Origin of the sequence: Guyparkeria hydrothermalis, from assembly GCF_023555385.1 — a bacterium.
Taxonomy (GTDB): Bacteria; Pseudomonadota; Gammaproteobacteria; order Halothiobacillales; family Halothiobacillaceae; genus Guyparkeria; species Guyparkeria hydrothermalis_A.
In genome coordinates this window covers 397,098-858,470 of the sequence record NZ_JAJSED010000001.1, presented here as the reverse complement: position 1 = coordinate 858,470, position 461,373 = coordinate 397,098, and the positions used below count along the sequence as shown (strand labels likewise).

The 461,373-nt window shown below is 64.6% G+C and carries 389 protein-coding genes, 7 tRNA genes, 1 other RNA gene and 1 pseudogene (2 of these 398 running past the window's edge); 234 read left to right on the top strand and 164 right to left on the bottom strand.

Annotated features, from left to right (window positions below):
• The 3 genes from LV476_RS03935 to LV476_RS03925 form a co-directional block, all read left to right on the top strand.
• Positions 1 to 93, top strand: the end of a protein-coding gene (locus LV476_RS03935) for a diguanylate cyclase domain-containing protein (protein ID WP_250073650.1). Its footprint begins 2,208 nt before the window's first position; 93 of the gene's 2,301 nt are visible here — the last part of the coding sequence; its start codon lies beyond the left edge, outside the window; its stop codon occupies positions 91 to 93.
• A gap of 148 nt (positions 94 to 241) precedes the next feature.
• The gene (locus tag LV476_RS03930) at positions 242 to 1,531 is read left to right on the top strand and encodes an ATP-grasp domain-containing protein (RefSeq protein WP_250073648.1); all 1,290 of its coding nucleotides are present in this window, start codon (positions 242 to 244) and stop codon (positions 1,529 to 1,531) included.
• A gap of 42 nt (positions 1,532 to 1,573) precedes the next feature.
• Complete coding sequence (locus tag LV476_RS03925; RefSeq protein ID WP_434062815.1) at positions 1,574 to 3,610, top strand: CocE/NonD family hydrolase; 2,037 nt, start codon at positions 1,574 to 1,576, stop codon at positions 3,608 to 3,610.
• Here the strand turns inward: LV476_RS03925 and LV476_RS03920 are convergent.
• Complete coding sequence (locus LV476_RS03920) at positions 3,583 to 6,309, bottom strand: cation-translocating P-type ATPase (protein WP_250073646.1); 2,727 nt, start codon at positions 6,307 to 6,309, stop codon at positions 3,583 to 3,585. The two genes, LV476_RS03925 and LV476_RS03920, sit on opposite strands and share 28 nt — an antisense overlap.
• Positions 6,310 to 6,467: 158 nt before the next feature.
• Positions 6,468 to 7,661, bottom strand: a complete 1,194-nt coding sequence (locus LV476_RS03915; RefSeq protein WP_250073645.1) for an ammonium transporter — start codon at positions 7,659 to 7,661, stop codon at positions 6,468 to 6,470.
• A 240-nt stretch (positions 7,662 to 7,901) separates the two neighbouring features.
• On the opposite strand from LV476_RS03915, the gene LV476_RS03910 reads away from it, so the two are divergent.
• Positions 7,902 to 9,905, top strand: a complete 2,004-nt coding sequence (locus tag LV476_RS03910; RefSeq protein ID WP_250073642.1) for a protein-L-isoaspartate(D-aspartate) O-methyltransferase — start codon at positions 7,902 to 7,904, stop codon at positions 9,903 to 9,905.
• 7 nt (positions 9,906 to 9,912) lie between these two features.
• On the opposite strand, the gene LV476_RS03905 is transcribed toward LV476_RS03910, so the two are convergent.
• On the bottom strand, positions 9,913 to 11,361 hold the full coding sequence (locus LV476_RS03905; protein ID WP_250073640.1) for a phospholipase D-like domain-containing protein: 1,449 nt from the start codon (positions 11,359 to 11,361) through the stop codon (positions 9,913 to 9,915).
• Between the two features lie 342 nt (positions 11,362 to 11,703).
• On the opposite strand from LV476_RS03905, the gene katG reads away from it, so the two are divergent.
• A complete protein-coding gene (gene katG / locus LV476_RS03900; RefSeq protein ID WP_250073638.1) occupies positions 11,704 to 13,923 on the top strand; it encodes a catalase/peroxidase HPI in 2,220 nt (739 codons plus the stop codon).
• 78 nt (positions 13,924 to 14,001) lie between these two features.
• On the opposite strand, the gene LV476_RS03895 is transcribed toward katG, so the two are convergent.
• Complete coding sequence (locus tag LV476_RS03895) at positions 14,002 to 15,765, bottom strand: Na/Pi cotransporter family protein (protein ID WP_250073636.1); 1,764 nt, start codon at positions 15,763 to 15,765, stop codon at positions 14,002 to 14,004.
• A gap of 180 nt (positions 15,766 to 15,945) precedes the next feature.
• Here LV476_RS03895 and LV476_RS03890 point away from each other — a divergent pair, with 180 nt between their 5' ends.
• On the top strand, positions 15,946 to 16,620 hold the full coding sequence (locus tag LV476_RS03890; RefSeq protein WP_250073634.1) for a hypothetical protein: 675 nt from the start codon (positions 15,946 to 15,948) through the stop codon (positions 16,618 to 16,620).
• Positions 16,621 to 16,696: 76 nt separating this feature from the next.
• On the opposite strand, the gene LV476_RS03885 is transcribed toward LV476_RS03890, so the two are convergent.
• On the bottom strand, positions 16,697 to 18,949 hold the full coding sequence (locus LV476_RS03885; RefSeq protein WP_250073632.1) for a choice-of-anchor F family protein: 2,253 nt from the start codon (positions 18,947 to 18,949) through the stop codon (positions 16,697 to 16,699).
• A 371-nt stretch (positions 18,950 to 19,320) separates the two neighbouring features.
• On the bottom strand, positions 19,321 to 20,574 hold the full coding sequence (locus LV476_RS03880) for a YeeE/YedE family protein (protein ID WP_250073630.1): 1,254 nt from the start codon (positions 20,572 to 20,574) through the stop codon (positions 19,321 to 19,323).
• A gap of 269 nt (positions 20,575 to 20,843) precedes the next feature.
• Between LV476_RS03880 and LV476_RS03875 the strand changes: the two genes are divergently transcribed.
• The 4 genes from LV476_RS03875 to LV476_RS03860 all read left to right on the top strand — a co-directional run bounded on the left by LV476_RS03875 (position 20,844) and on the right by LV476_RS03860 (position 23,488).
• Positions 20,844 to 21,833 carry a glutathione S-transferase family protein gene (locus LV476_RS03875; RefSeq protein ID WP_250073629.1) on the top strand — a complete coding sequence of 330 codons (990 nt, stop codon included), beginning with the start codon at positions 20,844 to 20,846 and terminating at the stop codon, positions 21,831 to 21,833.
• The gene (locus LV476_RS03870) at positions 21,830 to 22,558 is read left to right on the top strand and encodes a pirin family protein (protein WP_250073627.1); all 729 of its coding nucleotides are present in this window, start codon (positions 21,830 to 21,832) and stop codon (positions 22,556 to 22,558) included. The genes LV476_RS03875 and LV476_RS03870 overlap by 4 nt, the downstream gene beginning before the upstream one ends.
• A 62-nt stretch (positions 22,559 to 22,620) precedes the next feature.
• Positions 22,621 to 23,286 (top strand): hypothetical protein, encoded by a 666-nt coding sequence (locus tag LV476_RS03865; protein ID WP_250073624.1) that lies wholly within the window; start codon positions 22,621 to 22,623, stop codon positions 23,284 to 23,286.
• Entirely contained in the window at positions 23,267 to 23,488 is a 222-nt protein-coding gene (locus LV476_RS03860) for a hypothetical protein (RefSeq protein WP_250073622.1), read from the top strand. Before LV476_RS03865 ends, LV476_RS03860 begins: the two co-directional genes overlap by 20 nt.
• A 26-nt stretch (positions 23,489 to 23,514) precedes the next feature.
• On the opposite strand, the gene LV476_RS03855 is transcribed toward LV476_RS03860, so the two are convergent.
• On the bottom strand, positions 23,515 to 24,453 hold the full coding sequence (locus LV476_RS03855; protein ID WP_250073620.1) for an MBL fold metallo-hydrolase: 939 nt from the start codon (positions 24,451 to 24,453) through the stop codon (positions 23,515 to 23,517).
• A gap of 166 nt (positions 24,454 to 24,619) precedes the next feature.
• On the opposite strand from LV476_RS03855, the gene ppsA reads away from it, so the two are divergent.
• The 8 genes from ppsA (at position 24,620) to metE (ending at position 35,406) form a co-directional block, all read left to right on the top strand.
• Entirely contained in the window at positions 24,620 to 27,010 is a 2,391-nt protein-coding gene (gene ppsA, locus LV476_RS03850) for a phosphoenolpyruvate synthase (protein WP_250073618.1), read from the top strand.
• A 149-nt stretch (positions 27,011 to 27,159) separates the two neighbouring features.
• On the top strand, positions 27,160 to 28,272 hold the full coding sequence (apbC, locus tag LV476_RS03845; protein WP_250076242.1) for an iron-sulfur cluster carrier protein ApbC: 1,113 nt from the start codon (positions 27,160 to 27,162) through the stop codon (positions 28,270 to 28,272).
• A gap of 7 nt (positions 28,273 to 28,279) precedes the next feature.
• Positions 28,280 to 28,750, top strand: a complete 471-nt coding sequence (locus LV476_RS03840; RefSeq protein WP_250073616.1) for an HAD family hydrolase — start codon at positions 28,280 to 28,282, stop codon at positions 28,748 to 28,750.
• 70 nt (positions 28,751 to 28,820) lie between these two features.
• Positions 28,821 to 29,318 carry a thiol peroxidase gene (tpx, locus tag LV476_RS03835; protein ID WP_250073614.1) on the top strand — a complete coding sequence of 166 codons (498 nt, stop codon included), beginning with the start codon at positions 28,821 to 28,823 and terminating at the stop codon, positions 29,316 to 29,318.
• Positions 29,319 to 29,442: 124 nt separating this feature from the next.
• Positions 29,443 to 30,366, top strand: a complete 924-nt coding sequence (locus LV476_RS03830) for an ROK family protein (RefSeq protein ID WP_250073612.1) — start codon at positions 29,443 to 29,445, stop codon at positions 30,364 to 30,366.
• Positions 30,367 to 30,503: 137 nt separating this feature from the next.
• Complete coding sequence (locus LV476_RS03825) at positions 30,504 to 30,653, top strand: hypothetical protein (protein WP_250073609.1); 150 nt, start codon at positions 30,504 to 30,506, stop codon at positions 30,651 to 30,653.
• Between the two features lie 125 nt (positions 30,654 to 30,778).
• Positions 30,779 to 33,001, top strand: a complete 2,223-nt coding sequence (locus tag LV476_RS03820; protein ID WP_250073606.1) for a sensor domain-containing diguanylate cyclase — start codon at positions 30,779 to 30,781, stop codon at positions 32,999 to 33,001.
• A gap of 104 nt (positions 33,002 to 33,105) precedes the next feature.
• Positions 33,106 to 35,406, top strand: a complete 2,301-nt coding sequence (metE, locus tag LV476_RS03815; protein ID WP_250073604.1) for a 5-methyltetrahydropteroyltriglutamate--homocysteine S-methyltransferase — start codon at positions 33,106 to 33,108, stop codon at positions 35,404 to 35,406.
• A gap of 53 nt (positions 35,407 to 35,459) precedes the next feature.
• Here the strand turns inward: metE and LV476_RS03810 are convergent, their stop codons facing one another.
• Complete coding sequence (locus tag LV476_RS03810; protein ID WP_250076240.1) at positions 35,460 to 36,701, bottom strand: multifunctional CCA addition/repair protein; 1,242 nt, start codon at positions 36,699 to 36,701, stop codon at positions 35,460 to 35,462.
• A 133-nt stretch (positions 36,702 to 36,834) separates the two neighbouring features.
• On the opposite strand from LV476_RS03810, the gene LV476_RS03805 reads away from it, so the two are divergent.
• Positions 36,835 to 37,806, top strand: a complete 972-nt coding sequence (locus LV476_RS03805; protein ID WP_250073603.1) for a sigma-54 interaction domain-containing protein — start codon at positions 36,835 to 36,837, stop codon at positions 37,804 to 37,806.
• A gap of 177 nt (positions 37,807 to 37,983) precedes the next feature.
• On the opposite strand, the gene LV476_RS03800 is transcribed toward LV476_RS03805, so the two are convergent.
• Positions 37,984 to 40,026 carry a TonB-dependent receptor domain-containing protein gene (locus tag LV476_RS03800; RefSeq protein WP_250073601.1) on the bottom strand — a complete coding sequence of 681 codons (2,043 nt, stop codon included), beginning with the start codon at positions 40,024 to 40,026 and terminating at the stop codon, positions 37,984 to 37,986.
• 242 nt (positions 40,027 to 40,268) lie between these two features.
• On the opposite strand from LV476_RS03800, the gene gcvH reads away from it, so the two are divergent.
• Complete coding sequence (gene gcvH / locus LV476_RS03795; RefSeq protein WP_250073599.1) at positions 40,269 to 40,649, top strand: glycine cleavage system protein GcvH; 381 nt, start codon at positions 40,269 to 40,271, stop codon at positions 40,647 to 40,649.
• Between the two features lie 20 nt (positions 40,650 to 40,669).
• Positions 40,670 to 41,032, top strand: a complete 363-nt coding sequence (locus tag LV476_RS03790) for a diacylglycerol kinase (RefSeq protein ID WP_250073597.1) — start codon at positions 40,670 to 40,672, stop codon at positions 41,030 to 41,032.
• A gap of 15 nt (positions 41,033 to 41,047) precedes the next feature.
• On the opposite strand, the gene mreD is transcribed toward LV476_RS03790, so the two are convergent.
• Genes mreD through LV476_RS03775 form a run of 3 tightly spaced genes read right to left on the bottom strand, consistent with a single transcriptional unit; the run spans position 41,048 to position 43,498 of the window.
• On the bottom strand, positions 41,048 to 41,521 hold the full coding sequence (gene mreD / locus LV476_RS03785; RefSeq protein WP_250073595.1) for a rod shape-determining protein MreD: 474 nt from the start codon (positions 41,519 to 41,521) through the stop codon (positions 41,048 to 41,050).
• Positions 41,511 to 42,449: a rod shape-determining protein MreC gene (mreC, locus tag LV476_RS03780; protein ID WP_250073593.1), complete on the bottom strand. Its 939-nt coding sequence runs from the start codon at positions 42,447 to 42,449 to the stop codon at positions 41,511 to 41,513. The genes mreD and mreC overlap by 11 nt, the downstream gene beginning before the upstream one ends.
• Positions 42,450 to 42,460: 11 nt before the next feature.
• Positions 42,461 to 43,498: a rod shape-determining protein gene (locus LV476_RS03775; RefSeq protein WP_250073590.1), complete on the bottom strand. Its 1,038-nt coding sequence runs from the start codon at positions 43,496 to 43,498 to the stop codon at positions 42,461 to 42,463.
• Between the two features lie 402 nt (positions 43,499 to 43,900).
• Here LV476_RS03775 and gatC point away from each other — a divergent pair, with 402 nt between their 5' ends.
• From gatC to hemL, 8 genes are all read left to right on the top strand, one after another.
• Complete coding sequence (gene gatC, locus LV476_RS03770) at positions 43,901 to 44,188, top strand: Asp-tRNA(Asn)/Glu-tRNA(Gln) amidotransferase subunit GatC (protein WP_250073587.1); 288 nt, start codon at positions 43,901 to 43,903, stop codon at positions 44,186 to 44,188.
• Between the two features lie 94 nt (positions 44,189 to 44,282).
• A complete protein-coding gene (gene gatA / locus LV476_RS03765; protein WP_250076239.1) occupies positions 44,283 to 45,731 on the top strand; it encodes an Asp-tRNA(Asn)/Glu-tRNA(Gln) amidotransferase subunit GatA in 1,449 nt (482 codons plus the stop codon).
• Between the two features lie 11 nt (positions 45,732 to 45,742).
• On the top strand, positions 45,743 to 47,212 hold the full coding sequence (gene gatB, locus LV476_RS03760; RefSeq protein ID WP_250073586.1) for an Asp-tRNA(Asn)/Glu-tRNA(Gln) amidotransferase subunit GatB: 1,470 nt from the start codon (positions 45,743 to 45,745) through the stop codon (positions 47,210 to 47,212).
• Positions 47,213 to 47,239: 27 nt separating this feature from the next.
• Positions 47,240 to 48,208 carry an Hsp33 family molecular chaperone HslO gene (hslO, locus tag LV476_RS03755; RefSeq protein WP_250073583.1) on the top strand — a complete coding sequence of 323 codons (969 nt, stop codon included), beginning with the start codon at positions 47,240 to 47,242 and terminating at the stop codon, positions 48,206 to 48,208.
• A 97-nt stretch (positions 48,209 to 48,305) separates the two neighbouring features.
• Positions 48,306 to 51,536 (top strand): glycoside hydrolase family 15 protein, encoded by a 3,231-nt coding sequence (locus LV476_RS03750; protein ID WP_250073581.1) that lies wholly within the window; start codon positions 48,306 to 48,308, stop codon positions 51,534 to 51,536.
• Positions 51,536 to 52,543 (top strand): glucokinase, encoded by a 1,008-nt coding sequence (locus LV476_RS03745; protein ID WP_250073579.1) that lies wholly within the window; start codon positions 51,536 to 51,538, stop codon positions 52,541 to 52,543. Before LV476_RS03750 ends, LV476_RS03745 begins: the two co-directional genes overlap by 1 nt.
• A complete protein-coding gene (gene thiE, locus LV476_RS03740; protein WP_250073577.1) occupies positions 52,540 to 53,235 on the top strand; it encodes a thiamine phosphate synthase in 696 nt (231 codons plus the stop codon). Before LV476_RS03745 ends, thiE begins: the two co-directional genes overlap by 4 nt.
• Positions 53,235 to 54,524 (top strand): glutamate-1-semialdehyde 2,1-aminomutase, encoded by a 1,290-nt coding sequence (gene hemL, locus LV476_RS03735; protein ID WP_250073575.1) that lies wholly within the window; start codon positions 53,235 to 53,237, stop codon positions 54,522 to 54,524. Before thiE ends, hemL begins: the two co-directional genes overlap by 1 nt.
• A 110-nt stretch (positions 54,525 to 54,634) precedes the next feature.
• Here the strand turns inward: hemL and LV476_RS03730 are convergent, their stop codons facing one another.
• From LV476_RS03730 to LV476_RS03670, 13 genes are all read right to left on the bottom strand, one after another.
• A complete protein-coding gene (locus tag LV476_RS03730; protein WP_250073573.1) occupies positions 54,635 to 54,961 on the bottom strand; it encodes a hypothetical protein in 327 nt (108 codons plus the stop codon).
• Between the two features lie 19 nt (positions 54,962 to 54,980).
• A complete protein-coding gene (locus tag LV476_RS03725) occupies positions 54,981 to 55,274 on the bottom strand; it encodes an HPr family phosphocarrier protein (protein ID WP_250073571.1) in 294 nt (97 codons plus the stop codon).
• Entirely contained in the window at positions 55,271 to 55,672 is a 402-nt protein-coding gene (locus LV476_RS03720; RefSeq protein ID WP_250073569.1) for a PTS sugar transporter subunit IIA, read from the bottom strand. Before LV476_RS03720 ends, LV476_RS03725 begins: the two co-directional genes overlap by 4 nt.
• An 89-nt stretch (positions 55,673 to 55,761) precedes the next feature.
• On the bottom strand, positions 55,762 to 56,643 hold the full coding sequence (gene rapZ, locus LV476_RS03715) for an RNase adapter RapZ (RefSeq protein WP_250073567.1): 882 nt from the start codon (positions 56,641 to 56,643) through the stop codon (positions 55,762 to 55,764).
• Positions 56,640 to 57,608 carry an HPr(Ser) kinase/phosphatase gene (locus LV476_RS11175; RefSeq protein ID WP_284047404.1) on the bottom strand — a complete coding sequence of 323 codons (969 nt, stop codon included), beginning with the start codon at positions 57,606 to 57,608 and terminating at the stop codon, positions 56,640 to 56,642. Before LV476_RS11175 ends, rapZ begins: the two co-directional genes overlap by 4 nt.
• A 50-nt stretch (positions 57,609 to 57,658) precedes the next feature.
• Positions 57,659 to 58,141, bottom strand: coding sequence for a PTS sugar transporter subunit IIA (locus tag LV476_RS03705; protein ID WP_250073565.1), 483 nt, complete (start codon positions 58,139 to 58,141; stop codon positions 57,659 to 57,661).
• Between the two features lie 192 nt (positions 58,142 to 58,333).
• Positions 58,334 to 58,627 (bottom strand): ribosome hibernation-promoting factor, HPF/YfiA family, encoded by a 294-nt coding sequence (gene hpf, locus LV476_RS03700; RefSeq protein ID WP_250073563.1) that lies wholly within the window; start codon positions 58,625 to 58,627, stop codon positions 58,334 to 58,336.
• 22 nt (positions 58,628 to 58,649) lie between these two features.
• Complete coding sequence (locus LV476_RS03695) at positions 58,650 to 60,125, bottom strand: RNA polymerase factor sigma-54 (RefSeq protein WP_250076237.1); 1,476 nt, start codon at positions 60,123 to 60,125, stop codon at positions 58,650 to 58,652.
• 187 nt (positions 60,126 to 60,312) lie between these two features.
• Complete coding sequence (gene lptB / locus LV476_RS03690) at positions 60,313 to 61,059, bottom strand: LPS export ABC transporter ATP-binding protein (protein WP_250073561.1); 747 nt, start codon at positions 61,057 to 61,059, stop codon at positions 60,313 to 60,315.
• A gap of 6 nt (positions 61,060 to 61,065) precedes the next feature.
• Positions 61,066 to 61,611 carry a lipopolysaccharide transport periplasmic protein LptA gene (gene lptA, locus LV476_RS03685; protein WP_250073559.1) on the bottom strand — a complete coding sequence of 182 codons (546 nt, stop codon included), beginning with the start codon at positions 61,609 to 61,611 and terminating at the stop codon, positions 61,066 to 61,068.
• A 41-nt stretch (positions 61,612 to 61,652) separates the two neighbouring features.
• Positions 61,653 to 62,258, bottom strand: coding sequence for an LPS export ABC transporter periplasmic protein LptC (gene lptC / locus LV476_RS03680; protein ID WP_250073556.1), 606 nt, complete (start codon positions 62,256 to 62,258; stop codon positions 61,653 to 61,655).
• Between the two features lie 2 nt (positions 62,259 to 62,260).
• Positions 62,261 to 62,794, bottom strand: coding sequence for a KdsC family phosphatase (locus tag LV476_RS03675; RefSeq protein WP_250073554.1), 534 nt, complete (start codon positions 62,792 to 62,794; stop codon positions 62,261 to 62,263).
• Entirely contained in the window at positions 62,794 to 63,780 is a 987-nt protein-coding gene (locus LV476_RS03670) for a KpsF/GutQ family sugar-phosphate isomerase (protein ID WP_250073552.1), read from the bottom strand. The genes LV476_RS03675 and LV476_RS03670 overlap by 1 nt, the downstream gene beginning before the upstream one ends.
• A 152-nt stretch (positions 63,781 to 63,932) precedes the next feature.
• Here LV476_RS03670 and LV476_RS03665 point away from each other — a divergent pair, with 152 nt between their 5' ends.
• The 16 genes from LV476_RS03665 (at position 63,933) to recR (ending at position 77,172) form a co-directional block, all read left to right on the top strand.
• Positions 63,933 to 64,799 carry a formylglycine-generating enzyme family protein gene (locus LV476_RS03665; RefSeq protein WP_250073550.1) on the top strand — a complete coding sequence of 289 codons (867 nt, stop codon included), beginning with the start codon at positions 63,933 to 63,935 and terminating at the stop codon, positions 64,797 to 64,799.
• 75 nt (positions 64,800 to 64,874) lie between these two features.
• Positions 64,875 to 65,363, top strand: coding sequence for a hypothetical protein (locus tag LV476_RS03660; RefSeq protein ID WP_250073547.1), 489 nt, complete (start codon positions 64,875 to 64,877; stop codon positions 65,361 to 65,363).
• Positions 65,360 to 66,187, top strand: a complete 828-nt coding sequence (locus tag LV476_RS03655; protein WP_434062814.1) for an ABC transporter ATP-binding protein — start codon at positions 65,360 to 65,362, stop codon at positions 66,185 to 66,187. The genes LV476_RS03660 and LV476_RS03655 overlap by 4 nt, the downstream gene beginning before the upstream one ends.
• Positions 66,184 to 66,972, top strand: coding sequence for a lipid asymmetry maintenance ABC transporter permease subunit MlaE (gene mlaE / locus LV476_RS03650; protein ID WP_250073545.1), 789 nt, complete (start codon positions 66,184 to 66,186; stop codon positions 66,970 to 66,972). The genes LV476_RS03655 and mlaE overlap by 4 nt, the downstream gene beginning before the upstream one ends.
• A 4-nt stretch (positions 66,973 to 66,976) precedes the next feature.
• Positions 66,977 to 67,435, top strand: a complete 459-nt coding sequence (gene mlaD / locus LV476_RS03645) for an outer membrane lipid asymmetry maintenance protein MlaD (protein WP_250073543.1) — start codon at positions 66,977 to 66,979, stop codon at positions 67,433 to 67,435.
• Positions 67,432 to 68,835 carry a TolC family protein gene (locus LV476_RS03640; protein ID WP_250073541.1) on the top strand — a complete coding sequence of 468 codons (1,404 nt, stop codon included), beginning with the start codon at positions 67,432 to 67,434 and terminating at the stop codon, positions 68,833 to 68,835. Before mlaD ends, LV476_RS03640 begins: the two co-directional genes overlap by 4 nt.
• An 8-nt stretch (positions 68,836 to 68,843) precedes the next feature.
• Complete coding sequence (locus LV476_RS03635; protein WP_250073539.1) at positions 68,844 to 69,500, top strand: MlaC/ttg2D family ABC transporter substrate-binding protein; 657 nt, start codon at positions 68,844 to 68,846, stop codon at positions 69,498 to 69,500.
• Positions 69,490 to 69,819: an STAS domain-containing protein gene (locus tag LV476_RS03630; protein WP_250073537.1), complete on the top strand. Its 330-nt coding sequence runs from the start codon at positions 69,490 to 69,492 to the stop codon at positions 69,817 to 69,819. The genes LV476_RS03635 and LV476_RS03630 overlap by 11 nt, the downstream gene beginning before the upstream one ends.
• Positions 69,820 to 69,847: 28 nt before the next feature.
• Positions 69,848 to 71,107 (top strand): UDP-N-acetylglucosamine 1-carboxyvinyltransferase, encoded by a 1,260-nt coding sequence (gene murA / locus LV476_RS03625; RefSeq protein ID WP_250073536.1) that lies wholly within the window; start codon positions 69,848 to 69,850, stop codon positions 71,105 to 71,107.
• Positions 71,108 to 71,112: 5 nt separating this feature from the next.
• Complete coding sequence (gene hisG / locus LV476_RS03620) at positions 71,113 to 71,754, top strand: ATP phosphoribosyltransferase (RefSeq protein ID WP_250073534.1); 642 nt, start codon at positions 71,113 to 71,115, stop codon at positions 71,752 to 71,754.
• A complete protein-coding gene (gene hisD / locus LV476_RS03615) occupies positions 71,754 to 73,055 on the top strand; it encodes a histidinol dehydrogenase (RefSeq protein WP_250073531.1) in 1,302 nt (433 codons plus the stop codon). Before hisG ends, hisD begins: the two co-directional genes overlap by 1 nt.
• A 3-nt stretch (positions 73,056 to 73,058) precedes the next feature.
• On the top strand, positions 73,059 to 74,141 hold the full coding sequence (gene hisC / locus LV476_RS03610; RefSeq protein ID WP_250073529.1) for a histidinol-phosphate transaminase: 1,083 nt from the start codon (positions 73,059 to 73,061) through the stop codon (positions 74,139 to 74,141).
• 100 nt (positions 74,142 to 74,241) lie between these two features.
• Positions 74,242 to 74,338, top strand: an RNA gene (gene ffs, locus LV476_RS03605) — signal recognition particle sRNA small type.
• Positions 74,339 to 74,364: 26 nt separating this feature from the next.
• Positions 74,365 to 76,155, top strand: coding sequence for a DNA polymerase III subunit gamma/tau (gene dnaX / locus LV476_RS03600; RefSeq protein ID WP_250073527.1), 1,791 nt, complete (start codon positions 74,365 to 74,367; stop codon positions 76,153 to 76,155).
• A 20-nt stretch (positions 76,156 to 76,175) separates the two neighbouring features.
• A complete protein-coding gene (locus tag LV476_RS03595; RefSeq protein WP_250073524.1) occupies positions 76,176 to 76,499 on the top strand; it encodes a YbaB/EbfC family nucleoid-associated protein in 324 nt (107 codons plus the stop codon).
• A 70-nt stretch (positions 76,500 to 76,569) separates the two neighbouring features.
• Positions 76,570 to 77,172: a recombination mediator RecR gene (gene recR, locus LV476_RS03590; protein ID WP_250073523.1), complete on the top strand. Its 603-nt coding sequence runs from the start codon at positions 76,570 to 76,572 to the stop codon at positions 77,170 to 77,172.
• 24 nt (positions 77,173 to 77,196) lie between these two features.
• On the opposite strand, the gene LV476_RS03585 is transcribed toward recR, so the two are convergent.
• Positions 77,197 to 78,282, bottom strand: a complete 1,086-nt coding sequence (locus LV476_RS03585) for a GGDEF domain-containing protein (protein WP_250073521.1) — start codon at positions 78,280 to 78,282, stop codon at positions 77,197 to 77,199.
• 100 nt (positions 78,283 to 78,382) lie between these two features.
• Positions 78,383 to 78,754: a PilZ domain-containing protein gene (locus LV476_RS03580; protein ID WP_250073519.1), complete on the bottom strand. Its 372-nt coding sequence runs from the start codon at positions 78,752 to 78,754 to the stop codon at positions 78,383 to 78,385.
• 137 nt (positions 78,755 to 78,891) lie between these two features.
• Between LV476_RS03580 and LV476_RS03575 the strand changes: the two genes are divergently transcribed.
• Together LV476_RS03575 and mnmC are read left to right on the top strand one after the other, a co-directional pair.
• Entirely contained in the window at positions 78,892 to 79,296 is a 405-nt protein-coding gene (locus LV476_RS03575; protein ID WP_250073517.1) for a secondary thiamine-phosphate synthase enzyme YjbQ, read from the top strand.
• Positions 79,293 to 81,248 (top strand): FAD-dependent 5-carboxymethylaminomethyl-2-thiouridine(34) oxidoreductase MnmC, encoded by a 1,956-nt coding sequence (gene mnmC, locus LV476_RS03570; RefSeq protein ID WP_250073515.1) that lies wholly within the window; start codon positions 79,293 to 79,295, stop codon positions 81,246 to 81,248. The genes LV476_RS03575 and mnmC overlap by 4 nt, the downstream gene beginning before the upstream one ends.
• Positions 81,249 to 81,265: 17 nt before the next feature.
• Here the strand turns inward: mnmC and LV476_RS03565 are convergent, their stop codons facing one another.
• Together LV476_RS03565 and LV476_RS03560 are read right to left on the bottom strand one after the other, a co-directional pair.
• Positions 81,266 to 84,118 carry a valine--tRNA ligase gene (locus tag LV476_RS03565; RefSeq protein WP_250073513.1) on the bottom strand — a complete coding sequence of 951 codons (2,853 nt, stop codon included), beginning with the start codon at positions 84,116 to 84,118 and terminating at the stop codon, positions 81,266 to 81,268.
• Positions 84,119 to 84,173: 55 nt separating this feature from the next.
• Complete coding sequence (locus tag LV476_RS03560) at positions 84,174 to 84,617, bottom strand: DNA polymerase III subunit chi (RefSeq protein ID WP_250073510.1); 444 nt, start codon at positions 84,615 to 84,617, stop codon at positions 84,174 to 84,176.
• Between the two features lie 241 nt (positions 84,618 to 84,858).
• Here LV476_RS03560 and LV476_RS03555 point away from each other — a divergent pair, with 241 nt between their 5' ends.
• Positions 84,859 to 85,773, top strand: coding sequence for a lysylphosphatidylglycerol synthase domain-containing protein (locus LV476_RS03555; RefSeq protein WP_250073509.1), 915 nt, complete (start codon positions 84,859 to 84,861; stop codon positions 85,771 to 85,773).
• On the opposite strand, the gene LV476_RS03550 is transcribed toward LV476_RS03555, so the two are convergent.
• Positions 85,757 to 89,341 carry an EAL domain-containing protein gene (locus LV476_RS03550; RefSeq protein WP_250073506.1) on the bottom strand — a complete coding sequence of 1,195 codons (3,585 nt, stop codon included), beginning with the start codon at positions 89,339 to 89,341 and terminating at the stop codon, positions 85,757 to 85,759. The genes LV476_RS03555 and LV476_RS03550 overlap by 17 nt on opposite strands.
• Before the next feature lie 340 nt (positions 89,342 to 89,681).
• On the opposite strand from LV476_RS03550, the gene LV476_RS03545 reads away from it, so the two are divergent.
• From LV476_RS03545 to LV476_RS03515, 7 genes are all read left to right on the top strand, one after another.
• Positions 89,682 to 90,722, top strand: coding sequence for a glycosyltransferase family 2 protein (locus LV476_RS03545; RefSeq protein WP_250073503.1), 1,041 nt, complete (start codon positions 89,682 to 89,684; stop codon positions 90,720 to 90,722).
• Positions 90,722 to 91,546: a phosphatase PAP2 family protein gene (locus LV476_RS03540; protein ID WP_250073501.1), complete on the top strand. Its 825-nt coding sequence runs from the start codon at positions 90,722 to 90,724 to the stop codon at positions 91,544 to 91,546. Before LV476_RS03545 ends, LV476_RS03540 begins: the two co-directional genes overlap by 1 nt.
• Before the next feature lie 49 nt (positions 91,547 to 91,595).
• Positions 91,596 to 92,924, top strand: coding sequence for a glutamyl-tRNA reductase (gene hemA, locus LV476_RS03535; protein WP_250073499.1), 1,329 nt, complete (start codon positions 91,596 to 91,598; stop codon positions 92,922 to 92,924).
• Positions 92,925 to 93,036: 112 nt separating this feature from the next.
• The gene (gene prfA, locus LV476_RS03530) at positions 93,037 to 94,128 is read left to right on the top strand and encodes a peptide chain release factor 1 (protein WP_250073497.1); all 1,092 of its coding nucleotides are present in this window, start codon (positions 93,037 to 93,039) and stop codon (positions 94,126 to 94,128) included.
• Entirely contained in the window at positions 94,125 to 95,009 is an 885-nt protein-coding gene (prmC, locus tag LV476_RS03525) for a peptide chain release factor N(5)-glutamine methyltransferase (RefSeq protein WP_250073496.1), read from the top strand. The genes prfA and prmC overlap by 4 nt, the downstream gene beginning before the upstream one ends.
• 102 nt (positions 95,010 to 95,111) lie before the next feature.
• Positions 95,112 to 95,528 (top strand): hypothetical protein, encoded by a 417-nt coding sequence (locus LV476_RS03520; protein ID WP_250073494.1) that lies wholly within the window; start codon positions 95,112 to 95,114, stop codon positions 95,526 to 95,528.
• 97 nt (positions 95,529 to 95,625) lie between these two features.
• Positions 95,626 to 96,390, top strand: coding sequence for a HesA/MoeB/ThiF family protein (locus tag LV476_RS03515; RefSeq protein ID WP_250073492.1), 765 nt, complete (start codon positions 95,626 to 95,628; stop codon positions 96,388 to 96,390).
• Positions 96,391 to 96,437: 47 nt separating this feature from the next.
• Here LV476_RS03515 and LV476_RS03510 read toward each other — a convergent pair whose 3' ends face one another.
• The 3 genes from LV476_RS03510 to LV476_RS03500 form a co-directional block, all read right to left on the bottom strand.
• On the bottom strand, positions 96,438 to 98,597 hold the full coding sequence (locus tag LV476_RS03510; RefSeq protein ID WP_250073490.1) for an amylo-alpha-1,6-glucosidase: 2,160 nt from the start codon (positions 98,595 to 98,597) through the stop codon (positions 96,438 to 96,440).
• 41 nt (positions 98,598 to 98,638) lie between these two features.
• Positions 98,639 to 99,697 carry a glycosyltransferase family 4 protein gene (locus LV476_RS03505; RefSeq protein ID WP_284047402.1) on the bottom strand — a complete coding sequence of 353 codons (1,059 nt, stop codon included), beginning with the start codon at positions 99,695 to 99,697 and terminating at the stop codon, positions 98,639 to 98,641.
• Positions 99,698 to 99,857: 160 nt separating this feature from the next.
• Complete coding sequence (locus LV476_RS03500) at positions 99,858 to 100,895, bottom strand: quinone-dependent dihydroorotate dehydrogenase (RefSeq protein WP_250073485.1); 1,038 nt, start codon at positions 100,893 to 100,895, stop codon at positions 99,858 to 99,860.
• A 149-nt stretch (positions 100,896 to 101,044) separates the two neighbouring features.
• Between LV476_RS03500 and LV476_RS03495 the strand changes: the two genes are divergently transcribed.
• The 10 genes from LV476_RS03495 (at position 101,045) to LV476_RS03450 (ending at position 112,608) form a co-directional block, all read left to right on the top strand.
• On the top strand, positions 101,045 to 102,610 hold the full coding sequence (locus LV476_RS03495) for an ArnT family glycosyltransferase (RefSeq protein ID WP_250073483.1): 1,566 nt from the start codon (positions 101,045 to 101,047) through the stop codon (positions 102,608 to 102,610).
• Between the two features lie 133 nt (positions 102,611 to 102,743).
• Positions 102,744 to 103,235 carry a DsrE family protein gene (locus LV476_RS03490; protein WP_250073481.1) on the top strand — a complete coding sequence of 164 codons (492 nt, stop codon included), beginning with the start codon at positions 102,744 to 102,746 and terminating at the stop codon, positions 103,233 to 103,235.
• A gap of 52 nt (positions 103,236 to 103,287) precedes the next feature.
• Positions 103,288 to 104,331, top strand: coding sequence for a dihydroorotase (pyrC, locus tag LV476_RS03485; RefSeq protein WP_250073479.1), 1,044 nt, complete (start codon positions 103,288 to 103,290; stop codon positions 104,329 to 104,331).
• Positions 104,324 to 105,469 carry a tRNA pseudouridine(13) synthase TruD gene (truD, locus tag LV476_RS03480; protein WP_250073477.1) on the top strand — a complete coding sequence of 382 codons (1,146 nt, stop codon included), beginning with the start codon at positions 104,324 to 104,326 and terminating at the stop codon, positions 105,467 to 105,469. Before pyrC ends, truD begins: the two co-directional genes overlap by 8 nt.
• A 49-nt stretch (positions 105,470 to 105,518) precedes the next feature.
• The gene (locus LV476_RS03475) at positions 105,519 to 105,998 is read left to right on the top strand and encodes a TspO/MBR family protein (protein WP_250073476.1); all 480 of its coding nucleotides are present in this window, start codon (positions 105,519 to 105,521) and stop codon (positions 105,996 to 105,998) included.
• An 83-nt stretch (positions 105,999 to 106,081) separates the two neighbouring features.
• A complete protein-coding gene (yjgA, locus tag LV476_RS03470) occupies positions 106,082 to 106,654 on the top strand; it encodes a ribosome biogenesis factor YjgA (protein WP_250073474.1) in 573 nt (190 codons plus the stop codon).
• Positions 106,651 to 108,006, top strand: a complete 1,356-nt coding sequence (locus LV476_RS03465; protein ID WP_250073472.1) for a UDP-glucose dehydrogenase family protein — start codon at positions 106,651 to 106,653, stop codon at positions 108,004 to 108,006. Before yjgA ends, LV476_RS03465 begins: the two co-directional genes overlap by 4 nt.
• Positions 108,007 to 108,062: 56 nt before the next feature.
• On the top strand, positions 108,063 to 108,719 hold the full coding sequence (locus LV476_RS03460; protein WP_250073470.1) for a rhodanese-like domain-containing protein: 657 nt from the start codon (positions 108,063 to 108,065) through the stop codon (positions 108,717 to 108,719).
• A 275-nt stretch (positions 108,720 to 108,994) separates the two neighbouring features.
• On the top strand, positions 108,995 to 109,954 hold the full coding sequence (locus LV476_RS03455; protein WP_250073469.1) for an ABC transporter substrate-binding protein: 960 nt from the start codon (positions 108,995 to 108,997) through the stop codon (positions 109,952 to 109,954).
• Complete coding sequence (locus LV476_RS03450; RefSeq protein WP_250073467.1) at positions 109,951 to 112,608, top strand: PAS domain S-box protein; 2,658 nt, start codon at positions 109,951 to 109,953, stop codon at positions 112,606 to 112,608. The genes LV476_RS03455 and LV476_RS03450 overlap by 4 nt, the downstream gene beginning before the upstream one ends.
• 98 nt (positions 112,609 to 112,706) lie before the next feature.
• Here the strand turns inward: LV476_RS03450 and LV476_RS03445 are convergent, their stop codons facing one another.
• The 7 genes from LV476_RS03445 to LV476_RS03415 all read right to left on the bottom strand — a co-directional run bounded on the left by LV476_RS03445 (position 112,707) and on the right by LV476_RS03415 (position 123,113).
• Positions 112,707 to 114,434 (bottom strand): BCCT family transporter, encoded by a 1,728-nt coding sequence (locus LV476_RS03445; RefSeq protein ID WP_250073465.1) that lies wholly within the window; start codon positions 114,432 to 114,434, stop codon positions 112,707 to 112,709.
• 136 nt (positions 114,435 to 114,570) lie between these two features.
• Positions 114,571 to 114,951, bottom strand: a complete 381-nt coding sequence (locus LV476_RS03440; RefSeq protein ID WP_250073464.1) for a hypothetical protein — start codon at positions 114,949 to 114,951, stop codon at positions 114,571 to 114,573.
• A 132-nt stretch (positions 114,952 to 115,083) separates the two neighbouring features.
• Positions 115,084 to 115,641 (bottom strand): SgcJ/EcaC family oxidoreductase, encoded by a 558-nt coding sequence (locus tag LV476_RS03435; RefSeq protein ID WP_250073462.1) that lies wholly within the window; start codon positions 115,639 to 115,641, stop codon positions 115,084 to 115,086.
• 166 nt (positions 115,642 to 115,807) lie between these two features.
• Entirely contained in the window at positions 115,808 to 116,992 is a 1,185-nt protein-coding gene (locus LV476_RS03430; RefSeq protein WP_250073459.1) for a hypothetical protein, read from the bottom strand.
• 945 nt (positions 116,993 to 117,937) lie between these two features.
• Complete coding sequence (locus LV476_RS03425) at positions 117,938 to 118,738, bottom strand: hypothetical protein (RefSeq protein ID WP_250073458.1); 801 nt, start codon at positions 118,736 to 118,738, stop codon at positions 117,938 to 117,940.
• A 194-nt stretch (positions 118,739 to 118,932) separates the two neighbouring features.
• Positions 118,933 to 120,138, bottom strand: coding sequence for a ribonucleotide-diphosphate reductase subunit beta (locus tag LV476_RS03420; RefSeq protein ID WP_250073455.1), 1,206 nt, complete (start codon positions 120,136 to 120,138; stop codon positions 118,933 to 118,935).
• Between the two features lie 95 nt (positions 120,139 to 120,233).
• A complete protein-coding gene (locus tag LV476_RS03415) occupies positions 120,234 to 123,113 on the bottom strand; it encodes a ribonucleoside-diphosphate reductase subunit alpha (RefSeq protein WP_250073453.1) in 2,880 nt (959 codons plus the stop codon).
• 650 nt (positions 123,114 to 123,763) lie between these two features.
• On the opposite strand from LV476_RS03415, the gene LV476_RS03410 reads away from it, so the two are divergent.
• The 3 genes from LV476_RS03410 to LV476_RS03400 are packed head-to-tail and all read left to right on the top strand — an operon-like array spanning position 123,764 to position 127,377.
• Positions 123,764 to 124,771 (top strand): NAD-dependent epimerase, encoded by a 1,008-nt coding sequence (locus tag LV476_RS03410; RefSeq protein WP_250073451.1) that lies wholly within the window; start codon positions 123,764 to 123,766, stop codon positions 124,769 to 124,771.
• Between the two features lie 28 nt (positions 124,772 to 124,799).
• On the top strand, positions 124,800 to 126,656 hold the full coding sequence (locus LV476_RS03405; RefSeq protein ID WP_250073449.1) for a putative nucleotidyltransferase substrate binding domain-containing protein: 1,857 nt from the start codon (positions 124,800 to 124,802) through the stop codon (positions 126,654 to 126,656).
• Between the two features lies 1 nt (position 126,657).
• A complete protein-coding gene (locus LV476_RS03400; RefSeq protein ID WP_250073447.1) occupies positions 126,658 to 127,377 on the top strand; it encodes a 3'-5' exonuclease in 720 nt (239 codons plus the stop codon).
• Positions 127,378 to 127,387: 10 nt separating this feature from the next.
• Here the strand turns inward: LV476_RS03400 and LV476_RS03395 are convergent, their stop codons facing one another.
• From LV476_RS03395 to glgB, 9 genes are all read right to left on the bottom strand, one after another.
• Positions 127,388 to 130,513 (bottom strand): efflux RND transporter permease subunit, encoded by a 3,126-nt coding sequence (locus tag LV476_RS03395; RefSeq protein ID WP_250073445.1) that lies wholly within the window; start codon positions 130,511 to 130,513, stop codon positions 127,388 to 127,390.
• The gene (locus LV476_RS03390; RefSeq protein WP_250073443.1) at positions 130,510 to 131,799 is read right to left on the bottom strand and encodes an efflux RND transporter periplasmic adaptor subunit; all 1,290 of its coding nucleotides are present in this window, start codon (positions 131,797 to 131,799) and stop codon (positions 130,510 to 130,512) included. The genes LV476_RS03395 and LV476_RS03390 overlap by 4 nt, the downstream gene beginning before the upstream one ends.
• A gap of 146 nt (positions 131,800 to 131,945) precedes the next feature.
• Positions 131,946 to 133,967 carry a UvrD-helicase domain-containing protein gene (locus LV476_RS03385; protein WP_250073441.1) on the bottom strand — a complete coding sequence of 674 codons (2,022 nt, stop codon included), beginning with the start codon at positions 133,965 to 133,967 and terminating at the stop codon, positions 131,946 to 131,948.
• The gene (locus LV476_RS03380) at positions 133,955 to 134,863 is read right to left on the bottom strand and encodes a DMT family transporter (protein ID WP_250073439.1); all 909 of its coding nucleotides are present in this window, start codon (positions 134,861 to 134,863) and stop codon (positions 133,955 to 133,957) included. Before LV476_RS03380 ends, LV476_RS03385 begins: the two co-directional genes overlap by 13 nt.
• Positions 134,864 to 134,876: 13 nt before the next feature.
• Positions 134,877 to 138,803 carry a phosphoribosylformylglycinamidine synthase gene (gene purL, locus LV476_RS03375; RefSeq protein WP_250073437.1) on the bottom strand — a complete coding sequence of 1,309 codons (3,927 nt, stop codon included), beginning with the start codon at positions 138,801 to 138,803 and terminating at the stop codon, positions 134,877 to 134,879.
• A gap of 169 nt (positions 138,804 to 138,972) precedes the next feature.
• On the bottom strand, positions 138,973 to 139,368 hold the full coding sequence (locus tag LV476_RS03370) for a PilZ domain-containing protein (protein WP_250073435.1): 396 nt from the start codon (positions 139,366 to 139,368) through the stop codon (positions 138,973 to 138,975).
• The gene (locus LV476_RS03365; RefSeq protein ID WP_250073433.1) at positions 139,358 to 141,643 is read right to left on the bottom strand and encodes a DUF1631 family protein; all 2,286 of its coding nucleotides are present in this window, start codon (positions 141,641 to 141,643) and stop codon (positions 139,358 to 139,360) included. Before LV476_RS03365 ends, LV476_RS03370 begins: the two co-directional genes overlap by 11 nt.
• Positions 141,640 to 143,088 (bottom strand): glycogen synthase GlgA, encoded by a 1,449-nt coding sequence (gene glgA, locus LV476_RS03360; protein ID WP_250076233.1) that lies wholly within the window; start codon positions 143,086 to 143,088, stop codon positions 141,640 to 141,642. Before glgA ends, LV476_RS03365 begins: the two co-directional genes overlap by 4 nt.
• Before the next feature lie 154 nt (positions 143,089 to 143,242).
• Positions 143,243 to 145,414, bottom strand: coding sequence for a 1,4-alpha-glucan branching protein GlgB (gene glgB, locus LV476_RS03355; protein ID WP_250073418.1), 2,172 nt, complete (start codon positions 145,412 to 145,414; stop codon positions 143,243 to 143,245).
• Positions 145,415 to 145,687: 273 nt separating this feature from the next.
• Between glgB and glgC the strand changes: the two genes are divergently transcribed.
• From glgC to malQ, 3 genes are read left to right on the top strand one after another with little or no spacing between them, the layout of a single operon-like run.
• Positions 145,688 to 146,959 (top strand): glucose-1-phosphate adenylyltransferase, encoded by a 1,272-nt coding sequence (gene glgC / locus LV476_RS03350; protein ID WP_284047401.1) that lies wholly within the window; start codon positions 145,688 to 145,690, stop codon positions 146,957 to 146,959.
• Between the two features lie 49 nt (positions 146,960 to 147,008).
• Positions 147,009 to 148,712, top strand: coding sequence for a glycoside hydrolase family 57 protein (locus LV476_RS03345; RefSeq protein WP_250073409.1), 1,704 nt, complete (start codon positions 147,009 to 147,011; stop codon positions 148,710 to 148,712).
• Entirely contained in the window at positions 148,709 to 150,163 is a 1,455-nt protein-coding gene (gene malQ, locus LV476_RS03340) for a 4-alpha-glucanotransferase (RefSeq protein ID WP_250073393.1), read from the top strand. The genes LV476_RS03345 and malQ overlap by 4 nt, the downstream gene beginning before the upstream one ends.
• Before the next feature lie 71 nt (positions 150,164 to 150,234).
• On the opposite strand, the gene ppc is transcribed toward malQ, so the two are convergent.
• Complete coding sequence (gene ppc / locus LV476_RS03335) at positions 150,235 to 153,051, bottom strand: phosphoenolpyruvate carboxylase (protein WP_250073390.1); 2,817 nt, start codon at positions 153,049 to 153,051, stop codon at positions 150,235 to 150,237.
• Positions 153,052 to 153,456: 405 nt separating this feature from the next.
• On the opposite strand from ppc, the gene gnd reads away from it, so the two are divergent.
• The 4 genes from gnd (at position 153,457) to tsaB (ending at position 158,428) form a co-directional block, all read left to right on the top strand.
• A complete protein-coding gene (gene gnd, locus LV476_RS03330; RefSeq protein WP_250073388.1) occupies positions 153,457 to 154,380 on the top strand; it encodes a phosphogluconate dehydrogenase (NAD(+)-dependent, decarboxylating) in 924 nt (307 codons plus the stop codon).
• A 51-nt stretch (positions 154,381 to 154,431) separates the two neighbouring features.
• Complete coding sequence (gene zwf / locus LV476_RS03325) at positions 154,432 to 155,943, top strand: glucose-6-phosphate dehydrogenase (protein WP_250073379.1); 1,512 nt, start codon at positions 154,432 to 154,434, stop codon at positions 155,941 to 155,943.
• A 26-nt stretch (positions 155,944 to 155,969) separates the two neighbouring features.
• Positions 155,970 to 157,622: a glucose-6-phosphate isomerase gene (gene pgi / locus LV476_RS03320; RefSeq protein ID WP_250073378.1), complete on the top strand. Its 1,653-nt coding sequence runs from the start codon at positions 155,970 to 155,972 to the stop codon at positions 157,620 to 157,622.
• Positions 157,623 to 157,738: 116 nt separating this feature from the next.
• Entirely contained in the window at positions 157,739 to 158,428 is a 690-nt protein-coding gene (gene tsaB, locus LV476_RS03315) for a tRNA (adenosine(37)-N6)-threonylcarbamoyltransferase complex dimerization subunit type 1 TsaB (RefSeq protein WP_250073375.1), read from the top strand.
• Positions 158,429 to 158,515: 87 nt separating this feature from the next.
• Here the strand turns inward: tsaB and LV476_RS03310 are convergent, their stop codons facing one another.
• Both LV476_RS03310 and LV476_RS03305 read right to left on the bottom strand, forming a co-directional pair.
• Positions 158,516 to 158,941: a hypothetical protein gene (locus tag LV476_RS03310; protein ID WP_250073366.1), complete on the bottom strand. Its 426-nt coding sequence runs from the start codon at positions 158,939 to 158,941 to the stop codon at positions 158,516 to 158,518.
• A 309-nt stretch (positions 158,942 to 159,250) separates the two neighbouring features.
• Positions 159,251 to 159,676: a hypothetical protein gene (locus LV476_RS03305; RefSeq protein WP_250073363.1), complete on the bottom strand. Its 426-nt coding sequence runs from the start codon at positions 159,674 to 159,676 to the stop codon at positions 159,251 to 159,253.
• A gap of 241 nt (positions 159,677 to 159,917) precedes the next feature.
• Between LV476_RS03305 and crcB the strand changes: the two genes are divergently transcribed.
• Positions 159,918 to 160,298, top strand: a complete 381-nt coding sequence (crcB, locus tag LV476_RS03300) for a fluoride efflux transporter CrcB (protein WP_250073356.1) — start codon at positions 159,918 to 159,920, stop codon at positions 160,296 to 160,298.
• Positions 160,299 to 160,300: 2 nt separating this feature from the next.
• Entirely contained in the window at positions 160,301 to 161,383 is a 1,083-nt protein-coding gene (gene queG / locus LV476_RS03295) for a tRNA epoxyqueuosine(34) reductase QueG (RefSeq protein WP_250073347.1), read from the top strand.
• A 16-nt stretch (positions 161,384 to 161,399) separates the two neighbouring features.
• Here the strand turns inward: queG and LV476_RS03290 are convergent, their stop codons facing one another.
• From LV476_RS03290 to rdgC, 3 genes are all read right to left on the bottom strand, one after another.
• On the bottom strand, positions 161,400 to 162,833 hold the full coding sequence (locus LV476_RS03290) for a hypothetical protein (protein ID WP_250073345.1): 1,434 nt from the start codon (positions 162,831 to 162,833) through the stop codon (positions 161,400 to 161,402).
• A gap of 78 nt (positions 162,834 to 162,911) precedes the next feature.
• Positions 162,912 to 164,297, bottom strand: coding sequence for an adenylosuccinate lyase (purB, locus tag LV476_RS03285; protein ID WP_250073342.1), 1,386 nt, complete (start codon positions 164,295 to 164,297; stop codon positions 162,912 to 162,914).
• 138 nt (positions 164,298 to 164,435) lie between these two features.
• A complete protein-coding gene (gene rdgC / locus LV476_RS03280) occupies positions 164,436 to 165,323 on the bottom strand; it encodes a recombination-associated protein RdgC (RefSeq protein ID WP_250073335.1) in 888 nt (295 codons plus the stop codon).
• 252 nt (positions 165,324 to 165,575) lie between these two features.
• Here rdgC and pepN point away from each other — a divergent pair, with 252 nt between their 5' ends.
• From pepN to LV476_RS03260, 4 genes are read left to right on the top strand one after another with little or no spacing between them, the layout of a single operon-like run.
• Positions 165,576 to 168,233: an aminopeptidase N gene (pepN, locus tag LV476_RS03275; protein ID WP_250073327.1), complete on the top strand. Its 2,658-nt coding sequence runs from the start codon at positions 165,576 to 165,578 to the stop codon at positions 168,231 to 168,233.
• A 30-nt stretch (positions 168,234 to 168,263) separates the two neighbouring features.
• A complete protein-coding gene (gene motA, locus LV476_RS03270; protein ID WP_250073325.1) occupies positions 168,264 to 169,118 on the top strand; it encodes a flagellar motor stator protein MotA in 855 nt (284 codons plus the stop codon).
• A 26-nt stretch (positions 169,119 to 169,144) separates the two neighbouring features.
• Positions 169,145 to 170,149 (top strand): flagellar motor protein MotB, encoded by a 1,005-nt coding sequence (gene motB / locus LV476_RS03265; protein WP_250073323.1) that lies wholly within the window; start codon positions 169,145 to 169,147, stop codon positions 170,147 to 170,149.
• Between the two features lie 13 nt (positions 170,150 to 170,162).
• Complete coding sequence (locus LV476_RS03260) at positions 170,163 to 170,939, top strand: class I SAM-dependent methyltransferase (protein WP_250073321.1); 777 nt, start codon at positions 170,163 to 170,165, stop codon at positions 170,937 to 170,939.
• A gap of 69 nt (positions 170,940 to 171,008) precedes the next feature.
• Here LV476_RS03260 and LV476_RS03255 read toward each other — a convergent pair whose 3' ends face one another.
• Positions 171,009 to 171,290: an RNA recognition motif domain-containing protein gene (locus LV476_RS03255; RefSeq protein WP_250076229.1), complete on the bottom strand. Its 282-nt coding sequence runs from the start codon at positions 171,288 to 171,290 to the stop codon at positions 171,009 to 171,011.
• Positions 171,291 to 171,766: 476 nt separating this feature from the next.
• Between LV476_RS03255 and LV476_RS03250 the strand changes: the two genes are divergently transcribed.
• From LV476_RS03250 to LV476_RS03235, 4 genes are all read left to right on the top strand, one after another.
• Positions 171,767 to 172,753 (top strand): ChaN family lipoprotein, encoded by a 987-nt coding sequence (locus LV476_RS03250; RefSeq protein ID WP_250073319.1) that lies wholly within the window; start codon positions 171,767 to 171,769, stop codon positions 172,751 to 172,753.
• A 133-nt stretch (positions 172,754 to 172,886) separates the two neighbouring features.
• Entirely contained in the window at positions 172,887 to 174,221 is a 1,335-nt protein-coding gene (locus LV476_RS03245) for a carbohydrate porin (protein ID WP_250073317.1), read from the top strand.
• Positions 174,222 to 174,362: 141 nt separating this feature from the next.
• Positions 174,363 to 176,261, top strand: coding sequence for a DUF294 nucleotidyltransferase-like domain-containing protein (locus tag LV476_RS03240; protein WP_250073314.1), 1,899 nt, complete (start codon positions 174,363 to 174,365; stop codon positions 176,259 to 176,261).
• On the top strand, positions 176,261 to 176,983 hold the full coding sequence (locus tag LV476_RS03235) for a 3'-5' exonuclease (RefSeq protein WP_250073313.1): 723 nt from the start codon (positions 176,261 to 176,263) through the stop codon (positions 176,981 to 176,983). The genes LV476_RS03240 and LV476_RS03235 overlap by 1 nt, the downstream gene beginning before the upstream one ends.
• An 83-nt stretch (positions 176,984 to 177,066) precedes the next feature.
• On the opposite strand, the gene LV476_RS03230 is transcribed toward LV476_RS03235, so the two are convergent.
• From LV476_RS03230 to prlC, 5 genes are all read right to left on the bottom strand, one after another.
• Positions 177,067 to 178,737 (bottom strand): BCCT family transporter, encoded by a 1,671-nt coding sequence (locus tag LV476_RS03230; RefSeq protein ID WP_250073311.1) that lies wholly within the window; start codon positions 178,735 to 178,737, stop codon positions 177,067 to 177,069.
• A gap of 57 nt (positions 178,738 to 178,794) precedes the next feature.
• Entirely contained in the window at positions 178,795 to 179,211 is a 417-nt protein-coding gene (locus LV476_RS03225) for a universal stress protein (protein ID WP_250073309.1), read from the bottom strand.
• Positions 179,212 to 179,474: 263 nt separating this feature from the next.
• Positions 179,475 to 180,215: a tRNA (guanine(46)-N(7))-methyltransferase TrmB gene (gene trmB / locus LV476_RS03220; protein WP_250073307.1), complete on the bottom strand. Its 741-nt coding sequence runs from the start codon at positions 180,213 to 180,215 to the stop codon at positions 179,475 to 179,477.
• Positions 180,205 to 181,287, bottom strand: coding sequence for an AI-2E family transporter (locus tag LV476_RS03215; protein ID WP_250073305.1), 1,083 nt, complete (start codon positions 181,285 to 181,287; stop codon positions 180,205 to 180,207). Before LV476_RS03215 ends, trmB begins: the two co-directional genes overlap by 11 nt.
• Positions 181,284 to 183,344: an oligopeptidase A gene (gene prlC / locus LV476_RS03210; RefSeq protein ID WP_250073295.1), complete on the bottom strand. Its 2,061-nt coding sequence runs from the start codon at positions 183,342 to 183,344 to the stop codon at positions 181,284 to 181,286. The genes LV476_RS03215 and prlC overlap by 4 nt, the downstream gene beginning before the upstream one ends.
• A 281-nt stretch (positions 183,345 to 183,625) precedes the next feature.
• Here prlC and LV476_RS03205 point away from each other — a divergent pair, with 281 nt between their 5' ends.
• The 3 genes from LV476_RS03205 (at position 183,626) to LV476_RS03195 (ending at position 188,917) form a co-directional block, all read left to right on the top strand.
• Entirely contained in the window at positions 183,626 to 184,477 is an 852-nt protein-coding gene (locus tag LV476_RS03205) for a DUF305 domain-containing protein (protein ID WP_250073292.1), read from the top strand.
• Between the two features lie 208 nt (positions 184,478 to 184,685).
• Positions 184,686 to 185,777, top strand: coding sequence for an efflux RND transporter periplasmic adaptor subunit (locus LV476_RS03200; protein WP_250073288.1), 1,092 nt, complete (start codon positions 184,686 to 184,688; stop codon positions 185,775 to 185,777).
• Positions 185,777 to 188,917, top strand: a complete 3,141-nt coding sequence (locus LV476_RS03195; RefSeq protein WP_250073279.1) for an efflux RND transporter permease subunit — start codon at positions 185,777 to 185,779, stop codon at positions 188,915 to 188,917. The genes LV476_RS03200 and LV476_RS03195 overlap by 1 nt, the downstream gene beginning before the upstream one ends.
• Before the next feature lie 47 nt (positions 188,918 to 188,964).
• On the opposite strand, the gene LV476_RS03190 is transcribed toward LV476_RS03195, so the two are convergent.
• The 3 genes and pseudogenes from LV476_RS03190 to metG all read right to left on the bottom strand — a co-directional run.
• Positions 188,965 to 189,041 (bottom strand) — tRNA-Met (locus LV476_RS03190).
• Positions 189,042 to 189,170: 129 nt separating this feature from the next.
• A tRNA-Met gene (locus tag LV476_RS03185) sits at positions 189,171 to 189,247 on the bottom strand.
• 149 nt (positions 189,248 to 189,396) lie between these two features.
• Positions 189,397 to 191,472, bottom strand: a pseudogene (gene metG, locus LV476_RS03180) (methionine--tRNA ligase); the annotation flags it as partial.
• A gap of 245 nt (positions 191,473 to 191,717) precedes the next feature.
• Between metG and LV476_RS03175 the strand changes: the two are divergent.
• A complete protein-coding gene (locus tag LV476_RS03175) occupies positions 191,718 to 192,686 on the top strand; it encodes a glycosyltransferase family 9 protein (RefSeq protein WP_250073275.1) in 969 nt (322 codons plus the stop codon).
• Complete coding sequence (gene murB / locus LV476_RS03170; protein ID WP_250073274.1) at positions 192,683 to 193,768, top strand: UDP-N-acetylmuramate dehydrogenase; 1,086 nt, start codon at positions 192,683 to 192,685, stop codon at positions 193,766 to 193,768. Before LV476_RS03175 ends, murB begins: the two co-directional genes overlap by 4 nt.
• Before the next feature lie 82 nt (positions 193,769 to 193,850).
• Here the strand turns inward: murB and LV476_RS03165 are convergent, their stop codons facing one another.
• Together LV476_RS03165 and LV476_RS03160 are read right to left on the bottom strand one after the other, a co-directional pair.
• Positions 193,851 to 195,182, bottom strand: coding sequence for a hypothetical protein (locus tag LV476_RS03165; protein ID WP_250073273.1), 1,332 nt, complete (start codon positions 195,180 to 195,182; stop codon positions 193,851 to 193,853).
• Between the two features lie 46 nt (positions 195,183 to 195,228).
• Positions 195,229 to 197,079, bottom strand: coding sequence for a VWA domain-containing protein (locus tag LV476_RS03160; protein WP_250073272.1), 1,851 nt, complete (start codon positions 197,077 to 197,079; stop codon positions 195,229 to 195,231).
• 95 nt (positions 197,080 to 197,174) lie between these two features.
• On the opposite strand from LV476_RS03160, the gene ettA reads away from it, so the two are divergent.
• The 3 genes from ettA (at position 197,175) to LV476_RS03145 (ending at position 200,611) form a co-directional block, all read left to right on the top strand.
• Complete coding sequence (gene ettA, locus LV476_RS03155; RefSeq protein ID WP_250073271.1) at positions 197,175 to 198,842, top strand: energy-dependent translational throttle protein EttA; 1,668 nt, start codon at positions 197,175 to 197,177, stop codon at positions 198,840 to 198,842.
• Between the two features lie 54 nt (positions 198,843 to 198,896).
• A complete protein-coding gene (locus tag LV476_RS03150; protein ID WP_250073269.1) occupies positions 198,897 to 199,706 on the top strand; it encodes an HDOD domain-containing protein in 810 nt (269 codons plus the stop codon).
• Positions 199,707 to 199,828: 122 nt separating this feature from the next.
• Positions 199,829 to 200,611: a M48 family metallopeptidase gene (locus tag LV476_RS03145; protein ID WP_250073267.1), complete on the top strand. Its 783-nt coding sequence runs from the start codon at positions 199,829 to 199,831 to the stop codon at positions 200,609 to 200,611.
• A 21-nt stretch (positions 200,612 to 200,632) separates the two neighbouring features.
• Here LV476_RS03145 and LV476_RS03140 read toward each other — a convergent pair whose 3' ends face one another.
• Together LV476_RS03140 and lexA are read right to left on the bottom strand one after the other, a co-directional pair.
• Complete coding sequence (locus LV476_RS03140; protein WP_250073265.1) at positions 200,633 to 201,415, bottom strand: hypothetical protein; 783 nt, start codon at positions 201,413 to 201,415, stop codon at positions 200,633 to 200,635.
• Positions 201,416 to 201,440: 25 nt separating this feature from the next.
• Entirely contained in the window at positions 201,441 to 202,064 is a 624-nt protein-coding gene (gene lexA, locus LV476_RS03135) for a transcriptional repressor LexA (RefSeq protein WP_250073263.1), read from the bottom strand.
• Positions 202,065 to 202,138: 74 nt separating this feature from the next.
• Here lexA and LV476_RS03130 point away from each other — a divergent pair, with 74 nt between their 5' ends.
• Entirely contained in the window at positions 202,139 to 203,650 is a 1,512-nt protein-coding gene (locus LV476_RS03130; protein ID WP_250073261.1) for a Y-family DNA polymerase, read from the top strand.
• A gap of 16 nt (positions 203,651 to 203,666) precedes the next feature.
• Here LV476_RS03130 and LV476_RS03125 read toward each other — a convergent pair whose 3' ends face one another.
• A complete protein-coding gene (locus LV476_RS03125; RefSeq protein ID WP_250073260.1) occupies positions 203,667 to 204,935 on the bottom strand; it encodes an MFS transporter in 1,269 nt (422 codons plus the stop codon).
• A gap of 137 nt (positions 204,936 to 205,072) precedes the next feature.
• On the opposite strand from LV476_RS03125, the gene LV476_RS03120 reads away from it, so the two are divergent.
• From LV476_RS03120 to LV476_RS03095, 6 genes are all read left to right on the top strand, one after another.
• The gene (locus LV476_RS03120) at positions 205,073 to 205,831 is read left to right on the top strand and encodes a Nif3-like dinuclear metal center hexameric protein (RefSeq protein WP_250073258.1); all 759 of its coding nucleotides are present in this window, start codon (positions 205,073 to 205,075) and stop codon (positions 205,829 to 205,831) included.
• 297 nt (positions 205,832 to 206,128) lie between these two features.
• Positions 206,129 to 206,734 carry a ubiquinol-cytochrome c reductase iron-sulfur subunit gene (petA, locus tag LV476_RS03115; RefSeq protein ID WP_250073249.1) on the top strand — a complete coding sequence of 202 codons (606 nt, stop codon included), beginning with the start codon at positions 206,129 to 206,131 and terminating at the stop codon, positions 206,732 to 206,734.
• Complete coding sequence (locus LV476_RS03110; protein ID WP_250073247.1) at positions 206,731 to 207,942, top strand: cytochrome b; 1,212 nt, start codon at positions 206,731 to 206,733, stop codon at positions 207,940 to 207,942. Before petA ends, LV476_RS03110 begins: the two co-directional genes overlap by 4 nt.
• A complete protein-coding gene (locus tag LV476_RS03105) occupies positions 207,939 to 208,688 on the top strand; it encodes a cytochrome c1 (protein ID WP_250073245.1) in 750 nt (249 codons plus the stop codon). The genes LV476_RS03110 and LV476_RS03105 overlap by 4 nt, the downstream gene beginning before the upstream one ends.
• Positions 208,689 to 208,797: 109 nt before the next feature.
• Positions 208,798 to 209,424, top strand: coding sequence for a glutathione S-transferase N-terminal domain-containing protein (locus LV476_RS03100; RefSeq protein WP_250073243.1), 627 nt, complete (start codon positions 208,798 to 208,800; stop codon positions 209,422 to 209,424).
• 2 nt (positions 209,425 to 209,426) lie between these two features.
• Complete coding sequence (locus tag LV476_RS03095; RefSeq protein WP_250073240.1) at positions 209,427 to 209,969, top strand: stringent starvation protein B; 543 nt, start codon at positions 209,427 to 209,429, stop codon at positions 209,967 to 209,969.
• Here LV476_RS03095 and msrB read toward each other — a convergent pair.
• Positions 209,962 to 210,363, bottom strand: coding sequence for a peptide-methionine (R)-S-oxide reductase MsrB (msrB, locus tag LV476_RS03090; RefSeq protein ID WP_250073238.1), 402 nt, complete (start codon positions 210,361 to 210,363; stop codon positions 209,962 to 209,964). The two genes, LV476_RS03095 and msrB, sit on opposite strands and share 8 nt — an antisense overlap.
• Before the next feature lie 201 nt (positions 210,364 to 210,564).
• On the opposite strand from msrB, the gene LV476_RS03085 reads away from it, so the two are divergent.
• The 3 genes from LV476_RS03085 to LV476_RS03075 all read left to right on the top strand — a co-directional run bounded on the left by LV476_RS03085 (position 210,565) and on the right by LV476_RS03075 (position 215,104).
• Positions 210,565 to 212,901 carry a DNA translocase FtsK gene (locus LV476_RS03085; RefSeq protein WP_434062813.1) on the top strand — a complete coding sequence of 779 codons (2,337 nt, stop codon included), beginning with the start codon at positions 210,565 to 210,567 and terminating at the stop codon, positions 212,899 to 212,901.
• A gap of 109 nt (positions 212,902 to 213,010) precedes the next feature.
• The gene (gene lolA, locus LV476_RS03080) at positions 213,011 to 213,667 is read left to right on the top strand and encodes an outer membrane lipoprotein chaperone LolA (protein ID WP_284047398.1); all 657 of its coding nucleotides are present in this window, start codon (positions 213,011 to 213,013) and stop codon (positions 213,665 to 213,667) included.
• Positions 213,668 to 213,673: 6 nt separating this feature from the next.
• Positions 213,674 to 215,104: a replication-associated recombination protein A gene (locus LV476_RS03075; protein WP_250073230.1), complete on the top strand. Its 1,431-nt coding sequence runs from the start codon at positions 213,674 to 213,676 to the stop codon at positions 215,102 to 215,104.
• Here the strand turns inward: LV476_RS03075 and LV476_RS03070 are convergent.
• The 3 genes from LV476_RS03070 to LV476_RS03060 form a co-directional block, all read right to left on the bottom strand.
• On the bottom strand, positions 215,101 to 215,604 hold the full coding sequence (locus LV476_RS03070) for a methylated-DNA--[protein]-cysteine S-methyltransferase (protein ID WP_250073229.1): 504 nt from the start codon (positions 215,602 to 215,604) through the stop codon (positions 215,101 to 215,103). The genes LV476_RS03075 and LV476_RS03070 overlap by 4 nt on opposite strands.
• A gap of 12 nt (positions 215,605 to 215,616) precedes the next feature.
• Positions 215,617 to 218,754, bottom strand: a complete 3,138-nt coding sequence (locus tag LV476_RS03065) for an efflux RND transporter permease subunit (RefSeq protein ID WP_250073220.1) — start codon at positions 218,752 to 218,754, stop codon at positions 215,617 to 215,619.
• A 65-nt stretch (positions 218,755 to 218,819) separates the two neighbouring features.
• Positions 218,820 to 219,977, bottom strand: a complete 1,158-nt coding sequence (locus tag LV476_RS03060; protein WP_250073218.1) for an efflux RND transporter periplasmic adaptor subunit — start codon at positions 219,975 to 219,977, stop codon at positions 218,820 to 218,822.
• A gap of 201 nt (positions 219,978 to 220,178) precedes the next feature.
• On the opposite strand from LV476_RS03060, the gene LV476_RS03055 reads away from it, so the two are divergent.
• Complete coding sequence (locus tag LV476_RS03055) at positions 220,179 to 220,523, top strand: histidine triad nucleotide-binding protein (protein ID WP_250073215.1); 345 nt, start codon at positions 220,179 to 220,181, stop codon at positions 220,521 to 220,523.
• 13 nt (positions 220,524 to 220,536) lie between these two features.
• Here LV476_RS03055 and rsgA read toward each other — a convergent pair whose 3' ends face one another.
• Positions 220,537 to 221,520 carry a ribosome small subunit-dependent GTPase A gene (rsgA, locus tag LV476_RS03050; protein ID WP_250073213.1) on the bottom strand — a complete coding sequence of 328 codons (984 nt, stop codon included), beginning with the start codon at positions 221,518 to 221,520 and terminating at the stop codon, positions 220,537 to 220,539.
• A gap of 5 nt (positions 221,521 to 221,525) precedes the next feature.
• Complete coding sequence (gene mgtE / locus LV476_RS03045) at positions 221,526 to 222,962, bottom strand: magnesium transporter (RefSeq protein WP_250073204.1); 1,437 nt, start codon at positions 222,960 to 222,962, stop codon at positions 221,526 to 221,528.
• A 210-nt stretch (positions 222,963 to 223,172) separates the two neighbouring features.
• Between mgtE and orn the strand changes: the two genes are divergently transcribed.
• The 7 genes from orn to LV476_RS03010 all read left to right on the top strand — a co-directional run bounded on the left by orn (position 223,173) and on the right by LV476_RS03010 (position 231,357).
• Entirely contained in the window at positions 223,173 to 223,718 is a 546-nt protein-coding gene (orn, locus tag LV476_RS03040; protein WP_250073202.1) for an oligoribonuclease, read from the top strand.
• A 69-nt stretch (positions 223,719 to 223,787) separates the two neighbouring features.
• The gene (dapB, locus tag LV476_RS03035) at positions 223,788 to 224,600 is read left to right on the top strand and encodes a 4-hydroxy-tetrahydrodipicolinate reductase (RefSeq protein ID WP_250073200.1); all 813 of its coding nucleotides are present in this window, start codon (positions 223,788 to 223,790) and stop codon (positions 224,598 to 224,600) included.
• A 203-nt stretch (positions 224,601 to 224,803) separates the two neighbouring features.
• Positions 224,804 to 225,958 (top strand): glutamine-hydrolyzing carbamoyl-phosphate synthase small subunit, encoded by a 1,155-nt coding sequence (carA, locus tag LV476_RS03030; protein WP_250073198.1) that lies wholly within the window; start codon positions 224,804 to 224,806, stop codon positions 225,956 to 225,958.
• Positions 225,959 to 226,011: 53 nt separating this feature from the next.
• The gene (carB, locus tag LV476_RS03025; RefSeq protein WP_250073191.1) at positions 226,012 to 229,245 is read left to right on the top strand and encodes a carbamoyl-phosphate synthase large subunit; all 3,234 of its coding nucleotides are present in this window, start codon (positions 226,012 to 226,014) and stop codon (positions 229,243 to 229,245) included.
• The gene (gene greA, locus LV476_RS03020; RefSeq protein WP_250073182.1) at positions 229,242 to 229,724 is read left to right on the top strand and encodes a transcription elongation factor GreA; all 483 of its coding nucleotides are present in this window, start codon (positions 229,242 to 229,244) and stop codon (positions 229,722 to 229,724) included. The genes carB and greA overlap by 4 nt, the downstream gene beginning before the upstream one ends.
• A 68-nt stretch (positions 229,725 to 229,792) precedes the next feature.
• Positions 229,793 to 231,073 (top strand): serine--tRNA ligase, encoded by a 1,281-nt coding sequence (gene serS / locus LV476_RS03015; RefSeq protein ID WP_250073181.1) that lies wholly within the window; start codon positions 229,793 to 229,795, stop codon positions 231,071 to 231,073.
• A complete protein-coding gene (locus LV476_RS03010; RefSeq protein WP_250073179.1) occupies positions 231,070 to 231,357 on the top strand; it encodes an acyl carrier protein in 288 nt (95 codons plus the stop codon). The genes serS and LV476_RS03010 overlap by 4 nt, the downstream gene beginning before the upstream one ends.
• An 89-nt stretch (positions 231,358 to 231,446) precedes the next feature.
• Here LV476_RS03010 and LV476_RS03005 read toward each other — a convergent pair whose 3' ends face one another.
• The 6 genes from LV476_RS03005 to aceE all read right to left on the bottom strand — a co-directional run bounded on the left by LV476_RS03005 (position 231,447) and on the right by aceE (position 238,981).
• The gene (locus LV476_RS03005) at positions 231,447 to 231,695 is read right to left on the bottom strand and encodes a YfhL family 4Fe-4S dicluster ferredoxin (RefSeq protein WP_058574019.1); all 249 of its coding nucleotides are present in this window, start codon (positions 231,693 to 231,695) and stop codon (positions 231,447 to 231,449) included.
• A gap of 93 nt (positions 231,696 to 231,788) precedes the next feature.
• Positions 231,789 to 232,283, bottom strand: a complete 495-nt coding sequence (coaD, locus tag LV476_RS03000) for a pantetheine-phosphate adenylyltransferase (RefSeq protein ID WP_250073177.1) — start codon at positions 232,281 to 232,283, stop codon at positions 231,789 to 231,791.
• 22 nt (positions 232,284 to 232,305) lie between these two features.
• On the bottom strand, positions 232,306 to 233,091 hold the full coding sequence (locus LV476_RS02995; RefSeq protein ID WP_250073150.1) for a sulfite exporter TauE/SafE family protein: 786 nt from the start codon (positions 233,089 to 233,091) through the stop codon (positions 232,306 to 232,308).
• 27 nt (positions 233,092 to 233,118) lie between these two features.
• Entirely contained in the window at positions 233,119 to 234,885 is a 1,767-nt protein-coding gene (gene lpdA / locus LV476_RS02990; protein WP_250073148.1) for a dihydrolipoyl dehydrogenase, read from the bottom strand.
• A gap of 10 nt (positions 234,886 to 234,895) precedes the next feature.
• Positions 234,896 to 236,212, bottom strand: a complete 1,317-nt coding sequence (gene aceF, locus LV476_RS02985) for a dihydrolipoyllysine-residue acetyltransferase (protein ID WP_434062812.1) — start codon at positions 236,210 to 236,212, stop codon at positions 234,896 to 234,898.
• 111 nt (positions 236,213 to 236,323) lie between these two features.
• Complete coding sequence (gene aceE, locus LV476_RS02980; RefSeq protein WP_250073146.1) at positions 236,324 to 238,981, bottom strand: pyruvate dehydrogenase (acetyl-transferring), homodimeric type; 2,658 nt, start codon at positions 238,979 to 238,981, stop codon at positions 236,324 to 236,326.
• A 329-nt stretch (positions 238,982 to 239,310) separates the two neighbouring features.
• Here aceE and LV476_RS02975 point away from each other — a divergent pair, with 329 nt between their 5' ends.
• The 8 genes from LV476_RS02975 to LV476_RS02940 all read left to right on the top strand — a co-directional run bounded on the left by LV476_RS02975 (position 239,311) and on the right by LV476_RS02940 (position 251,005).
• Positions 239,311 to 240,546, top strand: a complete 1,236-nt coding sequence (locus LV476_RS02975; RefSeq protein WP_250073145.1) for an argininosuccinate synthase — start codon at positions 239,311 to 239,313, stop codon at positions 240,544 to 240,546.
• A gap of 252 nt (positions 240,547 to 240,798) precedes the next feature.
• The gene (locus tag LV476_RS02970) at positions 240,799 to 243,483 is read left to right on the top strand and encodes an EAL domain-containing protein (protein WP_250073143.1); all 2,685 of its coding nucleotides are present in this window, start codon (positions 240,799 to 240,801) and stop codon (positions 243,481 to 243,483) included.
• A gap of 90 nt (positions 243,484 to 243,573) precedes the next feature.
• Complete coding sequence (locus LV476_RS02965) at positions 243,574 to 246,306, top strand: EAL domain-containing protein (RefSeq protein ID WP_250073140.1); 2,733 nt, start codon at positions 243,574 to 243,576, stop codon at positions 246,304 to 246,306.
• Positions 246,307 to 246,350: 44 nt separating this feature from the next.
• The gene (gene gloA, locus LV476_RS02960) at positions 246,351 to 246,740 is read left to right on the top strand and encodes a lactoylglutathione lyase (protein WP_250073139.1); all 390 of its coding nucleotides are present in this window, start codon (positions 246,351 to 246,353) and stop codon (positions 246,738 to 246,740) included.
• Positions 246,741 to 247,249: 509 nt separating this feature from the next.
• On the top strand, positions 247,250 to 247,489 hold the full coding sequence (locus LV476_RS02955) for a hypothetical protein (RefSeq protein WP_250073137.1): 240 nt from the start codon (positions 247,250 to 247,252) through the stop codon (positions 247,487 to 247,489).
• 83 nt (positions 247,490 to 247,572) lie between these two features.
• Entirely contained in the window at positions 247,573 to 248,799 is a 1,227-nt protein-coding gene (arsJ, locus tag LV476_RS02950) for an organoarsenical effux MFS transporter ArsJ (protein WP_250073135.1), read from the top strand.
• A 97-nt stretch (positions 248,800 to 248,896) separates the two neighbouring features.
• Complete coding sequence (locus LV476_RS02945) at positions 248,897 to 250,150, top strand: amylo-alpha-1,6-glucosidase (RefSeq protein WP_250073134.1); 1,254 nt, start codon at positions 248,897 to 248,899, stop codon at positions 250,148 to 250,150.
• A gap of 15 nt (positions 250,151 to 250,165) precedes the next feature.
• Complete coding sequence (locus LV476_RS02940) at positions 250,166 to 251,005, top strand: HAD-IIB family hydrolase (protein ID WP_250073131.1); 840 nt, start codon at positions 250,166 to 250,168, stop codon at positions 251,003 to 251,005.
• Between the two features lie 9 nt (positions 251,006 to 251,014).
• On the opposite strand, the gene LV476_RS02935 is transcribed toward LV476_RS02940, so the two are convergent.
• Entirely contained in the window at positions 251,015 to 252,004 is a 990-nt protein-coding gene (locus tag LV476_RS02935) for a LysR family transcriptional regulator (RefSeq protein WP_250073129.1), read from the bottom strand.
• 48 nt (positions 252,005 to 252,052) lie between these two features.
• On the opposite strand from LV476_RS02935, the gene LV476_RS02930 reads away from it, so the two are divergent.
• The 6 genes from LV476_RS02930 (at position 252,053) to LV476_RS02905 (ending at position 259,290) form a co-directional block, all read left to right on the top strand.
• Positions 252,053 to 252,460 (top strand): DUF2237 family protein, encoded by a 408-nt coding sequence (locus tag LV476_RS02930; protein ID WP_250073127.1) that lies wholly within the window; start codon positions 252,053 to 252,055, stop codon positions 252,458 to 252,460.
• A 46-nt stretch (positions 252,461 to 252,506) separates the two neighbouring features.
• Positions 252,507 to 253,910, top strand: a complete 1,404-nt coding sequence (gene leuC / locus LV476_RS02925) for a 3-isopropylmalate dehydratase large subunit (protein ID WP_250073125.1) — start codon at positions 252,507 to 252,509, stop codon at positions 253,908 to 253,910.
• Between the two features lie 12 nt (positions 253,911 to 253,922).
• Positions 253,923 to 254,585, top strand: a complete 663-nt coding sequence (gene leuD, locus LV476_RS02920; protein ID WP_250073123.1) for a 3-isopropylmalate dehydratase small subunit — start codon at positions 253,923 to 253,925, stop codon at positions 254,583 to 254,585.
• 62 nt (positions 254,586 to 254,647) lie between these two features.
• Positions 254,648 to 255,703 (top strand): 3-isopropylmalate dehydrogenase, encoded by a 1,056-nt coding sequence (gene leuB, locus LV476_RS02915; RefSeq protein ID WP_250076225.1) that lies wholly within the window; start codon positions 254,648 to 254,650, stop codon positions 255,701 to 255,703.
• A 136-nt stretch (positions 255,704 to 255,839) separates the two neighbouring features.
• Positions 255,840 to 256,862, top strand: coding sequence for an aspartate-semialdehyde dehydrogenase (locus tag LV476_RS02910; protein WP_250073121.1), 1,023 nt, complete (start codon positions 255,840 to 255,842; stop codon positions 256,860 to 256,862).
• Positions 256,863 to 256,962: 100 nt separating this feature from the next.
• Positions 256,963 to 259,290 carry a type IV pilus assembly protein FimV gene (locus LV476_RS02905; protein WP_250073103.1) on the top strand — a complete coding sequence of 776 codons (2,328 nt, stop codon included), beginning with the start codon at positions 256,963 to 256,965 and terminating at the stop codon, positions 259,288 to 259,290.
• Between the two features lie 177 nt (positions 259,291 to 259,467).
• Here the strand turns inward: LV476_RS02905 and LV476_RS02900 are convergent.
• Positions 259,468 to 259,552: transfer RNA gene (locus LV476_RS02900), tRNA-Leu, on the bottom strand.
• Positions 259,553 to 259,593: 41 nt separating this feature from the next.
• On the opposite strand from LV476_RS02900, the gene LV476_RS02895 reads away from it, so the two are divergent.
• The 11 genes from LV476_RS02895 (at position 259,594) to LV476_RS02845 (ending at position 268,592) form a co-directional block, all read left to right on the top strand.
• Entirely contained in the window at positions 259,594 to 260,106 is a 513-nt protein-coding gene (locus LV476_RS02895) for a DUF6231 family protein (RefSeq protein ID WP_250073102.1), read from the top strand.
• Positions 260,107 to 260,299: 193 nt separating this feature from the next.
• Entirely contained in the window at positions 260,300 to 260,926 is a 627-nt protein-coding gene (locus tag LV476_RS02890; RefSeq protein ID WP_250073100.1) for a hypothetical protein, read from the top strand.
• Between the two features lie 352 nt (positions 260,927 to 261,278).
• Entirely contained in the window at positions 261,279 to 263,033 is a 1,755-nt protein-coding gene (locus tag LV476_RS02885; protein WP_250073098.1) for a tetratricopeptide repeat protein, read from the top strand.
• 26 nt (positions 263,034 to 263,059) lie between these two features.
• On the top strand, positions 263,060 to 263,704 hold the full coding sequence (gene lolB, locus LV476_RS02880) for a lipoprotein insertase outer membrane protein LolB (RefSeq protein WP_250073096.1): 645 nt from the start codon (positions 263,060 to 263,062) through the stop codon (positions 263,702 to 263,704).
• Between the two features lie 5 nt (positions 263,705 to 263,709).
• A complete protein-coding gene (gene ispE, locus LV476_RS02875) occupies positions 263,710 to 264,630 on the top strand; it encodes a 4-(cytidine 5'-diphospho)-2-C-methyl-D-erythritol kinase (RefSeq protein ID WP_250073094.1) in 921 nt (306 codons plus the stop codon).
• A 71-nt stretch (positions 264,631 to 264,701) separates the two neighbouring features.
• A tRNA-Gln gene (locus tag LV476_RS02870) sits at positions 264,702 to 264,778 on the top strand.
• A 16-nt stretch (positions 264,779 to 264,794) separates the two neighbouring features.
• Positions 264,795 to 265,754, top strand: coding sequence for a ribose-phosphate diphosphokinase (locus LV476_RS02865; RefSeq protein WP_058573997.1), 960 nt, complete (start codon positions 264,795 to 264,797; stop codon positions 265,752 to 265,754).
• A gap of 172 nt (positions 265,755 to 265,926) precedes the next feature.
• Positions 265,927 to 266,592, top strand: coding sequence for a 50S ribosomal protein L25/general stress protein Ctc (locus LV476_RS02860; protein ID WP_250073091.1), 666 nt, complete (start codon positions 265,927 to 265,929; stop codon positions 266,590 to 266,592).
• 103 nt (positions 266,593 to 266,695) lie between these two features.
• Positions 266,696 to 267,280, top strand: a complete 585-nt coding sequence (gene pth, locus LV476_RS02855) for an aminoacyl-tRNA hydrolase (RefSeq protein ID WP_250073089.1) — start codon at positions 266,696 to 266,698, stop codon at positions 267,278 to 267,280.
• 70 nt (positions 267,281 to 267,350) lie between these two features.
• On the top strand, positions 267,351 to 268,445 hold the full coding sequence (ychF, locus tag LV476_RS02850; protein WP_250073086.1) for a redox-regulated ATPase YchF: 1,095 nt from the start codon (positions 267,351 to 267,353) through the stop codon (positions 268,443 to 268,445).
• A 70-nt stretch (positions 268,446 to 268,515) separates the two neighbouring features.
• Positions 268,516 to 268,592 (top strand) — tRNA-Met (locus LV476_RS02845).
• A gap of 85 nt (positions 268,593 to 268,677) precedes the next feature.
• Here the strand turns inward: LV476_RS02845 and lnt are convergent.
• The 5 genes from lnt to miaB form a co-directional block, all read right to left on the bottom strand.
• Positions 268,678 to 270,237 (bottom strand): apolipoprotein N-acyltransferase, encoded by a 1,560-nt coding sequence (gene lnt, locus LV476_RS02840; RefSeq protein ID WP_250073078.1) that lies wholly within the window; start codon positions 270,235 to 270,237, stop codon positions 268,678 to 268,680.
• Entirely contained in the window at positions 270,215 to 271,120 is a 906-nt protein-coding gene (locus LV476_RS02835) for an HlyC/CorC family transporter (RefSeq protein ID WP_250073076.1), read from the bottom strand. Before LV476_RS02835 ends, lnt begins: the two co-directional genes overlap by 23 nt.
• A gap of 94 nt (positions 271,121 to 271,214) precedes the next feature.
• On the bottom strand, positions 271,215 to 271,700 hold the full coding sequence (gene ybeY / locus LV476_RS02830; RefSeq protein ID WP_250073074.1) for an rRNA maturation RNase YbeY: 486 nt from the start codon (positions 271,698 to 271,700) through the stop codon (positions 271,215 to 271,217).
• Positions 271,697 to 272,662: a PhoH family protein gene (locus LV476_RS02825; RefSeq protein WP_250073072.1), complete on the bottom strand. Its 966-nt coding sequence runs from the start codon at positions 272,660 to 272,662 to the stop codon at positions 271,697 to 271,699. Before LV476_RS02825 ends, ybeY begins: the two co-directional genes overlap by 4 nt.
• Positions 272,662 to 274,083 carry a tRNA (N6-isopentenyl adenosine(37)-C2)-methylthiotransferase MiaB gene (gene miaB / locus LV476_RS02820; RefSeq protein ID WP_349665992.1) on the bottom strand — a complete coding sequence of 474 codons (1,422 nt, stop codon included), beginning with the start codon at positions 274,081 to 274,083 and terminating at the stop codon, positions 272,662 to 272,664. The genes LV476_RS02825 and miaB overlap by 1 nt, the downstream gene beginning before the upstream one ends.
• A 255-nt stretch (positions 274,084 to 274,338) precedes the next feature.
• Between miaB and LV476_RS02815 the strand changes: the two genes are divergently transcribed.
• From LV476_RS02815 to LV476_RS02775, 9 genes are all read left to right on the top strand, one after another.
• Complete coding sequence (locus LV476_RS02815) at positions 274,339 to 274,857, top strand: SUF system Fe-S cluster assembly regulator (RefSeq protein ID WP_250073070.1); 519 nt, start codon at positions 274,339 to 274,341, stop codon at positions 274,855 to 274,857.
• 74 nt (positions 274,858 to 274,931) lie between these two features.
• Positions 274,932 to 276,404, top strand: a complete 1,473-nt coding sequence (gene sufB / locus LV476_RS02810; protein WP_250073068.1) for a Fe-S cluster assembly protein SufB — start codon at positions 274,932 to 274,934, stop codon at positions 276,402 to 276,404.
• A gap of 27 nt (positions 276,405 to 276,431) precedes the next feature.
• Positions 276,432 to 277,187 (top strand): Fe-S cluster assembly ATPase SufC, encoded by a 756-nt coding sequence (sufC, locus tag LV476_RS02805; RefSeq protein WP_058573976.1) that lies wholly within the window; start codon positions 276,432 to 276,434, stop codon positions 277,185 to 277,187.
• Complete coding sequence (gene sufD, locus LV476_RS02800; RefSeq protein WP_250073065.1) at positions 277,184 to 278,482, top strand: Fe-S cluster assembly protein SufD; 1,299 nt, start codon at positions 277,184 to 277,186, stop codon at positions 278,480 to 278,482. The genes sufC and sufD overlap by 4 nt, the downstream gene beginning before the upstream one ends.
• Positions 278,482 to 279,723: an aminotransferase class V-fold PLP-dependent enzyme gene (locus LV476_RS02795; RefSeq protein WP_250076222.1), complete on the top strand. Its 1,242-nt coding sequence runs from the start codon at positions 278,482 to 278,484 to the stop codon at positions 279,721 to 279,723. The genes sufD and LV476_RS02795 overlap by 1 nt, the downstream gene beginning before the upstream one ends.
• 20 nt (positions 279,724 to 279,743) lie before the next feature.
• Positions 279,744 to 280,289 (top strand): putative Fe-S cluster assembly protein SufT, encoded by a 546-nt coding sequence (gene sufT, locus LV476_RS02790; RefSeq protein ID WP_156413880.1) that lies wholly within the window; start codon positions 279,744 to 279,746, stop codon positions 280,287 to 280,289.
• Positions 280,290 to 280,458: 169 nt separating this feature from the next.
• Positions 280,459 to 280,812 carry a Rieske (2Fe-2S) protein gene (locus tag LV476_RS02785; protein WP_250073063.1) on the top strand — a complete coding sequence of 118 codons (354 nt, stop codon included), beginning with the start codon at positions 280,459 to 280,461 and terminating at the stop codon, positions 280,810 to 280,812.
• 20 nt (positions 280,813 to 280,832) lie between these two features.
• Positions 280,833 to 281,279, top strand: a complete 447-nt coding sequence (locus tag LV476_RS02780) for a HesB/IscA family protein (RefSeq protein WP_250073055.1) — start codon at positions 280,833 to 280,835, stop codon at positions 281,277 to 281,279.
• Between the two features lie 38 nt (positions 281,280 to 281,317).
• Positions 281,318 to 281,746: a SufE family protein gene (locus LV476_RS02775; protein WP_250073053.1), complete on the top strand. Its 429-nt coding sequence runs from the start codon at positions 281,318 to 281,320 to the stop codon at positions 281,744 to 281,746.
• Between the two features lie 16 nt (positions 281,747 to 281,762).
• On the opposite strand, the gene LV476_RS02770 is transcribed toward LV476_RS02775, so the two are convergent.
• The 8 genes from LV476_RS02770 to LV476_RS02735 all read right to left on the bottom strand — a co-directional run bounded on the left by LV476_RS02770 (position 281,763) and on the right by LV476_RS02735 (position 290,156).
• Positions 281,763 to 282,650 (bottom strand): LysR family transcriptional regulator, encoded by an 888-nt coding sequence (locus LV476_RS02770; RefSeq protein ID WP_250073051.1) that lies wholly within the window; start codon positions 282,648 to 282,650, stop codon positions 281,763 to 281,765.
• A gap of 139 nt (positions 282,651 to 282,789) precedes the next feature.
• A complete protein-coding gene (locus LV476_RS02765) occupies positions 282,790 to 284,118 on the bottom strand; it encodes a transporter (RefSeq protein ID WP_250073049.1) in 1,329 nt (442 codons plus the stop codon).
• 68 nt (positions 284,119 to 284,186) lie between these two features.
• A complete protein-coding gene (locus LV476_RS02760) occupies positions 284,187 to 284,984 on the bottom strand; it encodes a hypothetical protein (RefSeq protein WP_250073047.1) in 798 nt (265 codons plus the stop codon).
• A gap of 24 nt (positions 284,985 to 285,008) precedes the next feature.
• Entirely contained in the window at positions 285,009 to 285,752 is a 744-nt protein-coding gene (locus LV476_RS02755; RefSeq protein ID WP_250073045.1) for a C39 family peptidase, read from the bottom strand.
• 114 nt (positions 285,753 to 285,866) lie between these two features.
• Positions 285,867 to 287,144: a hypothetical protein gene (locus LV476_RS02750; RefSeq protein ID WP_250073035.1), complete on the bottom strand. Its 1,278-nt coding sequence runs from the start codon at positions 287,142 to 287,144 to the stop codon at positions 285,867 to 285,869.
• Between the two features lie 39 nt (positions 287,145 to 287,183).
• Positions 287,184 to 287,870 (bottom strand): hypothetical protein, encoded by a 687-nt coding sequence (locus LV476_RS02745; RefSeq protein ID WP_250073033.1) that lies wholly within the window; start codon positions 287,868 to 287,870, stop codon positions 287,184 to 287,186.
• Positions 287,870 to 288,403 (bottom strand): hypothetical protein, encoded by a 534-nt coding sequence (locus tag LV476_RS02740; protein WP_250073031.1) that lies wholly within the window; start codon positions 288,401 to 288,403, stop codon positions 287,870 to 287,872. Before LV476_RS02740 ends, LV476_RS02745 begins: the two co-directional genes overlap by 1 nt.
• Positions 288,404 to 288,785: 382 nt before the next feature.
• Positions 288,786 to 290,156 (bottom strand): sigma-54 interaction domain-containing protein, encoded by a 1,371-nt coding sequence (locus LV476_RS02735; protein ID WP_250073030.1) that lies wholly within the window; start codon positions 290,154 to 290,156, stop codon positions 288,786 to 288,788.
• Between the two features lie 241 nt (positions 290,157 to 290,397).
• Between LV476_RS02735 and recC the strand changes: the two genes are divergently transcribed.
• From recC to LV476_RS02675, 12 genes are all read left to right on the top strand, one after another.
• Complete coding sequence (recC, locus tag LV476_RS02730) at positions 290,398 to 293,997, top strand: exodeoxyribonuclease V subunit gamma (protein ID WP_250073029.1); 3,600 nt, start codon at positions 290,398 to 290,400, stop codon at positions 293,995 to 293,997.
• The gene (recB, locus tag LV476_RS02725) at positions 293,994 to 297,791 is read left to right on the top strand and encodes an exodeoxyribonuclease V subunit beta (protein ID WP_250073028.1); all 3,798 of its coding nucleotides are present in this window, start codon (positions 293,994 to 293,996) and stop codon (positions 297,789 to 297,791) included. Before recC ends, recB begins: the two co-directional genes overlap by 4 nt.
• Positions 297,788 to 299,953, top strand: coding sequence for an exodeoxyribonuclease V subunit alpha (gene recD, locus LV476_RS02720; protein ID WP_250073027.1), 2,166 nt, complete (start codon positions 297,788 to 297,790; stop codon positions 299,951 to 299,953). The genes recB and recD overlap by 4 nt, the downstream gene beginning before the upstream one ends.
• 29 nt (positions 299,954 to 299,982) lie before the next feature.
• Positions 299,983 to 300,354 carry an Mth938-like domain-containing protein gene (locus tag LV476_RS02715; protein ID WP_250073022.1) on the top strand — a complete coding sequence of 124 codons (372 nt, stop codon included), beginning with the start codon at positions 299,983 to 299,985 and terminating at the stop codon, positions 300,352 to 300,354.
• A 40-nt stretch (positions 300,355 to 300,394) separates the two neighbouring features.
• A complete protein-coding gene (locus tag LV476_RS02710) occupies positions 300,395 to 302,179 on the top strand; it encodes a YcaO-like family protein (RefSeq protein ID WP_250073020.1) in 1,785 nt (594 codons plus the stop codon).
• Positions 302,180 to 302,196: 17 nt separating this feature from the next.
• A complete protein-coding gene (locus LV476_RS02705; RefSeq protein WP_250073011.1) occupies positions 302,197 to 303,138 on the top strand; it encodes an AAA family ATPase in 942 nt (313 codons plus the stop codon).
• Between the two features lie 4 nt (positions 303,139 to 303,142).
• Positions 303,143 to 304,093, top strand: coding sequence for a DUF58 domain-containing protein (locus LV476_RS02700; protein ID WP_250073005.1), 951 nt, complete (start codon positions 303,143 to 303,145; stop codon positions 304,091 to 304,093).
• Complete coding sequence (locus tag LV476_RS02695) at positions 304,090 to 306,072, top strand: transglutaminase TgpA family protein (protein WP_250073004.1); 1,983 nt, start codon at positions 304,090 to 304,092, stop codon at positions 306,070 to 306,072. Before LV476_RS02700 ends, LV476_RS02695 begins: the two co-directional genes overlap by 4 nt.
• Before the next feature lie 78 nt (positions 306,073 to 306,150).
• Entirely contained in the window at positions 306,151 to 307,074 is a 924-nt protein-coding gene (locus LV476_RS02690; protein ID WP_250073003.1) for a metal ABC transporter solute-binding protein, Zn/Mn family, read from the top strand.
• An 8-nt stretch (positions 307,075 to 307,082) separates the two neighbouring features.
• The gene (locus LV476_RS02685) at positions 307,083 to 307,874 is read left to right on the top strand and encodes a metal ABC transporter ATP-binding protein (protein WP_250073002.1); all 792 of its coding nucleotides are present in this window, start codon (positions 307,083 to 307,085) and stop codon (positions 307,872 to 307,874) included.
• Positions 307,871 to 308,695: a metal ABC transporter permease gene (locus LV476_RS02680; RefSeq protein ID WP_250073000.1), complete on the top strand. Its 825-nt coding sequence runs from the start codon at positions 307,871 to 307,873 to the stop codon at positions 308,693 to 308,695. Before LV476_RS02685 ends, LV476_RS02680 begins: the two co-directional genes overlap by 4 nt.
• 75 nt (positions 308,696 to 308,770) lie before the next feature.
• A complete protein-coding gene (locus LV476_RS02675; RefSeq protein WP_250072998.1) occupies positions 308,771 to 309,469 on the top strand; it encodes a hypothetical protein in 699 nt (232 codons plus the stop codon).
• Here the strand turns inward: LV476_RS02675 and LV476_RS02670 are convergent.
• From LV476_RS02670 to LV476_RS02655, 4 genes are read right to left on the bottom strand one after another with little or no spacing between them, the layout of a single operon-like run.
• Positions 309,466 to 310,218, bottom strand: coding sequence for a lysophospholipid acyltransferase family protein (locus LV476_RS02670; protein ID WP_250072996.1), 753 nt, complete (start codon positions 310,216 to 310,218; stop codon positions 309,466 to 309,468). The two genes, LV476_RS02675 and LV476_RS02670, sit on opposite strands and share 4 nt — an antisense overlap.
• Before the next feature lie 7 nt (positions 310,219 to 310,225).
• Positions 310,226 to 310,795, bottom strand: a complete 570-nt coding sequence (gene pgsA / locus LV476_RS02665) for a CDP-diacylglycerol--glycerol-3-phosphate 3-phosphatidyltransferase (protein WP_250072994.1) — start codon at positions 310,793 to 310,795, stop codon at positions 310,226 to 310,228.
• A 1-nt stretch (position 310,796) separates the two neighbouring features.
• A complete protein-coding gene (locus LV476_RS02660; RefSeq protein ID WP_250072992.1) occupies positions 310,797 to 311,549 on the bottom strand; it encodes a UDP-2,3-diacylglucosamine diphosphatase in 753 nt (250 codons plus the stop codon).
• Positions 311,550 to 311,573: 24 nt separating this feature from the next.
• A complete protein-coding gene (locus LV476_RS02655; protein ID WP_250072991.1) occupies positions 311,574 to 312,086 on the bottom strand; it encodes a peptidylprolyl isomerase in 513 nt (170 codons plus the stop codon).
• A 125-nt stretch (positions 312,087 to 312,211) separates the two neighbouring features.
• Here LV476_RS02655 and cysS point away from each other — a divergent pair, with 125 nt between their 5' ends.
• From cysS to LV476_RS02630, 5 genes are all read left to right on the top strand, one after another.
• Positions 312,212 to 313,600, top strand: a complete 1,389-nt coding sequence (cysS, locus tag LV476_RS02650; protein ID WP_250072989.1) for a cysteine--tRNA ligase — start codon at positions 312,212 to 312,214, stop codon at positions 313,598 to 313,600.
• Positions 313,601 to 313,728: 128 nt separating this feature from the next.
• Positions 313,729 to 314,802 carry a DHHA1 domain-containing protein gene (locus LV476_RS02645; protein WP_250072987.1) on the top strand — a complete coding sequence of 358 codons (1,074 nt, stop codon included), beginning with the start codon at positions 313,729 to 313,731 and terminating at the stop codon, positions 314,800 to 314,802.
• Positions 314,799 to 315,278, top strand: a complete 480-nt coding sequence (gene greB / locus LV476_RS02640; RefSeq protein WP_250072985.1) for a transcription elongation factor GreB — start codon at positions 314,799 to 314,801, stop codon at positions 315,276 to 315,278. Before LV476_RS02645 ends, greB begins: the two co-directional genes overlap by 4 nt.
• Before the next feature lie 48 nt (positions 315,279 to 315,326).
• Complete coding sequence (locus LV476_RS02635) at positions 315,327 to 316,211, top strand: D-hexose-6-phosphate mutarotase (protein WP_250072984.1); 885 nt, start codon at positions 315,327 to 315,329, stop codon at positions 316,209 to 316,211.
• Between the two features lie 412 nt (positions 316,212 to 316,623).
• On the top strand, positions 316,624 to 316,824 hold the full coding sequence (locus LV476_RS02630; protein ID WP_250072982.1) for a cold-shock protein: 201 nt from the start codon (positions 316,624 to 316,626) through the stop codon (positions 316,822 to 316,824).
• Positions 316,825 to 316,925: 101 nt separating this feature from the next.
• Here LV476_RS02630 and LV476_RS02625 read toward each other — a convergent pair whose 3' ends face one another.
• Positions 316,926 to 317,543 (bottom strand): exopolysaccharide biosynthesis protein, encoded by a 618-nt coding sequence (locus LV476_RS02625; RefSeq protein WP_250072981.1) that lies wholly within the window; start codon positions 317,541 to 317,543, stop codon positions 316,926 to 316,928.
• Positions 317,544 to 317,811: 268 nt separating this feature from the next.
• On the opposite strand from LV476_RS02625, the gene LV476_RS02620 reads away from it, so the two are divergent.
• Positions 317,812 to 320,073 carry an arginine/lysine/ornithine decarboxylase gene (locus LV476_RS02620; protein WP_250072980.1) on the top strand — a complete coding sequence of 754 codons (2,262 nt, stop codon included), beginning with the start codon at positions 317,812 to 317,814 and terminating at the stop codon, positions 320,071 to 320,073.
• Positions 320,074 to 320,087: 14 nt separating this feature from the next.
• Here the strand turns inward: LV476_RS02620 and LV476_RS02615 are convergent, their stop codons facing one another.
• The 6 genes from LV476_RS02615 to LV476_RS02590 all read right to left on the bottom strand — a co-directional run bounded on the left by LV476_RS02615 (position 320,088) and on the right by LV476_RS02590 (position 324,373).
• A complete protein-coding gene (locus LV476_RS02615) occupies positions 320,088 to 320,726 on the bottom strand; it encodes an exopolysaccharide biosynthesis protein (protein WP_250072978.1) in 639 nt (212 codons plus the stop codon).
• A 19-nt stretch (positions 320,727 to 320,745) separates the two neighbouring features.
• Entirely contained in the window at positions 320,746 to 321,084 is a 339-nt protein-coding gene (locus LV476_RS02610) for a hypothetical protein (RefSeq protein WP_250072976.1), read from the bottom strand.
• Positions 321,081 to 321,263, bottom strand: coding sequence for a hypothetical protein (locus LV476_RS02605; RefSeq protein WP_250072974.1), 183 nt, complete (start codon positions 321,261 to 321,263; stop codon positions 321,081 to 321,083). Before LV476_RS02605 ends, LV476_RS02610 begins: the two co-directional genes overlap by 4 nt.
• Before the next feature lie 92 nt (positions 321,264 to 321,355).
• The gene (locus LV476_RS02600; RefSeq protein WP_250072973.1) at positions 321,356 to 321,697 is read right to left on the bottom strand and encodes a DUF883 family protein; all 342 of its coding nucleotides are present in this window, start codon (positions 321,695 to 321,697) and stop codon (positions 321,356 to 321,358) included.
• A gap of 159 nt (positions 321,698 to 321,856) precedes the next feature.
• Positions 321,857 to 323,320 (bottom strand): NAD-dependent succinate-semialdehyde dehydrogenase, encoded by a 1,464-nt coding sequence (locus tag LV476_RS02595; protein WP_284047397.1) that lies wholly within the window; start codon positions 323,318 to 323,320, stop codon positions 321,857 to 321,859.
• 12 nt (positions 323,321 to 323,332) lie between these two features.
• Positions 323,333 to 324,373 carry an aldo/keto reductase gene (locus LV476_RS02590; RefSeq protein WP_250072971.1) on the bottom strand — a complete coding sequence of 347 codons (1,041 nt, stop codon included), beginning with the start codon at positions 324,371 to 324,373 and terminating at the stop codon, positions 323,333 to 323,335.
• A gap of 101 nt (positions 324,374 to 324,474) precedes the next feature.
• Here LV476_RS02590 and LV476_RS02585 point away from each other — a divergent pair, with 101 nt between their 5' ends.
• The gene (locus tag LV476_RS02585; protein WP_250072970.1) at positions 324,475 to 325,029 is read left to right on the top strand and encodes a hypothetical protein; all 555 of its coding nucleotides are present in this window, start codon (positions 324,475 to 324,477) and stop codon (positions 325,027 to 325,029) included.
• Between the two features lie 3 nt (positions 325,030 to 325,032).
• On the opposite strand, the gene alr is transcribed toward LV476_RS02585, so the two are convergent.
• The 18 genes from alr to rpoE all read right to left on the bottom strand — a co-directional run bounded on the left by alr (position 325,033) and on the right by rpoE (position 340,553).
• A complete protein-coding gene (alr, locus tag LV476_RS02580) occupies positions 325,033 to 326,133 on the bottom strand; it encodes an alanine racemase (RefSeq protein ID WP_250072969.1) in 1,101 nt (366 codons plus the stop codon).
• Positions 326,133 to 327,560, bottom strand: coding sequence for a replicative DNA helicase (gene dnaB / locus LV476_RS02575; RefSeq protein ID WP_434062811.1), 1,428 nt, complete (start codon positions 327,558 to 327,560; stop codon positions 326,133 to 326,135). The genes alr and dnaB overlap by 1 nt, the downstream gene beginning before the upstream one ends.
• A gap of 235 nt (positions 327,561 to 327,795) precedes the next feature.
• The gene (rplI, locus tag LV476_RS02570) at positions 327,796 to 328,251 is read right to left on the bottom strand and encodes a 50S ribosomal protein L9 (protein ID WP_250072967.1); all 456 of its coding nucleotides are present in this window, start codon (positions 328,249 to 328,251) and stop codon (positions 327,796 to 327,798) included.
• Positions 328,252 to 328,286: 35 nt separating this feature from the next.
• A complete protein-coding gene (gene rpsR / locus LV476_RS02565) occupies positions 328,287 to 328,511 on the bottom strand; it encodes a 30S ribosomal protein S18 (RefSeq protein WP_250072966.1) in 225 nt (74 codons plus the stop codon).
• Between the two features lie 20 nt (positions 328,512 to 328,531).
• Entirely contained in the window at positions 328,532 to 328,954 is a 423-nt protein-coding gene (rpsF, locus tag LV476_RS02560) for a 30S ribosomal protein S6 (RefSeq protein WP_250072956.1), read from the bottom strand.
• 116 nt (positions 328,955 to 329,070) lie between these two features.
• Entirely contained in the window at positions 329,071 to 329,445 is a 375-nt protein-coding gene (gene acpS / locus LV476_RS02555) for a holo-ACP synthase (protein ID WP_250072954.1), read from the bottom strand.
• A gap of 6 nt (positions 329,446 to 329,451) precedes the next feature.
• The gene (gene pdxJ / locus LV476_RS02550; RefSeq protein WP_250072952.1) at positions 329,452 to 330,222 is read right to left on the bottom strand and encodes a pyridoxine 5'-phosphate synthase; all 771 of its coding nucleotides are present in this window, start codon (positions 330,220 to 330,222) and stop codon (positions 329,452 to 329,454) included.
• 147 nt (positions 330,223 to 330,369) lie between these two features.
• Positions 330,370 to 331,074, bottom strand: a complete 705-nt coding sequence (gene recO / locus LV476_RS02545; protein ID WP_250072950.1) for a DNA repair protein RecO — start codon at positions 331,072 to 331,074, stop codon at positions 330,370 to 330,372.
• 56 nt (positions 331,075 to 331,130) lie between these two features.
• Positions 331,131 to 332,030: a GTPase Era gene (gene era, locus LV476_RS02540; protein WP_250072948.1), complete on the bottom strand. Its 900-nt coding sequence runs from the start codon at positions 332,028 to 332,030 to the stop codon at positions 331,131 to 331,133.
• On the bottom strand, positions 332,027 to 332,770 hold the full coding sequence (gene rnc / locus LV476_RS02535) for a ribonuclease III (RefSeq protein WP_349665991.1): 744 nt from the start codon (positions 332,768 to 332,770) through the stop codon (positions 332,027 to 332,029). The genes era and rnc overlap by 4 nt, the downstream gene beginning before the upstream one ends.
• Complete coding sequence (locus tag LV476_RS02530; RefSeq protein ID WP_250072943.1) at positions 332,757 to 333,164, bottom strand: DUF4845 domain-containing protein; 408 nt, start codon at positions 333,162 to 333,164, stop codon at positions 332,757 to 332,759. The genes rnc and LV476_RS02530 overlap by 14 nt, the downstream gene beginning before the upstream one ends.
• A 30-nt stretch (positions 333,165 to 333,194) precedes the next feature.
• Positions 333,195 to 334,043, bottom strand: a complete 849-nt coding sequence (lepB, locus tag LV476_RS02525; protein WP_250072940.1) for a signal peptidase I — start codon at positions 334,041 to 334,043, stop codon at positions 333,195 to 333,197.
• A gap of 41 nt (positions 334,044 to 334,084) precedes the next feature.
• Positions 334,085 to 335,896 carry a translation elongation factor 4 gene (gene lepA, locus LV476_RS02520; RefSeq protein ID WP_250072939.1) on the bottom strand — a complete coding sequence of 604 codons (1,812 nt, stop codon included), beginning with the start codon at positions 335,894 to 335,896 and terminating at the stop codon, positions 334,085 to 334,087.
• A 95-nt stretch (positions 335,897 to 335,991) separates the two neighbouring features.
• Entirely contained in the window at positions 335,992 to 337,458 is a 1,467-nt protein-coding gene (locus tag LV476_RS02515) for a trypsin-like peptidase domain-containing protein (RefSeq protein ID WP_250072937.1), read from the bottom strand.
• Between the two features lie 166 nt (positions 337,459 to 337,624).
• Entirely contained in the window at positions 337,625 to 338,110 is a 486-nt protein-coding gene (locus LV476_RS02510; protein ID WP_250072934.1) for a SoxR reducing system RseC family protein, read from the bottom strand.
• The gene (locus tag LV476_RS02505) at positions 338,110 to 339,246 is read right to left on the bottom strand and encodes a MucB/RseB C-terminal domain-containing protein (protein ID WP_284047396.1); all 1,137 of its coding nucleotides are present in this window, start codon (positions 339,244 to 339,246) and stop codon (positions 338,110 to 338,112) included. Before LV476_RS02505 ends, LV476_RS02510 begins: the two co-directional genes overlap by 1 nt.
• 10 nt (positions 339,247 to 339,256) lie before the next feature.
• On the bottom strand, positions 339,257 to 339,946 hold the full coding sequence (locus tag LV476_RS02500; protein WP_250072930.1) for a hypothetical protein: 690 nt from the start codon (positions 339,944 to 339,946) through the stop codon (positions 339,257 to 339,259).
• Positions 339,947 to 339,962: 16 nt separating this feature from the next.
• A complete protein-coding gene (gene rpoE / locus LV476_RS02495; protein ID WP_250072928.1) occupies positions 339,963 to 340,553 on the bottom strand; it encodes an RNA polymerase sigma factor RpoE in 591 nt (196 codons plus the stop codon).
• A 216-nt stretch (positions 340,554 to 340,769) separates the two neighbouring features.
• Here rpoE and nadB point away from each other — a divergent pair, with 216 nt between their 5' ends.
• Entirely contained in the window at positions 340,770 to 342,449 is a 1,680-nt protein-coding gene (gene nadB / locus LV476_RS02490) for an L-aspartate oxidase (RefSeq protein WP_250072926.1), read from the top strand.
• Positions 342,450 to 342,540: 91 nt separating this feature from the next.
• Here nadB and pal read toward each other — a convergent pair whose 3' ends face one another.
• Positions 342,541 to 343,050: a peptidoglycan-associated lipoprotein Pal gene (pal, locus tag LV476_RS02485; protein ID WP_250072924.1), complete on the bottom strand. Its 510-nt coding sequence runs from the start codon at positions 343,048 to 343,050 to the stop codon at positions 342,541 to 342,543.
• Positions 343,051 to 343,281: 231 nt separating this feature from the next.
• On the opposite strand from pal, the gene LV476_RS02480 reads away from it, so the two are divergent.
• From LV476_RS02480 to LV476_RS02430, 11 genes are all read left to right on the top strand, one after another.
• Positions 343,282 to 343,372 (top strand) — tRNA-Ser (locus tag LV476_RS02480).
• 130 nt (positions 343,373 to 343,502) lie between these two features.
• Positions 343,503 to 343,739: an acyl carrier protein gene (locus LV476_RS02475; protein ID WP_250072922.1), complete on the top strand. Its 237-nt coding sequence runs from the start codon at positions 343,503 to 343,505 to the stop codon at positions 343,737 to 343,739.
• Entirely contained in the window at positions 343,732 to 344,997 is a 1,266-nt protein-coding gene (locus LV476_RS02470) for a beta-ketoacyl-[acyl-carrier-protein] synthase family protein (RefSeq protein ID WP_250072920.1), read from the top strand. The genes LV476_RS02475 and LV476_RS02470 overlap by 8 nt, the downstream gene beginning before the upstream one ends.
• A 45-nt stretch (positions 344,998 to 345,042) precedes the next feature.
• Positions 345,043 to 345,324, top strand: coding sequence for a phosphopantetheine-binding protein (locus LV476_RS02465; protein WP_284047395.1), 282 nt, complete (start codon positions 345,043 to 345,045; stop codon positions 345,322 to 345,324).
• Positions 345,325 to 345,329: 5 nt separating this feature from the next.
• Positions 345,330 to 345,983 (top strand): hypothetical protein, encoded by a 654-nt coding sequence (locus LV476_RS02460; RefSeq protein WP_250072918.1) that lies wholly within the window; start codon positions 345,330 to 345,332, stop codon positions 345,981 to 345,983.
• Entirely contained in the window at positions 345,980 to 347,395 is a 1,416-nt protein-coding gene (locus tag LV476_RS02455) for an AMP-binding protein (protein WP_250072916.1), read from the top strand. Before LV476_RS02460 ends, LV476_RS02455 begins: the two co-directional genes overlap by 4 nt.
• Positions 347,395 to 347,751, top strand: a complete 357-nt coding sequence (locus LV476_RS02450; RefSeq protein ID WP_250072911.1) for a 3-hydroxyacyl-ACP dehydratase FabZ family protein — start codon at positions 347,395 to 347,397, stop codon at positions 347,749 to 347,751. Before LV476_RS02455 ends, LV476_RS02450 begins: the two co-directional genes overlap by 1 nt.
• An 8-nt stretch (positions 347,752 to 347,759) precedes the next feature.
• The gene (locus LV476_RS02445) at positions 347,760 to 348,686 is read left to right on the top strand and encodes an acyl-CoA synthetase (protein ID WP_250072910.1); all 927 of its coding nucleotides are present in this window, start codon (positions 347,760 to 347,762) and stop codon (positions 348,684 to 348,686) included.
• Positions 348,686 to 349,297, top strand: coding sequence for an outer membrane lipoprotein carrier protein LolA (locus tag LV476_RS02440; RefSeq protein ID WP_250072909.1), 612 nt, complete (start codon positions 348,686 to 348,688; stop codon positions 349,295 to 349,297). Before LV476_RS02445 ends, LV476_RS02440 begins: the two co-directional genes overlap by 1 nt.
• Positions 349,294 to 351,672, top strand: a complete 2,379-nt coding sequence (locus LV476_RS02435; protein ID WP_250072908.1) for an MMPL family transporter — start codon at positions 349,294 to 349,296, stop codon at positions 351,670 to 351,672. Before LV476_RS02440 ends, LV476_RS02435 begins: the two co-directional genes overlap by 4 nt.
• The gene (locus LV476_RS02430; protein ID WP_250072907.1) at positions 351,669 to 352,127 is read left to right on the top strand and encodes a 3-hydroxylacyl-ACP dehydratase; all 459 of its coding nucleotides are present in this window, start codon (positions 351,669 to 351,671) and stop codon (positions 352,125 to 352,127) included. Before LV476_RS02435 ends, LV476_RS02430 begins: the two co-directional genes overlap by 4 nt.
• A 15-nt stretch (positions 352,128 to 352,142) precedes the next feature.
• On the opposite strand, the gene LV476_RS02425 is transcribed toward LV476_RS02430, so the two are convergent.
• Genes LV476_RS02425 through LV476_RS02405 form a run of 5 tightly spaced genes read right to left on the bottom strand, consistent with a single transcriptional unit; the run spans position 352,143 to position 356,300 of the window.
• Entirely contained in the window at positions 352,143 to 352,892 is a 750-nt protein-coding gene (locus LV476_RS02425; RefSeq protein WP_250072906.1) for a polysaccharide deacetylase family protein, read from the bottom strand.
• A 7-nt stretch (positions 352,893 to 352,899) separates the two neighbouring features.
• Entirely contained in the window at positions 352,900 to 353,640 is a 741-nt protein-coding gene (fabG, locus tag LV476_RS02420; protein WP_250072905.1) for a 3-oxoacyl-ACP reductase FabG, read from the bottom strand.
• On the bottom strand, positions 353,637 to 354,458 hold the full coding sequence (locus LV476_RS02415; protein ID WP_250072904.1) for a beta-ketoacyl synthase chain length factor: 822 nt from the start codon (positions 354,456 to 354,458) through the stop codon (positions 353,637 to 353,639). Before LV476_RS02415 ends, fabG begins: the two co-directional genes overlap by 4 nt.
• Positions 354,455 to 355,651: a beta-ketoacyl-[acyl-carrier-protein] synthase family protein gene (locus tag LV476_RS02410; RefSeq protein WP_284047480.1), complete on the bottom strand. Its 1,197-nt coding sequence runs from the start codon at positions 355,649 to 355,651 to the stop codon at positions 354,455 to 354,457. The genes LV476_RS02415 and LV476_RS02410 overlap by 4 nt, the downstream gene beginning before the upstream one ends.
• A 22-nt stretch (positions 355,652 to 355,673) precedes the next feature.
• On the bottom strand, positions 355,674 to 356,300 hold the full coding sequence (locus LV476_RS02405; RefSeq protein WP_250072902.1) for a phosphatase PAP2 family protein: 627 nt from the start codon (positions 356,298 to 356,300) through the stop codon (positions 355,674 to 355,676).
• A gap of 358 nt (positions 356,301 to 356,658) precedes the next feature.
• On the opposite strand from LV476_RS02405, the gene LV476_RS02400 reads away from it, so the two are divergent.
• The 4 genes from LV476_RS02400 to LV476_RS02385 are packed head-to-tail and all read left to right on the top strand — an operon-like array spanning position 356,659 to position 360,635.
• Positions 356,659 to 358,059, top strand: coding sequence for an NAD(P)/FAD-dependent oxidoreductase (locus tag LV476_RS02400; protein WP_250072901.1), 1,401 nt, complete (start codon positions 356,659 to 356,661; stop codon positions 358,057 to 358,059).
• Positions 358,060 to 358,066: 7 nt separating this feature from the next.
• On the top strand, positions 358,067 to 359,092 hold the full coding sequence (locus LV476_RS02395; protein ID WP_250072900.1) for a hypothetical protein: 1,026 nt from the start codon (positions 358,067 to 358,069) through the stop codon (positions 359,090 to 359,092).
• Positions 359,089 to 359,850 carry a lysophospholipid acyltransferase family protein gene (locus LV476_RS02390; protein ID WP_250072899.1) on the top strand — a complete coding sequence of 254 codons (762 nt, stop codon included), beginning with the start codon at positions 359,089 to 359,091 and terminating at the stop codon, positions 359,848 to 359,850. Before LV476_RS02395 ends, LV476_RS02390 begins: the two co-directional genes overlap by 4 nt.
• Positions 359,847 to 360,635: a glycosyltransferase family 2 protein gene (locus tag LV476_RS02385; RefSeq protein ID WP_250072898.1), complete on the top strand. Its 789-nt coding sequence runs from the start codon at positions 359,847 to 359,849 to the stop codon at positions 360,633 to 360,635. Before LV476_RS02390 ends, LV476_RS02385 begins: the two co-directional genes overlap by 4 nt.
• A gap of 10 nt (positions 360,636 to 360,645) precedes the next feature.
• Here LV476_RS02385 and LV476_RS02380 read toward each other — a convergent pair whose 3' ends face one another.
• The 12 genes from LV476_RS02380 to truA all read right to left on the bottom strand — a co-directional run bounded on the left by LV476_RS02380 (position 360,646) and on the right by truA (position 372,911).
• A complete protein-coding gene (locus LV476_RS02380) occupies positions 360,646 to 361,323 on the bottom strand; it encodes an FMN-binding negative transcriptional regulator (protein ID WP_250072897.1) in 678 nt (225 codons plus the stop codon).
• Positions 361,324 to 361,346: 23 nt separating this feature from the next.
• Complete coding sequence (gene ilvD / locus LV476_RS02375; protein ID WP_434062830.1) at positions 361,347 to 363,170, bottom strand: dihydroxy-acid dehydratase; 1,824 nt, start codon at positions 363,168 to 363,170, stop codon at positions 361,347 to 361,349.
• Positions 363,171 to 363,258: 88 nt separating this feature from the next.
• Positions 363,259 to 363,783 (bottom strand): L,D-transpeptidase, encoded by a 525-nt coding sequence (locus LV476_RS02370; RefSeq protein ID WP_250076217.1) that lies wholly within the window; start codon positions 363,781 to 363,783, stop codon positions 363,259 to 363,261.
• 157 nt (positions 363,784 to 363,940) lie between these two features.
• Positions 363,941 to 365,476: an amidophosphoribosyltransferase gene (gene purF, locus LV476_RS02365; protein WP_250072894.1), complete on the bottom strand. Its 1,536-nt coding sequence runs from the start codon at positions 365,474 to 365,476 to the stop codon at positions 363,941 to 363,943.
• 188 nt (positions 365,477 to 365,664) lie between these two features.
• Positions 365,665 to 366,153 carry a CvpA family protein gene (locus LV476_RS02360; protein ID WP_250072892.1) on the bottom strand — a complete coding sequence of 163 codons (489 nt, stop codon included), beginning with the start codon at positions 366,151 to 366,153 and terminating at the stop codon, positions 365,665 to 365,667.
• A gap of 52 nt (positions 366,154 to 366,205) precedes the next feature.
• A complete protein-coding gene (locus tag LV476_RS11265; protein ID WP_250072890.1) occupies positions 366,206 to 367,003 on the bottom strand; it encodes an SPOR domain-containing protein in 798 nt (265 codons plus the stop codon).
• Positions 367,004 to 367,037: 34 nt separating this feature from the next.
• A complete protein-coding gene (locus LV476_RS02350) occupies positions 367,038 to 368,330 on the bottom strand; it encodes a bifunctional folylpolyglutamate synthase/dihydrofolate synthase (RefSeq protein WP_250072889.1) in 1,293 nt (430 codons plus the stop codon).
• 52 nt (positions 368,331 to 368,382) lie between these two features.
• Positions 368,383 to 369,267: an acetyl-CoA carboxylase, carboxyltransferase subunit beta gene (accD, locus tag LV476_RS02345; RefSeq protein ID WP_250072888.1), complete on the bottom strand. Its 885-nt coding sequence runs from the start codon at positions 369,265 to 369,267 to the stop codon at positions 368,383 to 368,385.
• 69 nt (positions 369,268 to 369,336) lie between these two features.
• The gene (gene trpA / locus LV476_RS02340; protein ID WP_434062810.1) at positions 369,337 to 370,185 is read right to left on the bottom strand and encodes a tryptophan synthase subunit alpha; all 849 of its coding nucleotides are present in this window, start codon (positions 370,183 to 370,185) and stop codon (positions 369,337 to 369,339) included.
• Positions 370,182 to 371,411: a tryptophan synthase subunit beta gene (gene trpB, locus LV476_RS02335; protein ID WP_250072887.1), complete on the bottom strand. Its 1,230-nt coding sequence runs from the start codon at positions 371,409 to 371,411 to the stop codon at positions 370,182 to 370,184. The genes trpA and trpB overlap by 4 nt, the downstream gene beginning before the upstream one ends.
• Complete coding sequence (locus LV476_RS02330) at positions 371,383 to 372,042, bottom strand: phosphoribosylanthranilate isomerase (RefSeq protein ID WP_250072886.1); 660 nt, start codon at positions 372,040 to 372,042, stop codon at positions 371,383 to 371,385. Before LV476_RS02330 ends, trpB begins: the two co-directional genes overlap by 29 nt.
• Before the next feature lie 80 nt (positions 372,043 to 372,122).
• Entirely contained in the window at positions 372,123 to 372,911 is a 789-nt protein-coding gene (gene truA / locus LV476_RS02325; RefSeq protein ID WP_250072885.1) for a tRNA pseudouridine(38-40) synthase TruA, read from the bottom strand.
• A 416-nt stretch (positions 372,912 to 373,327) separates the two neighbouring features.
• Between truA and LV476_RS02320 the strand changes: the two genes are divergently transcribed.
• The 4 genes from LV476_RS02320 (at position 373,328) to LV476_RS02305 (ending at position 380,196) form a co-directional block, all read left to right on the top strand.
• Entirely contained in the window at positions 373,328 to 374,866 is a 1,539-nt protein-coding gene (locus LV476_RS02320) for a TolC family protein (protein WP_250072884.1), read from the top strand.
• Between the two features lie 65 nt (positions 374,867 to 374,931).
• Entirely contained in the window at positions 374,932 to 376,080 is a 1,149-nt protein-coding gene (locus LV476_RS02315; protein ID WP_250072883.1) for an efflux RND transporter periplasmic adaptor subunit, read from the top strand.
• Positions 376,077 to 379,394 (top strand): efflux RND transporter permease subunit, encoded by a 3,318-nt coding sequence (locus LV476_RS02310; RefSeq protein ID WP_250072881.1) that lies wholly within the window; start codon positions 376,077 to 376,079, stop codon positions 379,392 to 379,394. Before LV476_RS02315 ends, LV476_RS02310 begins: the two co-directional genes overlap by 4 nt.
• A 103-nt stretch (positions 379,395 to 379,497) precedes the next feature.
• Positions 379,498 to 380,196 carry a cupin domain-containing protein gene (locus LV476_RS02305; protein WP_250072879.1) on the top strand — a complete coding sequence of 233 codons (699 nt, stop codon included), beginning with the start codon at positions 379,498 to 379,500 and terminating at the stop codon, positions 380,194 to 380,196.
• A 9-nt stretch (positions 380,197 to 380,205) separates the two neighbouring features.
• Here LV476_RS02305 and LV476_RS02300 read toward each other — a convergent pair whose 3' ends face one another.
• The 4 genes from LV476_RS02300 to LV476_RS02285 are packed head-to-tail and all read right to left on the bottom strand — an operon-like array spanning position 380,206 to position 383,844.
• Positions 380,206 to 380,901, bottom strand: coding sequence for an ABC-type transport auxiliary lipoprotein family protein (locus tag LV476_RS02300; RefSeq protein ID WP_250076213.1), 696 nt, complete (start codon positions 380,899 to 380,901; stop codon positions 380,206 to 380,208).
• Positions 380,901 to 381,872, bottom strand: coding sequence for an MlaD family protein (locus LV476_RS02295; RefSeq protein ID WP_250072878.1), 972 nt, complete (start codon positions 381,870 to 381,872; stop codon positions 380,901 to 380,903). Before LV476_RS02295 ends, LV476_RS02300 begins: the two co-directional genes overlap by 1 nt.
• A 9-nt stretch (positions 381,873 to 381,881) precedes the next feature.
• Complete coding sequence (locus LV476_RS02290) at positions 381,882 to 382,679, bottom strand: ABC transporter ATP-binding protein (protein ID WP_250072877.1); 798 nt, start codon at positions 382,677 to 382,679, stop codon at positions 381,882 to 381,884.
• 1 nt (position 382,680) lies between these two features.
• A complete protein-coding gene (locus LV476_RS02285) occupies positions 382,681 to 383,844 on the bottom strand; it encodes an MlaE family ABC transporter permease (protein ID WP_250072876.1) in 1,164 nt (387 codons plus the stop codon).
• A 225-nt stretch (positions 383,845 to 384,069) separates the two neighbouring features.
• On the opposite strand from LV476_RS02285, the gene rluB reads away from it, so the two are divergent.
• Genes rluB through LV476_RS02255 form a run of 6 tightly spaced genes read left to right on the top strand, consistent with a single transcriptional unit; the run spans position 384,070 to position 389,103 of the window.
• A complete protein-coding gene (gene rluB / locus LV476_RS02280; RefSeq protein WP_250072875.1) occupies positions 384,070 to 385,029 on the top strand; it encodes a 23S rRNA pseudouridine(2605) synthase RluB in 960 nt (319 codons plus the stop codon).
• A gap of 59 nt (positions 385,030 to 385,088) precedes the next feature.
• On the top strand, positions 385,089 to 385,652 hold the full coding sequence (locus LV476_RS02275) for a YqgE/AlgH family protein (RefSeq protein ID WP_250072874.1): 564 nt from the start codon (positions 385,089 to 385,091) through the stop codon (positions 385,650 to 385,652).
• Positions 385,652 to 386,155 carry a Holliday junction resolvase RuvX gene (ruvX, locus tag LV476_RS02270; RefSeq protein WP_250072873.1) on the top strand — a complete coding sequence of 168 codons (504 nt, stop codon included), beginning with the start codon at positions 385,652 to 385,654 and terminating at the stop codon, positions 386,153 to 386,155. Before LV476_RS02275 ends, ruvX begins: the two co-directional genes overlap by 1 nt.
• Before the next feature lie 40 nt (positions 386,156 to 386,195).
• Positions 386,196 to 386,717: a bifunctional pyr operon transcriptional regulator/uracil phosphoribosyltransferase PyrR gene (gene pyrR, locus LV476_RS02265; protein ID WP_250072872.1), complete on the top strand. Its 522-nt coding sequence runs from the start codon at positions 386,196 to 386,198 to the stop codon at positions 386,715 to 386,717.
• Positions 386,718 to 386,722: 5 nt separating this feature from the next.
• A complete protein-coding gene (locus LV476_RS02260) occupies positions 386,723 to 387,736 on the top strand; it encodes an aspartate carbamoyltransferase catalytic subunit (protein ID WP_250072871.1) in 1,014 nt (337 codons plus the stop codon).
• The gene (locus LV476_RS02255) at positions 387,733 to 389,103 is read left to right on the top strand and encodes a dihydroorotase (RefSeq protein WP_250072870.1); all 1,371 of its coding nucleotides are present in this window, start codon (positions 387,733 to 387,735) and stop codon (positions 389,101 to 389,103) included. The genes LV476_RS02260 and LV476_RS02255 overlap by 4 nt, the downstream gene beginning before the upstream one ends.
• A gap of 12 nt (positions 389,104 to 389,115) precedes the next feature.
• Here LV476_RS02255 and LV476_RS02250 read toward each other — a convergent pair whose 3' ends face one another.
• Together LV476_RS02250 and LV476_RS02245 are read right to left on the bottom strand one after the other, a co-directional pair.
• Positions 389,116 to 389,853, bottom strand: coding sequence for a tRNA threonylcarbamoyladenosine dehydratase (locus LV476_RS02250; RefSeq protein ID WP_250072869.1), 738 nt, complete (start codon positions 389,851 to 389,853; stop codon positions 389,116 to 389,118).
• A 27-nt stretch (positions 389,854 to 389,880) separates the two neighbouring features.
• Positions 389,881 to 390,684: a TatD family hydrolase gene (locus tag LV476_RS02245; protein ID WP_250072860.1), complete on the bottom strand. Its 804-nt coding sequence runs from the start codon at positions 390,682 to 390,684 to the stop codon at positions 389,881 to 389,883.
• A 148-nt stretch (positions 390,685 to 390,832) separates the two neighbouring features.
• On the opposite strand from LV476_RS02245, the gene LV476_RS02240 reads away from it, so the two are divergent.
• The 4 genes from LV476_RS02240 to LV476_RS02225 all read left to right on the top strand — a co-directional run bounded on the left by LV476_RS02240 (position 390,833) and on the right by LV476_RS02225 (position 395,711).
• Positions 390,833 to 391,672 (top strand): motility protein A, encoded by an 840-nt coding sequence (locus LV476_RS02240; protein WP_250072858.1) that lies wholly within the window; start codon positions 390,833 to 390,835, stop codon positions 391,670 to 391,672.
• Positions 391,669 to 392,583 carry an OmpA/MotB family protein gene (locus LV476_RS02235; RefSeq protein ID WP_250072857.1) on the top strand — a complete coding sequence of 305 codons (915 nt, stop codon included), beginning with the start codon at positions 391,669 to 391,671 and terminating at the stop codon, positions 392,581 to 392,583. Before LV476_RS02240 ends, LV476_RS02235 begins: the two co-directional genes overlap by 4 nt.
• Positions 392,584 to 392,595: 12 nt before the next feature.
• Complete coding sequence (locus LV476_RS02230) at positions 392,596 to 393,057, top strand: HIT family protein (protein WP_250072851.1); 462 nt, start codon at positions 392,596 to 392,598, stop codon at positions 393,055 to 393,057.
• A 77-nt stretch (positions 393,058 to 393,134) separates the two neighbouring features.
• Positions 393,135 to 395,711 carry an EAL domain-containing protein gene (locus tag LV476_RS02225; protein WP_250072850.1) on the top strand — a complete coding sequence of 859 codons (2,577 nt, stop codon included), beginning with the start codon at positions 393,135 to 393,137 and terminating at the stop codon, positions 395,709 to 395,711.
• Between the two features lie 91 nt (positions 395,712 to 395,802).
• Here LV476_RS02225 and polA read toward each other — a convergent pair whose 3' ends face one another.
• Positions 395,803 to 398,517 carry a DNA polymerase I gene (gene polA, locus LV476_RS02220; protein WP_250072848.1) on the bottom strand — a complete coding sequence of 905 codons (2,715 nt, stop codon included), beginning with the start codon at positions 398,515 to 398,517 and terminating at the stop codon, positions 395,803 to 395,805.
• A gap of 183 nt (positions 398,518 to 398,700) precedes the next feature.
• Here polA and LV476_RS02215 point away from each other — a divergent pair, with 183 nt between their 5' ends.
• From LV476_RS02215 to LV476_RS02180, 8 genes are all read left to right on the top strand, one after another.
• Positions 398,701 to 399,420, top strand: coding sequence for a TIGR00730 family Rossman fold protein (locus LV476_RS02215; RefSeq protein WP_250072846.1), 720 nt, complete (start codon positions 398,701 to 398,703; stop codon positions 399,418 to 399,420).
• Positions 399,421 to 399,465: 45 nt separating this feature from the next.
• A complete protein-coding gene (locus LV476_RS02210) occupies positions 399,466 to 400,443 on the top strand; it encodes a homoserine kinase (protein WP_250072845.1) in 978 nt (325 codons plus the stop codon).
• On the top strand, positions 400,440 to 401,006 hold the full coding sequence (locus LV476_RS02205; protein WP_250072839.1) for a TRAP transporter small permease subunit: 567 nt from the start codon (positions 400,440 to 400,442) through the stop codon (positions 401,004 to 401,006). Before LV476_RS02210 ends, LV476_RS02205 begins: the two co-directional genes overlap by 4 nt.
• Positions 401,007 to 401,009: 3 nt before the next feature.
• Positions 401,010 to 402,395 (top strand): TRAP transporter large permease, encoded by a 1,386-nt coding sequence (locus LV476_RS02200; RefSeq protein ID WP_250072836.1) that lies wholly within the window; start codon positions 401,010 to 401,012, stop codon positions 402,393 to 402,395.
• Positions 402,382 to 403,401 (top strand): tRNA dihydrouridine synthase DusB, encoded by a 1,020-nt coding sequence (dusB, locus tag LV476_RS02195; protein WP_250072834.1) that lies wholly within the window; start codon positions 402,382 to 402,384, stop codon positions 403,399 to 403,401. The genes LV476_RS02200 and dusB overlap by 14 nt, the downstream gene beginning before the upstream one ends.
• Positions 403,402 to 403,523: 122 nt before the next feature.
• Positions 403,524 to 403,832: a helix-turn-helix domain-containing protein gene (locus LV476_RS02190; RefSeq protein ID WP_250072832.1), complete on the top strand. Its 309-nt coding sequence runs from the start codon at positions 403,524 to 403,526 to the stop codon at positions 403,830 to 403,832.
• 368 nt (positions 403,833 to 404,200) lie between these two features.
• Positions 404,201 to 404,380 (top strand): PA3496 family putative envelope integrity protein, encoded by a 180-nt coding sequence (locus LV476_RS02185; RefSeq protein WP_250072830.1) that lies wholly within the window; start codon positions 404,201 to 404,203, stop codon positions 404,378 to 404,380.
• A gap of 50 nt (positions 404,381 to 404,430) precedes the next feature.
• Positions 404,431 to 404,838 (top strand): DUF423 domain-containing protein, encoded by a 408-nt coding sequence (locus LV476_RS02180; RefSeq protein ID WP_250072829.1) that lies wholly within the window; start codon positions 404,431 to 404,433, stop codon positions 404,836 to 404,838.
• A gap of 69 nt (positions 404,839 to 404,907) precedes the next feature.
• On the opposite strand, the gene LV476_RS02175 is transcribed toward LV476_RS02180, so the two are convergent.
• Complete coding sequence (locus LV476_RS02175) at positions 404,908 to 405,363, bottom strand: cytochrome c (protein ID WP_250072827.1); 456 nt, start codon at positions 405,361 to 405,363, stop codon at positions 404,908 to 404,910.
• 145 nt (positions 405,364 to 405,508) lie between these two features.
• Between LV476_RS02175 and fabA the strand changes: the two genes are divergently transcribed.
• Both fabA and fabB read left to right on the top strand, forming a co-directional pair.
• Complete coding sequence (fabA, locus tag LV476_RS02170) at positions 405,509 to 406,027, top strand: bifunctional 3-hydroxydecanoyl-ACP dehydratase/trans-2-decenoyl-ACP isomerase (RefSeq protein ID WP_250076211.1); 519 nt, start codon at positions 405,509 to 405,511, stop codon at positions 406,025 to 406,027.
• An 8-nt stretch (positions 406,028 to 406,035) separates the two neighbouring features.
• Positions 406,036 to 407,253, top strand: coding sequence for a beta-ketoacyl-ACP synthase I (fabB, locus tag LV476_RS02165; protein ID WP_250072825.1), 1,218 nt, complete (start codon positions 406,036 to 406,038; stop codon positions 407,251 to 407,253).
• A 96-nt stretch (positions 407,254 to 407,349) separates the two neighbouring features.
• Here the strand turns inward: fabB and LV476_RS02160 are convergent, their stop codons facing one another.
• On the bottom strand, positions 407,350 to 408,945 hold the full coding sequence (locus LV476_RS02160; protein WP_250072823.1) for an ABC transporter ATP-binding protein: 1,596 nt from the start codon (positions 408,943 to 408,945) through the stop codon (positions 407,350 to 407,352).
• 222 nt (positions 408,946 to 409,167) lie between these two features.
• Here LV476_RS02160 and ccoS point away from each other — a divergent pair, with 222 nt between their 5' ends.
• The 6 genes from ccoS to LV476_RS02130 all read left to right on the top strand — a co-directional run bounded on the left by ccoS (position 409,168) and on the right by LV476_RS02130 (position 416,355).
• Positions 409,168 to 410,721: a cbb3-type cytochrome oxidase assembly protein CcoS gene (gene ccoS, locus LV476_RS02155; RefSeq protein WP_250072822.1), complete on the top strand. Its 1,554-nt coding sequence runs from the start codon at positions 409,168 to 409,170 to the stop codon at positions 410,719 to 410,721.
• Positions 410,718 to 411,338, top strand: coding sequence for a cbb3-type cytochrome c oxidase subunit II (locus tag LV476_RS02150; protein ID WP_250072821.1), 621 nt, complete (start codon positions 410,718 to 410,720; stop codon positions 411,336 to 411,338). Before ccoS ends, LV476_RS02150 begins: the two co-directional genes overlap by 4 nt.
• The gene (locus LV476_RS02145; RefSeq protein ID WP_250072818.1) at positions 411,335 to 411,997 is read left to right on the top strand and encodes a c-type cytochrome; all 663 of its coding nucleotides are present in this window, start codon (positions 411,335 to 411,337) and stop codon (positions 411,995 to 411,997) included. Before LV476_RS02150 ends, LV476_RS02145 begins: the two co-directional genes overlap by 4 nt.
• Before the next feature lie 77 nt (positions 411,998 to 412,074).
• The gene (locus LV476_RS02140) at positions 412,075 to 412,863 is read left to right on the top strand and encodes a c-type cytochrome (protein ID WP_250072809.1); all 789 of its coding nucleotides are present in this window, start codon (positions 412,075 to 412,077) and stop codon (positions 412,861 to 412,863) included.
• The gene (locus tag LV476_RS02135; protein WP_250072807.1) at positions 412,860 to 414,020 is read left to right on the top strand and encodes a c-type cytochrome; all 1,161 of its coding nucleotides are present in this window, start codon (positions 412,860 to 412,862) and stop codon (positions 414,018 to 414,020) included. Before LV476_RS02140 ends, LV476_RS02135 begins: the two co-directional genes overlap by 4 nt.
• A gap of 133 nt (positions 414,021 to 414,153) precedes the next feature.
• Positions 414,154 to 416,355: a heavy metal translocating P-type ATPase gene (locus tag LV476_RS02130; RefSeq protein ID WP_250072805.1), complete on the top strand. Its 2,202-nt coding sequence runs from the start codon at positions 414,154 to 414,156 to the stop codon at positions 416,353 to 416,355.
• Between the two features lie 70 nt (positions 416,356 to 416,425).
• Here the strand turns inward: LV476_RS02130 and LV476_RS02125 are convergent, their stop codons facing one another.
• Positions 416,426 to 416,881: a hypothetical protein gene (locus tag LV476_RS02125; RefSeq protein ID WP_250072797.1), complete on the bottom strand. Its 456-nt coding sequence runs from the start codon at positions 416,879 to 416,881 to the stop codon at positions 416,426 to 416,428.
• A gap of 126 nt (positions 416,882 to 417,007) precedes the next feature.
• Between LV476_RS02125 and LV476_RS02120 the strand changes: the two genes are divergently transcribed.
• The 5 genes from LV476_RS02120 to LV476_RS02100 all read left to right on the top strand — a co-directional run bounded on the left by LV476_RS02120 (position 417,008) and on the right by LV476_RS02100 (position 424,768).
• On the top strand, positions 417,008 to 417,796 hold the full coding sequence (locus LV476_RS02120; protein WP_250072795.1) for a hypothetical protein: 789 nt from the start codon (positions 417,008 to 417,010) through the stop codon (positions 417,794 to 417,796).
• A 71-nt stretch (positions 417,797 to 417,867) separates the two neighbouring features.
• Positions 417,868 to 420,129 (top strand): bifunctional 23S rRNA (guanine(2069)-N(7))-methyltransferase RlmK/23S rRNA (guanine(2445)-N(2))-methyltransferase RlmL, encoded by a 2,262-nt coding sequence (gene rlmKL, locus LV476_RS02115; RefSeq protein WP_250072793.1) that lies wholly within the window; start codon positions 417,868 to 417,870, stop codon positions 420,127 to 420,129.
• A gap of 187 nt (positions 420,130 to 420,316) precedes the next feature.
• Positions 420,317 to 420,808 carry a C40 family peptidase gene (locus tag LV476_RS02110; protein WP_250072791.1) on the top strand — a complete coding sequence of 164 codons (492 nt, stop codon included), beginning with the start codon at positions 420,317 to 420,319 and terminating at the stop codon, positions 420,806 to 420,808.
• Positions 420,809 to 420,956: 148 nt separating this feature from the next.
• Positions 420,957 to 421,916, top strand: coding sequence for an ABC transporter substrate-binding protein (locus LV476_RS02105; protein WP_250072789.1), 960 nt, complete (start codon positions 420,957 to 420,959; stop codon positions 421,914 to 421,916).
• Positions 421,913 to 424,768, top strand: a complete 2,856-nt coding sequence (locus tag LV476_RS02100) for a bifunctional diguanylate cyclase/phosphodiesterase (protein WP_250072788.1) — start codon at positions 421,913 to 421,915, stop codon at positions 424,766 to 424,768. The genes LV476_RS02105 and LV476_RS02100 overlap by 4 nt, the downstream gene beginning before the upstream one ends.
• Here the strand turns inward: LV476_RS02100 and xseA are convergent.
• On the bottom strand, positions 424,741 to 426,300 hold the full coding sequence (xseA, locus tag LV476_RS02095; protein WP_250072787.1) for an exodeoxyribonuclease VII large subunit: 1,560 nt from the start codon (positions 426,298 to 426,300) through the stop codon (positions 424,741 to 424,743). The genes LV476_RS02100 and xseA overlap by 28 nt on opposite strands.
• A 155-nt stretch (positions 426,301 to 426,455) precedes the next feature.
• Entirely contained in the window at positions 426,456 to 426,794 is a 339-nt protein-coding gene (locus LV476_RS02090; protein WP_250072786.1) for a hypothetical protein, read from the bottom strand.
• A gap of 213 nt (positions 426,795 to 427,007) precedes the next feature.
• Between LV476_RS02090 and guaB the strand changes: the two genes are divergently transcribed.
• The 5 genes from guaB to LV476_RS02065 all read left to right on the top strand — a co-directional run bounded on the left by guaB (position 427,008) and on the right by LV476_RS02065 (position 434,842).
• On the top strand, positions 427,008 to 428,462 hold the full coding sequence (gene guaB, locus LV476_RS02085) for an IMP dehydrogenase (RefSeq protein ID WP_250072781.1): 1,455 nt from the start codon (positions 427,008 to 427,010) through the stop codon (positions 428,460 to 428,462).
• A gap of 124 nt (positions 428,463 to 428,586) precedes the next feature.
• A complete protein-coding gene (guaA, locus tag LV476_RS02080) occupies positions 428,587 to 430,188 on the top strand; it encodes a glutamine-hydrolyzing GMP synthase (RefSeq protein ID WP_250076209.1) in 1,602 nt (533 codons plus the stop codon).
• 158 nt (positions 430,189 to 430,346) lie between these two features.
• On the top strand, positions 430,347 to 430,802 hold the full coding sequence (locus LV476_RS02075) for a nucleoside deaminase (protein ID WP_250072780.1): 456 nt from the start codon (positions 430,347 to 430,349) through the stop codon (positions 430,800 to 430,802).
• A 25-nt stretch (positions 430,803 to 430,827) separates the two neighbouring features.
• Positions 430,828 to 432,711 (top strand): ATP-binding cassette domain-containing protein, encoded by a 1,884-nt coding sequence (locus LV476_RS02070; RefSeq protein ID WP_250072779.1) that lies wholly within the window; start codon positions 430,828 to 430,830, stop codon positions 432,709 to 432,711.
• 214 nt (positions 432,712 to 432,925) lie between these two features.
• Positions 432,926 to 434,842 carry a methyl-accepting chemotaxis protein gene (locus LV476_RS02065; protein ID WP_250072778.1) on the top strand — a complete coding sequence of 639 codons (1,917 nt, stop codon included), beginning with the start codon at positions 432,926 to 432,928 and terminating at the stop codon, positions 434,840 to 434,842.
• Positions 434,843 to 434,889: 47 nt separating this feature from the next.
• On the opposite strand, the gene LV476_RS02060 is transcribed toward LV476_RS02065, so the two are convergent.
• The 4 genes from LV476_RS02060 to LV476_RS02045 form a co-directional block, all read right to left on the bottom strand.
• Complete coding sequence (locus tag LV476_RS02060) at positions 434,890 to 435,360, bottom strand: TerB family tellurite resistance protein (protein WP_250072777.1); 471 nt, start codon at positions 435,358 to 435,360, stop codon at positions 434,890 to 434,892.
• A 214-nt stretch (positions 435,361 to 435,574) separates the two neighbouring features.
• Positions 435,575 to 436,072 (bottom strand): SCP2 sterol-binding domain-containing protein, encoded by a 498-nt coding sequence (locus tag LV476_RS02055; RefSeq protein ID WP_250076207.1) that lies wholly within the window; start codon positions 436,070 to 436,072, stop codon positions 435,575 to 435,577.
• 312 nt (positions 436,073 to 436,384) lie between these two features.
• Positions 436,385 to 438,142 (bottom strand): ShlB/FhaC/HecB family hemolysin secretion/activation protein, encoded by a 1,758-nt coding sequence (locus tag LV476_RS02050; protein WP_250072776.1) that lies wholly within the window; start codon positions 438,140 to 438,142, stop codon positions 436,385 to 436,387.
• A gap of 187 nt (positions 438,143 to 438,329) precedes the next feature.
• Complete coding sequence (locus LV476_RS02045; RefSeq protein ID WP_250072774.1) at positions 438,330 to 439,637, bottom strand: collagen-like triple helix repeat-containing protein; 1,308 nt, start codon at positions 439,635 to 439,637, stop codon at positions 438,330 to 438,332.
• A 467-nt stretch (positions 439,638 to 440,104) separates the two neighbouring features.
• Here LV476_RS02045 and LV476_RS02040 point away from each other — a divergent pair, with 467 nt between their 5' ends.
• The 4 genes from LV476_RS02040 to grxD all read left to right on the top strand — a co-directional run bounded on the left by LV476_RS02040 (position 440,105) and on the right by grxD (position 444,868).
• Positions 440,105 to 440,842, top strand: a complete 738-nt coding sequence (locus tag LV476_RS02040; protein ID WP_250072772.1) for a M48 family metallopeptidase — start codon at positions 440,105 to 440,107, stop codon at positions 440,840 to 440,842.
• Positions 440,843 to 440,897: 55 nt separating this feature from the next.
• The gene (locus tag LV476_RS02035) at positions 440,898 to 442,667 is read left to right on the top strand and encodes an N-acetylglutaminylglutamine amidotransferase (RefSeq protein WP_250072770.1); all 1,770 of its coding nucleotides are present in this window, start codon (positions 440,898 to 440,900) and stop codon (positions 442,665 to 442,667) included.
• 163 nt (positions 442,668 to 442,830) lie between these two features.
• Positions 442,831 to 444,435 (top strand): GGDEF domain-containing response regulator, encoded by a 1,605-nt coding sequence (locus LV476_RS02030; RefSeq protein ID WP_250072768.1) that lies wholly within the window; start codon positions 442,831 to 442,833, stop codon positions 444,433 to 444,435.
• Positions 444,436 to 444,529: 94 nt separating this feature from the next.
• Positions 444,530 to 444,868, top strand: a complete 339-nt coding sequence (grxD, locus tag LV476_RS02025) for a Grx4 family monothiol glutaredoxin (RefSeq protein WP_058575875.1) — start codon at positions 444,530 to 444,532, stop codon at positions 444,866 to 444,868.
• 83 nt (positions 444,869 to 444,951) lie between these two features.
• On the opposite strand, the gene LV476_RS02020 is transcribed toward grxD, so the two are convergent.
• A complete protein-coding gene (locus tag LV476_RS02020) occupies positions 444,952 to 446,841 on the bottom strand; it encodes a mechanosensitive ion channel family protein (protein WP_250072767.1) in 1,890 nt (629 codons plus the stop codon).
• A gap of 332 nt (positions 446,842 to 447,173) precedes the next feature.
• Between LV476_RS02020 and LV476_RS02015 the strand changes: the two genes are divergently transcribed.
• Positions 447,174 to 448,904: a DEAD/DEAH box helicase gene (locus LV476_RS02015; RefSeq protein WP_250072758.1), complete on the top strand. Its 1,731-nt coding sequence runs from the start codon at positions 447,174 to 447,176 to the stop codon at positions 448,902 to 448,904.
• A 55-nt stretch (positions 448,905 to 448,959) separates the two neighbouring features.
• Here the strand turns inward: LV476_RS02015 and LV476_RS02010 are convergent, their stop codons facing one another.
• Positions 448,960 to 449,301: a DUF3024 domain-containing protein gene (locus LV476_RS02010; RefSeq protein ID WP_250072757.1), complete on the bottom strand. Its 342-nt coding sequence runs from the start codon at positions 449,299 to 449,301 to the stop codon at positions 448,960 to 448,962.
• A gap of 11 nt (positions 449,302 to 449,312) precedes the next feature.
• On the bottom strand, positions 449,313 to 449,648 hold the full coding sequence (locus LV476_RS02005) for a DUF3301 domain-containing protein (RefSeq protein ID WP_250072755.1): 336 nt from the start codon (positions 449,646 to 449,648) through the stop codon (positions 449,313 to 449,315).
• A gap of 139 nt (positions 449,649 to 449,787) precedes the next feature.
• Here LV476_RS02005 and LV476_RS02000 point away from each other — a divergent pair.
• The 7 genes from LV476_RS02000 (at position 449,788) to LV476_RS01970 (ending at position 457,529) form a co-directional block, all read left to right on the top strand.
• Positions 449,788 to 449,874 (top strand) — tRNA-Leu (locus tag LV476_RS02000).
• 126 nt (positions 449,875 to 450,000) lie between these two features.
• Positions 450,001 to 451,059: a tyrosine-type recombinase/integrase gene (locus tag LV476_RS01995; protein ID WP_250072753.1), complete on the top strand. Its 1,059-nt coding sequence runs from the start codon at positions 450,001 to 450,003 to the stop codon at positions 451,057 to 451,059.
• Between the two features lie 353 nt (positions 451,060 to 451,412).
• Positions 451,413 to 451,640 carry a hypothetical protein gene (locus LV476_RS01990; RefSeq protein WP_250072752.1) on the top strand — a complete coding sequence of 76 codons (228 nt, stop codon included), beginning with the start codon at positions 451,413 to 451,415 and terminating at the stop codon, positions 451,638 to 451,640.
• Between the two features lie 235 nt (positions 451,641 to 451,875).
• Positions 451,876 to 452,391, top strand: a complete 516-nt coding sequence (locus LV476_RS01985) for a hypothetical protein (RefSeq protein ID WP_250072751.1) — start codon at positions 451,876 to 451,878, stop codon at positions 452,389 to 452,391.
• Positions 452,388 to 453,998, top strand: coding sequence for a YfjI family protein (locus tag LV476_RS01980; RefSeq protein ID WP_250072750.1), 1,611 nt, complete (start codon positions 452,388 to 452,390; stop codon positions 453,996 to 453,998). Before LV476_RS01985 ends, LV476_RS01980 begins: the two co-directional genes overlap by 4 nt.
• 1,585 nt (positions 453,999 to 455,583) lie before the next feature.
• On the top strand, positions 455,584 to 456,273 hold the full coding sequence (locus tag LV476_RS01975) for a hypothetical protein (protein ID WP_250072749.1): 690 nt from the start codon (positions 455,584 to 455,586) through the stop codon (positions 456,271 to 456,273).
• Between the two features lie 644 nt (positions 456,274 to 456,917).
• Positions 456,918 to 457,529, top strand: a complete 612-nt coding sequence (locus LV476_RS01970) for a hypothetical protein (RefSeq protein WP_250072748.1) — start codon at positions 456,918 to 456,920, stop codon at positions 457,527 to 457,529.
• 100 nt (positions 457,530 to 457,629) lie between these two features.
• On the opposite strand, the gene LV476_RS01965 is transcribed toward LV476_RS01970, so the two are convergent.
• Both LV476_RS01965 and LV476_RS01960 read right to left on the bottom strand, forming a co-directional pair.
• Positions 457,630 to 457,794, bottom strand: a complete 165-nt coding sequence (locus tag LV476_RS01965) for a hypothetical protein (RefSeq protein ID WP_250072745.1) — start codon at positions 457,792 to 457,794, stop codon at positions 457,630 to 457,632.
• 175 nt (positions 457,795 to 457,969) lie between these two features.
• Positions 457,970 to 458,428: a very short patch repair endonuclease gene (locus LV476_RS01960; protein ID WP_250072744.1), complete on the bottom strand. Its 459-nt coding sequence runs from the start codon at positions 458,426 to 458,428 to the stop codon at positions 457,970 to 457,972.
• Positions 458,429 to 458,795: 367 nt separating this feature from the next.
• On the opposite strand from LV476_RS01960, the gene LV476_RS01955 reads away from it, so the two are divergent.
• Positions 458,796 to 460,163: a DNA cytosine methyltransferase gene (locus LV476_RS01955; protein ID WP_250072742.1), complete on the top strand. Its 1,368-nt coding sequence runs from the start codon at positions 458,796 to 458,798 to the stop codon at positions 460,161 to 460,163.
• Positions 460,164 to 460,183: 20 nt separating this feature from the next.
• A protein-coding gene (locus tag LV476_RS01950) for an McrB family protein (RefSeq protein ID WP_250072740.1) crosses the window boundary here: on the top strand, positions 460,184 to 461,373 show its 5' portion. It continues 295 nt past the right edge of the window; only the first 1,190 of its 1,485 coding nucleotides appear in the window; its start codon is at positions 460,184 to 460,186; its stop codon lies off the right edge, out of view.

Here is a 461,373-nt window from a genome sequence, read left to right as displayed (position 1 = left end):
TACCCAGATTCGGGTACGACCGTTGAGGAGTTGCTCGCGGCCGCCGACGACTCCATGTATCGACAGAAACAAGCACACAAGGCGCGCACGTAAGTAGCCGCCGGCACTGACGACGGGTCATGGCGAGTGCCCCGCGGCCGGCAGTGGTGCCCCCAGACTGCTATCTTCTTCCTCGACGATCCCAACTGACAGGCGAGCGGTCACGTGCGGTGGCCGGCCGCGTGCTGTTCGAGGAGGACTCATGACCAGACATGTGTTCGTCATCGGGCTGGACGACTTCCACCTCAGGCAGCTGAACACTGTCCGGCACGCCCGTGAGTACGCCTTTCACGGCCTGCTGCCCTACGGGATGATGGTCAACCCGGCCTCGTACCCGATCGACGAGATGATCGAGACGGGCATGCGGCAAATCGAGGGCGCCGGCGTGCGTCCCGATGCGGTCATCGGTCACTGGGACTTCCCGACCTACGCCCTGCGGGTCATCTTCCGTGACGCCTTCGGCCTGCCGGGGCCCAGTCTGGAAAGCATCCTGATCGCCGAGCACAAGTACTGGTCGCGCCTGCGTCAGGCAACGGTGGTCCCGGAAAACATCCCCGCCTTCCAGAGCCTCGACCCGTTCGACGAACAGGCCGCCCGCGAGGTCACGCTCGACTATCCCTTCTGGATCAAGCCCAACATCGGCTTCTCCTCGCAGATGGTCTATCGGGTCGATGGCCCGCGTGAGCTCGATGATGCACTCGCTGGCTTGCGGGCGGGCATCAACCGTTTCGGCGAGCCTTTCGCGCGCTTCATGGAGCGGGTCTCGCTGCCGGACGACATCCCGGCCACGATCGATGGTTATCACTGCACACTGGAAAAGCCGATCGACGGCTGGCAATGCACCCTCGAGGGCTATGTTCGTCACGGCCGGGTGTCGGTCTACGGCGTGGTCGACTCGATCCGGGAAGGGATGATGAATTCGTCATTCGGGCGTTACGAGTTTCCGTCGCAACTGCCCGAATCGGTGCAGGCGCGGATGATCGAAATCACCCGTGAAGCCATCCCGGCGATGGAGCTCGACGATACGCCATTCAACATCGAGTACTTCTGGGACGAGACCGCCGACCAGATCTGGCTGCTCGAGGTGAACACCCGCATCTCGAAGTCGCATTCGCCACTGTTCATCGACGTCGCCGGTGCCTCGCATCACGAGGTGGCGATCGATGTTGCCCTCGGCCATCGCCCTTCGTTCCCGCGCTGGGAAGGCCGGCACCAGGTGGCCGTCAAGTACATGGTTCGTCGTTACGAGGACGCCGTGGTCACCCGTGTGCCGACGAGCGCGGAGCTCGAAGTACTGGAGCGCGATTTTCCCGGAGCGCTGATCCAGATCGAGGTGGAGGAGGGCGATCGGCTTTCCGAGATGCGTGGCCAGGATGCCTATAGCTACGAGGTGGCGGTGATCTTTCTCGGCGGGTCCGGCCATGACGAGGTGCACCGGCTCTATCGGGAGTTGTTGGCGCGCCTGCCGTTGGAATTTCACCCGGTCGATTGAACCGCGACCGGTTCCACGTTCCCTTTCTGCAGGAGGTGGTGAGTGAAGCGCATAGACACTCTGCCCAACCCGGTGCGCGAGATCGAACTCGTCTGGATTCCGCTGAGTGACGGCACGCAACTCGCCGCACGGCTATGGCTGCCGGAAGGTGCGGAGGCCGAGCCGGTGCCGGCCATCCTCGAGTACATCCCGTACCGACGCCGCGACAACACCCGGGCGCGCGACGACGTCATGCACTCCTACGTCGCCGGCCACGGCTACGCCTGTGTGCGCGTCGATCTGCGCGGCAGCGGCGATTCCGAGGGGGTCCTGCTCGACGAGTACCTGCAGCAGGAACTGGACGATGGCGTCGAGGTGATCCGCTGGATTGCCTCGCAGGAGTGGTGCAGCGGCTCGGTCGGCATGATCGGGATTTCCTGGGGCGGCTTCAACGGCCTGCAGATCGCCGCCCTGCGTCCGCCGGAGCTCAAGGCGGTGGTCACCGTCGCCTCCACCGACGATCGCTACGGTGACGACGTGCACCACATGGGCGGTTGCCTGCTGGGGGACAACCTTTCCTGGGCCTCGACGATGTTCGCCTTCAACTCGCTGCCGCCGGATCCGCAGATGGTCGGCGAGCGCTGGCGGGAGATGTGGTTCGAACGCCTCGAGGGCAGCGGCCTGTGGCTCGAGAAGTGGCTGCGCCACCAGCGCCGGGACGCCTACTGGCGCCATGGCTCGGTCTGCGAGGATTGGGATGCCATCCAGTGCCCGGTAATGGCCGTCTCCGGCTGGGCCGACGGCTACACCAATTCCGTGTTCCGGTTGCTCGCCGGCCTCAAGGTGCCGCGACTGGGGCTGGTTGGCCCCTGGAGCCACAAGTATCCCCACCAGGGTGTCCCCGGGCCGGCGATCGGTTTTCTGCAGGAATGCCTGCGCTGGTGGGACAAGTGGCTCAAGGGCAAGGAGACCGGGATCATGGACGAACCCATGCTCCGTGCCTGGATGCAGGAATACATGCCGCCGACGACGTTCTACCAGGAGCGCCCGGGCCGCTGGGTAGGCGAGACGAGCTGGCCGTCATCGGAAATCCGCTCCCGGCGCGTGGTCCTGGCCTGGCCGGGCCTGCTCGAGGCGGAAGATGCCGAGGTCGACGAGGTGCCGATGTCGATCCAGTCTCCGCTCTCGGTGGGACGTTTTGCGGGCAAGTGGTGTTCCTACGCCGCCACGCCGGATCTTCCGCACGACCAGCGCGAGGAAGACGGCGGGGCGCTTGTGTTCGACACCGCCCGGCTGGAAACGCCACTGGAGATTCTCGGTGCGCCGCGTCTGGTCCTTGATCTGTCTGTCGACCAGCCCGTGGCGATGGTCGCGGTGCGCCTGTCCGATGTGGCCCCCGACGACAAGGCGACCCGGGTCACCTACGGCCTGCTGAACCTCACTCACCGTGACAGTTCGGAGCATCCCGAGCGGCTCGAGCCGGGGCGGCGTTACCGGGTAGAGGTCACGCTGAATCACATCGGCCACGTGTTCCCCGCCGGGAACCGCCTGCGTGTGTCGATATCGACGTCCTATTGGCCGTTGGCGTGGCCGGCGCCGCAGCCGACACGTGTGACCATCCACACCGGCGCGAGCGAGCTGGTGCTCCCCGAGCGTCCGCGGCGCGACGAGAGCGATCGCGAGATCACATTCGCCCAGCCCGAGGGCGCTCCGCCCACGCCGACCCGGCGGGTCGAGGCCGGCCAGCACAAGTGGCGTGTGGTGCGGGATCTCGAGACCGACGAATCCACCCTCGAGGTCATCAACGACGATGGCACCGTCTATCTCGAACCGGTCGATCTCGAGATGCAGCGCAAGGCGCTCGAGTGGTACAGCTACCGCGGCTACGACTACCAGTCACCGCGTGGCGAGACGCTCTGGGAGCGGGGATACCGTCGTGGCGGTTGGGCGGTACGTACCGTCACGCGCACCGTGCTGACCGCGACCTCGACCCACTTCCTGCTGCATGCCGAGCTCGATGCCTACGAAGGCGAGCACGAGGAGGAAAAGCGCGTGTTCTCCGAGAACTGGGACTACGAGATCCCGCGTGATCTCAACTGATCACTCGCCGGTTCGACGTCGGCCGGGCGCTCCCACCACAGACCGGCGCGCTTGAGCGACTGGACCACCAGCAACGGCAGCAGCGAGAAACCCAGTATCAGCAGCCACTCGCGCCCGCCTGGCGGCGTCACGCCGAGAATGCCGGCGAGCGGGGCGAAATAGGTGGCCACCAGCAGCAGGAGCACGCCGACGGCGATCGCCGCCCAGATGAAACCGTTGCGGGTCACCTCGTTGACGATCATCGCCGAGCGGCTGCTGCGCATGTTGAACACGTGCCAGAGCCGCGCGAAGCCGAAGGTCAGGAACGAGATCGTCACCGCCATCCCGGTGTCGAGTTGCAGGACGAGCAGGGCGACGGCGAAGGCCGCCAATGCCGTGGCCGCGATGATCACCGCATAGCCCCCGATAGCCGACCAGTGGCGACGCATCAGGATCGGTTCGGTCGGGTCGCGGGGCGGGCGATCCATAATGCCCGTCTCGCTGCGATTCAGTCCCAGCGCGAGGGCGGGCATCACATCCGAGACAAAGTTGATGTAGAGGATCTGCAGGGGCAGCATCGGCAGCGGCGCGGCCACCATCGCGGCGGCCGAGATGGCGAGTATCTCGCCGAGATTGCCCGAGAGCAGGTAGACGATGAAGCGGCGGATGTTCTGGAAGATGGTCCGTCCGTGCCGCACCGCGTCGACGATGGTGGCGAAGGCATCGTCCTTGAGCACCATGTCCGCGGCCTCCCGAGCCACCTCGGTGCCGCGTTGTCCCATGGCGATGCCGATATCCGCCTTCTTGAGACCGGGAGCATCGTTGACGCCGTCGCCGATCATGCCGACGATCCAGCCGGCCTCCTGATAGAGCTGGATCAGTTCGAGCTTCTGCCGGGGAGAGATGCGGGCGAACACGCCCTGGTCGAGCAGGGCCTCGCGTTCGGCGGGGGACAGGGCGTCGAGACGATCGAGAACGGCGGGATCGGTGGCCGGCGCGTCGGTCCCGGCAATGCCGATCTCGCGGGCGATCGCCCGGGCGGTGGCGTCGTGATCGCCCGTGACCATCACCAGTCGAATGCCGGCTTCCTGGCAGGCACTGATGGTCTCGCGAATGCCCGGTCGCGGGGGATCGTGCAGCCCGGCAACACCCAGCAGTGTCAGTCCCTCGTAGGGATTGCCTGACTCATCGTCGACGGTCTTCTGCGCCAGCATCAAGGTGCGCAGGCCATCGCCTGCCAGCGCCTCGCTGCGCCGTCGCCATTCGGCACGATCCGACTCGTCGAGCGCCCGCTCCCCGTCTGCGGTCATCACCCGATCGCAGGCCTCGATGACCGATTCGGGTGCCCCCTTGACCGCCACGCGGAAGCCGTCGTTGGCGGCATGATAGGTGGCCATCATGTTGGTGGCCGGATCGAAGCTCACCTCACGGGTCTCCGGCCAGGACTCGAGCAGGGTGGACCGCGTGAGACCGGCTTGGGTCGCGGCCTCGAGCAGCCCGATCTCGGTGGGGTCGCCGACCGCACCGTGCGATTCCACGCTGGCGTTGTTGCACAGCGCCGCCGTTTCCAGGAAGGCGAGCAGGTCGGAGGTTTCCGCCGGATCGAGAGCGGTCTGGTCCAGTTGGAATGTGCTGTCCTCAACTTCCACCGTGCCGCGCTCGAGCACTACTCGGTGAAGCGACATGTGGTTCTGGGTCAGCGTGCCGGTCTTGTCGGTGAAGATGACGTTCGCCGAGCCCAGCGTCTCGACGGCCGACAGGCGCTTGACCAGCGCATTGCGGCTGGCCATGCGGAGCATTCCCTGGGCGAGCGCCAGTGTGGCGACCACCGGCAACCCTTCGGGCACGGCGGCAATCGCCATGGCGATGGCGGTTTCCACCATCAGGCGCAGATCGGTGCCGGCAAGCATGCCCGCGCCGGCAACCAGCACGGCGACCACCAGCGTGAGCCAGATCAGCCGCTGGCCAAGCCGGTCGAGGCGTCTTTCCAGCGGCGTGATCGATTGCCCCGATTCCGAGACCAATCGGGCGATCTCGCCGAGCTCGGTTGCCAATCCGGTGGCCACCACCACGCCGCTGCCCGAACCCTGCGTGACCGCAGTGCCGGAATAGGCCATGTTGAGCCGGTCGGCGATCGGTGGATTCTCCTCGGACAACGGCTCGGTAATCTTGTCGACGGCGACGGACTCGCCGGTCAGGGCCGACTCGTTGCACTGCAATCGGTTGGACTCGACCAGCCGCATGTCGGCCATGATCATGTCGCCGGCCTCGAGAAGCACGATGTCGCCGGGGACCAGTTGGTCGGCACCGATGCGGTGCGTCTTGCCGTCGCGCCGGACGTGCACCTGCGCGGTGCCCATGCGCTCGAGTGCCTCCATGGCACGAGTGGCGCGCCACTCCATGGCGAAGCCGACGGCTGTGTTGACCACCAGGGCGGCCAGGATGGCCAGCGCCTCGATGGTGCTGCCGAAGGCCGCTGCCGCGACGGCGGCACTGAACAACAAGATCACCACCAGACTCTCGACCTGATTGACCAGGATCCGCCACACGGACGGGCCGCGTGATTCAGGCAATCGGTTGGGGCCGTGGCGACGGCGGCGGGCGCGCACCTCGGTAGCGCTCAGGCCGCTTTCGAGAGAGGTTCCCTGATGGTCGAGGACCGCATCGACGGGTAGTCGATGGGCGTGCATGTCATCCGGATGGCCGTCGTGTCTAGGCATCCCTCGGTCTCGCTATCGTCGTCCCGACAGGGTGGGGTCAAATTGACCTTAGCACCCGGGACAGGCGGCGGCTCGAGGCTTATTCGATCGCCGAACCAAAAAAGCCACCGCATGGGCGGTGGCTTGGTCAGGGCTTGCGGCCGGGGCCGGCCGGCGACTCAGTCGCCGGTGGTCGGCGTGGCCGTGATGCGGTGGATCGTCAGGTCCGCGCCTTCGAACTCCTCTTCCGGGGTCAGGCGGATTCCGACGGTGCGCTTGAGCACCCAGTAGATGACGAAGCCGCCGATCAGGGCGATACCGATGCCGACCAGCGTGCCCACCAGCTGCGAGAGCAGGCTGACGCCGCCCATGCCGCCGAGGGCCTCGAGACCGAAGATGCCCGCGGCAATCGCGCCCCAGGCGCCGCAGAGGCCGTGCAGCGGCCAGACACCGAGCACGTCGTCGATCTTCCAGCGGTTCTGGGTGAGGATGAATGTCGCCACGAACAGGGCGCCGCCGACCGCGCCGATGGCGAGCGCACCGAGCGGGTGCACGATGTCCGAGCCCGCGCAGATGGCGACCAGGCCGGCCAGCGGGCCGTTGTGAACGAAGCCCGGGTCATTGCGGCCGACGAACAGCGCGGCGAGCACCCCGCCGACCATCGCCATCAGCGAGTTGAGCGCGACCAGGCCCGAGACGGCCTCGACCGACTGGGCGGACATCACGTTGAAGCCGAACCAGCCGACGGTGAGGATCCAGGCACCCAGCGCGAGGAACGGGATGCTCGACGGCGGGTGGGCCGCCATCCCGTGCTTGCCGTAGCGGCCGCGACGCGCGCCCAGCAGCACAACAGCCATCAGTGCGATCCAGCCACCCATACCGTGCACCACCATCGAGCCGGCGAAGTCGTGGAAGCCGGCGCCGAACGTCGACTCGAGCCAGCCCTGCAGACCGAAGCGGCCATTCCAGACCATTCCCTCGTACAGCGGATAGATGAACGCCACCAGCAGGAAGGTGGCGGCGAGCACCGGATAGAACTTGGCCCGCTCGGCGATGCCGCCCGAGACGATCGCCGGGATGGCGGCGGCGAACGTCAGCAGGAAGAAGAACTTCACTAGCTCGTAGCCGTTGCCGACGTTCAGTTCGGCGGCCGCGGCGTAGAAGTCCATCCCGTAGGCGATGGAGTAGCCGATGAAGAAATAGGCGATCGTTGCCACGGCGAAGTCGGCGATGATCTTGACCAGCGCGTTGACCTGGTTCTTCTCGCGAACCGTGCCCACCTCGAGAAAGGCGAAGCCCGCGTGCATGGCCAGCACCATGGCGGCGCCGATCAACAGGAAGAAGGTGTTCGCACCATCCTGAAAGGTTTCCATCAAAGTCTCCCGTCTGAATTGCTGCGTGCACCATGAGCAGGAATCGTTCCATGCCCGCATGCCGCATCGAGGGGCAGAAATCGGCCTGATGATGCTCTTGCATGGTGCGTTCTCTCGTGCAAATGCACTATAGCGGTGCTTCGGTCGATTGTCCGACGGAGGGGCGTGGAGCATCTATGCTCCGGCCAGGAGGTGGTAGCCCGAGTTTCAGCCACGGCGATACCTGCCGGGGGAGGAAGGATGACCGAACGGGACCAGACCAGCCGTCGCGAGGCGATGGTGGACTACCAGGTTCGTGCCAGGGGAGTGCGCTCGCCCGAGGTGCTCGATGCGATGCGGCGCGTGCCGCGCGAGGCTTTCGTGCCGGCCGATCTGCGCGAATTCGCCTACGACGACACGGCCTTGCCGATCGCTGCCGGCCAGACCATCACCCAGCCGGCCATCGTGGCGATGATGGTTGAGGCACTCGACCTGAACGGCGGCGAGCGGGTTCTCGACGTGGGGACCGGCTCCGGTTACGCCGCCGCCGTGCTCGCCTGTATCGCCGGGCGGGTATTCACGATCGAACGCATCGGTGAACTGGCGGAGCTTGCCGAGCAGGCACTGGGATCGACCGGTTTCACCAACGTCGAGGTGCGCACCGGTGACGGCTCGCGTGGTTGGCCGGAAGCCGCTCCGTTCGATGCCATCATGGTGGCGGCGGGCAGTCCGACGGTGCCCGAGGCGCTCAAGCGGCAGCTGGCCATCGGCGGGCGTCTGGTGGTGCCGGTCGGATCGGATGACGGTGTGCAGGAACTGATGCGCATTACCCGGGTGGGTGAGGACGAGTATCAGTCCGAGGACCTTGCCGACGTCCGCTTCGTGCCGCTTGTCGGCGAGGCCGGCTGGTCCGAGTCGTCACCAAGGCCTCGGCGAGGCTTCGGCCGTCGGACCGTCTCCGAGGCCGATCAGCGCCTGGTCGATCGCGTGGTGGCGGTGTCGGAGCCGTTCGATTCGGTCGACGACCTGCCGCTGTCCGGATTGCTGGACCGCATCGGTGATGCCCGCCTCGTCCTGATCGGCGAGGCATCGCACGGCACCTCCGAGTTCTATCGGGCCCGACAACGCATCACCCGCGCGCTGATCGAGGAGAAGGGCTTCGATTTCGTCGCGATCGAGGGTGACTGGCCGGATGCCGCCCGCATCGACCACTACGTGCGACACGCCGAGTATCCGCCATCCGAATGGACGGCCTTCGCGCGCTTTCCGACCTGGATGTGGCGCAACGAGGAGGTGCGCGGCTTCGTCGACTGGTTGCGCGGGCACAATGCCGAGCGGGCACCGTCGGATCGGGTCGCCTTCCACGGGCTGGACCTGTACAGCCTCTACAACTCGATCGCGGCAGTGCTCGACTACCTTGACGAGGTCGACCCCGAGGCGGCGATGGTCGCCCGCGAACGCTATAGCTGCCTGACGCCGTTCGAGCCCGACCCGGCCACCTATGCCCGCATGGCCCTGAGTCCGGGTTATGCCGGCTGCGAGGCGCCGGTGGTCGAGATGCTGCGCGACCTGCAGCAGCGCCACCGCGTCTACGCCGAGAAGGATGGCGACCGGTTTCTCGATGCCGTACAGAACGCCCGCCTGGTCGCCAATGCCGAGGAGTACTACCGCTCGATGTTCTACGGTTCGCGCAGCTCCTGGAACCTGCGCGATACGCACATGTTCGAGACTCTCGAGGCGCTGCTGGTCCATCACGGCGAGGGCAGTCGTGGCGTCATCTGGGCGCACAACTCGCATGTCGGTGATGCGCGGGCCACCGACATGTCGCGACGGGGCGAATTCAATATCGGCCAGCTGTGCCGGGCGCGCTACGGCGAGGCCGTCTACACGATCGGTTTCGGCACGGATACCGGCACGGTGGCGGCCGCCTCCAACTGGGACGAGCCGATGGAGGTCAAGAACCTGCGGCCATCGCTGCCCGACAGCTACGAGCGTCTCTGCCACGAGACCGGCCGCGCCGGTTTCCTTCTGCCGCTGGGGGAAGACGGCGACGCCGAGGTCCGTGCCGGGTTGGCCGAGCAGCGGCTGGAGCGCGCCGTCGGCGTGATCTACCGGCCGGAGACCGAGCGGGTCAGTCACTACTTCCACGCCGAATTGCCACGGCAGTTCGACGAGTATGTCTGGGTCGACCGTAGTCGGGCGGTCACGCCGCTGGACAGCCGCGCGCTCGAGGGGGCGGCAGATACCTATCCATTCGGGCTGTGAGGCGCGATCAGAAGGTCGAGAGGCCGGTCGCTTCCATCAGCCGGTAACGCCAGTACCGCCACCAGGAGTCGTCGGCGTAGTCGGAGAACGGCAGGCTGTGTCGCTCGCCGTGGCCGTTGCCCCAGCGCAGGGTGAAGTAATCGATCGTCGCTGCCAGCGCTGGGTGGTCGGCCGGCGCCTGCCATTCGACGTTGGTCTCCATATTGAAGTTGTCGAGGTTGCGGCGGGTGAAGTTGGCCGAGCCCAGCAGTACCTCGCCACTGCCGTCGGCATGGCGCAGCAGCAGGAGCTTGGCGTGGCACTGTTCACCGGTGGTCAGGCACCAGCGCACGTCGACCCCGGCTCGATGCAGCTCCATCCCCACCGGGCGGTTGGGCAGGCCGCTCTTCTTGCGGCCGAAGGCGTCGTGGTTGGGGTCGAGCAGGGCACGGACCTGCACGCCCCGGTCGGCGGCACGTTTCAGGGCCTCGATCACCCCGCGATGCGAGAGGTAGAACATCGCCAGATCCAGCCGCTCGTCCGCCTTCGCGGCGTCGATCATCGCGATGGTGGCTTCGCGGATGCGGGCTTCGGTCAGGATGCGCAGCCGTCCCTCGTCGGCATCGAGATAGCTCTTCGCCGGGGGCTTGGGCATCGGGAATGCCGGATCGAGGCCGCTGATGGCGGCGGCCGATCGCTCGGTGGCCAGCAGGTCGAGGGCGGCCGGACCGGCGAAACGCAGGGCGACGTTGCCGTGGCGGCTGCTGGCATCGTGCGGATTGGCCGAGGTCACGAGCCCCACCCATCGGTCATCCTGGTCGGCGACCACCGTCTTGCGATGGTTGGCCTTGAAGTTGAGCAACCGCATCCAGGAGGCGAGGCTGGCCTGTCGTTCGGCCAGGGGGTTGGGCAGCCAGCCTTCGCCGGGTTCGGCATCCAGCCAGCGACAGCACAGCCGCCAGAGCCCCGACCACAACGGGTTCGGGTCGCGAAGACGCGCGAGATCCGTTTGCAGCACGCGCACACCGGCCGCTTCCAGTCGCTGGAAGTGACTCGGCGCGAGGCTGCCGTAGACCGTGTTCACCGGATCCGTAATGAAGAACCCGTCCATCGACGGGTGGCGATTTTGCTGCGTCACCAGGGCCTGTGTCAGTTCCTCGGAAAGCGGACGATGCCGCCGGTCGGTTTCACCGGCGAAATCGTTGAACAGGAACATGTCGAGCACCAGCAGCTGCTCGGCGTCACGGATCATCGTCAGCACCGAATCGATGATCGCCTGATCGCTGCGTGTGTCCCCGTCCTTCGTGACGTAGGTGGTATCCGAGAGGAAGGTGACGTCCACGGCCGGAACCCAGGGTGTGGCGACATCCAGTCCGGCGGGCATGGGCTTGTAGACGTGCAAGACGCCCATGAGCAGCCAGGCCAGCAGGAAGAGCGCGATCAGGGTCCGCAAAATCGTTTTTCGACGCAGGCGCATGGTCGTCGTCCTGTGGTGGGACTCCCCGGATGCTACACGGCTTCTCCTTTGGCCGGAGGGTCAGCGAATGCTTGGATTGACGAGAGTGTCCATTAGGAAAACCAATGATAGCCGGAAGCTATTGGTTCGCTGATGAAATGCAATTTGTGGTTCTGACGGGGGCGGCCTAGTTTCCTTGAGTGAGAACAAGCGATTCGGTGGTCGGGCGTCTCAGGGGCGGCCCGCACGGCGTCGACCGAATTACGACTCGGGAGATCCGAGAGATCCGATCGGATTGATAACGGTGGCCGTCACGACTAGTCGCGATCCGGCACCCACCAACGACACGGCAAGGAGACGGAGATGGGCGAGAACACGACAGCAGGCAAGTGCCCGGTGATGCACGGGAGCCGAACCCGGCTGGGCGGCGGTGGCGGTGGCGCCAGGGATTGGTGGCCCGAGCAACTCAACCTCGGCATCCTGCATCAGCACACGCCGGCATCCAGTCCGTTGGGCGAGGACTTCGATTATGCCGAGGCGTTCAAGAGCCTCGACCTAAAGGCGGTCAAGCAAGACCTCGCCGAGCTGATGACCGATTCCAAGGAGTGGTGGCCGGCCGATTACGGCCACTACGGTCCGTTCATCATCCGCATGGCCTGGCATTCGGCCGGCACCTACCGCACGGCGGATGGGCGTGGTGGTGCCTCCACCGGCAACCAGCGCTTCGCTCCGATCAACAGCTGGCCAGACAATGCCAACCTCGACAAGGCGCGTCGCCTGCTCTGGCCGATCAAGCAGAAATACGGCAACAAGCTCTCCTGGGCGGATCTCTACATCCTTGCCGGCAACGTGGCGTTGGAATCCATGGGGCTCAAGATCTTCGGTTTCGGCGGCGGCCGCGAGGACATCTGGGCGCCCGAGGAGGACATCTACTGGGGTGCCGAGCAGGAATGGCTGGCCACCAGCAACAAGCCGCACAGCCGCTATTCCGGCAATCGCGAACTGGAAAATCCACTGGCCGCCGTGCAGATGGGTCTGATCTACGTCAATCCCGAGGGACCGGACGGCGAACCCGACCCGCTGGCCTCGGCGAAGGACATCCGTGAGACCTTCAAGCGCATGGCGATGAACGACTACGAGACCGTGGCCCTGACCGCCGGCGGACACACCTTCGGCAAGGTCCACGGAGCGGGCGATGCCGCCCATGTCGGTCCCGAGCCGGAGGCCGCGCCGATCGAGGAGATGGGCTTCGGCTGGAAGAGCAGCTACGGCTCGGGCAAGGGGCGGGACACCATCACCAGCGGCCTGGAGGGCTCGTGGACACCCACGCCGACGACGTGGGACATGAGCTATTTCGACGTGCTGTTCGGCTATGAGTGGGAACGGGTCAAGAGCCCGGCCGGCGCATGGCAGTGGGTGCCCAAAAACCTCGCCGAGAAGGATCATGCGCCGGATGCCGAGGACCCGAACATCAGGGTCGGCATCATGATGAGCACCGCCGACATGGCGATGCGCGAGGACCCGACCTACCGCGAGATCGCCAAGCACTTCCACGCCAACCCGGAGGAGTTCGCCGATGCCTTCGCCCGGGCCTGGTTCAAGCTGACCCACCGCGACATGGGGCCGAAGGACTGCTACCTCGGGCCGGAGGTGCCGGAGGAGGATCTGATCTGGCAGGACCCGGTGCCGCCGGTCGATCATGTGTTGATCGACGAGCAGGATGCCGATGCGCTCAAGGCGAGCATTCTCGAGTCGGGGCTGTCCCTGCGCGAGCTGATCTACACCGCCTGGTCGTCCGCCTGCACCTTCCGCGGTTCGGACAAGCGCGGTGGCGCCAACGGTGCGCGCATTCGCCTCGCCCCGCAGAAGGACTGGGCGGTTAACGAACCCGAGCAGCTCTCGCGCGTGCTCCACGTGCTCGAGGGCATCCAGAAGGCGTTCAACGACTCGCAGTACGGCGACAAGCGGGTATCCCTGGCCGACCTGATCGTGCTTGGCGGGGCGGCGGCCATCGAGGTGGCGGCCTGGGATGCCGGTTACCCCGTCGACGTACCGTTCGCACCGGGCCGTACCGATGCTACCGACGAGCAGACCGATGCCGAATCGTTTGAGCCGATGGAGCCGGAGGCCGATGGCTTCCGCAACTACCGTCGCGCCAAGTTCACCGTCACCGACGAGGAGATGCTGGTGGACCGTGCCCAGCTGCTGGGACTGTCGGCCCCGGAGATGACCGTGCTGGTCGGCGGCATGCGTGTGCTGGGCGCCAACGCCGGCGACAGCCAGCATGGCGTGTTCACCGACGAACCGGGCACCTTGACCAACGACTTCTTCGTCAACCTGGTCGACATGGACACCGTCTGGAAGCCGACCGCCGCCGACGAGGACATCTACGAGGGACGCGACCGCGGGACCGGCGAGCTCAAGTGGATCGGTACCCGGGTCGACCTGGTGTTCGGCTCCAACTCGCAGCTGCGCGCGATCGCGGAGGCCTACGCACAGGATGATGCCGGCGGAAAGTTCGTCCGGGATTTCGTTTGCGCCTGGAACAAGGTGATGAACGCCGGGCGCTGCGATCTGGGCTAGCGCGAACTGACCAGGGCGAGACACCGAACGACAGAAACCGCCGGGCTTCCCGGCGGTTTTTTTGTGGACGGACGATGGTTACGAATCCGTGCGCCGGCCGTTGTCCTCCGCCTCGTCGTTCGATTCGTCTTCCCGGTTACCCGGGGTATGGGCATCCGTCATGCGCAGCACGGCATCGTCGCGGTATGTCTCTTCGCCCTCGATAGCCACTTCCGTGCCCGGCTGGTGGATCTGCTTGCGTAGTTTTCGGGTGTACTTGGCCGCCTTGTAGGCCTGATCGACGATTCGGCGGACGTGGCTCAACTCGTCGAGGCGGGCGACCATCTGGCGCACTGGCAGACGGTCGTCGGCGCCGGCTCGCAGCAACAGTGCCTTGACGGCCTGGTAGTCGTCGGCGAAGTCCTTGATCGCCCGCTTGAGCGGTTTCATGCCGAAGCCCTCGACGTCCGGGTCGGCGAGTGACAGGAAGCGGGCGGTCTCGCGGCGGAATTCGGTGAGCGCCTCGCGCAGGCTCGGGTCGGACGGCGTGGTCACGGTCGCCTCGATTTTCGCGATCTCCTCGACGTGCTCGACGATGTCGCCGTAGTAGCGGCTGATGCGCATAGCCAGCGGGAAGCCCTCGGCGATCGAGGCCGGGATCTCGCCGTACTGGGCGCGATTGCTGAACTCGGCGGTGGCCAGTATCAGTCGGTCGACAATCTCGCGGTCCCGATGCAGCCGGTCGATCGCCGCGGACCCTTCCATGCTGATCACGTCTCGGGCGCCCCGGCGGGCGATCTCGCCGATGCGTCGGAGTTCCATGTCGAGCGCATCGAGTGCAAGGTCGGGCGTCGAGGCGATGTGCCGGTCGAGGTGGCGGGGGCGGCCCTCGTCCTCCTCGGCAGTGCGGAATCGGGTCTCGAGCAGGCCCACGAGCCGGTGCGTCAGCGGCCAGAAGATCGCCATCCCGAGGAGCTTGGTAGTGGTGTGGAAGATGGCCAGCGAGGTCGCCGGGCCGGGCTCCAGGCGCAGCAGCTCGGCCGCGTGGGCGACCAGCCACAGCAGCACCGGCAAGCCGGCGAAGGCGACCACGCCGACGACGACGTTGAATAGCACGTGGGCCACTGCCGCGCGCTTTGCCGAGGAGGTGGCGTCGATCACCGCGAACAGGGCGGTCGAGGTGGTGCCGACGTTGGCGCCGATCACCATGGCGGCACCCGCGGTCACCGGGATCAGGCCGGTGCCGGCGGCGGTCAGGGTGAGGGCGAGCGAGGCACTGGATGAATTCATCACCACCGTCATCACCACGCCGATGGCGACGAACATCAGCAGACTGAGGATGCCGTTGCCGGTGTGCTCGGCGAGATCGAAGCTTTCTCCGAAATCACCGAAGGCCGTCTTGAGCACGTCCAGGCCGAGAAAGAAGATGCCGAACCCGGTTAGCGCGTCGCCGAGATAGGCGCGACGTTTGCCTTGGCCGGTGACGCGCAACAGCATGCCGATGGCCACCGCCGGCAGGGCGAGGGCCTGCAGGTCGACCTTGAAGCCGACCAGCGCGACCAGCCACGAGGTCGCGGTGGTGCCGATGTTGCTGCCGATGATCACCCCGATCGCCTGGAACAGCGTCAGCAGCCCGGCGTTGACGAACCCCACCGTGGCGAAGATGACGGCCGAGGAGGACTGCACCACGGCGGTGATCGCAATGCCCGAAAGGATGCCGCGGGGCGTGGTGGCCGTGCCGCGCGCGAGTATCTCGCGCAACGCATCACCGGCTGCCACCTTGAGACCGTCGGTCATCAGCCGCATGCCCAGCAGGAAAAGCCCGACGCCGCCGAGGAAAGTCAGGGTGAGACTCAGATTCATGGCTCGATTCTAGCCCGAAGTCCGGGACGGGCCGAGGGCCGTCGCGGGGCGTGGCGCGTGCTGCGGGGTGCTAGAATTCCTTTATGGCGAGGCGGTACGTGCGCGGCCGTCATCGCGTCGGTCCGGTGAGGCGGCAAGGCGGCACTCGGCGTGTCGCTTCACCCCAGCGAGAGAATTTTCATGAAACGTTTCCCTTCGAGATCCTCCCTGTTACTGCCCTTGGCGCTCGTCGGTGGTTTCTTGGTGGCCGGTTGCGAGGCGCAGGTGTCGGCCGAGCTCGACGTCAGCGATATCCGCGAACGCAACACGACCGGGCTATTCGCGACATCAAGGGTCTCCACCGGTGATTGCGACCGCGGTATCGGGGCTTCCGAGCGCGAGGACACGCTGGGCTGGACGACCTGGGTGCTTGCCGGCGTATTCCCCGACACGCGGTTCCGTGGCTGTCGCGAGGGCGATGACGGCGCGACCGCGACCTTTCTCAACATGTTCGTGTTCGATGCCTTCCCCGAAGAGGCGCTGAGGGGACAGTCCCACGTGAACCTCAAGTTGCAGGGTGACGAGCTCTACGTCGGATTGCCCGGGTACGTGCAGGATCACATCCGGCGCGTGCGGGACCAGGTGGGAGCCGAGTCGGGTCCGAAGATCAGTGGCGAGCTGACCCTGCTGAACAGCAGCGCCGAGCCGTTCATTTACCGGGTGGCGACCTATGACGAGTCGGGGCCGGTCGGTTGGAGTGAGCGTCGGGAACTGGGCGGTGCGGCGCGGGCCGACATCGAACTGTCGACCGAGCTCAGCAAACACGTCCTGCGCGGGGAGCGCGCACCGTTACTCAAGATCGAGTCGTCTGACTGACCCTTCGCGGACAGCCCGGCATAAAAAAAGCCCTTGCCGAGATGGCAAGGGCTTTTTTGTTTGTGCCGGTGGGGCGTCAGAAGTACATGCTGACGCTGACGCTACCGCGGTGCTCGTCGTAGTCGTCGTTGCCGAGCGTGCCGTCGTAGTTGAGCGAAACGGTCATCGGCTGACCGAACGAGGTGAAGTTGGCATCCAGGCCCAAGCCTGCACGGTAGTAGCTGTCGTCACGACCGTCGATCGGGGTGCTGAAGGGCAGGGTGCCACCGGTGAAGTTGGTCTGCACCGAGCTGCCACCGTTCTCCAGCTCTTTCACCAGGTGAAGTGAGGCGTGCGGGCGGATCGAGCCGCCATTGTCCAGCTCCATCGGCATGGCGACCTGGCCACCGAACCACATGGTGCGGGATTTGAATTCCATGTCCTCGACCGACATGGAGAGCACGCCGGCGCCGGTCTCCTCGTAACCGTCGATGTCGAGGTTGTGGTACTCGAAGCGCGCGCTCGGACCGGCAATCACGCGACCCAGTTCGAAGTTGTAGCCACCACCGAGGGTGAAGCTCTTCTGCGTGCCGTCGGTATCGCTTTGGGCACGCTCGTTGATGCTGTCACCGACTACGATGTAGCGATCGTTCTCGTAGTCGAGCCACGAGTAGCCTGCCGCGGCATCGACGAACGGGCCGGTCGCTTCGCCGTAGCTGCCGTAGAGCATGGCGGTGGTTCCGTCGACCGTCAGGTCACCACGGTTGTCGACTACGCTGGCATCGTTTTCGCCGTAACCGATTGCGGCACCCAGGCGGGTGTTCTCGAAGAAGCGGTAGTCCGCGCCGCCGGTGAGGCTGTAGCCGTCGTAGTCGGCGCCGGCGCCGTTGGTGGTGCTGTCCATCTCGCCCTGCGAGATGCTGCCGCCGAAGAACACGGAGAATCGGTCGGTCAGGGCCATGGTGCCGTCCGAGCCGGTACCTGCCATCAGGCCCGCGAGTGCTTGCGGTGAGGAATCCGAAGATGCCAGTCGTACGGCGCTGATGTCCTCAACGGAGGTTGCGCTGGCGTTCATTTGCCCGCTGGCGGTGGTAGCCGTCATCCGACCGCGCGACAGATGGCTGAGTACCTGATCGAACTGATCGCGACCGATCAGGAAACCCTGGGTGCCGTAGTTGCGAAGGTAGCTGGTCCCGATGCGTTCGAGAGCCTGTTGCTGTTCGGCTGCAGTCGGTAGGGCGAGCACGTCGCCGATGATGGTGGCGTACTCGGGATCCGCGTCCAGGAAGCTGATCGCGCTGCTATCGAGACCGGCGGCAACGCCGAACTGGTAGTCAGAGGCTGCCGCCGTGACGATCGGCGAGAAGACCGGGACGAAGCGCACCGTGAAGCCGTTGACATCAGCGATATCGAATGAGTAGTTGAGGTTGGCGTTCGCCATGTCCTCGATTTCGGACACGTACGTGTTCGACTGAGCCTTCGCCGCGTCGACGGTCGCCTGGTCGACCGGCTGGTTGTTGCCGTCCCGCCATTCGTTACCGGTGTACCAGTACAGGAGTTCGTCCTCGGTGTCCGGATCGCCGTCATCGAGGAACAGGCCATCCGGTACCTGGTTGGAGGAGAGCAGGCCGTCACCCACGATCGCGAGGTAATCGTCCGTGATGCCGCTTGCGACGAGCGTATCGGTGCCGTTCAGCACGAAGCTGAACTCATCGTTGCCGTCGTCTACGCCATCCTGCATCTCGAAATAGCCGACTTCTCCGGTCTGGGCACAGTTGGAGCCGAATAGCCCGCAGGGCACCTGGGCGCGCGGGTCCTGCTGGTCACCGTCGTAGCCGTCGAGGGAGAGCAGGCCGGCGAGGCTGGAATCGTCCGCAGCAACAAAATTTTCGCCGGTGCCGGTGCCGACAATCACGCGAAAGCCGGTGAGGCGGGCGCCGGTGTCGTTGGTGATCTTGCCGTAGTTGAAGTACTCGGTGGTACCGCCGGTCGAGGCGGTGGTGTAGACCGTGTCGAAGGCACCCACTCCGGTCAGGTGGTTCTTGACCCGCTTGCTCGAACGCGGGGGTGAATCACAAACGACCCCGTCGCGGTTGGAGAGAATGCAGTTGAGTGCCGTGCGCGGCGTGGTGCCGTTAGCATCGTCATTGTTCGTTTGCTCGGTGATGATCTTCAGGCCCGGCTCGTGCAGTCCATCCGACTCGTCATAGAAAACGAAACCATCACCGGCGGTGTAGTCGAGGTTCAGGACCTCGCCAGCGATCGCCTGACTGCCCCAGACGCCACATCCAATGGCGACCAGTACGGAGAGAGTGTTCCTGCGGAATTGGCTCGATTGCACTTTTTTCATTGCATTGTCCTTCGTTCTTTCAACGCATTGATTGAATGTTTGTTGTTCTTCTTGTAAACGAAATGATTGGCGCAACCGATTAGGGATGCAACCCTGCCGATTGTGACCACTAGTGTGCATAGTTGGTGAAAGGATATGCGTGTAACACTCTGATATAAGAAGACAAAATGGTGGTTCGTATATCCATATTTAGCAATGGATGTGGCTTGGGGCGTGTTTTTTAGCGCCATCGCCGGGCCAGAACGTTGCTGTTTTGCAACAGTAAGCGCGTGTTTTTGTAAAACCGGCAACTCAGTCGATGTTGGGGGGCTAGGTTACAAAATGACAAAGTCCACACGCTTGCTGGTGCAGACGGGCTTGGCCGTGTCCGACTAGCGGGAGCAGCCGCTGGGGCGGGTCCCGCTCGGATCCTCGTCCCGGAAGGGGTGGCAACGGGAGGGAATCAATCGCATGTCGGCGAGCAGCGCGCAGGCGGTCAGGTGTGGACGGCTTTCTGGGTAGAGCGCCCGGTACAGCAGGGTCTTCAGGGCGATGAAGGCACCCAGCACGATGGTGCCAAGCGCGAGCAGGCTGCCAAACGCGAGGGTGGAGGTGCCGGACAGTCCCTGGCCCACCGAGCAGCCCATGGCGATGATGCCGCCGCTGCCCATCAACGCACCGCCGGCGGTATAGGAGGCGAACTGTGGCCAGGAGCCAAAGCCCTGCCAACGGAACTGCCGACGGAGCACCGCCCAGAGCCCCGCGCCGAGGATGACGCCACCCATGGCGACGATGCCGAAGGTCAGCCAGGCCAGCATCGGGTTGGTCGCCAGGCGGAAGGTCTCGGCCGCCGGCGCGACGAAGCTCAGTGACTGGCTGCCGGTGCCGGACGGAGGCTGGAAGGCGAGGCTTGCCTCGTTCATCAGGGCCTGGCCGGTGGACGAGCCGGTCCAGAGCCAGCCGGCCGTAATCACCAGTCCGATGCCGAGGCCACCGATCAAGTCCGGCCGACGCATGCGGCGCGCCTCGTCCAGTCGCCACAGCCATAGCAGCAGTGCCGCGGCGATAAAGAGGGCGGTAGCCAGACGCCAGTCGCCCAACGTGCCCTGCCCGGTGACGCCGGCGATCACGGCGCCGACATCCTGATGCTCGATCGAGACCGATTCGAGGCTCAGCCCCGGCCAGGCGAGCGTCTGGTCGATGAACCAGCGCGCCTCCGGCCAGTACAGCAGGCCCGCGGCGGTCAGACCCACCACCGCGTAGGCCCACAGCGACTTCATGTCGCCTTGACCGATGTTTACCAGTGTCTTGGTGGTACAGCCGCCGGCCAGCACCATGCCGATGCCGAACAGCAGTCCGCCGAGCAGATAGCGCAGCCAGGGAAAGTACGCCGCGCGGTAGTTCACTCGAGTCTGGTCGAGGTCGAAGACGCCGGCGTACTCGAGCAGTGCGACACCGGCTACGGCTACGGCGATCGACAGCAGCCACGCCCGCATGCGGCCCAGGTCACCGGTCAGTACCCAATCCGACACGGCACCCATGTTGCAGTAGCGGGTGGCACCGGCGATGGCGCCGAAGGCCAGTCCGATGACCAGTGCGCCGGCGAGCAGCATCAGCCAGGGGTGAGCGAGAAGCGAAGCAGTCATGGAAGTCGGATCGCTGTGGTGTGTCTGCCTTTCATGGTAAGGGGTTTTCCCCGTCCTGCCGCGGTTTAACGCACAGAATCTCGTGATCGGGTCATAAGTTTGGCCTCGATGCCGGGGTGCGCTCGCGTTACGGTGCCGTCGAAGTCAATCTTCAGTATATTTCGATAAATTAATGCTCGGAGTGGTCCATACTCGGCCACCGTGACTGTCATCAATCGACGTCACCCCGTGGCCGGATCGGCGCGTCTTTTCGTTTCAGGGAGCTGTTGATGAGCCTGCTTGTCGAGGGAAAACTGCACACCGACTGGTTCGAGTCGGAATCGAAGGGCGGCGAGTTCGTCCGCAAGGATTCGATGTTCCGTCACTGGATCACCCCCGATGGCTCACCGGGGCCGAGCGGCGAAGGCGGCTTTCCGGCCGAAGCCGGCCGCTATCACCTGTACGTCTCCTACGCCTGCCCCTGGGCGCACCGCACCCTGATCTTCCGGGCGCTCAAGGGGTTGAACGACCTGATCAGTGTCGATGTGGTCCACCCGTACATGGGGCCGGAGGGCTGGCATTTCGGCGATTTTCCCGGCGCGACGCCGGACAGCCAGATGGGCGCCCATCACCTGCACCAGCTCTATACCCGTGCGGACCCGAAGGCCAGTGGCATCGTCACTGTGCCGGTGCTCTGGGACAAGAAACGCCAGACGATCGTCAACAACGAGTCGTCCGAGATCATCCGCATGTTCAACTCGGCCTTCGACGAGCTCACCGGCAACCACGACGACTACTACCCGGCGGACGCCCGAGGCGCGATCGACGCGATCAACGAGATCGTCTACGACACCGTCAACAACGGCGTCTACCGGGCCGGGTTCGCCACCACACAGTCGGCCTACGAATCCGCTTTCGAGCGCCTGTTCGACACGCTCGACGAGCTCGAGGCGCGACTGGCCAGGCAGCGCTATCTGGTCGACGAGCGCATCACCGAGGCCGACTGGCGTCTGTTTACCACGCTGGTCCGTTTCGACGCCGTGTATTACGGCCACTTCAAGTGCAACCGGAACCGGCTGGTGGATTTTCCCAATCTCTGGGCATTCACCCGCGAGCTCTACCAGTGGCCGCGTGTGGCCGAGACCGTCAACCTCCAGCACATCAAGCACCACTATTACCGCAGCCACGACTGGATCAATCCCACCGGCATCGTGCCGGCCGGGCCGGACATCGATTTCCGGCAGCCACATCACCGAGATCAGGGAGGGGTGCTGATATGAGCGTGACGATTCGCGATGCGACCGTGATGCAGGAGGGTGCCGGCGCGCGCGTCAAGCGTCATCTGCCGTTGCCGGCATTCATGAACTTCGATCCGTTCGTGATGTTCGATCACTTCGAGCTCAGTCCCGGCACCGGCTTTCCGGAGCATCCTCACCGGGGCTTCGAGGCGATCACCTACCTGTTCAACGGCGAGATCGAGCACCGGGACAATCTGGGCAATGTCTCGCGGGTGGGCGCCGGAGGGGTGCAGCGTTTCACGGCGGGCGCCGGGATCGTGCACTCGGAGATGCCCTCGGTGGAGGAGACGACCAGCGGCATCCAGTTGTGGGTGAACCTGCCGAAGCGCCTCAAGACCCGGCAACCAAGCTACCAGGAGGCCCCGACCGACTCGATCCCCGAGGCGGCCATTCCCGGTGGCCGTGAACGTCGCATCGCGGGAGAGGGCGGCGAGGTGAGCCTGCTGACCGAGGCGCTCTACCGGCATGTGACGCTGGAAGCCGGTGCCGACTACGAACTGGATCTGCCGGAAGGCTGGCGGGCGATCGTCTATCTCAAGACGGGGACGGCCGAGGTGAACGGCAACGGTCTGACGAGCGCTCAGGCTGCCTTTGTCGAAGACGAGTCGCGCATCCATGTGCGACCCACCTCAGCCAGCGAACTGATGATCGCGGCGGCTCACCCTCACGGCGAACCCATCCGCCAACGGGGCCCGTACGTGGATTGAGAATATCGCGTTGCCGGCGCCCATCCGGCTGGTAGCATATCCGGCTTTTGGACGACCTGCCCATGACACAACGATCCTTGGTGCTCGCCGCCGCGGTGCTGCTGGTCGGCTACGGAATCCTGCTCGTCACCCTCGCCAACACGATGTCGCCGGAGGCGGCGGAGCGGTTGTTCAGCGAGGAGGGCTGGTTCGAGGACCTCAGTGCAGTGCTCTGGTTCGGACTTGCCCTTGTCATCCTGCTCGCACGGCCCGTGGCGCTGGTTAAGCGGATTGGAATGGCCGTGGTGGCCGCCGCTCTCGCCGCGCGCGAGGAGGGGTGGCACAAGGCGTTCACCGCCGACAGCCTGTTCAAGACGGACTACTACCAGATGAGCGGTGTGCCGTTAGTCGAGAAGGTGATCGCCGGTCTGGTGGCGGTCGGTCTGACGATCACGCTGATCTGGCTGCTGGTGGCCGGCGGACGCCAGCTTTTCGGTCGGGGCGGCTGGCGTCGGCCCTGGGGCTGGGTGGCCATTGCCGGTGTGGGGATCGCGCCGATGCTGAAAATCATCGACCGGGCGCCGTCGATCCTGCGGCAGCGTTTCGACCTCGTGTTGCCGGAGCACGTCGGTACGGTGATGAAGGCCCTCGAGGAGGGTTTCGAGACCGTCCTGCCCATGCTTTTCCTCCTCGCCCTGTTCCTCTTTCTGGCCGACAAACGAGACGCGGATGGCCAATCGCTGCGTTGACTGGCGATGTGGTGTGCTGGACCTGCTCGAGGCTGCAGCCCTGCGGTCCGCGCCGGTGGACGTGCGCCAGGGCGAGCGCTGGCAACGCCTGACGGTGCGGGACGTGACCAGCGCGGAGGGCGAGGACTGGCTGGTGACGGCGGACGGAGAGCGTATCGCTGTCAGCGAGATCGCTGCCGTTCGCGCGGTCGATGAACCCTGAACCGTAGCGACGGACCCGCTGTTCCCTCAGAGACTCTCGAACTGCACGAACGTGCGGTTCATGTTGGTGCGATGCCAATCCTCGTAGTGTTCGAGGTGGCGGAAGGCGTCCAGATCCTCGTACTTGTCGAGCACCTCGCTCATGGGCTCGAAGTCCCGCGCGGCCTGGCCGATCGTGTTGACAAGGAAATCGTAGTAGGCCCCGGAATCGCGCCGGGCGCGCGCCATGTCACTGACGCGACCGTGGCCGGGCACGACGAATGCCGGGTCGATAGCCTCCAGACGTTCGAACGCCGCCAGACCATTGCGCGGGTCGGACCAGGGGTGAATGCCCAGCAGGCGGTCGACATAGACGAGGTCCCCCGTGAAGGCGACGTCGCTTTGCGGCAGGTAGGCCATCGCGTCACCCGGGAAGTGGGCATCGGTCAGTGACAGTTCGATGTTCACCCCGCCCAGCGTGACGCTTGCCGTATCGCCCTCGAGGCGGCGATCGGCGTAGGCCGGTCGGGTGCCGTCGAAACGCTCGCCCAACGCCGCCGGAAGCCGGCCTACCATGTGCTGGTCCGCAAAGCGCTCCTGTGCTTTCACCGTCTGTTCGAACGCGATCACCTCGGCGCCCTGGCGCTGGAAGAAGTCATTGCCCAGCCAGCGGTGATCCTGAACCCCGATATTGATGACCCAACGGATCGGCTCGTCGCTTACCGCGGCAACTGCCCGTTCTATGTACGGCCCGCTGAAGGCACCCGGGCCGGAATCGATCAGGATCACGCCCTCGCCAGTCGTGATCACGCCGTAATTGGCGTTCATGCCGTGGTTCTTGTAGGTGCGGGCATCGGTCGGGCCGATGATGGCGTAGACGTTTTCAGTCACTTGCTCGGCGGTCGGTTCATAGGTCGAGCCGGCCGGGGCCAGACCGGTGAACAGCAGGCCGACAAGTCCGAGGAGAGGGAGCATTGATCGCAGCATGATGGGGCCTTTGCGGAGAGAATCTGTCGGGCAGAAGTATAGCGCCCGACGGTGCGCAATGAACCCGCCCGGCCCGGCTTTACGCCACCGGTAGCGGTGCTAAGCTCCAGACATGGACCGCTCCCGGGCGAGCGGTAACTCGGCACGGAATCAGCAGGGGGCTTCGATGCAATTTGTCCGTCGGTTTTCCGAACTCGGCATGGGCGACGTCGCCATTGTCGGGGGCAAGAACGCGTCGTTGGGTGAGATGGTGGCTCGCTTGTCCGAGCGAGGTGTTCGCGTCCCGAACGGCTTTGCCACGACGGCTGAGGCCTACCGCCACTACTTGCGACATAACGATCTGGAGTCCCGGATTCGCGAGACGCTCGAATCGCTGGACACGAATGATGTCGTTGCCCTTGAGCGCGCCGGGCGGCAGATTCGCCACTGGATCGCAGAAGCCGAGATGCCGAAGGATCTGGCCGAGGAGATCGTCACGGCGTATCACGAACTGGGCCGGGAGTACGGCGAGAATCCGGACGTCGCCGTGCGCAGTTCGGCCACCGCCGAGGACCTGCCGACCGCCTCCTTTGCCGGCCAGCAGGAGAGCTACCTGAACATTGCCGGCGAGTCGGCGCTGCTGGACAGCATCCGTCACGTCTTCGCCTCGCTGTTCACTGACCGGGCCATCTCCTACCGGGTCCACCAGGGTTTCGATCACATGGCCGTGGCACTGTCCGCCGGGGTGCAGAAGATGGTGCGTTCCGACCTGGCCGCCTCGGGGGTGATGTTCACCATCGATACGGAGTCCGGTTTCCGCGACGCGGTGTTCATCACGGCCGCCTACGGATTGGGCGAGAACGTCGTGCAGGGAGCGGTCAACCCGGACGAGTTCTATGTCTTCAAGCCGATGCTCACGGACGATTTCTGTCCGATCGTCTCGAGACAGCTCGGCGAGAAGGCCGTGCGGATGGTCTACACCGAGGAGGCGCGCCACGGGGCCTCGACTCGCAACGTCGACGTGCCGGCGGAGGAACGCCGGCGTTTCGCGATCACCGACGAGGAGGTGCTGACACTGGCACGCTTTGCCGTCGAGATCGAGCGGCACTACACCGAACAGGCGGGCGAATTCCGCCCGATGGACATCGAGTGGGCCAAGGATGGCGAGACGGGCGAGCTGTTCATCCTGCAGGCGCGTCCGGAGACCGTGCACTCGCAGCGCGAGGCGGCGACCCATGCCACCTATCGCCTCGAGGAGCGTGGCGAGGTACTCGTCGAGGGCAAGAGCGTCGGTGATCGCATCGCTGCCGGGCGGGCGCGCATCATCGCCTCGTCGTCAGACATGGGCCGGCTCGACGAAGGCGAGATCCTGATCACCGACATGACCGACCCCGATTGGGAGCCGATCATGAAACGCGCCGCGGCGATCGTTACCAACCGCGGCGGGCGGACCTGTCATGCCGCGATTATCGCCCGTGAAATGGGCATTCCGGCGATAGTGGGCTGTGGGGATGCCACGGAGCGCGTGCCGGACGGCGAGGAGGTGACCGTCTCCTGCGCCGATGGCAGCACCGGCAACGTCTACCGTGGCATCCTGCCGTTCACGGTCGAGCGGCTCGACCTCTCGGGGAGCGAGCCCACGCGTACCGATCTGATGATCAACCTCGGCAATCCGGAACAGGCCTTCGCGCTTTCCTCGTTACCGGCCGCCGGGGTGGGGCTCGCCCGGCTGGAGTTCATCATCAACAACCGCATCGGCGTGCACCCGCGCGCGCTGCTGGAATACGACACCCTGGATGCCGATACGCGCGCCGAGATCGATCGGCATACCGCTGGCTACGACGATCGCCACGAGTACTACATCCAGACGCTGGCCGAAGGGGTGGGGAACATCGCGGCCGCCTTCTACCCACGGCCCGTGATCGTGCGGATGTCGGATTTCAAGTCCAACGAATACGCCTCGATGATCGGCGGCGAGGGCTTCGAGCCGCACGAGGAGAATCCCATGCTCGGGTTCCGTGGTGCCTCGCGCTACTACGCCGACTCGTTCGCCGAGGCGTTCGGGCTCGAGTGCGAGGCGCTGCGCCGTGTGCGGGAACGCATGGGCCTGACCAACGCCCAGGTGATGCTGCCGTTTGTCCGCAGCGTGGAGGAAGTCGATCGCGTGCTCGACCTGATGACGAAGGCCGGGCTCGAGCGCGGCCGACATGACCTCAAGATCTACCTGATGTGCGAGATCCCGGCGAACGCGCTGCTGGCGGACGAGTTCCTCGAACGCGTCGACGGCTTCTCCATCGGGTCGAACGACCTGACGCAGCTCACCCTGGGCGTGGACCGCGACTCCTCGCTGATCGAGGGACTCGACGAGCGCAACCCGGCGGTGCTGAAACTGATGGGCATGGCCATCGAGGCCTGCCGGCGCCAGGGCAAGTACGTCGGCATCTGTGGGCAGGCGCCATCGGATTTTCCCGAAATCAGCCGCTGGTTGGTCGAGCAGGGCATCTCGAGTCTCTCTCTCAACCCCGACAGTCTGCTCCCGATGCAGGAAACGGTGCTGGCGGCGGAAAAGGGGCGATAGGGCGTGTCGGTACGCATCCGACCCGGCAGCGGGGCCTGCTGTCTTGTGCTTAACCAGACCGAAATGGTCCGATTTTGCTACCCTGTTGGGTCGTGCCGGTCGTCGCGCCGGCATCTGCGCCAAGAGAACCAACCGGAGAGACGAAATTGATGGGCCTGTTCGGCAAGAAGCGAAGCGCGAACGACGACCGAAACGCCGATATCGAGCGAGCGGTGGCGGCGGTCGAAGATCCCCACAATGGCCAGACCCTGGGCGAGTCCGGGGCGATCGAACGGGTCGAGTGCCGGGACGGCGGCTGCCGCATCGACGTCGTGCTCGACTATCCTCTCGGTGACTGGGAGGCCGAGCTGACTCGGCTGATTCGTGAGGCGGTCGCGGGAGTCGATGACACGATCGACCCCAAGATCACCGTGGCGTTCGTCGCCCCGGAGGGCTCGGCCATGCACGGCAAGCCGCTGCCCGGCGTGAAGAACATCATTGCGGTCGCCTCGGGCAAGGGCGGTGTCGGCAAGTCGAGCACCAGCGTCAACCTGGCACTGGCGCTGGCGGCAGACGGCGCGCGCGTCGGGCTGCTGGATGCCGATATCTACGGCCCCAGCCAGCCGCGCATGCTTGGCACCAGCGACAAGCCCGAGCAGGTGGACGAAAAGTCGATGGCGCCGGTGATGGCCCACGGCCTGCAGACCATGTCGATCGGCTACCTGGTCGATGAGGAGTCGGCCATGGTGTGGCGCGGTCCGATGGTCACCTCGGCACTGATGCAACTGCTCAACGATACGCGCTGGGATGAGCTCGACTACCTGATCGTCGACATGCCGCCGGGCACCGGTGACGTGCAGCTCACCCTGGCGCAGAAGGTGCCGGTGGCCGGAAGCGTGATCGTCACCACGCCGCAGGAAATCGCCACACTGGACGCCCGCAAGGCGATCAACATGTTCAACAAGGTACAGGTGCCGATCCTGGGCGTGATCGAGAACATGGCCACCCACGTCTGCTCGAATTGCGGACACGTCGAGACGATCTTCGGCGAGGGCGGCGGTGCGGCGATCGCCGAACAGTACGACACCGAACTGCTTGGCCAGTTGCCGCTCAATCTGCAGATCCGCGAGGATCTGGATGCCGGCACCCCGACGGTATCGAAGGACCCGGAGGGAGCGCTGGCCGGCACTTATCGCCAGGCTGCGCGCCGTCTGGCCGCCGGACTAGGCCGGGCGGTGCGGTCCGAGAGCCAGGCCGGACCGGAAATCGTGATCGAGGAGTAACGAGTCAATGCTGGAAATCACCATCCCCAGCCGGGGTGTTCTGCACCTGTCGCATCTGGTTCTGGACTACAACGGCACGCTCGCGCTCGACGGCGCACTCGTCGAGGGTGTCGGCGAGCGCCTGGGCGAGTTGTCCAAGCATGTCGACGTGCACGTGATCACGGCCGATACCTACGGGGATGTCGCCGGCCGGCTCGAGGATCTGCCGGTCACGCTCTCGACCTTGTCCGACCACCTGCAGGACGAGGCCAAGCAGCGTTACGTGCGCACACTGTCGGCGCGCGAGTGCGTCACCATCGGCAACGGTCGAAACGATGCGCTGATGCTCGCCGAGGCGGTTCTCGGTCTGGGTGTCATGCAGCCCGAGGGGCTTTCCCGTCACGCGCTGGATGCCTGCGACGTCGTCTGTCCGGACATCAACAGCGCGCTCGATCTGCTTCTCAAGCCCAAGCGTCTCATCGCGACGCTGCGCAACTGATCATTCCGTCCGACGGCTGGCGTGGCCGGCCGTCGTATCGCATATTGGCAATAAGCTAAGGAGGCAACGTATGTCCCAGGTCACATTCAAGGGCACTCCCGTCCAGGTGGCAGGTACGCTCCCGTCCGTCGGCGAAAAGGCACCGGCATTCACGCTCACGGGCAGCGACCTGTCCGACAAGGGCTTGGATGCCTTCGCGGGCCAGAAGAAGGTGCTCAACATCTTCCCGAGCCTCGACACCGGCACCTGCGCCCAGTCGGTGCGCGAGTTCAATCGCCGCGCCAATGAGCTCGACGACACGGCCGTGCTTGGCATTTCCATGGACCTGCCCTTTGCCCAGGCACGTTTCGGCGGCGCTGAAGGGGTGGACGACGTGGTCATGCTTTCGGCCTTCCGTCATTCGGAATTCCTCGACGACTACGGGGTGCGTATCGCCGATGGTCCGCTGGCCGGTCTGGCCGCCCGTACCGTTGTTGTGCTGGATGCCGACAACACGGTTCGCCACGTCGAACAGGTAGGCGAAATCGCAGACGAGCCGGATTACGAGGCTGCCCTCAAGGCACTCTGATGCGGCCATCATCGGTCGACCCGAGCGGTCGGCCGGAGTGAAGGCATGCGGCCCGGCGAGTGGGTGGATTGTGATCCGACCGACTGCCGGGCCGTCTTTCTTGCGGACACACGGGAATTTGGACATGGCAAAGCGACTTGGCGTCGACCTGGGTGGGACGAAGATCGAAGTGGCGGTACTGGATGCCGCACACAACATTCTGTGGCGGGAGCGCGAACCCACGCCGCAAGGCGATTACGCCGGCACGGTGGAGACGATGGCGGCCCTGATCGAGCGAGCCGAGGCCGAGTGCGGGGCGGTCGCGAGTATCGGGGTCGGCACACCGGGGACCATCTCGCCGCGCACCGGACTGATCAAGAACGCCAACTCGGTCGTGCTGAACGACCGGCCGCTCAAGCGCGACCTCGAGACGCGCCTTGGTCGCGAGGTGCTGATGGCAAACGATGCCAATTGCCTGGCGCTGTCCGAATCGGCCGCTGACGGAGCGGCGGCCGAAGCGGGCACCGTCTTCGGCGTGATTCTGGGCACTGGTGTCGGTGGCGGCCTGGTGGTCGAAGGGCGCGTGCTTCTGGGCCGCAATGCGATCGCGGGGGAGTGGGGGCACAACCCGTTGCCCTGGACGACGGCGGGCGAGCAGCCTGGGCCCTCCTGCTGGTGCGGGCACGAGGGCTGCATCGAGCAATGGCTCTCCGGACCGGCCTTCGAGCGTGACTACGCCGAACAGTCCGGCGAGCGACTCGACGGTGCGGAGATCGTCGCCCGTGCCGAGTCGGGTGATTCGGTCGCGAGTGAGGCGCTGGAGCGATATGTCGACCGACTGGCTCGTGCGCTGGCACACGTGATCAATCTGTTCGACCCGGATGTCATCGTGCTCGGCGGTGGCATGTCGAATTGCGAGGTCCTGTACGACCGGGTCCCGGCTCGTTGGGACGAGTTCGTCTTTTCCGACCCGATTACCACGCGATTGGTGCCGCCCAGCTTCGGCGACTCCAGCGGGGTGCGTGGTGCGGCCTTTCTCGCCGATTCACTCGGGATGCACATGCGCTAAGTACATAAGAATAAAAGGCAATACTTAAGTAATATTCTGGGTTGATGGGTCAATAAGGAAGGTCTACAGTCGACAGGGTGACCAATACCCACCGTGGGTGTCGGTCATGCGAGACAAACCAGCGGAGGTTGAATCTCATGGACATCGAGCTGCAGATCGTGCTCATCAGCATCCTCGCTATGATCGGCATTATTGGTGTGCCGCTATACGTTATGTGGATGGTGTGGAGAAAGTCGGGCGACGCGAAACACGCCCTGGAAGAAGAACATCGGCATCAGCACAGTTGACGCTTTTGCCTCTCAGAAAGACCGGCGCCAGGTGCGCCGGTTTTTTTATGCGTTACATGAACGACTTGGGAGAGACCTGAGCTAGACTCGTAATTGCCAAGGCATATGTATTTGTGGAGGCCCGCTTGAATCGACCCAGTTCCGACAGCGGCGAAGAGCGTGGCGGGGTGCAGGGATTGCCCCCGTACCGGCGCGGCTGGTTGGTGGGCGGCCTCCTTCCACTGCTCACGGGTCTGCTCGTCACGGCGGGTCTGCTGGCAAGCATCGGTGCCGTGGAGCGGCAACTGGCCACGGCCACCCTGCACGCCGACCTCGACGAACTCGCCGGCATCCGCACTCGCATCGAATCCCAGCTCAATCAGGCATCGAACGTCTCCGACAGCATCGGGGCGCTGATCGAGGTCAATCAGGGATTGGATGAGGCGCGGGTGATCGAGGTGGCCGAGCGTATGCTCGAACGCACGTCGGTCATCCGCCTGATCGGTGTGGCCCCCGACAATATCCTGCGCCTGATCGTGCCGGAGGAGGGCAACGAGGCAGCCATCGGTCTCGATCTGAGCGGGCATCCCGAGCAGTCCGCATCGGTAAGACGCGCCATGGAATCCGGGGAGTCGGTCCTCGGTGGACCCTATGAATTGGTACAGGGTGGCTATGCCGCTGTCCACCGGGTGCCGATTTTCTTCGATGTAGATGGCGACGGGCAGAAGGAATACTGGGGGGCAGTGTCCACACCGATCGACTTGATGGCCGTCATGGAACGCGCCGGTGCAAAACAGTTACTGGACGAAGGACGTTTGGCGGTTAGGGGCTATGAGGGCCTTGGTGCCGTTGGCGACGTCTTTGCGGGTGAAGCGGCGCTGTTCGGCGGCCCGGAAGCGCTCACCACGCCGGTGATTGCGCTCGACGGGGAATGGCAGCTGGCGATGAGGCCCACGCCGATGTCCGGATCGATGAGGGGCCTGTTCCGCGTGGCCGAGCTGCTGGCGATCCTGTTCGGGTTGGCGGTGATGTGGCTCGCGATGCGGTGGCAGATCCAGCAGCGGCAACTGGTGCGTTCGGAGCGTTTGCTGCGGGACGTGACAACCAGCGTCAGCGATGCGGTGTTCCGCACCGACGCCAAGGGGCGGCTCATCTTTCTCAGCCCCGCCTTTGACCGGATGACGGGCTGTGACGGCTCGTCCCGACTGGGTAAATCCTGGCTGACACTGTTCGCGGACGGCGAAGACCAGGCGCGAGTCCAGGAGGCCGTGAACTGGGCCGCGCTCCCCGAGCGGCGGACCTCGCGGACCCGTGCCGTGGTGACGACCCGTCTGTCATGCGGCGAGGCTTCGGAATTGCCGGTCGAACTGCGGGTCGAGCGCGTCGGATCGCAGCGATTCGCGCCCGCCGGGCTGGTCGGCATACTCACGGACCTGACCGATCGTCAGGCCTTCGAACAACTCGAGGGCTTGGCGACCGCCGTCTTCGAGGGAGCGGGTGACGCGATCGCGATTCTCGACCGGCATCGCAAGGTGCTGGCTGTGAATCCTGCCTTCGAACGACTGGTCGGACTCCCGTCGGCCGAGTTGGTCGGTCACCGGCTCACCACCCCCGAGGTCGTCGATAACAGTCGCCGCCGGTTGGAGTCCTGTATGCGAAACCTGCGCCTGCATGGGCGCTGGACCGAGGAAATCGAGTGCCGCCTGCCGGATGGTCGAAAACGTGTGCTGGGTTGGTCGGTGGACCTGATTCGCGACGACCGCCGGCGCATCAATCGATACGTGTGCGTGATCAACGACGTGACGGTCCGCCACCGGCGGCTGGAGGCCATGCACTACCGCGCGTTGCACGATCCCCTGACCAAGGTACTCAACCGATCGGGGCTGGAGGAGCGATTCGAGCAGGCGCGCCAGCACGCCATTCGTGAAGGTCGGTCGATCGCGCTCGCCTTCGTCGATCTCAACGGTTTCAAGCCGATAAACGACTCGCTCGGGCATCACGTCGGCGACGAGGTTCTGAAAGAGGTGGCACATCGCCTTACGACGGTCGGTCGGCGCGAGGACATCGTCGCCCGTTTGGGTGGGGACGAATTCGTGGTCGCCTTCTACGGGGTGCACAGTGACGCGGATATCAGACATCTCTGCCAGAGCCTCCGCGCGCGTCTGAGTACTCCTTTGACCGTGTCCGGGGTGGCGAGTCCGATTGGCGTGCGCGCCTCCGTGGGTGTGGCCCGTTTCCCCGAGGACGCGGAAACGCTGGACGGACTGATGCGCTCCGCGGACGCGGCCATGTACCGGGCCAAGGAAGCCACGCGGGGATCGGGCGACACGATGGTGTTCCGGGCCGGTTCGGGAAAGGCCGGTTTTTAAAATAGTATGAATGTGATTAATTCAAAAGAGGAATAACGCGCAGCGAAATGCATTCTCCAGTCGGATAGGGTGGGTTTCATCCACTCACCGGACAGGAGTCAGACATGTGCGCGACGTTTTCTCAGCCGCCGATCACTCATACGCTCGGCCTTCCTCGCATCGGGACCGGACGCGCTCTCAAGTGGGCACTTGAGGCCTACTGGCGCAGCAGCGGGACCTCGGACGACCGACAGCGGTTAGAGGCGGAAGCCTGGTCCGTAAGGGATACGGTTCGGCGTTGGCAGGCCGAGGCGGGTATTTCCCGTCCGGCCGCGGCGGATTTCAGTTTCTACGATGGCCTAGCGGATCTGGCATTGCTTTTCGGTCAGGCCCCGGCGCGCTTCGGCAACTTGCCTGCGAGTCCCGACTCCCTGTTTGCGCTCGCCCGGGGGCGCGACACCGATAAGGGCACCGTCGCGCCGCTGGCGATGACCAAGTGGTTCGACACCAACTATCACTTCCTGGTACCGGAATTGGATGCCGGGCGGCCCTTTCGGCTGGATGCCGAACGCTACCTGGGGTTGGTGCGCGAGGCTTTGGATCAGGATGCGCTGGCCAAGCCTGTTCTGGTCGGGCCGATGACATTTCTGTGGCTCGCACGCGGCGCGACAGCCGACGAAAGACTGGATCGCGCCCCCGCGCTTGCAGACGCCTATTCGTCTCTTTTATCCCGACTCGTGGATGCGGGTGTCGAATGGGTTCAGATCGATGAGCCCGTTGTTGGCCTGGATCTTCCCTCGGAATGGCTTGCGGCGTTCGAGCCGATTTACCACCGCCTCAGAACGCCCGGTGTCAGGCTGCTTTTGGCGAGCTATTTTGCTCCGATCGAAGGGCGGCTCGGGTTGCTTTCACGACTGCCCGTGGACGGGCTGCATGTCGATTTCAGCACGTCGAGCAGTACCGACGTAGAGGCCCTTATCGATCGCCTGCCTGATTTCAAGGTGATTTCGGCCGGTGTGCTCGATGGACGTTCGATCTGGCGAGCCGATCTCGATTCGTTGTTAGAGCGTGTCGAGCCACTCTATCGGCGTTTGGGCGAGCGCATGTGGTTGGCGCCGAGTTGTTCTCTGCTGCATGTCCCTCTGGATGCCGCCGAGGAGCAGCATTTGCCGGCGGTTCTCGCGGAGAACCTCAGCTTCGCGCGGCAGAAGCTCAATGAACTCAGCTTGTTATCCCGTGGATTGGCCGAGGGTCGTGAAGCAATCGCTGAGGAGATCGAGTTGGCCCGCTCGGCTCGATGGTGCCTGGAAAGGTTGGAGGGGCGGCTTTGTTCTGACAAGCGGGCCCAGGTAGCGGAACTGACGGAAATGGAACCGGCTCGCTCGAATGCCTACGGAGAACGCGCGCGTGCTCAGCGCGAGGCGTTGGACCTGCCACTGCTACCAACCACGACGATCGGTTCGTTTCCACAGACGAACGACATCCGGGCAACACGTCGTGCCTGGCGCCGAGGAGAAATCGACAACACTGAGTACGAGCATCGCATGCATGACGAGGTCGCGACCGTGATTCGTGCCCAGGAGATGTTGGGACTCGATCTGCTGGTGCACGGTGAGCCCGAGCGTAACGACATGGTCGAGTATTTCGGCGAACAGCTTGAGGGCTTTGCCTTCACTCGTGGCGGTTGGGTGCAATCTTACGGATCCCGTTGCGTGAAGCCGCCCATTATCTGGGGCGATGTCGGTCGGCCTCAGCCAATGACGGTGCGTTGGAGCACGTATGCGCAGTCACTCACGGATCGCCCCGTGAAGGGAATGCTGACCGGGCCGGTCACGCTTTTGTCGTGGTCGTTTGTGCGTGATGACCTCTCGCGCGAGCAGGTAGCTTACCAACTTGCAGCCTCACTGCGCGAAGAGGTGACCGACTTGGCTCAGGCCGGCATTGCGGCGATCCAGATGGACGAGCCGGCATTCCGCGAGGGGCTGCCTTTGCGTCGAAGCCAATGGGGCGAGTATCTGGATTGGGCAGTGCGTTCGTTCCGTTTGGCCACGGCAGTGGCACCAGATACGACGCAGATACATACCCATATGTGCTATAGCGAGTTCAACGACATTATCGAGTCGATCGCTGCGCTCGACGCGGATGTAATCACGATCGAAACGACGCGGTCGAACATGAAGTTGTTGGATGCCTTTGCCGATTTCGACTATCCGAACGAGATCGGTCCCGGCGTTTGGGATATCCATTCGCCACTGGTGCCGTCCGTCGAAGAAATTGTCGAGCGCCTGGAACTCGCCTTGGCGAAGGTGCCGGTCGACCGGTTGTGGGTGAATCCCGACTGTGGCCTCAAGACCCGGGGCTGGCCCGAAACGCGCCTCGGATTGGAGCGCCTCGTCGAGGCGGCGCGGCATCTGCGGAACCGGTGAGGGACCGGGCGACAACGCGCGCTATGCGCTCGTCGTCCGTCGGTGGGTGGGGCTCAACCAGGACCGCCCTCTCGTTCGGTCTGGCGTAGCTCGCCGACCGCCCGGATGCGTTCACGCCGCAGCGCCTCGCCCAGGGCCTTGCCGCGAATGCCCTGGTCGAGCAGCGGTTGCGGCGATATGGCGGCGACAGTCGCGCGGACCCGGCGTAGCCAGTCGCCTTCCGGGTAGTCGACGGTCTCCTTTCCCGGCTTGCCGCGCGAGTCGGCATGGCAGATGGTCAGGATCGCCTCGAAGCGCTCCGGTCGGCGCAGGGCGTCCAGGTCGTCGAGCAGGTCGACCAGCGTGGCGTCACGCATCTCGAGGGCATGGTGGATTCGGCCGTGCTGGGCGGTGACGGTCAGCGCTAGTTCGCGGACCGCCTTCGAGGTGCGCAAGCGCTCGCACAGGGCGCGGGTCGGTTCGATGCCGCGGCGCTCGTGGCCGATATGGCGCGGCCATTCCTCATGCGGCGTGAGCGCCTTGCCCAGATCATGGCAAATGGCGGCAAAGCGCACCCCGATATCTTCGCTCAGGCCTGCGGCGGCATCGAGGACCAGCAGGGTGTGAATGCCGGTGTCGACTTCGGGGTGGTATTCCTTCGGCTGAGGCACGCCGAACAGGGCCTCAAGCTCGGGGAACGTGTCCCCCAGCGCGCCGACGTCATGGAGAAGGCCGAAGTAGCGGGAGGGACGCGAGGTGCCGAGCGCCTTGACCGTCTCGGCCCAGACGCGCTCCGGCGTGAGATCGGCCAGCTCGCCGCTCTCGCTCATCTCGCGCATCAGCGCACGCGTCTCGTCCGCCACGTCGAAGTCATGTTCGGCCAGCTGGGCGGCAAAGCGCGCCACGCGCAGCACCCGCAACGGGTCCTCGACGAAGGCCGGCCCCACATGGCGCAACCGGCGTGCCTCGAGGTCCTTGCGTCCGTCAAAGGGATCGACGAGGTGGCCGTCGGCATCCATGGCCATCGCGTTGATGGTCAGATCGCGACGGGCCAGGTCCTCCTCGAGTGTCACGTCGGGCGCGGCGTGCACGGTGAAGCCGTGATAGCCACGGCCCTTCTTGCGCTCGGTGCGGGCCAGCGCGTGTTCCTCGCCGGTTTCCGGGTGCAGGAAGACGGGGAAGTCGGCCCCCACCTGACGAAAACCGCGTTCCAGCATCTCGTCGGGTGTGGCACCGACCACGACCCAGTCGTGATCGACCACCGAACGACCTAGCAACTGGTCGCGTACGGCCCCACCGACGATGTAGCGCTGCAAGTTCTCGGTTACCGCGTCGGGCATGAAATCTCCGGGTAATTGACTCGGGTTTGGGCGGCAAAAGCTGGCTTTATCATGGCGGCTGGCAGCGGTAGACTAGCCACCATTCTCGTCACGTTATGGACACACCGCCATGAACGCGAACCCCTATCTTGAGGCATTGCAGAGCCAGTCGCCACGTTTCGAGTCCACGCTACGAAGCCTCGGGCTGGTTGCGGCGACCGAGGCGACGGTCCTGATTACCGGCGAGACCGGCACCGGCAAGGAACTTGCCGCCCGTGCGATCCATGCCGGCTCTCCGCGTCGTGATCGTCCGCTGGTGACCGTGAACTGCGCCACCATCCCGGACGATCTCGCCGAGTCGACTCTGTTCGGTCACCGTCGCGGTGCCTTTACCGGCGCGCTCGCCGATCAGGGTGGGCTTGTCGATCAGGCTGACGGTGGCACGCTGTTCCTCGACGAGTTGGGCGAGTTGCCGCTGTCGCTGCAGGCAAAACTGCTGCGGCTGCTGGAGAACGGCGAAACACGGGCGGTGGGCGAGACCGGTACCCGCCGCGTCGACCTGCGGGTGGTCGCCGCCACCCACCGGGATCTGGAAGCGATGGTCGAGGCCGGCGACTTCCGAGCCGACTTGTATTTCCGCCTGGCAGGCGTGCCGATCGAGCTGTTGCCGCTGCGTGATCGCCAGGGTGATATCGAGTGGCTGCTCAACCGTTTTCTGGCGGAGAACGCCGAACGAAACGGGGTGGCCGTTCCTCGCCTGACGGCGCGGGCGACCGGTGTGCTGCGTCGCTATCGTTGGCCGGGCAATGTCCGCGAGCTCAAGCAACTCGTGGAACGTCTGGTGATCTTCCATGCCGCCAGCGTTGTCGACGTCGAGGCTCTGCCGCCGGCGATGCGATCGGCGACGCAGAGCGAAAGGGGCGGGCCGATCGCGCCGGGGTTCGTGTTGCCGGAGGGCGGGGTCGACCTCGAGGCGGTCGAGAGTGATCTGCTGCGACAGGCGTTGGCGCTCACCGACGGCAACAAGTCGCGCGCCGCCCGGTTGCTCAACCTCAGCCGCGATACCTTCCTCTATCGGCTGAAGAAGTTCGCCATCGAATAGCGCGAGCGCCTGGTCCTGCCAGAGATTCCTAATTCCCCGTGCCGGATTCTCCCGGCACGGGGTTTTTGCGTTGTGGGCCCGCCGATCGTTGGGCGTGAACGGTGTGGCAAAAAAAACGGCAGCCATAGGCTGCCGCAAGGCCACGCCGCGGCGTGGCAGTCTGGAGAGGAGAGCGGGTCAGAACGTGGCGGTGAGTCGGGCCCAGACGGTACGTCCCGGTTCGTTGATTCGGGCGGTCGGGTCGCCGAACACGCTGCTGTATGCACGATTCACGTGCTGGGCGTAGGTGCGGTCGAAGACATTGTCGACGCCGGCTTCCACACGCCAGTTTCCGGTGATGTCGTAGCCGGCGGTGAGATCGAGGACGGCGTATCCTCCGGTTTCGGTGGTATCGAGTCCGCTTTGCTCATCGATGGCCTCGGCACCGTCCGCCCAGCGCAGCACGACCGCTCCGTCGATCGCGCCCCGCTCGGCGCTCAGGCCGAGGGTGCCCGACAGGGGCGGGATCTGCGGCAGGTCGCGCGAATCGCTTGTGTTGCGGCCACGCACGTAGCTGATCTGACCCTCAGCGGCCAGCCAGTCGGTCAGGCCGTAACGCAGGTCGAACTCACCACCGAACAGACGGGCATCGACGTTGCGGTAACTGGTGGTCATCGGCATCAGGCCGGCGATCTGTCGGTCCTGCAGGATGTAGTCGTCGACCTGATCGACGTAGACGGTCGCACTGGTTGCCAGCCGTTCGCGCTGCCACGACAAGCCCGCTTCGAGCTGGTGGTGGATTTCGGGCTCGAGATCGGGGTTGCCCACTTTCGCCAGCATGCCGTTCATCAGCAGGGTGATGTACTTCTGCGTCAGGTTGGGCGCGACCGCCGTCCGGCTGACGCCGACATGGCCGTTCAGGTGCGCGTCGAAGGCATGGTCGTAGCGGAGCAGGCCGCTGACCTCGGTATCGCTCTTGGGGTCCGCCGCGCTGGTACGGATCGAAGCCGGCACCATCATGTGGGTGGCGATGCTCTTCTCGAGGTCCGCGTCGATCTCGCTCTCGAAGCGGTCGACGCGCATCCCGGCGCGCAGGGAATCATCACCTGTTAGGCGCCAGTCACTCTCGATGAACGCGCCGAGTTGATCCGTCTGTCCGTCCGGCCATTGGCGGAACATCAGCATGTCGTTCATGGCGTTGATGGCTTGCGCGTCCTGCCGGACGCGCTCGAAGTCCAGGCCATAGTCGATCTCCACCGCGTCGATACGGGATGTGGCGGTCAGCCTGGTGGTGGTGGTGTGGGATTCTGCCGGCGCTTCCATCGGCATGGGTGCGTTGAGTGCGCGCAGGCTGTAGTTGTCCATCAGGTGGTCGACGTTGGCGCGCGAGAGCTCGACTCGCAGGGCGTCAACCGGTCCCTCGAGGTCCCCGAGACGCCCGTCGAGCCGGTAGATCGTGGCGTTGTCGTAGATCGAGTCCATGCCGGTGCCGGCGTAGCGGGTGTCAAGCATGCGATTGCGATCGACAGAGACCTCGATGCCGGTCTCGTCGCTGACTCGGTAGCCGCCGATGATCGTTCCGCTGCGCTGCTTGAACGAGGAGGGCACCTCGTTGCCGTCACCGTCCTCGTAGTTCTCGCCGTTCGCGATCTGGCCGATGACACGACCGTAGGCGTTGCCGTTGCTGAACAGCGCGTCGGCACTGCTCTGGTCGGTCAGGCCGTTGTTGCTGGTGGCGAACCCGAAGCGTGACTGGATGCCTGCCTCGGCGGCGCGTTCGAAGGTGTTTCGGGTCAGCTCGATGCTGCCGCCGCTGCCGCCGGGCCCACGGGTGAGGGTGGTCACGCCCTTGCGTACCTCGACGGCATCGTAGCCGGCGAGATTGCCGAAGCTGGTGGGCGGATCCATGCGGTTGGGGCAGGCGTTGGCGATGGCCGCCCCATCGAGAAACACGTTGAGTTGATGCTCGCGCTGGCCGCGGATGATCGGGTCCAGCCCGTGGCCCGACATCCGCCCCGAGGTTACTCCATTGATCTCACGCAGCACTTCGGCCAGATCGGCACGCGGTGCGCTGTCCTCTGCCGTGAGGGCGAGTGGCTCGGCCGGCGAGGCCGCGGCGGGGGCGGTGATCACGATGGTTTCCAGTCCATCCGCGGCCGCGGCCTGGGTGCCGACCATCAGGCCGGCGACGATCGAGACGCGTAGAAGGGTTGGACGGAAGAGTGCGCGGCTGGCTGTCATGCGATGGTCATCCCTCGATGTTTTGTTGTGTGCGTATCGTTTTTTTCGGGTCGAGGGATTGCACGAACCGGGCCAGCGGCAAGTGGTTGATTCGGGGTGTCAGTCTCGCGTTGAATCGCGGCAGATGACGCAGTTGGTGGGGCATTTGCCGCAACCGCGGCCTGCGGGCAATCGAGAAGGGCGGCCGTTTGTGCCAGAATCGCGGACCAGTTCATTTGCTCAACGTGACGAAGGAGTCGCCCATGGAAATTCGGCAGGATCGGCGCTACGGCGAAACGCACGAGTGGTACACCATCGAGGACGACGTGCTGACCGTGGGCGTCACCGAACAGGGGCAGGAAATGCTGGGTGACGTGGTGTTCGCCGACCTGCCGGACGTCGGGCAAGCGGTTTCCGAGGGAGCGCCCTGCGCGACGCTGGAATCGGTCAAGGCCGCATCGGACGTGTTGTGCCCGGTGGATGGGGAGGTGGTCGAGATCAACGATGCCCTCGAGGACAGCCCCGAACTGATCAATGACGACCCGCTCGACGAAGGCTGGATTCTCAAGATCCGCATGGAGGGCGAGCCGGCGGACTGGATGAGCCCCGACGACTACGGCCGGATGCTCGAAGCCACCGACTGAACCGACCAGGGGAATACATCATGGCATCCGATCAGGGACACGGATGGCGACATGCCCTGGTGGCCTTGCGCTACTCGTGGAAAGGCCTGCGCACGGCTTGGCGAAAGGAGGAGGCGTTCCGTCAGGAGGTGCTGGTGGCGCTGGTCGCCGTACCCGTGGCGCTGTTCGTCGGCGAGACCGCACTGGAGCGCGCGCTGCTGATCGCCGTGGTGCTTCAGGTGCTGATGGTGGAGTTGCTCAACACCGGCATCGAGAACGTGGTTGACCGGATCGGGCCGGATCCTCACAAACTATCCGGCCGGGCCAAGGACGTCGGATCTGCAGCCGTTCTTTTGGCGATTGTCATCGCCGCGGTGGTCTGGGGCTTCGTGTTGTTCGGGTGACTCCGCTGGCGTGGCCTAGCGTTCGGCAACCCGGGCCAGTCGATTGAGCAGGAAGTAGATCACCGGCCAGGCGGCCAGGTTGCTCAGTGCGCGCGACAGATAGGTGGCCATGGAGACAAGATCGGTGGCCACGCCCTCGACCCAAAGCGATGCCATCAGATAGACCAGCGTGAAGCCGGCCACCAGCAGTGCCTGGGAAAGCAGCGGGGCGACGCCGAGACGCTGGCGCAGGGAAAGCACCAGGAAAGCTGTCAGGGTGAACATGAGCGCGTTCAGGCCCAGCAGCCCGTTGGTCGCAACGTCAAGCAACAGGCCGGCCGTCCAGGCGTACAGCAGCCCCGCTTGCGCCGGCCGATACAGGGACCAGAAGATAACGACCAACAGCAGCCATTGCGGGTTGTGGACCTGCATGCTCTGCGGCAGGGGAATCAGGGCCAGAGCCAGGGCCGCCAGGCTCGTCAGGATGATCGAGAACCAGCTAGTCGCCATTCTCACCCCCTCCGGTCGTGGCGGGGGCGGGATGTTCCGTCGCCGTCATGTCGACCATCGGCCGCTCCAGGGTTTCCGGTTGACCGGCCTCTGAGTCGGGCTCTTCCGCGTCCGGCGGCTCGGTGATCACCAGGACGTAGTCCAGTCGAGCCAGATCGGCGATTGGCCTCGCCACCACTCGGATGAAACCCTGCGCCTCGTCGGCTTCGATGGCGGTAACCTGGGCGACCGGATAGCCGCGTGGGAAAGCCTTGTCGATACCCGAGGTGCTGAGCACGTCACCGGCCTGAATCTTGGTGCGCTCTGGGACGCGTTCGGCCACCAGCTGATTGCCGTTGGTGCCGCGAAGCAGAGCTGTGCGTCCGGTGTCGCCAAGCACGACGGAGAGGATGTGATCGCGCGAGGTCAGCTTGATGACGGTCGCGCCGGTTGCCGTGCTGCGCAACACCTGGCCGACGATGCCGTACGCATCGATCACCGGATCCCCGGGGCGAACGTCGTCGTCGAAGCCGCGACCGATGGTGAAGAGGTTGGCGTTGGGGGTTGGCGGGTGACCGATGCGCCGGGCGAGTAGCACGCCGGGCACGTCGCTGGCCTCGCCATCGAGGAGGGTGCGCAGTTCGTCCACCTCGCGCTTGAGGGAAACGAACTGCTGCATCTGGCCGCGCAGCAGGGTGTTCTCTTCGCGCAGCCGGTCGAGATCCTCGTGGAGTTCGGCGCGCCCGACAAACCAGCGGCCGATGGAATTGGCCATGACCACCGGCTGGTTGATCGTCTGGATGATGCCGTCCGTGACGCTCCCCATGCCCTGATCGAGCTGGCTCACCCAGCGGGTGCCGATGCGGTCGAGGCTCATCAGGATGATCGACACCACGACCAGCACCAGGAGCCGATTCAGTCCGGGGCGGTGGGAATCGAAAAGCGCCATGATCGGCGCCGTTATTCGTCAGCGAAGAGGGTGTTGTTCCGCTGGTCGATCAGCTCGAGGACCTTGCCGCCACCGCGCGCCACGCAGGTCAGCGGGTTCTCGGCGACCACGACCGGCAGACCGGTCTCTTCCATGATCAGCTTGTCGAGATCACGCAGCAGCGCGCCGCCACCGGTGAGCACGATGCCCCGCTCGGCGATGTCGGCACCCAATTCCGGTGGCGTCTGCTCGAGGGCCGCGCGCACGGCCTGGACGATGCCGAACAGCGGCTCCTGCAGAGCTTCGAGGATCTCGTTGGAATTGAGCGTGAAGCTGCGCGGCACGCCTTCGGCCAGGTTGCGGCCCTTGACGTCGATCTCGCGCAATTCCTTGCCCGGGTAGGCCGAGCCGATCTCTTTCTTGATGCGCTCGGCGGTGGCCTCGCCGATCAGGATGCCGTAGTGGCGACGGACGAAGGCGATGATCGCCTCGTCGAACTTGTCGCCACCAATGCGCACCGATGAGGAATAGACGATGCCGTCCAGCGAGATGACGCCCACCTCGGAGGTGCCGCCGCCGATGTCGACCACCATCGAGCCGCGCGGCTCGTCGACGTCGACGCCAGCGCCGATCGCCGCGGCCATCGGCTCCTCGATGATGAAGGCGCGGCGGGCGCCGGCCGAGAGCACCGACTCGCGGATGGCGCGGCGCTCGACCTGGGTCGCGCCCACCGGTACGCATACCAGCACGCGCGGGCTGGGGCGGAACCAGTGCGAGGAGTGCACCTTCTTGATGAAGTACTGCAGCATCTTCTCGGTGACGTGGAAGTCGGCAATCACGCCGTCTCGCAGCGGGCGGACCGCGTGGATCGACTTCGGCGTGCGGCCGACCATCTGCTTGGCCTCGTTGCCGTAGGCCTGGATTACCGTCTGACCGCCGTCGTTCCGCAGGGCGACCACTGACGGCTCGTCGAGCACGATGCCGCGACCCGAGACGTAGATAAGCGTGTTAGCTGTCCCGAGGTCGATGGAGAGGTCGGTGGAGAAGATGCCGCGGAAGCCTTTGAACATGGGTGATTAACCGAGTGATGTCTGCGTATGTGAGGTGGAAGGCCGTTGTGTCAGCCCCGTTTTGGCGTGCCGTCATGACGCATGAACGACGATGCCTGAGTCCTTTCCCGTTTTCGCCACTAGGGTCGGGCGTCAGAGCGACGCTCCGGGGATCGAAATTCGACCTTGCCCGTGTGGCGTAAAATAAGCGGCTAAGGTAGCAATATGCCGCCCCCCAAGCAAGCGCATCGGCTCGGCAGGCGAGCGGGGCTGTGATAGGCTTCGCGCCGAATTTCCCACGTCCGGCTGATGGCCGCCTGAGCGGGCATAACGGCCGATCGGTTCCGCGCTTCGGCGGCCTTTCGGTGGTCTGGCCGGGTGTTCTGATTCAAGAAATCACGATTTTCCGAAGGGGTGACGACGATGTCGTTGAGCAATGATCAGTTGCAGGCCGTGGCGCATCTCGCCCGGATCGCCATCGAGCCGGAGTGGACCGAGGCGCTCCGCACCGATCTGAATGCCATCCTCGATCAGGCGAGTCTGCTCGACGATCCGCGGCTCAACGACTTGGAGCCGATGTCCCATCCGCTTGACCAGACGCAGCGACTGCGGGCGGATACCGTCACCGAGAACGACCAGCGCGAGACGCTGATGGACGGTGCCCCGGCACAGGAAAACGGCCTGTTCCTGGTACCCAAGGTCATCGAATAGTCCCGGTCGCCTCCGACCGAACGCCCACACATCTCAAGGCAGGGGAACCCATTCCGTGTCCACGAATGATTCACCTCAAGGCGGCGACGCCGCGCTGATCAATGCCTCGATTGCCCAGCTCAAGGGATGGCTGGCCGCCGGTGAGCTTTCCGCCGCCGACCTGGCCGTCGCCTTCGAGCGACGCATCGAGAGCATCGATCCCGAACTGAACAGCCTGGTCAGCCGCGTCGAGCCGGTCCAGCCGGCCGCAACCTACGGTGCCCTGGCTGGCATTCCCTACGCGCACAAGGACATCTTCTGCGCCAAGGGCACACGCACCACCTGCGGCTCACGCATGCTCGCCGACTGGGTCGCGCCCTACGATTCCACGGTCCACGAGCGTCTGACACGCAGTGGGGCAGTGTTGCTGGGCAAGGCCAACATGGACGAGTTCGCCATGGGGTCGTCCAACGAGAACAGCTACTTTGGCGCGGTGGGCAACCCGTGGGATACCGCTGCCGTCCCCGGCGGTTCGTCGGGTGGCTCGGCTGCAGCGGTTGCCGCGCGGCTGGTGCCGTTTGCCACCGGCACCGATACCGGTGGCTCGATCCGTCAGCCGGCCGCTTTCTGCGGCGTGACCGGGATCAAGCCCACCTACGGGCGCGTGTCGCGCTACGGCATGATCGCCTACGCCTCGAGCTTCGATCAGGGCGGCGTGATCGCGAAGTCGGCGGAAGACTGCGCGCTGGTGCTCGGGGAGATGGCCGGCTTCGACCCGAAGGATTCCACCTCGTCAGACGAGGCGGTGCCGGACTACGTCGCCGGGCTCGACGGCTCGATCGAGGGCCTGCGCGTCGGTATCCCCAAGCAGTGGTTCTCCGATGCGCTCGATCCTGCGGTGGGTGACGCGGTGACCGCGGCGATCGACGAGTTGCGCGCTGCCGGCGCCCAGACGGTCGATGTCGATCTGCCGGATGCCGACATCGCCCTGGCCGCCTACTACCTGTTGGCGCCCGCCGAGGCCTCGTCGAACCTGTCGCGCTTCGACGGCGTGCGTTTCGGCTACCGCTGCGAGGATCCCAAGGATCTGCAGGATCTGTACGAGCGCACCCGCTCGGAAGGCTTCGGTGACGAGGTCAAGCGGCGCATCCTGGTGGGCACCTACGCGCTTTCCGCCGGCTACTACGACGCGTTCTATCGGCGCGCGCAGAAGGCCCGCCGTCTGGTGACCGAACACTTCCAGCGCGCCTTCGAGCAGTGCGACGTGATCGCCGGGCCGGTCACCCCGACCCCGGCGTTCGATCGCGGTGCGCACAGCGACGACCCGGCCAAGATGTACCTCGAGGACATCTTCACCATCCCGGTGAACCTCGCCGGACTGCCGGGCATGTCGGTACCGGCCGGCTTCGTCGAGGGTCGACCGGTCGGCCTGCAGCTGATCGGCCGCCACTTCGACGAGGGCCGCCTGCTCAACGTCGCGCACCAGTATCAGCAGCGCGTCGACTGGCACGAGCGCATGCCGTCGATCGCTGGTGACTCCGCCAACGACAACCGCGAAGGGTAAGGACAGCACGCATGAGTCAATACGCAATCCCTTCGGGCTGGGAGGCCGTCATCGGCCTGGAGATCCACGCCCAGCTGGCCACCCGTTCCAAGATCTTCTCCGGGGCGTCGACTGCCTTCGGTGCCGAGCCGAACGCGCAGGCCTGCGCGGTCGACTTAGGGCTTCCGGGCGTGCTGCCCGTGCTCAACGAGGGCGCGGTACGCATGGCCTCGCTCTTCGGCCTGGCGATCGACGCCGACATCTCGCGCGTCTCGAGTTTCGACCGGAAGAACTACTTCTACCCGGACCTGCCCAAGGGCTACCAGACCACGCAGCTGGCGCGCCCGATCGTCGTCGGTGGCGAGGTGACCATCAGCACCGGCGAGTGCAAGAAGGCGAAAGAGCACACCGTCCGTGTGACCCGCGCACACCTCGAGGAGGACGCCGGCAAATCGCTGCACGAGGACTTCCACGGCATGTCCGGCATCGACCTCAACCGGGCCGGCACGCCGCTGATCGAGATCGTCTCCGAGCCGGACATGCGAAGCCCCGAGCAGGCGGTCGCTTATGCCCGCAAGGTCCACGCGATCGTGCAGTACCTGGGCATCTGCGACGGCAACATGCAGGAAGGCTCGTTCCGGGTGGATGCCAACATCTCCGTACGCCCCGAAGGCGACGAGGCATTCGGCACCCGCACCGAGATCAAGAACGTCAACTCGTTCCGCTTCCTGCAGCGGGCGATCGAGTTCGAGATCGAGCGTCAGGTCGACCTGCTCGAGACCGGCGGCGAGGTGGTCCAGGCCACGCGCCTGTACGACCCGGATCGCGACGAGACCCGCCTGATGCGCACCAAGGAAGAGGCGGACGACTACCGCTACTTCCCCTGCCCGGACCTGTTGCCGGTGGTGCTTGACGAGGCGACCATCGAGTCGTGGCGCGCCGAGCTCCCCGAACTGCCGGACGCCAAGGCCGAGCGCTACCAATCCGAGTACGGCCTGAGCGCCTACGATGCCGGCGTGCTCACCTCCAGCCGCGCCACCGCCGAGTACTTCGAGGCGGTGATTGCCCGCGACGGGGCCGACGCCAAGCTTGCCGCCAACTGGGTGATGGGCGAGGTCGCCGCGCTGCTGAACCGGCTCGAGCTCGAGATCAATGAGTGCCCGGTGCCGGCGGACAAGCTGGCCGATCTGCTCGAACGCGTTTCCGACGGCACGCTGTCGAACAAGCTCGGCCGCGAGGTGTTCGAGGCCCTGGCCGAGGAGGGCGGCTCGGTTGACGCGATCATCGAGGCGCGCGGTCTCAAGCAGATCTCGGATACCGGCGCGATCGAGGCGATGGTCGACGAGGTGATCGCCGCCAATCCGGGGCAGGTCGAGGCCTACCGCGGCGGCAAGGACAAGCTGTTCGGCTTCTTCGTCGGTCAGGTGATGAAGGCGGCCAAGGGCAAGGCCAATCCCAAGGCCGTCAACGAGGTGCTCAAGCGTCGCCTCGACGGCGAGTAATCCACCGGCAACCTCCGGGAGTCAGGCATGAGCGACGAGTCCGGCACGCGAGAGTCGATCGATTGGCACAACCTGCCGCAGGGTGACGAGCTGTTCCGGTTCTCCTTCGAGGACGGCCGGGTGCGCGGCGTGTCGCTGCGCCTGGAATCCACCTGGCAGGCCGCGATCGAGAACCACGACTACCCGCCGGCGGTGGGGGCACTCCTCGGCGAGGCGGTGGCCGGCGCGGTGCTGATGGTCGCGAACCTCAAGTTCGACGGGCGGCTGATCCTGCAGTTTGCCGGTCGCGGACCGATCAGCCTGCTGGTGGTGCAGGTGACCTCCGACCGACGTTTCCGCTGCATGGCCAAGTGGGACGATGAGCGCCTCGCCGGGGCGGGGGAAAGCCTGGAGGCCTTGCTCGGCCGGGGGCAGCTGGTGCTGACCATCGAACCGGATGAGGGTGCGCGCTACCAGTCGCTGGTACCGATCGAGGGCGAGTCGCTGGCCGAGGCCATCGAGGGCTACTTCCAGCAATCCGAACAACTGCCTACCCGGCTCGTGCTGGCCGCCGACAAGCAGATCACCGCCGGCATGCTGGTCCAGCAGATGCCCGAGACCGGCGGGATCGTGCCGGCCAGCGGACCGTCGGCCCGCGGCTTCGAACATGTCGGCAAGCTGGTCGACACCCTGGTGGGCGAAAAGGGGCAGGCAGAGATGCGTGCCGTCTCGGCGCCCGAGCTGTTGCACCGGCTGTTCCACCAGGACGCGCTGCGCATCCACGACGTGGCGCGCGTTACCTTCAGTTGCGGCTGCAGCCGCGAGGGTGTGGGACAGATGCTGACCGGACTGGGTCGGGACGAGCTCGAAGCGACGCTGGCGAGCGAGGAGACCCCGCCCGGATTGATCGAGATCCGCTGCGATTTCTGCGGCAGCCTCTACCGTTTCGATCGCGTCGATGTCGAACAACTGCTGACCAACGACAGCGTCGAGCCGCCGGAATCCACCCGCCACTGACACGGCGTTCCCGCTTCCGGTTGGCCGAAAGCGTACAACGACTCCATACTGGGAACAGGCCCGGGCAAGCCGGGCCACAGCACACCCGGTATCGAACATGACTTCTGGCCGACCGCCCTCCGACTCGTCTGATCGCGGCGAGGCGTCTCTCGACGCCCTGTTTGCCGAGGTGCGTCGGCATATCCTCGATCGCCAGCACCCGATCACCGGCCTGCTGCCGGCGAGCACCGCCGTCACCGCGCACGGCGACTACACCGACGCCTGGGTGCGCGACAACGTCTACAGCATTCTTGCCCCTTGGGCTCTCGGGATCGCCTGTCGTCGTGCCGGTGAGGAGGCTCGTGCCTTCGAACTCGAGCAGGCGGTCGTGCGAAACATGCGCGGTCTCCTCCAGGCGATGATGCGCCAGTCCGACCGGGTCGAACGCTTCAAGCACAGTCTCGATCCGATCGACGCCCTGCACGCCAAGTACGACACCGCGACCGGGGAGGCGGTGGTGGGCGACGAGGACTGGGGCCACCTGCAGCTGGACGCCACCTCGCTGTTCCTGCTGATGCTGATCCAGATGACCGCCGGCGGGCTGACCATCGTGCAGAGTCGCGACGAGGTCGATTTCGTCCAGAACCTGGTCTGGTACCTGTCCCGTGCCTACGTGATTCCCGACTACGGCATCTGGGAGCGGGGCAACAAGATCAATATCGGCGTGCGCGAGCTCAACGCCAGTTCGCTCGGAATGGTGCTCGCGGCCCTGGAAGCAGCCGACGGCTTCGACCTGTTCGGTAAGCAGGGCGACGAGGCTACGCGACTGCAGGTGGTACCCGACGACATCGTCCGCGTTGCCCAGTGCCTTGAGGCGATCCTGCCGAGGGAGTCGGCGTCCAAGGAGATCGATTCGGCGTTGCTGGCGGTGATCGGCTTTCCTGCCTTCGCCGTGGGGCGGGCGACCATCGCCGCCGAGGTGAGAGACCGTATTGAGGACCGGCTTGCCGGCGGGTACGGCTACAAGCGATTCCTGCGCGACGGTCACCAGACGGTGATCGAGGACGAAAGCAAGCTGCACTACGAGCCGGAAGAGCTCGAGGCATTTGCCCGCATCGAATGCGAGTGGCCGCTGTTTTTCACGTACCGGCTGATCAACGCCTGCTTTGCCGGCGACCGCTCGGTGGCCGAATCCTTCAACCGCCGACTCGGCGCGATTGCCACGGTCGAGGACGGCCAGGGAGTGATACCCGAGCTTTACTACGTCCCGGCCGAGTCGATCGAATCCGAGCGCGCCCAGCCGGGGACGAGCCGACGGCTGGCGAACGAGAACCGACCGCTCGTGTGGGCGCAGAGCCTGTGGGTCGTCGGCCGGCTGATGTGTGCGAAGCGCATCGTGCCGGAGGATATCGATCCGCTCGGACGTCACCGTCGTGAGGGCGGCAATGGCCCGGCCGAGGTGGCGGTCGCCCTGCTGGCCGAATCGTCGACCGGACTTGCGCGGTTGGAAGAGGCTGGCGTCGCGCCGGTGGCATTGCGTGATCGGGTCGAACCCGCTGCGGTGCCTGCCGATGTGCTGATCGAGCGGCTTGCATCGCTGGGAAGCAACCCGAAACTCGGGCTCGGCGGCCGGCCGAAGCGGCGGCTGCTGGGTTTGGCGACGGCGGCCGTGATCGACACGGACGAGACCCGCTGTGCGCTGATTCCGGCCGTCTTCGATACCCAGACATTTCTCCTGGGCCGTGACGTTCGCCTCCTCGTCCACGAGATGCGCACCACGATCGCCTATCTGGCTCGCTATGCGCGTGGTGCGAAGCGGCCGTTGTTCGTGGTGCCCATCGCCGACTGGATGCTCGACGACCCGGGAGGCGAGACGCTGCTCGCATTCTGCCGGGACGAGCTTGCCGGTGGCTCGGTCGATGGAGTCACGGTCCGTCTGGATTCCCTCCAACGCCTCGATGCCCTGATCATGCGGCGGCGACTCCCGGGTCGATTGCCATCCTGGACGCCACCTGAGCCGTTGCCGGATGTCGAATGGCGAGCTGCCGGGGATGTGGCGGCCGTCGAGCGGCAACTGGGAGATGCGCCGACTCTCGATCAGTTGTTGTCCACCTACGCTCGGACCCACGCGCTGGACGAACGGCTTTTCGTCCTCGACTGGCTGGAACGGGCCGAATTGCCGGCGCAGCAGCCGTTCGCCGACGCGGAAGGACACGACCGTGATCTCGAGGGTCACCGGGTCGCGCTGTTCCGGGTGGCGCAGTCGCTGGGTGACTGGCGGATTATGCGGCAGGCGGCCGAAAAGGCCGGCATGGTCGATGCCTTTCTCGAGGTGGCGATGATGGATCTGGTCGTGCACCAGAAGCGTGTGGCGGTGGGGCGTTCGTACACCCGAGATGCGGTAATCGAGTCCCCGGTCGCCAACCAGGAAATCCTGCGGCGTATCGCCGCGTACTGTGGTGACGACTGGCGGGAACGCGCCCTGACCCAGGAGCTGGTCATCCATCTCGGCGCCTGGCTGCGTGCCGAGCCCGGGCTGTTCGAGGACGTCATTACCCTGCGCACCGGGCCGTTGTTGCAGATTCTCGTCGCGCTGCACTCACGCGAAGCACACCTCGGCCCGTCGCAGGCGCTTGATGACCTGGCCGCCATGCCGCCCCACGAGATCCGTCTGCGGCTGAGGGAGGCCATCACCTGGCGTGGCCATCCGGAGCGGCTCGAGGCGCTTCATCGTCGTGACGGCGGCGGGCTGTCCCTGGCTCGCGCGCCCGGCGAACCCATGGGCTACGCGGCGGTCGAATCAACCCCGAACGAGACTGGTCACGTGGATTGGTACCATCGCCGACAGGTGGACGGGGCGATGAGCCGGCTGCCCGAGGTCTTCTTCCGCGGGGTCTGGGAGCTGTTGGGCCATGTGCCGGCTTTGGTGATCGGTAACCGGTTCGATGCCCGCAGCCTGATCGACAGCCAACGCTATCGGGGCCAGTACACGGCCGGTGAACACAACTTCGCCCTGGCCGTCGAGCACCGGCTGAACCGGATCGAGGCACCCGAATACCGACAGTTGTGCATCGAGACACTCGCGACGCTCTCGGAGATCGCGGCGGGGACGCCCGATCTGTCGATTGCCGAACCGCTGGTGCTCGATGTGCTCACCGGTCATGCCGTGCGGCTGGCCTGGCTCGCCGAGCATCCCGAGGATGCGGATCGCTATGACGAGCGCCGGGCGGATGCTTGGCAGGCGTTCTATCGCCTGCCGCCGACGGCGGTGGCCGAATGGGTGACCGCAGCGCTCGAATACCTGCTGCGTGCCGATGCCGAACCGTTGCAAGAGGAGGGGGTTGGGTAATGATTCTTGCTGGCGATATCGGAGGGACGCGCTCGCGGCTGGTGCTCTACCCGCCAGGCGAGGAAGGCGCGGGAGTCGAGCGGACACTGGACAGCCGCGAATACAACGACTTCGCCTCCCTTCTGCAAGCGTTCCTGGACGAGGTCCAGGCAAGCCGCTTCGACGGTATATCGGCGGCCGCGTTCGGGGTGGCCGGACCGGTCCGTGGTGACGGTGACGAGGCGCGCGTGCAGGCGACCAATCTGCCGTGGACGCTGTCGGCGGCCGAACTGAGTGCCGTGTTGGGCGGCGCGCGCGTGCGGCTGGCCAATGATCTGATCGCCGTAGGTATGGGGGCGTTGGCCAGTCCCGTTGACCGACGCGTCAATCTCAATCCCGAAGCCGCGACCGACGCGGGGCATGCCGCGGTGATCGCACCCGGTACCGGCCTGGGAGAGGCAATCTTTTTCGACGATGGCGAGCGGCACCGGCCGATGCCGAGCGAGGGCGGACATTGCGATTTCGCCCCCAACGATGATCGCGAGGCGGCCCTGCTGACCTTCCTGCGCGGGCGGTTCGGCGGGCATGTCAGCTATGAACGCATCCTGAGCGGTGACGGGTTTTCTTCCCTGTACGCATTCGCCCGCCAGTCGGGCCTCGGTAGGCCGACCGCCGATGCCGATCAGCGCCTTGCCGAGGCAAGTGACCCCAACGCCCTGATCACCCGCTGGGCGAGCCGCGGGGAAGACGAATGCGCGATGATCGCCTGCCGGATGTTTGCACGGATTCTCGGTGCCGAAGCCGGCAACCTGGCCCTGAAGACGTTGCCGGTGGGCGGGGTGTTCCTGGCCGGGGCGATCGTCGGACATATCCTGCCGTTTCTGCGTGATTACACGCTGGAGGGCTTTCTCGACAAGGGCCGCTTTGCGACCATGCTCGGTCGTATGCCGCTGTGGGTGGTGCCGGACGGGAGTCTGGGGCTGGCCGGTGCGCGACGGCTCGCGGAGGAACAAACCCTGTCACGATGAGCGAGATGATGACCCGGGAGAACCTGACTGGCCTGTACGTGATTACCGACACCACGCGCTTTCAGCGCGCGGCGCTGGTCGAATCCGTAAGCGAGGCAATCGCGGGGGGTGCCCGTGTGGTGCAGTATCGCGACAAGAGCGACGATGTCGCACGCCGCCGCGAGGAGGCGGCGGCCCTGGCCGAGTTGTGTCGGCGACACGGGCGATCGTTCATCGTCAACGACGACGTGGCGCTGGCGATCGAGGTCGGTGCCGACGGTGTTCACCTCGGGCGAGACGACGCACCACTGACCGAGACCCGCGCGCGATTCGCCGCCGAGGGGCTCGATGCGATCATCGGTGTGTCTTGCTATGCTGACCGGCTTCGGGCCGAGCGGGCGGCGGCCGAAGGCGCCGACTATCTCGCCTTCGGGGCGATGTTTCCCTCGCCGACCAAACCCCATGCCCCCGGCGCCCCGGCCGAGGTGCTTGGCTGGGCGCGCGAACGACTGGGACGCCCGGTCTGCGGTATCGGCGGGATCACCGCCACGAACGTCCGCGACCTGATGGCGCACCGGCCCGACATGATTGCGGTGATCAGCGAAGTGTTCGCCGCCCCTGACATCCGTGCCGCCGCCGAGGCCCTTTGCCATGCGATGGCGGCCGACAATACCGAATCCATTCAGACCACCGAAGATCCGGAGACATCTTGATGACCGCATCCAACCACGAGCTGTTCGAAAAGGCACAGGCCCATATCCCCGGCGGGGTGAACTCGCCGGTGCGCGCCTTCGGCTCGGTCGGCGGCGACCCGGTGTTCGTCAAGCACGCCGAGGGAGCCCGTTTCTTTGACGAGAACGACAAGCCGTACATCGACTACGTCGGCTCCTGGGGGCCGATGATTCTCGGGCATGCGCACCCGGACGTGATCGAGGCGGTCCGCGAGGCGGCCAAGGATGGTCTGTCCTTCGGTGCGCCGACGGTCAGCGAGACCCGCATGGCGGACCTGCTGTGCGATCTGGTGCCGTCGATGGACATGGTGCGCCTGACGTCCTCGGGTACCGAGGCAACCATGAGCGCCATCCGTCTGGCCCGGGGTTTCACCGGTCGCGATCGGATCGTCAAGTTCCAGGGCAACTACCACGGTCATTCCGATTCGCTGCTGGTCGAGGCCGGTTCCGGTGCGCTGACTCACGGCGTGCCGAGCTCGCCGGGCGTGCCCAAGGCATTTGCCGACCTGACCACCACCGTCGAGTACAACAACCTCGATCAGGTGAAAAAGGTCTTCGAGGAAGTGGGTGACGAGGTCGCCGCGATCATCGTCGAGCCGGTGGTCGGCAACATGAACTGCATCCCGCCGGAGCCGGGCTTCCTCGAGGGGCTGCGACAGGTCTGCGACGAGCACGGTGCGGTGCTGATCTTCGACGAGGTCATGACCGGCTTCCGGGTCTCGCTGGGCGGCGCTCAGGAGCATTACGGCATCAAGCCGGACCTGACTACCATGGGCAAGGTGATCGGTGGCGGCATGCCGGTAGGCGCCTTCGGCGGTCGCCGCGAGATCATGGAGATGATCTCGCCGATGGGGCCGGTCTATCACGCCGGCACGCTCTCCGGGAATCCGGTGGCGATGGCCGCGGGCGTGAAGACGCTCGAGCTGATCCGCGTGCCGGGCTTCTTCGATGTGCTCACCCGTCGGACGCAGGCGCTCTGCGACGGCCTGTCCGCGGCGGCGAAGAAGCATGGCATCGCGATGATCACCCAGAACGCGGGTGGCATGTTCGGTCTGTTCTTCACCGACAAGGACCGCGTGGCCAACTTCAACGATGCCACGGCCTGCGACAAGGAGGCATTCAAGACCTTCTTCCACGGCATGCTCGAGGAGGGCGTGTACTTCGCGCCGTCGTCGTTCGAGGCGGGGTTCGTCTCGATGGCACATGGCGAGGAAGAGATTCACGCCACCATCGAGGCGGCCGAGCGCGTCTTCGCTCGAATGGCCGGCTGATCGCGGCACTCGGGCCGGCCCGGATGGGTCGGCCGCCAGCAACAAAAAAGGCCGCCTGGTCATCGACCGGCGGCCTTTTTGCTGCGGGCTTTCGTCCCGATCGGGAGGAATCAGTCCTCTTCCATGTTGGCGTCGGGATCCCAGCCTTCCTTGCGTGCCTTGTTCATCTGATCTTCGTAGGCCTGCGCGTGACGGGCGCGCAGGTCGTCCGGCAGCAGGCTCGGGATGCCGCCGCCGTGCTTGTCCCATTCGGCATTGACCCGGTCGGCGAGCCCCTGCATGCGGCCGAGTTCCCAGCCCTCGCAGGTCTCGTCCTCGGGGATGAGGCCGAAGACCCGGGCATCGAGCACCAGGCGGCCGAGGAAGGTCATGCCGCCGTCGCGGTCCTTGTCCAGCCCGACGTAGCTGTCTTTCGCTTGATTGCCTCTGCGTTGCATCGTTGGTCCCGTGTATCTGTTATTCGGATTCGTGAAAACGCGCATCGACGAGATCGGCGATCTCGTCCAGCGCCTCGTTGGCGTCGCCACCGGTGACGGTGACGGTGATGGTCTTGCCGCAAGCGGCGGCCAGCATCATCAGCCCCATGATCGATTTGCCGTTGACGTTTCGCCCGTTGAAGGCCACCTCGATGTCGCTGTCGAAGCGTTCGGCGGTGGCGGCAAAGCGCGCCGCGGCGCGCGCGTGCAGCCCGCGACGGTTGCGCAGGGTGAGGTCGCGACTGATCGATGCGGTGCTGGTTTCGTCGTTCATGACCCTTCGGTGGCTCCTTCCTGGATGATGCCGTCGCGCCCCCCGCTGCAGGCCTTGGCAGTCATCTCGGGCAGCGCCAGGCGCGGGTAGTTCAGTGCGCGGATCAGCATGGGGAGGTTGACGCCCGAGAGCACCTGCACCGTGTGCTGATCGCGCAGCCGATGGGCGATGTTGGAAGGGGTCGACCCGTACATGTCGGTCATGACCAGTACCCCGTCGCCACTGTCGAGGTCCGCAACCCGGCGGCGTGCGGCGTTGAGCAGATCGATCGGGTCATCGTCCTGGCGCACATCGATGTGCTCGAGCGGCGTGGGCAGCCGTTCGAGCATGTCGGTGGCCGTCTCGATGAGTTGGGCACCGATGTCGTTGTGGCAGATGAGCAGGATTCCGACGGTCATTGCAGGGACGGTTCCTCAATCGCGTTCGGCAAAGCCTGCATCATACCGAAAAACCGGGTGGGAACAGGGGGATTCCCCGACGTTACCGGTCAGTGGTTGCCCAGATCCCGGTGGCGGACCACCAGGTTGCCGAAGGTGGGGCGGAGGTCACGGGCGATCTGCTCGACGATATACACCGAGCGGTGCTTGCCGCCGGTACAGCCCACCGAGCAGGTGAGGTAGCTGCGATCGCTGCGGCTCGCCTGAACCAGCATGTGTGCCAGGAACTCGCTGATGCGCGAGCGGGTATCGTGCGTGACCGGGTGCTGTTCGAGGTAGTTCACCACGGCCTCGTCCAGGCCGCTGTGTGGCCGAAGCGAGGTATCCCAGTGCGGGTTGGGCAAAAACCGGACGTCGAACAGGAAGTCGGAGTCCAGCGGGATGCCGAATTTGAAGCCGAAGGACTGAATCAGGATGCGCGGGCCAACCACCTTTTCGCCGATCAGGCGCGACCGCACGTCCTCACGCAGCTGGTGCACGGTCGTGAGACTGGTGTCGATAACCAGGTCGGCATAGGCGCGGATCGGCATCAGCAGCTGCCCTTCGCGGGCAATGGCCTCGACCAGGTTCTCGATCTGGTAGGAGAGGGGGTGCCGGCGCCGCGTTTCCGAAAAACGGGTGATCAGGCGCTGGCGATCCGCTTCTAGGAACAGGCTGCTGATTCGCAGCTGCGGCATGCGTTGCCTTAGGCGGTCGATACGATCCGGCAGGTCGGCGAGCGATTGCTCCGGGGCACGGGCGTCGATACTGATCGCGATGCCGCGGGCCGCGATGCTGCCTTTGAGATAGCTCTCGGCCAGGTGATCGAGCAGGTCGGGCGGCAGGTTGTCGATGCAATAGAAGCCGCTGTCCTCGAGAGCAGCGAGTGCCACCGACTTGCCCGAGCCCGATTGTCCAGTGACCAGGATCAGACGTGGCGCGGGGCTGCTCACGACCACGGCTCCGGCTTCTGGTCGGGGTTGTCGGGGATCTCGCCGTCGGCCAACAGTCGACCGACCCGGGGGCTGACGGGCTGGCCGCCGCGCTGGCGCTCGAGGTTGCGTTGTCGCACGATCGCCTCGAGCAGTACGGCCAGGTTGCGTCCCGGGGCCACGGGCATGCGCCAGACGGGAATCGACAGACCGGCGATGCGCTCGTTGCCGCGGTCGCCGAAAAGGCGCTCGTCGGCACCCATGTGGTGCTCGCTGTCGGCCGGGTAGAGATCGACGATCAGGCGCAGGTACTTGCGTGCCTTGAGCGCGTTGCTGCCGAAAAGCTCGCGGATGTCGAGGATACCGATGCCGCGGACCTCCAGCAGGCCGAACAGCCGGTCGGGGCAGGAACCGGTGACCTCGTCGCCACGTGCGATAAAGCAGGGTGCGTCGTCGGCGATGAGGCGGTGACCCCGGCTGATCAATTCCAGCGCCACTTCGCTCTTGCCGATGCCGGCGGTGCCACGGATGAGCACGCCAAGCCCGCTGATCTCCATGAACACGCCATGACGCCAGTCCTCGTCGTGCGCGCCGCAGAGGCGTTGCAGGCGCTGACTGACGCTCTCGTCGTCGTCCGGTGTGCTGATGACCACGATCGGGGTGCCATGGCCCGGTTCGGCCACGGGAACGTGGGCCAGCCACTCATCGACCGCTCCGGCGTGGGCCTCGGTAAGGACGATGGTGCGCGGGCCGTCGTTTGCCGGCAGCGGGCCGTTGGCGTGTATCAGGCATTCCTCGCCGCACTGCAGGTAGCGTCTCAGGGCGGGGGAGATCAGGGCCAGGCGGGTGGGGATCCAGGGGTTGGCCGGCCCGATGCGTCGCTGGTCGGGTGCGACGCCGGCTTGCCACTGGTCGGGCAAGGCCCACTGCCAGTCGGCGTCGCTGGCATCCGATGAGAGGTGATGATGGGTGAAGCTCGGGATCATGGCCTGCCCGTTTGCCGTTCATGGCTCGATGGTCGGGCGCGGTGCCCGGTTCAGCCGGCTGTCGCCTCGGCACTGTCCTTTAGCCACTCTATCATCAGGTTCTGGACGCGCTCGGCACTTTGCGCCTCCATGATGGTGTCACGCTCGTCCGGGTCGTTGAGATGTCGCGCCAACCGGCCGAGGATCTCCAGGTGCTGCTCGGGGCAGTCTTCCGGGATGACCAGGCCAATGACCAGCGTGACGGGTGCCCCGTCCGGCGCACCAAAGTCGACCCCTTCGCGCAGGCGAACCACGGCCCCCCGGGGCGTGAGAATGTCGTCGACGCGGCCGTGGGGGACCGCGATGCCGTGACCGATCGCGGTGCAGCCGAGTCGTTCGCGGGCCACCAGGGCCTCGAAGATTTGCGTGGCCTGCTGGCCACCGAGTTCGTCGTCCGCAAGCAGGCCGGAGAGCACTTCAAGTACTCGCTTGCGGCTCTGGTACAGCTCGTCGATCCGGATGTGGTGGATCGGAAACAGCTCGGCAGTATTCATTAAGCACCCTGTCGGTCGACTTGCCGCGAGGATCGCTCGCGGGTCGGGGCGGGAATGGTCGAGTCGGGGCGCATCATAGCTTGTTGTATTCGTGGTGCAACACCGACCTCGTGGCTCCTGCCAGGCGACGGTCATGCCGTGGGCCGTCGCCCGGCGTATCGCGGAGAGTCTGGTATCGCTCCCCGCGAAGGGTCAGCGGTGGCTGGTGAGTTTTTCTTTGTGCTTGACGATCTGCCGATCCAGCTTGTTCACCATGGCGTCGATGGACGCGTACATGTCATCGGTGACCGCTTCGGCGTGCATGTCCTGGCCGCTGACGTGGAGGTTGGCTTCGGCCTTCTGGGCCTCTTTGCGCTCCACGGTGAGAATCACGTGGATGTCTACCAGCTTGTCGAAGTGCCGCTCCAGCCGAGTGAACTTGTCGTGGACGTGGGCCTTGAGGGCCTCGGTAACATCGACGTGATGACCGGTGATGTCAATCTGCATAGACGACTCCTTTATATGGTATCTATATCAACCGCTTACGGTCGGTTGAGGAAGCGATCCCCATCGCTTCCCGGTACTTGGCGATCGTGCGTCGAGCGACGTCGATCCCCTCGTCTCCAAGCATGGTCGCAATCTTGGCGTCGCTCAAGGGCTTCTTGGGATTTTCTTCCTCGACTAGCTTCTTGATTCGTGCCCGTATGGCAGTGGCCGAGCACTCACCGCCGTCACTCGTGCCGACGTGGCTGGAGAAGAAGTACTTGAATTCGAACACCCCGCGGGGCGTGAGCATGTACTTGTTCGTCGTCACGCGGCTGACCGTGGATTCGTGCAGGTCGAGCGCTTCGGCAATCTCGCGCAGTACCATCGGCTTCATCGCGATCTCGCCCTGCTCGAAGAAGTCCATCTGCCGGCGAACGATCTCGCGGGCGACGTTCAATAGCGATTCGTTGCGGCTGCGCAGGCTCTTGATGAACCAGCGCGCTTCCTGAAGGTGGTTGCGGATGTAGGTCGCGTCCTTGCCGCGGCTGGAACGGTCGATCAGGCTGGCATAGGTCTGATTGACACGAAGCCGCGGCGCGATCTCGGGGTTGAGGTCGACGTGCCAGCCGTCCTCACGGTGCGTGACGATCACGTCCGGCCGGATGTAGTCGGCTGTCGTCTCACTGATGGACAACCCCGGGCGGGGATCGAGGACCTGGATCAGTCGCAGCGCGGCTTCGAGTCGCTCGCGGCTGATGCCGAGCCCCTTGGTGACATGCGGCAGTTCCCGCCGGGCGATTGCCTCGAGCCAGTCGCCGTCGAGCACGGCCCGGGCATCGGCTGCCGCCGGGTCGTCCGCGTATTTCTGATCAATCTGAATGGTGAGACATTCGGCCAGCGACCGGGCACCGACGCCGACCGGATCGAGCTGCTGGATGTAGTGCAGAGTGGCCTCGGCCTCTTCGATGTCGAGCTCCGGCAGTTCGTCCTGCAAAAGGGCGACGATCTCGTCGAGCGATTCTTCGAGGTAGCCCGTTGGCTCGATCGATTCGATCAGAGCGGTGGCGACGCGACGGTCGGATTCGGATAGCGACGCGAGGTGGACCTGGCTGAGCAGGTGATCTCGCAGGTTGTCCTCGCCGGTGGATTGCGTGGCGAAGGGGTCGTAGTCCTCGCTCGGTGCGCTGCTGCTCAGCGCAGTGGCACCGTCGGATTCGTAGTAGTCGTCCCATGACGAGTCGACCACCAGGTCCTCGTCCGCCGACTTGTCCTTGCGATCCTCGAGCAGTTCCTCGCCGGCCTGGGCGCCGGGGTCCTGATCCTCGGTGGACTGCGTCTCGGCGGACTCTTCCTCGCCCCGATCATCCTCGGCCACTTCGAGCAGGGGGTTGGTGTCCAGCGCCTGTTGGATCTCGAGGCTCAATTCGAGCGTGGACAATTGCAGCAGACGGATCGACTGCTGCAACTGCGGCGTCATTGCCAGCGACTGGCCCAGCCGCAGTTCGAGTCCGGCCTTCATGCCTGCCACGAGTCACCTCCGGCGAGATCCATTGCCGGCATCGGCGCACGTCGGGCGCCTTGCGGAACATGGGATGTCGGCCCGCAGGAGAGGGGCTGAAAACGGGGTGAGCATGCAATTTGCATGAGAGTCAGTTTAGCGGAATGTCACCCGGTTGTGCCAACGGTTCCCGCACCGGATCCGGGGCCTAGAGGGTGAAGTCGTGACCGAGATAGACATCGCGGACCGACTTGTTGGCGAGCAGCTCGTCGGCACTGCCGTGCGCCAGTATTTCGCCGTCGGAGACGATGTAGGCTCGCTTGCAGACGCCGAGCGTTTCGCGGACGTTGTGATCCGTGATCAGCACGCCGATCCCCCGGTCGCGCAGATGCTCGATGATGCGCTGGATGTCGATCACCGAGATGGGGTCGATGCCCGCGAACGGCTCGTCGAGGAGCATGGCGCGCGGGTTGGCCGCCAGCGCCCGGGCGATCTCCACGCGGCGACGCTCGCCACCCGAGAGGGCCTGGCCCTTGGAATCGGCGATGTGGGTCACGTTGAGTTCTTCGAGTAGCTCCTCGAGTGCCCGTCGCCGCCCGTTTCGCGTAAGTTCGCGGCGCAGCTCGAGGATGGCCAGGATGTTCTCACGCACGGTCAGCTTGCGGAAGACGGAGGGTTCCTGCGGCAGGTAACCGAGCCCAAGATGGGCCCGGCGGTCGATCGGCGTGTGCGTGATGTCCCGGCCGTCGAGAAACACGCCCCCCTGGTCGACTGGTACCAGGCCGACGATCATGTAGAAGCTGGTGGTCTTGCCGGCCCCGTTGGGGCCCAACAGGCCGACGATCTCGCCGGCTTCCACGTGCAGCGAGACATCACGCACCACCGGCCGCGAGCCATAGCTCTTCGACAGGGTGCGCGCTTCCAGCAGCGGGGCGTGGCGGGTGGTTCGCGGCATGAGCGCTTAGTCCCCTTTCTCGTCGCGGTTGCGTGGCTGCAGTGTCATCTCGACGCGGGCACCGCCATCGCTTTCGCCGGCTTCGACCACCTCGGTGTCGAGGTCGTAGGTGATGCGATCAGAGCGGATCTCGTCGCCGGTGCGCTTCAGCCAGGCATCGCCAGTAAGAATCACATTGCCGTTGGCGGTGCGGTAGTCGGCCTCGTTGGCCTTGCCCTCGACCAGGTTGCCCTGTTCGTCGCGCTCGCGGAAGGTCGCGGGGTGCCCTTCGAGCACGGCGCGCACCAGCTGGCCGTCTTCGAGATACAGGGTGGCTCGTTGGCCGGTGGCATGCAGGCTGCCCTGATCGATGACCACGTCACCGGTATACACGCTGGTGCCTTCCTGATACTTGGTCACCTTCTTGTCCGCTTGCACCTTGATCGGCTTGTTGCGGTCCGCCTTGGCGGCGAATGCCGGTGAGGTGGCCCCGGCCATGGCCAGCGAAAGGCAAAAGGCCGGAAGAAGAGCGGCTGCCTGCAAGCGAGAAGTCGAATTCGGAATGATCGCCATGATGTATTTCCTGTCTGCGCGTCGTGTCTGTGCGGATGCGCTCACTGGCGCTGTGCCTGCGGTTCGATCCGATCCCGTATCCGGTCGGATTGCGTCAAGATCCGCTCGTCCCAGTCGAGGTGGAAAGCGTCGGACTTGCTGGTCCAACGGCGCTCGCCGGATGCCCCCAACTCCTGCAGCGTGCTGGGGAGGTCGGTTCGGGCCACGTAGCGCTCGGGGTAGACCCAGAGCCGGTCGGTGCGCAGCTCCAGCCGACCACGGTCCTGATGGGGCGCGCGTGCGGCAACCACCGAGCCATCCAATCGGATGCTCTTGCCTCCGTCGAGCAGAGTGCCGCGCGCGGCGTCGATCGTCCAGGGCGGCGTGTCCGGTTCGTCGATCAGTGCCGCCTCGGGAGCCTCGAGCTCGTAACGATCCTCGGCATCGCGCTGGATGGCGCGCGGGGTGGCGAGTTGATAGGACAATCGACCCTCCTCGTCGTACTGCCAGCTCGACACCTGATCCAGCCGCTGGGCGTAACCGCCGGTCGCCTCGAGCTGCGGCAGGAACTCGTCCGACAGGTTCTCCCAGGTCAACAGGCCCAGCAGGCCGATGCCGAGCACGGCCAGCAGGGCACGGTTGGCCTGCGGTGGGAGGGGCCACTTCATCGTCAGGTATACCGCGCCAGCACGTCGCCCCACTGGCCGCGGGCGTCGATCAGCGTGTCGATCAGCGCGCGCACTGCGCCTGAGCCACCCGGGAGCGGGCTCACCCAGTCGACGCGGCTGCGAATCATCATGGGGGCATCGCAGACCGTGGCCGACAGGCCGGCGCGATTGAGCATGGGCAGATCGAGGACGTCGTCACCCATGGCGGCCATCTGCGCCAGCGGCACATTCACCAGCTGCGAGAGCTCCTCGATCGCCTGGCCCTTGTCCGTCGCGCCCAGTACCACGTGCTGGATGCCGAGACTCTTGGCCCGCCGCGTGACGGCCTCCGAGGCGCGCCCGGTGATGATGGCCACGTCCACTCCCAGCTCCTGGATGAGCTTGATGCCGTGGCCGTCGCGGCTGTGAAAGATCTTGTGCTCCTCGCCGTTCTCGGTGAGATGCAGTCGGCCGTCGGTCATCACGCCGTCGACATCCAGCACCAGTAGGCGCACCTCGCGGGCGCGCTCGATCCAGTTCCTGTCATCGTGGCGCATTAGGCCACCCCCGCGCGAAGCAGGTCGTGCATGTTGAGGGCTCCTTTCAGTTTCCGGTTCTCGTCGACGACGAGCAGGCCGTTGATCTTGTCACGTTCCATGATCGCCATGGCCTCGGCGGCGAGGATGTTGTCGCGGCAGGTGCGCGGGTCGGGTGTCATCACCCGCTCGATGGCCGAGTCGAGGTCGAAGTCGCTACTGTCGAGCAGGCGGCGCAGGTCGCCGTCGGTGAACAGGCCCAGCAGGCGGTCCTGGTCATCGACGATCGCGGCCATGCCGAGTCCACCGGACGTCATCACCAGCAGGCCCTGTTTGACGCTCTGCTGCGGGCCGATCTTTGGGAGACGTTCGCCGGTATGCATGACGTCGCGCACGTGCAGTAGCAGGCGGCGCCCCAGTGATCCGCCCGGGTGGGAGAGGGCAAAGTCTTCGGGCTGGAAGCCGCGCGCGTCGAGCAGAGCGACGGCCAGTGCATCGCCCATCACCAGCGTCGCGGTGGTGCTTGCGGTTGGTGCGAGGTTGAGCGGGCAGGCTTCCTGTTCGACGCCGACGTCCAGGTGCACATCGGCGGAGCGGGCGAGGGTGGAATCGGGGCGGCCGGTCATCGCTACCAGGCCGACGCCGAGGCGCTTGATCACCGGCAGGATGGCGAGCATCTCGGCGGTTTCCCCGGAGTTCGACAGGGCCATGACCACGTCGCGCTCGGTGATCATGCCCAGATCGCCGTGGCTGGCCTCGCCGGGGTGCACGAAGAACGCGGGGGTGCCGGTGCTCGCCAGCGTGGCGGCAATCTTGCCCCCGATGTGCCCGGACTTGCCCATGCCGGTAACGATCACGCGTCCCTCGCAGGCGAGCATCAGACGGCACGCCTCGACGAAGGTCTCGTCGAGGCGTGAGGTCAACGCCCCGATGGCGTCACGTTCGATGTCGACGACTTCGTGGGCCATGCGCAGCAGGTTGTCGGGATGCAGGGCTTTTTGCTCCATGAGGGATCCGGTCGGCATGCTAAGATTTTCGGGTTTCGGAGTATATCAGCCCGCCGTGGCCGAAATGGTCGCGTCGGGTGCTGCCAAGCGGGCAGACCGGCACGATGCAGCCCGGTTCCGCTGTCGGTAAATCAATCCCGGGAGGTGAGCGAATGCAATCGGCAGCCACGGCCGCGCAGGCAGGGTCCGTCGATGGGGTAATCGAGCGGCAGCGCGATGCCGCGGATCGACTCGGGCTCGACGTTTTCTTCCGGGATCCGCCGGCCGGGGACGAGCCGGCGCCGGAACTGGCCGTCATTCCCGAGGGCGGGTTCTGGATGGGGAGCCGGGCGAGCGAGCATCAGGCCCGCTCGTTCGAGCAGCCGCGCCACGAGGTGCATGTCGAGCGGCCATTCGCGATGACGCGTGGCACGATCCGTCGGTGCGAATATTTCGCCTTTCTCGAGGCGAGCGGCCATCGTCGACCACGGCCCTACACCTGGAACGACCCTGAATTTCCCATGTACAACGTCTCGGCGACGGATGCCGAGGCCTACGCCGCATGGCTAAGCGAGCTGACCGGCGCGCGCTACCGCCTGCCGACCGAGGCGGAGTGGGAATACGCGGCACGGGCCGGTACCGACACGATGTTCTGCTTCGGCGACCGCATCCGCCGCCAGGAAGTGAACTGCGCCGGCGGACTTCACTGCACCCGCGGTCTGTTCCTTTGCGGGCCGGGCAAGCCGGTGGCCGTCGGCAGCCTGCCGGCCAATCCCTGGGGGCTCTACGAGGTGCACGGTAATGTTCAGGAATTCACGCAGGATCAGTGGAGTGAACGGTACCTGGTCGGGCCGCGGTCGGTATCGCAACCCCACCGCAGTGTCGATCCCCGTAATAAGCACCTGCGGGCCGTGCGAGGCGGGTCCTGGTTCGATTCCCCCGGTGCCTGCCGGAGCGCGTCCCGGGCACCGCGCCAGGCCAACGAATTCGATCTGAACCTGGGATTTCGCCTGGTGCGCGAGCTCGAGGGGCCGGCATGACGTGTATCATTCGCGACCTCGAGGCGGCCGGTCACGGCCTGTGCTGCCACCGTTTCCACCCGTGGGCGAACTGACATGAAGGCGGTACATTTCGGTCTGCGCTACCGGCATTCGCCGGCATTGGCATCGAGTTTCTTCGATCCGGACATGCCGCCGGAATGGCGAGTGGCCTTTCTGCTTAACGAGCAGGATGCCCTCTGGGTTGCCGGTGAAGATCCGGATGCCGAGACGGTGCTCGAGGAGCTTGCCGATGCACCGGCGCCGGTATTCGTGGTGGTCGAGTCGGTCGCCTGGTCGCGGGACTGGGAGGCTGTTGCGCAGGCGGGATACCACCGGGTGGTCCGATTGGACGACAACACCCCGGTCTGGCGACCGGACAATGAGGCAGACCGTGCGGTGGTCGGCCTGATTCCCGCTAGTGACGATGCTTCTGCGTTGCGCGATGGCCTCGAGCGCTTCGTCGAACAGGCTCCGGCCGAGGCGGCCCTGTTCGTCGACGGCGAGCCGCCGTCCGTGACCACGGTCGACCGCCTCAAGACGCTTGCCGAGTTGATCGGGTTGTGAGCGCGACACAAGAGCAAGCCGACATGATCGAGCTCGACGGCGTTCACTTCGCTCGCGGGCGCCAAGTGATTTTCGACGGCGTCGACATGCGGTTCCCGCGCGGGCAGGTCACGGCTGTGCTTGGGCCGTCGGGTACCGGCAAGACGACCCTGCTGCGATTGATCGGTGGCCAGGTGCGCGCTTCCAGTGGTCGGGTCGTCGTCGATGGCACTGATGTTTCGCGGGTGCGCCGCAAGGCACTGTACGCGCTACGTCGTCGCATGGGTGTCCTGTTCCAGAACGGGGCGCTGTTCACCGATCTGACCGTCGGCGAGAACGTCGCCTTTCCCCTGCGGGCACACTCGAAACTCGACGAGGCATTGATTGATCGCATCGTGCTTTTCAAGCTGGAGGCCGTCGGCCTGCGCGCGGCCCGCGGCAAGTACCCGGCCGAGCTCTCCGGGGGGATGGCCCGGCGGGCAGCGCTCGCGCGGGCCATGGCGCTCGATCCGGAGATCATGCTCTACGACGAGCCGTTTGCCGGGCAAGACCCGGTCAGCATGGGTGTGCTGCTGCGACTGATACGACGACTCAACGATGCCCTCGGGCTGACCAGCATCGTCGTCACGCATGACGTAAGCGAAGCGTTGAGTATTGCCGATCAGGTGATTGTGATCGCCGGTGGGCGGGTCATCGGGCAGGGTTCGCCCGATGAGGTGCTCGCCCAGCGGGAACACGAGCCGGCGCTGGCGCAGTTCCTCGACGGGGCGGCGGAAGGCCCGCTCAACGCCGGCGATTCCGACACGTCCCTGGCCGCCGAACTTGGGCTGGGAGCGGTACGATGAACCGGCTGATTGATGCGATCGCCCGACTTGGGCGCCAGGTGATTGGTGGCGTGCACCACGCCGGCGCGATGGCCCTGTTTGCCGTCGAGCTTTCCTGGGTGCTGATGCCGACCTGGGCTCGTCCGCGTGACATCGCCCAGCAGGTCTACGCCGCCGGTGTGCTGTCGCTCGCGATCATCCTGGTTGCCGGCGGGTTCGTCGGCCTGGTGCTGGGCCTGCAGGGCTACAACATCCTCTCGAACTTCAATGCCAGCGAGTCGCTTGGCGTGATGGTGGCGCTGTCGCTGGTCCGCGAGCTGGGGCCGGTGGTAGCCGCCTTGCTGTTCGCCGGCCGGGCGGGGTCCGCCATCACCGCGGAGATCGCGCTGATGAAGACCACCGAGCAGCTCGCCGCACTGGAGATGATGGCGGTTGATCCGTTGCGTCGGGTGATCGGGCCGCGCTTCTGGGGGGCGATGATTTCGGTACCGCTGTTGGCCGCGCTGTTCTCCCTGGTGGGGATCATCGGCGGTTATCTGATCGGCGTGGTGGTGCTGGGCGTCGACCAGGCATCCTACTGGGGTCAGATCGCCGAGCAGATGGAGGCATGGGAGGATGTCGGTGGCGGGGCAGTGAAATCGCTGGCGTTTGGGGCGGTGATCGCGTTGATCTCCGTCTATGAGGGTTATCGGGCCGAACCCACGGCCAGCGGCATGGCACGGGCGACGACGCAGACGGTGGTCCTGAGCTCGCTGGCCGTGCTGGGGCTGGACTTTGTAATGACTGCTTTCATGTTTGGGGCGTGATGGAATGAATGTGCAACGCGGAGTCGAGCTGGTGGTGGGGCTGTTCGTGCTCGCCGGGATCGCCGCCCTGATGGTGATGGCGCTGCAGTGGAGCAACTTCGGCGCCAGCCGGGTTAGCGGTTACGAGATCACTGCCCGCTTCGACAACATCGGCGGCTTGACGGTGCAGTCGCCGGTCAAGCTGGCCGGATTGACCATCGGCCGGGTCGACTCGATTGAACTGGACCCCGAGACGTTCCAGGCGGAAGTCCACATGGTGATCGCCGACAAATACGACAACCTGCCGACAGATTCGTTTGCCAATATTTATACTGCCGGTCTGTTGGGGGCGCAGTACGTCGAGATTTCCCCCGGTGGGGCGCTCGAATCACTCGAGGACGGCGACCGGATCACGATGACCCAGTCCGCGATCATCCTCGAAAGTGTTGTGTCCAAGTTCTTGTTCGACAAGGCAAAAGAATGAACAAACGTAACGGAATCATTGCCCGCGGCTGCCGGGGTGTCATGGCACTTTCCCTGGTTGCGCTCGTAGCCGGCCCGGTAGCCGCCGCGGTGCCGAACGAGCCGATCACGCTGGAGCAGGCCACCGAGATGGCCCTGAACAGCGACCCGCGCATCGACGAGCAGCGGGCCAACGTGGCCCGGGCGCAGGCGCTGATCGAGCGGGTGCAGGGTGAGGGCGGCGTCCGCATGTCCGCCAACCTGTTCGCTGGTCTGGCCCCCAAGGCGTCCGACGGCATCTTTACCAATGGCACCAATACCTGCCCGGATTCGGGTTGCACGCTGCGTGACGACGGCAACGAGCTCGACGAGGGCATCACCGTCACCACCGGGCTTACCGCCTCGATCATCCAGCCCCTCTATACTTTCGGCAAGCTGGAAAACTACGGCGACGCCGCGCGGTTGAATCGCGATGTGAAAGCATCGGAGGTCTCCCTGGCGCGCGCCGAGACGTGGCTGACCGTTCGGCGGGCCTATTGGGGCTACCTGGCCGCTCGCGATACGCGGCGCATGCTCGCGGGCGTCAAGCGCAAGGTCGATAGCACCCGTGACGACCTGCGCGAGGATGTCGACGAGGGTCGGGCGACGATGAGCCAGCTCTACGCGATCGAGAGTGGTGCGGCGAGCCTGGAGCGTTACCTCGCCGAGGCCGAGAGCGTCGAGTCGATTGCCATCGACGGCCTCAAGACCATTATCGGCGTGCCGATCACCGCCGAGATCGAGGTGGCCGAGCGGCGGATCGAGCCGGTCGCGCTGCCGGACCGTGAGCTGGCCGAGCTGGCGGACCGGGCGCTGGCGCAGCGTCCCGAAATGGCGATGGCCGAAAACGGCCAGGCGGCGATGCGCAACTACGTGGCCGCGCGCAAGAGCGAACGCTACCCGAACCTGTATGCCGGCGTGATTGCCGGCGCCACCTACACGCCAGGTCGGGAGCGCCTCAACAATCCCTATATCAACCAGCCGCTGAACCAGACGTATGCCACCCCGGTCGTGGGCCTGAAGTGGGATTTCAATCCCGGCGTCGTCCGGGCCAACATCAGCGACTCGGAAGCCCAGCTGCAGGAGGTGGTGGCGAAGGCCGAACTGGCCCGCCAGGGCATCCCGTTCCAGGTGTCCGAGGCCTACCACCAGGCCCACGGGCTCGATCGGCAGATCCGTGCCCTCGATACGGCCAAGGACAACACCCGCAAGTGGATGGTGTCGAGCTTTCTCGACTTCCAGGCGGGGTTGATCGACGGCGGTGAAGTGGCCGAGGCGGTCAAGGCCAACACCGAGGCGCAGGCCGACTATTTCCGTGCCATTAACGACTACAACATGAGCGTCGCCCGCCTGGCCGTGGCGACCGGTGACTACCCGCAGTGAGTTTTCCCATGCCGTTCGCGATTCCCGCCGTTTCCTCGTCGTTCTCCCTGCAACGCCTGCTCATGGCCCTTGTTGCGGTCGTGACGGCCGGTGCCTCGGGGCTGGTGCAGGCGAATGTCGACGCGCCGACCGAAGCTGAAGCCCGGGAGCTGGTCGAGTCCACCGCCGAGGCGGTGATCCGCGAGATCCGCGAGCACCAGGCCGAGGTCAAGGAGGACCCTGAAATGCTGCTGGCGATCGTGGATCGTCTGCTGCTTCCGCACGTGGATGCCGAGCGCATGACCCGCCTGGTCTTGGGGCGTTATTACCGCCGTGCCACGCCGGCGCAGCGGGACGCCTTCACCAAGGAATTCCAGCGTTTGCTGGTGCGCACCTATGCCGGCCCGCTGTCGGAGCTGGGTGACCAGACCATCAGCATCGTCGGGACGAAGCCGGGTGGTGGCGAGGGCGAGCTGATCGTCGAGTCCGAAGTCTCGGGCGGCGATTTCGGCATCGTGCCGGTGGCCTATCGCATGGCGCCCGTCGATGGCGAGTGGAAGTCGTACGACGTGATCGTCGACGGCATCAGCCTGGTCAACAACTACCGAGGCAGCTTCGCGCAGAAGATTCAGCGCGATGGCATCGAGGGATTGATCCGCACGCTGCGCGAGCAGAATGAAGGCTGAAGGGACCGAGCCTGATTCCGGCTGGGACTGGCGGGTCGAGCCGGGCCTTCTTCGCGTGCGGGGCGCACTGGTCCGCTCGACGCTCGATCGACGCCGGCCGGGCTTGCCCGCCGAAGTGGTCGGACCGGAGGTGGAGATCCATCTGGGTCAACTGCGACGCATCGACACCGCCGGGCTGGCCTGGCTGGCAGCCGTTCAGGCCGACGCCGAGGAAAAAGGCATTCGTCTGCGATACACTCACGCGCCCCAGGCCATGCGCCAGATGATGGGTGTCTACGGGCTCGACGAGCTGATGACACTCGAAACTGGCCTGGATTAGCCCACGGCTTGAGACCCGATTCGACCTGATGAATAAGCTCCTGATCCGCGGCGGCAAGCCGCTCGATGGCGAGATCCGCAGTTCCGGCGCCAAGAACGCCGTGCTGCCGATGATGGCCGCCTCCCTGCTGGCCGACTCGCCGGTGACCATCGAGAACGTCCCGCACCTGCAGGACGTGACCACCACCATGGAGCTCCTCGGTCGCATGGGCGCGACGCTGACGGTGGGCGACCAGATGAGCGTCGAGGTGGACACCACCACCGTCGATATGCTCGAAGCACCCTACGACCTGGTGCGGACCATGCGAGCATCCATCCTGGTGCTCGGTCCGATGCTCGCTCGCTTCAAGAAGGCGCGCGTCTCGCTGCCGGGCGGTTGTGCGATCGGTACGCGCCCGGTCGACATCCACCTGAAGGGGCTCGAGGCACTGGGTGCCGATGTCCGGGTCGAGGGCGGCTATATTGAGACCTCCGCCGAACAGCTGATCGGCGCACGGGTCGTACTCGACCAGGTCACGGTCACCGGCACCGAGAACCTGATGATGGCTGCGGTGTTCGCCAAGGGCGAGACCGTGCTGGAGAACGCGGCGCGAGAACCCGAGGTGGTGGATCTGGCCAACTTCCTCAACGCCATGGGTGCAGACGTGCGCGGCGCGGGCAGCGACGTGATCCGCATCCACGGGGTCGAGCGCCTGCAGGGCGTGCGCTACCGTGTCCTGCCGGACCGGATCGAGACCGGCACCTATCTCGTCGCCGCGGCCATGACCCGCGGTCGCATCCTCGTTCGCGATACGCGTCCCGAGCTGCTGGATGCCGTGCTGGCCAAACTGGAACAGGCGGGGGCCGAGATCGAGACGGGTGAGGACTGGATCCGGCTCGACATGCACGGTCGCCGGCCCAAGGCGGTCGATATCCGGACCGCGCCGCACCCGGGCTTCCCCACGGACATGCAGGCACAGTTCGTGGCGATGAACGCCGTGGCGGAGGGCACGTCGACGGTGGTCGAGACCATCTTCGAGAACCGCTTCATGCACGTTCAGGAAATCCAGCGCATGGGCGCGGATATCCACATCGAGGGCAACACCGCGATCATCCGCGGGGTCGAGGCCCTGTCGGGCGCACCGATCATGGCGACCGACCTGCGCGCCTCGGCCAGCCTGGTGCTGGCCGGGCTGGTCGCCCGTGGCGAAACTCTCGTCAATCGCATCTATCACATCGACCGGGGCTACGAATCGATCGAGGAGAAGCTCTCCCGCCTCGGCGCCAATATCCAACGGATCACGAGCTGATCACCATGTCCCAATCCGACCAGATCGTCGTCGCGCTCTCCAAGGGGCGCATCTTCAAGGAAACCCTGCCGCTGCTAGCGTCCGTGGGCATCGAGCCCCTCGAGGACCCGGACAAGAGCCGCAAGCTGATCCTCGAGACCAGTGACCCGAGCGTGCGCCTGCTGATCCTGCGTGCCTCCGACGTGCCCACCTACGTCCAGCATGGCGCCGCCGACATCGGCGTGGCCGGCAAGGACGTACTGGTCGAGCACGGTGGCGAGGGTCTGTTCGAGCTGGTCGACCTCAAGATCGCCCAGTGCAAGCTGATGGTTGCCGGCAAGCCCGGTGTGTTGGATCGGGCCGGACGCATTCGTGTGGCCACCAAGTACACCCGCTCGGCGGAGTCGTACTTTGCCGACCGTGGCCGACAGATCGAGTTGATCAAGCTGTACGGCTCGATGGAGCTCGCGCCGCTGGTCGATCTCGGTGATTGCATCGTCGACGTGGTCGATACCGGCAATACCCTGCGGGCCAACGGGCTGGAGCCGCTCGAGCACATCGCCGACATCTCCTCGCGCCTGATCGTCAATCGCGCGGCGCAGAAGCTCAAGCACGCCCGGGTGACCGACTTCGTCGACCGGGTGGAGAAGTACCTGGAGGGGCAGTGATGATCCGTCGGATGAACGCCCGCGCGGCGGATTTTGATCGCCAGCTGGATGAACTGCTCGACTGGTCGGGCGTGGCCGACGACCGGGTCGAAGGGATTGTCCGCGACATCCTCGCCGACGTGCGCAAGCGCGGTGATTCTGCCGTGGTGGAGCATACCCGCCGACTCGACCGGGTCGACGTGGACAGTGCCTCCGCGCTGGAGCTGTCGGCCGAGCGGCTCGATCAGGCCCTCGAGGCAATTCCGGCCGACGTACGCGAGGCCCTCGAACTGGCCGCCCAACGCCTGCGCGCCTATGCCGAACGGCAGAAGGGCGAGAGCTGGTCGTACACCGAGGCCAACGGCAATGTGCTGGGTCAGCAGGTCACGCCGCTCGACCGGGTCGGCCTGTACGTGCCGGGCGGCAAGGCTGCCTACCCGTCGTCGGTGCTGATGAACGCCATCCCGGCCAAGGTTGCCGGGGTGGGGCAGGTGGTGATGGTCGTGCCCACACCGGACGGCGTGCAGAACGACACCGTGCTCGCCGCCGCGCGCATTGCCGGTGTGGATCGCGTGTTCACCGTCGGCGGGGCGCAGGCCGTGGCCGCGCTGGCCTTCGGTACCGAGACGATTCCGGCGGTCGACAAGATCGTCGGTCCGGGCAATATCTTCGTCGCCGCGGCCAAGCGCGAGGTCTTCGGCCGCGTGGGCATCGACATGATCGCCGGCCCCTCCGAGATCCTGATCGTCTGCGACGGTCATACCGATCCGGACTGGATCGCGATGGACCTGTTCTCGCAGGCCGAGCACGACGAGCAGGCGCAGGCGATCCTGGTCGCGCACGACCCCGATTTCCTCGACACGGTTGCCGCGTCGATCGAACGCCTGCTGCCCGAGCAGCCGCGCGCCGAGATCATCGCCAAGGCACTCGAATCACGCGGCGCGCTGATCGAGGTCGCCGACATCGACCAGGCGATCGAGCTGACCAACCGCATCGCCCCCGAGCACCTCGAGCTGTCGTTCGCGGGCGCCGAAGAGCGCCTCGGCGACATCCGCAATGCCGGCGCGATCTTCGTCGGTCGCTACACCGCCGAAGCGCTGGGCGACTACTGCGCCGGGCCGAACCACGTCCTGCCGACCTCCGGTACGGCGCGCTTCTCCTCGCCGCTGGGCGTCTACGACTTCCAGAAGCGCTCGAGCATCATCCACTGCTCGGCCGAAGGCGCGGCCGAACTGGGGCAGGTCGCCGACCGGCTCGCCCGTGCCGAGGGGCTGGAGGCGCACGCGCAGTCCGCCCGCTACCGGGTCGAATCCGGGGGCTGAGACATGGCGCAAGCAAACCGCTTCTGGTCCGACGATCTGGGCGAACTGTCCCCCTACGTACCGGGCGAGCAGCCCAAGATCGCCGATCTGGTCAAGCTCAATACCAACGAGAACCCGTTCCCGCCATCGCCGCGCGTGATCGAAGCGATTCACGATGCCGCCGGCGATGGCCTGCGCCTGTACCCTGACCCAAGCAGCCACGCACTGTGCGAAAGCATCGCCGACTATTACGGGGTGAATGAAGCCCAGGTATTTGTCGGCAACGGCTCGGACGAGGTGCTGGGCTTCCTGTTTCGCGCACTTTTCCAGCGCGGCCGGCCGGTGGTCTTTCCCGACATCACCTACTCGTTCTACCCGGTCTACTGTCGCCTGTTCGGCATCGAGCCGCAGATCGTCCCGCTGGATGACGAACTGGCCGTGGACGTCGAAGCGATGTGCGCCATCGACCCGGCCTCGGTTGGCGGCGTGATCCTGCCCAACCCGAACGCGCCGACCGGCCGCTTGCTTGCGATCGACCAGGTCGAGCGTCTGGCGGCGCATTTCAGTGATTGCGCGGTGGTGATTGATGAGGCCTACGTCGACTTCGGCGGCGAGTCCGCGGTAGGGCTGGTGGACAGCTATCCCAATCTGCTGGTTACACAGACGCTGTCAAAGTCGCGTTCGTTGGCCGGTCTGCGGCTCGGCTTCGCGATCGGTGATGCCGGCCTGATCGAGGGACTCACCCGGGTCAAGGACAGCTTCAACTCCTATCCCGTCGATCGATTGGCGAGCGCCGGGGCGATCGCCGCCTTCGCTGACGAAAACTACTTCCGCGAGACGCGCGATGCGGTCGTGGCCATGCGCGAGCAGTTGACCGTCGATCTCGAGGCGCGGGGCTTCGAGGTGCTGCCGTCAGCGGCCAACTTCGTCCTCGCGCGTCATGCCAGTCGCGCCGGCGCGGACCTGGCTGCCGGGTTGCGGGAACGGCGCGTGATCGTCCGCCATTTCGACAAACCGCGCATCGGCGATCACCTGCGGATCACCGTCGGCAGCGAGGCGCAGAATGCCGCACTGCTGGCCGCGCTCGATAAGGTCCTGCAGGGCTGATGATCTGCCTCGCGGCCTGTTTTCGGGTCGGCACGCGTGTTATTCTTCGTTCGCGTTCTGGCCAGTCGAACTGGCTGCGACGCCACCCAATGGTGCCCTGTGTTCGTCCCTTCGCGACGGATCTCCGTGAATTCCGCCAGGCCCGGAAGGGAGCAACGGTAGCGGTCGATCCGGGCGCCGGAGACCGGCGGATGCAGGGTGCCACCCAATTGGATCCCGCGCTATGAGTTATCTGGTACTGGCACGTAAGTGGCGCCCCCGGCGATTCGACGACATGGTCGGTCAGGGTCACGTGCTCCAGGCACTCACCAACGCGCTGGATCGCGACCGTCTCCACCACGCCTACCTGTTCACCGGTACCCGCGGCGTAGGCAAGACGACGGTCGCCCGTATCTTCGCCAAGGCACTGAACTGCGAGCAGGGCGTCTCGAGTCGGCCCTGCGGCGAGTGCGCCGCCTGCCGCGAGATCGATTCCGGGCGCTTCGTCGACCTGATCGAGGTCGATGCCGCCTCCCGCACCAAGGTCGACGACACCCGCGAACTGCTGGACAACGTCGTCTACCTGCCGGTCAAGGGGCGCTTCAAGATCTACCTGATCGACGAAGTGCACATGTTCTCTCAGGCCAGCTTCAACGCCCTGTTGAAGACGCTCGAGGAGCCGCCGGAGCACGTCAAGTTCCTGCTCGCGACCACCGACCCGCAGAAACTGCCGGTCACGGTGCTGTCGCGTTGCCTGCAGTTCAATCTGCGTGCGTTGCCGCAGGCGCATATTCAGAACTACCTCGCCGATATCCTCCAGCGTGAGGGTATCGAGGCCGATGCCGAGGCGTTGCGACTCGTCGCAGACTCGGCCGGCGGCTCGATGCGTGACGCGTTGAGTCTGATCGATCAGGCCATCGGTTTCTGCGATGGACGGCTGGAGGCCGAGGCCGTCGCCGACATGCTCGGCGTGACCGATCGTCGGCTGTTGCATTCGCTACTCGAAGCCCTGGCGGCCGGCGAGGCCGAGCGACTCTTCTCGCTGGTCGATCAGGCGCTCGAGCGCTCGGTCGACCCGGCCCGTCTGCTCGCCGAGCTGGCCGAGGCGGTGCACCAGGCCGCATTGGCGCAGTGGCTGCCGGATGCGGGAACGACGCTCGATGCCGATCCGCAGACATTGCAGCTGTGGTACCAGATTGCTCTAGCCGGGCGGCGCGACATCGGTTGGGCACCGTCGCCCCGCGTTGGCCTCGAGATGACGCTGCTTCGCATGCTCGCCTTCGAGCCCGGCGTTGCTCCGGCTGCTGTCGGCGGACAGGGTGAGACCACGGGGCGAAAGCAGCCCGCGCGCCCTCAAGTACCGCCGGTGGTCAGCGATCGTGACGAGACTGCGGACTACCGCGTGTCTCCGCCCGAGCCGGCCGAACCGATCACATCCGGGGCGCAGCCTTCAGCTGCCCCGGTGGCCGATACGCCACCCGCACCGACAGCCGATCAGGCAGCCGGCGGGTTGACGATCAAGCCCGAGAACTGGGCGGAGATCGTCGGTCGGCTGACCATGCCGGCGCGCAGCCTGGCCGAGCGATGCCGCGCGACCAACGACAACGACTCGGTCGTGCTGGTCATTGACCCAGGCTTCCGCTCCATGGCCTCCAAGGCAACACAGGAACGGCTGGTCGGACAGCTCGAGCGTCTGGGTGTGAAGCAGCCGGTCCGGTTCGTGATCGGCGATGCATCGAGTGCGGCGCCGACGCCGAACCCAGCGCCGATCGCGAGCCCGGACCCGGCTCCCGTAGCGCCCATGGACGCCCCGGTGCCGGCCGACACGCCTCCCGCGCCGCCGGAGGCATTCCCCGAGGCGGCCGTGGAGACCCCGGCAGAGATCCGCGAACGTAACGAACAGGCGGAGTCCGAAGCCCGCGTGGCGTCGCTTCGTGAGCACCCGGCGGCCGGCGTGCTCGCCGAGCGGGCGGGAGCCGAACTGATTCGAGAATCCGTGCGTCCGCTGGACGGACACGGCACAGTCAACCAGTAATAGCCAGCAGGAGACCGCAGATGAAAGGTGGTATGGGCAACCTGATGAAGCAGGCGCAGGCGATGCAGGAAAACATGCAGCGCATGCAGGAAGAAGTCGCCAAGATGGAGGTCGAGGGTCAGTCCGGCGGCGGTCTGGTCAAGGTGACGCTGACCGGCAAGCACGAAGCGCGTCGTGTCACGATCGACCCCAGCCTGATGGAAGACGACAAGGAGATGCTCGAGGACCTGATTGCCGCGGCGATCAACGACGCCACGCGGCGCATCGAGCAGGAGCAGCAGGAGAAGATGTCGGGCATGACTGCCGGCATGAATCTGCCGCCGGGCTTCAAGATGCCGTTCTGAGCCGGCGTCGCCTGTCTACGCCGCCCGATCCGTTACGGGTCGGGCGTTTTTCGTTCCGGAGGACCGTTCCGTGCAATTCTCGCCCAGCTTTCAGCAACTGATCGACGCCCTGCGTTGCCTGCCGACGGTGGGACAGAAGACCGCCCAGCGTATGGCACTGCACCTTTTGGAGCGGGACCGTGCCGGGGCGGCGCATCTTTCACAGGCCATCGGCGAGGCGTTGGAGAAGCTCGGTCACTGTGCGTCCTGCCGGGTGTTCACCGAGGGCGAGCTGTGCCCGATCTGTCGCGACCCCGAACGAGACGAGCGGCTGCTGTGTGTGGCGGAATCGCCGGCCGACTGGATCGCAATCGAGCAATCGGGGGCCTACCAGGGGCGCTATTTCCTGCTGCTCGGGCGGCTCTCGCCGCTCGACGGTATCGGACCGGAGGAATTGCGCCTCGATCAGCTCGAGAGTCGCCTGGATCAGGCCGGTCTCGAGGAAGTGATACTGGCGACCAGCGCCACGATTGAGGGCGAAGCCACCGCGGGTTACGTGACCGAACTGGCCCGTGCGCGCGGCCTGCGGGTGACCCGCCTGGCACAGGGCGTGCCGATGGGCGGGGAGCTGGAGTACATCGACGCGAGCACCTTGAGTCTCGCCCTGAAGGGGCGCCGCGAACACGACGGCTGAGCCGGCCCGCGGGCCGTAGTCAGATCAGAGGCGGGTGTTGTCCTGCTCGTTGACCAGCGTGTCCGGCCCGGTTGCGTCCGGGTCTGCCGGGTTGTGGATGACGCGGTCGCGTCCCTTGCGCTTGGCGGCCAAGAGAGCGTCGTCGGCTCGCTGGATCACGCCGTCCGGGAAGTCCTCCGGGATCACGTTGGTCAGGCCGATCGAGATGGTCAGCTCCCCCAGTTCGCGGCCGCTCTCGGCAAGTCTCAATTTCGACTGGGAGATGATGCCCCGCAGCTTGTTGGCCACGGCGAGTGCCCCGTCCGTGGGGGTCTCCGGCAGGATGATTGCGAATTCCTCGCCGCCGTATCGGAGCACCTGATCCTGCCCCTTGACGTGCTCGCGCAGTGTGCGGGCGATGAAGCGCAGGATCTTGTCGCCGACCAGGTGGCCGTAGTTGTCGTTGATCTGCTTGAAGTGGTCGATGTCGGCCAGCAGGAACGCGCCCGACTCCCCGACCGACCGCGCCGCGGTGACCTGTTTCTGCAGCATGTCCGCCAACCCTCGTCGGTTGGGCAGGCCGGTCAGCGGGTCGGTGCGCGCATCGCGGCGGGCGTTTTCCAGCTCCTTGCGCAGCTTGGTGATCTGGTCGCCCGCGCTGTTCATCTGATCGGACGAGTCGAGCGCCGTCTTCTCGATCTGGCGCGTGTCTTCCATGACTTCTTCGGTCAGCGCGCGCAGGGCCTCGACCGAGTCGCTGCGGTCAATCTGGCGGACGAAGTCGCCCAGTGTCGAGGCGAAGTTCGAGAACTCGTTACCTGTGTTCAGCATCTGCAACATCATGTTGCGCATCACCCGCAGCATGACGTCCTGGGCGCGTGTCATCTGCTTGAGCGCGCCGTTGAGTACGTGGGTATCGAACAGGTCCTGGGCGACCTCCTGGGTCAGGCCCTTGCTGCTGTTGATCGCATCGTCCATGTCCTTGGTCAGGCTGGCGTCCCGCTTGAGCGCACGCTCGTAGAACAGCGTGATGTAGACGGGCGTGGGAGGCAGTCCGAGCTCGGCGAGCTGGGACAGCACCATCCTCATGATCTCGCTGGCTTGGCCCCGGTCATGGGTGTAATCAAACATGGAATTTTCCGGTATGTCGTGTGCCCGCGGGGTGACGGGGTCGTTTGGTATGTGATGTAGCCAAGTTGCTAGGTGCGTCGCACCCGGCGAGGATGTCTTGTCAGTCGTCGAGGAGTTCGGAGAGTTCCCGGCTCAACTGGTGTTCTTCCACGCCGTTGTACTGCAGCAACTCGCGCAGGTGGGTCAGTTCGTCCAGTTCGATGGTCGACCAGGCCAGTGCCAGTGTGCGGTCGTCCTCGCGGATGACACGAGCGTTGAGCTCGACGAGCACGGTCTGATCCGGATCGGAAAGGATCTGGACGTCCAGCGGGTCGGCGACGCAGTCGTCACTGATCGGGCCGGGGGCCTCCAGCTCGATCAGGATGCCCTTGAGAGAGACGTCGAGAATGGTGCCCCGCAGCGTCTCTCCGGGGCAGCGGATGCGCACTGGGAGCGGGATCTCGACACGGGCGAAGCGGCGTTGCGTGATCATTCCTTTGTACTGCTCCTAAGCGAACTGGGCGCACTGAACCGCGTGGTGGGAAAGCATACTTTTTTCCCATTCGAAGTGCCACTGCCGAAGCGCTTCTCTGGAGCTCGCGTCAAGCGGGCAACTGGTAGAATGCGCTCATGCCGAAAGTGATCGAAATCCGCACCCCGGGCCGGGGCTTCATCAACATCACGCGCGAGGTGCAGGCCGAGCTGTCGGGTAGCGGTCTGTGTCATCTCTTCCTTCAGCACACCAGTGCCTCGCTGATTCTTACCGAGAATGTCTCGCCCGAGGTGCGCACCGACCTCGAGACGCTCATCGGCCGGGTCGCCCCCGACGGCGATCCGGCGTACCTGCACGATGATGAGGGGCCGGACGACATGGCCGCGCACTTCCGCACGCTGCTGGCCGGGCACGAGTTGTCCCTGCCGATGGCCGACGGGCGCCTGATGCTTGGTACGTGGCAGGGCGTCTTTCTGTGGGAGCACCGTGCCCATCCGCATCGTCGACGTGTCGTGATCACCCAACTGCCTGAGCGTCAATGAGCGAGTCGGCGAGCGGCTGGCCGCTGGAGATGGCCCGCCTGTCGTGGGCCGACGACGACACCCCGAGCAGTGCGTTCTTCGATGATGTGTATTTTTCCCGCGAGGGGGGCTTTGCTGAAAGCGAACATGTCTTCCTGGCCGGCAACGACCTGTTGAACCGGTTTCCCCTCGGACAGGGGACGCGCATTCTCGAGACCGGGTTCGGGACCGGGCGGAACTTCCTCGCCACCGCCCTGTGGTTCCTCGAAACCGCACCACCGCATGCCTCGCTGGACTTCGTCAGCTTCGAGAAACACCCGATTGCCGCAGCAGCCCTGCCTGGTCTGGCCGCGTCGCAGCAACGCCTCGCCGATCGGTGGCTCGAGGCGCACGCTTTGCTGTCGGAGCGCGCCGGTGCTCGGCTTCGTTCACTGCAGGCCTCGCTGCACGATCAGTGGCCGGATCCGGTTCCCGGCTTTCATCGCCGCTTGCTGGCCGGCGGGCGTATCCGGCTGACCATGATCTGGGGCGACGCGAATGACCAGTTGCCTCGTCTCGACGGTTATTTCGATGCCTTCTATCTGGATGGCTTCGCCCCGGATCGCAACCCCGCGTTGTGGCGCGATACCCTGATCGCCCGTCTGGGCGAGCGTGCCGCTCCCGGCGCGACTGTGGCGACCTATTCGGCGGCCCGTCGGGTGCGTGATGCGCTCAGTGTGGCCGGCTTCGTGACCGAAAAGCGTCCCGGTTTCGGCCGCAAGCGCGAAATGCTCAGTGCCCGCAGCCCGGACGTTGCCGCCAAAGCAGCCACGGCACAACCTGGCGGGGAGGGTGCCATCGCGGTGATCGGCGCCGGGATGGCCGGCACGACGGTCGCCCGTCAGCTTTCCCGGCGTGGGCGCGAGGTGGCGGTGTTCGAGGCCGGTCCCCGGGCGGCCGGCGGCGGGTCGGGAAATCCGGCCGGTCTGGTTGCCCCGGTGATCAGTCGGGACTGGAACCGCCTCTCGCAACTGACGGCCACCGGCATGGGTTTCATGCGTGCTGCGCTAGGCGAGTTAATCGACGGGCAGCAGTCGCGATTTGATGGGGTGATCAAGCTCGCGCGTAGCGAGCGCCACGCCGAACGCCAAGCCGGCATCGCGGCGGAACTGCAGCCGGACCCCACGTTTGCCGCCTGGCTTGGGGCTGACGAACTCCGTGTCCTGTCGGGGGTGGCGGACATCGATTCCCCCGGCTGGTGGTTCCCGACCGCCGGCTGGCTCCGACCGCGGGCGATTGTCGAACAGTGGCTTGGCGATTCGGGGATCGAAACGCGGCTGAAACAGCCGGTGAGCCGCATCGACGGTGAGCCGGGGCAGTGGTGGATCGAGACGCTCGACGGGGAGCGTCACGGCCCGTTTACCGAGGTTGTCGTTGCCGCCGGGCCCGACACCGGCCGACTGATCGAATGGCTGGGTCGATGGATCGAACCCTGCCGGGGCCAGGTCAGTTGGGGGCGCCCGGCCGCTACCGGGCATCCACCCGAGCAAGGTCGGCCGCTGATGCGTGAGGGTTATGCGCTGGATCTTCCCGGTGGGGAGCGCTTGTTCGGCGCGAGCTTCCTGCCGGGCGACGAGGGCCTGGAGGAACGCGGTGCCGAGCACGAGGACAACCGCGGCCGCCTGGCGGCGATCGCCCCGTCACTCGCCAAGGCGCTGGCCACCGAGTGCCTTGCCGGCCGTGCCTCGTTGCGGGCGACCACGCCCGATCGGCTGCCCATCGTCGGCCGGCTGAGCGAGGGGCTGTGGGTCACTACCGGTCACGGCGCCCGCGGACTCACCTGGTCGGCCTGGCTGGCCGAATACCTCGCCTCGCGCATCGAGGGTACTCCCTCGCCGTTGCCACGCGATCTGGCGGAGGGGCTCGACCCGATGCGTTTCGACGAACGGGCGGCGCGCAAGGCGGCCCGAGCGACGCGTGGGCAGGGCGGCTGACCCGAGCCCCCGGCCGGTCAGTCGGCCAGCCGGCGGATCCGTTCGCGCTGGGCAGCCAGTTCTTCGAGTTCGGTCTCGAAGCCCGCGAGTCGCTCGCGCTCCTGATTGACCACTGCTTCCGGGGCGCGCTCGACGAAGTTGGCGTTCGACAGCTTGCCGCGGGCCTTTTCGATCTGCTTTTCCACGCCCTCGACCGCCTTGTTGAGGCGCTCGAGTTCGGCGGTGACGTCGATCAGCCCGGCCAGCGGGATGTGCACCTGCATCTTGCCCACCAGCGCCATGGCCGACTCCGGCAGTTCGTCGCCGGCCTCCTCAATCGACTCGATGCGCGCCACGGCGGTCAGCAGCGGCTCGAGCTCGCGGATGCGGGCCCGATCGGCGTCATTCGCCTCGGTCACCAGCACCGGCAGCGGCTTGCCCGGGGCGATGTCCATCTCCGCGCGGATGCGGCGCACGCCGAGGATGAAGGTCTGCAGCCAGTCGATCGCCTCGCGCGCCTCGGTATCGATCCGTGACTCGTCGGCGACCGGGAAGGGCGCGGTCATGATGGTATCGCCATCCGACTGCTTGGTGCCGGCCAGCGGCGCGACCCGCTGCCAGATGGTCTCGGTGATGTAGGGGATGAACGGGTGCAGCAGGCGCAGGAGCGTCTCGAGCACGCGTACGAGCGTCTGCCGGGTACCGCGTCGGGCGGCCTCGTCGCCGTGCTTGATTGCCGGCTTGGTCAGCTCGAGATACCAGTCGCAGTAGGTACTCCAGGTGAAGTCGTAGAGCGTCTGCGCGGCGAGATCGAAGCGGTAGGTCTCCAGGTGCTTGGTGACCGTCGCCTCGCACTCCTGCAGCGCGCCGATGATCCAGCGGTCGGCGGTGCCCAGCGTGACCGGTTCGTCACCCAGGCCCGTGTCCTCGCCCTCGCACTGCATCAGCACGAAGCGGCTGGCGTTCCAGAGCTTGTTGCAGAAGTTGCGATAGCCCTTGACCCGCTCGAGGTCGAAGCTGATGTCCCGGCCGGTGGTCGCCTGGGCGGCGAAGGTGAAGCGCAGCGCATCGGTGCCGTGCTCATCGATGCCGTCCGGGAACTCGTCGCGGGTGTGCTTCTCGATCTGCTTGGCCTTCTTCGGCTGCATCAGGCCGGTGGTGCGCTTTTCCACCAGCGACTCGAGATCGATGCCGTCGATGATGTCGATCGGGTCGAGCACGTTGCCCTTGGACTTGGACATCTTCTGCCCGTGGGCGTCGCGCACCAGGCCGTGGACGTAGACCTCGCGGAACGGCACGTCCTTGCCGAAGTACTTGCCCATCATCACCATCCGGGCGACCCAGAAGAAGATGATGTCGAAGCCGGTGACCAGCACGCTGGTGGGGTAGAAGCGCTCGAGTTCCGGCGTCTGCTCCGGCCAGCCGAGGGTGGAGAAGGGCCACAGCGCCGAGGAGAACCAGGTGTCGAGCACGTCCTCATCCTGGGTCAGCTCCTCGTCCGGGCCGATCTCGTACTTGGCGCGCACCTCGGCCTCGTCGCGACCGACGAAGATGTTGCCATCCTTGTCGAACCACGCCGGGATGCGATGACCCCACCACAGCTGCCGGCTGATGCACCAGTCCTGGATGTTCTCCAGCCACTGGAAGTAGGTGTTCTCCCAGTTGCCCGGCACGAAGCGGATGTCACCGGAGCGGACCGCGTCGATGGCCGGCTCGGTGATCGCCTTCTTCCCGCCGGGCTTGCCGGTGGTGGTCTCGTCACGGGTCAGGTCGACGAACCACTGGTCGGTCAGCAGCGGCTCGATTACCGTGCCGCTGCGATCGCCGCGCGGCACCATCAGCTTGTGATCGTCGATCTGCACCAGCAGGCCCTCGGCCTCGAGGTCGGCCACGATCTGGCGACGGGCCTCGTAGCGGTCGAGCCCCCGGTAGCGCTCCGGGATGTGCGGATCGATGTCGCGCGCGGCCTCGCCGACGCACTCGGCTGTCTCGCGGATAGCGGCCGTCTCGGTGAGCATGTTGAGCATCGGCAGATCGTGGCGCTGGCCGATGGCGTAGTCGTTAAAGTCGTGCGCCGGGGTGATCTTGACGCAACCCGAGCCGAACTCGGGGTCGACGTAGTCGTCACTGATGATCGGGATGCGCCGGCCGACCAGCGGCAGGGTGATGGTTTCGCCGATCAGGTGCTTGTAACGATCGTCCTCCGGGTGGACCGCCACGGCCGAATCACCCAGCATGGTCTCCGGGCGGGTGGTGGCGACCACCAGGTGGCCCTCGCCATTGGTCAGCGGGTAGCGCATGTGCCACAGATGACCTTTCTCCTCCTCGCTGACCACCTCGAGATCGGAGACTGCAGTGCGCAGCACCGGGTCCCAGTTGACCAGACGCTTGCCGCGGTAGATCAGCCCGTCCTCGTACAGGCGGACAAAGACCTCGCGCACCGCTTCGGACAGGCCGTCGTCCATGGTGAAGCGCTCGCGCGACCAGTCGCAGGAGGCGCCCAGGCGCTTCATCTGCTCGGTGATGAAGCCGCCGGACTGCTCCTTCCACTCCCAGACCTTCTCCAGGAATTTCTCGCGGCCGATGTCGTGGCGCGAGATGCCCTGACCCTCGAGCTGGCGCTCGACGACCATCTGCGTGGCGATGCCCGCGTGGTCGGTCCCGGGCTGCCACAGCGTGGCCTCGCCGCGCATGCGATGCCAGCGGGTCAGCGTGTCCATCAGGGTGTCCTGGAAGGCATGGCCCATGTGCAGGCGACCGGTGACGTTCGGCGGCGGCAGCATGATGCAGTAGCCGCCGTCGGCCTGCATGTCCGGGCGGAAATGACCGCCTTCCATCCAGCGCGAGTAGCAGTCCTGTTCGATCTGTCGGGGGTCGTAGGTCTTGTCCATGCGTAAGGTCTGGTTCGCTTGTCGTCGGGTAGGTAGGTCGGGTCGTGGGACGGCTTCAGGCTTCCGCCGGTCGGACCGACTCGATTCGTTGATGGCGGATCGTGGCGCCGGCCGCCTTGTACTGCCGCCAGCGGCTACGGGCCTCGTCGCGGGGTTGGTCGCCGGCCGGCACGACCTCGTCGATATGTTCCCGCTCGGTCGGGCGGGGGATGGGGGCGCCCGAGAGATTGATCACACGTGCAAAGCCGCCGGCCTCCGGGTCGCAGCCGATGAAGACGGGCGCGTGGGCCGCATCTTCGGGGTCGGCGGTGTGCGGCACGAAGCGATCGTCGCGGTACGACCACAGGTAGTCGTCGAAGCCCTCGACATGAGCCAGATTGGCACAGACCACGTAGGTCGGATGCTTGGCTTCCGCCTGCTCGGCGCAGAGTTCGGCGGCAAAATACCAGAAGGCATCGTCGGCCGGGTCGTCGATCAGGTGGAATGCAATCTCGCTCATCGGGTCTTTGGCGTGGTCGCTGGTGCTGGGTGTGTCGTCGTCGGTGGATCTCGTGCGGCCGTCCCGGAATCGCGGACCTGCGGCAGGGGCCATCTCTCGGTATCCTGCCAGTCGGAAACGGCCGGTAGCGGCCATGTCAGGGCCACGTCACGGAGCAAACGAGCATTATGCCCAAATACCCCATGCCGCCCAAGGCAGTCACGTCCGAGACGACCGGATTCGGCCACGTGGAGCAGCGCCCGTGACGGCAGTGCGTGCGCGCCTCGCGGCCGTTCTGGGTTGGCTGGCCGTCCTGGTCCTGTTGACCTCCGCAATCGCCTGGGTCGGTCCGGAGCGGCTGGTGGCGCCGTGGCGGGCCATCGACCCCCGATCCTTGCTGATCGCGCTGGCCCTGATGTTCGCCAGTTACCTGATCCGCACCCTACGCATCACTCGCTATTTCGAGACCGCGCTGGCCGGACACTTCTGGTCGGCCTTCCGGCTGTCGAGCTGGCACAACCTGATGAACAACCTGTTGCCGATGCGCTCGGGGGAGGTCGCCTTCCCGGTGCTGATGCAGCGGTATTACGGGCTGCCTGCCATGAAGAGCGTGCCGGTGTTGCTCTGGTTCCGCCTGCTGGACCTGCAGGTGGTGCTGCTGATCGGGTTGGCCGCCGGGGGGCATCTGCTCGGCATCGAGCTAGAGTGGCTGGTGCTGCTGACCCTGGCCTTGTTGCTCGCGCCGCTGGCCGTCTACGGGGTTCGTGGCTGGCTGCGCGGATGGATCGACGGGCGCGACGGTCGATGGGCCGAGACGCTGGTTTCCGTCCTCGAGAGCCTGCCTGATCGGCCGTCGCGCTTCATTGCCACGCTGTTCTGGACCTGGGCCAACTGGCTGGTGAAGCTCGCGGCCCTGGGGTGGGTGCTGGCCTCGTTGGCGCCGCTGACATTCGCCGAGGGCGTGCTCGGCGCGATCGGCGGGGATCTGACCACCGTGCTGCCGATCCACGCGCCGGGTGGTTTCGGCACCTACGAGGCCGGGGTGGCCGTCCTTCTTGGCCCGATGGTTGGCGAGGCCAAGGCGGTGTTGGCCGCCGCGGTCAATCTGCACCTGTTCGTGCTCGGGACGGCAATCCTTGCCGCGGCGGCTTCCCTGCTGATCAGACGCCCTCGGTGATGCCGTCGGCCGCCATGTCGCGAATCAGGCGGTCGAGCGCATCGATGAATCCCTGAAGACGCCGTTCGAACGCCTCCGCGGCCAGGCTGCCGTCGTGGAAGTCCTGTAGCAGGGAGAGGATGTCGGTCGCGAGCACGCGGTGTCGGTCCAACTGCTCGGTCGCCCACCAGGCCGCCGCGGCGCGCAACTCGTGATGGCGGGTCGAATGCTCGAGGTGGGCCCGGCCGAGCGTTCGCAGTCCCCAGAGTGCCGCCATGGCGCCGAGTGCAGTCTGGGGTTTGGCTGGATTGACGACGAAGTTGAAGTTGTCCAACCATTCGGCCAGCTGGGCCCTGCGCATCGGGCGGGCGATGGCGAACCCCTGGCCGAGCTGCCCGCCGAGCAGGGCGGTAGCCTCGATCAGGTCCCGTGTTTCCAGGCCTTCAACCACGGTGCGCAGTTCCAGGGCGTGGGCCATCTGGATCATGGAGGCGATGAATGTCAGTACGCGCGCCGGCTCGTGCTGGGCCGCACGAACCATGCCCTGGTCGACCTTGACCGTATTGAACGGCAGGCTGCGCAGGCGCAAGAGGTTGTTGTAGCCCGAGCCCAGGTCGTCCATCGCGAGATTCACGCCCAGTTCCCCGATCCGCTCCATGGGCTGCGCCAGCTCGCCGGGTTCGATGCCGGTGTCCCCCTGTTCGAGGAGTTCCAGCGAGACCCGGCCGGGGCTGATGCCGTGCCGGTCCAGTGCTGCGCGGATGTGCCTTGGGGTGGACGGATCGATCAGCACGCTGACGGGTAGGTTGATCGCTACCGACAGCCGCCGACCGTTGTGTTGCTCGACTTGCCGTAGGCAGTCGAGTGACTGGTCCAGCCCCTGTTCGAACAACCGCATGATCTGCCCGTCGTTCAGCCAGGGAATGAACATGTTGGGCAGGATTTCCTCGCCGGACGGGAGGTACAGGCGCGCAAGTGCCTCGACATGGGTTGGTTGACCGCTCTGTACGTCGATCACCGGCTGGAAGCTCATCTCCAGGCCATCGTCGTAGAAGGCCTGGCGCCAGCGGTCGTAGTCGCCCTTGGCGTACAGCAAGGTCGATGGGCTGCGAATCTGACGCCAGGTCTGGCTCACCAGCGCCATCATCTGACTGACGAAACCTTGCGCGAGGGACGTGGAGAACATGCCGGTAACCCAGCTGTGCAGGCAGATCACCGCGATGGGCTGATCGCGGTTGTCGAGTATCGGCACGGCCACCGAGGCGGCGATCTCCCGGGATTCGGCACGCGTCCGCCACGGCTGCCCGGCGGGGTCCTCGCGGTAGTTGTCGATCGTCGCGATGCGTGCCTCGCGGTAGGCGTGAGACACCGGGTGATCGGACTCCGGGCATTTGAGGTCGAGCGAGGCGTAACGCTCGCTTTCTCCCGCCGTGCCGCCAAACAGATCCGCTCCTTCGGCGTAGTTGGCGACGAATCGGCCGTCGGCGTTGGGCGACAGGATGCTTACGCCGAGGATGCCCGGCAGTGCGGCGAGTGTGTCGATCAGGTGTTCGTTGAACGCCGGCCAGTTGCGCTCGTGTCGTCGGCGTCGATCGAGCTCCGTCAGTGCGCCCTGGAATTCGTCGTCGACGGCCTGCCCGGCATCGAGCTCGTGCGAGAGCTCGCGGCTCAGCCGCTCGGTGAACACGCGTTCCAGCTGGTTCTGATGACGCTGGTTCAGGTGAGTCCGAGTGAAGGTCTCGTTGAACTCGTGCATGTAGACGGTGATCGCGCGTACGAGATCGCTTGCCGAGACCCCCGACAGGGCGTGAATGTGGCCGATTTGGCGGGCGCGGCTCGCGTGCGCCTCCTCGGTGAGCGCCGGGTCGAGCAGGAAAGCAAGGTGACCGGCCTGAACCGTCTTCAGGTCTTCGAACTGAGCCGGGGTGAGCCGATCGAGTACCCGCCAGATCGAGTGCTGCTGAGCCAGTTCGCGGTAGAAACGGTCGATGAAGTGTCCCGTGAGCGTTTCCAGTTCGGGCTGGATGCGGTCCAGCAGCAGTTGCGCCCGCTCGCCGTACGGAGAGACGGTGCCCGTGAGGTCGGGCGTCTCACCGTCGCCGTCGTCGGGCTCTTTTTCCCAGATGATCCAGTCGTGCTCGCGCAGGGTCTTGCTGTTCTTGGCTGCATAGAGAGCGGCGTCGGCGTTCCGGATGAGCTGCTCGGGGGCGCTGTCGTCGATCGGGTACCGGGTCACGCCGATCGAGCCGTTGGCGTGGACTTCGATGCCGTCATCGAGGTGGATCGGTTGGCGGATCGTCGTGGCAACCCGTTCGAGTACGCGTGTCAGGCCCCCGTCGTCCTCGATGTCCTCGAGGATCAGGAGAAACTCGTCGCCACCGAGGCGTGCCGCGGTATCCGTTTCGCGGATCGCGCCCTTGAGCCGGGCGGCGATGGTCATGAGCAGATGGTCGCCGGCGGCGTGGCCGAAGCGGTCGTTGATCGGCTTGAAGTCGTCGAGGTCGAGCAGGGCGACGGCCAGCATCTGCTGGTGGCGATCGGCGCGACCGATGGCCTTCGGCAACTCTGCCTCCACTGCGCGCCGGTTGGCCAGGTTGGTGAGCGGGTCGTGGTAGGCGAGGAAGGTATTGCGCTGTTGTTCCTCGTCGAGGCGTGCACGCAGATCGAGTTGCGTCAGACTGCGATTGACCAACTCGCCCAGGTGGGTGAGCACGTCGGTGACCTGCCGGTCAAGGTCGGATTCGGTGGCGGCGACCACGACCAGGAAGGCCCAGAGGTGACTATCGCGGAACAGCGGGATCAGCGCGCCCAGCGGCGGTGTGTCGAACCAGGACAGCCGCGCGAAGGGTTCGGCGATCCGCTCGTCGAGCACGATCGGGCGGCCTGCGTCGACCAGGGCGTGGGCGCGGCGAACAGCCGCGGCCAGAATCGACCGGACCGTCTCGTCGGGGTGATTGATCAGCTCACTGTCGCCGCCGGTGGCGATCGGTGTGATGCCGTGTTCGGCCGGAGCGACCCACGCGCCGAGGAAAAGCCCGGTCTCGACCAGCTGGGTGCAGACGACGTCGAGCATGTGCTGCTCGTCCTTGGCCAGGATCAGGGTGTCGATCTGGGCCAGCAGCGACTGCATCAGTGCCTGGTCCCGTTCCAGTCTCTCGATGCGCCGGCTCTGGCGCTGTTCGGTTTCGGCCGCATCGTCGTGCCGGCTCTCGAAGACCTGTCGCACGAGTTCTCGCAGCGAGTCGAGGGTTTGCATCTCCGGCAGGGCATCGTGCACTTCGATTGCCCAGTAGCCGGGCACCTCCTCGTCCGATGTGAGCGCCTGGAGCAGCAGCCGGTCCTCGTGGTCGGGCTGAAAGTCGACCGGTGCGTCAGCGAGGGAGTGATCGGGCAGCAGATCGTGATCGAATTCGGTGCTCGCGGCTACCAGCCGGCCGGCCTCGCTCAGGAACACGGCGGTTCGGCTCAGACCGGGGTAACAGGCGGCGATGGCTTCCAGCAGCGTGGCCAGTGCTTCGTCGCGGGGCAGACGGGCGGCGAGCGAGCGGGCCAGGGCCGACAGGTGCGTCGTGGAGAGGGGCAAGGCCATTAGCGACTCGGGCCTACGGCGGACGCGGTGATACGAGAACCGCACAAGCGGAGATGCTCACGGCGGGGTGTCAACGGGTTCTGAGCAGGATGACAGCAGGTCATGATGTTCCGGAGCATCAGGTCGTGAGGACGGCTGGCCAGGCGCGTCGTTCGGCGAATGGCCCTATCGCGGTTGGTCGGAGTGGGGCGTTTCGTGGGCCTGGTCCGGGGTGGCGGCTGGCGATCGATGAGGCTCCTGCCGTACACTGCCCGCGTTCTGACGTGCGATCGTCTTCTTCTGGCCCGTCATACGGTCTGTATCGTACCGCACGATTATTCGTTCCCGAGGAACCCATCCGATGTCGACCATGCTTGCCGCGCCGCTATCGATCGTCGTGCCGATGTTCAACGAGCAGGAGAACGTGGCACCGCTGGTCGACCGAGTCCACGAGGCACTCGCCCAGTATAACGGAGCCTGGGAACTGCTGTTGGTCGACGATGGCTCCTCGGACGCGACGGTCGCCCGCGCCCGCAAGGCGCGTGAATCGTATGGCACGCACGTGCGGCCGATTCCGCTGACGCGCAATTTCGGTCAGACCGCTGCGATGCAGGCGGGCATCGACCTGGCGCGCGGCGAGGTGATCGTCACGATGGACGGCGACCTGCAGAACGACCCGATCGACATTCCGCGCATGGTCGATCGGCTGCTGCGCGAGGACCTGGATCTGGTTGCCGGCTGGCGACGCGATCGCAAGGACAACCTCTGGGTGCGCAAGGTGCCATCGTGGCTTGCCAACCGGCTGATCCGCCGCCTGACGGGCGTGAACCTGCACGACTACGGTTGCAGCCTGAAGGTATTCCGTGCCGAGGTGATCAAAGGCGTGCGTCTCTACGGTGAGATGCACCGTTTCATCCCGGCGTGGCTGGCGACCCAGACCGCGCCCAGCCGCATCGCCGAGGAGGTGGTCACCCACCACCCGCGTACCGCCGGCACGTCCAAGTACGGCCTGTCGCGCACCTTCCGCGTGGTGATCGACCTGCTCAGCGTTTACTTCTTCATGCGGTTCTCGGCCCGGCCGGCGCACTTCTTTGGTCTGCTCGGGACCGGTTTCGGCCTGCTCGGTGGGCTGGGCATGTTCTACCTACTGATCGAAAAGCTCCTCGGGCACGACATCGGCGACCGGCCGCTACTGCTGGTGTCGATCCTGTTCGTGCTGATCGCGGTGCAGATCCTGACCACCGGCGTGCTCTCGGAGATGTTGTCGCGCACCTACTACGAGTCCCGCAACGTGCGCACCTACCACTTGCCGGTACGATTCGATGCCGAGGGCGAGCATGACGCCTTCCTCGAGCCGGGGGGCACCAGTCCGGCCAAGACGAATACCGAGGGGGATCGGTGATGACCGCCTCGGTCGAGCAATATCGTGACCCCGATCCGGCCACCCAGCTGGTGCTGGCCTTCATCGTGACGGCGGCGGTGCTGCTGGTGGCGGTGTTCGCCTGGCCGGGCGGCCGAGAGGTCGTGTTCCATCAGTTCAATGGTCTGGGTGGCGTCGAGGCGACGGTGCCGTTCTGGGCCGGGATCAATGCGCTGGCCGACACCTGGCTCGCGCTGGGTCTGCTTCTGCCATTCGTTCTGTGGCGCCCGCGGCTGGCCATCCTCACCCTGTTCGCCGTGATTATTGCCACGGCTATCACTCATGGGCTCAAGCCGGCGCTGGATGTCATGCGCCCCCCGGCGGTGTTCGGCCCGGGCGATTTCAACCTCATCGGTCACTCGATCTCGAGCAAGGCGTTCCCGTCGGGGCACACGGTCACGGCCTTCACGCTGGCAGGACTGTTGATTTTCGGCCTGCGGCTGCGCTGGCCGTGGGTGGCCGGTCTGCTGGTGCTGGCCTCGGTGATGGGTGCCGGTCGGATGATCGCCGGCGTCCATTGGCCGACAGACGTGCTCGCCGGCTCGATCATCGGCCTGGTATCCGCCTGGGCGGCCGCGCGCCTGACCGATCGCTGGCCGGCTGCCCGGCATGCCCGCTGGCCCGTGCCGGTGGCCGTGGTCGTGTGCGCGATCTGCGCCCTGGGCGCGCCGTGGGTGGACGTCGGCTACCCGCAGGGGGTATGGGCCAACTGGCTGGTCGCGCTGGTGGGCGTGCTGTCACTGTTCGTCGCCACCCTGCGTTACTGGCCCGGTCGCGCCGGTCGCCTCGGGATGCCGAAGCGATGAGCACGCCGGGGGATCGTCAAATCGGGGCGTCCGGGGATATAATTCCGCCATGTCACTGATCGCCTTCGGGGTTAACCACAAGACCGCACCCGTGGACGTGCGCGAGCGGATCGCGTTCGGCCCCGATCGCGTGCAGGAAGCCCTCAAGGATCTCATCGACGATTGCGGCGCGCGCGAGGCGGCAATCGTCTCGACCTGTAACCGCACCGAGATCTACACGCATTCCGAGTGCCTGGTCGATGCACTGGTCGAATGGCTGGCGACTTCCCACCGGATGTCGCCCGAGACGCTGCGCCCGTACATCTATGCCCACACCGACGAGTCGGCCATCCGCCACCTGATGCGGGTGGCCTGCGGGCTCGATTCCATGGTACTGGGCGAGCCGCAGATCCTCGGCCAGATCAAGGACGCCTTCACCCTGGCCCAGGACGCCAACGCCCTCGGGCCGATCCTCGGCCGGCTGTTTCAGAACACCTTCGCGGTGGCCAAGCAGGTGCGGACCGACACGCAGATCGGTGCCTCGCCGGTCTCCGTCGCCTTCGCCGCGGTCAGCCTGGCTCGGCAGATCTTCGGCTCGCTGGAGGAAAAGACCGCGCTACTGATCGGCGCGGGCGAAACCATCGAGCTGTGCGCTCGTCACCTGCAGTCGGCGGGCCTGTCGCGGGTGATCGTCGCCAATCGTTCCATCGAGCGCGCCCACATGCTCGCCGAGCAGTACGAAGGGAGCGCCATCGGGCTGGGTGACATCCCGGCCCACCTGCACCGGGCGGATATCGTGATCTCCTCGACCGCCAGTTCGCTGCCGGTGCTGGGCAAGGGCGCGGTCGAACAGGCGATCCGCGAGCGCAAGCGCCGGCCGATCTTCATGGTCGACATTGCCGTGCCGCGCGACATCGAGCCGCAGGTGGGCAAGCTCCAGGACGTCTATCTCTACACCGTCGACGATCTCAAGACGGTCATCGACGAAGGCCAGCGCAGCCGTCGCGAGGCCGCCGAGCAGGCCGAGGAGATCATCGAGGTCCAGGTCGAACACTTCCTGCAGTGGGTCCAACTGCAGACCGGCGCCGAGCTGATCCGCAACTATCGTCAGCGGGCCGAGCAGATGCGTGATGAAACGCTTGCCCGTGCCCGCTCGATGATCGAATCGGGTCGCGATCCGCAAGACGCACTTGACTATCTCGCGCGCACCCTCACGAATCGCTTGATCCACCAGCCGACGGTGGTTCTGCGTCAGGCCTGCGTCAGTGGCGATCTGGCCACCGTACAGAGCGTCTCCCACGTGGTCGGGCTGGACGAGGACGCCGAGTCCCTCGCTCAGCGTGCCTTGCCCGTCGGGCAGTGGGGCGGACGCTCGGCCGACGACGACCGGGAATCCTAGCCGGCCGATCCTCTTGACGCGTCCGTATCCCGTCGGGGAGCCACGGGCGATGTCGAAGCTCGTCGCCTGACCCCGCTCCGCTTATTTTTCGTTTTCGATTACCGCGCACCTTATGCACAAAGCCCTCGTCGCCCGTCTCGATAACCTGGTGGAACGTTTCGAGGAAGTCACCGCGCTGCTGGCGGACCCCGATGTCATCGCCGATCAGGAGCGTTTCCAGCGCCTGTCGCGCGAGTACGGTCGTCTTGAGGCGCTGGTTAAGACCGTCGATGCCTTCCGCGCGGTGGAGAAGGACCTCGAGGAGGCCCGCTCACTGGTCGATGGCGGCGACCCGGAGATGGCCGAGATGGCGCGGGAGGAGCTGGGCGAGCTCGAGGCGCGTCACGCCGATCTCGACGCCGAGATCGAGCGCCAATTGCTGCCCGAAGACCCCAACGACGAGGGAGATGTCTTCCTCGAGATTCGTGCCGGGGCTGGCGGTGACGAGGCGGCTATCTTCGCCGGCGACCTGTTCCGCATGTACGGACGGTTTGCCGAGGCCCAGGGCTGGAAAGTCGAGGTGCTCTCGGCCTCCGAGGGCGAACATGGTGGCTACCGCGAACTGATATCGCGGGTCAGCGGCGACGGGGTCTACTCGTGGCTCAAGTTCGAGTCGGGCGCGCACCGCGTGCAGCGAGTGCCGGTGACCGAGACCCAGGGGCGAATCCATACTTCGGCGGCCACGGTGGCCGTGATGCCCGTCATCCCGGCGGCGGATGCGCCGGAGATCAACTCGAACGACCTGCGCGTCGATACCTTCCGGGCCTCGGGCGCGGGCGGTCAGCACGTCAACAAGACCGACTCGGCGATCCGCATCACCCACCTGCCCACTGGCACGGTGGTCGAATGTCAGGAGGAACGCTCGCAGCACAAGAACCGCGCCCGGGCGATGGACCTGCTGGCGGCCAAGCTCGCCGACGAGGCGCGCCGCGAGCAAGCCGAGGCGACGGCGGCCAATCGCAAGGCCCTGGTCGGCACCGGTGACCGCTCGGATCGCATCCGTACCTACAATTTCCCGCAAGGTCGTGTCACGGATCACCGCATCAATCTCACCGTCCATCAGCTGGAAAAGATCCTCGGTGGCGATCTGGCCCAGGTGGTGGTTCCGCTGCGTCAGGCAGATCAGGCCGCCCAACTCGAGGCCTTGGCCCAGGAAGGCGCGTGAGCTCGTCGGCCATCGACGCATCTCTCGATGCGCTGCTGCGTCGTTGCGCGGGCACGATCGCGGCCGGCCGAGGATGTGACCGCACCGAAGCCCTGTTCGAGGCCCGTCTGCTGGCCGGTTTCGTCACCGGCGACGACACTACCGCCCTGATGCTGAAGGGCGATCGTGCACCCGAGCCCGAAGTACGCGAGCGATTGGAGGCACTCTGCGCTCGACGAGCCGCGGGCGAACCGGTCGCCTATCTTGTTGGCGAGCGCGGCTTCTGGCGATATCGCTTTCGGACCGCGCCCGGGGTGCTCATCCCGCGCCCCGATACAGAAATACTGGTGGAATGGGCCCTCGAACTGATTCCGCCGACGGTGTCTTTCCGGGTATTAGACCTCGGCACCGGTACGGGGGCGATCGGATTGTCGATTGCGGCCGAACGACCTGATGCCGACGTGCATGCCGTCGATCGCAGTGCGGTGGCAATCGATCTGGCAGCACGGAACCGAGCCTTTCTGGCCGGGCAGGGTGCCGCGGTACGCATGGGCGTTTGGCGGGGAGACTGGCTGACTGCCATCGCGCCCGGCTCGATCGACCTGATCGTTAGCAATCCGCCGTACATCGCGCCCGATGACCCCCATCTCGAACAGGGTGACCTGCGGCACGAGCCGGTGGAGGCACTGGTAGCCGCCGACGCCGGTCTGGCCGACTACTGGCGCATCGTCTCCGAGGCGCAAGGAGCGTTGCGTCCGGGCGGGTGGCTGCTGCTGGAGCACGGCTTCGGGCAGGCCGAGGCAGTCGCCGGGCTTCTCCGTGAGGCCGGTTTCGAGGCGATCGACACACGGCGGGATGTCGGCGGTCATCACCGGGTTACGGGGGGGCGACGCCCGCGCTGAGACCTGCTCATCGGGCGACGTTGCCGTTCTTGGTTCGCCCTGCCAACTGCGCTAGTCTTGAGTCCGTGAAAGCCCAGACCGGGACGAACCCGAGGCGGCGGCATGGACGAAAGACAACTGATCAAGACGCACGAAATCTGGTTTCGAGGCCCGCACCAGGAAGGTGAACCGGCTCGAGGCGCAGAGCACTTCGCCCGGTGGCTTCCCGGCGTGATCGAGGCCCGGCGGCGCGGTCCGTTCTGCCTGGAGGTGGAGTACGACCTGGCCGCCATCTGCCTCAAGTCGATCCGGTTGGCGCTGCAGGCCGGCGGGTTCCATCTGGATGCCGCCCTGATGGAGAAGCTCAAGTGCGCGCTGGTCGACTACACCGAGCAGAGCCAGCGCGAGGCGTTGGGCATCGAGGGCTGCAACCTGCCGCTGCAGAAGTATCGCGCTACCGGTGAGGCGGGTGTTATCCGCGATCGCCATGTCGAGGAGAGCGCCGAACGCCCGGACGACCCCTGGCGTCACTACCTCTGAAGACTGCCTTGAGGCGCGATCTGGCAACGATGCCCGGCTTCGGCCGGGCTTTTGCGTTGCCGCGGCCGTATTACCGCAAGAGATCCACGACGAGACGATGAACGACGATCAACTGCTGCGCTACGGGCGCCATATCATGCTCGACGGCCTGGATTACGAGGGCCAGGAACGCCTGCTTTCCGCGCGGGTGTTGGTCGTCGGTCTCGGTGGGCTGGGCTCGCCGGTAGCGCTGTACCTCGCCGCGAGCGGGGTGGGCGAGCTTCACCTGGCGGACTTCGACCAGGTCGATCTGTCCAACCTGCAGCGCCAGGTGGTGCACGATCAGGCACGCGTGGGGCAGAGCAAGGTCGCCTCGGCCGCCGCACGCCTGCACGAGGTCAACCCCGAGGTGAGTCTGGTGCCGATCGAGACCAAGCTGGCGGGCGCGCGGTTGGTCGAGGCGGTGGCCGGCGTCGATCTGGTGGTCGACTGCTCGGACAACTTCGAGCTGCGTTTTGCCCTCAATGCCGCCTGTGCCGACAAACGGGTGCCGCTGGTCTCCGGTGCCGCGATCCAGTGGGCCGGACAGGTGACCGTCTTCGATCACCGCGACGTAGATGCGCCCTGCTATCGCTGCCTGTACCGCGAGGAGGGTGGCGACGAGCTGCGCTGCGCCGAAACCGGCGTGCTCTCGCCGCTGGTGGGCATGATCGGCAGCCTGCAGGCCGCCGAGGCGATCAAGGTGCTGGCCGGGTCAGGGTGGCCCCTGATCGGCCGCCTGGCGCTGTTCGATCTTAAGGATGCCGAGTGGCGTACCATCAAGTATCGTCAGGATCCCGATTGCCCCATCTGCGCCTCCCGTCGCAGCGCCAAGGGTCGGTGAACCTCGGCACGGTGAGGTCCAGACGGCGGACCTGGCAGCGGTCAACCTCACACCGTCACATTGAGTTCCATCGGGCCTGCTCGTCGCTCGATATTGACCGCGATGTCCTTGCCGTGCCGACGAACGATCAGGTCGAGTTCTGCGTTCCGGTGTCGAATACGTCGTATGCGCAGCCAGGTGATGTAATCCGGTAGGCGCGGATGGTCGAGTGAGACGCGAGCCGCGTCCGGGTCAACGTGCAATCCGAGCATCGCCTCCAGGAACATGAACACGGTGCCGCTGGCCCAGGCTTGCGGTGAGCAGGCCACCGGGTACTGGGTTGGCGCCTGTCCCGATATGCGCTCAAACCCACAGAACAGCTCCGGCAGGCGATGTAGATCGAAGTGAATGGCGGCGTTGAACAGCCCTTCGAGTAGCACCAAGGCGTCGTCCTTGTGACCGTAGGCCGCCATGCCCGCTGCCGCGATGGCGGTATCGTGGGGCCAGACAGACCCGTTGTGGTAGGACATCGGGTTATAGCGGCATTCTTTCTCGAAGATGGTGCGTACGCCCCAGCCGTTGAACGCCGCTGGCGAGATCAGCCCCGCGCTGACCCGGGCCGCCCGTTCGGGGGAGACGATACCCGAATAGAGCAGATGACCAGGGTTGGAGCTGCGCACCGCGCAGGGTCGATCGTCCCCGTCGATCGCCAGGGCGTACGTCCCGATCTGTTCGAGCCAGAAGCGCTGCTCGAAACGAGCCTGCAGTTCCTCCGCCGATCGGCGCCAGTCGGACGCCAGGGGGGCGAGACCGAGAAGGTCAGCCATTTCGCTTCCCCGGCGCAGGGCATCGAAGGCATAGCCCTGTACTTCGCATATCGCGACCGGTGGCCGGGGCGGCTGTCCGTCAACGTGAAAGACGGCATCATCGGAATCCTTCCAGCCCTGTTGGACCAGGCCCTTGGCGTCATGCCGTGAGTAGACAAGAAATCCATGCTGTGACAACTGTCCGGTGACCCATGCCAGCGCCCGTGAGATATTGGGCCAGATCCCCCGGATGAATTCGCGATCGCCGGTCCGGCGGTAGTATTTATACGCCAACATCACGAATAGCGGCGTGGCATCTACCGAGCCGTAGTAGCGGCGGAAGGGTACTTCACCGAGCGCCGCCATTTCGCCATCGCGCATTTCGTGAATGATCTTCCCCGGTTCGGCCTCGTTGGCCGGATCCTCGCCGTCGGCTTGGGTATCGGCCAGGAAGGTCAACACGCCCCGTCCGATCTCGGGCTGCGTCCAGAGCGTCTGTAGCGCGGTGATGATGCCGTCGCGACCGAATGGGGTCGAGAACCACGGCACCCCGGCATAGGGGTAGGGGCCGTGGCGTGTCCGGGTGGTAAGCATCTGGAGATCGGCCACCGAGCGGTTGATCCAGTCGTTAAATTGTTCGTTGTCGGTGATTACCTCGGTACGTGATTCCCGGTCGGCGGCGACCTCTGCCTCGATTGCCTGCATGGTCCGATCGTGGTCCGGGACGAGAAACCCGGCCTCTCCAATATCGCAGGAGATCGTTGTCTCGATGTGGCAACTCTCGCCCGGTCCGAGTTCGATGTCGAAACTGGCCGTGTTCGCGTCAATCCTGCTTGGGGCGGGCGAAAAGCCGGCTCGTGTGCGCCGGGTCACGCCATCGAGTCCGTCATAACCGAATATCATCGCGTTCGCCTCGATCTGGGGTGTCCGATCATTGCCTCGGCGGGGCCGTGTGTTGCCTCGGACCTCGAAGATATCGCGGAAGTCCGCGCCGATCTCGTAGGTCAGCTCGAAGGCACGCGTTTCCTGGTGGTAGTTGGTCAGCGACAGCTGCTCGGTAAGGACGTAATCGTGGATCCCTAGCTCCCGACGTATGTGCAGGCTGCCCTTCGGCAACCAGCATCTTCCGTCGACGAACAGGTCAGGTGATGTCTGGTCGATCGCCAGTCGACTGTTGTCCAGATGGACCATGGAATTCAATAATACCGGCTCTCGCCCGGCGAGCAGAAGGTGCCAGTAGGACACATGCCGGGTGCCGCGGTAGTAAAACCCTTGGTCGCCGAAGCCGGCATGGCCCATTTCCCCATGACGGCTGAACACCACGAAGCCATCCCCGGACTTCAGCACGCGGTTGCGGTCGTCCGCTCGGGCCGACATGGCCGGGATATACCAGCGGTTGTCGATCTGAATCGCGTCGTCCATCGGTTACCCCTCCATCAGTCGGTTCGAAAGAAACATTGCGCTCACGCGGGCGCGGCAAGCTGCCGATAAAGATCCAGATACCCGCGAACCATGTGATCGACGGTGAAGCGCTGCTCGAAATAGGCACGGCAGGCGGAGCGATCGATCCGGTCGATCCGGTCGAGGGCGCTTACCGCCTCGTCGACCGACGCGACCACGAAGCCGCTTACGCCTTCGCTCATGACCTCGGGTACGGCGCCCTGGCGGTAGGCAATAACCGGCGTGCCGCACGCCATCGCCTCGACCATGGCCAGTCCGAATGGCTCCGGCCAGTCGATTGGGAACAACAGGGCCAGCGCCCCGCCTAGCAATTCGTTCTTGCCTTGCTCGTCAATCTCGCCCACGTACTCGATCAGCGGATGCGTCAGGCGGTCCCGGACGCGGGCCTCAAAGTAGTCCCGGTCGACCGGGTCGACCTTGGCGGCCATTTTCAGTGGGATACCCGCCCGGATGGCGATGTCGATCGCCGCTTCGGGTCCCTTTTCCGGCGAGATCCGCCCGAGGAAGGCCAAGTAGCGTCCCTGTTCGTGCCGAAACGTGTAGGAACCGGCCGGGATGCCGTTGTAGACGGTCCCCGCCCACCGGGCGACGTCCCGTAGCGCGCCGCGCTGATTATCGGAGATGGAGGCGACGTGGATGTCGCTGAATTCCTCGAACAGGGGGAGGAGGTCCGGGAGGTTCAGGCGCCCGTGGAGAGTAGTCAGTTGAGGGACCGACATCCGGCGCCAGAGCGGGAAGTGTAGGAAGTCGGTATGGAAATGGACCAGATCGTAATCCGCCGCTTCCTGGGCCACCAGGGCGAGTTGCAGGACGTGCCACGCAAGGGGGTCTCGTCGTGTCGTCGAGACCCTTAGGGATTCCCTCACGCCTGGATGCAGACGCGCGCTGGTTCGGGAATCGCCGCTGGCGTAGAGGGTCACCTCGTGTCCTTGTTTCACCAGTGCTTCGGTGAGGTAGTGCACGATGCGCTCGGTTCCCCCATAGGTACGGGGCGGAACGCTTTCGTGTAACGGGGCGACCTGCGCAATTCTCACCGCACCACCTCCACCATTGGCCGGCATCTTGAGATGCCCTCCGGTGGCAGACGGTGGCTAGCCCCCGGAGTCGGCGAAACACCGGCAGGCCGACGAACGGGTCGGCGGCCGGTGAGTGAGTGTAGTCGCGGGAGAAAATTATTTTGCTAAATCAGGGAGAAAGCGCCAGAGGTTTGCGGCAAGGCACCTAATCCGACGCGTGACCCGATTGCGCGAGGGCCTGAGTGACTTCACCGACCAGGGCGGGTCCGCGGTAGATGAGCCCCGTGTAAACCTGCACCAGGTCGGCGCCTGCCCGGATCTTCGCCAGCGCGGCCTCGCCGGAATCAATGCCACCGACGCCGATGATCGGGAATCCCTCCGGTAGCTGCTCGCGCAGGGCGGCGATTACCTCGGTCGAGCGTTCGCGCACCGGCGCGCCACTCAAACCGCCGGCCTCGTCGGCCTGAGGCAGGCCTTCCACCATAGGCCGACCGACCGTGGTATTGGTCGCGATCACCGCATCGATACCGTGTTCGACCAGCGCATCGGTCAGTGCCGGCAGTTCGTCGTCCTCGATGTCCGGGGCAATTTTGATGGCCAGCGGCACATGGCGGTCGTGCTGTTCGGTCAGACGGGCGCGTTCCTCGGCCAGGCCCGCGAGCAGGGCGGTGAACGCCTCGCCTCCCTGCAGGTTGCGCAGGTTGGCGGTGTTGGGCGAGGAGATGTTGATCGTGACGTAATCGGCGTGCGCGTACACGGCGGCGAGCCCGGCGCGATAGTCATCCAGCGCATCCTCGATCGGCGTGTCGAAGTTCTTGCCCAGATTGATCCCCAGCGGGACGTTGCGCGGAGCCGCGGCGATATTCGCCAGCGCGGCCTCGACGCCGTCGTTGTTGAAACCCATCCGATTGATCAGGGCCTCGGCCTGCGGCAGGCGGAACAGGCGCGGGGCCGGGTTGCCCGGCTGCGGCCGCGGGGTCAGCGTGCCGACCTCGATAAAGCCGAAGCCCAGGCAGCCAAGCCCGCGGATATGGGCGGCATTCTTGTCCAGCCCGGCGGCCAGACCGACCCGGTTGGGGAATTCCAGTCCCATCAGCGTCACCGGGTCCGAGGTCACGCCGTTCCGCTGCATGCCGCACCATGGCGTACGCGCGGCCAGGTCGAGCAGGGAGAGCGTGACGCGATGGGCCGTCTCGGGCTCGAGTCGGAACAGGAGCGGGCGGAGCAGGGGGTAAAGATCCATGATGGGCTCGCGATCTGAAGGCAAAAGGCCATTGTAGCGAGTTCGAGGGACTTCTTGCGGTCGAACCCGGCGGCGCGGTTGATATACTGCCGCGCCATCGCTATTGCCCACGCCGTTGGGGCCATCCGACCGTCACGAGACCGCCTGCCATGCTCGATTCCCGTCGATTCCACCTGATCGTCCTCTCCATCGCCGTGGCGATCGGCTACGTCTGGGGTATCGGCAGCCTGCCGCTGTTCGACCTCGACGAGGGCGCGTTCACCGGCGCGACCTGGGCAATGTTCGAGCGTGGCGACTTCCTGACGCCGTATCTCAATGACGAGCCGCGCTTCGCCAAGCCGGTGCTGATCTACTGGCTGCAGGCGATCTCGGTGGGGCTGTTCGGCTTCACCGAGTGGGCCTTCCGCCTGCCCTCGGTGATCGCTTCGGCCGCGTGGGTAGGGATGATCTACGTCTTTGCCGATCGCCATCTGGGCGCCCGGCAGGCCTTCTTCGCCGCCCTGATCGCGGCCACATCGCTGATGACGACCGTCGTGGGCAAGGCGGCGATCTCGGACGCGGTGCTGTTGTTCTTCCTCACCGGCGCGACGTTCGCCACCTTCAACCACTGGGTGACCGGCGAGCGGCGCTGGGTGCGCTGGGCGTATCTGGCCATGGGGCTCGGGTTTCTCACCAAGGGGCCGGTGGCGGTGGTCATCCCGGCGGCCGCGAGTTTCTTCTTCTACCTCGCCACCGCGCGCGGACGCGATTGGTGGCGGGCGGTGCTCGACTGGCAGGGCATCCTGCTCTTCCTGGTCGTGGCCGTGCCGTGGTACGTGGCGGTGTGGATCGAACACGGCCAGCACTTCATCGACGAGTTCTTCCTCAAGAACAACGTCGGGCGCTTCGGCGAGGCGATGGAGGGGCATTCCGGCGGGCTGTGGTACTACCCGGTGGTCACGTTCGTCGCCCTGCTGCCGTTCACCGGCGCGGTGCTGACGTCGCTGCGCTATCTGCGTTCCGACTGGCAGAACGGCTACGGTCACCCGCCTTCCATTCCGCTGGCGTTGCGGCGCTTCGGCTGGATCTGGTTCGGCCTCACCCTGCTGCTGTTCTCGTTTTCCGGCACCAAGCTGCCGCATTACCTCAACTATGGGCTGATCGGGCTGATGCTGGTGATGGCCTCGCACCTGCCGCAGATCAGGAATCGTTGGCTGCACCTGTTGCCGCCGGCGGCCTTCCTGCTGTTCGTGCTGCTGCTGCCGTGGCTGGTGGAGATCAACTTCGATCAGATCAAGCCCGCTTACGTACAGGACATGCTGGCCGAGCGCGACCGGTTCTTCGGCCTGTCCTGGTACCTGATCGTCGGCGGGACGCTGCTGCTGGTGGTGGCCGCCGGGATGGCCCGCCGCTGGTCGTTGCCGCGGATCATGATCCCGGTGGCGTTGTCGTTCTCGCTGGTGGTCAATGCGCTGGTGCTCAACGCCGTCGGCCAGATGCAGCAGGGGCCGGTCAAGGAGGCCGGTCTGATCGCCCGCGACCTGCCGGGCCCGCTGGTGATGCGCGGCATGAACACGCCCAGCTTCGGCGTCTACGCCCAGCAGGTGGTGGAGCGCCGCGACACGCGCCCGGGCGATCTGCTGCTGACCCGTGCTCAGCGGGTTGAGGGTATTCCGGGTGACGTGATCTACGCCGAGGGCGGTGTCGTGCTGCTGCGCGTCGGTCAGGCGGAATGAGTGTCGCGCTCGTCCCGGCGGCGGGATGGGCTACCATGAGCAGCAAAGGGCGAGGATCGCCCGATAGAGCGGTGCGACGGAGCGTGGAAACCATTCGAGAGCAGGCCAGGCCTGCGGCTTTACGAGGTGAGGAATGCAGGATTTTCTCAAGAATCGACGCCGTTTCATAACAGCGCTGGCAGGTGCCGGCGCGGCGCTGGGCATCGGCCGTGTCCATGCCCAGGAGGAGGGGCAGGACGATCTGTACTTTCCGGGCGACGAGCCGGCCCACCGGGTCATTTACCAGCTCAATCACGCCGACGTGGACTACCAGACCCACGTGCTCAACTCGATGAACGCCATGATCGGCAAATACGGCGGCAACGTGAAGATCGCCGTCGCGTGTTTCGCCGGCGGGGTCCACCTGCTGGCCAAAGAGCCAAAGCGTGAGGTCGACCCGGAGATCTACGCCCGCGTCGAGGGCTTCGCCAAGAACTACGACGTCGAATGGATTGCCTGCGGCAATACCATGAACACCGTCGGCTATGCCGAGGAAGACATGCGTGAATTCGCCCGCATCGAGCAAGTGGGCGCCGCGGCCCTGATGGAATATCAGGAAGACGGCTACGCTTACATCGCGTGGTAATAATACGTCACGAATGTTTTTTCAAATCACTGATTAATTAAGAGTTTGTCTTTTGAATGAGCTGACCATTCGCCAGCCGGACGACTGGCACCTCCACCTGCGCGATGGCGCGATGCTCGACGCGGTCGCCGGTTTCTCCGCTCGCCAGTGCGGTCGGGCGATCATCATGCCCAACCTGGTGCCACCGGTGACCACCGTGGCCGAGGCGAATGCCTATCGGGATCGGGTGCTGGCGGCGGTGGGACCGGCACACGACTTCCAGCCGTTGATGACGCTGTATCTCACCGACCAGACCACGGCAGCGGAGATCGAGCAGGCGGCCAACGACCCGCACATCCACGCGGTCAAGCTGTATCCGGCGGGGGCCACGACTAACTCGGAAAACGGCGTGACCGATCCGCTCGCCATCGATTCGGTACTGGGTGCGCTGGAGCGCACCGGTCTGCCGCTGCTGGTGCACGGCGAGGTGGTCGATCCGGCCGTGGACATCTTCGACCGTGAGGCGGTGTTCATCGAGCGGGTGCTCTCGCCGATGCTGGAGCGCTACCCGGAACTCAAGGTGGTGATGGAGCACATCACCACCGCCCAGGCCGTTGCCTTCGTACGCTCGCAGGGCGACCGCCTCGGTGCGACGATCACCGCGCATCACCTGATGTTCAACCGCAACGCCATGCTGGCCGGCGGTATCCGCCCGCACTACTACTGCCTGCCGATCCTCAAGCGGGAAAAGCACCGCGAGGCGCTGCTCGAGGCGGCAGTCGACCCGTCCGGCAAGTTCTTCATGGGCACGGACAGCGCCCCGCACCCCAAGGGCGCCAAGGAATCCGCCTGTGGCTGTGCCGGCGCCTTCACCGCGCCTGTGGCGGTCGAGCTCTACGCCCAGGTGTTCGACCAGCTCGGTGCGCTGGACCGTCTCGAGGCGTTCACCAGCCTCAACGGCCCGCGCTTCTACGGCCTGCCGGTCAACGAGCGACGCCTGAAGCTCGAGCGTCGGTCCCAGACGGTGCCGGCGCCCGTGAGCGCCGGCGACGACACGGTGGTGCCGTTCCTGAGCGGCGAGTCGATCGACTGGACCGCGACCCTCCTGGATGAGTGATTCCGAGGCAGCGCCGGCGCCACGCGACTGGCTGGGCGCACCAGGCACCGTGCGCCCCCGTGTCTGCGGGCAACCGCAATGGCGGGCCGGCCTGAAGGCGTCTCCGGAATCCTTCCGTGTCGACGAGGAGCTGGGTTTCGAACCCAGCGGTGCCGGCAATCATTGGCTGGTGCGGCTGGAAAAGCGCGACATGACAACCGGCGCGCTGGTCGACTGGGCCGGCAAGGCCACCGGGACGCGTGCACGCGATATCGGCTTCTCCGGACTCAAGGACCGGTTTGCCGTCACCACGCAGTGGTTGAGCTTTCCGCATGAAACCTTTGATCCGGAGGGGTTTAAGGCGCAGTGCGACGAGGCCGGTATCGGCGTACTGGCCCTCGATCGCCACGACCGCAAGCTGCGTCGCGGCACCCATCGCGCCAATCGGTTCCGTCTGGTCCTGAACGATGTTTCCCCCGTTACCGATGCACAGGCCTCGACTGAACGACTCTCGAGCTACCTCGACGAACGCGTTGGCCTCCTGGCCGAGCGCGGGATGGCCAACTACTTTGGCGAGCAACGCTACGGGCGGGGCTACTCCAACCTGCGCGGGCTGGTCGAGTGGGGCACCGGCGAGCGGGTGGGCAAGCCGAAGCGCTCGGTGCGCAACTGGCTGATCTCCACCTTGCGCAGCGCTATCTTTGACCACGTGCTCGCCGCCCGCCTCGATGAGGGCACGCTCGATCGCGTCCTGCCCGGCGATCTGCTCCAGCTGGCCGGCTCGCGCAGCCGCTTTCTCGCCGAATCGGACGAGCTCGATGCCCTGCAGCAACGGCTGGAGGAGGGCGACGTGGTACCGACCGGTCCGTTGTGGGGCGAGCAGGGCAGCCAGGCCGGAGACGGCGTGGCGCAATCCGAATCGACACGGGCTGCCGAGATGATCGACCGGCTCGGGGGCGAGGCGTGGGTCAACTGGTTCGCCGCTCGGCGGGTCGCCTCCGACCGGCGCCCGTTGGCGGTGCGCGTGACCGATCTCGACTACCGCATCGATGAAAGTCGGTTGACGCTCGAGTTTTCGCTGCCGCCCGGCAGCTACGCGACCGAGCTGGTGGCCGAGCTGTTCGCTCCGCTCGAGGCAGGCGAGGAATCGGGCGACTAGGCTTGCTGCTGCCCTGCACGGCAAGTCCACCTCTTACGAGGAGCCCCGCATGCTCGAATCCGTCGCCGCCCTGATGGGCTCCGTTGTCCTGGTCGCCCTGACTGCGCTCACCGGCGGGCTGTTCCGCCCCGATAACTGGTACCGCGCCCTGCGCAAGCCGGACTGGACGCCACCGAATCGCGTCTTTCCCATCGCCTGGGCCGTCCTCTACCTGCTGATGGCCATCGCCGCTTGGCGCGTGTATCTGGCGGAGCCCTCGGCGGCGCGCGATGCCGGTCTGGTGCTCTACCTGATCCACCTGATCTTCAATGCCGCCTGGTCGTGGCTGTTCTTCGGCCGTCGGCGCATGGTGGCGGCGCTGGTCGACATCCTGCTGTTGTGGATGCTGCTGTCGCTGGTGATCCTGCTGTTTTTCCAGGCAAGCGTGCCGGCCGCGATCCTGCTGGTGCCGTACTGGTTCTGGGTCGCCTTCGCCGCGCTGCTCAACGCCCGGCTGTGGAAGCTCAACCCCGCGGCGTCATCGACCTGACATGTGCGTCCGGCAGGCTGTCTCGTCGCGGGCACGGGGAATTGGGTAGAATCGACGCCTTTCCGCCAAACCCGAGTACCGCCATGTCCGATCCGAATCTGCCGAATGACCTCGCGGACGAACACGACGAGGAGTACTGGGGGCCGAGCAAGTCCCAGGTCAAGCGCGATGCGCATGCCGCCCAGCAGGTGGGGGTGAGCCTCGCCGAGCTGGATGCCGAAACGCTCGATCAGCTGCCGCTCAGCGACCGGCTGCGCGAGGCGGTCGAGGACCTCCAGCGGATCCGCTCGCGCGGGGCGGGCAAACGCCAGCGCCAGTACATCGGCAAGCTGATGCGCGAGGAGGACGTCGAGGCGATCGAGGCGGCGCTACGGCGACTGGATCCGAACTCGCCGGAGAACCAGCGCCTGCAGATGCAGGCGGAGGCGTGGCGCGACGCGCTGATCGACGAGAACGACGCCGACGCCATTACGCGCTTCATCGATGATTTTCCCACGGTGGACGTGCAGCAACTGCGGCAACTGCAGCGCAACGCGCGCGCCGAGGCCAAGCGCGAGGAATACGGCAAGGCGACCCGTGCGCTATTCCAGGCCGTACGTGCCGAAATCGAGGCCGCGCGGGACGCGAACCCATCCGAAGGAATCGGCAACGAATGAAGGTAACGATCTTTGGCACCGGCTACGTTGGGCTCGTCACGGGCGCCTGCCTGGCCGAGGTGGGGCACGATGTCATGTGCGTCGACGTCGATCCGCACAAGATCGCACGGCTCAACGATGGCGTGATCCCGATCTACGAGCCCGGTCTCGAACCGATCGTCCGGGAGAATCATGCCCAGGGCCGGCTGCACTTCACTACCGATTCGGCCGAGGGGGTGGCGTTCGGCGAGCTCCAGTTCATCGCGGTCGGTACACCGCCGGACGAGGACGGCTCCGCCGATCTGCAATACGTGCGCGCCGTGGCGGCGACCATCGCCGAGCACATGGACGCGCCCAAGATCATCGTCGACAAGTCGACCGTGCCGGTCGGCACCGGCGACCAGGTGCGTGCCGTGGTTGGCGACACGCTGGCGCGCCGGGGCGTGGCGTTCGATTTCGACGTGGTCTCCAATCCCGAATTTCTCAAGGAAGGGGCGGCGGTCAACGACTTTATGAAGCCGGATCGCATCATCGTCGGTACCTCGGATGAACACAGCGAGGCGGTGATGCGCGAGCTGTACGCGCCGTTCAACCGCAATCACGACCGCGTGATCGTGATGGATCTGCGTTCGGCCGAGCTGACCAAGTACGCCGCCAACGCCATGCTCGCCACCAAGATCAGCTTCATGAACGAACTGGCGAATCTCGCCGAGCGTCTTGGCGCGGATATCGAGCAGGTGCGCCTGGGGATCGGTTCGGACCCGCGCATCGGCTATCACTTCATCTATCCCGGTTGTGGCTACGGCGGCTCGTGCTTCCCCAAGGACGTCCAGGCGCTCTCGCGCATCGCCCACGCCGTCGACCATGAGTCGCTGCTTCTCGATGCGGTCGAGGCGGTCAACCGTCGCCAGAAGCGCCGCCTGTTCGAACTGTTGGTCGAGCACTACGGTGGCCGGGAGCATCTCGCCGGCAAGACCTTTGCGCTGTGGGGCCTGGCCTTCAAGCCCAACACCGACGACATGCGCGAGGCCGCGTCCCGGGTGCTGATGGAAGCGCTCTGGGCGGCGGGGGCGAGGGTGCAGGCCTTCGATCCCGAGGCCATGGAAGAGACCCAGCGTATCTACGGGCAACGAGACGACCTGGCATTGGTCGGGACACGTGATGCGGCGCTCAAGGGGGCCGATGCACTGATCATCTGCACCGAGTGGAAAGCCTTCCGGGCGCCGGACTTCGATCTGATGCGCGACTCGCTGACAGAGCCGGTGATCTTCGACGGCCGCAACCTCTACGATCCCGATCGTCTCAAGGCCGCCGGCTGGCACTACTACGGCATTGGACGGGGCGAGACGGTCCGCCAACCGAGACTTCCCTGAACCTTGATAAGTGAGCGACTAGACTTCCGGTAAAACAACAACATCGGGAGATCGCTATGAACGCACGTCACTGGATTGTCGGTATCGCGCTGCTCGGTGTGGCGGGTCTCGCCGGCGCCGAGGAAGAGATGAAGGTCAAGGTCACCCGGGATCTCGGCTCGGTGACCGTCGAGCACAACGGCCAGCCGGTCGTCATCAAGCGCAACCAGGACCCGGACAACCGGATCGCCGAGGACTACACCAAGACCGCTCGTGAATGCCCGCCGTTCTGCGTGCAGCCGATCCAGCTGCTCCCGGGCGTGCACACCATCGGCGAGATCGAGCTGCTCAAGATGCTCCAGGCCCGCGCCAACGGCGAGGATGCCTTCCTGCTGATCGATTCGCGTACGCCTGACTGGTTCGAGAAGGGCACCATTCCCAGTGCTGTCAATATTCCCTGGACCCGGCTCTACCCGGGCTCCTCCTCCTATGACCCCTTCGTCGCCGAGACGCTGCTGCTCGACGAGTTTGGAGTGAAGAAGGACGAAGGTCTGTTCGACTTCCGTCAGGCGAAGAAACTGGTGCTGTTCTGCAACGGCCCGTGGTGTGGCCAGTCGCCGACCAACATCAAGGCGCTGGTGTCCTACGGTTACCCGGCCGACAAGATCTACTGGTATCGCGGCGGCATGCAGATGTGGCACACGCTCGGGCTGACGACGGTGGACCCGTCCTAGCCCCGTCCGCTGCCCGTTCCGAAGCAAGTGCACGACCGGCCACACGCGCCGGTCGTTGTTTTTGTGCGCCCGCTTTTCATGCGTATGCGACGTATCGGATAAATATCAGCGCTCCCTTGTGGTGTTTTTCCCTGATTTTGGATAGCTTGAATCCAGACGCCACCTCAGGCCGAGGTTCCCGCGGAACGCTTCTTGCTCGTTGAGGGCAGGGGTGGCGGTCAGCCGCCAAAACGCCGGGGTTTTCCCCAGGGAACCAGGGATATCGCACGAATCGCATGCAACGACGCACCTTTCTGATCAGCGCGCCGTTGGCTGTTGCCACATTCGTTGGCGGTTGCCGGGCTCGTGAGCAGCCTATCCGGCTTGCCTACCACCCATGGGTCGGTTACGAGACGCTGCTGCTCGGCTCGCAATTCCGCTGGTTGCCGCCGACTGTCTCGCTCAAGCGCCTCGGTTCGGCCAGCCAGTCGCTCGCGGCGCTGCGGCGCGGCGAGGTCGACGGCGCCGCCCTGACCCTCGACGAAGTCATCCGGGCGCGGCTCGGGGGCATGGACCTGGTCGTGGTCATGGTGTTCGACGTCTCCGCCGGTGGGGACGCGCTACTGGTCGGGCCGGGTATCGATTCGCCGGAGGATCTGGCCGGCAAGCGCATCGGCGTCGAACTGGGCGGGGTGGGCGAGATGCTGCTCGACCGGGTGCTCGCCCGGGCCGGTCTCGACTGGGGTGACGTCACCATCGTCAACCGTTCCGTCGATCAGCACCTGAACGCCTGGCGCGAGGACGAACTGGACGCCGTGGTCAGCTACGAGCCCGTCGCGTCGCGATTGCGGGCAGCCGGTGCCCGGCAGCTGATCGACAGCCGCGATTTCCCCGACCTGATATTCGACGTGCTCGCCATCCGCCGCGAGCGCCTCGATGCCGTCGACCGGGTCCTGACCGACGTGATCCGCGCGCATTTCCGCGGTCTGCATCACCTGCAAACCAACCTGCAGGATGCCGTGTACCGAATCGCCGACGCCCACCAGGTCAGTGAACGGGCGGTAAGTCGCTCGATCGGTGGCGTGCTGCTGCCCGGTCTGGAGAGCAACCGTCGCTACCTGTCACACGAGTCACGCCTGATCGACGCCATTCGCACCCTGTACCCGCGCCTGTCCAACGGCGACGAGCCGCCCTCCGTGAGCGAGGTCGAAACCTGGGTCACGTCGGACTACCTGCCACGGGAGTCGAGCACGTGAGCCCGCGTGTCCCGCTGATCCCGATGCTCGTCGGGTTGCTCCTCTGGAGCGGGTCGACGTTGGCCGCCGAGGAGGAGGTGCTCGTGGGCGTGTTCGGCATGCGCCCGGCACCGATCATGGAACAGCGGTTCCAGCCGCTGGTGGACTATCTCAACGATTCGGTCGAGGGGGTCACCTTCCGTCTTAAGGTAATGCCGCCGGACGAACTCGATCTCGCGATCCGCCGCAACGAGGTCGATCTGCTGCTGACCAACCCGACCCACTACATCATGGTCCGCTCGGAGAACACGCTCTCCGGGGTGCTCTCCACCCTGGTCGCCCGCCACGAGGGCACCATCACGCGCAGCCTGGGCGGCGTGATCATCACGCGCAAGGACCGGACCGGCATAGAGCGACTCGAGGATCTGGCCGGCAAGAGGATCGCCGCGCCCGACACGCGCTTTCTCGGCGGCTACCGGGCCCCGTTGTACGAGGCCTTCGATGCCGGCATCGACCTGCGCGAGGAGGCCACTTTTGCGTTCGTTGGCACGCACGACGCGGTGATCCAGGCGGTGCTCGACGGCCGGGTGGACGTGGGTTTCATCCGTACCGGCGTGCTCGAGAACCTGGCCGAGCTGGGTGCCGCGCACATCGACGAGCTACGGGTGGTACATCCGCAGGCGGTGGGCAGTTACCCCTACCAGGTGTCCACGCGGCTCTACCCCGAGTGGCCGATGGTGACCATGCCGCACATGGGCGCTGACCTGGAACGCCGGATCGCGGCCGCGCTGTTCTCGCTGGACCCGGGTGATCCGGCAGCGATGCTCTCGGGCATTGCCGGGTTCGGCCCGCCGGGCGATTACGCGCCCGTGGAGGAGTTGAGCCGGCGGCTGAAGCTGCCGCCGTTCGATACCCCGCGCGAGATCACCCTGGCCGATATCTGGGAGCAGTATCGGCTGCTCGCGATGGTTGTCGGTGTTTCCATTCTTGCGATCACGCTCCTGTCGCTGGCATTACTGATGCGCCATGTCGCGGTGCTTCGCAGCGAGGGGCGCTTCCGCCGCTTCTTCGAGGACAACGCCTCGGTGATGCTGGTGATCGACTTCGACCAAGGCGAGATCGTCGCGGCCAACGCCGCCGCGGCCGCCTTCTACGGCTGGTCGCGCGACGAGCTCAAGGGGCGGCCGATCGCGGACCTGTGGGTGACGCGCTGTCGCCATTTCAGCGACATTCGTCAGGGGCATTCGCAGGGTGGTACGACTCACCAGCACAGCCACCGCCTGCGCAGTGGCGAGGAACGCCGGGTGGAGGTGCATGCCACGCCGCTCAACGATCCACGCCACGGCGGGCGCATGTTCGTCATCGTGCATGACATCACCGAGCGCGAACGCGCCGAGGCGGGGCTAAAGCGGGAACGCGAACGCCTGAACAATGTTCTTGAGGGCACCAATGTCGGCACCTGGGAATGGAACATCCAGACCGGCGAGACGGTGTTCAACGAGCGCTGGGCACAAATCATCGGCTATGAGCTGGCCGAATTGCAGCCGATCAGCATCGAGACCTGGAAGCATTTCGCCCACCCGGACGACCTGGAAGCATCCAACCGGATGTTGCAGGCCTGTTTCCGCCGCGAGCGGGACTATTACGAGATCGAGGTCCGCATGCGTCACCGGGACGGCCACTGGGTCTGGGTGCTCGACCGGGGGCGGGTGCTCGAGTGGACCGACGACGGCAAGCCGCTACGCATGTGGGGCACGCACCAGGACATCAACGCACGCAAGCAGATGGAACAGGAGCTGCAACTGGCCGCGTCGGTATTCGTCCACGCCCGCGAGGGGATCCTGATCACCGATCTTGCCGCTCGCATCGTCGACGTCAACGCCGCCTTCACCGAGATGACCGGCTGGCAGCGGGAGGAGGTGATCGGGCATACGCCGAAGTTCCTGCAGTCCGGCCGCCACGACAGGGCGTTCTACCGCCGGATGCGCGAGCGTCTGCGCACGGTCGGCTTCTGGACCGGCGAGGTGTGGAACCGTCACAAGAACGGTCGGCTGTTCGCCGAGCGGCTGACAATCAGCCTGGTACGCGATGCGGCTGGCCAGCCGCGAAACTACATTGCGTTGGCCACCGACATTACCGACCTCAAGAACTATCAGAAGGTGCTCGAGCATCGGGCGAACCACGATGCACTGACCGGTCTGCCCAACCGGGTGCTGATGGCCGACCGGTTGCGACAGGGCATGGCGGCGGTGCGCCGTCGCGGCGGCATGCTGGCCGTCCTGTTCCTGGATCTGGACGGCTTTAAGGCCGTCAACGACGAGCACGGCCACGACATGGGCGACAAGCTGCTGATCGACATGGCGCACGATCTCGGCGAGCAGCTACGCGAGACCGATACCCTCGCACGCATCAGTGGGGACGAGTTCATCGTGTTGCTGGGCGGGATCAGCCACGAACGGGATGCCGAGCCGATCATCGAGCGCCTGGTCGAGACAGCCGCCGAGGAGCGCGTCATCGACGGCGTCTCCCTGCACGTCACCGCGAGTATCGGCTACACCTTCTACCCGCAGGCCAACGGCATCGACGACGAGGAGCTGCTCAAGCAGGCCGACTCGGCCATGTACGAAGCCAAGCAGGGTGGGCGCAATCGGGCCTGCCGCTACCGGCGCGGCTGACCCCACCCGGAGCTGGTTTCCTAACGAAAAAAGCGGCCCCGATGTCTCATCGCGGGCCGCTTTGTTGTTCCCAGGGCAGGCCCCGGAACCGGTAACGGTCACTTCCCCTTGGTATCGTCGCTGCCGTCCGGCGTCTTCGGTATCTCGACCTGCTGGCCGACCGAGGCCAGATGCGGCGGTTCTGGCCCGAGCACCGTGTCGGGCGCGGTCGGGTGGACCTCCTCGGCGGCGGCGCGCTCGGCCTCGCGCTCGGATTCGCGCATCAGCATGGCCTCGATCCGCTGGCGGATCAGACGCTCCTTCTCCTCGCGCTGCCAGAACTCCTGCGTCAGATCCCGGTGCAGGGCGAAGGCCATCAGCACCATCAGGAGCATGAAGGGGAAGGCGGCGATGATCGACACCGTCCGCAAGCCCTCCAGCCCCCCGGAGAGCAGCAGCACCACCGCCATCGCCAGCTGCAGAAAGCCCCACAGCACGCGCACGAAGCGTGTCGGGTTGAGCACGCCCTTGGAGGTGAACATCCCCAGCACGAAGGTCGCCGAATCCGCGGACGTGACCACGAACACGCACACCAGCGCGATGGCGAGCAGACCGGCGTAGGTGCCCCATGGCAGCTGATCGAACAGGGTGTAGAGCCCGGCCGGCACCTCGCGGGCGACCGCGTCGGCGATGCCCGCCCCCTGGTAGAGCTCGAGGTGAATCGCGCTGCCGCCGAAGGTCGAGAACCACAGCACCGACAGGAGCACCGGCACGACCATCACGCCGAGCACGAACTCGCGGATGGTCCGCCCGCGCGAGATCCGCGCGATGAACGAACCGACGAACGGCGCCCAGCTCAAACCCCAGGCCCAGTAGAACATCGTCCACTGCTGCACCCAGTGCTCGCTGGAGTAGGGCGTGGTCACCAGGCTCATCTGAACGATATTGCCCAGGTACTCGCCCATGGTCTGGGTGAATTCCTGGAAGATGAACGAGGTCGGCCCGAGGACCAGCACATAGGTGAACAGGCCCACGGCGATGATCATGTTCAGGTTGGAGAGGTAGCGGATGCCCCACTTGAGCGGCGTCATCGCCGAAATGGTGAACAGCACGCCCAGTCCCGCGATGATCAGCATCTGGGAGTTCGGTCCGTAGGCCATGCCTTCGAAGCGGGCCAGCCCCGAGTTGATCTGCAGCGCGCCCAGGCCAAGCGTGGTGGCGACACCGAAGATGGTCGAGACCACCGCGAGCGTGTCGATCAGCTTGCCGCCGATGCCGTCGACGCGGGTGCCGAACATCGGGCGGAAGGTCTCGGAGATTAGGCCACGGGCGTTGTGGCGAAAGCGGATGTAGGCGAGCGCCAGGCCCACCAGCGCGAAGTTGGCCCACTGGTGCAGCCCCCAGTGGAAGAAGGCGTAGCGCATGCCCATCTGGGCGGCCTCGACCGAGCGCGGCTCGCTCAGGTCCATCGGCGGCTCGTTGAAGTGCATCATCGGCTCGGCCACGCCCCAGAAGACCAGGCCCACGCCCATGCCGCCGGAGAAGATCATCGCAAGCCAGCTCTTGAAGCTGAACTCCGGCGGCTCCTCGTCCGGCCCCAGACGCACGCTGCCGAACTTCGACAGCCCCAGGAACAGGACGAAGATGACGAACCCGGTGGTCGCCAGCAGGTACATCCAGCCCATCTTGTTGGCGGTGAAGTCGAGCACCTGCTGGGCGACGCGTTCGACGTCGTCGGGGTACATGGCGGCAAGTGTGACGAAGCCGCCGATGATCAGCACGGAAAGGTAGAAGACCGTGCCGACGTCGCCGAACAGTCGACCCAGGAAGAGCGAAACCTTGTTCATGGGGCGTGAACCGGGTTGCGAGTGGGCGTTGGAAGACTCCCCGCCACTCTAGCCGATTCGGCGTGGCGGGTCAGCGAGCCCGGGCCTGAAGCCGGGGCCTGAAGCCGGGGTCGGGAGATCGGCGCGGGGAGCGGCCTTAGCGTTTCAGCGGATCCCAACGCGCCTGCATATAGAAACGCTTGAGGACCATCTGCACGTTCGGGTCGGAGCAGCCACGTTCGGTGATGACCGATTCCATCCGCTCCGTCAGGGCCTGGATCTTCCTTGGGACTGCCCGCTCGATCTCCTCCATGCTCCGTTCCGGGTACTGCTTCCTGAGCTCGCGGACGGTATAGCTGGTGACCACGCGGAAGTTCGCCATGAAATGGGCCAGGGTGTCCGCGTCGACCTCCGCACACTCGGCCGCCGCCGTGTTCGAGACCACGAACTGGTCGAAGATCTGCAGGATGCCGGGGCCCTCGTCAGCGGCGTGCAGCGGGGCGCTGATCAGGATGATGAGGAGGAGAAGTCGGTGCATGAGCGTCCTTGCCCTGTATGTGTGGAGTGATCCGCGCCGGGGTGGGTAGACCCTTGCCGGCACGGCGGTCCCGAGCGGGTTGGTGCACGACCGTCCGTGTCGTGCGGGTGTCCTTGGCGTGTCAGTCGCGGATCAGGCGGTCGGCATCATCGAGGAGTGGTGATGCACGATCAGCCAGTCGTCGCCGCGCTTCTCATAGACGAAGGTGTAGCGCGCCGCAACGTCCTTGCTGCCTTCCTCGTCGGTGACGCGGAAGGTGTAGGTGCCGGCGTCGGTCAGCTTGTTGCAGCCGATCTTGACGTTGCGGGTGTTGATGGTGCCGACGGGCTTCTTCTCGAGGAAGTGCTCGAAGTAGTCCTGGATCTCGGCGTGGTTAGTGCGCGGCACGTTGGAAACGGTCGGCAGCAGCACGCCGTCCTCGGCGTAGAGCTTGGTTACCTCGCGGGCATCGCCGGTCTGCAGGGCATCGTTCCAGCGCTCGAACAGGTCCTTCGCCAGCTGGCGCGTGGCCGGGGCGCAGACGGTGCAGCTCTCGTTGGCCGGGACGTCGATCGGGGCATCGGCGCCGGTGCCGGTGACCGGCTGGTACGGGTCGCGGTGGGAGGCGCCCATGCTCAGGCGCTCGCGCGGGGCGGCGTCGGCGTTGATGAACTGGGTGCCGCTAATGCGGGGGCGGTTGGATTGGGTCACGTAAAGTCTCTCCGCTTTTCAGGCCCTCGCGGGCCTTGGTTTGCGGGGCATTGTAAGGGACGGGGTGGGGAGTGTCATGCCGGGGCGCGACATCGCCGCTTCGAGGGCCGGCCCCGCGGCCAGCGGCACGGATGGAGCCCGCCGGCGGTGCCAGTCCGTTGAGCGCTCATGGAGTCGGGCTGGGCGAGGTCGAAGCCGTCGATTCCTCGACATGTCGGAAGCGTGGAGGGATCAGGCGCACCCAGCCGATGCCAAGGGCGCCCGGGTGTTCCTCAATGACCAGTGGGAAGCCCTCACGGACGGCGTCGAATAGCGAGGAACTGACGCTGAATTCCGTGAAGTCCTGCGATTCATGCCATGGGGCGAGGTGGAGGTAGTAGTGCGTATGGCGCCCTTGGGATACCTCTTTTTCCCGAACCTCCACCACGTGACGTTCTCCCGGCGAGAAATCGAGCGCCATGTTCGCTTCACGCAACAGGCTATAGCTGGTCAGCCCGGCGCCAATGAGTCCCGTAACCAGCAGTTCCAGCAGGACAACATGGGTTCGGGAAGTTCGGCCCATCCACGTCAACGTCAGAACGACCAGCAGCCCGAAGCCAATGGGGGCGGCCAAAAGCGCCGCCTCGACCAGGGGCCAGGTCTCGAGCGGCGCCGGTTGTGGAAAGAATATTTGCCGCAAGAGTAAGAAGATCCCGCCGATGAACAGAGCCCCGCCGATGCTGCTGATCAGGGCGGCCTTGGGGGTGACGTGGTCTTTCATGTGCCGCGCCGTGTCGGGTAGCTCTGTCTCCATTACCTCGGAAAGCTCGCGCAGCGAGGGCACGACGACCTTGGCCAACGTCGGGAGGGCGGCCACGAACTGCTTGCGCTTTTTGGTAGCGACTTCGATCCATATCTGACCGCGCCGCAGCACAAACTGTCGGAACTGGACACCTGTGGATTCGCTCGCGGCTTTGATATCCAACATCATTGCCTGCGTCCTGGGGCTCATGGACATGGCCCGGCAGACGGGTGCCACATCCGTGACCAGATAGAAGGCACGGTCAAAGTCGGGGTTGCCCGTCCGACAGGTGACGGAGATGCCGACCGCCGTGAACGGGCGGTCCCACCAACGTTTGCGCTTGACGCGCATTTCGACGTCGGGCGCTTTTTCATAGCCGAATCGATGGAGAGGAGGGCGATTCGGCCGAGTCTTGAACGTATACAGCGCACCGTCCGGCGCGGTGACTGCGGGCTGGCGTTTCCCGACCTTGGAAGGGAAGGGTCTTAGCTTCCACTGGTCTTTGCGCCGTGTGCGATAGAGATACACGGTCAGGCCGATCAGCGCGAGTACGCCGGCTAGCATCCACATCGGGACTTCTCCTTGTCCTGTATTTCGTCCTAGAAAGCGGCGATCAGTGTTGGTTACGTCCTGTGTAACCGTCTGATCCGCGGGTATGAAGCATGCCGGTTGCCGTATATCAGCGCAAGCGCCGTGTGCTGTGGGAGGAGCAGGGCGCCTTCTGGTGGAGGTGGGTTAGGTTTCGGGCTCTTGTGTCGTTTGGCGGTTCTGGTTGTGCCGCGTTGCCAACGCCCGAGGCCCTTTCTATTGCTTGTCCAATAGAAAGGACCCAAAGACAAGGACACCCCGCTGCCTTGGCCCTTCGGGCTTCCCTCGTCAGCGCTGGCTTGCTGTCGGGCCCGGTTCGACGCGACGTCCTGTCGCGGCGAACCTCTGGGCGGCGTCCAGGCCGCCCAGGCCCGGCAAGCCATCGCTGACGAGGCAAGGCACAGGGGCCCGGGGATTGCCAGCCGAGAAACCCTTGGTAAGGAAGGCCGTGTTACTTACTTGAACGCCGGACAGCCGCACAGCGGCTTTCGCGGCCAAGGGCCGCTCCCACAACCACCCGATCCCCTGTGGGAGCGAGCTTAGCTCGCGAAACGCGCCAACGGCGCGTGCCCAACCCAAAGCCGCACCAAACAAATTGCTCTTGGCACCGAATCATCAGGCTCGGAAGTCCCCTTCGCCTTGCCGACCGGCCGGGGTGCCGCAGGGACGGCGCAACAAGGACGTTGCGCCGAGGTTCGCCGCGACAGGACGTCGCGTCGAACCGACCCGTCCGCGGCACCCCGGACGGGAGGGAAGCCCGCAGGGCCAAGGCGAGGGGTGCCGTTCTCTTTGGGTACTTTCTCTTGGGCAAGCAAGAGAAAGTGCCTCGCGCGCTCGATGCCTAGCGAAATTCGTAACACTTACATTTGGAAGCGTGCGAAATCGCATGAGCGCTGTTAGTTCGTATTGGAGCTTTCCGCTCTCGGATCAAGATGTTGCTCGCTTTTCAAGTAATTTGCGCATGCTGCTAGTAAACTCCCGAGCTGATTTTCGACTCGCTGCGATTTGACTCACAAGAAATAGCAGGACTTCCCTGACAGCTTGTGCGTACTCAAGGCATTTCTGATCTGATTCTGCGTGAAGCCCTTCACTAAGAGCTGAGTGTAGAGCTTGAAGCGGATTCATTCCGTCCGGGCGGAGAATGGGAGGAAGTAAATCCTTGACTAATTGAATTTTCTCTTGGGTTACAGTGGTTTTTTTGGTTTTTTCAAGCGCCAGTTCGTAGGTTCGCAATTCTTCTTCCGCTAGGAGTTCAGCTACTTCCTGAAGCAATCCGTCAATAATTTCTTCAACAATGCGACGGTAGTATCCGAACGCCGCAATGCCGAATCCTTGAGATTCGCAGATTAAGCCTTTTTTGTAATAACCTGAATGCTCCCCAAGTAAACGTTCAATTTCTTTGTTGCCAGTAATTTCCCATGGTGGATATTGTCCAACTTTCGTCGCAGATTGCCGATCAGTTGCAATTTTTATGAGAAAGTGGCGTTCATAGTGTTGACAGTGGACGCAAAGGTAGCGCGCCCTATAGATTAGTCCGCTTGTCGGATAATTGCCGTACGATTCCCCCTCGCTAGGGGTGTTTGTCATGACAAATGTCTGATGCGAATCACACTTTTGGCAAGCCATGTTTATGTTCGGCTTCGGTAGCTGATCGGCGGTGTGCGGTATTTTGGAAATAGGCCACTTCCGGTAAAGAGGGCTATTTTCTAAGAACTCCTTATTCGGCATTCATATGCTCCTTTTTCTATCTGGTAGTTTGTTTTGTTCTTCTTGAAGCGTCCCGCTTGTAGTTCGTTGCCTGAGTTGGGGGTGTAATGTATTTCTAGTAAATCGAACGGATGTCGGTAGGAAGTTGCTAACAAAAAACGCCCCACTTGAGTGCAAATGGGGCGTTTTTGCGTTTCGAGTTGCCGTCCGACGTCTTACCAGGTAAGCGCACCACCAGTCTGATAATCGGTAACCCGAGTCTCGAAGAAGTTCTTCTCCTTCTTGAGATCCACTACCTCACTCATCCACGGGAACGGGTTGGTCGCGCCCGGGTAGAGCTCGGCCAGGCCGATCTGGCTGCAGCGGCGGTTGGTGATGAAGTGCATGTACTCCTCGCACATCTCCGCGTTCAGGCCGAGCAGGCCGTTCGGCATGGTGTCGCGGGCGTAGTCGATCTCGAGTTCGCAGGCCTCGCGCAGCATCTCGTGCACTTCGTGCTGGAAGTCCTCGCCCCACAGCTCCGGGTTCTCGATCTTGATCTGGTTGATCAGGTCGATGCCGAAGTTCAGGTGGATGGACTCGTCGCGCATGATGTACTGGTACTGCTCGGCGATGCCGGTCATCTTGTTGCGACGGCCCAAGCTGAGGATCTGCGCGAAGCCGGTGTAGAACCACATGCCCTCGAAGACCACGTAGAAGGCGACCAGGTCACGCAGGAAGTTCTGCGCGCCTTCGTGCGTGGAGGTGTCGAAGGTGCCCTTGGACAGGTCCTGGGTGTACTTGAGTGCCCAGGAGTCCTTGGCGGTGATCGACGGCACTTCGCGGTACATGTTGAACAGCTCGCCCTCGGCCAGACCGAGGCTGTCGACGATGTACTGGAAGGTGTGGGTGTGCACCGCTTCCTCGAAGGCCTGGCGCAGCAGGTACTGGCGGCACTCGGGGTTGGTGACCTGCTCGTAGACGGCCAGCACGATGTTGTTGGCGACCAGCGACTCGGCGGTGGCGAAGAAGCCGAGGTTGCGCATCACCATGTAGCGCTCGTCTTCGGTCAGGCCGTCGCGGCTCTTCCACAGGGCGATGTCCGCCTGCATGGAGACCTCGGTCGGCATCCAGTGGTTGTTGCAGCCGGCGAGGTACTTCTCCCAGGCCCACTGGTACTTCAGCGGGAGGAGCTGGTTGACGTCGGCCTTGGCGTTGATGATGCGCTTTTCCGAGACGTCGACGCGCCCGGCGTTGGTCTCGATGCCGCCCAGACCGGTCTGGTCGGCGCCTTCGGCGGCGGACGGGTCGAAGTGGTGCTCCTGGCCGTCGTCGTAGGCGGCGGGCATCACGCTGGCCGCGTCGTGGGTCGCCGGCTGCGGCTGGGCGGCCGGTTGCGGTTGGTCGTCACCTTTCTTCAGCGGATCGTTCCAATCGAGCATGTCTGTCTCCTTCTGGTTCCGGTGGTTTCACCGGGCCGGGCAGGGTGGTTGCCCGACGCTATTCACGTGATTCGGTTGCCGTTGGCGGGCCGCCCTTACTGGCAGGCCTCGCACTCGGGATCGTCGATGGAGCAGGCCTTCGGGCCGGCCGCGGCGCCCGGATCGGCGGAGACGCCGCGCAGCTTGCCGTCGAGCTTGTTCATCGTGGTCTTCTCGATCCGCGTCTTGGAGGCGGCGCGCAGGTAGTAGGTGGTCTTGAGACCGCGGACCCACGCGAGCTTGTACATGTTGTCGATCTTCGGGCCCGAGGGCTCGGCCATGTACAGGTTCAGCGACTGGGCCTGGTCGATCCACTTCTGGCGGCGCGAACCGGCCTCGATCAGCCAGCGCGGGTCGACCTCGAAGGCGGTGGCGTAGAGCTTCTTGAGCTCGTCCGGCACGCGGTCGATCGCCTGCACGGAACCGTCGAAGTACTTGAGATCGTTGACCATCACCTCGTCCCACAGGCCGCGGTCCTTGAGATCGCGCACCAGGTACGGGTTGACCACGGTGAACTCGCCCGAGAGGTTCGATTTGACGAACAGGTTCTCGAAGGTCGGCTCGATCGACTGCGAGACGCCGCAGATGTTCGAGATGGTCGCCGTCGGCGCGATCGCCATGGTGTTGGAGTTGCGCATGCCCTGTTTCTTGATCTTCTTGCGCAGGGCATTCCAGTCCAGGGTCTGGTCGCGGTTCATGTCGAGGTACTCGCCGCGGGACTCGGCCAAGAGCTCGATCGAGTCGATCGGCAGGATGCCGCGGCTCCACAGCGAACCCTCGTAGCTCGCGTAGCGACCACGCTCGGCGGCCAGATCACTGGAGGCGGAGATCGCGTGGTAGCTGACCGTCTCCATGGAGCGATCGGCGAACTCGACCGCCTCGTCGGAGCCGTAGGCGAGCTTCTGCTTGTAGAGGGCATCCTGGAAACCCATGATGCCGAGGCCCACCGGGCGGTGGCGCAGGTTGGAATTGCGTGCCTGCGGGACCGAGTAGTAGTTGTACTCGATCACGTTGTCGAGCATGCGCATCGCGGTCTTGATGGTGCGCTCGACCTTCGCCTCGTCGATGCCGTCCTCGGTGACGTGCTGGGCCAGGTTGACCGAGCCGAGGTTGCACACGGCGATCTCGCCGTCGTTGGTGTGCAGGGTGATCTCGGTGCAGAGGTTCGAGCTGTGCACCACGCCGGCGTGCTGGTTGGTGTAGCGCAGGTTGCACGGGTCCTTGAAGGTGACCCACGGGTGACCGGTCTCGAACAGCATCGAGAGCATGCGGCGCCACAGGTTCACGGCGGAAACCTTGCGGAAGTTCTTGATCTCGCCGCGATCGACCTTCTCTTCGTACTGGAGGTAGGCCTTCTCGAACGCCTGACCGGACAGGTCGTGCAGGTCCGGCACGTCGTAGGGCGAGAACAGGGTCCATTCGCCTTCCTCGGCGACGCGCTTCATGAACAGGTCCGGCACCCAGTTGGCGGTGTTCATGTCGTGGGTACGCCGGCGGTCGTCACCGGTGTTCTTGCGCAGGTCGAGGAATTCCTCGATGTCGAGGTGCCAGGTCTCCAGGTAGGCGCAGACCGCGCCCTTGCGCTTGCCGCCCTGGTTGACCGCCACGGCGGTGTCGTTGGCCACCTTGAGGAACGGCACGACGCCCTGGGATTTACCGTTGGTGCCCTTGATGTGGCTGCCCAGCGCCCGGACGCGGGTCCAGTCGTTGCCCAGTCCGCCGGCAAACTTGGACAGCAGGGCGTTGTCGCGGATCGAGCCGTAGATGCCGTCGAGGTGGTCCGGCACGGTGGTCAGGTAGCAGGAAGACAGCTGCGGACGCAGGGTGCCGGAGTTGAACAGCGTCGGCGTCGAGGACATGAAGTCGAAGGACGACAGCAGGCGGTAGAACTCGATCGCGCGCTCTTCGCGGTCGATCTCGTTGATCGCCAGGCCCATGGCGACGCGCATGAAGAACGCCTGCGGCAGCTCGAAGCGCACGTCGTCGTGGTGCAGGAAGTAGCGGTCGTAGAGCGTCTGCAGGCCGAGGTAGGTGAACTGCAGGTCACGCTCGTGGTCGAGCGCCGCGCCCAGCTTGTCCAGATCGTACTGCTGCAGGGTCGGGTCGAGCAGTTCGTGCTCGGCACCCACCTTGATGTACTCCTTGAAGTAGTCCGGGTAGATGGATGCCATCTCGGACTGGGTGCAGGTGGTCACCGGGTTGTGCACGAAACGCAGCGCTTCGGTACGCATGGAGTCGAGCAGCAGGCGGGCGGCAACCTGCGAGTAGGCCGGGTCGATCTCGATCAGGGTGCGCGCGCTCATCACCAGCGCGGTGCTGACCTCGTGCTCGGCGACGCCGTCGTAGAGGTTGCGGATGGTCTCGTCGACGATGCGCTGGGCATCGACGCTCTCGAGGTTCGCGCAGGCCTCCTCGACCAGGCGTGACAGGCGGGCAGTGTCCAGCGGCTCGGTGGTGCCGTCGTAACGCGTGACGTTGATGGCGGCCCGCTCGGTGGCCTCCTCGGTCGTCTCTTCCTCCATCTCCGCGGCTCGCTTCTGCGCCTGCTGCTCGCGGTAGAGGACGTAGGCACGGGCGACCTTGTGGTGGCCTTCGCGCATCAGGGCGAGCTCGACCTGGTCCTGGATGTCCTCGATGTGGACGGTGCCGCCGCCCGGCAGGCGACGCTTGAGTGCCTGGTCGATCAGCGAGACCAGCGACTCGACCGATTCGTGGACGCGCGAGGAGGCCGCCGCGCCGCCGCCCTCGACGGCGAGGAAGGCCTTGGTCATGGCGACCTTGATCTTGGACGGATCGTAGGCGGTCAGCTTGCCGTTACGTCGGATGACACGGACCTGGCCCGGGGTGGCGGCGGCATTCTCGATGCCGCTGGGCGCATTGCCCGAGCTCTCGTGGTAGGCCTGCGTGGGGGTTTCGACTGTCTGACTGGTACTCATGGTGCTGATCCGTCCTGTGTATTCGTGTTGCTGGCCCTTGCGGGGCACGCCTTCCCTTTGACTTGGTTTTCCCTGGCGCCCCGATTGCCGGGACGCGTGGGCCGTTATGACCGGCCCTTGTTCGTTCGTCCCGCAGGCGCCGGAGCGACGCTTCCACGGGGCGCGACAGGCTGTGGGTGACTTCCCGCCGATTGCCTGCCGAGAGCTCCGATTGTGGTCCCTGACGGATCAAAGTCAACTGGGAAAATCGCAAATACTGTGTTCGGATAGAGTCAACACCACTATATGCTGTGGATGAGTTGGTGAAAGGGCTGGGGGAAGGATCTGGGCAAGCCGTGAACAGGCTGTGGATAAACTCGGGGGCAAAACCGGCAAGTCCGCGTCCGCACTCGGATGTCCGCCTCTCCGCGGCCGGCTCATCAAAAAAACTCACGACCCGTGAAAAAAAATTTTGTCTGCCCAGCCTTGGGGGTGAGCAAAAAGTGGCCCCGAATCGGGGTGGATCCAATCCTCGTGACCGAGAGGGGCGAATCGGGTCGGGGGCGCGGTTGGAGGGGGTGGTCGCGGCAGGCATAATCGACCACAGACGCGTGCCCGCGACCCCGCGGGCCACCCGCCAGGCTTATACAAAACACTTCACGGGAGAACCCATGCGGATACTGGTTACCGGCGCGGCCGGTTTCATCGGCTCGGCGCTGTCGGCGCGATTGCTCGAGCGCGGCGACACGGTCGTCGGCCTGGACAACCTCAACGACTACTACGAGGTCAGCCTCAAGGAAGCGCGACTGGCGCGCCTGACCGGACAGGAGGGCTTTTCCTTCGAGAAACTGGACGTGGCCGACCGCGAGGGCATGGCCGAGTTGTTCGAGCGGGTGAAGCCCGATCGCGTGGTGCATCTGGCCGCCCAGGCCGGGGTGCGTTACTCGCTGGAAAATCCGCACGCCTACATCGACAGCAACCTGGTGGGCTTCACCAACATCCTCGAGGGCTGCCGTCACAACGACGTCGGCCACCTGGTGTACGCCTCGTCGAGCTCGGTGTATGGGGCGAACAGCGAGATGCCGTTCTCGGTGCACCACAACGTCGACCACCCGCTCTCGCTGTACGCGGCCACCAAGAAGGCCAACGAGCTGATGGCGCACACCTACGCCTCGCTTTACGACCTGCCGACCACGGGCCTGCGCTTCTTCACGGTCTACGGCCCCTGGGGCCGGCCGGACATGGCGCTGTTCAAGTTCACCAGGAACATCCTCGCCGGCGAGCCGATCGACGTTTATAACTACGGCCATCACCGGCGCGACTTCACCTATATCGACGATATCGTCGAGGGCGTGATCCGCACGCTCGACCACGTCGCCGAAGCCAATGACGACTGGGACGCCGCCGCGCCGGATTCCGGCACCTCGTTCGCCCCCTGGCGGGTGTACAACATCGGCAGCCACCGGCCGGTCGAGCTGTTGCGCTACATCGAGCTGATCGAACAGGCCGTCGGCAAGAAGGCCGAGCTCAACCTGCTGCCGATGCAGCCGGGCGACGTGCCGGATACCTACGCCGACGTCGAGGACCTGAAAACGGACGTCGGCTACGCGCCGAGCACGCCGGTCGAGGAGGGCGTCGCCCGCTTCGTCGCCTGGTACCGGGACTACTACGAGCGCTGAGCCGTCGCGGACGGCAGGGAGCCGAGACATGGCTGCGGAACTCTGGGAAATACGGGATTTCATCGCCGGGCTGCCGGCCTTCGCCGAGCTGCCGGCGTCGTCGCTGGACGTCCTGCCGCGGCGCCTGGTCGTGCGCTATCTGCGCCGTGGTCGGCCGTTCCCGCCGGATGATGCCGGGCCGGGTCTTTGGATCGTGCGCAGCGGGGCGGTGACCGTGCGCGACTCGCAGGGCGCGCTGCAGGAGAAGCTCGGCGAGGGCGATCTCTATCACGCCACCGAGGACGCGGCCGGCGACATGCAGCTCGCCGTGATCGAGGACAGCCTGTTCTACCACCTGCCCGAGTCGGTGTTCGAGGCGCTGATGCAGGACTATCCGGCCTTTGCCTGGCGCTTCGAGCGCTCGCGCCGCGAACGGCTCGAACGGGCACTGACCGAGCTGGCGCAGGGCGGTCGTGTCGAGGCGCTGATGGCAACCACGGTCGGTTCGTTGTTGCGGCGTGAGCCGGTCAGCACGAGTCCGGAGACTGCCATCCGCGAGGGCGCGGCGCTGATGAGCGAGGAGCAGGTTTCGGCACTGCTGCTGGTCGAGGGCGGTCGGCTGGTCGGGCTGGTCACCGACCGCGATCTGCGCCGGCGCTGCGTGGCCGCCGGGCGTTCGGTCGACGAGCCGCTGCGCGCGATCATGACCGACCGCCTCGTGACCATCGGCCCCGAGGCCCCCGCCTTCGAGGCCTCCCTGCGTTTCTCGCGTCACAACATCCATCACCTGCCGGTACTTGCCGAGGGAGGCGAGCTGGTCGGCATCCTCTCGACCTCGGACCTGCTGCGCCACCAGGGGACGCACGCGATCCACCTGGTACGTGATGCGCTCGCGGCCGAGGACGTCGAGGCGGTCGCCCGCGTTGGTGCGCGTCTGCCGGATCTCGAACTGCAGCTGGTGAGCATGGGCGCCGACGCCGAGCCGCTGGGCGAGGCGATGGTGACCGTCACCGACGCCATGACCCGCCGGCTCACCGAGCTGGCCGAGGCCGAGCTCGGCCCGGCGCCCGTGCCCTGGGCCTGGGCGGCGCTCGGCAGCCAGGGACGCCGCGAACAGACGGCACTGACCGACCAGGACAGCGCGTTGATCCTTGACGATGCCTTCGAGCCGGCGCGCCACGGCGAGTGGTTCGAGCGGATGGCGCGCTTCGTCAGCGACGGGCTGGCCGAGGCGGGCATTACCCCGTGCCCCGGCGAGACCATGGCGACCACCGACGACTGGCGGCTGTCCGTGACCGGCTGGCAGGCGAAATTCCGTGACTGGATCGAGCAGCCCGAGCCGCACTCGGTGATGCTGACGACCAACTTCATCGACATGCGCGTCGTCGCCGGTGATGAGGCGCTGCTCGAAGCGATCTGGGACGAGGTGCGCCCGCAGGCCCGCCGCAACACGGTCTTCCAGCGGGCGCTGGCGCACAACGCGCTGGCCGTGCGCATGCCACTGGGCTTCTTCCGCCGGCTGGTGGTGGTCGACGACGAACAGCACGACGAGCGGCTCGATCTCAAGCACTACGGGCTGTTGCCGATCGCCGATATTGCCCGGCTGCATGCGGTGGCCCTGGGGTTGGCCGAGTTGCACACGGTCCGTCGGCTGGAGGCGGCGGCGCGCGCCGGAGGACTGTCATCGGAAGCCGCCGGTGAGCTCGTGGATGCCTGGCGTTTCTTCTATGTGCTGCGCGCCCGGCACCAGGCCGGTCAGGTGCGTCGCGGCGAGCCGCTCGACAACCGGCTCGATCCGGCCTCCCTGTCGGGACTGGAGCGCGATCACCTGCGTGATGCCTTCCGCGTGGTCGACGATCACCAGCGCTGGCTGAAGACGCACTTCGACGTCACCGGAACCCGCTGAGATGGCGCTGGTTCGCCTGTCCTGGTTCCCGCATGCGACCTGGCTCAAGTGGCGCCGGCGGCGTCAGCGGGCGCTCGCCGGGGACGGTTCGCCGCTCGCCGCGCTGCTCGACTGCCCGTTGCCCGACCTGGATACCGACTGGACCGAGAGCGAGTACGTGGTGCTCGACTTCGAGACCACCGGTCTCGATCCGCGTAACGACCGGTTGCTGAGTGCCGGCTTCGTGGTGATGCGCGGGCCAACCATCGATCTGTCGACCGCCGAACACGGCCTGATCCGCCCCGACATGGCGATCCCCGAGGCCAGCGCGGTCATCCACCGCATTACCGACGACCGGGCCGCCACCGGCCGGCCGGAACGCGAGGTGTTGGCCGAGGTGCTCGAGGCAATGAGCGGCCGGGTGCTGGTGGCGCACAACGCCCGTTTCGAGATCGCCTTTCTCAGTGCGGCCTGCCGACGACACTTCGGCGCGGTGCCGGTGGTGCCGGTAATCGACACACTGCAACTTGCGCGTCGTGGCTTCGAGCGTCGTCACCTGCATCATGGGCCGGGCGAACTGCGACTGGACTCGCTGCGCAACCGATACCACCTGCCGCGCTACCACGCCCATCACGCGCTGGTCGATGCGCTGGGTACCGCCGAGTTGTTCAGTGCGCTGTGCCAGGACCGGGTCGCCCCGGAGGGCCACCTCGGCGTGCGCGAGCTATTGGTGCTGCTCTGAGACGAGCCCGTCAAGCAGCGGCGACCGAACCCGGGGCAACTCGCTGGTGGACGCTCTCGCGCAGCGAGAGCAGGGCGGGGACCACGAACAGCACCAGCAGGGTGGAGTAACCAAGCCCGAAGGCGATCGAGGTGGCCATCGGGATCAGGAATTGCGCCTGCAAGGACGTCTCGAACAGCAGCGGCGTCAGCCCGCCGATGGTGGTCAGCGAGGTGAGCATCACGGCACGCAGCCGCTGCACGGCCGCCTGTTCGAGCGCCGCGTCGGGCGCGAGGCCGGCGGCCAGCTGGTCGCGATAGAAGGCGACCAGGATGATGGCGTTGTTGACCACGATCCCCGACAGGCCGAACAGGCCGAACAGAGAAAGGATGGTCAGTTCGATGTCCATCAGCCAGTGGCCGGCAATCGCGCCGACCAGGCCGAACGGGATCACGGTCATGACGATGAACGGCATGGTCCAGGCCGAGAACACCCACACCAGCACCACGTACATCAGCGCCAGGCCGAGGTAGAGGCCGAACTTCATATCGGCCATGGTCTCGCGCTGGTCGGCCTGGCGGCCCTCGAAGCTGTAGTCGAGACCGAAGCGGCTGGCCAGGGCCGGCAGGGTGTCCGACTGGAGTGCCGAGCGCAGGGTTTCGGCGCTGGTCAGGTCGCGGTTGATCTCCGCGGAAACCTCCACGGCCCGTTTGCCCTCGGCGTGCCGGATCGCCTCGAAGCCGCGCTGCGAGCCGAAGTCCACCACCTGACGTATCGGCACGAACGCGCCGTCATCGGTGCGGAGGCTGATGTCGTCGAGCGAGGCGATATGCCGGCGTTCCTCTCGCGGCAGCATGACGCGCACCTCCACCTCGTCGGGGCCCGACTGGAAGATCTGGCTTAGCGCGCCGTCGTAGGCCGCGCGCAACTGACGGCCGACTTCTTCCGTGGTCAGGCCCAACGCACGCCCCTGGGCATTGACCGAGAAGGTGATCTGTTGCCGGCCGTAGGGCAGGTCGTCGCTGACGTCGACGACGCCGGGCAGGCTCTTGAGCGTCTCGGCCAGCGAGACGGCCGCGTCCTTAAGATTCTCGGTGGTGCTGCCCTTGAGCCGCACGGTGAGATCGGCCCCCGGCGGTCCGCCCTGGCGGGAACTGATCGAGAAGTTCTCCATGCCCGGCGGCACGGCGGTGTTCTCCTTCCAGACCCGGATGAATTCGGCGTTGCGCGTCTGCCGGTCGTCCGGGGGCACCAGCTCGATCAGCATCGAGCCGAGCTGGTCGCCCTTGATGGCGTTCTGGGCGCCGATGGTGCTGCCCTGTCGGGTGATGGCCGTCTGGATCAACGGCTCGCCCAGCTCCTCCTCGGTGCGGGCGAGGCTCTCCTCCAGTTCGTGCATGAAGGCCTCCATCCGCTCGCGGTCGGTGCCGGCGACGAAGGTGGCATTGGCATAGACGATCTGCGACTCGGGCGTGGGGAAGAAGGTAAAGCCGACCCGCCCACCGGCCAGCAGACCGACCGCGAGGATCACCGAGGCCACCGCAGCGGCCAGCGTCACCCCGCGGTGGCCGATCGCGAAACGCACCGCGTGACGGAAATGCCGGTCGCGGAAATGGTCGAAACCACGGTCGAATCCCTCGCGGAAACGGGCCAGTCGGCCGCGTTTCTCCCCGGCGGCATCCTGGCCGCTGAAGGCGCCACGCAGGTGGCCCGGCAGGACCAGGAATGCCTCGACCAGCGACGCGGCGATCACGCAGATCATCACCACCGGGATGTCGCGCAGGATCTGCCCAATCGTGCCGCCGACCACCAGCAGTGGCATGAAGGCGGCGATGGTGGTCAGCGACGAGGCCATGACCGGCCAGAACATGCGTCGGGCGGCGCCCTCGGAGGCACTCAGTGCCGGTTCGCCGGCCCGGAAGTGGGCATCGGCATCCTCGCCGACCACGATCGCGTCGTCGACGATCACGCCGAGCGCCATGATCAGCGCGAACAGCGAGATCATGTTGATCGAGCCGCCGATCAGCCACAGGATCGCCATGGCGGCGAGGAAGGCCGCCGGGATGCCCGCGGCGACCCAGAAAGCCACCCGCCCGGGCAGGAACAGGTAGAGCAGCACGAGCACCAGGATCAGGCCGCCGGCACCATTGGTGACCAGCAGGTTGATCCGGTCGCGGATCAGCTGCCAGGACTGGTCGTAGGCCTTGAGCTGGAGTTGTGGCGGCAGGGTCGGCCGGGTGTCGTCGATCCATTGCTGCAGCGCCTCGGCCGACTCGAGGCTGTCGCCGTGCTGGGCGCGTTGCAGGACCAGTTCGGCAGCCGGCTTCCCCTCGTGACGCATGAGGAGCGAATCACGGCGGGGCTCCAGGAGGATCTGGGCGATCTGTTCCAGGTCGAGCCGGGCCTGTGGCGAGCTGATGACCGACAGGTCAGCGAACTCGATCGGCCGGCGACGCTGCTCGACGGCACGCAGTTCGCGCCCGCCGTCCGCGCTGCCGAACTCCCCGGCGGGCACGTCGCGCGACAGGGCGTTGACCGACTCGGAAAGCTGCGGCAGCGAACGGCCCAGCTGGACCAGCGTGGCGGAGGGCACCTCGATGGCGATCCGCTGTTCGGGCACGCCGTTGACCTCGATCCGGTCGATGCCCCGGTCGATCAGCTCGCGCTCGAAGCGGTCGACCCAGTGGCGTAGCGCCTCGCGGTCGACTTCGCCGTACACCAGCAGTCGCCCGACCGGGTCGAACTTGGGCACGCGGCTGATCTGGGGCGTTTCGGCGTCGGCCGGGAAATTGCGGAAGGTATCGACCTGTTCGCGCACGTCGTTGAGCGCCAGCACCGCGTCGGTGCCCTGGATGAACTCGATGGTGATGGTCGAGATCCCCTGGGCGGAGGTCGAGGTCATCGTGTCCACGTTGGGCACCGAGCGCAGCCGTTCCTCGAGGGGCTCGGTGATGCCGCGTTCGATGTCTTCCGCCGAGGCGCCGGTCCAGACCACCGACACGGTCACCACGTCGACGGCGAAGTTTGGGAAGAACTGGATGTTCATCCGTGACAGGCCGAACAGCCCGCCGAGCACCATCAGCAGCATCACCAGGTGCGGGGCAACCCGGTGGCGCGCGAAACGTTCCAGCAGGCTCGGCGACGCCCCGTCCGTCATTCGACGGCCGCCTTGCCGGCCCCGTCCTGCCAGCGCACCTTGAGTCCGTCGACCGCGTTCGGCAACTGGGTGGTCGCGATCCGGTCACCGGCGGAAAGCGCCTCGGCGCGTACCAGCAGTTTGCCGTCGGCTTCGGGCGTGCCTGCGCCGGCCGCGCCGAGGCGCTCCACGCGGACCCGCTTCAGTCGTCCGTCGCGGATGCGGTAGAGATGATCGTTGCCGTAGAGGGCGCTGCGGGGGATGGCGATCGCATTGTCGACGGCGGGCAGTTCGAGCTCGATGGTGAGTACCTGGCCGACGCGCAGTGTGGTGTCCGGCTGGTCGAATTCGAACAGGCCCGTGACGCCCTCGCCACTGGCCTCGCCGGCCAGCCGATCGAGGTGCAGGGTACGGTTTCCTTCGCGACTGTGGGCGCTCGGGGGGCTTCCCGAGGCCAGTGACCCGGCCAGGGTGTCAACCCGGGCGGCAGGGATCAGTGCGCGGAGTTCGAAGCCGTCGCGGGGGAAGAAGTCGAGCAGGGCGGCATTGCTATTCACCAGTGCGCCGACGGTGACCTCGACCGGGCCAACGAGCCCGTCGGCGGGGGCTTCGACGCGGGCGCGGTCGACATCGCGCTCGGCGGCGGCGACATCGGCGGCTGCCGCGTTACGGCGGGCCTCCAGTCCAGCCAGACGGGCATCGAAGGTCGCCAGGCGCTCGCGGCGGGTGTTGAGCGACAGGCGGGCCTGACTGAGCGTGTCGCGCGCGGCATCGACGTCTGCCTGCGAGCCGAGGTTGCGCTTGCGCAGGTCCTGGTTGCGCTTGAGTGCGGTCTGGGCGTTCGCGACGATCTCGCGCTCCAGGGCGAGGGCATTCTGGTCGGTCTCGTGGCTGGCGCGCTCCTGGCGGATCTGGGCATCGAGATCGGCCAGGTTGGCCCGCGCCCGGTCGAGCACCGGCTGGAAGTCGCGCGGGTCGAGGGCGACCAGCAGCGTGCCCTTGTCGACATTGGTGCCGTCCTCGACCGGTACGGATTCAACCCGTGCCGAGAGCGGTGCGCGCACGGTTAATCGGTCCGGGTTGGTCACCTCGCCGTAAAGCGTGAGCACCGGGTGCCGGCGGACGGGTTCGACCACCTGGGTCTCGATCAGCCAGGCCCGCTCCTCGGGAGCGGCGCGCGGCGGTTCGGGCCGGCTGGCCTTGAGCGCCATGAACACGGCAATCGCCAGTCCGAGGATGACCAGTGGCAGGACCAGGCGAAGCAGCCAGGAACGTGCTGAACGGGGTGTCGGGGAGTGATTGGCCATCGGTATCGGTCGGTCCTTCTCGGTGACGAAAGCCGGCTGCACACGCCTGCCGAATGGGCGCGAAGCGCCTGCGAGCATAGCAAACTGTGGCTCGGCCTGGCGTTGGGGGCTGATTCAGAATAAATCCGGTTTATTCGTGGCCCCGCTCACGACTTTCCTAGCATGGCACGGATCGCACTCATTGCCTCGGCCGCGGTCGCGCGGTTTTCCTCCTCGCTCTTCTGCACCCCGACGCCTTCCCAGCGCAACAGCTCGGCCTCGATCTCCTCTAGGAACCGGCTGGGCTGGACGTCGCGCCACTGCCCGTAGCGACGCCGGCGCTTGGTTAGCGTGAAGGTCAGACTGCGCTGGGCGCGGGTGATGCCGACGAAGCACAATCGGCGTTCCTCGGCCAGCCGGTCCTCCTCCTGGCAGTCCTGGTGAGGCAGGAGATCCTCCTCCATGCCCGAGAGATACACGTGCGGGAATTCCAGTCCCTTGGCCGCGTGCAGGGTCAGCAGGCGCACGGCGTCGTCGTCCTGGTCGCGGGTCTTCTGCTCGAGAATGCCCAGCAGACTCATCTTCTGCACCAGCTCGGTCAGCGACAGGGTCTCGCCGCTGCCGTTGTCCGTGCCGATGCGATCGGTCCATTCGAGCCAGTCCTGCAGGTTGGTCCAGCGCCGTTCGGCGGCCTTGGCGGTGTTTTCCTGCTCGCGCAGGTAGCCGAAGTAGTCGATTTCATCGAGCAGCGCGCGCATGGCGTCGGCCGCCGGTTCCTCGTCCATGCGCCGGCGAGTGGCGTCAAGCCAGTCGAGGAACTGCAGCAGCTGGTGATGGACGCGGTTGTCGAGGCGCTGCTCCGCGGTGATCGAGCGGGCCGCCTCGGCCAGGTGCGTGTGGCGTTCGCGGGCGATCTGGCCGAGCCGTTCGAGCGTGGTCGGGCCGATGCCGCGCCGCGGGGTGTTGATGATGCGCAAGAGCGCGGCATCGTCCGACGGATTCGCCATCAGCCGCAGGTAGGCCATGGCGTCCTTGACCTCGGCACGCTCGAAGAACGATTGCCCGCCGGTGAGCAGGTAGGGGATCGAGAGCTTGCGCAGCTGCTGCTCGAGCAGGCGGGCCTGGTGGTTGCCACGGAACAGGATGGCGAAGTGCCGGTAGGGCGTCGCATCCTTGAAATGTCGGTGGATGATGTCCGTGGCGATGCGCTCGGCCTCGTCGTCGGCCGTGTCGCACACCAGCACGCGATGTTCCTCGCCCGGACCAACCGCGCTCCAGAGGTTCTTCGGTTGGGTGGTCGAGTCGTTGGCGATCAGCTGGTTGGCCGCCGTGAGCACCGTGTTGACCGAGCGGTAGTTCTGCTCGAGCTTGATGGTCTCCAGCCGCGGGAAGTCGCGTGCGAGATGCGAGAGGTTCTCGGGACGGGCACCACGCCAGGCGTAGATCGACTGGTGGTCATCGCCCACCGCGGTCAGTCGGCCGAGTGGCCCGACCAGCAGACGCACCAGTTCGTACTGGCTGGCGTTGGTGTCCTGGTATTCGTCGACCAGCAGGTAGCGCACGCGACGCTGCCAGCGTTCGCGTGCCTCGGGGTCGTCGCGCAGCAGCTCGACGGGCCGCTTGATCAGGTCATCGAAGTCGAGCGCGTTGCAGGCGGTCAGTTGCCGGGCATAGTCGCTGTAGAGCGAGGCGGCAGCGGCCTGCACCTCGTCTTCGCTCGCCGCCATTGCCTGTTCCGGGGTGAGCAGGTCGTTCTTCCACTGCGAGATGGTCCACTGGGCTTCCTTGGGCTCGAGCAGGCCGGCGGCGGCCTCGTTCTGCTGCAGCAGCGACTTGATCAGGTTGAGGCTATCCTCGGCGTCCAGGACCGTGAAGCCCGGCCGCAGGCCGAGGGTGCGGGTCTCGCGGCGGATGAGCTTGAGGCCGAGGGTATGGAAGGTCGAGATGTTCAGTCCGCGCCGCCGCTCCGCGGGTAGGCGCTGGCCGATGCGCTCGCCCATCTCGCGGGCCGCCTTGTTGGTGAAGGTGACCGCCCAGATGCCGCGGGCGGGCAGCCCCTTGTCGTCGATCAAGTGAACGATCTTCTCGACGATCACGCGCGTCTTGCCCGAACCGGCGCCGGCCAGCACCAGCAGCGGGGTATCGACGTGCCGAACGGCGGCCTGTTGTTGTGGATTCAGCCCTTGCATGGCGCAACCGGCGGACGATGGTGACGGGCCGTGGTGGCCTCGAGCAGGGCGGCGATCAGGATCAGCGTGCCGCCGGTCCAGACATTGGCACCGTGAATCCGGTCGCCGAGCCACGTGGCGGAGGCGACCGCGACCAGCAGCTCCAGCGTCATCAGGATGGCGGACCGCGAGGCGGGCAGGCGCTCGACCGCGTACTGAGTGGCGAGGATGGCGGCCAGCAGCATGGTTGCCCCGTAGAGCGCGCTACTGCCCACTGCCTCCAGGGTCGGCATCGTGCCGAACTCGGCGGAGAGCCCCCAGGCGAGCAGGCCGAGCAGCACGGTCGAGCCCTGCATGAGCGAGAGCTTGATGGAGATGGGCTGGTCGGCGAGAAAGCGGAACAGGGTGTTGGCTCCGGCCAGGCTGAACCCCGCGATCAGCGCGAACAGATCGGCCGGGCGCAGGCCGTCACCGAAGTCCGGGCCAAGGATCAGGAAGGCCCCGGCCAGCGCACTGACCACCGCGAGCAGTCGTGTCGGCGTGAGCGGTTCCTTGAGGAACACTCGGCCGAACAGCACACCCCAGGCCGGGATGAGGAAGAACAGCATCATCGACCGCACCACGTCGCCGTAGACCATCGCCATGGTGAAGCCCACGCCGGCGACACCGGAAGCAAAGGCGAGCAGCGCGAGCCAGGGGCCGTCCAGGCGTGAGATCGGTCTGCGGGACGGGTCCTTCCATGCCCGCCAGGCGAACGGCGCGATCACCAGCCACTGCGTGGCGAAGGCCACGACGGTGAGGAGGATCGGGCCGATGCCGAGGGCGTGGGCATGCTTCAGCCAGATCCAGGTCAGGCCCCACAGGGTCGAGCCTGCCATCAGGATGAGACTGGGCGGGACGCGCTCGCCCAAGGTCATCCCCGGTTGCACCTCAGCCGTCGACCCAGACCCGGGCGTTCTCGAACAGCCGCAGCCAGGGGCCGCGGTCGGTGGTCGAGTCGCGCTGTTCGTCCGACCAGCGTTCCGGTTTCCACGAGAACTGGCTGGCGCGCCAGACCCGTTCCGGGTGCGGCATCATGATGGTGAAGCGTCCGTCCTCGGTGGTGAAGCCGGTCTCGCCAGCGGCGGAGCCGTTGGGGTTCGCCGGGTAGGTTTCCGTCGCGACGCCATGGCCGTCGACGTAGCGCATTGCCGTGAAGGCGGCGTTGGCGTCTTCCGGACGACGGTAGGCCACGCGGCCCTCGCCGTGCGCGACGGTGATCGGCAGTCGGCTGCCGGCCATGCCGGCCAGCAGGACCGACGGCGACTGCGGGATTTCCACCAGCGACAGCCGCGCCTCGAACTGCTCCGAGCGGTTGCGCAGGAAGCGCGGCCAGTGGCTCGCGCCCGGGATCAGGTCGGCGAGCTGCGAGAACATCTGGCAGCCGTTGCACACGCCCAGACCGAAGGTGTCGTCGCGCTCGAAGAACGCCTGCATGGCGTCGCTCGCGCGGGCGTTGTAGCGGATCGCGTGCGCCCAGCCGGAGCCGGCGCCCAGCACGTCGCCGAAGGAGAAGCCGCCGCAGGCGACCAGTCCCTTCATGTCGGTCAGATCGTGCTGCCCGCCGATCAGATCGGCCATGTGCACGTCGACCGCCTCGAAACCGGCCGCCGTGAACGCCGCGGCCATCTCGACCTCGCCGTTGACGCCCTGCTCGCGCAGGATGGCGATGCGCGGGCGCTTGCCCGTGGCGATCATCGGCGCGGCGACCGATTCGCTGACCTCGAAGCTCGCGTGGCTCCCGGCGAGCTGCGGGTCATCGAAGTCGGTGGCGGCGTGGTAGGCCTGCTCGGCGGTTTCCGGGTTGTCGCGCAGTGCGCTCATGTGGAACGAGGTCGCCGACCAGATGCGCTTGAGCTCGGCCAGCGGACGGTCGATCAGGGTCTTGCCACGCCAGTCGACGTGAACCTGGCGATCGGTGGTCGCCCGACCGAGTTCGACGAGTGCATCGCCGATGCCGGCGGCCGCGAACTGCTCACGAACGACGTCGAGATCGCCGGTGCGCACCTGGATGACGGCGCCCACTTCCTCGGCGAACAGGCCGGCGAGCGCATCGCCGCCGAGACCCTCGATCTCAAGGTCGAGCCCGCAGCGGCCGGCAAACGCCATCTCGAGCAGGGCGGTAATCGCGCCCCCGTCACTGCGATCGTGGTAGGCGGTCAGGTAGCCGAGACGATTGAGCTCCTGGACCACGTCGAAGAAGGCCTTCAGGGGGGCGGCCGCGATATCGGGTGTGGTGGCGCCGGTGGCGTTGTAGACCTGTGCGAGCGCCGAGCCGCCGAGCCGGTTCTGTCCCAGACCGAGGTCGACCAGAAGCAGGCGGTTGTCGGTATCGGAGACCAGTTCCGGGGTGAGCGTGCGGCGGACGTCACTGACCGGGGCGAAGCCGGTCACCACCAGCGAGACCGGCGAGGTGACACTCTTCTCGGTGTCGTCGTCCTGCCAGCGGGTCTTCATCGACAGCGAGTCCTTGCCGACCGGGATGCTGATCCCCAGGGCCGGGCAGAATTCCATGCCGACGGTGCGCACGGTGTCGAACAGGCGCGCATCCTCGCCGTCGTGACCGCAGGCGGCCATCCAGTTGGCGGACAGCTTGATCCGGTCGGTGCCGTCGATGGCCGTGCCGGCCAGGTTGGTCACGACCTCGGCCACGGCAAGGCGAGCCGAGGCAGGAGCGTCGAGCAGAGCAACCGGGGCGCGTTCGCCCATTGCCATGGCTTCGCCGTGGTGGTGGTAGAAGTCCGTGGCCGTCACCGCGCTGTCCGCGACCGGTACCTGGGCCGGGCCGACCATCTGGTCGCGAGCGACCAGCCCGCCAACGGAGCGGTCACCGATGGTGATCAGGAAGCTCTTGTCGCCCACACCGGGGAGGGCGAGGACGCGGTCGAGGGCGGCGTTGATCTCGACGCCGTCGGCCTCGAACTCGATGGCTGGGTGTGCGCGGCGCGCGACGTCGCGATGCATCTTCGGCGGGTGGCCGAACAGAGTCTGCATCGGCAGGTCGACCGGGTTGTTGCCGAAGTGCGGGTCCTCGACCCGCAGGTGCTGCTCGGCGGTGGCGGTGCCGACCACGGCGAAGGGCGCGCGTTCGCGGTCACACAGGGCGGCGAAGCGCTCCAGATCGCCCGGCTGGATGGCCAGCACGTAGCGCTCCTGCGACTCGTTGCACCAGATCGCCAGCGGCGACATCCCCGGCTCGTCGTTGGGGATCTTGCGCAGGTCGAAAGTACCGCCCATACCGGCGTCGTTGATCAGTTCCGGCAGCGCGTTGGAGAGCCCCCCGGCACCCACGTCGTGTGCCGAGACGATCGGGTTGGTGTCGCCGAGCGAGATGCAGCGGTCGATGACCTCCTGCACGCGCCGCTCCATCTCGGGGTTGGCGCGCTGGACCGAGGCGAAGTCGAGTTCGGCGCTACCGCTGCCCGAGTCCTGGGAGGAGGCCGCGCCGCCGCCCAGACCGATCTGCATTGCCGGACCGCCGAGCACGATCAGCAGATGGCCGGGGGCGATCGGCTCCTTCTCGATCAAGTTCGGACGAATCACGCCGACACCGCCGGCGATCATGATCGGCTTGTGATAGCCCCAGGCGCGCCGGTTGCCGTCGGCATCCGTCTCGCCGGTGTTCATCTCCAGGGTGCGGAAGTAACCGCCGAGTGCCGGGCGGCCGAATTCGTTGTTGAAAGATGCCGCGCCGATCGGGCCCTCGAGCATGATCTCGAGCGGGCTGACGATCCGGTCCGGGCGGCCGAGGTCGGCGGTGGCGTGTTCCCACGGTTGCGGGAGTTCCGGGATGCGCAGATTGGAAACCGAAAAGCCCGTCAGGCCGGCCTTGGGCTTGCCGCCGCGACCGGTCGCGCCCTCGTCGCGGATCTCGCCACCGGCGCCGGTGGCCGCACCAGGGTCAGGCGAAATCGCGGTGGGGTGGTTGTGCGTCTCGACCTTGGCAAGGAAGTCGATGCGTTCGTCGACGGTTTCGTATCGGCCCGTGGCGGGGTTGACCGCGAAGCGAGTGCCGTCCTGTCCTTCGAGTACCGCGGCGTTGTCCTTGTAGGCGCTCAGGGTGCCTTCCGGGTGCCGGCGGTGGGTGTTGCGGATCATGGCGAACAGCGACAGATCGTGATCCTCGCCATCGATGGTCCAGTCCGCGTTGAAGATCTTGTGGCGGCAGTGCTCGGAGTTGGCCTGGGCGAACATCATCAGCTCGACGTCGCTCGGATCGCGGCCGAGGTGCTGATACTGCTCGGCCAGGTAGGCGATCTCGTCCTCGCTCAGGGCCAGGCCCATTTCGCCGTTGGCGTGAGCGATCGCGGCGTGGGCGTCATCGCCCAGCGCGATGCGACCGAGCGGCGCCGGTTCGGCGTGGACGAACAGCGACTCGAGCGAGGCGGCATCCCGGTAGACCGATTCGGTCATACGGTCGTGCAGGACCTCGAGGAGCTCGCGGCTCCACTCGAACCCGTCTGCGTCGATCCCGGTGCCGGACACCGCGAATTCGATGCCGCGTTCGATGCGACTGACGCCTTCAAGTCCGCAGATGCGGGCGATGTCGGTGGCCTTGCTCGACCACGGGGAGATTGTGCCGGCCCGCGGCGCGACGATCACTTGCGGCCAGTCGTCCGACCAGGCGTCCACGCTTTCACCGTAGTCGAGAAGCTCCTCGAGTCGATCCTGGTCGACGGATTTCTCGTCGTTCAGATCGAGCAGGTGGACGAACCGTGCATGGACCGCCTCGATCCCGGGGTGCAGGTCGCGCAGGCGCTCGGCGAGCTTGGCGAGTCGGAAGGGGGATCGGGCAGCGTTGCCGGTAATGATGCGCATAGGTCGGTCGGGCGTTTCGCGTGGATTCGGGTCGGGTCAGGGCACGTGTCGTCGATGCCCCGTCCGTCGGTCGGGACGGCAGGAATTGTACATCAGCGCGCGAGCGGCGCCGGTACGAATTGAACCGCATCCATGCGGTGCGGCGGGAATGCGCTCCCGCCTTGGGAGGTCAGGCCAGAAACAGGGCTCGCCAGTCGCGATTGTCGTGCTGTGACTGATCCGGACTCTCGTCGGCAGGTGGCAGCTCGATCCCGACCTGGCACTGGCCGTCGTCGAGCCCCCGTACCCAGATCACGTCGCCGATGAGGTAGAACGGTTCGCTGGTCTCGTCGAGACGGGCCACCACCTCGACGGGAGTACCCGGCGTCACCCGCTCGGCCCACTCGGCATCGCAGCACAGATTCAGGCCATTGGCGCTGATGTCGACGATCGCTCCGCTACCAACAGGGTGGGCTTCCTTTCTCAGGCGCAGCAGGCCCTTGCCGGACTTGTCCAGCCGCAAGAAATCGCGGCGGTCCTGCAGCCGTTCGTTGCCTGCCGAGGCGGTCGCGTGGTCAGAACTCATCGCGATGCTCCTCCAGTTGACTTCGCAGCCGCTCGGTGGCGCGGACGAAGCGCGGGTTGTCGAAAACCAGGCGGGTGCGTTCCTCGAGCAGGTCCTCGATGACCTGCGCCACCGGAAGACTCAGCTTCGCCTGTCCGGTGCGGTTGGCGAAGTTGACGACGCCGTTCTCGGTATCGAGATTGCGGATCTTCAGGCGCCGCAGCGCGCGGCCGGGGCCGGTATGGACCTCGAACCATTCCTCACTCTGCGCCTGCTGGTCGAAGAACTCTTGCACGAAGTCCAATGATGCAAGTAGCAGGCCATCGCGAGGAACGCCGGAGGCGGGCGCTTCGTCTTCCGGTGCCGGCTCCGCGTCCTCGGGAGATGCTTCGGCTTCCACTTCCTCGACCACAGCGACGTCCGGCGAGGGTTCGCTCGGCTCGGGCGCACTGAGGTCGACCGGTGACGGAATGTCGATGCTGGCCGTGTGCTCCGTGGCTTCGACCGGCTTGGAATCGAGCTCCGGTGTGTCATCGGTTGACGCTGCGGTGTCAAGGTTCGACTCGAGTGCCTCGGCTTCGACCGGCTCCTGCTCCGCCGCCGGGTTCGGTGCGACATCCTCCGCTGTCGGTTCCGCCTGTGGCGGCGCCGAGGCGGGTTCGCTGGCAGCGGGGCGCTCCGGGATGCTCATTTCCGGCATCTCCAGGCTGTGTCGGGCCTGTTCCTCGAGGTATTCGACGAAGCCGTCGAGCGCCTGTTGTTCCTCGGTGTACAGACCGTCGCCAGCCGTTTCGTTGAACAATCGGGTGGCCTGGCGACGGTATTCGTCGACGTCCGGCTGCTCGAGGGTCGGGTCGAGTTGCAGGGTGAGCGTGTCCTGGAGCAGGCCGATAATGCCCGACCAGGGCGCGCTCTGGCGGCCCTGGTTGATCATGGTGCGCACCATGAAGGGCTGGAAGGTCCTGTTCAGTACCGTGCGGGTCGCATCCCGCAGCGGCATGTCGGCGACGTGGCCGGCGAGGATCTTCTCGACGCGCGTCTGGCAGCGTTGCTCGATCAGCGCGAGGCGATCGCGCGCGGGGGCCGTGCGCGTCTCCTCGTGTTCCACCCGCTTGCCGCGGGAGATGTCGTGCATCTGGTCCGCGAGGCTTCGCAGCTGATCCGGCTTGTCGATGACGGCCTGCTGGATCGGCACCAGCATGTCGGCTGTGTCCTGCACGTTGGTCTTGAGGTCCGGGTCCGAACCGATCAGCGCCATCAGGTTGATGATGCGGCGGCCGGGATGATCGGCATCCGACAGGAAATGCCGATCGCGCACCGCGAGCAGCAGGATGGCGAGCTGCAGCGAGGCGATCTGGCGTCGATGGCGGGGGTCGATCAATTCGTCATTCAGCACGTCCGCGAAGGTCATGCCGACCAGGCGGATGAGGTCCCGGCTGCGTGCAGGCCAGTTACCGATGGGTAGTGTCGGTTCGATCCGCTCCATGACGAATTCGGCAAAGGCATCTGCGCGCCAGTCCTGATCGCGTTCGAAACGGAACAGGTATTGGTCGTCTCCGCCGATGGTGGCCCGGACCAGGGGCACCAGGTGTTCGGCGAGCTCCTCGGGTGACGGGCCGGCCCGTTGCGGGGCTGTGGGTGCCGTTTCCGGTGGCGGGGCGACATGCAGTGTCGGCTCGGCGTCTTCCAGCGGGTCTCGCAGTCGCTTGATCCCGGGAAGGACTCCCACCTGGATGAGATAGTCGTTGAGGACGGAGTAGACCGGCGCCAGCCGGTTGAGTACCTGCTCCGGCCAGTGGGCGATCAGCCGCAGACGAAGTGCGACCGGCAGCTCGCCGCTCTGGGCGAGGAATGCTCGGCTGATGGACTCCATGGTGTAGAGGTGCGCCGGTACGGCATCCGGATCGTCGCTGTGAAGCTGCCCGATCCGGGCCTCGAACTGGGCGTGTTCGATCCCGCAGCGCTGCTTGGCGTCGGCGAGCGCATCCTCGAACTGGATGCCGCGCGAGCGGTCACCAATCAGCTCATGCCAGTCCGGTTGTGCCGCGTCCGTTTCGGGGGCGAGCAGCTTCTCCGCCAGCCCGCGGGAGAAGCCCTCCTGTTCGCGTCGTGCCTCGGCAATCGCCTGGAATGCCTCTGCACGGCGGTCCTCGTCAGATTCGTTGGAGGCGAGGTCGAACAGCTGGCGTTCGACCCGCGCGAACAATCGTCTGACACCCTCGTGCAAGGCGGCTCCCATCAGGCGAGCCAGTTCGTCGCGGACCTGGGCGGGACTGGTCTGGAATCGGTTCATCATTGCGCGTCGGGTTTCGTGATCGCTCGGTAGAGGTCGAGATAGGAACGTGCGCTGGCACCCCAGTCGTAATGTTGAGCCATGGCCCGTTTCCGGACCCGGGACAAGTCGTCCGGGCGGCGGAACAGGGCGTCGAACTCGTCGATCGACCAGAGGATCGCGTTCATGTCCAGATGGTTCATCACGATGCCCGTCGCGGTGCCGTCGCGCAGACTCGCCGGGGTGACCGGCGTGACCGTGTCGGCGAGGCCGCCCACCTGGTGGACGATCGGCACCGTGCCGTACTTGAGGCTGTAGAGCTGGTTGAGGCCGCAGGGCTCGAACCGGCTCGGCATGATGAACGCATCTCCCCCTCCTTCCATGCGGTGGGCCAGACCCTCGTCGTAGCCGATTCGCACCGCGATCCGTTCCGGATCGGCCTCGGCGCGAGCGCGCAGCGCCTGTTCGAACCGCGCCTCGCCACTGCCGAGACAGGCGAATTGCACGTCTCGCTGACCGAGCATCGACAGCGCCTGGATCAGCAGGTCGATGCCTTTCTGCTCGACCAGCCGGCCGACGTGCACAATCAAGGGCACATCATCCCGTATCGGCAGGCCGAGCTCTTTCTGAAGGGCAGCCTTGTTTTCTTTCTTGCCGGCAAGATCCGCTTGCGAATAGTTCGTCACCAGAGCGGTGTCCTGTTCCGGATCCCAGTCCGAGCCGATGCCGTTGAGAATGCCTACCAGCGAGTCGCGGCGATGGCGGAGCAGCCCGTCGAGGCCGTATCCGAACTCGTGGGTCTGGATCTCCCTGGCGTAATTCGGGCTGACCGTGGTGATGCGGTCGGCGAAGACAATGCCGCCCTTGATGAACGACATGTTGCCCCAGTATTCGAGCCCGTCGGGGCGCCACAGGCTCCAGGGCAGGCCAAGACGTTCGAACGTCGACCGGTCGAAGACCCCTTGATATGCGAGGTTGTGCAGCGTGAATACCGTCTTGGGCTTGTCCGCCTCGTGAAGCAGGGCGGGAATCAGGCCGGTCTGCCAGTCGTTGGCGTGCACGACGTCCGGTTGCCACTCGGGGTCGACGTCGCCGGTTGCCAGGGCGACGGCCGCCCGAGCGAACAGGGCGAAGCGATCCGGGTTGTCGTGCCAGGAATTCCCGTCCGGTCCCATGTAGGGGTTGCCCTGGCGGGCCGAGAAGGTGGGGTGGTCCACTAGGTAGACGGGCACGCCGCTGTCGGGCATCACGGTCTGCAGGATGTCCACCGGCTGGCCGAGCACATCAATGTGAGCCACGTGTTCCGTGGTCTGGTCCTCGCGCAGCGCGAGATCGCCATAGCGAGGCAGGACGAGACGGACAGTGACGCCGAGCTCGGTCAGCGCCGCCGGCAGGGCGCCGGAGACGTCGGCGAGTCCCCCGGTCTTCATCAGGGGATAGGCTTCACTGGTCGCGAACAACACAGACAGCGACACGTCGGTATCTCCTCGATTCGATTGAGCGGGTGGTCAGTTCACGGCACGGCCGTATCCGGGCAGGGGACCGTGGTCGGAGTATCGCATGTTATCCGATTGCTGTGTTCCGACCACGGGCTCATCATCCGCGCCCGGCGCCTCGCCGGCGTCAGTGGCCGGAATACTTGAGAACGACCGCACTCAGGCCCGGGATGTCGAGCGAGAGGCTCGCGGGCTGGCCGTGCCAGGGTGTCTCGTCGGCCGCCGTGGGTTGCGGGTTTTGGCCCGAGCCGCCGAATTCCGCGCTGTCGGTATTCAGCAGTACCTGGTAACGCCCGGTCTTGGGGACGCCGACGCGGTAACCCGACCGCGAGACTGGCGTGAAATTCATCACGATCACCAGGCTCTCGAAGTGACCGTGGCGGCAGAAGCTCACGACCGACTGGTTGCGGTCGTTGCAGTCGATCCACTCGAAGCCGCCGGCCTGAAAGTCCCGCTCGTGCAGTGCCGGTTCCTGGCGGTAGCGGAAATTGAGCTGGTCGACCAGCGCCTGGATGCCTTGATGATGGGGATATTCCAGCATCCACCAGTCGAGTTCGCGGGCGTGCGACCATTCGTTGCCCTGGCCGAACTCCGTGCCCATGAACAGGAGCTTTTTGCCGGGGAAGGTGAATTGCCAGGCGAACAGCAGCCGCAGGTTGGCGAAACGTTGCCACTCGTCACCCGGCATCTTGTTGGGCAGGGCGCGTTTGCCGTGCACGACCTCGTCGTGGGACAGCGGCAGGATGAAGTTCTCGGAAAACGCGTACAGCAGCCCGAAGGTGAGCAGGTTGTGGTGGTGCGGACGGTGGAGCGGGTCCTCGCTGAAATAGGCAAGCGAGTCGTTCATCCAACCCATGTTCCACTTCATCGAGAACCCGAGCCCGCCATCGTCCGGCGGGCGGGAGACCATCGGCCAGGCGGTCGACTCCTCGGCCATCATCAGGGTGCCGGGATTGCGTGACAGGATGGTGTGGTTGAGTCGCTGCAGGAATTCGATCGCTTCGAGGTTCTCGCGGCCGCCGTGCTTGTTCGGCAGCCAATCGCCAGCTTGACGGGAGTAGTCGAGGTAGAGCATCGAGGCGACGGCATCCACGCGCAGGCCGTCGAGGTGCAGGTGCTCGATCCAGTATTGCGCCGAGGCGATCAGGAAGTTTTCCACCTCCCGGCGACCGTAGTTGAAGATCAGCGTGCCCCAGTCGCGGTGCTCGCCGCGACGGGGGTCCTCGTGCTCGTAGAGGGCGCTGCCGTCGAAACGGGCCAGGGCGAAATCGTCTCGCGGAAAATGGGCCGGGACCCAGTCGAGGATCACCCCGATCCCGGCCGCGTGGGCGCGGTCGACGAAACGGCAGAATGCGTCTGGCGTGCCGAAGCGGCTGCTGGGAGCGAAATAGCCAGTGGTCTGGTAGCCCCACGAGCCGTCGAACGGGTGCTCGGTTACCGGCAGCAGCTCGATGTGCGTGAACCCGCGTTCCTGGACATAGGGGATGAGCTGGTCGGCGAGCTGGTCGTAGCTGAGGAAGTCGCCGTTGTTGCGCCGCCACGAGCCCAGGTGGACCTCGTAGATCGAGATCGGCGCCTGGTCCCAGTGCCACTGTTCACGCCGAGAGATCCAGTCCTCATCCTGCCAGTCGAAGTGCTGAAAGGCGGGTACGATGGCCGCGGTGTCGGGGCGTTTCTCGAACGACCGCCCGACCGGATCGGTGCGCAGCCGGGTCTCGCCAGTCAGCCGGCTGGTGATTTCGTACTTGTAGAGATCGCCGACGTTCACGCCGGGGATGAACAGCTCCCAGACGCCGCTTTCCCCCAGCACGCGCATCGGGTGGCGGCGTCCATCCCAGTCGTTGAAGCTGCCGACCACACTTACCCGCTCGGCGTTGGGTGCCCAGACGGAAAAGCGCGTGCCGACGATGCCGTCGACGGACAGGACCTGCGCGCCCAGCATCTGCCATAGTTGCAGGTGGCGTCCCTCGGCGAACAGGTGGAGATCGAGCTCGCCCACGGTGGGCAGGAAGCTGTAGGGATCGATCACCTGATACTCGTGGCCGTCATCGAGTGTGACGCGATACTCGGGGTGCGCGGGAACCCACTCCTTGGGCAGGGCGACCTCGAACAGTCCCGGGCAGTCCGGGTGCGCGTTCAGGCCGACGGGCTCACCGTCGCGATCCCGCGTCTCCACATGGGCGGCGTGCGGCTGGAAGGTGCGAAGGCGGAGGTTGCCCTGGTCGTCTGCATGCATGCCGAGCACCCGGTGCGGGTCGTGGTGGCGCACATCAATCAGGGCTTGAAGGTCGTTATCCATTCGGTCTCGATTCGAGATTGATCATGTCGGACGCAGGCCGAGCGAGCCCCTTTTGAAGGTGCTCGCCGCCGAACACTGACTATGGCATAGCTCGAGAGGTCCGGCGAATTTGCCTGCGGGTCGCTCGTCGCGACGCGGCAGGTTCCCCGGCGTCGGGAAATTTGTTATCCAACGGAAATGCGGATGAGCTAGTCTCTAGGCTTGATCAGGATGACGGGCCGGAGCGGGTCCGTGACAACCTCGCATTGGATGGAGTTGGAGAGGTCTGGCCACATGATTGTCGATAGCCCCAAACGACTCGTCAGTCGTATCACCCGGGACACCCTGGCCCTGGTGCTTGCCGGAGGTCGTGGCTCGCGCCTGCGCCAGCTGACCGACTGGCGGGCCAAGCCGGCCGTCCCGTTCGGGGGCAAGTTCCGCATCATCGATTTCCCTTTGTCGAACTGCGTCAACTCCGGCATCCGGCGGATGGGGGTGCTCACGCAGTACAAGGCCCATTCGCTGATCAAGCACGTACAACTCGGCTGGGGCGGCAACCACGTGGCTCGTGGCGAATTCGTCGAACTGTTGCCCGCCCAGCAGCGTGTCAACGACCAGTCGTGGTACAGCGGCACGGCCGACGCGGTCTACCAGAACATCGATATCCTGCGGGCGCACGATGCCGAGTACACGCTGATCCTTGCCGGCGACCACGTCTACAAGATGGATTACGGGCCGATGATCGCCTATCACGTCGAGAAGGAGGCGGATCTGACGGTGGGCTGCATCGAGGTGCCCGTCGAGCAGGCCCGCTCGTTCGGCGTGATGGATATCGACTCGGAAGGCCGGATTCACAGTTTCGTCGAGAAGCCCGAGAATCCGCCCACCATGCCGCGTTCGCCGGATCATTCACTGGCCTCGATGGGCATCTATGTCTTCCGTACCGATTTCCTGTTCGAACAGCTCATTCGCGACGCGGACGATCCGGACTCCGAACACGACTTCGGCAAGAACGTGATCCCGCGACTGATCGAGGAGCATCAGGTTTTCGCCTATCCGTTCCGAGAGCCGGGTCAGGACGAGCAGTCCTACTGGCGTGATGTCGGGACGATCGACTCCTATTGGTCGGCGAACCTCGAGTTGATCGGGGTGGAGCCGGATCTGAATCTCTACGACACGGAATGGCCGATCTGGACCTACCAGGAGCAACTGCCGCCCGCCAAGTTCGTCTTCGACGAGGACGGCCGTCGGGGCACGGCCATCGATTCGATGGTCAGCGGCGGCTGCATCATCTCGGGGGCCGTGGTGCGCCATTCGCTCCTGTTCTCCAACGTGATGGTGCGCGAACAGGCCTATGTCGAGGATGCGGTCATCCTGCCGAACGTTCAGGTGGGCGAGGGCGCCGAGGTTCGGCGTGCCGTGATCGACAAGGGCTGCATCATCCCGCCCGACATGAAGATCGGTGTCGATGCCAACGCGGATCGCGAACGTTTCGAGGTCAGTCCCAACGGCGTCGTGCTGGTCACCCCGCAGATGCTCGGCCAGAAGCTTCACATGGTGCGCTAAATCGCCTCGTCAGGCGATCGGCTTGCTGCCAAGTTCGGGAATGGGTGACATGATGAACAAGCTTCCCGTGGTGTTCCTTTGGCACATGCATCAGCCGGAATACCGCGATCCGCGCGACGGTGTTTATCAGCAGCCCTGGACGTACCTGCACGCGCTCAAGGATTACGTCGACATGGCCGCGCACCTCGAGCGCTGGCCCGAAGCGCGCGCGGTCGTTAATTTCGTACCGATCCTCCTTGAGCAGCTGGAGGACTACGCCACCCAAATCGCACGATATCGAGAGTCGGGGAAGAGCGAGGGCCTGCGCGATGCGGTTCTCAAGAGCCTCGCCGATCCGGGAGCGCTGGTCGGCGAGGAGCGCAGCCGCGCGCTCTTCGCGTTGCAGCGCGCCAACCGCGAGCGGATGATCGACCGCTTCCCGACGTTCGATCGACTGATCGATGTGGCCGAGGCGCTTTCTGCCACGGATGCGCCCGGGCGTTACGCCGATGATGCCTTTCTGGGCGATCTCTCGACCTGGTACCACCTGGCCTGGTGTGGTGAGACGTTGCGCCAGACCCATCCGCTCATTGCCAGCCTGGAAGAGCAGGGCGGGAATTTCTCCGCCGAGTCACGTCAGGCATTGGTTGAGCTGATCGGCGAAACCATCGCCGGATTGTTCGAGCGCTACCGGACGCTGGCGGAGCGCGGGCAGGTCGAGCTGTCGATGACACCTTACGCCCACCCGATCGTGCCACTGCTTCAGGACCTGCGGGCTGGAACGGAGAGCGAGCCGGCCGCTCCTCAGCCTGAGGCGACCGACTACCCGGGTGGCGAGGACCGGGCGCTGTGGCACATCGAGCACGGCCGCGAGGTGTTTCGTCGTCTGCTGCGCGTCGAACCGGCGGGGTGCTGGCCGTCGGAAGGGGCGATTTCCGATCCGACGTGTCGTCTGCTGGCACAGGCGGGTTTCGACTGGATGGCCAGTGGCCAGCAGGTGCTGCGCAACAGCCTCAATCACGCGCGGCAGGAACTGCACTGTCAGCACCGATCGTATGAGCGTCCGGACCAATCCATCCGTCTGTTCTTCCGCGATGACGGCCTGTCCGATCGCATCGGGTTCGACTACCAGAACTGGCATGCCGACGATGCCGTCGGGGATCTGGTTCACCACCTGGTCTCGATCGCTGATACCTGCAAGCACCTCGAGGTCGACGCCCCGATCGTGCCGATCATTCTCGACGGCGAGAATGCCTGGGAGCATTACCCCGACAACGGGTTCTGGCTGCTCGACGGGCTCTACAAGCGACTGTCCGATCATCCGCGTCTGCAGATGACCACGTTCTCCGAGTATCTGTCCGGGCAACCCTCGGCAGTGACCTTGCGTGCGCTCGTGGCTGGCAGTTGGGTGTACGGAAATCTTGCCACCTGGGTGGGGGAAGCGGCCAAGAACCGCGCCTGGGATCGGCTGGTGGAGGCACGCGAGGCGTATTTGTCCGCCGAGGAAAAAGGGTTCTGGGATGACGAAACCGCCCGACGCAACGCGCGGCAGCTTGCGGTCTGCGAGGGATCCGACTGGTTCTGGTGGTTCGATGACGACAGTCCGGCCGACGCCGTGCGGGACTTCGATCGGCTGTTCCGTCTCCAGCTTGCCCGGCTGTACGAACTGATCGAGGAAACGCCACCCGAGGCGCTGGACATGCCCGTCTGCGAGCCCGTTCCCGACGATGGGCGCGAGAAGACCGGCGGAACGATGCGCCGCGGCCAGGCATGAACGACGATCTCGGCCACTGCGAGCCGCCGGCGACTCGGCGGCGTGCGGGATTGCTCCTGCCGGTTGCCAGCCTGTCGGAACCGGGGTTCGGTCGGGCAGCGCGTGAGCTGATTGATTTCCTGGTCCGCTCGGGGCTGTCGGTGTGGCAGATGCTGCCGCTCGGTCCGACGCATCCTGACGGTTCGCCCTACCAGTGCCTGTCGTCGTTCGCCCTGGAGCCGTCGTTGCTCGATGAACGGGATCTGGCCGCGGACCCGGCATTCGCCCCCGGAACACCGGTTGCCGAGCGTCGTCGGGGAGGGGGTGCCAGTCCGGCGCTGTACGAGGGGTTCATCGCCTTCCGTGAACGGGAGGCCGAGTGGCTGGACGATTATTGTCGATTCATGGTGGTGCGCGCGACTCAGGGTGGTCGGTCGTGGTTCGACTGGCCGAGCGGGCTGCGTGATCGGGAGGCGTCGGTCATGAAGGCGTTCGTGCAGGAGCACGCCGGTAGCATCGAGGCGGCGGCCTTCGAACAGTTCCTGCTCGATCGCCAATGGAAAGCGCTCCGGGGGCAGGCGCGGGAGAACGGCATTTGCCTGTTCGGCGATCTGCCGATCTTTGTCGCCGGTGACTCGGCCGATGTCTGGGCCAATCGGGCGCTGTTCGATCTGGACGTCGATGGTCGGCCCAGCGTGGTGGCCGGTGTCCCGCCTGACTACTTTTCGGCGACCGGCCAGCGCTGGGGTAATCCGTTGTTCGATTTTGAGCGGATGGCGGAAGACGACTTTGCCTGGTGGCGATCCCGGTTGGCGCGTCACCTCGAATTGTACGACTGGGTGCGCATCGACCACTTCCGCGCGTTTTCGGCCTACTGGGCCATTCCGGCCGAGGATGACGATGCGACCAGCGGACGCTGGGTGGAGGCGCCAGGCGATGACCTGCTCGAGTCACTCAGGCGGGTGGGGGACAGCGACCTGCCGCTGGTGGCCGAGGACCTTGGAGTGATAACGCCCGAGGTGACTGCGTTGCGCGATCGCTTCGGCCTGCCCGGCATGGTCGTGCTGCAGTTCGCTTTCGACGGCAGCGAGGGCAACCCGCACCGGCCCGACCGCCATAGGCCGCAAAGCGTCGTCTACACGGGCACGCACGACAACGACACCACGCTCGGATGGTGGTGGTCGCTTGACGATGCCCAGCGCGCCGGGATCAGGCGAGAACTGGAAACCGTTGCCGGCATCGATCCGGCCACGCCGATGCCCGATGCGCTGGTAGAGGTGGCTCTGGGCTCGCGTGCTTCGCTGGCGATACTGCCCGTCGCGGATCTGCTGAATCTGGGTTCGGAGGCGCGCATCAACGTCCCGGGCACCTCGGAGGGCAACTGGACGTGGCGGTTACCGGCCGGTGCGCTGGATGACGAGATGGCCGAACGCACCCGGATAAGGCTGGCCGCGCACGACCGCCTGATCTGAGGTGTTTTGAAACGAGAAAAGCCACCGCAACGCGGTGGCTTTTGGTTTTCACGGCACGGACTGCAGGCGGCCTAACCGGTGTTTCGCATCCCCGCGGCGATCGCGTTGATGCTGCGCAGCAGCGGCGGCAGCCACTTCTCGCGCTCGGCCTCCGGTACGGTTTCGTCCCGGTGGCGCGCCAGCAGGGTGATCTGGATGTGGTTGAGCACGTCCAGGTACGGATTGCGCCGCTTCATCGAGGTGCCGATGTACTCGTCGATCTCGATCAGGTTCTTCGCGTGTGCGACTTCCAGCAGTTGGTCGACGGTGCACTCGTACTCGGTCCGGATCTTCTCGTAGACCGCTTCTGCCTGCTCCTTGTCGGAGACAAGGCCGGCGTATTCGCGGGCGATGTTCATTTCCCCCTTGGTCAGCGACAGCTGCGTGTTGCGCAGCACGCTATGGAAGAACGGCCACTGCTCGAACAGTTCGTGCAGCACGTCCTCGCGCCCCGGGTTCTCCTCGCGCCAGCGCTTGATGGCCGAGCCGATCCCGTACCACGCCGGCAGCGTGTGGCGCGACTGTGACCAGCCGAATACCCACGGGATCGCGCGGACCGAGGCCTTCGACAGGTCACCCTTCTTCCGCGAGGTCGGGCGCGAGCCGATGTTGAGCAGGCCGAGCTCACGCACCGGGGTCGCTTCGTGGAAGTAATGGAAGAAAAACGGCGTGTGATCGGTGAGGTCGCGATAGGTCTCCTCGCCGAAGCGGGCGAGATCCGAAACCACCTGCTCGTAGTCCGGCGGGACCGGATCTTCCGCGACCACCTGGTGGCGGGCTGCCTTCATCAGGCCGGTTGCCCCCATGGTCAGCTCGTAGATCGCCGTCTCGTTATTGCTGTACTTCGAGGAGAGCACCTCGCCCTGTTCGGTGAACTTGATCTGTCCCTCGACGGTGCCTTGTGGCAGGGAGAGGATCGACTCGTGGGTCGGGCCGCCGCCGCGTGCCACGGTACCGCCACGGCCGTGGAACAGGCGGCACTCGATGCCGTGCTCGCGGGTCACGCGGATGACACGCTTCTGGGCGTTGTACAGGCTCCAGGTAGAGGCGAGCGAGCCGCCATCCTTGCAGGAGTCCGAATAGCCGAGCATGACCTCTTGCAGTTCGCCCGAGGCGCGCACCAGACCGCGGTAGGTCGGGTTGTCGAACAGGCGGCCGAGCACGTGCTCGATGTGCTTGAGATCCTCGATGGTCTCGAACAGCGGCGAGACCTGGATGTCGCTGAACCACTCGCCGGCGTCGTTCTTGCCGACCAGTCCGGTGATCGAGGCGAGATACATCACCTCCATCACGTGGCTGGCCGAGTGGGTCATCGAGATGACGTAGGTGCCGAAGCACTCGCGGCTGATGTGATCGATCAGCTGGCGCTTGACCTCGAGGACCTTGATCACCTCGCGGCTCTTCTCGCTGAGATCGGAGAGCGACTCGGCACGATGGGTGCCGGCCTCGATCAGCTCGCCCAGCACGCGGGTGCGGTCGTCCTCGGCCAGGTTGGCGTAGTCGACGTCTGGCGCGAGTTGCTTCAGGACTTCGCTGACGGTCTCGGTGTGTTCGGTGGACTCCTGGCGGATGTCCAGACGGACCAGATGCCAGCCGAAGGTCTCGGCGAGACGGATCAGGTCCTTGAGGTCGCCGTCGGCCAGCAGGTGGTCACCGATGCCGGTCAGCGAATCGCGCAGCCGGTAGAGATCGTCGAGAAACGCGTCCTTGCTCTGGTAGGCGCGCGGGTCGAGTTGGGCCGGCTTGCGATCGAGCTCGCTGTGGATGTAGGCGAGGTTGTAGCGCAGGCGCTGGCGGATCGCACGCAGCTTGAGACGGTAGGGCTCCTCGGGGAAGAACTCGCCGTTGTGCGTGTTCTGCTCGAGCATGTCGAGCGCTTCGGCATCCGCCTTGAGCTGCAGCTGCTGGCAGTCGATCTCCGGGACCAGCTGCAGCGAGTGGGTCAGGATGCGCTTGAGTGTCTCGATCCGGTCGAGGTACTCGTTGATGATGGTTTCCGAGGCGAGGCAGACGGCCTGGATGGTGACGTCGTGCGTCACGTAGGGGTTGCCGTCGCGGTCGCCGCCGATCCAGGAGCCGAACTTGAACAGGCTCGGCACCTTGACCGGGTTGTCGGGGTGGGTCTCGTTGTAGTTCAGGTTGACCGCCCGCTCGAGGTAGCGATACGCCTTGGGCACCGCGGCGAAGATCGAGGTGCGGAAGTAATACATGCCCAGGCGGATCTCGTCTGCCACTTCAGGGCGCGTCGTGCGCACCTCGTTGGTGCGCAGCAGGGCGAGGATGATCGACTTGACCTCGTCGAGCAGTCGCTCGCGCTCGACACCGGTCGCCTCGGGACGATCGAGCTCACCGCAGAGCAGGAAGATCCGGCGCTGCAGGTCCATCACGGTCCGGCGTTTGGCCTCGGTCGGGTGAGCGGTGAACACCGGCATGTAGACCAGCTGGTCGAGCAACCCCTGGAGTTGCTCCGGGGTCATGCCCTCGCGGTGGAAGCCGCGGATGGTGTCATAGAACGATCCGCGCCACAGGCGCAGCCCGCGGCGGATCTGGCGGCGACGGTGCTGGTGGGAATAGTCTTCTTCGGCAATGTTCACCAGGTTGAAGTACAAGCCATAGGCACGCACGACGAGGTTCAGGCTGTTGGCGTCGAGGCCCTCGATCTCGTCCATCAACTGCTGGTAAAGCGCCTTGTCGTGGCTCTTGCGCAGATGGATGAAGCCACGGCGGAGGCTCTCGACCGTGTCGAACACGGTTTCGCCGGCCTGCTCACGCAGCACTTCACCGAGGAGGTTGCCGAACAGGCGCACTCGTGCGCGCAGGGCCTTGTCCTTGTCTTTGCTTGTCGTCATCGCGTCTGTTGTCTCGCGGCTTGATGTAGGCGGCTCCGTACCGGGGGTCGCGGCGGCCGGAGAGGGCACCCGACCCAGGGGGTGGCCCGTGGAATACGGTCGGGTGCATCCAGAAAATCGCGGGCATTATATCGATTTCTGCCCCTTCTTGCCCGCACAGACCATGACCGCCGCGCCCTCGCCAAAGTTCTCGCGGATTGGTTTGACCCTGACAAGGGGCGTCCGGGACGCCGTTACCGCGGTCATAGAAATCACACTCACCTGGACTACGCTCAGGTAAGAGGCCCGCCGCGAACGCGTAGGCGTGGCGTGGACCTTGCATGACCAATTCTCGTCAACCATGGGGCAAATGCCGATTCGCCCGATGGTTCTTGATGTTTCGTTTCCACTCAGGGTGATTCCGTTATGAAACTCGCGATTTTCGGTCTTGGACGCATGGGTGCCAACATGGCTCGCCGGCTTTCCCGTGGAGGCATCACGGTGGTGGCACACAACCGGAGCCGCGAGCCGATCGACGAGCTGGTCCGGGAGGAGGAAAACGTGTTGCCGGCCTACACCGAGGCGGACGTGTTCGACTCGCTGGACGCTCCGCGCGTGATCTGGCTGATGTTGCCGGCCGGCGAGGTGACCCAAGCGGCGATCGAACGACTTCTGCCCCGAATGGAGCGCGGAGACGTGCTGGTCGATGGTGGCAATTCCCGCTACAGCGAGACCGTGGCGCATGCGGCTCGTGTCGAAGAAGCGGGTGTGCACTTCCTCGACTGCGGCACATCCGGGGGCGTGTGGGGGCTGAAGAACGGTTACAGCCTGATGGTGGGCGGCAGCGAAGCCGGTTTCGCCCACATCGAACCCGCCATTCGGACTCTGGCCCCGAGCCCCGACAGTGGTTGGGGGCACGTTGGCCCTGCCGGTTCCGGGCATTTCGTCAAGATGATCCACAACGGCATCGAATACGGAATGATGCAGGCCATGGCCGAGGGGCTGGCGGTGCTGCGCAAGAAGGAAGAGTTCGACCTCGATCTCGCCCAGGTCACCGAGTTGTGGCGAGAGGGCTCGGTGGTGCAGAGCTGGCTTCTCGACCTCACGGCTGAGGCGTTGAAGAACGAAGGGCAGGGGCTCGAGGCCATCCAGCCGAAAGTCGCCGATTCGGGGGAAGGGCGCTGGACGGCGATCGAGGCGATCGATCTCGGCGTGGCCGCGCCGGTGATGACCCTGGCCCTGCAGATGCGGTTCGCGAGTCAGGACGACGAGGGGTACGGCAACCGCGTTCTGGCCATGATGCGCAATGCGTTCGGCGGTCATGCGGTTCAGCGTCGAGGAGGGGACTAGCGCTGCCGGATTCCGTCACGCCTCATCACCGCTACCGCCGGGGTCAACATCATGCGCAAGCCCGTTCATCGTAATCCACCTCAACCGGTCACGTTCGTCATCTTCGGCGCGACGGGCAACCTCTCGCGTCAGAAGCTCCTTCCAGCTCTCTATCAACTCGAGGTGGCAGGGCGGCTGGCCGAAGGCACCCGGATCGTGGGATTCGGTCGCCGCGACTGGGATGACGAGGCCTGGCGCGAGGAGGTGCGTCGCCTGTGTCTGGCCGGGGGAGAGGAACCCTGTCCCGAGGACGAGGCGATCGACCGGCTGTTGCCGAAACTGCATTTTCTAAACGGCGATATCAACGAGTCGAGTTGTTTCGAGAATCTGGCGAGCCGACTGGAAAAGGCCGAGTTTCCCGACTGTGTCGTCTTCTATTTCGCGGTCGCGCCGTCGGCCTTCGGGGCGATTTGCCGCAACCTGGGCGTCTGCGGACTGACCGACGAGAGCCGAGGCTGTCGTCGGGCCGTGATCGAGAAGCCGTTCGGCCACGATGTCGACAGCGCCCACGCGCTCGACGGTCTGCTGCACCAGTACTTCGACGAGCGCCAGATATTCCGCATCGACCACTACCTCGGCAAGGGAACCGTGCAGAACATCATGGTGATGCGGTTCGCCAACCTGCTACTCGAGCCGTTGTGGAACCGGAACTACATCGATCATGTCCAGATATCCCATGCCGAGCAGCAGGGTATCGAGGGGCGGGGCGGTTACTACGATTCCGCCGGTGCCCTGCGTGACATGGTCCAGAGCCACCTGATGCAGATGCTCACGCTCGTGGCGATGGAACCACCAGCCTCGATGGATGCCGAAGCGGTTCGTGATGAAAAGGTGAAAGTGTTGCGCTGCATTCGACCCATCTCTCATCGGGGTGTGCATGCTCAGGCCTTCCGCGCGCAGTACGCTCGGGGGACCGTCGAGGGCATCAACGAGCCGGGATACCTGGACGAACCGGGTGTTCCTGCCGACTCGGTGACGGAGACGTACGCGGCACTGAAGCTCTACATCGACAACTGGCGCTGGCGGGACGTGCCGTTCTACCTGCGCACGGGGAAGCGGCTGGCCAAGAGTCATTCCCAGATATCGATCCGGTTTCGGGAGCCGCCCCAGCAGCTGTTCCGTGAGACCCAGATCTCGAACACGGTGCCCAACTGGCTTCTGATCGGCATTCAGCCGGAAGAGAATTTCCGGTTCGAAGTGCAGATCAAGACCGAAGGGCTGGAAATGCGGACCCGGACCGTGCAGATGGATGCCAGTTACACGGGGCCCGTGCCACCCAATCTGGATGCCTATGCCAGCCTGCTCCTCGACGCGATCAACGGCGACCAGACGCTGTTCCTTCGGTATGATGAGGTGTCATGGGCCTGGCGGGTGGTCGACCCGATCCTGCGCAACTGGGCAGTTGAACGGGACTACATCCCGACGTATCCGGCGGGCAGCTGGGGTCCGCCGGAGGCCGACCGGCTGTTCGACTCCGATTCCCACCGCTGGCGAAACAATCTCAAGATCCCCGGGGAGGATTGATGCAAAAGGAACGGTATGTCGGCCGAATGAGTCCGATATGGCAGCTGCTCGAGGTCAAGGCGACCGAACACATGCGCCGCCATCCGAACGAATGGTTCGAGACCGACCCCGAGCGCGCCAACCGCCTGAGCGGCAATGCCGCAGGCTTGTCGATCGACTATTCGAAGCAGCGGGTGACGGACGACGTCATCGACGGGCTGATCGCGCTGGCCGAGGAACGCAAGGTTCTCGAATTGCGCGATGCGATGTTCAACGGCGAGCACATCAACGGCAGCGAGGATCGTGCCGTTCTGCACGTGGCACTGCGCAACCGTTCCAACCGTCCGATCTACCTCGATGGCGAGGACGTCATGCCCGAGGTGAATGCGGTACTCGACCACATGGAAACCTTCGTCGAGGCGGTCCAGTCGGGTGAATGGCGTGGTTATGCCGGTGATCCGATCACCGACGTGGTCAATATAGGCGTAGGCGGTTCCGACCTGGGTACCCGTATGGTTTGCCGTGCACTCGGTTCCTACGCGGATCGCGGCATCCGGGTGCATTTCGTCTCCAATATCGCGCCGAGCGACCTGGCCTCGAAGCTGGACGTGCTCGATCCCAGAACAACCCTGTTCGTGGTGGCTTCCAAGAGTTTCGGCACCCAGGAAACCCTCGCCAATGCGCGCTCCGCGCGGCGCTGGTTCCTTCAGAGCGCCCCGGACGAGGCGGCGATCGCCAAGCATTTCGTCGCGGTATCAACCCACACGCAGCGCGTGCGGGACTTCGGCATCGATCCGGCCAACATGTTTCCCATCTGGGACTGGGTGGGCGGCCGTTACTCGCTCTGGTCGGCCATCGGCCTGCCGATCGCGCTGTTTCTGGGCATGGATCGCTTCAAGCGTCTGCTCGATGGGGCCCATGCGCTCGACGAAGAATTCCGCCTCAACACCGGGCGCGACAACCTGCCGTTGATTCTCGGCCTGATCGACGTCTGGAATGCCGATTTCCTCGGTTCGGACTCCCTGGCCATCTTCCCCTATGGCACCCGGCTGGGGTTCCTGCCCGCGCACCTGCAGCAGGTGATGATGGAATCCAACGGCAAGCGGGTCCGTATCGATGGCCAGCCGGTCGATTCCCATACCAGTGCGGTGCTGTGGGGTGGGCTGGGTACCAACGGCCAGCACGCCTTCTACCAGCTGCTGCACCAGGGCACGCGTCTGATTCCTTCCGACTTCATCAGCGCGATTCGCACTCATTCGCCGATCGGCAGTCAGCAGCGGCAGTTGCTCGCCAACCTGGTGGCGCAGAGCCGTGCGTTGATGCTCGGTCGCACGGAGGAAGACATCGAGGATCAGATGCGTGCGGAAGGAGCCAGCGAGGAGACCATCGAGCGCATCGCTCCGCACCGCGTCTGCCCGGGTGGTCAGCCGTCCAACACCATCCTGTTCCCGCAGATGACTCCCGAAGCCGTCGGGGCGCTGCTCGCTCTGTACGAGCACCGGGTGTTTGTCGCCGGGGCGGTCTGGCAGATCGACTCCTTCGACCAGTGGGGCGTGGAGCTGGGCAAGCAGATGGCGAACGAACTCGAGCCGTTCATCGGCACGGATCGTCCGGACGGTTCCTTCGACGGCTCGACGCAATGGCTGCTCAGCGAGATTCGTAGTCACTGGGAGCCCGGTCAGAACGCCGAGGATGGCTGAACGGCAGGCCGCTCGCGGCAGGACGTCGGTGGGAAACCCGGCGCACTGCCGGTAGAATCCGGGCGCTGACCGATCTCATCGGGCCGTTCCGATTCCGTCCCTCGACAGGTGCCTGTGTGAATATTCTCTATCTGGATTCGTCCACCGAGGCCTGTACTGCCGGCGTTGCGGTGGGCGATCAGGTCGTGACCGATTTCGAGATCGCCCCGCGCGGCCATGCCCAGTTATTGCTGCCGATGGCCGAGTCCCTGCTCGAGCGGACGGGAGTCGGCTTCGACGAACTCGACCTGATCGGTTTCGGCCGCGGCCCCGGTTCGTTCACCGGCGTGCGCATCGCAACGGCCATGGCGCAGGGTATCGCCATGGCGCGTGATTTGCCGCTGGCGGGGGTCTCGTCACTTGACTGCCTGGCGCTCGGTGCCTGGCATCGCTACGTTCAGGGGGGTGGCACGGCTGATGCGGAGATCGCGGTGGCGATCGACGCCCGCATGGGAGAAATCTATCGCGCGGTCTACCGGGTTGGGGCAGGGGGAACGCTTGTCGTGGTGGAGGATGAGGCGGTGACCGAACCGACCTTCCCTCCGCGAAAAGACGCATCGCTCCCCTTGGTCGTGGCGGGCAGCGGCTTCGGGCGTTATCCGGAGATGGCCGAATCCGACTCGGTCGCGCTCCACGCTCCGGATGCATTGCCACACGCCGAGGAGGCGCTTGAACTGCTGCGGCGAACGAGTGCCGATGACTGGATGTCAGCCGACAAGGCCGTTCCGCACTATCTGCGCGATAACGTGGCCAAGGTCGCGACGTAGCGAATTCCGGGCGGGTATTACGTACCGACCAGACCACGAAAAAGCCCCCGCGAGACGGGGGCTTTGTTCCAAGCAACTCAGTAGCGGTTACTGGATATTGCCGCAGGCAACCATCTTCTCGCCGTCGTAGATGGCCAGCGAGTGGGGGGTCTTCATCAGGTTATCGAGCGTCGCGTCGACCGTTGCCTTCGACTGTCCGTTCTCGAAAGAGCTGCCCTCGAATTTGGGTTCTTTTTTGAACGCGACATGCTCCGGCGCGTTCTCACCCTCCTCGGCGTAACGGCAGATACCTTGATGGATGCCGGCTGACATCCCGTCGGCATTCTCCGCTTTCACCACGACGGTCACCTGCTCTTCTCCAGGATTGAAGACCGCAGTGCCGGAAACGCCGGAGTCACCCCGTTCGTCGATCGACGCCTGATAGGCCTCGTAGTTGTTTTCGGCCGCGATGGTCGGCGCACTCAGTCCAAGGGACAATCCCGCAATGGTGCTGGCGAGTAGCAGTTTCTTCATGCGATCTCCTCGACGTTGTCTGGGTTTAGACGGTTTCTTGGAACGCTAGGCCTTTGACGGACTCGAGTCGGTATCGCGCCCGCGCCTGCTCCGGGGGCTGAGACACTTAGGTTGACTTTTAGTTGCAAGGAATCGCGCCGGCTTTCTTCTGCGTGATGGCACGTTTGAGATGCGTAATAGCTTTTGCCGCTTGGCGTAACAGCGTCGGTCAAAAGGACGCAAGGTAGGGGGGAACGAAGCGGCAGGTCGGAGCCAGTTATAAAAAAAGCCCCCGGTGTGCCGGGGGCTGTTGTCTGAGGTGGTGGCGCATTACTGGATCACGCCACAGGCAACGATCTTATCGCCGTCATAGATAGCGAGTGAGTGCGGTTGCCCCATCAACTCGCCGATCGACATGTCGACGGTTGTCATTGACTGTCCATCCTGGAACGGGGTGCACTGGAATTCCGGTTCCTTCTTGAAGGCGAGGTTTTCCGGAGCACCCTCGCTGTTCTCGGCGTAACGGCACAGACCACGGTGGATGCCGGCCGACATGCCATCGGCATTTTCGGCTTTGATCCGGACGGTCATCTGTTCCTCTCCCGGGGTAAAGATCGCCGTCCCGGAAACGCCGGAGTCGCCCCGTTCGTCGACTGACGCCTGATAGGCCTCATAGTTGCCATCGGCGGCGATGGTCGGCGCACTCAGCCCAAGGGACAATCCCGCAATGGTGCTGGCGAGTAGCAATTTCTTCATGCGATCTCCTTGACGTTGTCTGGATTAAGACGGTTTCTCGGAACGCTAGGCTTTCATGCGGTTCGATTTATATTGCCTTTGCCCGACCCGGAGCTTAGGACACTTGGATTGAGTTGCAAGGACAGGCAAGGGGCACTTGTAACGGGTCTGTCTGCGCCCGAAACGGCAGCGGTGCGTGATAGGCTCGGCTGCTCGGGCGCGTCCGCGCCCGAAACCACGCACGAGGAGGCACTGCCACGGCATGAAGCTATATCTGCTGATCGGACTCGCGGGCGGGCTCGGTGCCATGGCGCGCTATCTGGTGACGTCGGTGTTCATGCACGTTGCCGGTCGCGGTTTTCCCTGGGGTACCTTTTCGGTCAACGTGCTCGGATCGGCCTTGATGGGGTTTCTCGGGGTCTGGCTGGCTGCGCGCTGGCAGGTGCCGCTGGAGTACCGCCTGGCGATTCTTACCGGCTTTCTCGGTGCATTCACCACGATGTCCGCCTTTTCGGTTGATACGTTGGCGTTACTGGAGCGCCAGCAATGGGTGTCGGCATTCGCCTACGTGGGCGGCACGATCGTGCTCTGCCTGGTCGCGGCGCGAGGCGGCATGCTGGTGGCTGAACGGCTGGCGACGTGAGCGTGGATCCGTCCGAACTCAAGCGGCGCATCCAGGGGTGGGCCCAGGAGCTCGGGTTTACCGAGGCCCGTGTCGCTGACATCGACCTGTCCGACTACGAACGCGGCTTCCGGGAATGGCTCTCGGCCGGCCACGGCGCGTCGATGTCGTTTCTCGAGCGGCACGGCCTGCTGCGCTTTCGTCCCGACGAGCTGGTGCCCGGCACTCGGCGGGTGCTGATGGTCAGCCGTGATTACCTCCCACCCGAATCACGGAGCCCGCAGCAGGTGCTGGGCAATCCCGCTCTGGCTTACGTCAGCCGGTACTCCCTGGGACGGGATTATCACAAACTGGTGCGCAAGCGGCTGGCGCAATTGGCGCGTCGCATCAGCGACGAGGTGGGGCCCTTTACCTACCGTGCCTTCTGCGATTCGGCTCCGGTTTACGAGACGGGGCTTGCCGAGCGAGCCGGCCTCGGGTGGAAGGGCAAGCACTCGCTCGTGCTCAATCGAAGTGGGGGCTCCTGGTTCTTTCTCGGCGCGCTGTTCCTGGATCTCGACCTGCCGGTGGACGAGCCGGTCGCCGATCACTGCGGCACCTGCACGGCGTGCATCGATGTCTGTCCCACCGGGGCGATCGTGGCCGACGGTGTCGTGGATGCCCGTCGTTGCATTTCCTATCTCACCATCGAGGCCGACGAGGATATTCCGGAGTCGCTCCGGCCGTTGATGGGAAACCGGGTTTACGGCTGTGACGACTGTCAGCTGGTGTGCCCATGGAACCGCTTCGCTCGTTACACTCAGGATGACGACTTTCAGCCACGCCATGACCTGGACGCCACGGAGCTGGTCACGTTGTTTCGCTGGGACGAGGCGACGTTTCTCGCACGAACCGAAGGGTCCGCGATTCGCCGCATCGGCTGGAGACGCTGGCGGCGCAATCTGGCGGTGGCGTTGGGCAATATCCCGCCACAAGCCGATGCGGCCGGAGAGGCGCTCGCAGCACTCACACAGGAATTGGGCGAGGCCGGCGACCAGGTGGACCGTCACATCCGATGGGCCATCGATCGCCTGAGCGGGGACCGTTCGCGCGGCTCGAGCGGTTGATGGCCCCGGGTGGAGGTCAGCCGGAGGTTGTGTCTGCCTGTACGGTCTCGATCGTCTCGAGTACCGAGCCATGCGGCAGGTTGCTGTCGCCCCGACAGCAGAGGGTCGTGACAAGCTGCCCGTCGACGGCCAGCGGGGCGATGATCAGGTTCGTGTGGCCGGCATCGGCCAGTGAGGCATCCAGATAGGGGGTCAGGCGCCCGACGTTGTTGTGGTCGATGCTCAAAGGCTCCAGCCGTGACTGAAGGCGAGGGAGCAGGGGGCTTGCCTGGAGGTCGATAAACTCCGGCAGGCTGGCCGTCTCGGCCGGACTTTGCCAGTGAAAGCGGCGTTGGGCTTCGGATTGCGAGACGTTGCTATAGAGCGCGATTTCCTTCATCCCCTCAATCCCGGCAAGCGCCCGGATCATGTCACCCAGCCGCCGCCCCGAGGAAGCCGTGGCGGTGCGGGCGCTCGCGTGGCAATCGTTTTGCGCCGGATCGAGTCCGTAGTCGTCAGGCAGGGGCCAGAGCAGGTCGCGGTCGTCATCGTGCTGCACCAGCATGTGCGCCGGGTGGTACATCGGAATGTCGTCAAACTCGCGCGCATCGCGGATCGACTTGGCGACGGTCAGCTGCCATGCCGCGCTCGGGGAGAGGTGCAGCTGCTCGGCGATCAGGGCCGTGAGCCGCCGGATAATCGGGTGATGCCAGCCGAATTCCGTGGCAAACGCCAGTCGGCGCGCCAGGACCAGGATGACCTGATGGTGCGAGCCCAGCACCGGGATACTCGCCTCCTCGGCAAGCAGCATCACTGGCAGGTAGTACCGCTCGGTGAGTGTTGTCTCGAGTTCGGTCAGGTCGATGCCGGAATCGGCCAGCACCGTCTGAAAGGCGTGGCCCAGCGAAAAGCACTGATCCAGCGTGGCGCCGTCGTCCCGGTGAGTGCGGGTGAATTCGATCAACTGGCGGCGCGACTCGCTCAGCGCCTGGCGGGCCAACGATGGCTCGTCGCGCCACAGCGCAAGTTCGACCAGATTGTGGAGAAGGGCGGCGGTCGAGACCATTTCGAAGCCGGTTTCCCGACGTTCGATCAGCCAGGTCTCGGTCAATCTGGCCGCTCGCATGGCGCGTGAGGAGGCAGCCAGGTAACCGGCTCGCTGAGCATGGGTCGAGAGTGTTTCCTCGACGGTGGGCATTTCCGGTAGGTGCTTGCGCGCCCAGTTGCTGCCCAGCAGGGTCAGCGCGTGTTCGAGGTTGTGAGGTGCGCTGCGCTGGCGTTCACGCTGGCCACGTGCGGCCGCGCCCAACACCATGCTCGAGGCAGCCGGGTCACGGCGGAGCCAACCGACCAGCCGGGGAAAGTCCGGCGACTCGTTCCGCAACTCGCGCGAGATACCTTCGTGAATGGCCCGCCGCACCGGCAAAGGGTGCTCAAGCAGGTACTCGCTCCAGTTCTCGGGCAGGGCCATGGCGGATTCCCCTTCTCGTGCTTGATGCCCGCTCGGGCCGTGGCCCGACCAGCCGGCCGGCGTCGCCCCTGGGAAGGGTCAGATGCGCTCGGCCATCTCCTTGGCATTGCCAATATAGTCGCCAGGGGCCATTGAGGCGAGCCGTTCGCGGGCTTCCTCCGGCAACTCCCCGATACCCTCGATGAACGCTCGCATTGCCGGACCGTCCACGCGCTGGCCGCGGGTCAGCGCCTTGAGTTTCTCGTACGGCTTCTCGACACCGTAGCGGCGCATGACGGTCTGTACCGCTTCGCCCAGGATCTCCCAGTTGCCGTCCAGCTCGTCCGCCAACTGGTCGGCGTTGATCTCGAGCTTCGACAGGCCCTTGGCGAGCGACCGGTAGGCGATCAGTGAGTGGCCCAGGCCGACGCCCAGCGTGCGCAGCACGGTCGAGTCGGTCAAATCGCGCTGCCAGCGGCTGATCGGCAGCTTGCGAGCCAGATGGCCCATGACCGCATTGCCGACGCCGAGGTTGCCTTCGGCATTCTCGAAGTCGATCGGGTTGACCTTGTGCGGCATGGTCGACGAGCCGACCTCGCCCTCGACCAGGCGCTGCTTGAAGTGGCCCAGCGCGATCTGGCCCCAGATGTCGCGGGCGAAGTCGATCAGCACCGTGTTGGCACGTTCGACGGCGTCGAACAGCTCGGCGATGTAGTCGTGCGGTTCGATCTGGATGGTGTAGGGGTTGTGGGTCAGCCCCAGGCCCTCGACGAAGCGCTTGGAGAACGTCGGCCAGTCGACTTCCGGGTAGGCGGCCAGATGGGCGTTGAAGTTGCCCACCGCGCCGTTGATCTTGCCCATGAGCTCCACATCGGCGATCTGCTGGCGCTGGCGGGTCAGGCGAGCGACGACGTTGGCGATTTCCTTGCCGATGGTGGACGGCGAGGCCGGCTGGCCGTGGGTGCGCGACAGCAGGGAAACGGCCGCCCACTCGTGCGCCATCTTGCGCAGGGTATCCGTGATGCCGTCGATTTCGGGAAGGATCACTTCCTCGCGAGCCTTCTTCAGCATCAGGCCGTAGGCGAGGTTGTTGATGTCCTCGGAGGTGCACGCGAAGTGGAAGAACTCGCTGATCTGCGCCAGGCGCGGGTGGTCGGCGACCTGCTCCTTGAGGAAGTACTCGACCGCCTTGACGTCGTGGTTGGTGGTCGCCTCGAACTCCTTGACGCGCATCGCCGAGTTCACGTCGAAGGTATCGGCGATCGCATCCAGCGAGGCGCGATCCTCGTCGCTCAGGGCCGGCACTTCGGCAATCGCCGCCTCGTCGGCCAGCGCCTTGAACCATTCCACCTCGACCAGTACCCGGTACTTGATCAGGGCGTATTCACTGAAACATTCGGTCAGCGCCCGGGTGTGGCGGGCGTAACGGCCGTCGAGCGGTGACACGGCGGTCAGGGCGAAAGCGGCTTGGGCAGAATCAGTCATGCGGGTTCCTGTCGAGAATCGGTTTCCGGGGTGGGGCTGTCGCGGACCGGGCGCGGCGGTCCGGTGTTCTGGTCGAGATTATGCGGTCGGGCGCTCGCGGTGCCAAATGATGGCCAACGCCTCGCGTCGCAGGCGGTGTTAGCTGGCCTCGGGGCGCTCGAGTGCCTTGTGCAGTACGCGAGTGAGTTCGCGCAGCACATCGAGCGTCAAGCGCTGTTCGGCCTCGAGGCGGGTGGCCGGGTCATCGAGACCGTCGTCGTCGAACTCGTCATCCAGCGTGTCGAGTGCCTTGACCTTGGTCAGGTGGCCGTCGGCACGCATGGTGAAGCGCAACCGGTCGCGCCAGACCAGTTCGAGCTGCTCGACCGTCATGCCGTCTCGCAGATGGGCGAGCACATTCTCGTCCGGCAGGCCCAGACGGGTCACGGTGATGGTGCCGCCATCGCGCGGCTCGAGCAGCTTGGCCGAGTCGCCGAGCTCGAATCCGGCCGGCGGGCCTTCGAGCAGCCAGCGCGACAGTCGACTGCCGTGTTCCTCGGAGCCGAACGCCGGCGTGATGCGCCATTGGCCCAGCGTTTCGCGCAGGAGGGAGCTGATCTGGCTGTTGCGCTTTTCGGCGGCATTGGCCAACCAGACCTGCTTGTTGCGCGCGTCGATCAGTACGCGCGTTTCGGCCTGGCGGGGAAACGCCTGCGGCAGCAGTTCCAGCAGGGCGGTTTCACGGGCCTGTCGCAATTCGTCCCGGGACGGCTCGCGTTCCCCGGATTCCTCGGCGAGTTTCTTGGCCGCGTGATCCTGAACCACGCGCGGCGGGACGGCCCGCTCCTCGCGGCGGAACAGCAGCCCGAACGCACCGTCGGTTTCCATGGCGAGCGCCTCGTCGACCACCGGTGCCCAACCCATCGACTCCACCTGCTGCGACAAGGTGGGCGCGAAACGCTTTTCGGCCAGCTTGTCGGAGAGCGTCTCCAAAGACGCTTCCGGCCAATCGGCGAGGTCGAAGGCGGCAATCTGCGAAAAAAGCATAGCGTCGGCAACTCCCGGAAATTGGTTGGCGCGCGGAGTAAGGCGTGTCTGCCGCCTTATCCCGTAATCAAAGGGGGCGCATTATGCCTGATGGTCGTGGTGATTGCCTCCCGTGGGCGCACGGGCCAGGGCACGGAATCCATGCGCTTCCTGATATGCTGAACGCGCTCCGTGATCCCGCGCCCATAACCGGTCGCGGGGCACTACGATCGGACATGCGAACCACACCGCAGCCACTCTTTCAGGGCCAACATGACTGAACGCCAAGCGCAGACTATCCGCCTCGCCGACTACCAACCACCTGACTATTTCGTCGACCACGTCGATCTGACCTTTGAACTCGCGCCACGCGGCACGCGTGTCGTCTCCGAGCTCACGTGCAGACGCAATGGCCACCACCAGGCCCCGCTCTGGCTCGATGGCGACGAACTGGAACTCGAGTCGGTCGCGCTCGACGGCCAGACATTGAGCGTCGATCAGTACGACTGTCGCGACGACGGGCTCTCCATCCCCGGCGTGCCGGAGCAGTTCACTCTGACTGTGGTCTGCCGCGTTGATCCGGTCGAGAACACCGCACTGGACGGCCTGTACCAGTCCTCGGGCAATTTCTGCACCCAGTGCGAGCCGGAAGGATTCCGCCGGATCACGTACTTTCCGGATCGCCCCGATGTCCTGAGTCGCTATCGCGTCACGTTGGTCGCCGACAAGGCGAGCTGCCCGGTGCTGCTGAGCAACGGCAACCCGATCGAGCAGCGTGACCTCGACGACGGCCGGCACATGGCGGTCTGGGAGGACCCGTTCCCGAAACCGTCCTACCTGTTCGCCCTGGTGGCCGGGGACCTGAAGTCGATCCACGACCAGTTCACCACCTGCTCCGGGCGAACGATCGACCTGGGCATCTATGTCGAGCCGCACAACATCGACCGCTGCGATCACGCCATGCGTTCGCTGATCAAGTCGATGGCCTGGGACGAGGAGACCTACGGCCGGGAATACGATCTCGACGTGTTCAACATCGTCGCCGTCGACGACTTCAACATGGGGGCAATGGAGAACAAGGGGCTGAACATCTTCAACTCCAAGTTCATCCTCGCCCGTTCGGAAACCGCCACCGACCAGGACTACGAAGGCATCGAGTCGGTGGTCGCGCACGAGTATTTCCACAACTGGTCGGGCAACCGTGTCACCTGCCGCGACTGGTTCCAGCTGTCGCTCAAGGAAGGCTTCACCGTCTTCCGTGATCAGGAATTCTCCGCCGACGTGGGCTCCTGGTCGGTCAAGCGGATCGAGGAGGTGAATCTGCTGCGTCAGGTGCAGTTCGCCGAGGATGCCGGTCCGCAGGCCCATCCGGTTCAGCCGAAGGAATACGAACAGATCAACAACTTCTACACCGCCACGGTCTACAACAAGGGCGCCGAGGTGGTGAGGATGTGGCGAAACCTGTTGGGCTGGGAAGCATTCCGGCGCGGCACCGACCGCTATTTCGAGCGTTTCGACGGTCAGGCGGTCACCATCGAGGACTTCATCGACACCATGGCCGAGCAGGCCGACTTCGATACGGCCCAGTTCCGGCGCTGGTATGACCGGGCGGGCACCCCGGCCCTGCACGTTCGCAAGCGACTCGAGGGCAATGAACTGGTGGTCGAGTTCGAGCAGGAAGTGCCGTCGGTCGCCGGGCAGTCGGATAGCGACCCGTTCCTGATACCCCTGCGCATGGCGGCCTTCGACACCGACGGAAAGCCGGTGCCGCTGGGCGCGCCGGACGGAGACGATGGAAGCGAGTGCACGCTGGTGTTGAGCCGGACGAACGAAACGCGCCGTTTTCGACTGACATCGGCCGGCCAGTTGCCCGTGCTGTCGCTCAATCGTGGTTTCACCGCGCCGATCAAGGTCGAGCACGCCTTTACCGATGAGGACCTGGCGCTGCTTGCGGCCTCGGACACCGACGAATTCAATCGCTGGGATGCCTACCAGCGCCTGGTGCTGAAAACCCTGGTGGCGCGTGTCCGCACCGCTCAGGAATGCCGGGAGTGGCCCGAAAGCTCGCTGCCGGATGGGCTGAGCCGAGCATTCGGCCAGTTGCTGCATTCGGGCGTCAGCACCAAGGGTGGTGCCGATCCCCGCTTCGTAGCCGAGTGCATCGCACTGCCGTCGGAAAACTACATTGCCGAGCAGTTCGCCCAGGACGTGCCCGTGGATGCGATTCATCGCGCTCGGGTCGAGTTGCGCGAACAACTGGCGAACGAGTGGTCGCAGACGCTGGTTCTGGTCCACGAGAAGGCGGCTGTCGAGGGCGAATACCGCTTCGACGGCAAGGATGTGGGCCGCCGTGCGCTGCGCGCGCAGGCGCTGATGTATCTCAACGCGCTCGATCACCCGGCATGGCGCCGCCTGGCAACCGAACAGATGGCCGAGACGGACAACATGTCCGAGCGGTTCAGCGCACTGACGGCGCTGTCCGTTCGCCAGAGTGACGAGCGGGACGAGGCGCTCGAGGCCTTCGCCGAGGAGTGGGCGGACGATCCGCTGGTCATGGACAAATGGTTGGCGCTGCGTGCGCGTGTCGTTGCCCCGGACGATCGGTCGACGCTGGAGAAACTGGAGGCCCATCCAGCGTTTTCGCTCCGCAACCCGAACCGCGTGCGCGCGCTGGTCGGGACCTTTTCCCGGGCCAATCCGGTGGCATTTCACGCCACGTCGGGTTCAGGATATCGCTGGGTTGCCGACAAGATAATCGAGATCGACGGTTTCAACCCGCAGATCGCGGCTCGCCTGGCGACCGTGTTCAGCCGCTGGCGTCGCTACGATGGCGCGCGTGCCGACCGGATGCGGGCGGAGCTGGAGCGAATGATCGATCGTCCGGAATGTTCGACCGATTTGGCGGAAATCGCCGGCAAAGCTCTGAAATAAAATTACGTTCTGTTTGGAGACTGACACGCGATGATGGTTGCAATTGGCTGGCTGGTGGTGCTGGCGAGCGTCATCGGCGGCTTTACGCTGGCCGGTGGTCACCTGATCATCCTGTTCCAGCCGATCGAGTACCTGATCATTTTCGGTGCCGCCGGGGCGGCACTGGTGGCGGGCAATTCCCCCAAGACTCTCAAGGCGACACTGGGTGGATTCGGTACGGCGTTCAAAGGGTCCCGCTACGGCAAGAAGCTGAACATGGAGACGCTGGGTCTTCTGTACGCGATCTTCACGCGTGCCCGCAAGGAAGGTCTGATGGCGATCGAGGAGGATATCGACGACCCCGACAACAGCGAGCTGTTCCAGAGTGCACCGACGGTGATGAAGGATCACCACACGGTGGAGTTCATCACCGATTACTTGCGGTTGATGGTCTCGAGCACGCTCGACGTCCACCAGATCGACAACTTGATGGACCTGGACATCGACACGCACCACGAGGAAGCCGATCTTCCCCGGTCGTCCATCGCCAAGATGGGCGAGGCGCTGCCGGCATTCGGTATCGTCGCCGCGGTCCTGGGCGTGGTGCACACCCTCGAATCGGTCCACCTGCCGCCGTCGGAACTCGGCAAGCTGATCGCGGCGGCGCTGGTGGGGACCTTCCTCGGTATCCTGGCGGCCTACGCGTTCATCAATCCGGTGGCGAACAACCTCGAACACAAGATCAACGACTCGACCAAGTACCAGCAGAGCATCAAGGCCGCTTTGATTGCCTTCATGAACGGCTACCCACCTCAGGTGGCGGTGGAGTTCGGTCGAAAGGTGCTGTACGCCTCGGATCGTCCGGGATTCGCGGAGCTTGAGGATTACCTCAAGCAGAGCAAGTGACCCGTTGATAACGGAGTAGGTGCGACGTGGCCGAGCAGCCGGATCAGAACCAGCAGATCGTCATCAAGAAGGTCAAGAAGGGCCATGGCGGTCACCACGGAGGGGCGTGGAAGATCGCCTACGCCGATTTCGTGACCGCCATGATGGCCTTCTTTCTCCTCATGTGGCTGCTGGGCTCCATGGGCGAGGAAGAGCTTAAAGGTATCTCCGAATATTTCGCCAATCCCACCAAGGTTACGTTGGAGGGCGGCAAGAATGCCGGCATGAGCGAGAGCCTGATCGACGCGGGTGGGGATGACCTCACGCGTCAGGAAGGGCAGGTACACGACGGCGAGAAGCCCACGCCCGAGAAACGCGACACGCAGGACATGACCGAGGAAGAGATCCGCCAGCGGGTCGAGGAACTCGAGCGCGAGCAGATCCAGAAGCTCAAGGAACGCGTCGAGTCCCTGATCGAGGTAGACCCCGCACTCAAGGCGTTCAAGGACCAGATCAAGCTCGATATCACTCGCGACGGCCTGCGTATCCAGATCATCGACAAGGAAAACCGCCCCATGTTCGAGCTGGGCTCGGACGAGTTGCAGGATTATGCCGACGAAATCCTGCACTCCCTTGCGCCGGTACTCAACGAGATGCCGAACCGCTTGTCGATTGTCGGCCACACCGACGCACGACCATTCGGCCGGCCCGGGCGCAGCAACTGGGAGCTGTCGTCGGAACGCGCCAACTCGGCACGCAGGACGCTGGCCCAATACGGTTACAGTGACGAGAAGGTGCTGCGCGTGATCGGCATGGCCGCCGCGTTGCCGTTCGTCGATGATGATCCGCTCGATCCGCAGAACCGCCGCATCTCGATGACCGTCATGAAGGAGTCGGCCACGCGCCGCATCCTGCAGCCGACCAACGCAAAGGGGGTCGATGCACGGCAGTTGCTGGATGCCGGCAGAGCGATCACCGGGGACGCTCCAGGGGATTCTCCGGCCAAGGGCACGGTCGCGCCGGACGGAAATACCGACGGCCCATCGGAGTGATCAGGGGACGACGATGCGTCGCTACCTGAGCCTGATCAGCGGATTTGCCGTACTGGGGCTGGCCATTGCGGCCAGTCTGTTTCTCGCCCGGCTGTACGTCGAGTGGAGCGGTGACGGCGTACCGACGTGGCTGATTGCCATCGGGGCGGGTGTGCTCGGCATGCTGATGGGCTGGGCCTTGCTGCCGGCCTGGTGGCGCGGGGTGTTCCTGATCGCTCCGCTGGTCATCTGGGGCGGACTGGAGATACATCCGGGCTGGTTCCTCGCCGCCGCCGGGCTGCTGTTCCTGGTGCAGTTCAACGCCATCCGTCACCAGGTCCCGCTATACCGGTCCGGCCGTCCGGTCATCGAAGCATTGGGTGACGAGATTGCGATGCGTGACGTGCATTCATTCGTTGATCTGGGTTGCGGCGACGGTCACATCATGGCTGCCTTGGCGAGTCGGCATCCGGATACGCACTTCACCGGCTTCGAAACGGCCCCGTTGCTCTATCTGTTTGCCCGGTGGCGGTGTCGGCGATTGGACAACTGCTCGATCCGTTTTGCCGATTTCTGGTCTGTGTCCTGGCGCGATCACGACATGGTGTTTGCCTTCCTTTCGCCTCAGCCGATGCTTCGCCTGTGGCGAAAGTGCCAGCGTGAGCTTCCCCGAGAAGGAGGGTTGTATTCGCTGGCGTTCGAGGTCCCTGGGGTTGAGGAGTCCGAGCTGATCGAGGCAGGGCGGTTCGATCTGTTGCGCTACGCCGTACTGCCCCGAGGCGGCGCCGAGTCGTCTCCGGGCCCAGCATGACTCGGCCCGCAGAAACAGAAAAGCCGGCCCGAGGGCCGGCTTTTCGTACGCTTTCGCGGAGCGCGTCTCTTAGAAACGCGGGCGGAAACCGCCGCGATCGTTGTTGCGCTCGCGCGGACGTGCCTCGTTGACACGCAGGTTGCGACCGTCCATGTCCGAGTCGTTCAGTGCTTCGATTGCCTGCATGCCGGCATCTTTGTCCGTCATCTCGACAAAACCGAAGCCCTTGGAACGACCGGTGGCCATGTCCTTGATGACCTTGGCGGACTTGACTTCGCCGAAGGCCTCGAAGGCGGCCTGAAGGCCCTGGTCATCCTGGGAGTAGGGCAGGTTGCCCACGTAAATATTGATCATCTCGAAAACAAACTCTCAAAATCGTGCTGAATCTGAGGACCGACCGGAGCGCTCAGCACGCACACACCTCGGACGGATGACAATCGGACTTCCCTAAGGGCCTTGCCGCGACTCTCACGAGGCCGACAGTAACCCATCTGCACCGGAACGCAAGCAAACAATTACGCGCCGGGCTCTCCACTGTGGTTTTTGTGCACCCGCGCGACTCCTGGATGGGCCAGTAAAACGACTCATGCTCTCCAAGCGCGTTTCTGGCAACGTTTCACCCATCCACGATCCAAATTTCGGAGAGGTGTGGACAACGCCTTTTCCGTCCCAGTCTGGCTGACACCACGTGATTTGAGCTGCGCGCGGGCCGCGAGAGGTCCGGTTTGCCGGCAATCACGCTGAGGTTGTCTAAGCTCTGCCCAGTTGCGCGTGTCTCGATAAGCCGCGTGCGTGATCCATTCCAACCAAACGGGGCCGAATCGAGGATGAAGCAGGTGCATGACCGGCGTATGACGGCAATCGCCCGTCAAGACCGATCCGGATTCCTGCGCGGCCTGACGCATTGGCTGGCCGGATTTGTTCTCGCAACGCTGTTGGGAGGGTGTGCGGCGACGGGCACCCCGGCGGTCGAGGTAGGCACGTGGTTGGACCGCAATGGTGATGCGGTTCACGAAGCCACGGTTCTCGATCGGATTCAGGCCGCTGACGTGGTTCTGCTGGGTGAAGTCCACGATTCGGCTGCTGTGCATCGCCAACAACTAACGATGTTGCGCGCGTTGGATCGCCCGATTGTCCTCGCACTGGAGCAACTGGATTTGGGGGTGCCGGGCTCGCCCGACGTGATGAATGTGGATCTCGATGCGATTGGACCGAAGCAACGGGCGAAGCAGGGCGGGTTCGACTTCGAAGGATGGGGCTGGAAGCACTACGGCGGACTGTTCGAACAGGCGACAGCGCGGCAATGGCCGCTCTGGCCCTTGAACCTGCCTCGGCGAAAGGCACTTGCTGTGGCGATGGCGGGTGAAGAGGCCTGGCAGGATCAACTGCAGACGCAGGAGGTCGAGGCGATCGAGCGATTTGGGCCGGGGTTGGCGTTACCCGAGATACATCAGGCCAATCTCGTCGAGGACCTCCAGCAAGCGCATTGCGGGCGTATCGATGCCGAATCGGCACGTGGCCTGGCGCGGGCGCAGGTTGCGCGGGATATGTTGATGGCGGATGCGCTACTGAAGGCGCACAGGGATTATCCCGAGCACCTCGTTGTGGGAGTGATGGGCAACCAGCACGCTCGCCTGGACCGCGGTGCCGGTTTCTGGCTGCAACGGTCGGCGGGAAACCGGCAGGGCGTGGTTGCAATTGGCATGTTGCCGATCGATTCGGTGGAGACGCCTGCACAGGCGGCGCCAGCCTACGATTTTGTATGGATTACCGAGCCAGTGGACCGCGACGTTGGGTGCGAGTCGGGGTCCTGAGGGAGGGACGATCGTTAACTGTGCCAGCTCTCGTTCCCTGAAAAGGGGGGGTTGAACCGCATGTTAGCGTGGTCCGCAACGGCACTTTTGAGTGAAAAGAGCCGTAGAAAAGCAATGACAAAATGAGGGATCGATGATGAAGAAGCACTTGTTGGCACTCTCCATCGGCGTAGCTCTCGGTACGTCTCCGATGACCGTCACGGCGGCTGAGCATAACGCGAGCGCTGAGCAGATCATGCAGGAACTCGAGGCGCTCAAGCAGCGAGTCGAAAACCTGCAGTCCGAGCTTGAGCAGGAGCGTGCGCGCAACGACAAAATCGAGCAGAAACAGGAAGAACAAGCGGAAAAAGTCGCCGCAGCCGAAGAAGAATCGGGGCCGGACATCAATGTCGGTGGTGCCGTGCGGTTTAACTACACGGTCGCAGATAACGACCAGGCTGCCAAAGATCGCGGTGGCGACCTGAAGTTCGATACGTTCCGCCTGAACTTCGATGGCGAAATCAACGACGTGATTCTCTCCGCGGAGTGGCGTTGGTACGAGTATTTCACCACCATTCACCACGCTTGGGTGGGCTACGAGTTTACCGATGAGCTGATGGCGAAAGCGGGTGTCTTCCAGACTCCCTTCGGTGTCCTGCCGTACAACTCGCACAACTTCTACTTCTCGTCGCTGTACTACGTCGGCCTCGAAGACAACTACGACTTCGGTATTGGCACGACCTACACCCCGGGCGACTGGCGTTTCGACCTGGCGTTCATGAAGAACGACGAGCGCACGTGGGGTCCGGAATTCGACGGCTCGGGTGACACCGATACCTATGATGCCAACGTGATCGGATACAACGGTGGCTATTCCGGGTTCACGGGTGACACGGATGCAGAAACCAGCGCGGGCCGTGCTCGCACTACCCAAGCCATTAACACTTTGGCGGCTCGTGCGGAATACGACTACAAGGTCAGTGACAAGCTGACGCTCAAGCCGGGCGCGTCCGTGAAGTACGGTCAACTTGAAGGAGATGCATCTCAAGGTGACGGCGACTACTATGCGGCCGCAGCGCACCTGATTGCCGATTACGATCGCTGGAACGTCCAACTCCAGTACACCGACTGGGAATACGACGTCGATGACCCGGCGGCTCAATACATGACCTATGGCTATTATGCAGGTGCGTATACCGGCCCGATGTCTGCCAAGGCACTGACCGCGAACGTAGCCTACACACTGCCGGTCGAGTGGGGCCCGGTTTCGTCGCTGACGTTCTATAACGACTACAGCCTGATCTACGACAAGAATGCCGACTATGAGGACACGTACATGAACGTGACCGGCATGGCAGTATCGGCTGGTGGTCTGTATACCTACTTCGACATCATCAACGGCAAGAACCAGCCGTTTGTCGCGAACGGGATGACCAGCGACGGTGAGAGCAACACGATCTTCAACATCAACGTCGGTTACTACTTCTAAGCGACGCTGAATCGAGGATCGTGCAAGGCGGGCTTCGGCCCGCCTTTTTTTGTGCCCGTTTTTCTCGAAAAACAGGGCGCAACTGCCACACTGTAGGGCAGAAACAATGATCCGAACGCCGGAGCCACGAGCGAGGGAATCATGGAAGCCGAAGTCCAGGAAATTCGGGAACACCTGAAGCGCTACCCGCCTTTCGACCGGCTGGAGTCGGAGTGGCTGGACCGGATCGCCGAGTCGGTCGAGGTGGCCTACTACCGCGATGGCACGATGATTCAGGAATATGGTGAACCCATCGACACCTTGCGTTACGTTCGCAGCGGTGCCGTCGAGGTCTACCGCCACAATGGCGAACTCTACAACCGGCTGAGTGAAGGCGATATTTTCGGTCAGACCGGGTTGCTGCATAAGCGACAGGTGCGATTCCCCGCCAAGGCTATCGAGGACACGCTTCTCTATCTGATCCCCGCCGCCGTGTTCGATCGCCTCAGCAACGAGGACGATCATTTCGCCGATTTCGTCGAGCTCTCTGGGCCCCGCCTGAAGGCGGCGGTCGAACAGAACGAGCGCGAGAACGACTTGATGGTCACCCGGGTGCGTCGGCTGTTGAGCCGTTCTCCCGTGACGATCGAGGAGACGGCCTCCGTTCGGGATGCCGCTCGGATGATGACCGAGAACTATGTCTCCTCGATCCTGTTGGCCGCACGAACGGACCAGAACGACGATCGGGCGTTCACCGGCGAGCAGGGCGATTACTGGCGTGTAACCGGCATACTGACCGACCACGATTTCCGAGTACGCGTTCTCGCCGCCGGCGGTTCTGCCGACACCCGACTGGCGGATATCAAGCACGAGCATCTGATCACGATCCAGTCGGAGGAATCGGTCTACGAGGCCATGCTGGCAATGCTGCGCAACAACGTGCACCACCTGCCGGTGTTGCACCGCCGCCGGCCTGTCGGGGTGGTGCATCTCTCGGACATCGTCCGCTACGAGACGCACAGCAGCCTTTACCTCGTCAGCAATATCTTCAATCAGAGCAGCGTGAAGGGCCTTGTGCGCCTGATGCCGGATGTGCGAGCGGCCTTCATCCGGTTGGTCGACGAAGGGGCGACCGCACAGATGATCGGCGAAGCCATGTCGAGCATCGGGCGCAGCCTGATCCGCCGACTGATCGAACTGGCCGAGGACGAATTGGGCCCGCCGCCGGTGCCGTACTGCTTTATGGTCAACGGATCGATGGCGCGGAACGATCAGTCCATCTCGACCGATCAGGACAATGCCCTGATTTTGGACGACTCGTTCGTCCCGGAACAGCATGATGCCTGGTTCGCAGCCCTGGCCAAGCGCGTCAGTGACGGACTGAATGCCTGCGGGTACCCGTACTGCGAGGGTGGCATCATGGCGACCAACGACAAGTGGCGGCAGCCACTGTCCGTCTGGCGCCGGTATTTCGAAGAATGGATCAATCAGCCGGATCCCGAGCGCCTTTTGCACAGCTCGATCTTTTTCGACCTCGAGCCGGTCTACGGGGAGGAACGGTTCGTTGAGCAGCTGCAGGACCGGATTGCGGAACGGGCCAGCCAAAGTCCGCTGTTCCTGGCGTCGATGGCGCGCAACGCGCTCAATCGGACACCCCCACTCGGGTTCTTCCGCACCTTCGTCATGGAGCAGGATGGCCGACACAACAATTCCATAAACATCAAACGCCGTGGCACGGCGCCGTTGATCGACGTAATCCGTGTGCATGCCCTGTCCGTGGGATCACGGTCGCAGAACTCGTTCGATCGCCTGGATGACATCACCCGGGCGGACACGTTGCCGGCCGGTCAGGCGGATCGGCTGCGCTATGCGCTGGAATTCCTGTCGATGGTGCGCATCCGGCACCAGGCACACGACCTCAAGCACCATCACGCGCCCGACAACAACATCGAGCCGGAAAACGTATCCGACGAAGAGCGCCATAACCTCAAGGATGCCTTCCAGGTACTGAGCAACGCGCAGAAATTCCTTCGCTTTCGTTATCCGATGCCGAATCGCTGATGGGACGAAGGAGAGCCAAAGCCGACGAGGCCGCTACGTGGCCGCGCTATTTCGCGGATCGTGCGAGCCGCTCACAGGATCCGGCCCTGCGTGCGTTCTATGAAGCCGGCATGCCGGATCCCGACACGCCGATCGGCGAGGTCGAGATGGTGGCGCTGGATTTCGAAACCACGGGGATGGACGTCCACCAGCACGCCATCGTTTCGGTGGGGCTCGTGCCGTTCACGCTGCAACGGATCCGTCCAGCCCAAGGGCACTACTGGGTGGTTCGTCCGCCACGGCCGCTGGATGAGGCGTCGATCCGTTTCCACCGCATCACCCATGCGGAAGTTTCAACGGCCCCGGAACTGGATACCATCCTGGATCGCCTCTTGTCGTTGCTCGCCGGGAAGGTCGTCGTGGTTCACTATCAGGGCATCGAGCGCCCGTTTCTTGACGCGGCCGTGCTGGACCGGCGCGGCGAGCGCTGCCTGTTCCCCCTGATCGACACCATGAACCTCGAGGCCCGGCAAGTCCGTCAGGGCTGGTGGCGACGCGTACAGACACTCCTCGGTGTGCCGCAGACCTCGATTCGGCTTGGCGATAGTCGGGCACGCTACGGCTTGCCGAGCTATTCGGCCCACCACGCCAAACTCGACGCCCTTGCGACAGCCGAACTCCTCCAGGCCCAGGTGGCGAAACACCATTCGCCAGAGACGCCGCTGGGTGATCTCTGGAGTTGATCCACCCGCCATAAAAAAGCCCCGCCGAAAGGCGGGGCTTTTTAGGTTCCGCCTGCCGCTCGTGTCGGCAGGGTATGAGCCGCTTACTTGGCTCGAGGCTCGCTCCACAGTCCCTTGACGATGGCGTAGCAGCCCACCAGCAGGACGAAGGTGAACGGCAAGCCTGCCGCCACCGCGGCCGACTGGAGGGCGGCGAGCCCGCCGCCGACCAGGAGGGCGATCGCAATGGCGCCCTCGATCACGCCCCAGAAGACACGCTGCGGCTTGGGTGCGTCGATCTTGCCGCCGGCGGTGATCGTATCGATGACCAGCGAACCGGAGTCCGAGGAGGTCACGAAGAACACGATGACCAGCACGATGCCGACGAACGAGGTGATCTCGGCCAGGGGCAGCTGGCTGAGCATCTCGAACAGCTTGACCGGCAGGTCGGCGTTCTGAATGCCCTCGAAGCCGGCTTGCGTCTGCTTGATCGCGGTGGTGCCGAAGGCGGTCATCCAGAGCACCGAAATAGTCGACGGCACCAGCAGCACGGCGGTGAGGAATTCGCGTACCGAGCGGCCACGGGAGACCCGTGCGATGAACATGCCGACAAACGGCGACCAGCTGATCCACCAGGCCCAGTAGAAGGTGGTCCAGCCCTGGCTGAAGTTCGCGTCCTCGCGCCCGAACGGGTTGGAGAGGAACGGCAGTTCGGCGAAGTACGAACCCAGGTTCTTGAAGAAGCCGGTCGCGATCAGCAGCGTCGGGCCGACGAAGATCACGAACATCAGCAGCAGGAACGCCAGCACCATGTTGATCTCCGACAGGCGCTTAACGCCCTTGTCGACACCGGCCACGATCGAGACGATGGCAACAGCCGTGATGCCGGTGATCAGCAGTACTAGCGTGGTGTTGCCACCGGGGATGTCGAACAGGTAACTCAGACCCGCCGATGCCTGCTGGGCGCCGATGCCAAGCGATGTCGCCAGGCCGAACAGGGTCGCGAATACCGCGAGGATGTCGACGATGTGGCCCGGCCAGCCCCAGATCCGCTCACCCAGGATCGGGTAGAACATGGAGCGGACGGTCAGCGGCAGGCCCTTGTTGTAGGCAAAGATCGCCAGCGACAGCGCGACGATGGCGTAGATCGCCCACGGGTGCAGGCCCCAGTGGAAGATCGTGGCCGCCATGCCGAGACTCATGGCTGCACCCTCGTCACCGGCGGCAGCACCCAGCGGCGCCCAGTCGGTCCGTGCGCCGTCTTCACCGACGCTGATGCCACCCAGGGAGGTGCCGTAGTGCGACATCGGCTCGGAAACGCCGTAGAACATCAGGCCGATGCCCATGCCCGCGGCAAACAGCATCGAGAACCAGCCCAGGTAGCTGAAGTCGGGCTTGGCGTTGGCCCCGCCGATGCGCACTTTGCCCAAGGGCGTGACGATCAGTACCAGGCACAGCAGCACGAAGATGTTGGCTGCCCCCAGGATGAACCAGGTCATGTTGTTGTTGATCCAGTCCTTCGCGGCGCCGAACCAGGCGGTCGACTGGTCCGGCAGGGCGAGCGACAGGATCACGAAGGCAAGGATCACCAGCGAGGAAAAGGCGAACACCGCACCGTGGATGTCGATGTTCACGCCCATCGGGGCGGCCTGGTAGTTGTCCTGACCGATCTTGTAGTCGGTGTTGATCAGGTTCGCGGCCCCTTCCGGCGCCGGTACGCCGACATCTTCGGCCTGCTGGTGTTTGTCCGGGGAATTTTCGGGTTTGTTGTCCACGAGATTCTCTCCGTTCGTTGGTTCTGGTTAGCGGAAACGGGTCGTATCGGTCTGGACTTACGGACGGACCAGGAATACCGATACGTTGGTGTGCGCTGCGACCTTGCTGCCGTTGGCAGGCATGATCGCGTCGATGTGATGCGGCAGATGAGTGCCCATCACCACGAGATCCGCTTCGACTTCCCCGATTGCCTTGAGGAGGATGTCGTCCAGATCCGTGACCGGATCGTGACTGTTGTAGACGCGCGCGCTCGGCTCCAGGCCGTTGTCGGGCGCGTGTTCGTGGGCGAACGCCTTGAGCTTCTGCTCGTACTCTTCCGGGGTCCGTGCCACCGAGCTCGGCTGCGACGTGGTCACGCCGACGTAGCAGAGTGCGGCGTGGTAGTGCTTCGCCATGTCGGCGGCGACGGTCAACGGTTTTTCCAGCGCCTCAAGATGGGCGAGGTCCACCGGCACCATTATCTTGTTGTACATGCATTGGCTCCTCTGTGAATCGGTTGCATGAACGGAATCGGCCGGATGTTTTTTGCCGCTGTAAATGCATCCTTCCTCGGACACAGTTCAGACCGAATGGAGTATAGGCACCAATATCGATGATTGTCCGAGGGCGGATTGCGGCGGTTTGCCTCGTCCAGCCTAACGTCATTGTCAAATCCGACGATTAACCGATGGGCCGGCACTGCCCTCCATTTGCGGTCCCATGGGAAATGAGCGGGATTATCGATGATTATCGACCGCTATCGTCCGGGACTGTCATCCCGGTCGTCCGGTAAGTGAGGAACGTCAATGGTTTCCAGACACCAGAGCGGTTGACCACTCGCCTGGTACTTGCGCTCGAACAGCGTCAGTGGGCGGGGCTGCGCCTCTAGAGTGCTCAGGCGTGTTTGTCGTCCATGGAACGCCAGCGCGATCGCCAGCTCCTCGAGGTAGATGCGCCAGTTGCTCCGCGATTCGATCCGACCGCCGAGGGCGACGAGGTCGGGAAAGACCGGGTGAGCGTGAAAGCGCCGCTTGAGGTGACGGGCCTTCGGCTCGGGATTGGGGTAAAGCAGGTAGTGTTGCGAGAGATGCCAGCCGGCCTGCCGCGCCAGTCGCCAGAAATCGACCAGGTCGGCGCGCGTGAGGAGGCAGTTGGGCGGCGTGTCGTCCCGCTGGCGAGCGAGGCGATCGGCGGAACGGTCGACGCCGACCACGAGGTGATCCGGGTAATGCCTCGCGAGCTCGCGCGTGCTGTCCCCGGTCCCGCAGCCCGAATCGAGGATCAGGGGGCGACCATCGTCCGCCACGCGTCGGGCGACGGTATCGAAGGCCGCACGGTTGTAGTCGGCAATCGGCTTGTCGAATTGCCCCTTTGCATGCCGTTGGAGTCGGGCGCGTAGCGCCTCGTGAGGGCCGGTCTGGCTGGATTCGACGCGGCGTGAATTGCCCGAGTCATCACGGCGCCCGGAATCCCGCCGCGGTGCTTGGTCAGCTGCCATGCCGCGAGGTGGTCTGATCCGAGGGGGCTCGGCGCACCCGGTCGCTCAAGAGGATGCCGGCCCAGCGGGTCTGCGGACTGGAATCGAGGGCGAGCTTGGCGATCATGGTCAGCGGCACGGCCAGCAGCATGCCCACCGGCCCGAACACCCATCCCCAGACCAGCAGCGAGATCAACACGATCACCGGCGACAGCCCGAGGCTGCGACCGAGCAGGCGCGGCTCCAGAATGCTGCCGATGCTGACATTGACTACCAAGTAGAGGGCGCCGACGAACAGGATGTCGATCGGCGAGCCGCCGACGATGGTCACCAGCAATGCGGGAACCGCGGCAATGAACGAACCGATGGTGGGGATGAAATTGAGCAGGCCGGCAACGATGCCCCACAGGATGGCGAAATCGATTCCGAGCCAGCTCAACCCCGCACCCACGAGCAGACCGGTGAGCACGCTCGCCCCGGTCTTGATCAGCAGGTAGCGGTAAACCGAGCGCAGGAACCGGCGCGTGCGGACACGGGCGCGCCGCCGTCCGGGAAACGCTGCCTCGAGCTTCTCGGCCAGCGTGCGTTCCTCCAGCAGCAGGAACATGAATGCCAGCAGGACAAGCAGCGTGCTGGCCGTAAACTGACCGAGGCCGGTGGCAATGCCGGTGGCCGTCCCGGTAATGGTGCTGGTCTGCGGCAGGGGCAGGCGGTCCGGCAGCAGCTCGGGGGGCGCGCCGCGTTCGGCGAGCATGGTGCGAAGTTGCTCCAGCCAACCAGCGAGCTTGGCCTGGTAGGCCGGCGCCTGGTTTGCAAGGCTCTCGGCCGCCCCCTGCAGGGCGAGAAACAGAAGGAAGAATGCCAGGCCTACCAGCGAGAACAGCACCAGGATCGAGATGATCCCCGGCACGCCGTGGCGCTGCATCCACGCCAGCGGCGGGGCACTGATGATCGCGAGGAAGGCCGCGAGCAGAAACGGTGTGACGATATGGCTGACGGTCTGCAGGCCCGCGAGCAGGATGAACACGGCGGCCCCGCCGACGAGCCATTGCAGGGCACCGGCTTTCTGCGACCGATCGGCGATCAGGTTCACGCGTGATTCTCCGTCGAGGCCTTGATGCCGTGCTGACGGAGCAGCGGTTCGATGCTCGGTTCCCGACCGCGGAAGGCCTTGAACAGGGCCATCGGGTCTTCGCTACCGCCACGCTCGAGAATGTGGACGAGGAAATCCGCGCCCGTGCGCTCGTTGAACACGCCGTCTTCCTCGAAGCGCGACCAGGCATCGGCGGAGAGCACCTCGGCCCACTTGTAGCTGTAGTAACCGGCTGCGTAGCCACCGGCGAAGATGTGTGCAAAACCGTGCTGGAAGCGGTTGTAGGCCGGCGGGTGCATCACCGCGACCGAACGCCGGACCTCGTCGAGCGTCTCCTGGATGCGCGCGCCGGTGGCCGGATCGTAGTCCTGGTGAAGCAGCAGGTCGAACAGCGAAAATTCTAGCTGTCGAACCATCTGCATGCCGGCCTGGAACTGGCGTGATGCCCGAAGCCGCTCGAATAGTTCCTGCGGCAGGGGTTCGCCGGTCTCGTGGTGGCGCGCGAACAGGTCGAGCGCCTCGCGCTCCCAGCACCAGTTCTCAAGGAACTGGCTGGGCAGCTCGACCGCATCCCAGGCGACACCGCTGATACCGGCGACGCTGGCGGCTTCCACCTGCGTGAGCAGATGGTGAAGGCCGTGGCCGAACTCGTGGAACAGGGTGGTGACCTCGTCATGGGTCAGCAGCGACGGCTTGCCATCAACCGGCGGAGTGAAGTTGCAGGTCAGAAACGCCGCCGGCTGCTGGATGCTGCCATCGGGTAGACGGCGGCGCTGAATCGCCCCGGCCATCCAGGCTCCGCCACGTTTGTGCGGTCGGGCGTACAGGTCGAGGTAGAAGCGACCCCGCGGTCGGCCGTCACGGTCCTCGATCTCGAAGAAGCGCACATCGTGGTGCCAGGTGGGCACGTCGGTGCGCTCGCGGACCCGAATGCCGAACAGTCGTCCGACCACGGCGAACAGGCCGTCGACCACCCGGTCGGCCGGGAAGTAGGGCTTGATCTGCTCCTGGGAAATGTCGAAGCGCGCTTCACGCAGCTTCTCGGCGTAGAAGGCGACGTCCCAGGGGCGAAGCGCATCCGGCCCGCCGCTTTCCCGTGCGAATGCTTCAAGCTCGCCGAGCTCCTGACGCGCCCGCGGCACGGCCTGGTCGGCCAGATCCTGCAGGAAGCCCAACACCTGTGCCGGGTCGGAGGCCATCTTGGTGGCCAGCGAACGCTGGGCGTAGTTGTCGAAACCCAGCAGCTGCGCGAGTTCGTGACGGATGGCCAGAATACGGTCCATCACCGGACCGTTGTCCCATTCGCCGGCGTGCGGGCCGACATCCGAAGCCCGGGTGACGAACGCCTCGTAGAGAGTCTCGCGCAGCGAACGGTCTTCGGCATGTGTCATCACGGCCAGAAAGCTCGGCATCTCGAGCGTCACCCGCCAACCGGACTGGCCGTCACGGTCGGCGGCGGCACGGAACATGGCACGCGCCGACTCGGGCAGGCCGGCCAGTCGGCTCTCGTCGTCAATGTCCAGTGACCAGGCGTTGGTGGCATCGAGCAGGTTGTTGGCGAAGCGGGTGGTAAGTTGCGACAGCTCGCTCTTGAGCGCCTTGTAGCGCTCCTTGTCGCTCGGCGGGAGATCGACACCGGCGAGGCGGAAATCACGCAGGGCGTTGTCGACGACCCGACGCTGCTCGACGGAAAGCTCGCTGAAGTCATCGCGTTCGCTCACGGCGCGATAGGCGGCGAACAGTGCCTCGTTCTGTCCGAGCTCGGTGGCGTAGTCCGACAACTTCGGCAGACAGGCTTCGTAGGCCTGTCGGAGCTCCGGGGTGTTGACCACCGCGTTCAGGTGGCTAACTGGCGACCAGGCCCGGTCGAGACGGTCGTCGAGGGCTTCCATCGGCGCGACGAAATTGTCCCAGCTAAAGGGCGCGCCCTGGTCGAGACGCTCGGCGACTGCGCGGCGGTTGTCGGCGAGTATTCGGTCGATCGCCGGCTCGATGTGTGCCGGTTCGATGCGGTCGAAGGCGGGCAGGTCGGGGGTATCGAGCAGGGGATTGGACATTCTCGGCTCTCGGCGCATTGGATGGTAAGTCGGGATTCGTTGAACCCGGCAGGTTAGCATTTTCGCCCACGATCGGGCGGACCGGGCGGGGTGACACTGCCAGCGTTACGCATACGTAAGTTCGGGCTTGGGAACAGGCTGTGCTTCAGGCGGTCTACCGCGAAGGCGTGCTTCACACGGACAGCCCCATTAGGCCTGATGGCCTAGGCTGTAAGCGCGGTCGGCGCTTTTGGTCCAAGGCGTTGAGCTCGCTGTCGTCACCGATTGAAAGGAGGCCCTCCATGTCCTATGTGCGTTTCGGCCTGATGATCCTCACCTCGACCGTGGTGATGTTCATCCTGATGTACCTGAACACCTACGCCTGGGAGCATCTCTTCTTCTCGGAGACACGGACCTACATGGCGATCATGATGGGCGCCACCATGGCCGTCATCATGCTGGCCTACATGCTGGGCATGTACTCCAACAAGCGGTTGAATGTCGCCATATTCCTGGGCGCGATCGTGGTTTTTGGTGCGATGCTCTGGCTCGTTCGCAGCCAGGCCACCGTCAGCGGCGAGAGCTACATGCGCGCGATGATTCCGCACCACTCCATCGCGGTGATGACGTCCGAGCGCGCTCAGATTCGTGACGCGCGAGTGGAAAAGCTTGCCCGCGAGATCACGGATGCACAGCGCAAGGAGATTGCCGAGATGCGATACCTCATTGCGGACGTTTCCCGCGGCAACGTGGTGGACGACATCTACCGTGATCCGCCGGCCAAGGTCGGCACGATGGAGACCGTCCTTTCGAATACCCTGCTCGAAGGGATGGATCTCGCGCAACTGCCCAAGAGCGAAGCACAGCAGGCACTCCAATCCGTGCCGGCATGTCGGTTCAAGCGCAGCCCCGAGTCCGAACCGATTCTCTGGGTGGGAGAGCAAGGCCCCGCCGCGGTCAAGCTGAACGGTGTCATCGTGCCGCTCGAGCCGGAAGGGCAGGAGGGCGCGTTTTCCGCGCCGGGCATCTCCGTGAACGTGAAGCCCTTGGGCAACGACAAGGACTGGCGATCCGACTCGGAACTGGTCTTCGAACTCGAGCAGGGCCTCACCGCCGGCTATCGAGGATTCTACGAATGCAGTGAACAGTCGTGATATCGACCGAATAACTCCGGTCGCTGGGCACGCACCGCTAGCCCGTTGGCCCGTACTGAGCGAGGGTCGACGGGTTTTTTGTGGTGAACTCCCGGCACGGGTGGCAGCAAGGCCGGGCGCTGGACTAGGCTTGATGCGATTGAACGCATGTTGCCCGATGGGATAGGAGCGCCTATCCCGCCGCGACACGGAGGAGTCTCCCGCCATCATGATCACGCCCGTTTCCCCGAAAACCGCCCGGCTGGCCATGCTGTTGGTCGGGTTGTCTCTTCTCGGGCAGCCTCCGGTCGACGCGGCAAGTCCGCCCCAGGTGGTCGTCGAGACGGCCCAGCGCACGGAAATCGTCGAGGTCGTGACTCTCGACGGAACAGTCAGAAGCCTGCATGAAGCCGAGCTGTCCGTGCAGATCGGCGGGTTGGTGGATGGCGTGTTCGTCGATGCGGGCGATCAGGTCGTCGCCGGCACCCCGTTGCTCGAACTGGATTCGGAGCTTGAACGACTCGCCTTGGATGAGCTTGAGGCCCAGCGACGTGAAGCCACAGCGGCCCGTCGCGAGGCCGCTCGCCGGCTACGTGAGGCCCGTTCGGTCGGAGCGGGGCGCCATATTGCCGAGACCGAAGTGCAGGCACGTGCCGCGTCACTTGCGCAGGCCGACGCCCGGGAGTCGCGCCTGAACGCCGCGGTGGCCCGAGGTGAAGCCCGCGTGGCGAAGTTGCGTGTCGACGCCCCTTTCGACGGGGTCATCGTCACTCGCCAGGCCGAGCGCGGCGAGTGGGTGGATCCGGGCGACCCGCTGTTCGTGCTCGTCGACCTGGACGTTATCCGACTGGATTTCCCGGTGCCGCAACGCTTCCACGGGCTGCTCGGCGACGAGGCGGAGCTTGCCTATCGGCCGGATGACGGCAGCGCCGCGGGCTGGAGCGAAGCGAGGATCGCGACCGTAGTGCCGGTAACGGACTCCACCGATCGGACCTTCCTGGTGCGCGGTGAGCCCGAGGTCAACCAGACGCTACTGCCGGGGATGGCGGTGGAAGGTCGACTGCGGTTGCCCACCGGGCGTCACGGCCTGACCGTGGCACGTGATGCCGTGCAACGCTACCCTGACGGACGCACCACTGTCTGGATCGTCACCGGTGACGGCGACACGGTCGCCGAACGGTCGGTGACGCTGTCCGGTGGCTTCGATGAACGTGTCATCGTGACGCGCGGTATCGAGCCCGGCGCGGCCGTCGTGGTCAAGGGCAACGAGGCGTTGTCCGAGGGGATGACGGTTCGTCCGACGGATGAGGAAACACACTGATGTTCGCGGCCATCGCACGCCACGGCACGCTCGTGGCGGTGATCACGCTGATCGTGGCCATTCTGGGCGCGGTTGCCGCACTGCGCATCCCGGTGCAGATGATCCCGGATCTCGACGTTCGGACCATCACGGTCGAGACACGCTGGCCCGGTGCCACGCCCCAGGACATCGAGAAAGAGATCCTCATCGAGCAGGAGCGTTACCTGCGCACCATTCCGGCGCTGGCGGAACTCAACGCGACGGCGACGAGCGACCGGGCCGAGATCGAGCTGGAATTCCCCTACGGCACCGATATCACCGAGGCGTTGATCGAGGTGAACAACGCCTTGAGTCAGGTACCCGACTATCCGCGCAATGTCGACGAACCGCGCATTGCCGCCACCTCGTTCTCCTCCAACGCCTTCATGTACTTCCGTGTGTCGACCCTGCCGGACAATCCGCGAGGTCTCGAGATCGACCTGATGCGCGATTTCGTCAACGACGAAGTCAGGCCGCGCATGGAGAGCGTGCCGGGCGTCTCGGAGGTCACCTTGCGCGGCGGCACCGAGCGCCAGATGCAGATCCACGTCGACGAACGGCAGCTCGCCCGGCGCGGCCTGACGCTGATCGACCTTCGAGATGCCATTCGTGCGCGCAACCAGGACATCTCCGGTGGCGAAGTCGATGCCGGCAAGCGCCGCTACCTGTTGCGCACCGTCGGCCGCTTTGCCACGGCCGAGGAGCTCGAGCAACTCGTCATTACCCGGCGCGGCGACAGCGTGATCCGTCTGGGTGATGTCGCCCGGGTCGAGCAGGGCGGGGCGAGGCAACGCTCGCTGGCATTCGTTAACGGCGAGAAGGTAATCGGTCTGCAGGTGCGCCGCGAGAGCGGCTCAAACGTGATCGACATCAAGCACGGCATGCTCGCCGAGGTCGAAGGCATCAACGCCGAGATTCTCGAACCGGCCGGCATGCAGCTCGAGCTCAATACCGACGATGCGCGTTACGTCGAGGCGTCGATCCGGAATGTCTGGACCAACCTCGGCATCGGGGCGGCGTTCGCCACCCTGGTGATGTACCTGTTCCTTCGATCCGGGCGGGCGACCCTGATCGGGGTGGTGGGCATCCCGTTGTGCGCGATTGCCGCATTCCTGGGACTGATGGTCACCGGCCGGACGATCAACGTCATCTCGCTGGCCGGTGTCGCCTTCGCGATCGGCATGACGGTGGACAACACCATCGTGGTGCTGGAGAACATCGAGCGGTTGCGCCGAGGCGGCATGGAGCGGTTCGAGGCCGCCGTGCAGGGCGTGCGCGAGGTCTGGCCGGCGGTACTGGCCTCTACCTCCACCACCGTTCTGGTGTTCCTGCCAATCCTGTTCATCCAGGAGGAGGCCGGTCAGCTGTACTCGGATGTGGCCATCGCGATCGCTTCGGCGATCATCGCCTCGATGCTTGTGGCCATCACGCTGGTCCCCACCCTCGGTGCCCGACTGGCATTCGGTCGTTCGGCTTCGCCGCGTGACGGAGAGCCAGGTTGGCACGGGGCGCTCCAGTCGATGATCCGTGCCCTGATCTCGGCGCCGTGGCGGCGGGGGGTGACGATGGCTGTCGTGCTCGGGGTGAGTGCGGCGATCGTGATCTTCCTGACACCACCGGCCGAATATCTGCCGGAGGGCGAGGAGCCCAAGACCTTCGCCACCATGAGCGCGCCGCCGGGGTACAGCCTCGAGGAAATGCGAGGGATCGCTCAGCAGGTCGAGGATCACCTCGTTCCGGCGGTCCAGGCCGATGCCGCGGCCTTCGAAAACGGTGAGACGCCGGTGCCCCCGATCCGCATGATGGTGCTGCTGGTCCAGCCCACGAACCTGCGCGTGATCGCCGAGACGATCGACCCGAACCACATCGAAGCCCTGATGGACGAGATCACGCGGTTCTACGAGCAGTTCCCGGGCATGCGCGCCTTCGCGGCCAAGGGGTCGATCATTTCCAGCAACGATGGCGGCACGCGCAGTATCAGTCTCGATATCGCCGGGTCGGATCTGGTCGATATCTACCGTGTCGCGCGACGGGCCTACACACGGGCCGAGACGATCTTCGACCAGCCGCGCATCCAGACGAGACCGTCGACGCTGGAACTGGCGCAACCGTTGGTCGAGATCCGGCCCGACTGGGATCGGGCAGCGGAACTGGGGCTCGGCCTCGAGGCGATCGGCTTCACGGTATCGGCGTTGACCGAGGGCGCCTACGTCGACGATTTCTTCCTCGACGACGACAAGATCGATATCTACCTCTACGGCGCCGGCGGTCGCGACCCCCGCCTGGCACGGCTGGACGAGATCCTGATCAAGAGCCCGCGCGGGCCGAGCCTGCCACTTTCGAGCGTCGCGGATATCGAGACGACCGTCGATACCAGCATCGTCCGCCGCGTCGATGGCAAGCGGATGGTGACCCTGGACATCATTCCGCCCGAATCGGTGGCGCTGGAGACGGGCGTGCAACGGGTGCGCGACGAGTTGGTCGGCGAGATGCGCGCCGCCGGCGAGATTCCCGCCGGAGTGACGTTATCCCTTTCGGGGGCGAGCGATCAGCTCGATGCCACGCGCGAGGCGCTCGCCGGCAATTTCGTGATTGCGCTGGCGATCATCTACCTGCTTCTGGTCGCGATCTTCACCCACTGGCGCTATCCACTTTTGATCATGACCGCGATCCCCTTGGGCATCGCCGGCGGCATCGCGGGATTGGCGTTGATGAATCTGGTCGGCAAGTTGCTGCCGCTTGTCGGCCTGCCGGCGATCAGCCAGCCCTTCGACATGATCACGATGCTGGGCTTTCTGATCCTGATGGGCACGGTGGTCAACAACCCGATTCTGCTGGTCGAACAGGCGCGGCGCAGCCTGGCGGAGGAAAGCGATGCGGTTTCGGCCGTGATGCACGCCGTTTCGGTGCGCCTGCGCCCGATCGTGATGACGACGCTGACCACGTTGAGCGGCCTGTCGCCGCTGGTGCTGATTCCGGGGGAGGGTACCGAGCTGTACCGGGGGGTGGGCGTGATCGTGATGTTCGGTCTGCTCGGTGCGGCCGTGGTGACCCTGACGTTCCTGCCGGCACTGACCGCCAGCGTGCTCGCCGTGGTCAATCGACGGGCCCCGTCCAGCTGAACCGCAAAAAAAAGCCCCGAAGCGGTGCCTCGGGGCTTTTTTCGATCTGGTTGCGGGAGCAGGATTCGAACCTGCGACCTTCGGGTTATGAGCCCGACGAGCTACCGGACTGCTCCATCCCGCGTCTGGTATGGCGCGCATTGTACGCAGCGCCGGTAGTCTGTCAAGGGAAATTCAACCGGCGAAGCCCTTGGTAGAAAGCCATTGGTGGCGGCAATAAAAAACCCCGGCGGATGCCGGGGTCTTTTCGATCTGGTTGCGGGAGCAGGATTCGAACCTGCGACCTTCGGGTTATGAGCCCGACGAGCTACCGGACTGCTCCATCCCGCGTCTGGTATGGCGCACATTATACATGGATGACGGCATTTGTCATCCCGGCATCCACAATATTCGGCTTCCATAGGCATCAGTGAACCCGTCCAACAAAAACGCCCCAGGCCGGCGGCGTGGGGCGTTCGGGAAACCGATCGGGGCGGTCGTTACTTCACGCGCGTGCCCGGCGTGGCTCCTTCATCCGGCGAGAGGATGTGAAGGTCGGAGCCACCGGAGCCGGCGGCGAGAACCATGCCCTCGGAGAGGCCGAACTTCATCTTGCGCGGCGCGAGGTTGGCGACCATCACGGTGTGTCGACCCACGAGGGAGGCCGGGTCGTAGGCGGCCTTGATGCCGGCGAACACCTGTCGCGGGCGCTCCTCGCCGATGTCGAGCGACAGGCGCAGCAGCTTGTCCGCCCCCTCGACGTGATCCGCTTCGAGGATCTTCGCGATCCGCAGGTCGACGGCGCCGAACTGCTTGATGTCGATGGTCTCGGCAATCGGCTCTATCTCGCGCTTTTCGGCCTTTTTCGCCGGCGCGTTACCACCAGCCTTGGCCTTCGCCTCGTCGGCGGCATCCTGCTTAGCTGCCTTGAGCAGGGCCTCGAGCGAGGATTCCTCGATGCGCTGCATCATCGGCTTGAACTTGTTGATCTGGTGGTCCAGCAGCGGTTCGGACAGCCCCTGCCAGCTGAGCGCTTCGATATTGAGGAACTCGGCGGCCTTGGCGGCCAGCTTTGGCAGTACCGGCGAGAGGTAGGTCATCAGCACGGCGAAGGCGTTGATGCCGTCGGTGCAGATCGATTGCACCTCGTCGCGGGTGGCCTCGTCTTTGGCCAGTACCCACGGCTTGCGCTCGTCGATGTACTGGTTGGCCCGGTCGGCCAGCGCCATGATCTCGCGCATCGCGGCCGAGTATTCGCGGCGCTCGTAACGCTCGGCGATGCCGGCGGCCGCCTCGGTCATTTCGCGATGCAGTTCCGGGCGCTCGAGCGCGTCGGCCAGCCGGCCGTCGAAGTGCTTCTTGATGAAACCCGCGCAGCGGCTGGCGATATTGACCACCTTGCCTACCAGATCGGCATTCACCCGGTAGCGGAAGTCCTCGAGATTGAGGTCGATGTCGTCGATGCCTGAACCCAGCTTGGCGGCGAAATAATAGCGCAGCGCCTCGGGATCGAGGTGTTCGAGGTAGGTCTTGGCCTTGATGAAGGTGCCGCGCGATTTGCTCATCTTCTCGCCGTTGAGGGTGAGAAAGCCGTGCGCGTGGATCGCGTCGGGGGTGCGCATGCCGGCACCCATCAGGGTCGCGGGCCAGAACAGGGTGTGGAAGTAGGCGATGTCCTTGCCGATGAAGTGCACCAGCTCGGTGTCGGCATCCTTGCCCCAGAAGGCATCGAAGTCCAGCCCTTCGCGGCGGGCCAGCTCGATGAACGAGCCGATGTAGCCGATCGGCGCGTCCAGCCAGACGTAGAAGAACTTGCCCGGCGCGCCCGGGATCTCGAAGCCAAAGTAGGGCGCATCGCGCGAGATGTCCCACGACTGCAGGCCGGACTCGAACCACTCGTTGAGCTTGGCCTTGATCGAGGGCTGGACCTCGGCCTCGTCGAGCCAGGTCTTGAGCCGGTCGCCGATCTTGGGCAAGTCGAAGAAATAGTGCTCCGAATCGCGCTCGACCGGCGTGGTCCCGGAGAGGACCGACTTCGGGTTTTTGAGCTCGGTCGGCGAATAGGTCGCCCCGCAGGCCTCGCAGTTGTCGCCGTACTGGTCGTCCGAGCCGCACTTGGGGCAGGTGCCCTTGATGAAGCGATCCGGCAGGAACATCTGCTCAGTCTCGTCGAAGGCCTGCTTGATGGTCTTACGACTGATCAGACCAGCGGCATCGAGCTTGCCGAAGATCTCCTCGGCCATGCGTCGGTTGTCGTCGGTATGCGTGCTGCCGAAGTTGTCGAAGCCGATGCCGAAGCCGTCGAAATCCGCCTCGTGAAGCTGGTGGATCTTCGCGATCAGCTCCTCGGGCGTGATCCCTTCCTGCTTGGCGCGCAGCATGATCGGGGTGCCGTGGGTGTCGTCGGCACAGACGTAGCGGCAGTCGTTGCCGAACAGCTTTTGCGCGCGCACCCAGATATCCGTCTGGATGGTCTCGATGATGTGCCCGAGGTGAAGGGGGCCGTTGGCATAGGGCAGGGCGGAGGTAACGAGAATCCGGCGTTGGTTGTCCATGCGGGTCCGAGTTTCCGTGAACGTTGTGACTGGCCGGGACGCTGTGGGCCGCGCGAAGCGGCGATCCCGGGGGCGGCATTGGTGATTCGAGGCGCGGCAGTTTAGCATGCAGGCTCGTCCTGGATTCCGATCCCTCGAGCAACCGAGCGTTACCGTCCACGGGAGCGCATGCATGCCAGCGGCCGGGATGGCCGCGCGTATCGCGCATCGCCGGGAACGGAGTCGCAGGCAACGGCACTGGTTTTCTTTTCAGGACCTCCGACCGCATGCGTATCGCGATAGTCGCCCCCGACCTCCCGGACGAGGTCATCCCGACGTTCCCCGCCCTTACCGACGCCGTTCGTGCCCGTCCCGGCCTTGCGTTCAGTGTCATCACTGGTCCCAAGGCCGCGGCCTGGTTTCGTCGTCACCCGGCGGTCGATGATGTCGTGACCTTCGATATCGACCAACTGACCGCTTCACGCTGGACGCCCAAGGGGTGGCGCGTGTCGCGTGCATGGAAGGAGATCGTGCGCGATCACCCGCAGCTGAACGAGGCTGAGTACGTGATCGATCCCTATGGCGAGGCGGAGACGCTCGCGGTCACCAAGCGGTTTGATGCCACCTCCGTGGGCGTCGCGCGACCGTCGAAGGGCAAGATGCCCACTCGCCAGCCATACAACTCGCAGTACCCGATTCCCGACGATCTGCACCGTGTCCAGGCCGTGCGGGTGTTGCTCGCCGCGGTGCTCGAGTATTCCCTGCACGACCTCAACCCCGACTACGGCCTGTCGATCGAGGCCGAGCCGGTAGTGACCGATCTTCTTATCGATCTCGACGCGCTGCCGTTCGAGTCCGATAGCGTCGAGCTGATCCGTCGTCGACTGGACGAGACGGGCGTCAGCATCGACGACGTCGATGCAGAACCACCGCAGGATGCGGCCGAGTGGCAGCGCCGGCTGACGCAGAGCCGGTATGTTCTGACGGGCAACAACCTGACCGGTTGGCTGGCTGCCGCGCTGGGCATCCCGGGGGTATGCGTCTGTCCGCCGGACGAGGCGAAGACCCGCGGGGTGATCACGACACGCCGATCGAAGCAGAAGCTGATCAATGTCGACCATCCGCCGATGAACCAGCCCGAGATCGTGGTCGAGTCGATCATCCAGGTGATAACGCATGGCGAGGCGCCGATCGAGCTCCCCGAGGAAACCACGGCGGCGAACGAAGACGAACCGGTCGATGGTCGCGATGAATGAAGGCCACTGACTCGAGTCGTACGCCGGCCGCCTGGGAGTGGCACAACGACATGCCGCTGGAAAACACGCTGCGGCTTCCGGCGCGCGCCTCGCGAGCACTGATCCTCAACCGCGTTGACCCCGAAACGCTCGAGCAGCCCGAAGTGGCAAGTTGGCTCGCCGATCCGGCGACCCGGATCTTCGGTGGCGGATCGAACGTGGTGTTCGTCCGATCGCAGGTCGAGCGCACCGTCCGTGTGGCGGCGTCTCGCTGGTGGGTCGAGAGCGAAGACGCCGACCAGGTCGATCTCGTCGCCGAGGCGGGTCTGGGATTGGATGCCCTGGTTCGAGAGACGGCCGCACGGGGCTGGTTCGGTCTCGAGGCGCTTGCCGAGATACCGGGGACTGTTGGGGCCGCACCGATGCAGAACGTCGGCGCCTACGGCGTCGAATTGGGTGATCGTGTTCGCTGGGTGGACGCTTGGGATCGTCACGAAGGTGCCGTCCGGCGCCTGGAGCGCGATGCTTGCGATTTCCGTTACCGCGACAGTCGTTTCAAGACCGAGTCGGGGCGTTGGCTGATCCTGCGGGTCGGGCTGAGACTCTCCGCCAAGCCTCCGGCGGACTGGCCGCCCACCGCCTATCCCGGCCTTGCCGAGGCGGTGGCCGCATGGCAGGACAAGGAAGGCCGCCCCCCGGCGGCGATGTCGCCGCTGGCATACGCCCAGATGATCACCCGGGTTCGTCTGGCGAAGCTGCCGGACTGGCGGGCGGGGTTGCCGGGCAGTGCCGGCAGCTTTTTTCACAACCCCGTCGTGTCGACCCTCCGTGCACAGGCATTGGCCGATCGCTGGCCGGGAATGCCGCAATTCCCGGTCGAGGGCGGAATCAAGATCCCGGCCGGGTGGTTGATCGAACAGGCGGACCTGCGGGGGTATCGCGACGGGGCAGTCGGCGTGTCGGAACGCCACGCACTGGTGCTGCAACACTACGGCGGGGCGACTGGCGAGACGTTTCTTCGGTTCGCGGAATACGTGCGGGACCGGGTGCGGACGCTTTTCGACATCGAGCTGATCGTCGAGCCCGAGTGCGTGACGGATTGATGTCTTCCGACGCGGTGTGCCACGCAAGCGCTCTGCCTTCTGTCCAGCAATGCATCAGCCCCCTCAGGGGAGGTGGCTACTCTTATGACTTGCCGTGCTTTTTGGCGATTTCGGCATCAAGCAGGGCGTCGATGTCGTCCAGATCGTAGGCGTCGCTTTCCGTTTGCGGCTTGTCCTTTTCCTCTTCGGGGATCTCGACGTCGTCGAGGTCGATCACCCCGTTTTCCTCGGGATCCTCTTCGGAAAGCTCCATCGACTCGTCGGCGGATGTCTCGGTTGAGGTCGGCACCTCGGTGCTAGCGGCGTTGGCGCCCGCTTCATCGCCGGGCGTGGACGTGGTTGCGCTCTCGCGTTCGCCCGCCTCGTTCGTCTCGCCTCCGGAAACCATTGCCTGACTCGCCGCAGCGGTCGCGTCCTGGCTGGCCTGGGCCTGCGCGATCAGGGCGTCGATGTCGTCATCGGCACTGGCTGCGGCTTCGCCCGCCGATTCCATGGCCGATGTCGCCTGGGTGGCGGGCTCGGCTGCCGGCGCTTCGGCCTGGTCCTGAGCGTTTTGACCAGTTTGTTCGCCACCGACGTCGATGCTGTCGGTGGTCTTTGCAGTGGAAGGTTCGGAGGCCGCCATGGCCTCGTCCGGCTCGGCGGCGGGTGACGTTATCTCTGGGGTGGTTTCGGGGGCTGCCTCGTCCTGCGCCTCCATGGTTGCCTGCGCCGGGGTGTCCTCGACTTTGGGCGCCGGTGCGGCTACCAGATCCTCGCTGAAGACATCCTCGGCACGTTGTTGAGCCGTCTCGCAGTCGGCCCCGGCCGCCATTTCCTGAACCATCACGATGGCCTTGAGCACGGTGGCGACGTGGGGCTCCTCGTTGTAATCGAACTTGCGGCCATACTCACGCACCATCACGTTGACCGTTTCCAGCGAGTCGTTGAGATGGTTGGCCTGGCGGTCCCGCTGCTCGCGCAGTTCGCGCAGCTCCTCTTCGAGCTCGGTTACCCGAGCATCGTCTGCCTGGCTCGCCTCGGCATGGGCGTGGGCCAGCGTCAGCAACTGCTCCAGGTCCTCCTGGCGAACGCGCTGGAACTGTCTGGCGACCGAGGAAAGATCGTGACGTTTGGGCTCGAGCCAGGGTTCGACCATCGCCTCCACGGCATCGAGACTACGCTCGGCGTAGATCTGTCGTTGCTCGTCATCGAGGGTCATGCCGGGCCAGACCCGCTCGGCTTGCCGTCCGACCATCTCCTCCGAGGCGCGCAGGATCGGATTTCTATCGTCCAGCAGGCGTTCGGCGGCGTCCGTGTGGCGTCGCTGCCCGCGCCATACAAGAAAAGCCAGGATCAGCGTGATTACGAGCAAGCCGGCGAGCAGCTCGGTGGCGATGATGGCCCAGTCGGAACTCAGGAAGTAGTCGAGCATGTGTCGGAAATCCGTGCTGTGTCTTTCGGGGTGTGGTCGATTTGGTTCAGGCGCGGGCCGCCTGGATCAGACGCTGCCGCTTGCGTGAGACGACGCCGTGCCAGAGCCATCCGAGCAATGCCAGGGCCAGCAGGCCGCCGAGGCCGATCAGCATGGCCAACAGGGGGTTGCCCTCGTTGTCATTCGCGGGAGTGGCCTCCTCGACAGCGACATCCGGCGCGACCTCATCGTCCGCGACCACGGGCTCCGTGCGTGGCAGGTTGAGGTCCAGCGGCAGCGTGATGTCCCGCCCGTCGCGCGTCTGACCGACAATATCGCCGCTGACACGGCAGTCCTCGTTCGTCCGAGCCGGGAGGTCGATGCGGTTGGTGGCTGACGGCAGCGCGGCCTCTACGGGAATATCTGCTGAGTTGGAGCACCCGAGGACGGCTTCCAGACGAGAGTTCGCGGGATCGAGCACCGAGACGTCTTGCTCGACGACCAGCCAGGTTGCGGGTGTCGGTTGCTCCTGACCCGACTCCATGGGGGCGGCTGGGGTTTCGGATTCGATCCGGGCGTCGAATGGCCGAGTGCGGGCCAGTGCCACCTTCTTGCGGATCACCCGTTCGAAGGTAGGCCCGCTGGCCCGCCCCTCGAGGGTGTAGATGCCCGGGTCCTCGCTGATCCGGATGCGAAAGTGATACACGCCGTCGCCGCCGAGCACGTCCGGGTCGGCACCGACGTCATTGAGTGCCAGCTCGTCGACCGCCTCGCCGGTGGGTCCGTTGACTCGTACCGCGGCGCTGATGTCGTCGGTCAGGCGTGGCTCGACGATGGGGTCGCCGTGGTTGGTGAGCAGCAGTTGGCCATCGATGGTTTCCCCGGGGTAGATCCGGCTGGGTAGCTCCGGCATGCCCAGCTTGAGATCGGTGATGACCAGGGCGCGATTGTCGGGGTCCTCGGCGGCGAGAATCTGCCAGCTGCCCGCAGGGGGATCCTGAACGGTGATCAGGTCACGCCCGGCGCTGTCGTCCCAGCGCCAGTTCGCGAGGGTGGAGGCGATGCCGGCGTCGACCTCGCCACCGTCGGGGAGCTTGATACGCGTCGGATTGGCACCTTGCTGGCGAAAGACCACCAGGGTCAGCTCGCTGATGCTCTCGTCGACGCGAAAGCGATTTTCCACCAGCGGTACGCCGGTACGTGGGGCGGTCGCCTCGAACAGCGACAGGAATACACGCTGCAGGTCGGCGTTGCTGCGCGCGCTGAGCGCAAGCCCACCCGTACGTTCGGCAATTTCGGTCAGGATGGCGTCGTCGGCTGCCGCGGACAGGGCAACCGTATGGACCTGGACCTCGGCGTCGATCAGTGCCGGGATCACCTGGTCGCGCAGACGTGCCGTGGCACGCTCGTTGACCGCCGTGTCCGGGGAGATGTCCACCTTGCCATCGGACAGCAGGATAACGTTGCGCTGCGTGTCCTCTCCCCAGTCGCCGTTGGCGGCTTCCAGTGCGGCCGGGATGTCGGTGAACGGTTCGTTCGAACGGATGCGCTCGGCGGCAGCCCGCATGGCGCGTTTGGTGTCCGGAGTGGCCCGGGAGGCGGGCAGTTCCGTGGTGATGCGGTTGCCGAACAGGTCGACCTGTACGCGGCTCTGTTCGGGAACCAGATCGCCGAGGAGCCGAAGCGCCGGCTCGCGCAGATTTTCGGGGTCGGTTTTCTTCATCGAGCCGGACACGTCGATCAGGACATGCAGTTCCGGCTCGGAGGCGGCATGGGCGCCCGGCATGGCGCCAAGGGCTACGACGAGCAGGACAATCAGCAAGGCGGGCAGGGGAAGGTGAAACTCAGCGAGCGTGACCGGTTGCCACGGATGCGGGCCGGGTGGATTCGAGGAGGAGGGGGCATCAAGTCGCGGCACAGTGCTGGTATCCTTGTGATCAAACGCGGTCACTATTCCTGCGGGATAGTGCCGCTTCATTTCGTTTGCAACAACAGAAAATCCCGATCAAGCATATGGCTCAGTACATCTTCACCATGAACGGTGTGGGCAAGGTCGTCCCGCCGAAGAAACACATCCTCAAGGACATCAACCTCAACTTTTTCCCCGGCGCCAAGATCGGCGTGCTCGGCTACAACGGTGCCGGCAAGTCGACGTTGCTGCGCATCATGGCCGGCGTCGACACGGACATCATCGGCGAGGCGCGTCCCCAGCCCGGCACCAAGATCGGTTACCTCAAGCAGGAGCCGGATCTCGATCCCGAGAAGGACGTTCGTGGCAACGTCATGGATGGTGTCGGCGAGATGGCCGAATTACTTGAGCGCTTCAACGAGGTTTCCAACCAGTTCGCCGATCCGGACGCGGATTTTGAGGCGCTGATGGAAGAGCAGGCCACCCTGCAGGACAAGATTGAGGCCGGCGGCGGCTGGGATCTCGATCGCAAGCTCGAGGTGGCCGCCGACGCGCTGCGCTTGCCGCCCTGGGAGGCCGACGTGACCAAGCTGTCCGGGGGCGAGCGCCGCCGGGTCGCGCTGTGCCGTCTGCTGCTGTCCAACCCGGACATGCTGATCCTCGACGAGCCGACCAACCACCTCGACGCCGAATCCGTCGCCTGGCTGGAGCGCTTCCTGCAGGAATTCTCCGGCACCGTTGTCGCGGTCACCCACGATCGCTACTTCCTCGACAACGTCGCCGGCTGGATCCTCGAGCTGGACCGCGGCCAGGGCATCCCCTTCGAAGGCAACTACTCGCAGTGGCTGGAGGCGAAAGAGAAGCGACTCGAGCAGGAAGAAAAGGCCGAGTCCGCCCACCAGAAGGCGATGAAGCAGGAACTCGAGTGGGTGCGCCAGAACCCGAAGGGTCGCCAGGCCAAGTCCAAGGCGCGCATGAAGCGCTTCGAGGAGCTGCAGTCCGAGGAGTACCAGAAGCGCTCGGAGACCAACGAGATCTACATTCCGCCCGGCCCGCGTCTGGGCGACAAGGTCATCGAGGCGGAAGATCTCACCAAGGCCTTCGGCGACCGCGAGCTCTACCAAGGGCTATCGTTCTCGGTACCCAAGGGCGGGATTGTCGGCATCATCGGCCCGAACGGCGTCGGCAAATCGACCCTGTTCCGCATGCTCATCGGCGAGGAAAAGCCCGATGGCGGCAACATCGAGATCGGCGAGAGCGTCGAGCTGGCCTATGTCGGCCAGTCCCGCGAGGACATGGACGACACCAAGACGGTTTGGGAGGAAATCTCGGACGGGTACGATTACATTACCGTTGGCAAATTCGAGATGCCGTCGCGTGCCTATTTGGGGCGCTTCAATTTCAAGGGTCAGGACCAGCAGAAGTTCATGAAGGACCTGTCGGGTGGTGAACGCAACCGGGTCCATCTGGCCAAGCTCCTGAAGTCCGGCGGCAACGTGCTGCTGCTCGACGAGCCGACCAACGATCTCGACGTCGAGACTCTGCGGGCGCTTGAAACCGCGCTGCTCGACTTCCCGGGCTCGGCACTGGTGATCTCGCACGATCGCTGGTTCCTCGACCGCGTCGCCACCCACATCCTCGCGTTCGAGGACGATGGCTCGGTGATGTTCTTCGAAGGCAACTTCCAGGAGTACGAGGCGGATCGTCGCAAGCGTCTCGGCGATGCGGCCGACCAGCCTAAGCGCGTGAAGTACACCCGCCTGGCGGACTGATAGTGGAGGCCGGCCCGGATCGAGGTGACCGGCGTTATTCAGGGAGAAGAAAACGTGTCCAATCCGGCACTTGAACAGGCGATCATCAACAAGATCCGTGACAAGGGCATTGCCCTGCCGGTACTGCCTGACGTGGCGCTGCGTGCGCGCCGGGTGATCGATGACCCCAACAGCTCGGCCAGCGACCTGGTCGACGTGATTTCGCAGGATCCCGCGATTGCCGCGCGCCTGATCCAGGTGGCAAACAGCCCGATGTACCGGGGCGGTCAGCACATCGACAACCTCGTCCAAATCGTCTCGCGACTGGGAATGCGCACGGTCAGCCAGCTGATCATCTCGCTGTCGGCCAAGCAGTTGTTTACGGCCGAGACGCCGACGATCAAGCGCATCATGCGGGATCACTGGGCCTTCGCCACGCAGGTGGCGGCCTTGTCGAACCACATTGCCAAGCGTCATACGAAGCTGGATGCCGACCAGGCGCTGCTGGCCGGTCTGCTCCACAGCGTGGGCGGCATCCCGGTGATCGTGGTGGCCGAGGACATCCCCAAGCTGCTTGAGGCTCCGGCCTTGCTCGACGAGCTGGTCGAGAGCCTGCAATGGCGCCTAGGCGGCAACATCGTCAAGGCTTGGGATTTCCCGGATATGTTCGCCGAGGTGATCGAGCACTGTGGGGATCTCGGCTATCAGCACGACGGGGATCCGAACTACAGCGACGTGGTCATCTGCGCGATTGCACAGGCTCGTGGTATCAGCCGTACGCCGGATGATCGGCCGATCATGGCCGCCGAGAAGTTGGGTGTCGATCTTGAAGCCAGCCTGATCGACGACGAGCTCGACGAAGCGATTCGCGCGCTTGGCGGCTAGTATCCTGATTGCACGGCGTCACGGCCAGGAACCGAGACACAAGACCCCGGTCTCCCCGTGAGCCGGGGTCTTTTTATTGAAGGCCTGCTGACATTCGACACCGCGAAATGAGGTCGTCCGCCATGCGTTTTCCGCTTGCCGTTTCCCTGTGGGCTGTTGTCACGATCTTGGTCGGTTGCACCACGCACCCGGTCACCGGAAGAAACCAGCTGATGATCGTGCCGGAAGGGCAGGCCAACCAGATGGCCTACCAGGCCTACACGCAGATGGCGCGCGAAAAGGACACGCTGCCTGCCTCGTCGCCGATGAGTCGCCGCGTGACCCGGATTACCCAGCGCATCGTGCCGCAGGCGATCCGTGTCTATCCGGCTTCGGCCGGCTGGGCGTGGGAGGCCCGCGTGTTCCGTGACGACAGCATCAATGCCTTCGCGCTGGCCGGCGGCAAGGTGGGCATCAATACCGGCATGCTGAAAAAGCTGCGCCCCAGCGACGACGAACTGGCCCAGGTGATCAGCCACGAGATTGCCCATGCGCTCTCCGGGCACACGCGAGAGAAGATGTCGATGGCCATGAGTCAGCAGATGGGATTGTCGGTTGTCTCCGCACTGGGCGGGCTGGATAGCCAGACTGCCGGCATGGCGCAGCAGGTCGCGGCGATGGCGATCGATCTGCCGTTCAGCCGACGGATGGAGTACGAGGCCGACGAGGTGGGCCTGCTGCTGGCGGCGCGTGCCGGCTATGATCCGCGAGCGGCGGTGTCGCTGTGGCGCAAGATGCAGGCGAAAGGCGGAGGCGGCGGACCGGAATGGCTCAGCACGCACCCGGCCAGCGGCAACCGCATCCAGGCGTTGCAGCGCGCGATCCCCTCGGTGATGCCGGCCTATCGCCAGGCCACGGGGCGCTGAGGCACTCCGGCCGGAAACGGGTCAGCGCTGGATCACGATACTCAGGGCCGGACCCTGGCTGCCGTGCTCCGGTGACAGGGGAGTCGTGTTGCCGGCGAGTTCCAGCCGGGCCTCGTCGGGGTGGAACGGTTTGTGGCGACGAACGGCGAGTCCGCCGTCGCAACGGCGCACCGCGAGCTGTACCCCGGCCGGACTGGCCGTGTCGCCCGCCCGACCGGGGTAGGGCGTAACCAGGCAGCTCCGGCCCGACTCGGCGGCCAGCTTGAGTCGTCGCCGGAGTGCGAAGCCCAGGGGCGGCAACCAGCTGAGTACCAGTGGGTAGACGCCGGCCTGCAGCACTTCCTCCGTGGCCCAGCCCAGCTCGCGCATGTCGCGGGGCTCCACCAGCAGCAGCTTGTCCAGGTCCACGCCCTCGCGTTGCCAACGCTCGGCACAGGGCCGGGCTGGCGGGTTGATCAGCGCCACGCGTTCCGTCTGTGTAAGCCCGGCAATCCAGGGCAGAAGCAGGGCCGTGATGCCGTATCCCAGCGAGGCCTGGAACCAGTCGCGCAGGTCGGCAAGCGATCGGCGATCAAGCCGGTCGAAAGGGCGTTCCCCGAGTCGTGGTGCCGGGGTGTCGGCGTATAGCTCCACCAGTCCTTCCCGTGGCCAGCCGCCACCCAGCAGTTCGTCCAGTGCCGACCAGCCGCTGGGAAAGGTCTCTTCCACGAGGCCGCCGGCCGGCCGAGTCTGGCGCCCGCGCCAGATGTCCTGACGCGCCAGCAGGCTGGTGATCCCCTGATCGCCCGGTGCGCGCTCTCCCATGATGACTACTGGCCTCCCTTCCGGGTCAGTCGAAGGTGCGCAACACGCCGACGACCCGTCCCTCGACGATCAACTCCTCGCGCTTCAGGTCGACCTCGATCGGCGTCATTTCACTGTTCTCCGGGATCAGCCAGACTTTCGCGCCGCGGCGCCGGTAACGCTTGACCGTGACCTCGTCGGCGAGCCGGGCCACCACGATCTGGCCGTTGCGTACCTCTTCGGTGCGATGCACCGCCAGCAGATCGCCGTCCATGATCCCGGCATCCCGCATGCTCATTCCCCGCACACGCAGCAGGTAGTCCGCCCGGGGCCGGAACAGGGACGGATTCACCGGCACCTGGGCCTCGACGTGTTCGGCGGCCAGCACCGGGCTGCCCGCGGCGATGCGCCCGACCACGGCCAGTTCCTCGCGGTGACCGTCGTCAATCAGACGAATGCCGCGCGAGCGGCCGCCCAGCAGCTCGATCGCCCCTTTTTTCGCCAGCGCCTTGAGGTGGCTCTCGGCGGCATTGGGCGAACGAAAGCCCAGCGCGGCGTTGATTTCAGCCCGGGTTGGCGGCATGCCGGTCTCGTGAATGGTGTCGCGGATGAACGCGAGGATCTCGGCCTGGCGGGGCGTGAGCGGTCGTTGGGCAGTCGATTCGGTCATGGCTCAGGGATAGCGGGAACGGATAATGGAGTGTACTGTAAAAAAGAACAGTATTCATCCCGAGGAACCTGCCGATGGCGATCGAACCCACCATCCCGCGCTCGTCGCGGGGCACGGCATTCTGGCTGGCCCTGCGCTTTCCCGAGGCCTGGTTCGAATCCCGTTGTCCCGAGGAGGACCGGCGGAATCGCCCGCCGGCCGTTCAGCTGCTCGATCAAGCCGGGCGTTCCCGGGTCGTCGCGGTGAACCGCCCGGCGGCCGATATGGGTATCGAGGCGGGGCAGAGTCTCGCCGTCGCGCGATCCCGGCACCGGGCCGCCGCGCCGGCGGACGCGCCACCGTTACGCTGCCTGGAGACGGACGACGAGACCGTGTCGAACTGGCTGGCACAGTGGGGAGAGTGGGCCGGGACGTATACCTCGCGCGTGACATGCCCGTCGGGAGGCTCCATGCCGGGGCTGTTGCTGGAGCTGGGGGGCAGCGCCGCGCTGTTTGGCGGGCTGGAGGCCCTGATCCGGACCGTGATGCATTCACTCGCCGCACACCAGCTGACGGTGCGGGCCGCCGGTGCCCCGCATCCACGGGTGGCCTGGGCCCTGGCCGTCGTCGCAGACGGGGGGCGGCCGTGGCTGTGCGATCGTCGTGATCAACTGGCGGCGATAAGCCGCTTGCCGCTTGCCGCACTCGATTGGCCCGGGGACTGGATCGAACGCTTCGAGGAGCTGGGGCTGATGCGATTGGGCGATGTCCGCCGCCTGCCACGGGATGGTCTGGGCATGCGGACTGCTCCGGCCCTGCTCGAGGACCTGGACCGCCTGTTCGCCGAACGGGACTGGCCGCTATCCGACCTGGAGGCGCCGGTCCGTTATGCCCGCGAGGTCACTCTCTGGGACCCGGCAAGCCAGATCGATCGACTGCTGTTGCTCGCCCGCGCACCACTGGTGGGTCTGGCCGAGTTCCTGCGCCGACGTCGCCTGGCGGTGGCCTCGTTTCGCGTGCTGCTGGGGCACGAGACCGGGGCGGCTACCGACCTGACGCTCGCCACGGCCGAGCCGGGCCGGGACGAGAGCCTCTGGCTGGAGCAGTTGCGTCTGCAGCTGGAGTCGGTCGGCGGGATGCCACCGGTTACCCGGCTGCGGGTCGAGGCCGATCGGTTCGTGACGCCGTCGGCAGGGCAGGGCAGCCTGTTCGCCGATGACGGCGAGCGTGACCGTGACGAGCGGGCGCTGTGGCACCGCCTGCGGGCCCGGCTGGGCGAGGCGGCGGTTGGCCGGTTGCAGCGAGTGCCGGGGCTGGTACCGCCGCTGTGCTCGCGATCTCGGCCGGTCGAAGCCGCCGCCCTCCGAGAGGTGCCGGCCTTGTCGGCGGCGGCAAGCTTCCGTCCCCTGTGGTGGCTGGAGGGGCCGAGGCGTCTTGACGCTCCCCTGCGGCGCCGGGCGGAAATCGAGCGGGTGGAGACGGCCTGGTGGTCGGCGGCCGAGGAGGCGGCCGACTACTGTGCCGGCGAGCTGGCTGGAGGGCGCGCCGTCTGCCTGCGCCGTGACCGACAAACGACGTTCTGGGAGTTGATCGGCTTTGATGGGTAAAAGTGATTGATGCGCGTCAGCGACGAGCCCGGCCATTCGGGTGCAGCCCGCCCCAGCGCCACCAGACCGCGGCTGCCACCAGCAGACCGCTGCCGCCGAACAGCAGGAAGAAGGTCGGCAGATCAATGGCGAACACGGCGAACAGCAGGATGCCCAGCACGCTGCTCACCACCATCGCCAGGGCGTTCTGCACGTTGAGTGCGGCAATCAGTCGGGCACGTTGGGAAGGCCGGGCGGCGCGCTGCAGATGGCTGTACAGCGGCACGACGAGGCCACCGGCAAGCATGCCGGTCAGCGCCACGTCGAGCCCGACGCGCCACAGGGTCGGCGCGACGCCGGAAGCGACGGCATGCCAGTCGATGGCGACCAGCGCGACGCCCAAGGCCATGAATGGCGCCAGCGCCCGTGGAGGGCGCCGCCCGCCCAGGTAGCCGACGGCCAGGCCGCCGGCGGCGATGCTCACCGCAAACAGGGCCAGCAGGCCGGTCGCACCATCGGCGGGCAGGTTGAGCACGTCTTCGGCAAAGCGGGGAAACTGCGTCAGGTAGCCTGCCCCCACGAACCAGAACCAGCTGATCAGCCACATCGACTGGCGCAGCGACGAGCGCTGTCGCTGCAGCAGCTGCCAGGTGGTCACCCAGCTCTTGAGCGGGCCGGCATGGTCGGGCAGTCGCCCCGGGGGCGGAGCGGTCGGGATCAGGCGGGAGGCGAGCACCCCGGCCACGGCTACGCCGATCACCAGGGCGCTGGCCAGTAGCGTCGCGCGCTCGCCGGTGGCGGCCAGTAGCCCGCCGGTCAGGGTTCCCAGCAGGATGGCGGCAAAGGTGCTCGCGGTTACCCAGCCATTCGCCCGCATTAGCATGCCGGCGGGCAGGTGTCGGGGCACGATGGCGTATTTCAATGGTCCAAACCAGGCCGACTGGGTGCCCATCAGAAACACCAGCGCCATCAGCAGCGTGATGCTCTGCCACCAGAATGCCGCGGCGGCCACCAGCATCAGACTGAGCTCCGTCCACTTGAGGACCCGCGCCAGGCGCGCTTGATCGAGCCGATCGGTCCAGTGGCCGGCCATGGGCGAGAAGATCAGGCCCGGCAGGATGAACAGCCCGGCGGCGAGGTTCATCAGCACGTCGACCTCGCCGTTGGCGGCATCGCTGAGCTCGTAGGTGATCAGGAACATCACCGAGAAGCGGAAGGCGTTGTCGTTGAACGCGCCCAGCGCCTGGGTGAAGAAGTAGGGCAAGAATCGACGTGACAGCAGGCGGGCCGGCGTGGGGCTGGGCATGGACCGATGGCTTCCCTCAAGGTGAGCCCGCATTGGAACACGCGGGGTGGGGGGCGCCAAGCGTATCGACTGCGCACTTGCGGATCATGCTAGGGTTTCGACCCCACCCGCGGTGATGAGATGACAGGAGGAGCCCCATGCCGGAGACAGTCGATATTCGCGATCTGCTCGGTTATTGCGAGCAGCTGCTCGAACCGGAAACCTACCGCGACTACGCGCCCAACGGCCTGCAGGTCGAGGGGCGGCGCGCCGTTCGCCGGCTGGTCACCGGGGTGACCGCCTGTCAGGACCTGCTGGACGCCGCGGTCGAAGAGAATGCCGACGCGGTGCTGGTTCACCACGGCTATTTCTGGAAGAACGAACCGCAGGTGATCACGGGAATGAAGCGGCGCCGTATCGCGACCCTGCTGGCGCACGATATCAATCTCATCGGTTATCACCTGCCGCTCGACGGGCACCCGACGCTGGGGAACAACGCCTGGCTCGCCGATCTTGTGGGCCTGAACGTGACCGACCGCTTCGGTCATCAGCAACTGGCCGTCGCCGGTCGACTGGAAGAGCCCTGCACGGGTGGTGAGCTTGCGGCACGCCTGCAGGGCGAACTCGGGCGCACGCCGCTGGTGGTTGGCCCGACCGATCGGCCCATCGAGCGACTCGGTTTGTGTACCGGCGGCGCACAGGACATGCTGGGCGAGGCCATCGATCTGGGGTTGGATGCCTTCATTTCCGGCGAAATCTCCGAGCGTACGACCCATATGGCGCGCGAAGCCGGTGTTACCTACTTTGCCGCCGGTCATCATGCGACCGAGACCGGTGGGGTCCGACTGCTGGGTGAGCGTCTGGCGGAGGAATTCGGTATCGAACACCGGTTCATCGACATCGACAACCCGGCCTGAATACCGGCACCGCGGGAACGCCGTCCGGAGGGTTTCCTTACCCAACCTAATAAAACCATGGTTCGAGGGTATTAAGCCCGCTTGTTTGACGGTCGGGACCAGATGTCTAAACTACCCCGGCCGTAAAAATGGCAGATGCTGTGCATCGATGTTGCCCAGACGCGACCCGGAACTATCCGGGCGTTTTTTCGCCGGGCGCAGGGAAGCCAACGATGCGTGTCAGCAACGCGAATGCCCCGGGCACCGTCTTCCCGGCGCGATCGATTGACGGACAAACTCCAGGAGTACGACGTAACAATGGCTGATTCTCCCTCCAACCCGGCAAGGCGCCGGTTCCTGACCGGCGCGGCGACGGCGGTTGGCGCGGTGGGCGTCGGCTTTGCCGCCGTGCCGTTTCTGAGCTCCTTCCAGCCCAGTGCTAAGGCCCAGGCGGCCGGCGCCCCGGTCGATGTGAATGTTGGCAAGCTTTCGCCGGGTCAGATGACCACCGTGGCGTGGCGCGGCAAGCCCGTCTATGTGGTGCACCGCACCGAGCGCATGCTCGAGACCCTGCCCGAAGTGACCGACAAGCTGCGTGACCCGGATTCCGCCGTGGAAACCCAGCAGCCGGACTTCGCCACCAATCTCTACCGGGCCCGCAAGGAGAACGAGCGTTTCCTCGTGATCGTCGGTCTGTGTACGCACCTGGGTTGCGCGCCGACCTATCGCCCCGAGGTCGCTCCGAAAGACCTGGGCGCGGATTGGAAGGGCGGTTTCTTCTGCCCCTGCCACGGCTCGAAGTTCGACCTTTCCGGCCGTGTCTACAAGGGCGTGCCGGCCCCGACCAACCTGGAAGTTCCCGAGTACACCTACGTGAGTGAGCAGGTTATCCGCGTCGGCGGCACCGAGGAGGAAGAGGCATGATCAAGAGCCTGGGCAAGTGGGTGGATGATCGCCTGCCGGTGTCGCATTTCTGGAATGCGCACCTGGCGAAGTACTACGTCCCCCACAACTTCAACTTCTGGTACTACTTCGGCTCGCTGCTGCTGGTGGTGTTCGTCCTGCAGATCGTCACCGGTATCTGGCTGACGATGAGCTACAAGCCGTCTGCGGATGATGCCTTTGCCTCGGTCGAGTACATCATGCGTGACGTGGAGTGGGGTTGGCTGCTGCGCTATCTGCACTCGACCGGCGCGTCGTTCTTCTTCATCGCGGTGTATCTGCACATCTTCCGCGGGATGATGTACGGCAGTTACAAGAAGCCGCGCGAGCTGATCTGGATCTTTGGCGTCCTGATCCTGTTGGTGCTGATGGCAGAGGCCTTCATGGGCTACCTGCTGCCGTGGGGGCAGATGTCCTACTGGGGCGCACAGGTGATCATCTCGCTGTTCACCTCGATTCCGGTGATCGGCCCGGACCTGGCGCAGTGGATCCGCGGTGACTTCGTCGTCTCGGACGCGACCCTGAACCGCTTCTTCGCTCTGCACGTGATCGCGCTGCCGCTGGTGCTTCTGTTCCTGATCGGCGGCCACATCATGGCGCTGCACGAAGTGGGCTCGAACAACCCCGACGGCGTCGACATCAAGGAGAACAAGGATTCCAGCGGCAAGCCGGTGGACGGCATCCCGTTCCACCCGTACTACACGGTCAAGGACCTGTTCGGGCTGGGCGTGTTCATGTTCATCTTCGCCGTGGTGCTGTTCTACTGGCCTGACGGTGGCGGTCTGTTCCTGGAGCACCCGAACTTCACCCCGGCCGACCCGCTGAAGACTCCCGAGCACATCGCGCCGGTCTGGTACTTCGCGCCGCACTACGCGATTCTGCGCGCCGTTCCGGACAAGTTCCTCGGCGTGGTCGCGATGACGGTGGCCATCCTGATCCTGTTCGTCCTGCCGTGGCTTGATCGCAACCGCACCCGGTCGATTCGCTACCGCTCGACAGCATTCAAGGTGAACCTGTTCGCCTTCGCGGCCGCGTTCATCGGCCTCGGCTACCTGGGCACCCAGCCGCCGACGCCGCTCGGCACGCTGTCAGCGCAGTTGCTGTCGGCCGTCTACTTCGGCTTCTTCATCGCGCTGTTCTTCATCAGCCGTCATGAACGTACCAAGCCCGTGCCGGAGCGCCTGAAATGATCCGACTGACATTCTTCCTGTTTCTTATCGGCGTGCTGGTCGCGCCCAACGCCAAGGCTGCCGGCAGCAGTTATCCACTCAAGGATGCCGAAGTGGATCTCGGTGACGAGGCGTCATTGTTCCGCGGCGCCCAGACGTTCATGGACAGCTGCGCGACCTGTCACAGTGCCGACATGATGCGCTTCGGCCGGATTGCCGATGACCTCGGTCTCAGCGACGAGCAGCTGGCGAAGCTGATGCCGACCGACAAGAGCAAGGCCGGTGACACCATCGAGACCAGCATGCCGTCGGACTATGCCAACCAGACCTTTGGCATCGTCCCGCCGGATCTGACGCTGGTGGCACGTGTGCGTGGCGGTGACTGGCTGTACACCTATCTGACGACGTTCTACGCCGATCCGGACGCTCCCTGGGGTGTGAACAATGCGGTCTTCCCCGGCGTGGGCATGCCGCACGTGCTTGCCGCGCAGCAGGGGCTGCTCCAGCCGGTCTACGAGACCCATGGGGAAGGCGAAGACGCCAAGAAGGAACTGGTCGACCTCGAGCCGCCGGCACGCCCGGGCACCATGAGCGAGGAAGAATTCGATCAGAAGATGCGCGACCTGACTGCGTTCATGGTCTACATGGCCGAGCCGGCGGCGTTGCTCCGTGCGCACTACGGGCCGTACGTGCTTGCGTTCCTGTTCATCTTCACGCTGGTGATGTACCTGCTGAAGAAGGAATACTGGCGCGACATCAAGCATTGACGCGGTCTGCGGGCGGCCCGGCAGGGCTGCCAGATTCCCCGGAAACCCGGCTTCGAGGCCGGGTTTTTGTTATCATGGCATTTTAGCAACTGCATCACGGGAGGCGCCAATGGCGACCGTCAATCGTCGTTCGGTCATGACCTTGTTCACCAGCCCGGATTCGCCGGATTGTCACCGGACCCGGATCGTCCTCGCGGAAAAGGAACTGACTGCCGAGATCATCGATCTGTCCGAGCAGGAACCGCCGGAGGACTTCTACGACCTGTCGCCGGAAGGCACCGTGCCGGTGCTCGCCGACCGTGACCTCGTGCTGACCAACGCCCGCGTGATCATGGAATACCTCGACGAGCGCTTCCCGCATCCGCCGCTGATGCCGGTCGACCCGGTCAGCCGGGCGAAGGTGCGCACAGCGCTCTACCGGATCGAGAACGACTGGTACGGTCTGTTGCCGGAGTTTGAGCGCGGCGAGAAGACCGTGGCTCGCGCCCGCAAGCAACTCAAGGAAGGTCTGCTGTCCGCCGCGCCGATCTTCTCGGCCATGCCGTTCTTCATGAGCGAGGAGTTCTCCCTGGCCGACGTCACCTTGGCGGCGCTGCTGTGGTATTTGCCCAAATACGGCATCGAGTTGAGCGGCCCGAATGCCAAGCCGATCCTTGATTACATGGATCGCGTCTTCAGCCGTCCGACGTTCCAGGCGAGTCTTACCGAAGTTGAACGCGAGATGCGTGAAGCCTGATCATGCTTTCCAAGCGCCCTTATCTGATACCTGCGTTCTATGACTGGATTGTCGACCAGGGCCATGTGCCGCATCTGGTCGTCAACGCCCATGCCGAGGGTGTCATGGTGCCGACCGTGTTCGTGGAAGACGGTCACATCCAGTTGAACATCGGGCCGAACGCGGTCCGCGATTTCTACATGGACCGCGTAGCGATCTCCTTCGAGGCTCGTTTCGCCGGACAGCCCGAACAGGTCTACGTACCGATGCACGCGGTGAAGGCGATCGTCGACCGTGATTCGGGGCAGGGCGCCACCTTCTCCGACGAACCGGAAGAAACCTTTCCGCAGAGTGACGATGTCGGTGCCGGGTCGACCGAAGCGCCCACGACGGGACGCAAGGGGCGGCCGCAGCTGCGTGCCGTCCGCGGTAACGAGGAGGCTGGGAGCGACCCCGAGATTTCGAAGCGGGACGGCAAGCCGGACGATGGCGGGCCGGACGACGACCCGCCTCCCGGCGGGGGTGGTGGAGGTAAAGGCGGCCCGAGTCTCCGGGTGGTCAAGTAGCTGGCTGTTCCTCGGCGGGATGGAAGACCAGGCAGACACTGTTGATGCAGTAGCGCAGGCCGGTTGGCGCCGGACCGTCCTCGAAGACATGGCCCAAGTGGGCCTTGCAGCCAGAGCAGACCACTTCGGTACGGATCATGCCGTGACTGGTATCGCGTCGTTCGATCACGGCCTGATCGTCGGCCGGACGGATAAAACTCGGCCAGCCGGACCCGGAATCGAACTTGGCGTCACTGACGAACAGCGGCTGGCCGCAGCAGACGCAATCGAAGCGCCCCGGGCGCTTTTCGTCGTTCAAGGCGCCCGACCAGGGCGCTTCGGTGCCTCCCAGCCGACAGACGCGATATTGCTCTTCGGTCAGGTTTTCTCGCCAGAAATCGGGTTCGTTGCTCATCAATTGCCCTCGCGAATGAACGGTTGCGTGGTGCGGGAGTCGCCTCAGGACGATGATAGCGAACGTCGCGGGGGTCAAGGGTTCGCCCCGTTTGCCCCGCTTTTGGTGACGACACTCGGGTTCGGGTATCATCCTGACTCGACGCGTCACTCTAAGAATATGCAATAAGCCATTGACCCAGTTAAGGATAGGCGGCCAGCAATGCCCGGAATGACCAAGCCCGCGATCTTCCGTCCCCAGCTCGCCCTGTTGGAGCTTGCGCTGCTGGTCGTGTCGCTGTTGCTCGGTGTCTACCTGCTTGCGCTGTTGAGCTACTCGCCCAGCGACCCGGGCTTCAGCGTGACCGGCGGACAAGTACAAAACGCCGCCGGCCTGGTTGGCGCGTGGGTCGCCGATGCATCCCGCTACCTGGTCGGGCTGGGTGCCTACATGGTGGTGCCAGCTCTGTTACCGCTGCTGTGGCGTACCTTCCGCCGAGCGCGGCAGGGCCAGCCTTGGGCGGATTTGCCGTTTGCGATCCAGTGGCTGGGCGCGGCTCTTCTCGTGCTGTGCGTGAGTGTGCTGGCTGCCATCAACCACGCCCCGTTCGTTTCGCCCGAGGGGCTTTCGGCCGGCGGCGTGGTGGGCCTGGTGATGGCCGAGGGCATGGTCCGACTGCTCGGCGCACTCGGGAGCACGCTCGTGCTGTTGGGGCTTGGGATGCTGGGCATTTCCGCGACGACCGGCCTGTCCTGGTTCGCGCTGTTCGACCTGATCGGGGCCAGCTTGATGCGGCTGTGGAATGGATCACGTTTCGTGGCCGGCTGGGTGGCTCGGCGTTTGCCGTGGTCCGGCAAGCCCGGACCGAAGCCGGTGCCCGAGGTCGGGGCGAGCTATGCTGAAGTCGAACAGAAGCGTCGCAAGCAGGAACCCCGACTCGATTCCCCCGCGCCGAAAGTGAGCAAGCCTAAGCCGGCAGCGCCCAAGCCACCGGCACCGTCCACGGCGCGGGCGAAGGGGAGCGCGGGCAAGCCGCCGCAGCCGGAGCTTGGCACCGCAGACGGCAAGCCGATCCTCGAATTACTCGACCGGCCGGTGCAGCAGAGCAGCGGTTTCAACCAGGACGACCTGCAGCACATGTCCGAGGTGATCGAGGCTCGCCTGTCCGAGTTCGGGGTCTCGGTCGAGGTGGTCGCCGCTCATCCGGGCCCCGTGATCACGCGCTTCGAGTTGCAACCGGCACCGGGCGTGAAGGTCAGCCAGATCTCCAATCTGGCCAAGGATCTCGCCCGCGCGCTGTCGATCGTCTCGGTGCGTGTGGTCGAGGTGATCCCCGGCAAGTCGACGGTCGGCCTGGAGATCCCCAATACCTCGCGCGAAGTGATTGCACTGCGCGAACTGCTTGAGTCGCGCCGCTATCGTGAGGCCCGCTCGCCGTTGACCGTGGCCTTGGGCAAGGATATCGGTGGCGAGCCGATCATGGCGGACCTGGCGCGGATGCCGCACCTGCTGGTGGCAGGCACGACCGGCTCGGGTAAGTCGGTCGGCGTGAACGCCATGATCCTGAGCCTGCTGTACAAGGCGACGGCCGAGGAAGTCCGCCTGATCCTGATCGACCCGAAGATGCTCGAATTGTCGGTGTACGAAGGCATCGGACATCTGCTCGCGCCGGTCGTCACCGACATGAAGGAAGCGTCCAACGCGTTGCGCTGGGCCGTGGGCGAGATGGAGCGGCGCTACCGACTGATGGCCAAGCTTGGCGTGCGCAACATTGCCGGGGCCAACGAGAAGATCCGCGAAGCGATTGCCCGCGGCGAACCGATCAAGGACCCGTTCTACGACCACGCACAGGCCTTCGACCCGGATCTGCCGCCGCCGACGCTCGAACCGATGCCGTATCTCGTCATCGTCGTCGACGAGTTCGCCGACATGATGATGGTGGTTGGCAAGAAGGTCGAAGAGCTGATCGCCCGGCTGGCGCAGAAGGCGCGTGCCGCCGGTATCCACCTGATCCTGGCGACCCAGCGTCCGTCGGTCGACGTGATCACCGGCCTGATCAAGGCCAACATCCCCACGCGTATCGCCTTCCAGGTGTCCTCGAAGGTGGATTCCCGCACCATTCTCGACCAGATGGGCGCCGAGCATCTGCTCGGCCACGGTGACATGCTCTATCTGCCGCCGGGAAGCGGCATGCCGATGCGCGTACACGGCGCGTTCGTCGGTGACGAGGAGGTCCACCGGGTCGTCGAGGCACTCAAGACGCTCGGCGAGCCCGAATACGTCGACGAGGTGCTCTCCGAGCAGACGGCGGCCAATGTCACGCTGCCGGGCGAGAAGCCGGTCCGCGCGGACGGCGAGGAGATTGACGAGCTCTACGACCAGGCGGTCGCGATCGTCACCGAATCCCGCAAGGCGTCCATCTCTTACGTGCAGCGCCGGCTAAAGATCGGCTACAACCGTTCCGCCCGGCTGGTCGAGCAGATGGAAGCGGACGGCGTCGTCGGGGCGCTGGGTGCCAATGGCAGCCGCGAGGTGATTGCGCCGCCTCCGCCTCGCTGATCCGACTCGCGTTCCTCGTCGGGCCGACCCAGGGGTCTCCCGCCGTGCAGGAACGGAACTGCGCCTCGCTCCGGGTATCGAACATACCCTGTAACGCATAAGGTCACTAATGAGCTTTCGAACCCCCCTCCAACTCCTCGCACTTTTGGCGGCACTCGGTCCGCTTGCGGCCCCGGCCATGGCCGAAAAGCCCCGCACCGTAGAGGCGCTGGTCGAGCAATTGTCGTCCGTGGACACCTTCGCCGCCGAGTTCGTTCAGCAGCGCCGGGATGCCGAGGGCAACCTGCGTCGCGAATCCAGCGGGCATTTCGTCCTGGACCGGCCCGGGCGCTTTTACTGGCGCTACGAAAAGCCCTACGTCCAGGAGCTGATCGCCAACGACGGCGTGTTGTGGGTGTACGAGCCCGACCTGCGCCAGGCGACTCGCTCGCCCCTCGAGGCCACCCAGGGAGCGCCTATCGCGATCCTGATGGGCGACCGTCCGGTGGACGAGGTCTTCCGCATCCGGGCGCTCGAAAGCGACGGTGACCTGGCCTGGTTTGCGCTGCGTCCGCGGGAGGAGGCCGGCGACTTCCGCGAGGTGTTGCTGGGCGTGGACGCCCGTGGCGTGGAAGAAATGCGCTTCGTCGATCAACTCGATCAGACCACGCGAGTTTCCTTTGATGCGCGGGAATACAATCAGTCGGTCGACGAGTCCCGCTTCCGGTTCGACCCGCCCGAGGGCGTGGACGTGGTCGAGGCCACCCAACCGCCGGGCGTGCGTTGATCCCGGATGGCCGCTGGCACCCCTCCCCAGGACGACCTTTTCGGCAGTGAAGAGCCGCCGCCGGAGCCGGCTCAGCCCCGCGAGCCGGCCGACGCCTACCGTCCGCTCGCCGACCGTCTGCGCCCGCACGATCTGACCGATTTCGCCGGTCAGGTCCGGGTGGTGGGGGACGAGGCCCCGCTGCGGGTTGCCATGGAGAAAGGGCAGGCGCATTCCTGCCTGCTGTGGGGTCCTCCCGGCGTGGGCAAGACCACGCTGGCCCGGCTGTATGCCGAACGTCTTCAAGCCGAGATCGTGCACCTGTCGGCGGTAGAGGCGGGAGTGCGCGAACTGCGGGGCGTAATCGAAGCCGCACGCGCCCGGCGACAGGCCACTGGCCGGCTGACGGTGTTGTTCCTCGACGAGATCCATCGCTTCAACAAGTCCCAGCAGGACCAGCTCCTGCCATCCGTGGAGCGCGGCGTGCTTGTGCTGGTCGGCGCCACCACGGAAAACCCGTCGTTCTCGCTCAATAATGCGCTGTTGTCGCGGCTGCGTGTCTATCGGCTCGAACCGCTGGGGGATGGCGCGTTGAAGTCGCTGCTCGAACGAGCACTGGAACATCCCGAGGGTGTGCGCGAGACCACCGGCGGGCCGAGCTTGACCATGGAACCGGTGATTGCCGACCGGCTGGTGGCGGCGGCGGATGGTGACGCACGACGCTTGCTGACCCTGCTCGAGCTGGCCGCGCAGTTGGCGCACGAAACCGATGCGGGTGACGCGCGTGAGGTGGACGAGGGTACGCTCGAGGCGCTCATGTCCCAGTCACCGCGGCGATTCGACCAAGGCGGTGACGAGTTCTACGACCAGATCTCGGCAATGCACAAGGCGATTCGCGGTTCCAATCCGGATGCCGGCGCCTATTGGCTGCTGCGGATGCTCGATGGCGGCGCGGATCCAGCCTATCTAGCCCGCCGACTGGTGCGTATCGCCTCGGAGGACATCGGGAATGCCGACCCGCGCGCGCTCAATGTGGCGCTGGACGCCTGGACTGCCTACGACCGGCTAGGTATCCCGGAAGGCGAGCTGATGCTGACACAGGCGGCGATGTATCTGGCGGTGGCACCGAAGAGCAACGCCGTCTACAACGCGCATAACGCCATTCTCGCCACGGTGAAGCAGCGCGGAACGGACCCGGTGCCGATGCACCTGCGCAATGCCCCGACCTCACTGATGGAGCGCGAAGGTTGGGGCAAGGGCTACCGCTATGCCCACGACGAACCCGATGCCTATGCCGCTGGCGAAACCTATCTCCCCGACGGACTGACGGGCGAACGCTTCTATCGTCCCGTGGACCGGGGGCTGGAGCGCACCATTGCAGAACGAATTACCCACTGGCGGCAGCTGGACGAGCAGGCCGGGAACCGGCGCTCGCCCGTCGGGGACGATTCGGACTAGTCGCGCCGCGCCGCGATCCCTTCCAGGGCGAGCAGGGCCGACTTGACGGCCGTGCCGCCCGCATAGCCTCCCAGCGATCCGTCTCCGGCCAATACCCGATGGCAGGGCACCAATGGTGCCCAGGGGTTGGCGCCGACCGCCTGGCCGATGGCTCGGGCCGCCCTCGGCCGACCGATGCGTCGTGCCAGTTCGCCGTAACCCACCGTCTTGCCCGGCGGAATCGCGCACAGTGCGCTCCACACCGCCCGTTGAAAGGGTGTGCCAACCTCGGGAAACGCGGGGTGGCGCGTCCAGTCCGCGCCCGCCGACAACCGCTCAGGCCAGTGGGTGAGGGCAGCGATGACATCGGCCCACGCCGGCTCGTCGGCTGGTGGTTTGCAGGGGGCGGTTTCCGGCCCGACCCACATGCGCTCGATACCGGCCGAGCCGGCTTCGAGATGAGCCGTGAGGCGGGAATGGCCCAGGGGAAGGCACGCCTCCCGCGGTGTCGAGCTCGGCATGGAGTGTCCCCTCTAGGCGTCCGTCTTTTTGCGGCGGTTTCCGAACAGCTTCTCGCTGCCGGTCTGCAGCAGCTCAAAGAACATCGGAATGAACAGGATAGCCACATAAGTCGCGAGGATCATCCCGCCGACGATCGGGGTCCCGAGCGAGTGTCGCGCCGCTTCGCCGGCCCCGGTGGCAATGGCCAGTGGCAGGACGCCGAGGATGAAGGCCATCGAGGTCATGATGACCGGACGGAAGCGGATACGCGCGGCCTTGAGGGCAGCTTCCTTGATGGACAGACCGTCCTGCGTGTGCATCTTCGAGGCGAACTCGACCACCAGTATGGCGTTCTTGGCCGACATCGCGATCAGCACCAGCAGGCCGACCTGGAAGTAGATGTCGATGTTCAGGTCACGCATCCAGATGGCGATCAGTGCGCCGAGTACCGCGAAGGGCACCGCGGTAATCACCGCGAACGGCAGCGACCAGCGCTCGTACTGCGCGGCCAGGATCAGGAAGACCATGATCACGCCCAGCAGGAAGGCGATCGAGCCGGCCGACCCGGAACTGAGTTCCTGAAACGCCGAGCCCACCCAGCCGATGGTGTAATCGCCGCCGCCCAGCGTCTCGTCGACCACGGCCTGCATGGCCTCGAGGGCCTGCCCGGAGGAATAACCCGGCGCCGGCTGACCCATGATCTTGGCTGCCGGGAAGATGTTGAAGCGGTTGATCACGTCGGCGCCGGTCGTGCGTGTAAGTGATACGACCGAGCTGATCGGCACCAGCTCTTGGTTGCCGCCCCGCACGAACACCTGCTCGAGGTCCTCGGGGTTGGCCCGGTGATCCGCCTCGGCGGCGAGATTGACCTGGAAGTTCCGGCCGAACAGGGTGAAGTCGTTGACGTAGCGCGTGCCGAAGGTGCCCTGCATGGTGCGGAAGATGGCCGCCACCGGGATGTCCAGCGCGTACGCCTCCTCGCGGTCGACGTCGATGCGGAATTGCGGCGTGTTGTCGACGAAGGTGGTACGTACGCCGGCCAGCTCGGGGCGCTGGTTGGCAGCGGCCACCAGCGCGTTGGTGGCCTGTGCAAGCGCCTTGACGTCCGCCGAGCCGCGCTGCTGCAGGTAGGCCTCGAAACCGCCGGTGGTCGACATGCCGCGGATCGGTGGCGGCACGAAGGACATGATGAAGCCTTCCTCGATCTGCGCACCCGCGCCCATGGCCTTGCCGACGGCGGCCTGGACGCTCTGATCGTCATCCGGGCGTTCCGACCAGTCCTTCAGGCGGGTAAAGGTCACGCCCTTGTAAGAGCGCTGCGTGCCGGCCAGGAGATCGTAACCGGCGAAGGCGACCTGCATGTGCACGTCCGGGTTCTGGCGCACCAGCCGCGAGTATTCGTCGCGTACCTCCCCGGTACGCTCGAGACTTGCGGCCGGGTCGAGGTTGATCGCGGATATGAAGTAGCCCGGATCTTCCTCCGGCACCAGTCCGGTCGGGGTGCTCCGCAGCATCACCACAGCGGCGACGACCACGCCGGCGAAAACCAGCAGGCCGATCGGCCAGGCCACGAGGAAGAAGTTGACCAGCTTCATGTAGCCGTCGCGGAACGCGTCGAAGCCCCGGTTGAACAACCGGAACGGCAGGGAGGGCTCTTTCTCCTTGTGATTCTTCAGGAGCAGGGCGGTCATCGACGGGGTAAGTGTCAGGGCTACGACCCCGGAAAGCACCACCGAGATAGACAGCGCTACGGCGAACTGGCGATACATCTCGCCGGCGAGTCCCGGGATGAAGGCAACCGGCACGAACACCGCGAGCAGCACCAGCGTGGTGGCCACGATCGGGCCGGTGACCTGTTCCATCGCCTTGATCGAGGCGTCGCGGGCATTGAGCTTTTCCTCGCGCATCAGGCGTTCGACGTTTTCGATCACGATGATCGCGTCGTCCACTACGATGCCGATGGCGAGCACGAAGCCGAACAGGGTCAGTAGATTGATCGACATGCCGCTCATGAACAGGCCGGCAAGCGCGCCGATCAGGGCAACCGGGATCGCGACCAGCGGCACGATGGTCGCTCGCGGCTTCTGCAGGAAGACGAAGATCACCAGCACCACCAGCAGCAGTGCCTCGAGGAAGGTCTTGAGGACTTCCTTGATCGAGATGCGGACGAAATCGGTGGTGTCCAGCGGGATGCGATAGTCCATGTCGCCGGGGAACCGCTCGGCGAGCTGTTTCATTTGCTCACGGACCTGATCGACGGTCTCGAGCGCGTTCGCGCCCGGTGCTAGGTACAGGCCCATCGGCACGGTGGGTTTGCCGTTGTAGGTGGCGTTGAAGCCGTAGGTCTTGGTGCCCAGCTCGACCCGGGCGACGTCCTTGAGACGCAGCGTGCCGCCGTCCCCACCGGCAGCCAGGATGATGTTCTCGAACTCGCTTACCTCGGAGAACCGTCCCTCCGCACTGATGGTGTAGGTGAAGGCCTCGCCTTTCTTGTTGGGCGCGGCGTTGAACTTGCCGGCGGCAAACTGGGCGTTCTGTTCACGGATTGCCGTGGCCACGTCGTCCTGGGTCAGCCCGAAGTGGGCCAGCTTCGCCGGATCGAACCAGACGCGGATCGAGTAGTCCTGGGCGCCGAACAGGCGGGCATCACCGATGCCGTCGACCCGCTTGAGCGAGTCGATGATGTTGATCAGGCCGTAGTTGCTCAGGAATTTGGTGTCGAACTGCTCGTTCTCCGAGAGCAGGGTGATCACCATCAGCAGTGCGCTGCTTTTCTTGTTGACCACCACCCCCTGGTCGCGGACCTCCTGCGGCAGTTGTGGCAGCGCGCGCTGGACACGGTTGTTGACGTCGATCGCCGCCTGGTCCGGGTCGGTACCGGTCGCAAAGGTGACCGAGAGGTTCATCGTGCCGGCGTCCGAGCTGCCCGACGTCATGTAGAGCATGTCGTCGACGCCGTTGATCGCCTGCTCGAGCGGGGCGGCGACGGATTCGGCGATGGTGGCGGCATCGGCGCCGGCGTAGGTGGCCTGGACCTCGACCTCGGGCGGCACGATCTTCGGGTACTGTTCCACCGGCAGACCGGTGAACGCGGCGCCACCGGCGATCATGATCACGATCGCGAGAACCGTCGAGAAAATGGGGCGGTCAATGAAGAATTTCGAGAACATCGGTGGTCTCCGTGCCTGTCGTGAAATACGTCACGGCAGGCGGGGTGGCTCGACGGAAGGCAGCGTCAGTCGTTGTCGTCGGAGGGTGTCTGCGGCTTGACCGGCGCGCCCGGGCGCACCTTGAGCAGCCCGTCGATGACGAGCCGCTCGCCGGCTTCGAGCCCGGACTCGACAATGCGGCCCTGATCGCTCATGGGGCCCAGCTCGACACGCTTTTGCTGGGCGGTGTCGTTCTCGCCAACGACGTAGACGACGGTGCTCCCCGGTTCCGGACCGGTGCCGATCGCCGTTTCCGGCACGATGACCGCGTCCGAGACACTGGCGACCTGAATCCGTACCCGGACATAGCGGTTGGGACGTAACACGTCTCCGGGGTTGTCGAACACGCCGCGCAGCCGGATTGAGTTGGTCTGTTCGTCGATGGCCGCCGTGCGGTAGTCGAGCTTGCCGGTGAGTGGTTGCCCGTTCGGGCCGGTAATGCCGACCACTTCCGCCGGCGTCGGTCGCTCGGGTGTGGGATTGAGCGCATCGCTGTCCGCGAACGGATCGTCCAGCGGGTAGGAAAGCACGATCTGGATCGGGTCGATCTCGTCCAGGCTTACCAGTCGGTCACCGACCTCGATCAGGTTGCCAGCAGAGACGGCGCGTCGACCGGCAATGCCGGGGATCGGAGCCGCAACCGTGGTGTAGTCGAGGTCGACCTGGGCGGATTCGAGCTGGGCCTCGGCAACCTTCACGCCGGCCCGGGCGGTCTCGAGGGCGGATCGCGCATCGTCGCGCTGCTTCTCGCTCGCCACCCCGCGCTCGAATAGAGAATTGACCCGGCGCCAGTCGCGTTGCGCCGCCGCGAGGGTCGCCTGTGCCGCGGCGAGGTCCGCCTCGGCCTCGTGCACTGCCGCCTGGTACGGCCGTGCGTCGATGCGGAACAGCGGGTCGCCCTTGGCCACGCGCGCCCCTTCGGTGTATTCGCGGCTCTCGAGTATGCCGTCGACCTGAGCTCGGACTTCCACGTGTCGATTCGCTTCGGTGCGCCCCGCGTATTCCTTGTACACGGCGGCCGATGCGGTCTCGACCGTGATCACAGGGACCTTTGGCGGAGGCGGTTTCTGACCGCCCGACTGGGCCTGAGCGCCGAGAGCCGGACCGAGCAGCAGACCGGCTGCGATCAGCGACAGGCCGGGACGCCCGGTGCGGGCGACGGATCGTACGACGTTCGTAAGCATGGATTCGTACCGTGTAATGAGCCAGCGAGCGATGGCGATTGGTGCCCACGGCATACGGCGGGCCGACGCGTGGCGTGAAAACGATACGATACTAATGAGTTCTGCAACTAGCAAAGTTTGCAGTGGGCGAACCGAGCACTGCGGAGCGATGAACTTAGGCTAAGCTGGGGGCGAATTCATTCCGTCCGAGGCATGCAACCCGTGAGCGAGACCATTTTCAGCAAGATCATCAACCGGGAGATCCCGGCCGACATCGTGTTCGAAAACGAGCGGATTCTCGCCTTCCGTGACATCAATCCGCAGGCGCCGGTGCACGTGCTGATCATTCCCAAGAAGGCGATCCCGACGGTCAATGACATCGCGCCGGAGGATGCGCCGCTGATCGGTGAGTTGTTTGTGGTCGCCGGGGAGATTGCCGCGCAGGAAGGGATCGACGAGTCGGGTTACCGGACGGTGTTCAACTGCAATCGGGACGGCGGACAGGACGTCTATCACCTTCACTTGCATCTGCTCGGCGGGCGAGGAATGCAGTGGCCGCCGGGCTGATGGCCCGTTCGACTTATCGAGCGTTTCTGGCCTCGACGAGGGCCTGATACTGGGCCAGTCGCCGTGGCAGGATCTCGCCGGTCTCGGCCGCCTCGCGCACGGCACAGCCGGGTTCGTTCAGGTGGCGGCAGTCGTTGAATCGGCAGTAGGCAGCGGCGTCGGTGATCTCCGGGAAGGCGGCGGCGAGCGCATCTGACGGCACCGTTTCCAACGGGAAGTCCCGCACGCCCGGGGCATCAATCAAGCCGCCGTCACCGTCTGGAAACCGGTAGAGCGTGCTTGCGCGGGTGGTGTGCGTCCCTTCGCGGTTGAAAGCCGAGATCTCGCCGATGGCCGCCTGATCGGCCTTCGGCGTGATTTCGCGCGTCAGCGAGGTCTTGCCCACGCCGGACAGGCCGACGGTGAGTGTGATCTGCTCGCGCAGGCGGTTGCGCAGTGATTCGATCCCTTCTCCCGACTTGACCGAGGTCCGGATCACCTCGAACCCCAGCGACGTCCAGAGATCCAGCGTCTCCTCGATCTCGCGTCGATCCGACTCGGGCAGGGTGGGTAGCAGATCGGCCTTGTTGAGGACGATCACCGGCGTGGCCGGCAGGGCGAGAACGGCCACCAGGGTGCGCTCTACCACCTCGGGGTTCATCCAGGGCAGGGCGGAGGTGACCACCAGCACCTGATCGATGTTGGCCGCCATCATTTTTTTCTTGCCGTAGGCGTCCGGGCGGATCAGCAGGTTGCGACGATCCTCGCGCTGTTCGATCACCACGTTGTCCTGCTCGTCGCGTCGCCAGCGGATGCGGTCGCCGGTCGTCAGGCGCCCGACCGTGCGCCGTGCACGGCCGCGCAGCAGCTGGTGCGCGGCGTCTTCGATCAGCAGGTCATGACCGTGGTGAGTGACCACGATGCCGCGCTCCAGCGAGTCATCCGCGGCCGAATGGACGCGTCGTCGCCGGTCGATCTGGCGTTGCTGCTGCTTGCTCAGGCGGATCTTTCGGCTCATGGGGGTTACAGCAGGAACAGGGTGGCAAGGCCGAGGAAGATGAAAAAACCGCCCGAGTCCGTGATCGCCGTGATCATCACCGCGCTACCCAGCGCCGGATCGCGTCCGAGGCGGGTGCGGACGATCGGGATGGTGACACCGAAGAAGGCCGCACTAAGGAAATTGAGGGTGACCGCGGCAAGCATCACGGCCGAGACACCCGGGTTCTGGTACATGAGGAAGGTGACCAGACCGAGCACGCCACCCCAGACCACGCCGTTGATCAGCGCGACCTTCAACTCCTTGCCGTAGAGCAGCCGGATGTCGCCGCCGCCAAGTTTCCGAAAGGCCAGCTCGCGCACGATCATGGTGATCGTCTGGTTGCCGACGTTGCCGCCCATGCCGGCGACGATCGGCATCAGCGCCGCGAGTGCGACCAATCTCTCGATCGAACCCTCGAACAGCCCGATCACCTGGGCGGCGATGATCGCGGTGACCAGGTTCACGGCCAGCCACGGCGCACGGTTGCGCACCGACTTTCTGACCGGGGCGAAGATGTCCTCCTCCTCGGTCAGGCCCACTTGCGAAAGGCGTTCTTCGTCGCTCGATTCGCGGATGAAGTCGACCACGGCGTCGATCGTGACCCGGCCGACCAGGCGGTCGACCTCGTCGACGACCGGCGCGCTGACCAGGTCGTAACGCTCGAAGGCATCGGCGCCGTCGCGGGCGCTGTCCTCGGGGTGAAAGCGCACCACGTCGCTCACCATGACCTCGTCGACGATCGTTTCCGGATCGTTCAGAAGCAGTGTCTTGAGGTGGATCACACCCTCGAACAGCCCGTCGCGGTCGACGACGAACAGCTTGTCGGTGTGGTCGGGCAGGGATTCCATCCGGCGCAGGTAGCGCAGGGCGACCTCGATGGTGACGTCGCCGCGCACCGTCACCAGGTCGAAGTCCATCAGCGAGCCGATGGTGTCCTCCTCGTAGGACATGACGAAGCGCAGCTTCTCGCGCTCGTCGATCGGTAGCGCCGTGAACACGTCCTGCATCATGCCTTCGGGCAGATCGGGCGCGAGGTCGGCGAGCTCGTCGGTATCAAGACTCGAGGCGGCGTTGAGGATCTCCTCTCGGTCCATCGCCTCGATCAGGCTGTCGCGCACCGAGTCGGAGACCTCCAGGAGGACATCGCCGTCTCGGTCGGAGTGAACCAGCTCCCAGATGAGCAGTCGCTCGTTCTGGGGCAGGGACTCCAGCACCTTGGCGATGTCGGCGGGGTGCAACGGCTCGATCTTGCGCGCCAGGCGCTCCAGGTCCTGGTCCCGCAGCAGGTCTTCGATCGGCGGCGCGTGATCGTCCGTGCCGCCATCGTCCTCGTGCACTTCGTGGCGCGCGAGCGTGTCCCGGATCTCGTGGATCAGCGAATCGAGCTCGTCCTGACGATCAATGTCGGTGAGTTCGGGCATGTTGATGCGCTTCCAGGCTGCATTGGCGGGGCGAACAGGTGCCGATAGGCTCACGGGCCGGAAGGGCCGGCGAAACCCGCCCGACAGTATAGCGAAGCCCGCGGCGTGGATGTCAGCCGTGACACGGTCTCGGCAAGGGCAGGCCGCCACGTGCTAGGCTCGTGAGCCGTTTCGGCGGCACCGAGACCGAAATCATTCAGGAGATACCGCATGCACGTCCCGGAAGACAATCTCATCTGGATCGACCTCGAGATGACCGGCCTGGATCCGGTCAACGACACGATCATCGAGATTGCCACCCTGGTTACCGACAAGCACCTCAACGTGCTGGCCGAAGGACCGGTGATCGCCATCCAGCAACCCGAGTCGGCGCTGGCCGGCATGGACGAGTGGAACCAGCGCGTTCATGGCCAGAGCGGGCTGATCGAGCGGGTCCGGTCGAGCGACAGCGACATGCGCTCAGCCGAGCGGAGCACCATCGAGTTTCTGCGCCAGTACGTGCCGGAGCGTGCCTCGCCGATGTGCGGCAACAGCATCTGCCAGGATCGACGCTTCCTCGCACGGGAGATGCCCGAGCTCGAGGCGTATTTCCATTACCGGAACCTGGATGTCTCGACGATCAAGGAGCTCGCGCGCCGCTGGCAACCCGACGTGCTGGCCGGCTTTCGCAAGCACTCGAACCACCAGGCCATGGACGATATTCGCGGCTCGGTGGCCGAGCTCTCCCACTATCGCGCCGGGTTCTTCAAGCTGTAGGGCAAACCCCGTTGCGCGGCTTGGTAGACTGCGCATCAACACGCAAAACCAGAGGACCAGCCAAACGTCATGAGTACACGTGTCGGGGTAGTAGGCGCCAACGGGCGCATGGGGCGTCGCCTGATCGAGGCCGCTCATCAGGGCGGGCACACGCGGATGGGTGCCGCCTTTGCGCGCTCGGGAAGCCCGCTGATCGGGCAGGATGCCGGCCAGATCGCCGGGATCGGCCAGATCGGTGTGCCGGTCCGCGACGACCTGCCGGGGCATAGCGACGAGTTCGATGTCCTGATCGACTTCACCTCGATCGACGCCACCATGCGCCACCTGGAAATGTGCCGCGAGAGCGGCCGGGCGATTGTCATCGGCACGACCGGCCTCTCCGACGCGCAGAAGGAAATTCTGGCGGACGCGGCCCGTGACATCCCGGTGGTCTTCGCGCCCAACATGAGCATCGGCATCAACGTGCTGCTGCAGGTGCTGGGACAGGTAGCCACCATGCTGGGCGACGATTACGACGTCGAAATCATCGAGGCACACCATCGCCACAAGGTCGATGCCCCCTCCGGCACGGCGCTGCGTCTGGGTGAATCGGTGGCTGACGCTCTCGACCGTGACCTGCAGCGCGTCGCGATCTACGGACGTGAAGGGATTACCGGTGAGCGGTCCGCGGAAACCATCGGCTTCTCCACCATTCGCGGCGGCGATGTGGTTGGCGATCACACCGTGCTGTTCGCGGGTATCGGGGAGCGGGTCGAGATCACGCACAAGGCCTCCAGCCGCATGACGTTTGCCAAGGGTGCGGTGCGCGCGGCCCAGTGGGTGGCAGACAAGCCGGCCGGCCTTTACGACATGAGTCACGTGCTCGGTCTGAAGCCAGTCTGAACGTGCCGCCACCCCCTTTTGTCGCGAGCGGTCGCCCGAAAACCCGAAAACCGGCAATTGGCCCCGGAGAAACGGCGTTTCGCCGTGGACAGCGTTGGGGAGTTTCAGTCATAATTGCGGCCCGAAACCGAGGGGCCTGCGCCGCCTCGGCGGCCAGTGCCAACTCGGGCAGGGCGACATGACATATCTGTGGGGGAAAGTTCTTGGATAGCACGGTCTCAGACGCGAACACCGGGCTCCCGGCCAACACGGCGCTCCTGGCTCTCGAAGACGGGAGCGTTTTTTACGGCACCTCCATTGGTGTCGACGGGGAGTCCGTGGGTGAGGTGGTGTTCAACACCGCGATGACGGGCTACCAGGAGATCCTCACCGACCCGTCATACCGTCGCCAGATCGTGACCCTGACCTACCCGCACATCGGCAACGTCGGCACCAATTCCGAGGATGCCGAGTCCGACTCGGTTCACGTCGCCGGCCTGGTGGTGCGTGATTCCGGGCAGATGAGTTCCTGGCGCGGCGAGCAGACACTCGAGGACTATTGCCGTGAACACGGCGTCGTGGCGATCTCCGAGGTCGATACCCGCGAACTGACCCGGCGTCTGCGCGATCAGGGGGCGCTGAATGGCTGCATCGTGGCCGGCAGCGAACTGGACGCGACCGCGGCCATCGAGAAGGCGAAAGGCTTCGCCGGGCTGGCCGGCATGGATCTGATCCCCGAAGTCGGCACCCGAGAAGTACGTGAATGGACTTCCGGTTCCTGGTGGGTGGAGGACGGCGAGCGCCCCGAGCCCAGCCGTCACATCGTCGCGTACGACTACGGCTTCAAGCACAACATCCTTAGGAAGCTGGTCGACCGGGGTTGCCGGATCACACTGTTCCCGGCCGACATGCCGGTTGACGAGCTTCTGGCCAGCAAGCCGGACGGTATCCTGGTCGGCAACGGCCCGGGCGACCCGGCAGCCTGTACCAAGGCCATCGGCGACATCGAGCGCTTCCTGGAGAGCGGCATTCCGCTGTTCGGCATCTGCCTCGGCCATCAGTTGCTGGCTCTCGCCAGCGGGGCGAAGACCAGCAAGATGAAGTTCGGCCACCACGGCGCGAACCACCCCGTCCAGGACATCCATGGCAAGCGCGTGCTGATCTCGAGCCAGAACCATGGTTTCGCGGTCGAAGAGGACAGCCTGCCGGCCCACCTCGAGGCCACCCACCGGTCGCTGTTCGACGGCAGCCTGCAGGGCATCCGCCGCACCGATTGTCCGGCCTTTAGCTTTCAGGGGCACCCTGAGGCGAGTCCCGGGCCGCACGATCTGGACCTGCTATTCGACCAGTTCGTCGAAAGCATCGACGCCCGCCGTTAACCCCGATCCCTGAATAACCAACTGCCCAGCCACGGCTGGCAGGTGAGTCGAGCATGCCAAAGAGAAACGATATCCAGAGTGTACTGATCATTGGCGCCGGCCCGATCGTCATCGGCCAGGCCTGCGAGTTCGACTATTCCGGGGCCCAGGCCTGCAAGGCCCTGCGCGAGGAGGGCCTGCGGGTCATTCTGATCAACTCGAATCCGGCGACCATCATGACCGACCCGGAGATGGCCGATGCGACCTACATCGAGCCGATCACCTGGGAGGCGGTCGGCGCCATCATCGAGAAGGAGCGTCCCGATGCAGTCTTGCCGACCATGGGCGGCCAGACTGCGCTCAACTGCGCGCTGGATCTGTACCGTCACGGCGTGTTGGAGAAATTCGGCTGCGAGCTGATCGGCGCCAGCCAGGATGCCATCGACATGGCCGAGGACCGCGACCGCTTCAAGGAGGCGATGACCGAAATCGGCCTGTCCACTCCGGCCTCCACCGTGGTGCACACCTTCGACGCGGCGCTTGCGGCCCAGACCGAGATCGGGTTCCCGGCCATCATCCGTCCCTCTTTCACCATGGGCGGCACCGGTGGCGGCATTGCCTACAACCGCGAGGAGTACGAGGAACTGGTTCGCCGCGGCCTCGATCTCTCGCCGACCAACGAACTGCTGATTGAGCAGTCGGTGCTGGGCTGGAAGGAATACGAGATGGAGGTCGTGCGCGACAAGGCCGACAACTCCATCATCATCTGCTCGATCGAGAACCTCGACCCGATGGGCGTGCATACCGGGGACTCGATCACCGTCGCCCCGGCGCAGACCCTGACCGACAAGGAATACCAGGTGATGCGCAACGCCTCGCTGGCCGTACTGCGCAAGATCGGGGTCGAAACCGGCGGCTCGAACGTCCAGTTCGCGGTCAACCCGGCCAACGGCGACATGATCGTGATCGAGATGAACCCGCGCGTGTCGCGGTCCTCGGCACTGGCCTCCAAGGCCACCGGTTTCCCGATCGCCAAGGTGGCCGCCAAGCTCGCGATCGGCTACACGCTCGATGAGCTCAAGAACGACATCACCAGCGGCGCAACCCCGGCCTCGTTCGAGCCGACCATCGACTACGTCGTCACCAAAATTCCGCGCTTCACGTTCGAGAAATTCCCCGTCGCCAACGATCGCCTGACGACGCAGATGAAGTCGGTGGGCGAGGTGATGGCCATCGGCCGCACGTTCCCGGAATCCCTGCAGAAGGGCCTGCGTGGGCTCGAAATCGGTCGGGACGGCCTTGACGAGGTGCTGGAAGGCAGCCTCGCGGCCGACGACATCGAGGATCGCCTGGTGCGCGAGTTGCATTCGCCGGGCGCCGAACGGCTCTGGTACGTCGCCGATGCGTTCCGTAAGGGCTTCGACGTCGAGCGCATCCACCAGCACTCGTTCATCGACCCGTGGTTCCTGCGCCAGATCGAGCATCTTGTGCGCACCGAGGAGTCGCTGCGCGGCGGTCACCTCAAGGAAATGAGCACGGCGCAGATGTATCAGCTCAAGCGTCTGGGCTTCTCGGACGCGCGCCTGGCCAAGCTGCTGGACGAAACCGAAAGCACCGTGCGGGCGCACCGGCATGCCCTCGGTGTGCGACCGGTCTACAAGCGCGTCGACACCTGCGCGGCCGAATTCCCGACCTCGACGGCCTACATGTACTCGACCTACGAGCCGTTCTGCGAGGCCGAGCCGACCAATCGCGACAAGATCATGATCCTGGGCGGCGGGCCGAACCGGATCGGGCAGGGCATCGAATTCGACTACTGCTGCGTCCACGCCGCGCTCGCACTACGCGAGGACGGCTACGAGACCATCATGGTCAACTGCAACCCGGAGACGGTCTCGACTGACTACGACATCTCCGACCGGCTGTACTTCGAGTCGCTGACGCTCGAGGACGTGCTCGAGATCATCGAGGTCGAGCAGCCGCGCGGGGTGGTGGTGCAGTTCGGTGGTCAGACGCCGCTCAAGCTGGCCCGTGACCTGGAAAAGGCCGGTGCACCGATCATCGGCACGACGCCGGACGCGATTGACCGTGCTGAGGATCGCGAGCGTTTCCAGGACATGATTCACAAGCTGGACCTCATGCAGCCGCCGAACCGAACGGCGAAGTCCGCCGACCAGGCTATCCACCTCGCCGCCGAGATCGGTTATCCGCTGGTGGTGCGCCCGTCCTACGTACTCGGCGGCCGGGCGATGGAGATCGTCCACGACGAGGAAGGGCTCAAGCGTTATATCCGCGACGCCGTCAAGGTATCGAACGACTCGCCGGTGCTGCTTGACCGATTCCTCGACGACGCCACCGAGATGGATATCGACGCGGTCTGCGACGGCGAGAACGTGGTGATCGGCGGGCTGATGGAGCACATCGAGATGGCCGGGGTCCACTCGGGTGATTCGGCCTGCTCGCTGCCGCCGTACACCGTGCCGCGCTCGGTGCAGGAGCGTGTCCGCGAGCAAATCAAGGCGATGGCCCGCGAACTCAACGTGGTCGGCCTGATGAATACCCAGGTAGCCATCCAGGGCGACGACATCTACATCATCGAGGTGAACCCGCGCGCCTCGCGGACGGTGCCGTTCGTCTCAAAGGCCGTCGGCGTGCCGTTGGCCAAGATCGCCGCGCGCACCATGGCGGGTATCAGCCTCCAACGTCAGGGCATCGAGCACGAGCGCATCCCGCCGTTCTATTCGGTCAAGGAAGCGGTATTCCCGTTCATCAAGTTCGCCGGTGTCGACCCGCTTCTCGGCCCGGAGATGAAGTCGACCGGCGAAGTGATGGGCGTGGGCCGCGAATTCGGCGAAGCCTTTGCCAAGGCGCAGGCGGGTGCCAGCAACTCGCTGCCGCTGTCGGGCACTGCGTTCATTTCCGTGCGCAAGCAGGATTACCACGGCGTGATCACCGTCGCCCGCGCACTGGAAGAATGGGGATTCTCGCTGGTCGCCACGCGCGGCACCGCCAAGTTCCTGGCTGAGAACGGCCTTGACGTGACGTCGGTCAACAAGGTGACCGAAGGGCGGCCGAACGTGGTGGACATGATCAAAAACAAGGAAATCGCGATGATCGTGAACACCACGTCGAACAGTCAGCAGTCGCGCAGCGACAGCTACGAGATCCGTCGCGAGGCCCTGCATTACCGCATCCCGTACTTCACCACGCTGGCCGGCGCCGAGGCCATGGCGCTGGCACTGAAAACATTGCATCAGCCGGTAACCGTCAACCGGCTCCAGGATCTGCATCAGGAGTGCGCTTCATGAACCAGACCCCGATGACGGCCGCCGGTGCGGCCAAGCTGGAGGAAGAGCTCAAGCGCCTGCGCAGCGTCGAGCGTCCGCGCATCATCGAGGCGATCGCCGAGGCCCGTGAGCTGGGTGACCTGAAGGAAAACGCCGAGTACCACGCCGCTCGCGAGGAGCAGGGGTTCGTCGAGGGACGCATCAAGGAGATCGAGGCCAAGCTCTCGCATGCGCAGATCATCGATGTCACCCGCATGCCGCCGGGTGACAAGGTTATTTTCGGCGCGACCGTCGAGCTGCTCGATCTCGATACCGACGCGGAAACGCGCTACAAGATCGTTGGCGACGACGAGGCCGACATCAAGCAGAACCTGATCTCGATCCACTCGCCCATCGCGCGGGCTCTGATCGGCAAGTCGGTTGGCGACGAGGTCACCTTCAACGCGCCGGGCGGCAACACCCGGACGTTCGAGATCGTCGAGGTCGAATACCTCGCCTAAGCGCTCTGCCGCCGACCGATCTCTTCCTCGGCGGCCGCTTTTTACCAACGAAATACGCTGGATAACCCATGCTTGACGCCCGAGTTCTTCGCCAGGAAACCGACCAGGTTGCCGAACGCCTTGCCCGTCGCGGCTTCGCGTTCGACCGCGAGCGTTTCGAATCTCTGGAATCCGAGCGCAAGTCGCTTCAGGTCGAAACCGAGACGTTGCAGGCCGAGCGCAATGCCGAATCGAAGAAGATCGGCAAGGCGAAGGCTGCCGGCGAGGACATCCAGCCGCTGATCGCCGCCGTTGGGGAACTGGGCGAGCGGCTGGATGCGGCAAAGTCCCGCTTGGGCGAGATTGCCGACGAGCTTGATCGATTCCTTGCCGGCATACCCAACCTGCCCGATGACGATGTGCCTGTGGGGGAAAGCGAGGACGACAACGTCGAGATGCACGCTGTCGGCGACATCCCTGATTTCGACTTCGAGGTGCGCGATCACGTCGACCTGGGCGCCGGGCTCGCCGGCATGGACTTCGAGGCCGCCACCAAGCTGACAGGCGCACGCTTTGTCACCATGTCCGGTGGAGTGGCGCGGCTGCACCGGGCGCTTGCCCAGTACATGCTCGACCTGCAGACGGAAAAGCATGGTTATACTGAGGTGCAGGTGCCGTTTATCGTCCATGCCGACTCGCTCTTCGGCACCGGCCAGTTGCCCAAGTTCGCCGAGGACCTGTTCAAGCTCGAGGGCGAGACCCCTTGGTACCTGATTCCGACGGCGGAAGTGCCGGTCACCAATCTCGTTCGCGACCGCATCCTCGAGCGCGATGAGTTGCCGGTCAAGATGGTCGCGCACACGCCATGCTTTCGATCCGAAGCCGGTTCGGCCGGTCGCGACACCCGCGGATTGATCCGTCAGCACCAGTTCGAGAAGGTCGAGCTGGTCCAGATCGTACCGGCCGGCGAGTCGGAACGGGCTCTCGAGGAACTGACCGGGCACGCCGAAGCCGTTCTGGACGCTCTCAAGCTGCCGTACCGGCGCCTGGTGCTCTGCACCGGCGATATGGGTTTCTCGGCCGCCAAGACTTACGACCTCGAAGTGTGGCTGCCGGCACAGGAGCGTTATCGCGAGATTTCCTCCTGCTCGAACACCCGCGATTTCCAGGCCCGACGGATGCAGGCGCGCGTGCGGGGCGTGGATGGCAAGCCCGAACCGGTGCATACCCTCAACGGCTCGGGTCTCGCGGTCGGCCGCACCCTGGTCGCTGTGCTGGAGAACTACCAGTGCGAGAACGGTGACGTGATCGTCCCCGAGGTCCTGCGCCCCTATATGGGCGGGGCCGAGCGCCTCGAGGCCCGGGCATGAGCGCCACGGTGGCGGCCGAGGGCCGGGACCCGCTGTTCGAGTCGGTGCGAGACGTGATCGTTCGGACCCTCGACCTGCCGGGTCCGAAGCAGCGCTTCGCGCCGGGCAGCGGGCTGTTCGGCGAGATTCCCGAGCTCGATTCCATGGGTGTGGTCCTGTTGCTCACCGCCTTGGAGGATCGCTTCGACATCCAGCTGTCCGATGACGAGATCGATGCGGAGTGGTTCGAGACGTTCGGCACGGTGACCGAGTTCATCCGGCCGCGCATCGAGGAGGGCGGCTAAGCGGAACCCACTCCGCAGCCGGTTGCACCAGCAAAAGAAAAGGCCCGCCGGTTTGGCGGGCCTTCTTCGTATCCGAATCGGCAACGGGATCAGTTACCGGTCAGCTTGTGATACTTCTCCATCAGCTGATCTTCGGTTTCCTCGTTTTCCGGGTCGGTGATGATGCAGTCGACTGGGCATACCTCGACGCACTGGGGCTCGTCGTAGTGGCCCACGCATTCGGTACAGGAGTCCGGCGTGATCTCGTATATCTCGTCACCCTGGGAAATGGCGCCGTTCGGGCATTCCGGTTCGCAGACGTCGCAGTTGATGCACTCGTCGGTAATCAGCAGGGACATGCGGATTCCTCCCCAAATATCTCGTCAGTCACTGACGCACAGGATAACAGGTAAACGCGCATTTGGCGCGGTCTGGACGAAAATAACCGAGTACTACCCTCGGTCAATTGACGCCAAAGCCTTCATTACCGCCGGTGGAACGAAATCAGCAACATTGCCGCCCAGGCGAGCCAGTTCGCGCACGATGCTTGACGACACGAAGCCGAGGTCCTCGGCCGGCGAGAGGAACACGGTTTCCAGTTCGTTGTTGAGCCGGCGATTGATCGCAGCGAGCTGAATTTCGTGCTCGAAGTCGCTCACGGCGCGCAGGCCGCGGACCAGCGCGGTCGCGCCACATTCTTCGGCAAAATCCACCAGCAGACCGTCGAAGGGTGCCACCCGGATGTGTCCGGGACAATCGGCGACGGCGGCTTGCGCCAGTTCGGTGCGCTTCTCCAGGGGGAAGAGGGTGTTCTTGCCGGAATCGCCGGCCACCGCCACGATCACCTCATCGAACAGGCGGGCGGCCCGCTGGGCCAGATCCACATGACCGTAGGTGATCGGGTCGAAGGTGCCGGGATAGATCGCAATGCGGCGTTCGGTGGGCATGTCGGATCTCCGCGACGGTCGGTCAGGCAAGGATCATGTTCAGCCCCAGTCCCATCAGGACGAAGGCGAAGATGCGCTTGAGGGTGCGCGCCGGAAGCACTTGGGCGAGTTTGGCACCGATCGGGGCAAACAGCACGGAGAAGACCGCGATCCCCGCCAGGGCCGGCAGATACACGTAACCGGCACTGAGTTCGGGCAGCCCCTCCGTCGCCCAGCCACTGATCACATAACCGGTTGCGCCGAACAGGGCGGTTGGCAGGCCCAAGGACGCACTGGTCGCGATCGCGTTGCGGGCGGTGATGTTGCAGTAGAGGAAGAACGGCGTGGTCATGGCCCCGCCGCCCATGCCCATGATCGAGGCAATGGCCCCGAACGTGGTGGACACACCGGTCAACGGCACGATCCCGGGGAGTTGCCGGCTCGCCGGCGGTTGGCGGCCGAAGGCCATCTGCAGGGCGACGAGGATCTCGAGGACGCCGAATACGGTCTTCAGTACGTCACCGGGCAGATAGTGCGCGACCGTCGAACCGAGTACGGCGCCGATAACCATGCCAGGCGCGAATCGCGCGAACACGCCCCACAGCACGCCCCCATGCCGGTGGTGGCTGTAGACCGAGGTGATCGAGGCGAACACGATTGCGGCCAGCGACGTGCCGATCGCGATATGGACGAGGTGGGTGCCACTGATGCCGATGGTCGGGAAGATCATCAGCAGAACCGGCACGAGGATCAGCCCGCCGCCGATTCCCAGCAGGCCTGCGGCCAGGCCACCGACCATGCCAAGAATGGCGAATAGCAGGTATTCCACGCGTGGCCTCCCTTGATCGTCGGACGATCAGCGCTTCTTCGGCGGCATCAGGTCCGTGATGGTTCCTTCGGCCATCTCGGCGGCAAAACCGAGTGTCTCCGAGAGAGTGGGGTGCGGGTGGATGGTCAGGCCGATGTCGGCCATGTCGGCGCCCATTTCGATGGCCAGCATCGCCTCGGCGACGAGCTCACCGGCATTCGGACCGACGATGCCCGCGCCAAGCAGACGGTGCGTGTTCTTGCAGAACAGCGCCTTGGTCATGCCCTCGTCGCGGCCGAGGCTGAGTGAACGGCCGGAGGCAGCCCACGGGAAGGCGCCTTTCTCGTATTCGACACCCTCTGCCTTGAGCTCGTCCTCGGTCTTGCCCGCCCATGCGACTTCGGGGTCGGTGTAGGCGACACTCGGGATGCCCATCGGCGTGAATGCCGACGGCAGTCCGCAGATCACCTCGGCGGCGACCTTGCCCTCGTGGACGGCCTTGTGCGCCAGCATCGGCTGGCCGACGACATCCCCGATGGCGTGGATGTGCTCGACGTTGGTGCGCTGACGCTCGTCGACGGAGATGAAGCCGCGCTCGTCGACCGAGACGCCGGCATTCTCGGCATCGATTTTCTTGCCGTTCGGTGCGCGGCCGACGGCGACCAAAATCCGATCGAAAACAGCGGTTTCCGGCGTCTTCTTGCCTTCGAACGTCACGTGCAGGCCATCCTTCTTGGCCTCGACGTTGGTGACCTTGGCGCCGAGAAAGATGTCCTGGTAGCGCTTCTTGAGGATTTTCAGCAGCGGGCGGGTCAAGTCCTTGTCGGCACCGGGGATGATGGTGTCGGCCAGCTCGACGATGGAGATCTCCGCGCCGAGCGAGTGGTACACCTGCGCCATCTCGAGACCGATGATGCCGCCACCGATCACGAGCATCTTGCCCGGCACTTCCTCGAGTTCGAGTGCGTCGGTCGAGTCCATGACACGCGGGTCGTCGTGCGGGATGAAGGGCAACTTCACCGGCTGCGAGCCGGCGGCGATGATCGAGTGCTCGAACCGCACCAGCGTCTCGTTGCCTTCGTCGTCGGTCACCTTCACGTGGTGCGGATCGACGAAGCGGCCGTAGCCGCGCACGACCTGCACGTTGCGCTGCTTGGCCAGGGCCTCGAGACCGCCCGTGAGCTTCTTGATCGTGCTGTCCTTGAAGCCGCGCAGCTTGTCCAGGTCGATCTTGGGCTCGGCGAAGGTCACGCCGTGCGCGCCCATCGAGCGGGTCTCGTTCAAGACCTCGGAGACGTGCAGCAGGGCCTTGGACGGGATGCAGCCGACGTTGAGGCAGACACCGCCGATCACCGGGTAGCGCTCGATCAGCACGACCTTCTTGCCGAGATCCGCGGCGCGGAAGGCCGCGGTGTAGCCGCCCGGGCCCGAACCCAGCACGCAGATGTCGCAGTCGACGTCCGCCTTCTCGTCGGTGGCCGCGGCAGCCGTCGGGGAAGGGGAGGAAGACGCGCTCTCGGCGGCGGGGGGTTCCTCGGCCGGTGCTTCGTCGCCCTTGTCACCGCCTTCGCCACCGGCGGCCGGCTCGTATTTTGCGATCGGCGTGCCGGTGCTGACCTTGTCGCCCACGCCAACCAGCATCTCGGTGATCTTGCCCGCGGCGGGGGCGGGGATCTCCATGGTGGCCTTGTCGGTTTCCAGGGTGAGCATCGAGTCCTCGGCCTCGATGGCATCGCCGGCCTCGACAAGCACCTCGATGATCTCGACTTCGTCGGAATTGCCGATGTCCGGCAGATTGATGGTTTCGATGGTCATCCGGCGCTCCTTACAGCATCAGTTCGCGAAGATCGGTGAGCGTGCGCGAGAGCGTGGTCATGAACCGCGCGCCCTCGGCGCCATCGATGACGCGGTGATCGTAGGAGAGGGCCAGCGGCAGCATCAGGCGCGGCACGAACTCCGAGCCGTTCCAGACCGGCTGCATGCTGGCCTTGGAAACGCCGAGGATGCCCACTTCCGGGCCGTTGACGATCGGCGTGAACTGGGTCCCGCCGATGCCGCCGAGGCTGGAGACCGAGAAGGTGCCGCCGGAAAGGTCGGCGCCGGTCAGCTTGCCGTCACGGGCTCGGGCGGAGATGTCCATCAGCTCCTCGGAGAGCTCGAACACGCCCTTCTGGTCTACGTCGCGCACCACCGGCACGACGAGGCCGTTCGGTGTGTCCACGGCCACGCCGAGGTTGATGTACTTCTTGACGATCAGGTTCTCGCCGTCCGGGGCGAGCGAGGCGTTCATGTTGGGGAACTCGCGCAGCACGTGCGCCAGCGCCTTGAGGATGAACACCAGCGGGGTCATCTTGATACCGGACTTCTCGGCTCGCGGCTTCAACGATTTGCGGAAGGCCTCGAGCTCGGTGATGTCGGTCTCGTCGAACTGGGTGACATGCGGGATGTTCAGCCACGCGGTCGACAGGTGTTTGCCGGAAAGCTTCTTGATCCGCGAGAGCGGCTTTTCCTCGATCTCGCCGAACTGGGAGAAGTCGATTTCCGGCAGCGGCGGGATGCCCGCGCCGCCGGCTGCACCCTTGCCGGCGCCTTCCATCACCTTCTTGATCGCACCTTCGACGTCTTCCTGCAGGATGCGGCCCTTCGGACCGGTGCCGGTGACGTTGCCGAGATCCACGCCCAGTTTGCGGGCAAACAGGCGTACCGAGGGGCTGGCGTGGGATTTCGCGCCAGCACTCTGTCGGTTGACCGGTGTTGGCGCGTTCGCGGCGGGAGCTGCGGGCTCAGTCTTTTCCGGCGCCGCTGCCGGCTTTTCCGGTTCGGCGGGTTTCTCTTCAGCCTTTTCGGCAGGCGCCTCGGCCGGCTGCTCCTCGCTCTTCTCTTCGGCCGGGGCTTCCGCTTCTTCCTCGGCCTCGATCTCGGCGATCAGGTCGCCCTGGTTGAGCGTGTCGTCGACCTTGACCAGTACCTTCTTGATCTCGCCCGTGTACGGGGACGGGATCTCCATCGTGGCCTTGTCGGACTCCAGCGTTATCAGCGAGTCTTCCTTTTCGACCCGGTCACCGGGCGAGACCAGCACCTCGATGACGGGGGTGTTGTCGTAGTTGCCGATGTCGGGGAGGGTGATCGACTTGGTGGCCATCAGCCTGTCTCCATGAAAGGTTGCATGCGCGTCCGCGAGTGGGCGGACGTCGGATCGAATGGGGCCGCCGCCCCGACCGTGTCGGGATGGACCGGGGCGGGGCGGCTAGTCTTATCGCTCGATCGGCGGCGCGCAGTCCGGATCGATGTCGTACTTCTTGATCGCCTCGTTGACCTTGGAGGCCGGGATGGCGCCTTCGTCGGCCAGCGACTTGAGTGACGCGACCACGATGTGTGCCGCATCGACCTCGAAGAAGCGACGCAGGGCGGCACGGGTGTCGGAGCGTCCGTAGCCGTCGGTGCCCAGCGTGGTGAACGAGCTCGGCACGAAGCGGCGGATCTGGTCCGGATAGGCCTGGATGTAGTCGGTGGCTGCGATGACGGGGCCGTCACGCTTTTCCAGCGCCTCGGTGATGTACGCCTTCTGCGGCTTGGCATCCGGGTGCAGGCGGTTGTGCCGTTCGCAGGCCTGACCTTCGCGCGCCAGCTCGGTGAAGCTAGTCGCGGACCAGACGTCGGCGGCGACCTTCCACTCGTCCTCGAGCATGTGCGCGGCAGCCTCGGCCTCGCGCAGGATGGTGCCGGAACCCATCAACTGGACGCGGTTCTTGAGCTTCTTCTTGCTCTCGCGCAGCAGGTAGGCGCCCTTGAGAACCCCTTCCTCGACATCCTCCGGCATGGCCGGGTGCGAGTAGTTCTCGTTCATCGCAGTGATGTAGTAGTAGCAATCCTGCTTTTCCTCGACCATCGCCTTGAGGCCATCACGGATGATGATCGCCATCTCGTAGCCGTAGGTGGGGTCGTAGACGCGGCAGCTGGGCACGGCGGAGAACATCATGATGTTGTGGCCGTCGTTGTGCTGCAGACCTTCGCCCTCGAGCGTGGTCCGGCCGGCGGTCGCGCCAATCAGGAAGCCGCGGGCACGGATGTCGCCGGCCAGCCAGGCCAGATCACCGATGCGCTGGTAGCCGAACATCGAGTAGTAGATGTAGAAGGGCACCATCGCCTCGCCGTAGTTGGCGTAGGCAGTCGCGGCTGCCAGCCACGAGGACATCGAGCCGGCCTCATTGATGCCTTCCTGCAGGACCTGACCATTGGCGGCCTGCTTGTACCAGGCGACCTGGTCGGCGTCGACCGGCTCGTAGAGCTGACCGGCCGGGTCGTAGATGCCGACCTGACGGAACAGGCCCTCGAGGCCGAAGGTGCGGGCCTCGTCCGGGATGATCGGCACGACACGCTTGCCGAGGCCCTTGTCCCGCAGGATCATCGCCAGGATGCGGCCGAAGAGCATGGTCGAGGACATCTCGCGCTCGCCGGTGCCCTTGAGGATCATGTCGAACGCCTTGAGGTCGGGCGCCGGGATCGACTCGGCGCGATCGACGCGGGACGGCAGGTAGCCACCCAGCTCGCTACGGCGCTCGTTCATGTACTTGATCAGCTCGTGGCTGTCGTCCGGCTTGTAGAAGGGGACGTTCTTCTCGAGCTGCTCGTCGGAAATCGGCAGGCCGAAGCGATCGCGGAAGTACTTGAGGCCTTCGTTGTCGAGCTTCTTCTGCTGGTGGGCCGTCATCGCGCCTTCGCCGAACGGGCCCATGCCGTAGCCCTTGACCGTCTTGGCGATGATGACAGTCGGCTTGCCTTTGCACTCGTTGGCCGCCTTGTAGGCCGCGTACATCTTGCGCGGGCTGTGACCACCACGGGTGAGCGAGAAGATCTCGTCGTCGGTCATGTTCTTGACCAGCTCGGCAGTCTCCGGGTACTTGCCGAAGAAGTGCTTGCGTACGTACGCACCGTCCTTCGCCTTGTAGGCCTGGTACTCGCCGTCGACGGTCTCCATCATCAGCTGCTTGAGCTTGCCGGACTTGTCACGGGCGAGCAGCTCGTCCCAGCCCGGGCCCCAGACGACTTTGATCACGTTCCAGCCGGCGCCGCGGAAGCTGCCCTCGAGCTCCTGGATGATCTTGCCGTTGCCGCGTACCGGACCGTCGAGACGCTGCAGGTTCGCGTTGACGACGAACACCAGGTTGTCGAGCTTTTCGCGCACGGCCAGGCCGATCGCACCGAGGGATTCCGGCTCGTCCATCTCGCCGTCGCCGAGGAAGGCGTAGACCTTGCGGCTGCTGACCTTGCCGAAGCCGCGCGCGTCCATGTACTTCATGAAGCGGGCCTGGTAGATCGCCATCAGCGGGCCGAGGCCCATCGAGACGGTCGGGAACTGCCAGAAGTTGGGCATCAGCCAGGGGTGCGGATAGGAACTGAGGCCGTCCTTCTGGGCCTCCTGGCGGAAGTTGATCAGCTGATCTTCCGAGATGCGTCCCTCGAGGAAGGCGCGGGCGTACATGCCGGGGGCGACGTGGCCCTGGAAAAGCACCATGTCGGCGCCTTCCGGGTGATCGTGGCCCTTGAAGAAATGGTTCAGGCCGACCTCGTACATGGTCGCGCTGGACTGGTAGGAGGCGATGTGACCGCCGACCGCGTTTTCCTTGTTGGCGCGTACGACGATCGCCATGGCGTTCCAGCGGATCAGGGCTCGCAGGCGCTGCTCCATCTGCCGGTCACCCGGGTATTGGGCTTCGTCTTCCGGCGGGATGGTGTTGATGTAGGGGGTGGTCGCGGCATACGGGGTATCGATGCCGTGCTGGCGCGCCAGCTCGATCATGTGGCCGATCAAGTGTCGGGCCTTTTCCGTGCCTTCAAAGCTGACCACCGCCTCGAGGGCGTCGAGCCATTCCCGGGTTTCCTGCGGATCCTGATCGATGTAATCGGTCACAAGCACTCCTCAAAGCTGTCGTTGGATGCGTTCGCTACACCCCGGTAACCGCGTCAGCGTGGGGTTGCGACGGTCGCACCGGACCAAAATTTGTGCCTCATTATGCGTGATTCCGCCGATATTTCCTATGCACGAGCGCATGGCGAAGCCGTTTCACGCCCCTCGTGGCGCGCGTTTCCTAATCCGGAAGCGCCGTAATGATGCGGTTCCCCGTGGCGTAATCGGGGGATCGAAAAACCCTATGCCCTGTGAAGCCGCAGCCGTGTCTATATAATGGCGCGATAACGTGCCAAACACATCGCAAACACAAATCGAATTCAGGAGTTCTGATGAGCAATCCCTCGGCCCCCAAGAAGCTCGGCAAGGTGGTTCTGGCCTATTCCGGCGGCCTGGACACCTCGGTGATCCTCAAGTGGCTGGAAGAGACCTATGACTGCGAAGTGGTCACCTTCACCGCGGATCTGGGGCAGGGCGAGGAGCTTGAGCCCGCGCGCCAGAAGGCCGAGCAGATGGGCGTCAAGGAAATCTACATCGATGATGTGCGCGAGACCTTCGTCCGCGATTACGTCTTCCCGATGTTCCGCGCCAACGCCATCTACGAGGGCGAGTACCTGCTCGGCACCTCGATTGCCCGCCCTCTGATCGCCAAGCGGCTGGTCGACATCGCTCGCGAGACCGGCGCGGACGCGGTCGCCCACGGTGCCACCGGCAAGGGCAACGATCAGGTGCGCTTCGAGCTCAATGCCTACGCGCTCAACCCCGAGATCGAGGTGATCGCCCCTTGGCGCGAGTGGGATCTCAACTCCCGCGAGAAGCTTATGAACTACGCCAAGACGCGCGATATTCCGGTCGACTTTGCCGCAGCCGGCAAGAAATCGCCGTACTCCATGGACGCCAACCTGCTGCACATCTCCTACGAGGGCGGCAACCTCGAGGATCCGTGGTGGGAGCCGGAAGAGGACATGTGGCGCTGGTCGGTCAGCCCGGAACGTGCCCCCGACGAGGCCACAGAGATCACCATCGGCTTCGAAAAAGGCGACCCGGTATCGATCAACGGCGAGAAGCTCTCGCCGGCCGAACTGCTGCTCAAGCTCAACCAGCTGGGTGGCGCGAACGGGATCGGCCGCCTCGACATGGTCGAGAACCGCTACGTCGGCATGAAGTCTCGTGGCTGCTACGAGACGCCGGGCGGCACCATCCTCCTGAAGGCCCGTCGTGCGCTCGAGTCACTCACCCTTGACCGGGGCGAGGCGCACATGAAGGATGAACTGATGCCCAAGTACGCCGAGCTGGTGTACAACGGCTACTGGTTCGCCCCGGAGCGCGAGATGCTGCAGGAGGCGATCGACGCCACGCAGAAGAACGTAAACGGCGATGTTCGCCTGCGTCTGTACAAGGGCAACGTGATCGTCGCCGGCCGCCAGTCCGACAACAGTCTGTTCGACCCGGCGATCGCCACCTTCGAGGACGACGCCGGCGCCTACGATCAGCGTGACGCGGAAGGCTTCATCAAGCTCAACGCGCTGCGTCTTCGCATCGGGGCAAAAGCCGGACGGCGCGGCTGATTTTGATCGGCGCCCGGCAAGGCAGCGGGAACCGGAGGCAGTCAAGTGGCTCCGAACCCCATCGGCGTGACAGGAAACAGAGACAGGCAAGGAACGTCTGGAATGCTGGAAACGGATGACAAGCCCGTCATTATTGCCGAACGGCGGGGGGGCTTCTCGACACGGCGGGGTGGGGCATTGGCCCCCTCCCGCTTTTTTTGTGTCCTGAGACAGTCTCGAGCTTTCATTCTCGCGTTCGGGGCGCTACTGGCCTTGAGCGGGCAGGGCACGGCACTGGCCGCCGCCTGGGCCAGCGAAGATCGCCTGGTGACAGTCGGCGTGCTCACCATCACCAGTAAGGAAGAAGCAAAGGCTCGCTGGAATGCGACAGCGGATTACCTCAGCCACCAGGTGGAGGGCACCCGCTTTGAAATTCGGCCACTTTACCTGCAGGAAATCGCCCGCGCGGTACGGCAAAACGAGCTTGATTTCGTGCATCTGCAGCCGTTGCAGTTCGTGCAGCTGCGGCGCAGACATGATCTGACGGCCCTGGCCACGCGTGTGATCGATGACACGGGTGACGGGATGAACCGGTTCGGTTCAGTCATCGTGCGCCACCGCGACCGAACGGATATTGACGAACTCCGGGACCTGCGGGGAGCGATCATTGCCGGCGTGGCCCCCAACGCGCTCGGCGCGTGGATACTGGGAATGGCCGAAATCGAGCGGGCCGGCCTGTCTCTCGAGGACGACGTCCTGCCGCTGTTCGTCGGCTTGCCGATGAACAATGTCCTCGGCGCGGTTGTCGCCGGGAGGGCGGATGCGGGCATCGTCCGCTCCGATGTGCTCGCACGGGCAATCGAGACCGAGACGTACCCGGCGGATACGTTCGTCGTGCTCGATCCGGTGAACCAGCCGGGCTATCCGCATCCGGTCTCGACTCGTCTGGTACCGGAATGGCCCTTTGCGGCGACTTCGCGCCCGGACGAGGGCCTGGTCGCGCAGGTGCGCACCGCTTTGCTTTCCCTGCCGAGGCAGGCGCCCCCCGTTCAGGCTGCCGGGCTGGTCGGCTGGACCGAACCGGCGAGTTATGACGGCCTCGAGACCATGGCCGACCGGTGGCTCACGCCCCCGCAGACGCTTGAGGACTGGCTGCGTGCCAACTGGTGGGTGATCCCGGTCGCGTTGAGTGGCCTGCTGGCCCTGCTGCTGGGTCAGCAATGGCGTGCTCGTCGGAAACTGGCCGGTCGGGAACGCGAACACCGGGCGGCGCTCAACGCGATGCGCGATGCCGTTGTCACGCTTGATCCCCGTGGCCGGATCCAGTTCATGAATCCGGCTGCCGAACGTCTCCTGACCGAGGATATGCCGCCCAGCCGGGCCCAAGGGCGCCATTTTCTGGATGCCTTCGCGCTTCTCCTGCGCCACGACCATCATGATTTCTCCTTGGGCGGTCTCTACGAGCGCCTGAACCGCGACGGCTGGGTCGAGTATCCCGTGGTGCTTGCTCATGGGCACCCCAGCCGGATCCTCGACCTCAATGCGATCCGGATGGACGGCCGGACTGAAGGGCCGGTCCGCGAGGTCCTCGTATCGATGACCGATGTCACTGAGCTGGTGGACGCGAATCGGCAGCTTGCCTATCGAGCCAGCCACGACGAGCTGTCCGGCCTGCTCAACCGACGCAGTTTCATCCAGTTCGTCGACCGACGGCTGTCATCGGACTCATCGGCGCGGACATACGACGGGGGTGTCGTGCTGTGGCTGGATCTCGACCATTTTCGGCTGATCAACGAGGGCGGCTCGCACGGCATTGGTGACGAACTGGTGCGGCGCATGGCGAGTTACCTCGGGGTACTGTTACCGGCCGGCACGCCGATAGGGCGGCTCGGTGACGACGAGTTCGGGATCTTTCTCGCTGACGACATGACACCGGACTGGCAAGAATGGCCCGATCGTGTTCTCGAGGCGGTCCGCGCCTTCCGGATGGGAGACGGCGATCAGATGCTGCGCGTCACGGCCAGCATCGGTGCCCGAGTACTCCCGGCCGACCTGAACATCGATGCCGCATCGGCCCTTCAGGAAGCGGAATCGGCTTGCCTGATCGCGAAACACCTCGGCGGCAATCGCCTGGTGACGTATGAGGAAGGGGAAAGCGAGCGGGCCTTGCGGCAGGCGGATTTTGCTGAGCTCAACCGGCTCAAGGAGGCACTCGAGAAGGATCGTTTCGTCCTTCATGGCCAGGAGATCCATTCGCTGGCAACGGATTGTGACGGGCCGTGGCTTGAAGTATTGCTGCGACTCGACGGGGGAGAGGGCGAGTACGAGTCGCCCGGTCCGATGATCGAGCTGGCCGAGCGATTCAACTACATGCCGCCGGTTGACCGGTGGGTGATAAACAACGCCTTCCGGATGCTTCAACGACATCTGGGCTCGTCATCGTCCCCGCCGGCGCGGCTCACCGTTAACCTGTCCGGCCAGTCGATGAAGGACGGCGAACTGGCCTCCTACGTTCGCGATGAGCTAAACCGAAGTGCGATCGAGCCGGACTGGATCTGTTTCGAGGTGACCGAAACGGCGGCGATCGCCAATTTCGACCAGGCCCTCGAGCTGATCGCAGCCCTCCGCGATCTTGGCTGCATGGTCGCGCTGGACGACTTCGGCGGCGGTTTGCTGTCGTTCGACTTCCTCCGGCGCCTGCAACCGGATATCGTCAAGATCGACGGCAAGCTGGTCAGCGACATCGAGAGCGACCCGGTCGCGGCGGTGATCGTCGAGTCGATCCACTCGGTGGCGCGGGTAATGGGGGCGAAAACCGTGGGTGAGTGGGTGGAAAATGCCTCGACGAGGAGTAGCCTCGCGAGCATCGGGGTGGATTTCGCCCAGGGGTACCTCTTCCATCGGCCGGTTCCCCTAGATGGGTACTTGGTTGATGCTCGGACCACGACCTCCGGCTGATGGCCGTCATGGCTCCAGTCATGCCATGGCATTGCATTCGTTGGATGAGGTGCGGATTCGAACCATGCTGGACACAGCAGGGATGAGCCGATGACATTTTCCGCCCGGTGGCTTTCCCTCAGACCCTTGGTGATACGGCTTTCGGCACTGATGCTGTTGGTCGTTGCCGCCTTCCCGCTTCGGGTCAACGCCGAGGCGACCCAGACGCTTACGATCGGGGTGCTCGCCTACGCGGGCAAAGATCAAGCCCTCGATCGTTGGCAGGAGACCGCCGACTACCTCACGGCACACAACGCCGGATACCGATTCGAGATCAAACCGCTATTCCTATCCGAATTGCGCAACGCCTTTATGGAAGGGCGGCTCGACTTCGTCCTCACCCAATCGTTGCAGTACTCCGAGCTTGCCCGCCTCGACGAGATATGGCCCCTTGCCACGTTGGTCGTGCATGGTGATCAGGGCCTTCCCCTCGAACGGCTCGGCGCGGTGATCTTCGCCCGCCAGGGTGCAGGTTTCGACTCGGTCGACGATCTGGTCGGCGCTCGGGTGGCCGGCTCAAGTCCGAATGCGCTGGGCGGCTGGCTGCTGGGCATGCAGGCGCTGGACAGTGCGGGCGTCGACGTCGAGCACGAGATTACCCCCATATTCACCGGCCTGCCGCTGGAAGGCGTGATCGATGCCGTCCTCGACGGTCGGGCCCACGCCGGCGTCGTGCGGTCGAGCTTCTTCCATGAGTACCTCGAGCAGTTCCCGGACACGCGGCTCGAGCCGGTCGGACAACCACGCCATGAGGGTTTTCCCTACCCCACGAACACGCCGCTGGTGCCCGAGTGGCCATTCGCCGCGACCGGCCGCGCCCCGGAGGAGGTCGTCCACCGCGTGGCGGCCCAGCTGATCGCGATGCCCGCAACCTCCGATGCCGCCCGCGAAGGGCGGGTGGCCGGATGGAAAACGCCGCTGGATTACTCGGTTGTCGATCGCCTGCGGGACAAGTGGCTGCCGTCTCCGCTCACGCCCCAGACATTGCTGTCGCACTACGGACAGTATTTCGTCGGCGTGCTTGCCCTCGTTCTCGGGCTGTTTGCATGGCAGGCCAGGCGTGCCACGCGCCGTATCCGTGCCGAGAAGAAACGCCTCCGGCGTGCGTTTTCCGGCCTGCATACCGGCGCGCTACTGACCGATGCACAGGGACGAATCCTGTTAGCGAACCGCGCGGTGCTGCCGTTCGCCTGTGTGGAGCGGGAGGAAGACCTGGTAGGCAACCTGTTCTGCGAGACGTTCCGCATGCGGGTCGACGGCCTGTCGGCCGATTGTGCATTCACCGATCTGGTCGACACGGTCGAGTCCCGCGAGACACGCTCGGTTGACGGCACCATCGAGCGGGACCACGAGCGATTCGACGTGAACCTGAAGCTGAGCCGCCTGGAGGCCGAAGGCGAGAATCAGGTGCTGGTCTCGATGCTGGACGTCACCGAGTTGCGCTCGGCGCATGCCCTGCTGACCTACCGGGCGACGCACGATCGTCTGACCGGAATCCTCAATCGCGAGGCGATGGAAGAGTTCCTGTCCCAGGCGATGCCCGGTCGGTCGGCAAGCGGGGAGCCGATCCACGCGAGCTGCCTGATCTGGACGGATCTTGACGAGTTCCGCCTGCTCAACGAGATCGGAACGCGCGATCTCGGGGATCGGATACTGGCGTCGCTTGCCAGTCATTTTTCCCTGGAACTGCCATCCGACGCGGTTCTCGCGCGGATGGGCGTGGATGAATTCGCGATCTGGATGCCACTGACCAGCCGGGACACCTGCACCCTGGTCGCGCGGCAGGTGCTGGAGATCATTCACGGTTTTCGTCTCCCGGACGATCACGGGCATCTGCAGTTAAAGGCCAGTGTGGGCGTGACGCGTATCGACAGTGACGACCTGCTGGCTTCGCGACGTCTCGAGGATGCCGAGCGGGCCAGTCAGAGTGCACACCGACTGGGCGGCGACCGCGTGGTTCAGTTCTCCGGCGATGACATGGAGATGATGGAGCGCGAGCAGCAGATCGAGCGGTACAACGCGTTGCGCTCGGCCATCGCGGAAGACCGCCTCTCACTGGCGAGCCAGCGCATCGAATCGGTTGGGGCAGGCGACGGCGTGATCCACGAGGTGCTGCTGCGCATCGCCGATGGGGACGGTCAGCTGCGTTTCCCCAAGGAATTCATCGAGATTGCCGAGAAACACCAGGCGATGCAGGACATCGATCGCTGGGTCATCCATCACGTGCTCGAGTGGGCGGAGAACCAGCCGGCGGGTCGCTGGTCGATCAGCATCAATCTGTCGGCGCATACGGTCCAGGATCCGGAAATGCTCGACTTCATCCGGTACCGGCTGCGCGAGACGTCCGTGGACCTCAGTCGACTGATCTTCGAGATCACCGAAACGGCGGCCATTCTCAATCTCGACCAGGCGGAGCGGCTGATTCACGCGATGCGCGAGATGGGCTGCCGGTTCGCACTGGATGATTTCGGGGGCGGTTTCCTCTCGTTCGAGTTCCTGCGCCGACTGCGGCCGGATATCGTCAAGATCGACGGTAAGTTGATCGAGGATTTACCTGCCGATCCCGTCGCCGCGGTGATCGTGGACGCGATCGTTCAGGTATGTCGGGTGATGGAGGCCGCTACGGTTGCCGAGTGGGTCGAGGCGGATGCGCAGTATCGGCAGGTCGCGGACATGGGCGTCGACTACGTGCAAGGGTTCCTCCTTCACCGGCCGGAACCGCTCCAGGTGCGCGTGGACGGTGCGATGGCCGATCGGCTCGCGGCCGGCGATCGAATTCGTTAGAGTCGCTCGTCCGACGAACCCAACCCACCAGCTGGAGGCGATGAATGCGCATTCTTCACACGATGATCCGCGTCAGCGACCTGGAAAAATCGCTCGACTTCTATACCAATGTGCTCGGAATGAAGTTGCTGCGGCAACAGGATTATCCGGCCGGCGAGTTCACTCTGGCGTTCGTCGGTTACGGCGAAGAGAGCGATACGGCGGTTCTCGAGCTCACCTACAACTGGGGCGATCATCAATACGATCTCGGTGACGGCTACGGGCACATCGCGATCGAAGTCGAGGACGTCTATCAGGCGGCCGATAAGATCCGCGAAAAAGGCGGCAAGATTCTGCGCGAACCCGGCCCGATGAATGCCGGTACAACCATCATCGCGTTCGTTGCCGACCCCGACGGTTACGCGATCGAATTGATCGGTTCGAAAGGGGCGTAAATTTGCCGGCTGTCAAGGGTTGACAGCGATCATTTTCCACATCGGTGCGGGCGCAGCCACGGTTGCGCCTTTTTCGTGCACGGCGAATCAGTCGCTTACCGACAATGATTCCATAACTACCTGTTTCGCAAGGACTTTGTGGTGTCGGGTCGAATCTGGTTAAAAATTCACCAACACTGTCCCCCGCCTTGTGGGACCGGCGATTCTCGGGTTCGTCCACACAGTTATCCACAGTTTCTGTGAAAAACTTTCCGTTCCGTGAAACCGGGGAAAAACGGGCGCGTGAAAGTGTTACAAAAGTGTCATTTCGGGTCAGTATCCTGACGCTTTATCCCGACCGGCATATATATCCCTTGGGCGGGATCGTTCGAAGGGCGAGTCATGACGATTCGTCAGGGAATCAACGGTTTTGGCCCCATTGGCCGATTGGCATTTCGGGCCATCTCGGATCGCCCTGATGTGGGGCGGATGTGATTCCACTGAACGAGATAGGGGGTGATGCCGCCTGCATGGCGCAACTGACCGGCTCAGTGTTGACTCCAGAACGCGCCACCGCCGCGGCCGAGGTCAATGAGTCACGCGAGAAGGCAGCCAATGGCCCGTTGGAGGGTATTCTGGGCTACGAGACCCAGCCGCTTTCGTCGGTGGATTACACCGACGACCCGAGTTCCACGGCTGTCGATGCGCCCTCGACCACGGTCATCGACGACGAGCTGGAGCAGGTGATGGCCGGGTACGGCACCGAGTAGGGCCACGCCAACCGCCTGGTCGCACTGGTCGCCACGATCGCCCGGGCGTAAATCCGGATTACCGTCAGTCAAGGGAGCCCCACGTGCCCGCCGCCCTGCGCCACTACCTCACCATCACTGGCAACTACTGGCTGTTCACCCTTACCGATGGGGCGATCCGCATGCTGGTGGTTCTCCACTTCTACCAGCTGGGATATTCGCCGTTCGCAATCGCGATGCTGTTCCTCTTCTACGAGTTCTTCGGCATCGTCACCAACCTTGTCGGCGGCTGGTTGGGAGCGCGCATCGGTCTGAACCGGACCATGCAGATCGGCACCGGGCTACAAGTCCTGGCGTTGCTGATGCTGACCGTGCCCGATCCGTGGCTGAGCGTGGCCTACGTGATGACTGCCCAGGCGCTCTCGGGCATCGCGAAGGATCTCAACAAGATGTCGGCCAAGGCCGGAGTGAAGCTGGTCGCCAGGGAGAGCAACGCGCAGTTGTTCCGCTGGGTGGCCTGGATTACCGGGTCGAAGAATGCATTAAAGGGTGCGGGCTTTTTCCTCGGCGCGGTGCTGCTGTCAGTGGCTGGCTTTCAGGGCGCGATGGGCTGGCTTGCGGGCATGCTTGTGATCGGGCTGGTGATGACGCTGACTCTGCCGGGTGGTTTCGGCGCGATCAGGGAGCGAAAGGGTTTTTCCAGCATGTTTTCGCGGGAGCCGCTGATCAACTGGCTTGCCGCAGCCCGTATATTCCTGTTCGCGGCGCGCGACGTATGGTTCGTCGTGGCGCTACCGGTATTCTTGGTGTCCATTGGCTGGGACTTTCACTGGGTGGGCGCCTATCTCGCGCTGTGGGTGATCGGCTACGGCGTGGTTCAGTCACTGGCGCCACGGCTGCTGGGGGGACGCCGGCCAGCCGCTCCCACCACGGCCGACGGGCCCACCGGGCGCACCGCTACGGTTTGGAGCTTCGCCCTCACGCTGCCGCTGGTCGCGATTCTGCTGGCATTCGCGCTAGGTTGGACCGACGGCCTGGTCATCAGCCTCGGGCTGGCGTTCTTCGGTGTCGTGTTCGCGATCAATTCGGCGACGCATTCGTATCTGATCCTGCGTTACTCTGCCGAGGAGAAGGCGTCGATGAATGTCGGCTTCTACTACGCGGCCAACGCCACCGGCCGGCTCGTGGGGACGGTGCTCTCCGGGTTGAGCTATCAGTGGATCGGCATGACGGGCAGCATCGGGTTCGCGCTGCTGTTCGTGGTGCTCGCAGGGGGGCTCAGCCTGCAGCTCGTCCGGCTGGAGTCGGCGGTCGATGACGGACCGCGATGAGGCGATTCGAAGCGCAGCCGCCGGATGCGGCAGTGGGAGTCGAAGCCGGCTAGGATAGGGGATGTCGCGGAGTGATCCTCATCGAGGAGGAGGTGTGATGTCCGAAGCGTCCGATCTGCGCAAGGAAGGGTACGAACAGGCGCGTGAGCTGCTCTGGCAGCTGGCGACGGACGACGGCTTTCTGGCGTCGACCGTGACCCATGACAACTATCGTCGCATCTGGGCTCGCGACGGCGTGATAATCGGCCTGGCAGCGCTGATGACCGGGATCGACTCGTTGATCGACACCATGCGCAAGACCTTGAAGACGCTCGCCGACCACCAGGGCGAGCACGGCGAAATACCAAGCAATGTCGATACCAGAACCAGTCGGATCAGCTACGGCGGCACCACCGGCCGGGTCGACGCGGACCTGTGGTTCGTCATCGGTTGCGCGGAATACTGGCTCGCCACCGGTGACGACGAGTTCCTCGCCGAGATGCTGCCCTCGCTCGAACGCGTCCGCTTCCTGCTTGGCGCATGGGAGTTCAATGACCGCGGCCTGATCTATGTGCCCCAGACCGGGGACTGGGCCGATGAGTACCTCCAGACGGGCTACATCCTGTACGACCAGCTTCTTTATCTGCAGGCGCTGCGCTCCTTTTGTCGTATCCACCATCACGTGCACGGCTCGGCAGACCACCAACTGGAAGATCGCACTACTCGGTTGCGCCATCTGATCCGTAGCAACTACTGGTTCAACGGCGTAGAGCCCGAAGATGTCTACCATGAGGTGCTCTACCACAAGGGCAGGGAGGCCGCGCCGCACCGGGAGTCCCGTTACTGGATGCCGTTCTTTTCGCCGACGGGCTACGGCTACCGTTTCGATGCCTTTGCCAACGTGCTGGCCGGTATGTTCGGTGTGGCGGAGGCCAGCGAGACCGAGCACGTCGACCAGTACATCGGCGAGATCACCCCGGACCAGCTGTCGCTCCTCCCGGCATTCCACCCCGTGATCGAGCCCGTCGACCACGACTGGGAGCATCTCCAGATGATGTTTTCCTACAGCTTCAAGAACAATCCGTACGAATTCCACAATGGCGGTCTATGGCCAATGATTACCGGCTTCTACGTGGCGGACCTGGTCGCCCGTGGCCACTCGGTGAAGGCAAGGCGTTACCTTGACGGCATCCACGGTGCCAACGCGTTGCCGATGGACGGCGAGCCCTGGGCGTTCCCGGAGTTCGTGCATGGCAAGAAGCTCACGGCGGGAGGCAATCGTTGTCAGGGATGGAGTGCCGCAGCGGCCGTAATGGCTCATCACGCCATCGAAGGACAGCCGCTGATTCGCGAGGCAGGTGCGTGGGCGTGACCCGGCGGGGAGCTAATGACTGAGCCACTGCTGATCTGTACGGACCTGGATCGCACCCTGATCCCCAACGGTCGTCAACGGGAATCACCGGGCGCTCGTGAGCGTTTCGCCCGGCTGGTTGCCGACCCGAACGTAGTCCTGGCCTACGTGAGCGGCCGCGACGAGAGGTTACTGCGCGACGCCATCGCCGCATACGACCTCCCCAGGCCCGACTTCGCCATCGGCGATGTCGGCACAACCATCTATCGCCTTGACGGCACCGATTGGCAGGCATGGGCGGATTGGCATCAGGAGATCGCTCCCGACTGGGCGGGATACGATCGCGCATCTCTTGCCCGATGGCTGGAGGGAATTGATGGTCTCCAACCGCAGGAAGCCGCCAAGCAGAACACCTTCAAGCTGAGCTATTACGCCCCGATGGACACCGACGCCGACGGGCTGGTCACCTCGATCCGGCAACGCCTGGAAAGGGAAGGCATTCGTTCGAGTGTGATCTGGAGCGTGGATGAAATGAACGAGGTGGGTCTAGTTGACGTACTGCCTCTCAGCGCCACCAAGATCCACGCCATCCGTTTCATCCAGGCCCGCCTCGGCATCCCGGCTCACCGCACCGTCTTTGCCGGTGACAGCGGCAATGATCTTCCCGCCCTGACCAGCGACATCCCGGCCGTGCTCGTGGCAAATGCCCGGGCGGAGGTCAAAGAGGCAGCACGCCGCCTTGCCGGCGATAGCGGGACGTCCGACCAACTGTATCTTGCCCGGGGCGATTTTCTGGGCATGAACGGCAACTATGCGGCCGGCATACTCGAGGGTGTTGCTCACTATTACCCCGAGACGCTCTCGCTGATGTCGTGAGCCCGCGGGTCAGGAATCGAAAGTGGGGGTCTGCGGCGCCGTTGGAGCAGTGTCGGAAACGGCAATCCGATCAACCAGGGCAATGAACGCTTCGCTCAGCGGGTTGACGGCGCGCCCGACCGGCTCGATCAGGCCGAGCTGACGAGTGGGAAGAGGGCAGGCATCCCCGGGGAGCGGCATCAGACCCGGGCGCTGCAGCGTCGCCGGGATCACGGCCCAGCCCACGCCGGTTGCCGCAAGGACAGCGATCGATTCGAGTTGGTTGATCTCGATCACGGCCGGAGGTGTCAGGTCGCAATCGTCGAGCCACCGGTCGATCGCCGTGCGCGTGCTGGTGGCCTCGGCCGGCAGGATCAGGGGCAGGCGCTCGCCGATCGTGCGCAGGTCGCCGGGACGGTCGGATGGGCAATGCCGTTCGGCAACCACGGGTTGTAGCGTTTCTTCCCACAGCACTTTCGCGTGCACCCGGGCATCGAGACGAGGCGGCAAAGTCGCGTAGGCAAGGGATACATCCCCCACAGCGACCTGTTCGATCGCCCGTTCCGAGTCGTGAAAACTCAGGTCCAGGAGCACGTCCGGGTAACGGGTCGAGAACTCTTCCAGTACGCCCGGCAGCAGTTGAAGGCCGCAGTAGTGACTCAGCGAGAGCGCGAGCCGCCCGCTAAGACGCTCGTCGCTGAGTTGCGCGGCGGCGACGATGTCGTCGAGGCAGCTCTGAATTTCGCGCACTGCCGGAAGCAGCCGCTCGCCCCGATAGGTGAGAACGACACGCTGACCAAGGCGGTCGAAAAGCGTGAAGCCAAGCCGTTGTTCCAGAAGCGAGAGCCTCTTGGATATCGCCGGCTGGCTCACGTGCAAACGCTCCGCCGCGACCGAGAACGACCCCGTCTCGGCGATGGCCAGGAAGGTGAGCAATTGCTGGGTGTCGAGTTGGTGTGGATTCATGACGAACCTGATTGCCGTAAACGTCTCACTATAACCATAGGAAATCGAACCCATGATTTATTTCCATTTTAGTTATTGCACTCCGACCACTATCATGCCCGCATGAAAACCGAGGGACTCAATGTGCTGGGCCTGCCGCTCGCGGAGTGCTCCGCTGACCCGATGACGGGGTTCTACCGGGACGGTCGCTGCCTCGTCGGTGCCGAAGACGGGGGCGTCCACGGTGTATGCGCGGAGCTGGATGATGCGTTCCTCGCCTACACGGCGGCCCAGGGCAACGAATTGCGAAGGCCCATCCCGGCTTTCGACTTCCCGGGGCTTAAGGCCGGAGACCGCTGGTGCGTATGTGCGTGGCGGTGGCTGGAGGCATTCGAGGCCGGTGTCGCACCGCCGGTGGTGCTTGCCTCCACGCACCACGAGGTCCTGCGGGTGGTCAAACTGCGCGATCTGATCGAGCACGCCGTGGATCCTCCGGCCTCGGGCCTGGACGACGGATTCTTTGGTTTCTGAGAACACGATGAACGGACCGCTAGGGCGGTCTCGAGGAACAAAGCCGATGGCTGGAAAGACACTTTACGAAAAGCTCTTTGATGCGCACGTGGTCCACGAACAGGACGATGGCACGGCGCTCTTGTACATCGATCGTCACCTCGTCCACGAGGTGACCAGCCCGCAGGCATTCGAAGGCCTGCGCCTGGCCGGTCGCAAGCCGTGGCGGACGGGGGCGATGCTCGCCGTGCCGGATCACAACGTACCGACCACCAATCGCGCCGGCGGCATTAGCGATCCGGTCTCGCGCGAGCAGGTCAGCACGCTCGACCGCAATTGCCAGGAATTCGGCGTGCAGGAATTCCCGATGGCCGATCTTCGCCAGGGCATCGTGCACATCATCGGTCCGGAGGAGGGCTTCACGCTCCCGGGCGCCACCGTGGTCTGCGGCGACTCGCACACCTCCACGCACGGTGCGATCGGGGCACTGGCCTTCGGCATCGGCACCTCCGAGGTCGAGCACGTCATGGCCACGCAGACGCTCCTGCAAAAACGGACCAAGACCCTTCAGGTCCGCGTCGAGGGCGAGCTTGGTCCCGGCGTGACCGCCAAGGACGTCGTGCTCGCGATCATCGGCAAGATTGGTACCGCCGGCGGTACCGGCTACGCGATCGAGTTCGCCGGCTCGGCGATCGAGTCGCTCTCGATCGAGGGGCGCATGAGCGTGTGCAACATGTCGATCGAGGCGGGCGCGCGCGCCGGCATGGTGGCCGTCGACGAGAAGACCATCGAATACTTCCGCGACAAGCCGTTCGCCCCGCAGGGCGAGATGTTCGAGCGCGCTGCCGAGTACTGGCGCACGCTCAAGTCCGACCCGGATGCGCAGTTCGACAAGGTGGTCACGCTCGATGCCGCCGCGATCGAGCCACAGGTCAGCTGGGGTACGTCTCCGGAGATGGTGGTGCCGGTGAGTGGCCGTGTGCCGGACCCGGCCACCGAGTCCGACCCGGTCAAGGCCGAGGGCATGCGCAACGCGTTGAAGTACATGGGTCTGGAGGCCAACACGCCGATCAGCGACATCGCGATCGACAAGGCGTTCATCGGCTCGTGCACCAATGCGCGTATCGAGGATCTTCGTGCCGCAGCCGATGCCATCAAGGGCGGCCACGTGGCGGACAACGTCAAGCTCGCCATGGTCGTGCCGGGCTCGGGTCTCGTGCGTGAGCAGGCCGAGAAGGAAGGTCTGGACAAGATCTTCCTCGAGGCGGGCTTCGAGTGGCGCGAGCCGGGCTGCTCGATGTGCCTGGCGATGAACGCAGACCGCCTCGAACCGGCCGAGCGTTGCGCCTCGACCTCGAACCGAAACTTCGAGGGCCGCCAGGGGCAGGGGGGACGGACGCATCTCGTCAGTCCGGCCATGGCGGCGGCCGCCGCGATTGCCGGCCATTTCGTCGACGTGCGTCAAGCGTAAGGGAGAGAGATCATGCAGGCATTTACCACCCACAAGGGTATCGTCGCGCCCCTCGACCGCTCGAACGTCGATACCGACGCGATCATCCCCAAGCAGTACCTGAAGTCGGTCAAGCGCACTGGTTTCGGCCCTACGGCCTTTGACGATTGGCGCTACCTCGATCCGGGCGAGCCTGGGATGGATCACAGCCAGCGGCGCAAGAACCCGGATTTCGTCCTCAACCGCGAGCCGTTCGACAAGGCCACGATCCTGCTTGCCCGCGAGAATTTTGGCTGCGGATCCTCGCGCGAGCACGCGGTCTGGGCGCTGACCGACTTCGGCTTCCGCGCCGTGATCGCGCCGTCGTTTGCCGACATCTTCTTCAATAACAGCTTCAAGAATGGGCTGCTTCCCATTGCTCTTAAAGAGGAAGAGGTCGACTCGATCTTCAAGGACGTCGCTGCCAACCCGGGGCTTGAGCTCGAGATTGATCTGCCCAGCCAGGTAGTCAGGGCCCCGGATGGTACCGAGTACGGTTTCGAGATCGACAGTTTCCGCAAGCACTGCTTGGTCGAGGGCCTCGATGACATCGCCCTGACGCTCGAGCACGCCGACAAGATCAAGGACTACGAAACCGCTCAGATGCAGAAGACCCCGTGGCTCTTCAATGACCTGCGCGGCAACGTCGGCGGCTGAAACCCGAACAAGATACTGAAGAAAGGATCACTAATACCGTGACTCAGAAGAATATTCTCGTACTGCCGGGCGACGGTATCGGCCCGGAAATCACCGAGCAGGCGGTCAACGTGCTCAAGGCCGTAACCGATGGCAGCGATCTCGAGCTGTCGTTTACCGACGGACTGATCGGTGGCGCTGCCTACGATGCGGAAGGCGAGCCGTTTCCCGAGACTACCCGCAAGCAGGCCGTTGAGGCGGATGCGGTGCTGCTGGGCGCTGTGGGCAGCCCGCAGTATGACGAACTCGACCGGCCGCTGCGTCCGGAGCGCGGGCTGCTGGCGATCCGTAAGGAATTGGGGCTGTTCGCCAACCTGCGCCCGGCGATGCTTTACAGCGCGCTGGCAGATGCCTCGTCGCTGAAGCCGGAGGTGGTTGCCGGGCTGGACATTCTTATCGTGCGCGAACTCACCGGCGGGGTGTACTTCGGCCAGCCGCGCGGCATTCGCGAGGTCGACGGCCAGCGCGAAGGCTTCAACACCATGCATTACAATGAGGGCGAGATCGAGCGCATCGGCCGAGTCGCCTTCGAGGCTGCGCAGAAGCGCGGCAAACGCCTATGCTCGGTCGACAAGGCCAACGTGCTGGAAACCTCCGAGTTGTGGCGCGAGGTAATGAATCGCCTGTCCGCCGAATACCCCGACGTCGAGCTGTCGCATATGTATGTCGACAACGCGGCGATGCAGCTCGTGCGCGCTCCGAAGCAGTTCGACGTGATCGTCACGGAGAACCTGTTCGGCGACATCCTCTCCGACCAGGCATCGATGCTCTCGGGCTCGATCGGCATGCTGCCGTCGGCCTCCCTGAACGAGAAGGGGCAGGGCCTCTACGAACCGAGCCACGGATCGGCCCCCGACATCGCCGGGCAGGGCGTGGCGAACCCGATGGCGACCATCCTCTCGGCGGCGATGCTGCTGCGCTACTCGTTCGGCCGCGGCGATCTCGCCGAGCGGATCGAGAATGCCTGCGTCGCGGTGCTCGATCAGGGCCTGCGCACGCCGGACATCATGCAGGACGGCATGCGCAAGGTCTCCACCGGCGAGATGGGTCAGGCGGTCGTCGACGCGATCAACGCCTGATCCGTCCGACACAATCCCTTCGATCACCTGCCGTGATGCGCTAGGCTACATGCATCGCATCCGGCGGGTGGGCAAGCCGTCGCTTGCCTGTTCCGACAGATTCGCACCAGACTTCCAATCCTAAGGAGAAATCTTCATGAGCAAGACGGTCGACGTTGCTGTTGTCGGCGCCACCGGTGCCGTAGGCGAGACCATGCTGTCCATCTTGGCCGAGCGGAATTTCCCTGTCGGCAAGGTGTACGCGCTGGCATCCGAGCGCTCCGCCGGCAAGAAGGTCGCCTTCGGCAACTCGTACCTGACGGTCGAGGACCTGGCGACGTTCGATTTCTCCAAGGTCCAGGTGGGTCTGTTCTCGCCGGGCGGTGCGATCTCCCGCGAATACGCGCCCAAGGCCGCCGCGGCCGGTTGTGTCGTCATCGACAACACCTCCGAGTTTCGCTACGACGATGACGTGCCGCTGATCGTGCCGGAGGTGAACGCCCACGCGATCGCCGGGTACACCCAGCGCAACATCATCGCCAACCCAAACTGCTCGACCATCCAGATGCTGGTCGCGCTCAAGCCGATCTACGATTCTGTCGGCATCGAGCGCATCAACGTCGCAACCTATCAGGCCGTCTCCGGCTCCGGTAAGGAGGCGATCGAGGAGCTGGCCACGCAGAGTGCCCGAAAGCTCAACGGTCAGGATGCAGACGCCGTGGTTTACCCGAAGCAGATCGCCTTCAACGCGCTGCCGCAGATCGACGTCTTCCAGGACAACGGCTACACCAAGGAAGAGATGAAGATGGTCTGGGAGACCAAGAAGATCTTCGAGGACGAGTCGATCCTGGTGAACCCGACCGCCGTGCGGGTGCCGGTGTTCTTCGGGCACTCGGAAGCCGTGCATATCGAGACTCGTGACAAGATCACCGCCGAGCAGGCCTGGGAGCTGTTCAAGAAGGCGGACGGCATCGAGGTTCTCGATACCCGCAGCGACGGTGGATACCCGACGGCCGTGACCGAAGGTGCGGGTCACGATCCGGTTTACGTTGGCCGTATTCGCGAGGACATCTCGCACGAACGTGGTCTGAACCTCTGGGTTGTGGCCGACAACGTCCGTAAAGGCGCTGCACTGAACAGTGTGCAGATTGCCGAATGTCTGGTGCGTGACCATCTCTGATCTGTGGCACAATCAGGCTCGATAGAGGCTAAAGGAAGGCGCCGGCAAGCAGGTGAGGGGAGCCCCCCGACCGAGCCGGCACGAGCAAGGAGTCAGTGACATGCGGAAGTTGAGTTTGGTGATTGCGGGCATCCTCGGTGCTGGGAGCCCGTTGATCAGCCAGGCCGCCACGCTGGGCCAAGCCCAGGTGCAGTCGTATTTGAGCGAACGCTTGGAGGTTCGCGTCCCCCTCATGCGGTCGAGTGACGAGCCTCTGGACGAAATTACCGTCCAGCTCGCGCCACCGTCGTTCTATCGCGAGGCCGGCGTTCCGCTGGCAAACCTGACCGGAAACCTCACGTTCGCGATCGAGTCGGAGCGTGGCCAGGATTATGTCCTGATCGGGTCCAAGCGCCCGATCCGCGACCCGATCATGAGCATTTTGCTGCAGGTCCAGTCGCCGCAGGGGCGCATGATCCGCGAGTACAACCTCCTGCTCGACCCGCCGTCCGTCGCCTCGTCGGCAACCGAGGAAACACAATCGGGCTCGAGCCAGCCGGCCACTCGCCGCGAGACGAGCCGTCCGGCTCGGGCTCCGGCGGTTTCGACCGGCTGGCAGCGTGTCGAGCCGGCAGAGAATGTCGAACTCGATGCCACTCACAAGGTTGAGCATGGTGACACGCTCTCCGAGATCGCGCGTGACTTTGTCGGTGAGGGTGAGGATATCCGGCCGATGATGCAGGCCATTATCGACGCTAACCCGCAAGCGTTTGCCAATGGCAATGGTAATGCGCTGTTGGCCGGCGCAGAGCTCAAGGTGCCGTCGAGCACGGAAACGAGCGACGGCACTGCGGGTGAGGCGTCCGTCGCCGCTGATGAGCAGCGTCCGGCGCTCGAGCTGTTGAGTCCGCAGGATCAGGGGCAGGGCACTGCAACCACCTTGGGTGGCTTCGGCAATCTGTCGCGGGACAACCCGCTCTCGGCAGTTTCCGTCGTTGATTCCCAGCCCGAGACAACTGCAGCCACCGATGCCGAAGCCGCGCTCGACGAGGAGGAGTTGGAGTCGGTCAAGGCCGAGAACGAAGCCCTGACCGAGCAACTGCAGGCTCTCAAGGAGGAGATCGATTCGGTAAAGGTCGAGATCGACGAGCGTGATGCCCGCATTGCCGACCTCAAGGACGTGGTGAATGACGCCCGTCAGCAGGCTGAACAGGCCGAAGCCACCCAAAACAACTTCTGGGTCCAGTGGGGCATGTACCTGACCGGCGCAATGGGGCTGCTGATTCTGGCCCTCCTGATTGCGCTCGGCTTGCGCCGTGCCCGTCAGGACGAGGAACCCGCGGTTTCGATGCCGACCACGGCCGATGTCAACAACGAACCGGTGGCCGACAAGGCGGTTGCGGAGCACGACACCGCTCGTGTCGGGACGGCATCAGCGGTTGCCGGTGGGGCAGCGGCAGGCGCATTTGCCGCCGGCGGTTATGACGAGACCGAAACGAGTGAGTCGGCCGGGGTGGAATCGGATGCTAACGATCCGATGAATCCGGAGATGGCCCTCGAGGAGGCACGGGTACTCGAATCGTTCAATCTCACGCACCAGGCGCTGGAACTGCTTCAGGAAAGCCTCGCGGAGCATCCGGGGCATGCAGGCCTTCAGGCGGCGATCGCTCGGCTCAACGGCATCGAACAGGATGAAGCCGGCAGCGGTGACGTCGACGGGGACGCTGGCACGCCAGACGAGGAAACGGTGAGCGAAGGCACCGAGACTGTCGCCTGGGACAGCGAGCCGGAAAACGATGAGCCGGGCGCCAGTTGGCAGGCAGATGCCGAGGAGCGGACCGAAACTGCCACGGAACCGGCGGGCGAGATTTCGTGGGACGATGATTTCGACGACATGCTCGCGACCCCGGAGACTGAGGCCGCGCCGACGACGGACGAGAACCTTATGGAGTTCGACGATTCGTTCGCCCTGGAAACGCCAGCCGAGCCGGAGAACGCGGGCGGCGAGGAACCCTCGGAGGAATCGGAGTCGACCGACGAAACGTTACTTGACCTGCCCGAGAGCGAAACGTCATCGGACGATCAGGAGGAGGGCGCGCGCGCCACGTCTGACGATGAACCGGAAGCGCTGGACCTGGACCTGTCCGGATACGAGCCGGAAGCAGCCTCGAACTCGGAGGCCACGGTGGACACCACTGAGGACACCGGTCTCGAGCTGGACATGACGCCGGAGCCTGAGGAAGACGCGGAGACCGAGCCGAGTGCCAGCGCTTCCGACTCGGCGGCTGAGAGCGAAGCGGACATCGATACTCGCGTGAGCCTGGCCGAGGCGTTCCTGGATGTCGGTGACCGAGAGAGCTTCGAGATGATCGAGGCCGAGCTGCGGGAGGAGGGCGCCCAATCCGCGCTGGAGCGTCTGGACGAGCTGAAGCAGCGTTACGAGACCTGATTGGCGGCACGCCGCGGAGACGCGGCACCGCGGTATCGAAAAGGCCCACCAAGCACGGTGGGCCTCTTTTGTTATGGTCGATGATCACATGGACCAAGTCATGTGGCGCAAGGCCATAAGACACGAAAAAGGCCGATGACTCGTCGAGCCACCGGCCTTGACCGTCTATCTGTAATTTGGTGCCCAGGAGAGGACTCGAACCTCCACGGATCTCTCCACTAGTACCTGAAACTAGCGCGTCTACCAGTTCCGCCACCTGGGCAACGGCGCGCATATTAGGAATCTCGAGAGGGGCTGTCAACAGTGAATGCGAAAAAAACACCCGACCTGTACGTACAGCAGCTCAGCGAGAGGGAGCGTCATGAGCGGCTTGAGACGGACAAGCGGTTGATTGCATGTGAAAAGGTGAATGATGGTGCGCCGGGAATCACGCTGGTTGTTGCTGATGAAGACGGGCAAGGTCCCGAGCCGCAGGTCGCGCACCGGTTGCCGAAGGATCAGGAAGCCGTCTTGAAGGCGATTCGAGCGGACCCGGGCGCGGTCGCGATTCTTGTCGACGGCACCGCCTGGTCAGAGACGCTGGGCAGTTTGCTGGCAGCGTTGCGAGACCGTGCCAATCGCCGAATCATGGTTCACTTGGGAAAAGGACGCGTCGGCGATGCCGATGACCGCCAGATGGTTGCCCTGGGCTACCGACGCCTGCAGGCGGAAATCCCGCTGTACCAGTTCGACATCGAGACCTACAAGGACACGCCTGACTGGCTGAGCCCGCGCAACTGGGCCAACCCGGAACTCTGGGGCAAGTACCGCTGGTAAAGATCGTCAGAACGGCGCCAGGCCGCGGTGTCATCGCGGAGATCCGTATGTCCCGATAACCTGTAAACGCGGATATGTGTCGTGCACCATGCCTTCTCCGTCGTCGCTTGCAGTGCGACGGCGAACACCGCCAATCAACCAGAATCAACTGAGGTGTTCCATGAAGAAGGCTCTAATCACGTCCGCGATTCCGTTGGCCATATTGGCCAGCTCCGGCGCGCAGGCCGTCGAATATGACGTGGGCGTCAATGTCGGCACGCTGGGCATCGGCCCCGAGCTCGGCATGACAATCGTCCCGAACAAGTTTCGCGCTCGCCTGACCACCGGTTTCGGCAGCTATTCGGAGACCTTCACGGTTGACGGTAACGAGTACGACGGGGATCTTGAACTGCGCAACGCCGGCCTCCTGGGTGACTATCACCCGTTCGGCGGTTACTTTCGCGTCACCGGCGGCGTGATCTTCAATGACAACAGTTTCAGCGCAGTCGGTAACCAGGACAGTTACCAGGTCCAAGGGATCACCGTTCCTGCCGCGCCTGGTGACCGGATCACCGCCGACGTTGATTTCAACCCGGTTGCCCCGTACCTCGGCATCGGCTGGAGCAGTGCGAACAACGAGCCGGGGCTGTCGTTCCGGGCTGACATCGGCGTGATGTACCAGGGTCAGCCTGACGGTACCGTTGACGTGACGACGAGCGATCCGTTTCGTCAGCCTATCGCCGACCAGTATGCGGAACAGGAAGAAAAAGACCTGAACGAGGAACTGGAGGACTACAAGCTTTACCCGGTCGTGCAGGTCGGTCTGGTGTACCGGTTCTGATCGCGAGTGTCAGTTGACTGAAAAAAAGGGAGGCACTGCCTCCCTGATTTTTACGTGGCCTGCAGCATTCAGTGCAAGACATGGAAGGAAGGGGGAACGTATGACGATACGAGGACTAGTTGATGAGAGAGGTGCCTCTCGCGTGCGTATGCGCACCATTTAACATAATATATATTCTACGAACAATTGGGTGGTCTCGCGGGTAGTGGTCCCGGTCCGTCTATGTGGCACCGAGTCTCGATTCTCCGATCTCCTTCCGCATCGCGGCACCCTGATGCACTACAATGAGGCCAGCCCAGCAAGCGCCCCGTTTCGGGCGCGCGGTGAAATCCATTCGTTTCACGAGCCCGCCATGCGATCGACATCTTCCGCCGCGGTGATTTTCGCCGTCACGCTCAGCATCACGACATCCGGTTGCGGCGTCCTTTCTTCGAACGCGACCTCGGATCCCGCGGCCAGCGCTTCGGCAACCGAGTCACCGTCGACCTCGTCCAACGGACCGATATTCCACATTCTCGCCGGCGAGTTATACGGACGCGACAAGCAGTATGCGCAGGCGGCGGATCACTACGGTGAGATCGCGCTCAACAGCGACAACACCACATTGATCGAGCGTGCTATCCAAGCGGCCATCTTTGCCGAGCGTTTCGATCTTGCTCAACAACTGGCCGAACGGCTGCGCGAGCTCGACCCAGGCAACGCACGTGCGGCGGCTGTCATGATGATCGCCTCCCTGGAGCTGGGCGAGACCGAACAGGCCGACCGCGCACTCAACGAATGGCTCGAGGCGGATGCCTCCAATGTCGAGAAAATCTTCAACGAGATCGGTCAGTACCTGCGCAAGAGCCTCGACCGGGATCGCGCGGTTGCCTACACGCACCACCTGGCCGAACGCTTCCCCCGCCAGTACGAGGCCCAGGTGGTCGTCGCCAAGCTGGCGCTCTCCTTCGGCGAAGTGTCTCTCGCCCAGCAGGCCGCCGATCGGGCCATGTCACTGCGCCCCGAGGCCACGGTGCCTTATGACCTCGCCATGGTGATCGCGGACCGCCGCGGTGACGTACAGGAAGCGCTGCGAATCCTGAAAAAGGCGCATGCGAGATTTCCTGGTGAAGGCCGCTACATCAGCGGTTTGATCGAGGCGCGGATGGCGGCAGACCAGCGTGAATCGGCGCTCGCCCTGCTCGAGAAGACCCTGGAGCGCAAACCGTCCGACCCCAACCTGCTGCGCAATCTTGCCCTGTTTGCCTATGAACTCGAACGGCCCGATCTGGCCGATCGCTCGTTGAAGCGCCTCGAGGCCATGCCCGGTCAGGCCGACATGGTTCATCTCATCCGCGGACGCGTCGCTCTCAAGAACGGCGATCTGGCCGCGGCAGAAGAAGCCCTGTCGCAAGTCAGTGATCGCAGCGAGCATTTCACCAATGCCCAAGTGCTGCTTGCGGGCGCCCGTATCGAGCTCTCGCGCCCGGATGCCGCAGTGCAGGGGCTGGAACATGCCCTGCTCTCGGATGGCATCGACGAGGCGGACCGTCAGCAACTGACCCTCGCCCTGGCCTCCACTCTGGCGGAAACGGGCCGACTGGAAGACAGCCTCGAGGTGACCGACCGGGCAATCGCAGCCTGGCCTGAAGCCAACGATTTCCGCATGCAGAAGGCCATGGCGCTGTTCGCGCTTGAACGAACCAATGCGGCTATCGCTGCGCTTCGCGAAATCATCAACCGTGACCCGGAGCATGCGCCTGCGCTCAACGCGCTCGGTTACACGCTCGCCGACGGGAATCGCAATCTTGAGGAAGCCGAGCGGCTCATTACGCGAGCCCTGCACATCGAGCCGGACAATCCAGCCTTCCTCGACAGCCTGGGTTGGCTGAAATTTCGCCAAGGCGAGATCGAAAAGGCGCTTGAGGTGCTTGAGGCGGCGTTTCGCCAGTCGCCCAACGCCGAAGTCGGCGCCCACTTGGGCGAGGTGCTCTGGGCCGACGGCCAACGCGAGCGCGCAATGACCGTCTGGCAGCGCTCGCTTGAGCTGAATCCTGCCGACTCCACCCTCCTCGACACCCTGCGTCGGCTGGCACCGGAACTCCTGCCGGCCGACGGGAACTCCTGAGCCACTACATCATTCCTCTCGTCACCATGCCTGCACTGTCACGATTCCGGTCGGCTCTGGCCGCCGTCGCCCTGCTTTCGGTCACACTCGGCGGTTGCGCCTCCTTCGCTCCCGGACCCGCGCCCGCCACGCCAGAGCAGCTGGCCGCCTGGGAGGCACATAGCGACCGGGTCGAAACCCTTACAGACTGGGCTTTCTCGGGACGAGCGGCCGTGAAATCCGGGCTGAAAGGCGGCAGTGTGAGTGTTGAATGGACGCAGGTCGGCCAGGTCACGGCCCTGACCATGAGAGGTCCCTTCGATACCGGCCGGCTGGCGATGACGGGCACGCCGCGCCGGATGCTGATCACCGATGGCGACGGCAATCGGCATTTGACGGAACAGCCCATGGCGCTGCTGGAGGAGCAGACCGGCTGGGTGATTCCGCTCGCCGCCCTGCCCCGCTGGCTTCGCGGCCTGCCCGAGCAGTCCCTGTCCGAGTTGCCGAACGACGCCTACGAACTCGACGAGTCCGGGCATCTGAGTCGCCTGACCGAATCCGGGTGGGCCATCGAATACGCGCGCTACGCACCCGAAGGGTCACGCGCCTTGTCCCTCCCCCATTTCGTGGAACTCAAGCAGGACGGCATGCGCATCCGTATCGTCGTCGACGCTTGGGACCTAGGGTCCTGATCGCGATGCCCGAGTCGCACGAGCCGCGCTGGGTCTCGGCCGGCTGCAAGCTCAATCTGTTCCTGCACATCAACGGCCGCCGTGCCGACGGATACCACGAGCTGCAGACACACTTCCTGCTGCTCGACTATGGCGACCAGATCCATATCGAGACCGGACGCGGCGACGGTATTCACGTCGATTGGATAGCCGGCGACGAGGACGTATCCGGCCGCCCAGCCAATCCGGCTGACGACCTTCTCTACCGCGCGGCGGACTCCCTGCGCAAAGCGGCGCAGGGAATCGCCGCCAAAGCCGACTACTCGGCACGGATCACCCTGCGCAAGCACGCACCGGTCGGTGGCGGCCTGGGCGGTGGTTCGGCCGCCGCGGCGAAAGTCCTGCTGGAGCTGAACCGTCGCTGGGGCTTGCGGCTTTCGCCGGAACAGCTCGAGGTACTGGGCGTTCGACTCGGTGCCGACGTCCCGGTGTTTCTCCGTGGTCAGAGTGCGACGGCGCACGGTATCGGCGAGGTCCTGCACGCCGGCGACATACCGGACCCTCCGGCCTGGTACCTGGTGCTGGTGCCGGAACGCGGTGTTGCTACCGCATCCCTGTTCGCTTCTCCCGACCTGGTTCGCGACACTCCGAAGCAGCCCGATGAGCTCCTGCGCAGGCACTGGCAGGACGAGGGGTTCAATGCCTTCGAACCCGTCGTGCTGGCGAACGATCCGGCATTGGCCGCGCTGCGTGACGATCTCGCCAGTCACGCCGGGTTCGCCCGTCTGACCGGTTCCGGCGCGTGTCTTTTCGCGCCCGTTGCGTCGTCTGAGGAGGGACAGGAAATCGGTGCCCGCCTGCAAGCGGACCACCCCGGTTTGAGACGGTTTTTCGTGGGCCGACCTCTGTCGACGCCAAATCAGGAAGTTAGCGAAAACGGGCCCTGAATTCACAAAAAATCCGGTCCGGGGCCTTGGCAAAGGCCGATCGCTCGGCTATGATGCGCACCTCTTTCGATTGGGCCGTCGCCAAGTTGGTTAAGGCACCGGATTTTGATTCCGGCATTCGCAGGTTCGAATCCTGCCGGCCCAGCCAAACACCTGCGAGACCGATGTCACTATCACGCTCCTTGATGGTCTTCACGGGCAACGCGAATCGGCCGCTCGCCGAACGCGTTGCGGAGAGTCTGGACAGCCAACTTGGACAGGCATCGGTCTCCCACTTCTCGGATGGCGAATCCGCCGTCGAGCTCCTTGAGAACGTCCGGGGTCGCGACATCTTCGTGATCCAGCCGACGTGTGATCCGACGAACGAACACGTCATGGAGCTCATGCTGATGACCGACGCGCTGCGTCGGGCCTCGGCACACCGCATCACCGCGGTCGTCCCCTACTTCGGCTATTCCCGTCAGGACCGTCGCGTCCGCTCCTCTCGTGTTCCGATCAGCGCCAAGGTTGTCGCGAACATGCTGCAGAGTGGCGGCGTGGATCGCATCCTGACGGTCGATCTGCACGCCGATCAGATCCAGGGCTTCTTCGATATCCCGGTCGACAACGTCTACGCCTCTCCCATCCTGCTGGGCGACATCTGGCGGCAGAAGTACGACGATCTGATCGTCGTCTCGCCGGATGTCGGCGGCGTGGTCCGTGCCCGCGCGGTAGCCAAGCGTCTCGACGACGCGGATCTGGCCATCATCGACAAGCGCCGCCCGCGCGCCAACGTCTCCCAGGTGATGCACATCATCGGTGAGGTAAAAGACAAGACCTGCGTGCTGGTCGACGACATGGTCGATACCGCTGGCACCCTGTGCAAAGCCGCCGACGCGCTGAAGAAGCATGGCGCTCGCAAGGTGGTGGCCTACTCCACCCACGCCATTCTGTCCGGCAAGGCGATCGAGAACATCGAAGCCTCGTCGCTCGACGAGCTGGTCGTCACCGATACGGTGCCGCTCAAGCCCGAGGCGGAGGCCTGCGAGCGCATCCGCGTGCTCTCGGTCGCCGGCATGCTCGCGGAGACCATCCGCCGCATCCACACCGACGAATCGGTCAGCTCGCTCTACAACGACGACTGACCCGCCCCGCCCTTCCGGTCGGTACCCGAATACTGTACAATCCGCGCGCCACTCGTTAGTTCGGGTGGCGCGCGTCGGTTGTGGCTTGGTCGCGGGCCGCAGCCGCTCATCAGACGCCGGGAGTCGGCCTTACGTCGCCCCGGCGGTTTTCATTTCTGGAGTGGACCCAATCATGTCTAAAGAAACTTTCAAGATTGAAGCGTCCGTTCGCGATGACTTGGGGAAAGGTGCGAGCCGCCGCCTGCGTCGCGAAGGGAACATCCCGGCAATCGTCTACGGTGGCAAGAAGCCGCCGGTCTCGCTGACCATCAACCACAACGAGCTGCTCAAGCACCTCGACCACGAAGCGTTCTTCTCGCACATCCTCGAGCTGAACGTCGGCGGCGAGACTGACGAGGTCGTTCTGCGTGACCTGCACCGTCACCCGTACAAGAACACGGTCGTGCTGCACGCCGACTTCCAGCGGATCACCCGTGGTCAGAAGATGCGCATGAACGTGCCGCTGCACTTCGACAACCGCGAAGAGAGCAAGGGCGCGAAGGCCGGCGGCGTGATCAGCGTCATCCACAACGAAGTGGAAATCGAGTGCCTGCCGCGTCAGCTGCCGGAATACCTGACCATCGACCTGGCTGACCTCGACGTCAACGAGTCGATCCACCTCTCCGAGATCACACTGCCGGAAGGCATCAGCATCCCGGAACTGGCGCTGGGCGAAGAGCACGACGTGGCCGTCGTCGCCATCCACCCGCCGAAGGTCGAGCAGGAACCGGAAGAAGAAGCCGGCGAAGAGGAAGAAGCCGCCGGTGGCGAGGAGGAGAAGGGCGAAGAAGAGGCCTGATCCTCTCCCCTTCCCTCGAGCCGGAACCCCGATCGCAAGATCGGGGTTTTTTTCGTTGTGTCACCGCCATGGCCCGTTGCGAGCTATGCGATAATCCGCGCCCATGAGTATCAAGCTGATCGTGGGGCTTGGAAACCCCGGGGCGAAGTACGACGCGACACGCCACAATGCCGGGTTCTGGGCGATTGACGCCATCGCGGACACCCTGGGTGGCCGCTGGAGCGAGGAGCGAAAGTTCAAGGGCGACGTGGCTCGGGTCATGGTCGACGGAAACGACCTGCGCCTATTGCGCCCGCACACGTTCATGAACCGTTCCGGTCAATCGGTCGGCCCGCTGGCGCAGTTCTTCAAAATCGCGCCCGAGGAGATCCTGGTGATTCACGACGAGCTCGATCTGCCGCCGGGACGCATGCGCCTCAAATGTGGCGGCGGGCACGGCGGCCACAACGGCCTGAAGGATATTCAGGCGGCACTGGGCAGCGCGGATTTCTGGCGCCTTCGTGTTGGCGTGGGTCACCCGGGCCACCGCGACGCGGTCGTCGGCTATGTGCTGACCAACCCGCCGAAGGACGAGCGGCGCCTGATCGAGGATGTCGTCATTGAGGTACGGCACCTGGCGCCCGATCTGGTACGCGCCGACGAGGCAGCCCTGATGCAGACGATCAACAGCTACCGGCCCACCGCCTGAGTCGGCGGGTCCCCGAACCGAAGCGGCCGCCCTGCCCGGCCGCGACAACAATCGACATCACGGAGTCCCTATGGGTTTCAACTGTGGCATCGTGGGTTTGCCGAACGTGGGCAAATCCACCCTGTTCAACGCACTTACCAAAGCCGGCATCCAGGCCGCCAACTACCCGTTCTGCACCATCGAACCGAACGTGGGCGTAGTCGCGGTGCCCGACCCGCGTCTCGACAAGCTCGCCGAGATCGTCAAGCCCGAGCGCGTCATCCCGACCAGCATGGAATTCGTCGATATCGCGGGCCTGGTGGCGGGCGCCTCCAAGGGCGAAGGCCTGGGCAACCAGTTCCTGGCCAACATCCGCGAGACGGACGCGATCACGCAGGTCGTGCGCTGCTTCGCCAATGACGACGTGGTGCACGTCGCCGGTCAGGTCGATCCGGCCGCCGACATCGAGGTGATCAACACCGAACTGGCCCTCGCCGACCTCGACACGGTGCAGAAAGCGATCGAGAGGCTGACCAAGCAGACCAAATCCGGCCAGAACAAGGATGCGGTCGCCAAACTCGAACTGGTCAAGGAAGTGGCCGAGGTGCTCGACGCCGGCCACTCCGTGCGCAGCATGAAGCTCGACCCGGAAAAGCAGGCCCTGCTCCACGACCTGCACCTGCTGACCGCGAAGCCGCTAATGTTCATCGCCAACGTCGACGAGAACGGCTTCGAGGACAATCCGCTGCTGGACCAGGTGCGCGCGATTGCCGAGCAGGAAGATGCCATGGTGGTTCCGGTCTGCGCGACCACCGAGGCCGAACTGATCGACCTGGAGGGTGAGGACAAGGAGATGTTCCTCGAGGAGATGGGTCTCGAGGAACCGGGGCTGGACCGCGTCATTCGCGCCGGTTACGCCCTGCTCGGCCTGCAGACCTATTTCACCGCCGGCGAGAAGGAAGTGCGCGCCTGGACCATCAGGCAAGGCATGACCGCTCCGCAGGCGGCTGGCGTGATCCACACCGACTTCGAGAAGGGCTTCATTCGTGCGGAAGTCGTGGGTTACGAGGACTTCGTCGCCTGTGGCGGCGAAAAAGGCGCCAAGGAGGCCGGAAAATCGCGTCTGGAAGGCAAGGATTACGTCATGCAGGAAGGCGATATCGTGCACTTCCGCTTCAACGTCTGATTGGGCGTGAAAAGGCGCGCGGACAGGGTTGACAACCCGTCGGGGAATCCCGATAATGCGCGCCTCGCTTGGCTATGTAGCTCAGCTGGTTAGAGCACGGCACTCATAATGCCGGAGTCGGTGGTTCGAATCCACCCATAGCCACCAGGTCCGATATCGGCACGCCGGTATCAGCAAAAAACCCCGCCTCAAAGGCGGGGTTTTTTGCTTTCCTGCGTCAGGAAATTCCAGATCAGGTCGAGAGAGCCCTGCTCTGCCTGCGGGCGAACCAGCCGGCCAGGAGCAATACGACGACCATGGCGCCAAGCGTCGGCCATGCGCCCCAACGCGCCAGGGGTGTCGTGCCCAGTCGCGGGGTGACCTCCGCCACTAGGGTGCCCTGCTTTCCGGTTCCCAGCGCCTCTCTTATCTGGCCACGGGCGTCGATCACGGCCGAGATACCGGTGTTGGTGGCCCGAATCATCGGCCGGCGGTACTCGATCGCTCTCGCCCGTGCCATCTGCAGGTGCTGATGCGGCGAGAAGCTGTCGCCGAACCAGGAGTCGTTGGACACGGTCACGAGTATCCCGGAGGCTGGCAAGGAGCGGCGGATGTCTCGCGAGAAGTCCGCCTCGAAGCAGATCGACGCGCCCAACGTCAGCCCGTCTATCTCCAGCGGTGGCTGGTCGACGCGCCCCGGACTGAGGTCCGACATCGGCACCTCGAACAGCCACGACATGCGCTCGATCAACCAACGCAAGGGGAAATACTCACCGAACGGTACCAGGTGGCGCTTCCGGTACACCCCGAGCGAACTCGGCACCCCGATCAGGGCGTTGTAGTACCGTCCAGCCTCGTCACGGGTAAAGGTGCCGACCAGCATGGCGAAACCACGCTTGTTCGCCATCTGTTCCAGTGACTCGCGCACATTCGGGACGCTGTCGATCACGCGCGGGATCGCCGTTTCCGGCCAGACGACGAGATCCACGTCGGGCATCTCGTCCGTCAGGCCCTGATAGATGTTTATCGTCTTCTGGAAGAAAGCCGGGTCGAACTTCTGCATCTGAGCGACATTGCCCTGTGCCAGCCCCACCTTGAGAGGCTCACCGCCCGGCTCGCTCCACGGGATGCCGCGCAGCGGCAGTGACAGAAGCACCAGGGCAACCAGTGCACCGACGGACGGCACCCAGCCGCGCCATGACGCAAGACCGAGAAGCCGCACCTCTCGAAACGAATGCCAGAGGAGCAAGGCTATCAGCAGCAGGAGCGCCGTTACACCGTATTCGCCCAACAGCGGCAGCCAGCCGACCAGCGGCCCGTCGACCTGACTAATGCCCAGATTGAGCCACGGGAATCCCCCGAACAGCCACGCCCTGAGTGCCTCGACCAACACCCAGCTCGCGGCGAAACTGGCGGCCCAGAGACTGCGCCCGCCTCGACCGGCGACTTTCGCCGTGAGCCAGGCCGCGCCCGCCGGATAGAACGCGAGTCCCATAACGAACAACCCGGTCACCAGCGCCGCCAGTGGGCCGACGATACCGCCGAACAGGGTGAAGCTTTCGTAGACCCAGCTCACTCCCAGACCGAACTGGCCCAGGCCGAACCACCAGCCCAGCCGGAAGGCTCGCCCGGGCGCGCGGCGGTGAATCAGGGCAAAGAGGATGGCGGGAGCGAGGATCGCCGCCGGCCAGAAGGCAAAGGGCGCGAAGGCGAGTACGAGGGTGGCGCCGGCCAGCAGCGCGGTCAGGCTACCGCGCCAGCCGGAAAACCATGTCGGGAAGGTGTCGGATTCAGCCCGGTTCGCTGGCGGCACCGTCGATCTCCTCGCTCGGTTCGAAGTCCAGCTTGGTTACCAGCAACAGGTGCAATCGGCGCCGGTCGGCCCCGAGTACCTTGAACTCGTACTCACCCAGCCGGGCGACCTCTCCGCGGCGCGGCAGGTGGCCGAGCGTATTCGAGACCAGCCCGCCGATCGTGTCGTACTCGTCGTCCGAGAAGTCAGTATCGAACGCCTCGTTGAACTCGCTGATCGGGGTAAGCGCCCGGACCGTATGCCGACGCGGCGCCTGCTGGCGAATGTTGACGCGTTCCTCGACGTCGAATTCGTCGTCGATGTCGCCCACGATTTCCTCGAGCACGTCCTCGATGGTGACCAGCCCGGCCACCCCGCCGAACTCGTCCAGCACGATCGCCATGTGAGTCCGTGTCAGGCGGAACTCGGCCAGCAGTGCATCGAGGCGCTTGCTCTCGGGCACGAACATCGGCGTGCGCACCAGTGACAGCAGATCAAAGTCGACATTGTCGCTGGCCGGGTCCTGGGAGCTGGCGTAGAAACGCAGCAACTCCTTGACCAGCAGAATGCCGATGACCTCGTCACGGTTGCTGCGGATGACCGGATAGCGCGAGTGGCCGGATTCGATCGCCGCCGAGAGCAGCTGTGGCAGCGTGGTGCCCTCATCGATCACGTCCATCTGACCGCGAGGCACCATGACGTCACGCACGCGCAGGTCGTGGAAATCCAGCACCGAGTCGATGAGACCGCCCGTGGAGATCGGGAAGATCTCGGATTCGGTCGCCTCGCGCACCAGCGACTTCATCTGCTCGACCGAGTGGATCTCGCAAGGGCAAAAACGTTGCTTCAGGCGCTGCCACCAGGACTGGCGTGCCGAATCCGGACTGGGAGGTTCGTCTTCCATGGGTCGTCTTTATGAGGAGTGGGAAAAGGTCGGTAAAATCAAGCAGATGAACCGCGTTTTCGATGTGGTGTCGACGCGGTCCGTCTTCAAGAGATCAGGTATAGGGATCCGGGTAGTTCAGCGATGAGAGCACACGGATCTCGATCAGTTCCATCTGCTCGGCCTCATCGGGGGTGAGGTGATCATAGCCCAACAGGTGCAAAATCCCATGCACGACCATGTGGGCATGGTGCGCACGGCGGCTTTTGCCCTGCTCGGCCGCCTCACGTTCGACCACCTCGGGGCATATCACCAGGTCTCCCAGATACGGCAACGTCGAGCCGGGCAGGACCGTCACAGCGGCCGGGTCCTCGCTCGCCGGAAACGACAACACGTTGGTCGGCCGGTCCTTGCCGCGGAACTGCGCGTTGAGCGACCGGCTTTCTTCGGGCTCGACGTAGCGAATCGTCACCTCGCCGCCTTCCGGCCCGTCCGGCAACGCGGCCAGCGTGGACGATACCCAGGCTCCGAGCGTCTGGCGTGAGGGGCAGCGCTGCTCGCAGGCACGCTGCCGATCGATCACCACCGGCGGCGTGGTCAATCCGCCCTGCCCCGGCGCTCGTAGGCGTCGATGATCCGCTTGACCAGCGGGTGTCGGACCACGTCACGGCTCTGGAAGAAGGTGAACTGCACCCCCTCGACGTCGCTGAGCATGTCGATGGCGTGCCGCAGGCCCGAGGTGACGCCCTTCGGCAGGTCGACCTGGGTAATGTCACCGGTAACCACCGCCGAGGTGCCGAAGCCGATCCGGGTCAGGAACATCTTCATCTGCTCGATGCTCGTGTTCTGCGCCTCGTCGAGAATGACGAACGACTCGTTGAGCGTCCGGCCTCGCATGAACGCGAGCGGTGCGACCTCGATCACGTTGCGCTCGATCAGGCGATTGACCTTGTCGAAGCCCATCATCTCGTAGAGCGCGTCGTACATCGGCCGCAGGTACGGGTCGATCTTCTGCGCCAGGTCACCCGGCAGGAAGCCGAGCTTTTCGCCCGCCTCGACCGCCGGGCGGACCAGCACGATCCGCTGCACCTGGCCGCGCTCGAACGCGTCGATGGCACTGGCGACGGCCAGATACGTCTTGCCGGTCCCCGCCGGACCGATGCCGAAGTTGAGGTCCGCCTCGCGGATCGCCTTGAGGTAGTTCACCTGGCGATTGCCGCGGCCGCGCACGATCCCGCGCAGGGTCTTGATCATCACCTCGTCGCCCGGCGGAGGCGGCGCCTCCTCCATGCCGGCCTCCTGCATGCCCAGATTGACCCGCTCGGGATCGATGATCTGGGTCTCGCTCAACTTGTACAGGTCGGCAAGCAGGGTCTCGGCCTGGGAGGCGATCGCCGCCGGACCGATCACGGCGAACAGGTTGCCGCGATGGTTGATCTCCACGCCCAGACGGCGTTCGATCATGCGCAGGTGCTCGTCGAACGTACCCGCCAGGTTGGCCAGACGCTCGTTGTCGGCCGGTTCGAGGGAGAATTCGAGACGTTCGGCGTTCGCTTCTGTCATTACGCAGCCACCAGATTGCGGGCCTTGGCGCGCTCTCGGTCCGTCGGATGAATGTCCACGAACTCGCCGCGCAGCGAGTTCGGGTTGACCTGCGTGATCTCCAGATCGACGAACAGGCCGATCAGACCCGGCCGGCCGCGGAAGATGACGCTGCGGTTGTTCTCGGTCTTGCCCATCAGCTCGTTGGGGTCCTTCTTCGACGGTCCCTGCACCAGCACGGTCTGGGTAGTGCCGAGCATGGCCTGAGAGATCTCCTGCTCGAACTCGTTGATGCGCGTCTGCAGGCGCTTCAAGCGTGCCTTCTTGACCTCTTCGGGCTGATCGTCCGGCAGGTTAGAGGCCGGCGTACCGGGACGCGCGCTGTAGATGAACGAGAAGGAGTGGTCGAAGCCGATGTCCTCGATCAGCTTCATGGTCTGCTCGAAGTCGTGGTCGGTCTCACCCGGGAAGCCGACGATGAAGTCGGAGGAGATCGAGATGCCCGGACGCGCCTCGCGCAGCTTGCGGATCTTCGACTTGTACTCCATCGCCATGTGACCGCGCTTCATCAGCGCCAGCACCCGGTCCGAGCCCGACTGCACGGGCAGGTGAAGGAAACTTGCCAGTTCCGGAATGTTGCGATAGGCCTCGATCAGGCGATCGGTGAATTCGACCGGATGCGAGGTGGTGAAGCGGATACGGTCGATGCCGTCGATCTGCGCGATGACCTCGATCAACAGCGCCAGGTCGGCTGGCTGTCCATCGTGCATGGGGCCCTGATAGGCGTTGACGTTCTGCCCCAGCAGGTTGACCTCGCGCACGCCCTGCTCGGCCAGGTCAGCGACCTCGGCGACCACGTCATCGAACGGCCGCGAGATCTCCTCGCCGCGGGTGTACGGCACCACGCAGAAGGTGCAGTATTTCGAGCAACCTTCCATGATCGAGACGAACGCGACCGGGCCGTCGGCACGCGGGTCCGGCAGGTTGTCGAACTTCTCGATCTCGGGAAAGGAGATATCGACCACCGGCTTACGCTCGGCCTCGACCACGGCGACCATCTCGGGTAGCCGGTGCAACGTCTGCGGGCCGAAGACGATGTCGACGAACGGGGCGCGCTCCCGCAGGGCCTCCCCTTCCTGGCTGGCCACGCAGCCACCCACACCAATGATCAGGTCCGGGCTCTTGTCCTTGAGCGGACGCCATTGGCCCAGTTGCGAGAACACCTTTTCCTGCGCCTTTTCGCGGATCGAGCAGGTGTTCAGCAGGATCACGTCGGCCTCGGCCGGATCGCTGACCGGATGGAAGCCGCGCGACACCCCGAGTACGTCGGCCATCTTCGCCGAATCGTACTCGTTCATCTGGCAGCCCCAGGTCTTGATGTAGAGCCGCTTGCCGGCTCCATCGGTGGGCACGGATGTGTTGGGTGTGGCTGTCGTCGTCACGTGAACGAATTCCTCGTCATTCCGGCTTTCGAAAAAGGGATCGAAAGATAGCAGAAAATGCCGGCAAACCGAAGCGGGGACAAGGGCTTAAGCAGGCCAATACGGGATCTTTTCGTCCCGGGCATCAGTCATAGGGGTGATGCTTGAAAAAACCGTACCGTTTTAGTACTTTTAAGCTCATTCCCCGGGTTTCCGTACAGCCTTCTCGAATCGGTGTCGGGCCCGGGTAACGGACCGCTGTATGCGGAGGCAGTTATGTTGAAGATCAGCCGACTGAGCGATTACGCCATCGTGCTCCTGACGGCGTTGGCAGGAGACCCGCGCGACGAGCCCAGCTCGCAGCGGGCCAACGCCCGCGCCTTGGCGGAACGCACCGGCATCAACATGCCCACGGTCGGCAAACTCCTCAAGCTGCTCAACGGCGAAGGGATCGTGCAATCGCGCCAGGGGCGAAGCGGGGGGTATTTCCTCGCCCGCCCCGCCGCCGAGATCACGCTGGCGGAGATCATCGAGGCCATCGACGGACCGATCGCGATGACCGACTGCTTTCGTCCCGATCATGACTGCGCGATGCAGGGTGATTGCGCGGTGCGTCCTCACTGGGAAGCGATCAACCGGGGCGTACATGCCCTGCTCGACGCGACCACGCTGGCTGACATGACGCAGCCAGTAAACAACAACACGCCGGCTACCCAGGTGCCGGTGTGGTACGAGCGGGCCCGTAGCGGCGAGGTTACGGACGCCGGCAAGCGCGCTCGCAACGCGACTTCCTGAATGGATTCGAGACACGAACATTTGCCCGTCGGCCTCGCCGTCGGGCCATCAGCCTTCGACCAGGTGACAACGACATGACCGAAACGCAGGAACTCGAACAGCTCGTCAAGCGCGAGTACAAGTACGGTTTCACCACCGACATCGAGCAGGAGATCATTCCGCCGGGTCTCGACGAGGACGTCGTGCGCATGATCTCGGCCAAGAAGAAGGAGCCGGAGTTCATGCTCGAGTGGCGCCTGTCGGCCTTCCGGCAGTGGCAGAAGATGGCCGAGCCGGAATGGGCGCACGTCCACTACCCGAAGATCGACTACCAGGCGCTGTCCTACTACGCCGCACCGAAGACCCAGGAAGAGCTCGACGCCGAGGCGCCCGAGTCGCTCGATGACGTCGACCCGAAGCTCCTGGAAACCTACGAGAAGCTCGGCATTCCGCTGCACGAGCGCGCCGCGCTGGCTGGCGTCAAGGGCGCGAACGTGGCGGTCGACGCCGTGTTCGACTCGGTTTCGGTGACCACCACTTTCAAGGAGAAGCTCGCCGAGGCCGGCGTGATCTTCTGCTCGTTCTCCGAGGCGGTCGAGAACCACCCGGAGCTGGTGCAGAAGTATCTGGGCACCGTCGTGCCGCAGGGCGACAACTTCTTCGCCGCACTGAACTCGGCGGTCTTCTCAGACGGTTCGTTCGTCTACGTGCCCAAGGGCGTGACCTGCCCGATGGAGCTGTCGACGTACTTCCGGATCAACGCCAAGAACACCGGTCAGTTCGAGCGCACGCTGATCATCGCCGAGGAAGGCGCCTCGGTCAGCTACCTCGAGGGCTGCACCGCCCCGCAGCGGGACGAGAACCAGCTGCACGCCGCCGTGGTCGAGCTCGTCGCGCTCGACGATGCCGAGATCAAGTACTCCACCGTGCAGAACTGGTACCCCGGCGACGAGGAAGGCAAAGGCGGCATCTACAACTTCGTCACCAAGCGTGGCGAATGCCGCGGCGACCGCTCCAAGATCACCTGGACCCAGGTCGAGGCCGGCTCGGCAATCACCTGGAAGTACCCCAGCTGCGTGCTGAAGGGCGACGACTCGGTCGGCGAGTTCTACTCGGTGGCCGTGGGCAACAACTTCCAGCAGATCGACTCGGGCACCAAGATGATCCATCTCGGCAGCCGCACCCGCTCGACGATCGTCTCCAAGGGCATTTCCGCCGGCCGGGCCGAGAACGCCTACCGTGGCCTGGTGCACATCGGCAAGACCGCGAAGGACGCGCGCAACTTCACCCAGTGCGACTCGCTGCTGATCGGTGATCGCTGTGGCGCGCACACCTTCCCCTACATCGAGGCGAAGAACAGCACCGCCCAGGTCGAACACGAGGCCACCACCTCGAAGGTCAGCGACGACCAGATGTTCTACCTGCGTTCGCGCGGGCTGTCCGAGGAAGACGCCATGAACATGGTCGTCAACGGCTTCTGCAAGGAAGTCTTCAACGAACTGCCGATGGAATTCGCCGTCGAGGCACAGGCCCTGCTGGCCGTGTCGCTCGAAGGCTCCGTGGGCTAACCGAACAGATACCAGAGGCTTTTCATCATGGCACTACTCGAAATCAAGAACTTGCACGCGGAAATTGACGGCAAGGAGATCCTCAAGGGCATCGACCTGTCCATCAACGCCGGCGAAGTCCACGCGATCATGGGCCCGAACGGCTCGGGCAAGAGCACGCTCTGCCACGTCCTCGGCGGCCGCGACGGCTACGAGGTCACGAAGGGCTCGATCACCTTCGACGGCCACGATCTCCTGGAGATGGAGACCGAGGAGCGCGCCATCGCCGGCCTGCTGCTCGGCTTCCAGCACCCGGTCGAGATCCCGGGCGTCAAGAACATCTACCTGCTCAAGGAAGCCCTGAACGCCAAGCGCGAGGCGCAAGGTCTCGACGAGATCGACACCTTCTCCTTCATGAAGCAGGTGCGCGAGCTGGTCGCGAGTATGGACATGGACGACGCCTTCCTCCATCGCGGCGTGAACGCCGGCTTCTCCGGGGGCGAGAAGAAGCGCAACGAAATCCTGCAGATGCTGCTGCTCGAGCCGAAGCTCGCCCTGCTCGACGAGACCGACTCGGGTCTGGACATCGACGCGCTGAAGGTCGTTTCCGACGGCATCAACCGCATGCGCGGCGAGGAGCGCGGCATCATCCTGGTGACGCACTACCAGCGCCTGCTCAACTACGTCGAGCCGGACTTCGTCCACGTCCTCTACAAGGGCAAGATCATCAAGTCCGGTGACAAGTCCCTCGCCCACCGCCTGGAAGCCGAGGGCTACCAGGAGATCCTCGAGGAGGCATCATGAAGCGGACCGGTCTTCCCGATTGGCTGAGCGACGCCCTGCCGGAGCAGGCAGCGGCCCCGTCCGAGATCGCGCAGGCCGCCCGCAACCAGGTCGAGACCATCGGCCTGCCGGGCATGCGTGACGAGGAATGGCGCTGGACCAACCTGCGCTCGATCCAACGCGGCCAATTCAACGCCGCGGCCGGCGTGGGTGCGGATATCGAGCCGAGCACCCGTCTGCCGCTGAACAACCCCGTTCGGCTGCGCTTCGTCGACGGCGTGTTCCAGGGTGTGCCGAGTGACCTGCCCGAAGGTGTCACCATCACCGCACTGGCTGATGCCGACGAGGCCACCCGCGCGGCGGCCTTCTCGCCGACGCCGGCCCCGAGCGTCGACAATCCGAACGATGCGCTGGTCACGCTCAACACCGCTATGGCCCGCGAGGGCGTGGTCGTGGATGTCGCGGCCAATGCCATCGTCGAGCGCCCGATCGTGATCGAGTGGCTCGATGGGGCGACCGAGTCGGTCATGACCCACCCGCGCGTACTGGTCCGCCTGGGTCAGAGCGCGGCCGCCACCCTGCTCGAGCACATCGAGACGGTCGGTGAGCAGCCGGCCTGGCGCAACAGCGTGATCGTCTCGACGATCGCGGCCAATGCCGCGCTGACGCATATCGCCCTGGGGCTGGACGGTGAGTCGCGCCTGACCACGGCCCGCACGTTCGCCGAGCTTGAGCGCGACGCGCGCTACCACAGCTACAACGTCCAGCTTGGTGGGCGCATGATCCGCCGCGAATACGACATCCATGTCGGCGGCTCGGGCGCGCATACCGACCTGATCGGCCTGATGATGCCGCACGGAAAGCAGCTGCTGGACACGCACACGCGGATCACGCACGCCGCCGCTGATACCACCAGCAACGAGCACTACCGCACCATCGCCGACGACGCTGGTCGGGGCGTGTTCAAGGGCCGCATCCTGATCGAAGAGGACGCGCAGCGCATCGAAGCGTACCAGTCGAGCAACAACCTGCTGTTGTCGGACAATGCTGAGATCGATGCCAAGCCGGAACTCGAGATCTATGCCGACGACGTGAGCTGCTCGCACGGCGCGACCATCGGTCGTCTCGACGAGGAGGCGCTGTTCTACCTGCGCACCCGGGGCGTTCCGCTGGCCGAGGCTCGCGGCCTGCTGATCGCCGGCTTCGCCCAGGAAGTCATCGACGAGTTGCCGCTGGCCGAGCTGCGCGAGTGGCTGACCGAACAAGTCGAGCGACGCCTCGGCGAGCGTAGCCTGCCCGCCGATTCGGACGCGTGATGACTACCGAGGGCCGCAACCACCCGTTCTCGGTCGAGTCGATCCGGGAGCAGTTCCCGGCGCTCGACCAGGAAGTCCACGGCAAGCCGTTGGTCTACCTGGACAACGCGGCCACCACGCAGAAACCGCAGGTGGTGATCGACACCATCCGCGAGTTCTACGAGCGGGACAACGCCAACATCCACCGCGGCGTGCACACGCTGTCGGCCCGGGCCAGTGAGCGCTTCGAGAACGCCCGCGCCCGCATCGCGCGGTCGCTGGGTGCCGAGAGCGAGCGCGAGATCGTGTTCGTCCGCGGCGTAACCGAGGCGATCAACCTGCTGGCCCATTCGCTGTCGACCGACTGGCAGGCCGGCGACGAGGTGATCCTGAGCGAGCTCGAGCATCACGCCAACATCGTCCCGTGGCTGATGCTGGGCGAACGCAAGGGGCTGACGATTCGCACCATCCCGGTCAACGACCGTGGCGAGCTCGAGATTGACGCCCTGCCCGGCCTGATCACCGACCGGACGCGACTGGTCGGGGTCAACCACGTCTCCAACGCGCTGGGCACCATCAACCCGGTTGCCCGCATTGCCGAGATCGCCCACGAGCGGGGCATCCCGGTTCTGGTCGACGGTGCGCAGGGACTGCCGCACGGACCGGTCGATGTTCAGGCACTCGACTGCGACTTCTATGCCTGCTCCAGCCACAAGGTCTTCGGACCGAGTGGCGTGGGTGCGCTGTACGCCCGTGGCGACTGGCTCGACCGGCTGCCGCCATTCATGGGTGGCGGCGACATGATCGAGGAAGTGCGCTTCGACGGCGTGCGCTTCGCACCGCCACCGTCCAAGTTCGAGGCGGGCACGCCCAACATCGAGGGCGCGATCGGTTTCGGCGCGGCTCTCGAGTGGGCGGACAGCCTCGACTGGCTCGCGATCGAACGCCACGAGGCCGCCCTGCTCGACCGCATGACCGAGGGGCTCAACGAGATTCCCGGGCTGCGGATCGTCGGCCAGGCCGCGCACAAGGTGCCGGTGGTCTCGTTCCTGATCGACGGCGCGCACCCGCACGACGTGGGCACGCTGCTGGATTCCATGGGCATCGCGGTGCGCACCGGGCATCACTGCGCGATGCCGCTGATGCGCTGCTTCGAGGCACCCGCGGGCACCGCCCGCGCCTCGGCGGCGTTCTACAACACACTCGACGAGATCGACCAGTTCGTCGCCGCGGTCACCCGCGTGCGCAACATGCTCGTCTGACCAAGCCGGGAGAACGAACCGTGGAACCGATGGAACGCATTCGACTGAGCCGCGACGTGGTCTGCACCATGGTGCCCTCAGGGCAGAAGGTGCTCGCCTCCAAGGACACCCCCGTCGAGCTGATGCAGGCCCTGGGCGGCAGCTTCACCATCAAGGCACGCGGCCATCTGCTGCGCGTCGAGGGGAAGGATGCCGACGCGCTGGGCAAGGAGCCGCCCCCGCAGCCCGAACTGCCGGAAAACGCCTCCGACGAGGAGGTCGAGAAGATGGTCTGGGATCAGCTGCGCGGCGTGTTCGACCCCGAGATCCCGATCAACATCGTCGATCTCGGCCTGGTCTACAAGGTCAAGGTCGAGTCGTTGCCGGTTGCCGGACGGCGTGTCGAGGTCGACATGACACTCACCGCACCCGGCTGCGGCATGGGCGGGGTGATCGCCTCCGATGCCCACCAACGCATCATGGAGATCCCGACCATCGAGGAAGCCGCCGTGGAGCTGGTCTTCGATCCGCCGTGGAGCAAGGAGATGATGTCCGAGGAGGCTCAGCTCGCCACGGGCATGTTCTGATGAACCTACTGCGCCACCCGATTGCCGCGTCGCGTGCTCACTCGCTCCTCGCCTATCGGGTTGATATGTCTCGTCGCTCGCTGTGCGGCTCCTTGCACTCGGGCGGCTCGCTACGGTTCTTGAGGTCTTCATACCCCAATCATTATTCGAACTGACGACGAGATTACGCATGACCGACACCGCCAATCAGCCGATCGACGATAACTGGATCCGCGTCTGCGAACAGCGCGAACTGGCCCCCGGCGAACGCCGTGTGGTCGAAGGGCCGGACGTGGACATTCTGGTGGTCAATGCCGATGGCGTGATTCTCGCGGTGGTCGACGAATGCAGTCACCAGGAACTGCCGATTTCGGAAGGACCGCTGGACGGCGACATCATCACCTGCCCCTGGCATAACGCCGAGTTCTGCCTGCGTGACGGTGAACCGCTGTCGGCCCCGGCCTACGAACCGATCGACTGCTACGATGTCCGTGTCGAAAACGACACCATTTACGTTGCCAGCACGCCCCGCGAGGCGAGCTGAAACCAGCTGGAGGAAGGCTCATGACCGCCGAGGTACACAGCGCCCAACCGGCAAACGAGACCACCGCGCCCGTTGATCCGGCCCGTATCGAGGCCGCTCGCGCACGCGCCACCGCCCTGCCGGCCGAGCAGCGCCTGTCGGCCACCGAGGCCGCCCGCCGGCATCTGACCAAGGCATTCGAGGGCGACGAGGGCGCGCTCGGTCTGCGGCTGGGCATCAAAAAGTCCGGCTGCTCCGGGTTCGCCTACGTGATGGACGTTGCCCGCTCGGTCGAAGACGACGACCTGTGGTTCGACTGCGGCGACGGCATCGCGGTGATCACCGACGAGGAGAGCTTTAACGCACTGCGCGGCTCGACACTCGACTACGTGGTCGAAGGCCTCACCCGCATGCTTCACGTCGACAATCCCAACGTCGAGGACAGCTGCGGCTGCGGCGAGAGTTTCACCGTGCGCGAAGAGGCCTAAGCCCACCGCGCCCCTGCCATGCATTCCGGAGGAGATCCATGACCGACAAAGCGCCCAGCATCGACGCCGAGATCAATGCCCTGAAGGACGAGTTCGCCTTCCTCGGCGACTGGACCGAGCGCTATCAGTACATCATGGACATGGGCAAGCAAATGCCCACCTTTCCACCGGAGAAGCAGGACGAGGCCCACAAGTTCCACGGCTGCCAATCCCAGGTGTGGTTCGACTATGAGTGGGACGGTGATCAGCTCAAGCTGATCGGCACCAGCGACGCCATGATCGTCAACGGGCTCATCGCCCTGCTCTTCCGCGTTTATTCCGATCGTAGTGCCGAGGAGATCCTGGCGACCGACAGCGGGTTTATCGACGATCTGGGGCTGTCGGCCCACCTGTCGGCGAACCGAGCGACAGGGCTCTCCAACATGATCGAGAAGATCCGCGGACTGGCTGCCGAACGGGCAGCCTGATCCCCCTCTTTTTTCCCTAGTCGTCCCGACAGGCTTCCACGAACGCCTCCATCATGCACTGGTGGGCTGGGCTGGCCTGTAAGTCGCGCTGGCGATAAAGCATGACAGCCGCCTCGGGACAGAGTCCTTCGTTGACCGGCAGCACACGCAGGTCCGGCTCGTCGCGCACCTGATGCTCGGGCAGCCAGCCGAATCCCAAGCCGGAACGCATCAGCTCCACGGCCGTGTGCATGTGATCCACGGTGACTCGCTGGGCCGCGCCCAGCCAGCCGGCATTGGCGCCCCGTTCCGGGTGCGAGTCGCGCAGGACGATCTGGCGATATTGGCGTAGCTGACCGTCGGCCAGCAGCTGTCCGGATGATTTGGATTCGGCCTGTTCGACCAAGGGATGCCTCGGGCCGGCGCAAGGAACGAACCGCACCCGGCCAAGCTGCACCCCAGTGTGATCACCCACCGGCTCAAGCCCGAGATAGATCCCCACCTCCCCCTCGCGGAACATTGCCGGGCCGCCGCCCAGCACCGTCTCGAACAACTCGAGGCGAGTATGCGGATAATCCTGTGAAAACCGTTCCATCGCCTTGATGAGCTGTTCGTGAGGGAACACCTGATCCACCGCCAGGCGAAGGACCGAGGCACCGGTGGCGCGAAACTGATCGATGACCCCCTGCACGCCCTCGAGCTCCCTGATCAGCGGGCGCATGTGTTCGAGCAGGATGGAGCCGGCCTCGGTCAGTCGGATACGCCGCGCGCGGGTCTCGACCAGCGTGACCCCGATGCGGCGCTCGAGCTGCTTGATGGCGTGGCTGATGGTCGACGGGGTACGGTGCAGGCGTTCAGACGCCGGTTTGAGCCCGCCCAGCTCGATCACCGTTTCCAGCCAGTGCCAGGTGCGGAAGTCATCCATCGTTCGAGATCCGTGTGGGGCAGAAAGTGGACTATACCCACCCACACCGCGACATGGCCATCATCGGCCCCGCCCAAATAAAAAATCCCCGGGGCCGATTGAATCGACACCGGGGAACACCGCAGGAAAACCGGTGGAATCAGAGTGCGTAGGGAATGCGCACTCCAAGGGTGAAATCCGGGGCATCCGGTGTCAGGCCGACGCCCAGGCTGGTGACCAGCGTCGTTTTCGGCCCGAGCGCGTACGTCAGTCCCAGGTTGAGGGTGGCCGAATTGGCATCGCTGCCAATGAGATCGACCCAATCCTCCCCGTCGTAACGAGTCCGGGCCTGGCCGTTTATCTGCTGCGAGTAGGACATGGACAGGCTTGCCTTGTCGTTGAGCGCGAAGGCCAGCCCCAACCCCACCGTCCAGGAGTCGCCCAGCTCGACATCGCCCGGATTGACGGTATCCGGATCGTTGTTCAGGTCGTCGAAACTGCGCGACAGGTAGTGCGTGTAGCCCAAATTGGCGAACAGCAGGGCCGGATCGAGTGTCTTGACCGCCGAGACGGACGCGCCGACGCCCCACAGGCCATTACCGGTGGCCTGCTCCTCGGGAATGGCGAACCGCACGAAGGCGTTGCCCTCGGCATCCTCGCCGGTCTCGATCACGCGCCAGTCGATCCCGTACGGCTCTTGCCCGGTCGGAGCGATCACGCTGCCGGTCAGCACCACATCGGGCCGGTTCACCGTTTCGGGCAACAGCCGATAACTGAGGTTGAAGGTGGTGTCGCCAAGCGCGATGTCACTGCTCTGATCCACTTCGGCGAACGCGGCCGCCGATCCGCCGGCACCGCCTTTCTGGTAGGTCGTGTAACGCTGGATGAATGGTGCGGAGACGCCGACGTTCCAGCGCGGGGTCAGGCCGTAGCGTGCCGCCAGGGTGTACTTGAAGGTGTCACTGGCGACATTGTCGACCGCGATATTGCCGAGGAAGATCGCATCCAGCGCAAGGAAGCCGTTGAGCGTGAGTTGCGTCCGGTCGTACCGGCTGTACTCGAATCCGGCCTCGACGACCAGCGGTCGATCGAAGGCGACGTGCTCCTGCTGCAGGAAGTCGTCGACGCTGCGCCGGGTCGCCTGCCGCTTGTCCTCTTCGGTGGGCGCCGTGGCCGTATCCCCTTCGGCGGCTGCCGCGGCACCGATCGGCATGTCGGGTTGCAAATCGCCTTCCGGCTCCACACCCGCTTCCGAGAGCCGGGTCTGGACGGCCATCAACCGCGCATCCAGCTCACGAAGTCGTCGTACCTCGTTGACGTAACGCTGTTTCAGGGATTCCAGCTCTTCACGCATCTGCTGAACGTTGTCGGCCTCGTTTGCCGCAAGTGCGGCCGGTGACAACCCCATCGTCAGCCCCAGTGCGAGTATCGAGAGACCGACAGGAACTGCTGCCCCTCGCCCGCTCACTTCCCTCACGCGATCATCCATGGTCACACTCCTTGGGTTTCACCCCGTGATTGCCGTTCGAGACCACCGCTCCATCCGGTGATGCCCGATCAGATTCCCCCGCGCAGGGAGGCCAGGCACTGGCCCACCTGTCGCTGCAGACGCTCGCGATCGCTCATGGCGGTGGGATCGATGCCCACCATCAGCCGCAACTGGTTGGTGATCGCCTGATGGCTGCCAGCCAGCTGGATGAGCTGGGTCGCCGCGCCCGCCTGGAACCCCTGGAAGACCTGCGAGTTGCCCAGCCGCATGCTGACGCCCGCCTGGTGACCCTCGCCGGTCAGCCCCGAGGCGACTACCGCGCCGTTCTGACTGACCTGAACGCGATAACTGCCCTCGCCACCCGCATGGCCTCCTACATCGGGCTCGATGCGGACATCGAACGAGTTGGTTGCCCGGTTATCGGTTCCGGCCACCTGGATCTGTTGGCGCACGCCGTGCGATTCGGTCGGCATCGAGCCGATCACCTCGTGCTCGCCGTTCTGAGTAACCGAGGGCGTGCCCTCGATCGCCACGGTGGGCTCGAAGGTCACGGTCGGCAGCGACCGGCTGCGGTCGATCCCCACGGTCAGGCCGGCGGATAGCGTTCCGCCGGTTGCCTGCCAATGGGAGACCATCTCGACACCGAAATACATCACGCGGTTGTCGCCGACCACATAGCGTCCCCGCATCTGGGAGAGCTCCGGATCGGTCAGGGCGACGATCGCCGGATTGGCCGCGCCAACGGCACTGCTGAACAGGAGCAGCCCGCAGGCCAGTCCCACCGCGACCCCGCCGACCACCAGCACGCGGATTGGGAATCCGGGATCCTTGGGCTCGCTTTCAAAGACATTGAATTGACGTTTCATGGCGTTGTCCTCGATACCCGTCGATCAGAAGAGATCGGCGTGCTTGAATCCGAAGTCCAACAACTCGGCCGTGGGCACCTCACCCGACCGCCGATGAAGTTCTCTGCTGCTGGGAATATCCGTGTCGTCGAGCAATACCGTCCGCCTGTCGAAGCCGGGACCGATCACGGCGAACACGGTCCGCGACGGCCAGCTCTCGATGAATTCCTCGACCGGGTAGCGGCGATTCCCCAGTGCGGGGTCGGCCACGTGCACGTAGCCGTCGCCAACGGTCTTGAGCACCACGAAGTGCTGATAACCGTTGATGTCCATCAACACGATGGTCGGCACGTTGATGCGGCCAAGCCGTGTCAAATCGATTTCGTAGCCACGCCCGCGATACCCCAGGCGAGCCAGGTAATGCTTCATCTCGAGCAGGGAAAAGCCGCGGGTGCGCACAAGATCCGGATCCGATACACCCCACATGCCGGCAAGCACGGTTGCCTCGTCGAGGCGCAGGCCGTAGGCATAGCGCAACAGGGTCGCCAGAGCCGCCGCTCCGCAGGAGAAATCGAACTGCTGGCGAACGACGTTGCGGTAGCGATGTTCGAGCATGCTCTCCACCGGCTTGTCGATGATCTGCCCATGAGGCAGCACCCCGGCAAAACGCACGTTGGCCGCTGCCCCGTTGACGCTCCAGACCAGCCCCAGCCCGGCAACGAGACCGGCCACCAGGGTGGTCCGCCGTTTGCCTTTCGTCCCGATGTGCTTGATGCCAGCCGGTTTCACGGGCTCTTCCTCCTGTCGACGTTGATCGTCTTTCCGGGTGACGCGGGGTTGCCGTCCACGCCACCTGGAAAGACGAGGCGGCGAACCGCCTCGTCGACCGATCCTTAGATCGGGTTATTCTTCGCCGCCGTTGCTGCCACCGGCGCAGGTGACGCAGGACACAGCCATCGACAGGCTGTTGCTCTGCAGATTGCCGGTGCCGGCCGCGACGTTGACGCCGATGTTGCCGGCCGCGCCGGAGAACGCGCTGCCCAGCAGGGAGGCATCGTTCTTCGCGTTGACCACGACGTAGCGGGTAGTGGCTACCTGACCGCTCATGACCGTCTCAAGACCGATGCTTCCGCGCTCACGGAAGCCAAGGTCACCGCTTTCGCTGCCCTCGGAGGTCATGTCGTTGGTTCCAAAGGCGAGTGCCCCACCATCGTCGTTCAGGTCTGAGCCGCCCTGGGTTGCGGTATCCAGGTCGAAGTGACCGTCAGCAGAACCGCCCGGATGCGGAGCGTCGGTCCAGATGTCCGGATAGACATCGCCGATCTGGTCCAGCGAACCGGTGATCGTGGACTCGGTGTCGCCCGAGTAGCTTCCGGCGCCAGCGCCTACGTAACCGCCCTGGCTGCTACCCGTGAGTGTCACGCGGGTCAGCTCGGTGTAACGCTCGGTGCGGCCCTCGTTGCGGATGTTGTTGCCGACCGACTCCTGGCTGCTATCCAGGGTGGCGTTGGCCACGCGTGCCGTGGAGACCGAAGCCGCCATGGTGTTCTTCTGCGCGTTGCCGGTACCGGCCGCCACGTTCACACCGATGTTGCCGGAGGCATTGGCAAACGCGCTCTGACCGATGCTGGCGTTGTTCATCACGCCGCTGTTGAACGTCGTGTTGAGCAGGTTGGCCTGATGAACACCGACGGCGGCTGCGGATTCGCCGAACACGAACCCGGCATCAACGGCTGCAAGTGCGGCGGCGTTGTCCTGGATGTTCGTGTCGCCGGCCGCGACGTTCATGCCGATGTTGCCGGAGGCACCACTGCCGACCTCGTCACCAAGGCTGGCGTTGTTGGTGAGCTTCTTGTTGTTCACCTGGTTGGCGTGAATGAACTGCCGATCCATCGCGGCAGCGCCCGCCTGGGCGTTGATGGCAATGTCACGCAGGAAGTTGTCCACGGACGTGCTCATCGACTTGTTGATCGTGAGATTCTTCTCGACATCCACGTTCTTATCGATGTCGATGTCCTTGTCCACTTCCAGGCTCTTCGAGACATCGATGTCTTTGTCCACATCGATCCCCAGATTCCACTGGAGGTCTACCGTCTTCTCGTAAGACTCAGCCATCGCGGGGCTGGCGACCACTGCTGCGACCGCCGAAGCGATCAGGGTCATCTTGAGTTGCGTTTTCATGGCGACTACCTTCTTGTTGGGGTTACTTCGATCATGAATTCAGGGTCGGGGGCCGGAAATCGAGAAGTGATTGCCCGTCACGTTTCGAGCTCCCGACACCTGATTGATTTGGAGTACCCCTCCGAATCCCGTGAAGGCGGTGTCTGCGACGACCGCGCGATACCGGTTCAGAGAAGACTCCGACTCCGACGACTGCCCGTCCTCCCGGGCGGCCGTATCCGACTCCCGCGCCGGCATGACCGGCTCGAGAGTACGAATGGGGTTGGTGGCACCGAGTGCCACCGTGTTGATCTGGGCGTTGTTGTTCCCGGCGACCTGGTTGACACCCAACACGCCCTGCCCGCCGGCGAATGCCCGCCCGTCGATCCGGGTTCGATCCCGAGTGGCGGTCGCACCGGTAGGCGTCGGGTTGTCTACCCGCTGGATTGCCTGGACGTGACCGTTGATCACGCGCAGGTTGGCCTGGACGTTGCTCGATCCAGCGGCCGTGTTCACCGCGACATTGCCGGTCGCGCCGTGCCCGACTCGGCTGCCGATGCGATTGTCGTTGAGCACCGCGAGCATCCAGTCGTAATCGCTAGGGGCTGCCTCCGAGCCCGCCTCGGCCCGAGCATCGCCAGAGAGAATCATCTGCGCGGTGATCAGCAAGGCGGCAAAACCGATTGCCGCGAGCAGCGATCGCAGGCCGCGTTCCAGGTCGAATCGACGTGACATCCTTCTAGCCATTACCGCGACCCTCCCTGTCCCATCAGCCCCGCACCTGCCAGCGCGCCGGTGACCTGTGAAGCGATCGAGCCGGTAGCGGCACCCATTGCTCCGCCTGTGGCAGCCCGGGGCGCCGGCGTGCGGTCACCGCCGCGTGCGCCCACACCCAGCGGCGACATGAACGACGACATTGAACCGGCGACGACACCACCGGGGGCCCCCTGGCCACCGGCCGCGACCTGCCCGTAGCTGTCATTGGCGATTTCGAGGTGTGAAAGGCCCGACTCCAGTTCGGATTCCGGGCTGGGATTCACCATCAGCGCTCGGCCGGGTGGCATGGTGCGGGTGGCGTGACGTGCCGGGACGGCGCGCAAGAGCACCATTTCTCCCGGCTGGGCTTCGACCGCCGCGCGGGAACCCGCGGCGTGCCCGGCGACGGGCCAGGCCGTGCCCAGCAGCAGGCCGGCAGCAAGCATGACGGCGAATCGCCGGGCGTCGCTGGCTCGGCGTTCGTCAAGCCCTGTCGGATGGAGATTGGCCGTAACGTCATTCATGACTGCCTTCCTCTTGCCGTGATCCGTCATGCGTTCACGGTGTCGACAGTGGCAAAACCGGGGCCAACTTGGACAAACGCGTAAAAACAACGAGTTACAAAATGCCGGTACGCGGCCAACGACCAACGTGTCTCATGTGTGAGACACGCCCTTGGCGGGGTGAAGGGGGATAGCCCGTTACAGCGGGCTTGAGGAGAAGTGAACCTGTCGCAGATTTGAAACGGTCGCTACCCTCGGCCGCTGTCTTGTCCGGCGACCGTGTGGGTAACAAACGCGGGATAGGCGCGCGGCTGGCGCCCTGTCGTGTCGATGCGAGGAGGACAGGCAACAGGCGTGTCAGGATCGATAGCGCGCGCGTACTTCGCACGGCGTGATCACGCCGTCACTCGATCGCCAGGCCGTGTTTGCGGATCAGGCGATGCAGTGTGCAGCGGGAGACATCGAGCAGCCGCGCGGCTTCGCTGACGTTATGACCGGCCTGTGCGATCGCCGTGACAATCGCGTCGCGATCCGCCCGCTCTCGGGCTTCGGCCAAGGTAACGATCGCGTTGTCCTCCCCGGTCCGGAGAGCCTCCAGATCCGGCAGAGACACGGTAGGCCCATCGGCCAGCACGATCCCACGGCGCAACCGGTTCATCAGCTCACGGATATTGCCCGGCCAGTCATAGGACAACATGGCCGCTTCCGTGGCCGGAGCGAGACGCTTTCGCTTGACCCCAAGCTCGTCACAGAACCGGTCGAGAAAGTACTGGGCCAGTTCCAGCACATCGGGACCGCGATGGGCCAGGGAAGGCATTGCCAGCGGCAATACATCGAGACGGAAGTACAGGTCTTCACGGAAATCGCCGTTCAGCACGGCGTCGGCAAGGTCGACATGGGTGGCGGCGATAATGCGTGCGTCCACCGGGATGGTGGCTTCGCCACCCACTCGCTGGATTTCGCCCTGTTGCAGGAATCTCAGCAAGCTGGTCTGGGTATCCAGTGGCAGGTCGCCGATCTCGTCGAGGAACAGCGTGCCACCGTTGGCGGCCTCCACCCAGCCGATGCGTCGCCGGGACGCGCCGGTGAATGCGCCCTTCTCGTGGCCGAACAGCTCGGATTGCACGAGATTGGGCGTCAGCGCGCCGCAATTGACCGCGATAAAGCGCTGGCTCGCTCGCACGGAGGAACGGTGGATCGAGCGGGCGGCGAGTTCCTTGCCGGTCCCGGTCGGTCCGTTGATCAGTACCGGTAGCGACGTGACCGCGTAGCGTCGAATCGTGCGACGTACCGCCGCCATTGCCGGACTCTGCCCTACCAGCTCGTCGGTCTCGTCAACGGCCAGTCGGCATCCCTCGTCGGCATACTGCATGCTGGCGACGCCGGCCATCGTCCAGGCGTGGCCGATGGAAAACGTCAGTCGCATCGGTTCGACGGGCGCAAAGCAGATATCGAAGAAATAGGCGTGCAGGAAGGCGGCGTTTTCGACGTTCTCGGCCTGTGCCCGCTCGACCAGGGCGACCAGTTGCAGGCAGGGATGCTCACGAGCGAAGGCCGGAAGCCAGCTCATCGCCGTCTGCATGGCGCCGCGCAGATCGATCAACGCGACACGCACGTCCCCACGCCGCAACAACTGTTGCAGTTGTTCCGGTGAGTCCACGGCAACGACGTCCCAGAGAAAGGACCCGGCGATCTGCCTGATCTCTTCGCTGGCATCGGGGCCGCGCAGACTGAGCATAGGGAGCAGCCGGGTTGTCCGGCCTTCGTTGCTCATGGCAACCATCCCTCCTGCGCTGCGAACGCCAATCCTTGACGGTTGATCGGTACGTCGTGAGACACGCACGTCGCCGACCCAGGGGAGAGAGTATAGGTCCATACCGATACATGAACAATTTTTCACCAATCCGGGATTCGGGGCGACGATGACGGGCGTCGCGGTTTCGTGCCGAGCGCCGATCCCATACACTTCCACACACCGCCTGCCACTCTGTCGCCAACCGGGAAGACACGACGTCTTGAATCGCTCCACGGACGCCCACGCATCGATCACCCCCGGCTTCATCGTCCTGCAGGGAAATCGCCTCGAGGGATTGCGGGATCTGCTGGTCCAGTGGCTGGACCGCGCGCCCCTCGCCCCGCTGGAGGACGAACACGTCCTGGTTCAGAGCAACGGCATGGCCCAGTGGCTGCGCCTCGCTCTGGGGCGTTCGCGTCGGGACGGCGGCCTGGGCGTTGCGACCGCGATGGATCTGCTGCTCCCAGCGCGCCTGCAGTGGCAGTGCTACCGCGCGGTTCTGGGGCACGACGCCGTCCCGCCCGAGGCGCCCCTCGACAAGTCGAGACTGACTTGGCGGCTATTCCGTCTGTTGCGCGACCCGTCGATCATCGACGACCCGGTCTTCGAGCCGCTGACCCACTACATCGATAGCGATGAGCACCGTGCCTACCAGCTCGCTGCGCGCCTGGCCGACCAGTTCGACCAATACCAGGTCTATCGCGCCGACTGGCTGGAACACTGGGCCGACAATCAGGCCATCCTGCCCGGTCCGCTCGGCCACTCGTCGGAGGTCCCCGCGCATTCGGGCTGGCAGCCGGCCCTGTGGCGCGCCATCCTTGCCGACCTGGCCGAGCAGCCACCGGTTTCGCTCGACGACGACCCGGTCCCCACCGGCTACGCCGGGCGTGCGCTGGTCCACCAGGCGTTCCTCGATCGCACCAGGCAACTGGCCGAACGCCCGGTCGACCTCCCCCGCCGCATCGTGGTCTTTGGTGTCTCCGCCCTGCCCCCGCAAGTGCTCGAGGTGCTCGGCGCCATCTCCCGCTGGACACAGGTGATCTTCTGCCTGCAGAACCCCTGCCGTCACTACTGGGGCGATATCGTCGAGGATCGGCATCTGTTCCGAAACGCCTACCGTCGCATCGCCGAGCGCAAGATCGACGCTTCGCTGGACGACCACGCCCTGCACCAGCATGCCCATCCGCTGCTCGCATCCTGGGGTAAGCAGGGCCGTGACCTGGTTCGCCTTGTCGACGCCTTCGACCAGGCGCCGGATCGTGTCGCCGGCACCGAAGCGCTCAATATCGACCTGTTCGACGAACCCAAGGCCGACCGGGTGCTCGGTCAGATCCAGTCGGACCTGCTCGACCTGCGGCCGATGAACGAGATCGATGCCGAGAAACGGCTCATCGAGAGCGACGATGCGTCGATTCGCTTCACCGTGGCCCACAGCCCGTTGCGCGAAGTCGAGATCTTGCAGGATCAGCTGCTCGCCGCATTCGATGCCGACCCGACACTGCGGCCGCGCGACGTGATCGTGATGGTCCCCGACATGACCGATTACGCCCCGGCGATCAGTGCGGTGTTCGGCCGCGTCGCGCGTACCGACCCGCGGTTCCTGCCGTTCGCCATCTCGGACCGTCCCGAGCGCGAGACCCACCCCATGCGCCGCGCACTGGATGCCCTGCTGCGCCTGCCGGACGCACGTCTTACCGCAAGCGAGGTCATGGACCTGCTCGAGGTGGACGCCCTGCGCGCCCGTTTCGATATCGCGGCGGACCACGTCGCACTGCTACGACACTGGATCGAGACGGCCGGGATCCGCTGGGGGCTGGACGGTGAGCACCGTCCCGACTTCGGTCTGCCCGCGGGCATCGAGCAGAACACCTGGCGCTTCGGCCTCGACCGCCTGCTGTACGCCTACCTGGCCGGCAGCGACGAAGACTGGGAACACATCGTGCCGGTCGGCGGCATGGATGGGATGAGCGCCGAGGTGATCGGTCCGCTCCACATGCTGGTGAGTGCGCTGAAACGGTGGCGTGATCGCCTCAAGGAATCGCACACGCCGACGGATTGGGTGGCGCAGTTCGAGGCGATGCTGGCCGCATTCTTCGACCCCGAGGCCATTCCGGCTGGCGATGACGAGGCCAACCCGTTGGCCGAGCGGGAAACGGCGGTAAGCCTGCGCGATCGCATCCTCGATGCCAGCGTGGCGTGGCTCGACGACTGCCGATCGGCGGCATTCGACCGTGAAATCGGCATCGAGACCGCCCGCAGCGCCTGGCTCGATCGACTCGACGAGCATCGTCTCAACCAGCGTTTTCTCGTCGGCGCGGTGAATTTCGCGACGCTAATGCCAATGCGGGCCATCCCCTTCCGCCAGGTATACCTCCTCGGAATGGACGACACCGCCTATCCGCGTCGTCAGCCACCGGCCGACTTCGACCTGATGGCCGGTCGCTACCGCCCCGGCGACCGCTCGCGCCGCGAGGATGATCGCTACCTGTTTCTGGAGGCCCTGCTCTCGGCGCGTGACCGGCTGTGGATCAGCTGGGTCGGTCGACATATCCGCGACAATCACGAGCGCCCCGCCTCTGTGCTGGTCAATCAGCTGCGCGACCACATCGATCGCGGCTGGTCGTGCCACGACGGCACGAATACGCCTTCCGAGGTCCTGACGACCGAACACCCGCTGCAACCGTTCAGCCGCGAATATTTCGGCCGCGAGCACCCCGAACTGTTCAGCTACGCCGAGGAATGGCATCGCGTGCATCACGCCGATACGTCCGCCCGCGACCCGGCTGCAACCGAGTCCCGCCTGGTGACGGAGGAAGAGTCGTCCGTGCCATCGCTGGTCGATCTGGCCACCCTTCTCAAAAAGCCCTGGCGTGTGTATCTGCATCACCGCCTGAACGTCCCCGCGCGTCGTGACATCGCGATCCCCGAGGACGACGAACCCTTCGCCCTCGACGCACTGGGTGAATCGCAGCTCAGCGCCCAACTGCTCGACCGCATCGTCAACCGGATGCAATGCGAGCCGATCGAAACCCTCACTCCCGAGACCCTCGAACAGCGACTGCCGGAATGGATCGACGCGGCCTTCGATCGGATCAGCGGAAGTGGGCAACTGCCCCTGTCACCGTTCGACGAAGGCCTGCGTCGGGCTCACGGTGAGGCCGTCGGCCGCCAACTGCGCACCTGGGCCGCCTTTCGGGCCCGCTATACCGAGAGCCTGCCGGCATTCCACTCGGGCGAACGGCTGGTACCCGATGGTGAACCGCCGCTCAACGGGGAAATCAATGACATCCTCTGCGATGAAGACGACGCGGTTCGGCTTCGCCTGGTATCCGGCTCGTTGCACAAGGGCAAGCAGCTCAAATGGCATCGACTGGTTGGCGAATGGCCAGCGCATCTGGCCGCCCAGCTCGGGGGCAGGCCCGTCACGACCTATCTGATCAGTGAATCCGACGCACACAAGGAAAACCTTCTCGAGCGTCCCGTTGTCATGGAACCGATCGACCCGGCTCGGGCGCGGACAATCCTGATGCAACTGATCGAGCTCTGGCACCGTGCCGGACGGATGCCGCTACCCGCCGAACCGCGCACCCAGATCGCGTGGCTCACGGCAGGCAATGAAACCGCCGGCCGGGCGGATGCGCGCAAACAATTCCAGAATGCCGCCCAGTTCGATGCCGAGCTCGTCCGGCTGTGGCCCGACGTCGACAGCCTCGTGACTCATCCCGACTTCGCACACGTCGCCCGCGCCATGTATCTCCCCCTGGCACAGGCGACCCGCGGCGCCCACCAGAAGGCGATCCTGCCGGAGGGTGACGAATGAACCAGCTCGACCCGATTACCTTCCCCCTGCAGGGCAGCCGCCTGATCGAGGCGAGCGCGGGCACCGGCAAGACCTTCACCATCTCGCTGCTTTACCTGCGGCTGGTACTGGGACATCGCGGCCCGGACCAGCGCAACTCCCGCCCGCTGACTCCACCCGAGATTCTAGTGAGCACCTTCACCGAAGCGGCGGTGGCCGAGCTGCGTGACCGCATCCGGGCACGTCTGCAGCAGGCGGCGTGGCTGTTCGGCGGCACGTTGACGCCCGACGAGGTCGATCCGCCGCTGCGTGCGCTGTTCGACGAGTTCGACGAGGCCGAGCGCGTGCGCGGCGGCTTTTTGCTGCAACGAGCGGCCGAATGGATGGACGAGGCGGCGATCTTCACCATCCACGGTTTCTGCCAACGCATGCTGCGCGAGCATGCCTTCCACAGCCGCGCGCTGTTCGAGCAGGAGCTGGTCACCGACCTTGACCCCATCGTGAGTGAGGCCATCCGTGACTTCTGGCGCACCCACGGCTACCCGCTGGCACAGCGTGACAAGCGCCTCGCCGGCCAGTTCGCGCGTATCGTGGAAACGCCGGTCAGACTCAAGGAGCGCATTCGCGACCTGATCCGCCGCGACGGGAGTCCGGTGGCGTTGGGCGATGCCCTCGCGAGAGCCTCCGGCGACTTGCCCTCGCCGGCCGATCTGCTCGATCGACTGGCCGAAACGCAGCACAAGGCGGACACCGCCGAAGAGGCGGCGCGCGACACCTGGCTGGCCGACGCCGAAGCGCTGCATGCCCTGTGGCAGGAGAAGCGGGAAGGATTGCACGCCGGCACCCATCGCGAGGCAAAGACGGCCGAAGGCTTTGACGACTGGCTGGCCGGCATCGACGCCTGGGCGCGTGGTGAGGCAGGGCTCGAGGCAAAGTCGCGCGACAAGCTCGCCGAGCCACGCATGAAGGCCAAATGGGAGCCACCAACCCACCCCGCACTGGAGGCCATCGGCGACTGGCGCGAAGCCGAACAATTCGTCCAGGCCGAAATCGCGGAAATCCAGCCGGTGATCCGCGCCTTTGCCGCCCTGTGGATCCGTGAGCGCATCGCCGCACTGCTCGCCAGCAAACGATCCATGGGCTTCGAGGACATGCTGATTCAGATGCGCGACTCGGTCGATGCCGACCGAAACCCGAATGCGGGCGGCATGATCGAGGCGATTCGCGACCAGTACCCGGTGGCGCTGATTGACGAGTTCCAGGACACCGACCCGCTGCAGTACGCCATCTTCTCGGCGATCTATCCGCTCGGCGAGGCGTCCCCTGTCTCCGACGAACACGCCATCGTCCTGATCGGCGATCCCAAGCAGGCCATCTACAGCTTCCGCGGCGCCGATATTCACAGCTACCTGACGGCACGACAGGCGACCGCGGGCCGGCACGCCAACCTGCCGCGCAACTTCCGCTCCACTAAGGCGATGGTCGCTGCGGTGAACCATCTGTTCACGCTTGCCGACCGGCACCCCGACGGCGCCTTCCGCTTTCCGGCCGATGGCGGCGACAACCCTGTCCCGTTCGCGCCTGTCGAGGCCCAGGGACGCGCTGCCCGGCTGGTCGACGACCGCGTTGGCGGCGAGTTGCCCGCCCTCACCGCCTGGGTCACGCCCCCGGCGGAGACCTGGAACGCCGGCGCTTACGTGGAACAGCTCGCGGTGCGCGCCGCCGGCGAGATCGCGGCGATGCTCAATGCCGGCCAGTCGGGAAGCTGCGGCTTCGAGACAGACGACGGTGCGCGCACCGGACTTCAGCCGCGCGACATTGCCGTGCTGGTACGTACGGCAGACCAGGGTCAGGCCATGCGCCTGGCACTGACCGCCTTCGGTGTCCCGGCGGTCTTTCTTTCCGAGCGTGCCTCGGTCTTCGGTTCCACCGAGGCCGCCGACATGCTGCTCTGGCTCGATGCCCTGGCGGACCCTTCCCGCAGCGACCGCATCCGTCTGGCGGTGTCCACCACGAGTTTCGCCCTGTCTCTGGAAGAGCTCGAGGAAATGCTGCGGGACGAGGTTGCCTTTGACGGTATCTGTCAGCGATTCTACGAATGGCATCGTATCTGGCAATCGCAGGGTGTTCTGGCGGCCCTGATGGGCCTGCTTCACCACTTCGCCATTCCCGCCCGCATGCTCGAGTCCGAAACCCGCCAGGCGAAGCGCGGTGAACGCCGCCTGACGAACCTGCTCCACCTGGCTGAATGGTTGCAGACCGTCGACCACGATGTCGACGGCGAGACTGCGCTCATCCATCGCCTCCACCTGGCTATCACCGAGGGGGCGGCGGAGCAGGAGATCCGTCTCGAGCAGGACAGTGAGATGGTGCGCATCGTGACCATTCACAGCGCCAAGGGGCTGCAGTATCCCGTGGTGTTCCTGCCGTTCGCGGCAATGATCGGTCGTGACGAGTCCAGCGCGGCGAAAAGCGGCAAGGGAAGCACGGAAATCGAACCGACCCGGCGGCATCGACACGGCCGGAATGTCTGGGACATGCGTCCCGACCCGACCACGCGGGATCGTGCTGCACGCGAGTCGGTCGCCGAAGAGATCCGCCTGCTTTACGTCGCGCTCACGCGCGCCGAGTTTGCCTGTTATCTGGGGGCGGGGCCGGTCGCCATCGGCACGAAGGAACCCAACCCCGGCAAGACCGCGTTCGGTCAGTTCCTCGGTTTCGAACCGGGGGCAAAGGCCAGCGGCGAGGAAGTCATCGCCGCGCTGACCGACTGGGCCGAGCATCCGGCCATCGCACTCACGACGGTTCCCGAACAACGGGACCCCAGGCAGCAACGCTTCACGCCGCCGGCTGAGCCTGCGCTTGTGGGGCCGAGGCAACCTGTGTTTTCCACGTTCGAGCCGTGGTGGATATCGAGCTTCTCCGCGCTGACCGCCTCGGTCGGGCACGCGGCTCCCCTGCCCGCCCCGGAGGCCGCAAGAGACGAGATTCGGCTGGAGACGGAAACGCTGGATTCGATTCCCGACGCCTCCACGGCCCGTTCAGCCCCCGTGGAAGGTATCCATGCCCTTCCGCGCGGGGCCCATATCGGCACCTTGCTGCATGATCTCATCGAGGCGATCGCCAACGACGGTTTCAGCCGGTATGCCGACGAACCCGAGCGCACCCGTGCGCTTATGGCGCGCTCGGCTCACCCCGGCCTGCGTGATCTGGACGAGGCCCAGATCGAGGTGGTTGCCGCGTTGCTCGACACCCTGCTCGCCACCCGCTGGGCGATGCCACAAGCCGAACACCCGATGGCACTGGCGCGACTGTCCCGCTACCAGGCGGAGATGGAATTCTGGCTGGCGGTCGAGACCACCGATCCGGAGCAACTCGACCGTCTGGTGCGACGACACGTCGCAGCCGGAAAACCGCGCCCCATGCTGTCCGGACAAACCATCAACGGCATGCTCAAGGGCTTTATCGACCTTACCGTCGAGCACGAGGGCCGGTACTACCTGATCGACTGGAAATCCAACTGGCTGGGACCGGATGCCGCCGCCTACATGCCGGAAGCGATCGAACGCGCGGTTCTGGATTCACGATATGACCTGCAGTTCGTCCTCTATCTCGTTGCCTTGCATCGACATCTCGCCGACCGGCTCCCGGACTATGACTACGACCGACACGTCGGCGGGGCTGCCTACGTCTTCCTGCGGGGAATCGAGGCGGGCGATGGCGGCAATGCCGGTGTGTACACCTGCCGCCCCGACCGCGCCTTGATCGAGGCACTCGATGCGCTGTTCACCGGTGATGCGGAGGAAGTGGCATGAACCGACATCCCGCCCTCACCGATCCGGTTGCCCTGGGTGCGCTGCTCGATGGCTGGGTTGCCGCCGGCTGGCTGCGACCCATCGATCGGGCCGTGGCCGATTTCCTCGACAGTCGTGCCCCGGACGGGGCGCCGCTGGCGACGATTGCCGCGGTGCTCGCCAGCCATCAGGGCGGCGGTGGACACGTCTGCCTCGACCTCGCCGATGTGCTCGACAACCCCGACTTCACCCTGCGCATGCCGCCGGCCGAACCGGTCGGGCGCGGTACGACGACGGCCGACACGCCGGCCGCGGTCCTCGCCGGGGTGGAGCTCACCGCTTGGCGTGAGGCGCTGGCCAACCACCCGGCGGTTCGCACGCTCGGCTGGTCCGACGACCGGGTCGAGCTCGGTGGACGGCCGCTGGTGATGGTGAACGACGAGAGACCACAGCTGTATCTACGCCGCTACTGGCAGGTCGAAGGCCGAGTGGCCGCCGGTCTGGCGTCGCGTCATCAAGCGGGTATTCCGACCCCCCAATCGGTGCGCCAGGCGCTCGATGCCTTGTTCCCGTCGGTCGGGAACGACTCTCCCACCGACTGGCAGAAGTTCGCCTGTGCCCTTGCCACCTACCAGCCGTTCTCGATCGTCACCGGTGGCCCGGGTACCGGAAAGACCACTACGGTGGTGCGCCTGCTTGCCGCCCTCACCTCGCTGCACCTCGACGACACACCGCGGATGGCCCTCTGCGCGCCCACCGGCAAGGCCGCCGCGCGCCTGTCCGAGTCCATTGGCGACAAGGTGCGCGAGATCGCCTCGATCCAGGCGGACGGGTTTCCGGCTCACCACTGGGAATCGGTCGCGGCACAACTCCCCGGGGAGGTTCACACCATCCACCGACTGATCGGCACCCGTCCACTTGCCGAACGGCCGCGGCACCATGCTCAAAACCCGCTCGATCTCGACGTCGTGGTGGTCGACGAGGCCTCGATGGTGGGTATCGAGCTGATGGCCCAGCTTGTCGATGCCCTGCCCCCGGGCTGCCGACTGATCATGCTGGGGGACAAGGACCAGCTGGCCTCGGTCGAGGCCGGTGCGGTACTGGGCGAATTGTGCCGCAACGCCGACAACGGCGCTTATCCCGAGGCGCTGAATCGCTACCTCGAGGCGGCTTCCGGCGAACCGCTGCCGATCACCGGCACGAGACCTGCCGATGCCATCCAGGCCCGCATCGCCACACTTCGAGTGTCCCATCGCTTCGGCGAGGACAGCGCCATCGGCGGATTGGCTCGGGCAGTCAACAACGGCGACGTGACCGCGGCAACCGCCGCACTGGGCATGCCGGGCGCGCATGAACAAACGGGCGAGATCTCCTGGCTGCTAGACGACCCGGGTGCCCGCGACCACACCCCGTTCACACGGCTGGTAATCGAGGGCCTGCGTCCATGGCTCGAGACGATCGCCGCTCGGCCGGAGGGCTTCGATCCCGACTCTCCGAGCGATCAGGCGGCCGTGTCCGATCTATTCCGTCGACACAACGAATTCCAGGCGCTGTGTGCGCTGCGTCGCGGCGATGCCGGCGTCGAGGGCCTCAATACCCGGATTCACGGCTGGTTGACCGATGCAGGCCTTCTACCGCCGGCCGAGCCCGGCATGCGTCACGCCGCGTGGTACCCGGGACGACCCGTGATGGTGACGCGCAACGCACCTCAACTGGGACTGGCCAACGGCGACATGGGCCTGACCCTGCCCACCCGGCTGCCCGATGGCGAGATCGGCCTGCGAGCGGTCTTCCCGGTGGCTGCGGGGAATGATCGCGACTTCCGCTGGATCAGCCCGACTCGGCTGGCCGACGCCGAAACCGCCTTTGCCCTCACCGTTCACAAGTCACAGGGCTCCGAGTTTACGCAGGTCGCGATGGTGATGCCCGAGCGCAGCAACCCGATCCTGACCCGCGAGCTTCTCTACACCGCCATCACACGGGCACGACGGCGGTTCGCCCTGGTCTCGCCGGTCCGAAACGGGGAGGATCCGGCCCGGCTCGCCCGCGAGGTGGTTGCCAGCGCGGTATCCGGGGTCACACGGCGTTCCGGCAACCTGCGACGACGCCTGCTGCATCGGCTGGTCGACGGCCCTGAACACAGGGACGCCGGTGGCGTTCAAGCCGACGACGCATTAGGCTAGCCCCACATTCACGCCGACGGATCAACGTCATGCGCTTGACCCAGGATGATCGCGGCCTCAATTTCGTGATCCGCAGCTTTTCCGAGTCCCATGTGACGGTCAACGATCAGCAGCTCCAGCAGAGCTTCCTGTTGACCCCGGAAAATCTCGAATCCGAGATTCCAGTCGAGGACCTCGACGATCTCGAGAAACACGGCGAGTCGCTGCTGTTGCGGGACGACCCGGAAGTGGTGCTGATCGGCACCGGCAGTCGGACTCGAATGGGGCCCTCCGCCCTCTCCGCGCTACTGATGCGTCAGGGCGTGGGCATCGAATACATGGACACCGCCGCGGCCCTACGCACCTACACGGTGCTCGCCTCCGAACTGCGGCGCGTCAGCCTGCTCGTGATCTTCCAGTAATTCACTCTTTCAACGCCCCTTTCATCAACGTAGACACTCAATGACCGAAACCCTCATCCCCGGCAAGGACGCCCCGCTCGAACGGACCATCGAACGGGTCCAGAACCGCCTTGCCGAGCTCGGCTTCGATATCGAGGCCAGCCTATGGCACAACCCGCTGCCCAACTGCTGGTCCGTGCATATCAAGGACCGCGGCTGTCCGGCGCTGTTCACCAACGGCAAGGGGGCGACCCGCGAGGCCGCACTGGCCTCGGCCCTGGGTGAGTTCGTCGAGCGTCTGGCCTCGCAGTACTTCTTTGCCGACTTCCACTGGCACCGTGAGCTTGCGAGCATCGATGCGACGACGCTGCACGACCCGGCCGAGCGCTGTTTCACCCTTGAGGAACCCGGCAAGCGGCCCGAGGGCCTGCTCGACGACCGACTTTGGTCGTTCTACGGCGGCGATTCACTGCAATCGACCGCCGATTGGGGCGATCTCAACAGCGGCGAGACCCATCAGATCTGCGCCCTGCCGTTCGTGCGCCAGCGCGACGGGGAGACGATCTACTTCCCGGTCAACGTCGTCGGCAACCTCTACGTCTCCAACGGCCTGTCGGCCGGCAATACGCTTGCCGAGACCCACACACAGGGCCTGTCCGAGGTATTCGAGCGGGCAGTGAAGGAACAGGTAATCACCGAGGGCATCGCCCTGCCGGAGATCCCCGACGAGGTGATGGACCGCTTCCCGGCAAGCCGGGCGGCACTCGACGCGCTCAACGAGTCGGGTTTTACCGCGCGGGCCTACGATTCCTCGCTCGGCGGTCGTTTCCCGGTCATCTGTGTACTGCTGTTCGATCCGGCCAGCGGCGGCGTGTTCGCGAGCTTCGGTGCGCACCCGCGCTTTGACGTCGCCCTCGAGCGCACGCTGACCGAGCTGGTGCAGGGGCGCGATCTCGATGACCTGCACGCCTTCCCGGCACCGACTACCGACGACGAGCTCGCCGCGGACCCCGACAACATCGAGCTGCACTTCATCGATTCCTCCGGGATCCTCCCGTGGCGGATGCTGCGTGACGAACCCGATTACCCGTTCACCCCATGGGGCATGGAGGAGTCGGACGTCGAGAACCTCGATCGCGAGGGCCGCAACCGCGAGTACGAGCGTGCGCTGGTCGAGCGCTTCCACGAGCACGGCCACGACGTCTACATCGCCGACTTCACCCATCTGGGCCTACCCGCCTGCCGCATCCTGGTGCCGGGTGTCTCCGAGATCTATCCGGTCGAGGAACTGGTCGAGCGCAACAATAACCAGGGCCTCGAGCTGCTCGACTACTTCCACCGCCTCGAAGAACTCACGGCGGAGGAAAGTGCGGCATTCGCTGATGCCATCGGCGAGCTCGCCCTCGACCCGCTCACACCGATCAGCGACGTGATCGGGCTGTGTGCCGGACCGGAATCCACCTGGTCGGGCACGCGTATCGGCGAGGTCGAGATCCTCGCCCGGCTGCACGGCCACTCGCACACGCCTCGGGATGCAGAAGAGATCGGCATGGACCTGCATTGGCTGGCACATGTCCCGCCACTGCCGGCCGAGCGCCAGGCACGCTACCGGGCCGCCCATACCCTGTGGCAACTGACCCACGAATCGGATTGCGAGCCGGCGTCGGTCGAAAAGAGCCTTACCGGCCTGTTCCCGGGCATGACAGTCGACGAGGCACACGAGCTGATGGCCGGTCGCTGGGGCTACCGCCCGCTGACCACCCTCGCACCGGGGTTTCGCAACGAACCGCGCCATGCGGCCCTGATGGATGCCTACCAGCGCGCCTATCGCGCCAAGCTCGCTTAAGGATCAAGGAGAGCCCCATGAACGCAGTGGATGCGCGCATCTGCTCGACCATCATCGACGCCACGGATCGCGTGGTGGTCGGTCAACGGCCGGCCATTCGCCGTGCGCTGACCTGCATTCTGGCGGGTGGGCATCTGCTGATCGAGGATCTGCCGGGGTTGGGCAAGACCACCCTCGCGCATACGCTCGCCACCGTGCTGGGATTGTCGTTCAAGCGGTTGCAGTTCACCGCGGACATGCTGCCGGCGGATGTGGTCGGCAGCTCGGTGTTCATGCCCGGGCAGACGGCGGGGCAGACCGGCGGCGAAAGCGGCTTTCGCTTCATGCCCGGCCCGGTATTCACCCAGATGCTGCTGGCCGACGAGATCAATCGCGCGCCGCCGAAGGTGCAGAGCGCCCTGCTCGAGGCGATGGAGGAGCGGCAGGTCAGCGTCGACGGCAAGCGCTATCCATTGCCGGGCGTGTTCTTCGTCATCGCCACGCAGAATCCGTTGGAGCAGGCCGGCACCTATCCCCTGCCGGAATCGCAGCTCGACCGCTTCGCCATGGTGATCCGTCTGGGTTACCCGGATGCCGAGACCGAGCGGCGCATGCTCGTTTCCGGGGGCGGTCGGGCACACCTGGGCGAGGTGACGCCGGTCACCGACGCCAACGGCCTGCAGCAACTGCGAGACCGAGCCGCCCAGGTCCACGTCGCCGAGCGCGTAATCGGTTACGTGCAGTCGCTACTGGCGGCCAGCCGCGAGGCACCGGAATTTCGCGTCGGCCTCTCGCCGCGCGCCGGGCTGATGCTGCTCAACCTTGCCCGAGCCTGGGCGCTGATCGACGCTCGCGACCACGTCCTGCCCGATGACGTGCAGGCCGTTTTGCCCGACCTGATCAACCATCGCGTCGGACTGGACGATCACGACGGCCGTGATGCCGCCGCCCTCCTGCTCGAACGGGTGCCGGCGCCCTGAAGCCGTGACCGATACGACGCTGACCACTCCCCGTATCCGCCCGCGTCGATTCGGTCTGGGCGTCGCCGCCGTTACGGGGGCGATGCTGCTGGCCGCGATCAACTACGGCAACAACCTGATCTTTCTGCTCGCCTTCGCCATGCTGGCGATGATCGCCAACAGTGCCTGGCAGGGGTGGCGCGCACTGACTTCCGTGCGGGTTCAGCCCCTGCCGCCTGCCATGCGCCCAGCCGGAACGCCGAGCGAATGGTCGCTGCACCTTGTCAGCCGTCCGGGCCTACCGGCCTTAAGGCTCTCCCTCGATGACGATCTTCCGGCGATCCATGCCTCTCTACCAGCCGAGGAACGCACGCGCGTCACGCTTGATCTCCCGGCCGCGCCACGCGGCTACCAGCCCTTGCCCGAGGTGAAGATCGCCACCACCTTTCCGCTGGGCCTGTGGCGCGTGGAGAGACGCCTGAGGCCATCCCTTGGCCAGTGGATCTACCCCTCTCCGATCGCCGGGCCGAGCCATGACGTTCAACTCGATCACGACGGGGAGACAGGAAGCCAGCGAGATCCGGGTGGTGACCCGACGCATCTGCGTGCCTACCAGCCGGGTGATCCGATGCGGCGCATTGTCTTCCGACACTATGCCAAGACCGGTCGACTGGTCAGTCGCCAGACCGAGGGCGAACCGCAGGCGATCGAGCCGGTGGTCATCGATTACGACCACTACCGTGGTTCGGTGGAGGTAAGACTCTCGGCCATGACCCAGCGGCTGCTCTCCCTATCCGAGCGCGGCGAACCCTGGACGCTTCGGTTGCCTGGAATCCGACCGATCAGCTCGTCGGGCGCGACCAGCGAGACTAGCCAGGCTAGACGACAGGCACTACGCCACCTGGCGCGTTTCGAGCGGCGCCGGGACGCCATGGGATTCGATCATGTCCCGCCGGGGACGGAGGGCTCGTGGTGATCCGCCGTCTCGACCCGCTGCTGTGGCTGGTCCTGATCGGCAGCATCGGCCTGCTGTTGCCGCATTTGCCGTTTGCCATCATCCCGGTCCTGGTGACCGCGTTGATCTGGCGTCGTCTGCACGAGGTGCGCAACTGGCCGTTGCCGCCACGATGGCTGCTGCTGTTGCTGGCGTTGGCCAGTGCCGCGCTGGTGCTGTCCCAGTTCCATGCGTTGTGGGGGCGTGATGCCGGGGTCTCGCTATTGGTCCTGACCGCCGGGCTCAAGCTCCTCGAGACGCGCGAGGCACGCGACCACAACAGCGTACTGCTACTGACGTTCTTCTTGCTGGTCAGCGTGTTGCTGTTCGATCAGGCGCCGGTGATATTCGCGCTGGTGATGCTGCTTTTCTGGCTGCTGGTCGGTGCCTGGATCGGCGTGAGCCAGTCGACCAGCCTGCCGATCGGATGGCGCATGCGCCACGCCGGGCGGCTACTGATTGTCGGGCTGCCGTTCACCCTCATACTCTTTGCCCTCTTTCCGCGCCCGCCGGGCGGGCTGTGGGGCGTACAGCAACCGGGGGGACAAGCGGTCACCGGCCTCTCGGAGCAACTACGTCCCGGCCAGTTCGACCGCCTCGCCGAGAACCCTGCCCCGGCATTCCGGGTTCGCTTCGAGGACGAGATCATTCCGCCACAAGCGCGTTACTGGCGTGTCTACGTCATGAGCGGCTTCGCCGAGAACGACCCGGAAAGCTGGATCGCGGATCCGGTTTCTCCCGCGCCGCGGCTGGAGACGGTGTCGGCCTCGCGGCTCAGCTATCAGATCACCCTCGAGCCCACCGGCTCGCGCCAGCTGCCCAGCCTTGCAGCCGCTGTGAAAACACCGGAGCGGACTCACGTCGATGCCAACCTGGTCGTGCATCGTGCCCGCGAGGCCAACGACCGTCTGCGCTACGCCATCACCTCGGCAACCACCTATCGCCTTCATGTCGGTAACCTGCCCCGCTTTCGAAAGGCGCACTATCTGCGCACCGGCGGACTCAACCCGCTGCTCGCCGATCTTGCTGCGGGATGGAAGAACCTGCCTCCGGCACAACGCGTCGACCGGGCACTGGAGTACTTCCGCGAGAACGATTTCCGCTATACCCGCTCGCCGGGGCGGCGTGAAGGCAGCGACCGCGCCGATGCCTTTCTCTTCGAGACTCGTCAGGGCTACTGCGCCGATTATGCCGATGCCTTCGTCCGTCTGATGCGCGCTGCCGGCGTGCCGGCACGTGTCGTTACGGGTTATCAGGGCGGCGAGATCAATGGCGATTATCTGGTGGTGCGGCAATCCGACGCCCATGCCTGGGCCGAGGTCTGGCTGGCCGATTCCGGCTGGCTGCGCATCGACCCGACCCGTACGGTCGCGCCGGAACGTATCGAGACCGGTGTGGCCCAGTCGGTGCGGGACGATGCCAGCTTGCCGGCCACCGTCCGCCGGGACCCGGACTCGCTCGGCCGTCAGGCGCGGCTGTGGCTGGAACAGTTCGACAACCGCTGGAACCAATACGTGCTCGGTTATGACGGGCAACTGCAGCTCGATCTGTTCGGCTGGATCGGCCTGTCCGGCGCCCGGCCCTGGTCGTCGGCGTTCTGGGCACTGGTCCTCGCCGGCGTCGTATGGTGGTTGACGTTATGGGCGTTCACGCGGCGCGAACGGCGACGACTTGCCGGCAGTGAAACCGACTACCTGTGGGAGCGCCTGCTCGAGGATCTCGACCGGCTCGGCGTGCAACGTCACCCAGAGGAAACCGAGCGCGCCCTGCTCGTCCGCGCGGCCCGAGCACTGCCGAAGTCGGCCACGGACCTCACCCGCCTGGCTTCACTGATCGAAACCCAGCGGTATGCACGACACAGCAGCGCGCGTCAGGAGCGCCTGCTCATCACTCGTCTGTCCAATCTGCACAGGCGCCTTTGGTGGCGCGCGCGCCTGAATCGACCACCCCGGGGAGCGTGAGGCCTGGAACGGCCAGCGGCACAAATGTTATACAATAACGTTTTGTCCATTCGCCCGCGCCCCGGGGAGACATCACCCATGTCGTCGATCGTCCGAACCATCGCCTTGTCGCTGATCGCCGCCCTCGGGCTTGTGAATGCGGTGCAGGCGGCACTGCCGGTCGCCGTTTCCATCGCCCCGCAGGCGCATTTCGTGGAAGCCATTGGTGGCGATCACGTCGAGGTGCAGGTCATGGTGCCCGCCAATGCCGAACCGGTCACCTATGAACCGACACCGCGACAGATGACCGCCCTGTCCGGGGCCGAACTCTACTTTGCCGTCGGCGTGCCGTTCGAGAAGGGCTGGCTACCGCGCTTTCGCGACGTCAACCCGGCCATGACGGTCATCGATACCACTGCGCGCATCCAGCGTCGCGCGATGGATGTCGATCATCAGCACGAACACGGTGATCGCGATGCGCCCTCGCAAGACGCGCTCGACCCCCACGTCTGGCTCGCGCCGCCATTGGCACGCCTGCAAGCCGAAGCTATCCGGGATGCGCTGATCGCCGCGGACCCCGACCATGCCGCCGACTATCACCGCGGGTTCCGTCGGCTTGCCGAGGAAATCAATACGCTCGACCAGGCCATTCTCGAAGCCCTCACCGATATCGATCCGTCCGCGCGCCGATTCCTGGTGTTTCACCCCGCCTTCGGCTATTTCGCTGCGAGCTACGGTCTCGAGCAGATGGCAATCGAGGTTGAAGGCAAGGAGCCCGGCCCACGCGAACTCGCACGCATCATCGACGAGGCCCGCGGCCACGGCATTCGAGTGATCTTCATCGAGCCGCAGTTCGCCCAGGGGGCAGCGCGTACCATCGCCAGGGAGATCGGTGGCCAGGTAGTCACGCTCGACCCGCTGGCCCGGGACTGGCCGGCCGGCATGCGGGCGATCGCCAAGACTCTCGCCGAGTCGCTGGGCGGCACGCCGACACACGCCGCCGAGCCGGCACACGAACACTGAACGGGACCATGATGGACGCCGCAACCGAAACGGATGTCATTACCCTCGAGCAGGTCGGATTTCGTTTCGACGACGAACCGATCCTCGAGGCGGTAGACCTGCAAGTCCCGAGCGGAAGCTTTACCGTCATCGTCGGCCCCAACGGTGGCGGGAAAACCACCCTGCTGCATCTCATCCTCGGGCTGTATCGGCCGGAACGCGGCCGGGTACGTGTCTTCGGCGATCCGCCCGGCCAACACCCTGACCGCATCGGCTACGTTCCGCAGCACGGCAACCTCGCGCCGGGCTTCCCGGCCACGGTCGAACAGGTGGTGCTCATGGGACTGCCTCACGGCCACCGGCATGGCCCTCGTTTTCATCGGGACGAGCGCGACCGCGCCCGGCAGGCTCTCGACCGGGCCGGTATCGTCGAGCTGGCCGACCGCCCGTTCGGCGCACTCTCGGGTGGTCAACGCCAACGGGTGCTGATCGCGCGGGCCCTGATTACCGACCCGGATCTGCTGCTCCTGGACGAGCCGTTCTCCAACATCGACCCCTACGGCCGGGCCTGCATCCACGACACCCTCGAGGGGCTTGGGCACGAGATCACGCGGGTCATGGTCAGCCATGATCTCGGCATAACGCGACAGGCCGTGTCTCAGGTGCTCGCGGTCAACCGGTGGCTGGTCAGTGGCGACGGCCCCGCCATCACCGACGAGATGCTCGCGCTGATGTACGGCCAGCACGGCAAGGACTGCCCGATGGGTCAGCCGCTCCCCGGCGAGACGCACGCCCATGACCATGGGAGATCGCGCTCGTGAGCTTCGTCGATCTGTTCTCGCAGGGGTTCGTCCAACACGCGCTGATCGCGGCGGTACTGGTCAGCATTGCTGCCGGTATCGTCGGTGCGCTGGTGGTGGTCAACCGGCTGGTGTTCATGACCGGCGGCATCGCCCACACGGCCTATGGCGGCGTGGGCACCGCGATCTTCCTCGGCCTGCCCGTCCTGCCCGTCACCGGGCTGTTCACTGCCGCGGCCGCTCTCCTGCTGGGCGGGCTGACCATCCGGCGTCGCGAGCGCACCGACACGCTGATCGGGGTGATCTGGGCCGCCGGCATGGCCTTCGGCCTGATCCTGGTGGATCTCACGCCCGGCTATCAGGCGGGGCTGATGACCTATCTGTTCGGCTCGATCCTCACCGTCGGCAGTCTCGAGCTGTGGCTGATGGCCGGTATAGACGCGCTCATCCTCGGGCTGGCGCTGTACTACTACCGTGATCTCCTGTCGTTCTCGTTCGATCCGGTCTTTGCCCGCACCCGCGGTATCCCGGTGACCGGCCTGTACCTGATGCTCCTGCTGCTAATCGCGGAAACGGTGGTCATGATGATCCAGGTCGTCGGCCTGTTGCTGGTCATCGCCCTGCTCACCCTGCCGCCCTACCTTGCGCAGCGCTACACGCGCACGCTTGGCGGCATGATGCTCGCCTCCGGCCTGTTCAGCCTGTTGTTCTGCCTCACCGGCCTGTACGCGAGCTACTGGTTCGACATCGGATCCGGCCCGGCGATCATTGCGACGGCCAGTCTGCTGTACCTGTCGATCGTCGGTATCGAAACACTGCTGTCACGCGCGAGCCGCGCCTGAATCCGTCCCGCCATGCAACCCGAGCGCCTCGGACGTGTCAGAGGGAGAACACCCCGATATTCCGAGGACAACTGAATGCGTATCAATCGTCCGCTCATGCTGGGCGCGCTCGTCAGTCTCCTGCTGCCCGTCACGGCCGCCTATGCGGCCGGTTCGGCGCGCTTTTCGACGGGCGATCCCAATGTGCCGACACTGACCTTCAGCTGGCAGGACGTCGCACACAGTCGCCTCGACACCCCGAATCAGCCCGCCCATGTCCTCGCCATCGACGGGAAGGCATGGGGCGTGGCCTCAGTCGCCGGACGGCCGGTGAGCATGGATCTCGAGTCCCTGGCGAAGCTTCTGGGCAAGGACAGCAGCCTGACCCAGCTCGGCCCCAACACGGTGGTCCCGGCGCAACTGACGGCAATGGAACGCACCGGACAGACCGAAACGGTGGCCGGAATCCAGGGCGAGGTCTACCGCGTGAGCTGGCAGGACAGCAACGGAAAGGCCCATGTCGACGAGGCGGTGTTCACCGGCGACGCGTTGGTCCAGGAAATGCAGACCGCGCTGATCGGGGGAATGACCCGCGCCATCGCCAGTGGCACCGGCGTCTCCGGGCACGAACAGGCGCAACGCGAACTGGAGCGCCGGGGACTTGCCGTGCTGCGTTTCGGCGACGATTTCCGGCTGGAATCGATCGAGCGGTCCGATCAACCCGACGAGCGCTTCGCCCTGCCCGGCAAACCGGTCGACCTGCAACGGATGATGCGTGGAATGATGGGCGGCTAATCGTCCGCGGCAACCACTGCCGAGACCGCGTGGTGAGCGCGCCGCGCGATCTCGCTGCGGGTCTCCCCTTCCCGGGGTTCGATCGGCTCGAGGATGTCGATCCGGGCTTCCAGCCCGCGTGCCGAGAGCACGCGCCATAGCGACGGCCACAACGACTCCCCGCCAACGAATGCCGGCGCGATGGTCCGGTTACCCTTCGCGTCACAGTAGCGCACGGCGACGGGCACGACCGGCTCGGCCGTCTCCACGGCAGGGCCGAGAAGACGGGCGTGGAAACGCCGGACGGTATGTCCCTCGCTGGTCGTACCCTCGGCGAACACCACCATCTGCCGACCCCGCGACAGGCCGTCGGCCACGGCCGCCGCAGCGGCCTCGCTGCCGCGACCGCGTTCGATGAATTCCGTCCCCGCGAGTCTGGCCAGCCGGCCGATCACGGGCCAGCGGCGAATCTCGCTCTTGGCGAGAAAGACCGTGCCGGGAAGCAGGCTACCCAGCAACGGAATATCCAGCCAGCTGACATGGTTGGGCAGCCACAGGCTTCCGCCCGGAGGCAAGGCGTCCACTCGCTCCAGCCCGCGCACGCGAACGCTCACACCGAGAATCCCCGCGGCATCGGCCAGCCAGGCACGGACGGTCTCGAGGCGTTCGCCCTCCTCCATCCGACCCAGGCGGCGAGCCCGCCACAGGCCGACTCCGAGGTAGCCCAAAAGCCGAAACAGGCGGCCAGCGGCACGAAACAAGGGCCGCATCACGCAGTTAGTGGCCCGACTCGGCGTTCCGAACGGCCACGACAGCCGCACGACCGTACTGCGCACCGGAAATGAATGTCAGCAGCGCGGCGAGCATCAGCAGCCAGTAGCCCAGGGTGTGGACATCGATCAGGCCAAACAGCGGGAAGTAATAGAGCAGAAACAGGATGGCGAACATCTGCGCCGTGGTCTTGATCTTGCCCAGCGAGGACACCTTCACCGCGGCGCTGATGCCGCGCCCGGCCATCCATTCGCGCAGCGCGGAGACGAACACCTCTCGGCCGATGATCACCGCCGTGGCGATCACGATCGGCAAGTCGCCGTCGCTAAAGACCAGCAGGACCAGTGCCACGGCCACGATCAACTTGTCCGCAACCGGGTCGAGGAACGCCCCGAACGCCGATTGCTGGTTCCAGCGGCGGGCCAGATAGCCGTCGAGAAAATCGGTCAGCGAGGCCAGACCGAAGATCCAGGCCGATGCCGGCCGGGCGAACTCCGCCGGCGTGAAAAGGAACACGATCACCAGCAGCGGGATTGCCGCGATGCGCAACCAGGTCAGAAACATCGGCAGCGTCATGTCATGTCTCCTTGCCCGGCGGCCAGGTCGCCATGATCTCTGTCGCTTCCGGCGTGAAGCGCTCCAGCGTCAGCCCGTCGCCCTCGAGAGCCACCAGCCAGCCCGACTCGCCCCAGTCTCCGGTCACCACGCGCGGCCGACCGCCATCAAGCCGATGGATCGCCGGCCGGTGAGTATGGCCGTGGATCAGGCCGTCGGCACCGGTACGCTCGAGGATCTCCTCGACCGCGGCGGCGTTGACGTCCATGATGTCCTCGGGCTTGCTGGACGATGCTGTCTTGCTCTTGCTGCGAAGACCTTCGGCGATCGCGATCCGCTCCTCGAGCGAGCGGGCGAGAAAGTCGCGCACGAACGCGGGATCACGCAGCTGCGCCCGCATGGCCTGATAGGCCGGGTCGTCCACGCAGAGCTCGTCACCATGGGTGAGCAGCAAGCGACGCCCGCCGTGCTCGAGAACAAATTGATCCGGAAGCCGCTTGGCTCCGAGACGCTCAAGCAGCGCGTTGCCGACGAGGAAATCCCGGTTACCCGACTGGAAGGTCACCGGCCCGGGGAGTGAGGCAAAACGCTCGAGGCGCTCGGCGATGGCCGGATCGAGCGGCTGGTCGTCGCCGATCCAGTAGTCGAACAGATCGCCCAGCAGATACACCGCCTCGGCGTCCTTCGCCCGCTCGAGGAATGTGTCCAGCAGCGCGAGGGTGCGCGGGTCGGGCTTGGCGAGGTGCAGGTCCGCGATGATCAGCGTTTCGGCCATGACCGGACTCGTCTCCTTGAGTGTTCAGTCGATGCGCTCGGCCTTGTCGATCAGCACGTCGTCGACCGGCACGTCCTGGTGCCCGTAGCGAGAACCGGTCTGCAGGGTGGCCATCTTGTCGACCACGTCCATGCCGTTGGTCACTTCGCCGAACACCGCGTAACCCCAGCCCTGCGGCGTTTCCGAAGAAAAGTCGAGGAACGCGTTGTCGGCGAGGTTGATGAAGAACTGGCTGGTGGCCGAGTGCGGATCCGGCGTGCGGGCCATCGAGAGCGTGCCGCGCTTGTTCTTCAGGCCGTTGTTGGCCTCGTTCTCGATCGGTGCGCGGGTGGACTTCTGTTCCATGTCCGGCGTCAGACCGCCACCCTGGACAACGAAGCCCGGGATGACGCGGTGGAACGTCGTGCCGTCGAAGTGGCCGGCATCGACGTAGGCAAGGATGTTCTCCACGGTCTTCGGGGCCTTGTCGTCGTACAGGCCGATCTCGATGTCGCCCAGGCGGGTGGAAAAGCGGATCTTGCTCTTGATGTCACTCATGCGTTTTATCTCGTCAGTGCGGACCGTTAAACTACGCATTTGCTCGAAGGCGTGCTGCCCTCGGCACGCGCCTTTGTCAGAATGCGAAACAGTCTAACGACCTTCGACCCGGAATCGTAGCCAACATGCTCACAATCTATGACAGCGCCTCCCGCGCCAAGCGCGAGTTCACCCCGATCCGTCCCGGCCATGTCGGGATCTACGTCTGCGGGATGACCGTCTACGATCGCTGTCATATAGGCCACGCCCGGGTACTGGTGGTGTTCGACATGGTGGTGCGCTACCTCAAGGAGCGCGGCTTCGACGTCAACTACGTCCGCAACATCACCGACATCGACGACAAGATCATCGCCCGCGCCGCCGAGAACGGGGAGAGCATCGAGTCGCTGACCAACCGGTTCATCAAGCTGATGCATCGCGATGCCGAGGCACTCGGCTGCCTGCCGCCGACCTCGCAGCCGCGCGCGACCGAGAACATCGACGAGATGATCGCGATGATCGAGACGCTGATCGAACGCGGCAACGCCTACCGGGCCGACAACGGCGACGTCTACTTCGACGTCTCCACCTTCGACCGCTACGGCACGCTGTCCGGCCGCCACCCCGAGGACCTGCGGGCCGGCGCCCGGGTGGCCGTCGACGAGGCCAAGGACGATCCGCTCGATTTCGTCCTCTGGAAGCACGCCAAGCCGGGCGACCCGCAGTGGGACGCGCCCTTCGGCTCGGGCCGTCCGGGCTGGCACATCGAATGCTCGGCCATGTCCACCGAGGCGCTCGGCACCACCTTCGACATCCACGGTGGCGGCCACGACCTGATGTTTCCGCACCACGAGAACGAGATCGCCCAGAGCGAATGCGCCACGGGCTGCCATTTCGTCAACTACTGGATGCACAACGGCTTCGTCCGGATCGACGACGAGAAGATGTCCAAGTCGCTGGGCAACTTCTTCACCGTCGAGGAAGTCACCCAGCGCTATCACCCCGAGGTGGTTCGCCTATTCATCCTCTCCAGCCACTACCGCAGCCCGCTCAACTACTCCGACCAGAACCTCGATGCGGCCCAGGCCAGCCTGTCGCGCTGGTACAGCGCGTTGAAGAAGGTGCCGGCCAATGCCGAGCCGATCCCCGAGGTGATGGATGCCTTCCATGACGCCATGGACGACGACTTCAACACGCCGAAAGCGATCGCCCTGATCCACGAGCAGTTGAGCTTGGTCCACAAGATGGGCGAAGAGGACAAGGAAGCAGCTGCCCCGCACGCGGCGACCGTCAACGCCATGGGCGCGATCCTCAATCTCGGCCAGCTGGACCCGGACGCCTTCCTCCACTGGAGTGCCGAGGGCGACCGCGAGGACACGCTCGACGACGCCGACATCAACCAGCTGATCGCGCAGCGCGCCGAGGCGCGTGCCGCGCGCAACTTCGAGGAGTCCGACCGTATCCGCGACCTGCTGCTGGACAACGGCGTCACCCTCGAGGACGGCCCGCAGGGCACCACCTGGCGCCGGCAATGAACACCCCCGACCGGGCGAATGCTTGAATTCCGCCCGGTCATCAACATCTTGAGTCCATCATTTCACTCACGACCGCAAGCCGTGTCTTCGATGCACGAGACCGCGGCGGTCGCCGTCAGCGAGCACCCATGAGCACACCGAACATCATCCGCCCCGAAGGCTGGCTGTATCACCTGTCGCACACCGACCTCGACGGCTACGGCGCGCAGTACATGGTCGACCAGACCGATCAGCGCTGCCATTTCTTCAACGCCGACTACCGCGACATCAACAACGCCATCGACGACATCATCGGGCGCATCGTCAAGGCCGGCGAGCCGGCGGGGCTGCTGATAACCGATCTGAACCTCACGCTTGACCAGGCCCGCGCGCTCGACAAGCGCATCGCCAAGTCCAAGGTGCCTATCGAGTTGCAGCTGCTCGACCATCACGCCACCGGCGCGGATTGCGCCGAGGCCTTCGATTGGTACTACCTCGACACCAACCGCTGCGCGAGCCTGCTGACCTTCGACGCGGTGGCCGATCAGTTCGACGAGACCAAGCGCGAGCTGTTGCGCCAGCGTGCCGAATTCATCGACATCGGTGATCGCTGGCTGCGCGACCACGACGACTTCCGTCGCGCGATCTACCTGATCGGCCTGGTCATGCAGGACGATCATCTCGCCCCGCCGCTCAAAGACCTGAAGCGTGCCTACCGTTTCCACGTGATGGAGGCATTCTTCCGCTCGCACGAGTCCGGCGAGTCGCTCGAGAGCTTCGAGCGTCAGCTGTTCGAAGTGCGCAAGGCTTTCCTCAAGGGACGAGTCGAGAAGCGCATCTTCAATGACGAGAACCTGCCGCTCAACGACAAGTTCCACATGCTGTCGGCCTCGGTACTCGACGAGGATTTCGTCCCGGTGCTCGAGATCGAGGGCGTGCGCACCGGCGTGTTCTTCAACTGGCCGCACGACGTCTGGCGTGGCGTGATCATGGACATGATGGAAGTACGCGGCCAGATCGACATGGCCATGGGCATCCGCGGCAACGGCCGGCTGTCCCTGCGCGCCAACCCGGGCGTGAATGCCGGCGAGATCTCGGCACGCTACTTCGGTGGTGGCGGCCATCCGGGCGCGGCCGGCGGCGAACTCAAGGACACTCGCCTGCGTGACTTGGCCCATGCCGTCAGCGCCATCCAGAAGACCCTCTCTGCCGGCGAGAAATGAGCACGCCGATCATCACCCAGTCCGGCTTCAAGGCACTCGAGGCCGAGCTGGATCGCCTGTGGCGCGTCGAGCGCCGTGAGGTGGTCCAGGCGGTTTCCGAGGCGGCCGCCCTGGGGGACCGATCGGAAAACGCCGAGTACATCTACGGCAAGAAGCGCCTGCGCGAGATCGACAGGCGCATTCGCTATCTGCAAAAACGGCTACCGAACCTCAAGGTGGTCTGGCGGGAACCGGACGACACCGACAAGGTCTACTTCGCCGCGTTCGTCGAAATGGAATGCGAGGCACAGGAGCTGGAACGCACCCTGCGCCTGGTCGGGCCCGACGAGATCGACCCGACGCGCGGCTGGATCAGCATTGATTCACCAGTCGCTCGCAAACTTATCGGACGACGCCCGGGCGACGTGGTCCATCTGCCCGCCGGCGAGGATCGCGGCCACCTCCCCTGGGAAATCGTCGACATCCGTTACGACTAGTCGGGCGCCATAACCCAAGCCACCACCTGCCGCCTTCGGAGAGGCACGATGATCGACCCTCTTCTGCAACGCTTCGAGCAGCCCGGTATTCATCTGTTCGAGCGTGAGAATCTCACGATGCTCGAGTTGAGCAACACCCACGGCACCGCCGTTGTCTCCACCCTGGGGGCGACTGTGATCAGTTACGTCCCAACCGGCGAGGATGAGGTCATCTGGGTCAGCGATACCGCACGTTACGATGGCAGCAAGCCGATACGCGGCGGCATTCCGGTCTGCTGGCCCTGGTTCGGCCCCCACCCGAGCGACCCCACCCTGCCCACCCACGGCTTTGCCCGGCGCGCCACCTGGGAGCTCGTCGATGCCGAAGGCGGCGAGCACCTCAGCTGTGCCGTCTTGCGCCTGCAATCCGACGCGACCACGGCCAGCCAATGGCCATGGCCCTTCCGGCTGGAGCTCGAGCTCACCCTGGGCCAGACTCTGGCCATCGACCTGCGGGCGACCAACCTCAGCGAGGAGACCTGGACGGTCAGCGAGGCGCTTCACAGCTACTTCCGGGTGGCGAACGCGCGCAGCCTGCCGGTTGCAGGGCTGGACGGCCTTCACTACTGGGACAAGCAGCGCGATGGCCTGCGCGGCACTCAGGACACGCCGCTGGAAATCGAGCCGCCGTTCGACCGGGTCTATTTCGGTCACGAAAATGCAGCGGTCATCCACGATCAGGGACGCGATATCCGCATCGGCAAGAGCGGTAGTCGAAGCACCGTGGTCTGGAATCCCGGTCCGGAGGGAGCGGCCGCCCTGGGTGACATGCCGGATGATGCGTGGCCGCAGATGCTCTGCGTGGAGACCGCGAATGCACGGGATGATGCCTATTCGCTTGGCCCGGGGCAGACCCATACGCTCACCGCGAACATCGCCGTTTCGGCCTCTTAGACGCAGCCCGACCGTCCATCGACCGCATTTTCCGCGCTTTTCGGGAGGTTGCCCGGCACCGAATATTCGCCGGGCTCAATGAGAACCGAGATCGCGCCATCGCCCGTCACACGGCCATCTCCGGGGATGCGCCATACACCAGGCTGCGCGTTTTCCTGACCATTTGGCCCTCGAATTCCACAGCTGAAGCAAAAAAATTATCGTTTTTTTCGCAATACGCGGATAATGCGCCTCGAGGAATCGATGTTAGGACTCCTCATTAGCACCAGACCAGAACCCCCGCCCGGATAGAAGAGTCAAATCTCCATTTGTCCTACCCGCATGGAACTGCGGTTCTCTGACGCTTTTGCAGTCCTTCAGCAGTACCCCTCGTTTTCATTCAGCACATGCAATTGCATCAGAGGTATCCATCATGGCTACAGGCACCGTTAAGTGGTTCAGTGACGAAAAAGGCTTTGGTTTCATCGCCCCGTCCGACGGCTCCAAGGACGTATTCGTCCACCACAGCGCCATCCAGGGCAGCGGCTTCAAGTCGCTCGCCGAAGGTCAGACCGTGACCTTCGACATCGAGCAAGGCCAGAAAGGCCCGGCCGCAGCGAACGTGACCGTCTAAGTCACCGCCCGCAACGGCTCGAAAAAATCCCGCCTCGTGCGGGATTTTTTGTGTCTGGGGTCTGCTGCATCAGGCGGCTCGGGCACGCCGTTCGTGTCCTGCTAGAGCAAAGCCCACACGATCACGCCCACTGTCAGCGCCGTCAGGCCGAAGGCGATCAACGCCAGCAACCCATCACGCGCAATCAGTGCGAGCCCGAACACGGTCAAGGTGAGGCCGGCGGCATTGGCCGAGAACGGTATGAACTCCATTGCCGGCATCAGCAGTGAAACCACCATCGCCAGCAATGCCACACCGAATCGTGCCCCGCCATTCACCAGGCCGGTCAGCCGCGGCCGCAGGAATCGATCGACGAACCGAGCCACCGGCATCATCCACCCAATCGCCTTACGCAGGGTCGCGCGCGGGATCCGCCGAGCAAGCAGCCACTTCGGCAGCCAGAAATGCTCCCGTCCCAGCAGCAGTTGCAAGGCCAGCAGGAACACGAAGATGCCGATGACCGTGGGCACGCCGGGAATGTCGCCGATCAGGGGAGCCATCACGATCAGACCGGCCAGTAACAGCATCGGTCCGAACGAGCGCCGACCCACCATGTCGAGTACCGCCCCGAGGTGCACGGACGACGTGTCGTCGCGCACCCTGCCGACCAGCCGCAGCAACCCAACAAGGCTATCGGGTTCGGGCGGCTCGCTCTGTCGCATGTCTTTCTCTTCGCTCATGTGCTGCTCACTGCGTCCCAACCGCATCCGCCGCGGTATCAATCGTCCTGACGATGGTAGACCTCGAGGGCACGGGATCCCCGACCGGACGGGACTTCAGCCGCAATTTCACCCCGGCGTTCAACAACATTTGTTGTAAACTCGGGGCACCGAACACGCCCGGGGCCCTGCCCCGGGTTTTGCCATTGCGGCGGCAAGCTGTACGACGAACTTGGCCACCGATGGTTTCGCCGATCCAGCCACCTGCGGCTTCCGAGGTTGTCCATTCATGATCTTCCGCTTCCCCATCGTCATTATCGACGAGGATTTCCGCTCCGAGAACGTCTCCGGCCTCGGCATCCGGGCATTGGCCGATGCCATTCGTGCCGAAGGCGAGGAAGTGCTGGGCGTGACCAGCTACGTGGATCTGGCGGCTTTCGCCCAGCAGCAGGCGCGGGTATCGGCCTTCGTGATCTCGATCGACGACGAGGAATTCCATGCCGGCAACGAGCCGGTGGACGAGTCGCTGGAAGTCATTGTCCAGCTGCGCAACTTCATCCAGGAAATCCGCTTCCGCAACGCGGACATTCCGATCTTTCTGTATGGCGAGACGCGGACCAGCCGTCACCTGCCGAACGACGTCCTCAAGGAACTGCACGGCTTCATCCACATGTTCGAGGACACGCCGGAGTTCGTCGCCCGTCACGTGATCCGCGAGGCGCGCAGCTATCTCAACTCGCTCGCCCCGCCCTTCTTCCGCGCCCTGACTGGCTACGCCGCCGACGGTTCGTACTCGTGGCACTGCCCGGGTCATTCCGGTGGCGTGGCGTTCCTCAAGAGCCCGGTCGGCCAGATGTTCCACCAGTTCTTCGGCGAGAACCTGCTGCGCGCGGACGTCTGCAACGCCGTGGACGAGCTTGGCCAGCTGCTGGATCACACTGGGCCGGTAGCCGCCTCGGAGCGCAATGCCGCGCGAATCTTCAATGCCGACCACCTGTTCTTCGTCACCAACGGCACCTCGACCTCCAACCGCATGGTCTGGAACTCGAACGTGGCCCCGGGCGACGTGGTGGTAGTCGATCGCAATTGCCACAAGTCGATCCTGCACTCAATCATCCTCACCGGCGCGATCCCGGTTTTCCTGATGCCGACGCGCAATCACTACGGCATTATCGGGCCGATACCGCGAAGCGAGTTCACGCGCGAGAACATCGAGAAAAAGATCGCCGAACACCCCTTCGCCAGCCAGGCCGAAGACCGGCAGCCAAAGATCCTCACGATCACGCAGTCGACCTATGACGGCATCCTCTACAACGTCGAGGAGATCAAGGACGAGCTCGATGGCTTTGTCGAGTGCCTGCATTTCGACGAGGCCTGGCTGCCGCATGCGGCCTTCCACGACTTCTACGGCGATTACCACGCCATCGGCGAGGATCGCCGGCGCTGCTCGGACTCGGTGGTCTATTCGACCCAGTCCACACACAAGCTGCTGGCCGGCCTGTCGCAGGCCTCGCAGGTACTGGTGCAGGACTGCCAGAAGCAGCGGTTCGATCAGGACGTCTTCAACGAGGCGTACCTGATGCACTCCTCGACCTCGCCGCAGTACGCGATCATCGCCTCGTGCGACGTGGCCGCCTCGATGATGGAGCCGCCGGGAGGTACCGCGCTGGTCGAGGAATCGATCTTCGAGGCGATGGATTTCCGCCGCGCGATGCAGAAGGTGGATGTCGAATACGGCGACGACTGGTGGTTCAAGGTCTGGGGCCCGGACACCATACCCGAGGAAGGCATCGGCACTCGCGACGACTGGATGCTGCACGAGGACGACCGCTGGCACGGCTTCGGCCAGGTTCCGACCGGGTTCAACATGCTCGACCCGATCAAGGCGACCATCATCACGCCGGGGCTCGACGTCGACGGCGACTTCCACGACTGGGGTATCCCCGCGGCGATCGTCACCCGTTATCTGGCCGAACACGGGGTGGTGGTGGAGAAGGCCGGCCTGTACAGCTTCTTCATCATGTTCACCATCGGCATCACCAAGGGCCGCTGGAACACGCTTTTGACTGCCCTGCAGCAATTCAAGGACGAGTACCAGCGCAACCAGCCCCTGTGGCGCATCCTGCCGGAGTTCGTGAACAAGCATCCGCGCTACGAGCGCGTCGGCCTGCGCGATCTCTGCGACAAGCTCCACGCCGTCTACCGCGAGCACGACGTCGCCAAGCTGACCACCGAGATGTACCTGTCGAACATCGAGCCGGCCATGCGTCCGGCCGATGCCTGGTCGAAGATGGCGCGCAAGCAGATCGACCGCGTGCCGATCGACGAGCTCGAGGGCCGCATCACCGCCTCGCTGGTGACGCCCTACCCGCCGGGCATTCCGCTACTGATCCCGGGTGAGCGCTTCAACGCCCGAATCGTGGAATATCTGAAGTTTGTCCGGCACTTCAACCGCCAGGTACCCGGCTTCGAGACGGACGTGCACGGACTGGTGGCGGAAGAGACCGACGAAGGTATCCGCTACTTCATCGACTGCGTGCGTGCCGACTGAGGAAATCGGGCTCGTCAGCCGCCGACGGTAAAGCCGGTGACGGCCAGTCCGGCGACGATCAGCAGATAGGCAAGCCCCATCAGGACGAACAGTCCGTCGAGGGCCACCAGCGCCAGACCGAAGGCGACGACCGCGATGCCGACGGCCGTGGTCGAGAACGGCACCAGTTCGAGCACCGGCATGATCAGGGCGAGGACGGTACAGATACCCGCGATCAGCATGGCTCCGCCATTCGAGGCAAGCACGCAGAATCGAGGCCGCAACCACCAGTCGATAAAGCGCGCCGGCCGGTCGAGCCAGCGCACGGTCCGCTGAACCCGGCCGGAGGACAAGTGACGATTCATCAACCAGCCGGGCAGCCAGAAGGACTCCCGGCCGAACATTAGTTGCATCGAGATCAGTAGCAGCCCGATTGCCATTGTCGTGGGCAATCCGGGAATGCCGCTCAATGGAGAAACCATCACCAGGCCGACGAGCAGCACCACCGGGCCGAACGACCGGGTGCCCAGCGCCTCCATGATGGTCGCCAGGTAGACGTCCTCCCGGTCCGATGCCACCTCGGCGATCCGTTGCAACAGGTCACCAAGATTGTGCGGGGGAGCCTCGACGGATCCCCCACCGGTCGGGTTGGTCTGGCTTTCCTGCCGCGGCATGACGCCTCCAAGGGGTGGATTAGCGCCTAGTGAGACCACCGCACGCTTTGAGGGTTCGAAGCAAGGGCATCAGCTCGCGCAGTAGCGGTCGCCGGAGAGATCCATGCGTTGCCCGGTCGAGCTCTGCGACGGCGACACCTGACGCGGCGGCGACCATTAGGGTCCGCCAAGGGTGATAGCGCGCTTCGATTTCCAGCGGCAGCCCCAGCAGATCGACACGCGCCTGCAGTCGATCGCCACTGTGGCGCAGGCGGCGCTTGGCCAGCTCGACCTCCACCGCCGGTGAAACGGTTTCCGACCGCCCTACCCGATCATCCCGCTGCGCGGCGCGCTGGCGAAGCCGTTCGCTGCCATTCATCGCCGTAACCAGCGATAGGCCCAGCCACCCAACACGGCCGCGACGGCCAGGCAGAGACCGCCCATGGCAGCGAGCGTGGGCGCGACACCCCAGTACGGGACGAGCCAGTAATAGAGACCCGCCATGCCGAACCCGATGGCGACCGCAACGAGCAGCCCGACCAGCCCGATCAGCACCACGGCGGCCGCCGTGCGCCCGACCTGCTGCCGCAGCAGCCGGCCTTCGGCCTCGACCAGTGCAGTCAGCGCGAGTACATAATCGGTGAGAGGTTTCAGTGCCGGCCTCCGTCAAGCAACTTGGCGATGACGAAACCGATGCCGAACGCGGCAACCACCGACGTCAGCGGATGATTGCCGACCAGCTGCTCGGCATCCTCGACCCGACGTTCGCCCTGCTCGCGGGCGCGCCGATAGCCGCGATTCAACGTGTCCATGCCCTCATCGAAGGCGGCCTGGACGTCGTCACGTGCCTGGGTGGCGCGATCGCGCACGCGTTCCTGGCTCTGTTCGCGAAATGCTTTCAGCAGGTCACCGACGTCGCCGCGCAGCTGCGCGAGATCGGCCTTGACCGCTTCAAGTTCGGCGTTGCTGTCTTTCTCGCTCGATTGTGCCATGTCGGAATCCTCCAGGATTGAATTCGGCTGAGACGACCTGAGCGTAGTCGCCACGCGACGGGAATCCAATACGTATTGGCGAATTACCCCGGGCCTCACGGCGGAAGGCGGCTACGCCGACGCAGAGCCTTCGAGTTCACCGCCAAAACAAGCTGGTCATCAGCCCATCAGCAGGTACTTGGTCTCGAGGTACTCATCGAGACCTTCGGTGGCGCCTTCTCGGCCAAGCCCGGATGCCTTGACCCCGCCAAAAGGCGCGGCTGCGTTGGAAATCAGGCCGGCGTTGATGCCGATCATCCCGGCCTCGATCCCTTCGGCAACACGCCAGACGCGATGCACGTTCTCGCTGTAGAAGTAGGCAGCAAGCCCGAACGGTGTGTCGTTGGCCAGCTTGATCGCTTCCTGCTCGTCGTGGAAGGTGGAAATCGCGACCAGCGGACCGAAGGTCTCCTCCTGCGCCACGCGCATCGAGTGTCGTATACCCGTGAGCAATGTCGGCAGCACGTAGTTTTCACCCCGATCGTGACGTCTGCCACCGCTAACCAGCGTCGCGCCACGACTCGTGGCGTCCTCGACGTGGGACAACACCTTGTCGGCTGCTGCCGAATCGATCAGCGGCGTGACGTCGGTCTCCGGATCGAGGCCGTCACCCAGGCGAAGCGCCTCCACTCGGTGCCTGAGCTTCTCCACGAACGTATCGTGGACCGCCTCATGGACGTAGAAGCGATTCACGCAGACACAGGTCTGGCCGGTATTGCGAAACTTGGCGGCGATCGCCCCATCCACGGCCGCGTCGAGATCCGCATCATCGAACACGATGAATGGAGCATTGCCGCCAAGTTCCAGGGAAACCTTCTGCACATTGGCGGCAGAGTCGCGCATCAGGGCACTACCCACCTCGGTCGACCCGGTAAACGACACCTTCCTGACCAGAGGGTTGGACGTCATTTCTGAGGCGATTTCTCGTGCCGACCCAGTCACCACGTTGAATACCCCCGCGGGAACGCCCGCCTCGTCTGCCAGTACGGCGAGCGCGAGCGCCGAGAACGGTGTGGCACTGGCTGGCTTGACCACCATGGGGCAGCCGGCTGCCAGTGCGGCGCCCGCCTTGCGGGTAATCATCGACGAGGGGAAATTCCACGGGGTGATCGCCGCGGCAACCCCGATAGGCTGTCGGAGCACGACAATGTGCTGGCCGGCGGCGGCCGGCGGGATCGTCCGACCGTAGGCCCGTCGGGCCTCCTCGGCAAACCACTTGAGAAACGACGCGGCATAACGGATCTCGCCGGCGGACTCCGCGTGTGGCTTACCCTGTTCCAGCGTCATGATCGTCGCGAGTGTGTCCTCGTGGGCCAGCATCAGCTCATGCCAGCGATACAGGATCGCTCCGCGGGCCTCCGCCGTCAGCTTGCGCCAGGCCGGCCACGCTTCCGCAGCCGACTCGATCGCCCGGCGGGTCTCGTCAGTGCCCAGCCGGGGCACGTGACCCAACGTCTCTCCGTTGGCGGGATTGGTGACGGCGATTCGGTCGTCACCGCTCGCGGGAACCCACTTCCCGCCGACAAAGCAACTCTCCCGAAACAGTCGGTTATCGCGTGTTTCTGACAGAACATCGAGACTCATGAGCGGGTCCGTTCAGACGGTGGGATTCGGGTAGCGGGCATCGATCTCGTCGATCGCCTTTAGCAGGTCATCCGAGAGTGCCAGTTCGCCGGCTGCAATGTTTTCATCCAGTTGCGCAAGCGAGGTTGCGCCGATGATGGTCGAGGCCACCTCGGGACGCCGCAACGTGAAGGCGATCGCCATCTGGGCGGGAGAGAGTCCATGCTCGCGAGCCAGCTCGACGTAGGCGCGCGTCGCGGCCGCCGCGTTGGTCTTTTCGTAACGCTGCCCGAAGGTCGGGAATTCGGTGATCCGGCCTGCCGCGTTCGGATCGTCGAGATACTTGCCGGTCAGATGACCGAATGCCAGCGGGCTGTAGGGCAGTAGTGCCACGTCGAGCTCGGTGCAGACCTCGGCCAGCCCCCCTGTCTCGAAGCTGCGGTTCATCAGGTGATAGGCGTTCTGCAAGGATGTCACCATGGGCAGACCATGCTGACGGGCCGCTTCGGCGAAAGTCATCACGCCGAAAGGCGTTTCGTTGGACAAGCCGATGTGCCGGACCTTGCCTCCCTCGACCAGTTCAGCGAGGGCCGCGAGCTGCGCCTCGATGGGCTCGGCGTCCTGGCGCCGGGCCGGATCGTAGTAGACGTCGCCGAACTTGGGCACGTAGCGGTCCGGCCAGTGAATCTGATAGAGATCGACGTAGTCTGTCTGCAGACGCTGCAGGCTGTCGTCGATCGCCTTGTGGACCTGGTCGCGCGTGACACGCGGCCCGCCACGAACGTGGTTGAGGCTGGCACGCCCCGCTCCGGTGACCTTGGTGGCGACGATCAGATCGTCGCGCTTTTGATGTTTCAACCAGCTGCCGACGAACGACTCGGTGCGCCCCTGGGTCTCTGCGCATGGTGGCACCGGGTACATTTCCGCGGTATCGATGAAGTTGATCCCCGAGGCGACGGCCCGATCCAGCTGCTGGTGTGCCTCGGCCTCGGTGTTCTGCTCGCCGAATGTCATGGTGCCGAGACAGATGGCGCTGACCTCGAGTCCGCTGTTGCCCAATCGTCGGTATTCCATCGTCAGTCGTTGCTCCTGATGTCGTCGATCCTTAAGCTCTGTTTCAGGCGAACCGCCGCCCTGCGGTTCGCGTCGATAACGAGCCACGTAGAGTAGCCAAGATGCCGGATGTTTCCAGTCAGGTCGCCGCGGCGCACCTGGAGTTCATCGAACCGATCAGCTCCGCCCTCCCCGCCAGGTCTCCGACCGTCGCCCAACGCGAAGCCGCTGAGTTCATGATCGCGCATTATCGCGAGAACGGCTGGGCCGGGCTGTGCGATGCCGTCGACGCGCGGCTCGCAAATCGGGCGTTCGATGCCGCGAGTCTGGATGACGAGGACCGGATGATACTGGAGACCATCGACCGCGCCGCCGTCGAGCCGGGCTGGCTGGACCGGGTGGTTGCCGAGGCGGAGGCCGAGGCGGCCGACCAGCTTGCCGCACTGATCCTCGCCGCCACCTGGGGAGAGCATGAAGCGCTCGCCGCGCTCGACGAGATGCGTGATGCCGCGCAGGCCGCCGGGATCCCGGATTCGACCGCACATGCCTTCATCGCGATGGTAGAGGGTGAACGCCGGCCGGATGCCCTGATCGCGGCCCACCCCAGCGCCCAGAGCGGCCTGCTCGAAGCGACGCTGAACGCCCTTACCCGCCGCGAGGGAGACGCTGACGGCTGACCGTCAACTCTGCCCGAGGATGCGGGCCTCGGCGCGAAGCTGGCCGCTCACCTGGCACATCAGCTCGTAACTGATGGTGCCGGAGGCCTGCGCGATCTCGTCGATCGCCAGGCCACTACCCCAGCATTCGACCTCGTCGCCCACCTGCGCCTCGACGCCACGCAGATCGATGGTGACCAGGTCCATCGAGACACGACCGACAATCTGCGTGCGACGACCATTGACCAGGATAGGCGTCCCGTCCGGTGCGTGACGGGGGTACCCGTCACCGTAACCCACCGACGCCACCCCCACGGGCATGGTCTCCGGCGCGACGAAACGCCCGCCGTAACCAATGGCACCACCGCGAGGGACCTCGCGTACCGCGATCAACTGTGTCTTGAGCTCCATGGCCGGCCTAAGGTCGTACTGTGCGGCTTCACCGAAGATGAACGGGTTGCCTCCGTACAGCATGATGCCCGGGCGGACCCAATCGCCACCGGCTGTCTCACAGCCCAGCAGCGCCGCGGAATTGCACAGACTGGTCTCACCCTTCCAGCCGGCGGCCACCGAGCGAAACACGTCGATCTGCGCGTCGGTTGCGGAGAGGTCAGGCTCGTCGGCACGCGCAAAATGCGTCATCAGTCCGACATGCGGATCGATCGCCGCGCAGGAGTCGAGCCGGGCCCTGGCGTCGGCCACCTGCTCGGGTGACAGCCCCGCGCGATGCATGCCGGTATCCACCTTGATCCAGGCACGCAGGGCTCCCTCGGGCAGATCTGTGGCGTGCGATTCGAGCACGTCCAGCTGAGCCACATCATGGAAGACGACTTCGAGCGAGTGATCCAAGGCCAGGTCGAGTTCCTGCGCTGTCATCGCGCCCTGCAGAACCAAGAGGCGCTCGGTGAGACCGGCTTCACGGAGAGCAAGGCCCTCCGCCGGGGTTGCCACGGCGAAGCCGTCGGTGCCGGCTGCCGAGAACGCCCGTGCGGCCGTCAGCAGCCCGTGACCATAGCCATCGGCCTTGACCGCGGCGAACACCGCTCGCCCGTCGGCCGCGGACCGCGCCACCGCAAGGTTGTGACGCAATGCGTCGACGAGAATGGTCAGTCGGGCCCGACGCATCAACGGTAGGCTTCCGGCACGCTCTCGGGGCTGATGAAGTCCTCGAACCGGGTGTTCTTGCCGCGGAAGGTCATCGGCACGGTCCCGGTCGGACCGTTACGCTGCTTGCCGATGATGATTTCCGCCATGCCCTTCTTCTCGGTGTCCGGTTCGTAGACCTCTTCCCGGTAGATGAACATGATGACGTCGGCGTCCTGCTCGATCGCGCCTGATTCGCGCAGGTCCGACATCACCGGGCGCTTGTTGGGGCGCTGCTCGAGAGAGCGGTTGAGCTGCGAAAGCGCGATCAACGGTACATCGAGCTCCTTGGCCACCGCCTTCAGCGAGCGGGAGATCTCGGAAATTTCGTTGGTGCGGTTTTCCTTCGAACCCGGCACCTGCATCAGCTGCAGGTAGTCGACCACAATAAGACCCAGATCCTGCTCACGAGCAAGCCGTCGGGCACGCGAACGCAGATCGCTCGGCGAAAGCGCTGGCGTGTCGTCGATGAATATCTTGGCCTGGCTGAGCTGGCCCACTGCGCCGGAAATCCGGTGCCAATCGCTGTCCTCGAGTTGGCCCGTGCGCACTTTGGTCTGGTCGATACGACCGAGAGAGGACAGCATCCGCACCGCGAGCTGGTCCCCCGGCATTTCCATCGAGAACACCGCCACGGCTTTCTCGCCGTACAGCGCGACGTTTTCGGCGATGTTCATCGAGAAGGTGGTCTTACCCATCGACGGGCGCCCGGCGACGATCACAAGGTCACCCTTGCCAAGACCGGTCGTCATGTCGTCAAGGTCACGGAAACCGGTACTGATGCCAGTGACCTCGCCCTTGTTCTCGTAGAGCTCGGCGATCCGGTCCATCGCCACCGTGAGCAGGTCCGTGATGCTCTGGAAACCGCGGCGCGTGCGCGCGCCCTCGTCGGCGATCGCAAAGATGGCCTTTTCGGCAGTCTCGAGGACGTCGTAGGCGGTCTGCCCTTCGGTCTGATAGCTCTTCCGGGAAATCTCGGTGCCGACCTCGATCAGACGACGGAGCAGCGAGTGCTCGCGAATGATTTCGGCGTAGGCCGCGATGTTGGCCGCACTCGGAACGGAGTCGACCAATGCGGCCAGGTAATCGTTACCACCAACGTCCTCGAGTTTTTCGATCGTCTTGAGGCGTTCGGAGACGACCATGGCGTCGAACGGCTGATTGCGCTCGGCCAGCTCGTCGATCACCCGGAAAATCACCCGGTGATCGTGGAAATAGAAATCCTCGTCGCGCAGCTTGTCGCCAACCTGCTCGAAGGCAAGCGGATCGAGCATCAGCCCACCGAGAACGGCCTGCTCGGCCTCCTGAGAGTGAGGCGGAACCCGCAGAGACAGCGGCGAACCGACGGCCGCCGGCTTGGGGCGACGATCAGGTTTCGGCGAATCGGAAGTGTATTCCGGAAGAGACATGGGCAACGGCTACCAGCGGCTGTTCGGCGTACGGACCCCGCATCGCCAGGCAAGGACGAAATCGCGGTCGCGGGGAGGAATAGATGATACGCCCTGTGCCGGCAGTTGACCACGACTCGCCAACTCGGTTCCTCACAACGATCACCTTCAGCAGGACAAAAAAAACCCGCCCCTTTGGGGGGCGGGCTCTTGGATCGGCCGACCGTCGCTGACGGATCGGCGATCGGGTATCGGCTTACTGCTCGGGGACGACCACGACGTTGATGTCGACGTCGACTTCCGAGTGCAGGTGCAGCTGGATCGGGAACTCACCCAGCGCACGCAGCGCACCTTCCGGCATGCGCACTTCGCGCTTCTCCATATCGACGCCGTAGGTGTCGGTGACTGCCTTGGCGATCTCGTCGGTACCGACGGAACCGAACAGCTTGCCCTCGGCACCGGCCTTGACCGGGATGGTGACGCTCGGCTCTTCGCCCAGCTTGCCGGCACGGGCTTGTGCGGCGGCCAGCTCTTCAGCGGCCTTCTTCTCCAGCTCGGCACGGCGCTCTTCGAACTCGGCCATGTTGGCCTTGGTCGCCGGCTTGGCCTTGCCGTACGGGATCAGGAAGTTGCGGGCGTAGCCCGGGCGGACGCGAACGACGTCGCCCAGCGAGCCCAGGTTCTCGACCTTACTCAACAGAATGACTTGCATGGATATTGACTCCTGGAATCTGGGGACGGACGCGATCAGTGACGGTCGGTGTACGACAGCAGGGCCAGGAAGCGCGCACGCTTGATGGCAGCCTGCAGCTGACGCTGATAGCGGGCCTTGGTACCGGTCACACGGCTCGGCACGATCTTGCCGGTCTCGGTGACGTACTGACGCAGGGTGTCAATGTCCTTGTAGTCGATGTGCTTCACGCCCTCGGCGGTGAAACGGCAAAAACGCTTGCGACGGAAAAAACGGGCCATGGATCAAATCCTCTCGAAACTTATTCGCTGGAAGCGTCGGACTTCTCTTCCGACTTCTTGTCGCTGTCACGACGCTCTTCGCGCTTGTTGTCATCGTCACGACGGCGCGGACGACGCTCGGACTCGCGCTCCTGCATCATCGGGGAGGCTTCGGTGTAGGCCTCGTCGCAACGGATGGTCATGTGGCGCAGGACGGCGTCGTTGAACTTGAACGCTTCCTCGAGCTCGGCCAGGGCATCCTGGTCGGTCTCGACGTTCATCAGCACGTAGTGCGCCTTGACCAGTTTCTTGATCGGGTAGGCCAGCTGGCGGCGACCCCAGTCCTCGAGACGGTGAACCGTGCCCTTCGCGGACTCGATGATGCCGCGGTAGCGCTCGATCATCGCCGGGACCTGGTCGCTCTGGTCCGGGTGGACCATGAAGACGATTTCATAATGACGCATGGATAGAACTCCTGTGGATTGAAGGCAGCCTGCCGCATGCGGAACGGTCAGGCAGGAGAAACAAGCGGCGCATTCTAGGCGCTCCGGCCGCCCGTTGCAAGCCGGAGCAATGCGGTTCAGCGGCTGATGACGACGAAGGCCAACGCGTATGAACGCTCGTCACTCACCGACAGGCTGATCTCGCTCGCCCCCATCCGCTCGAAGGTCTGTTGCGCCTGACCGCTCAGGACGACGTCGGGGCGACCGAATTCGTCGTGGCGTGTCTGGATGTCAACGAGCCGCAGACCGTCCCGAAAGCCGGTCCCTAGCGCCTTGGCGACCGCCTCCTTGGTGGCGAATCGCTTGGCAAGCCAGGCAGCACGGTTCGTCTCGGGCAACCGCTCAAGCTCCTCGGGGCCCAGCACGCGATCGACCAAGCGCTCCCCATGGCGATCGAGTGCACCTTGGATGCGAGCGATCTCGACCAGGTCGGTACCGATGCCGAGGATCATTGACGATCAGCTCGTGGCGGCGGGACGTCGGTAGCGGGCAGCGTGCATCAGATCCTTCATCTCGCGCACCGCGGCGGGCAGACCGGAGAAAACCGCCTGCCCGATGATTGCGTGGCCGATATTGAGCTCTTCGATTTCATCAATCGCCGCGATCACGGAAACGTTGTGATAGTGAAGGCCGTGACCGGCATTCACCACCAGTCCCACGTCGGCCGCATCGCGAGCACATTGGCGAATCAGATCGAGCTGTTCCTGGACCGCCACGTCGCAGTCGGCATCGGCGTAGTGCCCGGTATGAATCTCGATCACCGGCGCCTCGCAGGCGACGGCTGCGTCGATCTGGCGCGGATCGGCATCAACGAACAGCGACACCCGAATGCCGGCTTCGGCCATCCGATCACAGGCCGCGTGAATACGTTCGATCTGACCGGCGACGTCCAGTCCGCCCTCGGTGGTCAGTTCCTCGCGCCGCTCTGGCACGAGACAGACGTCATGTGGACGCAGCCGACAGGCGAGATCGATCATCTCGTCGGTGGCGGCCATTTCCAGGTTCATGCGCGTCTGCAGCAGTTCGCGCAGGATCTCGACGTCACGATCCTGGATGTGTCGGCGGTCCTCGCGCAAATGCAGCGTGATGCTGTCGGCACCGGACTGTTCGGCCAGCAGCGCAGCGCTGACCGGGTCGGGGTAGCGCGTGCCCCGCGCCTGACGCAGCGTGGCGACGTGATCGATATTCAGACCCAGCAAAGGGTATTGAGCAGTGACGCGATTGGTCATGGGTTCTCGATTTCCGCAGTGAGGGATGGCTGACGATTCAGGGGCACCAGTCTAGGGAAACACCGATCGAATCGACAATGTCTTCGCTTGGTTCCGTGCCCGCCACGAGCGCTTTGACTTCGCGGGACACCAGGCATGTACCGGTTGCTATTCCGGGGAGACCGCCGCATCGTCCCGAGAGGCAGGCCACAATCGCCGGGAGACGAAAGGCGCCCGACCCACATGTCCCGCCAGGAGGGATTGCATCAGATCTCGTGCAATCCGGCGATCCTCGGCGCCCACGAGCACGTCATCCGCGGCAATTGCTTCCAGCACATGCCCGGGCACTCCACCGGCGGAACCGGCCGGCACGATGCCGGATTCGAGCCCGACCCGATAGCGTCCGGTCGGATGCACGGGCTCACCATTCACGTCGCGCTGCCAGTCGATCCCCGCCCCCAGGTGGGCAAGCAGCTGACGCTCGAACCGCCGGATCACCACCGACAGCGGCATCTCGGGACTCTCGAGCATTGCAAGGCTTTTCCAGTAGTCGAGGAACAGACCGGGCATGGCCTCCTCGGGGCGCAACGCGCGCAGGATCAGTTCATGCAGGTAGAAGGCGGTCGCGAGCGACTGCCCGCGCAGAAAACGCAGCGCTTCGACCGGCTCGGCGGCCGTAAGCACCGGCCAGCCGCCCCGCCCTGCCGTCTGCAACTCCAGGCAGACGAAATTGGGCGGTCGCGACGAGCCCCGCTTCTTGATCCGCCGACCACCGTTCTGTCGCATGCGAACCCAGCCGCGCGTATCGGTCAGCCAGTCCAGCAGCAGGCCATGTTCCTGAAACGGTCTGGCATGAAGCAGGAACCCGCGCACAGCTCAGCCTCCGCCCAACTCGCCGGGACTTTGCCACCCGGGTTGCCGGCCGCGCCTCATTCGGGCAGCTGGTATCCGAGTGACGCGACCGAGCGCTCGTCATCCGCCCAGTCGTCGGCCACCTTGACCCACAGATCAAGCATGACGCGCTTTTCCAACAGATGCTCGATCGCCTCGCGCGCCTGCTGGCCGACGGTCTTGAGCCGGGAGCCACGATTGCCGATCACGATGCCCTTCTGACCGGCACGAGCGACGTAGATGACCGCACCGATGGTGACCAGTCGGTCGGTCTCCTCGAAGCGCTCGATCATGACGGTGGTCTGGTACGGCAACTCGTCGTGCAGCGACCGGGCCAGCTTCTCGCGAATGATCTCGGCCGCCATGAAACGCACCGGGGCGGTCGTCACCTGGTCCTGGTCGTAACCGATCGGACCCTCCGGGAGGTACGAGAAGATCAGGTCGACCAGCCCTTCCAGCCCACGTCGCCGCCGCGCGCTCATCGGATAAATCTCGGCAAAGTCCCGTTTCTCGCCCATCTTTGCCAGAAACGGCAGCAGCTCGGTCTTGTCGTTGACCAGATCGACCTTGTTCACGACCAGCACCACGGGTGCCTCGACATGCTCCAGCAGGCGCAGAACGGTTTCATCCTCACCGCCGAACTGGCCGGCCTGCACCATGAAAAGGATCAGGTCGACACCTTCAAGTGCGCTGCGTGCCGTGCGGTTGAGCTGCCGGTTCAGCGCGTCCTTACCGCCTTCGTGCAGGCCAGGGGTGTCGATCAGGACGATCTGCCCGCGTGGCTCGGTGATGATGCCGGTGATGCGATGGCGCGTGGTCTGCGGCTTGGGTGCCGTGATCGACACCTTCTGGCCCACCAGCCGGTTAACCAATGTCGACTTGCCGACGTTGGGGCGTCCGACGATGGCCACGTTACCGAAGCGGGTGGACTCGCTCATGCGCGGCTCTCCGTGGAGGATTTGCCTTCACGCGACTCGCACAGCGTCTTGAGCATACGCCGCGCTGCGGTCTGTTCCGCACGCCGGCGCGACGAGCCGCTGGCGCGTGTCGCGAACGCCTCACCGTTGCATTCCACGCGACAGGCCACTTCGAAGGTCTGTTTGTGTGCCTGCCCTGTCTGCTCGAGCACTTCGTACTCGGGCAAGGGCAATCTGTCCCGCTGCAGGTACTCCTGCAGCTGGGTCTTGGCATCTTTCAGTTCCTGCGCATCCGGCAGCGATACCAACTCGTCGCCGAACAGGCTCAGCACCCAATCATGGGCTGGATGAAATCCCTGATCGAGATACAGGGCACCGATAATGGCTTCAAGGGCGTCGGCAAGGATCGAATCGCGACGATGCCCGCCACTCTTGAGCTCGCCTGATCCCATTACGAGATAATCCCCGAGGCCGATACGGCGCGCTACCCGAGCGAGGGTTTCCTCCCTTACCACCGAGGCCCGAAGCCGGGACAATGCGCCCTCGGAAGCGTCGGGCTTGTGGCGATACAGGTAGTCGGAGATCGTGAGGTTCAGAATCGAGTCGCCCAGGAATTCCAGACGCTCGTTGTTCCGGCGCCCGGACGAGCGGTGTCGTAAGGCCAGACCGAAGAGGTCATGGTTCTCGAACGTCAATCCCAGCGATTCTGCCAGGATGTCCGGGTCGCGGATAAGGGGGTTTCTGTTTCTAGTTGCTGACACGAGTCTGGTGTTTGAATGCAGCCACGAGCGACAGATTGCCGAACAATTGCGCCCGCCCGTCGTAGTTGTATGTCACGCGATAACCGCCGGTCACCGGGCGAATCTCGAAATCCTTGGGATCGAACTTGTCGTCGACTTCGTTGATGTCGAGACGCTTGGCGAGCATGCGCCGAATCTCGTTGGGACTGCCGGCGGTCTCTTGCTCGATGCTCTTGAAGACCGAAGTGAGCTTCTGGTCGGCGATGTAGAGCGGCACGACCTTCATCACTACCAACGCGGCCAGACCCAAGGCGATGGCCGCCAAGAAGAGCCCGACCAGTGACATGCCATCCTGCCGCCGGCTTACAGCCGGCCCGACACTGCGGTTGTTTTCCTTCAACGTGGTCTGTTCCATATCCCTCGTCCTCGGCACACGGCCGTTCCGTTATTTCCCGTCGCTCTCGATGGCATCGATCGACCGTCCGATGCGGCTCGCATCGAAGCCGCCGTCATGCCAGTTCCAGTGCATCCAAATCATAACCGCTTTGCCGACCAGATTCGATTCCGGGACAAAGCCCCAGTAACGGCTGTCGTTGCTGTGATTGCGGTTGTCGCCCATCACGAAAAAGTGCCCGTCAGGAACGGACCACTCCCCCACCCCGAGGGTGCGCGACGGATCCATGAGAATTCGGTGCGGTCCGTCGTCGTCCGGCAGGCTCTCGATGCCGACGGTCAACCCGGCGTGCTTCAGATTGGCGTCCCCGGGGTAGCGGCCGGCGGTTTCGAGTGGCACCTCATTGCCATTGATCCACAAGCGCTGGTCCTCGACGCGAACGGTATCGCCGGGCAGGCCCACTACGCGTTTGATGTAGTCGACCTCAGGCTGCTGCGGGTAGCGGAAGACCACCACATCGCCGCGCTCGGGTTCGGAAATCGGCACCACCTTGGTGTTCACGACCGGTAAACGCAGCCCGTACTCGAACTTGTTGACCAGGATGAAATCGCCGACCAGGAGAGAAGGCATCATCGACCCGGAGGGGATCCGAAACGGCTCGAACAGAAACGAGCGGATGACGAGCACCACCAACAGGATCGGGAAAAACGACTTGGCGTAATCGACCAGCAGAGGCTCATCGTCGCTCACCGTCTTTTGATCGGCGCCTGACTCGCTGCCGAGCTGCCGCGCCTCTGCTGCCAAGCGGGCTTGCCGCCTGGGCCGAAACGCCAGCCGATCGATGAGCCATATGAGGCCACTCGCGAAGGTGGCGACCACTAGAAGGAGTTCGAAATCCAAGGCGTGCTCCCGTATGTGTCAGCCGAACCCGTAGGCCCGAGTCAGTTCTTGTTGTCCATCTGCAGGACCGCGAGGAACGCCTCCTGCGGCACCTCGACCTTGCCGATGCTCTTCATTCGCTTCTTGCCGGCCTTCTGCTTCTCGATCAGCTTCTTCTTGCGCGACACGTCACCGCCATAACACTTCGCAAGCACGTTCTTGCGCAACGCCTTCACGTTGGTCCGGGCGATGATCTTGCCGCCGATAGCTGCCTGGAGTGCAACCTCGAACATCTGCTGCGGTATCAGCTCCTTGAGCTTCTCGATCAGGTCCCGGCCACGCTGCTCGGCCTTGTCGCGGTGAACGATCAACGACAGCGAATCGACCGCCTCGCCGTTGATTAAGATGTCCATCTTCACCAGATTGGCCGCCTCGAACCGATCAAGCTGGTAATCGAACGAGGCGTAGCCGCGAGACACCGATTTGAGCCGATCGAAGAAATCCAGCACCACCTCGGCCAGCGGGAGGTCGAAGATCAGCGTCACCTGGTTGCCCGAGTAGAGCATGTTCTTCTGCACACCGCGCTTTTCCATGCAAAGGTTCAGCACCGGACCGACGAAATCCTGCGGGCAGAGAATGTTGGCCTCGATGATCGGCTCGCGGATCTCGTTGATCTCCGACGGGTCCGGCAGCTGCGAGGGATTGTGAATCTGGTAGGTATCGCCGCCCTTCTCCTCGACCTCGAAGATGACCGTGGGAGCGGTGGTAATCAGGTCGATGCCGTACTCGCGTTCGAGTCGCTCCTGGATGATCTCCATGTGCAGCAGACCAAGGAAGCCACAACGGAAGCCGAAGCCCAGTGCGGTCGACACCTCGGGCTCGAAGGCCAGTGCCGCGTCGTTCAGCCGCAGCTTGCGCAGCGCCTCGCGCAGGTCGTCGTAGTTGTCCGACTCGACCGGATACAGGCCGGAGAACACCCGCGGCTGCATCTCCTTGAAGCCCGGCAAGGGGGAGTCGGCGGGATGCTCGGCATCGGTAAGCGTGTCACCCACCTTGGCCGAATCAATGTCCTTGATGCCGGCGATCACGAACCCGACCTCGCCGGCGAAGAGGCCCTCTCGTGCCAGGGTCTTCGGCGTGAACACCCCGGTCTTGTCGACCGTGAACACGTCACCAGTCCCCATCGCCTTGATCTTGGCCTTGGGACGGATGGCACCGTCGATGACGCGCACCAGTGCGACCACGCCGACATAGTTGTCGAACCAGGAGTCGACGATCAGCGCCTTGAGCGGACCGTCCTCGTCACCTTCGGGGGGCGGGATCTCCTGGATGAGGCGCTCGACCACTTCGTCGACGCCCTCGCCCGTCTTCGCCGAACAGGTCACCGCGTTCTGCGCCTCGAGGCCGATGATGTCCTCGATCTCGGCCTTGACCCGGTCGGGCTCGGCGGCCGGCAGGTCGATCTTGTTGAGAACCGGGACCACCTCGAGTCCGAGGTCGATGGCCGTATAGCAATTGGCCACGGACTGGGCTTCCACCCCCTGCGAGGCATCCACCACCAGCAGCGCGCCTTCACAGGCAGCCAGAGAGCGCGAGACCTCGTAGGAGAAATCGACGTGCCCCGGCGTGTCGATGAAGTTGAGGCGATAGGTCTCGCCATCCCGGGAGCGATAGTCGAGTGACACGCTCTGGGCCTTGATCGTGATGCCGCGCTCGCGCTCGAGATCCATCGAATCGAGCACCTGAGCGCTCATTTCACGCTCTTCCAGCCCTTCGCAACGCTGGATGATGCGGTCGGCCAGGGTGGATTTCCCATGGTCGATGTGGGCAATGATCGAGAAGTTGCGAATCCGGGAGAGTCGCTCGGACGCCATAGAGGTTTAACTTTTGGTTCGTGGGGTTGGATCCCGCCAGTCCGGGGCAGGCGGCGAGAAAGGCCGCACAGTATATAGCCCAAGGGCAGCCGAAGTCAGTCCGACTGGTGGGGATTACCGGAAAATGCCGGCATGAAGAAGCGCTTCTCGCCCTCGCGCTCGACCAGGAACAACACCAGGTCGTTACCCCGCTTGCCGCGACTGTGGGCGATGCGGGCAATCAGGCGATAGGCTTGGGAGAGGTTCTCGACCGGCTGACGGTCGATCGATATGAGCCGATCCCCCGTCATCAGGCCAGCCAGTTTCGCCGGCCCCTTCGGGTCCAGCTCGCCGATGCGCACCCCGCCCCCTTCCAGCGGGCGCAAGATCATGCCCAACGGGTCGATCACGACCAGTTCCGGCTCTTCGGGCACCTTCGGGGTCGGCGCGTCCGGCTTGTCCGGCCGCGGCGCGATATCAGGCAGACCCGAGAGTACGACATCGACGTCATGCTCCTCGCTGCCGGAGCGGACGTGCAGGCTGACCAGAGATCCCGGCATCAGCGATCCGAGCACCTCGGTCAGGTCGGCGCTGTCAGCAATCGCCACCCCATTGACGCCTAGTATCACGTCACCGCGCATCAGGGCCGATTTGTCGGCTGGCGACCCCTTAATCGTGCCGACCACCTCAGCCCCGCGCGCATGCTCCATGCCGAGGCGATCCGCCAGTTCACGATCGACCGCACGGGCCTCGACGCCAAGGAAACCACGCTTTACCTGGCCGGTTTCCTTGATCTGGCGAATCACATCGACCACGTAGTTGATCGGAATCGCGAAGGAGATGCCGTTGAACGCCCCGGACTCGGTGAAAATCTGCGCATTGATCCCGATCACCTGACCGCTTGTATTGAACAGAGGCCCGCCGGAATTACCGGGGTTGATGGCCACGTCGCTCTGGATGAACGGCACATAAGGCTGCGTCGTCTCGGAGGGCAGATGCCGCCCCACGCCGCTGATGATGCCGGCCGTGACCGTCTGATCGAAACCGTACGGCGAACCGATTGCCAACGCCCATTGCCCCGGGCGAACGTCGTCCGAATCGCCCAGGGACACGGGCGGCAGCCCCTTGGCCTGCACCTTCAGCAATGCGATGTCACCGATGTTGTCCACACCGACCACCTCGGCAGCAAGCTCCCGGCCATCGGAGAGACGCACGAATACCTTGCTAGCGCTATCGATCACGTGCGCATTGGTCGCGATATAGCCGTCTTCGCTGAGGATGAACCCCGACCCGTCGTTTTCCCGTGGCAGCAGCGGGCCCGGAAGCTGATCGCTGTCTTCCCCGAAAAGCCCGCGCAACCACTCGTGGGGGTTCTCCTCCTCGGATGCCCCCGACAACGACGGCAGACTGCGGACACCCGTCACGTTCACCACGGAGGGCGAATTCACCTCCACCAGCGTCGAAAAATCCGGAAGGCCGGTGACCTGCTTGCGAGGTGGCTGATCTTCCGGATCGGCGCAACCGGACAACAGTATTGCCGTCGTCAACAACACCGCGACCCAACGGGCAAAAACCGCAGTCATGGCTCGGGAGGTGTAACGCGAAGAAGACAGGATAGGCATTAGATTAATACGGGCAGATCAGGGTAAGACTCGGCTTGCTGAGAGCCGACAAAGCTTACTGTGATCCGGCCCAAAACGACACGCATAAAGAACACGTCCGTTAGGCCGGACACCACGACTCGCGTAATCAGCAATCAGAACCGGGCGCGTCGCGCAGGGTGACTTCGTGAAGAACCGGGAAGAACTGACCCGAACGGGCCTGGCGGGCCTGTCGCCGACGAACCACCACCAGCATGACGAACATGCCGAACAGCCCACCGAGCGCGGTAAGCCATTCGGAGGAAAACAGAAGGTCCATCGTCAGGGCACTGGCCAGAAGCCCAGCCAGCGGCGCCAGATAGAGCCACAACGAAGCGGTAAGCAGTGCTCGCTGGGCCAATCCGATCACCACATGATCTCCGACCGATAGCGACTCGTCGGTCGGCAGGAAGACGCGATGGCGTGGCAGACGGAACAGACGCTGAAAGATGCTCACCCCGCAGCCGCGACCTTCTCGGCAATTGGCACAACCACGTTGGATTCCAGTCTCCAGCCAGACGCCACCGGTTTCCACGGCAACGACCCGGGCCGATTCGAGCGCCAGGTCATCGGGTGCGATATGCGACCTGTCCATCAGCGGCTGACGTCGGACGCTCCTTCGGTGGCCGGTCCGCTCAACGGGTGACGCACGGTGTTTTCGACGAGCAGTTCAACCGTGGCTGTGGGAACGTCACCGATGGCGGTGATCCGGACGTTGTCGACACTGCGGGCAGCCTTCGTCATGCCCTGATCCGTGCGACTCACCTGGCGTGCGGCATCACCGTCACGCTTTTCGACGAAAACCGACGCGGTCGCGAGCCCGTCACTTACCACGATGTGTTCGAAATACTGGCCGGTCACCGGATTGCGGCGCCATCCGCGGGACCGGACATCGAAGCCCGCCGGCAGCGGCTCGACCACCCATTGCTGCTGACGTACCGGGGGGCGCTCGACCGGCTCGCCGCCGAGTTCAATCTGATGAAACTCTTCCTCAAGACCGGCAGTCAGGTTGTCCTGGAAAGTCAGCTCCACCGAATCGATCTGCTCCAGCTCCGTGAACTGGTTGTGTTCGATCGGACTGCCTGCCTCGTCGTAGATGCTCATGCGGAGCAACAGCGGAGTCGTTTCGCCAATACAGAGCTTGTAGCCGTAGCGGAACTCGTCGCGCGGAACCACGGCCATCAGGTGACATGCCTGACCCGCAACCCGGCTGCCACCCAGATCGATCAAACGGTAATTTTCCGACAGCCGGTCGGCCGATTCGAACCGTTCACCGGACAGCCGACTGTTGATGTTCGGGTAGTCACCCAACATGACTTGCTGACGTTCGGGCCATACGCAGGCGCAACGGTCGCCGAGGCGGCGGATCTCACGAATCTCGCCATTTTCGGACACCATCAACTCGACGCGCTGACCATCCACGTAACGGTGGATTACCCGCATCAGGTCGAGCTGGTCGCCGCGCATGTGGATGAATCGCCCGCCATAGGTCCCGTGCGCCATGGCGTCGACCATCGATGCGATCGTTTGACGAAGGTCCCGTTCGTTGCCTGCTTGGCCGGACTCGCCGCTAGCCGTCGTTTCCAGCTCACTCGGCGCTTCCGGTTCAGCGGGCAACGCCTTGACCAGCGGCTCCGCAGAGACGCTGGACACACAAAATAAGGTCACCGACACGAGAGTGCCAGTGACCAGATGCTTGAGGGGCAAAATGTGAAAACGTTTTGATCGCATCGCGATTGGGTTATTCCCGTCCGAAGGTAGCAGCCCGTGCTTCCGGGCCGGTTGTGCCGAATTCCGGTGCGGCCGTACGGTAGTGCGTCACGACATAGGGATCCGCACCCCCGCTGCTACGGCCGGTCGCCCAATCGGGCAGCTCCGGCGTGCTCGCCGGCGACGATGACGCCGGCACGGCGCGACCAGCCGGGCTCTGTGTGGCCACCACGGAGGCCAGCGACGCCCCTTGCGGGACGGAATCATCGTTGAGTGAAGCCTTCACGGCCCGGTCGTTGGGCGTGGGAGCCTTCGCCTGCATCGGGGCCACACTATCACCTGCCGGATCGTTGCCGGTATAGAGCGTCAGCCCCACAGCCGTCACCGCGGCGAACAGCGAAGCGGCCATCGCGCCCTGCCAGAGGCGGCGCTGCAGAGCGCCGCGGTCCGGGAACAGAACGACGTTATCGCCGGCTGACTGTTCGTCACTCGGCAACTCGTCCAGTCGCGCGTTGATCGCGCCCAACAGGTCTTTCGTCTGGAACGACTCGCCCCGAATACGACTTCCGATGAGGTCGTAATTCTGGGTCCGGGAGTCAACCTGTTCGACGCCGTCGAGCATCGACTCGAGCGCCTTGTCATTGCCGTGCGACTCGTCGTCCCACCAGGCGGAAATTGCCGCGCGGAGGGCATCCGGATCGTTTGCGTGCCGTTGTTTCATCATAGTGTCACCTGCGTTAGCCACCCTTGAGTGGCTGTATCGACTGCTCGATCGCCTCGCGGGCACGAAAGATCCGTGACCTCACCGTGCCGATCGGGCAGTCCATTACCGATGCGATCTCGTCGTAGCTCAACCCTTCCATCTCGCGCAACGTCAAAGCGGTACGCAGGTCCTCGGGCAACTCCGAGATCGCCTGATCGATGGCCCCTCTCAGCTCTTCCGTCGCTGCCAGCGCGTCAGGCGTACTGCCATCGCGAAGAGCTTCAGGCTCGATCATTGGTTCGTCAGACTCGTCCGATCCACCAGAGTTCAACGAAACCATGTAGCCGCCACGAGCGTCGGACGCAAGCTGGTTCTTAGCGGTGTTGACGGCGATCCGGTAAATCCAGGTATAGAACGCGCTGTCCCCGCGGAATCGCTCCAGTGCCCGGAAGGCCTTGATGAACGTCTCCTGTGCCAGGTCGAACACCTGTTCGGGGTCGCGGATGTAGCGGGCAATCAATCTCTGCACCCGATGCTGGTACTTCAGCACCAGAAGGTCGAAAGCACGCCGATCGCCCTTCTGGGCACGGGCCACCAGGGCCTTGTCTGTCTCCTCGGCGCTCATTCGGGTATCGGATCCTGCCTGTGTTTCTGCGATGACATTGATGAAAATGCTGGATAACGTGGGCCAACCTCGGACCGAACCGTAGGATGAAGGCCGAACAACGCACCCGAGCACGTATACTTAAGGGGCGATAGTGTACCGGAAACCGGCCATACTAGACACGGTGCCGTCGTCAAAAAACCGACGGCCCACCAGCGTTGAGGAAATCTGCCGTCCATGAGCGAACCGATCCGATCCCCGACCATGCATCAGAGTGATGTTCTGATCATTGGTTCCGGTGCCGCCGGACTGGCAATGGCGTTGCGCCTTCCTGAGCACCTCCAGATCCTGGTCATCAGCAAGGGAAAGCTGGTGGGCGGCAGCACCCCCTGGGCCCAGGGAGGCATCGCCGCAGCCCTCAACGGCCCGCAGGACCTCGAGCAACACGTCCAGGACACGATCAATGCCGGCGCCCAGCTGCCGGATCGCGACATGGTCGAACGCGTGGTCCGTGCCGGCCCGGAGCAGATCGAGTGGCTGGAATCACTCGGCATGCCCTTCAGTCACGATCACGACCATGACCATCCCGAGCGCCTGCACCTGACCCGTGAGGGCGGTCACAGCCAGCGACGGGTCGCCCACGCGGCGGACCACACCGGTCGCTCGCTGATGGAAACCCTTGTCGAGACGGTGCGCAAGCGGAAGAACGTCACGGTCCTCGAGCACCATAATGCGATCGACCTGATTACCGCCCGTCGCCTTGGCGAAACGCGCGACGCCTGTCTCGGTGCCTACGTGCTCGACATCAAGAATGATCGCGTCGTCACTGTACGCGCACGGCACACGGCGCTCGCGACCGGAGGAGCTGCCAAGGCCTATCTCTTCACCACCAACCCGGACGGGGCAACCGGCGACGGCATCGCGATGGGCTGGCGCGCCGGCTGCCGGGTGGCGAACATGGAATTCATCCAGTTCCACCCCACCTGCCTGTACGAGCCGCGCGCCAAGTCGTTCCTGATCAGCGAGGCCGTCCGTGGCGAAGGCGGCGTGCTGCTCCGCCCCGACGGGACGCGCTTCATGCCAGACCACCACCCGGATGCCGAACTGGCTCCGCGGGACATCGTCGCCCGCGCCATCGACGCCGAGATCAAGCGTCTCGGTATCGACTGCGTCTACCTCGACATCAGCTTCAAGGGGCGCGACTTCATCGAGAAGCACTTTCCGATGATTCATGAACGCTGCCTGGAATTCGGCTACGACATGACCCGCGAACCGCTGCCCGTGGTTCCGGCCGCGCACTATACCTGCGGCGGCATCATGGTGGATGAGCACGGCGGCACCGATATCCCGAACCTGTATGCGATTGGCGAGGCCTCACATACCGGCCTCCATGGCGCCAATCGCCTGGCCAGCAACTCGCTGCTCGAATGTCTGGTATTCGCACAGGCCGCGGCCGAACACCTCGCGAACATCCCGAACGCAAGCGAGCATAAACACCCGCCGATCCCGCCCTGGGACGAAAGTCAGGTCACCGACCCCGATGAGGCGGTCGTGGTTACCCATAACTGGGACGAACTGCGTCGCAGCATGTGGAGTTATGTCGGCATCGTCCGCACGACGAAGCGTCTTTATCGCGCTCGGGACCGAGTCCAGCTGCTGCGGCGGGAGATCCACGACTACTACGCGCACTTCCGGGTCACCAACGACCTGATCGAGCTTCGCAACCTAGTCGAGATCGCCGACCTGATCGTCCGCTCCGCCCTGACACGGCACGAAAGTCGCGGCCTGCACTTCTCCAAGGACTTCCCGGCAACCAACCCCCGGGCGGATCACTTCGATACCGTGCTGGTGCCACCCCCGGCGCGCCCCTACCCGAGCGTGAAAGATCGCTCGCGCCCAAACTCGCTACAGAGCTAGGCGGCCACAAAAAAAGCCGGGCAAATGCCCGGCTTTTTTTCACCTGAAAGCAAGGGGCGCCGGCGACCCGGCAACCCCTTTTAGGTCATGCTTATTGACCGTACTCGATCACAGCGCGACGGTTCTGCGACCAGGCACGCTCGCCGGTGCCTTCGACAGCCGGACGCTCTTCGCCGTAACTGACAGTCTCTACCTGGCTGGACGAAACACCGTAGGAGAGCAGAATGTCACGAACGGCGTTGGCGCGCTTCTCGCCCAGGGCGACGTTGTACTCGCGGCTGCCCCGCTCGTCGGTGTGCCCCTCGATGACTACCTCGCGGTTGCCATTCGCCTTGAGGAAGTCGGCATTCGCTTCCAGCATGCTCTGGTACCGAGCGGCGACCGAATACTCGTCGAAGCCGAAGTACACGATGCGCTGACGCTCGGCCGGCTGGCCTTCGTACATCCGCGATTCGCTCATACCGGCGCCATTGGCCATGCCGGCACTCTGTGCACCGTTGGCACCGGCAGCACCGCCTTCGGCACCCTTCTCCGGAGTGGAGCTACAAGCGGACAGAACAACAGCCAGGGCGCCCACAGAGGCAAGATAGGACCAACGCATAATTCGATCTCCTTGTTTATCGATACTGCAATACGAAAACTGCAAAAAACTTTAGCACATCCCCGACACCATGTTTGATCGGGTTGCGCGAATGTGACCGGACGATTGCGGGCCGGTTCCGGTTAAGTTGACCGGATCTTGCGCTCAAACGACAAGGGGCGTTGTTTCGACGCAACAATGGCGACCTCATCTTGACAGCCCTGGGGCGATACCCGAAGATGCGCGGGCACTGGAGGGTTGGCAGAGCGGTTGAATGCACCGGTCTTGAAAACCGGCAAGGGTTAATAGCCCTTCCAGGGTTCGAATCCCTGACCCTCCGCCACGAATTGCACGAAATCAGGCACCTTCGGGTGTCTTTTTTTTATGGCACCCGCACCCTATATGCCGGATTCATGATCACAGCCGGGGTGGGAGTGAGACGGACACGGAAACTGCCCCATAGGAAGGTCAGCATGCAGGCACTCGACATCATCCGAACCGGCATTGCCGAGAACACCGACATCGATCCGGCAACGGTCACGCCCGAAAGCCGGCTCGACGAGCTCGGTATCGACTCGTTCACCCTGCTGGAGCTGATCTTCTCGCTCGAGGAACAGATGAACATCGAACTGGGCAGCGACATCGGTACCCCCGAAACAGTCCAGGGACTGATCGACATCCTCTCGGAGCACCTGCCCGCCGATGAGTGAACGCCGCACCAGAGAGCGGGTCGTCGTCACCGGACTTTCCCTCCTCGACCCGCTCGGCGGTAACACCGATACCGTCATGGATCGGCTGCTAACCGGTGAATCGAGCGTCCGACTCCTCGACTACGGGGACGAAACCATCGGCGGGCGCACCCCGGCGGTCTTCTTCGAACCGATCGATTTCGAGGCACGTCTGGGCAAAGCGACCTGCCGTAGCACCGACCCCTTCGCCCGCCTCGCGCTGCTCGCCGCCGACGAGGCGTGGGAAAACGCCGGCCTGAGCAAGCCGACCGAGGTAAACCCGCGTGCGGGTGTGAACTGGGGTACGGCGCTCGGTGGCATCAACACTTTCGAGAACGGCTATCGCTCTTTCTGGAAGGAGGGACGAAAGCGCCTGTCGCCGATGTCCGTGGTAATGGGCATGAACAACGCGGCCTCGGCACAGATCGGCATCCGCTTTGGCCTTGGCGGTCAGGCCGTGACGCACAGTGTCGCCTGTGCCTCGGGCGCTATCGCGATCGGTGATGCCTACGAGCGCATTCGCGACGGACACATGGATCTGATGCTGGCAGGAGGCTCGGACCTGCCACTCGCCCTGGGCGTGCTGCGCGCCTGGGATGCCATGCACATGCTCGCCCCCGGCGACGAGACCACCGCGCACCGGGCGTGTCGACCTTTCCACCCCGAGCGCCGGGGGTTGGTACTCGCCGAGGGCGCGGCCTGCCTGGTGCTGGAATCCCTGAGTCACGCCCAGGCGCGGGGCGCCACGATTCTCGCCGAGGTCGGTGGCTTCGGTGCATCCAACGACGCCAATCACGTGGTGAGGCCGCAGAAGGACGGTCAGGTCCGCGCCATTCAACGCGCCCTGGCCGATGCTGAGCTCCCACTCGAATCCATCGGCTACGTCAACGCCCACGGTACGGCCACTACCGAGGGGGACGCGGTGGAAGTAAGTGCACTACGTGAGGTCTTCGGCGATGAACTGGCCGCCCGATTGCCTGTCAGTGCTACGAAGGCAGCGCACGGCCATGCCATGGGAGCCACGGGCGCCATCGAGGCCGCCATCACGATCATGGCGCTGCAACGAGAAAGACTGCCGCCGACGGCCCACCTCGATCAGGTCGACCCGGCCTGCGAAGGCGTCGACCACATTCGCGAACGGGCCCGCGACGTTACCGGTATAGTAGCCGCACTATCGAACTCCTTCGCGTTCGGCGGCAGCAACGCCGTACTGGCATTTGCCCGACGAAATGACCTCTGACAAGCGGCTCGCGTTTTCACCATTCCATCATCACGATTCCACGCAATGACCGACAACATCGAGACACAAACCGACGCCCTGATCCCGGAAGTAGCCGCTCATCTGGTCGACGCCCTCAACCTCGACGAGACGCCTCACGAGATTGATCCCGATGCGCCGCTGTTTGGCGACGGACTCGGGCTGGATTCGATCGACGTGCTCGAAATCGCACTGGTCGTCTCCAAGCGCTACGGCCTGAACCTGCGTTCCGACGACGAGCGCAACGAGCAGATCTTCGCCTCCCTGCGCAATCTATGCCGCTTCATCGCCGAGAACCGAACCAAGTAGTCCTCATGCCGAGCTGGCCAACGGTCAGGCGCTGGCTCATCGGGGCGCTGCTGGTAGCCAACCTGGGCCTCGCGCACTGGCTTGGTGACCAGTCGCCGATCGGCCCGGGCATGGCGATACTCGCGCTCGCGCCATTGGTTGGCGTGATCGTTCTCGCGATGCAACCGCGACTCGCCTGGCCCACCACCCTGCTCCTGGCTGTCCTGCTCGGCCTGAGCTCGCTCGGCCTCGCCGATGTCCTCGACACGCACATTGCCTTCTACTATCTGGTGCAGCATCTCGGGGTAAATCTTGCGCTCGCCGTGTTCTTCCTCGGCAGCTTACGCGGCGATCAGCAGCCGGCCTGCGCCCGTTTCGCCGCCCAGGTGCACGATCACTTAACCGCACCCCTGCGTCGCTATACCCGCCAGATCACCTGGGCTTGGGGACTGTTCTTCATCGCGAACGCCATTCTCTCGATCGCCCTGATGGCAGCATTAGGTCCCTCGCTCTGGTCCGCCTACGCGGTCTACGCGACCTTCCCGCTGGTGGCCGCCATGTTTGCCGGCGAGTACATGGTGCGTCTGTGGGTATTGCCGCGGGAGGACTGGACCGGACCGATCGCTGCCGTGCGCGCCTATCGGCGCCACATGCTTCAGATGGCGGGAGAGCGAAAATGACACATTCGAATCGCGTTCCCGATCAGCTCCCGGTGCTGGCCGACGACCGGCTTGATCGCACCATTCTCCATTCGACGGAACACGACTGGACCGCGGCCGACCTCCTCGTCGCTGCGGGGGTATTGGTCGACCGATTACGGGATCTGCCTGAGCGCCCCCGCTATCTGATCAACCTGGCCGCCCGCCGTGACGACTTCCTCGTCGGTCTGCTCGCCGGCATGATCGGCAATCACATCAATCTGATGCCGGCGAGTCAGACGCCGGGCGCCATCAACGACCTGCTCGAGAGCCATCCGGACACCGTCCTGCTGCGTGGGGCCGGGGATGTGATCGATTCCCGCATCGCCGCGCATCTGCCGCACGTCCCCATTCCCCGGCTGCAGGGCACGTCGGGATTCGACGGCCCAGACGTCATGCCACACATCGCGGCCGATACCGTAGTCGCCCGGGTGTTCACCTCCGGCAGTACCGGCAGGCCCTGCGGCCACGACAAGACGTGGGGACGATTGATCGCAAATGCGCATGCCGCCAGAGAAGCGCTCGACCAGCTCTCCTCGCCTGCCGGCGAGCCGCTGCATGTGCTGGGAACGGTCCCGTCGCAACACATGTACGGCTTCGAGTCGCTGATTCTCGCCGCCGTATGCGGCGGGGCGATCCTCTCGATCGACCAGCCATTCTTCCCCACCGACATCGCCGATGCCCTGTCGCGGCTGCCTGCCCCGCGGATGCTGGTGACCACGCCCTATCACCTGCATCACCTGCTGGCCTCCGGAATCGAGCTGCCGGCCTGCGAGCGGGTGCTCTGCGCGACCGCACCGCTCGAGCCGGCACTGGCACGCCGGGCGGAGCAGGCATTCGGCGGCGCTCTGCACGAGATCTACGGCTGCACCGAGACTGGCCAGATCGCGGTCCGCCGACCCACCCGCGATGCTGCCTGGTCGCTGATGCCGGGGATCGAGTTCCGCCACGAGGGGGACAGCACGATAGCGCAATCGGGTCATATCGAAACCCCGATCCGTCTCGGCGACCGGATCGAGCCTCTACAGGGGCGGCGGTTTCACCTGCTCGGGCGCGAGAGTAATCAGGTGAATATCGCCGGCAAGCGCAGCTCGATCGAATTCCTCAATGCCAAGTTGCAGGACATCGATGGCGTCGTCGAAGGACTGTTTTTCGATCCGGCCATGGACAAGGCACATGCGAACACCCGGCTCGCGGCGATCGTCTGTGCACCGGACCTGACCGCCGACGAGGTGCGTGAAGCGCTGCGCGCCGAGGTCGACCCGGTGTTCCTGCCCCGACCGCTGCTGCTGGTGGACCGCCTGCCGGTCAACGCCACCGGCAAGGTCACTCGCGAAAACCTCCATCGGCTGCTCGATGCCGCGCCCGACACGCGACAGGAAGAGGCATCCTGATGGCCGCGCCCTCGAATCCCGTGCAACTGGCGCAATGGACGCCCCACGCGGACGAACCGGTATTCGCCGGCCATTTCCCCGGCAACCCGCTACTTCCTGGCGCACTTCTGATCGACTGGGCGATCGCGGCCCTCGCCCGTCACACGGAATCGACGCCTGAACACGGTGCGATCCGCCAGGCGAAGTTTGTTTCCCCGGCCAGGCCAGGCGCCCCCCTGACCGTGGACTACGCCGTGACACCCCGCGGCCGAGGAAAGCTTCGGGTCATGGCCCGGCAGCCGGACAAGGAGCCGACACTGGTGCTCGAACTGCTGGTGGAAACCGGCTGTTGCGACGAGCCGGCGGGGGAATCGTGAGCGATTCGATGAGCAAGAACGTACCTCGCTGGCAGTCCGGAAAGGAACGCGGCCATCAGGGGCTGATGCGGCTGATGGTGTTCCTGTCGCTTCGCCTGGGCCGGCGCATCACGCGCCACCTTCTCGTGCCCATCAGCCTGTATTTCCTGCTGTTCGTGCCCGAGGCGCGCCGTGCCAGCCGTTCGTTTCTCGGCCACGTTCACGGCCGCCCGGCGCGTATCACCGAGGTGTTCGACCACATCCACCACTTCGCCAGCACCATCCACGACCGGGTCTATTTCCTCAACGGGCGCTTCGAGGCCTTCGATATCCGCGTGGTGGGCCGCGAGTGTTTCGACCCACCCGAGCCGGCGATTCTCGTGGGGGCACATTTCGGCAGTTTCGATGCACTGCGGGCCTCGGCCTGGTCCGAACGCGACCTGCCCATCACCATGATGATGTACCCGGAAAATGCGCGGAAAATCCAGCGCGTGCTCAACGCCATCAACCCCGAGCGGGCAGGTGACATTATCGAACTCGGCCAGATCGACTCCATGATCGAGGCGGACCATCGCCTGCGACAGGGCCATTTGGTCGGCATGCTGGCCGACCGGAGCCTCGCCACCGATCCGATGGCGGAACGCCTGTTCCTTGGCGCGCCGGCATCGTTTGCCGAGGGGCCGTTCCGCATGGCGGCCCTGTTGCGACAGCGGGTACTCGTCATGGCCGGCATCTACCTCGGTGACAACCGTTACGAGGTCCGTTTCGAACCGATCGCGGATTTCCGTGACATCACCCGAGGCGAGCGACGGCGGGCCATCGACGCCGCCATGGACCGCTATGTGGCCCGTCTCGAATCGCTGGTCCGCGAGCATCCGACAAACTGGTTCAACTTCTTCGATTTCTGGGCCTCGGACGAATCCCACAGTCCCACGTCGACACGAGGAACCGACTGATGCGACGTCGTTCGTTGGGATACCTGGGTGGATTCTGGCTCGCCCTGCTCTCGACGCTGCCGTTCGCCAGCCTCGCGGCGGACAACGCCTCGCTCGAGAAGCTGGCCCAGGCGCTATCCAAGCGTGGTGCCTCGAGCGCCGAATACCAGCAGACCCGCTACCTCGACATGCTCGACAAGCCGCTCGAGTCTCGCGGCATCCTGCGCTATCGGCCGCCCGACTATCTGGTTCAGCAACAAACCGAGCCCAGCGCCCAGACGCTGACCCTCGACGGTGACCAGCTGATCCTCAAAGCCGAAGGTCGCGAGCGTCGGCTCTCCCTGTCGGAAAACCCCGAGGGGGCCGCCATCGCATCCAGCCTGCGCGGCATCCTCAACGGCCGAATCGACGCTTTGCAGCATGACTACGACGTCGCTTTCCGGGATTTCGACGACGGGCAATGGGGCCTGAAGCTTGACCCGCGCACGGAGGCGCTGGCCAAGCGGATCGCTGGAATCGTGGTACGGGGCCGGCTCGAGGATGGAGTGGCGACGGTCGAACGTCTCACCATCGAGCACACCAATGGCAACGTGAACGTCATGCAGATCACGCATCGCGACGACGCGCCATGACACGGCGATTCGCCCGAGCGCCCTTTCTGTTGACCGTCTGGCTGGTCGTGATCGTCGCCGCAATCGGCATCACGACCCAGACGCGCTTTACCGCCGACATGTCGGCATTCCTGCCGGCCTCCCCGACCGACGCCCAGCGCCTGCTCGTCGAACAACTCCAGCAAGGCGGCATCTCCCGAACCTTCCTGATCGGCATCGAAGGCGGTACGTCCGAGAACCGCGCCGAGGCCAGCAATCTCCTCAAGGACCGTCTGCGCGACGACCCCGCCTTCGCAACCGTGCAGAACGGCAGCCGGGCGGATCTGGACCGGGCACGGGAGCATCTGTTCGCACACCGCTACCTGCTCAGCCCAGCCGTTGATGCCGACCGTTTCAGCGTCGACGGGCTGAATGCGGCGATCGGCCACTCGATCGAACAGCTCAATTCCCCGCTGGGCGACATGATGGCTGAGCTGTTCCCGCGCGATCCCACCGGGGAGATGCTGGCGCTGCTGGATGATCGGGACGGCGATGGACCGGCCCGCTGTTGCGGCGTCTGGTCATCCGAGTCAGGCGAAAGGACACTGTTGATCGCGCAGGTCGCTGCCAGTGGGTCCGACACCGACGCACTGGCACAGGCCCACTCGCGCATAGAAGACACCTTCCGAAGCGTAAGAGCGTCCGTTGCGTCGGATATGAGCCTGACCATCGCCGGCTCGCCCGCCTTCGCCATCGCCGCTCGCGACACGATCAAGACGGAAGTCACGTGGTTCTCCGCTGCCAGTCTTCTCCTGGTCACCGTGGTGCTGCTGGCGGCGTATCGCTCGATCCGCGTGTTGCTGGCGGGGCTCCTGCCGGTCGCAAGCGGTGTGGTGGTCGGCATCGCCGCGGTGTCCCTCGGATTCGACCAGGTCCACGGCATCACCATCGGCTTCGGCACCGCGCTGATGGGCGAGGCGATCGACTACAGCATCTATTTCTTTGTTCAGTCGCGCCAGGCGGACGACTCGCAAGCCGGTCAGCGCCACTGGGTGCGTCACTACTGGCCCACGATTCGTCTTGGTCTGATCACCTCGCTGATCGGCTTTGCGGCCCTGCTCTTCTCCGGCTTTCCGGGCCTGATGCAGATCGGCGTCTACGCGATGACCGGGCTGATCACCGCCGCCCTGGTCACGCGCTACATCCTGCCCATATTCGGCTCACGACTGCCGCGAGCGGATATTGCCGGCTTGGGTTACCGACTGGCCTCGCCGTTGCAAGCCCTGCGTCGATTCCGCCTGCCCGCCCTTGTCGCCGGTGGTATCGCGCTGGTGATCGTGGTGCTTGGATCGAACGAACTCTGGCGGGGCACGCTCTCGGGCCTGGTACCGATCGACCCGGCACTCGAGGCCGCCGATGCGCGCCTGCGCGACGATCTCGGCTCAGCAAGCCCGCGCTATCTTGTCGTGGTGACCGGTCGGGACCGGGAAGCGGCGCTGCAGCAGGCCGAACGCGTCACGCCCATCCTCGATCGACTGGTGGCATCGGGCGCCCTGGCGGGTTACCGCTCACCGACCGACGTGCTTCCTTCCAAGGCAACGCAGACCGCGCGGCAGTCCGCCCTCCCGGCGCCTGAGGATTTGCGGCAGCGCCTCGAGTCCGCGCTTGCGGATCTGCCCGTTTCGGCAGACCGGCTCGACGGCTTTGTCGAGGACGTGGCGCGCCAGCGCAACTCGTCCACGATGGACCTCGCCTCCCTCAAGGGCACGCCGTTGTGGCTGGCCGTGGCCGGTCAATTGCCATCGGACGGGCAGCAGCGTCAGTTGGCAATGATGACGCTGCAGGAAGGTTCGGACGGCAGGCTGGACATCGCGGCCATTCGCCAGGCGATCGCCCCGGTGGCCTCGGCGACGCTGGTCGACATGCTCGGCGAGTCCAACCGGCTCTACGCGCACTACCTCGATACGACCCTCGCCGTGGCGCTGCTGGGCGCCGTGGCCATCGTTCTGCTGCTTTTCGCCGTCCAGCGCGCGCCTCGCCGTACGCTTCGCACCCTGCTGCCCATTGCCCTGGCCGTACTGTTGGTGCTGGCCGGCCACCGCCTCGCCGGCGGCGGGCTGACCTTGCTGCACCTGATCGGCCTGTTGCTGACGGTGGCCGTCGGATCCAATTACGCGCTTTTCTTCCAGCCACGCGAGCAGCGTGATGTCATGGGGGCACGGACACTGGCGTCCCTCACGCTGGCCAACGCGACTACGGTGAGCGCCTTCGGCGTACTCTCGCTGTCGTCCGTGCCGGTACTGCAGGCGATCGGTGCCGTGGTCGCGCCGGGGGCGCTGGCCGCCTTCCTGCTCGCCGCCGTCTTCGCCCGCGAACCCGACGGCAACCGGAACCAAGTCACGGAGCCCCACGCATGAGCCTTGCCCTCGACCAGCTCACGGCCGACGCCATCTGCGCACTCCTGCCGCACGCCGGCGGGGTCTGTCAGATCGAGGCCGTGAGTGTGTGCGACGAGAACCGGATCGTCTGTACCACCGAGGCGCACCGGCGGCCCGACAACCCCCTGCGACGCGATGAGCGCCTGTCGGTACACGCGGGCATCGAGATCGCGGGACAGGCCATGGCGCTGCACATGGCCCTGCTGGCCGCCGAATCCGCCGAGAAACACCAGCCGCGCCAAGGCATGATCACCCGTCTCAACGGCGTGTCGTGGACGGTCGATCGGCTGGATACGATAGAAGGACCGCTCACGGTCACGGCAGAATGCCAGACGATGGCGGGGCAGGTGGCCCGTTACGGATTCGCTCTCATGCGGGCCGAGACCTGTCTGCTGAAGGGAACCGCCTCGGTCTTTCTCGCCGATCAGGATTGACGCCCGAGGATAGCGTCAGCCTGCCGAACCGCCCTCTGCCGGCGGCAACTTCATCGGATCGAAGTCGACCAGCGGGTACCCGGCTTCCCGGATGGCGACAAGCCAGTCACCCAGATGGGTGGCGGTCACCGCGCGGATGTCATGGAAGATCAGGATCACGGGATGAGTGAGGTCTGTTGCCTGTCGCTGATGCTGTTCGAGCTTCTTGAACAACTCGCGCGCGACGCTGTCCCGGTCGGCGCGTGGAACGGCATCCCCGGTGGTCAGCCCGGCGACGTCTCGATAGCCCCGTGCCGTAACCGCCTGTCGCCAGGCGGCTGTGCGCACGAGGTACGGCGCGCGGGCCGGTGTCATCGGCTGGTCCCGCCACCCCGGCACCACCACGTCGGCAGCGGCCTCCCATTCGGCCAGTCGCTCATCCACCCGTCGCTCGTCCCGATACCGCGGCCAGCGCGGCCAGAAGTGCTCACCTCCGTGGTTGCCCAGCCAGTGCCCCTCCTCGACGATGCGACGAGCAAGTTGCGGGTGACGAATCATGCTGCCCTTTCGCGTCCACAGTTCGTAGGGCGCGAATACGCGACGCTGTCTAAACAGGCCGAGAGGATTGTCGGCTAGGGCAAAAAAACCGGCCCGCAGCGGCGCACCCGATTCGTTGAGGGTTGTGCTCAGCACATCCAGCACCCGATCGGTGTACCCGGGGCGCGGACCGTCGTCGAAGCTGAGCATCACCGGGCTACGCGGCGTTCCGCCGGATTGGGGGCTCATCTCTTCCTCACGTCATGCCGCCATCGACGGCAATGACCTGCCCCGTGACGTAGGCCGCCCGATCGCTGGCCAGAAAACTCACCACGGATGCCACTTCTTCGGGACGCCCGGCCCGCTTCATCGGCACATGCGACTTCACTTCGTCGGCGGCGGCCGAGCCCTCGCTCATGTCTGTCTCGATCAATCCCGGAGCGACCGCGTTGACCAGCACGCCCCGCGACGCCACTTCTCGCGACAGCGCTCGGGTTGCACCGACGAGACCGGCCTTGGCCGCCGAATAGTTCGTCTGTCCCCGGTTGCCGATCAGACCGCTGACCGAGGCAATGTTGATTACCCGTCCCCAGCGCGTGCGGATCATCGGCAGCAACACCGGCTGAGTGACATGGTGAAAGCCGTTGAGGGACACGTCGATCACGGCGCGCCAACGGGCGGCGGAGAGCCCCGCCAGCGGGCCGTCATCGTGCATTCCCGCATTGTTCACCAGCACCTGGATCGGCCGTTCGCTGACGATCGGTTCGAGCACGGCCTCGACTGCCTCGGGGTCGGTGACATCGAACACCACCGGCTCCGCCGAGTGGCCGGCCGCCTGGAGTTCCTCGGCCAGTGCCGCGACCTTGTCGACCTGCCGGTTGGCATGCAGCAACAGATCGAATCCATCGGCGGCCAACTCGCGGGCAATGGCGGCACCGATCGCACCGCTGGCACCCGTCACCAGCGCCAGACGAGGTGATTCCCCGGACTCGCTCATGCCTGCTCTCCTCGTTGCATCGGTTCGTAGTCGACGACCAGTGTGGGTCCGTCGCCGGTCGGCATGGCGATCTCACGTGCCTCGTCACGCGCGACCGCCTCAAGCAGCGGCAGGATGCGCCCGGCGGGTACGCCCTCCCACAGCGCCAACCACTGTTCTGCCTGCATCGACGTGGCGTCACGGTGCTCCCCACTCAGAGAGAGGTTCAGCCGGTTCGACGAATCAGCGCTCGCCGGCCGCAGGACCAGGGCGACGGCCAACGGCTCGGCGATCGGCTCGGCCTGATTCATCGGCTCGGGGAACGGGATGTCGTAGATCACCAGCAGCACCGGCCGATTCTCGCTGACGGCCTGCATCGCCGCCTCGAGTAGACCCGCTGCAGCAGTCTCGTGGTGAGCCGCAATGGCCGTGGCCGGCTGGTGCGTACCCACAGCAATGGACCAGTAGCCCGAGGCCGCGTTGTGTACGGAGTTGTGAAAACGGGTCGGCGAAACCATCCGTTCGGGTTCCGCCAGTGCCGCGCAGATATGCGACAACACCTCGGTATCCCCGGACGTGGAAGCGAACACCATGGGGAGATCCGCCGGATCGAGCCCCGCCGACTCGACCGCCTCCCAGCAGGCCGTCATCGAGAGACGAACGCTCTTGCCGGCCCGGCGACGTTCGGTGCGCGGCAGGCGATCGGCCTTCAGCGCACGCCCGAGTTCGGCCAGCGGCAGGCTCCCGGGCGAGGTATCGGCCCGCAGTGCCTCGACGGCAGCCTGCCAGTCGGCCAACCCGGCCCCGACGAACCCGACGCCCTCGATAGACAGCTTCATGCCACACCCTCCTTGCGACCCAACAGAAGGCTGCAGTTATTGCCGCCGAACCCGAACGAGTTCGAGAGCACCCGCGTCGGTCGCCCGGCGCGGTTTTCCAGCCGGTAGTCGGCACTGAATGCCGGGTCCACCTGGCGTGTATTGAGCGTGCCGGGAACGAAGCCGTGTTCGACCGCGAGCGCGCCGATCACCATTTCCGTAATGCCCGCCGCCCCCAGGGTGTGGCCGGTCCAGCCCTTGGTCGACGAGCAGACCTGCCCCGCGCCGAATACCGCCTCGAGCGCGCGGTCCTCGGCCGCATCGTTCACCCGACTGGCCGTGCCGTGCAGATTGACGTAGTCGATCGCGTCGGCCGACATCTCGGCGGCTTCCAGCGCACGGCGCATGGCGAGCTCCGCGCCTACGCCGTCCGGGTGCGGCGTGGACATGTGATATGCGTCCACGCTCTCGCCGACGCCGAAGACGCACAGGTCGTCGGCGTCGTCCGTATCGGCTTCCACCAGCGCGAACCCGGCGGCCTCGCCGATCGAAATCCCGCTACGCTCCGGGTCACCCGGACGGCACGGTTCGGGAGCGGTCAACTCCAGGGAGGAAAACCCGTACAAGGTCGTCAGGCAGAGGGTGTCGACTCCACCGACTACCACCGCGTCGCAAATGCCGCTGCCGATGAGTCGCTGTGCGCTGGCGAACACCTTGCCGCTGGACGAACAGGCTGTGGAGATGGCGTACATCGGTCCCTTGAGACCGAGCCGCTCACGGACGAATCGCGGCGCGGAGGACAACTCGTGCGTGGTCGCGTAATGCAACGGTGTCGGCAGGCGCCCCGTTTGCGGGTCGCGCTCACGAAACGCCAGTTCCGTGTGCAGGATCCCGGAGGTACTGGTTCCCAGCACCACCCCGACCCGATGGACCCCGAAGCGTTTGACCGCGTCATCGACGGCAGCGACGAAACCGTCCTGCTCGAGACCCAGCCAGGCGAGACGATTGTTGCGACAGTCCCAGGCTGCCCACTCGGCCGGCCACGGCATCGTCTCCAGTCCGTCGACCCGACCGACGTAGGTATCCAGATCGGCATCGAGGAACTCACAGGGCGCCAGGCCGCTGCGGCGCTCACGGAGCGCGTCGAGAAACGCATCATTGCCGGTACCCGCCGCATTGGTGGCTGTGCAGCGACGGATCCGAAGACGTGGCAGATGGGAATGAGAATTCACGTGGTCACTTCCGGCCAGTTCTGAAACGGGCGACTGAGATGGGCGCGGCATTGGCCTCCGGCGCGTTGGAGCCAACGAATACCCAGGGGGCGCTCAGCATGACACCGACCATGGCCAGCACCACGCCACCCACGACATCCCACATGACGTGCTGGGCGATCGCCAGTGTGGAGTAGACGATCCCGAGCGCCCAAAGTGCCGAAAGCCAGCGAATCGATGCCGGCATGCGCAGCGCGCGGATCGTCCGATCCAGCCAGTAGGCGCTGAACAAGGCAGTGGCGACATGCAGGGACGGAAAGGCGTTGCCACTGCTGTCCACCGCGCTCAGCCAGGCGAATTCGGGCTGGTTGATCCAGAGCGACGGATCGCGTTCGATGCGCGTCGGGTAGAGATAGAACACCGCGAGGCCGACCAGGCAGACCATGCCTATCACGACCCCGTAACGAATCAGGGACCGGCGGTCCGGCATGATCGCCGGCACCAGCGAGACATACAGCCACAGCGAGGCGTAGAGGTAGAAGAACTGCGGCTGAAAGCCCACGAGGTGATCGATCACGGACGCCGGCACCACGGTCGGCGTGCCCGTGGGCTGATCGAGCAGGTGAAAATAGGCGACGAAGAACAGGCTCATTGCTCCGGTCGTGCCCACCGCCTTGAGAATCCAGCAGCATGCCAGCCGCCGTACGATTTCCCGGCGCCGGGACCCGGCCATCGTTCCCGTCTCGCCTCGCTGTGTCGGTGTCGATGGCACGCCTGATTCCCTATCGCCTGAGTCCGCAAAGTGCGCGGGACTATCGCATGCCCCCCGGCCACATTCAATATACCGCCGGCCGCACGTACGGCCGGTAGCGGCGTCGATGACGCGCACTTGCTTTGTACGGCTAAGCATATTGACGCGTCGTGTGCGGGAACCGATCATACCGGCCTCAAACGCGCTTCCCGTGGATCGAGTTCCCGGAGGACAAGCCCGAATAACGCAAGGAGCCACGATGGCCGGACGCCCCACGACCGATCCAAGCACTGAACCGACTGCATCCCGGTCCAGCCACCCCGATGCCGATCGGCACGGCCGTTTTTGCGATGTTTTCGTCGTCGGTGGCGGCCCCGGGGGATCGACCGTCGCCACCCTGCTCTCGCGGAAGGGCCACGACGTGGTTCTCGCCGAAAAGGAACACCACCCCCGCTTCCACATTGGCGAGTCGCTGCTGCCCGCCAACCTCAAGCTGTTCGAGACCCTCGGCGTGGCCGACGAGATTGCCGAGATCGGTATCGACAAATGGGGTGCGGAATTCGTCTCGCCCGTCCACGACCACGTTCAGCCGTACAACTTCGGCGATGCCTGGGACAAGTCCATGCCCAAGGCCTACGAGGTCGAACGGGCCGAATTCGACCGCATCTTGTTCCGCAACGCCGAACGCGACGGCGCGCAGACGGTCGAAGGTACGAAGGTGGTCGATATCGACTTCCACGACAATGCCCGTCGCGACGAGCAAGGCAACGAGTATTACGTGACCGTCACCACGGAGGACGAGGACAAGCGGCGTCACGAATGGCGCGCGGCGTTTCTCGTCGACGCGACCGGTCGCGACACCTTCCTCGCCAATCGACATGGCTGGAAGCGCCGCAGTCGCAAGCACAACAGCGCGGCGGTGTTCGGTCATTTCCGGAATGCCAAGCGCAATCCGGGCAAGGAAGAAGGCAACATCACCCTGTTCTGGTTCGACCACGGCTGGTTCTGGTTCATCCCGCTGAAAAACGGCGTGACCAGTGTCGGCATGGTGACCTGGCCTTATCACATGAAATCGCGCGAGGGACGATCGCTGGAACAGTTCCTGTTCGACAACATCGACACCGTGCCCGAGCTGAAGCGGCGGCTTGCCGACGCGACGCTGGTACGTGACGTCCAGGCGACCGGCAATTTCTCCTACTCGGCCGACCGCAGTCACGGCGACCGCTTTCTGCTGGTCGGTGACGCCTTCATGTTCATCGACCCTGTATTTTCCAGTGGCGTGATGCTGGCCATGCAGAGCGGCGTGTTCGGGGCCGATGCCATCGACACGGTCCTGCGCGAGCCCAGCCAGGCCAAGAAGGCACTGAAGGCGTACGACCGCCAGGTGCGTCACGGACCGAAGGAGTTCTCCTGGTTCATCTACCGGATCACCAAGCCGGTCATGCGGGATCTGTTCATGGGCCCGCGCAACATCTTCCGGGTCAAGGAGGCGCTGATCTCCTTGCTGGCCGCCGATATCTACCGCGGCACGCCCATCTGGCGCTCGATCGGCATTCTCAAGGGCATCTACTACATCACCTCTCTCGGGCGTTTGCGCCACTCCCTTCGTGACTGGCGGGCGCATCGCCGCAAGGTCCAACCGCTCGATCAAGAGTCCTGAGGGCCCGATGACCGACGCGCCCACCAGCCGCGACACGGCTTCCCGAGGTCAAGCGACCCTGCTGGGTGCCCTGTCCCTGTGGGGATGGCAGTCTCCGGGCCAGACTGGCTGCGTAGGCGAACTGCCCTTGGCACTTTTGCAGGAAGGGCCGGATCAGCCCATCGAGGCCTTTTTCACGAACCACGCCGTCGAGACGAGCAGCGAGCGGGGTCGCTGCATCGCCACGGCCCCCGGATTTGCCTTCGGCGTGTTCGATCTCGATGAAAGCGCCGGGCTGACGGCCGGCACCGAGCGCGCCTATCGACAGCTGTTCGACGTGCTCGAACAGTCCGGGACCCCGCATCTCTGGCGCGTCTGGCAATACCTCCCCGCCATCAACGACACCGACCCAGACACGGGACAGGAACGTTATCGCCTGTTCAATCAGGGCCGGGCGGATGCCTTTGCCAATGCCGGTCGCGACGCGACCCAAAGCGCACCGGCTGCCTGCGCGCTCGGCTGTGCCGAGGGAACGCGCGGCCAGCTCCTCTTCCTCGCCTCGGACATGCCGCCACGGCCGATCGAGAATCCCCGCCAGGTAAGCGCCTACCATTACCCGCGGGAATACGGGCCCAGAAGCCCGATCTTTGCCCGCGCGGCGGTGGCCAGCGGCCACGGTCATGACTGGCTGTTCATTTCCGGGACCGCGTCGATTACCGGGCACGCAAGCCGCCACGTGGGCGACATTCGCGCGCAGACCGACGAAACACTGGCGAACCTCGAGACCGTGCGCCTGGAGGCCAATGCTGCACGCCCCAATCAGGCTTCGTCCTTCGAATTCGACGGGCTCGCTCTGCTGCGCGTCTATCTGCGCCATCCCGAGGATCTCGCTCCGGTCCGAGAACGCCTGAAAGCCTGGCTGAGCGGCCCCGCCGAAATCCTGTATCTGCAGGCGGATATCTGTCGCTCGGACCTGCTGGTCGAGATCGAGGCGACACTGCGCCAGCCCCGCAACGAAAGAGCGAGCACGGACGCCTCAAGGGCCCTGTTATGAGCAGTGACCGCCGACGACCGGGCTGGCACCGACTGCTGGGTATTCTCGCCCTACTGCTGGGGTTCGGCGGTCTCGGCCTGTTACTGATCGTCTGGCTCCCACTGGCGCTGCTCCTGCTACTCGCCCCGGGCAAGCGCCGACCGGCAATGACCCGGCGGGTCATCCATCATGCGATGCGCGCCTACCGCGGCTGGCTATCCCTGATCGGCGGCTGCCGATTCGATACCAAAGCGCTCGACGAGCTTAAGCATGCGCAGCCCGGCGTGATCATCGCCAACCATCCCGCGCTCCTCGATGCGCTGGTCGTGCTCGCCCATGCGCCCAACGTCGTTTGCGTGATGCGCGCCGGGCTACTGAGAAACCCGCTTCTCGCCCTACCGGCACGGCTGGCAGGCTACCTGCCCAACGACAGTCCGGTGGAGATGATGCTAGGCGGCCGGGCGGCGATCCGCGCCGGTTGTCACGTGCTGCTGTTTCCGGAAGGTTCGCGTACCCGTGGCACCGACAAAGGCGGTGTCGACCCCTTTCATCCGGCGGCGTTCATGCTGGCCGAGCGTGCACGCGCACCGATCCACGCCTACCTGTTCCGCTACGACGCTCCGCTGCTCGGCAAGGATGAGCCGTTGTGGCGCCCGCCGTTGTCGCCTGTCCGTCTGCGCGTCACCCGGTTTGCCGATACCCCGGCACCGGGCTCGGAGCCGCGCGCGCAGGCTCGTGCGTGGCAAACTGCCTACCGACACGCACTGGAGGCAGCATGAAGCCGTCGATCAATGACTTTCGCCCGCTCATCCTGATCCCCTGCTACAACCCGGGACGGCGGATCGAAACGACAGTACGCGATGCAACGCAGGCCGATGTGCCCATCTGGATCGTCGACGACGGCAGCGATGAGGAGACACGTCGACGGCTGGCCGCGCTGGAAAGCGACCATGCAGAGCTCAGGGTGATCCGCCACGAAACGAACCGTGGCAAGGGGGCTGCCGTGCTCACCGGCATCCAGGCCGCGCTGGAACGAGGCTATACGCACGCATTGACGATGGACGCCGACGGCCAGCACCCGGCCGAGCGGATCCCGGCATTCATCGAAGCAGCCCGACAGCGACCGGAGGCCATGATCCTGGGTCGACCGGTGTTCTCTGAAGACGCCCCGGCACTGCGGGTTCAGGGGCGCAAGATCTCGAACTTCTGGGCGAACCTCGAGACCCTGTGGGGCGGCATCGGCGATTCGCTGTTCGGGATGCGGGTCTATCCCTTCGAACCGTTGGTCCGCGTGATGCGGCAGACGCACTGGATGCGCCGGTTCGATTTCGACCCGGAGGCAGCCGTTCGGCTGGTCTGGCTGGGCGTGCCGGCAATCAATCTCGACGCGCCGGTGCGCTACTTCGATGCACAAACCGATGGCGTCTCGCACTTTCACTATGCACGAGACAACCGGTTGCTGATCTGGATGCACCTGCGACTGCTGGCCGGCTTTCTGTGGCGATTACCCCGGCTGCTTCGCCGACGCCTTCGCGGATCCAATCGCGACACGACGCACGGCTGATCACGCCACGTCAGTCGGACGATGTTCCCTGTTCGCGTTGGCGCATGAGTTCGGCCATCGCCGCGCACTCGGCATCACCACGAGCACGCAATCCTTCGATCACACCCGCGCGATCGGCGGCGCTCTTGTTCTGGCTGAGTTTCTCGATCCCCTCGATCGTTTCGACGGTCAGCTCGATACCGACAATGGCCGCCTTCATCGCTGCAAGCCGCTCGTCAGGCAGGTGCGAGTAATCGAACGGCGGCTGCCCGATACGGGCTTGTTGGGTGGCAATCAGGTCGTGCAGATGTCCATCGAGCCAATCGGCTGCATCCTCGCCCAGCAGGCGCGCCCTACCCCGCACGTGAACCGCCTGGTAGTTCCAGGTCGGTACGCTGCTCTCGCGCGCATCGACATACCAGTGCGGGCTCACATAGGCGTCCGGGCCGGTGAAGACAAGCATGCCGGGGCATTCCCGACCGTCACTCAGTGCCTTGGCCACCGGATTGGCGCGCGCGAGGTGCGACTGAAAGTGCCAGGCAGCGGGATCATCGCGCTCACCGACCCGCAGAAACGGCAGGTGCACCGCCTCGAGCGTGTCGAGCCCGCCCAGCATCAGCAAGCCGAGAGGATGCGCGCTGACGGTGGCCGCGAGTCGTTCGGGATCGTCCTGCTGGAATGCCGGCGGGATGTAGGTATGGCCCGACATGCGTTCCCTCGCGGCCGGCCGGGTTACTTGACGCCGATCTGCGAGAGATCGCGCACCGCACCCAGTGACGCCGACGTCGTCAGGGCCGCGTAGGCCTTGAGCGCCTGGCTAACGTAGCGCTCGCGATTGACCGGCTTGTAGGCGGCATCGCCCTTCTCGATCATCTTCTCGCGGCGATGCGCGAGATCGGCATCGCTGATGTCGAGATGGATGGTGCGCTCGGGGATGTCGATGACGATGGTGTCGCCCTCTTCCACCAACGCGATCTCGCCGCCGGCGGCCGCCTCGGGCGAGGCGTGGCCGATCGACAGGCCGGAGGTCCCACCGGAGAAACGGCCATCGGTGAGCAGCGCGCAGTCCTTGCCCAGCCCCTTCGACTTGAGATAGCTGGTCGGGTAAAGCATCTCCTGCATGCCCGGCCCACCCTTCGGGCCCTCGTACTGGATGACGACCACGTCGCCCGGCACGATCTGGTCGGCCAGGATCGCCTCGACGGCCGTATCCTGCGACTCGAAACAGCGCGCGCGGCCCGTGAACTTGAGGATCGACTCGTCGACGCCGGCCGTCTTCACGATGCAGCCGTCACGGGCGATATTGCCGAACAGCACCGCCAGGCCGCCATCCTTCGAGTAGGCGTGCTCGTAGTCGCGGATACAGCCCTTGGCGCGGTCGATGTCCAGGCTCGGCCAGCGGGTGTCCTGGGAGAACGCCGTCTGCGTCGGGATGCCAGCCGGGCCGGCCGAGAAGCGCAGCTTGGCTTCCTCGCAGACGGTATCTCGGGCGATGTCCCAGCGGTCCAGCCCTTCCTTGACGGTCTTGCTGTGGACGTTGGGGATGTCGCTGTGCAGCAGACCGGCCCGGTCGAGCTCGCCGAGGATCGCGATCACGCCACCAGCGCGATGCACGTCTTCCATGTGGTATTGCGCCGTGCTTGGCGCGACCTTGCACAGGTGCGGGATCTTGCGGCTCATGCGATCGATGTCGGTCATGTCGAACTCGACCTCGCCCTCGCGTGCCGCGGCCAGCAGGTGTAGCACGGTGTTGGTTGAGCCGCCCATGGCGATATCGAGCGCCATGGCGTTTTCGAACGCCTCACGGGTGGCGATCGAACGCGGCAGCACGGAGGCGTCGTCGTTCTCATAGTAGGTCTTGGCCAGACGGACGATCTGCCGGCCGGCCTCGAGGAACAGCTCCTTGCGGTCGGCGTGGGTGGCCAAGAGCGAGCCGTTGCCCGGCAAGGACAAGCCCAGCGCTTCGGTAAGGCAGTTCATCGAGTTGGCGGTGAACATGCCCGAGCATGAGCCGCAGGTCGGGCAGGCCGAGCGCTCGATCTGCGCGAGCGTATCGTCGGAAACCGAGTCGTCGGCGGCCTGAACCATGGCATCGACCAGATCGAGCTTGATGATCTCGTCGGAATCCTCGGACAGGCGCGTCTTGCCGGCCTCCATCGGGCCGCCGGAGACGAAGATCACTGGAATGTTCAGCCGCATGGCGGCGTTGAGCATGCCCGGGGTGATCTTGTCGCAGTTGGAGATGCACACCAGCGCGTCGGCGCAGTGCGCATTGACCATGTACTCGACCGAGTCGGCAATGATGTCGCGGCTCGGCAGCGAGTAGAGCATGCCACCGTGCCCCATCGCGATGCCGTCATCGACCGCGATGGTGTTGAATTCCTTGGCGATCCCGCCGGCGGCTTCCACTTCGCGCGCGACGAGCTGGCCGAGGTCCTTCAGGTGAACGTGGCCCGGTACGAACTGGGTAAATGAGTTCGCGATCGCAATGATCGGTTTGCCGAAATCGTCATCCTTCACGCCCGTCGCGCGCCACAGGGCGCGGGCACCGGCCATGTTGCGGCCGTGGGTGGTGGTCTTGGAACGATAATCGGGCATGGATGGCTCTCCGCAAACGATCTGGGAACGAGTGGACCGGGGTCCGTTATTCGATGATGTCGACCAGCGCACCGACTTCCACGCGATCGAAAAGCGCGATCACGTCGGCGTTGGTCATGCGCACGCAACCGTGCGAGGCCGGACGGCCGATGCGGCCCTCCTCCGGCGTGCCGTGGATATAGATATACCGGCGTTTGGAGTCGACGTCGCCGCCCTGGTTGACGCCCGGCTCCAGGCCGGAAAGCCACAGGATGCGACTGGTGACGTCGTCCCGCTCAGCCCGCTCGTCCGGGCCGGTGAGGATCTCGGCCTGCTGGCCGGTCGGACGGCGACCGCGGAAGATCATGCCCATGGGGGCATCGGCGCCGATCTTCTCGTCGACCCGATGCAACCCCAACGGGGTCTGCAGGCTGCCTTCCTGGTTACCGGTGCCGCGCTCGGCGGTCGAGACGGGATACGAACCGACCAGGCTGCCCTGCTCGAACAGGTACATCCGCTGACTGGTCACGTCGACCACGATCGCCTGGGCGGTGCCGTTCCCGCCCTCGGCTTCAAGCCGATCCGCCATCATCGCAGACGAACGCTGCACCCGCTCGGGTAGCGAGGTTCTGGGATCGTTCATGGACTTGCCGTCACTCGCGGCCGCGGCCGTCGCGACGGGAACCTGCAGTCCGAACAGGCCGACCACGGCCAGGAGCATCAGTCCCCGGACGACCGAACGGCGCGCCTCACTGGTCATTGTAAAGGCCGACCGACACGATATCCCGGGACCGACGCGACGCACCGGCCGCCCCGTTTGCCTTGTCACGTTCGCTGTCGGCCCGGCAGCTGGCCAGGTTGGCCAGGTAGGTCTTGTCGATGTCGTTGGTGACGTAATCGCCCGTGAAGCACGAGCAGTCGAATTCCGCCAGGGTCGAGTTGCCGAGGCGAACTGCCTCCTTGAGGTCATCGAGATCCTGGTAGATCAGGTCGTCGGCGCCGATCGCGTCGCGGATCTCCTCGACGTCCCGGTTGTGAGCGACGAATTCGTCGGCGGCCGGCATGTCGATGCCGTAGACGTTCGGGAACCGAACCGCCGGCGCAGCAGACGCCATGAAGACCTTCTTCGCCCCGGCCTCACGCGCCATGCGAATGATCTCGCTCGAGGTCGTGCCGCGGACTATCGAATCGTCGACCAGCAGCACGTTCTTGCCGCGGAATTCGAGATCGATGGCATTGAGTTTCTGCCGGACCGAACGCTTGCGCTTGGCCTGCCCCGGCATGATGAAGGTGCGCGCGATGTAGCGGTTCTTCACGAAGCCTTCGCGGTACTTGATGTTCAGGTTGACCGCGATCTCCAGAGCCGCCGTCCGGCTCGTGTCCGGAATCGGGATCACCACGTCGATATCGTGGTGCGCCCAGTCGCGCTGGATCTTCTCGGCGAGTTTCTCGCCCATGCGCATGCGGGCCCGATAAACCGACACGTCGTCGATGATCGAGTCGGGACGTGCAAGATAGACGTACTCGAAAATGCAGCTGGAATAGGACGGGTCGTCGGCGCACTGGCGAAGTGTGACCTCACCCTCACGCGAGATAAAGATCGCCTCGCCGGGCGCCAGGTCGCGGACCAGCTCGAACTCGCCCGCCTCGATCGCGACCGACTCGGAGGCGATCATGTATTCGGTGCCGTGTTCGGTCTCGCGCTTGCCGTAGCAAACCGGACGGATGCCGCGCGGATCACGGAACGCGAACACGCCTTCGCCCGCGATCAGGCCGATAACGGCATAGGCGCCGCGCGCCCGGCGGTGCACGTTCGTGATGGCGGAAAACACGTCATCGGCCGTCGGACGCGCCTCGGCAATCGCGGCAAGCTCGTGCGCGAAGACGTTGAGCAGAACTTCCGAGTCGGAATTGGTGTTCAGGTGACGGCGATCCTCGGCCACGACGGCGGCACGCAGCTCGTCGACGTTGGTGAGGTTGCCGTTGTGCCCCATGGCGATACCGAACGGGGCGTTGACGTAGAACGGCTGCGCCTCGGCCGAGGAATCGCAGCCGGCCGTCGGGTAGCGGACATGGCCGATGCCCATGTTGCCCATCAGCTGGCGCATGTGACGGGTGTGAAAAACGTCCTTGACCAGACCGTTTTCCTTGCGGAGAAAAAGGCGTTCCTCGTCGGAAGTCAGGATGCCTGCCGCATCCTGACCGCGGTGCTGAAGAACGGTCAACCCGTCATACAGCGCCTGATTGACCGGCGATTTCGCCACCATCCCAATAATGCCGCACATGCGTCAAACCACCTCGGTACTTAACCGTGCAAAAACGTCAGAAGGCCTCGACCCGGCGCGTCCCTGCCGGCTGCCGAAACGGCTACGCCGGACCGGTCAACCGACCAGCCCGGCGTCAATCGGGTTGCCCCGATGGCGACGCATCATCCGGCACGTCGCCTAAAAAATCGACCCCCATCTTACCGGGGTCACCACTGAACGTTACTCGCCACGTCTGAAGGCAGGACCGCGAGCAACCAGCCGGCCACGACCTTGAAGTGCGGGATGAGAGCCGAAGCCTCCCACCACGACTCCTGCGGCAGCGCGGTAAATCCCGCCAGAAGCAGCAGGCCTGCCACGATCAGCACGCCCCGCAACAGGCCGAACACCATACCAACCGAGCGATCGGTCCCCGACAGGCCGGTGGTCTCCACCAGCTTCGACACCGCCCAGTTAATGATCCCGCCGAGAATCAGGACGATGACGAACAGCGCCACGAAGGCGATTGCCACTCGCGCCGAGGGAATGTCGACCGCTTCCGGCACCAGTACGGCGGCCGCCTGGGAAAAGCCCAGGGCAATGCCGAATGCCGCCAGCCAGGTGACCAGGGAGATTACTTCCTTGATGAAACCGCGCACCAGCGCGATCGCAGTCGATATCAGGACGATTGCCAGCAGGATCCAATCCACCAGCGTCATGCTGCTCTCCCCGTCGCTTCCGCTCTGCGCAACCGAGCGACCCGGTCACGTGTCATTTGGTCATCACCAGGCCGTCACGACCGATGCGCTGCCGCAAACGCTCTGTCGCCTCGCTCGCCTGCTCGCGAGTCGCGTACGGCCCGACGCGCACCCGCCAGACCGTCCCCTGCTCCGAGAACAGCGGCGTGACAAACACGTCGAATCCGGATGACTTCACCGACTCGGCCAGCGCCCGGGCGTTGCGCTCATCGGAGAAACTGCCCAGCTGCACGACGAACTCCCCATCAGTCGCGCTTTCCGGGAGCGCGGCCGCATCGCCCGAGTCCTCCTCGGCACCCTTGTCAGCAGTCTCGCTCGTCTTGTCATCAGGCTGCTTCTGGGATGCGTCGCTGGAATCCTTCTCGGGTTGTTCTTTTTCCTTGGGCTCGTCAGCTGCTGCCGATTCGCTCGACGGAGCATCCTCGTCGGACGCGTCGCCGCTCTCCTGCGTCGATGTCTCGACGGTCGACGGCTCGACCGTTTTCTCTTTTGGCGGTGCGACGGTTTCCTGCCTCATCGCTTCGCCGTCGTCGCCGGAGCGCGCCTCGATGGGAGTCTGGTCCGGAAAGAGGGATTGTGGCGGGTCCTCGAGTGGCTCACCGCTATCACCCGGCGGCTGGGGAATATCCACCTTCTCGGCGCCTTCCACCTCGGGCTTCTCGGGCACGGACTGGACCCGCAGGCTATCGATGCCGCTGCCGTCCAGCCATAGCGGCAGCAGGAGCACCGCCAGGGCGACTACGACCGATGCGCCAACCAACCGTTGACGAAAGCGCGATTCGGTCCAGTTTGATTCGGTTTGCTCTGCCACGGCACCCCCTTGTCGAGTCGGCCAGGACGTCGATTCAGACGTCCGCTATCTCTTGCCCGGTCAGACGGCCCCGTAACGGGCCAACCACGTGAAAGGAGCCGAACACCACGAGTTCATCTCCCTCCCCGGCCGTCGCCAGCGCGGCATTATACGCACCGAACAGGTCGGCTTCACGCGTCACTGCGTCAACGCCGATGTCGGCCAGGGCCGATTCGATCCGACCGATGTCCGCGGCCCTCGGTTCCGCCAGCGGCGCAACCCACCACGCATCGATCACCTCCGCCATCGGTCTGACCACCGCCTCGATCGGTTTGTCCGCCAAAGCGGAAAAAACGGCGAGTCGACGTCCCCGGACAGGCTTCGAGGCGAGCGACTCCGCGAGAGCGGTCGCTGCCTCAGCATTATGGGCCACATCGAACCAGACCACCCGGTCTCGATCATGGCCACGCTCCAGACGACCGGCCAATCGCACCGTGGACAGCCCCGCTTGGATCGCGGAATCCGGCACTGCAAGCGGGCTCGCGGGATGTTGCAGCAACGCAACGACCCCGGCAGCATTTCGGCACTGGTGCCGCCCGAACAGCGCCGGAACCGGCAACGGGGAGGAACGCTCCCTGGTGACCAATTCCCACGCCTCGGCGGTCGGCGACACACCCCGGCGGCGCAATTCGTAGTCTCGGCCAAAGCACCACAACTCGGCACCGAGGCGATCCGCGATCTTGGCTACCGAATCGACCGCGTCCGGGTCGGCGTAGACGGCCACCTGCCCCGGTCGAAGAATGCCGGCCTTCTCCCGCCCGATGACCTCGCGACTGTCACCGAGCCAGGCCTGGTGGTCGAGCCCGATCGGCGTGATCAAGGCCAGGTCCGCATCCAGGGCGTTGACCGCGTCGAGCCGACCTCCCAGGCCGACTTCCAGTACCCAGACATCGACCCCGGCCTGCTCGAAGACCAGAAACGCCGCCAGGGTGAGCCATTCGAAATACGTCAGCGCGTCACTGTCCGGGTGGGAGTCGATGCGCTCGAACGCTTCAACCAACGCCGCCTCATCGACCTGTTCGCCGTCAATCAGAAACCGTTCACGGACATCTTCCAGATGCGGCGACGTATAGCTGCCGACCCGGTAGCCGGCCGCCCGGCAGATCGCCGACGCCATCATCACGCTCGAGCCCTTGCCGTTGGTGCCAGCGACACTGATCACGCAGGCGGAGGGCTTGCCGCCAAGCAGGTCGTGAGCGAGACGACGCGTGCGCTCGACCCCCGGTTCGATCCGGTTCGGATCCCGAGCCAGCAGTTCGTCCAGCCAGCGTGAGACTGGCTTGCTCAACGCGTCCTCGGCGACAAACCGCCAGCCGGGAAAGGAGAGAAGATTTCCCGCATCACGAAGCGGCTTTTGCGTCCGCCTTAGGTAGGTCCTTCTTCTGCAGGTTGGCAACCAGCAGTGCGATCGTCTCCGGCAACTCGCCACGCGAGACGATCATGTCGATCGCCCCATGCTCGAGCAGGAATTCGCTGCGCTGGAAGCCCTCTGGCAGGGTTTCCCGCACGGTCTGCTCGATGACGCGCGGCCCGGCAAAACCGATCAGGGCATTGGGCTCGGCGATCTGCACGTCTCCCAGCATCGCCAGTGACGCGGACACACCGCCCATGGTCGGGTCAGTGAGCACGACAATGAACGGGAGCCGCTTGTTCGACAGGCGCGTCAACGCCGCGGACGTCTTGGCCATCTGCATCAGGGAAAACAGCGCTTCCTGCATGCGCGCCCCGCCGGAAGCGGTGAAGCAGACCAGCGCGCATCGGTTCTGAATCGCCGCTTCCACCGCGCGTACGAACTTCTCGCCGACGACCGAGCCCATCGAGCCACCCATGAACGCAAAGTTGAAGGCCGCCGTGATCACCGGCACGCCGTCGACCTGACCGCGCATGACCACCAGGGCATCCTTCTCGCCGGTCTTCTTCTGGCTGACGTTGATGCGGTCTCGATACTTCTTCTGGTCGCGGAACTTGAGCATGTCGACCGGCGCGATATCGGTAAACAGCTCCTCACGCCCGCGCTCGTCGAGGAATGCGTCCAGCCGCTCCCGCACACCGATACGCATGTGGTGGCCGCACTTGGGGCAGACCTCCAGATTGCGCCGCAGCTCCTCGCGGTAAAGAACCGCGTCGCAACCCGGGCATTTCACCCAAAGCCCTTCCGGCACACCGCGTTTGCCGGTGCTCTCGGTTCGGATACGTGATGGAATCAGCTTGTCGAGCCAGCTCATGATCCAGTCTCCCAGGATGTATCTGCCGCCGACCAGGTCGCGGCGCTTTGTCCGTTAGCGTGTCGTTCGCTATCCGCGTGCGGCTTCGATTGCCTGACGCATACCAGCGACGAAGTCCTTTACCTCGTCGAGCACCGAGCCATTCACGCCCCCTGCGGCCTCGGCCCGTTCGTGAATCAGCCTGACGATGGCGCTGCCCACGATGACGGCATCGGCGGCAGCGCCGACCCGGCCGGCCGTATCGGCATCGCGAATTCCGAAACCGACCCCTACAGGCAACTCGCAGGTCTCGCGAATGCGGCCGAGCTGATCACCCAGCGCGTCCGTATCGAGATTCGCCGCACCGGTGACGCCCTTCAACGAGACGTAATAGACGAAACCCGAGCCCTTGGCCGCTACGGCCCGCGTGCGCTCTCCCGTGGTAGTGGGGGCGAGAAGGAAGATGCAGTCCAGTCCGGGCGCGCCAAGTGCCCCGGCCAGCTCGTCCGCCTCTTCGGGCGGCAGGTCGACGGTGAGCACACCATCCACCCCGACCTCCGCGGCCCGCTCGGCAAAGCGCGCCACGCCCATGGCCTCGATCGGGTTCTGATAGCCCATCAGGATCACGGGCGTCTCGGCGTCCTTGCGACGGAATTCGGCAACCAGGTCGAGCACGCCGCGCAGGCCCAGCCCGGATCGCAGCGCACGCTCATGTGCGGCCTGGATAACCGGGCCGTCGGCCATCGGGTCGGAGAATGGCACGCCGATCTCGATCGCATCGGCACCGCCCTCGACCAGCGCATGCATCAGGTCGAGAGTGGCTTCGGCGCTCGGATCGCCAGCGGTGATGTAAGGAATCAGTGCGGCACGGTTTTCGGCGGAAAGCCGCTGAAAAAGCGGCGCCAGGCGGCTGCCGGTCTGCTGACTGGTGTCGCTCACAGTTCGATCCCCTCGAGTCGTGCCACGGTGTTGATGTCCTTGTCGCCCCGACCGGACAGGTTGACCAGGATGCGCTGGCCACCACGCGCCTCGGCGAGCAGGCGCGCATGGGCGACCGCGTGGGAGGATTCCAGCGCCGGAATGATGCCCTCGCAGCGCATCATGTCGTGGAACGCTTCCATCGCCTGTTCGTCGGTGATTGCCGCGTACTGCACGCGACCGATGTCCTTGAGCCAGGCGTGCTCCGGTCCCACGCCCGGATAGTCGAGCCCGGCGGAAATCGAGTGCGTGCCAATGATCTGGCCGTTCTCGTCTTCCATCAGGTAAGTGCGGTTGCCGTGCAGCACGCCCGGGCGCCCGGCCGTCAGCGGCGCGGCGTGGCGGCCAGTCTCGACGCCCTCGCCGCCGGCCTCCGAGCCGTGCAGCTCGACCGACTCGTCGGCGAGAAACTCGTGGAAGATGCCGATGGCGTTCGAGCCGCCACCGACGCAGGCGACCACCTGATCGGGCAACTCGCCGGTCTTCTCCAGCATCTGCTCGCGCGCCTCGCGTCCGATCACGGACTGGAAGTCGCGCACCATCTGCGGGTACGGATGCGGCCCGGCGACGGTGCCGATGATGTAGAAGGTGTCGTCAACGTTGGTGACCCAATCGCGCATTGCCTCGTTGAGCGCGTCCTTCAGGGTCCGGGTGCCGGAATCCACCGGCACCACCTTCGCCCCGAGCAATCGCATGCGAAACACATTGGGCGCCTGGCGCTGGATATCGTCGGCGCCCATGTAGACGACGCATTCGATGCCCAGCCGCGCGGCGACGGTCGCGGTGGCCACGCCGTGCTGACCGGCACCGGTCTCGGCGATGATGCGTGTCTTGCCCATGCGCTTGGCGAGCAACGCCTGGCCAAGTGCGTTGTTGATCTTGTGCGCGCCGGTGTGGTTCAGGTCCTCACGCTTGAGCCAGATCTCGGCACCGTAAAGCTCGGAGAGTCGCTTGGCGTGGTACAGCGCGGTCGGACGACCGACGTAGTCGCGCAGGTCGGTCTCGAATTCCTCGAGGAACCCGGGGTCGTTGCGGTACTTGGCGTAGGCGGCGGTCAGCTCCTCGATCGGCGCCATCAGGGTCTCGGCCACATAGCGGCCGCCGTAATCCCCGAAACGACCGCGCACGTCCGGGAAGCTCCCGTAATCGACCGGTGCGTCAGTCACCCTGTTGTTGGTCTCGGGCATGCCCTACCCCTCGAATGAATGCATTGATTTTGTCCGCCGACTTGATGCCGGGCGCTTCCTCGACGCCGCTGGACACGTCCACGGCATACGGCGCCAGACTGGCGACGGCATCGGCGATGTTTTCCGGCGACAGTCCACCGGCCAGAATCCACGGCCGACGGCCCGGACCCGCCTCGCGCGGCCAGCGGCTCCAGTCGAACGTGTGGCCCGTCCCGCCGAGCCCGCTCAACGCATGGCTGTCGAGCAGAAAGCCGCGGGCGGTGTAATGATCTTTCAGCACGCTCTCGCGTGCGGCTTCGTCGAGGTCCGCACTGATGGCCTTGATGTACGGCCGGCCAAACTGCCGGCAGAACCGACCGCTTTCGCTGCCATGAAACTGCAGCAGGTCCGGTCCGACCTGATCGACCACCATCTCGACCCAGTCGACGGATGGGTCCGAGAACAGCGCCACGGTCTGGACGAAGGCCGGCACCCGCCCCACCAGCTCCCTGGCCGTCTCGACCTTGATCGAGCGGCGACTGGCAGGCACGAAGACAAAGCCGAGCGCATCGGCGCCGGCGGCCACGGCGGCCTGGATGTCGGTCAAGCGGGTGATGCCGCAAATCTTGACCCGGGTACGGCTGGTGTCCACCTGGGTGACGGCCCTCGCGGTATTGGGAATCGGGCGGGGAATACTAGCAGGATTCGCCGTTGGCCTCGAATGGCAGCGGCTCAGTCGACCTGCTCGAACATGGGCCGGCGCGGCTCGGTCGGCAGATCGAATTCGGCCGAATATTCCACGCCGGTGAGGTAAAGCCCGTCGGCGGGCGCGGTAATACCGGCTGCCTCGCGATCCCGTTCGCCCAGCGCCTCGACTATCCAGTCGACCGGCCGTTCTCCCGTACCAACTGCGAACAGGCTGCCCACGATATTGCGCACCATGTGGTGCAGGAACGCGTTCGCGCGCACGTCGAAGAACAGGTAGTCGCCCTGGCGCGTGATGCGGATCATCTCCACGGTGCGCACCGGCGAGTGGGCCTGGCAATCCTTGCCGCGGAAACTGGAAAAGTCGTGTTCGCCCAGCAGTCGATCAGCGGCGGCCTGCATGCGCCCTTCGTCCAGCGGGCGGTACCACCAGCTAAGCCGCCCCGCTGCGATTGCCGGGCGGGTCGAGCGATTGATCAGGCAGTAACGGTATTCGCGGGCAGTCGCCGAAAAGCGGGCGTGGAAGGTGTCGTCGACCTCGCGCACCCACAGCACCGTGATGTCGCGCGGCAAGTGCTGCATCGTACCCATCTGCCAGCCATAGAGCGGCCGGTCCACCGTCACATCGGCATGCACCACCTGATTCGTCGCGTGCACACCACGGTCGGTCCGCCCGGCGCACACCACCTCGACCGGCGCATCCGCCACCCGACTGATGGCTTTCTCCAGACGAGCCTGGACCGAGTCACAGTGCGACTGACGCTGCCAGCCGTGGTAGCGCCCGCCGTCGTATTCGATGCCCATGGCCAGCCGCATGCCGTGCCCTCCCCAATCAAACGAGGCGCGATGATAACGCGTCCGCCCGATCCAGGGCCGCCGACACAGGCAAACGAAGTACCGATTCAGCGCGTCACATGCATAAGTTTTTCACCATGCACTGATACTCGAACATGGCCACAAAGCGCATGCTAGTCTCCTTTTCGGTAGCCAAGGACAAAACAATATTGGAAACATCGGCAACGGGTCCGTTTTCCATATATTAGCGTTTTCTGATATTGTGCCGGGCATCACCGCTCGGCTCCCAAAAGGAGCCGGAGCCTGGCCCGCCCACCAGGCGGGCGACCACCGCAGACACCCGAGGAAGGACACGCAGCATGGTGCGCAACCAGCAGACTGGCGGGCAGACGACTTCTCACCTCAGTGGACCGTGCGCTTCGCGCGCTCGACAACGGATGCCGGGACTTGTCCGCGCGCCACTCGCCGCGGCACTGGCAGCTATCTTGGCCGCCCCCTTGTCGGGCTGGGCCGCCGCCGGCCAGCAGCCCACCTTCACTGCCGCCCCGTCGAGCGCGGCAACGAACACGAACGCGACGAGCGGACAAACGGTCGCCCTCACCTTTTCCGAGGCGATCGAGCGCACCCTGAGTCAGAACGCCGCGATGGACCTCTCTCAGGCCCGCATCGCCGAGGCACGTGCGGCAATCGAACAAGCCAACGGCAACCTGTTGCCGACGCTCGACCTCTCGTTCGGCGTGATGGCCTCGAACAATCCGCTTAACGTCTTCGGCATGAAGCTCCAGCAGGAGCAGGCCAGTTTCAACGATTTCGGTGCCGGTGAGTTCTTCGAGGCAGCCGGTCCTAACTTCGGCAACCTGCCGACGGCCTTGGAAACCGAGCCGGATAATCTCAACGACCCGGGCTGGCACCGGAATGTCCAGACCTCGCTGAAGCTGTCGATCCCGATCTACAACGGCGGCAAGATCCGCGAGATGCGTACACAGGCCCAGGCGCTGCTGCAGGCTGCACAGGCCGGCGACGAGGCGGCACGCCAACAACTGGTGCTGCATACCATCGAGGCCTATGCAGGCATCAACACCGCCGAGGCCTTCGTCAAGGTTGCGCGCCAGGCGCACGAAGCCGCCGGTTCCTACCGTGACCTGTCGCAGAAGCTCTACGACGAGGGCGTGGTTACCAAGGCAGATCTGCTGAAGGCGAAGGTCAACCTCGGCGAACGGGAACTGGATCTGGAAAACGCCCGCAACCAGGCGGAAAACGCGTCCGACGGCCTCAAGGTTCTCGCCGGCATCGATACGGCACGCCCCGTCGACCTCTCCGAGACGATCGATGTGGCACTGCCGAACACCGATCTGAGCGAGGCGCGCCAGCGAGCGCTGGCAAACAACCCACGCATCAAGGCGTTGCGCGGTCAGGTCGACGCGGCGCGTGCCGAGGTGGATGTCGCCCGCGCGGATTACAAGCCGCATTTCAACCTGATGGCCCAGCAGGACTTCAACAGCGAGTCCGTGGCACTGGACAACGAGAGCTATACCGTCGGCGGCCAGCTCACCTGGCGAATCTTCGACTTCGGCGCCCGCTCGGGCAAGGTCGATCGCGCCCAGGCCAAGGTCAACGCCAGCCTCGCCGAACGCCAGCAGGCACTCGACAAGCTCGTCAGCCAGGTGGGCAAGGTCTGGCGTGAGGCCAACATGGCCGAAAAACGCGTCGAGGTCCGCCAACTGGCCATCGACCAGAGCGAGGAAGCCGTCCGACTCGAGACTCTGCGCTACCAGCAGGGCCTGGCCACGATGACCGAACTTCTGGCCGCGCAGACCGAACTCGACAACGCCCGGGCCGAACTCATCCGCGCACATTTCCAACGCACCATGCAACGTGCCGCACTCTGGTTGGCACTGGGCGAACTGGCGCCGGAGCGCGTGGCGACCGAAAACGGCAACGGCATTCGTGACGCGCTGGCGCACAACGACGCCTGATCACGCCAGCGCTCCTGTATCTCAACCGTCTTATCGCGATCCGTACTGAGCGAGAACCCCTGATCATGAATCACGCGACTCATTCGTTCCTCACGTCCGCCTCTGCCCGCCGGCTGGCCGGCTCTCTCCTCGTCGCCCTCGCGTCCCTCGGCCTGGCCGGCTGTGGCGGCGACGAAGGTGAGAAACACGCTGCGGCTGGCGCCGAAACCACGATTCAGGGCGACTGGATCACCGTCGATGCCAGCAAGGTCGACGACACCGCCCTGTTCCCCGGCACAGTCATGGCCAGCGACCGCTCGCCCATCGCCTCCCGGATGATGGGTTACGTGCGGGAGATCAACGTGCGCGAGGGGGAAACGGTCGATAAGGATCAGGTCCTGCTCACCATCGACCAGAGCGACGTCACCAGCCAAATCCGCCAGGCCGAGGCTGCCCTGGCCAAGGCGCGCTCGGGGCTCGCCAATGCGCGCAGCAACTACGAGCGTTTCAAGCGGCTTTACGAAGAGAACGCCGTACCCAAGCAGCAGTTCGAACAGATGCGAACGGCCTACGAAGTGGCACAGGGCGATTACCGTGCCGCCCAGGCAGCCGTCGAACAGGCAGAGTCCCAGGTCAGCTACGCCCAGATTCGCGCACCGTTCGCCGGCACCATCGTCCAGCGCATGGCCGATCCCGGCCAGCTGGCCACGCCCGGCCAGCCTCTGCTGATGCTGATGGGCAGCGGTGACCGCGAGATCCAGGTCGAGGTGGACGACCAAGCCTTCGCCAAGCTCGACGAAGGCGATCGTATCGAGGTGGGTTACCGGAGCACCGATGGCACCGCGGCCAGCTTCGACGGCGAAGTGCTCCGGCTGGTTGGTGCCGCCGACCCGATCACGCGCACCCACACGGTCAAGATCAGCGTTCCCGCCGACGTGCCGCTCTCGCCGGGCAACTACGTCACCGTCAACGTCGTGCTCGACCAGAAGCCGGCCATCACCGTCCCCGCGAGCGCCCTTCACGACCGTGCCGGCATGCAGGGCGTGTTCGTGCTCGATGACGACGACCGCGCCCGCTTCCGTCTGGTCCGCATCGGCCAGCAACGCGGTGACGAGGTAGTCGTGCTCGCCGGGCTGCGTGATGGCGACCGCGTGGTCGTGCGCGCGGCCGACCATCTCTCCAACGGTGTGAAGGTGACCCGCAACGCGAACAGCAAGGGTGGCGCTGACTCATGAGCCAGTCGACGAATCCGAAGCAGCCGAAGCTGAACCTCGCCGGGAAGCTTGCCAGCGGCTTCCTGTATTCGAAGATCACGGCGCTGATCATGATCGCCATCACCCTGTTCGGGCTGATGGCGGTGCTGATCACGCCGCGCCTGTATAACCCCGAGATCGTCGTTCCGGGTGCGCAGATATTCGTGCAGCGCCCGGGCAACTCCGCCCCCCAGATACACGATCAGGTGGTCAAACCGCTTGAGGCGCTCATGGCACGCCTCAAGGGGGTTGATCACACCTACGGCGTGGCCATGGACGACATGGGCGTCGTCACGGTCCAGTTCGAGGTCGGCAGCGACGAGGAATCGAGCCTGCTGCTCCTCTACAACGAGATCTCCCGCAACATCGACCGGCTGCCACCCAACACTCGGATGCCGCTGGTCAAGAGCATCGGCATCACCGACGTGCCCATCATGGGTATCACCCTGAGCTCGAAAGAGCTCGACAGCACGCAGCTGCGCGAGGTAGGCCAGCGGCTGCTCGAGCAGCTGCAGAACGTGCCCAACGTCGGGGCAAGCGATGTGATCGGCGGCCATCGCCGGGTGCTTTCGGTCAACGTCGACCCGCAGCGCCTGGCTGCCACAGGCGTCTCCATGACCCAGCTCAGCGAGATGCTCAAGGGCGCCAATGTCGTGCTGCCGGGCGGCACCATCACCCACGACAACCGCGAATTCCGCCTGCGCACCGACGCGGCGTTCGAGGGCCCCAAGGATCTGAAAAACCTGGTGATCGGCCAGCATGACAAGCGACCGATCTACCTCAGCCAGGTCGCCGAGATCGGCTACGCACCGGAGGAGAACGACCAGTTCACCTCGCACGCCTTCGGTCCGGCGAACCACCAGGGCGAAGCCGCCGGCGACCCCACCGCCTCGGTCACGGTCACCATCGGCAAGCGCGCAGGGGCAAACGCGGTCACCGTGGCCGGTGCCGTCAAGGACAAGCTCAAGGTGGTCCAGGACGAGCTGCTCCCCGAGCAGGTCGACATGACCATCACCCGCGACTATGGCGACCGCGCCGACGACGCCGTCAACACGCTGATCGAGCACCTCGGCGTGGCCGTGCTGGTGGTGCTGATCATCCTGTTCTTCTTCCTCGGCTGGCGCGAGGCCCTGATCGTCACCCTGACCGTGCCGCTTACGCTGTTCGTGGTCCTTGGCGTGGGCTGGATCTTCGGCCAGACGATCAACCGTATTTCGCTGTTCGGCCTGATCCTGTCTCTCGGCCTGCTGGTGGATGCCGCGATCGTGGTGATCGAGAACATCCACCGCCACCTTCACGAGGGCAAGGAACCGTCGTTCGCCGACCTGCTCGTCCGGGCCACCAACGAGGTGGGCAATCCCACCAACATCGCCACGCTGGCTGTCATCCTCGCCTTCGTGCCGATGGCGTTCGTCTCCGGGATGATGGGGCCGTTCATGCTGCCGATCCCAATCAACGTCTCGGTGGCCATGATCGCCTCGCTGGTGCTGGCCTACATCATCGTGCCGTGGACGGCCTATCGCTGGCTCAGCACGAAGGCGCGCAAGGCGCTGGCCACGCGCGAGACCCTCGAAGGCGACCCGCACCACGAGGACTGGCTGATGCGCAACTACAAGCGCGTCGCCAAGCCGCTGCTGGGCTCGCGCGGCTTCTCGCTGGCCTTCCTCCTGTTCGTGCTCGGCCTGATGATCGCCTCGATGCTGATGCCGGCCTGGCAATTCATCCGCGACTCCGGGATGAACGGCCCGCTCTCCCCGGCCGGCGTCAGCCTCAAGATGCTACCCGAGGGCAACGTGAACACCTTTCTCCTGGAGGTGAACACCCCGGAAGGCACGGCCGCCGAGCGCACTGCGCTGGTCGCCGACGCCGTCGGCCAGGTCGTCTCGCAGAACCAGTACGTCACCGACTATCAGACCTACGTCGGCCGTACCGGCCCGCTGACCTTCGCCGGCATGGTACGTGGCGACATGATGCGCCAGGCACCCAACATGGCGCAGATCCGGGTCAACATCGTCGACCGGCACCACCGACCGGTGACCAGCGAGGTCGCCACCGAGATGTGGCAGCAGCTCGAGCCGGTGCGCGAGCAGTACGCCAGCGCCGGCATCAAGCTGTTCCTCACCCCGCCGGGTCCGCCGGTGCAGGCACAGGTGCTCGCCCGCATCCACGGCCCGGACTACGAGACGCTGCGCGAGATCGCCACCAAGGTGCGCGCACGCTTCGAGGACGTCTACGGCATGATCAACATCGATGATTCGATCACGGCCGACGCCCCGGAATACCGCATCGACGTCAACCAGACCAAGGCACTGCAATCCGGTGTCGCCCCGGCGCAAATCGCCAAGGTCGTGCACGAGTACGTCAGCGGGCAGACTCTGGGTACGGTGCACGGCACCAACTCCTCCGAGCCGGTGAACATCGTCCTCAAGCTCGACCAGGCCAATCGCGCCTGGATTCGGCAGATTCGCGATCTCACTGTCACCAACCAGCAGGGAACGGCGGTCAAGATCGGCGATCTGGTCGAAATCGAACAGGGAATCGCCACCAAGCCGATCATGGACCGCGACCAGCACCCGATGGTGATGGTCCAGGGCGACCTGCTTGGCTCCAGCCCGGTCTACGCCACGCTGACACTCAACAAGTGGCTCGACGAGATGCAACTGGGCGAGAACGTCACCATCACCACCGGCAACCTCGGCTTTGTCGACACCCAGCCGGACGACCTGGAGGGCTACCAGCTACTGTGGGGCGGTGACATGCGCCTGACGCTGGACGTGTTCCGCGATCTGGGGGCCGCGTTCATCGTCGCCCTGGTGTTCATCTACCTGCTGCTGGTGGCCTACTACCAGTCGTTCATGCTGCCGGTGATCGTGATGGGCGCGATTCCGCTCACGCTGGTGGGCATCTTCCCGGGCCACTGGATTTTCGACATGCCTTTCAACGCCACCTCGATGATCGGCTTCATCGCGCTGGCGGGCATCGTGGTGCGCAACTCGCTGCTGCTGATCGACTTCATCCTCGATTACCGCCATCAGGGCTACGGCCTGAAGGAATCGGTGCTCGAGGCCGGCGCAGTGCGCTTCCGCCCGATCCTGCTGACCGCGCTGGCCATCATGTTCGGCTCGGCGATCATGATCACCGACCCAGTCTTCGGCGGGCTGGCTGTCTCGCTGATCTTCGGCACGTTCGCCTCGACGATGCTCACGCTGCTGGTGATCCCGATCATGTACTACTTCTGGCAGCTCGATCAGCAGATCAAGGCCGATAAGAAGGCCAAAAAGGCCAAGACCGCCTGACGGGATCTTTGACGCCGAAACGTACCGCGACCCGCCGAAACGGCCGGTCGCGGTTTTTTTTGTCTACCCTTTGCCTCCCTCCAGTTTTTTCAGCGACGGACCCATGGCTGAACATCCCCTGACACCCCGACATGCCGATCTCTCGGAACGTGCTGTCGTCGACACAGACGCCCTGCCCTGGGTGCAATCGCCGGAGCCGACCGTTCAACGCAAGCTGATCGAGCGCGAAGGTGGCGACGGTACCCGGGCGACCAGTCTGGTGCGTTTCACGCCCGGTGCCTCCTTTCCCGAGCACGTACACCACGGCGGCGAGGAGTTCCTCGTCCTCGAAGGTGCATTCTGTGACGAAACCGGCTGCTTTCCCGCCGGGCACTACGTGCGCAATCCGCCCGGCTCCCGGCACCGCCCCAGTGCGCCGGACGGCTGCGTGATCCTAGTCAAGCTGCACCACCTCGACCCGCGCGAGACGGAACAGATCCTCGTCGACACCCGCAAAGAGCCCTGGCAGCCAGGGCTGGTCGACGGACTCGAGGTCATGCCGTTGGGCGGTTTCGAGGGAGAGCACACGGCGCTGGTCCGCTGGGCGCCAGGCACACGGTTCAAGGCGCACCGACACTTCGGTGGCGAGGAGATCTTCGTCCTTGAGGGAACCTTCGCGGACGAATACGGGGAATATCCCGCCGGCACCTGGCTACGCAACCCGCACTGGAGCCGGCACGCGCCCTACTCGGACAGCGGCTGCACCATCTGGGTCAAGACCGGCCACCTGCCGATACCGGACGACTGGTACCGGCAGGACTGACGGGACCGTTCAGCCTCCGCCCGCTTCGCCCCCGGCGGCGGCCAAGGCACGACCCTGGCGGGTCAATGCGCGCATGAAGTCCGCCACCAGCTCCTGTGCACCGGCGGCATAATGCGGCGCGTCATTGCGATCGATGTCGACCGCCTGGTCGAACTGCAGCGTCTCAATCAACTTGCGATTCTCCCCGCGGTACCAGCTGCAGGCCGCCTTCAATTGCACGCGACCATCGACGTACTCAACCTGGTGTTCGAGCTGCTGCACTTCGCAATACAGCGCCAAGTCGGTCGATACGCGTCCACCACCCCGCATCACGTTACGCACCCAGGGCTGGGCCGACAGGGTCTCGTCGATGATCTCGTCAAGCATTACTGCCGGCGAGGCGATCCAGCGATTGTCCCGGTAATACGCGAGCGACTGGGGCGTACGGCTGTAGGCCATGTCGCGGCGGTCGATGGCGCTGTTTGCCCGCGGCTCGATCAGACGAAGCACCACCGGGGCCCCGTCAAAATCGCCCTTTTCTTCCAGAGACGGCGCTACCAGTCGCCAGTGATCCGGTTCGCCGGCCGGTTTCGGCAAGATCGAGCAACCGGCCAGCGCCGTGGCCAGCATGACAGCCATGAAACCCAACAGACCTCGCCCTTTCGAAGGGATGAAAAACCCCATAAAAACCGTATGTTGAGGGATATTATTCATGTTTTTCACCATCACTGTGCAGCCTCTCCGGGGCCGGCCGGACGCTGGTCCCCACCGATCAGCGCCCGAGACGGATTCGCGTCAAGCGTTGAGGTGAATGCGGACAACCGTCTCGAAAGCTCACGCAGGTCGCGGATCAGCAAGCTCATGTCAGGCAGGGTCTGACGCGATATCTCGCGGGCAGCCTGCTCGCCGGCCTGACTGAAGCCGACGGTGGCATCGGCAGCCGTCGATACGCGAGCGGCGGTGGATTCGAAGCTATCCATCGCGCTGGATACCTTGCCGACGGCCTCATCAACCGACGATAGCGTCGATTCTGCGTGCCCCATCAGCCGGTCGCCCTTGGCGGTCAGGCTGGCCGTGTTCTCCACCGTCTCGGCGGCATCCTGCAGCAGCGAGCGCATCTGGTCCCGCTCGGAGGCGAGCGCGCCGGTGATCTGGTCAAGCTGATGCACCGTCCGCTCGATCGCGTCGAGGTTTTCCTCGCGCAGGAGCCGATCGAGACGTTCGCTCACCGCCACCATGCGCACCATCGTGTCGTTTATGCCGCCTTCGAGCTTGGAAAACAGCGACGGTTCGTAGGGAATCACCGGGCAGCACTCACCGGGCGCTGGAGCCAAGGGCTTGCCGGACCCGCCGCCCTTCAGGTTCAGCACGCTCAACCCCGTCACGCCCTGGGGTTGCAGTTGGGCGCGGATATCGGCGCGAATGGGCACCGTGTGGTCGATCAGCAGTCGAATCCGGATGCTGTCCGGGTTTTCGCGGTCGATGCGGATACTGTCGACGTAGCCCACATCCACGCCGTGGTAGTACACGCGACTGTCGGAGTTGAGCCCCGAGACGCTGTCCGTGGCGAATACCAGATAGGGATTGTACTGGCGATTGGTGCCACCGCTGTGAAGCCACCAGCCAGTGACCATGGAGGCGATCAGCAGCAGGATGACGAACAACCCGACGATGCTGTAATTAACCTTCGATTCCATGCCGGTGTCTCACTCCTCCGGAGGCAGGCTTGTATGGAGTTTCGCATACTCCGCCGAACGCGACCCGCGAAAGTAGGCCACGAGCTCGGGCTCATCGCGCTGCGCCAATTCTGCTGCCGGCCCGATCGCCAGAACGCGCTTCCTGGCCAGAAACGCGACCTGATCCGAGCCACGCCAGATCGAATCGAGATCATGGGTGGCCTGAATCACGGTCAGGCCGAGCGAGTCGGTCAGGTCACGGATCAGTGCGTCGAAGCTGGCCGCCGAAATCGGATCGAGCCCGGACGTCGGCTCGTCCAGGATCAACAGACCGGGATCAAGCGCGAGCGCCCGCGCCAGGGCGGCACGCTTGACCATGCCCCCCGACAACTCCGCCGGGTATTTGCGGGCACTGTCCGCCGGGAGTCCGGCCAACAGCACCTTGCTCATCGCCAACTCCTTGAGCCAGGAACCGCCGATCTCCGTGTGCTCACGCAGCGGCAGCATCACGTTCTCCAACACCGTCAACGCGGTAAACAACGCCCCGCCCTGGAACAGCAGCCCGATCCGGCGGCGCAAGGCCAGACGGGCGGATTCGCCGCTTTGGGCGGCATCCACACCGAACAGTTCCACCGAGCCGGCATCCGGTTCGTGCAGCATCGCGAGCGTACGCAACAACACCGTCTTGCCGCTGCCCGAACCACCCACCAACGCCGTGATCCGCCCGGCAGGCAATGCGAGCTCGAGTCCGTCATGCACGCATTCGCTGCCGAAGCAATTGCGAATGCCGTCCAGCCGCGCCGTGATCTCGTGCGTCGAGCCGCTCATCTCAATACCCCAGCAAGTTGAACAGGACTGAGAACACGGCGTCGATCACGATCACCAGGAAGGTCGCCTGTACGACGCTGACCGTGGTGGCGCGGCCAACGGCCAGGGCGCTGCCAGCCACCCGCATGCCCTGCATGCAGCCGATCAGGGCGATGACGACGGCGAAAACCGGCATCTTGACCAGGCCGAGCATTAGGGTGGTGAGATTCACCACTTCCGGCAACCGATCGAAATACACGGCAAAGCTGACCTCGAAGCGGTATGCAGCGACCACGGCACCACCTAGCAACCCCATCAGATTCGCGAACACGGTGAGCAACGGCATGACCAGAATCAGCGCGATCACCTTGGGCAGGATCAGCATGTCGAACGGCGGGATGCCGATTGCGCGCAGGGCGTCAATCTCCTCGGTGATCCGCATGGTGCCAATCTGGGCGGTGTACGAGGAGCCGGTACGCCCGGCCACGATGATCGCGGTCAGCAACGGGCCCATCTCGCGCAGGGTGATGATCCCGACCAGGTTCACGATCAGTACGTTGGCACCGTAATCCTGCAGCGTCGCGCCCGCCTGGTAGGCCATTACCATGCCCACCAGAAAGGAAAGCAGGCCGACGATCCCCAGCGCACGCAGTCCGGCGGCCTCGATCTCGGCGATCACTTGGCGCCAGCGAATGCGCCACGGCAGAAGCAACAATCGCCCGCCCCGACTGACCAGTTCGCCGATGAACGCGAGAAACGCATTCGCCTCGATGAGCTTGCCGACGGTAGCGCGCCCCAGCCGGGCCAGCGGGCCTTCCCGCGAGGCGGCGGGCGGATGCATGTCCGGGAGCCGGGATTTGAGCAGGGAGATCAACCTGCGCTGGGAATCGGGCAGGCTTGCCACGTCGACGCTCCAGCCATCTTCTTCCCAGCGGGAAATGTACCGGGCGATGGCCAGCGCACCGGCACTGTCGAGCGCATCGGCGGCGCCGTCGAGCCGCAAGGAGCCGCTCCCCGCCCCCGGGTCCGGCGGGCGGGGCACCTTCTCGGCGAGTTGCGCGAGCACCCACGCGCCAGACAGCACCATGGTCACCTCCCCTGCGGAGTCGTCCAGCCGCAGGGAGGGCGGGGAAGTTCGCTGGTCGAATGCGTCGATCGTTTCGTTCCTCGCTGCTCTAGTCGACATCCAATTTCGTTCCGGGTCGCCACACGGCCCCAACCGTCACCCCGGGCAGACTGCTCCAAGCGTAGGATCATGAAGCGAGCGCGTCCACAGGCACCCTTGCCAATCTGCAGGCCAACTGGTGGAGCAATAGCCGATCATCGGCCACCCGGCCTGTTAGAATGCACGGCCATTTTCGACACGCCGTCCGGACAACCGGCCGACGGCGCCTATCGCGCAGGAGACCCCATGGAAAAACAACGCTTGCAGAAAGTTCTGGCGGCCATGGGACTCGGTTCGCGCCGCAAGATCGAGAACTGGATCGCCGAAGGCCGAGTCCGCGTCAACGGCACTCTCGCCACCCTCGGCGACCAGGCCGGACCGGGAGACACCATCGAGCTGGGAGACAAGCGCGTCCAGGTCCCCGACGTGCGTCCGGTCCGCCGCGTGCTGATCTATCACAAGCCCGAAGGCCAGATCACGGCCAACCATGACCCGGAGGGGCGCCCCACCGTCGCCGAAAACCTCCCGCCGATCCGTGAAGGACGCTGGATCACGGTGGGTCGACTCGACTTCAACACCAGTGGCCTGCTGCTCGTCACCAACGACGGTGAACTCGCCAACCGACTGATGCATCCGAGCTACGGCATCGAACGCACCTATGCCGTCCGGGTGCTTGGCGGCCTGGACGACGAACAGCAGAAACAGCTGGTCGAGGGCGTCACACTCGAAGACGGGGTCGCGCACTTCACCCGCCTCCATGACGCTGGCGGCCAGGGCGCGAACCACTGGTACCACGTCACTCTGCACGAGGGGCGTAACCGGGAAGTGCGCCGGATGATCGAGGCCGTCGGCGGCCAAGTCTCGCGACTGATACGGATCAGCTACGCGGGAGTGAACCTGCCCCCTCGCCTGCGTCCGGGCAAGGTGCAGGAAGTGGAGCCGGCAATCGAGGGCGCACTGGCCGAACTGGTGGGTCTCAAGGCCGAAACCCGGCACAAAACGCTCGGCCGACACGCGGCGCGCCGCGCCCACAAGCCCTTCAAGGCCGGGAAGTCCGTGCGCGAAGCGAAACGACCGGCGCGAAACCGAACCCAACGCGAAGAGCCCAAGGGGCACTCGCTCAAGCGCGAGACCACCGTCAAGCCGGCCCGCTCGCGCCGCAAGGCCGGCGCGGCTCCCAACCGGCGACGCGGCCCTCGCGGCTGATACCGATTGCGACGGGAACGGTTGAAGGCCGGACTCCCGCCAACAATACTGGGAAGACCATGCAAGAACACAGCTCGCTCACCAACCAACTCCTCATCGCCATGCCCAACCTGGAGGATCCCAACTTCAGCCGGAGCGTGACCTATATCTGCGAGGACAACGATGACGGCGTGATGGGCATCACCATCAACCGCCCGCTCGAACTCGATCTGGGCGACATCTTCGATCACATGCAGATCACCTGCACCGACTCGGACGTTCGCGCCCAGCCAGTCTTCATGGGCGGACCGATCGACCTGGAGCGTGGCTTCGTACTTCACGCCCCGCACGGCGGATGGGACTCGACGCTGGAAGTCACCGATCGCATTGGTCTGACGACCTCGAAGGATATCCTCCAGGCCCTGGCCGACGGCGCCGGCCCGCAAAACGTCATCGTCGCGCTGGGCTACTCCGGCTGGAGCCGTGAGCAGATGGATCAGGAGATGGCCGAGAACAGCTGGCTCAACGTCGAGGCAACCGAGGAAATCCTGTTCCAGCAGCCGGTCGACCAGCGCTGGACCACGGCCGCCGAACAGCTCGGCATCGACATCAACCTGCTCTCCGGCGAGGCCGGGCACGCCTGATGGCCGAGGCGACGCCCGGAACGCAGGCCCTGGGCTTCGATTACGGCGAATGGCGTATCGGCATCGCCGTTGGCGACCGGCGCATCGGCAACGGTCGCCCACTGACGACGCTGCACAATCGCAATGCCGACCAGATCGACTGGCAGGCGATCGAGGAGCTGATCGCGGAGTGGCAGCCGGATCTTTTGGTCATCGGCTGGCCGATCGATGATGCCGGGCGCTGCTACCCGCAGGCCGCCGCGATCCGGCGCTTTGGCAATCGACTGCGCGTACGCAGCGGTCTACCCGTGTACGTGGTCGACGAACGGCTGAGCTCCGAGCAGGCAGCCGAACGGCTCGGCCGACGGGCAATCGAGCGAGACCGGGGCCGTCTTGACGCGATGGCCGCCGCCATCATCCTCGACGGCTTCTTCACCCTCTCCGCCCCCCGCCCGATCGAGGACGTCTCCAAGGCCGAGGTCACCCAGAACCTCGTCGACACTCCCGCTGCCGCGCGAGATTGATACAATCCCTCGCCAATCACCTGACCGGGATGCTGCACCGATGACACCAACCGATCGCCTGCTGCCGGTGAACGAGGCCATCGACCGACTCGAGGCTCAGATCCGTGAGTCACGGCAACGTGGCGAATTCACCGATCCGCTGATCGTCGGCATCCACACCGGCGGTGTCTGGGTCGCCGACGCCCTGCACCGGGCTCTCGGCTGCACCGAACCGCTAGGCCGCCTTAACATCACGTTCTATCGTGATGATTTTCATACCCTCGGCCTGCATCCGCAGGTCAGCCCGTCGGACCTGTCGGTGGACGTGGACGGCCGCGATATCATTCTCGTTGACGACGTCCTGTTCACCGGTCGCACGGTGCGCGCCGCGATGAACGAGCTGTTCGATTACGGCCGGCCGCGCTGTATCGCGCTGGCCGTTCTCTACCAGCGCGACGGTCGCGAACTGCCGATATGCGCCGACTGGGCCGGCCAGGAAGTCGCGCTCGGCCCCGATGAACAGATTCACGTCGACGGGCCGGAGCCGATCACCGCCCGCCTCGTTTCTAGCAAGGAGAGCTGAGCGCCATGGCCGTGAACTTCGTCCGCCCCAAGATCCCGAAATTTGCGCCCGACCCCTGGGCGATCCAGTTCGACGAACAAGGCCATCTGCGCCACCTGCTTACCATCGAGGGCCTCGGCCCCCAGTGGATCACGCGCATCCTCGACACGGCCGAGGGCTTCGTCTCGGTCACCGACCGCGAGATCAAGAAGGTGCCGTTGCTGCGCGGGCGCACCGTGGTCAACCTGTTCTTCGAGTCCTCGACCCGGACCCGCACCACCTTCGAACTCGCCGCCAAGCGCCTCTCGGCCGACGTGCTCAACCTCAATCTCGCCACATCGGCCACCAAGAAGGGCGAAAGCCTGCTCGACACACTGCGCAACATCGAGGCCATGCAGGCGGACATGTTCGTCGTCCGCCACGAGCAGTCCGGTGCGGCACACTTCATCGCCCGCCACGTCGCTCCGCACGTCTCTGTGCTCAACGCCGGCGACGGCTGGCATTCGCACCCAACCCAAGCGCTGCTGGATGCGTTCACGATCCGTCGCCACAAAGGTGACTTCACCCCGCTGCGCGTCGCGATCGTCGGCGATATCCGGCACTCGCGCGTCGCCCGGTCGCAGATGCATGTGCTCAACTCGCTCAACGTCGGCGAACTGCGCGTGATCGCGCCGCGCACCCTGATACCCACCGATGTCGAAAAACTCGGCGTGCGCGTCTTCCACGACATGCGCGAGGGCCTGCGCGACGTCGATGTGATCATCATGCTGCGCCTGCAGCGCGAACGGATGGAATCGGGCCTGCTGCCCAGCGAAGAAGAGTTCTACCGCCTTTACGGCCTGACCGAGGAGAAGCTTGCCTGGGCCAAGGATGACGCGATCGTCATGCATCCGGGACCGGCGAACCGCGGCGTGGAGATCGAATCCTCGGTTGCCGACGGTCCGCAGTCGGTGATCCTCGAACAGGTATCCAACGGCATTGGTGTGCGCATGGCGGTGATGAGCCTGTGCATGAGCGCCAACCGGGGAGAGAACGCATGAAGGACGCACCGGAAAACCTCGGTCTGGACTACGATCCGGTCCGCCACCCGGAAGGCTGCCGGCCCGGCATCGATTGCGACCACTGGGTGATCCGCGGCGCGCGCCTGCGCGATCCGTCCAGCGAACTTGACCGCAACGACGACATCTACCTGTCCAACGGGCGCATCATCGCTATCGGCGAAGCACCGGGCGACTGGCCGGGCGACACTGCCGAACACCTCTGTGCCGAGGGCCACTGGCTGATCCCCGGCATCATCGACGGCTGGGCCCGACTGCGTGAGCCGGGTCTGGAGCACAAGGCCACCATAGCCACCGAGAGCGCAGCTGCTGTCGCCGGCGGCATCTCGACGCTGGTGATGCCCCCGGACACTACCCCGGTTCTGGATACCGTCGCCGTCGCGCGCTACATCAAGCGGCGCGCGCAACTGGCCGGTCGAGCGCGTGTAGTCGCCATCGGCGCGATGACCCAGCAGCTCGAGGGCGAACTGTTGGCCGAGATGGCGGCCCTCGACGAAGGCGGGTGCGTCGCGATCTCCAACGCGCACTACCCGTTCCATGACCTGCGGTTGATGCGCCGGGCACTCGAATATGCTGCCACCTTCAACCTGCAGGTGCTGCTCCAGCCGATCGACCCGTCACTGTCCGCCCGTGGCTGCGCCCACGACGGTGCAGTCGCCACACGACTCGGGCTGCCCGGCCTACCGGTTTCCGCAGAGACCGCTCCGCTGGCGCAACTGATCGCGATGATCAACGAGACCGGCGCGCGGGTGCATGTGCCCATGATTTCCTCGGCCGCTGCGCTCAAGCTGATCGAGCGGGCCAAGGCCGATGGGCTGCCGATCACGGCCGGCGTGTCCGCACATCAGCTCTGGCTGACCGAGATGGACACGGACGCGCTTGACCCCAACGCACACGTGATCCCGCCATTGCGAACCATGCGTGACCGCGACGCGCTGCGCCGCGGGCTAGCCGAGGGGCTGATCGACACGGTGGTCTCGGACCACCAGCCGCACGAGCCGGACGCCAAGCTCGCCCCCTTCCCGGAAACCGAACCGGGCATATCGGGGCTCGAGACGCTGCTACCGCTGGTATTGAAGCTTGTCGAAGAAGACGTGATCACTTTCGACCGCGCGATCGATGCGCTGGCGACGCGTCCGGCATCACTGTTCGGTCTGAGCGATGCCGGCTCGATCGCCGTTGGTCAACGGGCCGACCTGGCACTGATCGATCCGGACGCCATGTGGAGCCTCGACTCAACCGGCATGGCCAGCGCGGGTTCGAACACGCCCTTCGCTGGCTGGGATTTTGCCCACCGGGTCGAGGCAACCTGGGTCAACGGCCGACGGGTGTTCCTGCGCGAGGAATAATTCGCAGCGGCGTCAGCGCGTGCCCTGAAGGATTCGGCGAATGATTTCGCCGGCCACCATGTGGCCGAACAGGTTGGGCAGGTAGCTGATGGTGCCATTGATCGCGCGTGGCTGGCTGCCGTCCTCGGTCGGCTGATGCGGCGCGGGCTTGCGTGGCTGCTCGCTCGAGTAGACCACCGGAAAATCAACCGGCGCGCCCGCCTTCCTCAGCTTGCGACGCAACACCGCACCCAGACCGCAGCCGTGCACACGATCGAGCCGACCGACATGCATCTTGCGAGGGTCGATACGGTTGCCGGCACCAAGCGCGGTGAACGTGCCACGCCCCTGTTCACGGGCCACCGCCAGCAGGCGAGCCTTGACCGCAATCGAGTCGATACAGTCGGCCACGAAATCCGGCTGGTGCCGTTCCAGAAACCCGTCCACCCCCGAGACGTCGAGAAACTCGGGACTGGCGACCAGCTCGATGTCGTCACGGATCGAGGCAAGCCGCTCGACGGCCACCTCCGCCTTGCCACGCCCCAGTACGTCGCCGGTCGACAGCAGTTGGCGGTTGAGGTTCGAGGCGGCGAACGTGTCGTGATCAAGCAGGATCAGTCGCCCTACCCCGGCACGCGCCAGTGATTCGGCAGCCGCGCCGCCGACCCCGCCCAGCCCGGCCACCAGCACCGTGGCGTGTCTGAGCTGCTGGATGCCCTCTTCTCCGATGAGCAGTTCGGTGCGTTCGTCGACGGGATTGATGGCAGTCACGAGGGATCGGTCCTGTTGGATGAATGGTCAGCCGGCGGCATTGTAGCGAAGACGGCCCTTGAACAACCGCTCGACGTTGCGAGCAATTGCCTCGCGCAACTGACCCTCGTCAAGGCCGCGCAGGGACGCCAGGGCAGTCAGGTTCTCCGGCAGATAGCCGGGCCTGTTGCGCTCGCCGCGGTGGGCATGGCCAGGCTGGTTGGGGGCATCGGTCTCCAGCACCAGCGAGTCGAGCGGCAACTCGCGCATCATCCGATGCATGCGGTGAGCGCCGGGATGCGTGATCGCCCCGCCAACGCCGATGAAAAAGCCCTGCTCGATGAACTGCTCGGCCTGCTGCTGAGAGCCGGTGAAGCCATGCACCACGCCGCCGGCGTGACGGCGCCGCCGCAGCCAGTACAGCAGTCGGTCGGCGGACTTTTGTTCGTGGAGAATCACAGGCAGATCCCGCTCGGCCGCCCAGTCGAGCTGGGCGGTGAACAGCGCGTTCTGCTGTTCGGTTTCGATGTCATCACGGGCAAAGTCCAGCCCGACTTCACCCACCGCGACCGGCCGCTCGGCTCCCGCCCACTGCGCCTCGAGGCCGTCCACGGCCTCCGCCGGATCCACGCGGTTCGCCCACCAGGGGTGGGTGCCGAACGCCGCCCAGGCCGACAAACCAGCCCGCCTGGCCTGAGTTATTGCGCGGCACTGCGCTGAAAAGTCCATTGGCGAGACACCCACGGCCACGACACCGGCGACCCCCTGCTCGACGGCGTGCCGCATAACGGCCGGCAGATCGTCGGCAAAAGCGGCCGCGTCCAGGTGACAATGGGTGTCGATCAATTCCATGGCGTAGCCGGCCTCCTCAGTCGGTCAGTTCGCTATCAAGAATGCCGCTTCCCGGCCGATCATAATGGCTAAGCACGGTCGTTCCGACGACTGCGGCCAATGCTATCGTTTTCATCGTGCACCTTTTGCCCCCGAGGACCATCGATCCGTGAATCCCAGCACGCTACTCGGCATGTTCACCGGCCTGGCCATCGTCGTCGCGGCGATCGGACTCTCCACCGAGGATCCCACCAGCTTCCTGAACCTTCCCGGCCTTCTGCTCGTGGTCGGCGGCACGGTGGCCGCGACACTGGTGAGCTACCCCCTGCACGAGCTGCTGCGGGTCTTCCGCGTGTTCGGCATCGTCCTCAAGAACGAGCGGCTCTACGCCGAGCGCGACATCAACGAACTGGTCGAGGTGGCCAAGCTCAAGTTCCAGGGGCAGATCAGCCGCGCGGACGAAAAGCTCAACCGGATCAAGAACCCCTTTCTGCGCTCGGGCATGCAGATGGTGCTCGACGGGGCTTCCAGCGAGGATCTGATCACCCTGATGCAGTGGCGCATCTCTCGCATGCGAGCCCGCGAACGGGCGGAGGCACAGATTTTCCGCACCATGGCCACGTTCGCACCGGCCTTCGGCATGCTGGGCACGCTGCTCGGCCTGATCAACATGCTCAGCGCCATGGACGCCGACCAGTTCGGCGCCATCGGCACCAACATGGCACTGGCGCTGATCACGACGCTCTACGGCATCCTGCTCTCCAACATGTTTTTCAAACCGATCGCGCTGAAGCTCGAGCGGCGTACCGAGCAGCGCGTAATGCTGATGAACATGATGGTCGAGGGTGTGCTGCTAATGCAGGAGGAGCGATCGCCGGCCTTCATCCGCGAAACGTTGAGCTCCTTCCTCGCCCAGAGCGAGGACGAACTGCGTGATGGTGACCGCCGTGGCGAACGCGGAGCACGGCACCCAAGCCCGCGCCGTCGCCCCCGACAGGCCAGCGAATGAACGTCGTAAACGCCGATCCCGGTGACCGGGAGATCGAGCTGCAGGAAGCCCGCGTCGCCGCCGCGGCCCGCGACTCGGGACGCCCCTGGAGCGAGGGCTGGGAACCGGATGTCCGTCAGGTCGAGGACGATCAGTCCTACTGGCTGCTGACGATGGTCGACCTGATGACCCTGCTGTTGACGCTGTTCGTCCTTCTGGCTGCCTATGCCTATCAACACAAGGCCGAGAACCCGATCGCCCCCGGCAGCGGCGCACAGGTCGATCAGCCGGCCAATACCGATCGCCCGGCCGCCAGTGGTTCAACCGGCCAAATGGATCCACCAGATGCCGTCACCGGCGGTGATCAGCCGTATCCGGATGCCCGGACCGCCAGTGGCACCGCCCTGATCGGCGAGCGCAGCGATCTGGTGCTGGACCCACCTCGCAACGCGGACGCCCAACCCACAGCGTCGACCGCCGAGGAATCAAGCGCCGACGCGCAAGCCAGAGCCCTCGCCGAGCGGTTCGTCGGCATGGGCGAGAACATCGAGGTCTCCACCATCGCCGACCACGTCCAGTTGCGCGTCAAGGACAACATCCTGTTCCCCACCGGCGAAGCAAGTCTGTCCGCGTCGGGCGCCTCCCTGCTGGGCCAACTGGCGACACGCCTGACCGGAAGCGACTACCGGATCACCGTGGAGGGCCACACCGACAACCGCCCGATCGAGACCTGGCGGTATCCTTCCAACTGGGAGCTCTCGGCAGCCCGTGCGGCCGCGGTCGTGCGTCAGCTTATCGATGCCGGCATTCGTCCTCAGCGCCTGCACGCCGTCGGGTTGGCCGACACCCAGCCGATCGCAACTAATGACAATTCCGTCGGGCGAGCCGAGAATCGTCGTGTCGATCTGGTTCTGGAAATGCCCGCCCGCTAAGGAGAACGCCCCGTGACCGAGCCCCTCGTGCCTGATCCTGACTGGGAGCTGCATCCTCGACTGATGGCCGATACCGTGCCGGTCATTGCGCACGAGGGCATGCAGTTCCGCCTGATGAACGACCGCCGGTTCGTCTGGCTACTGGTCGTACCCATGTTGACGAATGCCGAGCAACTGCATCGACTGCCGGACGACTGGCACAGGCAGACAATGGCGGCACTCGACGCGGCCAGCCGGACGCTGGATGCGTTACATCACCCCGAACGAATCAATGTCGGCGCAATCGGCAACCTCGTACCCCAGCTTCACGTACACTGCGTGGCCCGCTTCCCCGACGACCCTGCCTGGCCAGGCGTCGTCTGGGGCGCAGGCGACCGGGAACCACTCATGCCGATCGAGCTGCTGGCCCGCGTCCAGCCAATCGCCGCTGGACTCGGTCGACGCCTTGCGAGAAACTCTGAGCGCACCGCGTAGCCACAACGATGGTGTTACCGGCCCACCTCGGGCCGGTTCAATGGAATGCGATAGAACACGGACCCAGGACGACCCGAATGCGACTGCTCCCCCTGCCGCTACAGTTTCTGATCTTCATTCTCGTGCAACTGGCGCTAAGTGCCGGATTGGTGTTCTACCTCGGCAACCTGGCCGAATCGAACGTCGAAACCTTCGCCGAGGCGAGCAGCGGCTTCGTCGACACGCACAAATCAATCGAACAGATCCGCAGCGACTATGCGTCGGTTGCCGCGAACGTGGAACGGACAGTGGCGAGCTTCACCCCCGGCGGTCGTCACGACGTGACCGAGCTGCGAGGCGAGCTCAAGCAAATTGCCTCGACGGTCCGCAACAGCGTCACCCTGGGCCCGTTGCGTGACAACCACCCCGGCGCGGTCAACAATCTGGCCGCGGCCATCGAGTCGCAGGCCAACGCGCTGGTCGAGGCAAGCCAGAACCTCCCCTCGGCCGACCGTGCCGAAGTCAGCCGCATCCAGGGCCAACTTGCCGACCAGCGAGCCCGCATTATGAGCAGCGGGTTCGGTGAGCTGATCGAGGCCGCCAACGACGAACTCGAATCCACCATGCGCGCCATCCGCGGCGCGAACGCGGCGGTCGTCGGCAACTACCAGCTGGTACTGGTCGCGTTCGTCGCCCTCCAGGCACTCCTGCTGATGGTGGTGCTCTGGCTCACCAATCGCCAGATCCGCCAGCTGGCCGACATCACCGAACGGATCGTCGCCGGCAGGCAGGCCAGCGCGGGCTCGCAACAGAAGCGCCGCGACCAGCTTGGCCGTATTGCTCGGAGCGTTCAGCAGTTCCGCAGTTCGCTGGTCAGCCTGTCGAATTCCCGGGAACAACTGCAGGCGATGCTCAAGAAGCACGACAAGGAGTCGCTCAGCCGCCGCCGGGCCGAGGGTTCGCTGCGCCTGACCGCCTCGGTATTCGACGAAGTCCAGGAGGCGGTGCTGGTCACGGACATCGAGGGCCACGTCACCCGCTCCAACCCCGCCGCGGAAAAACTGCTCGGTCTGACCGCAGTCCAGCTCTCCGAGCGACCGCTGCTTGAAATCCTTCTGCATCAGCCCGGCCACGTCATCGCCCCGATCTGGAAACACGTGCTGGAAGAAGGCGAGTGGCGCAGCGAGATCGAATTCACCCGTCCTGACGACGACAAGCCGCTGATTGCACTGGTTTCCATCCGGCTGGTCGGCGAGCCGCGCGAGGGACGTGGCCATGTGATCGTCGTCATCAACGACCACACCGAAATCCGGTCGCGGGAGCGCGAAATCCTCGCCCTCGCCCGCCTCGACCGTGTCACGGATCGACTCAATCGCGGCTATTTCGTTCAGCAGGTCGACACACAGATCCGCACCCATCCCGATCAGCCGTTTGCCTTGGTTGCCATCGGCCTCGACGGCTTCACCGCCTTCAATGAGGCGCTCGGCCGCCGCTTCGGCGACCGCATCCTGCGCGTCATCGGTGACCGGCTCGCCGAGATGACTGCGCCACGCGCGCAATTGGCGCGTGTCGATGGTGACGAATTCGCCTTCCTGGTGTTTGCCGAGGAGGAAGAAGCGCTCGACGAAACGGTCGAGGCGGCAATGCGGGAAGCGCACAGTGTCACCACACGCCGCGTTGAGCTGGCTGGTTATCGTCTGGATATCCGGGCCAGCGTGTCTTCCGCTCACTACCCGGCAGAGGGCAAGACCTCGGAAGAACTGTTGCGGATCACGGACAACGGCCTATCGGAGGCCAAGTCCCAGGGTGGCAACCGGATCATCGGGCATGCCGAGGGGCATACCCAGGCCGCTGAACGACGCTTCGAACTCACCCAGGCCCTGGGCAAGGCGCTCGGCAATCGCGAAATGCGCGTGCACTACCAGCCGCAGGTATCCCTCGCAAGCGGCGCCTTGCTGGGATTCGAGGCGCTGATGCGCTGGCGCTACCGTGGTGACTGGATATCGCCGTCCGAATTCATTCCGCTGGCGGAAGAGCACAACCTGATCGGTGAATTCACCGAATGGGCGTTGACCCACGCCTGCCGGCGGATCGCCGATTGGCAGCGCCAGTCCGGTCAGGAATTCACCATTTCGATCAACATGCCGCCGCAGTTGCTGCTGCTCGACAAGATCGGGGAACGGCTGATTCAGATCGCTCGTGCCGCGAACCTGCCCACCTCGTCCATTGTGCTCGAAATCACCGAAAGCGATTTCGGCTCCGATCCGGCCCTGCTGGCCGAGCGGCTGCACCAGCTCGCCATGCAGGGATTCGCCATTGCGATCGACGACTTCGGCACGGGACACTCCTCGCTCGCGTACCTCAACAACCTGCCGATCACGAAGCTCAAGATCGACAAGCAGTTTGTCGACGAAATCGTCCACAGCGAGGACGCTCGCAAACTGCTCGGATCGATTCTGGCCATGGCCGAGAAGCTCGAATTCGAGGTCGTAGTCGAAGGGGTGGAAACGCCACAACAGCTGGTCGAGCTGCGCAAGTTCGGCAGCCGGCTGCAGATCCAGGGCTTCGTCTTCTCCCGGCCGTTCGATGAGGACTACTGGGATGGTGAGTTCATGCACGGCAAGGTGCCGAACTATCCGGTGCCGGACATCCAGCCTCCGCGCCAAACCGACTAACGGCGAGCGCCAATGTCCACGAAAAAGCCCGCCCCGGCTGCTCGCCCGGGCGGGCTTTCTTTTCGCAGGCTCGCCTTCGATTAGGCCGGGATCAATGAGCCTCGTCCCAGCTCTCGCCGATGCCGACACCCACTTCCAGCGCCACTCGTAGATCGGCCGCGGCGATCATGATGCGCTCGATTTCCTTTGCAAGCGCCTCGGCTTGATCGGCCGGTGCCTCGAAGATCAACTCGTCGTGCACCTGGATGATCATGCGGGCCTGTCCCTTCGCGACCACGCTCTCCTGTAGCGCCAGCATCGCCCGCTTGATGATGTCGGCGGCCGTGCCCTGCATGGGTGCGTTGATCGCGGTGCGCTCGGCGTACTGGCGACGCTGGCCGTTGCGGCTCTTGAGCTCGGGCAGGTACAGGCGCCGACCGAAGACGGTCTCCACGTAGCCACGTTCGTGAGCTCGCTTGCGGGTCTCGTCCATGTACCGCGCGACCCCCGGATAACGGGCAAAGTAGCGGTCGATGTAGTCCTGGGCCTCGATCCGGCCCACGCCGATCTGACGCGCCAGGCCATACGCCGACATGCCGTAGATCAGCCCGAAGTTGATCGCCTTGGCGGCGCGACGCTGCTCGTCGCTCACCTCACCACCGCCAGCGAACACCTCGCGGGCGGTCGCCCGGTGGATGTCCTCGCCGTGGGCAAAGGCCGTCAGCAGCCCCTCGTCGCCGGACAGGTGCGCCATGATGCGCAACTCGATCTGCGAATAGTCCGCAGATATCAGCTTGTGCCCCGGGGTAGCGACAAACGCCTTGCGGATGCGCCGCCCTTCCTCGGTGCGGATCGGAATGTTCTGCAGATTGGGATTGGACGACGACAGCCGACCGGTGGCGGTCACGGCCTGGTGGAACATGCTGTGCACCCGACCGGTATCCGGATCGATGCGCTCGGGCAGCCGGTCGATGTAGGTGCTCTTGAGCTTGGTCAGGCTGCGATAGTCGAGAATCAGTTGGGCTAGCGGATGCTCGTCGACCAGCGCCGACAGGGCCTCCTCGTTGGTGGAAGGCTCCCCCTTGGGCGTCTTGACCTTGACCGGTAGCTCCATCCGCTCGAACAGAATCGCCTTGAGCTGCTTGGTCGAACCGAGGTTGAACGCCTCGCCGACGATCTCGTGCGCCTCGGCCTCGATTGCCGTGATCCGCTCTCCGATCGCCTCGCCCTGACGCGCCAATTCCTCGCCATCGACTGCGACACCGGCGCGCTCCATGGCGAACAACACCGGCACCAGCGGCCGTTCGATTTCCTCGTAGACCGACATCAGGGACGACTCCTGGGCGAGCTTCGCCCGCAACCGGTCGGCCAGCTGCAGGGTGATGTCCGCGTCCTCGGCGGCATAAGGCGAGGCCACATCAATCTCGATCTGGTCGAAGGTCAGCTGCTTGGCGCCCTTGCCGGCAATCTCCTCGAAGGTCGTGGTCTGGTGCGACAACTCGCGCGCGGCAAGCGTGTCCATGTCGTGACGCGAGGCGGTCGGGTCGAGCACGTAGGACTCGAGCATGCTGTCGTCGACCAGGCCACGTAGCGTGATGCCGTGGTTGGCCAGCGCATGCATGTCGAACTTCGCGTTCTGCAGGATCTTGGTGGGCCGCTCGTCCTCCAGCCACGATTTCAGCCGTTCGAATACCGCCTCGCGATCCAGCTGGGGCTCGATCCGTTCGCCGTGGGCATCGACGTGCGCCAGCGGCACGTAGATGGCCTCGTGTGGCTCGACGGCAAACGACAGGCCAACCACCGCCATCTGCATCGGCTCCAGCGAGTTGGTCTCGGTGTCGAAGGCCACGCGCGGGGCCACCTCGATGCGCTCGATCCACTCGTCGAGCGCCGCCATGTCGGTAACGGTTCGGTAGTCCACCTCGGGACGCTCTGCCGCCTCGACCGCCGATTCGCCCTCGGCCAGTCCCTGTTCGCCGAACCAGCGGCGCAAGGTGTTCAGGCCGTAGCGATCAGCCATTGCCAGCCCGGTTTGCACGTCGGGCGCCTCGATCACCAGATCGTTGAGCTTCACCGGCAGGTCGCAGTCCGTGCGGATAGTGACCAGTTCACGGCTGATGGGCAGAAATTCGAGCGAGTCACGCAACGCCTGGCCGACCTTGCCCTTGATCTCCTCGGCATGCGCGATGATGTCGTCAAGCGAGCCGTACTGGCTGATCCACTTGGTAGCCGTCTTCGGCCCGCAACCGGGCACGCCGGGGATGTTGTCCACCTTGTCGCCGACCAGCGCGAGGAAGTCGATGAACTGCGCCGGGCTGATGCCGTACTTCTCCTCGACGGCCTCAACGTCCGTTGTCTTGTTGCTCATGGTGTTGACCAGCGTCACGCTCGGGGCAACCAGCTGGGCGAAATCCTTGTCCGCGGTGGCGACGATCACCTCCTCGTCTTTCTCGCGCGCTTCGTGCATGAGCGTGCCGATCACGTCGTCAGCCTCGACCCCCTCAACGCACAGCAGCGGAAAACCCAGCGCGCGCACTAGTGCGTGGACCGGCTCGATCTGCACCCGCAGGTCGTCCGGCAACGGCGGGCGGTGGGCCTTGTACTCGGGGTAGATGTCGTCGCGAAAGGTCTTGCCCGGGGCGTCGAACACCACTGCCATGTGGCTGGGGTTGGCCTCGCGGCGCATCTTCAACAGCATGTTGATCACGCCGTGCATCGCCCCGGTCGGCGTGCCGTCTGGCGCGTTGAGCGGCGGCAGAGCGTGGAAGGCGCGGAACAGGAAGGAACTGCCGTCGACGAGAATCACGGGTCCGTTGCGGTCGGACATGGTAGGATTTGCCCCTTTGAAACCGTGGGTTGGGATGGCCGGGCGCGAGTCCGGACGCGGCTTTCGGCGCATCGACGGGACTCGCGCAGGCGACGTCCTTGGGTGCCGATACTATGCCACAGGCCGCCAACTCGTCGTCCGCCCCCGACCCGGTTCGAACCCGTTTGCGAACAGCCAGCGCCAATGAGCAGAAAGCTACCGAATCACCCGACCCGTCTGGACCAGCAGCAGCGGCTCTCACAGGAGTCATGGAAGGTCTTCCAGATCATGGCCGAGTTCGTACACGGCTACGAGACGCTGGCGAGCATCGAGCCGGCGGTCAGCATCTTCGGCTCGGCGCGTTACAACGACGACAACCCCTGGTATGGCCTGACCGTCGAAGTGTCGGAGAAACTCTCCAACGCCGGTTTCTCGGTGATCTCCGGCGGTGGCCCCGGCATCATGGAAGCGGCCAACAAGGGCGCACAGGCAGGCGGCGCCCCAAGCGTGGGCTTGAATATTGCCCTGCCCCACGAACAAATGGATAACGCCTACCAGGACATCTCCCTGCATTTCCAGCACTTCTTTGCCCGCAAGGTGATGTTCGTCAAGCACGCCTCGGCCTACGTGGTCATGCCGGGCGGTTTTGGCACGCTCGACGAACTGGCGGAGATCCTCACGCTGGTACAGACCGGCAAGTCGCGGCGCATCCCGATCATCCTGGTGGGCTCGAGTTTCTGGCAGGGACTGATCGACTGGTTCCGGGCCCAACTGCTTGGCGAGAAGACCATCGCCGAGGAGGACATGGACCTGTTCACCCTTTGCGACACGGCTGACGAAGCGGTGGACGCCATCTTCGATTTCTACCGCAACCGCGGTGTTACGGCGACCGAGGAAGAACAGCAGAAGCTGCTCGACCTCTGATCCCGACTCACCCCAGGGCACACTTCCTACACAGACGAGACCGTCATGTCGGTTTTTACCAAGGTCGATACCGATCAGCTCGAGAGGTTCCTTCAACAGTTCGACTGCGGCGAGCTGATCGAGCACCGGGGCATTGCCGCGGGCATCGAGAACACCAACTACTTCGTCACCACAACCGGTGGACGGTATGTCCTGACGCTGTTCGAGAACCACGGTGCCGACGAGCTGCCGTTCTTCCTCGACCTGATGGCCTACCTCGCCGAGCACGACGTGCCGACCGCGCATCCGGTGCCCACGCGTGACGGCAAGTACCTGACCGAACTCAACGACCGCCCCGCCGCCCTGGTTCAGCGCCTTACCGGTGGCTCGCTCGATCACCCCAACCCGGCGGCCTGCGCGGAGATCGGTCACACTCTGGCCCGCTTCCACCGGGTCTCGGCGGACTTCCCGGAATACCGCGCCCCCGACCGCGATCTCGCCTGGGCAGAACAGGTCGCCGAGCAGCTCGACGAACGAGCCACCGAGGAAGAACGGACCCTGCTCGCCGACGAACTCGCCTTCCAGCGTGGCGAATCCCGCGACGGCCTGCCGCGAGGCGCGATCCACGCCGACCTGTTCCGTGACAACGCCCTGTTCGACGACGGGCGACTCACCGGGATCATCGATCTCTACTACGCCTGCACCGATGCGTTCGCCTATGACTTGGCGGTGACCCTCAACGACTGGTGCGTCGACGAGGGGGGACAGTCACGTCCGGCGGAACGCGACGCGTTGCTGTCCGCCTATCTGGCCGAACGTCCCTTCAATACGGCCGAGCAAAAGGCGTGGCCGGGTCTGTTGCGCGCGGCGGCGATGCGCTTCTGGGTCTCGCGCATGCAGGACCAGTACTTCCCGCGGGCGGCCGAGATGACTTACATCAAGGATCCGACCCCGTTCCGGCGGATCCTTGAGCATCACCGCGATGCGGGCGCACGAACGGCAGCCTGGATCACGTCGAATCTGCCGCACGAGGCAAGCTCATGAGCGACGCCCGACCATCCAGCCGGCTGACAACGCTGGTCGACCGTCTCGACCGGGTCAACGAGTGGATCGGGCGTATCACCGCCTGGCTTGGCCTGCTGCTCACGCTGACCGTGTTCGGCGTGGTCGCACTGCGTTACGGGCTGTCCGACAGCAACCAGTGGCTGTCCGAATCGATCTACTACTGGTTCGCGCTGATGTTCATGCTCGGCATGGGCTACACCTACCGCCACGACGGTCACGTACGGGTTGACGTGCTCTCGCGCGGCGCCTCGCCACGGCGGCGTGCATGGATCGAGATCGTCGGCATCGTGCTGCTGCTTTGGCCGGTCTGCCTGTTCATCGCCGTCAGCAGCTTCGAGTACGTCGGCAACAGCTGGGCGATGCGCGAGGGTTCGCCCGAGCCCGGCGGCATCCCGCTGCTCTACCTGCTGAAAAGCCTGCTGATCGTGATGCCGGCGCTGCTGTTCTGGCAGGGCCTGGTCGAACTGCTTCGCCAGATCGCCCGTCTGCGCCACCAGTCGCCGACCGAACCCGATCACGGCTCGATCGAGGAGGGAATGTAAGCCATGGAGTGGTTGCTTCTCCTCATGATCGTGACCGTGTTCGCCGCCCTGCTGAGCGGCTTTCCGGTCGCCTTCACGCTCGCCGGCGTCTCGCTGCTGTTCGCCGGGCTCGGCACCCTGCTCGGCCAGTTCGACTACGCCCTGCTGGGTGCGACCCCGAACCGGCTGTTCGGCATCATGCTCAACCAGACGCTGGTGGCTGTGCCGCTGTTCGTTCTGATGGGCGTGCTGCTGGAAAAGGCACGCGTGGCCGACGATCTGCTCGAGAACATGAGCGCGCTATTCGGCCGCCGCCCCGGCGGATTGGGCCTGTCGATGATGCTGGTCGGCGCGATTCTCGCCGCCAGTACAGGCATCGTCGGGGCCACCGTGGTCACACTCGGCCTGATCGCGCTGCCCGTCATGCTGCGCCGTGGCTACGACCCGCGCCTGGCCAGCGGCTCGGTGGCAGCCGCCGGCACGCTGGGGCAGATCATCCCGCCGTCGATCATCCTTGTACTGCTCGGCGACCAGCTCTCCAACGCCTATACCCAGGCCCAGCTGGAACAGGGCATCTTCTCGCCGGAAACGGTCGCCGTGGGCGATCTGTTCAGCGGCGCACTGATTCCCGGCCTAATCCTCGTGGGTGCCTATGCCGCCTACATCCTGTTCGTCGCGTGGCGCCAGCCGCACCGCGTACCGGGACTCACCGCCGATGAACTCGCGCAGCGACCGCCAATCGGCCGCCTGCTGCTGGCACTGGCACCGCCGATCCTTCTCATCGTGCTGGTACTGGGATCGATCATGGGCGGAATCGCCACGCCGACAGAAGCGGCGGGCGTGGGAGCCGTGGGTGCCCTGCTGCTGGCCCTGCTCAAGCGGCGCCTGACCTGGCCGGTCCTGCAGGACAGCCTGACGTCGACCCTGCGCGTGACGGCGATGGTGTTCATGATCTTCATCGGCGCCTCGATCTTCTCGCTGGTCTTCCGCGGCTTTGGCGGAGACGCGCTGGTCCACGACCTGCTCTCCGGACTGCCCGGCGGCGCCATGACCGCCCTACTGCTAGTGATGGTGGTCGTGTTCCTGCTGGGCTTCATGCTCGATTTCATCGAGATTACCTTCGTCGTGGTACCCATCGTCGCGCCGGTACTGCTGATGATGGGCATCGACCCGGTCTGGCTGGGCGTGCTGCTCGCGGTCAACCTGCAGACGAGCTTCCTCACCCCGCCGTTCGGTTTCTCACTGTTCTATCTGCGCGGGGCGGCGCCGGCCAGCATCGAGACGCGCCAGATCTACCGCGGCGTGCTGCCCTTCATCGCCATTCAGATCGCGGTCATCGCCTTGCTGGTGCTGTTCCCCGATCTCGTCACGTGGTTGCCGGAAAGCCTTGACGTGCGTGCCCACCAGTAAGCCCGATAGCGGCGCCCACCTGAGGCCGATCGAACTGGTCGGGCGGGACGAACGGGTACGCATCGATTTCCCGCTGGCGCTTGCCCCCATGGCCGGCATTTCCGATCGCCCGTTCCGCCAGCTTTGCCACGACCAGGGTGCGGGTCTCGTGATCAACGAGATGGTCAGCAGCAAGCCCGAGCTGCGCAACACGCGCAAGAGTGAACAACGTCGGCTACGCCCCGACGACCCCGAGCCGCGTGCCGTCCAGTTACTCGGCAACGACCCCGACGACCTGGCCCAAGCCGCCCGTCAGGCCTACGCCGACGGCGCGCAGATCATCGATATCAACCTTGGCTGTCCGGCCAAGAAGGTCTGCCGAAAGGCCGCCGGCTCGGCGCTGATGGCCGAGCCCGACACCGTCGCCCGGCTCCTCGAGGCAACCGTCGAAGCCGTGCCCTGCCCGGTCACGTTGAAGATGCGCACCGGTCCCGACGACTCGCAGCGCAATGCCCCCGAAATCGCCCACATCGCCGAGAACGCCGGCATTGCCATGCTGAGCATTCACGGACGAACACGGGCTCAAAAATACACCGGCTCGGCCGAATACGACACCATCGCGCAGGTGGTTGCCGAGCGTGGCATCCCGGTCCTGGCCAACGGCGACATCGACTCCGTTCCGGACGCCTTCCACGTGCTCTCGGCCACCGGTGCGGCCGGACTGATGATCGGCCGGGCAGCCTTCGGCCGGCCGTGGCTCTTCGCCCAACTGCGCGCCGCCCTCGAGAACCGCGGCGTGCCCGAGGAGCCTGCCCCGACCGAGATCATGAGTTTCGTGAGAGCGCAATTCGAGAAAATTTATTCCCATTACGGAAATGTGATGGGCGTTCGCATCGCGAGGAAGCACTGGGGGTGGTATTCTTCACGGCTCCCGATTGAGGAAGGGATGCGCAAGGAGTTCAACCGGCTGGAGACCATCGAGTCCCAGCGCCATTGGCTCGACCGGCGGGAGGCCGACCTGACCTAGGACGCTTGCCGCAACGGCATCCCGGATAGCCGATCACATACGGATCGGTGAAAAGGTCGGTCGGCCTGATGAAGGTCATTCATCACGCCGGCCGGAGGGCCCAGCCAAGCAGCGTTGTGTTCATGACCATGACCTACTCCACCAGCACATCCGCCGACTCCGCACCCGCCCTCAACGGAACCGCTCGCCGCGCGGCCGAGTGCCACCGTGACGTGCACGAGACCATCATCGACGCGCTCGACATCCTCTGGGACGCGTTCGAGGAAGATCAGCCCAGCAACCTCTACCAGCTGGTAATGGGCCAGGTCGAACGCCCGCTGCTAGCCCGCGTCCTCGAGCGTTGCGATCACAACCAGAGCCGCGCGGCCGCCTGCCTGGGCATCAACCGCAGCACCCTGCGAAAAAAGCTCCGCGACCACGACCTCATCTGAGCCCGGCTGGGTCCACTTTTCCCGGCACTTCTTCCCGCTGATTCGACGTTGACGCTGGCACCTCTGCCACGCGACTTCCGACCCGCTGTTGTATGCGCGCAAACGGCGCCACGTCCCTCTTCCCAATCCGATCGATATTTTGCTTTTCCACCCCGGAAAAACGCGGTATAACGCGCCGGAAATCGGCTGGTCAGCCTCGGGAGTCGGGTGCCGGCCCGGATGCCGCGAGGAGCCTCCTCCCGCATCCGGGTTCCATGATGGCCCAAAGGGATATCGGCGTCCGACGCCTTCGCCATGACCGTCGATCGATGCCAACGCGACGCGGCCACACCGCGCGCCTTGAACGTATTGATCTCGGGGAGACAGACATGAGCAAGGAAACCGACTACCAGGATCTCGACGACGCCTGGGACGACGACGATTCGGACGACGAGCAGGAAAGCGATAACCTGCTCGACAGCATTGCCGGTCACAAGGATGCCCGCCGGCGTCTCGACGACCTGCTAGAGGAACGACGACTGCGCGCGGCGATGGACGACGATTTCTGAGATCGATGTCGCGCCACGTTTCCGAATCGCCACCCTGACGGAGTCGCCACATGGCAGACAGCTCGACCCACCCGCACCGCTTGCCAGACCGGCTCGTCCTCGCCCTCGGTCTGGCAAGCGGGCTGGTGGCGGTGGTGCTTGGCGCCATCGGCGCCCACGGGCCTCTTGCCCCGAGCGCACTCACCTACCAGCGTCAGCTGGATACGGCCACCCTGTTCCACCTGGTCCACAGCCTGGGATTGATGATCCTGGCCTTCTGGCCGTCTACCGCCCTTTGGCGCCGGGGGATTGCCCTGGCCTGGTGCCTGGGCCTGGCTCTCTTCGCCGGCAGCCTGTATGCGCTGGCCCTGTTTGCCGCACCGTGGCCGGGGGCACTGACACCGCTGGGTGGCCTGCTCCTGATGCTCGGCTGGCTGGGTTGGTTAGTCGGATCGCTCGGCGCCAGTCGGACCCCGTAAGCGGGCAACAAAAAACCCGACGAACCCCATCCTCGGTTCGCCGGGCCTCGTCCGCCCCGCTTCCAAGCGCTACTCGGTCAGGTAGAAGTGCCGGCGGAACTCGGCGCGAAACGCGCCATGACAGTCGAGACAGGACGTCTGCAGGCGCGCAAAAGCGTTGATCACTTCACGGCCATCGCCTTCGTCGGCGCTCTCCGCCAGTTCCGCCGCATCCGAATGCACCGCCTTGTCGTACTCGGCGAATTTCGCATGACGGTCCCCCGTAAACGCCCTGATCCGTCGTCGCTCCTCGGCGGGTGGCCGGGAATGCTCGGCGATGGCACGCGCCTCGCTGGCCACCCATTCCCAGTCCTCATGGTTGATCGCCTGAACGATACGTTGCGTGTGCTCGCCCAGTTGCTCCATCATTTCGTGAAACTCGTGAACGCGGTCGTGTCGATCCTCGCCCTCGCTACCAATGGCCGGCCCGGCCAGCGTCAGCGCAGCGAAGACAGCAGGGATCAGCTGGGTTGTGCATCGTTTCATCCAGAGCCACCTCCATCACGTCAGCTCGGGGTTATACGCCTGAGAGCATAGTTCAGGACGCATGCGCGCAAGCCGCGTGATTTCCCACAGGCTGCGTCGCGCGCCCGATTTCGGTACCATTCGCGTTTTTGCGCCAGGAATACGCATGTCCCAAACCAGCTTCGAGTACGATGATCTGATCCGTTGCGCCAAGGGCGAGATGTTCGGCCCGGGCAATGCGCAGCTGCCGCTGCCGCCGATGCTGATGTTCGACCGCATCAACCTCATCACCGACGAAGGCGGCGAATTCGGCAAGGGCGAAATGCATGCTGAACTGTCGATCCACCCGGATCTCTGGTTCTTCGGCTGCCATTTCGAAGGCGACCCGGTCATGCCGGGCTGCCTCGGCCTCGACGCCATGTGGCAGCTGGTCGGCTTCTTCCTCGGCTGGAGCGGTGGCAAAGGTCACGGACGCGCGTTGGGCGTTGGTGATGTAAAATTCTCGGGACAGGTTCTGCCGAGGAACAAGAAGGTCGAATACCGCGTGCAGATGAAGCGCGTCATCATGCGCAAGCTGACCATGGGTATTGCCGATGCGCAGATGCTCTGCGACGGCACGGTCATCTACGAGGCCAAAGACCTTCGCGTCGGACTGTTCACCAGTACAGAAGCACTTTCGGAGTAAGCTCTATAATGCGCCGAGTCGTCATTACCGGCATGGGCATCGTGTCCAGCCTGGGTAACAACTGCAAAGAGGTGCTCGCCTCGTTGAAGGAAGGTCGCTCCGGTATCGAGCGCAATCCGGAACAGGTCGAGCATGGTTTCCGCTCGCACGTCGCCGGCACCCTCAAGATCGATCCGTCCGAGCACATCGATCGCAAGCTGATGCGATTCATGGGCTCCGCTGCCGCCTACAACTACCTGGCGATGCAGGAGGCGATCGAGCAGGCCGGCCTGACCGAGGAGCAGGTCTCCACCCCGCGCGCCGGCCTGATCACCGGGTCCGGTGGCTCCTCCTGCGAGAACATCGTCCAGACGGCGGACGTCGCCCGCGAGCGCGGCATAAAGCGCGTCGGCCCCTACATGGTCACCCGGACCATGGGCTCGACAACCTCTGCCTGCCTCGCCACGCCGTTCAAGATCAAGGGCATCAACTACTCGATCAGCTCGGCCTGCTCGACTTCCGCGCACTGCATCGGCGCCGGCGTCGAGCAGATCCAGTTCGGCAAGCAGGACGTGATCTTCGCCGGTGGCGGCGAGGAGCTGCACTGGTCGCTGTCGGCGATGTTCGACGCCATGGGCGCCCTGTCCTCGAACTTCAACGACACCCCGGACAAGGCCTCGCGTCCCTACGACGTCGACCGTGACGGCTTCGTCATCGCCGGCGGCGGCGGCATGGTGGTACTCGAGTCGCTCGAGCATGCCCAGGCCCGTGGCGCGAACATCATCGCCGAGGTCACCGGCTACGGCGCCACGTCCGACGGCTACGACATGGTCCAGCCGTCCGGCGAAGGCGCGGTGCGCTGCATGCAGCAGGCGCTGGCGACCGTCGATGCACCGATCGACTACGTCAACGCACACGGCACCAGCACCAAGGTGGGCGACCTGCGCGAGCTGCAGGCGATGACCGAGGTCTTCGGCGACCACCAGCCGATCGTCACCTCGACCAAGTCGCTCTCCGGCCATGCGCTGGGCGCGGCAGGCGTCCACGAGGCGATCTACTCGCTGCTGATGATGCAGAATGACTTCGTCGCGGCCTCGGCCAACGTCGAGAACCTCGAGCCGGAAGCCGAAAATGCGAACATCGCCACCGAGAAGCTCGAAGGCAAGCGGATCGACACGATCCTCTCCAACAGCTTCGGCTTCGGCGGCACCAACGCCTCGTTGGTGATGGAGCGCTTCAAGGACTGATCGCTCCAGCAGACCGGCGGCGTTATCGAGCCAGGCCCTATCGGCCTGGCTTTTTTTATTTTCGACGATTCGGTGTCGTCACGGCCCGGACCACAATCAGGCCATCAAGGCACTGTCGATGAGTTGCCGCGTGTAGTCGTGGCTCGGATTGCTCAGCAGCGTCTCCGTCTGTCCGCTCTCGATCACTTCGCCGTCAAGCATCACCACCACGTGATGCGCCAATGCCCGCACCACGGCGAGATCATGGGTGATCAGAAGATAGGTCAGGCCGTGCTCGGCCTGAAGGTCGCGCAGCAGCCGCAGCACCTGCAGCTGCACCGCGGCATCGAGCGCGCTGGTCGGCTCGTCGAGAATCAGGACCTTGGGCCTCAGAATCAACGCTCGTGCGATGGCAATGCGCTGGCGCTGCCCCCCGGAGAATTCGTGTGGATAGCGGGACATCACCTTCGGACTCAACCCGACCTCGGTGAGCACCTGCTCGATTTGCGCGTTTCGTTCGCTGCGCGTCAGGCCGGGTTCGTGGACATCCAGCCCCTCGCCCACGATCTGGGCGATGTTCATTCGCGGTGACAGGGCACCGAAGGGATCCTGGAACACGACCTGCAAATCACGCCGATACGGACGGAAGCGCTTCTCGGCCAACTCGTCGACCCGCCGCCCGGCAAGCCACACGGCGCCACTGGCCCCACCGGTCAGCTGCAACAACGCCAGGGCCAACGTGGTCTTGCCGGAGCCGGATTCGCCCACCACCCCGAGCGTCTGGCCCGCATGTAGAGCCAGATCGACGCCCTTGAGAATTTCGCTGCGCGTGTCCTCACCAAGCCAGCGGCGCTTGCCCACCACCACCCGAAGGTCACGGCAACGAAGCCGTTCGTCTGCCTCAGATCGAGGCGGATCGATCATCGGCGCCACCTGCCGAGCCTCCAGCAGCGTGCGCGTATAGCCGTCCTTGGGCTGGGAAAAGATTGTCTCCGTCGGCCCGGATTCGACGATCTGTCCGTTGCGCATCACCGCCACGCGATCGGCGTAACGTCGCACGACCGGCAGATCATGCGTGATCAACAGCAGGCTCATGCCGAGGCGCTGCTGCAACTCCACCAGGAGGTCCATGATGGTCTTGCGCAGGCCGGCATCCAGGGCCGTGGTCGGTTCGTCGGCGATCAGCAGACTGGGATTGCAGGCAATGGCCATGGCGATCATGGCGCGCTGACGCTGGCCGCCGGATAGCTGATGGGGCATCGCACGCATCACGCGGTCGGGTTGGGGCAGATGCACCTGATCGAGCAGCTCCCGGACACGCGTCCGCAACGACTCGCCGCGCAGCCCCAGGTGACGGCTGAGCACCTCGGCGATCTGCGCACCGATCGTTTTCAGTGGATTGAGCGCAGTCATGGGCTCCTGGAAGATCATGCCGACCCGGCCGCCGCGCAAGGCACGGATGCGCGGTTCGCTCATGCCGAGGACGTCCTCGCCCTCGAACCGGATACGCCCGCTGGTCGTGGCGTCACTAGCCTCGAACAGGCGCAGGATGGAAAGCGCAGTCACGGTCTTGCCGGACCCGGACTCGCCCACCAATGCAAGGCGCTCACCCTCCTCCACGGTCAAGGAGATACGACGTACCAGCGAGGCTTGACCCACCGACACGTCCAGGTCGGTGATTTCCAACAGGGGGCTCGATCGATTCGACTCCACGATTTTCCTCGTCGTTGTCCCGGCCAAGGGCCAAGGTGCGCGTTCGCTTATTTCCTCCCGACCACTGGCCCCTCTGGCGCGATGGTCAGACGCATTCTGACATTCCATGGTGTCATAACGAGTGGCTTTGCTAAGCGTCCACTCATGATCTAGCGTCAGTGCGTCGTTACCTCGAAACCGAGCGGTCGCCATGAATCACGTGGCGCGAGGGGAATTCCGCACATGCTCTATTCCATCGGCTCATTGCTGGCCTTCAGTTTCGTGATGTCGCTGATCGCGATCATCGCTCTGATCTGGGCTATCTATTCAAACCAGTTCGATATCTCGCAGGATCAGGCCCGCTCGATCCTCCCGGAAGGCGAGAACGAACAAACGACCGTTGGGGAAAACTCGTTCGGGCCACCCGAGCAACGATTGATCCTGTTCTTTTTCGTTACGGCCGTGACCTGGCTCGTGGTCGGCTCCGCATTCGGGCTGATCTCCTCGCTCAAACTCCATATCCCGGGCCTGCTGGACGGCAGTGCGCCACTGACGTTCGGCCGCATGCGCACCATGCACCTCAACAGTGTCGTCTACGGCTGGACCTCGCTTGCGGCACTCGGCACCGCACTCTGGCTCATCCCGACCTTGTTCCGCACACGCCTGCGGCATCCCGGGGCGGCCCTCTCGGGTGGCGTGCTGTGGAACCTCGCCACCGCCGCCGGCGTGATCGCGATCGGCTCCGGTTGGACCGACGGCATGGAATGGCTGGAATTTCCCTGGCAGATCGACATCGCACTGGCCGTCTCGGTGCTGCTGATCGGGATCTCGGTTCTCGCGACCGGCAAGCACCGCCAGATCAACCACATCTACGTCTCGGGCTGGTACATCAGTGCCTCGATGCTCTGGTTCCCGGTGCTGTTCATCACCGCGAACGTCCCGTCGCTCTACGCCGGCGCTCAGGCGGCGACGGTCAACTGGTGGTATGCCCACAACGTGCTCGGCCTGTGGGCCACCCCGCTCGGGCTCGCGGCCGCGTACTATTTCATCCCGCGCATCATCGGCAAACCCATCTTCTCCTACCGGCTTTCGCTACTGGGCTTCTGGGCCCTGGCGCTGTTCTACAGCCAAGTCGGACTGCATCACCTGGTCGGTGGGCCGATCCCAACCTGGGCCGTGACCCTTTCCGTGGTGCAGTCTGTGATGATGGTCGTCCCGGTCGTGGCCGTGGCGATCAACCAGCACACCCTGAGCCTCACCAATGGCTGGGCGTGGCGTGAGAGTATTCCTCTGCGGTTCGTGGCCCTGGGCGCGATTCTCTATACGATCGTATCCCTGCAGGGCTCCCTCGAAGCCGTCCGTGCGGTGAATACCGTCACCCACTTCACCCATTACACGGTGGGTCACGCGCATCTCGGCATGTACGGCTTCGTCGCGCTGGTCATGTTCGGCGCCATCTACTACATGCTTCCGCACCTGACAGGGCGGCGTTGGCCCTTCCCGGCCCTGATCACGTGGCATTTCTGGCTGGTCACCCTGGGGATCACGCTGTACGTCGGTGCCCTTACGATAGGCGGGTGGCTGCAGGGCCTCTCCATGCTCGATCCAGCCCGGCCATTCATGGAGAGTGTCCACGTAACCCTGCCCTACCTCACCACGCGCTCCGTGGGCGGCACCCTGATGACCCTGGGGCACCTCCTGTTCGCCTTCCATCTCATCGTGTTCCTGCTGCCTCGCAACGAGGCGGCAACGGCGGCAACCGCCAACGTACGAGCTAACGGAGGGACAGGACGATGAACCGACTTCTTCCTCTCGGTATCGTCGCCCTCGCCATCCTGGCGCTGGCGATGCTGTTTCTCGTCATCGGACCCGCCATGCAGATCGCGCCGATCGAGCCACCCGACGAACTGGAGCCCTACTCCAAGGCGGAGCTCCGGGGACGGGCACACTACGTCAACCTCGGCTGCGTCTACTGCCATTCGCAGCAGCCGCGCTCGTCGGCACAGGCCCCGGACGAGACCCGCGGATGGGGACGTGCCTCCACGCCGGCGGACTACGTCTACGACCGACCGCATCAGCTCGGCACGATGCGGACCGGGCCCGACTTGCTGAACATCGGGGTCAGACAACCGTCGCGCGACTGGCAACTGACACATCTCTACGCCCCACGCTCCCTTCACTCGGACAGCATCATGCCGGCCTTCCCGTTCCTGTTCGAGACCAAATCTTCGGCAGAGAGCGGCGACGTCGTGGTAAGCGTACCGGATGAATTCAAACCCGACGGCAAGGTGGTAGTCGCACGGCAGGCAGCACTCGACCTGGTGGCCTACCTGTTGAGCCTGGATCGCAGCTATCCGCCCGTGCGACGCGATCTTCGCGATAACGGCTACCGCAATTCCGGGGGTGACTCATGAGCAAGAAACGCCGCATCGAGTCGATCGCGGGTGTCCGAGACGAGTCATTCATCCCGTATGAGACGTACAAGCGCATTCCCTGGCCGGTCTACTCGGTGGTCATCGCGCTGGCCGCCTGGGGCGCGTTCACCCTGTTCAACGTGGACAGCGACGCTCCGGCGGTTGCGAACACGCCGACCAGCGAGCAAACCGCGAGCCGGGAGGCCGGATCCGGGGCTGCCTCCCCCGGACAGGCGGTCTTCAATGCCAACTGCGCGACCTGCCATCAGGAAGACGGCATCGGGCTGTCGGGCGCCGTCCCGCCCCTGGCCGGATCGTCGTTCGTCACCGGCCAGGCGGACGTCACCGCCAGCATTGTCCTGATGGGCGTAAGCGGCCAACTTGTCGTCAAGGGGGAGACGTACAACGGTCGCATGCCGACCTTCCGCAAGACGCTCAGCGACACCGAGATTGCCGCGGTGGTTACCTACATCCGGCAGGCCTGGGGCAACGATGCCGAGCCGATCACCGCCAGCAAGGTCGCCAAGGTGCGAAAGCGACTCGCCGACGATACCGCACCGCTCGATGGCAATCGGGGCATCGCGGCCCTGCTCACCGCGGATCGGTCCTCGTCGACTGGTTCCTCCAGTGATGCCCGCGCAACCTCGACCACTCGCTGACAGGAGACGTGCTCGTGAACCCACATCATCGACCACAGACCACTGTCGTCGGGCGATTCCGCCCACTAGCGTTTGGGATGGCCACAGCTGTGTTCGTGGTCCTGCTTGGCGGCTGCTCGAGCGAGGAGGGCCATTCAAACGCCCACTCGCAATCGGGCGAACGCAGCGAGATCGATCCGCTCGCCGCAGTGCGATGGGCCGAACGTGCCACCGACGTCTCGACGGCCGCAGCCAGCCCGCTGGTAACCGGATCGGAGGGTTCGTGGGCCTGTGCCTCCTGTCATGGGGAGAATGGCGAGGGCAACAACCACATTCCCGCACTCGCCGGCTTACCGGCGGGCTACATCGCCAAACAGCTGAAGGATTTCGCCGACGGCCGGCGAGAAAACGCCACGATGTCCTCCGTGGCCCGCTCGCTCTCCGACAAAGAGATGGCTGCCCTGGGTCGCTATTACGCCAACCGTACCCTCGACACGCCGGCCGGGGCCTCTCTGGAGGGACGAATCGAGCGCGGCCGAAAACTGGCACTGGAGGGTGACTGGCGGGCGGGTGCGCCCGCCTGTTACAGCTGCCATGGTTCAGCCGGCTGGGGTGTCGGGCAGGCATTCCCGGCTATCGCTGGGCAGCATCCGGAATACATCTATCAACAGCTCGTGGCGTTCGCGACCCGTCGGCGGCAGAACGACCCGGAAGATTTCATGCACGACGTCGCCAAGGTGCTCTCCGACGCCGATCGCCGAGCCCTAGCAGACTACCTCGCCAGCCGACCGCCCCGTCAGGAGCCGAACCGGCTGGCACCGAACACACTCGCACCCGATCGTCCGTCCGAACGCGGGCAACCCACCCAAGAGGAGGACGCGCGATGACCCGGCAGACCGAGAATCCCGAAGAGGGACAGTCCACGGCAGTGCGGATCGCCCTCGCCGTCGCCGGTGCGGGACTCCTGCTTGGGGCAGGCCTCCTGGCCGATCATTACGACGTCTGGCCGTTCACGTCCACCAGCGTCACGAGCGACGAAACGCCCACAACCCTGGCGGACCGGGCCTCTCGCGAGGCGCGCGAGCAGTTGGCGGAGAGCCGCAAGGAGCTCGCGGAAAACGGCGATGCCGCGTTTCCCCAGGTGCCATTGGGCAACGATAACCACTTCGTGCCGCCGGACGACTCGGAAATCCCCAACGGAAAGATGGGCGACGCGATCCGACGCGGCCGTAGCGTGTTCGTGAACACGGGCACCCGGGCAGCCGAATTCACCGGCAATGACCTCGCCTGCGCGAACTGCCATCTGGACAGCGGCCGCCGCCAGGGCAGCGCCCCGCTGTGGGCGGCCTGGGGCGTCTACCCCAAGCACCGCGGCAAGAACGACATGGTCAATACCATGGAGGACCGAATCCGCGGCTGCTTCACCTACTCGATGAACGCGCCGCAGTCGCCCAACGGCGGCCCGCCGCCTGCCAACCACCAGATCTACAAGGACCTGCAGAGCTACATGTTCTGGCTTGCCGACGGCGCACCAGTCGGCCAGAAACTGCCCGGCCGGAGTTACCCCAAGCTCGAGCGCACCGACAAGGGCTTCGACTATCGCCGCGGCGAGAAGGTTTTCAAAGCCAACTGCGCGGTGTGTCACGGGCTCGATGGCCAGGGCCAGAAGGACCTGAACGGACGCCAGGTCTTTCCGCCACTGTGGGGACCGGGCGCCTACAACTGGGGCGCCGGGATGCACCGTGTTCCGACTGCCGCCGAGTTCATCAAGGCCAACATGCCGCTGGGCAAACGAAACTACCTCAGCGACCAGGAAGCGTGGGACGTGGCCGCCTACATCAACAGCTTTCCCCGTCCCCCCGATCCGCGCCAGGTCGAGGAGAATATCTCGGTCGCCGAAGCGCGGGATGCCTACCACAAGGACAAGAAGGGCTATTACGGCCATACCCTGCGAGGCAAGCTCCTCGGCGAGTCATTCGACCAGGCGCAGTGGGAGCGCTTCCGGCAGAAACATCTGCCGACACGGACGAGCGCCCAGCCATGAGGCTGCAACGCACCACCCAGACCACAGCCGCAGTACGCGGACATGCTCAAACCGGGCCCTGGAGATCGCTCAGGTGATCAGTGATGCAACCGCCCCCTGCCCCCCGTCACCGGAAACCCACGGCAGGGCGCTGATGACTATCGAGGGGCTGTGGTGCCCCAGTTGCGCGGCGGCCACCGAAAGACTGCTGCGTGACACCCCGGGGGTGCAGGAGGCCCAGGTGAGCTTTCTGGGCTCCGCCGCCATGCTGCGCTGGGATCCGGAGCGTATCTCCCTTGCCCAGATCGCCGAGAAGGTCCGCCGGCTCGGTTATCGACTGGCACCACCGCGTAGCGAGCGGACCACGCGTTCCCGACTCGACGAGCAGGTGCGTGCACTCGGCATCCGACTGACCGTCGCGGGATTTTTCGGCGTCTGGACGATGCTGTTCTCCCTGCTGCTCTACCTCGGTGTCGGACAAGCGAGCGGCGAAACCACGGGCTGGTGGCTCGCGCTGGCAAGCGCCTCGTTCGCCCTGCCCGTTCTGGGCATCGCCGGTCTGCCCGTATTTGTGGCCGGCTGGCGCACGCTGCGCACCGGCATCCCCGGGATGGATACGCTGGTCACCCTCGGCGTGCTGGCGGCTGCCGGCCTGTCCATCTGGCAGCTCGGCCAGGGTAGCCATCACGTCTACACCGACACGGCCGTGATGCTGGTGGTGCTTCTGACCCTCGGCCGGCTGCTGGAGACGCTCGCCCTGCGACGGGCTGCCACGACCATCGACGCCCTCCACGCCCGAATGCCGGAGCGCGCCGAGCGACTCACTGCCGAGGGCGCGATCGAGACCGTGCCGGCCGAGACCATCGCCATCGGCGAGCACATGCGCGTCCCGGCCGGCCAGCGGATACCTCTCGATGGCGTGATCGAGGACGGCGAGACCCGCCTGGACCGGTCAGTGATGACCGGCGAGTCCCGACCGGCAACCGCTCATCCCGGCGACAAGGTGCTCGCGGGCAGCGTCAATCTGGAGAGTGCCATCACCATCCGGGTCGAGGCGACAGTCGGGGAACGGTCGATCGATCGCATTGGGGAGCGGGTGATCGAGGCGGTCCGCAGCCGGCCGGGCACGCAACGAATCGCCGACCGATTCGCCCGCTGGATCGCACCGACCGCAATCGGCCTCGCTACCCTCTCGGCGCTCGCCGCGTGGCTTCTCGGCCTGTCGCCGGAAGAATCCCTGCTCCGCGCGACCTCGGTGTTGGTGATCGCCTGCCCCTGCGCGCTGAGCATTGCCGTGCCGATCGCGTACGTCAGCCTGGCAGGTCGGGCGGCCAACGAAGGCATTCTCTTTCGCGATGCGGCCGCACTCGAGCAACTGGCCGACGTGGACACCCTTTATCTCGACAAGACGGGCACCCTCACGCAGGGACGGCCTGCGGTCACCGACGTGATGGTGCGAGGACAGTTGCCCGGCAAGAGACGGACGGACGCCGCAACCGTGCTTCAGATCGCCGCCGCGGCGGAAAACGGCGTCGATCACGTGATTGCGGATGCCCTGCGACGAGCCGCGGGCGACACGCCGATGCCGGCCATGGAGGCGCGCCGCCACGCAGCCGGCGTATCGGCAAGCCACCCCGACTGGGGGCAAGTGCTGGTCGGATCGCCACGACTTCTGCGCGATCATGACGTTCAAATCGAGCCGACTCCGGGCGATGACCTGCAGGTGGAGGTCGCGATCAACGACCAGTGGGTGGCCACGATCGTGTTCGACGACCCGTTGCGCGACTCGGCCACAACCACCATCCGGCAGTTGCAGCAAGCCGGAATTACCTGTGGGCTGATCACCGGTGATCGTCGGGTGCCGGCGATGCGCATCGCCACGGCAGTCGGCCTCGCGCCCAGCGATGTCCGATCCGACTGTCTGCCCGACGACAAGGCAAAGTTGGTCCGCGCAACGGCCGGGCCGGTCGCCTTTGTCGGCGACGGCGCCAACGACGCGCTGGCCCTGGCGAGCGCCGATGTCGGCATCGCGGTTGCCAATGCCAACAGTACGGCCGCCATGGCCGCTGATGTGGTGCTCGGCAACGATGGCGTGGCGGGGGTAAGTCGTGCCATCGATCTTGCCCGGCAGGGACGGCGCATGATGCGCCAGAATCTCGGTTTCGCCGTGGCGTACAACGGTATCGGCCTCACACTGGCCGTGGCGGGCGCGATCCAGCCGGTCATCGCCGCGACCGCCATGGCGGCAAGCTCCCTAACGGTCATCCTCAACGCGGCGCGCTTCGGCAGATCCCTGGCGAGCCCCACCGGTCACTCGCCCCCATCTCACCCCGATGTGGCGCCCATCACGGGCTAGCACCGGCATCCTACGTCTACAAAAAACCCCGCCAATCGGCGGGGTTGATCATCCTTGCGCGGTGGCGAACTCAATTTCGTCCGCCACCCATGCCCGGGCTGCGCCGGTAATCGCCATTGGAATCACGCATGCGGTCACGATGCTCCATTTGCTCCTGGGTGCGCTCGCGACGCTCCATCTGCTGCTGTTCCATGCGCTCACGGCCGTCATAGCCGGCGCCGGGGATGCCGCCGCCGGACCCCATGCCCGCCCCGCCGCGCGGCGGCGCTTCCGGCAGATCGACGCCGCGCTCGCGGGCTCGGTCCAGCATCCGATCGTGATGTTCCTGCCGAATCCGTTCACGTTCCTCCAGGGTTTGCGCCTCCCGAAGACGGTCTCGGTACTCGAGCTGCTCCTGCTGCGTCATCAACTCACTGCCGTAGACCCGCATTTCGTCGCCCATTTGCTGCGCCGAGGCAGACAACGGCACTACTAAGCCGGAGGCGAGCAGTAACGTGCCCGCAAGGGGAAAGATCGATCGTTTCATGGCGTACTCCTCCCCGACCACGGGGCATGAAGGGATCCAAGCTGTCAGACAATGTCCGCCGATGGCGGTTTCCCATCGGACGGTAGTCTATTTTCCTCCAATATCCACCTGGCCCGATCCATCTGCATGTCGCCACGCGCAACGTCACCCCACCTCCTGTCGACACGTGTCCTGGTCGCCACCGGCATCGCTCTGGCCGGTCTGCTGTACGCGATGCCATCTCCTGCCCAGAGCACCGATAAAACCGAGGCATTCGACTGGGATGCCGAGTGGGAAGCGGCCGAGGAACGAGCCCGAGAGGAACAGCGCCTGATCGAGAAGGCGCGCCAGGTCAATGAGGGGGAACTCGAATTCCTGACCGACTCGCCACCCGACGATGCGGCGCGCATGGAAAAACGCCTCGTGCTCGACCGGCAAAGCCTCGACAGCGGTTGGGCGGACATGAACCAGTGCCACTATCACCTCGACCCCGCCCCTGCCGTGGAGATCGTCTACAACCCCGACCGAACCCGTGACATCCGCATCACCCGCCGACAGGGTGTGGGACAGGCACGAGTCGAAGGACCGAGCGTACAGATGCGGGAGATCGAACGCGGTGCCTCGATCTGCGTCGCTGCACGCGTGCTCGCCCTGACGCCCGACCCACAGACGGAGGGGTATCTTCTGGAAAACGGCCCCTTCATGCGCCGCTTTCTCGACGGCTATTACCCGATGCGAGTCACGCTGACCGTCGACTGGCCGGAACGGATGCTCGAGGTTGTCTGCAGCGAGCCGCCCGCGCAGCCGGGACTAACCCTCGAGACGCACGACTCAGGGCTGCGCCTCGAGGCGTACTTCGAGGGACGGCTGACCTCCCGACTTCATCTGGTCAGCGGTGCGGCTCCCACCGGCAATCCGGAAACCGGAACGGACTGACGAACCGCTCGTCATCGCCGACCGTCTGCCGATCGGTTAGACTCGCGCGTTTTGCCATGACGGATGCCGCCATGTCCCATGTCTCGACCCCTGCTGCCACGGCGGACACCGATCACGTCGGCCAATCCCCCCTGGATGCCGCCTGGACCATCGACGTCATCGCGCCGCCCGGGCTGGAGACGGCACTGGCCGAGGAGCTGCGCCATCTCACCGGCGCGGCCATCAGCGATCGCCCGTACGGTGCGAGTGCGGAGCTGCCCGCCGAGCTCGTCTACCGGGTCCTGGCGGACAGCCTGATCGCGGGGCGGGTCTATCTGCCGATCGCACGTGGACCCGCTGGCCAGGCCGATCAGCTCTACGACCTTGCCGCAGGCGTCGACTGGTCCAGTCACCTCACGGCCGACGATAGCCTGTCGATCACGGCCACTGGCGGCAATGACCAGCTGCGCCATACCGGCTTCATCGCCACTCGGATCAAGGACGCCATCGTGGACCAGTTCCGTGATGCGACCGGACGGCGCCCGGACGTGGATAGCGAGAACCCCGGTCTGCGTATTCACTGCCACGTCCCGGCTCGGGGCGACGCGAGCCTCGCGATCGAACTCTCCGACGGCTCACTGCACCGACGCGGCTACCGGGTCGACGGCGGCGAGGCCCCCTTGCGTGAAAATCTAGCGGCCGGCCTGCTGTGGCGTGCACGCTGGCCACAGGTCGCCGGCACCGGTGCCGGCCTGTTCGATCCGATGTGCGGTTCCGGCACTTTCCTGATCGAGGCGGCGCTTGCCGTGTGGGGCATGACGCCGGCCATGCGCCAACGACGCTTCGGCTCCCCCGCCTGGCGTGGCCATGACCCGGCGGCACGTGCCGCGATCATCGACGGCGCACCGCACAGCTGGCTCATTGAGCAGCCCGCACGCGGGGCGATCACGATCTTCGGGCAGGATCGGGACCCACTCCAGCTGGCGGCGGCTCACGCGAATATCGAGGCGGCCGGACTGGGCGAGGCCGTCGAGATTCATCACGCCGACAGTTTCAATGCGCCCTGCGCCGCGGCACTTGAGGGAATCGATGCCGGCCTGCTGATCAGCAACGTCCCGTTCGGCCAGCGAGTCGAATCCGCCGGCGACGAGGCCGACTGGGCTCGTCTCTGCTCGCGTTGGATTCACTGCCTGCCGAACTGGTACTGGGGCATCCTGCGCGGCGGCGAAACGGAGATGACCTGGCCGCTGCGTTTCGACAAGCGCCTCACCGTGATCCACGGCGGAGCCGACGCCGAATTCCTTCGCGGCCAGTTCAGTGAGAAAAGCCTGCGCCAGCCGGCCGGACCGCACGCCCTGGCGGGTCGCCTGATTGCCCAGGGACGTGCCGGCGAACGCAGTGCCGAGGATTTTGCCAACCGGCTGAAGAAGAACTGGAAGCAGCGCCAGTTCCTGCTCAAGCAGGGCGACAACGCCCTGCGGCTGTACGATGCCGATCTCCCCGACTTCAAGCTGGCCGTAGACTACTACCGCACCGAAGACGGCGAGGCGTGGCTGGATATCCAGGAATACCAGGCACCGCGTCAGATCGATCCGCAAAAGGCACGTGAGCGTCTGGCGGCGGCCGTGGCTGCCGCAGTGGAGACGCTCGACATCGACGAGAACTGCGTGGTCGTCCGCCAGCGGGCGCGCCAGTCGGGCCGCCAGCAATACGGACGGTTCGGCGGCGAGCACATCGAGCGCGTGATCCGCGAACGGGACACCCGGCTTCTGATCAACCTGACCGACTACCTCGACGTCGGCCTGTTCATCGACCACCGCCTGGTCCGAGATCGACTGGTCGAGCTGGCCCGTGGGAAGCGAATGCTGAACCTGTTCTGCTACACCGCCAGTGCCTCCGTGCGCGCGGCGGTCGGCGGAGCCCGTTCGACCACCTCGGTGGACCTGTCCAACACCTACCTCGACTGGGCCGAACACAATTTCGAGCTCAACGGCATTGCCGTCGGCGGTGATCACCAACTGATACGCGCCGACGTGCTGCGCTGGCTCGATCAGGCAGGAGGCACCGACGCACGCTATGACGTGATCTTTCTCGACCCGCCCTCTTTCTCGAATTCAAAGGCGATGGAAGACGACCTCGACATCCAGCGCGATCATCCGGCACTGATCGAGGCATGCATGCGGCTGCTCGCACCCGAGGGCGTGCTGCTCTTTTCAAACAATCGCAAAGGGTTTACATTGAACCGAAGCGTGGAAGACCGGTCCCAAGCGCATGATCTATCGAGAAAAACGCTGCCAAAAGATTTTTCAAGGACGCCTGGCCGGCGTTTTGTCTGTGAAATCCGGCACCGCTGAAATCCCGCCAGCCCCCGCGCGCAGGCGGGTTACGGCACGTGGACGGCTCGCATCCCTGGCCCTCGTCCCCGGTCTGGCCATTGCTCTGACGAGCGGTTGTGCGAGCCAGATGAACAGCGCAAACACGATGTCTGCCCAGAAGTCTGCCTTGCCCATAGCGAATACCGCCAAGGAAGCCGAGCTCGCCATGGGAATCCCAGATCTGGAGTCGGATCAATCGGTCAGGGACCTCCCCTCTCGCCCCCTGAAGGACATTGATTCGCTCTCCGGGATGCGCAGCCGTTCCAGCGAAGCCGTGGTTCAGGCCGTTGCCCAGTTGGGAACCCCCTATCGCTGGGGTGGTACATCGGCCGAGAACGGCTTCGACTGCAGCGGTCTGACCCAGTACGCCTACCAGGCCGCCGAGCTGCCACTGCCGCGCACCTCCTACCAGCAATATCGCGCCACCCGCCGTGTCGCACGCGACGAACTACGCCCGGGCGACCTGGTCTTCTTCCGTCTCAGTGGCAGCCGCATCGATCACGTGGGCATTTACGTTAGCGAGAACCGCTTCATCCACGCCCCGTCCAGCGGCAAGACCGTCACGTTTTCCCGCCTCGACAAAGGCTTCTGGGCACGTCGATACGTCGGCGGTGGACGCGCCCCGGACGGAAGTGAGCTACAGTTGGCAGGCAACTAGCCAGAAAATACTCTAAAACGCATATTGCCCGCCAAGCCGCGGGACCTGTCTTGAACGACGGAACGACAGGCAGGCAAGCGGCTCGACGAAACACAAGGATCGGCCACGGATTGTGGCAAGTCGTCGACGCCCTTCGGGAGGGGCTGCCATGGATAGGAGGCGCTTTCTCAGTATTGGTGCGCTTGCGCCCCTCGCTGGCCTGATTGGCTGCGAGGGACGCGAGCCGCTTCTGCGCGTGTCTGGCATCACCTGGGTCGGCTTCGAGCCACTCTTCCTCGCCCGGGAATGGAAGCTCCTACCGCCAGACCGCGTTCGCCTGATCGATTCTCCTTCGAATACGAACACCCTGATGCAGCTTGCGGCCGGTGAAGTGGAGGCCGCCACGCTCACACTCGACGAATTCATACTCGCGCGCGCCGGGGGCATCCCGGTGCGAGCCGCCTTGATCTTCGACACCTCGCGCGGGGCAGACGTGCTCATGAGTCGCCCCGACATCACGACGGTCGAACAGCTCGCCGGCAAACGCGTCGGCGTGGAGGAAACCGCGGCCGGCGCTCTGATGCTACGCAGGTCGCTGGAAACCGCCGGCCTCATACCGAAAGACGTGACTCGCGTGCCGCTGCTGGGCGGCGAGCACCTCGCCGCCTACCGGTCCGGGCAAGTCGACGCATTGATCAGCTACGAACCGAACGCCACGCGACTCGAGGCCGTCGGCGCCCACCGACTGCACGACAGTAGCGCGTTTCCCGGTCTGATCGTCGACGTGCTCGCCGTGCATGAGCGGGCCATCGATCGTCAGCCGCGAACCCTCGCGCTGCTCCTCAAGGCCCACTTCGAGGCACTCGGTGTGCTCAGAGCCAACCCCGGCCGGGCACACGAGACAATCGCCCCGCACCTGGGGCTGACCACCGAGGAAACTCACCGTGCATTCCAGGGCATCGAGCTGTTCGATCTTAGGAAGAACCAAGAGTGGCTCGATCCCCCGGCACGCCCCTTCCAGGAGGTGGCCGGAGAAGTGGCCGGCATCATGCTGGTCAATGCCTTGATCGATGAAATTCCCCGATTCGATTCCGTGACCACGGCCCGTTTTCTCCCGGAGGGACCATGACGATGTCTCGCCTGTCACTCCGGGTGATGATCCCCCTCGGGCTCGCCCTAATCTTCCTGCTGGTCACCACGGTGTCGCTGATCAGCGGGATTCACCACCGGTACGAGCTGCTCATCAAGGAATCCGAAAGAGACGCACTGAGTTACACCACAGAAGTGGTACGCATCCTCGAACAGGGCGTGAGTGAGCGCGGGCTGCTACGCAGCCAGATCAGCAGCATCATGACCGATGAACGCGTTCAGGACCTGTTCGTCGTCGGACCGGACAAGCACATCCTGATGGCCCCCGACCCAACGCTTGCCGGCCTGCCCGCCAAATCGGCCGACATGGCATTCGACGAGGAAATCTTCCGCCGACGCCAGCGTGAGCGACTGCCGTACCTTGATCCCATGGACGAGCAGCACGTCATCGAGGCGATGCAATCATTCCAGTTTGGCACCGAGGCAGCCGGCAGCCAGGGGCGCGGGGTGGTCTGCGTGCGCTTTGATCTGACCCGCTCCCTGGCGAATATTCGCAACGAAGCGATCGTCAGCCGGTTGCCGGAGACCGGAGCCATGCTCCTGATCCTTCTGCTCACCGCCTGGCTGCTCAACGCACAGGTAACGCGCCCGCTCGTCCGGCTGCGACGGGCCGCACAGCGCATGCGCCAGGGCAACTACGACGTCCGTCTACCAGAACAGGGCAGCAGCGAGATCACCGAGGTCTCGGAAGGCTTCAACGCCATGGCACGCGCCGTTGCCAAAGCACGTAAGAAACTGCTGGCAAGCGAGGAGCAGCTGAGCGTCGCCCTCGAGTCCATCGGCGATGGCCTGATCGCAACCGACCTCGACGGACGCGTCACCTTGATGAACCCGGTTGCCGAGCGACTCACCGGCTGGTCACGTGAGCAGGCGGCGGGACAGCCGATCGAAAAGATCTTCGTGATCTGCCATGCCGGCGACGAACAACCGGTTCCCGTCCCGATCCGGCAGGTGCTGGAAAATGGCACCCTCGTTGGACTGGCCAACCACACCGTGCTGACGGACCGCCACGGCACGCGTTACCACATCGCCGACAGCGCCGCCCCGCTCAAGCGCGAGGACGGCACGCTCATGGGGGTGGTGCTGGCGTTCCACGACGTCAGCCGGGAATACGAACTTCGAGAGGCTCTGGCAGAGAGCGAGCAACACTTCCGCACCCTGGCCAACAGTGGTCAGGCGCTGATCTGGACCGCCGACATTGACGGCAACCGCGACTACGTCAACCAGCCGTGGCTTTCCTTTACCGGCATGACGCTAGAGCAGGCACTCAACGGCGGCTGGCAAGAGGCCATCCACCCGGAAGATCTCGATCTTCTCCTGAAGGCTGTCGATCACGCCTATCACGAACGTGCGAACTTCACGCGCGAATACCGGCTGCGTCATCACAGCGGCGAGTACCGCTGGCTTCTGATCAAGGGAACGCCGAGGTTCAACAGCCACGGCCAGTTCGTGGGTTTCATCGGCCAATGTCTGGATATCACGAGCGACAAGGAGACAGCCGCCGAACTCGAACGACTGGCCTACCATGACGGCCTCACCAATCTGCCCAACCGGGCGTTGCTCCTCGACCGGGTGGATCAGGCAATCCGGCGGCGCCAGCGCAATGGTGGGGTTGGCGCACTGTTCTTCGTCGATCTCGACGAGTTCAAGCAGATCAACGACCTCTATGGTCATAAACGTGGCGATCAGGTGCTGATCGAGGTGGCCCGCCGACTGACCGGTCTGGTGCGGGACACCGACACCGTTGCCCGGCTGGGCGGCGACGAGTTCCTGGTACTGGTGCCGGAAGTGGCGGATGAGGTCGACGTTGCCCGTCAGGCTGCGGTTGCGCTCGCCGACAAGCTGCGTCACGCAATGGAACAGCCCTTCAAGTTTCACGAGTTCCAGCATGTGGCCTCGGCGAGCATCGGCCTGACGCTCTTCTCCGGCAAGGTGGATCTTGCCGAGGACCTGTTGCGCGAAGCGGACATCGCGATGTATCAGGCCAAGCGCGCGGGGAGAAACAACCAGGTCAATTTCGAATCCGGCATGGTGGAGAAGGTGACCCGACGCTACCGGCTCGAACAGGAACTCAATCAGGCCCTGAGCAATGGCGAGTTCGAGCTTCACCTGCAGACCCAGTTCGACCGCAACGAACGCATCGTCGGGGCGGAGGTCCTGGTGCGCTGGCGACATCCGGTCCGCGGGCTCGTCTCGCCGGCCGAATTCGTGCCGGTGGCCGAGGAAACCGGCCAGATCGTTCACATCGGTGAATGGGTGCTGCGCGAGGCCTGCCACCTGCTCCATGGACTTCAGGAAACCGAGGGCTCTGACGTACCGCCCCCGACCCTTTCGGTGAACGTGAGCCCACGCCAGTTCCGCGACCCGGGGTTCGCGGACCGCGCGCGTGAGATCATCCAGGAGTCGGGCATCGACCCCGCGCGCCTGATGATCGAGATCACCGAGAACGTGCTCGTCAGCCACGCATCGGACGCCATCGACCGGATGCGTTCACTCGCCGCGATCGGTGTGCGGTTCTCGATCGACGACTTTGGTACAGGCTATTCGTCGTTTGCCTATCTCAAGCGCCTGCCTCTGACCGAGATCAAACTCGACAAGAGCTTCATCGACGACGTGCCGAACGCGCCGGGGGATGCCGCCATGGTCGAGGCGATTCTGGCCATGTCCAACCGCCTCGGCATCCAGGTCGTCGCCGAGGGCGTGGAAACCCGCGAGCAGGTCGACTACCTCAAAGCCCATCATTGCGACCGATTCCAGGGGTTCTACTTCACCCACCCGGTCCCCGCTCGCGAGTGGGTCACGCGTCACCTGGAGGGCCTGGCGCCCTCCTGATCCCCACCGTCCTCCGGTTGGCCGTGTTTCGGCTCACGGGCTTCCTCGGCATGCCATACGACCGGCACCTCGCCATCGATGAAGCGCAATGTCAGCGGCAGGCGGCCTGCTGCCCGTCCGCGCGCCTCGACGTCACCTGCACGCTTGATCAACGCGGCCGGCTCGTCCCGTGTCTGTACCAGGGCATATCCGCGTCGTTGCACCTGGGCCGGGCCGAGAGCCTCCAGTTGCCGTGACAGACCGGCCAGCCGGATCCGTTCGTTCTCCAGACGACGCGACATGATCTCGCGATCCACGCGCACCGGCTCGAGAAGACCCGACCACCGGGGCAACAGGCGCTCGCGCACCACCAGCATTCGCCGGGAAATCCGTGTGTGCCGTTCGTCCTCCGCGTCCAGGGTGCGGCGCAGCAGCTGCCAAAGCATCCGTCTCGGCTCGTCGAGTTGCGCCCGCAGGATTTGCAGGCGGCGCCGTGGGTGGTGCCTTTCAAGCTCGCCCCGGATGGCCTGCAGCCGTTGGCGGCCGGTACCGATCCGACGCTCCAGGGAACGACGCAACGGCGCGTCCAGCCCGGCCAGTTGCAGGTGGGCCAGTCGCAACCGCTCGGTCGGCCCAGCACGCTCCAGACGACGTGCCAGCCAGTCGCCACGTTGGGCCTCGTTCTGCAGACGCCCCAACCAGGACGAAGCAATACGTCCGGCCCGCTCGACCACCTGACGCCGCAAATCGGCAACGGTCACCGGCGTGGCCAGTTCGGCCGCCCCGGTAGGAGTCGCCGCGCGCCGGTCGGCCACCAGATCGCAGAGCGTGGTATCCGTCTCGTGCCCTACCCCGCTGATCACCGGCACCGGACTATCACGAACAGCCCGCACCAGACCCTCGTCGTTGAACGACCACAGGTCGGACAAGGACCCGCCCCCGCGCACGACCAACGCGACATCGAAGTCGCCATCACCTAACTGGGAGACTGCCTGGCGAAGCTCTGCCGCCGATTCCGCCCCCTGCACCCGAACGGGAAACAGGCTCACCCGAGCGAGGGGAAAACGCCTCGCCAGCGTCACCCTCACGTCGTGAATGGCCGCGCCAGTATCCGAGGAAATCACCGCGATGTGGCGCGGCAGCATCGGTGTGGCACGCTTTTTCTCGGCGTCGAACAGCCCCTCGGCGAGCAGGCGCTGCTTGAGTCGCTCGAATTCCGCAGCAAGCCGCCCCTCGCCGGCGGGGGCAACTGACTGAACGATCAGCTGATATGCCCCGCGAGCGGCATAGATGCCGAGGCGCCCGGTGACCACGACCTCCTCGCCTTCGCGCAGAGGGTAACGACAGCGCATCGCATTGCCGCGGAAGAAGGCGCAACGCAACTGCGACTGATCGTCTTTCAGGGCGAAATAGTGATGGCCCGAGGCGGCACGCTTGTGCTCGCTGACCTCACCGATCACTTCGACCGTGCCGAAGACCTGGCTCAGGAGATCGCCGGCTTGCTTGTTGATCTGTGTGACCGACAGCGCGGTCTGTCCACTCGATGACGACATCGGTTACCTGCGATGTTTGTCGGCCCGTTCGATCTGGGAGCGAAACGAAAAAGGCCGCGAACCTAGGTCCGCGGCCGCGTCATTCTTGCTGTTTCCGGACGGCAAACCGACGCCCTCAGGCAGGCGCCGGCAAGAAGCCCTAGCCAATCAAAGGCTTACCAAGCCTTGTACGGGCCCGGGTTCGGCTGGCTCTCGTACTGCTTCTTGGCCAGGCCTTGCAGCATTTCGATGCGCTCGGCTTCGGCGATGGCCTCTTCGTAGTTGCCTTTCTCGGCCATCTTGTCCGCGCCGTGCATCAGCGACTTCTTCCACTTGGAACCGGTCGGGCTCATGGCGAACGCGCCAGCGCCCATGCTCTCGACCGACTCGGCCGCCTCGATCGCCGCGGAACGAGCTTCTTTGTAGTCTTCCATGCCGGCAGCGCTTGCGATGCCGGAGGTCGCGAACAGTGCCGCGCCGGCGCCCATAGCGATCAGGTGCTTGGCTTTAATCATTGTTTATCTGCCTCCTAGGTGGTTTGCTCTGGTAGCGGGTTCGACTTTAGCGCAATCAAAGTCGGGATGCCAACACCCCTCCGGCCCGCATCCCGATTGTACTTCGCGGACCCGGCATACGGGGCGGCACCCCCATGCGGACATTTACCCGCCGCGCGGACGCCACTATAATTGCGCGGACACTTTCTACCATCCGCAAGAGTCCCCGAAATCATGCGAATCCTCGAGGAAGGTCTCACCTTCGACGACGTGTTGCTCATCCCGGCCCGCTCCTCCGTGCTGCCACGCGATGTGTCGACCGTCTCGCGCCTGACCCGCAACATCCAGATCAACGTCCCGCTGCTCTCCGCGGCGATGGATACCGTGACCGAGGCGCGACTCGCGATCGCCCTGGCACAGGAAGGGGGCGTGGGGATCATCCACAAGAACATGTCGGTCGCCCAGCAGGCCGAGCACGTCAGGCAGGTGAAGAAGCATGAATCGGGCGTCATCAAGGACCCGATCACCGTGGGCCCCGACATCAGCATTCGCGATGTGCTGAAGATCACGCGCGATCACTCGATCAGCGGTGTGCCAGTCGTCAGCGAAGGCAAACTGGTCGGTATCGTTACCAGCCGCGATCTGCGCTTCGAGCAGAACCTCGACCAGTCGTTCGCCAACATCATGACCGGCAAGGACGAACTGGTCACGGTCAAGGAAGGCGCGGGTCGCGAAGAAGTCGAGGCGCTGCTCCACAAGCATCGCATCGAGAAGGTGCTGGTGGTCAACGACGACTTCGAACTGCGCGGGCTGATCACCGTCAAGGACATCCAGAAGTCCACCGACTACCCGAACGCCTGCAAGGATGCCTCGGGTCAGCTGCGTTGCGGCGCGGCCGTAGGCACCGGCGGTGACACCGAGGAGCGCATCGAGGCCCTGGTGGCTGCGGGCGTGGACGTGATCGTGGTCGACACCGCCCACGGGCACAGCAAGGGCGTGATCGACCGGGTGGCATGGGTCAAGAGCCGCTTCCCGCAGGTCGACGTGATCGGCGGCAATATCGGTACCGCCCAGGCGGCCCTCGAACTGGTCGAAGCGGGCGCCGACGCGGTCAAGGTCGGCATCGGCCCGGGCTCGATCTGCACCACGCGGATCGTTGCCGGCGTGGGTGTCCCGCAGATCACCGCGATCTCCAACGTGGCCGAAGCCCTCAAGGACACCGACGTGCCGCTGATCGCCGACGGCGGCGTACGCTTCTCCGGCGATTTCGCCAAGGCGATGGCGGCCGGCGCCCACAGCGTGATGGTGGGCTCGATGCTCGCCGGCACCGAGGAAGCCCCGGGCGAGGTAGAGCTGTTCCAGGGCCGCTCCTACAAGTCCTATCGCGGCATGGGTTCGCTGGGCGCCATGCAGCAAGGCTCTTCGGATCGCTACTTCCAGGCCGACACCACCGCCGAGAAGCTGGTGCCCGAGGGCATCGAGGGCCGCGTGCCGTACAAGGGCTCGCTGGTGGCCATCATCCACCAGATGGTCGGCGGGCTGCGCTCCGCGATGGGCTACGTCGGTGCCAAGGATGTCGAGACGATGCGAAAGCTGCCGCAGTTCGTGCGCATCACGAACGCCGGCATGCGCGAATCGCACGTCCACGACGTCTCGATCACCAAGGAAAGCCCCAACTACCGGGTCTGATCCGACCCGGCGCCCCGAGAGGGGCCGACTACCTGATCGACCCGGCACCGTTCGCCGGGTCGAGTCGTTACAGGGCCCACGCGACTCACGACCGGGCCCCATGCTGAAAACCACGGACAAGACGATGACCGATTCCTCGACCATCCCGCACCAGGACATTCACGCCGAGCGCATCCTGATACTCGACTTCGGCTCGCAGTACACCCAGCTGATCGCCCGCCGGGTACGCGAATCGCGCGTCTACTGCGAAATCCACTCCTGGGATGTCGACAATGCCTTCGTGCGTGAATTCGCACCCACCGGGATTATCCTGTCCGGTGGCCCCGAATCGGTCATCGATCCGCAGAACGCCCCGTCGGCACCCGAGATGGTATTCACCCTCGACGTGCCGGTGCTCGGCATCTGCTACGGCATGCAGACCATGGCCGCCCAGCTCGGCGGCACGGTGGAGAATGCCAGCCACCAGGAATTCGGCTTCGCCAAGGTGCGCGCCCGCGGCCACACCGCGCTGTTGAAGGACATCGAGGACGAGGTCACCGAGGAAGGCTTCGGCATGCTCGACGTCTGGATGAGCCACGGCGATCATGTCGTCGAGATTCCCGAGGGTTTCAAGCTGATGGCCTCCTCGGACAATGCGCCGATCGCCGGCATGGCCGACGAGTCTCGCCACTTCTACGGCGTGCAGTTCCACCCCGAGGTCACCCACACCCGTCAGGGCGCGCGCATTATCGAGCGCTTCGTACGCGAGATCTGCGGCACGCAGGGCTTGTGGCGCTCGGATGCCATCATCGACACCATGATCGAGCAAGTGCGCGAGAAGGTCGGTGACGAGGAAGTCATCCTCGGCCTGTCCGGCGGGGTCGACTCCTCGGTGGTCGCCGCCCTGCTCCACCGCGCCATCGGCGACCAGCTGACCTGCATCTTCGTCGACAACGGCCTGCTGCGTGAGGGTGAAGGCGACCAGGTGATGCGCACCTTCGCCGAACACCTGGGCGTGCGCGTGATCCGGGTCGACGCCGAGGAGCAGTTCCTCTCGCGGCTGGCCGGTGAGGCAGACCCGGAGGCCAAGCGCAAGATCATCGGCAACACCTTCATCGACATCTTCGACGAGGAGGCCGGCAAGCGCGAGAACGCCCAGTGGCTGGCCCAGGGCACCATCTACCCCGACGTGATCGAGTCTGCCGGCTCCAAGACCGGCAAGGCGCACGTGATCAAGTCGCACCACAACGTCGGCGGCCTGCCCGAGCACATGAAGCTCGGCCTGGTGGAGCCGCTGCGCGAACTGTTCAAGGACGAGGTACGCGAGATCGGCCTCGAGCTGGGTCTGCCCAGCGAGATGATCATGCGCCACCCCTTCCCCGGGCCGGGCCTGGGCGTGCGCATCCTCGGTGAAGTGAAGGGCGAGTATGCCGACCTGCTGCGCCGTGCCGATGCGATCTTCATCCACGAACTGCGCGAAGCGGGCTTGTACGACAAAGTCTCCCAGGCCTTCGCCGTGTTCCTGCCTGTTCGCTCGGTAGGCGTGATGGGCGACGGCCGCCGCTACGACTACGTGGTCGCCCTGCGCGCCGTGGAAACCATCGACTTCATGACCGCCCGCTGGGCCCGCCTGCCGTACGAGTTCCTGGAAAAGGTCTCGCTGCGCATCGTCAACGAGGTCCGCGGCATCTCGCGGGTCGTCTACGACGTCACCGGCAAACCGCCCGGCACGATCGAGTGGGAATGATCTCCTGCCAGCACCAGTGCACCTTGAAAAACCGTGGCGAGCCGCCCGAGTGCAAGGAGCCGCGGAGCGCGCGACGAGACATATCAAGAGGATAGGCGAGGAGCGAGCGAGCACGTGAGGCAGCAATCGGGTGGCGCAGTAGGTTTTTCGGGGTGCACATGAGCGGTCGCGACCGACAGCACATGCGGGAGTGCCTGGCGCTTGCCCGGCGCTCGATCATGCTGGGCGAGGTACCGGTGGGCGCGGTGGTGATCGACGCGGACGGCAAGACCATCGGCCGCGGCCACAACCGCCCCGTCGGCTTCCACGACCCAAGTGCACATGCCGAGATCCTCGCCATGCGCGAGGCCGGCCAGGCCCTGGGCAACTACCGACTCGACGGCTGCACACTCTACGTCACACTCGAGCCCTGTCCGATGTGCCTAGCCGCCGCCTCTCACGCCCGGATTGCGCGGATCGTGTATGCCGCCCCGGACCCGCGCGCCGGTGCCTGCGGCAGCGCGATCGACCTCAACCGGTCGGACTGGCACCACTTCCGACCGGTGATCGACACCGGCCCCTGCGAGGCCGAGGCGGCCGATCTGCTGACCCAATTCTTTCAGGCGCGGCGTTGAACGTCCGCCACCCAACGGATCCCCCATGCCCCTGCTGACTGTCGACAACCTGCAATTCTCGCTGGGCGAACGCGCCCTGCTCGATCACGTCAACCTCACCGTCGAGCGCGGCGACCGGCTTGCCCTGATCGGCCGCAACGGCGAGGGCAAGTCCACTTTTCTCAAGATGCTTGCCGGTATCCAGCGCGCCGACGACGGCCAGATCCGCCTGGAGCCCGGTGCGAAGGTCGCCTACCTGCCCCAGGACCCGCATCTGGATACCGACGAGACGGTCTACTCGGTGATCGCCGAGGGCCTCGGTGACCTGCACGACGTGCTCACCGAGTATCACCAGCTTGCTCAGAACGCGGACAGCGACAAGGCACTCGAGCGACTCGCCGATCTCCAGCAGCAGCTCGAGGTGCGAGACGGCTGGCTGGCCGGACAGAAGATCGACGAGGTGATCACGCGCCTGGGTCTCGATCCGGACGTGCCGGTCCGCGGGCTGTCTGGCGGTGAGCGCCGCCGCGTGCTGCTCGGGCAGGCGCTGGTGATCGAGCCGGAACTGCTGCTGCTCGACGAGCCGACCAACCACCTCGACATCGCCGGTATCGAGTGGCTCGAGGATCTGGTACGCCGTTTTAATGGCGCGGTGGTGTTCATCACCCACGACCGCGCCTTCCTGCAACGTCTGGCGACCGGCATCGTCGAACTCGACCGGGGACATCTCACCCTCTGGCCGGGCGACTACGACAACTACCTGCGCCGGCGCGAGGAACGCGACAACGCCGAGGCGCAGGAAAACGCCCGTTTCGACAAGACACTGGCACAGGAAGAGGTCTGGATCCGCCAGGGCATCAAGGCCCGCCGCACCCGCAACGAGGGCCGTGTGCGCAACCTAGAGCGCCTGCGGGCCGAGCGCGCTGCCCGACGGGAGAAGGCCGGCAAGGTCGAGCTCTCCGCAAGCTCGGGCAAGACCTCCGGCAAGATCATCGCCGAGACGCAGCACGCCAGCGTCTCCTTCGGTGACAAGACCGTCATCCGCGACCTGACAACCACTATCCTGCGCGGCGATCGCGTGGGGCTGGTCGGTCCCAACGGCGCGGGCAAGTCCACCCTGATCAAGCTGATCCTCGGCCAGATCGAGCCGACCGACGGAAAGATCAAGCGTGGCTCGCAGCTCGAGGTGGCGTACTTCGATCAGCACCGCGCCCAGCTGCGCGACGACTGGACCGCCATCGAGAACCTCTGCGACGGCGGCGACCGCCTTCAGGTGGGCGAGAGCAACGTCCACGGCATCGGCTACCTGCAGCAATTCCTGTTCACTCCGGACCGTGCACGAACCCGAGTGGAATCCCTCTCGGGGGGCGAACGCAACCGACTGCTGCTCGCAAAGCTGTTCGCCCGCCCGGCCAACCTGCTGGTGCTCGACGAACCCACCAACGACCTCGACCTCGAGACCCTGGAAGTGCTCGAACAGGCACTGGCGGACTACAAGGGCACCCTGCTGCTGGTCAGTCACGACCGGGCGTTCCTGGATAACGTCGTCACCAGCCTGTTGGTGTTCAAGGGCCACGGCGAGATCGAGGACGTCGTCGGCGGCTACCAGGATTACCTTGATCAGGCGTCTCGACAGCAGGCCGCGACGACCGCATCCACGCCAAAGGCCGCCACCGAGAAGGCGCCCACGGCCAAGCCCAAGAAGACGAGCAAGAAGCTTTCCTACAAGGACCAGCGCGAACTCGATGCCCTCCCCGGTCGCATCGAGTCGCTGGAAAACGAGCAGGCGGAGCTCCAGGCGGTGATCAACGATCCGAGCTTCTACCAGGGCGATCCCACCGAGGTGGAGCGTACGCTGGCCCGTGTCAGCGAGCTGGAAACCGAGCTCGAACAGGCCCTCGAGCGCTGGATGGAGCTCGAAGGCGACTGACCCGACAGCCTTCGCCCCCCCTTTCGCTTAGCCATCTTCGGTCAGGCTCACCGCCCCGTTGCGCCATCCGATAGCGAACGGCGATCCGTAGCGGTGTGAACTATTCCCCCAGTAATCGACTCGGGTTAAAGCTTTTGCCATATCGGCCGATTCCCTGAGGCGGATCGCGCATTGTCGTGTCGTTCCGACCCAGTTAAAGCGGAGTCAACAAAGCATGCCTGCCCTGTTCAAGAATCTGTCGATCGGTGCCCGACTTGCCCTCGGGTTTGCCCTCGTCATCGTCTTCATCGCCGCCCTGGTGATCCCATTGGTGATGACGGAGTTTTCCTCCACGATAAAACAAGCGCAGCAACGCGAACTCAAGGGTCTGTTCGAAACGGCGCAGGCCCAGATCCGCGCCGAGGGCCGCCTTGCCGAGGCGATGAGCGTGGTGGTCTCGAGCATCCCGGATGTCGGCCAGGCAATGGCCGAGCGTGATCGCGAGCGCCTGGCCGACATGATGCTGCCGATCTTCCCGCCGCTGAAGGAGGATTTCGGCGCACGCCAGTTCCACTTCCATCTGCCGCCGGCGATTTCGTTCTTCCGCGTTCACAAGCCGGAAAAATTCGGTGACGACCTGTCCGGCTTCCGCAAGACGGTGCTGGCGACCAACAACCGCCAGGAGCGGATTCGTGGACTCGAGCGCGGCGTGGCCGGGCTGGGGATGCGCGGCATCTCCTCGATCAGCCATCAGGGCCAGCACCAGGGCAGCGTCGAATTCGGGATGAGCTTCGGCCAGCCGTTCTTCGACAAGTACAAGAGCGACTATGGCGTCGACATCGGCCTCTACCTGGTCGCCGACAACGGTTTCGAGACCTTCGGCTCGACCCTGGCGAATCCCGACACCCTGACCGCAGACAAGCTGGCCGCCGCGAAAGCCGAAACCACCATCTGGGAGCACGAGATCGGCGAGACGCCGTCGGTGACCTACGCCCACACCGTGGCGGACTTTTCCGGCAATCCGGTCGGCGTTTTGGCCGTCACCATGGACCGCAGCGATTACGTCGACCGGCTTGCCGCCGCACGCAACCAGGTGATCACGGTCATGGCCGTGGCCATCGCGATCGCCGCCTTCATCGGCTTTTTCATCACCCGAAGCATCACGCAGCCGCTTCAGCGCACCGTTCGTGCCATGGACGACATCGCCGCTGGTGACGGCGATCTCACCCAGCGACTCGATGAAAGCGGCCGCGACGAGATCGCCGATCTGGCCGCCGCATTCAACCGCTTCGCCGGCAAGATGCGCGACTCCATCCACGAGGTGGCCAACTCGACCGGTCAGCTGTCGGCCTCTGCCGAGGAGCTGTCGCAGATCACCGCCGATACCAACGAGGGCGTCCAGCGGCAACGGCAGGAAACCGAGATGGTCGCGACCGCGATGAACGAGATGACCACCACGGTCCAGGACATCGCCCAGAACGCCTCCGGCGCGGCCGATGCCGCCCACAACGCGGACGAAGAGGCCAAAGACGGCCAGCGCGTCGTCGACGAGACCATCGCGCATGTGGCCGCTCTGGCCGACGAGATCGAGGCCGCCGGTACCATCATCGGCAACCTCGAGACCGCGAGCGAGAAGATCAGCACGGTAGTCGACGTGATCCGCGAGATCGCCGAGCAGACCAACCTGCTGGCACTCAACGCCGCCATCGAGGCCGCCCGGGCCGGCGAGCACGGCCGTGGCTTTGCGGTGGTCGCCGAGGAAGTGCGCTCTCTGGCGAGCAAGACGCAGGCCTCCACTCAGGAGATCCGCGAGATGGTCGAGAGCATCCAGGGCGGCTCCAAGCAGGCGGTCAGCGCCATGCAGAGCAGCCAGGACCATGCCCGTCAGACCGCCGATCAGGCACGCGAGGCCGGCCAGTCACTGGTGACCATCACCCGCGCCATCGAGACGATCACCGACATGAACCACCAGATCGCCTCGGCCGCCGAGGAACAGGGTCAGGTCGCCGAGGAGATCAACCGCAACGTCTCGAACATCAACGAGGCCGCGGCACAGACCGCCGAGGGCGGCGCTCAGACATCGACCGCCAGCCACGAACTGGCTCATCTGGCCTCGCAGCTGCAGGCACTGGTCAATCAGTTCCGCACCTGAGTCAGTGCGACCGACGAGACGAAGCCCCGCATTCCGCGGGGCTTTTTTTATTGCGGCCCGCCGCGACTCCCCGCTGCTTCCTCCGCTCGCACCCGAGCCCGGATGAAATCGCTGTGCGAGACGTAGAGAAGATCGGAAATCTGCCGGATGGTCGACTCTTCCAGGTGATGCTTGCCGGCATCGGCATATGCCACGCGCCATAGCGTCTCGACGACGCGGCACTTCGCGGCCGGGTCAAGCCGTTCGTTCAGCAGTCGGACAAAGGGAAAAAAAAAGCCGGTGGAATCGTCGACCTCGGCGGCCGCGTGTTGGACGAGGTCGTCCGCGTCTGTCTCGGACATGTCGAAATCCTCGACCAGAGTGCGGCGGATGACCGCCAGCTCCTCGTCCGCAATATCGAAGTCGGCACGGGCGACCTCCATGAGCAGGATGGCCACCGCGGCATCGACACGCATCTCGCGGCGCGCCTCGCTGGCCGGCTCGTCCGGGAAAAACAGGGATTGAAGGGTCTTGAGCATCTCGAATCGCTTGCCGGTATACGTGGGACAACCATAGACCCGTGACGGGACCTCCACAGGCCCGTATCTCCGCCCGACATGCCACCATAGCCCCGAAGCTGCCGCGCCCGGGAGCAAGCCGGCGTTCCGGTGATCACCAAGACCCCGATGTGGCAGCAAAAAAGCCCGACCTCATCGAGGGCCGGGCCTTCCAGGAGAATCAGGATGGTACGACCTAGGTCCCGGAAGCCAACGTCCGGGAGGGGCACTGTTCGCTTCCCTCGACCTCGCCGGTCATCTTCAGGAACGCGTTGAACGGTTCGACCACGCTTGCCGCCTCCATCTTGGGGCCATCGAACTTGAGCTTGCCCGACATCATCGATCCCATGGCACCGCAACCGAAGCTACCCTCACCCATGCACCGCCAGTCCTCGTCGGTCGCGTGCATCAGGTAGTCGGAATCCTCGTTGAGCGACGCCGTTTTGGCCGCACCACCATAGGTGCACATCGCCTTGCCTTCCTGGTCCTCGATGCGCAACTCCACGCGGGTCTCCGCGCCGCACTCGTCACGGTACATCTGGATGACCTTGTACCCCTTGTCGGACGTGTTGGCAGCCCAGGTGTCACCGCTGAGGTCCGAAACCAGCGTTTCGGTCTGGTTCCACTCCTCACACATTGCCTCGGCCCACTTCTCGCCCATGAACGTGTCGGCGTTGACCGCAGCCGATACCATCACGAGTGAAGCGACCGCAGCGCCCTGACAAAACATCCCTTTGAAAACCGACATAACAAACTACCTCCCTTGTTCATGAATATTGGGATTCCTTCCGGCCGAACGTTAACCGGCAGTGGAAACAATAAGGAGGCAAGCACCGGCGAACAAACAAAACGTTCCTATTTTTTATACAAATTGCAAATATATGAGTAAATCACTAATACGTACCAACTAATACATAACGATAAGCAAAATCACGATTAAGGATACTGGCAATTTTAAAAACACAGTTAAAAACCACTCTGATGAAATCGGCCAGCCACCGGACAATCACTGACCGATGGACCAGCTGAACCTGGCGTTTATGCGCCCATCCCGGTTGCCAGTCTCTACATCCCGGTCACCCACCGGCTTGGCATACTCGATCCCCAGCCGATACGAGTCGCCGCCAACGAGCTCCACGCCCACACCGACCGACGCGAGGTTGTTGTCGACGTCACTCTCATGAAATCGGGTATGCGCGGCATCTGCCACGACGTAGGGCTCGACACGACTCACCCATCCCATGTCGACCGCGAATCGCCGCCGTGCCTCAAGCATGACCCCGGCACCGTAGTCACCCTCGGCCTGGCCACTGCTGTACCCCCTACCGAATCGTCTACCTCCGTAATTGCCACGTTCGGTTGGCGGCAGCGAATCGTCTGACCAGAACATTGCCCAGCGTGCATCAAGCAGATAGGCGGTCGTAATCGCTTTTTTCCAACGGGACTCGATTCCCAACCGAGTGAAATCGAGGTCATGTCCCGAATCCAGCGATTCCCTTGAGCCTCCATTCTGAAGGTAAAAATCGTCGGTTCGGTGACCCACATCGACGCCCTGACGAATATCCGCCTTTAACTCAAGCAGTGTGGAATCACTCAATCGACGGGTTACCGTACCCAGCTCGACGACCGAATAATCGATGTCGTTTCTTACCGTCAGCCGATCGCCAATGCCATATCGGGAAGAGTCACGGATGTGGCCGAAATAACCGGACAGCGACCATTCGTGCCGATGGCCGAGCTTGATCGGGTACTCCGCGCCGACGCGATAGCGATCCACCCGCTTTTCCTGAGCCAGACGAATGTCGGCATCCCAGGGGGCGACACCGACCTCCTCGGCCTCGTAGCGGCTCGCGCTGGCGGACGCACGCCAGCCATCGCTGCCGATATCCTGCTGGTATTCAGCCGCGTAATAGCGATCGTCCCCGGTCGGGACGAGGGCCGCCACAGACAGCTTTTCCGCATAACGGGTGTTGGACTGCAACGCGAGCCCGCCCAACACGCGATACTCATCCACGTTATCGCCGGAGACCGAAACGCGCGGCTGCACATGGTCGACCTTGCTCTGAACCACGCGCAAGGTCGTCGCGCCATTTGGCGTGCGAGGCACCGGTGCGTTTACCTTCAGGTTTACCCCCGGCATTCGATTCATCAGTGCGGTGTAGCGTTCGAACGTCTCCCGTGTCAGTGGGCGTTCACCCACGACCCGCTCGGCCAGGGCCTCCACGCGATTGCGGACGGCCGGATCCTCTATTTCGAGCTCGGTGCGCGCAACGTAGCCCTCGACCAGAACTACCTCGAGAATGCCCGCGTCCAGCTTCCGGTTCCGAAGATAGGCATAGGACAACGGATAGCCCGCGTCGTGATACCGATGCGTGATGTCCTCGACTGCCGCCGAGATCCGCTCCACGGTAACGGTCTTCCCGATCATGCCCTGGAAATCCCGTGCGAGCGCCTCGAGCGGAAACACGTTGCCACCCATAAAGCGGACGCTCGTCACCTTGACGACCGTCGCTGGATCGACGCCTTCGGTGGCCCCGGGCAGGCTGACCGTCGATTCGGCAGTGGCCGATGGCGCGTTATCTGCGCCCATCTCCTGGGTCGGATGTTGCTCGTCGATCAGATCCGGAGCGCTCTGACCGTAGGCCGCGGGAGCTAGCGTTGCCAATATTGCGAGACATAGTGACCGAAAGCCTGAGCGCACGAGCCCGCAAGCCTGGCGGTGATGCGTGATTCCTTGCGCCGAGGGCTGAAAAACGTTGTCCATAACTGAAAATCGCTGTGGTTTCTGATTCGTAATCGAGGACGACCGAGCTCGGATTCGGCTACCGGCCGACGATTAGGGCAGGGGTGATCCCAAAAAAAGGCCCGGCTCGCATCGACTGCGCAACCAGGCCTTTCGGACTCACCCCCGCCAACGCACGCGTTGGCGCTTTTGATACCCGGACGTGGGCTCAGATGGCCCCGCCGGAGAGGCTGCCGACGAGGCCGGAAGGCGCACCCTCCATGGAATCCGTCCCATCGAGCTCGCCTCCGGCATCCGTCAGTGTCGCGCTTGACTCGTCAAGCGCACCACCAAGGTCACTCAGACCCGCTGCCTCAAGCTGTCCTCCGTCGAGTGCCGACAGGTCCCCGATGGGCAACGCACTGCCGTCGAGCACGTCGAGCTGGCCTCCGTCCATACCTTGCAGCTGATCAATGCCTGCTTCCCGGAACGACCCCGTCAGCTCGTCCATTGGCGCGGTGACACTGGAGAACGATGGATCACTCATAGCGAGCTCTTCGAATTCCGAGAATTTCCCGGCACCCGGCAACGAGCCCGTCATCATTTGCTGATCAAAAGGTGCGGCCAGATCGCTGGCAAGCGGCACAGCCACCGACGCGAATGCGCTGACGAAGGCGGACAAGCCGACGGATACATTACCGCTGAGCACTTCGCCCGTTCCTGACGTGATCCCCTCGCCCACAGGGCCATCAATCTGGGTGATCTTCCCGCCCATCATCGTGAGTGTCTCGCCCGCGCTTTCAGCTTTTTCCTTGACTGCGGCCATTTCGCCCTCAGGGGCTCCCGGCTCCGGTAGGCCAAATGAAAATTGGTTGTCACCGCCGTTGGTGAGCAGGCTGCCGGCACCCGAGACCATTTGGGCCCCGCCGACCATCATCTGTTCGGGGCCAGCAAAGCGGGGGTCAAACGAACCGAACGTTTCGGCTCCCTGGATCATCAGGCCGGCCGACTTGTCCAGCATCTCGCTGCCCACCGGGCCGATGAGCAATGCATCACCGATCCGGCCGACACCGTCTTCCGTCATGATCAGTACTGGCTGGAGGACAGCGCTCAAGAACGCCGTGCCACCACCGAATGTCGAGTTCTCGTCAGACATCTCGGCGGCGATCTCATCGCCGACAATGCTCAGTGTCACGCCCAGGTCGGAAACCGTGCCGCCCATCGCGGTGACGAACCCCGATGATTCGTCGATTTGCATGAATACCGGCAGGCCCTGCATCGACTCGATCATTTCCCCGGACATCGCGATGGCCTCGCCTCCTTCGGAAAGCGATGTGCCCCCGCCCGCGAAGGTGGTCCCTAGGAAGTTGTGGTTGTCGCGGTAATTGCCGACTCCCTCCTCCAAGCCGGTAGAGAAGGCAGAAATGCTGTCACTCGATGCGATCAGGAGCTCTCCGGTGCCGGAGGTGATTTCACCACCGACCGGCATATCCATCGCCTTGATCTCGGAACCCGCGGTGGACACCATCTTGGCCATACCGTCCCCGGACGTGGCCATTCCTCCCGCTGTCTGCTCGGTTCCGCTGTCGCTCGACTCGCTACCACCGGTACCGCTCGAACCACCATCGTTCAGTGAAGTGCCCCCGGAACCGGCGCAACCTGCGAGAATCAACGCGGTAGCAGTCAGGGGGAACAGAAATCGTGTTCGCTGAGACATTTCAGTTGCTCCTTCGTCAGCTCAACAAGGCAGAGAAGCTCGCAGCCAGGCTGCTCCAGAATCTCCGGGTGATGGCACGTCGTTCTGGAAGCCATCGGGCACGGATCGTAAATGGCAATCGTCGCCATGCGCACTAGTCCATTAGTGCGGTTACCACGGGGCCGATTGGCGGCAACAACGCCACGATGGCGCGCGGATTGGCTGATCATCGGGCGGTAGACGACTTGTCGAAAGTAACTACATCCAAGGTCTTACACATCGGCCCACCAACGCTCCTGCAGGCCTCAATGAATCCATTTTCCAAACGAATCACGCGATCCATTCCCGACAGCAGTCGCCTGGCCCATGACCTGGGCGAGATCCACGTCCAGCGCAAGGCGATCCGCCACCTCTACCTGCGTCTGGACCCGGACGATGGATCCTTGCGCGTCAGTGCGCCGCGACGAACGCCCGATCGGGCCATCCATGCCTTCGTCACCTCGCGTGGTGACTGGATCGACAGGCAGCGACAGAAGCTTGCCCGCCGCCCGGCGCCCATCACCGAGAACCGGCTTCCGGAACGCCTTCATCTACTGGGCGAGGAACATGATCTCGAGTGGCGGCAAACCGCCGGCTCGTCGCCAGGGCGACTGACTTGCGACGACTTCGCGGTCAGGATCGAGAGCCCCGACCTGGACCGGGCGAGGGTCCTGCTCCGCGATCACTGTCGCCAGCAGCTCAAGGCGCTTCTCGCCGAGCGCGTGCCCCTGTGGGGCGGACGCATGTCGCTGCCGTGCCCTGAGATTCGGGTGCGACGCATGCGCACGCGCTGGGGTACCTGCAACATCGGTGCGCAACGCATCTGGCTGGCACTCGAACTCGTGCGCTTGCCGGTCGAGGCCATCGATCTGGTCGTCGTTCATGAACTCGCTCACCTGATCGAACGGGGTCACAACCGGCGTTTCTACGGGGTGATGGACCGGGCCTACCCGGCGTGGCGCCAGTGGGAAGCCACCTTGAGCCGGTACGGCATGATCGGCCTGTAAGCCGTTCCCTTGCGCTAGACTCCCTCCCCCAACCAAACGACAGGCGAGCGAATCGATGTGTGGCATTTGCGGATGGCTGGAAACCGGCGCGCGTGACGGCAACCTGACGGCAGTACGGCGAATGATGAGCCGGCTGGAACGCCGGGGGCCGGATCACGAGGGCAGCTTCTCGGATGGTCCGCTCGCCTTCGGCCATCGACGCCTGTCGATCCTGGACCTCTCTTTCCACGGCCACCAGCCAATGGTCGACCGTGAGCGGGGCCTGGCGATCGTCTTCAATGGCACCATCTACAACCACCCGGCCCTGCGCGCGGAATTGCAGAGCCTTGGCCATCGTTTCGCCTCCTCCGGCGATACCGAGGTGATCCTCACCGCCTTCCGCGAGTGGGGGCCGGCGGCCGTCGAACGGCTCGAGGGCATGTTCGCCTTCGCCATCTGGGACATGCGCGACGAGTCCCTCTTCCTCGCCCGCGACCGCCAGGGCATCAAGCCGCTGTATCACACCGTCGGCGACGGACCGTTGCGATTCGCCTCCAGCATCCCCGCCCTGCTGGCCGCGGGAAACGTCGATACCGCCTTCGATCCGGCCGCCCTGCACCACCAGTTCACCCTGCATGCGGTCGTGCCCGCGCCGCGGACCATCTTCCGCGGCGTGAACAAGCTGCCGCCGGGACACTGGATGCGCGTGGATCGCAACGGGAATCGCCAACTGCGGCGCTACTGGTCCATCGATACCGCCGAGGATCACGACGTTCCGGCCGAGGAATGGCCGGATATCATCCACCAGCGGCTGCTCGATGCGGTGAAAAAGCGTCTCTCGATCAGTGATGTGCCGGTGGGCGTGCTGCTCTCCGGTGGGCTCGACTCCTCGCTGATCGTCGCGCTCGCCCACGAGGCCGGTGTGACGCCCAAGACCTTCACCATCGGCTTCGAGGACCAGCCGGAAGAGAAAGGCAGCGAGTTCGAGTACGCCGATCCGGTCGCCGAGCGCTATCAGACCGAACATTTCCGCTTCCACGTGCCCAACGAGCAGGTGCTCACCCGCCTGCCCGAGGCGGTACGCGAAATGAACGAGCCGATGTTCGGCCAGGACGCGGTAGCGTTTTACCTGCTTTCAGAGAAAGTGGCCCGCGAGGTCAAGGTCGTGCTGTCCGGCCAGGGCGCCGACGAGGTCTTCGGTGGCTACTTCTGGTACCCGAAGATGGCGGAAGCGGAGGGCTCCGACCTAGAGCGGTTCGCGCCCTACTACTTCGACCGCAGCCACAAGGAACTGATGGCGATGGTCACCGAACGGTTCCGCGGCCCGGATGCGACCAGCGAACTGGTCCGACAGGGCCTGGCCGGCAACGGCGAGGGCTCGTTCGCCAACCGGGTGTTGGGTTTCGATGCCAGCACGCTGATCGTCGACGACCCGGTCAAGCGGGTCGACAACATGACCATGGCCTGGGGACTCGAGGCGCGCGTGCCATTTCTCGACACGACCCTGATCGAGACGGCCATGCGCATCCCGGCGGAACAGAAACTCTCACAGGGCGGCAAGGGCATCCTCAAGTCCGTCGCCCGCGGCCGGATTCCCGACTCGGTGATCGATCGCCCCAAGGGTTACTTCCCGGTACCGGCGCTGAAGTTCGTGCGCGGTCCGTTCCTGGAGTTCATGCGCGAGATCCTGTCCTCGGACACCGCACGGTCACGCGGGCTTTTTGAGCCGGCCTATGTGGACAAGCTGCTCGCCGAGCCCGATCGACATTTCACGCGCCTGCAGGGGGCGAAGATCTGGCACCTGGCCGTTTTCGAGCTCTGGCTTCAGGAGCAAGGGGTGTCCTGACGCGCCCCTCGGAACAACCCGCATGCCGGCCACCGTGGCAAGGGTGGCTTTACGCGGCCGACCTGTACTACATCCAGTCGGAACGATGTAGTACAGGTCGGTCACCGATTGCGTTAGAGTCCTGAATGGGACCAACTACCCAACTCAACGGAACGAGTTCGCCATGCCCGATGATGCCTTGATCGAGTCCGATTCGATGGACCTGCCGCAGTGGAAGGGCAACGCGGCGGACTGGCCGATGGCGGCCGCCTCCCTCCGTTCGACGGTCGACGATCCCACCGCGCGACGCCCCACCCGGCTGGCCGATCTGCAGAACCAGGTCCAGGAGCTGATCCAGCGTGCCCGCAAGCAGAAACTGCGCGTACTGTTGGGGGTGCTAAACCGGATCGATCAGGAAATCGCCCGCGAACACGCCCAGGGTTCGGCCGACCTGTCGCGCCTCAATCGCCTGATCCGCTATTTCGACCGTCTAGCCCAGCACATCGAGCGCACCCGGGAAGAAACCCCCGAGGCCATCGCGCTGTACACGGGCAGCCGGGAAATCCCGGAAGTGCTCGACGATTCGCTGCGACGCAGCGGCTTCGGCGCCCACCCGATCAATCTCGAGAACCCCGACCCGGCCCTGCTGGAACACACGGGCCTGCTGATCTACCTCGCGACCAGCGGTGCCGACCACGAACGTGAGCTCGAACGGCTTCAGGAGCTAAGAAAGCGCATGACGTCGTGCGCCCAGTCACTGATGATCAGCCAGCGGGACGACTTCGGCATCCGTGCCGCCGCAGTCCGGGCCGGGATCGATCACGTCATCACCCACCCGATCGACTCGGCACGGCTCAACAGCCTGCTGACCGGCGCACGCGCTTACGAATGCGACGACGAGCAGATCACCGTGCTGCTGGTCGACGACATGGCCACGGCCGGGGTCTACTGGCGCAAGCAGTTTGCCCATGCCAATGTGGAGCTGTTGTTCGAAACCCGCCCCGAGGCCGCCTTTGAAACCGCACTGGGCAAGGAGCCGGACGTGATCCTGCTTGATCTGTACATGCCGGAAATGGACGGCGTGGATCTGGCACGGATATTTCGCGAACACCCCCGCCTGTCGGACGTGCCGATCCTGTTCATGTCGACCGAGGAGCGCGACCAGCACCGGCTGGAAGCCAAGCTCAAGGGTGGCGACGACTTTCTCAACAAGTCGATCGCAGGCGACGACCTGATCCGCATGGTCCGCTACCGTGCGCAGCGCTATCGCCAGGCCCGGGCCGAGCGACGCACCGATTCGCTCACCGGGCTGCTGAACCACCGCGCAATTACCGAGATGGTCGACAGCGAACTCGATAGGGCCATCCGACAGGAACAGCCTCTGTCGGTCGTCATGATCGACATCGACAAGTTCAAGACCATCAACGACACCTACGGCCACCCGAGCGGCGACCGCGTCATCCGCCGGCTATCCACCCTGCTCAACACCCGTCTGCGCAAGTACGACGGCGTGGGTCGATACGGCGGCGAGGAATTCATGGTGGTCCTACCCGCCACGCCGGTGGACGCCGCTGCCACGCTGATCGACCGCCTGCGGGAGCAGTTCGCTGAACTGGAGATCACTACCGAATCGGGCGAGACCCTGCACTGCCACTTCAGTGCCGGGGTGGCCTGCTATCCCGATCACGTCACCCCGCAGGAAATCATCAATGCGGCGGACGCCGCCCTGTACCGCGCCAAGCAGGCGGGCCGGAACCAGGTCCAGATCGGGCACGTCGACGAGCACTGACCCGGCCGCGATCTTGCCAAATCGGTACCAATATGGTCCTATATGGGCAACGAACACCTTCGTTCCCAGCGACACCGATTTGGAGGCCATCACCATGGATGCTCTCGAGCGCATTGACCAGTTCGTCAAGGAAAACCCGATCCTGATCTTCATGAAGGGCACCCCGCAGTTCCCGACCTGCGGCTTTTCCAGCCGCACCGCGGAAGCGATGAAGGCCTGTGGCGTTCCGTTCGGTTACGTCAACGTCATGGCCGACCCGGAGATCATGCAGGCCCTGCCGAGCTACCAGGACTGGCCGACCTTTCCGCAGGTCTACGTCAACGGCGAACTGATCGGCGGCGCCGACATCACCATCGAGATGTACGAGCGCGGTGAGCTCAAGCCGCTGTTCGAGGAAGCGGCCGCGAAGGCGGAGCAGGACAAGGGCGAGTAACGGCGAGCCCGTCCCCTCGAAAACGAGAACCCGGCCATTCGGCCGGGTTTTTTTTGTCCCGATAGCCGGGGGCATTCAACGGCTCACGACTCCTCACCCAGATCGTCGGGGCGCTCCCCTACCCCGCGGCGCTCTTCCTGGGATTGCCGTGGCGTCTCTTCCTTTGCCGCCTCCGACTTGTCCCGGTCAGGCTGATCTTCCGCAGACTGCCGCTCGAGCACGACCCTGGAGCGTGGCAAGTAACGCCCCTCGTCGTATTCCTGCAGGAAGCGAATCAGCCCTTCGCGCACCTTGCAGCGCAAGTACCAGGCTGCCAGCCCATCCGTCGCACTCACCAACACTCGCACCTCGATGTTCCAATCGCGACAATCAGTAACCAGCACACTGGCGACCTCGCCGTCGTGGTTGTCGTCACCCTTGACCAACTCGGCCAGCTTCTCGCGGATCGGGTCGATCGGCACGGTGTAATCGAGATAGAGATAAACCTCTCCGTAGATGTTGAGGTCACCCTCCTCGTCGGCATACGAATAGTTATAAACCGGTTCGTCGATCAGCATGGTGCTCGGCACGGTGAGCCGACGAAGATCCCAGATGCGAATCACCACGTAGGTGTAGGTGATGTTCTCGATATAGCCCCACTCGCCCTTGAAGATCACCATGTCGCCGATGCGCATCGGCTGGGTAAGGGCAATCTGAAGCCCGGCAAACAGGTTGGCGATCGTTCGCTGCGCACCGATCCCGATCACGACACTGATCAGGCCGGCCGAGGCGAGCAGCGAAAGTCCCAGCGAGGCGAACCAGTCGAAAGTCGAGAGGGCCACGACCATACCGATGAAGAAAATCACCCCGATCATCGACCGGCTGAGCACCGTCATCTTGGTGTCATAGGTCCGGGCGAGGAACACACTCTTGTCCTTTAGGCGCCGCAGTTTGCGCGCGCCGTAGGCAGACAGATACATGCGCACCATATTGATCAACAGCCAGGTGATCGAGCCGACCACGCCGACATATACCAGCGAGTCGTACAGATCGTTCCATTGAGGCGGCAACAGAACCAAGGGTCGGAACACGGTACTGAGCAGGAAGAAAAAGACGAGGGAGAGAAACCCCGGGCCCATGTAGCGCTGCAGAAACGGCAACCAGTCTTTGACGACACGCTTGGGCAACAGCCGCCCTGTCAGTCGCAGCCCCACGCTTCGAATGGCCCACGCCAGGAGCATGCTGGCTATGATCGTCGCTACCGCCAACGCCAACCGGAACGAACCGGTCCCGAGCAACTCGTACTTGACCCGATAGAAGGGGAACACCGAAATGAGTCTCCCCATGCCCGTATTGTCGTAAAGCACCGGCGTGCCTTTAACGGTCTCCGAATCGAACAACCAGCGGACCTCATCGTCAGCGCTCGTTCGCACGAGCCGAACCGGGACCTGCTCGCCGGCGACCTTAAAGGTGCTCAACAGGATCGACTCTCGTGGCTCCTGTCCCTCCTCACGCTCGGCGTTACGCAAGCCGTCGGCCTTATTCGGCAACACGTCTTCCTCGAGCTTGAGCCGTTGACGCAGCACGTAGGTGAGCTTGCCAGCAAGGTCCGCGGCCTCTTGATGCGTGGTGTCCCCGGGCAATTGCAGGGACTTTGCTGCCTGTTTGTAATCCCCGCCTCCGGCAGCCATGAGAAGATTCATCAACGTGCCGCGCGGATTGTCGAGATCCCCGATCGCCGGGTCCCGCAATTCGCCGTTATCACCATATAGACGTGAGTCGAGATCCACCTTCGGCGGCTCATCGCTTTCCTTGCCGCTCTTGCCCGACTCTTCCGTGGCACCGGACGTGTTCAACGCCCCGGTTGGCGTTGCTGCCAATGGCGTAGCCAGCAACAGCACCCCGGCAATCCCCAACACGCGAGCTAAACGCCGCAACGTCGCGAAGAGCGACAAATGGGCAGAGGTTCGCTGCCGCGAATGGCCGCGGGTCATGGAAAACCGCTCAAGCCCCCGAACCACGGCAGGCCAGCTCCGATACGATTTACGACTCATACGAACGGCGTACATGACGTCAACATAGCAGCGCAAGGGCTCCATCGTCGGCTTGTCGAGCGCTCGGCGCGAAAGTTGGAGACAAACGTCGCATAGCTAGTTATACTGCTCGGCTTCCCGGGATCTACTGCGCCGATGGATCGGCTCCGCTTCCCGGATTCCGCCGAGCCACGAGCCCGCCAGAGAGCCCCCGCACACCCCGGGACACGCTCTGATGTGAGGGCCAAGCGCCCGTGTTTCTTGCGGCATTCGCCGCCCATTGTGAGCATCCCATGTCCGATTCTCCCGCCACCGAGCAACCCTCGGTACGCTTTGCCGATCTTGGTCTGAACCCTGCCATCCAGCAGGCCATCCAGGACGTCGGCTACGAAACCCCCTCGCCGATCCAGGCACAGAGCATTCCGCCGCTGCTCGAAGGCCGTGACCTGATCGGCATGGCCCAGACCGGCACCGGCAAGACGGCCGCGTTCTCGCTGCCGCTGCTGAGCCGCATCGACACCTCGATCCGCGCGCCGCAGATGCTGGTCCTGGCCCCGACCCGCGAGCTGGCGATCCAGGTCGCCGAGGCGATGGCCAATTACGCGCGCCACCTGCCCGACTTCCACATCGCGCCGATCTACGGCGGCCAGGCCATGTTCCAGCAGCGCAAGCTGCTCGATCGTGGCGTGCACGTCGTGGTCGGCACGCCGGGCCGCATCCAGGATCACCTGCGCCGCGGCACGCTGCAGTTCGACCAGATCCGCATGGTCGTCCTCGACGAGGCCGACGAAATGCTGCGCATGGGCTTCATCGACGATGTCGATGCGATCCTCGCGGAAGTGCCGGCCGAACGGCAGGTCGCCCTGTTCTCGGCCACCATGCCCGAGCCGATCCGTCGCATCGCCCAGCGTCACCTGCGTGACCCGCAGGAAATCAAGATCAAGGCGACCACCAGCACCGTCTCGTCGATCCGTCAGCGCTTCTGGCCGGTCTCGGGCATGCACAAGCCCGATGCACTGACCCGCATCCTCGAGGTCGAGGACTTCGATGCCGGCATCATCTTCGTCCGCACCCGTCAGGCCACCAACGAACTGGCCGAGCGGCTGGCTGCGCGTGGCTACTCTGCCGCAGCCCTCTCGGGCGAGATGGGTCAGGCCGAGCGTGAGAAGACCGTCGACAAGCTCAAGAACGGGCAGCTCGACCTGGTCGTGGCCACCGACGTCGCTGCCCGTGGCCTCGACGTGCCGCGCATCAGTCACGTGATCAACTACGACATCCCCTACGACACCGAGGCCTACGTGCACCGTATCGGTCGGACCGGTCGTGCCGGTCGCTCGGGCGAGGCGATCCTGTTCGTTACCCCGCGCGAGAAACGCATGCTCAAGGCCATCGAGCGCGCCACGCGCCAGCCGATCGAGCAGATGCGTCTGCCGAGCGCCACCGACATTGCCAGTCGTCGCAGTGCGCAGCTCAAGGACCAGATCACGGCCGTACGCGAGGCCGAGGACCTGACGCCGTTCGTCGAGCTGTTGAACGAATACCAGAACGAGCACGACATCGAGATGGCCGAGGTGGCCGGCGCACTTGCCTTCCTGCTGCAGAAGGACCGCCCGGTGATCGCCGAACAGATCAAGGAAATGACCCCGCCGCCGGCAATGCGCGAGCGCGACCGAGACGATCGTGGCCCGCGCGACGATTCCGACAAGATCCGCTATCGCATCAGCGTAGGCCGCGAGCACGGTGTCACGCCGGGCAACATCGTCGGTGCGCTGACCAACGAGGGTGGCATCCACGGCAAGCAGATCGGCGCGATCGAGATCGAGTCCGATCACAGCTTCGTCGACCTGCCGGCCGGCATGCCGGATCGCCTGATCCAGCAGCTGTCGAACATTCATCTGTTCGGCATCAAGCTCGCCCTGCAGGGCATGGGCCCGGCACCGGCAGGACGGCCGCGCCGCCGGCCGCGTCCGGGTGGCCACCCTGGCAAGGGGCGCCCGCCCAAGCGCAAGTTCGACCGCCGCTGATACAGCAAAGGCCGCCCGAGGGCGGCCTTTTTGATTGCGGCATTCCCGGCCCCTCTCAGCCGAAGAAGCAGGCGTTGGGATCCTCGTCGATTTCCTGCAGCAACTCGTCGAGCCGTGTCGCTTCAGGCAACGGCGAATAGCGCCGCCAGCGTGCACCTGATGGCTTCCAGTAGAGCTTCCACACCGAGCGCGACATCACGTAGACCAGACGAGCGAAGTCCTCCTCGATCCGGTGGCCGCGCATCGAACGACGGAACTCGAACAGCTCGATCTCGCGGCCGTCCAGTCGGTACCCGATATCCAGCTGCTCGCGCATCGCGATCGGCGGACGTCGCGACTCGACGAAGTCTTCCACCTGCCTTTCCGCCCGGCGGCGGTCCAGTTCATTCCAGGTCATGCGGCACCCGATCAGTCGCGTTCGTGGCGCCAGTGCGGATCGCCCAGATCGAGCTCGACCTCGGCGACGTGATCGCCGGCAAAATCGACGTGGCCGCGAAAGCGGTCATAGCCACGGCGCGAGAACTCGAACCCGAAGCGACGGGTCAACTGCGGCCAGCCACGGTCGTCACGGGCCAGACCGACCCGCCGCAGACTGACGCTCTGATCCAGCAATTGAACGTCAGCCTTCTCGGTCGCCCGACGGGCCAACCCCAAAGCACGTCGCCGGAATTGGTCGTGACGCACCCAGATGCCCACAGCGGCAATTACCAGGATCAGGATGAAAAGGTCCCCGAGGGTCCACATCGATTGGCGTTTCCTTGACGAGAAAACCCCGACAAGGCGGGGTCATTCGGACGAGCGTGTTATTCGACATGCCGACAACGCTCGTGGCGCTCCGACAGCTTGCCTTTGTACCACAGTTACGCTAACTTTCGCCTCCCCTGCCGGGGTGGCGGAATTGGTAGACGCAGCGGATTCAAAATCCGCCGGGGTAAAACCCGTGTCGGTTCGAGTCCGACCCTCGGCACCAGTAAAAACAAGCAGTTAGGCGATGCCGCCTGATGCAACCTAGGTACCACACCCCCTGAAGGTACCAAAGCAGGTACCAATTTGCTGATATCCTCCCCCTGTAACTGGCCGTTTCAGGGGGTATCAGATGGCTACCGTGACCAAGCTCAAGACGAAGGCCGGGCAGGTTCGCTACAAGGCCCGCGTGCGGATCACCGGCTACCCCGTCGTCAACAAGACCTTCCCGCGCAAGACCGACGCCCATGCCTGGGCGGCCAAGGTCGAAAAGCAGATTCTTGACGGAACCTACTTCGAGCACCAGGAACGCCGACGCAATACCGTCGACGCCCTGATCGACCGTTACCTCGGGACGGTCCTGCCGGACAAGAAGCCAAGCACCCAGCGCGACCAGGTTCGCCAGCTCGCCTGGTGGAAGCGGGAGATCGGCAAGACCACCCTCGACCGTCTACGCCCTGCCCTGATCGCCGAGAAGCGCGACGAGCTGGCCAAGGATCGGAGCGGTAGCACCGTCAACCGTTACCTCGCCGCCCTCTCTCACGTCTGCACCGTCGCCTCGAGCGAGTGGCACCTTCTTGAGGACAACCCCGTCCGCAAGGTCCGCAAGCGCCCCGAGCCGCGTGGTCGTGTCCGGTTCCTTGACGACCGGGAGCGTACCGCCCTACTCGAGCAGACCGCCGCGAGCCCCAACCCCTACCTTCACACCATCGTCACGCTGGCTCTCTCGACTGGCATGCGGCATGGAGAGGTTATGAACCTGACCTGGCACAACGTAGACCTATCCCGCCGCGTGATCGTTTTGGGCGACACCAAGAACGGCGAGCGCCGGGCCGTCCCGCTGATCGGTGAGGCGCTCGACCGACTCAAGGACCTACGCCAAGCGCCTCGGATCGACACCGATCTGCTGTTCCCGAGCTACAAGGATTCGCGCAAACCGATGGACATTCGAGGCGCCTGGGGGAAGGCTCTGGAAGATGCCGGGATCGAAGACTTCGTGTTCCACGATCTGCGGCACACCGCCGCGAGTTACTTGGCAATGCACGGCGCGACCACATCGGAGATCGCCGCCGTGCTCGGGCACAAGACCCTCGCCATGGTCGCCCGATACAGCCACCTGAGCGAACAGCACACGGTAGGTGTGCTCGAGCGCATGAACGCGAGTGTCTTCGGTGACGAACGCAAAACCTGATCGCGTTCGCCTTTTTCAGGCGTGATAATGCGTGAGGGGCGCCTGCCGCCTCTGACAACCTGCTCCACACGCAAGTAAACAGGCGCGGGGACTGACTCTGCCACCGTCCAGCCATCTCCCCTTCGAGCATTTCGAACCGCCCGCCTCCGGCTTCCGCACAAAGCCAAGCATGGCATGACCCCGAGGCTAAGCGCAGGCCGTCTAAAGCAGAAAAATCCCTTGTGACGAGCACGCTGACTTACCCGTCAGCCAAGCGCTCCTAGGAATAGAGTCGCCCTTTATTTTTAGGACGACTCATTAAAACCGAAACACCAAGATGGCTCCTGCACACATCAGAAACCAGGAGTCATCCAATGCAAACAACAGACATTCCCCACCCCGAAACCGCGCCGGCAAAGGCATTTGCCACCGTCAGGCAGCTGGCTACCATGCAGTCTGTTCCCTTCTCCACCGGAGCGATCCGCATGCAGATCGCACGCGCTGAGAAGAACGGCCTCGCCCCGCACATCCGCCGAATAGGCCGCCGAGTCCTGATCGACGTTAACGGTTATTTCACATGGATGGATGGAGGTGACGCATGAGCAATGCCACTAGTCATCCATTCACAGCCGAGATCTGCCGCTGTGAAGCGTGGCGATCTCTGCGGATCGCGATCCACAGCGAAGAAAGACCAGAGGCTATGCCCCCTCTTAGAACCCGCCTGCCCGGCAATAGAGCGCCCCGTCGCCTCGTCATCTACCAGGCAAACGCACTACCCCACCGCCCTTCTGAGACGGGGCAACTGGAGCAGAAGGAGCAGAAAAGGGAGGTCAAGAAATGACAAAACCCCACTCCGAAGAGCAGGGCCGCCACACACATGGTCATCATAGCTCACCTTTCGACGAAATCCTCGTCCGCGTTGACGCATCTCGAGAGACTAAGCCGGCGCCGGGCCTAGCCCGGGCGATGGTCTGCCGTTGCGCCAACCCACAACACGAGGATAAGCACCCCAGCCTGCTTGTCTCCGAAACGCAAGAAGGCATCGTACTGATGCACTGCAGAGCCGGCTGCAGTAACAGCGAGGTCCTTCGAGGACTCGGGCTCGAGCCAATCGAACTGATTCCCGAGCACCTGCGACACTCTCGCACCGACGGTAATCGGTCGCCACACAAGGGACCGAGATTCTCTGCGACGCAGGCACTCCAATCTCTGGCCATGGACGTGATCATCGTCTCTCTAGCCGCAGCCCAGATCCGACGCGACGGATGGCTCGACGACGCAGACCTGGAAGCGCTTATCGATGCGGAAAAACGAATCCGGAACATGATCCAAGCGGGAGGCTTTCTCGCATGAGCATCGCAGAGCAAGCCGAAGCCCTGACCTCCAATCCGCTCGAGTCAGAGCTAGACGAACGCGACTACACCGTCGCACCTCCAAAGCCAGACCCCGCCATGTTCCACGGCCTCGTGGGCGACGTAGCAAGGGCGGCAACAATGGGGCGGGAACCAAACCGGGCAAGCGTGGCGTTGGCCTTTCTAACGTGGCTTTCCGCTGCTGTGGGCCGCCACCACTTTATTTCCGTGGGCGACCAGACCCACCCTTTGCTCATCAACGGCCTGCACGTCGGCCGTTCCATGGTTGCGGCCAAGGGCGAGAGCTGGGCGCTGGTCAAGCGCATTCGTTACGCCGTCGGAGAAATGATGGACGGCAACCCGACGCAGCGCACCGATGAAGAGGGCGCCGTCGTCACGCCTACGCTGTTCGCCGGCCGGATTCACTCCGGCGGGCTGTCGACTGGCGAGGGCCTCGCGGCACAGGTTCATGACGGCTTCACTCTCGGGAAAACAGAGCATGCGCCGATTAATGACAAGCGCCTTCTGATCATCGAAGCAGAGTTCGCCAAATTGCTTGAGCAAGGCAAGCGTGACGGCAACACCCTTAGCCCGACCATCCGGGACTTGTTCGACGGGGGATCAATCCAACCGGCCACCAAGTCAGCCAGCATCTGGGCTACCGAACCTCATGTGGCCATCCATGGGGCGATCACTCCTCACGAATTGCGGGCTCGAATGGATGCCACCGCAGCATTCAACGGCCTGATGAATCGTTTCCTGATGATCTTCGCCGAGCGCACTTGCCTAGTCCCCTTCCCTGAGCCGACGCCAGACGAAGCAGTACACCGGCTAGCAGTTCAAACCAGGGACGTGATCAAGTTCGCCCTTGGTGACTACCCGCGCACCAAGTGCGCCACCGCAATCAAGCTCTCCAAAGAGGCGCGGGAAATGTACCGCGAGGCATACCCTGATCTGCGACGGCGTGATGGTTCAACGGCAATTGTTACTGCACTGCTCGAACGTCGCGCACCAATCACCCTACGGCAAGCCGGCCTGCTCGCCATGACCGACCAGACCGACGTAATCTCGGCAGCGCACATGCGGGCCGCTCTAGCTTGGTCGCGGTTTCACCGAGAGTCCGTTGGCTTCATATTCGGGCAAGACATGAACCAGCGGATCGAATCGGAGAAGCGTCGAGAACAGAAACAAAAGATACTCAACGGTATCGCAGCTGGGAGATGGGTCACGCGAACCATGATTCAGCGCGAGATATTCGCAAAACGGATCAAGGCGAAGGACCTGACCGCGGTCCTCGAGGAGCTGCTCGCCGACGGTCTGCTCGAGCAACGGGAGCGCCAAAAAGAAAGTTTCGGCACAACCAAAGAGTATTCTCGTCCCGCGCAAGACGCGCATAACGCGCAAGACGACACCTCAAGGGGCGTCACGCCGATGCGCAACAGCGCGCACAGCGAGCAGGAGGAGGATGCGCGCACGAATCTACCTCCACGACCTGCGCGTGTTTCGCAAGGGAAAGCGCGCCCAGGAACCGCACCCGGACATGGCGTTGCGCGAGTTGCGCGAGTTGCACAAGAGATGCGTGGAAAGGATGGCGAGATGCTCGCATGAGAAGTGCGGAATTATCACCATGCTGGCCGGCCAGTCACACACATGTCGGCCTCAAAACCGATGAGGTTCGGCAGTCATGCGTAGCTGTGCTGTTATTGCCAGGGCTCGCTGAGGGAGGGGGTACGGGGTTAGGGCAGACGCCCTTCTAAATCTTCCAACATCTCTTCGCCTTCCCGGCTCAAGCAAAAAAACCCACCAAGCCAAAGGCAAGGTGGGTTTGGTTCATGACGGTACGTCATCGTCATGGATCGTCACTCGGCTCATCGAGCCGGTCTCAAGAAACATGCCGCCGAGCCACTGCGTGGCGCGAAGACAGCCCTACTTCTGGTCATCTCAACCTCCTAAATTGATTGGTTAATCCGGCGGCCAAGCCGGATGCACTGTATGCACAGACAGTTCCACCTGCCTGCGCACGCCAACATGCCAACGGGACGCCAATCCCGGAGACACACCTTCACGTCACCGCCCGCTTTCGGCCTGCCAGTGCCACCTGACAGTGCCGGGCCAATCCGTCGCGGACTGCCCGGCTCCCTCGATCCTTTCGAGATCGAGGTTTCGCCTACTCGCGGATCGCTCTCCAGGCGTCGAGGTCTTCTCGGGATCGTTACTCCCGTGCCGAACGGTGCCAACCGCCCGACCCTCTCGGCCCTTTCCCTCGTTAGTCGTCGGCATCACTCTGTCAGCGCCTAGTTGCTCGTCATCACACGGATACCATCACCGCTCATCCTTGCGGTTTTCGGCGGCCCAATGCTCCACAACGGCTCGCTTACGCCCGTGTGACTTTGCAAACATCGCAGGTCGCTACCCTAGTCGGCTCTGACAGCTCCACACAGCACCCGAACGGTGCCGTTACACGCTTACGCTCCCGCCTGCCCCATCGGCTTTGCCCTCATGGCTCACCGACAGGTACACCGGACTCCCCGCAGCACTCGCTGCGTGAACCCGGCGCTGCCCTCACGGACAGCGTGGACGGCCCACGTGTGTGGCACTGGTTGCGCGGTTTCCCGCACCCCCAGGTCAGGACTGGCTACCTGATCTTGCCGGGACAGGATCACGGGGCATTTCCTCCCCGTGTCCGTTTCCGAGTCACCCAACATCCCAGGTCGATCCATGCCGGATCGCGGGATGGGATAGAACCGGCGGATTACTCCGCTCCACGTGGGAGCGGGATTACTCGCCGGAGCCTCCCTTGCACCCGCCGAACGGAATTACCCGTAACGGGCGCGAAGTGACGCTGGCCGAGGTTGGCAGTCCTCGGCCTGGGGATTGGCAGTCCCCTGGGGCTGTACAGCCCGTGGTGTGTTGTTTGGCATGGCGTGAGGTTGGCGGCCTCCCCGATGGCGTCCCGTTGAACGACATCGGGAGACCGCCAGTCACGCGGCCGTGCCCACCAAATCGTCGCGTGGCAGCCACCGAAAGTTGGCGGTGACCCCACCGGGCCTCAGGTTGGCCCTTCGCGAGGGATTGTCGGCAAGAAAAAACCCACAGCGAACCGCTGCTAGGAACATTATTTACAGGATGATGATCGAAGATCATCGCGTTTTTACATCAATCACTTATGCGATTGATGCGCTACACTTTGCCCATGAGCATGAAAGTCCTGTATCCGTCGCAAGTCGAGGCGCAGCGCGCCATCTCGAAAGCCGTTCACACCAACCCGCTTTACGTAATGGGCGACGTGCCTATCGAGAAGTGGGAGCGTCTGGTGGAGAAATTCGTTGTCCGTTACGAAGTCGATATTTCTCCTGCGGCTCGGCAACACCGAAAGCGTAAGGGGCGGTGCTCGTCACGCCTCATCGGCGCACGACTGCCACCAGATGCCAGCGGGCGGGAGAAAATTCGATGGGTGCTGCTGGTGACGAGATCCGGCAAGGGCGCGGTCAAGGAGCAGGAGGCACTCCAAGATGCTCACAAGGATCGGATCACGTGGGGAGACTACGTGCTGATGCATCTGACCCGCCCTCGCAAGCATGGAGGGGGCAGCCGGTGGACCTGGTGTCTGGCGCCTCAGGTCGAGAAGCTGGAAGCGAACTACGTGACTGCGCTCGCTCAGGCGGCCGGGAGAAGCGGCGACCCCTCCCGCATGAGGTCCTACCTTAAGGGGTCGCTGTTGCGCCGACCGATGCACTCCGGCGTGCGAACACAAGTCGCCAAGATGCTCCGCCGAGCCAAGCGCGTGTGGCTGAAACACAGCAATGGCCAACCCTGGCCGGCCTCTTCTCCAGACAACCTGCCGTGGCTGGGGACCTTCAAGGCCCAGACAGACCAGCCCTGACGCCTTAGTAGCCAAACCTGTCACTGTCACACTCACTGTGACTGTGACAGTTACCTGTGACTCTCACATAGGATGTTGCAACTCAGCTGTTACAACAGGGCGCATTGGCAATGCACCGCTACTTCCCGCTCCCGCGCTCGAGCTTTTGAAACTCTCGCTCGAACCGAGCCCGGTTCTTGTCCATCCAGGAGCCAAGACGCTTCAAGGCGAAGCCAATGAGAAGGACCACACATCCCGTCACGATGATTGCCAATGAAAGATCGCTCATTCCTGCCTCCCAGATCATCAATCTACTTTCTCGAACTACCCAGCCAGACTCCCGCATCACCATTCATGGGCTCCGTGAAACGGCCGCTTGAATGGCCATCCGGCACAACGTAGCCTAGTTCAATCATACGCCCCCGGGCCTCCGTCTGGCTTCATCCCATCCAAGCCAGGCCACAAGCCCCGGGGGCTTTTTGCATCCCGGATTCCATTCGCAAGCGGAAGCTGACCAAACAGCTGCCGCGCGTCATCTGACTCTCAACTCAAGTCCTCAGGTGGTGGGTTTTTTTATGCACGCAATCCCCTCCTGAACACACCAACGGTGTGGGAAGGATCATCTCGCCAGACGAGATGCGTGTTGACCCCGAAATGAGGAAAGAATGATGACGTATGACATCGTGAATGTTCGAAGCAACCCCGCTCAGTGGATGGCCTGGCAGCAATCGGTCTTTTCCGACTGGGACCTCCTGAACACCCTTCGGAAGGCGGAGTTCCGCGCTTCATTGAGACTGGAGCCTTTCGTCCCGCCGGAGGGCAAAACCGGTGATAGTGACAACACTCGCTACATCGTGCCCAGAGGCGACGCGCTCGATTCCTACCGGGAGCACGTGTCATCGGTCGTTGCACCGAAGACCATTCAGGCAAACCGGAATGGCATGCAATGGCTTGGTGCGGGAATCGACGCTCTCGACATAACCGGCGAGACCGTGGCGATATTCGGCTCAGGACAAGAGGCAGACCATCGGAAAGCCTTGGGCAACATAGTTCCTACCGAGGACTGGGTTCGCATGCAGCACTGCATGTTGCTTGTGCCTGATGCCGAGGAGTATCACTACTGGTCATGGAGGGCAGCGCATCGACAGCCGGAGGCTCTCATCCGGGTCAAACCCGACATCGGCTTCCAAGCCAGGCTGCTGAAAGCGGAGAAGGCGATGTTTGATCGCCACAAAGAACACAACCAGGCGAACATGAAACCCGCCAATGTTGTGTGATCGACCGTCACCCTGTGTGACCACGCAAACCCGTTAGGCCTTTGGCTTAGCGGGTTTTTTCTATTCATCTTTAGCCCGCATCAACCGACACGGGGTTCAATCACTCGGTGCCCGAGAAGTTCGGGAGGTACCTGCCCACTTCGTCGAGCAACTTCCTGGTTCCCTCTTCCCTTACTTCCTCGGAGCCATTTGCGATCATGCCAAGAGCCTCCGCAAGCTCGTCCGTATCGGCATCACAGTCAGGGCTGGCCACCAGCTCCAGCATCTGCCAGAACTGCTCCGTCGTAATGCTTGGGGTGCCTGAGGTCGACATGATGTTCTCTCGCTTAATTTGTTTGGACACTACTCGCCACAAGCAGTGGCGCGGAAACTGTACCTTGGGATACTAGTGAAATTGATCAACAAGAGCCTCCCAGGCACTTTGGGACAATCGAGACAATTCACATCGGCGCAACTACAACATCAGAACTGAACTCTCGCTGCTCACCCTTCAGCCAACCAGCAAGCGCCGCCAAGAGCTCCTCCCTGCTGCCATGCCGCAAAGCGCACTCCCAAACTGTTGCCACTCTCCAGCCAGCCTCTAACAGAGCTCGATGATTGTCTCTATCCCGGTTGACGTTTCTTTGAAACTTGTTGGCCCAGTACTCCGAGCGTGTCTGGGGTGTAGTGGCGAACCGGCACCCCTCATGACGATGCCAGAAGCATCCATGAATCAGTATGACGGCACGGTACCTAGGCAGCACGAGATCTGGGCACCCAGGAAGTTTCCTTACATGCAGTCGGTACCGAAAGCCACGCGCATGAAGCCAACGCCGTAATATCATCTCCGGCTTAGTGTTCCTGCTCTTCACACAGGACATCATCCTCGACCGAGTGCGTGCGTCGACAATATCTGCCACGGCGCCAACCCCGCTCAGTTCGCGTTTGGATCGGAATCGATTTCATCCGACAATGGCAGCTTACATGCGCAGGGAGCAAGTCATTTCTGCCTTCGCCACGATCACTTCTCCGACCCATCCGGTCGTGGGGTCTGGGGAAGGGCTCTCAGACTAGGCAGGCTTCGGAAAGCCAGCCGTGCGAGTCGAAAGCTTTATTCGATCTCGCAATTTAGCGTTCTACACATTCGCCTCTCGCTCTCGGGAATTTAACGGATCACACACCAAGGCCGCGTAGCCCGTCCAACTTGCAGGCAGGTTGCCGAGCCCCGAAGCCCGACCTGCGTCGAGAACACACGCACAAAAACTAATACACCAATTCATCACTCTAATGACATCTAAAAAATATTCTTTGGCCGAATTTTTCTGCGGCTGTGGCGGCACCTCCCGAGGATTCACCCGTTCCGGTCGTTTTAACGTGGCACTGGGCAACGACGTGAAAAGCGAGGCGTTGCGCACGTTCGAGTTCAATCACGCGAATGACGATGTCCCCCCATCAACTATTCGCGAAGACATTCGTTTGCTCGACGTGGATACCATCCACTCTGTGTTGGCCGACCGAGGTGTAAGGAAAGGCGATCTCGACGTGATGATTGGTGGCCCACCCTGTCAAGGGTTCTCGCAACTGAGGCGGAATGAGCACCGAAAACAAGGAAAGATCGTCAAATTTTCCGGCTACAGCAAACTCGCAGACGATCCTCGCAATGACTTGGTGCTACGTTTTCTTGAGGTCGCGGAAGCCTTGCGGCCCAAGTTTCTGGTAATTGAGAACGTCCCACAGATGCTCAATCACGGCTTCCAAGGTCGCCTTGGCAAGCTCTCGGAACTCGTGATTCAAATGCTTGAGAAGGATCTTGGCTACACAGTAGAGGTCGCGGTTGTGAACTGCGCCGACTACGGCGTACCTCAGCTTCGTGAACGTGCAATCTTTATCGCAAGCTCCGTCGGCGCCGTCTCGATGCCACCGAAAACCCATGGCAACCCAACAGATCAGAGACTCATGAGTTCGGGTTTAAAACCATGGGTTACCGTTAAAGACGCCATTAGCGACTTACCTCCGCCCCCATTGGGCAAAGATAGTCTTGGCGGCGGACCAAAGGACTTGTACGGGGAGGTGCCGAGCGATTTTGCACGATCTATGCGCACCTCCGCGAGATTCCCGCACAACCATCTCACGAGAAGTTACAAACAGCAGGTGCTCAACATCATCAAGGAAATGCGCCCAGGGCAAACTTGGGATACCGAGAGCAAGCGTATGCGAGCCAAGTATGAACGGGCCATCTCGAAAAAGGCTCGCGCCGAGGCGATGTCGCACGAGAAAGCCCGCACCCGACTGGAAGCCGAGGGCTTAATCAATCCCGCTTTCTATCGTGACTATTACTGGAGCGCCTATTCACGGTTGGCATGGGACGCTCCGGCACTGACAATCACGGCCAACGCCAACTTTCTCGGCTCCGGACGCTTTTCGCATCCCGAAGAAATGCGGGGCATCACCATGCGCGAAGCCGCTCGTTTGCAATCATTCGATGACGATTTCCGATTCGTCACTTCAATGACTGACAGCAACAACACGACCCGCATCGGCGTTGGCATGGATATGATTGGGGAGGCGGTCCCCCCCACCCTATCTGAAGCCATCGCTAAGCATCTCGCATCACAGCTCGACGCGCACTACTCAAGCACGAAAACTACCGCGTAACCGTAAGACCTGGAGGAGCCATGGCGGCCTCGATTACAGATAAAGAGCAAATAGACGACCTAGCCATCCAAGCTCTTGAAGCGATGCTAGAAATGCATGGCCCAGATCACCGCTTCCCCACTGACGCTATATGGCAATTCATCCCTGGCGACTTCGAAATTCCCTCGACGAGGAAGCCCCCGGTACCGCGACGTCTAGTTAAGCGTGGGTACCTGCAAGAGACCGGCGCCAAGACTCGAGCTCAATCCGGCCCCCGTGCTGGAAGCACCACGACGGAATACCGTTTTGGCGAGCAACTAGTCCCGGAGAACAAGACCTCTGCCCCTTTCTCCGAATCGCCCTCCGCCTCACAAGCGGGAGCACCTACTGCAAACCTTAGCGAAGCAATTTTCAGCATTCAGAAATCGATGGAGGCGGAAGGCTACCTGATTTCTCCAGCCGAGCTGGCCAACTTCTTCCTCGCGATGACGGTGAGCCCACTTGTAATTCTTTCCGGCATCTCCGGAACCGGCAAAAGCCTCCTCCCTCGCAAATTTGCAAAATTCACAAGCTCCAACTTCCAGTCAATCCCCGTTCAGCCACAGTGGGCCGATAACAGCGATCTGTTCGGTTACGTCCCCGCATTGGCGAACGATACCTTTATCAAAGGCAAGATTGTCGATTCGATACTTGACGCCAAACGTCACCCGGACTCACTCTCGATCGCACTGCTCGACGAAATGAACCTAGCGCCAGTCGAGTACTACTTCAGCGACTTCCTCTCCGTGGCCGAATCTCGTGAACGTAAAAGCGGCCAAATCGGCTCAGATCCTTTACCGATAGACCTGCCATCTGAGCCCAGCGAGGCACACTCTTCCCTATGCGAGGAACTTCGCGGCGTTGAGCTTCCGCACAATTTGCGAGTTGTCGGCACAGCCAACATGGACGAGACCACTCATTCGTTCAGCCCAAAAGTGCTCGATCGAGCTTTCACTATCGAGTTCGACGACCCTGATCTAACGGCATTTGCCATCGGCGAAAGTGACACTAACGCCAACTTTGAGGGCTTAGCTCAAGCGGTAATTGATCCCGACAATGCGATCAGTGTGATGGAAGCCCAATCCAAGAACCAAGACTTGTTCGAGCATGTCGCCGCATGGCTGAGCGAAATACAGGACATTCTCGCTCCGACAGGCATCAAGTTTGGCTACCGAACGCGCGACTCTATTCT

Excerpts from the sequence above, each read along its gene's own strand:
- LV476_RS03930 (WP_250073648.1), top strand. The coding sequence starts at position 242 with ATGACCAGACATGTGTTCGTCATCGGGCTGGACGACTTCCACCTCAGG.
- LV476_RS03920 (WP_250073646.1), bottom strand. The coding sequence starts at position 6,309 with ATGCCTAGACACGACGGCCATCCGGATGACATGCACGCCCATCGACTA.
- LV476_RS03915 (WP_250073645.1), bottom strand. The coding sequence starts at position 7,661 with ATGGAAACCTTTCAGGATGGTGCGAACACCTTCTTCCTGTTGATCGGC.
- LV476_RS03910 (WP_250073642.1), top strand. The coding sequence starts at position 7,902 with ATGACCGAACGGGACCAGACCAGCCGTCGCGAGGCGATGGTGGACTAC.
- LV476_RS03905 (WP_250073640.1), bottom strand. The coding sequence starts at position 11,361 with ATGCGCCTGCGTCGAAAAACGATTTTGCGGACCCTGATCGCGCTCTTC.
- katG (WP_250073638.1), top strand. The coding sequence starts at position 11,704 with ATGGGCGAGAACACGACAGCAGGCAAGTGCCCGGTGATGCACGGGAGC.
- LV476_RS03895 (WP_250073636.1), bottom strand. The coding sequence starts at position 15,765 with ATGAATCTGAGTCTCACCCTGACTTTCCTCGGCGGCGTCGGGCTTTTC.
- LV476_RS03890 (WP_250073634.1), top strand. The coding sequence starts at position 15,946 with ATGAAACGTTTCCCTTCGAGATCCTCCCTGTTACTGCCCTTGGCGCTC.
- LV476_RS03885 (WP_250073632.1), bottom strand. The coding sequence starts at position 18,949 with ATGAAAAAAGTGCAATCGAGCCAATTCCGCAGGAACACTCTCTCCGTA.
- LV476_RS03880 (WP_250073630.1), bottom strand. The coding sequence starts at position 20,574 with ATGACTGCTTCGCTTCTCGCTCACCCCTGGCTGATGCTGCTCGCCGGC.
- LV476_RS03875 (WP_250073629.1), top strand. The coding sequence starts at position 20,844 with ATGAGCCTGCTTGTCGAGGGAAAACTGCACACCGACTGGTTCGAGTCG.
- LV476_RS03870 (WP_250073627.1), top strand. The coding sequence starts at position 21,830 with ATGAGCGTGACGATTCGCGATGCGACCGTGATGCAGGAGGGTGCCGGC.
- LV476_RS03865 (WP_250073624.1), top strand. The coding sequence starts at position 22,621 with ATGACACAACGATCCTTGGTGCTCGCCGCCGCGGTGCTGCTGGTCGGC.
- LV476_RS03860 (WP_250073622.1), top strand. The coding sequence starts at position 23,267 with ATGGCCAATCGCTGCGTTGACTGGCGATGTGGTGTGCTGGACCTGCTC.
- LV476_RS03855 (WP_250073620.1), bottom strand. The coding sequence starts at position 24,453 with ATGCTGCGATCAATGCTCCCTCTCCTCGGACTTGTCGGCCTGCTGTTC.
- ppsA (WP_250073618.1), top strand. The coding sequence starts at position 24,620 with ATGCAATTTGTCCGTCGGTTTTCCGAACTCGGCATGGGCGACGTCGCC.
- apbC (WP_250076242.1), top strand. The coding sequence starts at position 27,160 with ATGGGCCTGTTCGGCAAGAAGCGAAGCGCGAACGACGACCGAAACGCC.
- LV476_RS03840 (WP_250073616.1), top strand. The coding sequence starts at position 28,280 with ATGCTGGAAATCACCATCCCCAGCCGGGGTGTTCTGCACCTGTCGCAT.
- tpx (WP_250073614.1), top strand. The coding sequence starts at position 28,821 with ATGTCCCAGGTCACATTCAAGGGCACTCCCGTCCAGGTGGCAGGTACG.
- LV476_RS03830 (WP_250073612.1), top strand. The coding sequence starts at position 29,443 with ATGGCAAAGCGACTTGGCGTCGACCTGGGTGGGACGAAGATCGAAGTG.
- LV476_RS03825 (WP_250073609.1), top strand. The coding sequence starts at position 30,504 with ATGGACATCGAGCTGCAGATCGTGCTCATCAGCATCCTCGCTATGATC.
- metE (WP_250073604.1), top strand. The coding sequence starts at position 33,106 with ATGTGCGCGACGTTTTCTCAGCCGCCGATCACTCATACGCTCGGCCTT.
- LV476_RS03805 (WP_250073603.1), top strand. The coding sequence starts at position 36,835 with ATGAACGCGAACCCCTATCTTGAGGCATTGCAGAGCCAGTCGCCACGT.
- LV476_RS03800 (WP_250073601.1), bottom strand. The coding sequence starts at position 40,026 with ATGACAGCCAGCCGCGCACTCTTCCGTCCAACCCTTCTACGCGTCTCG.
- gcvH (WP_250073599.1), top strand. The coding sequence starts at position 40,269 with ATGGAAATTCGGCAGGATCGGCGCTACGGCGAAACGCACGAGTGGTAC.
- LV476_RS03790 (WP_250073597.1), top strand. The coding sequence starts at position 40,670 with ATGGCATCCGATCAGGGACACGGATGGCGACATGCCCTGGTGGCCTTG.
- mreD (WP_250073595.1), bottom strand. The coding sequence starts at position 41,521 with ATGGCGACTAGCTGGTTCTCGATCATCCTGACGAGCCTGGCGGCCCTG.
- mreC (WP_250073593.1), bottom strand. The coding sequence starts at position 42,449 with ATGGCGCTTTTCGATTCCCACCGCCCCGGACTGAATCGGCTCCTGGTG.
- LV476_RS03775 (WP_250073590.1), bottom strand. The coding sequence starts at position 43,498 with ATGTTCAAAGGCTTCCGCGGCATCTTCTCCACCGACCTCTCCATCGAC.
- gatC (WP_250073587.1), top strand. The coding sequence starts at position 43,901 with ATGTCGTTGAGCAATGATCAGTTGCAGGCCGTGGCGCATCTCGCCCGG.
- gatB (WP_250073586.1), top strand. The coding sequence starts at position 45,743 with ATGAGTCAATACGCAATCCCTTCGGGCTGGGAGGCCGTCATCGGCCTG.
- hslO (WP_250073583.1), top strand. The coding sequence starts at position 47,240 with ATGAGCGACGAGTCCGGCACGCGAGAGTCGATCGATTGGCACAACCTG.
- LV476_RS03750 (WP_250073581.1), top strand. The coding sequence starts at position 48,306 with ATGACTTCTGGCCGACCGCCCTCCGACTCGTCTGATCGCGGCGAGGCG.
- LV476_RS03745 (WP_250073579.1), top strand. The coding sequence starts at position 51,536 with ATGATTCTTGCTGGCGATATCGGAGGGACGCGCTCGCGGCTGGTGCTC.
- thiE (WP_250073577.1), top strand. The coding sequence starts at position 52,540 with ATGAGCGAGATGATGACCCGGGAGAACCTGACTGGCCTGTACGTGATT.
- hemL (WP_250073575.1), top strand. The coding sequence starts at position 53,235 with ATGACCGCATCCAACCACGAGCTGTTCGAAAAGGCACAGGCCCATATC.
- LV476_RS03730 (WP_250073573.1), bottom strand. The coding sequence starts at position 54,961 with ATGCAACGCAGAGGCAATCAAGCGAAAGACAGCTACGTCGGGCTGGAC.
- LV476_RS03725 (WP_250073571.1), bottom strand. The coding sequence starts at position 55,274 with ATGAACGACGAAACCAGCACCGCATCGATCAGTCGCGACCTCACCCTG.
- LV476_RS03720 (WP_250073569.1), bottom strand. The coding sequence starts at position 55,672 with ATGACCGTCGGAATCCTGCTCATCTGCCACAACGACATCGGTGCCCAA.
- LV476_RS11175 (WP_284047404.1), bottom strand. The coding sequence starts at position 57,608 with ATGATCCCGAGCTTCACCCATCATCACCTCTCATCGGATGCCAGCGAC.
- LV476_RS03705 (WP_250073565.1), bottom strand. The coding sequence starts at position 58,141 with ATGAATACTGCCGAGCTGTTTCCGATCCACCACATCCGGATCGACGAG.
- hpf (WP_250073563.1), bottom strand. The coding sequence starts at position 58,627 with ATGCAGATTGACATCACCGGTCATCACGTCGATGTTACCGAGGCCCTC.
- LV476_RS03695 (WP_250076237.1), bottom strand. The coding sequence starts at position 60,125 with ATGAAGGCCGGACTCGAACTGCGGCTGGGCCAGTCGCTGGCAATGACG.
- lptB (WP_250073561.1), bottom strand. The coding sequence starts at position 61,059 with ATGCCGCGAACCACCCGCCACGCCCCGCTGCTGGAAGCGCGCACCCTG.
- lptA (WP_250073559.1), bottom strand. The coding sequence starts at position 61,611 with ATGGCGATCATTCCGAATTCGACTTCTCGCTTGCAGGCAGCCGCTCTT.
- lptC (WP_250073556.1), bottom strand. The coding sequence starts at position 62,258 with ATGAAGTGGCCCCTCCCACCGCAGGCCAACCGTGCCCTGCTGGCCGTG.
- LV476_RS03675 (WP_250073554.1), bottom strand. The coding sequence starts at position 62,794 with ATGCGCCACGATGACAGGAACTGGATCGAGCGCGCCCGCGAGGTGCGC.
- LV476_RS03670 (WP_250073552.1), bottom strand. The coding sequence starts at position 63,780 with ATGGAGCAAAAAGCCCTGCATCCCGACAACCTGCTGCGCATGGCCCAC.
- LV476_RS03665 (WP_250073550.1), top strand. The coding sequence starts at position 63,933 with ATGCAATCGGCAGCCACGGCCGCGCAGGCAGGGTCCGTCGATGGGGTA.
- LV476_RS03660 (WP_250073547.1), top strand. The coding sequence starts at position 64,875 with ATGAAGGCGGTACATTTCGGTCTGCGCTACCGGCATTCGCCGGCATTG.
- mlaE (WP_250073545.1), top strand. The coding sequence starts at position 66,184 with ATGAACCGGCTGATTGATGCGATCGCCCGACTTGGGCGCCAGGTGATT.
- mlaD (WP_250073543.1), top strand. The coding sequence starts at position 66,977 with ATGAATGTGCAACGCGGAGTCGAGCTGGTGGTGGGGCTGTTCGTGCTC.
- LV476_RS03640 (WP_250073541.1), top strand. The coding sequence starts at position 67,432 with ATGAACAAACGTAACGGAATCATTGCCCGCGGCTGCCGGGGTGTCATG.
- LV476_RS03635 (WP_250073539.1), top strand. The coding sequence starts at position 68,844 with ATGCCGTTCGCGATTCCCGCCGTTTCCTCGTCGTTCTCCCTGCAACGC.
- LV476_RS03630 (WP_250073537.1), top strand. The coding sequence starts at position 69,490 with ATGAAGGCTGAAGGGACCGAGCCTGATTCCGGCTGGGACTGGCGGGTC.
- murA (WP_250073536.1), top strand. The coding sequence starts at position 69,848 with ATGAATAAGCTCCTGATCCGCGGCGGCAAGCCGCTCGATGGCGAGATC.
- hisG (WP_250073534.1), top strand. The coding sequence starts at position 71,113 with ATGTCCCAATCCGACCAGATCGTCGTCGCGCTCTCCAAGGGGCGCATC.
- hisD (WP_250073531.1), top strand. The coding sequence starts at position 71,754 with ATGATCCGTCGGATGAACGCCCGCGCGGCGGATTTTGATCGCCAGCTG.
- hisC (WP_250073529.1), top strand. The coding sequence starts at position 73,059 with ATGGCGCAAGCAAACCGCTTCTGGTCCGACGATCTGGGCGAACTGTCC.
- dnaX (WP_250073527.1), top strand. The coding sequence starts at position 74,365 with ATGAGTTATCTGGTACTGGCACGTAAGTGGCGCCCCCGGCGATTCGAC.
- LV476_RS03595 (WP_250073524.1), top strand. The coding sequence starts at position 76,176 with ATGAAAGGTGGTATGGGCAACCTGATGAAGCAGGCGCAGGCGATGCAG.
- LV476_RS03585 (WP_250073521.1), bottom strand. The coding sequence starts at position 78,282 with ATGTTTGATTACACCCATGACCGGGGCCAAGCCAGCGAGATCATGAGG.
- LV476_RS03580 (WP_250073519.1), bottom strand. The coding sequence starts at position 78,754 with ATGATCACGCAACGCCGCTTCGCCCGTGTCGAGATCCCGCTCCCAGTG.
- LV476_RS03575 (WP_250073517.1), top strand. The coding sequence starts at position 78,892 with ATGCCGAAAGTGATCGAAATCCGCACCCCGGGCCGGGGCTTCATCAAC.
- mnmC (WP_250073515.1), top strand. The coding sequence starts at position 79,293 with ATGAGCGAGTCGGCGAGCGGCTGGCCGCTGGAGATGGCCCGCCTGTCG.
- LV476_RS03565 (WP_250073513.1), bottom strand. The coding sequence starts at position 84,118 with ATGGACAAGACCTACGACCCCCGACAGATCGAACAGGACTGCTACTCG.
- LV476_RS03560 (WP_250073510.1), bottom strand. The coding sequence starts at position 84,617 with ATGAGCGAGATTGCATTCCACCTGATCGACGACCCGGCCGACGATGCC.
- LV476_RS03550 (WP_250073506.1), bottom strand. The coding sequence starts at position 89,341 with ATGGCCTTGCCCCTCTCCACGACGCACCTGTCGGCCCTGGCCCGCTCG.
- LV476_RS03545 (WP_250073503.1), top strand. The coding sequence starts at position 89,682 with ATGTCGACCATGCTTGCCGCGCCGCTATCGATCGTCGTGCCGATGTTC.
- LV476_RS03540 (WP_250073501.1), top strand. The coding sequence starts at position 90,722 with ATGACCGCCTCGGTCGAGCAATATCGTGACCCCGATCCGGCCACCCAG.
- hemA (WP_250073499.1), top strand. The coding sequence starts at position 91,596 with ATGTCACTGATCGCCTTCGGGGTTAACCACAAGACCGCACCCGTGGAC.
- prfA (WP_250073497.1), top strand. The coding sequence starts at position 93,037 with ATGCACAAAGCCCTCGTCGCCCGTCTCGATAACCTGGTGGAACGTTTC.
- LV476_RS03520 (WP_250073494.1), top strand. The coding sequence starts at position 95,112 with ATGGACGAAAGACAACTGATCAAGACGCACGAAATCTGGTTTCGAGGC.
- LV476_RS03515 (WP_250073492.1), top strand. The coding sequence starts at position 95,626 with ATGAACGACGATCAACTGCTGCGCTACGGGCGCCATATCATGCTCGAC.
- LV476_RS03510 (WP_250073490.1), bottom strand. The coding sequence starts at position 98,597 with ATGGACGACGCGATTCAGATCGACAACCGCTGGTATATCCCGGCCATG.
- LV476_RS03505 (WP_284047402.1), bottom strand. The coding sequence starts at position 99,697 with ATGCCGGCCAATGGTGGAGGTGGTGCGGTGAGAATTGCGCAGGTCGCC.
- LV476_RS03500 (WP_250073485.1), bottom strand. The coding sequence starts at position 100,895 with ATGGATCTTTACCCCCTGCTCCGCCCGCTCCTGTTCCGACTCGAGCCC.
- LV476_RS03495 (WP_250073483.1), top strand. The coding sequence starts at position 101,045 with ATGCTCGATTCCCGTCGATTCCACCTGATCGTCCTCTCCATCGCCGTG.
- LV476_RS03490 (WP_250073481.1), top strand. The coding sequence starts at position 102,744 with ATGCAGGATTTTCTCAAGAATCGACGCCGTTTCATAACAGCGCTGGCA.
- truD (WP_250073477.1), top strand. The coding sequence starts at position 104,324 with ATGAGTGATTCCGAGGCAGCGCCGGCGCCACGCGACTGGCTGGGCGCA.
- LV476_RS03475 (WP_250073476.1), top strand. The coding sequence starts at position 105,519 with ATGCTCGAATCCGTCGCCGCCCTGATGGGCTCCGTTGTCCTGGTCGCC.
- yjgA (WP_250073474.1), top strand. The coding sequence starts at position 106,082 with ATGTCCGATCCGAATCTGCCGAATGACCTCGCGGACGAACACGACGAG.
- LV476_RS03465 (WP_250073472.1), top strand. The coding sequence starts at position 106,651 with ATGAAGGTAACGATCTTTGGCACCGGCTACGTTGGGCTCGTCACGGGC.
- LV476_RS03460 (WP_250073470.1), top strand. The coding sequence starts at position 108,063 with ATGAACGCACGTCACTGGATTGTCGGTATCGCGCTGCTCGGTGTGGCG.
- LV476_RS03455 (WP_250073469.1), top strand. The coding sequence starts at position 108,995 with ATGCAACGACGCACCTTTCTGATCAGCGCGCCGTTGGCTGTTGCCACA.
- LV476_RS03445 (WP_250073465.1), bottom strand. The coding sequence starts at position 114,434 with ATGAACAAGGTTTCGCTCTTCCTGGGTCGACTGTTCGGCGACGTCGGC.
- LV476_RS03440 (WP_250073464.1), bottom strand. The coding sequence starts at position 114,951 with ATGCACCGACTTCTCCTCCTCATCATCCTGATCAGCGCCCCGCTGCAC.
- LV476_RS03430 (WP_250073459.1), bottom strand. The coding sequence starts at position 116,992 with ATGTGGATGCTAGCCGGCGTACTCGCGCTGATCGGCCTGACCGTGTAT.
- LV476_RS03425 (WP_250073458.1), bottom strand. The coding sequence starts at position 118,738 with ATGCCGAATAAGGAGTTCTTAGAAAATAGCCCTCTTTACCGGAAGTGG.
- LV476_RS03420 (WP_250073455.1), bottom strand. The coding sequence starts at position 120,138 with ATGCTCGATTGGAACGATCCGCTGAAGAAAGGTGACGACCAACCGCAA.
- LV476_RS03415 (WP_250073453.1), bottom strand. The coding sequence starts at position 123,113 with ATGAGTACCAGTCAGACAGTCGAAACCCCCACGCAGGCCTACCACGAG.
- LV476_RS03410 (WP_250073451.1), top strand. The coding sequence starts at position 123,764 with ATGCGGATACTGGTTACCGGCGCGGCCGGTTTCATCGGCTCGGCGCTG.
- LV476_RS03405 (WP_250073449.1), top strand. The coding sequence starts at position 124,800 with ATGGCTGCGGAACTCTGGGAAATACGGGATTTCATCGCCGGGCTGCCG.
- LV476_RS03400 (WP_250073447.1), top strand. The coding sequence starts at position 126,658 with ATGGCGCTGGTTCGCCTGTCCTGGTTCCCGCATGCGACCTGGCTCAAG.
- LV476_RS03395 (WP_250073445.1), bottom strand. The coding sequence starts at position 130,513 with ATGACGGACGGGGCGTCGCCGAGCCTGCTGGAACGTTTCGCGCGCCAC.
- LV476_RS03390 (WP_250073443.1), bottom strand. The coding sequence starts at position 131,799 with ATGGCCAATCACTCCCCGACACCCCGTTCAGCACGTTCCTGGCTGCTT.
- LV476_RS03385 (WP_250073441.1), bottom strand. The coding sequence starts at position 133,967 with ATGCAAGGGCTGAATCCACAACAACAGGCCGCCGTTCGGCACGTCGAT.
- LV476_RS03380 (WP_250073439.1), bottom strand. The coding sequence starts at position 134,863 with ATGACCTTGGGCGAGCGCGTCCCGCCCAGTCTCATCCTGATGGCAGGC.
- purL (WP_250073437.1), bottom strand. The coding sequence starts at position 138,803 with ATGCGCATCATTACCGGCAACGCTGCCCGATCCCCCTTCCGACTCGCC.
- LV476_RS03370 (WP_250073435.1), bottom strand. The coding sequence starts at position 139,368 with ATGAGTTCTGACCACGCGACCGCCTCGGCAGGCAACGAACGGCTGCAG.
- LV476_RS03365 (WP_250073433.1), bottom strand. The coding sequence starts at position 141,643 with ATGATGAACCGATTCCAGACCAGTCCCGCCCAGGTCCGCGACGAACTG.
- glgB (WP_250073418.1), bottom strand. The coding sequence starts at position 145,414 with ATGGATAACGACCTTCAAGCCCTGATTGATGTGCGCCACCACGACCCG.
- glgC (WP_284047401.1), top strand. The coding sequence starts at position 145,688 with ATGATTGTCGATAGCCCCAAACGACTCGTCAGTCGTATCACCCGGGAC.
- LV476_RS03345 (WP_250073409.1), top strand. The coding sequence starts at position 147,009 with ATGATGAACAAGCTTCCCGTGGTGTTCCTTTGGCACATGCATCAGCCG.
- malQ (WP_250073393.1), top strand. The coding sequence starts at position 148,709 with ATGAACGACGATCTCGGCCACTGCGAGCCGCCGGCGACTCGGCGGCGT.
- ppc (WP_250073390.1), bottom strand. The coding sequence starts at position 153,051 with ATGACGACAAGCAAAGACAAGGACAAGGCCCTGCGCGCACGAGTGCGC.
- gnd (WP_250073388.1), top strand. The coding sequence starts at position 153,457 with ATGAAACTCGCGATTTTCGGTCTTGGACGCATGGGTGCCAACATGGCT.
- zwf (WP_250073379.1), top strand. The coding sequence starts at position 154,432 with ATGCGCAAGCCCGTTCATCGTAATCCACCTCAACCGGTCACGTTCGTC.
- pgi (WP_250073378.1), top strand. The coding sequence starts at position 155,970 with ATGAGTCCGATATGGCAGCTGCTCGAGGTCAAGGCGACCGAACACATG.
- LV476_RS03310 (WP_250073366.1), bottom strand. The coding sequence starts at position 158,941 with ATGAAGAAACTGCTACTCGCCAGCACCATTGCGGGATTGTCCCTTGGA.
- LV476_RS03305 (WP_250073363.1), bottom strand. The coding sequence starts at position 159,676 with ATGAAGAAATTGCTACTCGCCAGCACCATTGCGGGATTGTCCCTTGGG.
- crcB (WP_250073356.1), top strand. The coding sequence starts at position 159,918 with ATGAAGCTATATCTGCTGATCGGACTCGCGGGCGGGCTCGGTGCCATG.
- LV476_RS03290 (WP_250073345.1), bottom strand. The coding sequence starts at position 162,833 with ATGGCCCTGCCCGAGAACTGGAGCGAGTACCTGCTTGAGCACCCTTTG.
- purB (WP_250073342.1), bottom strand. The coding sequence starts at position 164,297 with ATGACTGATTCTGCCCAAGCCGCTTTCGCCCTGACCGCCGTGTCACCG.
- rdgC (WP_250073335.1), bottom strand. The coding sequence starts at position 165,323 with ATGCTTTTTTCGCAGATTGCCGCCTTCGACCTCGCCGATTGGCCGGAA.
- pepN (WP_250073327.1), top strand. The coding sequence starts at position 165,576 with ATGACTGAACGCCAAGCGCAGACTATCCGCCTCGCCGACTACCAACCA.
- motA (WP_250073325.1), top strand. The coding sequence starts at position 168,264 with ATGATGGTTGCAATTGGCTGGCTGGTGGTGCTGGCGAGCGTCATCGGC.
- LV476_RS03260 (WP_250073321.1), top strand. The coding sequence starts at position 170,163 with ATGCGTCGCTACCTGAGCCTGATCAGCGGATTTGCCGTACTGGGGCTG.
- LV476_RS03250 (WP_250073319.1), top strand. The coding sequence starts at position 171,767 with ATGAAGCAGGTGCATGACCGGCGTATGACGGCAATCGCCCGTCAAGAC.
- LV476_RS03245 (WP_250073317.1), top strand. The coding sequence starts at position 172,887 with ATGATGAAGAAGCACTTGTTGGCACTCTCCATCGGCGTAGCTCTCGGT.
- LV476_RS03240 (WP_250073314.1), top strand. The coding sequence starts at position 174,363 with ATGGAAGCCGAAGTCCAGGAAATTCGGGAACACCTGAAGCGCTACCCG.
- LV476_RS03235 (WP_250073313.1), top strand. The coding sequence starts at position 176,261 with ATGGGACGAAGGAGAGCCAAAGCCGACGAGGCCGCTACGTGGCCGCGC.
- LV476_RS03225 (WP_250073309.1), bottom strand. The coding sequence starts at position 179,211 with ATGTACAACAAGATAATGGTGCCGGTGGACCTCGCCCATCTTGAGGCG.
- trmB (WP_250073307.1), bottom strand. The coding sequence starts at position 180,215 with ATGGCAGCTGACCAAGCACCGCGGCGGGATTCCGGGCGCCGTGATGAC.
- prlC (WP_250073295.1), bottom strand. The coding sequence starts at position 183,344 with ATGTCCAATCCCCTGCTCGATACCCCCGACCTGCCCGCCTTCGACCGC.
- LV476_RS03205 (WP_250073292.1), top strand. The coding sequence starts at position 183,626 with ATGTCCTATGTGCGTTTCGGCCTGATGATCCTCACCTCGACCGTGGTG.
- LV476_RS03200 (WP_250073288.1), top strand. The coding sequence starts at position 184,686 with ATGATCACGCCCGTTTCCCCGAAAACCGCCCGGCTGGCCATGCTGTTG.
- LV476_RS03195 (WP_250073279.1), top strand. The coding sequence starts at position 185,777 with ATGTTCGCGGCCATCGCACGCCACGGCACGCTCGTGGCGGTGATCACG.
- LV476_RS03175 (WP_250073275.1), top strand. The coding sequence starts at position 191,718 with ATGCGTATCGCGATAGTCGCCCCCGACCTCCCGGACGAGGTCATCCCG.
- murB (WP_250073274.1), top strand. The coding sequence starts at position 192,683 with ATGAAGGCCACTGACTCGAGTCGTACGCCGGCCGCCTGGGAGTGGCAC.
- LV476_RS03165 (WP_250073273.1), bottom strand. The coding sequence starts at position 195,182 with ATGCTCGACTACTTCCTGAGTTCCGACTGGGCCATCATCGCCACCGAG.
- ettA (WP_250073271.1), top strand. The coding sequence starts at position 197,175 with ATGGCTCAGTACATCTTCACCATGAACGGTGTGGGCAAGGTCGTCCCG.
- LV476_RS03145 (WP_250073267.1), top strand. The coding sequence starts at position 199,829 with ATGCGTTTTCCGCTTGCCGTTTCCCTGTGGGCTGTTGTCACGATCTTG.
- LV476_RS03140 (WP_250073265.1), bottom strand. The coding sequence starts at position 201,415 with ATGGGAGAGCGCGCACCGGGCGATCAGGGGATCACCAGCCTGCTGGCG.
- lexA (WP_250073263.1), bottom strand. The coding sequence starts at position 202,064 with ATGACCGAATCGACTGCCCAACGACCGCTCACGCCCCGCCAGGCCGAG.
- LV476_RS03130 (WP_250073261.1), top strand. The coding sequence starts at position 202,139 with ATGGCGATCGAACCCACCATCCCGCGCTCGTCGCGGGGCACGGCATTC.
- LV476_RS03125 (WP_250073260.1), bottom strand. The coding sequence starts at position 204,935 with ATGCCCAGCCCCACGCCGGCCCGCCTGCTGTCACGTCGATTCTTGCCC.
- LV476_RS03120 (WP_250073258.1), top strand. The coding sequence starts at position 205,073 with ATGCCGGAGACAGTCGATATTCGCGATCTGCTCGGTTATTGCGAGCAG.
- petA (WP_250073249.1), top strand. The coding sequence starts at position 206,129 with ATGGCTGATTCTCCCTCCAACCCGGCAAGGCGCCGGTTCCTGACCGGC.
- LV476_RS03110 (WP_250073247.1), top strand. The coding sequence starts at position 206,731 with ATGATCAAGAGCCTGGGCAAGTGGGTGGATGATCGCCTGCCGGTGTCG.
- LV476_RS03105 (WP_250073245.1), top strand. The coding sequence starts at position 207,939 with ATGATCCGACTGACATTCTTCCTGTTTCTTATCGGCGTGCTGGTCGCG.
- LV476_RS03100 (WP_250073243.1), top strand. The coding sequence starts at position 208,798 with ATGGCGACCGTCAATCGTCGTTCGGTCATGACCTTGTTCACCAGCCCG.
- LV476_RS03095 (WP_250073240.1), top strand. The coding sequence starts at position 209,427 with ATGCTTTCCAAGCGCCCTTATCTGATACCTGCGTTCTATGACTGGATT.
- msrB (WP_250073238.1), bottom strand. The coding sequence starts at position 210,363 with ATGAGCAACGAACCCGATTTCTGGCGAGAAAACCTGACCGAAGAGCAA.
- LV476_RS03085 (WP_434062813.1), top strand. The coding sequence starts at position 210,565 with ATGCCCGGAATGACCAAGCCCGCGATCTTCCGTCCCCAGCTCGCCCTG.
- lolA (WP_284047398.1), top strand. The coding sequence starts at position 213,011 with ATGAGCTTTCGAACCCCCCTCCAACTCCTCGCACTTTTGGCGGCACTC.
- LV476_RS03075 (WP_250073230.1), top strand. The coding sequence starts at position 213,674 with ATGGCCGCTGGCACCCCTCCCCAGGACGACCTTTTCGGCAGTGAAGAG.
- LV476_RS03070 (WP_250073229.1), bottom strand. The coding sequence starts at position 215,604 with ATGCCGAGCTCGACACCGCGGGAGGCGTGCCTTCCCCTGGGCCATTCC.
- LV476_RS03065 (WP_250073220.1), bottom strand. The coding sequence starts at position 218,754 with ATGTTCTCGAAATTCTTCATTGACCGCCCCATTTTCTCGACGGTTCTC.
- LV476_RS03060 (WP_250073218.1), bottom strand. The coding sequence starts at position 219,977 with ATGCTTACGAACGTCGTACGATCCGTCGCCCGCACCGGGCGTCCCGGC.
- rsgA (WP_250073213.1), bottom strand. The coding sequence starts at position 221,520 with ATGAGCCGAAAGATCCGCCTGAGCAAGCAGCAGCAACGCCAGATCGAC.
- mgtE (WP_250073204.1), bottom strand. The coding sequence starts at position 222,962 with ATGCCCGAACTCACCGACATTGATCGTCAGGACGAGCTCGATTCGCTG.
- orn (WP_250073202.1), top strand. The coding sequence starts at position 223,173 with ATGCACGTCCCGGAAGACAATCTCATCTGGATCGACCTCGAGATGACC.
- dapB (WP_250073200.1), top strand. The coding sequence starts at position 223,788 with ATGAGTACACGTGTCGGGGTAGTAGGCGCCAACGGGCGCATGGGGCGT.
- carB (WP_250073191.1), top strand. The coding sequence starts at position 226,012 with ATGCCAAAGAGAAACGATATCCAGAGTGTACTGATCATTGGCGCCGGC.
- greA (WP_250073182.1), top strand. The coding sequence starts at position 229,242 with ATGAACCAGACCCCGATGACGGCCGCCGGTGCGGCCAAGCTGGAGGAA.
- serS (WP_250073181.1), top strand. The coding sequence starts at position 229,793 with ATGCTTGACGCCCGAGTTCTTCGCCAGGAAACCGACCAGGTTGCCGAA.
- LV476_RS03010 (WP_250073179.1), top strand. The coding sequence starts at position 231,070 with ATGAGCGCCACGGTGGCGGCCGAGGGCCGGGACCCGCTGTTCGAGTCG.
- LV476_RS03005 (WP_058574019.1), bottom strand. The coding sequence starts at position 231,695 with ATGTCCCTGCTGATTACCGACGAGTGCATCAACTGCGACGTCTGCGAA.
- coaD (WP_250073177.1), bottom strand. The coding sequence starts at position 232,283 with ATGCCCACCGAACGCCGCATTGCGATCTATCCCGGCACCTTCGACCCG.
- lpdA (WP_250073148.1), bottom strand. The coding sequence starts at position 234,885 with ATGACCATCGAAACCATCAATCTGCCGGACATCGGCAATTCCGACGAA.
- aceF (WP_434062812.1), bottom strand. The coding sequence starts at position 236,212 with ATGGCCACCAAGTCGATCACCCTCCCCGACATCGGCAACTACGACAAC.
- LV476_RS02975 (WP_250073145.1), top strand. The coding sequence starts at position 239,311 with ATGAGCAATCCCTCGGCCCCCAAGAAGCTCGGCAAGGTGGTTCTGGCC.
- LV476_RS02965 (WP_250073140.1), top strand. The coding sequence starts at position 243,574 with ATGACATTTTCCGCCCGGTGGCTTTCCCTCAGACCCTTGGTGATACGG.
- gloA (WP_250073139.1), top strand. The coding sequence starts at position 246,351 with ATGCGCATTCTTCACACGATGATCCGCGTCAGCGACCTGGAAAAATCG.
- LV476_RS02955 (WP_250073137.1), top strand. The coding sequence starts at position 247,250 with ATGGCGCAACTGACCGGCTCAGTGTTGACTCCAGAACGCGCCACCGCC.
- LV476_RS02945 (WP_250073134.1), top strand. The coding sequence starts at position 248,897 with ATGTCCGAAGCGTCCGATCTGCGCAAGGAAGGGTACGAACAGGCGCGT.
- LV476_RS02940 (WP_250073131.1), top strand. The coding sequence starts at position 250,166 with ATGACTGAGCCACTGCTGATCTGTACGGACCTGGATCGCACCCTGATC.
- LV476_RS02935 (WP_250073129.1), bottom strand. The coding sequence starts at position 252,004 with ATGGGTTCGATTTCCTATGGTTATAGTGAGACGTTTACGGCAATCAGG.
- LV476_RS02930 (WP_250073127.1), top strand. The coding sequence starts at position 252,053 with ATGAAAACCGAGGGACTCAATGTGCTGGGCCTGCCGCTCGCGGAGTGC.
- leuC (WP_250073125.1), top strand. The coding sequence starts at position 252,507 with ATGGCTGGAAAGACACTTTACGAAAAGCTCTTTGATGCGCACGTGGTC.
- leuD (WP_250073123.1), top strand. The coding sequence starts at position 253,923 with ATGCAGGCATTTACCACCCACAAGGGTATCGTCGCGCCCCTCGACCGC.
- LV476_RS02910 (WP_250073121.1), top strand. The coding sequence starts at position 255,840 with ATGAGCAAGACGGTCGACGTTGCTGTTGTCGGCGCCACCGGTGCCGTA.
- LV476_RS02905 (WP_250073103.1), top strand. The coding sequence starts at position 256,963 with ATGCGGAAGTTGAGTTTGGTGATTGCGGGCATCCTCGGTGCTGGGAGC.
- LV476_RS02885 (WP_250073098.1), top strand. The coding sequence starts at position 261,279 with ATGCGATCGACATCTTCCGCCGCGGTGATTTTCGCCGTCACGCTCAGC.
- lolB (WP_250073096.1), top strand. The coding sequence starts at position 263,060 with ATGCCTGCACTGTCACGATTCCGGTCGGCTCTGGCCGCCGTCGCCCTG.
- ispE (WP_250073094.1), top strand. The coding sequence starts at position 263,710 with ATGCCCGAGTCGCACGAGCCGCGCTGGGTCTCGGCCGGCTGCAAGCTC.
- LV476_RS02865 (WP_058573997.1), top strand. The coding sequence starts at position 264,795 with ATGTCACTATCACGCTCCTTGATGGTCTTCACGGGCAACGCGAATCGG.
- LV476_RS02860 (WP_250073091.1), top strand. The coding sequence starts at position 265,927 with ATGTCTAAAGAAACTTTCAAGATTGAAGCGTCCGTTCGCGATGACTTG.
- pth (WP_250073089.1), top strand. The coding sequence starts at position 266,696 with ATGAGTATCAAGCTGATCGTGGGGCTTGGAAACCCCGGGGCGAAGTAC.
- ychF (WP_250073086.1), top strand. The coding sequence starts at position 267,351 with ATGGGTTTCAACTGTGGCATCGTGGGTTTGCCGAACGTGGGCAAATCC.
- LV476_RS02835 (WP_250073076.1), bottom strand. The coding sequence starts at position 271,120 with ATGGAAGACGAACCTCCCAGTCCGGATTCGGCACGCCAGTCCTGGTGG.
- LV476_RS02825 (WP_250073072.1), bottom strand. The coding sequence starts at position 272,662 with ATGACAGAAGCGAACGCCGAACGTCTCGAATTCTCCCTCGAACCGGCC.
- LV476_RS02815 (WP_250073070.1), top strand. The coding sequence starts at position 274,339 with ATGTTGAAGATCAGCCGACTGAGCGATTACGCCATCGTGCTCCTGACG.
- sufB (WP_250073068.1), top strand. The coding sequence starts at position 274,932 with ATGACCGAAACGCAGGAACTCGAACAGCTCGTCAAGCGCGAGTACAAG.
- sufC (WP_058573976.1), top strand. The coding sequence starts at position 276,432 with ATGGCACTACTCGAAATCAAGAACTTGCACGCGGAAATTGACGGCAAG.
- sufD (WP_250073065.1), top strand. The coding sequence starts at position 277,184 with ATGAAGCGGACCGGTCTTCCCGATTGGCTGAGCGACGCCCTGCCGGAG.
- LV476_RS02795 (WP_250076222.1), top strand. The coding sequence starts at position 278,482 with ATGACTACCGAGGGCCGCAACCACCCGTTCTCGGTCGAGTCGATCCGG.
- LV476_RS02785 (WP_250073063.1), top strand. The coding sequence starts at position 280,459 with ATGACCGACACCGCCAATCAGCCGATCGACGATAACTGGATCCGCGTC.
- LV476_RS02780 (WP_250073055.1), top strand. The coding sequence starts at position 280,833 with ATGACCGCCGAGGTACACAGCGCCCAACCGGCAAACGAGACCACCGCG.
- LV476_RS02775 (WP_250073053.1), top strand. The coding sequence starts at position 281,318 with ATGACCGACAAAGCGCCCAGCATCGACGCCGAGATCAATGCCCTGAAG.
- LV476_RS02770 (WP_250073051.1), bottom strand. The coding sequence starts at position 282,650 with ATGGATGACTTCCGCACCTGGCACTGGCTGGAAACGGTGATCGAGCTG.
- LV476_RS02765 (WP_250073049.1), bottom strand. The coding sequence starts at position 284,118 with ATGGATGATCGCGTGAGGGAAGTGAGCGGGCGAGGGGCAGCAGTTCCT.
- LV476_RS02760 (WP_250073047.1), bottom strand. The coding sequence starts at position 284,984 with ATGAAACGTCAATTCAATGTCTTTGAAAGCGAGCCCAAGGATCCCGGA.
- LV476_RS02750 (WP_250073035.1), bottom strand. The coding sequence starts at position 287,144 with ATGAAAACGCAACTCAAGATGACCCTGATCGCTTCGGCGGTCGCAGCA.
- LV476_RS02745 (WP_250073033.1), bottom strand. The coding sequence starts at position 287,870 with ATGGCTAGAAGGATGTCACGTCGATTCGACCTGGAACGCGGCCTGCGA.
- LV476_RS02740 (WP_250073031.1), bottom strand. The coding sequence starts at position 288,403 with ATGAATGACGTTACGGCCAATCTCCATCCGACAGGGCTTGACGAACGC.
- LV476_RS02735 (WP_250073030.1), bottom strand. The coding sequence starts at position 290,156 with ATGAGCAACGAAGGCCGGACAACCCGGCTGCTCCCTATGCTCAGTCTG.
- recB (WP_250073028.1), top strand. The coding sequence starts at position 293,994 with ATGAACCAGCTCGACCCGATTACCTTCCCCCTGCAGGGCAGCCGCCTG.
- recD (WP_250073027.1), top strand. The coding sequence starts at position 297,788 with ATGAACCGACATCCCGCCCTCACCGATCCGGTTGCCCTGGGTGCGCTG.
- LV476_RS02715 (WP_250073022.1), top strand. The coding sequence starts at position 299,983 with ATGCGCTTGACCCAGGATGATCGCGGCCTCAATTTCGTGATCCGCAGC.
- LV476_RS02710 (WP_250073020.1), top strand. The coding sequence starts at position 300,395 with ATGACCGAAACCCTCATCCCCGGCAAGGACGCCCCGCTCGAACGGACC.
- LV476_RS02705 (WP_250073011.1), top strand. The coding sequence starts at position 302,197 with ATGAACGCAGTGGATGCGCGCATCTGCTCGACCATCATCGACGCCACG.
- LV476_RS02690 (WP_250073003.1), top strand. The coding sequence starts at position 306,151 with ATGTCGTCGATCGTCCGAACCATCGCCTTGTCGCTGATCGCCGCCCTC.
- LV476_RS02685 (WP_250073002.1), top strand. The coding sequence starts at position 307,083 with ATGATGGACGCCGCAACCGAAACGGATGTCATTACCCTCGAGCAGGTC.
- LV476_RS02675 (WP_250072998.1), top strand. The coding sequence starts at position 308,771 with ATGCGTATCAATCGTCCGCTCATGCTGGGCGCGCTCGTCAGTCTCCTG.
- LV476_RS02670 (WP_250072996.1), bottom strand. The coding sequence starts at position 310,218 with ATGCGGCCCTTGTTTCGTGCCGCTGGCCGCCTGTTTCGGCTTTTGGGC.
- pgsA (WP_250072994.1), bottom strand. The coding sequence starts at position 310,795 with ATGACGCTGCCGATGTTTCTGACCTGGTTGCGCATCGCGGCAATCCCG.
- LV476_RS02660 (WP_250072992.1), bottom strand. The coding sequence starts at position 311,549 with ATGGCCGAAACGCTGATCATCGCGGACCTGCACCTCGCCAAGCCCGAC.
- LV476_RS02655 (WP_250072991.1), bottom strand. The coding sequence starts at position 312,086 with ATGAGTGACATCAAGAGCAAGATCCGCTTTTCCACCCGCCTGGGCGAC.
- cysS (WP_250072989.1), top strand. The coding sequence starts at position 312,212 with ATGCTCACAATCTATGACAGCGCCTCCCGCGCCAAGCGCGAGTTCACC.
- LV476_RS02645 (WP_250072987.1), top strand. The coding sequence starts at position 313,729 with ATGAGCACACCGAACATCATCCGCCCCGAAGGCTGGCTGTATCACCTG.
- greB (WP_250072985.1), top strand. The coding sequence starts at position 314,799 with ATGAGCACGCCGATCATCACCCAGTCCGGCTTCAAGGCACTCGAGGCC.
- LV476_RS02635 (WP_250072984.1), top strand. The coding sequence starts at position 315,327 with ATGATCGACCCTCTTCTGCAACGCTTCGAGCAGCCCGGTATTCATCTG.
- LV476_RS02630 (WP_250072982.1), top strand. The coding sequence starts at position 316,624 with ATGGCTACAGGCACCGTTAAGTGGTTCAGTGACGAAAAAGGCTTTGGT.
- LV476_RS02625 (WP_250072981.1), bottom strand. The coding sequence starts at position 317,543 with ATGAGCGAAGAGAAAGACATGCGACAGAGCGAGCCGCCCGAACCCGAT.
- LV476_RS02620 (WP_250072980.1), top strand. The coding sequence starts at position 317,812 with ATGATCTTCCGCTTCCCCATCGTCATTATCGACGAGGATTTCCGCTCC.
- LV476_RS02615 (WP_250072978.1), bottom strand. The coding sequence starts at position 320,726 with ATGCCGCGGCAGGAAAGCCAGACCAACCCGACCGGTGGGGGATCCGTC.
- LV476_RS02610 (WP_250072976.1), bottom strand. The coding sequence starts at position 321,084 with ATGAATGGCAGCGAACGGCTTCGCCAGCGCGCCGCGCAGCGGGATGAT.
- LV476_RS02600 (WP_250072973.1), bottom strand. The coding sequence starts at position 321,697 with ATGGCACAATCGAGCGAGAAAGACAGCAACGCCGAACTTGAAGCGGTC.
- LV476_RS02595 (WP_284047397.1), bottom strand. The coding sequence starts at position 323,320 with ATGAGTCTCGATGTTCTGTCAGAAACACGCGATAACCGACTGTTTCGG.
- LV476_RS02590 (WP_250072971.1), bottom strand. The coding sequence starts at position 324,373 with ATGGAATACCGACGATTGGGCAACAGCGGACTCGAGGTCAGCGCCATC.
- LV476_RS02585 (WP_250072970.1), top strand. The coding sequence starts at position 324,475 with ATGCCGGATGTTTCCAGTCAGGTCGCCGCGGCGCACCTGGAGTTCATC.
- alr (WP_250072969.1), bottom strand. The coding sequence starts at position 326,133 with ATGCGTCGGGCCCGACTGACCATTCTCGTCGACGCATTGCGTCACAAC.
- dnaB (WP_434062811.1), bottom strand. The coding sequence starts at position 327,560 with ATGTCTCTTCCGGAATACACTTCCGATTCGCCGAAACCTGATCGTCGC.
- rplI (WP_250072967.1), bottom strand. The coding sequence starts at position 328,251 with ATGCAAGTCATTCTGTTGAGTAAGGTCGAGAACCTGGGCTCGCTGGGC.
- rpsR (WP_250072966.1), bottom strand. The coding sequence starts at position 328,511 with ATGGCCCGTTTTTTCCGTCGCAAGCGTTTTTGCCGTTTCACCGCCGAG.
- rpsF (WP_250072956.1), bottom strand. The coding sequence starts at position 328,954 with ATGCGTCATTATGAAATCGTCTTCATGGTCCACCCGGACCAGAGCGAC.
- acpS (WP_250072954.1), bottom strand. The coding sequence starts at position 329,445 with ATGATCCTCGGCATCGGTACCGACCTGGTCGAGATCGCTCGCATCCAA.
- pdxJ (WP_250072952.1), bottom strand. The coding sequence starts at position 330,222 with ATGACCAATCGCGTCACTGCTCAATACCCTTTGCTGGGTCTGAATATC.
- era (WP_250072948.1), bottom strand. The coding sequence starts at position 332,030 with ATGAGCGAGTCCACCCGCTTCGGTAACGTGGCCATCGTCGGACGCCCC.
- LV476_RS02530 (WP_250072943.1), bottom strand. The coding sequence starts at position 333,164 with ATGGAACAGACCACGTTGAAGGAAAACAACCGCAGTGTCGGGCCGGCT.
- lepA (WP_250072939.1), bottom strand. The coding sequence starts at position 335,896 with ATGGCGTCCGAGCGACTCTCCCGGATTCGCAACTTCTCGATCATTGCC.
- LV476_RS02515 (WP_250072937.1), bottom strand. The coding sequence starts at position 337,458 with ATGACTGCGGTTTTTGCCCGTTGGGTCGCGGTGTTGTTGACGACGGCA.
- LV476_RS02510 (WP_250072934.1), bottom strand. The coding sequence starts at position 338,110 with ATGGACAGGTCGCATATCGCACCCGATGACCTGGCGCTCGAATCGGCC.
- LV476_RS02505 (WP_284047396.1), bottom strand. The coding sequence starts at position 339,246 with ATGCGATCAAAACGTTTTCACATTTTGCCCCTCAAGCATCTGGTCACT.
- LV476_RS02500 (WP_250072930.1), bottom strand. The coding sequence starts at position 339,946 with ATGAAACAACGGCACGCAAACGATCCGGATGCCCTCCGCGCGGCAATT.
- rpoE (WP_250072928.1), bottom strand. The coding sequence starts at position 340,553 with ATGAGCGCCGAGGAGACAGACAAGGCCCTGGTGGCCCGTGCCCAGAAG.
- nadB (WP_250072926.1), top strand. The coding sequence starts at position 340,770 with ATGAGCGAACCGATCCGATCCCCGACCATGCATCAGAGTGATGTTCTG.
- pal (WP_250072924.1), bottom strand. The coding sequence starts at position 343,050 with ATGCGTTGGTCCTATCTTGCCTCTGTGGGCGCCCTGGCTGTTGTTCTG.
- LV476_RS02475 (WP_250072922.1), top strand. The coding sequence starts at position 343,503 with ATGCAGGCACTCGACATCATCCGAACCGGCATTGCCGAGAACACCGAC.
- LV476_RS02470 (WP_250072920.1), top strand. The coding sequence starts at position 343,732 with ATGAGTGAACGCCGCACCAGAGAGCGGGTCGTCGTCACCGGACTTTCC.
- LV476_RS02465 (WP_284047395.1), top strand. The coding sequence starts at position 345,043 with ATGACCGACAACATCGAGACACAAACCGACGCCCTGATCCCGGAAGTA.
- LV476_RS02460 (WP_250072918.1), top strand. The coding sequence starts at position 345,330 with ATGCCGAGCTGGCCAACGGTCAGGCGCTGGCTCATCGGGGCGCTGCTG.
- LV476_RS02455 (WP_250072916.1), top strand. The coding sequence starts at position 345,980 with ATGACACATTCGAATCGCGTTCCCGATCAGCTCCCGGTGCTGGCCGAC.
- LV476_RS02450 (WP_250072911.1), top strand. The coding sequence starts at position 347,395 with ATGGCCGCGCCCTCGAATCCCGTGCAACTGGCGCAATGGACGCCCCAC.
- LV476_RS02445 (WP_250072910.1), top strand. The coding sequence starts at position 347,760 with ATGAGCAAGAACGTACCTCGCTGGCAGTCCGGAAAGGAACGCGGCCAT.
- LV476_RS02440 (WP_250072909.1), top strand. The coding sequence starts at position 348,686 with ATGCGACGTCGTTCGTTGGGATACCTGGGTGGATTCTGGCTCGCCCTG.
- LV476_RS02435 (WP_250072908.1), top strand. The coding sequence starts at position 349,294 with ATGACACGGCGATTCGCCCGAGCGCCCTTTCTGTTGACCGTCTGGCTG.
- LV476_RS02430 (WP_250072907.1), top strand. The coding sequence starts at position 351,669 with ATGAGCCTTGCCCTCGACCAGCTCACGGCCGACGCCATCTGCGCACTC.
- LV476_RS02425 (WP_250072906.1), bottom strand. The coding sequence starts at position 352,892 with ATGAGCCCCCAATCCGGCGGAACGCCGCGTAGCCCGGTGATGCTCAGC.
- fabG (WP_250072905.1), bottom strand. The coding sequence starts at position 353,640 with ATGAGCGAGTCCGGGGAATCACCTCGTCTGGCGCTGGTGACGGGTGCC.
- LV476_RS02415 (WP_250072904.1), bottom strand. The coding sequence starts at position 354,458 with ATGAAGCTGTCTATCGAGGGCGTCGGGTTCGTCGGGGCCGGGTTGGCC.
- LV476_RS02405 (WP_250072902.1), bottom strand. The coding sequence starts at position 356,300 with ATGAGCCTGTTCTTCGTCGCCTATTTTCACCTGCTCGATCAGCCCACG.
- LV476_RS02400 (WP_250072901.1), top strand. The coding sequence starts at position 356,659 with ATGGCCGGACGCCCCACGACCGATCCAAGCACTGAACCGACTGCATCC.
- LV476_RS02395 (WP_250072900.1), top strand. The coding sequence starts at position 358,067 with ATGACCGACGCGCCCACCAGCCGCGACACGGCTTCCCGAGGTCAAGCG.
- LV476_RS02390 (WP_250072899.1), top strand. The coding sequence starts at position 359,089 with ATGAGCAGTGACCGCCGACGACCGGGCTGGCACCGACTGCTGGGTATT.
- LV476_RS02385 (WP_250072898.1), top strand. The coding sequence starts at position 359,847 with ATGAAGCCGTCGATCAATGACTTTCGCCCGCTCATCCTGATCCCCTGC.
- LV476_RS02380 (WP_250072897.1), bottom strand. The coding sequence starts at position 361,323 with ATGTCGGGCCATACCTACATCCCGCCGGCATTCCAGCAGGACGATCCC.
- ilvD (WP_434062830.1), bottom strand. The coding sequence starts at position 363,170 with ATGGCCGGTGCCCGCGCCCTGTGGCGCGCGACGGGCGTGAAGGATGAC.
- LV476_RS02370 (WP_250076217.1), bottom strand. The coding sequence starts at position 363,783 with ATGATGGCGGATCGGCTTGAAGCCGAGGGCGGGAACGGCACCGCCCAG.
- purF (WP_250072894.1), bottom strand. The coding sequence starts at position 365,476 with ATGTGCGGCATTATTGGGATGGTGGCGAAATCGCCGGTCAATCAGGCG.
- LV476_RS02360 (WP_250072892.1), bottom strand. The coding sequence starts at position 366,153 with ATGACGCTGGTGGATTGGATCCTGCTGGCAATCGTCCTGATATCGACT.
- accD (WP_250072888.1), bottom strand. The coding sequence starts at position 369,267 with ATGAGCTGGCTCGACAAGCTGATTCCATCACGTATCCGAACCGAGAGC.
- trpB (WP_250072887.1), bottom strand. The coding sequence starts at position 371,411 with ATGCCCGAGACCAACAACAGGGTGACTGACGCACCGGTCGATTACGGG.
- truA (WP_250072885.1), bottom strand. The coding sequence starts at position 372,911 with ATGCGGCTGGCCATGGGCATCGAATACGACGGCGGGCGCTACCACGGC.
- LV476_RS02320 (WP_250072884.1), top strand. The coding sequence starts at position 373,328 with ATGCCGGGACTTGTCCGCGCGCCACTCGCCGCGGCACTGGCAGCTATC.
- LV476_RS02315 (WP_250072883.1), top strand. The coding sequence starts at position 374,932 with ATGAATCACGCGACTCATTCGTTCCTCACGTCCGCCTCTGCCCGCCGG.
- LV476_RS02310 (WP_250072881.1), top strand. The coding sequence starts at position 376,077 with ATGAGCCAGTCGACGAATCCGAAGCAGCCGAAGCTGAACCTCGCCGGG.
- LV476_RS02305 (WP_250072879.1), top strand. The coding sequence starts at position 379,498 with ATGGCTGAACATCCCCTGACACCCCGACATGCCGATCTCTCGGAACGT.
- LV476_RS02300 (WP_250076213.1), bottom strand. The coding sequence starts at position 380,901 with ATGGTGAAAAACATGAATAATATCCCTCAACATACGGTTTTTATGGGG.
- LV476_RS02295 (WP_250072878.1), bottom strand. The coding sequence starts at position 381,872 with ATGGAATCGAAGGTTAATTACAGCATCGTCGGGTTGTTCGTCATCCTG.
- LV476_RS02290 (WP_250072877.1), bottom strand. The coding sequence starts at position 382,679 with ATGAGCGGCTCGACGCACGAGATCACGGCGCGGCTGGACGGCATTCGC.
- LV476_RS02285 (WP_250072876.1), bottom strand. The coding sequence starts at position 383,844 with ATGTCGACTAGAGCAGCGAGGAACGAAACGATCGACGCATTCGACCAG.
- rluB (WP_250072875.1), top strand. The coding sequence starts at position 384,070 with ATGGAAAAACAACGCTTGCAGAAAGTTCTGGCGGCCATGGGACTCGGT.
- LV476_RS02275 (WP_250072874.1), top strand. The coding sequence starts at position 385,089 with ATGCAAGAACACAGCTCGCTCACCAACCAACTCCTCATCGCCATGCCC.
- ruvX (WP_250072873.1), top strand. The coding sequence starts at position 385,652 with ATGGCCGAGGCGACGCCCGGAACGCAGGCCCTGGGCTTCGATTACGGC.
- pyrR (WP_250072872.1), top strand. The coding sequence starts at position 386,196 with ATGACACCAACCGATCGCCTGCTGCCGGTGAACGAGGCCATCGACCGA.
- LV476_RS02260 (WP_250072871.1), top strand. The coding sequence starts at position 386,723 with ATGGCCGTGAACTTCGTCCGCCCCAAGATCCCGAAATTTGCGCCCGAC.
- LV476_RS02255 (WP_250072870.1), top strand. The coding sequence starts at position 387,733 with ATGAAGGACGCACCGGAAAACCTCGGTCTGGACTACGATCCGGTCCGC.
- LV476_RS02245 (WP_250072860.1), bottom strand. The coding sequence starts at position 390,684 with ATGGAATTGATCGACACCCATTGTCACCTGGACGCGGCCGCTTTTGCC.
- LV476_RS02235 (WP_250072857.1), top strand. The coding sequence starts at position 391,669 with ATGAACGTCGTAAACGCCGATCCCGGTGACCGGGAGATCGAGCTGCAG.
- LV476_RS02225 (WP_250072850.1), top strand. The coding sequence starts at position 393,135 with ATGCGACTGCTCCCCCTGCCGCTACAGTTTCTGATCTTCATTCTCGTG.
- polA (WP_250072848.1), bottom strand. The coding sequence starts at position 398,517 with ATGTCCGACCGCAACGGACCCGTGATTCTCGTCGACGGCAGTTCCTTC.
- LV476_RS02215 (WP_250072846.1), top strand. The coding sequence starts at position 398,701 with ATGAGCAGAAAGCTACCGAATCACCCGACCCGTCTGGACCAGCAGCAG.
- LV476_RS02210 (WP_250072845.1), top strand. The coding sequence starts at position 399,466 with ATGTCGGTTTTTACCAAGGTCGATACCGATCAGCTCGAGAGGTTCCTT.
- LV476_RS02205 (WP_250072839.1), top strand. The coding sequence starts at position 400,440 with ATGAGCGACGCCCGACCATCCAGCCGGCTGACAACGCTGGTCGACCGT.
- LV476_RS02200 (WP_250072836.1), top strand. The coding sequence starts at position 401,010 with ATGGAGTGGTTGCTTCTCCTCATGATCGTGACCGTGTTCGCCGCCCTG.
- LV476_RS02190 (WP_250072832.1), top strand. The coding sequence starts at position 403,524 with ATGACCATGACCTACTCCACCAGCACATCCGCCGACTCCGCACCCGCC.
- LV476_RS02185 (WP_250072830.1), top strand. The coding sequence starts at position 404,201 with ATGAGCAAGGAAACCGACTACCAGGATCTCGACGACGCCTGGGACGAC.
- LV476_RS02180 (WP_250072829.1), top strand. The coding sequence starts at position 404,431 with ATGGCAGACAGCTCGACCCACCCGCACCGCTTGCCAGACCGGCTCGTC.
- LV476_RS02175 (WP_250072827.1), bottom strand. The coding sequence starts at position 405,363 with ATGAAACGATGCACAACCCAGCTGATCCCTGCTGTCTTCGCTGCGCTG.
- fabA (WP_250076211.1), top strand. The coding sequence starts at position 405,509 with ATGTCCCAAACCAGCTTCGAGTACGATGATCTGATCCGTTGCGCCAAG.
- fabB (WP_250072825.1), top strand. The coding sequence starts at position 406,036 with ATGCGCCGAGTCGTCATTACCGGCATGGGCATCGTGTCCAGCCTGGGT.
- ccoS (WP_250072822.1), top strand. The coding sequence starts at position 409,168 with ATGCTCTATTCCATCGGCTCATTGCTGGCCTTCAGTTTCGTGATGTCG.
- LV476_RS02150 (WP_250072821.1), top strand. The coding sequence starts at position 410,718 with ATGAACCGACTTCTTCCTCTCGGTATCGTCGCCCTCGCCATCCTGGCG.
- LV476_RS02145 (WP_250072818.1), top strand. The coding sequence starts at position 411,335 with ATGAGCAAGAAACGCCGCATCGAGTCGATCGCGGGTGTCCGAGACGAG.
- LV476_RS02140 (WP_250072809.1), top strand. The coding sequence starts at position 412,075 with ATGGCCACAGCTGTGTTCGTGGTCCTGCTTGGCGGCTGCTCGAGCGAG.
- LV476_RS02135 (WP_250072807.1), top strand. The coding sequence starts at position 412,860 with ATGACCCGGCAGACCGAGAATCCCGAAGAGGGACAGTCCACGGCAGTG.
- LV476_RS02130 (WP_250072805.1), top strand. The coding sequence starts at position 414,154 with ATGACTATCGAGGGGCTGTGGTGCCCCAGTTGCGCGGCGGCCACCGAA.
- LV476_RS02125 (WP_250072797.1), bottom strand. The coding sequence starts at position 416,881 with ATGAAACGATCGATCTTTCCCCTTGCGGGCACGTTACTGCTCGCCTCC.
- LV476_RS02120 (WP_250072795.1), top strand. The coding sequence starts at position 417,008 with ATGTCGCCACGCGCAACGTCACCCCACCTCCTGTCGACACGTGTCCTG.
- rlmKL (WP_250072793.1), top strand. The coding sequence starts at position 417,868 with ATGTCCCATGTCTCGACCCCTGCTGCCACGGCGGACACCGATCACGTC.
- LV476_RS02110 (WP_250072791.1), top strand. The coding sequence starts at position 420,317 with ATGGGAATCCCAGATCTGGAGTCGGATCAATCGGTCAGGGACCTCCCC.
- LV476_RS02105 (WP_250072789.1), top strand. The coding sequence starts at position 420,957 with ATGGATAGGAGGCGCTTTCTCAGTATTGGTGCGCTTGCGCCCCTCGCT.
- LV476_RS02100 (WP_250072788.1), top strand. The coding sequence starts at position 421,913 with ATGACGATGTCTCGCCTGTCACTCCGGGTGATGATCCCCCTCGGGCTC.
- xseA (WP_250072787.1), bottom strand. The coding sequence starts at position 426,300 with ATGTCGTCATCGAGTGGACAGACCGCGCTGTCGGTCACACAGATCAAC.
- LV476_RS02090 (WP_250072786.1), bottom strand. The coding sequence starts at position 426,794 with ATGATTAAAGCCAAGCACCTGATCGCTATGGGCGCCGGCGCGGCACTG.
- guaB (WP_250072781.1), top strand. The coding sequence starts at position 427,008 with ATGCGAATCCTCGAGGAAGGTCTCACCTTCGACGACGTGTTGCTCATC.
- guaA (WP_250076209.1), top strand. The coding sequence starts at position 428,587 with ATGACCGATTCCTCGACCATCCCGCACCAGGACATTCACGCCGAGCGC.
- LV476_RS02075 (WP_250072780.1), top strand. The coding sequence starts at position 430,347 with ATGAGCGGTCGCGACCGACAGCACATGCGGGAGTGCCTGGCGCTTGCC.
- LV476_RS02070 (WP_250072779.1), top strand. The coding sequence starts at position 430,828 with ATGCCCCTGCTGACTGTCGACAACCTGCAATTCTCGCTGGGCGAACGC.
- LV476_RS02065 (WP_250072778.1), top strand. The coding sequence starts at position 432,926 with ATGCCTGCCCTGTTCAAGAATCTGTCGATCGGTGCCCGACTTGCCCTC.
- LV476_RS02060 (WP_250072777.1), bottom strand. The coding sequence starts at position 435,360 with ATGCTCAAGACCCTTCAATCCCTGTTTTTCCCGGACGAGCCGGCCAGC.
- LV476_RS02055 (WP_250076207.1), bottom strand. The coding sequence starts at position 436,072 with ATGGTATCGGCTGCGGTCAACGCCGACACGTTCATGGGCGAGAAGTGG.
- LV476_RS02050 (WP_250072776.1), bottom strand. The coding sequence starts at position 438,142 with ATGGACAACGTTTTTCAGCCCTCGGCGCAAGGAATCACGCATCACCGC.
- LV476_RS02045 (WP_250072774.1), bottom strand. The coding sequence starts at position 439,637 with ATGGCCAAGATGGTGTCCACCGCGGGTTCCGAGATCAAGGCGATGGAT.
- LV476_RS02040 (WP_250072772.1), top strand. The coding sequence starts at position 440,105 with ATGAATCCATTTTCCAAACGAATCACGCGATCCATTCCCGACAGCAGT.
- LV476_RS02035 (WP_250072770.1), top strand. The coding sequence starts at position 440,898 with ATGTGTGGCATTTGCGGATGGCTGGAAACCGGCGCGCGTGACGGCAAC.
- LV476_RS02030 (WP_250072768.1), top strand. The coding sequence starts at position 442,831 with ATGCCCGATGATGCCTTGATCGAGTCCGATTCGATGGACCTGCCGCAG.
- grxD (WP_058575875.1), top strand. The coding sequence starts at position 444,530 with ATGGATGCTCTCGAGCGCATTGACCAGTTCGTCAAGGAAAACCCGATC.
- LV476_RS02020 (WP_250072767.1), bottom strand. The coding sequence starts at position 446,841 with ATGACCCGCGGCCATTCGCGGCAGCGAACCTCTGCCCATTTGTCGCTC.
- LV476_RS02015 (WP_250072758.1), top strand. The coding sequence starts at position 447,174 with ATGTCCGATTCTCCCGCCACCGAGCAACCCTCGGTACGCTTTGCCGAT.
- LV476_RS02010 (WP_250072757.1), bottom strand. The coding sequence starts at position 449,301 with ATGACCTGGAATGAACTGGACCGCCGCCGGGCGGAAAGGCAGGTGGAA.
- LV476_RS02005 (WP_250072755.1), bottom strand. The coding sequence starts at position 449,648 with ATGTGGACCCTCGGGGACCTTTTCATCCTGATCCTGGTAATTGCCGCT.
- LV476_RS01995 (WP_250072753.1), top strand. The coding sequence starts at position 450,001 with ATGGCTACCGTGACCAAGCTCAAGACGAAGGCCGGGCAGGTTCGCTAC.
- LV476_RS01990 (WP_250072752.1), top strand. The coding sequence starts at position 451,413 with ATGCAAACAACAGACATTCCCCACCCCGAAACCGCGCCGGCAAAGGCA.
- LV476_RS01985 (WP_250072751.1), top strand. The coding sequence starts at position 451,876 with ATGACAAAACCCCACTCCGAAGAGCAGGGCCGCCACACACATGGTCAT.
- LV476_RS01980 (WP_250072750.1), top strand. The coding sequence starts at position 452,388 with ATGAGCATCGCAGAGCAAGCCGAAGCCCTGACCTCCAATCCGCTCGAG.
- LV476_RS01975 (WP_250072749.1), top strand. The coding sequence starts at position 455,584 with ATGAGCATGAAAGTCCTGTATCCGTCGCAAGTCGAGGCGCAGCGCGCC.
- LV476_RS01970 (WP_250072748.1), top strand. The coding sequence starts at position 456,918 with ATGATGACGTATGACATCGTGAATGTTCGAAGCAACCCCGCTCAGTGG.
- LV476_RS01965 (WP_250072745.1), bottom strand. The coding sequence starts at position 457,794 with ATGCTGGAGCTGGTGGCCAGCCCTGACTGTGATGCCGATACGGACGAG.
- LV476_RS01955 (WP_250072742.1), top strand. The coding sequence starts at position 458,796 with ATGACATCTAAAAAATATTCTTTGGCCGAATTTTTCTGCGGCTGTGGC.